Origin of the sequence: Sulfitobacter sp. D7, from assembly GCF_003611275.1 — a bacterium.
GTDB lineage: Bacteria > Pseudomonadota > Alphaproteobacteria > Rhodobacterales > Rhodobacteraceae > Sulfitobacter > Sulfitobacter profundi.
This window is the reverse complement of the sequence record NZ_CP020694.1, coordinates 447,262-906,252: the sequence shown is the minus strand read 5'-3', so window position 1 is coordinate 906,252 and position 458,991 is coordinate 447,262. Positions and strand designations below refer to the sequence as shown.

General features: G+C 60.2%; 408 protein-coding genes, 7 tRNA genes, 3 rRNA genes, 6 pseudogenes and 1 riboswitch (2 of these 425 cut by a window edge). Of the genes and pseudogenes, 184 read left to right on the top strand and 240 right to left on the bottom strand.

Annotated elements, in window-relative coordinates; all coding sequences use genetic code 11:
* Positions 1–876, top strand: partial view of a cation transporter gene (locus tag B5M07_RS04290; protein ID WP_120350366.1) — the 3' portion only. Its footprint begins 141 nt before the window's first position; 876 of the gene's 1,017 nt are visible here — the last part of the coding sequence; its start codon lies beyond the left edge, outside the window; the stop codon is at positions 874–876.
* 134 nt (positions 877–1,010) lie between these two features.
* On the opposite strand, the gene B5M07_RS04285 is transcribed toward B5M07_RS04290, so the two are convergent.
* Positions 1,011–1,865, bottom strand: a complete 855-nt coding sequence (locus tag B5M07_RS04285) for an SDR family oxidoreductase (protein WP_120350365.1) — start codon at positions 1,863–1,865, stop codon at positions 1,011–1,013.
* 315 nt (positions 1,866–2,180) lie between these two features.
* Positions 2,181–2,459 (bottom strand): metal-sensitive transcriptional regulator, encoded by a 279-nt coding sequence (locus B5M07_RS04280; protein WP_067630970.1) that lies wholly within the window; start codon positions 2,457–2,459, stop codon positions 2,181–2,183.
* A 199-nt stretch (positions 2,460–2,658) separates the two neighbouring features.
* Between B5M07_RS04280 and B5M07_RS04275 the strand changes: the two genes are divergently transcribed.
* The 11 genes from B5M07_RS04275 (at position 2,659) to B5M07_RS04230 (ending at position 11,102) form a co-directional block, all read left to right on the top strand.
* Positions 2,659–3,561 carry a DUF305 domain-containing protein gene (locus B5M07_RS04275; RefSeq protein ID WP_120350364.1) on the top strand — a complete coding sequence of 301 codons (903 nt, stop codon included), beginning with the start codon at positions 2,659–2,661 and terminating at the stop codon, positions 3,559–3,561.
* 142 nt (positions 3,562–3,703) lie between these two features.
* Positions 3,704–4,084 carry a hypothetical protein gene (locus B5M07_RS04270; protein ID WP_120350363.1) on the top strand — a complete coding sequence of 127 codons (381 nt, stop codon included), beginning with the start codon at positions 3,704–3,706 and terminating at the stop codon, positions 4,082–4,084.
* Positions 4,085–4,166: 82 nt separating this feature from the next.
* The gene (locus tag B5M07_RS04265; RefSeq protein ID WP_120350362.1) at positions 4,167–4,457 is read left to right on the top strand and encodes a hypothetical protein; all 291 of its coding nucleotides are present in this window, start codon (positions 4,167–4,169) and stop codon (positions 4,455–4,457) included.
* On the top strand, positions 4,457–5,920 hold the full coding sequence (locus tag B5M07_RS04260; protein WP_120350361.1) for a TolC family protein: 1,464 nt from the start codon (positions 4,457–4,459) through the stop codon (positions 5,918–5,920). Before B5M07_RS04265 ends, B5M07_RS04260 begins: the two co-directional genes overlap by 1 nt.
* Positions 5,921–5,937: 17 nt before the next feature.
* Entirely contained in the window at positions 5,938–7,296 is a 1,359-nt protein-coding gene (locus tag B5M07_RS04255; RefSeq protein ID WP_120350360.1) for a multicopper oxidase family protein, read from the top strand.
* A 45-nt stretch (positions 7,297–7,341) separates the two neighbouring features.
* Positions 7,342–8,076, top strand: coding sequence for a copper-binding protein (locus B5M07_RS04250; RefSeq protein WP_120350359.1), 735 nt, complete (start codon positions 7,342–7,344; stop codon positions 8,074–8,076).
* Positions 8,077–8,143: 67 nt separating this feature from the next.
* A complete protein-coding gene (locus B5M07_RS04245) occupies positions 8,144–8,716 on the top strand; it encodes a helix-turn-helix transcriptional regulator (protein WP_120350358.1) in 573 nt (190 codons plus the stop codon).
* 41 nt (positions 8,717–8,757) lie between these two features.
* Entirely contained in the window at positions 8,758–9,021 is a 264-nt protein-coding gene (locus B5M07_RS19585; protein ID WP_254693957.1) for a hypothetical protein, read from the top strand.
* The gene (locus B5M07_RS19580; protein ID WP_254693956.1) at positions 9,018–9,206 is read left to right on the top strand and encodes an ion channel; all 189 of its coding nucleotides are present in this window, start codon (positions 9,018–9,020) and stop codon (positions 9,204–9,206) included. The genes B5M07_RS19585 and B5M07_RS19580 overlap by 4 nt, the downstream gene beginning before the upstream one ends.
* 175 nt (positions 9,207–9,381) lie before the next feature.
* Entirely contained in the window at positions 9,382–10,680 is a 1,299-nt protein-coding gene (locus tag B5M07_RS04235; RefSeq protein ID WP_120350357.1) for a multicopper oxidase family protein, read from the top strand.
* Positions 10,677–11,102, top strand: a complete 426-nt coding sequence (locus B5M07_RS04230; protein ID WP_120350356.1) for a c-type cytochrome — start codon at positions 10,677–10,679, stop codon at positions 11,100–11,102. Before B5M07_RS04235 ends, B5M07_RS04230 begins: the two co-directional genes overlap by 4 nt.
* Before the next feature lie 101 nt (positions 11,103–11,203).
* On the opposite strand, the gene B5M07_RS04225 is transcribed toward B5M07_RS04230, so the two are convergent.
* From B5M07_RS04225 to B5M07_RS04215, 3 genes are all read right to left on the bottom strand, one after another.
* Positions 11,204–12,832, bottom strand: coding sequence for an alkaline phosphatase family protein (locus B5M07_RS04225; RefSeq protein WP_120350355.1), 1,629 nt, complete (start codon positions 12,830–12,832; stop codon positions 11,204–11,206).
* 75 nt (positions 12,833–12,907) lie between these two features.
* A complete protein-coding gene (locus B5M07_RS04220; protein ID WP_120350354.1) occupies positions 12,908–13,939 on the bottom strand; it encodes a TAXI family TRAP transporter solute-binding subunit in 1,032 nt (343 codons plus the stop codon).
* Positions 13,940–13,957: 18 nt separating this feature from the next.
* On the bottom strand, positions 13,958–15,817 hold the full coding sequence (locus B5M07_RS04215) for a TRAP transporter permease (protein ID WP_120350353.1): 1,860 nt from the start codon (positions 15,815–15,817) through the stop codon (positions 13,958–13,960).
* Positions 15,818–15,940: 123 nt separating this feature from the next.
* Here B5M07_RS04215 and B5M07_RS04210 point away from each other — a divergent pair, with 123 nt between their 5' ends.
* The 4 genes from B5M07_RS04210 to B5M07_RS04195 all read left to right on the top strand — a co-directional run bounded on the left by B5M07_RS04210 (position 15,941) and on the right by B5M07_RS04195 (position 19,023).
* Entirely contained in the window at positions 15,941–16,726 is a 786-nt protein-coding gene (locus B5M07_RS04210; protein WP_120350352.1) for an IclR family transcriptional regulator, read from the top strand.
* 283 nt (positions 16,727–17,009) lie between these two features.
* On the top strand, positions 17,010–17,249 hold the full coding sequence (locus B5M07_RS04205) for a hypothetical protein (RefSeq protein ID WP_120350351.1): 240 nt from the start codon (positions 17,010–17,012) through the stop codon (positions 17,247–17,249).
* Between the two features lie 4 nt (positions 17,250–17,253).
* Positions 17,254–17,889: a maleylacetoacetate isomerase gene (gene maiA, locus B5M07_RS04200; RefSeq protein WP_120350350.1), complete on the top strand. Its 636-nt coding sequence runs from the start codon at positions 17,254–17,256 to the stop codon at positions 17,887–17,889.
* 264 nt (positions 17,890–18,153) lie between these two features.
* The gene (locus B5M07_RS04195; protein WP_120350349.1) at positions 18,154–19,023 is read left to right on the top strand and encodes a bifunctional allantoicase/(S)-ureidoglycine aminohydrolase; all 870 of its coding nucleotides are present in this window, start codon (positions 18,154–18,156) and stop codon (positions 19,021–19,023) included.
* On the opposite strand, the gene bhcR is transcribed toward B5M07_RS04195, so the two are convergent.
* Complete coding sequence (gene bhcR, locus B5M07_RS04190) at positions 19,004–19,852, bottom strand: HTH-type transcriptional regulator BhcR (protein ID WP_120350348.1); 849 nt, start codon at positions 19,850–19,852, stop codon at positions 19,004–19,006. The genes B5M07_RS04195 and bhcR overlap by 20 nt on opposite strands.
* Positions 19,853–20,021: 169 nt before the next feature.
* Between bhcR and bhcA the strand changes: the two are divergent.
* From bhcA to B5M07_RS04160, 6 genes and pseudogenes are all read left to right on the top strand, one after another.
* A pseudogene (gene bhcA / locus B5M07_RS04185) lies at positions 20,022–21,213 on the top strand (L-aspartate--glyoxylate aminotransferase BhcA).
* Positions 21,213–22,184, top strand: coding sequence for a beta-hydroxyaspartate dehydratase BhcB (gene bhcB, locus B5M07_RS04180; protein WP_120350347.1), 972 nt, complete (start codon positions 21,213–21,215; stop codon positions 22,182–22,184). The pseudogene bhcA and the gene bhcB overlap by 1 nt, the downstream one beginning before the upstream one ends.
* A gap of 36 nt (positions 22,185–22,220) precedes the next feature.
* Positions 22,221–23,384, top strand: coding sequence for a 3-hydroxy-D-aspartate aldolase BhcC (gene bhcC, locus B5M07_RS04175; RefSeq protein WP_120350346.1), 1,164 nt, complete (start codon positions 22,221–22,223; stop codon positions 23,382–23,384).
* A 169-nt stretch (positions 23,385–23,553) separates the two neighbouring features.
* The gene (gene bhcD, locus B5M07_RS04170; RefSeq protein ID WP_120350345.1) at positions 23,554–24,519 is read left to right on the top strand and encodes an iminosuccinate reductase BhcD; all 966 of its coding nucleotides are present in this window, start codon (positions 23,554–23,556) and stop codon (positions 24,517–24,519) included.
* A 66-nt stretch (positions 24,520–24,585) separates the two neighbouring features.
* Positions 24,586–25,092, top strand: coding sequence for an AmiS/UreI family transporter (locus B5M07_RS04165; protein WP_120350344.1), 507 nt, complete (start codon positions 24,586–24,588; stop codon positions 25,090–25,092).
* Between the two features lie 2 nt (positions 25,093–25,094).
* Positions 25,095–26,096: a type I glyceraldehyde-3-phosphate dehydrogenase gene (locus tag B5M07_RS04160; protein WP_120350343.1), complete on the top strand. Its 1,002-nt coding sequence runs from the start codon at positions 25,095–25,097 to the stop codon at positions 26,094–26,096.
* A gap of 373 nt (positions 26,097–26,469) precedes the next feature.
* Here B5M07_RS04160 and B5M07_RS04155 read toward each other — a convergent pair whose 3' ends face one another.
* From B5M07_RS04155 to puuE, 3 genes are read right to left on the bottom strand one after another with little or no spacing between them, the layout of a single operon-like run.
* Entirely contained in the window at positions 26,470–27,894 is a 1,425-nt protein-coding gene (locus B5M07_RS04155; RefSeq protein ID WP_120350342.1) for a uracil-xanthine permease family protein, read from the bottom strand.
* 57 nt (positions 27,895–27,951) lie between these two features.
* A complete protein-coding gene (locus B5M07_RS04150; protein WP_120350341.1) occupies positions 27,952–28,434 on the bottom strand; it encodes an ureidoglycolate lyase in 483 nt (160 codons plus the stop codon).
* Complete coding sequence (puuE, locus tag B5M07_RS04145) at positions 28,431–29,843, bottom strand: allantoinase PuuE (protein WP_120350340.1); 1,413 nt, start codon at positions 29,841–29,843, stop codon at positions 28,431–28,433. The genes B5M07_RS04150 and puuE overlap by 4 nt, the downstream gene beginning before the upstream one ends.
* A gap of 150 nt (positions 29,844–29,993) precedes the next feature.
* Here puuE and uraH point away from each other — a divergent pair, with 150 nt between their 5' ends.
* Positions 29,994–30,347, top strand: coding sequence for a hydroxyisourate hydrolase (gene uraH / locus B5M07_RS04140; RefSeq protein ID WP_067628535.1), 354 nt, complete (start codon positions 29,994–29,996; stop codon positions 30,345–30,347).
* Between the two features lie 24 nt (positions 30,348–30,371).
* Here uraH and B5M07_RS04135 read toward each other — a convergent pair whose 3' ends face one another.
* Entirely contained in the window at positions 30,372–31,271 is a 900-nt protein-coding gene (locus tag B5M07_RS04135) for a LysR family transcriptional regulator (RefSeq protein ID WP_120350339.1), read from the bottom strand.
* Between the two features lie 100 nt (positions 31,272–31,371).
* Between B5M07_RS04135 and B5M07_RS04130 the strand changes: the two genes are divergently transcribed.
* Positions 31,372–32,604, top strand: coding sequence for a urate hydroxylase PuuD (locus B5M07_RS04130; protein ID WP_120350338.1), 1,233 nt, complete (start codon positions 31,372–31,374; stop codon positions 32,602–32,604).
* Positions 32,605–32,748: 144 nt separating this feature from the next.
* Here B5M07_RS04130 and B5M07_RS04125 read toward each other — a convergent pair whose 3' ends face one another.
* Complete coding sequence (locus B5M07_RS04125) at positions 32,749–33,651, bottom strand: LysR family transcriptional regulator (RefSeq protein ID WP_120350337.1); 903 nt, start codon at positions 33,649–33,651, stop codon at positions 32,749–32,751.
* A 157-nt stretch (positions 33,652–33,808) separates the two neighbouring features.
* Here B5M07_RS04125 and xdhA (B5M07_RS04120) point away from each other — a divergent pair, with 157 nt between their 5' ends.
* Genes xdhA (B5M07_RS04120) through guaD form a run of 5 tightly spaced genes read left to right on the top strand, consistent with a single transcriptional unit; the run spans position 33,809 to position 41,539 of the window.
* On the top strand, positions 33,809–35,272 hold the full coding sequence (gene xdhA, locus B5M07_RS04120) for a xanthine dehydrogenase small subunit (RefSeq protein ID WP_120350336.1): 1,464 nt from the start codon (positions 33,809–33,811) through the stop codon (positions 35,270–35,272).
* 17 nt (positions 35,273–35,289) lie between these two features.
* Complete coding sequence (xdhB, locus tag B5M07_RS04115) at positions 35,290–37,608, top strand: xanthine dehydrogenase molybdopterin binding subunit (protein WP_120350335.1); 2,319 nt, start codon at positions 35,290–35,292, stop codon at positions 37,606–37,608.
* Between the two features lie 3 nt (positions 37,609–37,611).
* Positions 37,612–38,493, top strand: coding sequence for a xanthine dehydrogenase accessory protein XdhC (xdhC, locus tag B5M07_RS04110; protein WP_120350334.1), 882 nt, complete (start codon positions 37,612–37,614; stop codon positions 38,491–38,493).
* Positions 38,494–38,534: 41 nt separating this feature from the next.
* A complete protein-coding gene (locus tag B5M07_RS04105) occupies positions 38,535–40,136 on the top strand; it encodes a xanthine/uracil/vitamin C permease (protein ID WP_120350333.1) in 1,602 nt (533 codons plus the stop codon).
* A 59-nt stretch (positions 40,137–40,195) separates the two neighbouring features.
* Positions 40,196–41,539 (top strand): guanine deaminase, encoded by a 1,344-nt coding sequence (gene guaD / locus B5M07_RS04100; protein WP_120350332.1) that lies wholly within the window; start codon positions 40,196–40,198, stop codon positions 41,537–41,539.
* Positions 41,540–41,699: 160 nt separating this feature from the next.
* Here guaD and B5M07_RS04095 read toward each other — a convergent pair whose 3' ends face one another.
* The 7 genes from B5M07_RS04095 to B5M07_RS04065 all read right to left on the bottom strand — a co-directional run bounded on the left by B5M07_RS04095 (position 41,700) and on the right by B5M07_RS04065 (position 48,140).
* Complete coding sequence (locus B5M07_RS04095) at positions 41,700–42,644, bottom strand: oligopeptide/dipeptide ABC transporter ATP-binding protein (protein ID WP_120350331.1); 945 nt, start codon at positions 42,642–42,644, stop codon at positions 41,700–41,702.
* A complete protein-coding gene (locus B5M07_RS04090) occupies positions 42,641–43,615 on the bottom strand; it encodes an ABC transporter ATP-binding protein (protein ID WP_120350330.1) in 975 nt (324 codons plus the stop codon). Before B5M07_RS04090 ends, B5M07_RS04095 begins: the two co-directional genes overlap by 4 nt.
* Before the next feature lie 5 nt (positions 43,616–43,620).
* Positions 43,621–44,493 (bottom strand): ABC transporter permease, encoded by an 873-nt coding sequence (locus B5M07_RS04085; RefSeq protein ID WP_120350329.1) that lies wholly within the window; start codon positions 44,491–44,493, stop codon positions 43,621–43,623.
* Positions 44,493–45,413, bottom strand: a complete 921-nt coding sequence (locus tag B5M07_RS04080) for an ABC transporter permease (protein ID WP_120350328.1) — start codon at positions 45,411–45,413, stop codon at positions 44,493–44,495. The genes B5M07_RS04085 and B5M07_RS04080 overlap by 1 nt, the downstream gene beginning before the upstream one ends.
* Before the next feature lie 72 nt (positions 45,414–45,485).
* Positions 45,486–47,018, bottom strand: a complete 1,533-nt coding sequence (locus B5M07_RS04075; protein ID WP_120350327.1) for an ABC transporter substrate-binding protein — start codon at positions 47,016–47,018, stop codon at positions 45,486–45,488.
* Between the two features lie 54 nt (positions 47,019–47,072).
* A complete protein-coding gene (locus B5M07_RS04070) occupies positions 47,073–47,687 on the bottom strand; it encodes an RraA family protein (protein ID WP_120350326.1) in 615 nt (204 codons plus the stop codon).
* A gap of 108 nt (positions 47,688–47,795) precedes the next feature.
* Positions 47,796–48,140: a RidA family protein gene (locus tag B5M07_RS04065; protein ID WP_205570901.1), complete on the bottom strand. Its 345-nt coding sequence runs from the start codon at positions 48,138–48,140 to the stop codon at positions 47,796–47,798.
* Positions 48,141–48,306: 166 nt separating this feature from the next.
* Here B5M07_RS04065 and B5M07_RS04060 point away from each other — a divergent pair, with 166 nt between their 5' ends.
* Positions 48,307–49,239 (top strand): LysR family transcriptional regulator, encoded by a 933-nt coding sequence (locus B5M07_RS04060; protein WP_120350324.1) that lies wholly within the window; start codon positions 48,307–48,309, stop codon positions 49,237–49,239.
* On the opposite strand, the gene B5M07_RS04055 is transcribed toward B5M07_RS04060, so the two are convergent.
* The 8 genes from B5M07_RS04055 to B5M07_RS04020 form a co-directional block, all read right to left on the bottom strand.
* Entirely contained in the window at positions 49,221–50,168 is a 948-nt protein-coding gene (locus B5M07_RS04055) for an ornithine cyclodeaminase family protein (RefSeq protein ID WP_120350323.1), read from the bottom strand. The genes B5M07_RS04060 and B5M07_RS04055 overlap by 19 nt on opposite strands.
* Positions 50,165–51,409 (bottom strand): Zn-dependent hydrolase, encoded by a 1,245-nt coding sequence (locus tag B5M07_RS04050; protein WP_120350322.1) that lies wholly within the window; start codon positions 51,407–51,409, stop codon positions 50,165–50,167. Before B5M07_RS04050 ends, B5M07_RS04055 begins: the two co-directional genes overlap by 4 nt.
* Before the next feature lie 28 nt (positions 51,410–51,437).
* Positions 51,438–52,721 carry a TRAP transporter large permease gene (locus B5M07_RS04045; protein WP_120350321.1) on the bottom strand — a complete coding sequence of 428 codons (1,284 nt, stop codon included), beginning with the start codon at positions 52,719–52,721 and terminating at the stop codon, positions 51,438–51,440.
* Positions 52,718–53,191 carry a TRAP transporter small permease gene (locus B5M07_RS04040; protein ID WP_120350320.1) on the bottom strand — a complete coding sequence of 158 codons (474 nt, stop codon included), beginning with the start codon at positions 53,189–53,191 and terminating at the stop codon, positions 52,718–52,720. The genes B5M07_RS04045 and B5M07_RS04040 overlap by 4 nt, the downstream gene beginning before the upstream one ends.
* Complete coding sequence (locus B5M07_RS04035) at positions 53,188–53,562, bottom strand: cupin domain-containing protein (RefSeq protein WP_254693954.1); 375 nt, start codon at positions 53,560–53,562, stop codon at positions 53,188–53,190. The genes B5M07_RS04040 and B5M07_RS04035 overlap by 4 nt, the downstream gene beginning before the upstream one ends.
* Positions 53,559–54,548, bottom strand: coding sequence for a TRAP transporter substrate-binding protein (locus tag B5M07_RS04030; RefSeq protein ID WP_120350319.1), 990 nt, complete (start codon positions 54,546–54,548; stop codon positions 53,559–53,561). Before B5M07_RS04030 ends, B5M07_RS04035 begins: the two co-directional genes overlap by 4 nt.
* 616 nt (positions 54,549–55,164) lie before the next feature.
* Entirely contained in the window at positions 55,165–56,613 is a 1,449-nt protein-coding gene (locus B5M07_RS04025) for a sensor histidine kinase (protein ID WP_120350318.1), read from the bottom strand.
* Positions 56,610–57,347 (bottom strand): response regulator transcription factor, encoded by a 738-nt coding sequence (locus tag B5M07_RS04020; RefSeq protein WP_120350317.1) that lies wholly within the window; start codon positions 57,345–57,347, stop codon positions 56,610–56,612. Before B5M07_RS04020 ends, B5M07_RS04025 begins: the two co-directional genes overlap by 4 nt.
* A 225-nt stretch (positions 57,348–57,572) precedes the next feature.
* Here B5M07_RS04020 and B5M07_RS04015 point away from each other — a divergent pair, with 225 nt between their 5' ends.
* The 5 genes and pseudogenes from B5M07_RS04015 to B5M07_RS19715 all read left to right on the top strand — a co-directional run.
* Complete coding sequence (locus B5M07_RS04015; RefSeq protein WP_120350316.1) at positions 57,573–58,817, top strand: ABC transporter substrate-binding protein; 1,245 nt, start codon at positions 57,573–57,575, stop codon at positions 58,815–58,817.
* Positions 58,818–58,872: 55 nt separating this feature from the next.
* Positions 58,873–59,745, top strand: a complete 873-nt coding sequence (locus B5M07_RS04010) for a carbohydrate ABC transporter permease (protein WP_120350315.1) — start codon at positions 58,873–58,875, stop codon at positions 59,743–59,745.
* Complete coding sequence (locus tag B5M07_RS04005) at positions 59,738–60,637, top strand: carbohydrate ABC transporter permease (protein WP_120350314.1); 900 nt, start codon at positions 59,738–59,740, stop codon at positions 60,635–60,637. Before B5M07_RS04010 ends, B5M07_RS04005 begins: the two co-directional genes overlap by 8 nt.
* A 4-nt stretch (positions 60,638–60,641) precedes the next feature.
* The gene (locus B5M07_RS04000) at positions 60,642–61,739 is read left to right on the top strand and encodes an ABC transporter ATP-binding protein (protein WP_120350313.1); all 1,098 of its coding nucleotides are present in this window, start codon (positions 60,642–60,644) and stop codon (positions 61,737–61,739) included.
* Positions 61,740–61,847: 108 nt separating this feature from the next.
* Positions 61,848–62,195, top strand: a pseudogene (locus B5M07_RS19715) (glucokinase); the annotation flags it as partial.
* Here B5M07_RS19715 and B5M07_RS03990 read toward each other — a convergent pair.
* The 6 genes from B5M07_RS03990 to acnA all read right to left on the bottom strand — a co-directional run bounded on the left by B5M07_RS03990 (position 62,192) and on the right by acnA (position 69,335).
* A protein-coding gene (locus tag B5M07_RS03990) for an IS3 family transposase (RefSeq protein ID WP_441351389.1) occupies positions 62,192–63,387 on the bottom strand; the annotation gives its coding sequence in 2 pieces (ribosomal slippage) (positions 62,192–63,135 and positions 63,135–63,387; 1,197 coding nt in all). The pseudogene B5M07_RS19715 and the gene B5M07_RS03990 sit on opposite strands and share 4 nt — an antisense overlap.
* A gap of 214 nt (positions 63,388–63,601) precedes the next feature.
* Positions 63,602–63,925, bottom strand: coding sequence for a hypothetical protein (locus B5M07_RS03985; protein ID WP_120350311.1), 324 nt, complete (start codon positions 63,923–63,925; stop codon positions 63,602–63,604).
* Between the two features lie 192 nt (positions 63,926–64,117).
* Positions 64,118–64,828, bottom strand: coding sequence for an isochorismatase family protein (locus B5M07_RS03980; RefSeq protein ID WP_120350310.1), 711 nt, complete (start codon positions 64,826–64,828; stop codon positions 64,118–64,120).
* Between the two features lie 21 nt (positions 64,829–64,849).
* Complete coding sequence (locus B5M07_RS03975; RefSeq protein WP_120350309.1) at positions 64,850–66,214, bottom strand: dihydroorotase; 1,365 nt, start codon at positions 66,212–66,214, stop codon at positions 64,850–64,852.
* Entirely contained in the window at positions 66,211–66,615 is a 405-nt protein-coding gene (locus B5M07_RS03970; protein WP_120350308.1) for a nuclear transport factor 2 family protein, read from the bottom strand. Before B5M07_RS03970 ends, B5M07_RS03975 begins: the two co-directional genes overlap by 4 nt.
* Positions 66,612–69,335 (bottom strand): aconitate hydratase AcnA, encoded by a 2,724-nt coding sequence (acnA, locus tag B5M07_RS03965; RefSeq protein ID WP_120350307.1) that lies wholly within the window; start codon positions 69,333–69,335, stop codon positions 66,612–66,614. Before acnA ends, B5M07_RS03970 begins: the two co-directional genes overlap by 4 nt.
* 137 nt (positions 69,336–69,472) lie before the next feature.
* On the opposite strand from acnA, the gene B5M07_RS03960 reads away from it, so the two are divergent.
* Positions 69,473–70,150 (top strand): GntR family transcriptional regulator, encoded by a 678-nt coding sequence (locus tag B5M07_RS03960; protein ID WP_120350306.1) that lies wholly within the window; start codon positions 69,473–69,475, stop codon positions 70,148–70,150.
* Complete coding sequence (locus tag B5M07_RS03955) at positions 70,147–71,079, top strand: isocitrate lyase/PEP mutase family protein (RefSeq protein ID WP_120350305.1); 933 nt, start codon at positions 70,147–70,149, stop codon at positions 71,077–71,079. The genes B5M07_RS03960 and B5M07_RS03955 overlap by 4 nt, the downstream gene beginning before the upstream one ends.
* A 279-nt stretch (positions 71,080–71,358) precedes the next feature.
* Here B5M07_RS03955 and B5M07_RS03950 read toward each other — a convergent pair whose 3' ends face one another.
* On the bottom strand, positions 71,359–72,312 hold the full coding sequence (locus tag B5M07_RS03950; protein WP_120350304.1) for a Bug family tripartite tricarboxylate transporter substrate binding protein: 954 nt from the start codon (positions 72,310–72,312) through the stop codon (positions 71,359–71,361).
* Positions 72,309–73,967 (bottom strand): FAD-dependent oxidoreductase, encoded by a 1,659-nt coding sequence (locus tag B5M07_RS03945; RefSeq protein ID WP_120350303.1) that lies wholly within the window; start codon positions 73,965–73,967, stop codon positions 72,309–72,311. Before B5M07_RS03945 ends, B5M07_RS03950 begins: the two co-directional genes overlap by 4 nt.
* Before the next feature lie 80 nt (positions 73,968–74,047).
* Here B5M07_RS03945 and B5M07_RS03940 point away from each other — a divergent pair, with 80 nt between their 5' ends.
* The 8 genes from B5M07_RS03940 (at position 74,048) to B5M07_RS03900 (ending at position 84,291) form a co-directional block, all read left to right on the top strand.
* Positions 74,048–74,755, top strand: a complete 708-nt coding sequence (locus B5M07_RS03940) for an SDR family NAD(P)-dependent oxidoreductase (protein WP_120350302.1) — start codon at positions 74,048–74,050, stop codon at positions 74,753–74,755.
* A gap of 27 nt (positions 74,756–74,782) precedes the next feature.
* Positions 74,783–75,229 carry a tripartite tricarboxylate transporter TctB family protein gene (locus B5M07_RS03935; RefSeq protein WP_120350301.1) on the top strand — a complete coding sequence of 149 codons (447 nt, stop codon included), beginning with the start codon at positions 74,783–74,785 and terminating at the stop codon, positions 75,227–75,229.
* 3 nt (positions 75,230–75,232) lie between these two features.
* On the top strand, positions 75,233–76,735 hold the full coding sequence (locus B5M07_RS03930; RefSeq protein ID WP_120350300.1) for a tripartite tricarboxylate transporter permease: 1,503 nt from the start codon (positions 75,233–75,235) through the stop codon (positions 76,733–76,735).
* A gap of 589 nt (positions 76,736–77,324) precedes the next feature.
* Positions 77,325–77,663, top strand: a complete 339-nt coding sequence (locus B5M07_RS03920) for a hypothetical protein (RefSeq protein WP_120350299.1) — start codon at positions 77,325–77,327, stop codon at positions 77,661–77,663.
* A gap of 141 nt (positions 77,664–77,804) precedes the next feature.
* Positions 77,805–78,368, top strand: a complete 564-nt coding sequence (locus B5M07_RS03915) for a hypothetical protein (protein WP_162931805.1) — start codon at positions 77,805–77,807, stop codon at positions 78,366–78,368.
* Positions 78,369–78,654: 286 nt separating this feature from the next.
* Positions 78,655–80,298, top strand: coding sequence for an NACHT domain-containing protein (locus tag B5M07_RS03910; protein ID WP_162931804.1), 1,644 nt, complete (start codon positions 78,655–78,657; stop codon positions 80,296–80,298).
* Positions 80,299–80,414: 116 nt separating this feature from the next.
* Positions 80,415–83,660 carry a hypothetical protein gene (locus B5M07_RS03905; protein WP_120350296.1) on the top strand — a complete coding sequence of 1,082 codons (3,246 nt, stop codon included), beginning with the start codon at positions 80,415–80,417 and terminating at the stop codon, positions 83,658–83,660.
* Complete coding sequence (locus B5M07_RS03900) at positions 83,647–84,291, top strand: hypothetical protein (RefSeq protein ID WP_120350295.1); 645 nt, start codon at positions 83,647–83,649, stop codon at positions 84,289–84,291. The genes B5M07_RS03905 and B5M07_RS03900 overlap by 14 nt, the downstream gene beginning before the upstream one ends.
* Positions 84,292–84,577: 286 nt before the next feature.
* Here B5M07_RS03900 and B5M07_RS03895 read toward each other — a convergent pair.
* The 3 genes and pseudogenes from B5M07_RS03895 to B5M07_RS03885 all read right to left on the bottom strand — a co-directional run bounded on the left by B5M07_RS03895 (position 84,578) and on the right by B5M07_RS03885 (position 89,588).
* Positions 84,578–85,730 (bottom strand): annotated as a pseudogene (locus tag B5M07_RS03895) (IS3 family transposase).
* Between the two features lie 199 nt (positions 85,731–85,929).
* Positions 85,930–86,979 (bottom strand): AAA family ATPase, encoded by a 1,050-nt coding sequence (locus B5M07_RS03890; protein ID WP_120350294.1) that lies wholly within the window; start codon positions 86,977–86,979, stop codon positions 85,930–85,932.
* Between the two features lie 329 nt (positions 86,980–87,308).
* Positions 87,309–89,588: an adenosylcobalamin-dependent ribonucleoside-diphosphate reductase gene (locus B5M07_RS03885; RefSeq protein WP_120350293.1), complete on the bottom strand. Its 2,280-nt coding sequence runs from the start codon at positions 89,586–89,588 to the stop codon at positions 87,309–87,311.
* A gap of 201 nt (positions 89,589–89,789) precedes the next feature.
* Here B5M07_RS03885 and B5M07_RS03880 point away from each other — a divergent pair, with 201 nt between their 5' ends.
* Entirely contained in the window at positions 89,790–90,221 is a 432-nt protein-coding gene (locus B5M07_RS03880) for a DUF1489 family protein (RefSeq protein WP_120350292.1), read from the top strand.
* A gap of 3 nt (positions 90,222–90,224) precedes the next feature.
* Here B5M07_RS03880 and B5M07_RS03875 read toward each other — a convergent pair whose 3' ends face one another.
* The 9 genes from B5M07_RS03875 to hisS all read right to left on the bottom strand — a co-directional run bounded on the left by B5M07_RS03875 (position 90,225) and on the right by hisS (position 100,582).
* Positions 90,225–92,045 carry an AMP-dependent synthetase/ligase gene (locus B5M07_RS03875; RefSeq protein WP_120350291.1) on the bottom strand — a complete coding sequence of 607 codons (1,821 nt, stop codon included), beginning with the start codon at positions 92,043–92,045 and terminating at the stop codon, positions 90,225–90,227.
* A gap of 11 nt (positions 92,046–92,056) precedes the next feature.
* A complete protein-coding gene (locus tag B5M07_RS03870) occupies positions 92,057–92,851 on the bottom strand; it encodes an ABC transporter ATP-binding protein (protein ID WP_067629504.1) in 795 nt (264 codons plus the stop codon).
* Between the two features lie 52 nt (positions 92,852–92,903).
* Positions 92,904–94,112 carry an ABC transporter substrate-binding protein gene (locus B5M07_RS03865; protein ID WP_236627389.1) on the bottom strand — a complete coding sequence of 403 codons (1,209 nt, stop codon included), beginning with the start codon at positions 94,110–94,112 and terminating at the stop codon, positions 92,904–92,906.
* 33 nt (positions 94,113–94,145) lie between these two features.
* Positions 94,146–95,216 carry a branched-chain amino acid ABC transporter permease gene (locus tag B5M07_RS03860; RefSeq protein ID WP_067938217.1) on the bottom strand — a complete coding sequence of 357 codons (1,071 nt, stop codon included), beginning with the start codon at positions 95,214–95,216 and terminating at the stop codon, positions 94,146–94,148.
* A complete protein-coding gene (locus B5M07_RS03855) occupies positions 95,213–96,217 on the bottom strand; it encodes a branched-chain amino acid ABC transporter permease (RefSeq protein WP_067629500.1) in 1,005 nt (334 codons plus the stop codon). Before B5M07_RS03855 ends, B5M07_RS03860 begins: the two co-directional genes overlap by 4 nt.
* A 73-nt stretch (positions 96,218–96,290) precedes the next feature.
* Complete coding sequence (locus tag B5M07_RS03850; RefSeq protein WP_067629499.1) at positions 96,291–97,106, bottom strand: ABC transporter ATP-binding protein; 816 nt, start codon at positions 97,104–97,106, stop codon at positions 96,291–96,293.
* Between the two features lie 211 nt (positions 97,107–97,317).
* Complete coding sequence (gene hisG / locus B5M07_RS03845) at positions 97,318–98,007, bottom strand: ATP phosphoribosyltransferase (RefSeq protein WP_067624598.1); 690 nt, start codon at positions 98,005–98,007, stop codon at positions 97,318–97,320.
* Positions 98,004–99,086 (bottom strand): ATP phosphoribosyltransferase regulatory subunit, encoded by a 1,083-nt coding sequence (locus B5M07_RS03840; RefSeq protein ID WP_120350290.1) that lies wholly within the window; start codon positions 99,084–99,086, stop codon positions 98,004–98,006. Before B5M07_RS03840 ends, hisG begins: the two co-directional genes overlap by 4 nt.
* The gene (gene hisS / locus B5M07_RS03835) at positions 99,086–100,582 is read right to left on the bottom strand and encodes a histidine--tRNA ligase (protein WP_120350289.1); all 1,497 of its coding nucleotides are present in this window, start codon (positions 100,580–100,582) and stop codon (positions 99,086–99,088) included. The genes B5M07_RS03840 and hisS overlap by 1 nt, the downstream gene beginning before the upstream one ends.
* A gap of 166 nt (positions 100,583–100,748) precedes the next feature.
* Here hisS and B5M07_RS03830 point away from each other — a divergent pair, with 166 nt between their 5' ends.
* Positions 100,749–100,943, top strand: a complete 195-nt coding sequence (locus B5M07_RS03830) for a SlyX family protein (RefSeq protein ID WP_120352147.1) — start codon at positions 100,749–100,751, stop codon at positions 100,941–100,943.
* 31 nt (positions 100,944–100,974) lie between these two features.
* Here B5M07_RS03830 and B5M07_RS03825 read toward each other — a convergent pair whose 3' ends face one another.
* Together B5M07_RS03825 and dnaE are read right to left on the bottom strand one after the other, a co-directional pair.
* Complete coding sequence (locus B5M07_RS03825; RefSeq protein WP_120350288.1) at positions 100,975–101,541, bottom strand: hypothetical protein; 567 nt, start codon at positions 101,539–101,541, stop codon at positions 100,975–100,977.
* A 95-nt stretch (positions 101,542–101,636) separates the two neighbouring features.
* Positions 101,637–105,173 carry a DNA polymerase III subunit alpha gene (gene dnaE / locus B5M07_RS03820; protein ID WP_120350287.1) on the bottom strand — a complete coding sequence of 1,179 codons (3,537 nt, stop codon included), beginning with the start codon at positions 105,171–105,173 and terminating at the stop codon, positions 101,637–101,639.
* Positions 105,174–105,372: 199 nt separating this feature from the next.
* On the opposite strand from dnaE, the gene xdhA (B5M07_RS03815) reads away from it, so the two are divergent.
* The 11 genes from xdhA (B5M07_RS03815) to B5M07_RS03765 all read left to right on the top strand — a co-directional run bounded on the left by xdhA (B5M07_RS03815) (position 105,373) and on the right by B5M07_RS03765 (position 117,806).
* Positions 105,373–106,764, top strand: coding sequence for a xanthine dehydrogenase small subunit (gene xdhA, locus B5M07_RS03815; protein ID WP_120350286.1), 1,392 nt, complete (start codon positions 105,373–105,375; stop codon positions 106,762–106,764).
* Positions 106,761–109,175 (top strand): xanthine dehydrogenase molybdopterin binding subunit, encoded by a 2,415-nt coding sequence (gene xdhB, locus B5M07_RS03810; RefSeq protein WP_120350285.1) that lies wholly within the window; start codon positions 106,761–106,763, stop codon positions 109,173–109,175. The genes xdhA (B5M07_RS03815) and xdhB (B5M07_RS03810) overlap by 4 nt, the downstream gene beginning before the upstream one ends.
* Positions 109,172–109,930 (top strand): xanthine dehydrogenase accessory protein XdhC, encoded by a 759-nt coding sequence (gene xdhC, locus B5M07_RS03805; protein ID WP_120350284.1) that lies wholly within the window; start codon positions 109,172–109,174, stop codon positions 109,928–109,930. Before xdhB (B5M07_RS03810) ends, xdhC (B5M07_RS03805) begins: the two co-directional genes overlap by 4 nt.
* Entirely contained in the window at positions 109,927–111,444 is a 1,518-nt protein-coding gene (locus B5M07_RS03800) for an ABC transporter ATP-binding protein (RefSeq protein ID WP_120350283.1), read from the top strand. Before xdhC (B5M07_RS03805) ends, B5M07_RS03800 begins: the two co-directional genes overlap by 4 nt.
* A 42-nt stretch (positions 111,445–111,486) precedes the next feature.
* On the top strand, positions 111,487–112,569 hold the full coding sequence (locus B5M07_RS03795) for an ABC transporter permease (protein ID WP_120350282.1): 1,083 nt from the start codon (positions 111,487–111,489) through the stop codon (positions 112,567–112,569).
* The gene (locus tag B5M07_RS03790; protein ID WP_120350281.1) at positions 112,569–113,489 is read left to right on the top strand and encodes an ABC transporter permease; all 921 of its coding nucleotides are present in this window, start codon (positions 112,569–112,571) and stop codon (positions 113,487–113,489) included. The genes B5M07_RS03795 and B5M07_RS03790 overlap by 1 nt, the downstream gene beginning before the upstream one ends.
* 71 nt (positions 113,490–113,560) lie before the next feature.
* Positions 113,561–114,634 (top strand): BMP family ABC transporter substrate-binding protein, encoded by a 1,074-nt coding sequence (locus tag B5M07_RS03785; RefSeq protein WP_120350280.1) that lies wholly within the window; start codon positions 113,561–113,563, stop codon positions 114,632–114,634.
* 115 nt (positions 114,635–114,749) lie between these two features.
* Complete coding sequence (locus B5M07_RS03780; protein WP_120350279.1) at positions 114,750–115,367, top strand: glutathione S-transferase family protein; 618 nt, start codon at positions 114,750–114,752, stop codon at positions 115,365–115,367.
* Between the two features lie 65 nt (positions 115,368–115,432).
* On the top strand, positions 115,433–116,371 hold the full coding sequence (locus B5M07_RS03775) for an aldo/keto reductase (protein WP_120350278.1): 939 nt from the start codon (positions 115,433–115,435) through the stop codon (positions 116,369–116,371).
* A complete protein-coding gene (locus B5M07_RS03770) occupies positions 116,368–117,021 on the top strand; it encodes a DUF938 domain-containing protein (RefSeq protein ID WP_205570900.1) in 654 nt (217 codons plus the stop codon). Before B5M07_RS03775 ends, B5M07_RS03770 begins: the two co-directional genes overlap by 4 nt.
* Positions 117,018–117,806 (top strand): glycoside hydrolase family 25 protein, encoded by a 789-nt coding sequence (locus tag B5M07_RS03765; protein WP_120350276.1) that lies wholly within the window; start codon positions 117,018–117,020, stop codon positions 117,804–117,806. The genes B5M07_RS03770 and B5M07_RS03765 overlap by 4 nt, the downstream gene beginning before the upstream one ends.
* 92 nt (positions 117,807–117,898) lie before the next feature.
* Here the strand turns inward: B5M07_RS03765 and B5M07_RS03760 are convergent, their stop codons facing one another.
* From B5M07_RS03760 to B5M07_RS03745, 4 genes are all read right to left on the bottom strand, one after another.
* On the bottom strand, positions 117,899–118,630 hold the full coding sequence (locus tag B5M07_RS03760) for a hypothetical protein (RefSeq protein WP_162931803.1): 732 nt from the start codon (positions 118,628–118,630) through the stop codon (positions 117,899–117,901).
* An 11-nt stretch (positions 118,631–118,641) separates the two neighbouring features.
* On the bottom strand, positions 118,642–121,134 hold the full coding sequence (locus tag B5M07_RS03755; RefSeq protein ID WP_120350274.1) for a GcvT family protein: 2,493 nt from the start codon (positions 121,132–121,134) through the stop codon (positions 118,642–118,644).
* A gap of 212 nt (positions 121,135–121,346) precedes the next feature.
* Positions 121,347–122,750 carry an FAD-binding oxidoreductase gene (locus B5M07_RS03750; protein WP_120350273.1) on the bottom strand — a complete coding sequence of 468 codons (1,404 nt, stop codon included), beginning with the start codon at positions 122,748–122,750 and terminating at the stop codon, positions 121,347–121,349.
* 101 nt (positions 122,751–122,851) lie between these two features.
* Positions 122,852–123,838 (bottom strand): 2-hydroxyacid dehydrogenase, encoded by a 987-nt coding sequence (locus B5M07_RS03745; RefSeq protein WP_120350272.1) that lies wholly within the window; start codon positions 123,836–123,838, stop codon positions 122,852–122,854.
* A 155-nt stretch (positions 123,839–123,993) separates the two neighbouring features.
* Between B5M07_RS03745 and B5M07_RS03740 the strand changes: the two genes are divergently transcribed.
* The 6 genes from B5M07_RS03740 to B5M07_RS03715 all read left to right on the top strand — a co-directional run bounded on the left by B5M07_RS03740 (position 123,994) and on the right by B5M07_RS03715 (position 130,930).
* The gene (locus tag B5M07_RS03740; RefSeq protein ID WP_120350271.1) at positions 123,994–124,503 is read left to right on the top strand and encodes an SH3 domain-containing protein; all 510 of its coding nucleotides are present in this window, start codon (positions 123,994–123,996) and stop codon (positions 124,501–124,503) included.
* Positions 124,504–124,580: 77 nt separating this feature from the next.
* Complete coding sequence (locus B5M07_RS03735) at positions 124,581–125,573, top strand: NADPH:quinone reductase (protein ID WP_120352146.1); 993 nt, start codon at positions 124,581–124,583, stop codon at positions 125,571–125,573.
* Between the two features lie 66 nt (positions 125,574–125,639).
* A complete protein-coding gene (locus tag B5M07_RS03730; protein ID WP_120350270.1) occupies positions 125,640–126,983 on the top strand; it encodes a mechanosensitive ion channel family protein in 1,344 nt (447 codons plus the stop codon).
* A gap of 62 nt (positions 126,984–127,045) precedes the next feature.
* A tRNA-Gln gene (locus tag B5M07_RS03725) sits at positions 127,046–127,120 on the top strand.
* A gap of 315 nt (positions 127,121–127,435) precedes the next feature.
* On the top strand, positions 127,436–129,961 hold the full coding sequence (locus B5M07_RS03720; RefSeq protein WP_162931802.1) for a site-specific integrase: 2,526 nt from the start codon (positions 127,436–127,438) through the stop codon (positions 129,959–129,961).
* Positions 129,962–130,246: 285 nt separating this feature from the next.
* Positions 130,247–130,930, top strand: a complete 684-nt coding sequence (locus B5M07_RS03715) for a hypothetical protein (protein WP_162931801.1) — start codon at positions 130,247–130,249, stop codon at positions 130,928–130,930.
* Between the two features lie 188 nt (positions 130,931–131,118).
* Here B5M07_RS03715 and B5M07_RS03710 read toward each other — a convergent pair whose 3' ends face one another.
* Positions 131,119–132,552, bottom strand: coding sequence for a hypothetical protein (locus B5M07_RS03710; RefSeq protein ID WP_162931800.1), 1,434 nt, complete (start codon positions 132,550–132,552; stop codon positions 131,119–131,121).
* Positions 132,553–132,602: 50 nt separating this feature from the next.
* Here B5M07_RS03710 and B5M07_RS03705 point away from each other — a divergent pair, with 50 nt between their 5' ends.
* The 3 genes and pseudogenes from B5M07_RS03705 to B5M07_RS19710 all read left to right on the top strand — a co-directional run.
* Positions 132,603–134,528, top strand: coding sequence for a hypothetical protein (locus B5M07_RS03705; RefSeq protein WP_120350266.1), 1,926 nt, complete (start codon positions 132,603–132,605; stop codon positions 134,526–134,528).
* On the top strand, positions 134,525–136,054 hold the full coding sequence (locus B5M07_RS03700; protein WP_120350265.1) for a hypothetical protein: 1,530 nt from the start codon (positions 134,525–134,527) through the stop codon (positions 136,052–136,054). Before B5M07_RS03705 ends, B5M07_RS03700 begins: the two co-directional genes overlap by 4 nt.
* Before the next feature lie 479 nt (positions 136,055–136,533).
* Positions 136,534–136,662 (top strand): annotated as a pseudogene (locus B5M07_RS19710) (hypothetical protein); the annotation flags it as partial.
* 90 nt (positions 136,663–136,752) lie between these two features.
* Here the strand turns inward: B5M07_RS19710 and B5M07_RS03695 are convergent.
* Together B5M07_RS03695 and B5M07_RS03685 are read right to left on the bottom strand one after the other, a co-directional pair.
* Positions 136,753–136,985 (bottom strand): annotated as a pseudogene (locus B5M07_RS03695) (transposase domain-containing protein); the annotation flags it as partial.
* A 541-nt stretch (positions 136,986–137,526) separates the two neighbouring features.
* Complete coding sequence (locus B5M07_RS03685; protein ID WP_254693953.1) at positions 137,527–138,780, bottom strand: hypothetical protein; 1,254 nt, start codon at positions 138,778–138,780, stop codon at positions 137,527–137,529.
* 173 nt (positions 138,781–138,953) lie between these two features.
* Here B5M07_RS03685 and B5M07_RS03680 point away from each other — a divergent pair, with 173 nt between their 5' ends.
* The 8 genes from B5M07_RS03680 (at position 138,954) to B5M07_RS03645 (ending at position 149,860) form a co-directional block, all read left to right on the top strand.
* Positions 138,954–140,096 (top strand): HPP family protein, encoded by a 1,143-nt coding sequence (locus B5M07_RS03680; protein ID WP_120350264.1) that lies wholly within the window; start codon positions 138,954–138,956, stop codon positions 140,094–140,096.
* An 833-nt stretch (positions 140,097–140,929) separates the two neighbouring features.
* Positions 140,930–141,784, top strand: a complete 855-nt coding sequence (locus B5M07_RS03675) for a helix-turn-helix domain-containing protein (RefSeq protein WP_120350263.1) — start codon at positions 140,930–140,932, stop codon at positions 141,782–141,784.
* Between the two features lie 115 nt (positions 141,785–141,899).
* On the top strand, positions 141,900–144,881 hold the full coding sequence (locus tag B5M07_RS03670; RefSeq protein WP_120350262.1) for a xanthine dehydrogenase family protein molybdopterin-binding subunit: 2,982 nt from the start codon (positions 141,900–141,902) through the stop codon (positions 144,879–144,881).
* Complete coding sequence (locus B5M07_RS03665) at positions 144,878–145,705, top strand: FAD binding domain-containing protein (RefSeq protein ID WP_120350261.1); 828 nt, start codon at positions 144,878–144,880, stop codon at positions 145,703–145,705. Before B5M07_RS03670 ends, B5M07_RS03665 begins: the two co-directional genes overlap by 4 nt.
* Complete coding sequence (locus B5M07_RS03660) at positions 145,693–146,199, top strand: (2Fe-2S)-binding protein (protein WP_120350260.1); 507 nt, start codon at positions 145,693–145,695, stop codon at positions 146,197–146,199. Before B5M07_RS03665 ends, B5M07_RS03660 begins: the two co-directional genes overlap by 13 nt.
* Positions 146,192–147,721 (top strand): AMP-binding protein, encoded by a 1,530-nt coding sequence (locus B5M07_RS03655; RefSeq protein ID WP_120350259.1) that lies wholly within the window; start codon positions 146,192–146,194, stop codon positions 147,719–147,721. The genes B5M07_RS03660 and B5M07_RS03655 overlap by 8 nt, the downstream gene beginning before the upstream one ends.
* 35 nt (positions 147,722–147,756) lie before the next feature.
* Positions 147,757–148,563 (top strand): enoyl-CoA hydratase/isomerase family protein, encoded by an 807-nt coding sequence (locus B5M07_RS03650; protein ID WP_067940522.1) that lies wholly within the window; start codon positions 147,757–147,759, stop codon positions 148,561–148,563.
* 37 nt (positions 148,564–148,600) lie between these two features.
* Positions 148,601–149,860, top strand: coding sequence for a benzoate/H(+) symporter BenE family transporter (locus B5M07_RS03645; protein WP_120350258.1), 1,260 nt, complete (start codon positions 148,601–148,603; stop codon positions 149,858–149,860).
* A gap of 1,262 nt (positions 149,861–151,122) precedes the next feature.
* Here the strand turns inward: B5M07_RS03645 and B5M07_RS19740 are convergent.
* Positions 151,123–151,781 (bottom strand): annotated as a pseudogene (locus tag B5M07_RS19740) (integrase core domain-containing protein); the annotation flags it as partial.
* Positions 151,782–152,103: 322 nt separating this feature from the next.
* On the opposite strand from B5M07_RS19740, the gene B5M07_RS03635 reads away from it, so the two are divergent.
* A complete protein-coding gene (locus B5M07_RS03635; protein ID WP_120350256.1) occupies positions 152,104–152,616 on the top strand; it encodes a 3'-5' exonuclease in 513 nt (170 codons plus the stop codon).
* A gap of 715 nt (positions 152,617–153,331) precedes the next feature.
* The gene (locus B5M07_RS03630) at positions 153,332–154,252 is read left to right on the top strand and encodes a DUF5655 domain-containing protein (protein ID WP_120350255.1); all 921 of its coding nucleotides are present in this window, start codon (positions 153,332–153,334) and stop codon (positions 154,250–154,252) included.
* Positions 154,253–154,355: 103 nt separating this feature from the next.
* On the opposite strand, the gene B5M07_RS03625 is transcribed toward B5M07_RS03630, so the two are convergent.
* Entirely contained in the window at positions 154,356–154,571 is a 216-nt protein-coding gene (locus tag B5M07_RS03625) for a hypothetical protein (protein WP_120350254.1), read from the bottom strand.
* A 281-nt stretch (positions 154,572–154,852) separates the two neighbouring features.
* Here B5M07_RS03625 and B5M07_RS03620 point away from each other — a divergent pair, with 281 nt between their 5' ends.
* From B5M07_RS03620 to B5M07_RS03600, 5 genes are all read left to right on the top strand, one after another.
* A complete protein-coding gene (locus B5M07_RS03620; RefSeq protein WP_120350253.1) occupies positions 154,853–155,902 on the top strand; it encodes a GSU2403 family nucleotidyltransferase fold protein in 1,050 nt (349 codons plus the stop codon).
* Positions 155,903–156,053: 151 nt separating this feature from the next.
* Positions 156,054–157,592, top strand: coding sequence for a type I restriction-modification system subunit M (locus tag B5M07_RS03615; RefSeq protein ID WP_120350252.1), 1,539 nt, complete (start codon positions 156,054–156,056; stop codon positions 157,590–157,592).
* On the top strand, positions 157,589–158,755 hold the full coding sequence (locus B5M07_RS03610) for a restriction endonuclease subunit S (RefSeq protein WP_120350251.1): 1,167 nt from the start codon (positions 157,589–157,591) through the stop codon (positions 158,753–158,755). The genes B5M07_RS03615 and B5M07_RS03610 overlap by 4 nt, the downstream gene beginning before the upstream one ends.
* Positions 158,756–158,981: 226 nt before the next feature.
* Positions 158,982–159,263, top strand: a complete 282-nt coding sequence (locus tag B5M07_RS19385) for a hypothetical protein (protein WP_162931799.1) — start codon at positions 158,982–158,984, stop codon at positions 159,261–159,263.
* 23 nt (positions 159,264–159,286) lie between these two features.
* Complete coding sequence (locus B5M07_RS03600; RefSeq protein ID WP_120350249.1) at positions 159,287–162,682, top strand: DEAD/DEAH box helicase family protein; 3,396 nt, start codon at positions 159,287–159,289, stop codon at positions 162,680–162,682.
* 43 nt (positions 162,683–162,725) lie between these two features.
* Here the strand turns inward: B5M07_RS03600 and B5M07_RS03595 are convergent, their stop codons facing one another.
* Complete coding sequence (locus B5M07_RS03595) at positions 162,726–163,949, bottom strand: recombinase family protein (RefSeq protein ID WP_162931798.1); 1,224 nt, start codon at positions 163,947–163,949, stop codon at positions 162,726–162,728.
* Between the two features lie 788 nt (positions 163,950–164,737).
* Between B5M07_RS03595 and tnpA the strand changes: the two genes are divergently transcribed.
* The 4 genes from tnpA to sugE all read left to right on the top strand — a co-directional run bounded on the left by tnpA (position 164,738) and on the right by sugE (position 167,582).
* Positions 164,738–165,103 (top strand): IS66-like element accessory protein TnpA, encoded by a 366-nt coding sequence (tnpA, locus tag B5M07_RS03590; RefSeq protein WP_065331083.1) that lies wholly within the window; start codon positions 164,738–164,740, stop codon positions 165,101–165,103.
* A complete protein-coding gene (gene tnpB / locus B5M07_RS03585; RefSeq protein WP_017467473.1) occupies positions 165,100–165,447 on the top strand; it encodes an IS66 family insertion sequence element accessory protein TnpB in 348 nt (115 codons plus the stop codon). The genes tnpA and tnpB overlap by 4 nt, the downstream gene beginning before the upstream one ends.
* 69 nt (positions 165,448–165,516) lie before the next feature.
* The gene (gene tnpC, locus B5M07_RS03580; protein ID WP_065331082.1) at positions 165,517–167,220 is read left to right on the top strand and encodes an IS66 family transposase; all 1,704 of its coding nucleotides are present in this window, start codon (positions 165,517–165,519) and stop codon (positions 167,218–167,220) included.
* Positions 167,221–167,252: 32 nt separating this feature from the next.
* Positions 167,253–167,582, top strand: coding sequence for a quaternary ammonium compound efflux SMR transporter SugE (gene sugE, locus B5M07_RS03575; RefSeq protein WP_017467358.1), 330 nt, complete (start codon positions 167,253–167,255; stop codon positions 167,580–167,582).
* A gap of 30 nt (positions 167,583–167,612) precedes the next feature.
* Here sugE and B5M07_RS03570 read toward each other — a convergent pair whose 3' ends face one another.
* The 5 genes from B5M07_RS03570 to B5M07_RS03550 form a co-directional block, all read right to left on the bottom strand.
* A complete protein-coding gene (locus B5M07_RS03570) occupies positions 167,613–167,813 on the bottom strand; it encodes a hypothetical protein (RefSeq protein ID WP_162931797.1) in 201 nt (66 codons plus the stop codon).
* 640 nt (positions 167,814–168,453) lie between these two features.
* Positions 168,454–170,772, bottom strand: coding sequence for a hypothetical protein (locus B5M07_RS03565; protein WP_205570899.1), 2,319 nt, complete (start codon positions 170,770–170,772; stop codon positions 168,454–168,456).
* Entirely contained in the window at positions 170,769–172,796 is a 2,028-nt protein-coding gene (locus B5M07_RS03560; protein WP_120350246.1) for an ATP-dependent nuclease, read from the bottom strand. Before B5M07_RS03560 ends, B5M07_RS03565 begins: the two co-directional genes overlap by 4 nt.
* A 1,146-nt stretch (positions 172,797–173,942) precedes the next feature.
* Positions 173,943–174,347 carry a helix-turn-helix domain-containing protein gene (locus tag B5M07_RS03555; protein ID WP_120352143.1) on the bottom strand — a complete coding sequence of 135 codons (405 nt, stop codon included), beginning with the start codon at positions 174,345–174,347 and terminating at the stop codon, positions 173,943–173,945.
* A gap of 167 nt (positions 174,348–174,514) precedes the next feature.
* Positions 174,515–176,308: a site-specific integrase gene (locus B5M07_RS03550; protein ID WP_120352142.1), complete on the bottom strand. Its 1,794-nt coding sequence runs from the start codon at positions 176,306–176,308 to the stop codon at positions 174,515–174,517.
* Positions 176,309–176,567: 259 nt separating this feature from the next.
* Here B5M07_RS03550 and B5M07_RS03545 point away from each other — a divergent pair, with 259 nt between their 5' ends.
* From B5M07_RS03545 to B5M07_RS03530, 4 genes are read left to right on the top strand one after another with little or no spacing between them, the layout of a single operon-like run.
* Entirely contained in the window at positions 176,568–176,939 is a 372-nt protein-coding gene (locus tag B5M07_RS03545) for a hypothetical protein (RefSeq protein WP_120350245.1), read from the top strand.
* 42 nt (positions 176,940–176,981) lie between these two features.
* On the top strand, positions 176,982–177,473 hold the full coding sequence (locus tag B5M07_RS03540; RefSeq protein ID WP_120350244.1) for a copper chaperone PCu(A)C: 492 nt from the start codon (positions 176,982–176,984) through the stop codon (positions 177,471–177,473).
* Positions 177,474–177,491: 18 nt separating this feature from the next.
* A complete protein-coding gene (locus B5M07_RS03535) occupies positions 177,492–177,866 on the top strand; it encodes a hypothetical protein (RefSeq protein ID WP_120350243.1) in 375 nt (124 codons plus the stop codon).
* A gap of 40 nt (positions 177,867–177,906) precedes the next feature.
* Positions 177,907–179,316 (top strand): PepSY-associated TM helix domain-containing protein, encoded by a 1,410-nt coding sequence (locus B5M07_RS03530; RefSeq protein ID WP_120350242.1) that lies wholly within the window; start codon positions 177,907–177,909, stop codon positions 179,314–179,316.
* A 42-nt stretch (positions 179,317–179,358) separates the two neighbouring features.
* Here B5M07_RS03530 and B5M07_RS03525 read toward each other — a convergent pair whose 3' ends face one another.
* The 5 genes from B5M07_RS03525 to B5M07_RS03505 all read right to left on the bottom strand — a co-directional run bounded on the left by B5M07_RS03525 (position 179,359) and on the right by B5M07_RS03505 (position 184,703).
* A complete protein-coding gene (locus B5M07_RS03525) occupies positions 179,359–180,273 on the bottom strand; it encodes a D-amino acid aminotransferase (RefSeq protein ID WP_120350241.1) in 915 nt (304 codons plus the stop codon).
* Between the two features lie 326 nt (positions 180,274–180,599).
* Complete coding sequence (locus tag B5M07_RS03520; protein WP_205570898.1) at positions 180,600–181,406, bottom strand: ABC transporter permease; 807 nt, start codon at positions 181,404–181,406, stop codon at positions 180,600–180,602.
* On the bottom strand, positions 181,399–182,166 hold the full coding sequence (locus B5M07_RS03515; RefSeq protein ID WP_120350240.1) for an ABC transporter ATP-binding protein: 768 nt from the start codon (positions 182,164–182,166) through the stop codon (positions 181,399–181,401). Before B5M07_RS03515 ends, B5M07_RS03520 begins: the two co-directional genes overlap by 8 nt.
* Before the next feature lie 81 nt (positions 182,167–182,247).
* Positions 182,248–183,507, bottom strand: a complete 1,260-nt coding sequence (locus B5M07_RS03510) for a cation:proton antiporter (RefSeq protein ID WP_120350239.1) — start codon at positions 183,505–183,507, stop codon at positions 182,248–182,250.
* 176 nt (positions 183,508–183,683) lie between these two features.
* Complete coding sequence (locus B5M07_RS03505; RefSeq protein ID WP_120350238.1) at positions 183,684–184,703, bottom strand: ABC transporter substrate-binding protein; 1,020 nt, start codon at positions 184,701–184,703, stop codon at positions 183,684–183,686.
* A 122-nt stretch (positions 184,704–184,825) separates the two neighbouring features.
* Here B5M07_RS03505 and B5M07_RS03500 point away from each other — a divergent pair, with 122 nt between their 5' ends.
* Both B5M07_RS03500 and rpe read left to right on the top strand, forming a co-directional pair.
* Positions 184,826–188,032, top strand: a complete 3,207-nt coding sequence (locus B5M07_RS03500) for a 4Fe-4S double cluster binding domain-containing protein (protein WP_120350237.1) — start codon at positions 184,826–184,828, stop codon at positions 188,030–188,032.
* 64 nt (positions 188,033–188,096) lie between these two features.
* Entirely contained in the window at positions 188,097–188,786 is a 690-nt protein-coding gene (gene rpe / locus B5M07_RS03495) for a ribulose-phosphate 3-epimerase (RefSeq protein WP_120350236.1), read from the top strand.
* Between the two features lie 27 nt (positions 188,787–188,813).
* On the opposite strand, the gene B5M07_RS03490 is transcribed toward rpe, so the two are convergent.
* From B5M07_RS03490 to lepA, 16 genes are all read right to left on the bottom strand, one after another.
* Positions 188,814–190,316, bottom strand: coding sequence for a class I adenylate-forming enzyme family protein (locus tag B5M07_RS03490; protein ID WP_120350235.1), 1,503 nt, complete (start codon positions 190,314–190,316; stop codon positions 188,814–188,816).
* Positions 190,317–190,369: 53 nt separating this feature from the next.
* Positions 190,370–191,137 carry an oxepin-CoA hydrolase, alternative type gene (locus B5M07_RS03485; protein ID WP_120350234.1) on the bottom strand — a complete coding sequence of 256 codons (768 nt, stop codon included), beginning with the start codon at positions 191,135–191,137 and terminating at the stop codon, positions 190,370–190,372.
* Positions 191,134–191,541, bottom strand: a complete 408-nt coding sequence (locus B5M07_RS03480; protein ID WP_120350233.1) for a PaaI family thioesterase — start codon at positions 191,539–191,541, stop codon at positions 191,134–191,136. The genes B5M07_RS03485 and B5M07_RS03480 overlap by 4 nt, the downstream gene beginning before the upstream one ends.
* Positions 191,522–192,655 carry an acyl-CoA dehydrogenase family protein gene (locus tag B5M07_RS03475; protein ID WP_120350232.1) on the bottom strand — a complete coding sequence of 378 codons (1,134 nt, stop codon included), beginning with the start codon at positions 192,653–192,655 and terminating at the stop codon, positions 191,522–191,524. Before B5M07_RS03475 ends, B5M07_RS03480 begins: the two co-directional genes overlap by 20 nt.
* On the bottom strand, positions 192,652–193,851 hold the full coding sequence (locus B5M07_RS03470) for an acyl-CoA dehydrogenase family protein (protein WP_120350231.1): 1,200 nt from the start codon (positions 193,849–193,851) through the stop codon (positions 192,652–192,654). Before B5M07_RS03470 ends, B5M07_RS03475 begins: the two co-directional genes overlap by 4 nt.
* An 11-nt stretch (positions 193,852–193,862) precedes the next feature.
* Positions 193,863–195,038, bottom strand: a complete 1,176-nt coding sequence (locus tag B5M07_RS03465; RefSeq protein ID WP_120350230.1) for an acetyl-CoA C-acyltransferase — start codon at positions 195,036–195,038, stop codon at positions 193,863–193,865.
* On the bottom strand, positions 195,035–197,131 hold the full coding sequence (locus B5M07_RS03460) for a 3-hydroxyacyl-CoA dehydrogenase NAD-binding domain-containing protein (RefSeq protein ID WP_120350229.1): 2,097 nt from the start codon (positions 197,129–197,131) through the stop codon (positions 195,035–195,037). Before B5M07_RS03460 ends, B5M07_RS03465 begins: the two co-directional genes overlap by 4 nt.
* Positions 197,132–197,148: 17 nt before the next feature.
* Positions 197,149–197,937 (bottom strand): IclR family transcriptional regulator, encoded by a 789-nt coding sequence (locus B5M07_RS03455; RefSeq protein ID WP_120350228.1) that lies wholly within the window; start codon positions 197,935–197,937, stop codon positions 197,149–197,151.
* Positions 197,934–199,274 (bottom strand): TRAP transporter large permease, encoded by a 1,341-nt coding sequence (locus tag B5M07_RS03450; protein WP_067940100.1) that lies wholly within the window; start codon positions 199,272–199,274, stop codon positions 197,934–197,936. Before B5M07_RS03450 ends, B5M07_RS03455 begins: the two co-directional genes overlap by 4 nt.
* Positions 199,274–199,807 (bottom strand): TRAP transporter small permease, encoded by a 534-nt coding sequence (locus tag B5M07_RS03445; protein ID WP_120350227.1) that lies wholly within the window; start codon positions 199,805–199,807, stop codon positions 199,274–199,276. The genes B5M07_RS03450 and B5M07_RS03445 overlap by 1 nt, the downstream gene beginning before the upstream one ends.
* 26 nt (positions 199,808–199,833) lie before the next feature.
* Entirely contained in the window at positions 199,834–200,889 is a 1,056-nt protein-coding gene (locus B5M07_RS03440; protein WP_120350226.1) for a C4-dicarboxylate TRAP transporter substrate-binding protein, read from the bottom strand.
* A gap of 276 nt (positions 200,890–201,165) precedes the next feature.
* Complete coding sequence (locus B5M07_RS03435; RefSeq protein WP_120350225.1) at positions 201,166–201,936, bottom strand: MBL fold metallo-hydrolase; 771 nt, start codon at positions 201,934–201,936, stop codon at positions 201,166–201,168.
* An 80-nt stretch (positions 201,937–202,016) separates the two neighbouring features.
* Positions 202,017–202,847 (bottom strand): 3-keto-5-aminohexanoate cleavage protein, encoded by an 831-nt coding sequence (locus B5M07_RS03430; protein ID WP_120350224.1) that lies wholly within the window; start codon positions 202,845–202,847, stop codon positions 202,017–202,019.
* 126 nt (positions 202,848–202,973) lie between these two features.
* Positions 202,974–203,486, bottom strand: coding sequence for an alkylphosphonate utilization protein (locus B5M07_RS03425; RefSeq protein WP_120350223.1), 513 nt, complete (start codon positions 203,484–203,486; stop codon positions 202,974–202,976).
* 216 nt (positions 203,487–203,702) lie between these two features.
* The gene (locus B5M07_RS19380; RefSeq protein ID WP_162931796.1) at positions 203,703–204,425 is read right to left on the bottom strand and encodes an AbiU2 domain-containing protein; all 723 of its coding nucleotides are present in this window, start codon (positions 204,423–204,425) and stop codon (positions 203,703–203,705) included.
* Positions 204,426–204,591: 166 nt separating this feature from the next.
* The gene (lepA, locus tag B5M07_RS03420) at positions 204,592–206,394 is read right to left on the bottom strand and encodes a translation elongation factor 4 (protein WP_120350222.1); all 1,803 of its coding nucleotides are present in this window, start codon (positions 206,392–206,394) and stop codon (positions 204,592–204,594) included.
* Between the two features lie 214 nt (positions 206,395–206,608).
* Here lepA and B5M07_RS03415 point away from each other — a divergent pair, with 214 nt between their 5' ends.
* Positions 206,609–206,971, top strand: coding sequence for a hypothetical protein (locus B5M07_RS03415; protein ID WP_067623915.1), 363 nt, complete (start codon positions 206,609–206,611; stop codon positions 206,969–206,971).
* 4 nt (positions 206,972–206,975) lie between these two features.
* On the opposite strand, the gene B5M07_RS03410 is transcribed toward B5M07_RS03415, so the two are convergent.
* The 7 genes from B5M07_RS03410 to B5M07_RS19375 all read right to left on the bottom strand — a co-directional run bounded on the left by B5M07_RS03410 (position 206,976) and on the right by B5M07_RS19375 (position 211,703).
* The gene (locus tag B5M07_RS03410) at positions 206,976–207,437 is read right to left on the bottom strand and encodes an arsenate-mycothiol transferase ArsC (protein ID WP_120350221.1); all 462 of its coding nucleotides are present in this window, start codon (positions 207,435–207,437) and stop codon (positions 206,976–206,978) included.
* The gene (locus B5M07_RS03405; RefSeq protein ID WP_260012785.1) at positions 207,438–207,941 is read right to left on the bottom strand and encodes a UPF0262 family protein; all 504 of its coding nucleotides are present in this window, start codon (positions 207,939–207,941) and stop codon (positions 207,438–207,440) included.
* A gap of 131 nt (positions 207,942–208,072) precedes the next feature.
* A complete protein-coding gene (hisD, locus tag B5M07_RS03400; protein WP_120350220.1) occupies positions 208,073–209,374 on the bottom strand; it encodes a histidinol dehydrogenase in 1,302 nt (433 codons plus the stop codon).
* Positions 209,375–209,425: 51 nt separating this feature from the next.
* Positions 209,426–209,755, bottom strand: coding sequence for a hypothetical protein (locus B5M07_RS03395; protein WP_120350219.1), 330 nt, complete (start codon positions 209,753–209,755; stop codon positions 209,426–209,428).
* A 29-nt stretch (positions 209,756–209,784) separates the two neighbouring features.
* The gene (locus tag B5M07_RS03390; protein WP_120350218.1) at positions 209,785–210,255 is read right to left on the bottom strand and encodes a DUF2948 family protein; all 471 of its coding nucleotides are present in this window, start codon (positions 210,253–210,255) and stop codon (positions 209,785–209,787) included.
* Positions 210,252–211,523, bottom strand: a complete 1,272-nt coding sequence (murA, locus tag B5M07_RS03385) for a UDP-N-acetylglucosamine 1-carboxyvinyltransferase (protein ID WP_120350217.1) — start codon at positions 211,521–211,523, stop codon at positions 210,252–210,254. Before murA ends, B5M07_RS03390 begins: the two co-directional genes overlap by 4 nt.
* Positions 211,524–211,526: 3 nt before the next feature.
* Entirely contained in the window at positions 211,527–211,703 is a 177-nt protein-coding gene (locus tag B5M07_RS19375) for a hypothetical protein (protein WP_162931795.1), read from the bottom strand.
* Positions 211,704–211,788: 85 nt separating this feature from the next.
* Here B5M07_RS19375 and B5M07_RS03380 point away from each other — a divergent pair.
* Positions 211,789–211,863: transfer RNA gene (locus tag B5M07_RS03380), tRNA-Thr, on the top strand.
* A 224-nt stretch (positions 211,864–212,087) separates the two neighbouring features.
* Here the strand turns inward: B5M07_RS03380 and B5M07_RS03375 are convergent.
* Positions 212,088–212,609: a superoxide dismutase family protein gene (locus B5M07_RS03375; RefSeq protein WP_120350216.1), complete on the bottom strand. Its 522-nt coding sequence runs from the start codon at positions 212,607–212,609 to the stop codon at positions 212,088–212,090.
* Between the two features lie 103 nt (positions 212,610–212,712).
* Here B5M07_RS03375 and B5M07_RS03370 point away from each other — a divergent pair.
* A tRNA-Arg gene (locus B5M07_RS03370) sits at positions 212,713–212,789 on the top strand.
* A gap of 27 nt (positions 212,790–212,816) precedes the next feature.
* Here the strand turns inward: B5M07_RS03370 and B5M07_RS03365 are convergent.
* The 3 genes from B5M07_RS03365 to B5M07_RS03355 all read right to left on the bottom strand — a co-directional run bounded on the left by B5M07_RS03365 (position 212,817) and on the right by B5M07_RS03355 (position 216,484).
* On the bottom strand, positions 212,817–213,176 hold the full coding sequence (locus B5M07_RS03365; protein WP_120350215.1) for a response regulator: 360 nt from the start codon (positions 213,174–213,176) through the stop codon (positions 212,817–212,819).
* A 6-nt stretch (positions 213,177–213,182) separates the two neighbouring features.
* Positions 213,183–214,631, bottom strand: a complete 1,449-nt coding sequence (locus B5M07_RS03360; protein ID WP_120350214.1) for a PAS domain-containing sensor histidine kinase — start codon at positions 214,629–214,631, stop codon at positions 213,183–213,185.
* A 332-nt stretch (positions 214,632–214,963) separates the two neighbouring features.
* Positions 214,964–216,484 carry a sensor histidine kinase gene (locus tag B5M07_RS03355; RefSeq protein WP_254693952.1) on the bottom strand — a complete coding sequence of 507 codons (1,521 nt, stop codon included), beginning with the start codon at positions 216,482–216,484 and terminating at the stop codon, positions 214,964–214,966.
* A 434-nt stretch (positions 216,485–216,918) separates the two neighbouring features.
* On the opposite strand from B5M07_RS03355, the gene B5M07_RS03350 reads away from it, so the two are divergent.
* Positions 216,919–218,700 carry a sensor histidine kinase gene (locus tag B5M07_RS03350; RefSeq protein ID WP_120350212.1) on the top strand — a complete coding sequence of 594 codons (1,782 nt, stop codon included), beginning with the start codon at positions 216,919–216,921 and terminating at the stop codon, positions 218,698–218,700.
* 15 nt (positions 218,701–218,715) lie between these two features.
* Here B5M07_RS03350 and B5M07_RS03345 read toward each other — a convergent pair whose 3' ends face one another.
* Complete coding sequence (locus B5M07_RS03345; RefSeq protein ID WP_067939457.1) at positions 218,716–219,423, bottom strand: SDR family oxidoreductase; 708 nt, start codon at positions 219,421–219,423, stop codon at positions 218,716–218,718.
* Between the two features lie 70 nt (positions 219,424–219,493).
* Positions 219,494–220,213 carry a helix-turn-helix transcriptional regulator gene (locus tag B5M07_RS03340; protein WP_120350211.1) on the bottom strand — a complete coding sequence of 240 codons (720 nt, stop codon included), beginning with the start codon at positions 220,211–220,213 and terminating at the stop codon, positions 219,494–219,496.
* A gap of 624 nt (positions 220,214–220,837) precedes the next feature.
* Here B5M07_RS03340 and B5M07_RS03335 point away from each other — a divergent pair.
* The 3 genes from B5M07_RS03335 to arsJ are packed head-to-tail and all read left to right on the top strand — an operon-like array spanning position 220,838 to position 223,934.
* Positions 220,838–221,680: an arsenate reductase/protein-tyrosine-phosphatase family protein gene (locus B5M07_RS03335; RefSeq protein ID WP_120350210.1), complete on the top strand. Its 843-nt coding sequence runs from the start codon at positions 220,838–220,840 to the stop codon at positions 221,678–221,680.
* On the top strand, positions 221,677–222,675 hold the full coding sequence (locus B5M07_RS03330) for an ArsJ-associated glyceraldehyde-3-phosphate dehydrogenase (protein WP_067939467.1): 999 nt from the start codon (positions 221,677–221,679) through the stop codon (positions 222,673–222,675). Before B5M07_RS03335 ends, B5M07_RS03330 begins: the two co-directional genes overlap by 4 nt.
* A complete protein-coding gene (gene arsJ, locus B5M07_RS03325) occupies positions 222,672–223,934 on the top strand; it encodes an organoarsenical effux MFS transporter ArsJ (protein ID WP_120350209.1) in 1,263 nt (420 codons plus the stop codon). The genes B5M07_RS03330 and arsJ overlap by 4 nt, the downstream gene beginning before the upstream one ends.
* Positions 223,935–223,937: 3 nt before the next feature.
* Here the strand turns inward: arsJ and B5M07_RS03320 are convergent, their stop codons facing one another.
* The 12 genes from B5M07_RS03320 to B5M07_RS03265 form a co-directional block, all read right to left on the bottom strand.
* Entirely contained in the window at positions 223,938–225,443 is a 1,506-nt protein-coding gene (locus B5M07_RS03320) for a mannitol dehydrogenase family protein (protein ID WP_120350208.1), read from the bottom strand.
* Between the two features lie 72 nt (positions 225,444–225,515).
* Positions 225,516–226,520 carry an ABC transporter ATP-binding protein gene (locus tag B5M07_RS03315; RefSeq protein ID WP_120350207.1) on the bottom strand — a complete coding sequence of 335 codons (1,005 nt, stop codon included), beginning with the start codon at positions 226,518–226,520 and terminating at the stop codon, positions 225,516–225,518.
* 15 nt (positions 226,521–226,535) lie between these two features.
* Positions 226,536–227,366: a carbohydrate ABC transporter permease gene (locus B5M07_RS03310; protein ID WP_067625898.1), complete on the bottom strand. Its 831-nt coding sequence runs from the start codon at positions 227,364–227,366 to the stop codon at positions 226,536–226,538.
* Positions 227,367–227,378: 12 nt separating this feature from the next.
* Complete coding sequence (locus B5M07_RS03305) at positions 227,379–228,245, bottom strand: carbohydrate ABC transporter permease (protein ID WP_120350206.1); 867 nt, start codon at positions 228,243–228,245, stop codon at positions 227,379–227,381.
* A 118-nt stretch (positions 228,246–228,363) separates the two neighbouring features.
* Complete coding sequence (locus B5M07_RS03300) at positions 228,364–229,668, bottom strand: ABC transporter substrate-binding protein (RefSeq protein WP_120350205.1); 1,305 nt, start codon at positions 229,666–229,668, stop codon at positions 228,364–228,366.
* Positions 229,669–229,783: 115 nt separating this feature from the next.
* Positions 229,784–230,815, bottom strand: a complete 1,032-nt coding sequence (locus B5M07_RS03295; RefSeq protein ID WP_120350204.1) for a LacI family DNA-binding transcriptional regulator — start codon at positions 230,813–230,815, stop codon at positions 229,784–229,786.
* 140 nt (positions 230,816–230,955) lie between these two features.
* A complete protein-coding gene (eda, locus tag B5M07_RS03290) occupies positions 230,956–231,609 on the bottom strand; it encodes a bifunctional 4-hydroxy-2-oxoglutarate aldolase/2-dehydro-3-deoxy-phosphogluconate aldolase (protein ID WP_120350203.1) in 654 nt (217 codons plus the stop codon).
* A gap of 3 nt (positions 231,610–231,612) precedes the next feature.
* Entirely contained in the window at positions 231,613–233,421 is a 1,809-nt protein-coding gene (gene edd, locus B5M07_RS03285; RefSeq protein WP_120350202.1) for a phosphogluconate dehydratase, read from the bottom strand.
* Positions 233,418–234,881, bottom strand: coding sequence for a glucose-6-phosphate dehydrogenase (gene zwf, locus B5M07_RS03280; RefSeq protein WP_120350201.1), 1,464 nt, complete (start codon positions 234,879–234,881; stop codon positions 233,418–233,420). Before zwf ends, edd begins: the two co-directional genes overlap by 4 nt.
* Before the next feature lie 149 nt (positions 234,882–235,030).
* Positions 235,031–235,957: a carbohydrate kinase family protein gene (locus B5M07_RS03275; protein ID WP_120350200.1), complete on the bottom strand. Its 927-nt coding sequence runs from the start codon at positions 235,955–235,957 to the stop codon at positions 235,031–235,033.
* A gap of 3 nt (positions 235,958–235,960) precedes the next feature.
* On the bottom strand, positions 235,961–237,088 hold the full coding sequence (locus B5M07_RS03270; RefSeq protein ID WP_120352140.1) for an ROK family transcriptional regulator: 1,128 nt from the start codon (positions 237,086–237,088) through the stop codon (positions 235,961–235,963).
* A gap of 199 nt (positions 237,089–237,287) precedes the next feature.
* The gene (locus tag B5M07_RS03265) at positions 237,288–238,358 is read right to left on the bottom strand and encodes an alcohol dehydrogenase family protein (RefSeq protein ID WP_120350199.1); all 1,071 of its coding nucleotides are present in this window, start codon (positions 238,356–238,358) and stop codon (positions 237,288–237,290) included.
* Positions 238,359–238,431: 73 nt separating this feature from the next.
* Between B5M07_RS03265 and B5M07_RS03260 the strand changes: the two genes are divergently transcribed.
* The 3 genes from B5M07_RS03260 to B5M07_RS03250 are packed head-to-tail and all read left to right on the top strand — an operon-like array spanning position 238,432 to position 240,527.
* Positions 238,432–238,971 carry a TetR/AcrR family transcriptional regulator gene (locus B5M07_RS03260; RefSeq protein WP_120350198.1) on the top strand — a complete coding sequence of 180 codons (540 nt, stop codon included), beginning with the start codon at positions 238,432–238,434 and terminating at the stop codon, positions 238,969–238,971.
* Positions 238,972–239,007: 36 nt separating this feature from the next.
* Complete coding sequence (locus B5M07_RS03255; protein ID WP_120350197.1) at positions 239,008–239,595, top strand: TetR/AcrR family transcriptional regulator; 588 nt, start codon at positions 239,008–239,010, stop codon at positions 239,593–239,595.
* A complete protein-coding gene (locus B5M07_RS03250) occupies positions 239,592–240,527 on the top strand; it encodes a DMT family transporter (protein ID WP_120350196.1) in 936 nt (311 codons plus the stop codon). Before B5M07_RS03255 ends, B5M07_RS03250 begins: the two co-directional genes overlap by 4 nt.
* A 13-nt stretch (positions 240,528–240,540) precedes the next feature.
* Here the strand turns inward: B5M07_RS03250 and B5M07_RS03245 are convergent, their stop codons facing one another.
* From B5M07_RS03245 to B5M07_RS03220, 7 genes are all read right to left on the bottom strand, one after another.
* Positions 240,541–241,500 carry a 2-hydroxyacid dehydrogenase gene (locus B5M07_RS03245; RefSeq protein ID WP_120350195.1) on the bottom strand — a complete coding sequence of 320 codons (960 nt, stop codon included), beginning with the start codon at positions 241,498–241,500 and terminating at the stop codon, positions 240,541–240,543.
* A 3-nt stretch (positions 241,501–241,503) separates the two neighbouring features.
* Positions 241,504–241,665, bottom strand: a complete 162-nt coding sequence (locus B5M07_RS19370) for a hypothetical protein (RefSeq protein WP_162931793.1) — start codon at positions 241,663–241,665, stop codon at positions 241,504–241,506.
* Positions 241,666–241,675: 10 nt separating this feature from the next.
* Positions 241,676–243,031, bottom strand: coding sequence for an amidase (locus tag B5M07_RS03240; protein WP_441351400.1), 1,356 nt, complete (start codon positions 243,029–243,031; stop codon positions 241,676–241,678).
* Positions 243,021–244,439, bottom strand: a complete 1,419-nt coding sequence (locus B5M07_RS03235) for a TRAP transporter large permease (RefSeq protein WP_120350194.1) — start codon at positions 244,437–244,439, stop codon at positions 243,021–243,023. The genes B5M07_RS03240 and B5M07_RS03235 overlap by 11 nt, the downstream gene beginning before the upstream one ends.
* Complete coding sequence (locus tag B5M07_RS03230) at positions 244,436–245,020, bottom strand: TRAP transporter small permease subunit (RefSeq protein WP_067625093.1); 585 nt, start codon at positions 245,018–245,020, stop codon at positions 244,436–244,438. The genes B5M07_RS03235 and B5M07_RS03230 overlap by 4 nt, the downstream gene beginning before the upstream one ends.
* A 74-nt stretch (positions 245,021–245,094) precedes the next feature.
* A complete protein-coding gene (locus tag B5M07_RS03225) occupies positions 245,095–246,225 on the bottom strand; it encodes a TRAP transporter substrate-binding protein (protein WP_120350193.1) in 1,131 nt (376 codons plus the stop codon).
* A 232-nt stretch (positions 246,226–246,457) separates the two neighbouring features.
* Complete coding sequence (locus B5M07_RS03220; protein WP_120350192.1) at positions 246,458–247,405, bottom strand: SDR family oxidoreductase; 948 nt, start codon at positions 247,403–247,405, stop codon at positions 246,458–246,460.
* Positions 247,406–247,559: 154 nt separating this feature from the next.
* Here B5M07_RS03220 and B5M07_RS03215 point away from each other — a divergent pair, with 154 nt between their 5' ends.
* Complete coding sequence (locus B5M07_RS03215; protein ID WP_120350191.1) at positions 247,560–248,453, top strand: AraC family transcriptional regulator; 894 nt, start codon at positions 247,560–247,562, stop codon at positions 248,451–248,453.
* A 41-nt stretch (positions 248,454–248,494) separates the two neighbouring features.
* On the opposite strand, the gene B5M07_RS03210 is transcribed toward B5M07_RS03215, so the two are convergent.
* From B5M07_RS03210 to B5M07_RS03180, 7 genes are all read right to left on the bottom strand, one after another.
* Complete coding sequence (locus B5M07_RS03210; protein ID WP_120350190.1) at positions 248,495–249,634, bottom strand: M20/M25/M40 family metallo-hydrolase; 1,140 nt, start codon at positions 249,632–249,634, stop codon at positions 248,495–248,497.
* A 72-nt stretch (positions 249,635–249,706) separates the two neighbouring features.
* The gene (locus B5M07_RS03205) at positions 249,707–250,879 is read right to left on the bottom strand and encodes a M20 aminoacylase family protein (protein WP_120350189.1); all 1,173 of its coding nucleotides are present in this window, start codon (positions 250,877–250,879) and stop codon (positions 249,707–249,709) included.
* Positions 250,876–252,561 (bottom strand): ABC transporter ATP-binding protein, encoded by a 1,686-nt coding sequence (locus tag B5M07_RS03200; RefSeq protein WP_120350188.1) that lies wholly within the window; start codon positions 252,559–252,561, stop codon positions 250,876–250,878. The genes B5M07_RS03205 and B5M07_RS03200 overlap by 4 nt, the downstream gene beginning before the upstream one ends.
* 3 nt (positions 252,562–252,564) lie before the next feature.
* Entirely contained in the window at positions 252,565–253,452 is an 888-nt protein-coding gene (locus B5M07_RS03195) for an ABC transporter permease (RefSeq protein WP_067625113.1), read from the bottom strand.
* A gap of 1 nt (position 253,453) precedes the next feature.
* Positions 253,454–254,395 carry an ABC transporter permease gene (locus B5M07_RS03190; RefSeq protein WP_120350187.1) on the bottom strand — a complete coding sequence of 314 codons (942 nt, stop codon included), beginning with the start codon at positions 254,393–254,395 and terminating at the stop codon, positions 253,454–253,456.
* Positions 254,396–254,510: 115 nt separating this feature from the next.
* The gene (locus B5M07_RS03185) at positions 254,511–256,121 is read right to left on the bottom strand and encodes an ABC transporter substrate-binding protein (protein WP_120350186.1); all 1,611 of its coding nucleotides are present in this window, start codon (positions 256,119–256,121) and stop codon (positions 254,511–254,513) included.
* A 34-nt stretch (positions 256,122–256,155) separates the two neighbouring features.
* Positions 256,156–257,712, bottom strand: coding sequence for a M81 family metallopeptidase (locus tag B5M07_RS03180; protein ID WP_120350185.1), 1,557 nt, complete (start codon positions 257,710–257,712; stop codon positions 256,156–256,158).
* Positions 257,713–257,860: 148 nt separating this feature from the next.
* Between B5M07_RS03180 and B5M07_RS03175 the strand changes: the two genes are divergently transcribed.
* Both B5M07_RS03175 and B5M07_RS03170 read left to right on the top strand, forming a co-directional pair.
* Positions 257,861–258,667 carry an IclR family transcriptional regulator gene (locus B5M07_RS03175; protein WP_067628406.1) on the top strand — a complete coding sequence of 269 codons (807 nt, stop codon included), beginning with the start codon at positions 257,861–257,863 and terminating at the stop codon, positions 258,665–258,667.
* Positions 258,668–258,877: 210 nt separating this feature from the next.
* Positions 258,878–260,296 (top strand): amidase, encoded by a 1,419-nt coding sequence (locus B5M07_RS03170; RefSeq protein WP_120350184.1) that lies wholly within the window; start codon positions 258,878–258,880, stop codon positions 260,294–260,296.
* Between the two features lie 219 nt (positions 260,297–260,515).
* Here the strand turns inward: B5M07_RS03170 and B5M07_RS03165 are convergent, their stop codons facing one another.
* A complete protein-coding gene (locus B5M07_RS03165) occupies positions 260,516–260,827 on the bottom strand; it encodes an ETC complex I subunit (protein WP_067622040.1) in 312 nt (103 codons plus the stop codon).
* 63 nt (positions 260,828–260,890) lie between these two features.
* Here B5M07_RS03165 and B5M07_RS03160 point away from each other — a divergent pair, with 63 nt between their 5' ends.
* Together B5M07_RS03160 and uvrB are read left to right on the top strand one after the other, a co-directional pair.
* Positions 260,891–261,253 carry an antifreeze protein gene (locus B5M07_RS03160; protein ID WP_240791591.1) on the top strand — a complete coding sequence of 121 codons (363 nt, stop codon included), beginning with the start codon at positions 260,891–260,893 and terminating at the stop codon, positions 261,251–261,253.
* An 87-nt stretch (positions 261,254–261,340) separates the two neighbouring features.
* The gene (gene uvrB / locus B5M07_RS03155) at positions 261,341–263,545 is read left to right on the top strand and encodes an excinuclease ABC subunit UvrB (protein ID WP_120350182.1); all 2,205 of its coding nucleotides are present in this window, start codon (positions 261,341–261,343) and stop codon (positions 263,543–263,545) included.
* Between the two features lie 61 nt (positions 263,546–263,606).
* Here uvrB and B5M07_RS03150 read toward each other — a convergent pair whose 3' ends face one another.
* Both B5M07_RS03150 and B5M07_RS03145 read right to left on the bottom strand, forming a co-directional pair.
* Positions 263,607–263,876, bottom strand: coding sequence for a GlsB/YeaQ/YmgE family stress response membrane protein (locus B5M07_RS03150; protein WP_120350181.1), 270 nt, complete (start codon positions 263,874–263,876; stop codon positions 263,607–263,609).
* Between the two features lie 238 nt (positions 263,877–264,114).
* Entirely contained in the window at positions 264,115–264,471 is a 357-nt protein-coding gene (locus B5M07_RS03145) for a PRC-barrel domain-containing protein (RefSeq protein ID WP_120350180.1), read from the bottom strand.
* 180 nt (positions 264,472–264,651) lie between these two features.
* On the opposite strand from B5M07_RS03145, the gene B5M07_RS03140 reads away from it, so the two are divergent.
* Together B5M07_RS03140 and B5M07_RS03135 are read left to right on the top strand one after the other, a co-directional pair.
* On the top strand, positions 264,652–264,837 hold the full coding sequence (locus tag B5M07_RS03140; protein WP_067622028.1) for a PLDc N-terminal domain-containing protein: 186 nt from the start codon (positions 264,652–264,654) through the stop codon (positions 264,835–264,837).
* A gap of 118 nt (positions 264,838–264,955) precedes the next feature.
* Entirely contained in the window at positions 264,956–265,627 is a 672-nt protein-coding gene (locus tag B5M07_RS03135) for a hypothetical protein (RefSeq protein ID WP_120350179.1), read from the top strand.
* A gap of 59 nt (positions 265,628–265,686) precedes the next feature.
* Here B5M07_RS03135 and B5M07_RS03130 read toward each other — a convergent pair whose 3' ends face one another.
* From B5M07_RS03130 to B5M07_RS03120, 3 genes are all read right to left on the bottom strand, one after another.
* The gene (locus B5M07_RS03130) at positions 265,687–267,975 is read right to left on the bottom strand and encodes a glycosyl hydrolase family 28-related protein (protein ID WP_120350178.1); all 2,289 of its coding nucleotides are present in this window, start codon (positions 267,973–267,975) and stop codon (positions 265,687–265,689) included.
* A 147-nt stretch (positions 267,976–268,122) separates the two neighbouring features.
* Complete coding sequence (locus B5M07_RS03125) at positions 268,123–268,524, bottom strand: DUF4864 domain-containing protein (RefSeq protein WP_067941556.1); 402 nt, start codon at positions 268,522–268,524, stop codon at positions 268,123–268,125.
* A gap of 73 nt (positions 268,525–268,597) precedes the next feature.
* The gene (locus B5M07_RS03120) at positions 268,598–270,178 is read right to left on the bottom strand and encodes a lysine--tRNA ligase (protein ID WP_120350176.1); all 1,581 of its coding nucleotides are present in this window, start codon (positions 270,176–270,178) and stop codon (positions 268,598–268,600) included.
* A 122-nt stretch (positions 270,179–270,300) separates the two neighbouring features.
* On the opposite strand from B5M07_RS03120, the gene B5M07_RS03115 reads away from it, so the two are divergent.
* Positions 270,301–270,723: a tellurite resistance TerB family protein gene (locus B5M07_RS03115; protein ID WP_067622015.1), complete on the top strand. Its 423-nt coding sequence runs from the start codon at positions 270,301–270,303 to the stop codon at positions 270,721–270,723.
* Between the two features lie 7 nt (positions 270,724–270,730).
* Here B5M07_RS03115 and dacB read toward each other — a convergent pair whose 3' ends face one another.
* Complete coding sequence (gene dacB, locus B5M07_RS03110) at positions 270,731–272,326, bottom strand: D-alanyl-D-alanine carboxypeptidase/D-alanyl-D-alanine endopeptidase (RefSeq protein WP_254693951.1); 1,596 nt, start codon at positions 272,324–272,326, stop codon at positions 270,731–270,733.
* A 100-nt stretch (positions 272,327–272,426) separates the two neighbouring features.
* Between dacB and B5M07_RS03105 the strand changes: the two genes are divergently transcribed.
* Positions 272,427–273,260, top strand: a complete 834-nt coding sequence (locus B5M07_RS03105) for a DMT family transporter (RefSeq protein ID WP_120350174.1) — start codon at positions 272,427–272,429, stop codon at positions 273,258–273,260.
* On the opposite strand, the gene B5M07_RS03100 is transcribed toward B5M07_RS03105, so the two are convergent.
* The 3 genes from B5M07_RS03100 to B5M07_RS03090 form a co-directional block, all read right to left on the bottom strand.
* Positions 273,252–273,845, bottom strand: a complete 594-nt coding sequence (locus B5M07_RS03100; protein WP_120350173.1) for a nicotinate-nucleotide adenylyltransferase — start codon at positions 273,843–273,845, stop codon at positions 273,252–273,254. The two genes, B5M07_RS03105 and B5M07_RS03100, sit on opposite strands and share 9 nt — an antisense overlap.
* A gap of 82 nt (positions 273,846–273,927) precedes the next feature.
* Positions 273,928–275,475, bottom strand: coding sequence for an alanine/glycine:cation symporter family protein (locus tag B5M07_RS03095; RefSeq protein ID WP_120350172.1), 1,548 nt, complete (start codon positions 275,473–275,475; stop codon positions 273,928–273,930).
* 11 nt (positions 275,476–275,486) lie between these two features.
* Complete coding sequence (locus B5M07_RS03090) at positions 275,487–275,924, bottom strand: universal stress protein (protein ID WP_067623405.1); 438 nt, start codon at positions 275,922–275,924, stop codon at positions 275,487–275,489.
* A gap of 356 nt (positions 275,925–276,280) precedes the next feature.
* Here B5M07_RS03090 and ettA point away from each other — a divergent pair, with 356 nt between their 5' ends.
* Complete coding sequence (gene ettA, locus B5M07_RS03085; RefSeq protein ID WP_120350171.1) at positions 276,281–277,936, top strand: energy-dependent translational throttle protein EttA; 1,656 nt, start codon at positions 276,281–276,283, stop codon at positions 277,934–277,936.
* Positions 277,937–278,106: 170 nt separating this feature from the next.
* Here the strand turns inward: ettA and B5M07_RS03080 are convergent, their stop codons facing one another.
* Entirely contained in the window at positions 278,107–279,084 is a 978-nt protein-coding gene (locus B5M07_RS03080; protein WP_240791592.1) for a response regulator, read from the bottom strand.
* Positions 279,085–279,460: 376 nt separating this feature from the next.
* Between B5M07_RS03080 and B5M07_RS03075 the strand changes: the two genes are divergently transcribed.
* Together B5M07_RS03075 and B5M07_RS03070 are read left to right on the top strand one after the other, a co-directional pair.
* A complete protein-coding gene (locus B5M07_RS03075) occupies positions 279,461–279,667 on the top strand; it encodes a cold-shock protein (RefSeq protein WP_067265226.1) in 207 nt (68 codons plus the stop codon).
* A 142-nt stretch (positions 279,668–279,809) separates the two neighbouring features.
* Positions 279,810–280,361, top strand: a complete 552-nt coding sequence (locus B5M07_RS03070; RefSeq protein WP_067623420.1) for a L,D-transpeptidase — start codon at positions 279,810–279,812, stop codon at positions 280,359–280,361.
* A 289-nt stretch (positions 280,362–280,650) separates the two neighbouring features.
* Here the strand turns inward: B5M07_RS03070 and B5M07_RS03065 are convergent, their stop codons facing one another.
* The 6 genes from B5M07_RS03065 to B5M07_RS03040 form a co-directional block, all read right to left on the bottom strand.
* Positions 280,651–281,631 carry an ABC transporter substrate-binding protein gene (locus B5M07_RS03065; RefSeq protein ID WP_120350169.1) on the bottom strand — a complete coding sequence of 327 codons (981 nt, stop codon included), beginning with the start codon at positions 281,629–281,631 and terminating at the stop codon, positions 280,651–280,653.
* Positions 281,632–281,658: 27 nt separating this feature from the next.
* Positions 281,659–282,498 (bottom strand): ABC transporter permease, encoded by an 840-nt coding sequence (locus B5M07_RS03060; protein WP_120352138.1) that lies wholly within the window; start codon positions 282,496–282,498, stop codon positions 281,659–281,661.
* Entirely contained in the window at positions 282,498–283,358 is an 861-nt protein-coding gene (locus B5M07_RS03055) for an ABC transporter permease (protein ID WP_205570897.1), read from the bottom strand. Before B5M07_RS03055 ends, B5M07_RS03060 begins: the two co-directional genes overlap by 1 nt.
* Positions 283,358–284,143 carry an ABC transporter ATP-binding protein gene (locus B5M07_RS03050; RefSeq protein WP_120350167.1) on the bottom strand — a complete coding sequence of 262 codons (786 nt, stop codon included), beginning with the start codon at positions 284,141–284,143 and terminating at the stop codon, positions 283,358–283,360. The genes B5M07_RS03055 and B5M07_RS03050 overlap by 1 nt, the downstream gene beginning before the upstream one ends.
* Before the next feature lie 74 nt (positions 284,144–284,217).
* Complete coding sequence (hydA, locus tag B5M07_RS03045; protein ID WP_120350166.1) at positions 284,218–285,678, bottom strand: dihydropyrimidinase; 1,461 nt, start codon at positions 285,676–285,678, stop codon at positions 284,218–284,220.
* 73 nt (positions 285,679–285,751) lie between these two features.
* Positions 285,752–287,002, bottom strand: a complete 1,251-nt coding sequence (locus B5M07_RS03040) for a Zn-dependent hydrolase (protein WP_120350165.1) — start codon at positions 287,000–287,002, stop codon at positions 285,752–285,754.
* 153 nt (positions 287,003–287,155) lie between these two features.
* On the opposite strand from B5M07_RS03040, the gene B5M07_RS03035 reads away from it, so the two are divergent.
* Together B5M07_RS03035 and B5M07_RS03030 are read left to right on the top strand one after the other, a co-directional pair.
* Positions 287,156–287,794, top strand: a complete 639-nt coding sequence (locus tag B5M07_RS03035; protein ID WP_120350164.1) for a TetR family transcriptional regulator C-terminal domain-containing protein — start codon at positions 287,156–287,158, stop codon at positions 287,792–287,794.
* A gap of 98 nt (positions 287,795–287,892) precedes the next feature.
* Positions 287,893–288,108: a hypothetical protein gene (locus tag B5M07_RS03030; RefSeq protein ID WP_067937291.1), complete on the top strand. Its 216-nt coding sequence runs from the start codon at positions 287,893–287,895 to the stop codon at positions 288,106–288,108.
* A 21-nt stretch (positions 288,109–288,129) separates the two neighbouring features.
* Here B5M07_RS03030 and preA read toward each other — a convergent pair whose 3' ends face one another.
* Entirely contained in the window at positions 288,130–289,443 is a 1,314-nt protein-coding gene (preA, locus tag B5M07_RS03025; RefSeq protein WP_120350163.1) for an NAD-dependent dihydropyrimidine dehydrogenase subunit PreA, read from the bottom strand.
* A 25-nt stretch (positions 289,444–289,468) separates the two neighbouring features.
* Entirely contained in the window at positions 289,469–290,800 is a 1,332-nt protein-coding gene (locus tag B5M07_RS03020; RefSeq protein WP_067938604.1) for an NAD(P)-dependent oxidoreductase, read from the bottom strand.
* A gap of 331 nt (positions 290,801–291,131) precedes the next feature.
* Here B5M07_RS03020 and B5M07_RS03015 point away from each other — a divergent pair, with 331 nt between their 5' ends.
* A complete protein-coding gene (locus tag B5M07_RS03015; RefSeq protein WP_067623368.1) occupies positions 291,132–291,338 on the top strand; it encodes a cold-shock protein in 207 nt (68 codons plus the stop codon).
* 50 nt (positions 291,339–291,388) lie between these two features.
* Here the strand turns inward: B5M07_RS03015 and B5M07_RS03010 are convergent, their stop codons facing one another.
* Positions 291,389–292,045, bottom strand: a complete 657-nt coding sequence (locus B5M07_RS03010) for an arylesterase (protein WP_120350162.1) — start codon at positions 292,043–292,045, stop codon at positions 291,389–291,391.
* A gap of 49 nt (positions 292,046–292,094) precedes the next feature.
* On the opposite strand from B5M07_RS03010, the gene B5M07_RS03005 reads away from it, so the two are divergent.
* Both B5M07_RS03005 and B5M07_RS03000 read left to right on the top strand, forming a co-directional pair.
* Positions 292,095–292,763: an ABC transporter ATP-binding protein gene (locus B5M07_RS03005; RefSeq protein WP_067623362.1), complete on the top strand. Its 669-nt coding sequence runs from the start codon at positions 292,095–292,097 to the stop codon at positions 292,761–292,763.
* A complete protein-coding gene (locus B5M07_RS03000; RefSeq protein WP_120350161.1) occupies positions 292,760–295,291 on the top strand; it encodes an ABC transporter permease in 2,532 nt (843 codons plus the stop codon). The genes B5M07_RS03005 and B5M07_RS03000 overlap by 4 nt, the downstream gene beginning before the upstream one ends.
* A 32-nt stretch (positions 295,292–295,323) precedes the next feature.
* Here the strand turns inward: B5M07_RS03000 and gcvP are convergent, their stop codons facing one another.
* From gcvP to gcvT, 3 genes are all read right to left on the bottom strand, one after another.
* Positions 295,324–298,170 carry an aminomethyl-transferring glycine dehydrogenase gene (gene gcvP / locus B5M07_RS02995; RefSeq protein WP_120352137.1) on the bottom strand — a complete coding sequence of 949 codons (2,847 nt, stop codon included), beginning with the start codon at positions 298,168–298,170 and terminating at the stop codon, positions 295,324–295,326.
* A 112-nt stretch (positions 298,171–298,282) separates the two neighbouring features.
* Positions 298,283–298,642: a glycine cleavage system protein GcvH gene (gene gcvH, locus B5M07_RS02990; protein ID WP_067623356.1), complete on the bottom strand. Its 360-nt coding sequence runs from the start codon at positions 298,640–298,642 to the stop codon at positions 298,283–298,285.
* A gap of 21 nt (positions 298,643–298,663) precedes the next feature.
* Entirely contained in the window at positions 298,664–299,797 is a 1,134-nt protein-coding gene (gene gcvT, locus B5M07_RS02985) for a glycine cleavage system aminomethyltransferase GcvT (RefSeq protein ID WP_120350160.1), read from the bottom strand.
* A 149-nt stretch (positions 299,798–299,946) separates the two neighbouring features.
* A riboswitch (glycine riboswitch) is annotated at positions 299,947–300,033 on the bottom strand.
* 98 nt (positions 300,034–300,131) lie between these two features.
* Between gcvT and B5M07_RS02980 the strand changes: the two genes are divergently transcribed.
* Positions 300,132–300,722, top strand: coding sequence for a gamma-glutamylcyclotransferase family protein (locus tag B5M07_RS02980; protein ID WP_067938472.1), 591 nt, complete (start codon positions 300,132–300,134; stop codon positions 300,720–300,722).
* A 73-nt stretch (positions 300,723–300,795) separates the two neighbouring features.
* Here B5M07_RS02980 and gltX read toward each other — a convergent pair whose 3' ends face one another.
* Complete coding sequence (gene gltX, locus B5M07_RS02975; RefSeq protein ID WP_120350159.1) at positions 300,796–302,133, bottom strand: glutamate--tRNA ligase; 1,338 nt, start codon at positions 302,131–302,133, stop codon at positions 300,796–300,798.
* A 65-nt stretch (positions 302,134–302,198) separates the two neighbouring features.
* Positions 302,199–303,797 (bottom strand): MORN repeat-containing protein, encoded by a 1,599-nt coding sequence (locus B5M07_RS02970; RefSeq protein WP_120350158.1) that lies wholly within the window; start codon positions 303,795–303,797, stop codon positions 302,199–302,201.
* Positions 303,798–304,001: 204 nt separating this feature from the next.
* Here B5M07_RS02970 and B5M07_RS02965 point away from each other — a divergent pair, with 204 nt between their 5' ends.
* From B5M07_RS02965 to B5M07_RS02955, 3 genes are all read left to right on the top strand, one after another.
* Positions 304,002–305,456: a nitrilase-related carbon-nitrogen hydrolase gene (locus B5M07_RS02965; protein ID WP_120350157.1), complete on the top strand. Its 1,455-nt coding sequence runs from the start codon at positions 304,002–304,004 to the stop codon at positions 305,454–305,456.
* Positions 305,457–305,722: 266 nt separating this feature from the next.
* Positions 305,723–306,403: a DUF1236 domain-containing protein gene (locus B5M07_RS02960; protein ID WP_120350156.1), complete on the top strand. Its 681-nt coding sequence runs from the start codon at positions 305,723–305,725 to the stop codon at positions 306,401–306,403.
* A 126-nt stretch (positions 306,404–306,529) separates the two neighbouring features.
* Complete coding sequence (locus tag B5M07_RS02955) at positions 306,530–306,895, top strand: antibiotic biosynthesis monooxygenase family protein (protein ID WP_067941467.1); 366 nt, start codon at positions 306,530–306,532, stop codon at positions 306,893–306,895.
* A gap of 13 nt (positions 306,896–306,908) precedes the next feature.
* Here B5M07_RS02955 and B5M07_RS02950 read toward each other — a convergent pair whose 3' ends face one another.
* Together B5M07_RS02950 and B5M07_RS02945 are read right to left on the bottom strand one after the other, a co-directional pair.
* A complete protein-coding gene (locus B5M07_RS02950) occupies positions 306,909–308,435 on the bottom strand; it encodes a cryptochrome/photolyase family protein (protein WP_205570896.1) in 1,527 nt (508 codons plus the stop codon).
* Complete coding sequence (locus B5M07_RS02945) at positions 308,432–309,100, bottom strand: SDR family NAD(P)-dependent oxidoreductase (protein ID WP_120350154.1); 669 nt, start codon at positions 309,098–309,100, stop codon at positions 308,432–308,434. The genes B5M07_RS02950 and B5M07_RS02945 overlap by 4 nt, the downstream gene beginning before the upstream one ends.
* 299 nt (positions 309,101–309,399) lie before the next feature.
* Here B5M07_RS02945 and B5M07_RS02940 point away from each other — a divergent pair, with 299 nt between their 5' ends.
* Entirely contained in the window at positions 309,400–310,968 is a 1,569-nt protein-coding gene (locus B5M07_RS02940; RefSeq protein WP_120350153.1) for a 2-isopropylmalate synthase, read from the top strand.
* 276 nt (positions 310,969–311,244) lie between these two features.
* Here B5M07_RS02940 and B5M07_RS02935 read toward each other — a convergent pair whose 3' ends face one another.
* A complete protein-coding gene (locus B5M07_RS02935) occupies positions 311,245–311,826 on the bottom strand; it encodes a VOC family protein (protein WP_120350152.1) in 582 nt (193 codons plus the stop codon).
* Positions 311,827–312,005: 179 nt separating this feature from the next.
* Here B5M07_RS02935 and B5M07_RS02930 point away from each other — a divergent pair, with 179 nt between their 5' ends.
* From B5M07_RS02930 to B5M07_RS02905, 6 genes are all read left to right on the top strand, one after another.
* On the top strand, positions 312,006–313,052 hold the full coding sequence (locus B5M07_RS02930) for a rod shape-determining protein (RefSeq protein WP_120352136.1): 1,047 nt from the start codon (positions 312,006–312,008) through the stop codon (positions 313,050–313,052).
* 71 nt (positions 313,053–313,123) lie between these two features.
* Positions 313,124–314,026, top strand: a complete 903-nt coding sequence (gene mreC / locus B5M07_RS02925) for a rod shape-determining protein MreC (protein ID WP_120350151.1) — start codon at positions 313,124–313,126, stop codon at positions 314,024–314,026.
* Positions 314,023–314,562, top strand: coding sequence for a rod shape-determining protein MreD (locus tag B5M07_RS02920; protein WP_120350150.1), 540 nt, complete (start codon positions 314,023–314,025; stop codon positions 314,560–314,562). Before mreC ends, B5M07_RS02920 begins: the two co-directional genes overlap by 4 nt.
* A 15-nt stretch (positions 314,563–314,577) precedes the next feature.
* Positions 314,578–316,527, top strand: coding sequence for a penicillin-binding protein 2 (gene mrdA / locus B5M07_RS02915; RefSeq protein WP_120350149.1), 1,950 nt, complete (start codon positions 314,578–314,580; stop codon positions 316,525–316,527).
* Positions 316,524–317,663, top strand: a complete 1,140-nt coding sequence (rodA, locus tag B5M07_RS02910; protein WP_067916467.1) for a rod shape-determining protein RodA — start codon at positions 316,524–316,526, stop codon at positions 317,661–317,663. The genes mrdA and rodA overlap by 4 nt, the downstream gene beginning before the upstream one ends.
* 3 nt (positions 317,664–317,666) lie before the next feature.
* On the top strand, positions 317,667–318,605 hold the full coding sequence (locus tag B5M07_RS02905) for a 2-hydroxyacid dehydrogenase (protein ID WP_120350148.1): 939 nt from the start codon (positions 317,667–317,669) through the stop codon (positions 318,603–318,605).
* Positions 318,606–318,624: 19 nt separating this feature from the next.
* Here B5M07_RS02905 and B5M07_RS02900 read toward each other — a convergent pair whose 3' ends face one another.
* The 5 genes from B5M07_RS02900 to B5M07_RS02880 all read right to left on the bottom strand — a co-directional run bounded on the left by B5M07_RS02900 (position 318,625) and on the right by B5M07_RS02880 (position 324,338).
* Complete coding sequence (locus B5M07_RS02900) at positions 318,625–320,637, bottom strand: M3 family metallopeptidase (protein WP_120350147.1); 2,013 nt, start codon at positions 320,635–320,637, stop codon at positions 318,625–318,627.
* A gap of 48 nt (positions 320,638–320,685) precedes the next feature.
* The gene (locus tag B5M07_RS02895; protein WP_120350146.1) at positions 320,686–321,723 is read right to left on the bottom strand and encodes a HesA/MoeB/ThiF family protein; all 1,038 of its coding nucleotides are present in this window, start codon (positions 321,721–321,723) and stop codon (positions 320,686–320,688) included.
* Positions 321,723–322,175 (bottom strand): dUTP diphosphatase, encoded by a 453-nt coding sequence (gene dut, locus B5M07_RS02890; RefSeq protein WP_120350145.1) that lies wholly within the window; start codon positions 322,173–322,175, stop codon positions 321,723–321,725. Before dut ends, B5M07_RS02895 begins: the two co-directional genes overlap by 1 nt.
* A gap of 9 nt (positions 322,176–322,184) precedes the next feature.
* The gene (gene coaBC, locus B5M07_RS02885; protein ID WP_120350144.1) at positions 322,185–323,378 is read right to left on the bottom strand and encodes a bifunctional phosphopantothenoylcysteine decarboxylase/phosphopantothenate--cysteine ligase CoaBC; all 1,194 of its coding nucleotides are present in this window, start codon (positions 323,376–323,378) and stop codon (positions 322,185–322,187) included.
* Positions 323,379–323,459: 81 nt separating this feature from the next.
* Complete coding sequence (locus B5M07_RS02880; protein WP_067626281.1) at positions 323,460–324,338, bottom strand: RNA polymerase factor sigma-32; 879 nt, start codon at positions 324,336–324,338, stop codon at positions 323,460–323,462.
* Positions 324,339–324,436: 98 nt separating this feature from the next.
* On the opposite strand from B5M07_RS02880, the gene cobU reads away from it, so the two are divergent.
* The 4 genes from cobU to B5M07_RS02860 all read left to right on the top strand — a co-directional run bounded on the left by cobU (position 324,437) and on the right by B5M07_RS02860 (position 327,873).
* On the top strand, positions 324,437–324,958 hold the full coding sequence (gene cobU / locus B5M07_RS02875; RefSeq protein WP_120350143.1) for a bifunctional adenosylcobinamide kinase/adenosylcobinamide-phosphate guanylyltransferase: 522 nt from the start codon (positions 324,437–324,439) through the stop codon (positions 324,956–324,958).
* Positions 324,955–325,536 (top strand): histidine phosphatase family protein, encoded by a 582-nt coding sequence (locus B5M07_RS02870; RefSeq protein ID WP_120350142.1) that lies wholly within the window; start codon positions 324,955–324,957, stop codon positions 325,534–325,536. The genes cobU and B5M07_RS02870 overlap by 4 nt, the downstream gene beginning before the upstream one ends.
* Positions 325,537–325,593: 57 nt before the next feature.
* Positions 325,594–326,286, top strand: coding sequence for a glutathione S-transferase (locus B5M07_RS02865; protein ID WP_120352135.1), 693 nt, complete (start codon positions 325,594–325,596; stop codon positions 326,284–326,286).
* Between the two features lie 69 nt (positions 326,287–326,355).
* Positions 326,356–327,873, top strand: a complete 1,518-nt coding sequence (locus tag B5M07_RS02860) for a YifB family Mg chelatase-like AAA ATPase (protein ID WP_120350141.1) — start codon at positions 326,356–326,358, stop codon at positions 327,871–327,873.
* Here B5M07_RS02860 and B5M07_RS02855 read toward each other — a convergent pair.
* The 4 genes from B5M07_RS02855 to rsmI all read right to left on the bottom strand — a co-directional run bounded on the left by B5M07_RS02855 (position 327,836) and on the right by rsmI (position 331,073).
* Positions 327,836–328,696 (bottom strand): alpha/beta hydrolase, encoded by an 861-nt coding sequence (locus B5M07_RS02855; protein ID WP_254693950.1) that lies wholly within the window; start codon positions 328,694–328,696, stop codon positions 327,836–327,838. The two genes, B5M07_RS02860 and B5M07_RS02855, sit on opposite strands and share 38 nt — an antisense overlap.
* Before the next feature lie 53 nt (positions 328,697–328,749).
* The gene (gshB, locus tag B5M07_RS02850) at positions 328,750–329,685 is read right to left on the bottom strand and encodes a glutathione synthase (protein WP_067941500.1); all 936 of its coding nucleotides are present in this window, start codon (positions 329,683–329,685) and stop codon (positions 328,750–328,752) included.
* Between the two features lie 106 nt (positions 329,686–329,791).
* Entirely contained in the window at positions 329,792–330,169 is a 378-nt protein-coding gene (locus B5M07_RS02845; RefSeq protein ID WP_162931891.1) for a YraN family protein, read from the bottom strand.
* Between the two features lie 46 nt (positions 330,170–330,215).
* Complete coding sequence (gene rsmI / locus B5M07_RS02840) at positions 330,216–331,073, bottom strand: 16S rRNA (cytidine(1402)-2'-O)-methyltransferase (protein ID WP_120350138.1); 858 nt, start codon at positions 331,071–331,073, stop codon at positions 330,216–330,218.
* An 87-nt stretch (positions 331,074–331,160) separates the two neighbouring features.
* Between rsmI and B5M07_RS02835 the strand changes: the two genes are divergently transcribed.
* The 4 genes from B5M07_RS02835 (at position 331,161) to murJ (ending at position 337,457) form a co-directional block, all read left to right on the top strand.
* On the top strand, positions 331,161–332,342 hold the full coding sequence (locus B5M07_RS02835; protein ID WP_067623778.1) for a penicillin-binding protein activator: 1,182 nt from the start codon (positions 331,161–331,163) through the stop codon (positions 332,340–332,342).
* A 1-nt stretch (position 332,343) separates the two neighbouring features.
* On the top strand, positions 332,344–335,124 hold the full coding sequence (locus tag B5M07_RS02830) for a [protein-PII] uridylyltransferase (protein ID WP_067623796.1): 2,781 nt from the start codon (positions 332,344–332,346) through the stop codon (positions 335,122–335,124).
* Positions 335,125–335,252: 128 nt separating this feature from the next.
* On the top strand, positions 335,253–335,804 hold the full coding sequence (locus B5M07_RS02825; RefSeq protein WP_240791594.1) for a CHAP domain-containing protein: 552 nt from the start codon (positions 335,253–335,255) through the stop codon (positions 335,802–335,804).
* A gap of 111 nt (positions 335,805–335,915) precedes the next feature.
* On the top strand, positions 335,916–337,457 hold the full coding sequence (gene murJ, locus B5M07_RS02820; RefSeq protein ID WP_120350137.1) for a murein biosynthesis integral membrane protein MurJ: 1,542 nt from the start codon (positions 335,916–335,918) through the stop codon (positions 337,455–337,457).
* On the opposite strand, the gene B5M07_RS02815 is transcribed toward murJ, so the two are convergent.
* Positions 337,454–338,140 carry a rhomboid family intramembrane serine protease gene (locus tag B5M07_RS02815; protein WP_120350136.1) on the bottom strand — a complete coding sequence of 229 codons (687 nt, stop codon included), beginning with the start codon at positions 338,138–338,140 and terminating at the stop codon, positions 337,454–337,456. The two genes, murJ and B5M07_RS02815, sit on opposite strands and share 4 nt — an antisense overlap.
* Positions 338,141–338,215: 75 nt before the next feature.
* Here B5M07_RS02815 and trpS point away from each other — a divergent pair, with 75 nt between their 5' ends.
* The 5 genes from trpS to B5M07_RS02790 all read left to right on the top strand — a co-directional run bounded on the left by trpS (position 338,216) and on the right by B5M07_RS02790 (position 342,384).
* Positions 338,216–339,232, top strand: a complete 1,017-nt coding sequence (trpS, locus tag B5M07_RS02810; RefSeq protein WP_120350135.1) for a tryptophan--tRNA ligase — start codon at positions 338,216–338,218, stop codon at positions 339,230–339,232.
* Between the two features lie 104 nt (positions 339,233–339,336).
* Positions 339,337–339,807 carry a VOC family protein gene (locus tag B5M07_RS02805; protein ID WP_120350134.1) on the top strand — a complete coding sequence of 157 codons (471 nt, stop codon included), beginning with the start codon at positions 339,337–339,339 and terminating at the stop codon, positions 339,805–339,807.
* A 163-nt stretch (positions 339,808–339,970) separates the two neighbouring features.
* Positions 339,971–341,077: a class II histone deacetylase gene (locus B5M07_RS02800; RefSeq protein WP_120350133.1), complete on the top strand. Its 1,107-nt coding sequence runs from the start codon at positions 339,971–339,973 to the stop codon at positions 341,075–341,077.
* 9 nt (positions 341,078–341,086) lie between these two features.
* Positions 341,087–341,659: a nitroreductase family protein gene (locus tag B5M07_RS02795; RefSeq protein WP_120350132.1), complete on the top strand. Its 573-nt coding sequence runs from the start codon at positions 341,087–341,089 to the stop codon at positions 341,657–341,659.
* The gene (locus tag B5M07_RS02790; protein ID WP_120350131.1) at positions 341,650–342,384 is read left to right on the top strand and encodes an EI24 domain-containing protein; all 735 of its coding nucleotides are present in this window, start codon (positions 341,650–341,652) and stop codon (positions 342,382–342,384) included. Before B5M07_RS02795 ends, B5M07_RS02790 begins: the two co-directional genes overlap by 10 nt.
* On the opposite strand, the gene B5M07_RS02785 is transcribed toward B5M07_RS02790, so the two are convergent.
* Both B5M07_RS02785 and mce read right to left on the bottom strand, forming a co-directional pair.
* On the bottom strand, positions 342,317–342,610 hold the full coding sequence (locus tag B5M07_RS02785; protein WP_120350130.1) for a DUF1467 family protein: 294 nt from the start codon (positions 342,608–342,610) through the stop codon (positions 342,317–342,319). The genes B5M07_RS02790 and B5M07_RS02785 overlap by 68 nt on opposite strands.
* 2 nt (positions 342,611–342,612) lie before the next feature.
* Entirely contained in the window at positions 342,613–343,017 is a 405-nt protein-coding gene (mce, locus tag B5M07_RS02780) for a methylmalonyl-CoA epimerase (protein WP_120350129.1), read from the bottom strand.
* A gap of 126 nt (positions 343,018–343,143) precedes the next feature.
* Here mce and B5M07_RS02775 point away from each other — a divergent pair, with 126 nt between their 5' ends.
* Positions 343,144–343,863: a response regulator gene (locus B5M07_RS02775; RefSeq protein ID WP_120350128.1), complete on the top strand. Its 720-nt coding sequence runs from the start codon at positions 343,144–343,146 to the stop codon at positions 343,861–343,863.
* Positions 343,864–343,884: 21 nt separating this feature from the next.
* Here the strand turns inward: B5M07_RS02775 and B5M07_RS02770 are convergent, their stop codons facing one another.
* On the bottom strand, positions 343,885–344,607 hold the full coding sequence (locus B5M07_RS02770; RefSeq protein ID WP_120352133.1) for a GNAT family N-acetyltransferase: 723 nt from the start codon (positions 344,605–344,607) through the stop codon (positions 343,885–343,887).
* Between the two features lie 151 nt (positions 344,608–344,758).
* Here B5M07_RS02770 and B5M07_RS19365 point away from each other — a divergent pair, with 151 nt between their 5' ends.
* From B5M07_RS19365 to B5M07_RS02755, 4 genes are all read left to right on the top strand, one after another.
* Complete coding sequence (locus B5M07_RS19365; RefSeq protein WP_162931792.1) at positions 344,759–344,932, top strand: hypothetical protein; 174 nt, start codon at positions 344,759–344,761, stop codon at positions 344,930–344,932.
* Positions 344,933–344,991: 59 nt separating this feature from the next.
* Positions 344,992–345,468: a hemerythrin domain-containing protein gene (locus B5M07_RS02765; protein WP_120350127.1), complete on the top strand. Its 477-nt coding sequence runs from the start codon at positions 344,992–344,994 to the stop codon at positions 345,466–345,468.
* Between the two features lie 112 nt (positions 345,469–345,580).
* Positions 345,581–346,213, top strand: a complete 633-nt coding sequence (locus tag B5M07_RS02760) for an MT-A70 family methyltransferase (RefSeq protein WP_067623744.1) — start codon at positions 345,581–345,583, stop codon at positions 346,211–346,213.
* On the top strand, positions 346,197–346,928 hold the full coding sequence (locus B5M07_RS02755) for a BglII/BstYI family type II restriction endonuclease (RefSeq protein WP_240791595.1): 732 nt from the start codon (positions 346,197–346,199) through the stop codon (positions 346,926–346,928). The genes B5M07_RS02760 and B5M07_RS02755 overlap by 17 nt, the downstream gene beginning before the upstream one ends.
* Before the next feature lie 29 nt (positions 346,929–346,957).
* Here the strand turns inward: B5M07_RS02755 and aspS are convergent, their stop codons facing one another.
* From aspS to urtA, 6 genes are all read right to left on the bottom strand, one after another.
* Positions 346,958–348,733, bottom strand: coding sequence for an aspartate--tRNA ligase (aspS, locus tag B5M07_RS02750; protein ID WP_120350126.1), 1,776 nt, complete (start codon positions 348,731–348,733; stop codon positions 346,958–346,960).
* A gap of 158 nt (positions 348,734–348,891) precedes the next feature.
* On the bottom strand, positions 348,892–349,587 hold the full coding sequence (urtE, locus tag B5M07_RS02745) for an urea ABC transporter ATP-binding subunit UrtE (RefSeq protein ID WP_120350125.1): 696 nt from the start codon (positions 349,585–349,587) through the stop codon (positions 348,892–348,894).
* Complete coding sequence (urtD, locus tag B5M07_RS02740) at positions 349,574–350,329, bottom strand: urea ABC transporter ATP-binding protein UrtD (protein ID WP_067623736.1); 756 nt, start codon at positions 350,327–350,329, stop codon at positions 349,574–349,576. Before urtD ends, urtE begins: the two co-directional genes overlap by 14 nt.
* Entirely contained in the window at positions 350,326–351,507 is a 1,182-nt protein-coding gene (urtC, locus tag B5M07_RS02735; RefSeq protein ID WP_120350124.1) for an urea ABC transporter permease subunit UrtC, read from the bottom strand. Before urtC ends, urtD begins: the two co-directional genes overlap by 4 nt.
* Positions 351,508–351,510: 3 nt before the next feature.
* Positions 351,511–353,439, bottom strand: a complete 1,929-nt coding sequence (gene urtB / locus B5M07_RS02730; protein WP_120350123.1) for an urea ABC transporter permease subunit UrtB — start codon at positions 353,437–353,439, stop codon at positions 351,511–351,513.
* A gap of 65 nt (positions 353,440–353,504) precedes the next feature.
* Positions 353,505–354,791, bottom strand: a complete 1,287-nt coding sequence (urtA, locus tag B5M07_RS02725) for an urea ABC transporter substrate-binding protein (protein ID WP_067624380.1) — start codon at positions 354,789–354,791, stop codon at positions 353,505–353,507.
* Positions 354,792–355,487: 696 nt separating this feature from the next.
* On the opposite strand from urtA, the gene B5M07_RS02720 reads away from it, so the two are divergent.
* The 7 genes from B5M07_RS02720 (at position 355,488) to B5M07_RS02690 (ending at position 364,048) form a co-directional block, all read left to right on the top strand.
* Positions 355,488–356,651 carry a nucleotide sugar dehydrogenase gene (locus B5M07_RS02720; RefSeq protein ID WP_120350122.1) on the top strand — a complete coding sequence of 388 codons (1,164 nt, stop codon included), beginning with the start codon at positions 355,488–355,490 and terminating at the stop codon, positions 356,649–356,651.
* A gap of 337 nt (positions 356,652–356,988) precedes the next feature.
* Positions 356,989–357,870 (top strand): aldo/keto reductase, encoded by an 882-nt coding sequence (locus tag B5M07_RS02715; RefSeq protein WP_120350121.1) that lies wholly within the window; start codon positions 356,989–356,991, stop codon positions 357,868–357,870.
* 1 nt (position 357,871) lies between these two features.
* Positions 357,872–359,098, top strand: coding sequence for a Gfo/Idh/MocA family protein (locus B5M07_RS02710; RefSeq protein ID WP_120350120.1), 1,227 nt, complete (start codon positions 357,872–357,874; stop codon positions 359,096–359,098).
* A 30-nt stretch (positions 359,099–359,128) separates the two neighbouring features.
* Positions 359,129–360,253: a glycosyltransferase gene (locus B5M07_RS02705; protein WP_120350119.1), complete on the top strand. Its 1,125-nt coding sequence runs from the start codon at positions 359,129–359,131 to the stop codon at positions 360,251–360,253.
* The gene (locus B5M07_RS02700) at positions 360,250–361,566 is read left to right on the top strand and encodes a lipopolysaccharide biosynthesis protein (RefSeq protein WP_120350118.1); all 1,317 of its coding nucleotides are present in this window, start codon (positions 360,250–360,252) and stop codon (positions 361,564–361,566) included. The genes B5M07_RS02705 and B5M07_RS02700 overlap by 4 nt, the downstream gene beginning before the upstream one ends.
* Positions 361,563–362,909: an O-antigen polymerase gene (locus B5M07_RS02695; protein ID WP_120350117.1), complete on the top strand. Its 1,347-nt coding sequence runs from the start codon at positions 361,563–361,565 to the stop codon at positions 362,907–362,909. Before B5M07_RS02700 ends, B5M07_RS02695 begins: the two co-directional genes overlap by 4 nt.
* The gene (locus B5M07_RS02690) at positions 362,906–364,048 is read left to right on the top strand and encodes a glycosyltransferase family 4 protein (RefSeq protein WP_120350116.1); all 1,143 of its coding nucleotides are present in this window, start codon (positions 362,906–362,908) and stop codon (positions 364,046–364,048) included. Before B5M07_RS02695 ends, B5M07_RS02690 begins: the two co-directional genes overlap by 4 nt.
* A 162-nt stretch (positions 364,049–364,210) precedes the next feature.
* Here the strand turns inward: B5M07_RS02690 and B5M07_RS19360 are convergent, their stop codons facing one another.
* The 28 genes from B5M07_RS19360 to B5M07_RS02555 all read right to left on the bottom strand — a co-directional run bounded on the left by B5M07_RS19360 (position 364,211) and on the right by B5M07_RS02555 (position 386,097).
* Positions 364,211–364,540, bottom strand: coding sequence for a hypothetical protein (locus B5M07_RS19360; RefSeq protein ID WP_162931791.1), 330 nt, complete (start codon positions 364,538–364,540; stop codon positions 364,211–364,213).
* Positions 364,528–365,376, bottom strand: coding sequence for a lysozyme (locus B5M07_RS02680; RefSeq protein ID WP_120350114.1), 849 nt, complete (start codon positions 365,374–365,376; stop codon positions 364,528–364,530). Before B5M07_RS02680 ends, B5M07_RS19360 begins: the two co-directional genes overlap by 13 nt.
* A 63-nt stretch (positions 365,377–365,439) precedes the next feature.
* Complete coding sequence (locus B5M07_RS02675; RefSeq protein ID WP_120350113.1) at positions 365,440–365,874, bottom strand: hypothetical protein; 435 nt, start codon at positions 365,872–365,874, stop codon at positions 365,440–365,442.
* Entirely contained in the window at positions 365,871–366,140 is a 270-nt protein-coding gene (locus B5M07_RS02670; RefSeq protein WP_120350112.1) for a hypothetical protein, read from the bottom strand. Before B5M07_RS02670 ends, B5M07_RS02675 begins: the two co-directional genes overlap by 4 nt.
* Before the next feature lie 128 nt (positions 366,141–366,268).
* The gene (locus tag B5M07_RS02665) at positions 366,269–368,002 is read right to left on the bottom strand and encodes a hypothetical protein (protein WP_120350111.1); all 1,734 of its coding nucleotides are present in this window, start codon (positions 368,000–368,002) and stop codon (positions 366,269–366,271) included.
* Positions 368,003–368,060: 58 nt separating this feature from the next.
* Positions 368,061–370,133 carry a hypothetical protein gene (locus B5M07_RS02660; RefSeq protein WP_120350110.1) on the bottom strand — a complete coding sequence of 691 codons (2,073 nt, stop codon included), beginning with the start codon at positions 370,131–370,133 and terminating at the stop codon, positions 368,061–368,063.
* Entirely contained in the window at positions 370,134–370,535 is a 402-nt protein-coding gene (locus tag B5M07_RS02655) for a hypothetical protein (protein ID WP_162931790.1), read from the bottom strand. It abuts the gene before it with no gap.
* Complete coding sequence (locus B5M07_RS02650) at positions 370,532–370,741, bottom strand: hypothetical protein (protein WP_162931789.1); 210 nt, start codon at positions 370,739–370,741, stop codon at positions 370,532–370,534. Before B5M07_RS02650 ends, B5M07_RS02655 begins: the two co-directional genes overlap by 4 nt.
* Before the next feature lie 29 nt (positions 370,742–370,770).
* Positions 370,771–371,355, bottom strand: coding sequence for a hypothetical protein (locus B5M07_RS02645; RefSeq protein WP_120350107.1), 585 nt, complete (start codon positions 371,353–371,355; stop codon positions 370,771–370,773).
* Positions 371,355–372,023 (bottom strand): hypothetical protein, encoded by a 669-nt coding sequence (locus tag B5M07_RS02640; RefSeq protein WP_120350106.1) that lies wholly within the window; start codon positions 372,021–372,023, stop codon positions 371,355–371,357. Before B5M07_RS02640 ends, B5M07_RS02645 begins: the two co-directional genes overlap by 1 nt.
* Positions 372,023–374,311, bottom strand: coding sequence for a hypothetical protein (locus B5M07_RS02635; protein WP_162931788.1), 2,289 nt, complete (start codon positions 374,309–374,311; stop codon positions 372,023–372,025). Before B5M07_RS02635 ends, B5M07_RS02640 begins: the two co-directional genes overlap by 1 nt.
* A gap of 140 nt (positions 374,312–374,451) precedes the next feature.
* The gene (locus B5M07_RS02630) at positions 374,452–374,985 is read right to left on the bottom strand and encodes a gene transfer agent family protein (protein WP_120350104.1); all 534 of its coding nucleotides are present in this window, start codon (positions 374,983–374,985) and stop codon (positions 374,452–374,454) included.
* Complete coding sequence (locus tag B5M07_RS02625) at positions 374,985–375,431, bottom strand: phage tail tube protein (protein ID WP_120350103.1); 447 nt, start codon at positions 375,429–375,431, stop codon at positions 374,985–374,987. Before B5M07_RS02625 ends, B5M07_RS02630 begins: the two co-directional genes overlap by 1 nt.
* Position 375,432: 1 nt before the next feature.
* Positions 375,433–375,609 carry a hypothetical protein gene (locus B5M07_RS19355; RefSeq protein ID WP_162931787.1) on the bottom strand — a complete coding sequence of 59 codons (177 nt, stop codon included), beginning with the start codon at positions 375,607–375,609 and terminating at the stop codon, positions 375,433–375,435.
* Complete coding sequence (locus B5M07_RS02620) at positions 375,606–376,013, bottom strand: HK97-gp10 family putative phage morphogenesis protein (protein WP_120350102.1); 408 nt, start codon at positions 376,011–376,013, stop codon at positions 375,606–375,608. The genes B5M07_RS19355 and B5M07_RS02620 overlap by 4 nt, the downstream gene beginning before the upstream one ends.
* A complete protein-coding gene (locus B5M07_RS02615; RefSeq protein WP_120350101.1) occupies positions 376,013–376,417 on the bottom strand; it encodes a DUF3168 domain-containing protein in 405 nt (134 codons plus the stop codon). Before B5M07_RS02615 ends, B5M07_RS02620 begins: the two co-directional genes overlap by 1 nt.
* Entirely contained in the window at positions 376,414–376,740 is a 327-nt protein-coding gene (locus tag B5M07_RS02610) for a phage head closure protein (protein WP_162931786.1), read from the bottom strand. The genes B5M07_RS02615 and B5M07_RS02610 overlap by 4 nt, the downstream gene beginning before the upstream one ends.
* A complete protein-coding gene (locus tag B5M07_RS02605) occupies positions 376,737–377,309 on the bottom strand; it encodes a head-tail connector protein (RefSeq protein WP_120350099.1) in 573 nt (190 codons plus the stop codon). The genes B5M07_RS02610 and B5M07_RS02605 overlap by 4 nt, the downstream gene beginning before the upstream one ends.
* A gap of 3 nt (positions 377,310–377,312) precedes the next feature.
* Positions 377,313–377,453 carry a hypothetical protein gene (locus tag B5M07_RS19350; RefSeq protein WP_162931785.1) on the bottom strand — a complete coding sequence of 47 codons (141 nt, stop codon included), beginning with the start codon at positions 377,451–377,453 and terminating at the stop codon, positions 377,313–377,315.
* A gap of 56 nt (positions 377,454–377,509) precedes the next feature.
* Positions 377,510–378,739 carry a phage major capsid protein gene (locus B5M07_RS02600; protein WP_217564355.1) on the bottom strand — a complete coding sequence of 410 codons (1,230 nt, stop codon included), beginning with the start codon at positions 378,737–378,739 and terminating at the stop codon, positions 377,510–377,512.
* Positions 378,740–378,762: 23 nt separating this feature from the next.
* Positions 378,763–379,608, bottom strand: a complete 846-nt coding sequence (locus B5M07_RS02595; protein WP_120350097.1) for a head maturation protease, ClpP-related — start codon at positions 379,606–379,608, stop codon at positions 378,763–378,765.
* Complete coding sequence (locus B5M07_RS02590) at positions 379,595–380,842, bottom strand: phage portal protein (RefSeq protein WP_120350096.1); 1,248 nt, start codon at positions 380,840–380,842, stop codon at positions 379,595–379,597. Before B5M07_RS02590 ends, B5M07_RS02595 begins: the two co-directional genes overlap by 14 nt.
* Positions 380,843–380,851: 9 nt before the next feature.
* Positions 380,852–382,561, bottom strand: a complete 1,710-nt coding sequence (locus B5M07_RS02585; RefSeq protein ID WP_120350095.1) for a terminase large subunit domain-containing protein — start codon at positions 382,559–382,561, stop codon at positions 380,852–380,854.
* On the bottom strand, positions 382,548–382,922 hold the full coding sequence (locus B5M07_RS02580; protein WP_120350094.1) for a hypothetical protein: 375 nt from the start codon (positions 382,920–382,922) through the stop codon (positions 382,548–382,550). The genes B5M07_RS02585 and B5M07_RS02580 overlap by 14 nt, the downstream gene beginning before the upstream one ends.
* A 620-nt stretch (positions 382,923–383,542) precedes the next feature.
* Positions 383,543–384,202 carry a hypothetical protein gene (locus B5M07_RS02570; protein WP_205570894.1) on the bottom strand — a complete coding sequence of 220 codons (660 nt, stop codon included), beginning with the start codon at positions 384,200–384,202 and terminating at the stop codon, positions 383,543–383,545.
* Complete coding sequence (locus B5M07_RS02565; RefSeq protein WP_120350093.1) at positions 384,199–384,810, bottom strand: hypothetical protein; 612 nt, start codon at positions 384,808–384,810, stop codon at positions 384,199–384,201. Before B5M07_RS02565 ends, B5M07_RS02570 begins: the two co-directional genes overlap by 4 nt.
* Before the next feature lie 19 nt (positions 384,811–384,829).
* Positions 384,830–385,513 carry a helix-turn-helix domain-containing protein gene (locus B5M07_RS02560; protein ID WP_120350092.1) on the bottom strand — a complete coding sequence of 228 codons (684 nt, stop codon included), beginning with the start codon at positions 385,511–385,513 and terminating at the stop codon, positions 384,830–384,832.
* Between the two features lie 119 nt (positions 385,514–385,632).
* Positions 385,633–386,097 carry a hypothetical protein gene (locus B5M07_RS02555; RefSeq protein ID WP_120350091.1) on the bottom strand — a complete coding sequence of 155 codons (465 nt, stop codon included), beginning with the start codon at positions 386,095–386,097 and terminating at the stop codon, positions 385,633–385,635.
* A gap of 320 nt (positions 386,098–386,417) precedes the next feature.
* Here B5M07_RS02555 and B5M07_RS02550 point away from each other — a divergent pair, with 320 nt between their 5' ends.
* The 3 genes from B5M07_RS02550 to B5M07_RS02540 all read left to right on the top strand — a co-directional run bounded on the left by B5M07_RS02550 (position 386,418) and on the right by B5M07_RS02540 (position 387,497).
* Positions 386,418–386,651, top strand: coding sequence for a helix-turn-helix domain-containing protein (locus B5M07_RS02550; protein WP_120350090.1), 234 nt, complete (start codon positions 386,418–386,420; stop codon positions 386,649–386,651).
* An 84-nt stretch (positions 386,652–386,735) separates the two neighbouring features.
* Positions 386,736–386,936, top strand: coding sequence for a hypothetical protein (locus B5M07_RS02545; RefSeq protein ID WP_120350089.1), 201 nt, complete (start codon positions 386,736–386,738; stop codon positions 386,934–386,936).
* Between the two features lie 303 nt (positions 386,937–387,239).
* Positions 387,240–387,497, top strand: coding sequence for a hypothetical protein (locus B5M07_RS02540; RefSeq protein WP_120350088.1), 258 nt, complete (start codon positions 387,240–387,242; stop codon positions 387,495–387,497).
* Positions 387,498–387,793: 296 nt separating this feature from the next.
* Here B5M07_RS02540 and B5M07_RS02535 read toward each other — a convergent pair whose 3' ends face one another.
* Together B5M07_RS02535 and B5M07_RS02530 are read right to left on the bottom strand one after the other, a co-directional pair.
* Positions 387,794–388,240: a hypothetical protein gene (locus tag B5M07_RS02535; protein ID WP_120350087.1), complete on the bottom strand. Its 447-nt coding sequence runs from the start codon at positions 388,238–388,240 to the stop codon at positions 387,794–387,796.
* Between the two features lie 88 nt (positions 388,241–388,328).
* Entirely contained in the window at positions 388,329–388,550 is a 222-nt protein-coding gene (locus tag B5M07_RS02530) for a hypothetical protein (RefSeq protein ID WP_120350086.1), read from the bottom strand.
* Positions 388,551–388,600: 50 nt separating this feature from the next.
* Here B5M07_RS02530 and B5M07_RS19660 point away from each other — a divergent pair, with 50 nt between their 5' ends.
* From B5M07_RS19660 to B5M07_RS19700, 11 genes are all read left to right on the top strand, one after another.
* Positions 388,601–388,915, top strand: a complete 315-nt coding sequence (locus B5M07_RS19660; protein ID WP_120350085.1) for a helix-turn-helix domain-containing protein — start codon at positions 388,601–388,603, stop codon at positions 388,913–388,915.
* Positions 388,916–389,520: 605 nt separating this feature from the next.
* Positions 389,521–389,787 carry a hypothetical protein gene (locus tag B5M07_RS02520; RefSeq protein WP_120350084.1) on the top strand — a complete coding sequence of 89 codons (267 nt, stop codon included), beginning with the start codon at positions 389,521–389,523 and terminating at the stop codon, positions 389,785–389,787.
* Positions 389,784–390,071 carry a hypothetical protein gene (locus B5M07_RS02515; protein WP_120350083.1) on the top strand — a complete coding sequence of 96 codons (288 nt, stop codon included), beginning with the start codon at positions 389,784–389,786 and terminating at the stop codon, positions 390,069–390,071. The genes B5M07_RS02520 and B5M07_RS02515 overlap by 4 nt, the downstream gene beginning before the upstream one ends.
* A complete protein-coding gene (locus B5M07_RS02510; protein ID WP_120350082.1) occupies positions 390,071–390,289 on the top strand; it encodes a hypothetical protein in 219 nt (72 codons plus the stop codon). Before B5M07_RS02515 ends, B5M07_RS02510 begins: the two co-directional genes overlap by 1 nt.
* Positions 390,286–390,465: a hypothetical protein gene (locus tag B5M07_RS02505; protein ID WP_120350081.1), complete on the top strand. Its 180-nt coding sequence runs from the start codon at positions 390,286–390,288 to the stop codon at positions 390,463–390,465. The genes B5M07_RS02510 and B5M07_RS02505 overlap by 4 nt, the downstream gene beginning before the upstream one ends.
* Positions 390,462–390,782 carry a hypothetical protein gene (locus B5M07_RS02500; RefSeq protein ID WP_120350080.1) on the top strand — a complete coding sequence of 107 codons (321 nt, stop codon included), beginning with the start codon at positions 390,462–390,464 and terminating at the stop codon, positions 390,780–390,782. Before B5M07_RS02505 ends, B5M07_RS02500 begins: the two co-directional genes overlap by 4 nt.
* 132 nt (positions 390,783–390,914) lie before the next feature.
* Positions 390,915–392,762: a ParB/RepB/Spo0J family partition protein gene (locus B5M07_RS02495; protein WP_120350079.1), complete on the top strand. Its 1,848-nt coding sequence runs from the start codon at positions 390,915–390,917 to the stop codon at positions 392,760–392,762.
* 445 nt (positions 392,763–393,207) lie between these two features.
* On the top strand, positions 393,208–393,432 hold the full coding sequence (locus B5M07_RS02480; RefSeq protein ID WP_120350076.1) for a hypothetical protein: 225 nt from the start codon (positions 393,208–393,210) through the stop codon (positions 393,430–393,432).
* An 84-nt stretch (positions 393,433–393,516) separates the two neighbouring features.
* Positions 393,517–393,738, top strand: a complete 222-nt coding sequence (locus B5M07_RS02475) for a hypothetical protein (RefSeq protein WP_120350075.1) — start codon at positions 393,517–393,519, stop codon at positions 393,736–393,738.
* Between the two features lie 1,206 nt (positions 393,739–394,944).
* Positions 394,945–395,181, top strand: coding sequence for a hypothetical protein (locus B5M07_RS02460; RefSeq protein ID WP_120350072.1), 237 nt, complete (start codon positions 394,945–394,947; stop codon positions 395,179–395,181).
* Positions 395,182–395,225: 44 nt separating this feature from the next.
* Complete coding sequence (locus B5M07_RS19700; protein ID WP_368073834.1) at positions 395,226–396,956, top strand: recombinase family protein; 1,731 nt, start codon at positions 395,226–395,228, stop codon at positions 396,954–396,956.
* Here the strand turns inward: B5M07_RS19700 and B5M07_RS02445 are convergent.
* The 8 genes from B5M07_RS02445 to msrP form a co-directional block, all read right to left on the bottom strand.
* A tRNA-Met gene (locus tag B5M07_RS02445) sits at positions 396,913–396,989 on the bottom strand. The two genes, B5M07_RS19700 and B5M07_RS02445, sit on opposite strands and share 44 nt — an antisense overlap.
* A gap of 256 nt (positions 396,990–397,245) precedes the next feature.
* A 5S ribosomal RNA gene (gene rrf, locus B5M07_RS02440) occupies positions 397,246–397,360 on the bottom strand.
* A gap of 121 nt (positions 397,361–397,481) precedes the next feature.
* Positions 397,482–400,313 (bottom strand): 23S ribosomal RNA (locus B5M07_RS02435).
* A gap of 432 nt (positions 400,314–400,745) precedes the next feature.
* Positions 400,746–400,822 (bottom strand) — tRNA-Ile (locus B5M07_RS02430).
* Between the two features lie 168 nt (positions 400,823–400,990).
* Positions 400,991–401,066, bottom strand: a tRNA-Ala gene (locus tag B5M07_RS02425).
* Between the two features lie 145 nt (positions 401,067–401,211).
* Positions 401,212–402,675 (bottom strand): 16S ribosomal RNA (locus B5M07_RS02420).
* The 16S, 23S and 5S rRNA genes sit together here with 3 tRNA genes alongside, the layout of an rRNA operon.
* Positions 402,676–403,301: 626 nt before the next feature.
* Positions 403,302–403,940: a protein-methionine-sulfoxide reductase heme-binding subunit MsrQ gene (gene msrQ / locus B5M07_RS02415; protein WP_120350071.1), complete on the bottom strand. Its 639-nt coding sequence runs from the start codon at positions 403,938–403,940 to the stop codon at positions 403,302–403,304.
* Between the two features lie 73 nt (positions 403,941–404,013).
* Entirely contained in the window at positions 404,014–404,919 is a 906-nt protein-coding gene (gene msrP / locus B5M07_RS02410; RefSeq protein ID WP_120350070.1) for a protein-methionine-sulfoxide reductase catalytic subunit MsrP, read from the bottom strand.
* Between the two features lie 122 nt (positions 404,920–405,041).
* On the opposite strand from msrP, the gene B5M07_RS02405 reads away from it, so the two are divergent.
* Positions 405,042–405,476 carry a hypothetical protein gene (locus B5M07_RS02405; protein WP_067630017.1) on the top strand — a complete coding sequence of 145 codons (435 nt, stop codon included), beginning with the start codon at positions 405,042–405,044 and terminating at the stop codon, positions 405,474–405,476.
* 74 nt (positions 405,477–405,550) lie between these two features.
* On the opposite strand, the gene clpB is transcribed toward B5M07_RS02405, so the two are convergent.
* Complete coding sequence (gene clpB / locus B5M07_RS02400) at positions 405,551–408,166, bottom strand: ATP-dependent chaperone ClpB (RefSeq protein WP_120350069.1); 2,616 nt, start codon at positions 408,164–408,166, stop codon at positions 405,551–405,553.
* Between the two features lie 354 nt (positions 408,167–408,520).
* Here clpB and B5M07_RS02395 point away from each other — a divergent pair, with 354 nt between their 5' ends.
* Together B5M07_RS02395 and pyrF are read left to right on the top strand one after the other, a co-directional pair.
* Complete coding sequence (locus B5M07_RS02395; protein ID WP_067942287.1) at positions 408,521–408,835, top strand: orotidine 5-phosphate decarboxylase; 315 nt, start codon at positions 408,521–408,523, stop codon at positions 408,833–408,835.
* A gap of 261 nt (positions 408,836–409,096) precedes the next feature.
* On the top strand, positions 409,097–409,792 hold the full coding sequence (pyrF, locus tag B5M07_RS02390) for an orotidine-5'-phosphate decarboxylase (RefSeq protein ID WP_067630027.1): 696 nt from the start codon (positions 409,097–409,099) through the stop codon (positions 409,790–409,792).
* A 193-nt stretch (positions 409,793–409,985) separates the two neighbouring features.
* Here pyrF and B5M07_RS02385 read toward each other — a convergent pair whose 3' ends face one another.
* Entirely contained in the window at positions 409,986–410,408 is a 423-nt protein-coding gene (locus B5M07_RS02385; protein WP_120350068.1) for an NUDIX hydrolase, read from the bottom strand.
* Positions 410,409–410,468: 60 nt separating this feature from the next.
* Between B5M07_RS02385 and B5M07_RS02380 the strand changes: the two genes are divergently transcribed.
* Positions 410,469–411,722, top strand: a complete 1,254-nt coding sequence (locus B5M07_RS02380; RefSeq protein WP_120350067.1) for a DNA polymerase IV — start codon at positions 410,469–410,471, stop codon at positions 411,720–411,722.
* Between the two features lies 1 nt (position 411,723).
* Here the strand turns inward: B5M07_RS02380 and B5M07_RS02375 are convergent, their stop codons facing one another.
* A complete protein-coding gene (locus tag B5M07_RS02375) occupies positions 411,724–412,584 on the bottom strand; it encodes an N-formylglutamate amidohydrolase (protein WP_067630037.1) in 861 nt (286 codons plus the stop codon).
* Positions 412,585–412,729: 145 nt separating this feature from the next.
* On the opposite strand from B5M07_RS02375, the gene B5M07_RS02370 reads away from it, so the two are divergent.
* The 4 genes from B5M07_RS02370 to B5M07_RS02355 all read left to right on the top strand — a co-directional run bounded on the left by B5M07_RS02370 (position 412,730) and on the right by B5M07_RS02355 (position 415,154).
* Positions 412,730–412,804: transfer RNA gene (locus tag B5M07_RS02370), tRNA-Val, on the top strand.
* A gap of 75 nt (positions 412,805–412,879) precedes the next feature.
* On the top strand, positions 412,880–413,005 hold the full coding sequence (gene ykgO, locus B5M07_RS02365) for a type B 50S ribosomal protein L36 (protein ID WP_005850168.1): 126 nt from the start codon (positions 412,880–412,882) through the stop codon (positions 413,003–413,005).
* A 127-nt stretch (positions 413,006–413,132) separates the two neighbouring features.
* Positions 413,133–414,008 carry a glutathione-dependent disulfide-bond oxidoreductase gene (gene yghU / locus B5M07_RS02360; protein ID WP_120350066.1) on the top strand — a complete coding sequence of 292 codons (876 nt, stop codon included), beginning with the start codon at positions 413,133–413,135 and terminating at the stop codon, positions 414,006–414,008.
* A 129-nt stretch (positions 414,009–414,137) separates the two neighbouring features.
* Positions 414,138–415,154: a Fe(3+) ABC transporter substrate-binding protein gene (locus B5M07_RS02355; protein WP_120350065.1), complete on the top strand. Its 1,017-nt coding sequence runs from the start codon at positions 414,138–414,140 to the stop codon at positions 415,152–415,154.
* A gap of 290 nt (positions 415,155–415,444) precedes the next feature.
* On the opposite strand, the gene B5M07_RS02350 is transcribed toward B5M07_RS02355, so the two are convergent.
* The 9 genes from B5M07_RS02350 to B5M07_RS02310 all read right to left on the bottom strand — a co-directional run bounded on the left by B5M07_RS02350 (position 415,445) and on the right by B5M07_RS02310 (position 426,382).
* The gene (locus B5M07_RS02350) at positions 415,445–417,115 is read right to left on the bottom strand and encodes an ABC transporter permease (RefSeq protein WP_120350064.1); all 1,671 of its coding nucleotides are present in this window, start codon (positions 417,113–417,115) and stop codon (positions 415,445–415,447) included.
* A 54-nt stretch (positions 417,116–417,169) separates the two neighbouring features.
* Positions 417,170–418,396 (bottom strand): phenylacetate--CoA ligase family protein, encoded by a 1,227-nt coding sequence (locus tag B5M07_RS02345; RefSeq protein WP_120350063.1) that lies wholly within the window; start codon positions 418,394–418,396, stop codon positions 417,170–417,172.
* 91 nt (positions 418,397–418,487) lie between these two features.
* Positions 418,488–419,324, bottom strand: a complete 837-nt coding sequence (locus tag B5M07_RS02340; RefSeq protein ID WP_067630052.1) for an ABC transporter ATP-binding protein — start codon at positions 419,322–419,324, stop codon at positions 418,488–418,490.
* 67 nt (positions 419,325–419,391) lie between these two features.
* Positions 419,392–420,672, bottom strand: a complete 1,281-nt coding sequence (locus B5M07_RS02335) for an ABC transporter substrate-binding protein (RefSeq protein WP_067630058.1) — start codon at positions 420,670–420,672, stop codon at positions 419,392–419,394.
* Positions 420,673–420,754: 82 nt separating this feature from the next.
* Positions 420,755–421,831: a branched-chain amino acid ABC transporter permease gene (locus B5M07_RS02330; protein WP_120350062.1), complete on the bottom strand. Its 1,077-nt coding sequence runs from the start codon at positions 421,829–421,831 to the stop codon at positions 420,755–420,757.
* Positions 421,832–421,894: 63 nt separating this feature from the next.
* Positions 421,895–422,884, bottom strand: a complete 990-nt coding sequence (locus tag B5M07_RS02325) for a branched-chain amino acid ABC transporter permease (protein ID WP_120352130.1) — start codon at positions 422,882–422,884, stop codon at positions 421,895–421,897.
* A 59-nt stretch (positions 422,885–422,943) separates the two neighbouring features.
* Positions 422,944–423,762: an ABC transporter ATP-binding protein gene (locus B5M07_RS02320; protein WP_120352129.1), complete on the bottom strand. Its 819-nt coding sequence runs from the start codon at positions 423,760–423,762 to the stop codon at positions 422,944–422,946.
* Positions 423,763–423,812: 50 nt separating this feature from the next.
* Positions 423,813–425,783, bottom strand: a complete 1,971-nt coding sequence (locus B5M07_RS02315; protein WP_120350061.1) for an AMP-binding protein — start codon at positions 425,781–425,783, stop codon at positions 423,813–423,815.
* Between the two features lie 176 nt (positions 425,784–425,959).
* Positions 425,960–426,382 carry a c-type cytochrome gene (locus B5M07_RS02310; RefSeq protein WP_120350060.1) on the bottom strand — a complete coding sequence of 141 codons (423 nt, stop codon included), beginning with the start codon at positions 426,380–426,382 and terminating at the stop codon, positions 425,960–425,962.
* Positions 426,383–426,496: 114 nt separating this feature from the next.
* Here B5M07_RS02310 and B5M07_RS02305 point away from each other — a divergent pair, with 114 nt between their 5' ends.
* Together B5M07_RS02305 and B5M07_RS02300 are read left to right on the top strand one after the other, a co-directional pair.
* Complete coding sequence (locus B5M07_RS02305; protein WP_120350059.1) at positions 426,497–428,407, top strand: hybrid sensor histidine kinase/response regulator; 1,911 nt, start codon at positions 426,497–426,499, stop codon at positions 428,405–428,407.
* Positions 428,404–429,120 (top strand): response regulator transcription factor, encoded by a 717-nt coding sequence (locus B5M07_RS02300; RefSeq protein WP_120350058.1) that lies wholly within the window; start codon positions 428,404–428,406, stop codon positions 429,118–429,120. The genes B5M07_RS02305 and B5M07_RS02300 overlap by 4 nt, the downstream gene beginning before the upstream one ends.
* Positions 429,121–429,126: 6 nt before the next feature.
* Here B5M07_RS02300 and B5M07_RS02295 read toward each other — a convergent pair whose 3' ends face one another.
* Complete coding sequence (locus B5M07_RS02295; RefSeq protein WP_120350057.1) at positions 429,127–430,320, bottom strand: Zn-dependent hydrolase; 1,194 nt, start codon at positions 430,318–430,320, stop codon at positions 429,127–429,129.
* A 15-nt stretch (positions 430,321–430,335) separates the two neighbouring features.
* Positions 430,336–433,101: a formate dehydrogenase subunit alpha gene (gene fdhF / locus B5M07_RS02290; protein ID WP_120350056.1), complete on the bottom strand. Its 2,766-nt coding sequence runs from the start codon at positions 433,099–433,101 to the stop codon at positions 430,336–430,338.
* Positions 433,102–433,263: 162 nt separating this feature from the next.
* On the opposite strand from fdhF, the gene B5M07_RS02285 reads away from it, so the two are divergent.
* From B5M07_RS02285 to B5M07_RS02275, 3 genes are read left to right on the top strand one after another with little or no spacing between them, the layout of a single operon-like run.
* Positions 433,264–433,914, top strand: a complete 651-nt coding sequence (locus B5M07_RS02285) for a histidine phosphatase family protein (RefSeq protein ID WP_120350055.1) — start codon at positions 433,264–433,266, stop codon at positions 433,912–433,914.
* 26 nt (positions 433,915–433,940) lie between these two features.
* Positions 433,941–434,564 carry a glutathione S-transferase family protein gene (locus B5M07_RS02280; RefSeq protein ID WP_120350054.1) on the top strand — a complete coding sequence of 208 codons (624 nt, stop codon included), beginning with the start codon at positions 433,941–433,943 and terminating at the stop codon, positions 434,562–434,564.
* Positions 434,561–435,616 (top strand): saccharopine dehydrogenase, encoded by a 1,056-nt coding sequence (locus B5M07_RS02275; RefSeq protein ID WP_120350053.1) that lies wholly within the window; start codon positions 434,561–434,563, stop codon positions 435,614–435,616. The genes B5M07_RS02280 and B5M07_RS02275 overlap by 4 nt, the downstream gene beginning before the upstream one ends.
* Before the next feature lie 2 nt (positions 435,617–435,618).
* On the opposite strand, the gene B5M07_RS02270 is transcribed toward B5M07_RS02275, so the two are convergent.
* From B5M07_RS02270 to B5M07_RS02215, 12 genes are all read right to left on the bottom strand, one after another.
* Positions 435,619–436,350, bottom strand: a complete 732-nt coding sequence (locus tag B5M07_RS02270; RefSeq protein WP_120350052.1) for an SDR family NAD(P)-dependent oxidoreductase — start codon at positions 436,348–436,350, stop codon at positions 435,619–435,621.
* Positions 436,347–436,913: a DUF3833 family protein gene (locus B5M07_RS02265; protein WP_205570893.1), complete on the bottom strand. Its 567-nt coding sequence runs from the start codon at positions 436,911–436,913 to the stop codon at positions 436,347–436,349. The genes B5M07_RS02270 and B5M07_RS02265 overlap by 4 nt, the downstream gene beginning before the upstream one ends.
* A complete protein-coding gene (locus B5M07_RS02260; protein ID WP_120350051.1) occupies positions 436,910–438,145 on the bottom strand; it encodes an MFS transporter in 1,236 nt (411 codons plus the stop codon). Before B5M07_RS02260 ends, B5M07_RS02265 begins: the two co-directional genes overlap by 4 nt.
* Positions 438,142–438,930, bottom strand: coding sequence for a DUF1365 domain-containing protein (locus B5M07_RS02255; protein ID WP_120350050.1), 789 nt, complete (start codon positions 438,928–438,930; stop codon positions 438,142–438,144). The genes B5M07_RS02260 and B5M07_RS02255 overlap by 4 nt, the downstream gene beginning before the upstream one ends.
* Positions 438,927–440,246: an NAD(P)/FAD-dependent oxidoreductase gene (locus B5M07_RS02250; protein WP_120350049.1), complete on the bottom strand. Its 1,320-nt coding sequence runs from the start codon at positions 440,244–440,246 to the stop codon at positions 438,927–438,929. Before B5M07_RS02250 ends, B5M07_RS02255 begins: the two co-directional genes overlap by 4 nt.
* Positions 440,247–440,382: 136 nt before the next feature.
* On the bottom strand, positions 440,383–441,396 hold the full coding sequence (locus B5M07_RS02245; protein ID WP_120350048.1) for a pyridoxal-phosphate dependent enzyme: 1,014 nt from the start codon (positions 441,394–441,396) through the stop codon (positions 440,383–440,385).
* Entirely contained in the window at positions 441,397–442,641 is a 1,245-nt protein-coding gene (locus B5M07_RS02240; RefSeq protein WP_120350047.1) for a DNA recombination protein RmuC, read from the bottom strand.
* Positions 442,638–444,524 carry a DNA mismatch repair endonuclease MutL gene (gene mutL / locus B5M07_RS02235; protein ID WP_120350046.1) on the bottom strand — a complete coding sequence of 629 codons (1,887 nt, stop codon included), beginning with the start codon at positions 444,522–444,524 and terminating at the stop codon, positions 442,638–442,640. The genes B5M07_RS02240 and mutL overlap by 4 nt, the downstream gene beginning before the upstream one ends.
* Positions 444,525–444,807: 283 nt before the next feature.
* A complete protein-coding gene (locus tag B5M07_RS02230) occupies positions 444,808–445,737 on the bottom strand; it encodes a metal ABC transporter permease (RefSeq protein WP_120350045.1) in 930 nt (309 codons plus the stop codon).
* Positions 445,734–446,939, bottom strand: a complete 1,206-nt coding sequence (locus tag B5M07_RS02225) for a metal ABC transporter permease (RefSeq protein WP_120350044.1) — start codon at positions 446,937–446,939, stop codon at positions 445,734–445,736. Before B5M07_RS02225 ends, B5M07_RS02230 begins: the two co-directional genes overlap by 4 nt.
* Positions 446,936–447,730 (bottom strand): metal ABC transporter ATP-binding protein, encoded by a 795-nt coding sequence (locus B5M07_RS02220; protein WP_120350043.1) that lies wholly within the window; start codon positions 447,728–447,730, stop codon positions 446,936–446,938. The genes B5M07_RS02225 and B5M07_RS02220 overlap by 4 nt, the downstream gene beginning before the upstream one ends.
* 3 nt (positions 447,731–447,733) lie before the next feature.
* The gene (locus B5M07_RS02215; protein ID WP_120350042.1) at positions 447,734–448,723 is read right to left on the bottom strand and encodes a metal ABC transporter solute-binding protein, Zn/Mn family; all 990 of its coding nucleotides are present in this window, start codon (positions 448,721–448,723) and stop codon (positions 447,734–447,736) included.
* 175 nt (positions 448,724–448,898) lie between these two features.
* Here B5M07_RS02215 and deoC point away from each other — a divergent pair, with 175 nt between their 5' ends.
* Entirely contained in the window at positions 448,899–449,912 is a 1,014-nt protein-coding gene (gene deoC, locus B5M07_RS02210) for a deoxyribose-phosphate aldolase (RefSeq protein WP_120350041.1), read from the top strand.
* 44 nt (positions 449,913–449,956) lie between these two features.
* Positions 449,957–452,302 carry an aldehyde dehydrogenase family protein gene (locus B5M07_RS02205; RefSeq protein ID WP_120350040.1) on the top strand — a complete coding sequence of 782 codons (2,346 nt, stop codon included), beginning with the start codon at positions 449,957–449,959 and terminating at the stop codon, positions 452,300–452,302.
* Positions 452,303–452,357: 55 nt separating this feature from the next.
* On the opposite strand, the gene B5M07_RS02200 is transcribed toward B5M07_RS02205, so the two are convergent.
* From B5M07_RS02200 to B5M07_RS02175, 6 genes are all read right to left on the bottom strand, one after another.
* Positions 452,358–453,680, bottom strand: coding sequence for a M16 family metallopeptidase (locus B5M07_RS02200; protein ID WP_120350039.1), 1,323 nt, complete (start codon positions 453,678–453,680; stop codon positions 452,358–452,360).
* On the bottom strand, positions 453,677–455,023 hold the full coding sequence (locus B5M07_RS02195) for a M16 family metallopeptidase (protein ID WP_254693947.1): 1,347 nt from the start codon (positions 455,021–455,023) through the stop codon (positions 453,677–453,679). Before B5M07_RS02195 ends, B5M07_RS02200 begins: the two co-directional genes overlap by 4 nt.
* Before the next feature lie 64 nt (positions 455,024–455,087).
* Positions 455,088–455,600 carry a DUF3035 domain-containing protein gene (locus B5M07_RS02190; RefSeq protein WP_120350037.1) on the bottom strand — a complete coding sequence of 171 codons (513 nt, stop codon included), beginning with the start codon at positions 455,598–455,600 and terminating at the stop codon, positions 455,088–455,090.
* A 52-nt stretch (positions 455,601–455,652) separates the two neighbouring features.
* Positions 455,653–456,141, bottom strand: a complete 489-nt coding sequence (lspA, locus tag B5M07_RS02185) for a signal peptidase II (RefSeq protein WP_120350036.1) — start codon at positions 456,139–456,141, stop codon at positions 455,653–455,655.
* A 15-nt stretch (positions 456,142–456,156) separates the two neighbouring features.
* Positions 456,157–457,743 (bottom strand): bifunctional phosphoribosylaminoimidazolecarboxamide formyltransferase/IMP cyclohydrolase, encoded by a 1,587-nt coding sequence (purH, locus tag B5M07_RS02180; protein WP_120350035.1) that lies wholly within the window; start codon positions 457,741–457,743, stop codon positions 456,157–456,159.
* A 16-nt stretch (positions 457,744–457,759) separates the two neighbouring features.
* Positions 457,760–458,991, bottom strand: the 3' portion of a protein-coding gene (locus B5M07_RS02175) for a heparinase II/III family protein (protein ID WP_205570892.1). Its footprint extends 517 nt past the window's final position; the window shows 1,232 of its 1,749 coding nt (coding positions 518–1,749); its start codon lies off the right edge, out of view; its stop codon occupies positions 457,760–457,762.

The following is a 458,991-nucleotide window of genomic DNA, read 5'->3' as shown; positions in this document are numbered from 1 at the left end:
AAAACCGCATGGATCGAAGACCTACTCAGCTTTGTACCGCCCATCGCCTTTCTCGTGGGATCGTGGATCGAGGGGTGGAAACCGAACCGCCGCTTCCCGCTGGGGTATATCCGCGTCACCTCAATCGCTTATCTGATCAGCGCGGTGGCCCTTGGCGGCGTGGGGATATTTCTCATCGTCGATTCCTCCATCGCCTTGATCAAACAAGAGCACCCGACCATCGGCAGTGTCGAACTCTTTGGTGCCACCATCTGGTTCGGCTGGGTGATGATCGCGGCGCTGGCCTATAGCGTCGTGATGCCGGTCATTTTCGGCCATCTAAAGATGAAGCCCGCCAAGATGTTGCATGACAAGACCCTCTACGCGGACGCCATGATGAACAAGGCGGACTGGATGACGGGGCTTGCCGGGATCGTGGGCATCCTCGGGATCGGGATGGGCTGGTGGTGGGCCGATGCTGTCGCGGCCATCGTGATCGCGTTGGACGTGCTTCACGACGGCTTCAAGCATACCGGCGCGGCGATCCGCGACCTCAGCGATGAGATGCCCCGGACGATCGAAGACAAAGAGTTCGATCCCCTGATCGAAGAGGTTCAAAAGACCTTTGGAGCGCTGCCGTGGGTGCGCGAAAGCCGCCTGCGTCTGCATGAGGAAGGGCGTTTTCTGACCGGCACGATCTACGTCGTGGCCCATGAGAACGGTTGTTCTGCGGGAAGGATCGAGGCGGCGGAGGCAAAGCTGCTGGACCTGCACTGGCGTATCCACGACATCTCGATCATGCCACGGACCAAGATCGAGGCATCGGTCACGATTGAAGGCGTCGATGACGGCACTTTGCCTTTGCGATCCGGGGCGCGGCGGCATCCGGTGGGCTGAGTACGATTTCTGTGAAAGAGGCTGAACTGAGCCGCAGGCCGGCTCAGTTGTCTTTCCACTGGGTGCGCTGAAACGCCCCCCGGTATCACCCCGCACGGCAACTGCCATACTGTGCGGGGCATAAGGCAACTGGTCTATCCCCCAACGAGCGTGCCGCCGTTCGGGTGCAGCACCTGCCCGCTCATATAGGACGAATCCTCGCAGGCGAGGAACAGCAGGGAGGGCGCGACCTCATTCGGCTGACCGGGGCGGCCAAGGGGGGCGTTCTGGCCAAACTCCTCAACTTTATCGGCGGGGAAGGACGCCGGGATCAGGGGCGTCCGGATCGGCCCCGGTGCCACACCATTGACCAAAATACCCTCGGGCGCGAGCTTGCTTGCCATGGCGCGCAAGAAAGACAGGATCGCCCCTTTGGTCGAAGCATAGTCGATCAGCAAATCCTGCCCTTTATAGGCGGTGATCGAGGTGACACAGATGATCCGCGCGCCCTTTTTCAGGTGCGGTAGCGTCGCCTGGGTCATCAGGATCGTGCCGATGATATTGGTACGGAACGTGCGCTCAATCTGGGCTTCTTCGATATCCTCAAGGCGCTCCTGCGCGTGCTGTTCGCCGGCGTCATTGACCAGAATGTCGATCTTGCCGAAGGTCTCCATCGTGCGGCGCACGGCATCTTTGCAAAAGTCTTTCTGGCCGACATCGCCCTCCAGCAACAACGCCCGGCGGCCCTCGGCCTCGACCAACTGTTTGGTCTCTTCGGCATCGCGGCTCTCATTGCGGTAAACGATGGCGACATCCGCCCCCTCGCGCGCATAGAGAAGCGCCGTGGCCCGTCCGATCCCGCTGTCCCCCCCGGTGATAAGCGCAACCTTATCCTTGAGCCGATCCGAGCCGGGGTAGCGCGGCGTGTACTCGGGCGCAGGGTCCATCTTATGTTCCTGACCGGGCTGGCTCTGCGGGCTGTCGAGGGCATCAAAATTCTGATCTGTCATGGCGCATTCCTAACAGTTGCGGCCCCGAAAAGCGGGGCGTTCAAAAAAACTAGGGCTACAGAGGGCCAATGTTCGCCCCGTGGCTATGGTTTCACCACGGGGCAGAGATGAGAGAAAACTTGCGCATTATGAACACCTGTCTCAGGTGCCAATCGGGAGGCTGCGCCTCTACCGCGTGCCGTCTTTGGCACATGCCTGACTTTCGCCGCGTAGCTTGCCGGTCGCCATGCGGTTTGCGCATCACATTCGCGGCCAACCCCGCGGGTCTCGCGTCTAGGATATTAAGCGCAAACCGCCCACCTCCAAAACGAACCCCTAGTCGCGTGCCTTTTCCAGCAAGGCGACCAATTCACGGAACTTCTGGCGCTGCTCTTCGCGGTCGCCCGATAGGATCGCCTCTTCCATACAGTGGTTGGCGTGATCCTCGATCACCAATCGCTCGACCGCGCGCAGTGCCGAGCGGACGGCGGCGGTTTGCACCAGCACGTCCACGCAATAGCGCCCCTCATCGACCATCCGTGTGACGCCGCGCAACTGCCCTTCCAGCCGCGCCAGTCGCTTAAGGATCGCTGCCTTGTTCTGCTTTGCTTCCACGTTTGGTGCCTCCACCTATCGGAACTAAGACGACCGTGGCCAGTTAACATACCATAGGGGGGTATCTAGGGCCGCCTCATTCGCACTTTGCCGGCGCGTTGCAAGGCCCGCATTGGCTTTGGCGATCATAGCCCCCCATGCCCTTGATTGCCACGGTGCGCGCCGCAATCGCGCAGAAATTTGAAAGAGGAGACACCCCATGTCCTACTGGCGTTTCGCCGCAATGATCGCGACTTCGACCATCGTGATGTTTGGCCTGATGTACCTGAACACCTACGCATTTGAGCATGTCTTTTTCAGCGAAACGCGGACCTATATGGCGCTGCTGATGGGGGCTGTGATGGCGGTCATCATGCTAAGCTTCATGTTGTCGATGTATTCCAACAAGGCCATCAACATCGTCATCTATATCGGCTCCATCGCGGTCTTCGCCCTGACCCTTTGGCTGGTGCGCAGCCAAGTTACCGTGGGCGATACCAGCTATATGCGCGCCATGATCCCGCACCATTCGATCGCGATTATGACCTCTGAACGGGCAGAACTTTCGGACCCGCGCGTGCGCAAGATGGCCGATGGCATCATCGCCGCACAGCGCAAAGAGATCGCCGAGATGCGCAGCCTGATCGCCGACATCGAAGAGAACGGCGACGCGGTTGATCCGGAACTGGGCGAGGCCGAAAGCCAGCCCGAAGTCGGTACGGTGGACGACGCGCTATCCTCCGCAGAGGTCGCAAAAGTCGACCCGGCGGGGCTGACCCCTGAGGATATCAAAAGCCTGCTTGGCAGCGCCGCCACCTGTGAGTTTGGCCGCACCAACGAAGGCGACCCAAGCCTTGTGATGGCGGGCAACGCCGGGGGCATCAAACTCTCGGGCACCTTGATCGAATTGCAATCCGATGAGGCCATTGACCAAGCCGCGCTTGCCGATGGCGCCCGTTTCACCGCCGATGGCGTTGACGTGACCGTCACCCCCCTTGCCGGGGCGGATTGGACCGATACCGAAAGCAACCTGCGCCGCTCGGAAGCCGAGATGAAATTCCATCTCGACCGCGGGCTGACCGTTGGCTACCGCGGGTTCCTGGACTGCACGAACGAGATGTGACCCTCGCCAAGGGGGGCCTGCCGAACCGGGTGGGCCTCCCGTCGACTTTCGCGTCTTTGATGCAAAGGCCGAAGATTTAATTGCAATCCTTCCAGCGCTGGACGCGTTGACAGGCATCGCGACTTACGACACTGCTAAGGCCATGCGTGCTCTGGCAAACATATCAAACCTCTGCCGCGCCCTACTGGGTGTGGTTCTGGCCTGTGGTTTGCTGCTGCTTCCGCCCTCTTCGGTTCATGCCGAAAGCGGAATGCACGAAAGCGCGCAGGCGGCGCATCACGCGGGCCACCAGATGACCGCAGCGTCAGACCTGCAACAGGATGTTGCGGCGCTACCTGATCTGACAGACATAACAGACAGTTTCGAAGGCGAGCCTTGCTGTGGTGGCATCTGTCTGACGGCAGCGCTGACCACTTCGCAGGACGCCAAGATGACGGCCGTGCGATCCGTTGAATATACCAGCGTGTCCCACTCTGTCGCCTCTGGCCAGCCCACGGGCCAATTGCGTCCGCCTCGAGCCTGAGTTGATCCCGGCCCCCTGACGGCCTTTGCATCCGCGGTTTCGAGCCGCGGGTAAGATCACCTCTTTCTCAGGCAAAATACCAATGAAATTACCACTGATCGCAGGGACGCTGTCCCTGACCCTTGGCGCCTGCGCCACGGCGCTCCCGCCTCTTCCTGATGTCACTGCCGCCTATGTGCAGCAGCCCACGCCTCTGCCCCAAGTCGCCGCGATGACCGCCGCCGACAACAGCGCACGTGGCAGTGCTGCCACCGCCGAGGAACAGCCCTTTTCAGGCTACCGTCGTCGCGGTGTCGTCGAACCGCTCGATTGGCGGCGGCTGAATGCGGAACAGGCCCCCAAGCCGGGCGCAATGCAAGGGATGAACCACTGATGCGTTGGAAACTGAAAACCGCCGCCGTCATTACACCACTGATCTTGGGCGCCTGCACGGCAACGGACCTGCCGGTGAGTTTCTCGGCCCGTGATGCTGGCTTTGCCACTGTTGAAGCGCGCACCTCCAAGGCTATCGGCAAGCGCACCGTCTGGGCGCAGTCGCAGGCCGAGACCGTCGCGGCCTCCAAACAGGTCCGCGCCATGGTGCAGGGCAAGACGATCAGTGCCGAAACCGCGGTGCAGGTCGCGCTTTTGAACAACAAAGGGCTTCAGGCATCCTATGCGCAGATCGGCCTTTCGGCGGCCGAAGCATGGCAACAGTCCACGCCAGAAAACCCTGTCGTTTCCATTGGTCTTTTAGGCATCGGTGCGCCCGAGGTCGGGCTGTACCGCGCCTTGGAGAGCATGATCGCCGTTAACCTTCTGGACGCCCGCACCCGCAAACAGCGCATCGCCGCTGCCGAGGCCGAGTTCCAGCACGCGCAGATGCAAGCCGTCAGCGACACGCTGGCGCTGGCCAATGAAACGCGCGAGGCTTGGGTCAATGCGGTCGCGGCCTTTGAAACGGTCAGCTATCTGAAACGCGCGGCCGTCACCACCGATGCGGCGGCGGAACTGGCGCAGCAGCTGGGCAAGACCGGCGCGCTTAACAAAGCCGCGCAGGCCCGAGAGCAGGCGTTCAACGCCGAAATGGCGGGCCAATTGGCACAGGCGCGGCTGGACGCGCAATTGGCCAAGGAGCAACTGACCCGGCTTATGGGCCTTTGGGGGCAGGACGTGGCCTATTACGTGCCCGATGCCCTGCCGCGTGTGCCGAACACGGTCAGCAGCCACAGGGGCATTGAACGGCTGGCGCTGGCCAATCGTGTTGATTTGGAAGTCGCCCGGCTGGGGTTGGCAGCAACGGCCAAGGCGTATGGTCTGACCGATGCCACCCGCACCCTGACCGATTTGGAAGTCATCGCCGGAGCCGAGATCGAGCGTGAAGAAGAGAACGGGGAGATTGAGACCAGCGTGTCACCGCAGGTCGAGTTTGAGTTCGTGATCCCAATCTTCGACAGCGGCAAAGCGCGGCTGCGCAAGGCCGAGCTGAGCTATCTTCAGGCGGCCAATGTGCTGGCCGAGCAGGCTGTGAACGTCCGCTCCGAAGCGCGGGCGGCGGCCACGGCCTACCGATCAAGCCACCAGATCGCGCGGCACTACTCAGACGTCGTGCTGCCCCTGCGCCGCACAATCGACGAGGAAGCACTGCTCAGCAACAACGGCATGATCACCAGCACATTCGATCTGCTGAACGACGCCCGCGAGAAGATCGCGAGCCAGCTCGAAGCAGCCAGCGCCAAGCGTGAATTCTGGCTGGCCTCGGCTGGTCTGACTGCCGCGATCTACGGCGGTGGCAGCGGCGGCGGTGGCGCCGGTGGAGAAACCCAAATCGCCGCCGGTGGCGGCGCCGGACATTGAGACAAGGAAGCAACCACATGATCAACAGACGTCAACTTCTGGGGGCCGGTGCTGCGGGTGCAACGCTCGTGTCCTCCAAAGCATGGGGCCAGACCATGAACATGGGCCTGCCCGAAGCCGCGGTGATGGACAGCGCGCTGACCCAAGCCCCGACCCGTCCCACCAGCGGGCCGGATTATAACCCCGTGGTCACGCTTAACGGCTGGACCCTACCCCACCGGATGAACAACGGCGTCAAGGAATTCCACCTTGTTGCCGAACCGGTGGAACGTGAACTGGCCGACGGAATGATCGCGCGGCTTTGGGGCTACAACGGCCAATCCACCGGCCCGACCATCGAAGCCGTCGAGGGCGACCGGGTGCGCATCTACGTCACCAACCGCCTGCCCGAGCATACGACGATCCATTGGCACGGTCTGATCCTGCCCTCGGGCATGGACGGTGTCGGCGGGCTCAGCCATCCCGGCATTCCGCCGGGCAAGACCTTTGTCTATGAGTTCGATCTGACCAAATCCGGCACCTTCATGTACCACCCTCACGGCGATGAGATGGTGCAGATGGCGATGGGCATGATGGGCATGTTCGTGGTCCACCCTAAGGATCCCGATTTCATGCGCGTCGATCGGGACTTCCTGATCATGCTGAACGCTTTTGATATTGATCCGGGCACCTACATACCCCGCATCATGACGATGACGGATTTTAACCTGTGGACTTGGAACAGCCGCATCTTCCCCGACATTGACCCGCTAGTGGTCAATCAAGGGGACAAGGTGCGCGTGCGCGTCGGCAACCTGACGATGACCAACCACCCGATCCACATGCACGGCTATGACTTCAAGGTTACCTGCACCGATGGCGGCTGGGTGCCAGAATCGGCGCAATGGCCCGAGGTCTCCATCGACATCCCTGTGGGTGCCATGCGCGCCTATGAGTTCGTGGCCGACCATCTGGGCGACTGGGCAATCCATTGCCACAAGTCGCACCACACGATGAACGCCATGGGCCATGACGTGCCGACGCTCATTGGCACCAGCAGTTCGAACATGACAAGTCAGGTTCGCCGCGTGCAGCCAGAGTTTATGCCCATGGGCACGGCGGGCATGGCGGATATGGGCGAAATGTCGATGCCCCTGCCCGACAACACCGTGTCGATGATGGCCGGTTGGGGGCCACATGGCCCGCTAGAAATGGGCGGCATGTTCTCGGTCGTGAAGGTGCGCCAAGGCATCGACGCGGACGACTACGAAGATCCCGGCTGGTACGAAAACCCTCCGGGCACCGAGGCGTATGAATGGACGGGCGAGCTGCCAGAGTTCGCGCAGAACCACAGCCCAAAAACCCAAATCACGCCGAAACCAACCTCCGAGGGCTAAGCGGCCCTCGGACCACAATGACAACCAACCCATACAGGAAACACCATGAACAAACTTCTTCTTTCGACCGCCCTCAGCCTTCTCATCACCGCCCCTGCCTTTGCCGCGGGCACCCATGACGGCGGTCATGACGATGATGGCCACGGCGACATGCACAAAGAGATGGCCATCGGCATGCCTGGCAAGGCCGAGGCGGTCGATCGCACCATCGACGTGACCATGCGCGAAACCGACGATGGCGAGATGATCTTTGAGCCCGCCGAGTTCGACATTAAGAAAGGCGAGACGATCCGCTTTGCCGTCACCAACAAAGGCGAGATCGAACATGAGTTCGTGATCGACACGATGGAAGGCAATGCCGAGCACAAGGAAGCCATGGCCAAGATGGACATGGAGCATGACGACCCGAACTCGGTCCGTCTCGACTCCGGCATGGAGGGCGAGGTGATCTGGACCTTCGCCAACGAAGGCTCCTTCGAGTTCGCCTGCCTGATCCCCGGCCACTACGAATCCGGCATGCATGGCCCGATCACCGTGGCGCAGTCTGATGAGGCGCCAGAAGCGCCCGCGGTCTACTCCACCGGCAAGATCAAAAAGGTCGACGCCAAGGGCAAGAAGGTCACCATCATTCACGGCCCGCTGGAAAACCTCGACATGCCGTCGATGACCATGGTGTTCAAAGCCGATGAGACGCTGATCGCCAATATGAAGGAAGGCCAGAACATCGAATTCGTGGCCGACCGTGTAAAAGGCAAGCTGACCGTCACAGCGATGAAGTAAGCGCCGACAGCAGGGCCGGCGAACGGGCTGGCCCTGCTCTTTCCACCAAAAAAAGGCAGTTCGAGCAATGAGAACGCGTGGAACCATCGCCCTTTGGGCCATCGCTGCACTACAGGCAATTGTGGCAATCTTCTTTTCCGTCTGCTTCTTGCTGGACGCTGTCGGACTGGAGCCTGAATTTCTGATCTGGCAGAGCCATGAGTATCAGCAGACCGTGCTGGCCATCGGGTTGAACCTCGGCGTGGCACTTGGCTGGATCGCCCTTAGGACCAGTCTGCAACGTGCGCGGCTGGCCGAAGAGAAGATGCGCAGATGCACCTCGGAGTTCTCGCTGGTGATGACGCAGCATTTCACCGATTGGCGTCTGACCCCCGCCGAGCGGGATGTCGCGGTGTTTTTGGTCAAGGGCCTGAGTACCCGCGACATTGCGGACCTGCGCGGCACCTCCGAAGGCACGATCAAAGCGCAGACAAACGCGATCTATCGCAAGGCTTCGGTCACCGGGCGCACCCAGTTGCTCAGCACCTTCATTGAGGATTTGATGGATGACGCATTGATGCCCGCAGAGGCCCTGCAAACTGTGGCTGTGAATGGCTCAGCGATAGGCCCTGCAACCAGATCAAACGCCGCCCCGGCGTAATCGCTTGAGGAAACGCCCCCCGCAAAACAGGTTGCCCCTTCATGATCCAAGCAATGCTTCTATCCGTTCTGGTCGTCAGCATCTGCACGGCGATCCACTATCTCGTGCTCAAACGGGTTTCCGATACCATCGCGCAGCGCAAAAGTGCTGCGCATGGCCAGAACCTTGGCTTGGCCGTCGGCGCAATCACAATCGCGCATGTCATCGAGGCTTTCATCTATACGCTGTTCTTCCTTTGGGCCGTGCAGGGTTTGCAAATCGGCGCGCTGAACGGATCCGGCCCGCGGGAAAGCCCACCACGATGATGGATTATTTCTATTTCTCGCTGGTCAACTTCACCACCTTGGGGCGCGGCGACTTGACCCCCGTGGGGCACCTGCGCTTCATCACCGGGATAGAGGCATTTCACGGCTTTCTCATGATTACGGCGTCAGGCAGCTTCGTGCTGCAGGTCATGGCGGGACGCGCGCCCCTGTCGGACAAGGGGTGACCCAAGTGGTTCGGCCCATTCTCTTTCCCGATAGAGAGCGCATAGGCGGTCCACCTCCACCCCGTCACCGACAGTTGGAATTGGCCCCGGCAGGACATACCTACATGCCTTGGACATCGGCGCGCGCCGTCCCCCGTGGCAGCATCAACCGCAATTCATTCCGATAAGGCATGACATGAACAGAAGACAATTCCTCGCCAGCGTTTCCGCCGCCGCGGTTCTGCCCCTTCCGGGCTTTGCTGGCCAGACGCCACTGAAGCTGAAGGCCGAAACGGTAAGCCAGCAAATCCTTCCCGAAGGCGAAGGCACCACCGCAATGCTGGGGTTCAACGGCTCGATGCCGGGACCTGAGATCAGGCTTAAACGGGGTGCGCGGGCATCGATTGAGGTCGAGAACGGGCTTGAAGAGGGCACCGCCGTTCACTGGCACGGCATCCGGCTGGAAAACCGGATGGACGGCGTCCCGGTGCTGACGCAAGACCTGATCAACCCCGGGGACAGCAAGACCTACAGCTTCGTGCCGCCCGATGCGGGGACCTATTGGTATCATTCGCACTATATCTCGCAAGAGCAGGTGGCGCGCGGCTTGATGGGGCCGCTGATCGTCGAAGACGACGCCCCCCTCGATCTGGATCATGACATCACCGTGATCCTGTCCGATTGGATCATCGACGAAGATGGCAGCCTTGTTGATGAATTCACCGACATGCACAGCGTCGCCCATGCGGGCTATATGGGCAATTTCGCCCGCGGCTTCCTATCGCGAAGCGAGGTGCGGCAAGGTGATCGCATCCGCCTGCGGCTGATCAATGCGGCGACCAATCGTATTTTCCCCCTAAGCATCTCTGGCGTTTCTGGTTCGGTTGTCGCCCTGGACGGCATGGCACTGAGCCAACCCCGCGCGGCCTCTGACCTCGTTCTGGCGCCGGCCCAGCGGGCCGACCTGATCGTCGATGTCACCGGCCCGGTCGGCTTTGACATGCCCACGCGGCAGAAACCTTACCGTCTGGCCGAATTGTCCATCTCTGGCAAAAATACGGATCGGCAATCGGGGCCTCTGCCGACCTTGGCGGCACCGGACCTCCCCGCACCGGGTGCCCCCTCCCAGCACCTGACGCTGACCATGATGGGCGGTGCCATGGGCGGGCGGCACGGCGGTGCCAACATCTGGTCCTTCAACGATGTCTCGGACCTGCCACAGGATTCCTTTGCCGCCATCGAACGCGGCGAAACGGTACGGATCACATTCGTGAATGATACCGCCTTTCCGCATGGCATCCATCTGCATGGCCATCATTTCTATGAACTTGCCGCCGATGACAGCCTTGGTGATCTGCGCGACACAACTTTGGTGGCGGCAGGTGAAAGCCGGGATGTGCTTTGCGTTTTTGACAATCCGGGACGCTGGCTGATCCACTGCCATATGCTAAGCCATGCCATCGGAGGGATGCGAACATGGGTAGAGGTCACATGATCCGATATTCACTGCTTGCCCTTGTCTGGGCGACCACGGCGCAGGCGGGCCACGAGCTTGAGGGCCGCGACATCGATGCGGGTCGCACGCTCTATGCCGAGACCTGCGCGGCCTGTCATGGCGCCAACCTCGAAGGCCAGCCTGACTGGCGGACACCGGATGAGGACGGCATTCTGCCAGCACCCCCTCATGATGCCACAGGCCATACCTGGCACCACGACAATGCCCTGCTCTTTGAATATACCAAGCGCGGCGGCAGCGCCGCATTGGCCGCGCGCGGGATTGATGATTTCGCCAGCGGAATGCCCGCCTTTGAAGGGGTTCTGTCGGACGCGTACATCTGGGACATTCTCGCCTACATCCGATCGACTTGGCCGCCCCGCGAACAGGCCGCTCAGGCAGGTCGCAACCGGCCACATTGAGGCCCCAGCCTCAGAACGCCAGCTCCAGCAGTGGCGTTAATGGCCCAGACCAAGTGCGCATGCCACAGACCTTCGCGGTGCTATGGCATGCGCAGCCGCCCCTACCTCTTGGGCTTCTCGCCTGCCGCTGCAAAGGCAGCTTCAAGGTCGGCCTCCGTCGGAAAGCCGATCAGCACACCCGCCCGCGCTTCGTTGAGGTCGACCCCGCGCCGTTCAATTTCAGCGTCGGACATCGTGGTGCGCTGGCTGATGCGGCGGGTCCATTGAAAGAACAGGTTTTGCAGCCGTTCGCATTCTTGCGCGGAATGCGGATCATCGCCCAGATCGTTGAACTCATCCGGATCGGCCTGCAAATCGAACAGCATCGGGCGGAAGCCTTCGGCAAAGACGTATTTCCAACGTCCATCAAAAATCATCGTCAGTTTGGCCTCGGCAACGCTCACGCCCAAACGACGGCGGGCTTGGCGGAAGGAGTAATCGTATTCGGAGATGACAAAATCGCGCAAACAGTTCGCCTTGCCCTGCATGAGCGGGCGCAGGGACTTGCCCTCGATGATATGCGGAATGGCGGCCCCATCGAAATAGTCGAGGATGGTCGGCACCACATCAATCGCTTCGACCAGCGCGTCTGACACCGTGCCGCGTGTGGCATCCGCCTCTTTACTGGGGTCGACAACGATCAGGGGAATGCGTGCCGAAGGGTCGTGAAACAACTCCTTCTCGCCAAGCCAGTGATCGCCCAGATAGTCGCCATGATCCGAGGTGAAGACGATCATCGTCTCATCGGTCAAACCCTTGGCGTCCAGAAACGCCATGAGTTCGCCCATCTGATCGTCGATCTGTTTGATCAACCCCATATAGGCGCCGATCACCTTGGTCCGGGTGATGTCACTGGTGAAGGCTTTGGACACCCGCTCTTCCATGAAGGCACCGAATACCGGATGCGGGTCCGTCTGTTCCGCGTCGCTGCGCAGCACCGGCTGATGGGTCTCTGGCGGGTACATATCGTGGTAGGGTTCCGGCACGATATAGGGCCAATGCGGTTTGATATAGCTAAGATGCAGGCACCATGGCGTGTCGCCCGCCTCTTGAATGAAGTCCATCGCACGGCGGGTGATATAGGGGGTCTCACTCTCTTCATCCGAGGCGCGGGCCTTGGCGTCCGAATTGTCGAGGAACCAGCCGCTCAGGATGTTGCCGTCTGCATCCTCGCCACTGTTGGCGACGCTGTCCCAAGGATTTTCATCCTCCCAGCCGCGGTCTTTCATGTAGTCATCATAGGCTTTGTTGCGCTTGCCGTAACTGGTGCTTGGGTGCAGCCCGTCGTCGCGCTCATAAGGCTCGAAACCACATTCAGACACCAAAGCGCCGATGGTGCTGTCGGGGGCCAAACCGAGGCGTTTCATCCCCTCGGCATCGGCGCTCATATGGGTCTTGCCGCAGAGTGCCGTGCGCACGCCCAGGGGGCGCAAATGGTCGCCCAGGGTCATCTCGCCCACTTTCAGCGGCACGTTGTTCCACGTTGATCCATGCGAACTGACGTAGCGGCCCGTGTAGAAGGACATGCGCGATGGGCCGCAGATCGTCGACTGCACATAGGCGCGATCAAACCGCACGCCGCGTTTGGCCAAAGCGTCAATATGCGGCGTATCAAGCCCCGGATGCCCTGCGCAGGACAGGTAATCCCATCGCAGTTGATCACACATGATAAAGAGTACGTTTTTTGTCATGATGGCGTCCGGGTCCGAGGTGTATTTAAGCTATAGCAGAAGGGACCGGGGCTGGGCGCGCCCCGGTCCTTGAGGTTAGGCTTTCGCCGCGTCAGGGATTTCGACCCCCAGTTCGGTCAAGGCACGCAAAGCGCCGGGGTGCAGCAGCAGGTTGATGTCTTGCACAGCGCCCGCTGGCGTGATTGCCCGCAGCCAAGGTGCACTTTCGCCCGCCTCTTTGACACCGTCGTAGAAGGCTTTGGTCATCTGATAGATCATCTCCTCGTCCGCGTCCTTGTTGGTTACGATCCCAACGATTACGCCCAGTGTCGTGACATCCCCCTCATTGGCCTGATTGTCGCCATAGATGCCCGCAGGCAGCGTGGCCGCGCTGAAGCCCGGGCGGCCAACAAGCGCCTGAACGCCTTCGGTTTCAAGCGTATCGGCAGGAATACCAAGGAAGCGGATCTTGTTGGTCACCGCGATTTGGGTCAGCGCAGGACTGGGCGCGTTGGTCGGGTTGCAGTACACGTCGAGGTTGCCGTCTTGGAAAGCCGCCGCCGCCGCATCCCAGCCGAGCTTGACGGCTTCGTAATCGGTGCCTTCTTCCAGCCCGGCCACGGCTTTGAACAGGCGCGCCATGGTGGTGTAGGCCGCCCCTCCGGGAGGGCCGAGGAACACACGTTTGCCAGCGATCTGATCCATCGACGTGATGCCGGAGGAATCGTAAACCGCGATGTGATAGACCCCCATCGGGAAGTTCAGCACGGTGCGCAGGTTGTTGACCAGTTCGGGCGCCTGTTCGATCTTTTCATACATGGCCGCCTGACGGCGCATCAGCGCGTGAATGACGGGCGAAGACATGCAAAAATCGCTGCGTCCCATCGCCACTTCCAGCACATGGCGCGTGGCCGCGCCGGTCGCGTTCAACTGAATTTCATAATCCGGCAGCGCGCCGTTCACGATGCTCGCGAAGGTGGTCATCACGAGGTTCGGACTGGTGCCCGGCCCCAGCGTCGACATGCGCAGAATGTCTTTTGCAAAAGCCGCGCCCGGCAAAGCGGCAAGCGCGGCAGCACCTGTGGCGGTGCCTAGAAAACCACGGCGTGAGAATGTTGGGTTGGTCATGGGTTGTCCTCCTCTGGATTATGAAACTTCGGGTGTCATAAACGCCCCGAACCGAACGGCGGACCAAAGCGCCACGGTGGCTGCCACGGCAATCCACGACACCAGCGGTCCGAAAAACAAAAGCGCAAAGGCAATCCCGAGACCCAAGGGCGCATAGCCCGCCTTGCCTTTCGCCGGGTAGCAGGCGCGCGAGATATGCAGCACCGCCAAAGTAACGAACAGGATTGACTGCGCGGATTGTGCCAGCGGGTAGCCCGTCCCAAGCAGCATGGCCGGCTGGTAGATAAAGGCGAAAGGGATCACGAAACCGGGCATTGCCAGTCGTGACGCCTCGATCGCCGTGCGCATGGCCCCTGCCCTCGCGATGGGTGCCGCGGCAAAGGCCGCAAGCGCCACAGGCGGCGTCACCGCAGAGAGCACGCCGAAATAGAGCACGAACATATGCGTGTGAATGATCGGCACGCCGAGCCGTTGCAGCGCTGGCCCCATGACCAGCACGATGATCAGATAGGCAGGCACGGTGGGCATCCCCATGCCCAAAAGCAGACAGGCCACGGCCATCAGCAACAGCGAAATCGCCAACTGCCCATCCGCATAGCTCGCCACCAGCGACGCGAACCGCAGGCCGACGCCGGTCAGGTTCAAAATACCGATGATGATACCAACCGCGCCCACGATCACCACAAGCTGGGCTGAGATCAGGCCCGCCGAGCGAATGAACCTGACCCACGACGATAGATCGGTCAAAAGGCCCGGCTTGATCGCGAAACCCAGCACGACGGCAAAGGCCACGCCGATAAAGCCTGCATAGGCCGGAGAAGAGCCGCCGACCATGGCAACGACGATGGCCGTCAGCGACAGCATAAAGACAATGATCTGCGCAAGCTCACGCCAAACGAAACTGGGCTTTGGCTGTTCGGAAACGTCCAGATCCATGCTCCGCGCCGCACTTGAGGTCGCCATGAACAACCCAGCGTAATACAGGATCGCCGGAACCGCGGCGGCGGCGCAGATGGTCAGATAGGGCTCGCCGGTGACATCGGCCATGATAAAGGCCACGGCCCCCATAATCGGCGGCGTGATCTGCCCCCCGCTTGAGGCCGCGGCTTCGACCGCGCCGGCGAAATGGGCTTTGAACCCGCGTTTTTTGATGAGCGGTATCGTGATGACACCGGTGCCCACGACATTGGCCACGGCGCTGCCAGAAATTGTGCCAAACAGCCCGCTGGCAATGGTCGCCGCCGCCGCTGGCCCCGAGCGGATACGCCCTGTCGCCGCAAGCGCCAGCTTCACAAGCACCCGGTCGATCGTGAGAAACTCAAGGAACGCGCCGAAAATAATAAAGATCAGGATGGTCGAGACGACTGTCGCCATGGGGCGGCCAAACACACCGTCAAAGGAATACCATAGAACTTGGATCAACTCTTCCGAGGTCATGCCCGCATGGCGCATGAACCCCGGCGCATATTGGCCAAAGGCCCCATAAAGCAGCACAAGGGCCGCCACGCTTGCCATGACCATGCCAACAGACCGGCGCGTGAGGTCGATCACGGCGATCAGCCCCAAAGTGCCCAGCCAAATGTCGGTGGAGGTCAGGAAATACAGCCCGGTTTCGATCTCTGCCGCTGCGCGAAAGTATTGAAAGACCGAGACGCCCAATAGCGCCGCCGTAAGCAGGGCCAAAGGTTTTTCTGCGCCAGTTTGGCCGCGTTCCATCTGGGTCAACAGGATTAACAACCCTCCGACCAGCAGCATCCCGACGCGCAGATAGGACTCGCTGAACACGCCAAAGACGGAAACGTAGAAAACGACGGCGATGATCAGTCCCGATAGCGCAAGGTTCAATCCGGTCACGGATTTTGAAAGCAGGTTTTGCATCGGTCCTTATCCCCCCTAAATGCGGCACCCCGGCAAAGGCCTCCTCCGCCCCTGCCGTGATTGCGCAAAAACTAGACAGCGAAGGGTTAACGGTCCAACATGGATTTCACTAGGTGGAACGCTATGACGAAATTGAATCGCTCCGTTGAACGCGGGCTCAACATCCTCGAAGTTATCTCCAGCAATGGCGTGTGTTCCTTGGCTTTTCTGGCCGAGCGGACCGGCTTGCCTAAGCCGACAATCCTGCGCATCTGCGCCACATTGGTCCAACAGCGCTGGCTGACCCAAAGCAGAAGTGACAGCCGCTACAGGGTCGGCTCCCGTTTCCCGCGGGTGAATTCCCGCCCTACGTCGATAGACACGCTGGTCGAAGCAGGTGCCTCTGCGATCCTTTCCCTTTCTGATGCCACGGGACTTGGCGTGGACCTTGCCGCGCCCATCGGCAATGGCCGGGTCGAGATTGTGGATACGACGCGGACCTTTTCCACCCACGGTATCTTTCCCGATTGCATCGGCTACAGGCCCTCGCCTTTCCGCTCTGCACTGGGCTGCGCTTTTCTGGCGGCACTGGAGCCTGAGCAGGAGGCAGAATATTCCGCCCGTTTGGCCGTCCACACCACCGGCAAAGACCGCACCGCTGCCTTGGCGCTGCCAGCAAAGTTGCGGGAGGTGCGCGCGCAGGGTTTCGCCATCCGAGAGGACGGCTATTGGGGGCGTGCGGTGGATTACGGCGGCATTCCAAGCGCGATTGCGGTCGCCATAGGGTCACAGGGTCATGCTGTCGGCGCGGTTAGCCTGATTTGGCTGGCCGAACAGCATAGCGTCGCCGCCGTGGCCAAAGCGCATTTGAAAAAACTGACCGAGACGGCAGAGGAAATCGGCAAGCTCCACGCGGCCAACGTCGGCTAATTTGCGTTGGCCCGTCGTTCAGAGCTCGTCCGTTTGTTCATCTAAAGCGCCCTGCAACCGGGTTGTGCGCGGCCAATACGGACAGTCTGTAGGGGAGGAAATCCGATAGGTTGAAGTCATCCGATGCCATCCGGAATGGCCCTCCCGCGATCGTTGCACCTGGAATTTTCTTGACGGATTGTCCCACGGCTCCCTATTCGTTGCAATTGTAACGATTCTGAAACGGCGGTTCTGGCATGGTTTATGGCCGACGCATGAAGGATCGAGGGGAGGGGAAAGATTGATGACTGGCACTGACAAAAGCGCGTTTAATCCGGGCGGAGGGGACAGGCCCAGCTATATGCCCGGTGGCGACTACTTCGAGCCCAAAGCGCTTTCCGATGCCCTGCCTCAAGTGATGAGCACGGTGCTCAAAGTTGTGCATACCCAGCCTTCCAGAAAAGAGACACAGCCTCAGGATGGTTACATCGACTGCTGGGCGGATATGGAAATAAACTTGGTCGGCACGCCGGGTAATGAATAACGCGATGCTTACGCTGTATTCCTACTGGCGCTCGACCACATCTTACCGCGTGCGGATAGCGCTGAATCTCAAGGGCCTGCCCTATCGTGTGGTTCCGGTGGACCTCGTGGCCGGGGACCAACGCAGCCCAGACTATGTGGCCAAGAACCCCATCAAGGGGGTGCCAACCTTGCTTCTTGAAGACGGGCGGGCGTTGACCCAATCGCTGGCAATCATGGCCTATCTGAACGAGATCGCGCCAGACCCTGCCCTTTTGCCCGAGCCTGCGTTTGAGCGGGCTCAGGTACTGGCCGCCGCACAGGTGATCGCGACGGACATTCATCCGATCAACAACCTCAAGGTGGTCAGCCACCTGAAAACTCATCACGGGCTGACCGCGGATGAGGGAACAGCATGGATGCGCCATTGGATGACTGAAGGGCTGCACGCCTATCAAGCGCTGCTGCCGGACGGCCCGAAATTCAGCTTTGCCGATCAACCGCTGCTTTGCGACCTTTGCCTTATCCCGCAGCTTTACAACGCCCACCGGTGGGGCGTTGAGATGACACCCTTCGCGCGGCTGCTTGAGATCGAAAAGGAGGCCCTGCGCCTCCCGGCCTTTGACGCCGCACGCCCCGAAAATCAGCCGGACGCCAATTGAAGGGCAGCTCATGCCTTCATGGGCTGAAAGCGGCAATACCGCCGGGACTGATGCTGAGTGTCTCAATGGACGTCCGGGGCGACACCTCGAACGCCTCTGGCGATCTTGAAAACAGGCGGACATCTAACCTGAAGCAATCGACATTGGCCCTATCACGCCTATTTTCAAATCTCACCGAATAGAGTTGTCGTCACTTTGCTGGTGGTCGCCCCCTAGCCGCATCGAATACCCTCGCATAAACAGTCTTTTTCTTCCGGAGCATCCATGAGCACCAAATATTTCGCGCCACACGGGGGACATCCCGGGCAAGAGCAGCTTCTCACTGATCGCGCAGTTTTCAAGGATGCCTATGCGGTCATCCCAAAAGGTACGATGCGGGATATCGTCACCAGCTTTTTGCCTTTTTGGGAGGATACGCGCCTGTGGGTCATCGCGCGCCCGATGAGCGGCTTCGCCGAGACATTTTCGCAATACATCATGGAGGTACAGCCCGGAGGCGGTTCTGAAAAGGCTGAGTTGGATCCGGAAGCCGAGGGCGTATTATTCGTTGTGGAAGGCGCGGCCACTTTGCGTGTCGGGGGCGAGACTTACGAGCTGAGCCCGGGCGGTTACGCATACCTGCCCCCGTCGAGCGCCTGGACCCTGCGAAACGAAGGCGATGAAGTCTTGCGCTTCCATTGGGTGCGCAAGGCATATGAGGCCGTCGAAGGGTTGGATATGCCCGATGTGTTGGTCCTGAACGAAAACGACATCGAACCGACGCCCATGCCGGGCACAGATGGCAAATGGTCGACGACCCGCTTTGTCGATCCGTCCGACCTGCGCCACGACATGCATGTCACGATTGTGACATTCGAACCGGGCGGCGTTATCCCCTTTCTTGAGACACATGTGATGGAGCACGGGCTCTATGTGTTGGAGGGCAAAGCCGTCTACAATCTGAACAATGATTGGGTCGAGGTCGAGGCTGGCGATTACATGTGGCTCCGCGCTTTTTGCCCCCAGGCATGCTATGCGGGTGGCCCGGGGCGGTTCCGGTACCTGCTTTACAAGGACGTAAATCGCCATATGGCGCTCCGTCCCGGCGCCGCGTCATACCCTCAACATCAGCGCCTCAAGGCTGCGGCCGAGTAACGCTGCCCCCGATTGCGAGGCTCAATTGGTGAGCCGCCTTGATGACGGGGCGGCTCAATTCTTCGACCTCGGACACGCCGACCCTGCTTGTTGGCCCGGATATCGAGATTCCCGCGACAGCTTCGCCATTCATGTCGAATACCGGCGCCGCGATACAGCGCATGCCTTCGTTCCTCTCTTCATTATCAACTGAAAAGCCGCTTTCCCGAATGGCTTCGAGATTCTGGCGCAGGGCCGTCGGATCGATGATCGTATGTGCGGTAAACCGCGTCATCTGCCCCTTCGAGAGTAGTTTGTCCAAACGCTCAGGATCCATATATGCGAGCAACGCCTTGCCAATGCCGGATGCATGCATCGGAGAAAGGCTGCCGGGCGGGAAAAAGGCGCGGATGTTCGCATGTGTCTCCACTTGGCTCAGAAAAAGGACCGCCTCTTCTTTTCCGACGCCGATATTAGCTGTTTCACCGGTCGTTTCCATCAGCTTTCGCATGATGGGTCGCGCTCGATCGACAAGACTTGTGCGCCGAAGGAAACGCGCGCCGATCACAAACGCGCGCGGACCAATGTACCAAACCTGCTCTTCGTGATCGAATTCGACCAGCCCCCTGCCCTCAAGGGTTACAAGGATACGGTAGACGGTCGCTGGCGATTGGCGCATCTCATCTGCCAGCTTAGAGAGCGGCTTGCCCTGCGCTTCGCTGAGATACTCGAACACCTCCATGGCCCGGTCGAGCGATTTGATCGTGTTCTGCGCGGTCTTGTCCGTCCAGCCACGGGGCCTTCCGCGTGCTTTCCGACCAGTTCCTGAACCATTGTCTTGAGATTCCATAAGAACCTTTCGTTTCTATGTGAAAGCCGAAATCACCATGTGAAAAATATAACGCACTGACAACATTCATCTTTACGCATGAACCCAAAAACTGAAACCCTATTTCAAAAAAATATCGGTTCGCGCTGGTTCCGTCTATTGTGAAGCCAACAACGGAAGGAGACCGTCCATGAGCTTTCAAAATCCCGTTTTCATCCCGGGCCCGACCAACATTCCCGAGAGCCTGCGCAAGGCTTGCGACATGCCTACGATCGACCACCGGTCACCGCTGTTTGGGCAAATTCTACATCCCGCTCGCGCAAGTGTTCGTAAGATCCTCAAAAGCGACAACGCAGAAATCTTCATTTTTCCGTCCACCGGCACGGGGGGGGTGGGAAACTGCGCTGACCAATACGCTCTCATCGGGTGACAAAGTGCTTGCGGCACGCAACGGCATGTTCAGCCATCGTTGGATCGATATGTGCCAGCGTCATGGTCTTGCTGTGCAGACAGTCGAAACCGCATGGGGCGCAGGGATCCCAGCGGATCGCTACGAAGAGATCCTGACCGCTGACAAAAGCCATGAGATCAAGGCCGTTCTTGCCACGCATAATGAAACAGCCACCGGCGTGAAATCAGACATTGCGGCCGTGCGCCGTGCGCTGGACGCATCGGGCCATCCAGCGATGCTGTTGGTGGATGGTGTTTCGTCGATTGCCTCAATGGATTTCCGTTTCGACGAATGGGGCGTGGATGTTGCCGTGACCGGGTCACAAAAAGGCTTCATGCTGCCCGCTGGTCTCGCCATCGTTGGCTTCTCACCCAAGGCGATGGAGGCCACCAAAACCGCCTCTCTGCCCCGCACGTTTTTCGACGTACACGACATGGCCAAAGGCTACGCGAACAACGCCTATCCCTATACGCCTGCTGTGGGACTGCTGAACGGTCTGAACCAAGCCTGCAACATGCTGCTGACCGAAGGTCTGGAGAACGTGTTTGCCCGGCACTTCCGGATTGCGGAGGGTGTGCGCGCGGCGGTGGGCGCTTGGGGCCTTGATCTTTGCGCCACGGACCCTTCGGTTTACTCTGACACTGTCAGTGCCATTCGGACGCCCGAAGACTTCAACGCAACCGATATCGTGACACATGCCGCCAACAAGTATGGCGTGGCCTTTGGCGTGGGGCTCGGTGAGGTCGCGGGCAAGGTCTTCCGGATTGGCCACCTCGGCAGCCTGACGGATGTCATGGCACTCTCCGGCATCGCGACCGCAGAAATGTGCATGGTCGATCTTGGATTGGACATCAAACTCGGCTCCGGGGTCGCGGCGGCCCAAGAATACTATCGCGGCCATACCGCGGCAGCGCAAAAAGACGCGGCGTGATGAAGGATTACCAGATGTACATCCCGACGTACGAGGACATGTTGGACGCCCACGCGCGGATCGGCCCCTATATTCGCCGCACGCCGATCCGCACCTCGGACTACCTCAACGAACTTGCCGGTTGCGAGCTGTTCTTCAAATGCGAGAACTTTCAAGAGCCGGGTGCCTTTAAGGTGAGGGGCGCCTCGAACGCGGTGTTCGGGCTTAGCGAGGAGCAGGCGGCCAAAGGCGTCGCAACACATTCCTCAGGCAACCATGCATCCTGCCTGTCTTATGCCGCTATGAAGCGCGGCATTCCATGCAACGTGGTGATGCCCCGCACAGCCCCTCAGGCAAAGAAGGATACGGTGCGCCGTTTTGGCGGTGTCATTACCGAATGCGAGCCGTCGACCAGTTCCCGTGAGGCGACCTTTGCCGAGGTGCAAGCTGCGACAGGGGGCGATTTCGTACACCCCTACAACGATCCCCGAGTGATCGCCGGACAGGGCACATGTTCGAAAGAATTCATTGAGCAGACGGATGGTCTTGATGCTGTGGTGGCGCCAATTGGTGGTGGCGGCATGATATCGGGCACCTGCCTCACCCTCGCGACCCTCGCGCCCGAAACTCATATCATCGCGGCCGAGCCTGAACAGGCAGACGACGCTTACCGCAGCTTCAAGGCGGGCCATATTATCGCCGACGATGCCCCAAAGACCATTGCCGACGGGCTTCTGGTCCCGCTCAAGGACCTGACTTGGCATTTTGTCTCAAACCACGTGTCCGAAATCTACACGGCATCCGAGCAAGAGATCATTGAGGCGATGAAGCTGACCTGGAAGCATCTGCGCGTGGTCATGGAGCCATCCTCTGCAGTGCCGCTTGCGACAGTTCTCAAGAACCCCGAAGCCTTTAGGGGCAAGCGCGTCGGCCTGATCATCACGGGCGGCAATGTCGACCTCGACAAGCTGCCGTGGCTGAACGCCGCCTGATCTCAAATATCGACTGAAAAACGAAGGAGCACGGACATGAAAGATATGACCAATCTCGACGAATTCGAAGTGGGCTACGATATCCCGGCAAAACCGGGCATGGACGAGGCCGACATCCAAACCCCGAGCCTTGTGCTTGATCTTGACGCGCTGGAGCGCAACATCAAGAAAATGGGAGACTACGCCAAGGCGCACGGCATGCGCCACCGGACCCATGGCAAGATGCACAAGTCGGTCGATGTCCAAAGGCTTCAAGAAAAGCTCGGCGGTGCATGCGGTGTCTGCTGCCAAAAAGTCTCAGAGGCCGAAGTCTTTGCGCGGGGCGGCATCAAAGATATCCTCGTCTCGAACCAAGTACGCGATCCCGCCAAAATCGACCGCCTCGCCCGTCTGCCCAAGCTTGGCGCCCGCACGATCTGTTGCGTTGACGACCTTGCCAATGTGGCTGATCTGTCATCGGCGGCGCAAAAACATGGCACCGAGATCGAATGTCTTGTCGAAATCGATTGTGGCGCGGGGCGCTGCGGTGTGACCACCACGCGTGACGTGGTGGCGATTGCCAAGGCCATCGACGGTGCCGAGGGGCTTAAGTTTTCCGGCCTGCAAGCCTATCAAGGCGCAATGCAGCACCTCGACAGCTATGACGAACGCAAGGCGAAAATCGATATCGCCGTGGCGATGGTCAAAGATGCGGTCGATACGTTGAAGGCAGAAGGTTTGGACTGTGACATCGTCGGCGGTGGCGGCACTGGCTCCTACTACTTCGAGTCCAACTCGGGTGTGTATAACGAACTGCAGTGCGGCTCCTATGCCTTCATGGACGCGGACTATGGGCGCATCCTCGACAAAGACGGCAAACGCATCGACCAAGGGGAATGGGAGAACGCCTTTTTCATCCTCACAAGCGTCATGAGCCATGCAAAGGCGGACAAGGCGATCGTCGACGCTGGCCTCAAGGCTCAATCCGTTGATAGCGGATTGCCAGTGATCTACGGGCGCGATGATGTCGAATATATCAAGTGTTCGGACGAGCATGGGGTGGTGATGGACCCAAACGGCGCGTTGAAGGTCAACGACAAGCTGAAGCTGGTTCCGGGTCACTGCGATCCGACCGCCAACGTCCATGATTGGTATGTTGGTGTTCGGAACGGCAAGGTTGAATGCCTCTGGCCAGTTTCGGCACGCGGTCACGCCTACTGATCTAGCGATGTAAGACAACTGCCCCATGTGTCTGCTTCCGGCGGGCACATGGGCGAACTGATTTGAAGCGTGTCAGAATACTCTTTTCCGCCCCAACCTGCGGCGCGACGTTCTCAAGCCATTGGCGAACTTCTCGGAGTCTTCTGAAACGAAATATTTGGAGAGACACATGCTGATCGTACCTGAACGTGAGATCGCCAACCTAATGACCCGCGAGGCAGCTTTTGATGCTATCGAGAAAGTCTTTGCCGCAATGGCCTCCGGCGACGCCTACAACTTCCCCGTCGTACGCGAAGCGATTGGGCACGAAGATGCGCTTTACGGGTTCAAAGGCGGATTTGATCGCGCCGGGTTGAGCTTGGGATTGAAGGCCGGTGGATACTGGCCAAACAATCTTGAAAAACGCAACCTTATCAACCACCAGTCCACCGTATTCCTGTTCGATCCTGACACCGGCAAGGTCAAAGCGATGGTCGGTGGCAATTTGCTGACAGCGTTGCGTACGGCGGCGGCTTCGTCGGTTTCAATCAAACACTTGGCACGTGAAAACGCGACCGTCATCGGCATGGTAGGCGCAGGCCACCAAGCCACCTTCCAGCTACGTGCCGCATTGGAGCAGCGAAAGTTCGAGAAGGTGATCGGCTGGAACTACCACCCAGAGATGCTACCCAATATCGAGAAAGTCGCGCATGAGGCTGGGGTTCCCTTTGAAGCCGTCGATCTGCCCGGCATGACCGAAGCCGACGTCATCATCTCGATCACCTCCGCCTTTTCACCGTCTTTGATGGCCGATCACGTCAGCCCCGGAACCCATATCGCATGTATGGGCACCGACACCAAAGGCAAACAGGAGGTCGAAGCGGCCTTGCTGGCACGCGCCTCGGTGTTCACCGATGAGGTCGCCCAGTCCGTGAGCATCGGCGAGGCGCAACATGCCATTGCTGAAGGGCTTATCAAGGACACGGATGTCGCCCAGCTTGGCGCGGTCATCAATGGGACCAATCCGGGTCGCACGTCGGATCATCAAATCACACTGTTCGACGGGACCGGCGTGGGCCTTCAGGACCTCGCGGTGGCGGCCAAAGTCGTTGATTTGGCCGTTGAACAGGGCGTCGCAATCGACGTGGACTTCTAAGCCAAGACGCATTGAACTGGCCCAGAAACCGAAAGACTTTCTTTCAGCGCACAAACGGTAGGTTTCATGTTTTTGCCAATATCCCTGCTGTTTGTGGGGGCAGTTCTTGTGTTGAATGGTCTTTGGATGTCTGGGCGCATCTCGAATCGAGAGATTGTTGTCATCAACTTTGCCACAGCGGCAATTACCGCCACAGTCGCCGCTGTGTCACTCGTGCGCGCCACGACCGGGGATGAAATCCGCTCTGTTGCCCTGACGCTGCTGTTCAGCGCGACCTACCTTTGGGTGGCGGTTAACCGGTTGAATGGCGCCGATGGCCGCGGTTTGGGATGGTTCAGCCTGTTTGTCTCTCTTTCCGTGTTGCCTCAGGCCTTTTTAGCCCTCGCCTCTGCAGCGAAATTCATTGATATCTGGCTGGGCATTTGCTGGCTTATTTGGTCGGGTCTTTGGTTCATGTATTTCGTCACTTTGACGTTGAAGAAACCGGTTCAAGATCAAACAGCAGTTGCCACACTCCTAAGCGGCGTGCTGACTGCCTGGCTGCCCGCCCTTTTCCTGATGTACGGAGCTTGAACGTGACCCGCCAGCTAAGTGTCTTTATCAACGGTTTTGGTCGCATCGGCAGGACTTTGTTGCGCCAGATTTTACAAAATGAAAGCCAGTCCGCCGTCAAAGTCGTTGGCATCAACGATATCGCGCCACTCGAAACTTGCGCGTACCTGCTGCGCTACGACAGTGTTTTCGGTCCTTTACCCCTCCAAGTGGAAACGGGAGATCGCCAGATAACAATTGGCGGTCGCCCCATCCCATTTACCTGCGAACCGGACCTGCGGGCCTTGGATTTACGCGGTGTGGATGTTGTTTTGGAATGCACCGGAAGGGTCAAGGATAGAGACTTTGCAGAAGCAGGCATCGACGCTGGGGCATCGAATATTCTGATTTCCGGCCCGTCCGAGGTCGCCGACCAGACGGTTGTCTTAGGCGCCAACGAACAAGAACTTGGCGATGCGCGGATCGTGTCCAATGCGTCTTGTACGACCAATGCGATCACCCCCCTCCTCCGCACGATTGATCTAGGGCTTGGAATTTCCAGAGCACATGTCACGACCATTCATTGCTACACCGGGAGCCAACCGACTGTTGACCAGCCCGGTGCCAGTCTTGAAAGAAGCCGTGCTGCTGCTGTCTCAATGGTTCCGACAACAACCAGCGCGCTTAATCAAATCTTTAACGTCTTGCCAGAATTTCACGGACGCCTCAGTGTCAGCGCCGTCCGGGTTCCCTGCATCTCAGTTTCGGCAATCGATGCGACGCTGCAAATCTTGGAAAAGCCCGAAGGTTCTTTTGTCGAGTTCTTGCGCGAAGCCTTTGCAGACTCGACCCTCATTGGTCTGACAGAAGACCCCTGTGTTTCGACCGATTTTCGGAGCCGCCCTGAATCTCTGGTGATCGCCCTTCCCGAAACGCAATCAATCGAACAGCGCCAGCTGCGCGTTTTTGGCTGGTACGACAACGAATGGGGCTTCTCAGCACGCATGCTTGAAATGGCGGAACGCCTCGCGGCGAGAAGCCGATGATCTGCCGGGAATGACGCACCTCTGAAAGGTTGAAGATGTATTTCAGATGAGGGCCCCGCTCTGTGAGCGATGTCTGAACCTTGGGCAAACCAGCGCAGGCGAGCTGCACGCTGGCACAGGTGCAGCTATCGTTGCGGCCTTTGGAGGTGGCATCGCCTAGTGTTTTGAAACCCCCATATATCCTTTATCTGTTTGAGCCGCCCCCTTTGACGCTGCTCTCCGTCGGGCTGGCCAAGTCCCGAAATGAACCCGGCGATCTCGGCGCGCACTTCTTCCAGCCCTAGCAGTTACCCACGAAAAAAATGCGGCGCAGAGACCTGCGCCGCATTTGCTATTCCTATTCCGCAGCAATCATCTCACCGCGAAAGCGACATCAGACGCGGTCACTCTGCGCGAGTGATCCGCTCCCTTGTCCTGCCATACCGCCAGAGACTTCCTCGGTGGCTTCACCCGAAAGCTCCTCGGGCAGTACCAGATTAAGAACGATGGCGATGAGGGCCGCAGGCAGAATGCCCGAAGTCCCTAGGACTTTCAGCGTGCCCGGCAGATACTGAAGCGCATCCGGCTCAAGCTGCAGGCCCAGACCAAGTGACAGCGCGATGGCAAAAATGACCATGTTGCGACGGTTCCAGTTCACATCGGACAGCATCGAGATACCAGCCGCGACCACCATGCCGAACATCACGATGACACCACCGCCCAGCACTTCGATCGGGATCGAAGAGATCACCGCACCGATTTTGGGAACAAGACCGCATATGATCAGAAAAATCGCCCCGATTGTAACGACCATCCGGCTCATCACACCCGTCATGGCGATGAGACCTACGTTCTGACTGAACGACGTATTGGGCAGCGCGCCGAACATGCCCGAGATGGCCGTGCCGATCCCATCTGCATAGGTCGCCCCTTGGATTTCGCGGTCGCTCGCCTCGCGGCCTGCGCCCCCTTTGGTGATCCCGGAAACATCGCCAACAGTTTCGATGGCCGAGACGAAAGACATGGCACAAAAGCCGATGACCGCGGCGGCCGAGAATTCGATGCCAAAGTGTAGCGGGTTCGGCAGCGCAAAGCTTGCCGCTTGACCTACATTGCCAAGATTGACCTGACCAAGCGCAAAGGCGACGACATAGCCAACCAAAAGGCCGATCAGAACGGCCGACACAGAAAGCATGCCGCGGGTAAAGAACTTCAGGCCGAGGGTCACCAAAATCACGGTACCTGCCATGAACCAGTTGAGCCCGGAGCCGTATTCTTCGGTGCCGATTGCAGGCACACCCCCTGCCGCATATTGAACACCGACCTTGACCAGAGCCAGGCCAATCATGGTCACGACCAAGCCAGTGACCAACGGCGGCAGTGCAAAACGAAGTCTCCCGATGAATAGCCCCAAAAAGGCGTGGAACAGGCCACCGGCGACGATACCCCCCATCAGGACCGCAATCGCGTCCACGCCCTTCCCGGCGACAAGCGGGATCATGATTGGAATAAAGGCAAACGATGTCCCCTGCACGATCGGCAAACGCGCGCCAATCGGACCTACGCCGATCGACTGAAACAGCGTCGCGACCCCGGCAAAGAACATGGACATCTGTATCATGTAGATCATTTGCGGGAAATCAGGGCTGTTTGAGCCAAAGCCGAAACCTGCAGCGCCGCACACGATGATCGCCGGAGTGACGTTCGATACGAACATAGCCAGCACGTGCTGGATCCCCAGCGGCACCGCTTTTGTGAGCGGCGGGGTGTAATTTGGATCGCGGAGTTGGTCCGGCGTTCCGATGGATGCATCAGACATTATAATTGTCCCTCCCTATGGATGCGTGAGCCGGCGCTTTTTTTGCCGAGTTATTTATTATCGCTCGATGATGAATGGCTCATCGAACCAATGTTCCTCCAGATTTGGCCCCTCGCTGACGCGGTCGACGACCATGAAAAGCCCCGGATCGGACAGCGGACACAAAACCCCGTGCCAGACGTTGCGCCCGATGTTTACGCCCTGCCCCGGCCCAGCAATAAAGGCCCGGGGCGCAACCGGAGCACCGTCTTTATCTTCGGCTAGCACGACCAGATATTCGCCTTCCTGCATCGGCAGAAAAGCTTGGCTGCCCAAAGGATGACGCTCCATCATTTCCATTTTGAAAGGCATGGAGAACGATGTGGATTGAAAGACGCTGACCCCTACGCGACCATCAACGTCGAGGGTCGCCCGATCATGAAAACGTCCGCAACGCCCTTGGTTTATGAACTTGTCGGGCGTGTCTGATGCATCGATCAGTTCTGCTAGCCCCGCAATGGCATCGGAATTAATTGTGGTTGCCGTCAAAACGTTGTTCATGATGCAAACCTCTCAATCAGGCGCAGTTCTGCAATTCGCTCAACCTGTCGGCAGGCTTCGGAGAACTCGGTATCGCGGTCATTTTTGATACGGCGGTGAAATGCCTCAAGAATGCTCGATTTGGTGTTATCCTTCACGGCGATGATGAAAGGAAAGCCGTGCCGCTCAACGTATTCAGCGTTGAGGTTCTGGAAGGTCTCCCGTTCTTCGTCGGTCAGCAAATCCAGTCCGGCACCCGCCTGTTCGGCAGTGCTTTCCTTTGTGAGGCGCCCGGCTGCCGCCAGTTTTCCCGCCAAGTCAGGGTGGGCGGTCAGCACACCCAGCCGCTGTTCTTCGGATGCGTTACGGAACACACGCGCCAGTGCGTTGTGAATGCCTGCTGCATTGTCATGGGTCGCACCAAGCTCAAGATCAAAGGCACCCTCGGCAATCCAAGGGCTGTGTTCGAACATGCCACCAAATTCCGCGACAAAGGTTCCCCTGTCCATATCAGATGGCGCGGTCCCCTCGGCAGGCGGGTGCAGGCTTGCCCAGTGATCGGCGATCTGTTCCCTTGTGGCGAACCAGACGCCGTCGTGTTTCGCGAAATGTTCCAAGGCGCGCTTCAACGCCATTGCGCGGCCCGGACGCCCGATAAGACGACAGTGCAAACCGATCGAAAGCATCTTGGGCGCGCCTTCGGCCCCCTCGGCATAGAGCATGTCAAAGCTATCCTTGAGATAGCTCTCAAACTGATCACCGTTCGTGTATCCCGCTTGAATCGCGAAACGCATGTCGTTGCAGTCCATCGTGTAAGGCACGATCAACTGGTCCTTACCACCAGCCCGCACCCAGTAGGGCAAATCATCAGCATAGCTGTCGGCGATATAGGCGAAATCGCCCTCCTCGGCGGCAAGGTCCACAGTGTTCATGGAGCAGCGTCCGGTGTACCAGCCGCGCGGGGCCTCCCCCACCACTTCGGTATGCAGGCGGATTGCCTCGCGGATCTGGGCGCGCTCTTCCTGCGGCTCCATATCCTTGTGTTCGATCCATTTCAGACCATGGCTGGCAATCTCCCAGCCCGCCTCCTTCATCGCCTTGAGCTGCTGGGGCGCCCGCATAAGAGCGGTTGCTACACCATAAACAGTAATTGGCGTGTTTTTGAGCAGTTTGTGAACACGCCAGAACCCGGCGCGGCTGCCGTATTCATAGATCGATTCCATGTTCCAATGGCGTTGACCCTGCCAGGGAGCGGCCCCGGTGATTTCCGATAGGAACGCTTCAGACGCAGCATCACCGTGGAGAATATTGTTTTCCCCACCTTCTTCATAGTTCAGCACGATCTGAACGGCGATTTTTGCGCCATTCGGCCATTGCGCCGCTGGTACAGCGCCACCATAGCCGGTCATATCTCTTGGGTAACGTTTCACGCAAATATTCCTTTTCTTCTAAAACCCAACCTAAACAGGAAAAATGGATCTGTTTTTCAAAAAAATTTTAAAGGAGCCTTCTGTTAGTGGAGATTTGTCACTTAAAGGCATTCAGCCTAGAAACAGACAGCGTTTCAGGAGAAGTTAAAAATGGCTGGCTATCTTACAACCCATGTCCTCGACACCGCCCTTGGGTGCCCCGCCGAAGGGCTGAAAATTGAATTGTTTCGCATCAGCGGTGTTGAACGGCATCTGTTGAAAACGCTTACGACGAACAACGACGGGCGCACTGACGAACAAATCCTGCCTGAAGCAGAGTTCGAAGTGGGCGAATATGAACTGGTGTTCCACGCAGGCCCTTATCTGGATGCAAGCGGCACGCCGCCTGAAGACCCCCGGTTTCTAGGCGTCATACCGATCCGCTTTGGGATGTCCGAGCAATCGCACTACCACGTGCCCTTGTTGCTTTCTCCTTTCGGATACTCAACATATCGCGGAAGCTGAGGCTTCGACCCACTGATTGCTTCGCTAGATTGTCGCGGCGATGCGATCAACCATGAACTCCATGAAAAGGCGCGTTTTCGGGTCCTGTCTACGACGATGCGTAAATAGGCACGCCATCTGAATCGGCTCGGGAGGCGTCTTTTCAGCGACAGGCACCAAAGCGCCGGTCCGCAAGTGTTCTGCAATTTCGAAAACCGGCTTCATTGCGACGCCATGACCGGCAAGTGCCCAATCGGTGAGCACGTCCCCGTCATCTGACTCATAGCGCCCCGAGACACGAAATCGCTTGGGGCCGTCCGGTGTCGTTAGCCGCCATTGAAATTCGGTCGCCCCCGGAAAGCGAAGGCTCAGGCATTCATGTCCCTCCGCCACCAGCGCGCTTCCGCTGTCGGGCATGCCACGGCGCGCAATATAGTCCGGCGATGCGCAGAGCACCCGCTCCACGTCTGCAATTTTTCGGATGCGCAGATTGCTGTCCTCGGGCTGCCCCAGAAAGAATGCCAAATCCAGACCCTCTGTGGTCAAGTCCACTTTCCGGTCGGACAAACGCAACCTCACGCTGACTTCGGGATAGTTCTTCAAGAAACCCGGGACCTGCGGGGCGATTAACCTACGACCGACACCTAAAGGCGCCGCAACATAGAGCGATCCTTTCAGGTTCTCGGTGATGTTGACGATCTGCGCCTCGGCGCTTTCGACGGCTTCGAGGATTTCAGTCGCCCCGCGGTAGAACGACTTGCCCTGCTCGGTCGGGGATAGACTGCGTGTCGTCCGTTGAAAAAGTCTGACGCCAAGCCGTTCTTCTAATTGTGAAATCCGTGATGACGTAACAGCTGGAGATATCCGCAAATCCCGCCCCGCGGCAGACATGCTGCCCAGTTCATAGACGCGCACAAAAGTGCGGATGTTATCGAAGTAGGACATTATTCTGTCTTTTTTGATGCTGCTTGGTCCTTTACGGCGATACCAGAACAAACCCGTCTCGCCTAGGGTGTTAGAAAATTCGAATCTAAGGAGACCAGCCATGTACGATTTGGCAATTCTGTGGGACTGGATCGCGTTCAGCGTCCGCTGGCTACATGTGATCACTGCAATGGCGTGGATCGGTGCGTCGTTCTATTTTATCGCGCTCGATCTAATGCTTAAACCAAACGACGCCCTGCCCGACGGCGCCTACGGCGAAGAATGGGAAGTACATGGCGGGGGTTTTTATCACACAGTCAAATATCTGGTCGCGCCCGCCCGGATGCCAGAGCACCTGACATGGCACAAATGGCAAAGCTACAGCACTTGGTTGTCAGGGGCGGCGCTCTTGATGATCATCTACTGGGTCGGCGGTGAATTGTTCCTACTCGACCCCACCAAAGCCGATATTTCGCTGTTTCAGGGCATCCTGATCTCCGGCGGCTCCCTGACGATTGGCTGGTTGCTCTATGATGCGATGTGCAAATCCAAATTGGCCAACCACCCTACAGTTCTGATGCTGCTTTTGTTCGTAATCCTTGTGATCATGTCATGGGGATACAACCAAATTTTCACCGGCAGGGCGGCGTTGCTGCATCTCGGCGCTTTCACGGCGACGATCATGACCGCCAATGTGTTTTTCCAGATCATGCCCAACCAACGGGTCGTTGTCGAAGACCTTAAGGCCGGTCGCACACCTGACGCGAAATACGGCAAGATCGCCAAGGTGCGCTCGACCCACAACAACTACCTTACCTTGCCGGTGGTGTTCCTGATGCTGTCGAACCATTATCCGCTGGCATTTGGAACAGAGTTCAGCTGGATCATCGCAAGCCTGATCTTTTTGACCGGTGTCACCATTCGCCACTACTTCAACACGATGCACAAAACCGGTTCCGGTCCGCATTGGACTTGGGCGGTGACCGTGCTGCTTATGGTTTTGATCGCATGGCTTTCCACCATCAGAACGGGGGAGACATGGGAGGACGCAGAAGCCCGAGATCTGACGGCATATGAGCAGGCCTATGCCTCTGCTGAGGGGTTCGAGAGCGCTTACGATACCGTCATCGGCAATTGCTCTATGTGCCATGCCCGAGAACCAGTCTGGGGCAATATGCAGTGGGCGCCAAAGGGGGTCTACCTTGAGACCCCCGGCGACGTTGCGCGTCATGCGGACCAGATCTATCTCCAAGCGGGCGTGAGCCACGCCATGCCCCCGCCAAATGCTGTACAAATGGACGAGGAAGCGCGACGCAACATTGTCGCTTGGGTGCGCGAAGTGCGTAGCCAGTAACGCTCCGCATCCCGCATTTATTTCAAAGATTTATCGGCACCGACAGCGCGCGTTCACTACTGCAATTGGCAAAAAACCTTTGGCGCGGCGGCAGGCACCCGGCCATCCGTCACACCAGAGTGCAACGCTGAACGGGCGTCGAACTCAGACGAAGAAGCGTTTGCTGTTTCGTGCGATGTGATCAACGAACAGACGAACCTTTGGATCCTGAAGCTTTTTGTGGGGATACAGGCAGCCAAAAATGGTCGGCTTTGGCGGAGTGTGCGGTAATACCTCAACAAGTCGTCCCGACTTGAGGTGTTCACGCACATCAAAGCGCGGCTTGTTGATGATCCCACGCCCGGCCAGCGCCCAATCGGTCAGTACATCACCGTCATCGGCATCGAACCGACCGCGAACCTCCAGTTTTCGGGGGCCCATATCGGTCTGAAGTGTCCAATAATACTCTGGCGATCTTGGATACCGCAGCAAGAGGCAGTTGTGCGCCTGATCGTGAAGATCGTCAGGCGTCATCGGCGTTCCACAACGCGAAAGATAATCCGGAGAGGCACATAAGACCCGATCGCAATCCGCGAACTTTCGCAGCTTCATCGTGGAATCACTCGGCTCCCCGATGAAGAAGGCGATATCGAGCCCGTCTGCCATGATGTCTACCCGTCGGTCGGACAGCCGCATCCTTATCTCAGTATCAGGATAGGTTTCAGAGAATTCCGGGACCAAAGGTGCAACTATTCGACGCCCGACCCCAAGCGGTGCCGTGATCCGCAGGGCCCCTCGCGGGGCGTCGGAAAAGCTGGCGACCCGGGCCTCGGCGTTATCCAGCGCCTGCAAAATAGCATGGGCCTCATCGTAAAAAACGGTACCGACCTCTGTCGGGGTTATCGAGCGGGTCGTCCTGTTAAACAGGCGCACGCCGAGATGTTTCTCTAGCTCTTTCAAACGCTTGCTGGCGACTGCTGGCGTCAGCCTCAGGTCCCGCCCGCCCGCGGTGATACTTCCCAAGTCCATCACGCGAACGAAGACGCGCAAGCTTTCGATATAAGACATACGGCGCCCCCCCTTCCACATGAACATGCCCAAGGTCCGATGAATTTTCAACGTTTTGTTGAAAGTATTTAGCGTTTCCGGTGATTTTTTTACCTAAACAACTGTGTCTATCGTAGCGGCGACGATCACAGCCAGACTGGCGATTGGGAGGCACCCCTTGGACTATCAACGCGACATCCGTTTCATTCTCAACGGCACAGACGTGGCGCTGGACGACGTTTCAGCCAGCCAAACGCTTTTGGACTTTCTTCGGCTCGAACGCCGTCTGACCGGGTCAAAAGAAGGCTGCGCCGAAGGCGATTGCGGCGCCTGTACCGTACTGGTGGGCCGGCTTGGCAATGCCGGGCTGGTCTATGAGCCCATCAATGCCTGCATTCGGTTTCTGGCCTCGATCAACGGTTGTCATGTGGTCACGGTCGAGCATCTCTCCGGCCCGAAAGGTCGGCTGCACCCTGTTCAGGAAGCAATGATTGAACATCACGGGAGCCAATGTGGTTTCTGCACGCCCGGATTTGTCATGTCGCTTTATGCGCTCTGGATGCAGGCGCCCGAACCAACATCGCAAGAGGTTGAGACGGCCCTACAGGGGAACCTGTGCCGCTGCACCGGCTATGAGCCCATCATCAAGGCAGCGGTGGCCGTGTCGCGCTATGGCACGCCATCATCGGATCTTCTGAATGCCGAACCCGCGCAGATAACGACGCGACTGCAAGCGCTTCAGCATGGCAGGCGCATCGTCTCCGGACCCAAAGACAACCTGAGCATCATCCCGGCTAACGTGGATGATCTGGCCGATTGCCTTTTGAGCTACCCGAACGCAACCATCGTGGCGGGGTCCACAGACGTCGGGCTTTGGGTGACAAAATTTCTGCGTAAAATCGGGCCCGCGATTTTCACCGGCCATCTGAACGCGCTGAAAACAGTTGAGCGTCAGGGAGGGCAGCTAAAAATCGGGGCTGGGGCCAGCTACACCGATTGTCAGGCCATTCTGTCAGAGCACCTGCCTCATCTTCTCCCCTATTGGAACCGTATCGCGGGATGGCAGGTGCGAAACATGGGCACGGTCGGGGGCAATATCGCCAACGGTTCTCCTATCGGTGATACCCCGCCCGTCCTGATCGCGCTTGGCGCAGAGATCACGCTCCGCCACGGTGCTGCCCGTCGAAACGTGCCTCTTGAAAAGTTCTTTATAGACTATGGCAAGCAGGACCGCGCACCGGCGGAATTTGTCGAGAGCATTCAGGTTCCCCTGCCCGGCCCCGATGATTTGAACGCCGCCTATAAAATCTCCAAACGGCGCGACGAGGATATCTCGTCGGTGGCCGTTGGCATCCATATGACGGTAACCGGAAACGTCATCAGCAATGCCCGCATTGCCTTTGGCGGCATGGCCGCGACACCTAAACGTGCAACGGCGGCAGAAGCTGCGCTGAATGGTCAGCGCTGGACGCGAGAAAACTTCGAGGCCGCCGCAGCAGCGCTGGCCGAGGATTTCGAACCGCTTACGGACTGGCGCGCCTCCGCGGCGTATCGAAAGCTCTCTGCTCAGAATCTTCTGCGCCGTTTTTATCTGGAACAGGATGCGCAAAGCGCCGCTCCCGTTCAACTCATCAACGCTTAAAGCAAGGAGACGCAAAAATGAAAGACAACGTTTCCATTACCGGCACCGCCCACAGCGACCGCATTCATGACAGCGCGTCAAAACACGTCACTGGCGCGGCAGACTACACCGACGACATTACGCTGCCCGAAGGCACGTTGCATGCCTATCTAGGTGTCTCGGATGTTGCCCATGCGACGCTTTTGGACATCGACTATACCGATGTTCTGGCAACTCCGGGCGTGATCGGCATCCTAACCGCCGAGGATGTGCCAGGCGTCAACGACCTAAGCCCCACGGGACTGAAGGATGAGCCAGTTTTCCCCACTGATTTGATTCAATTTCATGGCCAACCCCTGTTTGCGGTGATCGCAGAGACACGGGACATTGCGCGCCACGCCGCAGAAAAAGCCAAGATCAACTGTGATGTTTTACCCCATGCGCTTGATCCCATTCAGGCGCAACAGGCGGGATACCCACACGTCACCGCTCCGTTGAAACTCGAACGCGGCGATGTCGATGGGGCGCTGGAAACCGCCAGCAATCGGATCAAGGGCAGGATTGCTGTGGGCGGACAGGACCACATGTACCTCGAAGGGCATATCGCCTTGGCCATTCCCGGGGAAGACGATGATATCATCGTTCATTCCTCCACCCAGCACCCCTCCGAGGCGCAGCATATGGTGGCTCAAGTTCTCGGCGTGCCCTCGAATGCGGTTGTGGTGAACGTGCGCCGCATGGGCGGCGGGTTCGGCGGCAAGGAAAGCCAAATGAACCTGTTCTGCGCTGTAGCCGCAATGGCGGCGAAAAAGTGGAACCGCGCCGTGAAGATCCGCCCCGACCGGGACCAAGACATGACGGCTACGGGGAAACGCCACGATTTTGTAATCGATTACGATGTGTCTTTCGACGCGGCGGGACGCATCGAAGCGGTGAATGGCAGCTTTGCTGCACGGTGCGGTTTTTCATCCGACCTCTCGGGCCCCGTGACCGACCGTGCCCTCTTTCACGCCGATAACGCTTATTTTTACCCGAATGTGCGGCTTGAAAGCCATCCGATGAAGACCAACACAGTCTCCAACACGGCTTTTCGTGGCTTTGGCGGCCCGCAGGGTGTGGTGGCGGCTGAACGAATTATCGAAGAGATCGCCTATGCCACAGGCCAAGATCCACTGGACGTGCGCAAGGCGAACTTCTACGGCGGCAAAGGGCGAGACATCACGCCCTATCATCAGAAAGTCGAAGACTGCATTCTCGAACGGCTTGTCGAGGAGTTGGAAACCACCTCTGACTACCGCCAGCGCCGCAAAGACATCATGGCCTTCAATGAGACCTCGCCGGTGCTCAAAAAGGGGATTGCCCTGACCCCGGTCAAGTTCGGGATCTCGTTCACGGCCACGTGGTACAATCAGGCTGGCGCATTGGTGCATGTCTATAACGACGGCTCGATCCACCTGAACCACGGCGGCACAGAGATGGGTCAGGGGTTGAACACCAAGGTGGCACAGATTGTCGCCGAGGCGTTTCAGGTCGATTTTGAGCAGATCAAGATTACCAAAACCACCACTGAGAAAGTGCCGAACACGTCAGCAACCGCTGCCTCCAGCGGAACCGACCTGAACGGCATGGCCGCGCTCAACGCGGTGGAACAGATCAAAGCGCGGTTGGTCGAATTTGCGACAAGAACTTGGGATGTTACCGCAGAAGAGGTAAGTTTCCACGCCAATCATGTGTTTATTGGCAAAGACATCCTGACATTTGCGGAGTTCATCAAGCAGGCCTATCTTGCCCGCGTGCAGCTTTCGGCGGCCGGTTTCTACAAGACGCCGAAAATTCACTGGGACCGCGCCAAAGGCCAAGGGCGTCCGTTCTATTACTATGCTTACGGGGCAGCATGCTCTGAAGTGACAATCGACACATTGACGGGCGAATACCGTGTCGAGCGTACCGACATCCTGCATGATGTGGGCCGTTCCCTCAATCCGGCGCTCGACAAAGGCCAGGTCGAAGGCGCGTTCATCCAAGGCATGGGCTGGCTCACAACCGAAGAGTTATGGTGGGACAATGCCGGACGACTGCGGACCCATGCGCCCTCTACATATAAAATTCCCCTCGCTTCCGACCGCCCCCGCATATTCAACGTGAACCTCGCCGACTGGTCGGAGAACCGCGAACTGACCGTGAAGCGCTCCAAGGCGGTAGGAGAGCCGCCCTTCATGCTTGGCATTTCGGTGTTCGAAGCGCTGTCGATGGCTGTCGCTTCGGTGGCCAACTACCGCGCGTGTCCGCGTCTTGATGCGCCGGCCACGCCGGAACGGGTGTTGCTGGCTGTGGCACGGTTGCAGGCCGAGGGGTGAACCATGTCGAATAACGCCGTTTCTTTGGATGAATTTCTTGCGGCACATGCATCGGTCATTCGCGTCGCACTGACCCGCGTGCGTGGTTCCTCCCCCCGGAACGAGGGAACTGAGATGTTTACCTCTGCCCAAGGGCTTTGGGGAACGATAGGCGGTGGCCAGCTGGAATTTCTGGCCATCCAAGCAGCGCGGGACATGCTGCAGAGCGGAGATTTGGTGCGAGAGTTGGACGTGCCGCTTGGCCCTGAGATCGGCCAATGCTGCGGGGGAAGGGTCGAAATCCGCCTGACGCGGATGCGGTCATCAGACAAGCGCGCCGCAGCGGACCGGGCTCGCGAGACAAAAGCCGCCCTGCCTCATGTCTATGTCATGGGGGCCGGTCATGTCGGGCGGACCTTGGCCGACCTGTTTCAACATTTGCCCGTCAGATGCATCCTGATTGACACCCGAACCGAGGAGATCGCTCTCAATACGGCAGCGGTAGAGACCCGTATCAGCGTGCTGCCAGAGGCCGATATCTGGAGCGCGCCAGCAGGCAGTGCCTTTATCGTTCTGACCCATGATCATGCGTTAGACTTTCTGCTGACCTCCGCCGCGTTGGAACGGGGTGATGCCTTGTACGTCGGTATGATCGGCTCGGCGACCAAGCGCGCAAAATTTAAAAACTGGGCGCGCATGCACTGCGACGGCCAAACGATCGAACATTTGAATTGCCCCATTGGGGCATGCGGTAGCCGCGACAAGCGGCCCAGCGTCATTGCAGCCTTCGTGGTTGCCGAGGTGATCGCTGAATTGACCACTGAAACTGCCGCAACCGCCCCGATCGGGGCAATAGAAGCGCCCCACGGGCGCGCATATCTGGGCCGAACGGGGAGACTGGCCTGATTGGCCAGAGGCGTTCCGCCCTATCAGTGGAGGAGACCGTCATGGACGGGAGGATTTATAACTACAAGCTGTTTGCACGCAGCGATTTTAACGCTTTTTGGGCGTTATTTACCGACAACCTTGTGAACTTGCTGATCCTGACTGGCGTTTGCCAGTTCGTTTTTCAGATGCCACCCGAAATCGTTTTTGGCCGCATCGTACCCGGCGCGGCCATCGCCATTTTGGCCGGTGTTGCGGTCTATACCTATATGGCCAAATGGGCAGCCAACAAACAGGGCAAAGACGTGACCGCCCTGCCCTATGGCATCTCGACACCCGTGATGTTCGTCTATCTGTTCGGAGTCATCGGGCCAATCTACTGGGCCACGAACGACCCGTTGCTGGCATGGCAGGTCGGCATCGGGGCTGGCTTCATGGGCGGTGTCGTCGCTGCACTTGGGGCTATCGTCGGGCCGTGGTTGAAAGAGATCACGCCGCGCGCGGGCATGCTAGGCACCCTATGCGGCATCGCGCTTGTGTTTATCGGCTCGGTGCCCTTGGCGCAGATTTTCGAAAGCCCGATCATCGCCTTCACGTCGTTGTTGTTCATCCTATGGGGGCTGATCGGACGGTTTCGCCTTCCGGGCAACTTGCCTGCCGGTCTGGTGGCAATCGCTGCGGGTACAGTGATCGCCATTGTCTTGGGGGAGTCCAAAGTTGACGTAAGCGGAATCGGGTTCTACCCGCCGGTTCCCTACATCGGCGATCTACTTGCCGGCATTCAGTACCTGTTCGCGAACCCTGAACTGTTCCTCGTGCTGATCCCGGTGCAGATCTACAACTTCATCGAAACCATGAACAACGTGGAATCTGCGGAAGCGGCAGGCGACCACTATCCGGTCGGTCTGTGTCAGGTTACCGATGGGGCGGGCACGATGCTGGGCGCACTCTTTGGATCGCCCTTTCCGACGACTGTCTACATCGGCCATCCCGCCTACAAACGGCTTGACGCACATGCGGGCTATATCATTGGTGTTGCTGTCGTCATCGCCGCTGCCGCATTTGTCGGGCTCTTGTCGTTCCTTGCAGGTCTGATCCCGGTTGCCGCGGCCGCACCGGTCTTGGTCTTCGTATCCGTCAGCCTGATCACCAATACGGCATGGGCGGTAAAGCCGATGCATATGGCCGCCGTGTCCTTCGCCATCCTGCCGCATATCTCGGCCTTCTTGGTGACCAAGTGGGGTTCGTTGATGAATGCCCTGCGCAGTTCCGGCGTTGAGGGTCTGCCATCTTTGGGTGACGAAGCGCTCACCGCTGCGCTTTTGATGGAAGGCGCACATTACGAAGGCCATCTGGCGCTTAGTCAGGGGGCGATTATCACCGGACTTATCTGGGGTGCGATCGTCGCTGACATCATTGACGGCCGCTTCAAAATGGCAGGCGGTTTTGCAATCGCAGCGTCTTTGATGTCGTCGGTCGGGATCATTCATTCCTACAAGCTGCAACTGCCGCAGCTGGACCCGATCACCATAGGCTACTTGATCGTCGGCGCCTTCATGTACCTATATCCGTTGGTCGCACCGAAAGAGGACCTAGAGCACCGCATTGTTGTGCCCGATGAGCCAGACTTCATGGATGAAGATATGCCCGCCCATCAGGCGTAACCAAACGATGGGCGGCAGGTCGCCGCCCCTCTAAACTCTTCCCTAGATTTGAGAAACCTATGACCCAAAAACTGCTTCGCGGTCGCCTGTTGACCTTTCACCGCGCGCCGCAAGATGGCTCTGATACCCAAGCCTACACCTACCTTGAAGATGCCGGTTTGTTGATCAGCGATGGCATCATTCAAGACAGTGGTCCCTTCGACAGTATATTGGCCAAAGCCCCCGATGTGCCGATCACGGATCACCGCCCCTATTTGATGATGGCAGGTTTCATCGACACCCATATTCATTTTCCGCAGGTGCAAGTGATCGCCTCATGGGGTTCGCAACTGCTGGACTGGCTCAACAATTACACTTTCCCGGAAGAAACGCGCTTTGCCTGCGAAGACCACAGTCACCGCATGGCACAGGCGTTCTTTGACCAGTTGGTTGCGCATGGCACGACCAGCGCCGCCGCATATTGTTCGGTTCACAAGACCTCGGCGGACGCTTTTTTCTCAGAAGCGACGCGGCGCAATATGCGGATGCTGGGCGGTAAGGTCTTGATGGATCGCAATGCGCCAGCCGATCTTCTCGACACGCCGCAGAAAGGGTATGATGAAACAAAGGCGTTGATCTCCGAATGGCACGGCAAAGGCCGGAACGGCTATGTCATAACGCCCCGGTTCGGCATCACGTCATCGCCAGAGCAGATGGAAACGGCGATGGCGCTCGGTGCGGAGCATCCTGACTGCCACATCCAGACGCATTTGTCCGAAAACAAAGATGAAATCGCCTTCACCAGAGAGCTCTATCCGCAGGCGCGTGATTATTTGGATGTGTACCAGTCCTACGGCCTGTTGCGGGACAACACACTGTTAGGGCACGCCATTCATCTCGAACCTAGAGAGGTTGACGCGCTGGCGGAAACCGGCGCGCATCCCGTGTTCTGCCCCACTTCGAACCTTTTTCTCGGCAGCGGTCTGTTTGATCATCCCAACCTAACTGCGCGTGGTGTTCAGAGCGGGATTGCGACGGACGTGGGCGCGGGCACAAGCTATTCGATGCTCCAAACCCTGAAGGAGGGCTATAAAGTTCTGCAGCTACAGGGGCAATCTATGCATCCGCTCCAAGCTTTCGATTGGGCGACACGAGGCAACGCCAATGTTCTGGGTCTGGAGGACAAAATCGGTACGTTGGCATCGGGAACAGAGGCAGACGTTGTGATCTTGAACTCATCTGCCACAAGCGCGATGGCCCTGCGCATGGAGCGCGCCGAGAGCCTCGCGGAGGAGTTGTTCGTGCTGCAAATCATGGGGGACGACCGCGCTGTCGAAGAAGTCTACGTGAGTGGCGTTGCTCAAAAAGCTTGCCAAGACCGGCCTGCAGGGGTGGTCCGCTTCAGTGGGGGGATTACCGCCTAGCGCCTCGCGCAGGTTCTGCCGATTGATCGCGATTTACCGCAGCCTGCCCTTATGTTTGGCGAAGGGCTCGGGGCTGCGGGTCTCGTTCCTGCACGCAAAGCAAAACAGCGCTTTGCCGAAATGCTCACCGGCGTGGTTCAGCCGCAGAAGGAACACGACGTCATGCCGCCCGCTCGCACCTGACATGGGTGTCGCGCAACTCCCGGAGCTCTTGCAGGCCTTTGACGCAGCCTTCCCGCACATCCGGACAGCGCGGCGCGAAAAGGCACCCGCGGCGTGCGGCAAACGGGTCCGCCGCCGCCGCGCCCAGCTTTTGTTCCGGCAGCCCTACCTGTGGGTCCGGCAACAAGGTCGCGGCAAGAAGGGCACGTGTATAGGGATGGCAGGGATTTTCGAAAAGTGTATCGGTTCCGGCTTCTTCAATCTTTTGCCCAAGGTACATGACAGCCACGTGGTCTGCCAAATGCTCAACCACGGCCAGATTGTGGCTGACGAAAACCATCGTGAGGCCAAGCTCTTTCTTGAGCGAAAGCAGCAGATTGATGATCTGCGCCTGTACCGAGACATCAAGTGCCGAGGTCGGCTCGTCACAGATCAGCACACGTGGGCCGAGGATGAGCGCGCGGGCGATGGCGACACGCTGCCTTTGCCCGCCCGAAAGCTCGCCGGGATAGGCATCGGCCAATCGCGCGGGCAGCCCCACCAGATCGAGCATTCGCTTGACCTCGGCGTCGACATTTGTGCCGCCGTGCAGGCGCAGCGGCTGGCCGACGAGGGTCTGAATGCGCTTGACCGGGTTGAGCGAGGCATTGGGGTTCTGAAACACCGGTTGGATCAGCCGCACGCGGTCGGCCACCGGCATGGCGCCGATCTTCTGGCCCGCGATCTCGACCTCGCCTTGGTCTGGCTGCAACAGGCCCAGCATAATGCTGACCGCCGTGCTTTTGCCGCAACCGGATTCGCCGACGAGCCCAAGCGTTTCGCCCTCGGACACCTCAAGCGACAGGTCGTTGACCGCCACCAGCTCCTCGGTCGGAGCGAACATGCCGCGGCGCAGACGGTAGGCTTTGCGGATGTTGGTCATTCGGATCATGGGGGGCGTCATGCTGCCACCTCCGCTGCCTTGACACATTCAACGAAATGGCCGGGACCGGTGTCGACGCGCGGCACCGGGTCATTGATGCAGCCCGGTCCCGCAAGGGCGCAGCGGTCGCGAAAGGCGCAGCCCTGCATTGTGCCGATCAGCCCCGGCACGCGCCCCGGAATGGCGGGCAATTCGCTCCCGCGCGGGGTGACGCCCGGCACCGGGATCGCAGCAAGTAGGCCTTGGGTATAGGGGTGGCGCGGCGCGGCAAAGAGGTCAGCGGCGGGCGCGCGTTCGGCGATGCGTCCGGCGTACATCACCGCGACATCGTCAGCGATGGCCGCGACCACGCCCAGATCATGCGTGATTAGCAAAAGCGATAGGCCAAGATCGCTTTGCAGCTCGCCCAGAAGCGCCAAGATCTGGGCTTGAATGGTTACATCCAGCGCGGTCGTCGGCTCGTCCGCGATCAGCAGTCCGGGCCGCCCCATGAGCGCCGAAGCGATCATGATGCGCTGGCGTTGGCCGCCGGAGAACCCGTGCGGATATTGCGTCAGCCGCGCCGCCGGATTGGCGATGCCCACGCGGTCGAGCATCTCGATGGCGCGGGTGTCAGCGTCCTTACGGCTCAGCTTTTCGTGGCGCACGACGCCTTCGGTCAGCTGTCGCCCGATGGTCAGCGTCGGGTTCAGCGCGCTGGTCGGATCCTGAAAGATCATCGCAACGTCACGGCCACGCAGCTTTGCCAGCTTGCCATCGGTCCTCGTGGTCAGGTCCTGACCCGCCATCTGAAAGCGGTCGGATGTGACCTTGGCGTAGCGCGGCAGCAGTCCCATGATCGAGGTCGCGGTCAGCGATTTGCCGCAGCCCGACTCGCCCACAAGGCAGAGCGTCTCGCCCTTGGCAATTTGCAGATCCACCCCGCGAACCGCGTTCAAGATGCCCCGGTCGGTGGGGATCGAAACGCGCAGGTTGCGAATATCAAGCATCATCTCGGTCATTTCCGTGCAGGTCCCGTTATATCGCGCAGTCCGTCGCCAAAGAGGTTCACAGCCAGCACCAGCAGACAGAGCGCCGATCCGGGAAGGGCGATCAGCCACGGATCAAACAGAATATTGTCGCGACCCTCGGAAATCATCAGCCCCCAGCTTGGCGTCGGTGGGCGCACCCCCAGCCCGAGGAAGGAGAGCGCGGCTTCCAGAAGGATCACGTTTGCGACCTCCAGCGAGACGACGACAAGGATCGTGGCGCGCATATTGGGCAGAATCTCGAGGAATAGGATGCGGGTTCGGCTCGCCCCGATGGCCCGCAGGCCCATGATGAATTCCTGATGCCGAAGGCTTTGTGCGGCAGCGCGGGTGACGACGGCGAACCGATCCCAGAGCAGCAGACCCAGAACCGTTATCAGCGTGATCAGCGACGCGCCGCCAAGTGCCACCGCCGCCAGTGCGACCAGCACGATGGGCAGCGACAGCCGGGTTGTGATGGCAAAGCTGATAACCATGTCGATCCAGCCGCCAAAATAACCTGCAAGAAGGCCCAGCGTGATGCCGATGGCGCCCGAGACGAGGATAACCCCCAGCCCCACACCCAGAGACACCCGCGCGCCATAGATCAGGCGCGACAGGTAATCGCGGCCAAGGTGATCGGTGCCCAGAAGGTGTTCGGGCACGGAACGGTCATGCCAGAACGGCGGCAGAAGGCGGCGTGTCAGGTCCTGCGCGATCGGGTCATGCGGGGCGAGCAACGGCGCCAACAGCGCGATCAGAATGATCCCCGCCAGCAGCGTGCCGCCAATCAGCGCCCCGGTGTTGCCGCGCATCTTGCGCCAAAGGCTGGGCCGTGCGGTTTCCATGGTGACTTCGGACATCAGGAAGCCCCCCGCAGGCGCGGATCAAGTACAGCGTTTAGAATGTCGGCCAGTGTGGTCAGAACGACGTAGAGCAGCGACAGGATCAGGATAATCGCCTGCATCACCGGCAGGTCACTGCGCAGCAGCGATTCCCAAGCCAGCCGCCCCAGCCCGTTCAGCGCAAAAACGCTCTCGATCACGATGGACCCGGACAGAAGCTGGCCCAGTTGCACGGCCGCCAGCGATACCAGCGGCAGCACCGCGTTGCGCAGCGCGTGGCGTGAAATCACCAAGTGCATTGGCAGCCCTTTGGCTTTGGCCGCTCGGACGTACTCTGTGGCCAGCACATCGATCATGCCCGAGCGGGTGATCCGCATAAGTTCTGGAATGGCGTAATAGCTCAGCACGATTACCGGCAGGATGTAGCCCTGCCACGTGTCCGCACCTGAAATCGGCACCATGCCGTACCAGACGCCGAAGACGACGATGGCCATGAGCCCCAGCCAGAAGCTCGGGATCGCCTGTCCCGAGACGGCGATCACCAGCGCGAGGCGGTCAATCCAGCCATTCGGCCTCAGCGCCGCCGCGACGCCCAAGGGCACGGCGATCACCAAGGCAACGATGAAGGAGACGAACCCCAACGTCAGGGTGACGCCGACACGGTTGCCGATGATTTCGGTCACCGGCACGTTGAAATAAATGCTCTGCCCCAAATTTCCGGTCAGCGCGCTGCCGATCCAATCGAGATATTGCACAATCAGCGGCCTATCGAAGCCATAGGCGATACGGACCGCCTCGGCGTCCTCAGCCCTGCCGCCGGAGCCCGCGATGGCAATCGCCGGGTCGCCCGACAGGAACATCAGCCCGAAGCTCAGCGCCGAAACGGTCAAACAGACCAGCAGCGCCACGGCCAAGCGTTTGGAGATGAAAGAGAGCATGGGTCTTTCCATTAATAGGGGCCGGACAGTGGGGAGCGGTCCGCCCGGCCCTGTTCCGCTGGCGGGGTCAGCCTATTGCCAGCTGGCCGCCCACCAACGGGCGAACTCGTCGGGGTGCGGGGTGAAGTTCAGATCGTTGGACAGCCCGTAGTTGACGTTGAAGTTGTACATCGGCATCCAATAGGCCTCGTCCGCGACCTTCTTGACGGCCTTGGCGTAGTTCTCGGCGCGCACCTCGCGGTCGGATGCGGTATCGGCCTCGGTCAGCCATTCAGCCAGTTCGGCGTCCTGCACAAGATCGTCCGCGCCGCCGCCAAAGAAGTTCGACAGGATAAACGCCGTGTCGCCAATGCCGTAGCTGCCCCAGTTCGAAAAGAACGCCGGAAGCTCCTTGGCGCGCCACTTGCCGATACCCGAGGAATATTGCTGTTCGTTCAACTCCAGCGTCACGCCGACATTCGCGAGGTCCGCAGCCACCGCCTCAGCCGTCGGGCGGGGCATGGCGGCAAACACCATTTCCATCTCGAAGCCGTCTTCATAGCCTGCTTCGGCCAACAGAACCTTGGCTTTCTCCGGGTCGTATTCATAGGCCGCAACGTCCTGCGCGCACCCGAATTGGGCCGGGTTGCAGGGGGTATTCAGCACCTCGGAGGCGCCGCCCGCGAAAGCTTCGACAATCGCGCCTCGGTTGGTGGCATGGATTAGCGCCTGACGTACCTTCTTGTCGGCAATCGGCGTGTCGCCTGCCATCGCTTCTGGAGCAAAACCCACATATCCGATGCGCATGATCGGCGCGCTGATGATTTGAACCCGGCCTTCCAGACGCGACGCCTGATCCGGGGGAATGCGCCAGATCCAGTCAAGCGAGCCCGACATCAGCTCGGCATACTGGGTGTTCATTTCGGGGATGGTACGGACGGTGATCTTGTCGATGGTCGCGCCACCCTTGGGGCTGCCAGCGTAGTGATCTTCGAACCGCTCCATCTCGTATCGAATGCCCGGCTCTTGGCTCACCAGCTTGTACGGCCCGGTGCCGATCGGCGTGGCGGCTATCCCGGCAGACCCGTTTTCAGCAAAGAACTCATGCGGATAGATCGGAAGCGCATCGGCCAGCATCTCGACCGCGCCGGCAAAGGGCTTGGACATATTGATGCGCACCTTGTAATCGCCCAGCATCTCGACGTTGTCGATCCAGTCGACCGAAATCGAATAGCGGGTGCCGTATTCCGGGGTGATCACGGTGTTGAGCGTTTCGACCACGTCGGCGGCGGTGAAATCGGCGCCATTGTGGAACTTCACACCCTGACGCAGAGTGAACTCCATCGTCAGCGGGCCGGTGAATTCCCAAGATTCCGCCAAGGCGGGCACGATCTCTCCCGTGTCGAGGTTCTTGTAAAGCAACCCGTCATAGATGTGCCGCGCGAGGATCAGGCCCTGACGACCGGCGATCTTATAGGTGTCAAGCGGCTCGGGTTCGGCGGCGAAGGCCACGTTGAGCGTATTGGATGCCTTGTCGGCCAATGCGGGCGTGCCCAGCATCAGCGCTGTGCTGGCGGCAAGCGCCGCCATCCCGGTGAAACGTTTTCTAGATACAGTTTGAATCATGGGTCTCTCTGTCGGTTGAGTGAAGTGAAGAAAGGTGGTGCCGGTTTTCCGGTTCTAGGAAGGCTGCTTTGCGCCCCGCGTGATGTCGGCCAGTGTCTCGCCCGCGCGCAGGCGTTCGAGAATCCCGACCTCGTCTTCCTGCATCTTGCGGGCGCGCGCCGCGTGGTTTGCGGCCTGTTTCTTGTCCAACACGACAACGCCGTTTTCGTCGGCGAGGATCATGTCGCCAGGCCGGACGGAGACACCGCCACAGCCCACGGTCACGTTGAAGTCGCCGCCAAGCCGGCGCGGCTTGGTGGTGATTGGCGAGCGACCGCGGCACCAGACGGGGAAGTCTTCGTGCTCTATGGCGGACCGGTCGGTGACAAAGCCATCAATCACCGCGCCCACCACGCCGCGCGCCTTGGCGGCGGCGGTGGTAACCGCGCCCCAGCAGGCATGGCGCAGATCGCCGCAACGGTCGATGACAATGACCTGACCGGGTTTCGCGGCAGAGAGTGCATCGGTGAGCATCGCGCCATCGTCGCCTTGTATGCGCACGGTCAGCGCCGGGCCAAATACCCGACGGCCGGGCAACAGCCCCTGCAGCGACGGCGCCATGAAGCCGGTTTCAAGGAAATGGCCCAGCGTCGCCGTTTCGATGTCCGAGAGGTCGAGTTGGGGTGTCATGCTCTGTCCTGTCGCCTGTTTTCTAGGAAAAGGATGGCGGCGAGAGAGCTAATGGGTCAAATAGCCGAGAGTTATGACAGGCATAACCCCCGGGCCGGGATGCGGTGCTCAGACCGCCGCGGTGACGATGAATTCAACCTTGTAGTCAGGCGTGGCCAGCTTGGCCTCGCCACAAGCGCGCGCGGCCGGATTGGCAGGATCAATCCATGCGTCGTAAACCGCGTTCATCTCTTGGAAATTTGCCATATCGTCCAGCCAGATAATAACCTGCAACATCTTGGATTTACTGCTGCCTGCCTGATCCAGCAGGCAGTCGATGGCGTTCAGGCAGTCCTGGGTTTGGGTGGCGACATCCGCACCGGCGGTGCCGACTTGGCCGGCGAGGTAGACGGTGTTGTTGTGAATGACGGCCTGGCTCATGCGCGGGCCTGGGTGCAGTCGTGTGATGCTCATGCTTTTCGCTTTCCGATTAAATGAGCGGCAAGCCTATCCGACGGCGGGCGAAGCGCACAGTTGCGCTACATAGGCGCTGTCAATCACAGGCATTCGCATTGACTATGTGGCCAGTGACCAAAAATAGGGCATTCTCAGCCAACCCGAACAAAATCGAGTCGCCCCCATGATCACCCAATCGCAATCCGACCTGAACTGGAACCTGCTGCGCATGTTCTACATGATTGCGAAAGAGCAGAGCATCACCAAGGCGGCCAGGCAGCTGGGCCTAAGCCAGCCTTCGGTCAGCAATGCGCTGCAAAAGCTCGAAGCACAACTCGATTGCCAGTTGGTCTTCCGCGACAGCCGCCATTTCGAACTGACGACACGCGGCGACAAGATTTTTCAGGAATGCCGCGATATCTTTCACAGTGCCGAGCGGATCAGCCTTCTGGTGCGAAATGCTGAAGAAGAGGAACGGGGGCAGGTCCGGTATCAGATCATCAGCAATCTGGTGTCACCGATGTTGGACGAGTTGCTGCGGCTTTATCATCAGCGCTATCCTTCCGTGGCCTTTCAAAGCGAGGTCCAGAACAGCCAGTCCATCGTCCGCTCGATCCAACAGGGGCGCGGCACGATCGGATTTTGCCTCTTGGCCAAACCGTTGGTCAATCTGCCGTCGATCCGCTTATTTCGAGAAGAGTTCCTTGTCTTCTGCGGTGCCGAGCATCCGCTCTTCGGGCAGGAGACCGTGGCACTGCGGGATCTCAGGCACGAGCCCTTCATCAGCTTCGCCTGCGCCACCGAAGGCATGGGGCTCGAGCCGATGTCGGTTCTGCGCGAAGGCACCCGGCTGGGCAGCCGCATCAACGGGCTGAGCACCAACATCGAAGAGGTTCGCAGGATGATCGTGGCCGGCCTTGGCGTTGGCATCCTGCCGCTGATGACCGCGCAGGACGACATCCGGCGCGGCGATCTCTGGCCGCTCAAGATCACCGACGAGGCCATCGGCGCCGATGTCTATCTCGTGCATGCCCCGAGAGAGAAGCTGTCGCCCTCGGAGCAGAAATTCGTCGATATCGCGGAGGAACTACTGGCGCTTTACCCCGATATGGCGTGATCGCGCGCTAGGTTGGCCGCAGCCAAGTCCTGAAGCGCCATGCCTGCGGATTTGAAAACGGTGCGTGCTGTGTCATCCCTCCGGCCCGGATGCGCCCTTTGGCACAATTCGGCCAGATCGGCACGGATGTGGCCCGGCGTGATCTGCCCTGCGTCCAGCGGCTGAGCAAGGTCACCCGCCAGAGAGGCCCCGGCGCGCAGATCAACGAACAGCTCCGCCTGCGTGATCGCCTGATCGTCGCTTTCGCGCATATCACCCTTAAAGGCACCAATCAGGTCAAGGTGACTGCCGGGTTTGAGCCAGTGGCCATGGATGATCGGCGCTGTCGAGGCGGTGACTGTGCTGATCACATCCGCGGCTCGGCACGCCACTTCGAGGTCACGCGCGGCTTGCGCAGGCAGACCCTGTGCGCGGAGCGCTTCGGCGACAGCCACCGCCTTTTCGCGGCTGCGCCCCCATATCGACACCGTTGTGTAAGACCGCACCGCACAATGCGCCGCCGCCACGGCGAGCGAAAGCTGCCCGGTGCCGACGATCAGCAAATGACGGGCGTCCTTACGTGCGAGGAAATCCGCCGCCAGTGCCGAGGCCGCCGCCGTGCGCCGCGCGGTCAATGCGTCGCCATCCAGCGCCGCCTGCATCTGTCCGGTTTCGCCATCAAACAACAGATACCCTGCATTGATCGTCGGGCACCCTTTGGCGGCGTTGCCGGGAAAAAAGGTCACCACCTTGACGCCGATGCTTTCACCCGGAACCCATGCGGGCATGATCAGAAGCGAGGCTTCGCTGCCATCGGGCTGAGCGATGCTCAGCACCTGCCGGTCCGGGGCCTGCACCGCGTTGCCGCAGTACCAGTCGCGCAATTGCCCGATCAGATCGGGCCAGCCCAGCGCGGCTTCAAGCGCCTCATGTCCGATCAATGCGCTCATCGATCGGCCCGATTGACGACGGCATGCAGCAAGATATTCAGCCCGGCGACGAAACTCTCGGGCGTGCAATTTTCTTCGTTATTGTGGGTGATGCCGTTTTCGCAGGGCGTGAAGATCATCGCGGTCGGGCAATGGGTGGCAAGGAAATAGGCGTCATGGCCTGCTTGGCTCTGGATATCCCGCCAGTTGAAACCCATTCGGATCGCCTCATCGCGGATGCCGTCGATCATCTCGTGATCGAAGATGTCGCCACCCCATTCCCATTCATCTTCGATCTGCGCCTCGCAACCACAGCGCGCAGCGGATTCATAAAGCGCACGGCGCATCTTTTCCGCCATCGCACGGGTCGTGATCGGATCGGGATGCCGGACATCGCAAACCGCCTCGGCCTCGTCCGACAGGATGCCCGGTTTATTGGGCCAGGCGGTCAACCGTGCGGCGGTGGCCTTGCCGTCATGCACCGCGAAATCCCAGCCAATGTCGTCCACCGCCGTCAGCCAGCGCGCCCCTGCCGCCAGTGCGTTCTTGCGCAGATCCATCGGCGTCGGCCCGGTGTGCGAGGTCTGGCCCTTGAACGACGCCCGCATGCCGCGCACAGGGTAACCGCCGGTGACGATGCCGACCTGCCTATTTTCTGCGTCAAGGATCGGCCCCTGCTCGATATGCAGCTCGAAATAGGCGTCGATCTCCCCCGCCTTACAGGCGCGGTCGCCCTTGTAGCCGATCCGCTCCAGCTCATCCCCAAAGCGCGCGCCATCGTCGCCGACTAGGTCATGCACCCAATCGATATCGTATTTTCCGATGAAACAACCCGACGCGACCATCGGCGGCGAGAACCGCGCGCCTTCCTCATTGGTCCAATCGACAACGAAGATAGGGCGTTTGGTGACATGGCCCGCATCGTTGAGGCTGCGGATCACTTCCAGCCCGGCCAGCACGCCTGCGATGCCATCAAAGCGCCCGCCGTTAATCTGGGTGTCGAGATGGCTGCCGATCAGGATCGGCGGCAGGTCGTTATCGGTGCCGTCGCGGCGACCAAAGATATTGCCGACGGCGTCCACCTCGACGCTCAGCCCGGCCTCTTCGCACCAGCTACGAAACAGGTCTCGCATGGCTTGGTCGTCATCGCTCAGCGTCAGGCGCGACAACCCGCCCGGGCGGCCTTTGCCGATCTCTGCCGAGGCTTCAATGGTCGACCAGAACCGATCGAGGTCAACGCGGGTATCGGGAGTTATTGACATGAGAAACTTTCTTTCTTGAGAGCCGGGATCAGAACAGGAGGCCCGGAAGATCGGTAATTAGAGCAGGAAACAGGACAAGAAGCAGCAACACGCCGACCATCACGCCAAGCAGCGGCACGAGGTATTTAAACGAGTCGCTAAGCGGAATTTGCCCCACACGACAGGCGGCCATCAGGTCAATGCCAAGCGGTGGGGTGTTCGCGCCGATGGCAAGGTTGATGGTCAGCAAAATGCCAAAGTAGACGGGGTCGATACCGTAGTGGCCAAGGATTGGCAGGAAGACCGGCGCGAGGATCAGAATGATCGCGATGCTTTCCATGAACGTGCCGAGGATCAACAAGACCGCCATCATCATCAGCAAGGCAACAGTGCCGCTTTCGGTCGCCTGCGTGATCCCTGCAACGGCCATCTGCGGCACCTGTTCGGCAGCGAGGATCCAGCCAAAGACCGACGCCGCGGCAATCACCAGCAAGATCACACCGGTCATTTCCGTAGTCTCACGCAAGAGTTGGGCCAGCATCTTGAGGCTCAGCGCGCGATAGACAAAAATGCCGATAAAAAGCGCATAGGCCACGCCGATGCCCGCAGCTTCGGTGGGGGTAAATATCCCCAGTCGGATCCCACCGACAATGATGATCGGTGCCAGCATGGCGAGGATCGAGCCCTTGGCAGCACGGCCAAGTTCACCCCAAGAAAACGGCTCTCCGCCCTGCCATCCGTTGCGGCGCGAAATCCACCACGCTACCAACATCAGCCCGAGGCCCAGAAGGATTCCGGGTATGATCGCGGCCACGAAAAGTTGGCCGATTGAGCTGTTGGTGGCGGTGCCATAGACGATCAGCACGATTGAAGGCGGTATCACGGTGCCGAGCGACCCCGCGCAGCCCAGAGCTGCCGCGCTGAACCCCGGCGCATAGCCTTGGTCGCGCATTGCAGGCAGCATCATCGTCCCGATCGCCACCACATCGGCCACGCCAGACCCGGAAAGCGAGCCGAACATCATGCAAGCAATGATCATGACCATCGCCAGCCCGCCGGTGCGCCGCCCGATGAGCGCCGAACACAGTGCAATGATCCGGGGTGCGAGCCCGCCATGGACCATTAACAGCCCGGCCAAAAGAAACAGTGGGATTGCCAGCAGCGTAAAGCTGTTGATCCCTGCCACGGCCCGCTGGGCCACAACGATCATCGGCGCAGCATCGGCAATCAGTAGGTAGAACATCGACGACAAGCCCAACGCGACGGCAATCGGCGCGTCCAGCAGCACCAATACAACGAAGACCACGAGAAGAAGAGCAAGCGCAAGGCTCATGTCCGGCCCCCTTTCAGGATGAGGCCCAGAAGGGCGAGACCGCAGCAGACCGGCAGGGAGAGGTAGAACAGACCTACGGGTAGCGAGAGTGCGGTCGTCTGGTGTGACCAAGTGATCCCGGTCAGTTTCCAGCCCGTCCAGATAAACACCACCAGAAAAACAAAGCTCGCCAGCCAGGCAAGAACGGCCAGCCCACGGCGCAGCATCGGCGGCATGACGATCAGGTCGAGCAGCCCGGCGCGAAAATGCGAGCCGCGCACAAAGCCCGAGATCGCGCCCACGAAGGTGAGCCAGACCAACGCCAGCCGGGGCAGTTCCTCAGCCCAACGCGGTGTGGAGGAAAACAGGTAGCGCGAGATGACGACGTAGACGACCATCGCGGCAAACCCCGCCACCAGAGCGGCGCCAAACCAGCGCGCGGCACGGTCGATCAAAGTGGCCGCGCGCAGCGACCCGGTCCCGAGTGTCATGGTTTCAGAAATCCTTCCGGTCCGCGACAGAGCATGCATTCGTCGCAATAGGCCGCGACAACGACCCATTCGTCTGAGATCACCTCGACCGTGTGATCGAGCCCCGGCGGCAAGCGCACGGCGGTGCCTTCGGTCATGTGGAATTCCTCGCCCCCTGCCCGTAGGATCGCTTCTCCTTTAAGTGTGAGCGTAACCTCGTCCCGGGGATGGCTGTGCGCGGTGGACTTCGCACCCTTTCGGCCGGTGGTCACGGAAAGCTTGATAAAGCCCTCGCCGCGCGCCGCCGGTGAAAACAGCACTTTCTGTGTAAAGTCGAAAAGTTGCACCGGCTCCACCGATGCAACTTCTGTGATTTCAGGCCGCAGGGTCATTTGCGGTACTGGTCAAGGATGGTCAGAAGATCCTCGCCATAGACGTCCTTCTGGCTTTCCCAGATCGGCGCGACCGCTTCGATAAAGGCAGCCTTGTCGACCTCGTTGAACGCCATGCCCTTCGCTTCAAGCTGCGCAATCAACTCGTCATTCGCGGCGGCAACCATATCGCGCTGTTTCAGACCCCAAGTAGTGGCGGCCTCCATCACGATGGTCTGGTCCTCGGGCGAGATTTTGTCCCACGTCGCGCTCGACATGGTCAGCGTCGCGGCCCCCCAGATGTGCTCAGACAGCGAGACGTACTTCTGCACCTCAAAGAAAGAGGCCGAGTAGATGATCGCCAGCGGGTTTTCCTGCGCGTCGAACAGACCTTGTTGCAGCGCTGAATATAGCTCACCGAAGGACAGCGGTGCGGGCTCAGCGCCCAGTCCTTCGAACGTAGCAAGCCGCACCTTGTCTGGTGTGACGCGGATTTTTAGACCGGCGAGGTCTTCCGGATTTTCAATTGGGCGGACATTATTGGTGATGTTGCGGAAGCCGTTTTCCCACCAACCCAGAACCTTGATGCCTTTGGCATCCATCATCTCGGCCAGCGCGGCACCCAGATCGCCGTCAAGCGCGGCAAACGCCTGTTCGCGGGCGCCCCATGCGTAGGGCATCTCGATGATGCCCATGCGCGGCTCGATCCCTTGAAACGAGCCTGAGCCGATCAGTCCGGCCTGAACCGAGCCGAATTGTAGGCCCTCGATCACTTCTTTTTCGCTGCCAAGTTGGCCCGAAGGGAAGACCTCAATCGCGACGCGGCCCTCGGTGCGGCTGTTCACTTCGTCCGCGAACCCGCTTGCAGCGGTGTGCCAGCTGTGGCTTTCCGGCAGAACGTGGCCAAGTCGGATGGACACATCGGCAGCCAAGGCGGCAACCGGTGCAAAGGCCGCAAGGCTAACCGCCAGCAGGCCGCCTTTGATTAGGGTGGTGGGGGCTTTCATTTGGGTCTCTCCTGTTGAGCATTGATTGCCGCAGAAGAAATACCGATCACGGATTCCAAGCAAATAGGCCCAGCCTATGGTTGGGAGAGCTTTTGCCAATGCTCCTCAACGCTTGGGGCCGCGCCAGTTAGCCGGAATATCGGCCCACCGCCTATCGTCGCAACCATTTTCCTCAGGGCCGGTTTGCCAAGCACGCCGCCAATGCCAGTCCCTTGCGGGGTATTCGACTGCCGAGTGTCACGTTGGCAAGCCACTTTCTACTCGCTTTGACAGGTAATACCGGCCCTTACCTGCCGTTCGCTTCACGGCCGAGCGCTGCAGTGTAGCTTCACCAAACCGGCCATGCATGGCGCAACATTTCCGAAGAGTGAAGGTCGACAGATCGGGCGAAACGTCAATTCGCGGTGCCCACCCCAATGGACGCGATTGAAATCAGTGCTGGGAACTCTTGTGACATCGACCAATACGCCATCATAAAACGCAATGAAATGCGCAACGGCGTTGAGATACCTGCGCCTATGGCGATGCTGCCAATCGCGATAAAGTGCAGCGATTGCAACGGCGCGCATTTCGTCACTGTGAATGTTCCAAACGCGGCACCAATTAACCTCTTTAATCACCCTCTATCGATCAAAAGGCAGGCGGATAGGCCGACGGGCGTGTCCTTGAACGACAGCGATCCACCGTGCATTTTCGCAATCGCCGCGACGATTGTAAGGCCAAGGCCATAACCGTCGATCGTTGCTGTGTTGGTACCGCGCTGGAATGGCGCCATCAGAGCTTCCATATCCGCAGCAGAGCTTTCCGAGCCCTCGTCTTCGATAACGATCGTTGCCGTCTGGGCATCGGCTTCCAACGCGACGGTGGCGCGTCGACCGTATTTGAGGGCGTTTTCGATGAGGTTTGTTACCGCGCGTTCAAGCGAGATCGGCCGCCCCATCACGGTAACATCCCGGTCAGGTGCGAATACGCTTTGGCCCTGCCGCGACGTGAAGACCGAGCGCGCGCCTTGCACAATAATGTCAGAGCCTTCGCGGAAGGTCACATCCTTGCCCATATCCTGATAGTCCGCGACGATTGAATCGATCAGCGAGCCGAGCGAGAGCTTGCGGGGCGCTTCGACATTCATCTCGGCCCGCGTATAGGTCAGCACGCTTTCGATAATGCCTGTCATGCTGTCGATATCGGCCTCAAGCTTCTGGCGCAATTCGGAATCCGGGATCAGCGCAGTCCGCAGCCGAAGCCGCGTGGCGGGTGTTCCAAGGTCGTGACTGACCCCTGAAAGGACGGCAGCGCGGCTGGACAATTGCTGGCGCTCATCTTCGAGGAAACTGTTCACGGCGGCGACGATCTCCTGCAATTCTTGTGGTCCGGGCAACTCATAGCTCGCCGGGCCACCGATGCGTCGGCGGCTGCGCAATTGTTCGGCGAATTGAGAAAACTCAGCCGAGAGGTTCAGGATCACCGTGAGGATCACCCCCATGGAAAGCGCGGCCAAAAGAACTGCCCACATGCGATGGTCGGCGGGCGCTGCGTCGCAGTTGAGCACCGAAGCGCCGTCAATCTCAAACCACGGGGCGCTGCCCATCTGGGCAAGCACGACCGGATCGGTGCAATAGGAGGCTACCAGTCGAAACACCTCGCCAGCCTTTTCCGCTGCCGTTTGATAGGCCCGGTTAGGAATCTCGGCCAGTTTGTAGGTAAGGTCGGGCGACAGGATCGCCATGGTGAGGGGCGCACCGGTCTGACTGTTGGCGCTGTCGGCAGAGATCAAGACGATGGTCACCCGCGCGGCGTGAGGGGCCTGCGAAATCTGGCGAAAGGCCCCGTTAGCGGCGTGGACCTGATCTTCCGGTGACAGGGCACGAATTTGCACCTCTTCGGCCGGGACGGTGCCGTTTTGCACGGCGTAGTAAAGGTTGATGCCCGCGACATAGGCCCGCTCCTGATGCGCCCGCCAGCTTGCATTTGAATTGCTCCAAAGCCAGACGGCAAGCCCGCCCGCTATGAAGGCCGCGATAACGAGGAGGCTGCCGATCGTCCGAAGGCTGCGGCGCTTGATCACGTGTCCTGTTCCATCACGTCGACCGCAAAAACGTAGCCGACCCCGCGTTCGGTTTTGAGGAATTTGGGGTGCTTGGGGTCTGCCTCAATCTTTGAGCGCAGCCGCCCGACCAGCACGTCGATGGCGCGACCAAGTCCTTCGCCCTGCGGTTCTGCCTCGCCGGTGACGTCAAGCGCGACGGCGATCTCCTCGCGGGTCAGGGGTATGTGGGGATTTGCAAGAAGCACCCGCAGCAAGGCAGTCTCGCGCCGGGAAAGGGACACCTGCACCCCGGTAGGAGAGCGCGCCTCGTTGTGCTTTGCGTCATAGGTCCAGCCGGAAAAGGTGAACGTCTTGGTGTTGCGGCGATGCACCAGCGAAGACGACCGCCGCGTTCGGTGCAGCACGGCCTTTACGCGGGCGAGCAGGAGTTCGGGGTTAAAAGGCTTGGCGATGTAATCATCGGCCCCCACCGCGTAGCCCTCCATGCGCTGGTGATCTGCCGAAAGGGCCGACACCATGATGATCGGCACGTCCTGCTCCTGTCGCAGCCGCCCACAGATATCGAGCCCGTTTTCGTCCCCCAGCATGACGTCTAACAAAATCAGATCGACCCGCCCGCCTTCGAGATGAGCCGCAACCTCGGCTTCCGTGGCAGCGGGCAGCGCGATTGTCCCGTGTTTACGGAGGAATTGCGTCATCATCTGACGCATTTCGGGGTCGTCATCGACCACCAGAATTCGGGGAATCGTCAACCGCTCTCCTCCTTAGGCTGGCGCGGGATACCGCTGCCTCGCCCCTCGTTTATGTAGTATGATGCAACAAAATCCACGGCTAAGTAACAAGCTGTAACGGGCGGCGGGAATAAATGCATGTCGGGCGCAGATACCCGCTATGTCCGCATTGCATGCTTTGCCCTTCAGGCTCAGTCTCCCGTTATCCGGTCTGGGAGGGCCGTAATTTCCACGGGAGGACATCTAATGAAAGCCTATGTAACTGGGGCAGTCTCTGCTCTGTCGATGATTGTAGCAACTTCGGCTGTTGCCGAACCGACCGCCGAAGTGCTGCACTATTGGACATCTGGCGGCGAAGCCAAATCTGTTGCCGTTCTGCAAAAAGAATTCGCTGACAAAGGCGGCAGTTGGACCGATATGCCGGTGGCCGGTGGCGGTGGTGACGCGGCGATGACCGCACTGCGCGCCCGCGTGCTGTCGGGCAATGCGCCGACGGCGGTGCAGCTCAAAGGCCCCGCAATTCAGGAATGGTACGAAGAAGGCGTTCTGGCCGATATCTCTGATGTTGCTGAAGCCAACAACTGGGACGCAGTGCTGCCCGCCTCCATCGCCGGCCATATGAAGTGTGAAGGCACATGGTGTGCCGCACCCGTTAACGTGCACCGGGTCGATTGGATCTGGGCCAATGCAGAAGTACTAAGCGCCAATGGCATTGAGATGCCGACGACTTGGGAAGGGTTCAACGCCGCCGCCGAGAAACTGCAAGAGGCCGGGATCATCCCGCTGGCGCATGGTGGACAGGCTTGGCAAGACGCCACGGTTTTTGAGGCTGTGGCTCTGGGCATCCTCGGGCCAGAAGGCTATCGCAAGGCCTTTGTAGAGCTCGACAAAGAGACACTCACTTCCGATGCTATGATTGCGGTGTTCGACCAGATGCGCATCATGCGTGGCTTTGTCGACAGCAACTTCTCGGGCCGTGACTGGAACCTCGCCACCTCGATGGTGATGAACGGCGAAGCCGCCTTCCAGATCATGGGCGACTGGGCCAAGGGTGAGTTTATGGCCGCAGGCAAAGTGCCGGGCGAAGACTTCCTCTGTGCCTCTGCGCCGGGCGAAGGCTTCCTCTACAACGTAGACAGCTTCGCGATGTTCGACGTCGATGGCGAAGACAAGAAAGCCGGGCAGCAACTGCTTGCTGAACTGGTCGTCGGTCAGAACTTCCAAAAGGTGTTCAACCTCAACAAAGGGTCGATCCCCGCCCGCACCGATGTAGCGCTGGATGAATTCGACGACTGCGCCCGTCTTTCCGCCGATGACATGCAAGCCAGTTCCGACGGTGATGCGCTGCTGCCAAGCTATGCACATGGCATGGCCCTGCGCGGCGCACAGGCCGGTGCGATCACCGATGTGGTGACGGCGCATTTCAACTCGGACATGTCCTCTGCCGATGCGGTCCAGATGCTCGCAGACGGTATCGCGAACAGCATGTAACGCCTGCTCCTGCCCCCGCGTTTTCGTGGGGGCAGGCCAAATCCGGGACAATCAAATGATCAAGTGGCTTGAAGAAAACACGCCCAAATTGGTTCTGGCGCCCTCTTTCATCGCAGTTCTGATCTTCGTCTACGGCTTCATCGCCTGGACCGCATGGGTCTCGCTGACGCGCTCGCGCCTGCTGCCAAAATATGAAATCGAAGGCTTCATTCAATACGAGCGGCTGTTTGCGTCGCCCCGCTGGGAGACGGCCTTTGGCAACCTCTTCGTCTTCGGTATTCTGTTTATCGTAATCGCTATGGTGCTGGGCCTCGCGCTGGCCATCTTACTCGACCAGAACATCCGCACCGAAGGCGCAATACGCACGATTTACCTCTACCCCATGGCGCTGTCGATGATCGTCACCGGCACGGCGTGGAAATGGATCCTCAATCCGGGGCTTGGTCTTGAGGCCATGGTGCGCGGCTGGGGGTTTGAAGATTTCACCTTCGACTGGCTTGTTGACCCCGACATGGCGATTTACACGATCGTCCTCGCGGCAATCTGGCAAAGCTCCGGTTTCGTGATGGCGCTGTTTCTCGCCGGTCTGCGCTCCGTCGATGGCGAGATCATCAAGGCCGCTCAGGTCGACGGTATCCCGACATGGCGGGTTTATACCGCGATTATCATTCCGGCGATGGCGCCGATCTTCTTGTCGGCCTTCATCGTGCTGTCACACCTTGCCGTCAAAAGCTTTGATCTGGTCATCGCGCTTACCGGCGGCGGCCCGGGATATGCGACCGATCTGCCTGCCACCTACATGTATGCCATGGCGTTTTCGCGCGGCGATATCGGTCAAGCGGCCAGTTCCGCCATGATTATGATGCTCGTCGTCTTCTCGATCGTGGTCCCTTATCTTTATTCGGAATTGAGGTCCAAAGATGGTTGAACTCTCAATGTCTCAGGCGCAGGCCCCGGCGGATCGCCAGACAGGCAAGATCGTCCTACGGTGGGTGCTTTACATCGTACTGGTGCTCTTCGCACTGTTCTACCTGCTGCCGCTTTTCGTGATGCTGACGACCTCGCTGAAAAGCCTTGAGGAGATCCGCACCGGTGATCTGATCGCCCTGCCCCGCGAGGTGACTTTCGCCGCATGGCGCACGGCATGGTCAGAAGCCTGCACCGGCATCCAATGCGAAGGGGTGCGGCCATTCTTCTGGAACTCTGTGCTGATCGCCCTTCCGGCGGTGGCAATCTCGACGCTGCTTGGTGCGATGAACGGCTATGTCGTGGCACAATGGAGTTTTCGTGGCGCGAACCTGTTCTTTTCGCTGATGTTGTTCGGCTGCTTCATCCCCTTTCAGGTGGTGCTTTTGCCGATGGCGCGGGTGCTGGGGCTGATGGGCATGGCGGGCACCATTCCGGGGCTGATCTTCGTTCATGTGATCTATGGGCTCGGCTTCACCACGCTGTTTTTCCGCAATTACTATGTCTCGATCCCGTCCGAACTGACCAAGGCGGCCAAAGTGGATGGCGCGGGGTTCTTCCGCATATTCTGGTCGATCTTCCTGCCGCTGTCGCTGCCGATCATCGTGGTGACTGTGATCTGGCAGTTCACCCAAATCTGGAATGACTTCCTCTTCGGCGTTTCGTTCAGTCAGGCAGGCACCCAGCCCGTCACCGTGGCGCTCAACAACATCGTCAATTCGACCACTGGCATCAAGGCATACAACGTGGACATGGCCGCCGCGATCATCGCAGGTCTGCCGACCCTCTTGGTCTATGTGATTGCCGGGAAATACTTTGTCCGCGGTCTGACCGCTGGATCCGTGAAAGGATAAACCAATGGCTCCGATTCTCGAAATCAACAACCTCTACAAGAGCTATGGCTCGATTGAGATCCTCAAAGACATTAACGTGTCGATCGAACAGGGTGACTTCCTTGTACTGGTCGGCCCATCCGGCTGCGGCAAATCGACTTTGCTCAACTGTATCGCCGGGCTTGAGCCGATCAGCGGCGGCGAAGTCCATATCGGGGGGCGCGACATGACCAATGTCAGCCCCAAGGACCGGGACATCGCCATGGTGTTCCAATCTTACGCCCTCTACCCGACGATGACCGTGGCCAAGAACATCACCTTCGGCATGAAGGTCCGCGGTGTGGATCAGGCGACGCAGGACAAGAAGCTCGCCTATGTAGCGCAACAGTTGCAGATCGAGCAATTGCTCAACCGCAAACCCGGCCATCTGTCGGGCGGCCAGCGCCAGCGGGTGGCCATGGGCCGCGCCTTGGTGCGCGATCCGAAGCTGTTCCTTTTTGATGAGCCGTTGTCCAACCTTGATGCAAAGCTGCGCGTCGAAATGCGGACCGAGATCAAGTCCCTGCACCAGCGTTTGGGCGCCTCTATGGTCTATGTAACCCACGACCAGATTGAGGCGATGACCCTTGCCACCAAGATCGTCGTGATGAAAGGCGGAATCATTCAGCAGATTGGCACGCCGGCAGAGATCTATAACCACCCGGCGAACCTCTTTGTGGCGGACTTCATGGGCAGCCCGGCGATGAACCTGATCCCGGCAAAGGCCAAATCAGACAGTGCCGGAACCCGGATCGAAATTGCCCGCAAGTCGGGCGGGCCGATGGTGCTGACGGACCGCAAGAACCTCAGCCTGCCGGAGGATGTGATCATCGGCGTGCGCCCCGAGAACATTGCGGATGCAAAGGCGCAATCCGGCTCGAACTCGCAAGAAGCCGACTGCGTGATCGACATTGTGGAACCTGCTGGTGCTGACACCTATGCCGTCATGGAGTTGGGCGGCAAACATGTCACCGCGCGGTTGCACGCCGAAACCACCGCTTCACCCGGCGTGACACAGCGGTTGGCATTCGATCTGGGCAAAGTCTCCTATTTTGCGCCCGACACCGGCCTGCGTCTGAACTGATGTCCCTGCGTCTTGTTGCGGATATCGGCGGCACCAACGCCCGTCTGGCGCTCTGCCAGACGGGCGTTGAAGGCTGGCTCCGTCAAAAGATAGGCGAATACGGACTGGGCAAGCATCGCTGCGGTGATTGAGGACTATCTGCAAGGACAGGTCACCGCCTCCCCTTCCGAAATTGTCATCGCGGTTGCGGGTCCGGTGCATGAGGGCAGCGCCAGATTGACCAACCGCGGCTGGTCAATCATAGCCGAGGACTTGGCCCGACAATTCGCTTGCCCTCATGTCCGCTTGTTGAACGACCTGACCGCGCTTGGCTATGCGATGCCATACTTGCGAGCTGAGCAGCTTGGCGAAATCAGCGCCGGAGCCGCCAGACGTTCAGACCATAGACAGTCACTGGAGGTAGGCATCGGGACTGAGCTACTCCCCATTTGTTGGACAGGATCTGGCGTAGTTTAAGCTACTCTTTGCACTTGCTGATCGTGGTTGGTTGTTTCAATTCTCTGCCAATAGACCACAGCAGGTGGTTTGCCGCCAAGGGCAGAATGCGGGCGCTTGTGGTTGTAGAACTCGATCCATTTTCTGACGCCATCTCGGGCCTCTGACCCGGTTTCCCAGGCATGCAGGTAGACGCATTCATACTTCAGTGACCGCCACAGCCGTTCGACAAAGATATTGATCCCTTGCCCGGCAGGGTATCGCGCAGCGATGTCCCGAGAGGGGAGGAAGCGGCCCTTGCCGTCCATTGAGATGCGCACGTTTGCGCTCCGCAACCTGTTCGTCCAAGCGAAAGACGTGAACTGGCTGCCCTGGTCCGTGTTCATTATGTCTGGCGGGCCGAACTTGTGGATCGCCTCATTCAGCGCATCAACGCAGAAGCCAGCCTCCAACGTGTTCGAGATGCGCCACGCCAGAACCTTGCGCGTGTGCCAATCCATGATGGCCACCAGATAAAGGAAGCCGCGCCGCATCGGTAGATATGTGATGTCGGCGCACCAAACTTGATTTGGCCGATCCACGCGTAGCCCCCGCAGCAGGTAGGGGTAAATCTTGTGACCCTTCGCCGCCTTGCTCGTGTTGGGTTTCTGGTAGATCGGCATGAGACCCATCAACCGCATAAGGCGTCGGATGCGCTTTTCGTTCACCAGATGCTGTTCATTGCGCAGGTGCCACGTCATTTGGCGCACACCGTAAAACGGGGTTTCCAAGAACTGCTTATCGATGACGCGCATCAGATCGAGGTTCATCTCGCTCTCACCCTTGGGTTCATAGTAAAATGACGACCGCGAGATCGACAGCAGGGAACATTGCTTGCCGACGGACAGACCCGGAATGTTCGGCTCAATCATCTTGCACCTCACTTGCCGGTCCAGGGTTTGAGCTTTCTGGCCAAAAAATCGTTGGCGACGGCCAACTCCCCAATCTTGGCATGCAGGCCTTTGACCTGCTCTTCATCGACTTCCGGTGCCTTCCGGCTACCTCGCTCGAACACACCAGATGCGCCCTCAAGCAATGCACGTTTCCATTGATGGATCATCGTCGGGTGAACTCCAAACCGACTGGCCAGCTCGCTGACAGTCTCTTCGCCTTTCAGCGCTTCCAACGCCACCTTGGCTTTGAATTCTGGGTGATGTTGCTTCCGTTTCGACATTCCTGATCTCCTTCGTGTTGAAGATCAGCAAACTACAAATCGCAGCTTACGTCAGTGTCCGATGTTCGGGGGGTAGCTCACTCATCACTCACGCAACCCGGCGTAAAGCAGGCCACGTACAGGTTGGCGGCTGCTGTGTTCGAGGCGCTTTGATGATAAAGGCCCTTTTGGCGGTTCGAACCGATTTCACCTTCCCCAGGGCGCTTGCGATACTTCAGAAATTAAGATCCTCATCTGATGGGTCTATAGAGACCGGAAGCGGAGGCGGGTTTAGGGCAAACTCGGCCGCGGCCTCTCGCGTTGCAAACTTGCCCCAGGACCTCGGAGAATCCTGATGCTGCACTATGGCAAACACTTCGCAGCCCTCTCCGATCTCAATGATCCAAGGCTGCATTAACCAAACCCGTTCAGCTTGGATCTGCCAGCGTCTGGTCGGGTCGATGAAGCCCATCTCTGGCGGCTGCGAAGGATTGATCGGAATTCCGCGGATCTCCGCTTCGGCGAATATCGGCCCTTCAGGGGTATCAATTTTGATCATGTTCAGCCTCTCGCAACGTTTTCTTTTCCGAATATCCCAGTGAAATTTTCGCCGCAACTCCCCGAGTTTTCGGCCACGATAACACCCGCCATATTTCTCGAAATATTGCCTATTGAAAATAGTTTGAGTTGCGGCAAGAGATCAACGATCGCCTTGAAAGGTGCGAGGCGGAAACCCCGCACCTCTACATGGCTAAGGACGCGCTGGTAGACCTTCAATATAGTCCTCGACCTCTTTCGTTGGGATCACGTCAGCATATTTGCAGTTAAGGTCGAAAAGGCTCAGGGCATGACTGGCTTCAAAACGGTCAAATGCGGTTTCTTCCGGGATCACCACTTTGAAGTTGAACGAGTAAGCATCGACTGTTGTCGCGCGCAGGCAGCCGGAGCTGGTGCAACCAGTCATAATGAGCGTGTCGATATTGAGATAGTTAAGATGGCTCATGAAAATCGTGCCGAAGAAAGCAGACGGCTTGCGTTTGCCAATCAAGATATCCTGCGGCTGTGGTGCCAGCGGGGCGACTGTTTGGGTGGCGTGTGAGCCTTCGGTCGAGGTGTTCTCGGTGCCCCGGTGACTCTTGCCGACCTGCACCCCACTGTCGATCATGTCCGGACGCCGTTCGGAGACCGTATAGAACACCGGCAGATTTTTATCCCGCGCCAGCTTGAGCAGCCTTTCGATGTAGGGCACCGCTTTCCAGCCTGCTTCTCCGCAATGTGTACGGTATTTCTTCAGCCCCTCCTCCTGTGCCTCTCCAGGCGCATCACCGGTGAAGTTATACTGTACGTCGATGATAAAGAGCGCCGGCCGGCTGCCGAAGCCGCCGCGTTTGCCGTATCCGGCCAATTGAAAGACGCGTTTGTCTTTTTCGGTCAAAAATTTATCCCAGATGCGTTCGCTCATGTCGGACTCTCTTTGTTGGTGCTAAGGGGTGCGAAACAGGTATTGCCCGTAAGGGGCCGTTTCAAAATCGGGGGTGAGGACACCTTTTTCCGAAAGAACTGTGCCCCGCAGGATCGTATGGGTCACTGCCCCGCGAAACCGTTGGCCTTCATAAGGCGAATAGTCGGAATGGGACGGGAAGCTTTCATGTGAGACCGTGGTCGCTGCTTCGGGGTCAAATACGGCAAAATCCGCATCATAGCCCGGCGCAATTTTGCCTTTGCCGGGCAAATGATACAGACTGGCCACATTGCGGCTGACGGTTGCGGCCAACGTTTCGATTGGGATACCGCGCTTGTAGTAGCCTTCCTCGACCAAGACAGACCAGATCTGCGCGATGCCGGGAAACCCAGCAGAAGCCTGCCAAATGTCCGGCCCTTTGGTAGCGCGTTTGCGGGCCACGTGATCGCTGCCGATTGTTTGGATGTCGCCCTCGCGCACGCCCTCCCACAAGGCATCAACGTCGCTTTGGCTGCGCAAAGGCGGATTGACCTTCCCAAGTTCACCGATATCACTGTTGCGGGTCAGGCTTAGATAATGGATGCACGTCTCAACATTGATCGCCGGACGGTCCGGGCCGCGCAGACGGCGCACAAGGTCCAAACTCTCTGCCGAAGACATATGCACGATGTTTACCGGGCAGCCCGCTTTCTCTCCGAAATAAGCCACGCGGAAGACGTTTTCAGTCTCCAGAAATCCCGGGCTCTGTTCGTCCCAAGCAGCAAGATCCGTCCGCCCGGCGTCTTTCAGCGGTTCGCGGAACACTGGGATCACTTCGGTGTTCTCGCAATGCACGCCGACCACCGCACCTTTCACCGATGCAGCCGACTTCAGGGCGCGAAACAGCAGGGCGTCATCTACCTCGGTGATGCCCTTGGCAGCACCCGTGGCGCCTTTGTACATCAGATAAACCTTCATCGAAGTCACACCGTACTTCGCAGCCAGCACAGGAAACTGTTCAACATGCGCACGCGAGGTGACACCAAAATGAAAGCCGAAATCAACGACTGAGCGCGTTTTGCCTTCCTCGCGCCAAGCGGGGGTGCTGGCGTCCAGATCGTCGGAACGCCAAAAGGTCATTAGACCCGTGACGCCCTCCAGTGCCGCCGTACGGCTTTCTGTCGTCCAATCTTCTTCCTTTGCCCCGAAGCCCACATGGGTGTGCGGATCGATGGCCCCCGGGAGAATCCATTTTCCGGCGCAGTCGATGACCCGTTTGGCTTGTGCCGTTTCAGAAGCCGCGAGGATCGCGGCAATGCGCCCCTCCTTCACGGCGATCGAGCCAGCAACCCGCCCTTCGCCCGGCAAAACGATTCCGCCGTTTTGAAGCAAGAGATCGTAGGTCATTGCTGCGTTTCCTTCATATCCGATACCAGCTTCTCACCAGTGTCATTCCATACATGCTGCCGCAGAATCTTGCCGTCGTGCAGCTCAAACCAGTCGATAAAGCGCACGTCTGAGAAAGCGCTGCCGTCGCGCCACTCCCCTGCCAGCGTGCCGGTAACGAGCACCCGCAGGTTCTGCTCGCTTTTCCATGCATCAGTGCCGGTAATCTTTTTTGATATTCGGGCATATCGGCCTGAAGACCGCAAAAGTGCGCCTTTCACTGAGCTGAACCGCCGCCCGCCGGGGAAAATCAGATCAAGATCGCCGTCGCCGACAAAGCTTTCCGCCGCCTCAAGATCACGTCGTTCCACCGCGTCTAGATAGGCCAATACCACATCAATAGCGCGTTCGAACTCGGTCATTGTTCGGAATCCATTTTGATGGTTCCACGGTCCGCCTTCCGCATGATCGCGGAAAAGACCCCCCCAGCCCGCAGCAATCCGCGCTCGTGCAGGCTAGTCACATCAACCAAAGCGTCGAAACGAGTGACTGTTCCGTCCGGGGCTTGGGCCGTCACACGCACGTTTGCGCTTTCCTCAATGCCGGCGTCCAGACCGTCAAAGCAGAAAGTCTCAAAACCAGAAAGCTTAAGTGTCTGTAGCGTCGTGCCGGAGGGAAAAACGAGTGGGGTGATCCCCATGCCGATAAGATTCGCTCGGTGGATGCGCTCGAAACTTTCGGCAAGCACAGCCACCACTCCCAAAAGCTTCGGCCCCTTGGCGGCCCAGTCCCGGCTGGATCCCATGCCGTAGTCTTTACCGGCAAGAATAATTGCGGGCACCCCCTCGTGCCGGAGCGTTTTGGCGGCATCGTAGATCGTTATGTTTTCGCCTTCGGCGGATAGTTTGGTAAAACCACCCTCCACGCCGCCGGCCAATGCGTTCTTCATGCGTTGATTGGCGAAAGTAACGCGGGCCATGAACTCGTGATTGCCACGCCGTTGGGTGACAGCGTTGAAGTTCTTCGGTTCAACGCCCGTATCGATTAGATACTTTCCTGCCTGACTTTCAGGCAGAATTTCTCCGGAAGGTGTGATGAAATCGGTGGTTAAGCTGTCATTAGCCACCACCAAAGCGCGCGCGTTCTCAAGCCTGTCGGGAATGTCAGCCGTCGCAAGGTCCACGAATGGGGGGCGCTTGATATATGTTGAGTGCTCGCTCCACTCGAATACCGGCCCAAGGGGGATTTCCAACTGGTCCCACAACTCGGAGCCGTCAAAGAGTGTGGCGTAGCTCTTACGAAAGCTCTCCGGGCGCTGGCTCTCAAGCTCGAGCGCTGCAATTTCCGCCCTGTCGGGCCAGATCTCGGCCAACATAACCGGCCAGCCATTTGCATCGGTGCCAATCGGTTCATGCGCGAAATCGACGTCAATACGCCCGGTCAGCGCGAAAGCAACCACAAGCGGTGGCGATGCAAGGTAAGCCGCCCGAACGGACTTGTGTATACGGCCTTCAAAATTGCGGTTGCCAGATAGGATCGCCGCACAGATCAGATCATTATCGGCAACAGCTTCAGACACGCCGGGAGCCAGAGGGCCAGATTTGCCAGAACAAGTCGTGCAACCAATGCCTACGACATGGAAGCCAAGTGTCTCCAACGGCGCCATCAGCCCGGCTTCAGCGAGGTAGTCCTCGACCAACCGCGACCCCGGGGCCATTGAGGTTTTAACATGGACCGGCGGACGCAGACCGCGCGCGACAGCGTTCCGGGCCAAAAGGCCGGCGGCCAGCATGACAGAGGGGTTTGACGTATTAGTGCAAGACGTGATCGCCGCAATTGTCAGGCTGCCATGGTGCAACCGAGATGCTTTTCCGTCGATCTCGATATCAGCACTGGCGTCTTTGGAAGCCGGATCGATCCCGAAACCATGCGGCCCGATCGGTGCCGTGAGGGCCTCTTGAAAAGAGGTTGAAATGCGGTCCAGCGGCACCCGATCTTGGGGGCGCTTTGGTCCTGCCACGCTCGGGACGATGCGTGATAGATCGACTTGAACCACCTCACTGTACTCTGGCATCGGGTCGCCCGGTGTGAACCAAAGTCCGGTTGCACGGGCATAGGCCTCGACCATGGCAACGTGATTTCCATCCCGGCCCGTAGCCTTCAAATAATCGGTCGTCTGAGCATCAATTGGAAAGAAGGCACAGGTTGCTCCATATTCGGGCGCCATATTCGCGATCGTGGCCCGGTCCGGAACTGTAAGACTTTCGGCCCCTGCCCCGCAGAATTCGACAAAGGCCCCTACGACACCTACGTTTCGCAAACGCTCGGTAATGGTCAGCACGAGATCAGTCGTGGTCGTCTCGGGACGCAACGCGCCCGTCAGCTCGACACCAACAACCCGTGGAATGCGCACTTCGTAGGGCAACCCCAGGGCGGCGGCTTCCCCATCAATGCCGCCGACGCCCCAGGCCAACATGCCCAAACCGCCCGCCATAGACGTATGGCTGTCACAACCGAGAACGAACTCTGTTGTCAGCACGGAGCCATCCTCTACATCCGTCGGCGTGACGACTGAGGCAATGCGTTCCAGATGCACCTGATGGATAATGCCAGATCCTGGCGGCACCACCTTCAACTTGTCGAAAGCCTGCTCGGCCCATTTAAAGAACGCGTAGCGTTCAGAGTTACGTCGGTACTCTTCTTGTATATTGTGCTGACGCGCATTGGGATGACCCGCGACATCGACGATCAAGGAATGGTCAACCACCAAGGTGACTGGCACCGCAGGCTCAATCAGGCCGGGGTCTTCGCCGCGTGCCACAAATACATCGCGGGCGGCGGCAAGGTCCATAAGCGCAGGCAGGCCGCTTGAGTCAGGCAGCATAACCCGCGAGACCGCAAGCGGAACCGTGATCTCATCGGATCCCGCATGCCAATTTGTCACCGTCGCGATCTGTTGCTCTACCTCTGCGCCCCTTCGCGCTTGAACGGCAAGGTTTTCAAGCACCACCCGCAAGCTTCGTGGCAGCGGGTTTGCGCGCGCAGAGAGCATTCTCGTCAAATCGATCACCAATCCAGCCCCGCCTTTGGCGGCTGTTGTAAAGGTGGCTATGTCTTTGCTTTGACGCTCGGTATTCTCCATAGAGATTCAAATACGCCCGCAGCGCAAAAGTGTCAACACTATTGCGAAGTTTGCCGGAATTTACCCCATAGGAACTTTACTTGCTTCGATTAACCCTCTAAAGTCGTCAAAAGTGTTGACAGAAATAGAGTGCGGTTATGGACCAGCAACGAACCCTCGTAGATACTGTATTCGACGGTATCTTCAAAATGCTACTGACGGGAGAAATTCCTCTCGGTGGGGTGGTCAACGAGGCGACATTGGCCGAGCATTTCAACGTAAGCCGGGGCCCGGTGCGCGAAGCGGTGAAAGCCCTTCAGGGGCGCGGCCTGATCACCAAGGCTGCATATTTCAAGGCCCGCGCGGTGGACCTGAATGTGCAGGACATGATCGAGATATTCCAACTGCGCGAATGTGTAGAAGGTATGAGTGTCAAACTGGCGACCCAGAATATGTCGGACGACGGGCTACACCAGTTGCTTCAAGACTTCGAAGACGCTGGATCAGACGGGCGCATTTTTGACGTTCACGTGCGCATCGCCGAAGGATCTGGCAACCGTCGCATCCAATCGCTGCTCTGTGATGAGCTTTACTACTTGCTGCGTCTCTACCGCGCCAGATCTGGGTCAACCGCCGAGCGTCGTGAAAATGCGTCAGCAGAACACTGGCAGATCTTACGTGCTATGCGCGCGCGGGATGCCGAATTGGCAGAGTCCCTGATGCGGGCGCACATCTCACGAGCAACCGAAGCCCTCCAACGGGTCTTGGATGCAGAACCAGCGCCAGTCAGCGAAGAACCGCGGCCACGGCGGAACAGAAAGGAAAGCAGAGCGTGAAAAGCACCAAACGTCTACGAGACCTCTTGGCAGGCGAGGATATCCTAGTTTCGCCCGGCGTATATGATGGCTACAGCATCCGTCTTGTTGAAAAGATGGGCTTCAAGACCGCCTGTACGACCGGCGCCGGCCTTGCGAATGCCCGGATGGGCTATGAAGACGTTGGCCTAATGGGGCTGACCGACAACCTTGATGCTTGCCGAATGATTGCGGGCTGCGCGTCGATCCCCGTGATGGCCGATGCCGACACTGGCTATGGCAATCCCGCGACTGTCTGGCACACCACACGGCAATTCGAAGCTGCAGGCGTTGCCGGGATCAACATTGAAGATCAGGTCAGCCCCAAACGATGTGGCCATATGGCCGGCAAAGACGTGATCGATATGCGCGAAATGGCCCGCAAGATCGAAGCCGCTTGCGACGCCCGCAGGGACGATGATTTCGTTGTGCTGGCGCGGACGGATGCCATTGCCGTCGAGGGTCTCGAAAGGGCAATTCGCCGCGCTAAGCTCTATGAGAAGGCGGGCGCCGATCTGATTTTCGCGGATGCCATCAAAGGCGAGGAGCAGATTAAGGAACTGGTGGATTCTGTTGGCATTCCCGTATCAGTAAACATGGGTTTCGGTATCCGATCGCGCCCCACAACACCTTTGATCCCTATCGCCCGCCTGAAAGAACTGGGCGTCCGCCGCGTCACCCTGCCCCGAATGTTGCCAGCAGCCGCGCTTAAAGCTATGGAAACCGCACTCGCCGTATTGCGTGACGCTATACCCACTGGCGAAGTTGTCGACCGCCCCGATTTACTTGCTTCAATCGAAGATATTTGGGGCCTGATGGGACTTTCGGAGTATCAAGACCTCGAAGAGCGCTTCAACTCCATCGAGGGTGTTGATGTGACAGGAAGTGAAGCCGAACAGGTTCGCGCCTGATAGGCGATTTAGCTTTACAGTTAGCATCGAAACCGGGGCCTACGCGCCCCGGTTTTTTTGGCTGGCAGTCCAATCAAAGCTGACCGTGCATTCATCCTCTCGGCACACCAAGCCAACAAGAGCATGACCCCGGCCGCAACCTGGGTCTAAGAAAACTGGCGCGGCCGGTGCTAACCTCTGTCCGCTCAATGAAAAAAAGGGGGGGCGTGCCAGTGACACGCCCCCTCAATTTCGGTTACTGCTTTTGAATTTTAAACAGCAATCATCGGATGCAGTTCGCTATTCAAGCTTTAGGGTGGGCAGAAGATCCGCAAAGAAAGCGTCTTCTTTCTTCAGGATTTCAACAAACGCCTCGGAATCCGCATAGTCCACCGCAGTCAAACCGCTGCTCGTAAAGTTCTGGAAGCTCTCGCTCGATGCGGCTTTCTCAACAGCGGCAGACAATGTGGCAATCACCTCATCCGGTGTACCCGCGGGCGCCCAAAGGCCAGTGTTTGGCGGCAGTGCCAAATCGACCCCGCCTTCGATCAGCGTCGGCACGTCGGGCGCAACCGATGTCCGCTTTTCGCTCAGCTGGGCAAGGGCGACCAGTTTTCTACCCTCATCTTGGGGCAAGATCGCCGAGGCAAAGCCAAGCACAAGATCGACGTCACCCGCCACGGCAGAAGCGACCGCTGGCGTCACGCCATTAAACGGAATGTGAAAAAGCTCGATGCCCGCTGCGCGCGCGATGGCCTCTGCAGCGATATGGGTAGCACCGCCCGTTCCGGCAGAACCGTAGCTCACTTCGCCCGGGTTCTCTTTGGCGAAAGCGACCAGCTCTTCGATGGTGGAAAAGGGCGCGCCAGTTCGCGCCGCGATCATGTTCGGGCCGACGGCCACCCGCGCGACTGGGGTCAGATCATCGAACCCGTAGGGTAGATCGCGTTGATGAGGCGCCACCGTTTGAACCGAAGACACAGCAAATAGCAGCGTATATCCATCGGGATCGGCGCTTGCCACGGCGGCACCACCGACGGTGCCACCTGCGCCGGGACGCGTTTCCACGACAACTGGCTGGCCCAGTTCGTCGGACATCTCTTTGGCCAGCGTGCGGGCCATCGTGTCGGTCGATCCAGGTGAATAGGGAACGATAATGGTCACCGACCGGGTTGGAAATTCTTCCGCCCCTGCGGCTGAAACGCCAAGCGCCAGCGCCGCCGTTGCCATGATTGCCGTTACTGTAAACTTCATGTCATTTCTCCTTGTTGAATGTCGTGATTAACTTTCGTCCGTAGTGCGACGCTCTGCTCTGCAGCATGGCGTGCCGCTTCGCGCCCGGCTATCAAGCCCAGACCCAAAGCCGATAAAAGACCGTTGCCCGACACATATCCGTCGCTGCCCCGTCGACCTGAAATGCCCGTAGCGGCTCCACCGCCTGCATAAAGCCCCCTGATCGGCTCCCCGTCCTTTCGCAGAACGCGCGCTCGGGTGTCGACGGCCAATCCACCTTGGGTATGAAACAATGCTGGGTGAACTTCAGTCGCCCGATAGGGCGCCTTTAAGGGCCCGAAACCCCAAGCTCTGCGCCCGTGAGGATCATTTGCCCCGTCATCAGCAGATTGCGCCAGCGCGTCCCGCAGCGCGGCTTCAGGTACGCCAATTTGTTTGGCCAGAGACGCGGCATCGTCAGCGCAGAAGACATCGCCTATCTCTGCGACCTGAGCGAACTCGGGCTGGCCAGCCGCAACATCTGCTTCAATCTGCGCGCTGTAAACCATATAAAACGGGCCTTCGTGCGCCAGTTCCGTTGAGGCTAAGGCAGAATAGCCGCACGTTTCATCGCCGATGCGCTGTCCACCGCCATTGATGACAATTCCGCCTCGCTCGGCGACAGTCCATGTCATCAAGGCCCCACTGCGAAGAGCTAATCCAGCATGACCCTGAAAGGCTTCGAGATTGCCGGTTGCTGCGCCCAAAGCCGCCCCCCATATTAATGCCTCTCCGGTTGAACCAGGCGCGCCACCATAGGCGGCAGCCTGTGCTGTTGGGCAGTACTTAGCGATCAAATCCGGCGCCGCGCCAAAACCGTTTGTCGCAAGGATAACTGCGCGGGCGCCGATGCGGCTCACTGAGCCTCTATCACCATCTACTATCGCACCGCAGACGACACCGCCCCGCACAATCAATTCACGCACCGGCTGGCCCAAGGCGATCGGAATGCCACGCCGTCCCGCTTCCGCCTCAAGATCTCTCAACAGCTCCTGCCCCGTGCGCGAAGGCGGCGAGTGTAGCCGCGCAACGGAATGCCCGACATGGCGGTAGCTGGTCACGAGGGTCAGGGAGACATGCGCGTCATCAATCAGCCATTCGACAAGTTCTGCGGAAAGCTGCGCCAGGCAATTGGTAAGATGTTCGGCGTCGTGCGGGCCACTTACTTGCAGGATGTCTTTAGCAAAGCGTTCGGGAGAATCTTCAATCCCTGCGGCGCGCTGCAAGCGCGACCCGGCGGCGGGAATTGATCCACTTGAAAGCGCCGTATTGCCCGAGAGACAAGATTGTTTTTCAGCAATGGCTACCGAGGCACCCGCAGCATCGGCGGCGATAGCAGCGACCAAACCGCAGCCTCCTGCCCCCACGATTAGGACATCGACCTCCAAATCGAAATCTGTCGTCAGTTCTCTAAACGTCACCGAGCACCCCTCCAAAGTGTCAACACTATGGAATCTCGAATTGCATCCGTCAATCCCCAAGGGCGAGATGTCAGAGAAAACGTGGTAAATCACTATTAACAAAAGGCTTATATTGAGGTTGTGGGGGCTCGATATACCGGAAAAACCATTAATCGGCGTGGTCTCTATATCGGAACCACCCCCAATAGTGTTGACAGTTGAGTCTGGAATGGGCATTCCTAAGGAAACAAGCAAACCGCTGCGCCGCCACTTTCGCAGCCATAGCGCCCCTCGACGATAAGAAAGGCATTCTCCGAATGAAGCGCTCGCGCCCAGTTGTCGTCATCAGCGGCATCTCTTCCGGTATCGGTCTCGCGACCGCGCGTCGGTTCCGCAGTGACGGATGGCAGGTTATCGGAGTGGATATAGATGCGTCACCGGAAACTTTTGCAGATGAGATGATCGTAGCAGACCTTGCACATCTTGCTGGCATCAACTTCGCTGAGGGGCAGCTTTCTGGACAACGGACCTGCGCATTTGTGCATTCCGCAGGCGTCATGCGCGACGATGCCGACGATGAAACCCTCGTAGACGCGGGCGCGACCTTATGGACATTGCATGTCGGTGCCGCAGCGAGGTTAGCCCAGACGCTGCTGCCGAATATGCCAGACCAACGCGGGCGGCTCGTATTCTTATCGTCCCGCGCAGCGCGGGGACGCGCCGGACGAGGACTTTATTCTGCAAGTAAAGCAGCCTTAGACGGGTTGATCCGTTCTTTGGCAATCGAGCAGGCGCCGCGCGGCATCACCGTCAACGCAGTAGCCCCTGCAGCAACGCAGACGCCACAGCTAACAGATCCAGCGCGGGAAAACGCGGCGGTGCAGCCGCTGCCCATCGGTAGGGTTATCCAGCCCGATGAGGTGGCAGCGACGATAGCCTTCCTGGCTTCTGAAGATGCCGGTGCGATTACAGGGCAAACAATCTATCAATGTGGGGGCGCATCAATCGCGGGCGCCAATCGCTAAAAGCGATGCGATTTGGGAGGGAGACCAATGAAGACATCAAAGTCGAACAGACATGAGGTGATTGCCGGTCTGGTCTGGGTTGTGCTCGGCCTCGCCGCCATTTTCGTCGCACGCGGCTATGCCTTCGGAACGATTACGCGAATGGGTCCCGGTTTCGTGCCGATCATGCTGGGCATTCTCTTGGTTGTCTTCGGGCTATTTGCGGCCTGGCAAGGCCGCCGTTTACCGGAGGTATCGCTTGATCTGCGTCTGCGCCCCTTCGCTTATATCATCGTAGGGATCATCGTTTGGGTCTTGCTCGTCGACTGGGCAGGCTTCGTACCCGCGACAGTCGCCCTGATCCTGATTTCGGCCCAATCGGAGCCCGAAATGAAGCTGATGGAAGCGGTCTTATTGGCCGCAGGCATGTCACTCGTAGGCTATCTTATTTTCATCAGGGGCATCGGCATTCCGATCGCCGCTTTCGGGAGCTGAATCATGGATCTGATTTCCGGCATCGCGCTCGGCGTCAATGTGGCCGTAACCAGCGAGGCCTTGCTCTTCTGCCTGATCGGGGTCTCCGTCGGCATGTTTATCGGGGTTCTGCCGGGGATCGGCCCCTTGGCCGCGGTGGCCATGACGTTGCCGATTACATATCATCTGGAGCCGATGAGCGCTCTGATCATGCTCGCTGGAATCTTCTATGGCGCGCAATATGGCGGCTCGACGGCGTCAATCCTGCTTAACCTGCCTGGAACCTCGACAACGGCGGTGACGGCACTCGACGGTTACCCGATGGCCAAGCAGGGGCGCGCGGGCGTCGCTCTTTTCATCACAACGATCACCTCTTTTGTCGGTGGCTGCTTTGCGATCGTACTGGTAATGAGCTTTGCCCCCGCTTTGGGGCAAATGGCCCTAAAGTTTTCTTCCGCTGAGTACTTTTCCATTATGCTGCTGGGCCTCGTTGCCGCTGCAACGATGTCACTCGGATCTCCGATCAAGGGTCTCATTTCGGTCGTGGCGGGGCTGCTGTTGGCGACCGTTGGCATGGATTCGACCTCGGGCGTGGTACGGTACTCCTTTGGCGTCTTGGAACTGCAGGACGGCTTGAACCTTGTGGCGATGGCCATGGGGCTGTTCGGGGTTGCTGAACTCCTTAAAAATGCCGGTAAACCGCGCGACCTCGCCCCGCAGAAGGTCCGCATGCGCGAGTTGATCCCGACGCGCCAGGACATAAAAGAATGCTGGAAGCCTACGCTACGCGGCTCGGTCGTCGGATCCTTTGTTGGCATCCTGCCCGGAGCCGGCCCCACGCTCGCTGCTTTCTTGGCCTATGCGTTTGAAAAGCGCGTTTCCCGAACCCCAGAGAAATTCGGACGTGGCGCAATCGAGGGCATCTCTGCACCCGAAGCCGCAAACAACGCCTCCACCCAAGCCGCGTTTATCCCCACATTGGCGCTCGGCATCCCCGGCGACGCCGGCATGGCTGTCCTGCTTGGGGCGATGATGATCCACGGGATCACGCCCCGGCCCGAGTTTTTCACCACCAATGCGGATTTATTCTGGGGCCTCGTCGTAAGCTTTTGGATTGGCAACCTGATGTTGCTGGTTCTGAACATTCCGCTTATCGGCTTTTGGGTCAGGGTATTGACCGTTCCTCAACGCCTGCTCTTTCCGGCAATCCTCTTCTTTATCTGCATTGGCGTATATTCTGTCAGCAATAGTCCTTTTGACGTTATGACCGTGATTGTTTTTGGTATCGTCGGCTACCTGATGAACGCCTATGGCTATCCCCCCGCACCTATGCTGATGGGTTTTATTCTCGGACCCATGATCGAACAGCACTTTCGCCGAGCATTGTTGTTTTCGCGCGGCGATATTACCACCTTCATTGATCGACCGATTTCTGCCGCCTTCCTCGTACTCACACTCTTGCTAATTGCCAGCATCGCCATACCGACACTGATAGCGCGAAGGAAAGGTTTGCCGGTCGAGGATTGACAGCATGTGGAGGTTGACCTGCTCCCCTGAAATGTCCGGTGTTTTGATTTAGCCTGTTCTCCAAGAAGGAGGCAGACGATGAAGAGAAGACGGCGGTCTGGTTATCTTCGGCGATGACGGCATCCCAGTTCTTTCGCAGAACCTCAGCGAGCAGGCGCGTGCGCGCCTTCATCTCGACCAGCCAGTCGATCTGACCGACAATCACCTGGTCTTCTTGGGGTGGCACCGGACGAAGGTCTTCAAACAAAGACTCGCCTTATAATTGGTTACTTGCGTTCCAATAGAACCAAAACGTACGCCGACCAAGGCAAACCGAGAAATCCACTTTGAACTGCCCTGTCTCGACCTCATTTTCCAACACTGTTTGCTCGGCGAGCAACCGACATTTCTGGTCCCGAGGCAACGCTTGAAAAAACAGGGAAGCCGTTTTTTCGCAAATCTATCAATCCCTTAAAGAATTTTCTTTGATCGGAGCACTTGCCAATAGTCATTTCATCGGCCTACCCTACGGCCACGAAAATCCCCTAGAGCTTCACGTCGTACGTCTTCACAGGCTGAAGCCATCAATCAAAAGACACGAGGCACGACTATGGAACTAGCAGACTTCGCCAAACAACTTCCCGAAAACTTCACCGAGCAAGAATTCGTCGACCTGATGAACCAGGTGATCAACCTCAAGACAATTGAGGCCATGCCCCCGGCGGAGCGCAGCAATTTGTTCGACGGCGCGCAGTACCTCGTTGACTACATCATGCTGGCCCAGGAAGCGAACGGAGAGCTTCGCTCCCATGAAGGGCAACATATGATGACCTATAATGGCCCTTTTATCCCACATGTCTTGGTTCGGCCCGAGGGAACAGAAATGGACCGCGCAGCCTTGGAGAATTTCGGCATTGGGGAAGGCGATAAATATTTTGGGGATGAGTAGGAGCAATGCCTGATTTTAGGCAACTCCTACCGGGTCGTATCCCATTAGAATCTGCGCATTCGCGCCAGCGAGAGGGTCGTTCTTGGCCCTTTCGTCCATCGTCACAATCAGATGCATAAAACGCTCGCCCGGGAGAACTTCATGCCACGAAAACGCAGAGAGACAGACAAGTACTCCTTTGTCCGCAACGGAATTTCGATTTCGAGACTGAAGCAGGAAGCAAAAACTTTCAAGAAATCAGAAGGAATAAAGCTTCGTGACGCCCAGAATCATACTGCTCGCCAACAAGGCTTTGCAGATTGGTCGCAGATGTCAGCCGTGAAACTCCAGCCCATCGACGAAAATGATGAAATTGTAGGATTCTGGCAGCGACTGGATAAATCGGAACATGAAATCTACATCGACCATCTTTACGAGGAGATCGATGCGTGGCCCAACGACCCGATAGCTCCAATGATTTTCATTAAAATCATTATGGAAATGGATGAGGGTGAAGAACTTTACGTATCATCCCTACATTTCAAAAATGACGAAGGCTCGCCGAATGAGTCCAGGATCATAAGGCAAGTCCAAGCTGACGGCATTGAAGCTATGTGCGATTTTCTGGAGGGTGGAATGACCGCAGGGAAAATCATGAACGCGTTGGGCCCTATCGGCGTTTTTGACTTCGACCCACGCGAGATTATTAGGAGCGAGATTGCTTGACGTCCAGATGTGTCGATGACCGCGCTTCCGTGAAGCCATGGCCACCTGTCAAACTGATGTCGAGGAATTGACGCATATCAATCAATCCGAAGGGGCGCGTTCGGCCCTAAGCGGCCGTCCATGTCAATTCTTATTCTGATCGAGGTTCTGCAGTGCAGCGGAGGGGGCGGCATGTCGATGGCTGTCGGAATTGAAAAACATCGAGATTGCTCTGTTTTTTCCTGAACGTGTAGTGCTAGCGTTCGGATGAAAACAAATTAGCTCGGTATCGAGGAAGTCTTGTCACATGAGTGGTGAATTGGATTTCCGTGGAGCAAGGGGCTCAAACACAGGTGATGTATATCATGAACTTTGGGCCGTTCAATCAGCCCTGAAGCTGTTAGACAGGGCGAGCAAGCTAGAAGCGGTAACGGTGGAGGGCGTTCCATCTGCTGACGGTTCCGGTCACAAGTGGGACGGCGTTGATTGCACTTTGCTATACGGCGGGGCTAGCATCCAGACGGCAGAACGCGTGGTGCTTCAACAGCTGAAGTATTCAGCGAGTGAACCGAATAAATTATGGTCACCTTCGAGGGCATGTTATGGGCCTTCATCCATTAACCCATCATCGTCGCTAATGCGAGGATTGGGTAAAGCCTTCCGTGAGACAGTTAGGCTTAGAGAAGGAAAGCCACTCAGCGATATTTCTGTAGAACTTGTGACCAATCAGCCTGTTTCCGACCGCGTAGTAGACGTTATCAACAAGGCAAAAAATGACGGTGTCCCAGAGTCTTTCAAGGCTAAGTGGAAGAGCGGTGGTGATAATCTGCACCGGCTAGTTCGTGCTAGCGGGCTATCTCCTAAGGAGTTTCAAGATTTTTCCAAGTGCTTTAAATTTGTTAGCCAGACAAGCTCTCGTTTCCTTTTGGAAGAGAAAATGCTGATCGAGGTTTCGGTTTGGACAGATTCAGAGTTCGCTGAAGTGGCCCTAAGGCTGCGCAATTTTATCCGAAACAAAATGATGATGCCTGAAACGGCCGGAGAGATCATAACCAAAGAGTCGGTTCTGTTGCAGTTCGGCGTTACCGAAATACAAGCATTGTTTCCATGCCCCGCAAAGGTCAAGCCGGTCACTGATCTTGTATCGCGCGAGATTTCTAAAGAGCTTTGTAACGGCATCATCGACGGTGATCAGCGAATTTTACTGCACGGATCAGGAGGTGTTGGAAAAAGTACAATTATTCAGCATTTTCAGGGCCTTCTGCCTGAGGGTTCCGAAGTTATCGTATTCGATTGTTACGGCGCAGGTTCATATATGGATGCAAGCGCGATGCGCCATAGACCGCGCGATGCATTCGTGCAGCTGGCGAATGAACTTGCCAATCGACTCAATATTCCCGCCTTCCTAGAACCAAGATCGGGCTTGGACTTTGCGCGTGCATTTCACCGAAGACTGCTCTTAGCCTCCGAAACACTTTACAAAGTTAGACCCGAAACGAAGCTAGTGATAGTATTGGACGCTGCCGATAACTCAATTAGTGCAGCGAATGCTCGTGTGCCGAAAGAGGAGAGTTTTGTCGCTGAACTGATCTCGTTTGAAGACCTACCGAAAAACGTTGCACTTGTCGTCAGTTCCCGGACCGGCCGGCGAGACGATTTAAAGCTACCAGGCTCTTTCAAACATTTCGAGTTACCTCCTTTTAGTCGTCCAGAAACTGGCGAATTCGTTGCTCATTTCTGGGAGGCACCAGAAGAGTGGGTTGACGATTTTCACAGACTTACCAATGGCACACCTAGGGTACAGAACTATGCCTTTGGAAAAACTTCTGGCAAACCGAGCGAGGCGTTGGATCCCCTTCGGCCAAATGGCAAAACCCTAGAAGTTATTTTCCACGAGCAATTTGACGAAGCTGTGTGGCACCCTTCTACTCAAGACGAGCAGAATATCTAGTTCACCGGGCGGGAGGTATTTCATCTGAAGATTGCTTGGCCGAACTGTTGAAATCGTTCTCGCGGGACACTTGGAGGTTTGATCAAAACTATAGGACACTTAAACTAAGGTCAGTGATGGCGGATGGCCTGGTTGTTTTGGTTGCGGCGAATATTCCGATCAAACCTCTTTCCAAGTTTAGCTTCGAAACCCTGAAGGGTTTTTGGCCACAAGGTGAAACCAGCGTTAGAAATTTGTTTTCCTCTTTGACAGCATTTAGTTCGCTGCACGGCGAACTACTCGACCGCACTACAGATGCTGTCAACAGCCTTGCAAAGCAAAGAATGGGTGCTAGAGAAAAATCAGAGTCACTCGCAAATTTCGCCGAGTTGATTGCTCCCATAAGTTCTGACGATGCCAATGTCATATTTCAGAAGGCAATTGCCGTAGCACACGAGTTGGACTCCGAAGCGATAGACCAGATTCGGTTCCTTCATACTCTTGTCCTAAACAAAGAAAATTACCTCTCATTTGATAGAAAACACTACGCTTCGGTGGCCGCAGAGTTTTTCGTCGATGCTGGAATCCGGCTAGAAAACGTCGAACACTTTCCTTGGAGTGAAGCTATGGAAAGCATTGCGGCACTGCACTTTCCTACCGCCCTCGCATGTTCAGCAAGATGGGACGACAGCGGTTATGTAAGCACGTACGAAACATGCGAGCCTGCCTTACATTTCGGAGTAGATCGTGGCGACTTGGATCCAGTTCAAGCTGCCGCACTTTTGAAGCTGGTCGGACGTCCTAGCGCACGTACAATTTCGGCGATTCTCCACAAAACAGACTGTTCAAAAACTTCCAATAAACGAAAGCTTGTCGAAGAGTTTGCGCGTGACTTAGCCACAGGAGCAATAGAAGAGTCCACTGAAACAGAGGCTCTGCTCTTGTCTCAAGAGGGGAGTGTCTGGCTTGAGCGCCTTCGGCGCAAGAACCACCTCAGAAACAACCTTGAGGACCCACCAGAAGAAGCAGGCGTGAAGCGCCGAAAAAAAACGCGACCAGAGTCTGTGCTTGCTAAGAAAAACTGGGACCAAGAAACACTAACCCAAGCCAAGATTCTGTACCCCGTCGCAGAGGAGTTGTTAAAGGAGACTAGGGCCAATGAAGAGTACATATCTTTATCGGGAGTGCTGTATCATGCGTCACTGCAGGTTCAGGTTGGGAGCCGCACAAAATTTTTGAGCGCTCTGGTTGAGATTATTATGGAGTATGACGAACAGCAGCTCGTCGACACTCTGTTTGGCTCCATTAAGGCTTGGTACTCGCAACTCTCAGTTGAGGCATGGTGCGAAAACAATTTACCGCCGTTCATCGGGGATGCGTTGCCCTATTTGGTGAGCCGCTATGCCGGCGCCGCCGGAAGACTCGAAGAAGTACTGGTCCTTGCCAAACTAGAGGGGAAAGCAGCCGAAGAGATCATCCTACGAGGGCTTGAAAAAAATGGTCTTTGGTTAAGTTCTCATCAGATTTTCGGGCTCGTGCAACGGTTGGCCAGATTCCTTGACGACCGTGAAAGCTCGGGACTGCTCTCATGGTACTTAGATCGTTTGGTTGATCGAATTGACCCTGAAGACAAAGAGAATATCGATCTAAGTGGAGTTCCCGACACACCGACTCATGCGGTCGCACACTTCGTCGTTGCTTACCTGAGTGACGTCGATCTTCGCCTCAGATGGAAAGCTGCCCACGCCGGGCGTCGCCTCGCCCGACTTGGGCACCGTGAAGAACTAAAGACGATTTTGGAGCTGTACGAAAGAGCGGAAGACAACGTATTTCGGGCACCCGAGAAGCCGTACTACTGGCTGGCCGCTCGTCTATGGATTATGATCATGTTCGATCGCATATGTCTGGAGGCACCTTCGACCGTAGAGCATGCTGGCAAACGTCTCTATCAAATTGCCTTGGATGCATCGTTTCCCCACATCCTTATAAGAGATTTCGCGGCGGATGCGTGCCGGAAGCTGCATGATGCCGACGTGTTCCATTTGGACGATGGTCAACTGGCAAATTTGATATCGGTCAATTCTGGTATTGCAACGACCGGCACAGATACCGTGCCCATGGGTTCGTACGATTTCTTCAAGGTAGACCGAAATAACGAGAGATTTCATTTCGATGCTATGGACACTCTTCGGTACTGGTACGCTCCTTGGTTAAGAGTATTCGAGGGAGCAACAACTGAAAACTTTCTGAATTCAGCTGAAAAATGGATCGTTGACGAATGGGGCGTGAATGATGAGAAACCCTACGGATTCCGGGAACCCCGTGAAAATAGGTTCAGCGAGCGAGATTACCATCTTAGCAGCACAAGCCATGGTTCCCTTCCAACACTAGAGCGATATCGATCCCATCTTGAATGGAACGCAAAGTGGTGCGCGGCGGGCGAATTTCTTGCCCAGCGTCCATTGAGGAAGTCTGATTACAGCGACGCGGATGAATTCAGTGAGTTGCGCTATCAGATATCGCACGGCAAGCTCACGAAACCTCCGTTTTGGTTGGCGGATTTCGTGACAAACCGTCCGCTTGACGTTCACCATCGATCCAAAAGCTTCTCTGATGTCGCTGAATGGGTGGAGGAAATTGATGAAGCTGAGCTTCTTCGTGAGTTATTCCCAGAGTCAGAACCGGGTTGGATCGTCGTTGATGAATACATTACCACTCGATCAGATCGTTGGGAACTGAACGCAAAGATCAGTACTGGGCTAGTTTCACCAGGCACTGCGATATCATTGGTTCGAGCACTGCAAACCTGCCCAAATGACCTCGACTTCTATATCTGCCCCGAAGGCCATCATCGCGAAATTGACGAAGAAGACTTCAAACTTGAAGGATGGATTCAACTAAATGATGGTGATCGGAGGTTTGATGATAAAGACCCCCTACAGCTTGGAGTTGGGCAACCTGGTAACATACCAGGTATAAGGGCAGTAAAACAGTTCGGTCTTCAGGAAGTTCTTGAAGATGGCCTCAGATGGATTGACCCATCTTCAGGTGATACGATCTTTCGGTTGGAACTGTGGGGCGACAAAGATGCCGATGAGAGAAACCGTTTCTTGGGAGACAGTGTCGTGAGTTCGGGACATCGACTGTTAGTGTCAAAGAGCGCCTTGAGCGAGTTTTTAAGCGTCCAAAAGTTAGAGCTCATTGCAGACATAGGAATAACAAAACGTGACAAAAGCCAAAGCAAACAGGTCGGTTTTGAGGAAGCAAATGGGTCGGCAACCTACAACAGATTACTTCTCCTCGAGCGATCCGGAGAACTTAAAGGAGCCGAACACGGTTTTGGCTCTTGGAGAAAAGATCGTACGGGAGTTGGAACTGACTGATGGGGTTGATACCCTAGGAAAATGGATGGCTCATCATCTTGCGTCTCTCATAGAAGACGCCGAACGCTCGGATGGCGCGCAAACTGCAGCCAGCCAGGAAGCAGTTGATCTGATATTCAGACTCTGGGAGTACCGAGGTTCGATGCCGGGTACGGCCGATCCAATGTCAGCTTTGAAAGGTGCAATTGGCGTTCTAGACCGCATCGGCCCGGACTCCTCCCCATTTTATAGGCACAGTCAGGATATGCGTGAACGCGACTTAGCCTTGTTATTCGACAGTTTGCGCAAGTTAATGGCTCATGGGGTGATATTGATTTCTGGCCAAAAAGATATCCCCGAATATACAGCTGAAACCTTCGAACATCTCGCTGAAGAGGAACAACAATTCATAATGGCGTTAGGCGGTTGGCTGAATTTTCTGGAACAGCAGAAGCCAACGGCTCCCGTCATCAATGTTGTTTTCAATGACGACGAGCAGGAAAAGAAGAACGCTGAAGATGAGGCGAAACTGACAAGCATGGCGCCTGAAGAACGCTCTCGGGTTTTATTGTCTCAATCAATCGACGAACAGATCGAGAACTTGCGGAAATTTAAGGCCCATTTACTTGGCGAAGCTGCCCCCAACGAGTAATCCATGTTTTGCAAATAAGTCTGTAGCAACGAGACATATGCTGAAATTTTGCTTTCGCAGCGAATGTCGGGTTTCCGCCCCCTCTGTCGGGGTTCGCTGCTCTTCAATCTTCCAATTTCTGCACAATGATCAAAACTTTCGCTGATGTTACATTGTCGACGACGACATACGGTCCAAGCTTATCCACACTCGGATTAATGCGGACCCGAAGGGCACTTGATACCTTTCGCAGCACCGGATGCCTGGCTGAGCTACTCCCCAACAGTTGGACAAGATCTGGCGTAGTTTAAGCTGCTCTTTGCACCTGCTGATCGGGGTTGGTTGTTTCAATTCCCTTCCAATAGACCACGGCAGGTGGCTGTCCGCCAAGGGCAGAATGTGGTCGCTTGTGATTGTAGAACTCGATCCATTTTCTAACGCCAGCCTTTGCCTCAGTTCCGGTTTCCCATGCGTGTAAGTAGACGCACTCGTATTTCAGGCTCCGCCACAGTCGTTCGACAAAAATGTTGTCCAAGAAGCGGCCTTTGCCGTCCATCGAGATACGGACAGTTGACCGTCGCAGCCGATCTGTCCACGCAAATGACGTGAATTGGCTGCCCTGGACGGTATTCATGATCTCTGGCGCGCCGAACTTGTGGATGGCCTCGTTTAGCGCATCGACGCAGAACTCAGCCTCCAGTGTGTTCGAGATGCGCGAAGCCAGCACCTTACGTGTGTGCCAGTCCATGATCGCGACCAGATACAAGAACCCGCGTCGCATGGGCAGGTAGGTGATATCAGTACACCAAACCTGATTTGGGCGATCAAACCGAAGCCCGCGCAGCAGGTAGGGGTAAATCTTGTGACCCTTGGCAGCCTTGCTCGTGTTTGGTCTTTGGTAAATCGGCATGAGGCCCATCAGCCGCATCAGGCGTCTGACCCGCTTCTCATTGACGAGGTGGTCGTCATTTCGCAAGTGCCAGGTCATCTGGCGCGCACCATAGAACGGCGTCTCCAAAAACTGCTTGTCGATCAGGCGCATCAGATCAAGGTTCTTTTCGCTCTCGCCCTTCGGCTCATAGTAGAATGACGATCGCGAGATCGACAGCAACTTGCATTGCTTGCCGATTGAAAGGCCTGGCAGGTCTGGCTCAATCATCTTGCGCCTCACTTGCCGGTCCAAGGTTTGAGCTTTCTGGCCAAAAAATCGTCGGCGACGGCCAACTCCCCAATCTTGGCGTGCAGATCTTTAACCTGTTCTTCATCGACTTCTGGGCCTTCCGGCCGCCGCGCTCAAATACGCCTAACACGCCTTCAAGCAAAGCACGCTTCCATTGGTGGATCATTGTGGGATGCACACCAAACCGGCTTGCCAATTCGCTGACCGTCTCTTCGCCCTTCAGCGCTTCTAATGCGACCTTCGCCTTAAACTCCGGGCGATGTTGTTTCCGTTTCGACATCGTCGATCTCCTCCGTGTTGAAGATCAACAGACTACAAATCGCAGCTTACGTCAGCGTCCGAATTTCGGGGGGGGGGGTAGCTCACGCAACCCTTAGCCAGCGTTGTAAGGCATGGAGTGCCTCTTTTGGAATTAGCATCATGCGATGCTGGTTATTTTGGCAGACGAATTCCTTAGGCTCTCGCCCAGTTTCTTTTGCTCAATGTAATGGTGGCCGGTTGATAGCCTGCTCGACAGAATCCAGCATTCTCGCGACTGATCGTAGGCTTATAGGCTGCGGAGCCTTAATGACCTTAATGACTTCCTTAACGGCATCAACGGCTTCGGGCGGGAGGTTCCTATCTGCGCCCAAGCGATCTGCAAATCCAAGCAGATGTTCCATTGAAAGCAGAGGGATTTTTAAGGGCGGGCAACGGCTAAGAAACGGTGCGGGCAACCCGTCCACGCTATTTGCAGTCATGATCCATGTGATCCAAGACATATCAAAAGATACCCGGAAGTAGGGACAAGACCATTGGCTGGCCGTCGAGCGCTCCAGAAATGGCAAAAGGCCTTCGGATAAACTGAACCGTTGCCCCCTGAGGGACTCGACCGTGCCAGCTTTCTCAATCTCATCAACCACGATAACCGGGTTCGCAACACCGCTGGCCATAATTGATTCCAAGGGCTTTCCTGGCCCTGCAGATCCCCAACCACGTTGCGATCCAGTGACGGAGAATGATGCGGGTTCGCCCGTAGCTTCGATCACTGACGTCGGCACCATCAGATGCTGCGCCAAGGCGCGGGCCCAGTAGGTTTTCCCAATACCGGGTGGCCCCACCAAGAGCAGCGGCCTCAAACGCGGTGCCAGATCACCGTTGCGAACCGAGGAGCGCATGTCCTGCCAGATCATCTCAGTTGCTGCTGCCATCCAGGGCATCTCGGAATGGATGGCGGAAGCAATCTCATCGGCGCGGTGTTCGGATTCGACAGAAATTAGTTCTGCGCCGTGGCGGAACACTTCCAACCTGTGGCGGTCTTTGTCAGCAAGATGGCCCATGCCCGATCTACGAGAGGTCGCATCCCTGTAGGCTGCTATCTTCCGCAGAATATTGCGCCGATCTCGGTCAGAGATTTGATTGTCTGGTTTGCATTTGCCCATCTTCTCTCGGAATTTGATCAAGTGCTGCTTCAACCGATGTTCAATGTCAAAGACCGATGGGGCATTGGGGTCCGGGAATCTGACGTCGGCGAATTTGATGCGTGGCATTTGATGTCCTCTCATGGCCGGTTCACCAACAACTTGGCGACCAGCATCCGACAGCTTTTGGCTGCCTTGGGTTAATCGAGAGGATCCGGATCCTTGAGAACGTTATGGGAACATCTAGCGGCCTCCGTCAACCTCCACGCTTGACCCCTCCCAATAACGCAAAATGCCGACCCTTTTCGGATCAGCATTCAGAAAGTTTTTATTTTTCAGTTACTTAGATGTTGGGGAGATTTAGAGTGGTCATTTGATGTGGGTCGAAAGGTCAAAAAACAGCCGCAATGGCCACTTATTGCTGTGTCCGACAACTGACACAACTACCACCCCAAAAATCACCCACACTTACTATGCCCACAGCTCCCACAAGTCATGCACCCCTCGACCATTCGCATGTCGAACTGGCCGCAAGACGGGCATGACTTGCCACGCGGCGCATCGAGGCCGACGACCTTCGCCTGCGGGTCGGTCTTCAGGCCCATGCCCTCGCCCGCGATGAAGCCGGTGGCGATCATGTGGCGCTCGATCACGCCGCCGATGGCCGCGAGGATGGAGGGGATGTATTTGCCCTGCATCCACGCCCCACCGCGCGGGTCGAAGACAGCCTTGAGTTCCTCAACCACAAAGGACACGTCACCACCACGGCGGAACACGGCAGAGACCATCCGCGTCAGCGCCACGGTCCAGGCGAAATGCTCCATGTTCTTGGAGTTGATGAAGACCTCAAAGGGGCGGCGGTGGCCGTTCAGCACGATATCGTTGATCGTGATGTAGAGCGCGTGTTCGCTGTCGGGCCATTTGACCTTGTAGGTGTTGCCCTCCAGTTCCGCCGGACGGTCCAGCGGGTCGGACATATAGACGATCTCGCCGCCTTCGCTGACCTGATCGGGGCTGTCGGCGGGGGCCTTGTCGGTCTTCTCCGACGAGACGCTCAGGACCGAACCGGTCACGTCGTTGGGGCGGTAGGTGGTGCAGCCTTTGCAGCCCGTATCCCACGCCTGCATATAGACGTCCTTGAAGGCATCGAAGGAGATATCTTCGGGGCAGTTGATGGTCTTGGAGATCGAACTGTCGATCCATTTCTGCGCCGCGGCCTGCATCTTGACGTGGTCGGCAGGCGGCAGAGTCTGGGCGTTGACGAAATAGTCGGGCAGTGGCGTGTCGCCCTTCAGCTCGCGCCACATCTGCACCGCGTAGTCGACGACCTCTTCCTCGGTCCGGCTGCCATCTTTCTGCAGCACCTTGCGGGTGTAGGCATAGGCAAAGACCGGCTCGATCCCAGAGCTTACGTTGCCCGCATAAAGGCTGATCGTGCCCGTGGGCGCGATGGAGGTTAGCAGCGCGTTGCGGATGCCGTGTTCGCGGATCGCATCGCGCACATCGTCGTCCATCTGCATCATGGTGCCGGAGGCGAGGAATTTTTCCGCGTCAAAGAGGGGGAAGGCCCCCTTCTCTTTCGCCAACTCGACGCTCGCCAAATAAGAGGCCCGCGCGATGGCCTTCAGCCAGCTTTCCGTCTGGGCCGCCGCCTCGTCTGAGCCATAGCGCAGGCCGACCATCAGCAGCGCGTCGGCAAGACCGGTGACGCCCAGACCAATGCGGCGCTTGTTTTGCGCCTCAGCGGCCTGTTCGGGCAGCGGGAAGTTCGACACGTCGACGACGTTGTCCATCATGCGGACGGCGGTGGCGACAAGCTCGCTCATCGCATCTTGGTCAAGATGGGCGTCGTCTTCGAAAGGCTGCGCGACCAGACGCGCGAGGTTGATCGAACCTAGCAGACAGGCGCCATAGGGCGGCAGAGGCTGCTCGCCACAGGGGTTGGTGGCGGCGATGGTCTCGCAATAGTTCAGATTGTTGGCGGCATTGATGCGGTCGATAAAGATCACGCCCGGCTCGGCGTAGTCATAGGTCGCCTGCATGATCTTGTTCCACAGGTCCCGCGCCTGCACGGTCTTATAGACCTTGCCGCCGAAAACGAGGTCCCACGAGCCGTCGGCCTTCACAGCCTCCATGAAGGGGTCGGTGACCAGCACGGACATGTTGAACATGCGCAAACGCGCGGGGTCGGATTTGGCGGCGATGAAATCCTCCACATCCGGGTGGTCGCAGCGCATGGTCGCCATCATCGCGCCGCGGCGCGAGCCTGCGGACATGATAGTGCGGCACATTGCGTCCCAGACATCCATGAAGGACAGCGGGCCGGAAGCATCTGCCGAGACGCCCAGCACATCCGCGCCGCGTGGCCGGATGGTCGAGAAATCATAACCGATTCCCCCGCCCTGCTGCATGGTCAATGCAGCCTCTTTCAGCATGTCAAAGATACCCGACATGCTGTCAGGCACGGTGCCCATGACGAAGCAGTTGAACAGCGTCACGCGGCGCGCTGTGCCCGCGCCTGCGGTGATGCGGCCAGCGGGGAGGTATTTGAAATCCTCCAGCGCGTTGAAAAACTTGTCTTCCCAAACATCCGCCTTCGATTCGACCTGCGCGAGGTCGCGGGCGATGCGGCGCCATGTGTCCTCTACCGTGACGTCTTTCGCGGTGCCATCGGCCCCTTTAAAACGGTATTTCATATCCCAGATTTGTTCGGCGATCGGGGCGGTAAAGCGGGACATACAACGGTTCCTTTGAGTCGTGAGGGCAGCACGAATGCGACTTAAGAGTTGGCATCGATACAACATGGAGGGCCAATTTCTCAACGCCCAAAATGCACATCTACGGGAATTTATTCTTCAGCCTACCACAATACCTTGCTAGCTCCGAAGGAGAAACTACTATATAGGGGCGCATTCTCAGGCAACCGTGCGGGGGAACTTTTGGATAACTACATCAATCTAATCAAACTTTCGGTCGGCACCGAAGGCGTCGAGAGCCTCGCTAAATGGCAGGCGCGCAAGGACGTGCGGACCAAGGATGGTCTGCCGCGCCATGTCACGCGGATGTGGCCCAAGCGCGAGGCCGAGATTCTCAACGGCGGCTCGATCTATTGGGTCATCAAAGGCGTCATCCAAGCCCGCCAGCGCATTGTCCGGCTGGAGGAAATCATCCGCGCGGACGGCATCCGCCGCTGCGCCATCGTGCTCGACCCTGAGATCATCCGCACCCAAAACAGCCTGCGCCGCGCGTTCCAAGGCTGGCGCTACCTCAAACCCGAGGACGCGCCCCCCGACCTGCCCGAGGGCCGCGAAGCCGAGGCGGACCTGCCTGTGGAGCTGAACCGCGCTCTGGCCGAGATCGGCGTGCTCTGAGCCTCACGCAGCGTAGAGCGCTTCGATCTGGTCGCCGTAGAGTTCGTAGATTTTGGCCCGGCGCACCTTCATCGTCGCCGTCACCTCTCCGTCGTCGTGATCAAGCTCCTTGCGCATCAGCCAGACCTTCTTGACCTGCTCGACCCGAGCCAGATCGCGGTTCTGCTTGGCCACCTCAGCGTCGATCAATTCTTGCACCTTGGGATGCTCAGCGAGCGAGCGGAAGGTGGTATAGGCAATCCCCTGCCCCTCGGCCCAGAGCCGCACGGTGTCCATGTCGATCTGCACCAGCGCCGTCACATAGGGCCGCTTGTCGGCAACGGCCACGACCTCCTTGATGAAGGGGCTGGCCTTGATGACATTCTCGATATGCGCGGGCGCAAGGTTCTTGCCCGCCGCGTTGATCATGATGTCCTTCTTGCGGTCGATCAGGGTGATCGAGCCATCGGCCTCCTCGCGCCCCACATCGCCCGTGTGCAGCCAGCCATCCTGAATGGTCTCGGCGGTGGCTTTGGGGTTCTTGTAATAACCCTTGAAGATGGTCCCGCCCGAGAACAGCACCTCGCCATCCTCGGCGATGCGGGTGCGCACGCCGCTGACCGGAAAGCCGATGCGCCCGTCGCATTGGCCCCATGATTTCTGGATCGTGCCCACGCCCGAGGTTTCGGACATGCCCCATGCCTCACGGATATTGACCCCGATGCCGCGCATAAAACCCAGAAGCTCGGCGCTGATCGGCGCGGCGGCAGAGATCGCGAAACTCGTGCGCCCCAGTCCCAGATAGCTGCGGATGTGCCGGTAGACGAGCGTATCCCAAAAGGCATGCGCCATGCGGTCCCCCGCGCTCCACTTGTCGCGCCGGATCATGCCGCGCCGCTGTGCGCCTTTCAGCGCCATCAGCGTCATCGGCCCTTTGATCCGGCCCGCGGTCTGCGCCTGCACCAGCACCCCCGCCTGCATCTTTTCCCAAATTCGCGGCACGCCAAAGAAGACCTGCGGCGCTACTTCGCGCAGATCAAGGGTGATGGTCCGAAGGCTCTCGCCAAAATTCATCACGAATTGCTGCGCCAGCCCGTTGATCACCGTCACCGCCTGTTCGGCGATGTGGCACAGCGGCAGATAGCTCAGCACATCCGTCCCGGGCGGGTAGTCCCCGAAAACGTCACGCGCCACGCCGACGCCCGCGTGGATATTGCCATAGGAAATCTCAGCCGCCTTAGGCAGCCCGGTGGAGCCGGAGGTGAAGACCATCATCGCCGTGTCGTCGGGCTCGATCCCCGCCTGCCGCGCGCGCAGATCGTCGGCGAGACCCGAAAGCCGCGCCCGGCCCCGCTCAAGCAAGTCGTCGAAACTGATCAGTCCCAGCAGATCTTCGCCCCGCGTGCCCTTGGGGTTGAAAATCACCAACTGCCGCAGCTGCGGCACCCGGTCGCCCAGTTCCTTGATCTTGTCCAGCTGCTCCTGATCTTCGATGAACAGCACCGTGGTATCCGAGGCATTTACCAGATGCTCCAGCTCCGCCGCCGGGCTGGTGGGATACATGCCCACCACGACCCCCGCCGCCGCATTGATGCCGAACTGCGCCTGCACCCATTCGCTGCGGTTCTCGCTGAGGATGCCGACATGATCGCCAGCGTTCAGCCCCAGATCGACCAGCCCTGCGGCGGTGGCCTGCATGATCTCTTGCAGCCCCTCCCAGGTGATCTCGTTCCAGATGCCGAATTCCTTTTGCCGCATCGCCACGCCCGTGGGGCGGTTCTTGGCATGGTGGTGCACCATGCGGACCAGCGGCGCGAAGTCGCCCTTGAACTCGTCAAATGCCATGGCGGACCTCCCTAGCTGAGCCAGCGTTTGCGGCGCTTGTAATGTTTCACATCGCGGAAGGACTGCCGCGCGCCGCCCTCCTCGCCCATGCCGAGGTAGAAGGACTGGATGTCCTTGTCGCCGCGCAGCTTGGCCACATCGCCTTCCATGACGATCTGGCCGCTCTCCATGATGTAGCCGTAGTCGGCGACCGAAAAGGCCACCCCGGCGTTCTGCTCCACCAGCAGGATCGCGGTGCCGTCCTCTTGGTTCAGCCGCTTGATCGTGTCGAAAATCTCGGCCACCACCTTGGGCGCGAGGCCCAGCGAGGGCTCGTCCATCAAGATCAACTCAGGCCGCGCGATCATCGCCCGGCCAAAGGCCAGCATCTGCTGCTCCCCGCCCGAAAGGTAGCCCGCAATCTGGCGGCGCCGTTCTTTCAGCCGTGGGAAAAAGGCATAGACCTTGTCATAGTCCGGCTTCGCCTGCCGCCGGTCCAGCGCGTAGGAGGCGGCAATCAGGTTGTCCTCCACCGTCATCTCGCTAAAGATCCGCCGCCCCTCGCGCACGTGGAACAGCCCCTGCTGCACCAGACGGTCGGGCTGGATCGTCATGATCGACTGACCTTTGAAGCTGATCCGACCCTCGCCGACCTCACCGTTCTCCAGCGCCAGCAGGTTGCTCGCCGCCTTCAACGTGGTGGTCTTGCCCGCACCATTGGTGCCCAGAAGCGTGACGATCTTGCCGTCGGGCACTTCCAGCGACAGCCCGCGCAGCGCCTGCACCGTATGGTGGTAGGTCACTTCGATGTTCTCGATGGTCAGCACGGGCGCGTCCTTTTTCTAGGGTGTGGGGCGCCCGCCGGACGCCCCGCGTTTATCAAACGGTGAACCAATCGGATTTCGGCGTGAACAACCCGTCCTCGGGGTTGTAGCCATAGACCCGGCCCGTCCCGATGGCGTTGTTTTCCATGCTCACCGGCCCACCAAAGAAGCCGCCCGAATCCCAGTCCGAGATCCCCGCCAGCTTCTCGGCGATGTTGTCGGGTGTCAGCTCCAGCCCGGCCTCGGCGGTGTCGCGGAAGGCCTTCATGGCGATCTCCAGCCCGCACATGGTCTGGATCGCCCATGTCGACATGTAGTTCTCCAACGGCGTGCCCGCGAACATTTGCTTGCTGAGTTCGGCGTACTGCTGATAGCGCGGCGCCTCTTCGCGGTCATAGAAATAGCGGTAAGGCATGACGCCCTCATAGCCCGCAAGGAACGGCCCCGCCTCGGCGGTGATGCGGTCGGCAATCAGCTTCTCCATGCCCCAGAAGGTGCCCTTGAATTTGACTGGCAGACCAAACTGCCGCGCGCCGCCAATAAGCTGCGGCCAGACGCCAGTGACATAGCCCTGAAGGATGCAGTGATCCGCGCCGGACTGCGCCAGTTTGGTGACGTGCGTGGGGATATCGGCGCCTTCGGCCTTGGTGCTTTCCTCCAGCACGACTTCAAGGCCCAATTCCTCGGCGGTCTTGCGCCCGTGTTCGATCGGATCGCGGCCAAACTCAGTGTTGGAGAAGATGAAGGCGACCTTCTGCCCGCCCTCGTTCTTGATGTTCTGCAACAGGATGTCGAACTGGCTTTGGTAGGTCGGACCCGAGAGATACTGGTAGGGATGCGTCGCAGGGTCGGCCAGTTCCGAGGCGAAAGAGGTCGAGCCCATAATCCGGGCGTTCTCGCCCTTCAACTCGGGCGCGATCAGCTTCATCGCGCCGGTGCTGTCGGCGAAATAGCCGATCATGTTCTTGCCTTCAGAGGCCAGCGCCCGCTGGTAGTTGTTGAGCGCATTCTGCGGCACATAGCCCGAATCCTCGGTGACGAAGCGAATGGGCACCCCGGCCACCCCACCCTCGTCGTTGAAAAGCTTCGCGGCCATGGCAAAGGCAGGCGCGACCAACTGACCGGCGGTGGCAAAGGGCCCGGTGAGCGGCAGCGAGGCGCCGAGCACATACTCCTTGGGCTGGGCGCGCAGGATCATCGGCGTGCCCATGGCCGCCGTCGCGGCGGCGGTGGTGGCGAGGAAGGATCGGCGGTTCATGGTCATCTGGTCTTCTCCCTGATGTGGCCTTGTGAATTCTTACCCGCGCGCAAACGGCCAACGGTTTGCGGCGCGCAGGATACGGTCGACGATCTGGTTGATGCCCAAGGGTTCCTTGAGCAGGAACAACACCAGCAGCACGCCGAAGGCGATCTGCTGCAAGGGCGCGCGCAATTGCCCCGCGCCGGCGCTGTCACCCGCAAGCGCGCCAAAGAGCACTTTGATAAGTTCGGGCACCATCACCACGATGATGACCCCGAAAACCGGCCCCATCGTGCGCCCCATGCCACCGATGATCAGCGCCGCCACAAGGTTCAGCGACAGCGCCAGTTCGAACTGCTCGGGCAGGATGCGGGCGTAGAAATAGGCGAAAAGCGCCCCCGCCAGACCACAGTACGCGGCCGAGAGGGCAAAGCTCATCAACTTGTAGCGCAAGAGTGAGATGCCGAGGATCTCGGCGGAATAGTCGCGGTCGCGAATGGCGATGAAGGCACGACCCACGCGGGTGCGGATCAAGTTCTGCGCCGCCAGCAGCGACACCAACCCCACCGCCGCAATCAGACCGAACATCTCGCGTTTGGTATCCAGCTCCCAGCCCAGCAGATTGGGCACATTGGTGTTGATCCCCACCATGCCGCCAGTCCAAGGGGCAAAGAGGTCTTCTTCGATCAAAAAGATCACGATGAAATTCGCCGCCAGCGTCGCCACGGCGAGGTAGAGCCCCTTGACCCGCAGGCTCGGCAGGCCGACCAACACGCCCACCGCCGCCGCCAGCGCCACGGCCAAGGGCACCGAGACGAAGGGCATCAACCCTGCCGGGATCACCCCGGCGCCGAGGTTACCGAAGATGGTCACCGCATAGGCACCGATGGCCACGAAGGCGCCATGGCCCAGCGAGACCAGCCCGGTATAGCCGGTCAGGATGTTGATCCCCACCACGGCGATCAGCAGGATGCCCATCTGGCTGGCAATCAGGATCAGGTAGTCATTGCCGAACAGGGTGAAAAGCGCCAGCGCAAGGATCGACCCGTAAACGAAGGCCTGTTTGTAGCGGTTGTTCAGCACCCGCTCATCGGCGGCATAGCTGGATTTGAGATTTGCGTTGATCATATCCGCTCGACCTCTTTCTGCCCCATCAGGCCGTGCGGGCGCCAGATCAGCACCACCAGCACGGTGACGTAGGGCACGATCTCGGCCCAGCCGCCGCCCATCTGCCACTGGGTCATCGCCTCAAGCACGCCCACGACCATCGCCGCGATCAGCACGCCGACATAGCTGTCGAGCCCGCCCATCAGCACGATCGCCAGCACCGAAAAACCAAAAAGCCCGAGGCTCGGCGAAATGCCGTTGCGGGTGGCGAGGATCGCCCCCGCGATGGCGCCGGTGGTGCTGGCCAGCACCCAAGCGCGGGAGAAGACCTTGGGCACCGAAATACCCATGGAATAGGCGGTCGACTGGTCCTCGGCGGTGGCGCGGATGGCGATGCCGCCCTTGGTGAACTTCACGAAGGCGACGATGCCACCGAAAAGCAGCAGGGCCACGACCATGTTCACCAGATCAGTGCCAAAGAGGAAGATCATCGTGCCGAACAACTCGAACCGGATCGGCATGTTGGGCGCGATATAGGGCACGCTTGCCGCATCCGCCGTCCAGATCAACTGCGCCGCGCCCGACAGGATCGAGATCAGGCCAACCGTGACCATGATCATCGCAAAAATAGATTGCCCCATCAGCGGGCGCATCAACACCCGCTCGATGATCCGGCCCAGAATGGCGTTGCAGACCAGCGCCCCCGCCAGCCCCAACAGGATGCGCGGCAGGTTCGCCACCCAATCAAGCACCGCCGCCACGGGCGAAAACATCGGCAGTTCGCCCCGCATTTCGACCATCCAGCCCGGCTGCCAAGAGGCGAGCCAAGCCGGCGCCCAAGGCTGGCCCGGGACGATCACGGCGAAGGTGAAATAGAAATAGGCCCCGAACATGATCAGGTAACCATGGGCGAAGTTCACCACCTTGGTCGCCTTGTAAACGCTGACGATCCCCACGGCGATCAGCGCGTAGATCGCTCCGGCCATCAGCCCGTTGATCGCGAATTGCACGAACTGCCCCATCAAAGCGCCTCCCTTTCCTTACCCTCGGAATTTTTCAAAAATTCCGGCGCGATTTCTTCAAAGGAAATCGGCGTCATGCCGCGGCCCCCAGATAGGCTTCGATAACTGCCGGGTTGTTCGAGACCTCCTCGGGCGTGCCGCTGGCGATCTGTTGGCCAAAGTTCAGCACGACAATGCGGCTGCAGATGTCCATCACCATGTGCATGTCGTGTTCCACCAGCAGGATCGTGGTGCCGAACTGCTCCTGCACGTCGAGGATGAACCGCGCCATGTCGGCGGTCTCTTCCCGGTTCATGCCCGCCACCGGCTCATCCAGCAGCAGCACGCGCGGGCGCATCGCCAGCGCCCGGCCCAGTTCGACCCGCTTTTGCAGACCATAAGGCAGCATGGTAATCGGGTATTTGCGGATGTGGTCGATCTCAAGGAAATCGATCACCTGCTCTTCGATCTCGCGGCGCAGCTCCAACTCGGCCTTCTGCGCCGCGCCGAAATAGCGCAGCGCTTGCCAGACGTTGGTATTGAGCCGCGTGTGACCGCCGAGCTTGATGTTGTCGAGCACGGTCATGCCGCGAAACAGCGCGATGTTCTGGAAGGTCCGCGCCAGCCCCAGCCCTGCGCGCCTGTCGGGGCTGAGCGTCGTGATATCCTGCCCGTCAAAGGACACACGCCCCCGGTCGGGCTTGTAAAACCCTGATATCGCATTGAAAAGCGAGGTCTTGCCCGCGCCGTTGGGGCCAATGACACCGGTGATCTCTCCGGCCCCGGCTTCGAAATTCACCCCCTGCAGCGCCTTGATGCCGCCAAAGGACAGATGCAAATCCTCAATCTTCAGCAATCGCCCACTCCCATGCGGCGACGGCTGCGGCCCCTCGCAAGGGGCGCGTGACATCCGATCATCGACGGATCCTCCCTATGTCCCGATCCCTGCCCCTTTTGGCGGAGCTTGTGGTATCGGCCTGTTGACCCTTTCACCCTATCCGAAGCGCGCTATCCCGCAAGTCTCTTGATAGGTCGCAGGGCGACAGGCGCCCGAGCCAGAGAGGCTCGGGAGGTGCAATCATATGGAAGGGAAGGGAAAAACCCGTGGCTGTGACGCTACGTCAGGTCAGTTGCGCGATCAGGGTTTTCAGCGCTTTGCGGCTGTGATCCTCTAGGGGCGCCATGCGCGACCGCCAGAGTGTGGCCTGCGATTGCAGGATCAAACCGTCGCTGAGGATCTTGAGGTGATTGGCGCGCAGCGTCTCTCCGCTGGAGGTGATATCGGCAATCGCCTCGGCGGTTTCATTCAGCACCGTGCCCTCGGTCGCGCCTTGGCTGTCGACCAGCGCGTAATCCGCCACACCGTGGGTGCGCAGGAATTCCCGCACCAACCGGTGGTATTTCGTGGCAATGCGCAGGCGGAAGCCATGTTCAGCGCGGAAGGCCGCCGCGGCGGCATCCAGATCATCCAGCGTATCGACATCGACCCAAGCCTGCGGCACCGCGATGATCAGGTCGGCATGGCCAAAGTTCAATTCCTCCAGCGGCTCGACCAGTTGATCCCAAAGCGCCAGCTTCTCTTGCACCAGATCGGTGCCGGTCACGCCAAGGTGGATCCGCCCCGCCGACAGTTCGCGCGGGATTTCTCCGGCTGAGAGCAGCACCAGAGAGACATCTTCGATGCCCTCGACCTTGCCCGCATATTCGCGGTCGGACCCGGTGCGCTGCAAGCTCACGCCGCGCGCGCCGAACCATTCAAAGGTCTTTTCCATCAGCCGCCCCTTGGACGGCACACCAAGTTTCAACGTCATTGCCCGGCCTCCAGTTCCAGCATCAGGCCGGGGCGCATCACACCGCCCACCGCCGGAATTTCATCGCCCTGCCCCAACCGCCGGGTCAGCGCGTCATAGCGCCCGCCGCTGGCGATGCTGGGCAGATCGGGCCGCGAGGCCGCCCGGAAAGCAAAAACGAAACCGTCGTAATATTCCATCGAAGACCGCCCATGGCTGGCCTCGAAGAGCAGCGCATCGGTGTCGATCCCACGGGCGCGCATCGCATCGGCACGGGCCGCAACGCGGGCCACGGCATCGCCGATGGCGGGCATATCGACAGCCAGATCGCGCAGGCGGCTCAGCGCGTTCGGCAGGGTTTCTTTGACCTCCAACAGCGCCTCAAACAGATCGACTTGCTGCGCGGAAATCGGCGCGGTCTTGGCGTCCTCGCGCAGCGCTGCCACGCGGGCTTCGATCTCTGCCTGTGAGCGCAGTCCGACCATGGGTGCCGAAATCTCGGCCTCTGCCTTGGCCAGCAACGCTTTGCGTCCGGCAGGCACAGGGGTGCGCCCCGCGTAGCGGTCCAGCAGCGCGCGAAAGCGGCGCGGGCGCCAGATGTGACGCATCAATGCCTGTTTACGCGCGGGCGAGGTATCAAGCCCCTGCACCGCCGCCATCAGCACACCGATATCCCCCGTCACCGGGCGCACCGGCAGCCCCTGCATCGCCTCGGCGATCAGGGCGAAAACCTCGGCATCTGCCGCCGCCGGGTCGGCGCGGTCGAAAACCTCGAAACCCACCTGAATGTATTCATTGGCGCGGTTTGGGTCGTGTTCCTGACGGCGGAAAACCTCGCCGGAATAGGTATAGCGCGCGGGCTCGGCCCCATGGGCCATATGCATCTGCACCACGGGCACGGTGAAATCGGGGCGCAGCATCTGCTCGCCCCGCAGCGCGTCCGAGGTGACGTAGGCGCGCGCGCGGATGTCCTCGCCGTAGAGGTCCAGCAGCGTGTCGGCCGGTTGCAGGATCGGCGGCTCGACGAGCACAGCGCCCTGCGCGTCGAAAATCGCGCGTAGCGACGCCGCCCGCGCCAGCGTTTCGGAACGTGTCGGCATCAGCTTGTCCGATCCAGAATATCGCGGACCGCCTTGATCAGATCGGCGCGGGGCACTTCATATTGGTTCGGGCGCTCTTTCCACTCATCGTGGCTCGCCTCTTGCGCCAGTTGCGCGCCCAGCACCATGTCCTTGATCTGCACCACGCCGCGGTCTTTCTCGTCACCGCCTTCGATGACCACAACCGGGCTCTGACGCTTGTCGGCGTATTTCATCTGGTTGCCGAAGTTCTTGGGGTTGCCCAGATATACCTCTGCCCGGATGCCCGCCTGCCGCAACTCGGCGACCATCGCCTGATAATCGGCCATGCGGTCGCGGTCCATCACGGTGACGACGACGGGGCCAGTGGCCTCGGTTTCCAATCGCCCCTTCGCGGCCAGCGCGGCCAGCAGCCGGTCAACGCCGATGGAGACGCCCGTGGCAGGCACTTCCTGCCCTGTAAACCGCTTGACCAGATCATCATAGCGCCCACCGCCCGCGACCGAGCCGAAGTTCCGCGCGCGGCCCTTTTCGTCTTTGATCTCAAAGGTAAGCTCGGCCTCGAACACCGGCCCTGTGTAGTAGCCAAGGCCGCGCACCACCGACGGATCAATCTCAACCCGGTCAGGGCCATAGCCACCCGCGGCCAGCAGGTCAGAGATCAACTCAAGCTCATCCACACCCTGCACACCGACATCGGAGCCCGCGACCAACTCGCGCAGCCGCGCCACAGTCTCGGCCCCGCTGTCACGCTTGGCCTGCATGAACCACATGACCACATCGGCCTGCGCGTCTTCCAACCCGGCACCCTTGGTGAAATCGCCGCTGTCGTCCTTGCGGCCCTCGCCCAGCAAGGCGCGCACGCCCTCTGGGCCGAGGCGGTCCAACTTGTCGATGGCGCGCAGCACGATGCCACGCTCGGTATCTTTGTCGTCACCGGCAAGGCCCGCAACTTCCAGCACCCCATTCAGCACCTTGCGGTTGTTCACCCGCACCACATAGTCGCCGCGCGCGATCCCGACCTCTTCCAGACAATCGGCCAGCATCGCGCAAATCTCGGCATCCGCCGCAACTGATGGCGCGCCTACGGTATCCGCATCGCACTGATAAAACTGACGAAACCGCCCCGGCCCTGGCTTTTCATTGCGCCAGACCGGCCCCATCGCATAGCGGCGGTACGGCATCGGCAGATCGTTGCGGTGCTGGGCATAGACCCGCGCCAAGGGCGCTGTCAGATCATAGCGCAGCGCCAGCCAATCGCCGGGCTTGTCGCCTTCGGAATCTTCCTGCCACGCGAAAACGCCTTCGTTCGGGCGGTCCACATCGGGGAGGAATTTGCCAAGCGCCTCAACCGTCTCCACGCCCGAGCTTTCCAGCGCGTCAAAACCATAGCGGTGATAGACGGCGGCGATCTTGCTGAGCATCTCGGCCCGATGGGTCACCTCGGTCCCGAAATAATCGCGGAACCCCTTGGGAGTTTGCGCCTTGGGACGGGGGGTTTTCTTGGGCTTTGCCATGGCAAGGATCCTCGGTGCATCAATTGGCCTCGCGTCTAGCCCAAGCCCCCCGCAAGAGCAAGCAACGCGGCATCGCGCCCCTGTCCCGCGCCGCGCGACCGTGCTAGAGCGCGCAAAAAGGATGCGCGTCATGACAGAACAGACCCCAGACCAAACGGCAGACCATATCAGCCGTCTCGAAGAGCAGATCGCCCATCTGACCCGCGCGGTCGACGATATGTCAGAGATCGTCACCCGTCAGGAGGATGAGATCGTGACCCTGAACCGCCGCGTGCATATGTTGATGCAGCGCGAGGGGGAACGGGATGCTTCGGGCGGCGGCGCTGTCGTCATGGGCGATGAACGGCCCCCGCATTACTAAGCGGCAGCCCCGGTCTATGCCCGCAACCCGCTCAATCCGCTGATTTCATTGCCACGGCGGCCACCGCCCCGTCATGCACCAACACCTCAGACCAACGTGCGGTCTGGCCCAAACGCTCATAGGCGTTGACGAAAAACGCCGTTTTGTCGAGCGTGCCAATCGGCTTGCCGCAGGGTTTGCCCTTGCCCACACCACAGACACTGGCCTTGATCGCCTCATAGGCCGCGTCGGTCTCGGCGATGGGCAGGTTTTCCCCTCCCGGGCCATAGTGCAACTGCTCATAGACCGAGGGCGTGCCGAACAAGACATTGGCCGCCGTCAACTGGCGCGCGCAGTCATCCGCAAAACCGGTGATGTAGAAACTGCGCGCCCCCGCGCTGCCGGGTTGCGAATCGAACAGCCGATAGCCCCGCGCCGCAGGTTCTTCGACCATCTTGCCCAAATCTTGCTCTCGCACATCACAGACGCGGGCGACCTCCCCAAAAGGCAGGGCGGTGCCAAAGCCGATCTCGGCAACCTGAGGCGCCGGCGCGGAGGGCGCCATGCCGCAGGCCGAGGGAAGCGCTGCCATGATCAAAAGGCCGATGCGTCGTTTCATGCTCTGCTCCCCGTTGCTTGTCAGGCAGTTAGCGCAGCCACTGCTTGCCGTCCACTGACGGGCGGAAAAAGGGCGGATCTGCGCGAGGGGCGAGATCAGATTTCCTCGACCTCCATCACCCCATCAAGCGAACGGATCGCGCCCTTGATCTGCGGTGTCACCGGGAACTCGCGCCCCAGATCAACCTCGACCTCGCCGGGCAGGCTTGGGTTTATCAGGCAGAACTGCACCGGCCCCTTCCCCGCCGCTTTGACCGCTTGACGCGCGCCATCAAGCACATCGGCCACCGATTGAATGGCCCCCGGCCCGTCGATGAAAACGCGCAGTCCCATGCTGCCCGCATCCGCAACCGCCGCGTCGATCGGGCCGATGCCGCGTGCCAAAAGCTTCAACTGGTCGCTTTCCATCGTGGCCTCGACCGTAACGACGACCTTGGAGCCGACCTCCAGATGATCGCGCGACGCCTCCAGCACGTCAGAGAAGATCGTCACCTCGTAGCCGCCTGTGGTGTCCGAAAGCTGCGCAAAGGCAAAGCGGTTGCCCCGCGCCGACTTGCGCTCTTGCCGTCCGGCGACCACGCCCGCCAGCCGCGCGTTCATCGCGCCGCGGGTGCTGACCTTTTCGTTCAATTCGTCCAGCGTGAGGAAGGGCAAGCCCGCCTCGCGCGCCCATTTGCGTTTCAAGGGCGGCATGTAGTCATCAAGCGGATGGCCCGAAAGGTAGAAACCCACGGCCTTGAATTCCTCGGCCAGCCGCTCTGCCGATTGCCAGTCGTCGCAGGGCAACATGCGCGGTTCGGGCAGATCGTCGCCCGCCTCACCAAAGAGCGACACCTGGTTGCTGGCTTTCTGCTCATGGATCGCTGCCGAATAGCTCACCAGCCCGTCGAGCGATTGGAACACCCGCCGCCGGTTGCTGTCGAGCTGATCGAAGGCACCCGAGCGCACCAGCATCTCAAGCGGGCGCTTGCCCACGCGCTTGAGGTCCACCCGGCGGGCGAGATCAAAGAGCGTGGCAAAGGGCTTATCGACACCGTCGACCTTGCGCCCCTCGGTCACCAGCCGCATCGCCTCAAGCCCGACATTTTTCAGCGCGCCAAGCGCATAGACCAGCGCGCCGTCTACCACTTTGAAGGTCGCATCCGAGCGGTTCACGCAGGGCGGCACCCAAGGCAGTTCCAGCCGCTTGCGCACTTCCTCGAAGTAAACCGCCAGCTTGTCGGTGAGGTGAATATCGCAGTTCATCACCCCGGCCATGAACTCAACCGGATGGTTCGCCTTTAGCCAAGCGGTCTGGTAGCTGACCACCGCATAGGCCGCGGCGTGGGACTTGTTAAAACCGTAGTTGGCGAATTTTTCCAGAAGGTCGAAGACCTCTGCCGCCTTTTTTTTATCGACCCCATTGGCCATCGCGCCCTTTTCGAATTTGGGGCGCTCCTTGGCCATTTCCTCGGCGATTTTCTTACCCATCGCACGGCGCAACAGGTCCGCGCCGCCAAGCGAGTAGCCCGCCATGACCTGCGCGATCTGCATCACCTGTTCTTGGTAAACGATAATGCCTTGGGTCTCTTCAAGGATGTAGTCGATCGACGGGTGCACGGATTCCAACTCGCGCTGGCCATTCTTGACCTCGCAATAGACCGGAATGTTCTCCATCGGGCCGGGACGGTAAAGCGCCACGAGGGCCACGATGTCTTCGATACAGGTCGGCTTCATGCGCTTGAGCGCATCCATCATGCCGCTGGATTCCACCTGAAAGACCGCGACCGTCTTGGCGCTGGAGTAAAGCTTGTAGGTCGCCTTATCATCGAGCGGGATCGTGGCCACGTCATCCACGTGCCCCTCTGGCGGCTCATAAATTTGGCGACCATCCGCGGCGAGGTGCAGATGCCGCCCGCCCGCTTTGATCTGATCAAGCGCGTTTTGGATGACGGTGAGAGTCTTCAGGCCCAGAAAGTCGAATTTCACCAGCCCGGCCTGTTCGACCCATTTCATGTTGAACTGCGTCGCTGGCATGTCCGAGCGCGGGTCTTGGTAAAGCGGCACCAGATGGTCCAGCGGCCGGTCGCCGATGACCACACCCGCCGCGTGGGTCGAGGCGTTCCGGAGCAGCCCTTCGACCTGCTGGCCATAGGTCAGCAAGCGGTCCACGACCTCTTCGTTCTTGGCCTCTTCGCGCAGGCGTGGCTCATCCGCCAGCGCCTTTTCGATGGAGACGGGTTTCACCCCTTCCACCGGGATCATCTTCGACAGACGGTCGACCTGCCCGTAGGGCATCTGCAACACGCGACCAATATCGCGCACCGCCGCCTTGGACAAAAGCGCACCGAAGGTGATGATCTGCCCCACCTTGTCGCGGCCATATTTCTCTTGCACATAGCGGATCACCTCTTCGCGGCGGTCCATGCAAAAGTCGATGTCGAAGTCGGGCATCGAGACCCGCTCGGGGTTGAGGAAACGCTCGAACAGGAGCGAATAGCGCAGGGGGTCGAGGTCGGTGATGGTCAGCGCATAGGCCACGAGTGACCCCGCCCCCGAGCCCCGCCCCGGCCCCACCGGAATGTCATTGTCTTTGGCCCATTGGATGAAGTCGGCAACGATCAGGAAGTAGCCGGGGAACCCCATGCCTTCGATGATGCCCAGCTCGAAATCGAGGCGCTTTTGGTAGTCCTCCACGCTGACCGCATGGGGGATCACCGCCAGACGCGCCTGTAGCCCCTCGTTGGCCATGCGGCGCAGTTCGGCCACCTCATCGTCGGCGAACTTCGGCAAGATCGGGTCGCGTCGGTAGGCCATGAAGGCGCAGCGTTTGGCGATCTCGACAGTGTTGCTCAGCGCTTCGGGTAGATCGGCGAAAAGCGTCGCCATCTCGGCCTGCGACTTGAAGTAATGCTGCGCGGTCAGGCGGCGGCGGGGCTGGCTTTGGTCAACATAGGCACCCTCGGCGATGCAGATCAGCGCGTCATGGGCCTCGTACATATCCGGTTTCGGGAAATAGACATCGTTGGTCGCAACCAGCGGGATATCCATCGCATAGGCCATCTCGATAAAGCCGCGCTCGGTCAGACGCTCGGGCTCGGGCTGGCCGCCGTCTTCGGGGTGGCGCTGCAACTCGACATAAAGCCGGTCGCCAAAGGCACCCTGCAGCCGGGCCATCAGCGCCTCTGCCGCCGGGCGCTGGCCGCCTTGCAAAAGCATCCCCACCGGCCCCAACGGGCCACCCGTCAGGCAGATGAGATCGGCGCTCAGCGCCTCAAGCTCCGCCAGCGTCACCTCGGCCACCGCGCCGCCCTTGTCGAGGTAGAGGCAAGAGTTCAGCTTCATCAGGTTTTCATAGCCCAATTCGCTCTGCGCCAGCAGGACCACCGGTGCGGGCGGGCGCGGTTTCTCACCGGGCTGCACCTCGACATAGGCGATATCGACCTGACAGCCGATGATCGGCTGCACACCCGCGCCCGCCATCGCGACAGAGAATTCGAGTGCTGCGAACATGTTGTTGGTGTCGGTCAGCGCCAGCGCGGGCATGCCCGCATCGCGGCACATGCCGGGCAGTTTTTTCAACCGCAGCGCGCCCTCCAGCAAGGAATACTCGGAATGGCTACGCAGGTGAATGAATCGGGGATCATTGGACATGGCGCATTTTTACGCCACCCACCCCAAAGGCACCAGCACCGGATCGCACCCAGCGCATTTTTCGCCCAAGGTATTTTTTCTTGCCAAAACGCCCCCCGCCCCGCTAGCCTAACCTCTACCTCGCCCGCGCCCGGTTCTACGCCGCATCGAACCCCGCGCACCGTTATGGGCCACTTTGTACTGCGGCGGATGAGAACCAATGGACATCACTTTTCTTCTCAATGGAGAAGTCGTGTCACTCTCCAACGTGTCCCCGACCACCACCCTGCTCGACTGGCTGCGCGAAGAGCGTGGCCTGACCGGCACCAAGGAGGGCTGTAACGAGGGCGACTGCGGAGCCTGTTCGGTGATGATCACCGATGAAAACGGCAGCCGCGCGCTCAATGGCTGTATCCTGTTTCTGCCGCAGGTGAACGGCAAGGCCGTCACCACGGTCGAGGGCATGGCGAGCGCCGATGGCACGCTGCACCCGGTGCAGGAGACGATGATAGAGCATCACGGCAGCCAGTGCGGGTTCTGCACGCCGGGCTTCGTGGTCTCCATGGCCACGGCGCATCTTAATGGGGCGACGGATCATGACGTGCAACTGGCTGGCAACCTTTGCCGCTGCACCGGCTACGCCCCGATCATCCGCGCCGCGGAGGCCGCCGCAGGCGCGCCGGTGCCCGCCCATCTGCGCAGCCTGAAAGACAAGTTGGCGCAGGACATCCCCGCGCCCGCCAAAGTCGATGGCGCGCCGCATGTGCAGCCCGAAAGCAGCGATGAACTCGCCGCTTGGTATCTCGACAATCCCGATGCCACGCTGATCGCCGGGGCGACGGACGTGGGTCTTTGGGTCACCAAAGGGTTCCGCGAACTGGGCGCCGTCGCCTTCCTCAACCGCTGCGCCGATCTGCGCGGCATCACCGAGGACGAAACCGGCCTGCGCATCGGTGCAATGACCACGCTGACCGAGGTAGAGGCAAAGCTTGCCCCCCTGCATCCCAGCTTGGGTACCATGCTGCGCCGCTATGGCTCGACGCAGGTGCGCAACGCGGCGACGCTGGGCGGCAATATCGCCAATGGCTCGCCCATCGGGGATGGCCCGCCCGCGCTGATTGCGCTTGGGGCGACCCTGCAGTTGCGGCGCGGTAATGCGCGACGCGAAATAGCGCTTGAGGATTTCTTTCTCGACTACGGCAAACAAGACCGCGCGGCGGGAGAATTTGTCGAAGCCATCCTCATCCCCCGCCAACATGACACTCTGCGCTGCTACAAACTGTCGAAACGCTTCGATCAAGATATCTCGGCGGTCTGCGGCTGTATTTCGATCACCGGCAATGGCACCGAAATCCTCACCGCGCGCATCGCCTTTGGCGGCATGGCGGCAACACCGAAACGCGCTGCTGCGGCTGAGGCGGCGCTGGTCGGCCAACCGTGGAGCGAAGACACCATCCGCAAGGCGATGGCAGCGATGACCGACGATTTCACCCCCCTCTCGGACATGCGCGCCTCTGCCAGCTACCGGATGGAGGCGGCGCAAAACATGCTGCTGCGCTATTTCCATGACGCCAACGGTCAAGCCACCCACCTGCAGGAGGTCTCGGCATGAGCGTTGCAAAGCCCCTTCCCCATGACGCTGCGAAGCTCCATGTCACCGGTGCCGCGCGCTATGTAGACGACATCCCCACCCCGCGCGGCACGCTGCATCTGGCCTTTGGCCTCAGCCCCGTCGCGGCGGGCGAATTGACGGCGCTTGACCTCGACGCCGTGCGGTCTGCGCCCGGCGTGGTCAAAGTGCTGACCGCCGATGATCTCGTCCATGACTGCGACACCTCACCCTCGAACCATGACGAGCCGCTTTTGGCGACGGGCGAAATCCATTTCGCGGGCCAGCCGCTCTATCTGGTCGTGGCCACCAGCCACCTCGCTGCCCGTCGCGCCGCGCAACTGGGCAAGCCACAGATCACCCCGCGTGATCCGATCCTGACCGTCGAGCAGGCGCTCGCCGCCGACAGCCGGTTCGAAGACGGCCCCCGCATCTACCAGAAGGGCGATGCCGAGGCCGCGCTCTCCAAGGCCAGCCGCCGCCTCTCGGGCCAGATCGAGATGGGCGGGCAGGAGCATTTCTATCTCGAAGGTCAGGCCGCCATGGCCCTGCCGCAGGACAATGGCGACATGCTGGTGCATTCCTCGACCCAGCACCCGACCGAAATTCAGCACAAAGTGGCCCATGCCATTGGTCGCCCGATGCATGCCGTGCGGGTCGAGACCCGGCGTATGGGCGGTGGTTTCGGTGGCAAGGAAAGCCAAGGCAACGCGCTGGCGATTGCCTGTTCTGTCGCCGCGTCTCTGACGGGCAAACCCTGCAAAATGCGCTATGACCGCGATGACGATATGATCATCACCGGCAAGCGGCATGATTTCCGCATCGCTTACGACGCAGGCTTTGACGAGACGGGGCGCATCACCGCGCTGGACGTGACCCATTACACCCGCTGCGGCTGGTCGATGGACCTCAGCCTGCCCGTGGCCGACCGCGCCATGCTGCACGCCGACAACGCTTACCATCTGCACGACATCCGCATCACCTCGCACCGCTTGCGCACCAATACCGCCAGCGCCACGGCGTTTCGCGGTTTTGGCGGGCCGCAAGGGGTGGTCGGAATTGAGCGGGTCATGGACCATATCGCTCATGAACTGGGCCTCGACCCGCTCGCCGTGCGCCGGGCGAATTACTACACCGACAACGCCCACCGCCCGACCGAGGTGGAGGCCACCGGCACCGCGATCGACAACCGCACCCCACCGGATGCAGAGGCCGATCTATCCTCTCGCGGCGCGCCCCCTGCGCCGACTGGCAAGGCTGCGATCCCTGAAACCCCGTCGGACGTGCAGACCACGCCCTATCAGCAGCCGGTCACCGACTGTATCATCAATGCACTGACCGACCGACTGGTTGAGAGTGCCGACTACAACGCCCGCCGCGCCGCCATCGCCGAATGGAACGCCGCAAACCCGCTACTGAAACGCGGCATCGCCATCACCCCGGTTAAATTCGGCATCTCCTTCACGCTCACCCACCTCAATCAGGCGGGCGCGCTGGTGCATGTCTATCAGGATGGCTCGATCCACCTGAACCATGGCGGGACCGAGATGGGGCAAGGGCTGTTCCAGAAGGTTGCGCAAGTCGCCGCGTCGCGCTTTGGCGTCTCGCCCGAGGCGGTCAAGATTACAGCCACCGATACCGCCAAAGTGCCCAACACCTCGGCCACGGCGGCATCTTCCGGTTCAGACCTCAACGGGATGGCCGCGCAGAACGCCTGCGACACGATCCGCGACCGCATGGCGGCGCATCTGGCCGAACGCTACCAGACCACGCCGGATCAGGTACGTTTCACCGACGGCATGGTGCAGATCGGGGGCGAAGAGATCACCTTTGCCGCTGCCGCCGCTTCGGCCTATGAAAACCGCGTCAGCCTTTCGGCCACGGGATTCTACAAAACGCCCGACATCGAATGGGACCGCATCGCCGGACGCGGGCGGCCGTTCTACTACTTCGCCTATGGTGCCGCCTGCACCGAAGTGGTGATCGACACGCTGACCGGCGAAAACCGCATTCTGCGCACTGACATCCTGCATGACGCGGGCGCCTCGCTGAACCCGGCGCTGGACATCGGCCAGATTGAGGGCGGATACGTGCAAGGCGCGGGCTGGCTCACGACCGAGGAACTGGTCTGGGACGAAACCGGCACCCTGCGGACCCACGCGCCATCGACCTACAAGATCCCCGCCTGCTCCGACCGGCCGCCGGTGTTCAACGTGAAACTCTGGGACCAGCCAAACCCGGCGCAGACGGTCTACCGCTCCAAAGCCGTGGGGGAGCCGCCCTTCATGCTGGGCATCTCGGCCTTCATGGCGCTGTCGGATGCGGTATCGGCCTGCGGAGATCGCTACGCCGATCTGCAAGCGCCCGCCACCGCCGAGGCCGTCCTTGCCGCCGTGGGACGGGCGCGGGAATGAGCGCGGTCTACGTCGAGGTCACCGCCACGCGCGGATCGGCCCCGCGTGATGCGGGCACGGCGATGAAAGTCACGCCGGACAGCATCGACGGCACCATCGGCGGCGGCGCGTTGGAGCATCAGGCGATTGCCCATGCCCGCCGCCTGCTGGCCGAAGGGCGTTTCGAGGACAGCCAAACCCTGCCTCTCGGCCCCGGCCTTGGACAGTGCTGCGGCGGCGCGGTAAGCCTGCGCTACACTGCCGCGCCCCGCCCGCTCGACAACCCCACGCCGCTGCCACTGGACGCCACATTCGAGAGCGCCACGCCCCTCTGGCTTTGGGGGGCGGGGCACGTGGGCCGCGCGGTGGTGGCCGCCTGCCCAGCCAACGCCTTTGCCATCACATGGATCGACAGCGCGACGGACCGTTTCCCCAAAGACGTGCCGCCCCATGTCACCGCCACCCCCGCCGCCGACATGCCGCGCCTTGCCGTCCACGCGCCGCAAAACGCGCATCACCTGATCTTCACCTATTCCCATGACATCGACCTCGCCCTCAGCGCTGCCCTGCTTAAACGCGGGGCAGAGAGTGTCGGCTTGATCGGCTCTGACACAAAAAAGTCACGGTTTTCCCGCCGCTTGCGCGACATGGGGCTGGATCCCTCTGGCATCATCTGCCCTATTGGCGATAAGTCGCTGGGCAAGCTGCCCGCCCAGATTGCACATGGTGCGTTGATCTCTCTCATCGCCCGGACCCAGACAAAGGTTTCCGCATGACTGACAAACTTCTCGACCTCTCTGGGTTGACCAAGGCCTACCCCGGCGTCGTCGCGAACGATGACGTGTCCTTGCGGATTGCTCCGGGCGAGGTTCACGCCCTGCTGGGCGAGAATGGCGCGGGCAAATCCACACTGGTCAAAATGATCTACGGGCTGGTCAAACCTGACGCGGGTCAGATGCAGATGCGGGGCGAGAACTTTGCCCCCACCGATCCCCATGCGGCCCGGCAGGCGGGCGTCGGCATGGTGTTTCAACATTTCTCGCTTTTCGATGCGCTCAGCGTGGCCGAGAACATCGCCCTCGGCATGGAAAACCCGCCGCGTATGCGCGAGCTTAGCCAGCAAATCCGCGATGTCTCAGACACCTATGGCTTGCCGCTTGCGCCGGATCGCACCGTCGGCGATCTGTCGGCAGGCGAACGTCAGCGGGTCGAGATCATCCGCTGCCTGCTGCAAGAGCCCAAACTGCTGATCATGGACGAGCCGACCTCAGTCCTAACGCCGCAAGAGGTTGAAATCCTGTTCAAAACCCTGCGCAAGCTCAGCGCAGAGGGCACCGCGATCCTTTATATCTCGCACAAGCTCGAAGAGATCCGCAGCCTTTGCGACAGCGCGACGATCCTGCGGTTGGGCAAGGTCGTCGGCCATTGCACCCCGCGCGAAACATCCGCGCGCGACATGGCTGAAATGATGGTCGGCTCGGCGCTGAAAACGCCCACGCGCGACAGCAAGGCGCCGGGCGAAGTGACGCTGACGCTCAATAAACTCTCGGCGCGGTCGGCCCATGCTTTCGGCATGCCGCTGCGCGAGATTTCGGTCGAGGTGCGACGCGGTGAGGTGCTGGGCATCGGCGGCGTTGCGGGCAATGGGCAGGATGAATTGCTCAACGCTCTCTCGGGTGAAACGCTGGTCGGCGCGGGCATGATCACCTTTGACGGGCGCGATATTGGCCTTCTTGGCCCCACCGCGCGCCGGGCTCTCGGCGTGTTGACCGCGCCCGAAGAACGGCTCGGGCACGCCGCCGTTCCGGATATGTCGCTAACTGAAAACGCGATGCTGACCGGTGCCGCCCGCGAAGGGCTGGAGCGGGGCGGCATGCTCGACTGGGGCAAGGCGCGTACCTTTGCCGAGAAGATCATCAAGACATTCGACGTGCGCACCCCCGGCCCCGGCAATGCGGCGCGCTCGCTCTCGGGGGGGAACCTGCAAAAGTTCGTCATTGGCCGCGAGGTGCTGCAACGGCCCGAGCTGCTGGTGGTGAACCAGCCGACTTGGGGTGTCGATGCCTCTGCCGCCGCCGCGATCCGGCAGGCCCTTCTGGACCTCGCTTCCGGCGGCACCGCCGTGATCGTCATCAGCCAAGACCTCGATGAGTTGATGGAGATTTCCGACAATTTCGCCGCGCTAAACGAAGGCCGCCTGTCGCCGACGCGCCCCGCGCAGGGGCTGACGGTCGACGAGATTGGCCTGATGATGGGCGGCGCGCATGGCATGGAGGTGGCGCATGTTTGACGCAGCCTCCGTATCTTTCACTCTGACCATTGGGGGTGATCTGTGATCCGCCTTGAAAAGCGCCCGCAGCCCAGCCGGGCCCTTTCCCTGTCGACGCCGATCATGGCGGTGCTGGCCACTTTCATCTTCGGCGGGCTCTTGTTCGCCGTGCTGGGCAAAGACCCGGTCGAGGCGCTGCAAACGATCTTTTGGCAGCCGCTGTTTGGCGAATATGCCTTTTATTACCGCCCACAACTGCTGATCAAAGGCGCGCCCTTGGTGCTGATCGCCATCGGCCTCAGCCTTGGGTTCAAAGCGGGCATCTGGAACATCGGGGCCGAGGGGCAGTACATCATGGGTGCCATCTTTGGCGCCGCGATGGGACTGGCGTTCTACCCCGCCGAGGGCTGGTATATCTTCCCGCTGATGGTACTTGCGGGGGCCTTGGGCGGTTGGCTTTGGGCGATGATCCCGGCCCTTTTGAAGGTGCGTTTTGGCACCAATGAAATTCTCGTCTCGCTGATGTTGGTCTATGTCGCTGAGCAATTCCTTGCCTCTATGTCACTGGGGTTGCTGAAAAACCCAGAGGGCTACGGCTTTCCCGGGTCGCGCAACCTACAACAATATGCGCCCGCGCATAACGCCGAGCTTTTCGCGGGGTCCGGCATGCATTGGGGCGTGGTCGCGGCGCTGATCGCGGTGATCTTTGCCTATGTGCTGCTGACCAAACACCGGTTGGGCTTTGCCATCCGCGTGACAGGCGAGGCCCCCCGCGCCGCACGTTTCTCGGGTGTGAACCCGGCGCGGCTGGTGTTGTTTTGCCTTGGCACCTCGGGCCTGCTCGCCGGGCTTGCGGGGATGTTTGAGGTCGCGGGCCCCTCGGGTCAGATCACCATCGACTTTAACGTGGGCTATGGGTTCACCGCGATCATCGTGGCCTTCCTTGGCCGTTTGCATCCCATCGGCATCCTGCTCGCGGGCGGGCTGATGGCACTGACGTATATTGGCGGTGACATCGCGCAGTCGAACCTCGGCCTGCCCGCCGCTGCGATCCAAGTGTTCCAAGGGATGCTCCTGTTCTTCCTGCTCGCGCTGGACGTTTTCACACATTACCGGCTGCGTCTTGGCGCGGCGGAGGCTGCCTGATGGATCTCTCTGCAATCAACCCGCTCTTGTTTGTCGCAGGCTTTCTGGTCGCGGCCACACCGCTGATTTTTGCCGCCATCGGCGAATTGGTGGTCGAGAAATCCGGCGTGCTAAACCTCGGCGTCGAAGGCATGATGATCACCGGCGCGATCTGCGGCTTTGCCACGGCGGTTGAGACCGGCTCGCCGCTTTTAGGCTTTGCCGCCGCTGCTGTTGGCGGTGCCGTCCTCAGCCTGCTCTTCGCCTTCCTGACGCAGGTGGCGCTGGCCAATCAGGTCGCCTCTGGCCTATCACTCACCCTCTTTGGCCTCGGCCTCTCGGCCCTCATCGGGCAAAGCTACGTCGGGATCAAACCGCCACGGCTGGGCGACATCGACTTTGGCCGCTTGGCCGACATTCCCGTCATCGGGCCGATCCTCTTTACCCATGACATCATCCTTTACCTGGGCATCGCGCTGGTCGCCGGGGTCTGGGCGGTGCTGAAATTCACCCGCGCCGGGCTGATCCTGCGCGCGGTGGGCGAAAGCCACGACGCAGCCCATGCGCTTGGCTACAAGGTCAAACGCATCCGCACGATGGCAATCTTGTTCGGCGGGGCCTGCGCAGGTTTGGGCGGCGCCTACATCAGCCTGATCCGTGTGCCGCAATGGACCGAAGGCATGACCGCCGGGATCGGCTGGATCGCCCTTGCCCTCGTCGTCTTTGCCAGCTGGAAACCATGGCGCGCGCTGCTGGGTGCCTATCTTTTCGGCGGCATCACCCAGTTGCAGTTGAACTTGCAGGGCGCGGGCGTTGCCATACCGGTAGAGTATCTGGCAATGTCGCCGTATATCATCACCATCATCGTTCTGGTGGTGCTGTCGGCGGACAAAAGCGCCGCGCCGGCCTCACTGGGCCGAACCTTCCACGCCTCAAACTAGGGGCATCACGTCACGCGGCCCTGCGCCGCACATCAAGCCCCAGCAAGGGGCACGTAAACAGGGGAAACCTCATGAAACTATCCACCCTTATGACCAGCGCGGCACTTGCGCTCGGCCTTGCTTCGGGCGCTGTTGCCCAAGACAAGACCAAGGTCGGCTTTGTCTTTGTTGGCCCCGTGGGCGACGGCGGCTGGACCTACGAGCATAACGAAGGCCGCTTGGCCGTCGAAGAAGAGTTCGGCGATAAGGTCGAAACCGTCTTCGTCGAAAGCGTTGCCGAAGGCCCGGACTCTGAGCGTGTGATGACCCAGATGGCGCTCGACGGTGCCGACCTGATCTTCACCACCTCCTTTGGCTACATGGACCCCACGATCAACGTCGCTAAGAAATTCCCCGACGTGAAGTTCGAGCACGCCACCGGCTACAAACGCGCCGACAACGTCTCGACGTACTCCGCGCGTTTCTACGAAGGCCGCGCCATTCAGGGCCACATCGCGGGCTCGATGACCGAGAGCAACATCATCGGCTACATCGGCTCCTTCCCGATCCCCGAAGTGATCCGCGGCATCAACTCCGCCTATATCCACGCCAAGAAAGTGAACCCCGACGTTCAGTTCAAAATCGTCTGGGCCTACACATGGTTTGACCCGGCCAAAGAAGCCGACGCCGCCAAGGTTCTGATCGAACAAGGCGCTGACGTGGTCCTGCAACACACCGATTCCACCGCGCCCCAAGCGGCGGCACAGGAAGCGGGCAACGTGATCACCTTCGGTCAGGCGTCCGACATGGCGCAATACGGTCCCAAGCCGCGCGTCTCTTCGATCATTGACGACTGGGCACCCTACTACATCGAGCGCGTCAAAGCGGTCATGGACGGCACATGGGAATCCACTGATACATGGGACGGCATTGGGCCGGGCATGGTCGGCATTGGCGAGATCTCTGACGCCGTTCCCGCCGACGTGAAAGCCGAAGCGCTGGAAATGAAAGACAAGATCGCATCGGGCGAATACCACCCCTTCACCGGGCCGATCAACAAACAGGACGGCTCCGCTTGGCTGGCCGAAGGCGAGACCGCCGATGACGGCACGCTCGCGGGCATGAACTTCTATGTCGAAGGCATCGAAGGCACGATCCCGCAGTAAGCCGAACCGGCTCACAGATGACAGGGGCGTGCGGGCAACCGCGCGCCCCTTTTCCATTGCGGCCCGCGCCGGGGTTGCTAGGCTCGCCCTTCCCTCTTCGTGAAAGGCGCTTGCCATGATCACCGTGCACCACCTCAACCGCTCCCGCTCACAGCGCATCCTTTGGCTGCTGGAGGAGTTGGATCAGCCCTATGACGTCATCCGCTATCAGCGCGATGCCGAAACCAACCTCGCCCCGCCCGAGTTGAAACTGGTGCATCCTTTGGGCAAATCCCCGATGATTGAGATTGACGGCCAGTTGGTTGTCGAAAGCGCTGCCATCGTCGATCTGCTCTGCACCCGCTTCGCGCCCGAAATGATCCCTGAACGCGATACGCCCGCCTTCCTGCGCCATATGGAGCTGATGCATTTCGCCGAAGGCTCCGCCATGACGCCGATCCTGCTTAACCTCTATGTCTCACGCTTGGGCGATGCCGCAGCCCCTCTGCACCCGCGCATCAGTTCGGAATTAAACAACCACTACAGCTATATGAACAGCCTCGTGCGTGCCTCGGGCCACTTCGTGCAAGATACGCTGTCGGCCGCCGACATCATGCTGAGCTTCCCCGCCGAGGTTGCCATGCGCCAAGGCCGCGCCGCGGATTATCCGGCACTCAAAGGCTTCGTCGAGATGATCCAAAACCGCCCCGCCTATCAACGCGCGCTAGAGAAAGGCGAACCCCGAGACGCCTAGCGCCCCACCGCCTGCCCCGCGCCAAACCCATTGCGCGCGGGCAGCGCCCATGCCACCAATCGTGCATGAACTACATGCTCACCAGCCTTGATGGCACCCCCGCCAGCCGCCTCGCCTTCGGCACGATGCAATTCGGTGGCCGCGCCGATGCAGCGGCCTCCCGCGCGATGTTCGACGCCTGTATCGCGGCGGGGATCACGCATTTCGACACGGCGCATGTCTATACCGACGGGGCGTCCGAGACGCTGCTGGGCCAGTTCGTGCAAGACCGCCGCGACAGCCTGATCGTGGCCACCAAAGCCGCCTATATCGGCGGCGCAGGGCGTGCCAATATTCTCGCTTCTGCCGAGACATCACGCCAGCGGATGCAGCTTGATACGCTCGACGTGCTCTACCTGCACCGTTTCGACCCGGACACACCGCTGACCGAAAGCTTCGCCGCGCTGGCCGAGTTGAAAGATCTGGGCCACATCCGCCAAGTGGGCCTGTCCAACTTCGCCGCATGGCAGGTCGTCAAAGCGGCCCATATCGCCGCCGACTTCGGCCTAGAGATCACGGTGATCCAACCGATGTACAATCTCGTCAAACGCCAAGCCGAGGTCGAGATCCTCCCCATGGCCCATGACCTCGACATTCTCGTCGCGCCCTACTCTCCCCTGGGCGGCGGGCTGCTCACCGGGAAATATGCCACCGGAGGCACCGGTCGCCTCAGCGAAGATGACCGTTATGCTGCCCGCTACGGACAAGAGGTGATGCACGGCGCCGCTGCCGGGCTGGCCGCCCTCGCCCGCGATCTCGGCACCCATCCAGCGACCCTCGCCGTGGCATGGGCGGCGGCACACCCCACGCGGCCAACCCCGATCATTTCCGCCCGCTCTTTGGCACAGCTTGAACCGTCACTGGCCGCGCTCAACTACCAAATGACGCCACAAACCTACGCCGCCATCGCCGCGCTCTCGCCCACACCGCCCCCGGCCACCGACCGGCTAGAAGAGCAATCATGAGCCGACTGCCCCCGAGTGCCAGCGTCACCGAAGACGCAGGCGGCGACCGTCTTTTCGCCCCCGCCGCTGCACGCAACCTCGACGCGCTTTGCGATCTGCTGGCAACCCACGCTCCACAAAAAGGCCGCGCGCTGGAAATCGCCAGCGGCACCGGCCAGCATGTGGTCGGCTTTGCCAAACGCCTGCCGGGCCTCACATGGCTGCCCAGCGACATCGACACAGCCCGCCGCGCCAGCATCAACGCCCACGCGGCCGAGGCCACCCTGCCCAATATCGCCCCGGCCCTGCCACTCGACGCGACCCAGCCCGGCTGGGCGGGCGAACATGGCCCCTTCGACCTGATCATGCTGGCCAACCTGCTGCACCTCATCCCAACCCCCGCCACTCGGAGCCTGATCACCGAAGCCGCCACAGCCCTCGCCCCCGGCGGCACACTGATCCTCTACGGCCCCTTCAAACGCGCTGGCCAAACCACCTCCCCCGGCGACACCCGCTTTGACGCCGAACTGCGCGCCGCCGACCCCACGATCGGCTACAAAGACAACATCGACATAGCCCGCTGGCTTAGCGATGCGGGCCTTAGCCCGATCGACGAAGTGGACATGCCCGCCAACAACCTCGCATTCATCGCCAGAAAGCCCAGCCCATGATCCTCCGCCGCGCCTTGATCCTGTCGCTCCTTGCCCTCGCCGCCTGTGGCCGCTCCGGCAGCCCGCCCCCCGCCGATCCCGGCACGCTCTTCCCGGCGCGTTTCGGCGACAGCGACCCGGTGGATTTCAACGGCCGCACACCGCAATCTTTCCCCGTCCACGGGATTGACGTGGCCCGTTTTCAGAACAACATCGACTGGAACACCGCCCGCAGAAACGGTGTGAACTTCGCCTTCATCAAAGCCACTGAAGGCGGCGACCTGAAAGACATCAACTTCGACACGCATTGGCAAGGCGCAGGACAAGCCGCCGTCAAACGCGGCGCCTACCACTTCTACTACTTCTGCACCTCACCCGAGGATCAGGCCCGCTGGTTCATCCGCAACGTGCCGCGCACCCCCGGCATGCTGCCCCCGGTGCTCGACATGGAATGGAACCCGTTTTCCCCCACCTGCGCCCACATCCGCCCGCCTGCATCCGAAGTCCGCGACCAAATGCGCCGCTGGCTCGCCGTGGTCGAGCGTCACTACGGCCAGCACCCCGTCATCTACACTACGCCAGAATTCTATCGACAAAACGGGCTAAACGGATTCAACGGCTACGACTTCTGGCTGCGCACCACCGCCAAAGCCCCTGCCGAGGCCTACCCCGGCCAAACCTGGCGTTTCTGGCAATATAGCGCAACCGGCATCGTTCCCGGCATCGGCGGTGACGTAGACATCAACGCCTTCTCTGGCAGCAGCGCCGAGTGGCAAAACTGGGTCGCCACCCACGCCCTGCGCTAACGCCAAAGGGGGGAACGCATCCCCCCCTCATTCATCCTTTCTTAAATACCGCTGCACACCACCCGGAATGCCCGCAACGTAGTTGTTTGAAATCAATCTCGCGCGTAATGCCGCGCCACGACAAACAACCCGCCCACCAGCAACAGCGGCAGCAAGAATATCCGAAACACATGCACGCCCAACACCGCCAGCAAAGCGCCGATTAACTCATCCGCCCGGCTCCAAAGATTGCTGGCAAGCTGTCGGTATTCTGTCAGACCCGGCTCTTCTTCACCCAAAGCCTCACTGCCGCCGACACGGGCGGTGATCTCCTCAATCACCTCCATATTGCGCAGATAGACCGCCTCGGTAAGCTGGCCTGCCAGCGGCTCCGACACCACCAGCGCGAGAGGCAAAGCCAACCCTAAAAATCCGCCATACCACGCCAACCGCCGCGGCAGCCCCGCATGACCGCGTTTACTGACTGCCCAGACAGCCAATGCAACCGCCAGCAGCCCCATGCCGATGGCGCTTACCGGCCCCAAGGCCACGGCTATCACCCCGGTGGCCACCATCACGCCAAAAACCAGCCCCGCGATCCGCTCAACCGTGTCGTCAATCGGCTCCAACACCTTTAAGGGCCGCGCCGAGCCGGAGGCAATGAACGAGAGCCCCACCTCGATCTCTTGCGCTGTCGATAGAAAGGCGTTCAACGTGCGCAGCGTGACATAGCTCGCCGCCGCCGTAGTCGCCACATCCGCGGCATAGCCCTGCGCCGCGCTGACAACCGGATTGTCCCGCAACAGCGCCGCCGTCAGCGCCAGTACACAGAAAAAAGCAAGCAACCCCCGCCGGATCAACCGTCCGCCCGGATGCGCTGGTTCTTCGGATCATAGGGACTGTCTTCGACCACCTCGGCCTCCCACAATTGATCAAGCATCTTTACCTTCAGCTTCGTGCCTACCACCGCGTCTTGCAGTTGCACATAGCCCATGCCGATGCTCTTGCCGAATGCAACCGAATAGCCACCCGAGGTCAGCCGCCCGGTGCGCCGCGCGCCACTGTAAAGCACCTCACGCCCCCAAGGGTCCGCATCCTCCGGCCCGTCGATCAGAACCGTCACGCATTTCACGCGAATGCCGTGATCGAGCATCGCCTGCTTCCCGTGAAACTCTTTATTCAGATCCACAAAGCGCGGCAAATCCGCCTCCAACGGCGTCGCATCCCGGCCCAACTCATTGCCAAAGGCGCGATAGCTCTTCTCTTGCCTCAGCCAGTTCTGCGCCCGCGCGCCAACCAGCTTCATGCCATGCGGCGCGCCCGCCTTTTCCAACTGATCAAACAAATGGTTCTGCATCTCAATCGGATGATGCAATTCCCAACCGAGCTCCCCGGTATAGGCCACCCGGATCGCCCGCACCGGCACCATCCCCAACTCGATGTTGCGCATGGTCAGCCAGGGGAACCGCTTGTTGCTCAGCACCGTTTCGGGATCTGCATCCCGCACCAAATCCCGCAGCACATCACGCGACTTCGGCCCAGCAATCGCAAAAACTCCCCACTGCGTGGTCACGTCATGACATTCGACATAACCCACCTCGGGCATCTTGTCGGCAATCGCCTTGCGCAGGTAATCGCTGTCATAGGCGCTCCACGCGCCCGCCGAGACAAGGTAATATTCGTCCTGCGCCAGCCGCACGATGGTATATTCCGTCCGCGTCGTCCCTGCCCCCGTCAGCGCATAGGTCAGGTTAATCCGCCCCACCGAGGGCAGCTTGTTACAGGTAAACCCATCCAAAAAAGCCGTCGCCCCCGGCCCGCGCACCAGATGCTTAGTAAAGGCCGTGGCGTCAATCAAGCCCACCCCTTCGCGGATGGATTTCGCCTCGTCCACCGCGTGCTGCCACCAGCCCCCGCGCCGAAAGGATCGGCTGTCATGGTCGCTAAACCCTTCGGGCGCAAAATAATTCGGCCGCTCCCAGCCATTCACCTGCCCAAACTGCGCCCCCCGCGCCGCCTGCCGATCATATGCCGGAGAGGTCCGCAGCGGCCGACAGGCCGGACGTTCCTCATCCGGATGGTGCAGAATATACACGTGGTCGTAGGCTTCCTCATTCTTCCGCGCGGCATATTCCGTGGTCATCCAATCGCCGTAGCGTTTCGGATCAAGGCTCGCCATATCGATCTCGGCCTCGCCCTCAACCATCATCTGCGCCAAATAATACCCCGTGCCCCCCGCCGCCGTGATCCCAAACGAAAACCCTTCCGCCAACCACATGTTGCGCAAGCCCGGCGCAGGGCCGACCAGCGGATTACCATCCGGCGTATAACAAATCGGCCCGTTGAAATCGTCCTTCAACCCGCAATTCTCAGCCGAGGGGATACGGTGGTTCATCGCCATATACTGATCTTCGATCCGCTCCAGATCGAGCTGGAACAGATCAGCCCGGAAACTGTCCGGCACCCCATATTCAAACCGCGCCGGGGCGTTCTTCTCATAGACGCCGAGAATCCAGCCGCCCCGTTCCTCACGCACATAGCTCTGCGCATCGGCATCCCGAATCACCGGATGCTCGCCATGCCCCGCCGCACGGTAATCAACCAGCGCCGGATCGCGGTCCATGACAATGAACTGATGTTCCACGGGAATCGCGGGCATCTTGATCCCCAACATCCGCGCGGTGCGCTGCGCGTGGTTGCCACTGGCCGTGACCACATGTTCGGCGGTAACAACGATCTGCTCATCACTGGCGACAAGGTTGCCGCCCTTCTCCACCATCTTGGTGCAGGTCACTTCCCAATGGGTACCATTCCAGTCAAACGCATCCGCCTGCCACTTGCGCTCAATCGAAACCCCATGCTGCCGCGCGCCCTTGGCCATCGCCATCGTCACATCGGCGGGGTTAATATACCCGTCGGTCTGGTGATAAAGCGCACCCTTCAAATCCGATGTCTCAATCAACGGCCACTTCGCCTTGATCTCATCCGGGGTGAGCCATTCATACGGCACGCCGCAGGTCTCCGCGGTCGAGGCATAGAGCATATACTCATCCATCCGCGCATCGGTCTGAGCCATCCGCAGATTGCCCACCACGGCAAAACCAGCATTCAACCCGGTCTCAGCCTCCAAGGTCTTATAAAACTCGACCGAGTACTGATGAATATGCGTCGTCGCAAAAGACATGTTGAACAACGGCAGCAGCCCCGCCGCATGCCAGGTCGAGCCCGAGGTCAACTCGTCCCGCTCCAACAGCATTACATCATCCCAACCCGCCTTCGCCAGATGATAAGCAATCGACGTGCCAACCGCGCCGCCCCCGACAACCAATGCTTTGACTTGCGTTTTCATCTGCCAATCCCTCTGCCCTAGGCTCACCCCGTTGTACGCAGCAGGGCAAGAGACCGCAGGCACCAGCCGACCCAACATGGCCAAAAACCGACCTTACCCCCTCACCATACGCGCCAATCCCGCGTCAGAGCACCGCCACCCCAACTTCATCCTTTTACAAATACCGTGCACCACATTTCCCGCCGCACAACATCAGGGCAGGCCCCCCCATCTCACCCCGGCAAGATCTTCCCCGGGTTCAAAATATTATCCGGATCCAGCGCCGCCTTGAGCGTCGCCATCACATCCACCGCAGCGCCCAATTCCTTGCCCAGATAGGCCCGCTTGCCCTGCCCGATCCCATGTTCGCCGGTGCATGTCCCATCCATAGAGATCGCCAATTCCGCCAGCCAGCTCACAAACGCCTCGCCCCGCGCCACCTCATCGGCGTCGTCCATGTCGATCAACAGCGATGCATGGAAGTTCCCGTCGCCTGCGTGGCCCACGATGGGCGCGATCAGCTTCAACTCCTCCGCCCGCGCCTGTGCCGCGACCACGGCATCGGCCAACCGGGAGATCGGCACGCAGACATCCGTCGCCACGGCCTTGCACCCCGGTCGCAGCGCCAGAACGGCCCAATAGCCGTCATGCCGCGCCTGCCACAGTTTGTTGCGCTCTTCAGGGGTTGTGGTCGCCGCATAGCCGGTGCCGCCAAATTCTTCGGCCAACATGCCAAAGGTTTCCGCCTGTTCGACAACCCCTGCGTCAGAGCCGTGGAATTCCAACAACAAAAGCGGGGTTTCAGGTAACGTCAGCTTGGAATAGGCGTTCACGGCCTTCACCACATCGGCGTCCAAAAGCTCAATCCGCGCCACGGGGAGCCCATATTGGATGACCGCCATCACCGTCTCACAGGCCGCCTGCACCGTCGGGAAAGAACAGCGCGCCGAGGAGATCGCCTCGGGAATGCCCTGCAAACGCAGCGTGATCTCAGTGATGATCCCCAGCGTCCCCTCCGAGCCGACCATCAGCCGGGTCAAATCATACCCCGCCGAGGATTTCCGCGCCCGGCCGCCGGTGCGGATCACCCGGCCATCGGCCATCACCACCTCAAGGCTCAGCACATTGTCTTTCATCGTGCCATAGCGCACCGCATTGGTGCCGCTGGCCCGCGTCGCGGTCATCCCCCCAAGCGAGGCATTGGCACCGGGATCAATCGGGAAAAACAGCCCCTGATCGCGCAAATGGGTGTTCAACGCCTCGCGGGTCACGCCGGGTTGCACCCGGCAATCCAGATCGCCCGCGTTCACCTCAAGCACCCGGTCCATCTGCATGACATCAATGCAAATCCCGCCCGCCGGCGCGTTCACATGTCCTTCGAGCGAGGTGCCCGTGCCGAAGGCAATCACCGGCACCCGATGCGCGGCACAAATACGCACCGCCTGCGCCACATCGTCGGTCGAGCGCGCCATGACCACCCCGTCGGGGGCCTGCGTCTCGATCCATGTGGTGGTGTGGCCATGCTGTTCGCGAATGGCTTGGCCGGTCAGCAGATTGGGCCCAAAGGCTTGTGCCAATTCATCTAACGCTGCGGCAATGCCCGCCTCATTGCGCTGCAGTTCTGCGATCTTCGTCAATTTTCATCTCCCAACAGCGTCTGTGCGCCGCTGGAATGCCTGCGGACGCAACTGCGAAAATACGTTCCTTCAATAGCCGCCAGTCCGCCGCTCCTGCGGGCTTACAGCATGGAGGGCACAACCTGATCTGGCGGCCGGTGGCCGTCATCGAAGGTTTTGATATTGATCAAGACCTTCTCGCCCATCTCGATCCGGCCTTCGAGTGTGGCCGACCCCATATGCGGCAGCAGCACGACGTTTTTCAACTCGCGCAGACGGGGATTAATCTCCCGCCCATGCTCATAAACATCCAGCCCCGCGCCTTTGATGTCACCCGCACGGAGCATCCGCGTCAGGGCGTTCTCGTCGATCACCTCCCCGCGGGAGGTGTTCACGATCACCGCGTCGGGCTTCATCAGCCCCAAACGGCGGGCGTTCATCAGATGAAAGGTACTGGGCGTATGGGGGCAGTTGATGCTGATCACGTCCATCCGGCTGACCATCTGATCAAGGCTGTCCCAATAGGTCGCCTCCAAGGCGCTTTCGACCTCTTCACGCAGGCGTTTGCGATTGTGGTAATGCACCTGCATGCCAAAGGCCCGCGCGCGGCGCGCCACGGCCTGACCGATCCGGCCCATGCCCAAAATGCCCAAACGCCGTCCGCCCACGCGTCCGCCCATCAGCGCGGTGGGCGCCCAGCCGTCCCAATTGCCCGATTGCATCACCGCCATGCCCTCGGGCATGCGGCGGGTCACGGCCAAGATCAGCGCCATGGTCATATCGGCGGTATCATCGGTCAGAACCCCGGGGGTGTTCGACACCAGCACGCCGCGCTGGCGCGCGGTGGCCACGTCGATATGATCGACCCCCGCCCCGTAATTCGCGATCAGTTTCAGCCGCTCGCCCGCCTGCGTGATCAGCGGCGCGTCGATTTCATCCGTGATCGTCGGCACCAGCACATCCGCTTGGCGCATCGCCGCGCCCAATTCCTCGCGGGTCATGGGCTTGTCATCTTCGCGTAGGGTCACGTCAAACAGCTCTGACAGCCGTGTTTCCACCGCCTCTGGCAACCGTCGCGTCACTACAACACTCAACCGCTTCTTTGACATGCCTGCTCTCCCGGTCTTGGCGTCGCCTCGTTTCACAGGCATGGTGTCTCATGCAGCGACGAGGCACAAGAACTCGCGCCGGAAAAAGAGCAACAATAACCCGCAGATTTGCACAGCACCGACCCACAGCAGTGAACCGCATAGCAGGCAATTCCATGATAACCGCTTTCCTTCGCAGTGCCCTGATGGTGGGCGCGCTGCTTTTGGCGCAGGCGACCTCCGGCGTCGCACAAGAGGCGCGCGGACAGGTCACCAACCTGCCCCTCCCCCGTTTCGTTTCGATGAAAGCCTCAGAGGGCAACGTCCGCCGCGGCCCGTCGCTGTCGCACCGGATCGACTGGGTGTACAAACGCCGCGACCTGCCGCTCAGGATCACCGCCGAACATGGCCACTGGCGCCGGGTCGAAGACCGCGATGGCATGGGCGGCTGGGTGCATTACTCGCTTTTGTCGGGCACCCGCACTGTCTTGGTCGAACAAGACATGCTGCAGCTTCACGTCAACCCCGACCCAAAGGCCGCCGTGGTGGCGCGGTTGGAACTGGGCGTGGTGGCGCGCTTGGGCGAATGCACGCTTGAATGGTGCGAGTTGCGTTCGGGCGGCTTTACCGGCTGGGCCCCCAAAGTGCGGCTTTGGGGTGTTGGCCCCAAGGAGCTGCGCGAATAACACCGCCTTTCAGGCCAATTGCATGATCCCGGCGCTTGCGCCACTCTGCCGGCAAAATTCAAGCCGGAGAGAGCGCCATGCAAGCCATCACCTATGACCAATTCGGAGCCGCCGCAGATGTGCTGCGTCTGTCAGAGATCGACAGCCCCGCCCCGCAACCCGGCGAGGTCTGCGTGGCGCTGAGCCATTCGGGCGTGAACCCATCGGACGTAAAGGCCCGCGCGGGCACCCGCCCCGGCGTGACCAAACCACCCTTCCCGCAGGTCATTCCCCATAGCGATGGCGCGGGAGAGATCATCGCCGTGGGTGCGGGCGTCGATTCTGCCCGTGTGGGTCAAAAGGTCTGGGTTTGGAACGCCCAGTGGCAACGCGCCTTTGGCACGGCGGCACAGCAGATCACCCTGCCCGCGCATCAGGCCGTGCCGCTGCCCAAAGGCGTCTCTTTTGAGACCGGCGCACAGCTTGGCATTCCGGGGCTGACAGCCTGCCACGCCGTTTTCGGCGGCGGCGGCGTGGCCGGGGAGACGGTGCTGATCCAAGGCGGTGCCGGAACCGTAGGCTATCTCGCCGTGCAATTGGCGAAATGGGGCGGGGCCAAAGTGATTGCCACCTGCAGCCCGCGCGACAATGATCTGGTCCGCGAGGCCGGCGCCGATGCGGTGCTGAGCTACGCCGATCCCGATCTCGCCGCCGCCGTTTTGGACGCCAACGGCGGCAAGCCTGTCGAGACCATCGTCGAAACGGAGTTCGGCCTGAACCTCACCACCGATACCGAAGTCATCGCCCCCAACGGCCGCATCGCCGCCTATGGCTCGGCGGCGGAAATGTCGCCCACGCTACCCTTCTACCCGCTTCTGTTCAAAGCGGTGACCATCGACATCATCCTGATCTACCTCCTGCCCGCAGGCCCGCGCGAACAGGCGATCACCCGACTGCATCACGCGCTGGAAGACGGGGCCCTGCGCTGCCCCGTCGATACGGTTCTCCCGCTTTCCGAGGCCGCCCGCGCGCATGCGTTGGTCGAGGCCGGACAGCGCAGCGGGGCGGTGCTGCTCGATTGTCGGGGGTAGTGCGCTAATTGACCAGCCACCGCCCTCACCGAGGGGCGGTGGCCCTGCCCGTCGACGGAGACCCCCATGCGCCTGATCCCTGCCCTGCCCCGCCTGCTCTTGTGTCTATTTCTGCTTCTTGCCCTGCCGCTGGCCCCCGCCTCGGCGCAGGACAACGACCAGCCCGAAGGCACCATCGCCGTCGAAGGGAACGCCACGGCAGACGCCGCCATTGCCAACCGCATCCGCGTCATCCTGCGCGAGCTTGAAGGGTTTGAGAAGGTCGGCGTCTCCGTGTCCTCGGGCATCGTCACCCTGCGCGGTACCACGCTCGACACCGCCAGCGCCGGACGGTTGAGCGAGTTGGCAGGCCGCGTCGAAGGCGTAGTGGCGATCCGCAACGAGGTCCGGGAAAGCACCGATGTCTCCGAACGGCTTAACCCCGCAGTGGACCGTTTCAGGGCGCGTATGGAGCAAGCCGTGGCTTTCCTGCCGCTGGCCTTGGTGGCGCTTGGGGTCTTTGCCCTGATCGTGGTGGGCGGGCTGGCACTGGCGCGACTGCGCAACCCATGGGAGCGGCTCGCCCCCAATGCCTTCATCGCCGATATCTACCGTCAGATTATCCGGTTGGCCTTTATTATTGTCGCCTTGGTCGTGGCGCTGGATATCCTTGGGGCCACCGCGCTGCTGTCGGGCATCCTTGGCGCGGCGGGGATCGTCGGCCTCGCCATCGGTTTCGCGGTGCGCGACACGGTCGAGAATTTCATCGCCTCCATCATGCTGTCGATCCGCCAGCCGTTCCGCCCCAATGACACGGTCGAGATTGACGGTGACACCGGCAAGGTGATCCGCCTGACCAGCCGCGCCACGATCTTGCTCAGCTATGACGGCAACCATCTGCGCATTCCCAATGCCACCGTCTTTAAAAGCCGGATCATTAACTACTCGCGCAACGCCGAGCGGCGGTTCACCTTTACCCTTTCGGTGGCCAGCGACGCCGATCTGGCCCGCGCCCGAGACTTGGCGCTGGAGGTGTTGAATGGGCTTCCCTTTGTCCTGCCCAGCCCCGAAGCCGCCGCTTGGGTGGAGGAGGTCGCCGATCACTGGATCAACATGCAATTCGCCGGTTGGATCAATCAAGAGACCACCGATCTGGTCGCGGCGCGCAGCGAAGCGATTCGCCTGACGCTGGCCGCCTTTGACGCGGCGCGCCTCACCGCACAGCCTCCCGCCTATCGGCTGATCACCCAAAGCGAATCGTCCCCCACCGCGCAGCACGATTCGCCCCAAACGCCGAGCGCGCCCGCGAATCCCGCCGCCGCACAGCCAGTTGCCCCCCAAACCGAGCGTGAGCTGACCCGCATCGTCGCGCAGGAACGCGCCGAATTGCCCAGCAAAGACCTGCTCTCCGTTGATGCCGCCGAAGAATAGGCTAATTTATCAAAAACGGGTCTTGCACCCCGGGCCAGAGAACTCTAATTAGCGCCCTGTGTTGGGATGTAGCCAAGTGGTAAGGCAACTGTTTTTGGTACAGTGTACCGTAGGTTCGAATCCTACCATCCCAGCCAACACACATGAAAAAGCGCATAGTTCCCAATGGGATAGCCGTTGATCAAGCGGCCACCCTCCCATCTCCACTTCGCGGTGGTTCACAAACTGGTTCACATCGGCCGGGATGCAGGCCAAGTGACTCGCGAAGGAAGTGGGGACTTCATCTCGTTCGCAGAAACGGGGTCTTCTACTTTCGGAGACGCTGGACGACGCCATTGCGAAAAAATGGCGCCCCAGAATTTCTGTCTGTCTCTCTTCGAACAAATATCCTCTCTGAAGCGGTAAAGCGGTCGGCCGACCTGCTTACCGCCGTGGAAGCAGGAGAACGAAACATGCTGATCGAACTTCAGGAGTCGCCAGTAAACTCGGGACGCATCCAGGAGATGCTGAAAGAGCTTGTGCGTCAGGCCTTTGTTCGAATGATTGCCAGACAGGAAAGCGATCTTTCTATCGGCAACTCGGACCCCCACGTCAGCCAAATTATTGCAGAAAGTGATCGTATCCGAGCTGCCCAGAAAGCAAGGGACTGGTCTGTCGCAATGCCCTTCGCAGGTGAAATTGCACGTAAAAATGGTATGGATCTTGATGACCTTGCCGCTCCGGCGGTGGCTCGGCAAGTGTTGGCACTCATCCGCCAACTTAACGATCTAAGCCTGAGTGTAGAGCAAAACTTTGAAGACCCGCTGAATGCAGGGCGAGAGATATTACTTGGCCATGGCATCACGCCGACCCGGGAAGCCCTCAAACCACCGATGCAGCTATCGGAAGCTATCGAAAAGGCCTGTTCGGAAGCACCCCGCGATGTTGAGACCAAAATTCGCGTTATCGGAAAGCTCGCGCTCGCCTTCTTCGGCGACATCCCCGCCTCAGCGATCGTGCTCGAGCAATCTTTCGAGTTTTTACACTTGGTCTGGATGTTGCCAAAAGCTTGGGGCAAGTCCCACGGACGGAACCGCCATGGGCAGGTAGGAAAAGAACTGTGCCCCCATAATGAAATTCTTCAGGCCAATACAAATGACGCCAAACTTATTTCGGAGATCACGAACCTCGACACGATGTCGATACCCGACAAGCGCCGCCGATTGGTTCAAGAACTGACTCCTCGGATCACAGATGGATACTTGTTTACTCAGCGCGACATGTTCAATCGTATACTCCGCGCGGCGCTTGGCAAGAAGCGCGTAGCTCGCGACCTTGACGATGAGGACCGCATCCTCCCTTCTCATGCGCAACTGAATAGTCGCATGCGGGCATGGCATAAGGCACAAAAGACCCCATGCGGTCTGCCGATGCGGGTGTCCCGTCCGAAACGCCGGATGTCCTGGTCGCTTGAACGCTTGTCAAAGTTACTGAGCTCACCAATTTATTTTGGCACCTCTTCACAATCGCAGCGTAGTCGCAAGGCGACAGCGAGCAGAAGATATATCACAAGAGATGCAATCTATTGGGTTCCCTTAATAATGATCACGATGGGAGTCCGACCGGAAGAAATTCTCCAAGCGACCGTGGCGGACGTAATTCGCCGCGATGGCATCCTTTGTCTTTTTGTAGGAGACGAGGAAGATTCGATGCTCAAGAATGAGCAGTCGCGGCGTGTTCTCCCCATTCCGCAGATCTTGCTCGAACTCGGTTTTAGAGAATGGATCGTGGCGCGAAAAAAGGCAGGTGAAACTTGGCTCTTTCCTGAAATTCAGCCGGACAAAAACCACGGCCGTAGGTCGCAAATTTTCGGTGATAGACTTCGTAATTTGCTTAAAACACTAAAGCTCCACTCGGAACGAGAAGACATCTATGCAATGCGCCGGACCCTTTCTTCTAAACTTATGCAACTTGGCATCGATACCGGCACCCGGCAAAAAATACTCGGCCACCTTGAAGGCACAACCATTGACCGCCATTACACAGACCACGGCCTTCTCGAACTGAAAGACATCCTCGACGCTCTCGACTACGGCATCATTGTCGGACGTGATCGCCGCTTTGATTTTCCAATTATTACGGGTAGCAGCGCGCTGCTCTTAACTGCCCTCGATGTTGAATTGGCGTTGACCGATCAGCGAGAGGTTTCCGCCGTCCTACTCCGCGATTCAGAAACGGACGAGATAATTTTCGAAGCAACAATCCCTGGCCAGAAAGCCCCATCGGAAACCCCCTGGGGTGAATGTGCCTCGCTTGATGCAGTGGAAGTCGCGACGCGGATCCTGTCGCTCAGTCGGCAGTATTCATTAACTATGCCAGCGAATGAAGAGGCAACGGCCGCGCTCGAGCATCTGCTGATTTTGGTCGATGACAAACCTTTTTATAATCAAGTGCGTCGCGAAGAACGCCGTGCGCACGGCGATCAGGCAAGGTTGGACAATAATCTTGAGCATGAGCCCATTTCGGAAGCGGATAACGCAGCCCTGCGAACTGCTTCTCTTGGTCGAGGCGACCTTGTAATCTGCTTGTTTCCTACGCGAAGCAGCGGTTCCGCGCCACGTCCGGGGCTGATTGTCGATACTCGCACACTTGCAGGGCAAACTTATCTCGACGTTGCATGGGGTGGGCCAATGAATGCTTCAGGGGTGGTGCCGCATGAACTTTCTTTGGTGCAGCCGAAAGAGATGATCGAGGCGCAAATCGACATTCCGACACGATTCAATCTGCGCCGTCGCATTCTTGTCCCTGAGAAATCCAAAGTTTACTTGCGTGGACGATTAGGTCACATCGGCGATAGTGCCTGTGCACGGCTCGGAGAATGCCTCCTCCATGCTGGGGATGTATCCCCGGTGCCAATCCAGGAAACCGGGCGCCCTGCGCGCGCTCTGACCATCGAACGACGCCGCACTAAATCTGTCCGGCCAGGACTAAGTCGTTAACCTTGTTCTCTTGAATTTCAAGATATTTGACAAAGTGAAACCTGCGGCCAAGTGCCCGCTGAATCTCGCGCATAATAAATCTCAGATTCGGCGAACCAAGGTCAGCCTTACCCGCGACGACCTGGTGACTAATTACGTCCCAATTGTAGTTATTACTTGGATCCAGTGGGGCTTTTGTCAGAAATAATTTCTGCGAGATTGAAAGCGCACCCACATCCTCCAGACAACGAAAGCGCACCCCGAGTTTGTCAAACTCGGTTTGACAAATAGTAAGGCAATCTTCAAATGACAAACAATGCACCGAAAATGAAGCATCGCGGACGCCCTCTAAGTTACCAGCCTGAATTGGTTTACGAGGTCGTCGAACTCCTTCTGGAAAACGGGACCCCACGAGCCAGCATCAATGCCTCTCTCGTAAAGGAAGAGCTTTGCCAGACATACGGCATTAAGGACACGATCCGCTTGGAGAGCCTAAAGCGGGTGGTGGACGATGCGGTTTCAGAGCTTCAACAAGATCAGGATCGCGCATTGCTTTCCACGTTGCCCGAAACTGTCACCGCATCAATAGATCACTTCATGAAGGGAGCGCGCGATGCCTTTGCGATATTGGTCGCGGAGCAGAACGCGAAATGTCAGGCCGAAGCGAAGACGCGATGCGCAGAACTGCAATTCGATAAGCGATCGGCGCAACGGCACATTTCAGAACTTGAAGCGGAAATAAACCAGCTCGAGAAAGACAAACAGGAGCTTGTCGAGCAGAGGGATTGTAGCATTGCTGATGCTGCATACCTTCGAAATCAATTAAGTGAAATTAAGGAAGAGGTTACCCGGCTTCGCGGCGCAAACGATTTCGCGCAGCAGTTTATGGGTCAGTATAAGCAGTATGGCGGCAGCGTCGAAAACCAGACAGACGTAGTCGGCCGCGGCCACGCAACAAGAAGAGAAGCAGTGTCTAACAAACTTGAATAATTGTGACGTTCAAAACAACGATTAGGCTGTTAATCAATTGGTCGTAGGTTCAATTCCTATTGCCGGGGCCAATCAAATTCCCTCAAGTCAATGTTTTGAAGTATCTTATATTGGTAACTTATGAGGTGTCCACCAACCCTATCCGTTGCTCGAGGGTTCTGTGAACTTTTCACAGTGCGAACTCTCTCTCACCGCATATCATCATCTAAATTTCTAAGCATTTTGCTCGCCAATGATCTATCGTCGGTGCCGACTCTATCATCTGCGGCTATCCTCATCAGTCTGTCTTGAACCAGTGAATGACCCCCGAAGAAGGTATCGAGGGTATTTATTCTAAGCTTATACTGGACACCGTGTGCCGAAGAATCGCTCCAACTCATCATCTTTTGCAAGACGTTCAGTAAGCCAGGGTCAGTCGTTGTTTGGTCAGCTATCCAGTTTCGCGCTCCTTCCGTATCACCTGTTTGCTGCCACGTAATCATTAGCGACAAGAATTGGGGAACTTCCATCAATTCTTCGGGTGGTAGCCCAGTTAGTCGGTTAAGAAAGATATCCCTAACCAGCTCAAACTCTTCGGTGCTGAGGAGCCGAGCATCTTCTGGTTCCGCTCTATGCCCAAAAACGCCATGTTCAAAGATTGCTTCTCTGACAATTCCTGCAAGCCAAGCTAACGATTTCGCTTCGGTGAACAGTGTTTGGAGCGTGTTTTTCCGCTGTTCGGGGTCCTTCATATTAACTATTAGCCCAAATACCTCTTGACGGTTTCCCCTTAGGAACTGTGGGTATCCAGAATATGTTTTTGCAACAGGGGCAAGATCGTCGATGGCTTCTCCGAGCACGGAAAAAAGGCCATGAATTTGGGATACCCCGATACGTCCACTGACCCCCAAGATCCGGTCTAAGAGAACTTCTGCAAGTCTACCTCCTTGCGGGCGCTTGCTACCAACCAGCTGGCGAAAGCGCGCCAAGGCAATTTCTGGCTTCTCGGCGCAAGCGCTTAAAAATTGGTCCAATACGAAATCGCTGATACTCCCAGATGGGCTGGAAAATGAGAAGTAGAGGCTGTAGTGATTTGGGCTGGCGAGGCGCTTTGATGCCGAAAATGAACGTAGCTGATCGCTTTCCGAAAGATCAAATACTTTGAACTCCTCACCGTCCTGATTCAGCGAGGCTAAATCAAGCCCGGGTAGGTGTTCCCGCAATGCATATATGAATTGGTCTCGCTCGGAGCCCTCTGCATCGATGGCCACCAGAAGGGAAGCTCCTAAGCGCTCATGGGCGCCGGGCAAAACGTAGCCCCAATCTCCAATCGCAGACAGGTTCGATACGTATTCTTCTATCCAGTTAAAGAGAGCGTTGTTCTTGATGCGCACCATTTCCAAGAAGACCATGTCGCCAGGATCTACACGACCCTTCACAGGTAAAAAGTTTAACCGTAGCGAGTTCATAAGCCTAATAACATCGCGAGGCGTTTCGATAAATTCACCGCACCATTGTTGCAGAGATCGTTCCAACCGATCCGCAGTATCTGAGTTCAGATCCTCGGTATCAAAAAGTTGAGAAATATCGGCTCTTAGCCAGTTTTGGGAGTGGGTAAATCTCCCGGTTTTTATTACCGCCATCCCGAAAACGGCCAATCTTCCCGATAACAACGAACTTAAAGGACAGGAAAATGACCACCGTTTGCAATACAATGCTCGATATTATCCGCGCCGGTAAAGATCATGAAGACCCCACCGTGAATCAATATGCTACCAATCTGGAGCGCATGTTTAACAAACGCGGATACAAGCACCGCCATCTTGATACGCTTGAAGGATCTTTGGAAGCATACATGGGGGTCGCACCAAAATATAGAAAAGGAAATGCAGCTCTCAATTCGAAAATTAAGAGCTGGGGCATCTCGCCAGCGACGTATAGGCAATATCAAACAGACGGACGCCGTATGATCGAGTTCTTTTCTGGCGAGCTACAAAAGCGCAATGAGCGTCGAAAAATGCAAGATGGCTTCACGCGATTGCTGCAGGTTCTGCCCGATCTTGTCGACGCAAATTTGCTTAAGGCTTCACAAACCCGCAACTTACCCCGCCTGATAGATTTTGCACGGGCTCGGGGGTATGATATGGATGATATGGTCCGTGACCGGGTCATTGATCTGCGCGAAGATTGTGTGAGCTCGGATGTATGGGGTCGAGTTAAGCTGGCTGCCGGCGTTCTTGACTATCTCCGTCAGTTTCCGACCTGCCTGCCGCTTTTGCCACCGGAAGAAATTGGATCACTTGCCGGTGTTCTGCGTATCGAAACAAATATTCCAAGCTTTCTGCATGAGGAAGCACAAATATGGGTGCAGAACGCGACCGTGGTCTACCACCACGACATGTTGACCTTGGAAGCGAGGGACGCAACTGCCCAGCAGTATTCCGAAAGCAGCAAGGGTGTATATACCGCTGCCTTACGCGCTTATATTCGCGAAATCGCGACCGACAGCGATCTGGAAACTGTTAACGGTCTGACGTCGTTGTTTAGTCTCGACTCGATCGAAAAGACGCTTGTCCGTCTGTGCAAGAAAACAGGTGGCTCTGGAGGGTTGGCCCCGCGAACTCTGTTTTCCTATGCCATCTGTCTGAAGCTTATTCTTTCGTCGCGTGGCCTCGAAGACGAGTCCGCGAAGGTTGAAAAGCTCGTTAAATCGCTGCCAGTGCTCATCGAGGGGCAAGCCGCCAGCAAGATCATGTCTCCGAAAGTAGAAGAATTTTGCAGGAACCTCCTGAATAGCCCTATCGCCATCCAGACCTTCGAAAGTCAACATTTCAGCTATGCCGAAAAAGCGGTTGCGGCAATTGAGATGGCGAAAATTGAAGGAATTGATCTTCTGACCTACAGTCGGTCTCCCGAAACGCAGCCACTTTCAAGGGACCAGCTGCGTCTTGCGGCGAGCCTTCTTCGCCAAGCCAGGATGTATGGTGTTTGTGCCGCCTTTGCCGCGATTGAACTCGAAGGCGCACCATTTCGCAAATCCAATGTTATCGGTGACCTTAAGTTCGCGGGGCATCCGCAAACTTTCTTCGATCACCAAGCCGACAAGCAACGTCCTCGTATTGAAATTTCTATGCCGAATGAACTGTTGAAAAACGGCGATGCCATGACGAGGCGAAACCAATATTTGCCACGCTTCATCTTTGAAAAAAGTGGGCTTGGTAGCGATGCGTATCGTATTCTATCATTCTTTCTGGCTCGCATTCGTCCTCTCTTCGGCGGTGCCGACCACTCAGATCACTTGTTTCCGAAGATTGAACCAGAGCCTGGGGCTCTTGTCATCTCTACATTCGACGGATGGCTTGCAGAATGCTCTGACAAGATTGGGCTTTTCCTTCTACCGCATAACTTTAGGCATGGGCTCTGCACCATCGAGATCTTTTACGATCCCACTTGCTACGCAGCTCTCGAGACCCTCACTGGAGACACCGAAAAAACGCTGCGCCAGCACTACGCCTTCATCGATAGAGAGCGGCAGAGCCGGTCATTGCAGGAACAAAGATACGAACGTCGTGCACAGCGAGCAACGCTCTCGGTTAAAGTCACGAAGGCCGATATATGAATATTCAAGATATTCTGGCGCGCCCCGTGTGGAAACGCCTCGTCCTGCTTCCCGGGTTCGCAGAGTTGTCCGCGACTTCGATTGCAACTGCTGACACCTTTTTTGACTTCATTGTCCAGCGCAACCTTCCATCACCATCTGTTGGCGACATCCACAACTGGCTTGGAGACTGCACCAGTTTCGAGAGAACGCTTCGCATCGATCAGCTACAAGAGGTTTTTGCAGTCTGTCAGCCTGCTTTTCTGCCCGTAATACGTGAAACGCGCCTGTTTCTGGTGCCTGTGCCAAAACCGATAGCGAAAAGCACGACCAGCGTAGGCGGTCCGACCAAAAGCCAAGGGCTTCGCCCTATTTACGAAGCTCTCGATTGGGACCCTATAGCGCCACCGCTGCGGCGTCCTCCAAAGCAACGGCATTTGTCCATCCCGCCTGTTGAGCTTCCTGAGGCTTACAAGAGCGCCTTGCGCCGTGCTGCAGATGGTCTGCCTGCCCAGGAAGCTGAAATGCAGGTGCCTGCCCGGAGTATCGTGGAGCGAATGAGGGAGAAACTATGCCAATATGCATGGTTTACCGGCCATTTGGGGATTGATTCCGAGCTCAGCTTGGCGGGGATAGACGGCTATCTCGCCGATCTAAAACAACGCCTTTCCCGAAGGCCACACGGGTTGCGCTGGGCGACCCTTCGCGGTTCAGCGGAGGCGCTCCTGGTGTTCGCGAGGTATAGTGGCGTAGCGCCGGAAGTTATCCAGCATCTCAAAAACTATTATCGCGAGTTTGAAGATAAAGAGAACGGACAGAAAGCTCTGAAGTTCTTTGCACTGGCTCGAACTGGCAATTCGACTGATCGAATCCTTGATATGGCAGATACTTTACTCGCTGGTGTAGCTGCCGAGGAGCGCCCTAAAAAACGACATCAAATGCGCAACGCAGCAACAATTCTCGCGGTCTTCGCAAACGCACCGCTCCGCAATGCCTCGGCGCAGCTTGTCTTTGGTGAGACCCTATTTTGGGAACGGGATGAATGGGTAATCAAGACACAGATACAAAAGACCCATGCCCGCCGCCCCGAGGTGTTCAAGTTCCCCATCCATAACGAAGCTGGCAAGTTCATTGATGCGCTTGTCCTGAATGATGCATCCGCCGCCCTGCTTCCCACGCTGAGGGAGAAACTGCTGCGGGAAAAGCGACAACTCTTCGTTCTATTTAACGGCTACCCCGCAGCGGCGAGCCACATTCCGCGGATATTTCAGACGCTCACAGGCAACAGCTTCACTACGCTTCGTGTCATGAACTATACAGATGCAAATATTCACCACGGCATCGAAGGAACAAGCCTTGCAATGCCGTCGGCCCATCATTCAACCGTTAAGACATTGAATAAACACTACAAAGACGATGTGGTTTTGGCGTTCCATTGTGAAAAACTTCGCAGACGGCGGCTTCAACGGATCGAGAATGACCGAAAGGATTACGGAGACCTGAAATCAGCTCTCGAAAGTTTGACCGTTAGCAACACAAAGCTATGATGCTCAATCCCACTTGTTTTTTGGCCCTCGAGAATAAAGCGCGCACTCCCATTGGAAAATGAAACTTACGAAACTTCCACTCCAAAACGAATTGTTGTCTGCGCATTCTTCTCCTTGTCGTATCTTGTCGACCAATTTACTGATTACTAAAAACTGATTGGCCGTCGCTACGACATCACAAACCACCTTCCCACTTTCCATATTCCACATGCGGATGGGCACGGGCTACGAATTAAGAAGCTCGACAAGGCGTCTGGCCTGCCCGGAGTTAAATCATTCTACGCCGCGGCGCACGATTACTGGGAAGCTGCAGAGCAGCCATCAGCCCGGCTTTGGAAAAGCGAAAGAGTTTTTCGGAGACACTCCGCCAAACTGCGATCCGCGCAAAACATGCCTTGTGGGCGTGTTTTTGCATGAACATCTGTTGGGCATTGCCGATTTTCTATTTGATTTCCTGAACTTGTGACGCTTATGTCGGGCTTATGATACTTGCCCCGTGGACGCGAAATCAGGGCTTTGGACAGATCATTCTATCACATTTGGAAGAACTCGCAAAAACAGGCGGAGCTAAAAATCTGTATCTCGGAGTTATGAACATCAGTCCATAAGGACGGGCATTCTGGGAGCGGAAAGGCTTTGTTACAACCAGCCTAAGTGGAATGAGCATCGTTGGAACGTAAGCGTCCGGCCTGACTGCCCTACGGTGTGGTTATCCATTGCAGCAGATCATCGACACGGTTGATCTTGTAGTCTGGAATGCGGGCAAGGGTATCGGCCAGCCATGCCTGCGGATCGATACCGTTCAGCTTGGCGGTTTCGATCAGGGTGTAGGCGATTGCGGCGGCCTTGCCGGCATTTGATGATCCTACAAACAGATAGTATTTGCGACGGATCGCATCGCCCGTTCGGCGGTGTTGTTGTCCAGCTCCAGGCACCAGCGCTATTTTGCCTTTGTTTGCGACAATCTATCATAAGAGGCTGAAAAGGGGCTCGACGCGATCCTTTCGCGCATCGGTAAATGGATGAAAACCGAGACATCACATGGCTGTCTTTTTCATGCTGCCGTGGCCGCCGAGCCCGGCAGTCTGCCCCTTCGCGCACTCCTTGAACGCCACAAGGCCGACGTCGCGTTTCGGGCCGCAGCAGCGACCGGGCTGGGTGGTTCTGACACCGCCCTTTTGTGATCATCAAGGGCCTCACACAGACATGGCCATTGCGCGGCGAGGCCGAGGTCGAACCAGCTAAGCGGATGGGTCATGGGTTGCGGTCGCAAAAGTGTTGACGCCATAACGAATATCCTTCGTGGGTCACGACGGCATCCGGCCCATACCGGACTCTCGACGCCCTTATTTGATGCTGCGGTTGCAGCACGCAAAGCGGACATTGCCGCACAAGCGTAGCATTTCCGCACGCTTGATGACTGCAACGCGGGACGTAGGCGACATTGATGTCGCTTTGTGGAGCGTCCGCTTTTACTCGACCGGTGTTCCAAATGCCGCGATTGCAACGCCTAACAGTGCCACACCGCCAAAGAGGGTTGCTTTCGCAAGGTGATTGCCTCGCCATGCACGGATAGCCGCGATGCCGGCCTGTAGAGCATAATAAAGCGCGAAAGCCCGCGAGGCATAGCTGATTATCTCGAAGATATTTGCGGTCCATGTCAGCAAGACCCCAATGCCAACCAGTAGCGCATACGCCACACGCTCCTTAATCGCACCTTTGGAAACCTCGGTAATCAGGCCACCCGACCCGCTGGTGTCCGCAATTGCTGCGCTGAATTGGGCGCTAAGCGCAGCGATAACCAGCAATAGCGGCAAAATCGGTGCGACAATCTGCATCAAATCAATAATCGCCGTCTCGTCTAAAGACAGAGGATCACTTTCGAACGCATAGGTCAGAAGCACAATGTAGATGCAGTAAATGACTGTAGATATCCACTGTGCCAACTGCATCGACTGGATACGCATTCGCGCATCGTAGGTCGATCCAAGGTAGCGTGACGTTTCGAAACCTTGAACAGTTACGATCAAACCCGCCATCAGTGTAAGGCTCGCCCATCCGGTGACCCGCGGCGCATCGAACTGCAATGCACCTCGGCCTGTGGCCTCGCCAAAATGCACCATAAGGCCGAGCAAAAGACCCGCGATGATCATCAGTTTCAGACACACTGAAACCTGCTCCATGCGTTCAAGCGCTGAAAAGCCTCGGGTCAATCCTGTGAAGAGGATCAATGTGAAGACCGCCGTGGTCAGTAATTTCGCGTGAAACTGGTCGTCAAGCTCCGTCAGGCTCACTCCAAATGCACCAAACAGGTTGAGGTAGTAGGCAACAGACACAATGAACGCGAACGCAAGCACGATGGACGCCATGGTTTCAAGTCCGTCGGTCAATCGTGATGCGGCAGGTCTCGTTTCAATGTCGGCAATATTAAACCGGATCGCGCTTCCAAATAGATAGGCCACCATACACAGGCCAACCATGACCAGCGGTGCATACCCCCCGTAACTAACATCAAGGATTGGCCCAAGAACCAGAAAACCGCTGCCGATAATCGAAGCCAAAGGCGTTATTGTCGCGCGCCAGACAATAGAATTGGCAACACGGGGCCAAATCAATATCGCCCCAGCGAGCGTGACTGTTGCGAGGATGGCAGCGTTCAGCATGGGCCGACAAAAGCAGATAGGATGGAGCGGAGCAACAACAGTAATGTCCTGAAAAGTTGACATTCATGCATCATGCAGCATCAGTGGATAAGGGCTCACAGCTGACCTTCGCCACAGCTGCAAATAGAGGATCAGACGTTATAGGGGTTTTAGGTTCGTAGTGCAGACTTTGCAGGCGTTGCCAATTTTCTTAATTTCTGAAAGAGCGAGCCTACCGCAAACTGAAAGTTCTTGCTCTGTCTCATCTTGGTTCATTTGGTCCTGCCGTCGCGAAAAGTTCGCCTGTCGAAGCCCTTCGAGCGGGCCTTGGTGCATTCGTCGGGCTTGCTTTGGCTGGAGCCTTTGTTCTCGCACCAAGGATTGATTTGACGCTTGGCTTATATTTGGTCGCGCCGTTCGGAGCGAGTTCGGTTCTTCTTTTTGCCGTTCCGAACAGCCCGCTGGCTCAACCGTGGTCGGCGATTATCGGCAACGTTACCGCCTCCTTGGTCGGTGTTGCGGTATGTCTGGTCGTGCAGGACCCCGTTCTACGTATTGCTTTAGCTGTGGGCTTGGCAATTACCGTGACTATACTGTGTCGTGCGTTACACCCACCGGCTGGTGCCGTCGCGATGACAGTAGCAATGAGCCCTGACGCGGTGCAGGAGTTAGGGTTTTATTTTGCCCTTATGCCGATTGGGATCGGCACGGTCGTTTTGGTCCTTATTGCCATGGTATACGGACGCATGACAGGGCGACACTATCCATTCCGCCAGTTCGATGATCCTAACCGTTATGGGACGCAAGACCTTGAGCCAATGAAGCGTCTTGGATTAACTGAGGCAGAACTGTCCGACATTTTGGGCCGCTATAAACAATCTTTCAATCTTGGAGTCGAGGATCTGGCGCGCTTGCTTGGTGCTGCGGAAATGCAGGTGGCAGCCCAAAGGTCGGGGCCAACGGTCGCCGCTGATATCATGTCGCACAATCTGATTACGGTTCAGCCGGAAACGCCTTTAACAGAGATAGCAGATTTGTTCCGGCGTTACCGGTTTACAGCATTGCCGGTCGTAGGGGGTGCAGACCGATTTCTGGGGGTTATCTTTCAAATACATCTCATCGACCGGGCTCGTGAGGATAGTTTGCGCCTCAAGCGCGGCTTCGGGAAGGCATTACACCGACTGCTTGACCGCCGCCGTGAAATACCTGTGCAAGCAACTGATATCATGAGCGTCGGCGGACCACGTGCAACCGCAGACACCCCCTTGTCGGCGCTGCTTCCCCAGATGGCTGACGGAGCTGTTGACGCCGTCCCCGTCTTAGAGCGCGGTCAACTAATAGGGATCGTCACACGCACGGATCTGATCAGCGCGTTGGCGCGGAAAAGTCTGGATAAATAATCTATAGAATTACGAAATTCTCGCATGAGTTATGAAATGCATTAACCAAGTAGATTTTCGCACGCCTCCCGAAAAAAAACGTTGGAGAGCTCACAAATTCTTCGTTTGGCGCTTCAATAAACCCTGTTTAATATCCAAGGCGCTTTTGATCATCGTCGCCTCTCACCACGGTAACAGACTTTAGCTGCGCTGTCGAAAAGCGGCAAAGTGGGCTCGTTCCTGCCATTCTCCGCAACGCGGCATCTGCGGTTTCAGCCGTCACTGGCGACGTCGCTCACGGCCCAAACCGGACTTTCATGCATTGTGCGGCCAAAGGCCGGAATGAGCCCAAATTGTCCGCGTGAGGGGCAGACTTTTTCGCAGGTGCGGCATCAGCAGGACCAGCAAGAACGGCCCGGAGCTGACGTTCGTTGCCAGCGCAGCCAACGACCAGTGCTCAGCCTTCTCTTTCTATTCAATCATTCGGTATTTGACAGTTTCATCTGTGACTACGCTTGTCGATGTAAGGCTCTGCTCCGCTCACACGACTGAGATTTGGAAGAAGCTCAAATTTCCATGCGACTGAAAGGAAATGGCTTCTGTGTCGCCGAAGGGGTTTTGCGCATAGCGAAGTGCATTTGCGCTAAGCGGAGCGATTTCCGCACCAAAGAAACAGAATTATTAAGCCGACCAGATTGCGACCACATTGAACAGGCGTCGTATCCGCCAACCGCAAATCGCGTTCAGTTACAGCCTGATCAAGTGCCGTAGACGATGTTCTGAAACGCCTAACCGTCACGATACCTGCAGCCGAGCGAGATTGACAGGTTCGCGAAAACTGGTAACGATCCCTGATGTCGTCTGCTCTGAGGATCGCTATCGGGACGTTCGGGCGGGTCGCTCTCCTTGATATGGACCGTCCCCTCGTCAAGCATGCCCATGCGCAATGCCACGTGCTGCTGAAGGTCGAGGGTGCCGATACCGAGTTTGATGTGGGCGGGCGGTGCGTGGCGCTAACCGATGAAAGCGCCGTGCTCATCAACGCTTGGGAGCACCACAGCTACGTGCACCGCGCAGGCCAGCCGCCGACGATCATCCTCGCGCTTTACATTGAACCGATTTGGCTGCGTGCGTTTCGCGACAATTGGGAAGCGAGTGCGGGACCGGGTTTTTTCCCACATCCGGGCGGTGCCATCACCCCGCAGATCCGCCGTCAGGTCGGCGAGACCGCCGAGGCGATGGTGCAGGACCCAGGCGGCGCCGCAGCACATGAACGTCTTATCGGGCAGCTAATGGTTGCGATCATCGAGCGGCTGGCGCTTTGGCGCGAGGTGCAGCCGTCGCTCCGGGCGCGGGCCACAGCAATGCGCGCGCCCGACCGGCGGATCGCGCGGGCTCAGGCCTTGATGCGAGCGGACCCGGCTCGCATTCCTTCGATGGAGTGGTTGGCACGCGAAAGCGGCGTGTCCCGCGCGCATTTCTTCCGGTTGTTTGAGGCCGAGACCGGCATTTCTCCGCGTGTCTATCTGAACACCCAGCGAGTGGAGCGCGCGGTGCAGGCAGTCGCAAACGACACCCGCAGCTTCACCGACATCTCTGTCGATTTGGGCTTCTCAGTGCCGGCGCATTTCTCGCGCTTCTTCCACGACCATGCTGGCTCCTCGCCGAGCACCTTCCGCGATGTCTCGGCGCTTCGCGACAGCGGCTGACCCCTGTTTTTGAGACTCCTCGGTAAGGTCCGAGACCTGGGGGGATCGCAGGGCCTGCGGATGCGCGCCTAACGTTCTTTCCCAAGGGCTTGCCCATGCCAAGCCGGGAGGAGACATGAAAGATACCGTTACAGAACTACTCGTCGGCCGCTCGGTCGCACGCGTCGAGGATCCGGCACTCCTGTCGGGGCACGGGCGTTACATCGACGATCTGCCGGTGGCACCCGGAACGCTGGCGTTGGCCTTCGTGCGGTCGCCGCACGGACACGCCGACATCCGGTCGATCGACACCGCCGAGGCGGCCCGCGCGCCCGGCGTCGTCGCCGTCATCACCGGACAGGACGTCGCCGCACGCACCCGGTCGATGACCGTAGGCGTGAAGGCCGATGTCGAATGCTGGCCGATGGCGGTGGATCGCGTGCGCTATGTCGGCGAACCGCTGGTCATGGTCGTGGCAACCGACCGCTACTTGGCCGAGGATGCCGCAGATCTGGTCGCGGTTGACTATGGCCCGCTCGGCGCAGTGGTCGATCCCGTCGCGGCGCTCTCGGACGATGCGCCGGTGCTTCATTCCAGCCTCGGCGGAAACCTCATTAACGAAAGGCGCTTCCGCTACGGCGATCCCGAAGCGGCGTTCGAGGCTGCCTCGAGCCGGATTGGCATCGACGTTACCTATCCGCGCAGCGCCTGCACCCCCATCGAAACCTACGGCGTGATCGCCAGCTACGAGCCGGGCGAGGATGCCTATGACGTCACCGCGAATTTCCAGGGCCCTTTCTCAATCCACGCGGTGGTGGCCCGGTCGCTGAACGTGCCGGGCAACCGGCTGCGGCTGCGCACACCGCCCGATTCCGGTGGCTCGTTCGGGATCAAGCAGGGCGTCTTTCCCTACATGATTCTCGCAGGCATCGCCGCGCGCATCGCGGGCGCGCCGGTCAAGTGGATCGAGGACCGGCTGGAGCATCTGTCTGCCAGCGTTTCTGCGACCAATCGGCAGACCCGGATTGAAGCGGCGGTTGAGGCGGATGGCCGGATCACCGCACTTGATTGGGATCAGATCGAGGATTGCGGTGCCCATCTGCGCGCGCCGGAGCCTGCTACGCTCTACCGGATGCACGGCAACATGACCGGTGCCTACGACATCCAGAATCTGGCGATCCGCAATCGTGTCGTGCTTACGAACAAGACGCCAACGGGCCTTAACCGCGGCTTTGGCGGCCCACAAATCTATTTCGCGCTGGAGCGGCTGATGGATGCCATCGCCCGGCAGCTTGGGCTGGACCGGCTGGAGGTCATCCGCCGCAACCTCATCCCTGCCGGGGCGTTTCCCTACCGCACGGCAAGCGGTGCGCTCTACGACTCGGGCGATTACGCCACGGTGCTGGACCGCGCGGTCGCCGAAGGCGGTCTGGCCGAGCTTTACGCCCGCCGCGACAAGGCCCGCGCCGAAGGCCGACGGTATGGCATCGGCTTTGCCTGCGTTGTTGAGCCTTCGGTGTCGAATATGGGCTACATCACCACCGTCCTGACCCCTGAAGAGCGTGCCAAAGCGGGGCCCAAGAATGGCGCGCAGGCAACCGCAACCATCGCAATCGACCCGCTCGGCTCGGTTACGGTTAAGGTCGCCTCGGTCCCGCAGGGTCAAGGCCACCGGACCGTGCTGGCGCAGGTCGTGGCCGACAAGTTCGGCCTGCCGATGGAGGCGGTGCGCGTTCTGGCCGATGTGGACACAATGCGCGATGCCTGGTCCATCGCCTCGGGCAACTACGCCTCGCGCTTTGCCCCGGCGGTCGCTGGTGCGACCGAGATCGCAGCAACGCGGCTGCGCGAAAAGCTGGCAAAGGTCGCGGCCACGCAGCTGAACATTGCGCTCGAGGACGTGTCCTTCGAGGCGGGCCGCATACAAGCCAGGGACAATCCTGACAACAGCCTGTCCTTCGCGCGGGTCGCCGCCACGGCGCACTGGTCGCCAGGCACCCTGCCGGACGGCGTGGATCAGACCCTGCGCGAGACGGTCTATTGGAGCCCGCCCGAACTGGAGGCCCCGACATCCGAGGACGGGATTAACTCCTCGCTCTGTCACGGATTCATCTTCGATTTCTGCGGGGTCGAGATCGACCACGAGACCGCCGAGCCCAAGATCGACCGATATGTGACTATGCACGATTGCGGGCGCATCCTGCATCCCGCCATGGTGGAAGGACAGGTGCGCGGGGGCTTTGCTCAGGCGGTCGGCGCGGCGTTCCTTGAGGAATATGCCTACGGTGCGGACGGATCATTCCAGTCTGGCACGCTGGCCGATTACCTCTTGCCCACGGTGATCGAGGTGCCCGAACCAGTCATCCTGCATCACGAGACGCCGTCGCCCTTCACTCCGCTCGGTGCCAAGGGCGTGGGCGAAGGCAACTGTATGTCGACACCCGTCTGCATCGCCAATGCCGTGGCCGACGCGCTGGCCCCCGAAGGCGATGCACCAGATATCGTCCTCCCAGTGACCGCGTCCAAGCTCGCGGCGTGTATCTTCGGCGACGAGCCCAGCCCGAAAAGCCCGGTGCCCGAGACGAAGGCCGAGGCCACGGTGGGTGGGCGCAAGCTCACGGGCGAAGGCCGCGCCGTGGTGCAGGCCAGCCGCACCGATGTCTGGCAGATGCTGCTGGATCCCGCGACGCTCGATGCAATTATTCCCGGCTCGCACGGCGTGCAGAAGGTCGGCGAGACACGCTTCAAAGCGGATGTGACGCTGGGCGTCGGGCCGGTCCGGGGCCGCTACAAGGCCGATATTGAATTGTCGGACCTCGACCCGCCCAACGCCGTGACACTGTCGGGCCAAGTTGTCGGCGCGCTTGGCACCGGTGGCGGACATGGCCGCATCACACTGACCGACACCGACGACGGCACTGAGATCGCCTACCGCTACGAGGCCGAGATCGGCGGCAAGGTCGCCTCGGTCGGCGGGCGGCTTCTGGACGGCGCGGCCAAGGTCGTGATCGGCGAGTTCTTCCGCGCGCTGGCCCGCCATTGCGGCGGCGCGGGCACCGGGCCTTTGGCGCGGCTCATGGGCCTTTTCCACCGCATAACGAAAGGAGGCCGGTCATGAAGCCCGCCCCATTCGACTATGTCGCCGCCACGGAGATGGGCGAAGCGCTGGAAGCACTGCATCAGGGTGGCACCGAGGCCCGGGTCATCGCGGGCGGCCAGTCGCTGATGCCGATGCTGAACATGCGCCTCGCGCGCCCTGCCACACTCGTTGACATCACTCGCATCCCGGAGCTGTCACGGATCGAGGCCAAGGGCGATAACGTCACCATCGGGGCCGCCGTGCGCCAGAGCACGCTTGAACGCTGGCCGGATCTGGCGGATCGCTTGCCGCTGGTGCGCGCCGCGCTGCCATGGGTCGGACACACGCAACTGCGCAATCGCGGCACGGTTTGCGGTTCTGTCGCCCATGCCGATCCCAGCGCAGAGCTGCCGCTCTGCCTGATCGCGCTCGGCGGTTCCGTTATCCTGCGCCGCCGCCGCAAGACGCGTGCCGTCGCGGCGCGCGATTTCTTCCAGGGCATGATGTCCACCGACCTAACCCCCGGCGAGATGATCGCCTCGGTCACTTTCCCGGGCCGCCAGACAGGCACCGGATATGCCTTCCGCGAAGTGGCCCGCCGCCATGGTGATTTCGCCATCGTCGCCTGCGCCGCCATCGCCCGACCCGATGGCACCGCCACGCTGAGCGTGGGCGGCGTCGCCGACACGCCCCGCACGCTCGATCTGCCCGCAGACGCGCAAGGACTCGATGACCGGTTGAACGAGTTCGCCTGGCATTTGCAGGCCCGCGACGACCTGCATGCGACCGCCCGCTACCGCCGCGATCTGGTCCGGCAGCTCGGCCGCGCAACCTTGAAGGAGGCACTGTCATGCCGCGACTGACCCAAGACGAGACGCACCCGGTGCGCTTCACCCTGAACGGACGTCCCGTTTCGGCGCGTGTGTCGCCACGCACATTGCTGACGGATGTCCTCCGCCAAGAGATCGGCGCGACCGGCACCCATGTGGGCTGCGAGCACGGCGTCTGCGGTGCGTGCACGGTCCAAATCGACGGGGAGCCCGCGCGCGCCTGCTTGATGCTCGCTCATCAGGCCGAGGGCTGCGAGCTCCGCACAGTGGAGGGGCTTGCGACAGACGATGCGCTGAGCTCTCTGCAAGAAGCTTTTCGCGAACATTTTGCGCTGCAATGTGGCTTCTGCACCGCGGGCATCCTGATGACGCTCGATGCGCTGTTTTCGCGCCAACCGGACGCGGATGAAGGCGCGATCCGCGAGGCGCTCTCGGGACATCTGTGCCGCTGCACGGGTTACGTGCCCATCGTTCAGGCGGCGCTTGCCGCTCGCAACCGCATCAAGGGAGGACCAATCGATGCTTGACCTCGGAACCAGCTTTCTCGCGTCCGTGGAACGCGACCCCGACGCGATGGCCATCGCCGAAGGGGACCAGACAATCACTCATGCCGACTGGTATTGCCGGATCAGCGCGTTGGTGGACGGGCTTGGCCAGATCGGCCTGCGCAAGGGCGATACGCTCGTAACGGCAATGCAGAACCGGTGGGAGAATGCTTCGCTGCATTGGGCCTGCCAGCTTGCCGGGATCGTCATAACACCCGTGAACTGGCGTGTCACCGCCGATGAGCTGGACCACGCCCTGCGCGACAGCGCGACCCGCGTGCTGGTGCATGATGATGCCGCGTCCGATGCGGTAGCCGGATCGGTGCTGGCGCACGGCCTGACAGTCATACCTCTGGGCGGCGATCAGGGCCTCGCGGCGCTGCTGGCGGGACACGCGCCCGACGCCGTGCCACAAGCGGGGCCCGAGGATCTGTCGGTCATGCTCTATACATCCGGCACGACCTCGAAGCCAAAGGGCGTGCCGCGTCGCCACCGTGCCGAGCGCGCCGCCGCCATCGCCCATGTGGCTCAGAACATGTATCATCACGGCGAGCGCACGCTGGGCGTCATGCCGCTTTATCACACGATGGGCATCCGGTCGCTTCTGTCGGCCAGCGTGATCGGCGGTGCCTTCATCTGCCTGCCGCGCTTTGACGTGCCGGGCGCGCTGGACGCCATCGAGACGCATCGGGTCACCAACCTCTATCTGGTGCCGACGCTCTATCACGACATTGTCCACCACACCGCATTCACGCCGGACCGTGTTGCAAGCGTGCGCAAGCTGGGCTTTGCAGGCGCGTCGATGACCGATGGCCTGTTGCAGAAACTGGCGGAGGCTTTTCAGCCCGATCTTTTCGTGAACCATTACGGCTCGTCCGAGATCTACACCTTCTCCATCTGCCAGGACGCTGCGGCCAAACCCGGATCGGCGGGCCGCGCGGCGATCAACCAGCGTTTGCGCGTCGTGCCGCTCGGCGCGGCGGATGCCAGCGAGACCTGCGCGCCGGGAGAGGAAGGTGAAATCGTTGCCTGCATGCAGGGCGACGAGGCCTTCGAGGGTTATTGGAACCGCCCCGAGGCGGACTGCAAGGCGATCCGCGACGGCTGGTATTTCACCGGCGACTGCGGCCATTTCGACGACGACGGTGATCTATTCGTCACGGGCCGCGCCGACGACATGATCATCACCGGAGGCGAGAATGTCTCACCCGTCGAGGTAGAAAGCTGCCTCTCGCTGCACCCCGCTGTGGCCGAGGTTGCGGTGGTCGGCCTGCCGGATGCGCGCTGGGGCAAGGTCGTGACTGCCTTCGTCAAGCGCGCCGGCGATGTTACCGAAGACGATCTCGACGCCCATTGTCGCAACTCGGACCTGTCCAATTTCCGCCGTCCGCGCCGCTACGTTTTCGTTCGCGAAATCCCGAAATCCCCGGTCGGAAAGCTCCTCCGCCGTCTGCTCGTCGCAGGCGAATACGAGGCCGAGCCGACCGAGACCACACCCGCATGAACCCAAGGAAAGAAACTGACATGAAAGACGCTCACATGACCGAAACCCTTACCTTCACCGATCCGCGCCTCGCTGAGCTCGACGGCTTCCACGTGCAGCTCAATGCGAGCAATGAACGCGCCGACATCATCCTCGCGCGACCGCCCTACAACGTCATCTCGATGGGCGCACGCGATCAGCTGCGCCTTGTCTTCGAGGCTCTCGATGCCGATGATCGCGTGCGCATCATCGTGATCTCGGGCGAAGGCGAGCACTTCTCGTCGGGTGGCAATATCAAAGGATTCCTTGAGGCAAGCCCCGAGCATGTCTCGCATCTGGCTTGGAACATTGCCGCGCCTTCGCGCTGCACCAAGCCGGTGATCGCGGCCAATCGTGGCTACACGTTCGGCGTCGGCTTCGAGCTGTCGCTGGCCTGCGATTTCCGAATCGTGTCCGAGACCTGTCGTTACGCGCTGCCCGAACAGAAGCTGGGTCAGATCCCCGGCTCGGGCGGTTCTGCCCGGCTGCAGAAAATCGTCGGCGTCACCCGCACTAAGGACATCGTCATGCGATCCAAGCGCATCCCGGGCCAACAAGCACTCGATTGGGGTATCGCCACCGAATGCGTGCCCGACGGCGATCTCGAACAGGCGGTGACCGACCTGGTCACCGAGCTGCGCGAATTTTCACCGATGGCGCAGCGCACCGCGAAGAAGCTGCTGAACGACACCGACGATGCGCTTCTCAGCACCGCGATCGAGATGGAGGGGCTGAACTACAGTCGCCTGCGCCAATCTGAGGATTTCCGCGAGGGCGTCGAGGCCTTCCACGCCAAGCGCAAGCCCGCGTTCACCGGCCGCTGAGACGGCCAAGCAACCACATTTAAGGGAGGAGACCCAAGTGGAACAGACAGAACAATCGAACTGGATCGAAAAGGGTCCGGGCTTCGGCGCTGGCCTATCGGGCCTACGCGAGGCGCTGGGCATCAAGACAGCGAGCGCGGGACTGGTCGCGGCGATCTTCGGATGCTCGGGCCCGGCGCTGATCGTGATCGGGGCGGCCAACAATGGCGGGCTGACCGAGGGACAGACAGTAGCCTGGCTGTTGGCGATCTATGGCCTTGGCGGGCTAATCAGCCTGATCATGGCGCTTTACTACAAGCTGCCGGTAACCGGGGCCTATTCGATCCCGGGCGCAGCGCTGGTCGCGGGCGCGCTTGGCACGTTTCCCTTCGAACAGGCGGTCGGAGCGTTTCTGATGGCGGGCGCGATGGTGTTCGTCCTCGGCATCACCGGGCTCATTGGCAAGGTGATGCGCTGGCTGCCGATGCCCATCGTAATGGCGATGATCGCAGGCGCACTCATCCGTTTCGGTATCGGAGCGGTCACATCGATCGAAAAGCTGCCCATCGTGGTCGGGGCCGCGACCGTCGCCTTCTTTCTGTCGATGCGGTTCCTGCGCGCAGTGCCGCCGGTGCTGACGGCACTGGTCGTCGGCCTCGTGGCCGTGACCCTGACTGGAGGCTTTCAGGGCGGCGAGGCGGCGATCAGCTTTGTCGCACCGGAGTTTACCACGCCCGTGTTCACCGTCGACGCCTTCCTGGCCATTGCCGTGCCGTTGGCCGTGCTGGTCATTGGCGCCGAGAATGCTCAAGCTATCGGGGTCCTCTACGCCGAGGGTTACCGCCCGCCGATCAACGCGATGACCGTTATCTCGGGCATCGGCGGCATGCTGGCGGGACTGATCGGCGGCCATAACGCCAATATCGCAGGGCCCATGACGGCGATCTGTTCGTCCGATCAGGCCGGCGAGAACCCCGATGGGCGCTATGCGGCCACGGTCCTGAACGGCGTGCTGTTCGCGGCCTTCGGGGTCTTCGCCGGGGTCGCGGTGCCGTTGATCATGGCGCTGCCCGGACCGCTGATCGGGGCCGTGGCGGGTCTGGCGATGATTACCGTCCTTCTCAGCGCGTTCCAGTCCGCCTTCGACCGCAATGCGGGCCACCAGATCGGTGCCTTTGTCGCGCTGATCGTAGCGATGTCGAACGTGTCGTTCCTCAGCATCAGTGCGCCCTTCTGGGCCCTGGTCGCAGGTGCCGCGGTGTCGATGCTGAACGAACGGGTGGTCAGATCCAAGCCTGTGGCCACTCCGGCATCCTGAAGAACGGTGCTATGTCGAACGAGCGATCAAAATGGGGGGTGCCAGCGCCCCCCACAACAATTTTATTGGTCGCCGCCACGATCCTGTCGAACTGGCGGCAAGGAGATAGATAATTGATTTCGTTCAGTGCGCTGGCGTTCCGATAACATGGTGCGTTAGCTTGTGTCGTCTGGTCGCAGTTCGTGGTCTTCCGCTACCCGAACGCGATGTCGAACCAATTCAGATCGGACGGCTGAGGTTTGTTCACAGCAATAGTCCAAGAGTTGCAAGGGACTTTGCCGTCGCGCATTCGGAGTTCCAAGGCTGGCTTGCAACTCTCCCAGAGCAACTTCATGTCTTTTGCAAGGGCGAGAAACGACCGCTTTCCACTCTCTGTCCCTGACGACTTTCGCATTTGCAGCGCAAATCGAGCACTCGAGCCGAACGGAAGGAAAGTCTGCATAGCGGACTAACGCGATATGCGGTCCCCCCCTAATAATTCGAACTATGACGAGCGGCCGATCGGCTAAACCCCAACGAAATTTTTGATTGCGTATTTTTCGTTAGCGGCTGGTCGTCACATGCTATGTTCTTATAGAACTTTGAATGTGGTAAGGTTGGCACATTACCCAAGCTCAGGGAGCCAACGAATGCTACCGTTTGAGATCATACTATCAGTTACATCGATCGTAATAGCTGCAGCCAGTCTTCTGCTCGTGCATAGGATCATCAGAACCAGTGGTCGCGATCGGCCCCGTGATCCGGCACGAGTTCAACGTTTGGTGGATAAGATGAATAGTTGCAACACAAGTGAGGTAGAGCCATCCGAGACACAAAGCAGCTCAAGCGATTAGTAGGAGGTTACGCCGGGGCCGTCCCAAGCAACTAAACGCTTCATTCAAAAGTATGCCACGACAAGGCACCTATCCACAGCTCCTCAAGCGTCGGCGACGAAACGAAATCTGCGGGCCTGTGGCGCTGTCACGAATGAATGAAGACCACCGCCGAACATTTCGCGGCCAGTGCGGATCTGTGCCTCCTGCAAGATTACTTGCGTTGCGAAATGCAAAGGGCTGGTGCAACTATCTCATTTTCAGACGGATCCCCTGAAGTTCGAATGCGTAGATTCGCTGCCCGTGCTATTCTCGGTGAATGGCGCAGCGGACCCCTGTTAAGATAACGAGAAGAAGAGTGGAGTGCCACCATCGGGTGGTCCAGTTTGCATGTTAATGCGTGGTCGGCCTCTGATCTATTGGGATCATGCTTTTCGGCGCTGGTTGACGTTATCCCAGAGCACTATGCGGCTTAAATGTATTGTAGTGACTGCGCCATCGTTCGATCAGTATCTGAGCTTGTCGTAGCGTGTAGAATACTTCGCCGTTAAGGGGCTCATTAGGGAAATGGGCTTTGAAGCTCTCGCAATAGGCCTTTTCCCACAGTGAACCTGGGGCTATGGACGCGGTTTTCGCGCCGACGGCACCGATCCAAGCATGCACCTTCTTGGCGATAAACTGTGCGCAATTGTCTGACCTTATGTATTCCGGCGGGCCGCGTAGGATGAGCATCAGTCAAGGCATCAAACCCACTTGTTGAATTGAGCCAGCGTTCGACGCTGATCACCCGCGTTTCCTTCGTAAATTCGTCGAGAATATTTAGCTTGCAGAAGACCCGCCCGTCGTGGGTGCGGTCCTGAACGAAGTCATAGGACCAAAACTGTTTCAGAGGCTCCGGCCGCAGCCAGACGCACGAACCATCGTCCATCCAGTGCCGACACTTATTAGGCTACATTTTCGGGACTTAGAGCCCTTCCTGCCGCCAAATCCTTTCGACCACTGCCCTCTCATCAGTGCTTGCAGTGATGAGAGGGGCGTTTGTGATTTACATGCCAGCCGGTGTTCCTCAGTATTCCGGCGATCATGCGATATCCCCTCTGGGCAAATTGCTATGCAACCGCCTGCCAGGCAGAGCATAGCGTCCGAACTCTTCGGACCGTGCTATGATGTCCTCGGTCAGCCTTGCTTCGTCAGGCAGACCACAGGACACCTTGCGCTGCGTCTGGCGATACTGACCCAATGTGCGGTAAACCCTGCGCTCATATACGCTGAGGGTTTGTCGCAGATATGCGATGCATTTACTGCGGCGTGAAAGGCTTGAAATCCCCCCCCGTGCAGCCTCCAGCAAGGGAAAGGGGGCTTTTTTTTGAAACCCTGCGCGGTCTTTTCGTGAGACCGCCCAGGATCAAAAAATCGAAAGAGGACGAAAAAATGACACACGTTTCTGAAGTCGAGAATTACGCGATGCTGGACTTTGAAGCGTCGAGCCTGTCGCTGGAGAGCTGGCCGATAGAGGTCGGCTTATCCTGGCTTGAAGGTGGCGAAACTCAGACCTGGAGCTCATTGATCCGGCCCGCGCCTGAGTGGGAAATGTCGGACTGGTCGGCGCAAAGTGCTGCCGTGCACGGGATTGCAATTGAAGCCCTGCTCGACGCGCCCACAGCGTTAGCGGTGGTTGATAATCTATTCAATAATCTGGCAGGAAAAACAATGTTGTCGGATGCACCGGATTTTGAACAGCGCTGGCTGGCGCGGTTGTTGAATGCCGCTGAGCGGACCTCTGCACCAAGTATAAGGGATTATCATCACATATCATTCCACCTTTTCTCAGGTCTTGCACTCGACATGCTTTACGAAAGTCTGGAGCGGAATATTGCTCCGCATCGCGCCGGCCCGGATAGCGCAAGACTCGCCAAAGCGTGGGCTAAAGCTCGGCATTACTGAAACTTCCTCGTCAGAAATTTGGGGGACGTGTGACAAGAGTTCTCAAGGGCAACTCTGCCTAAACCTAATCCCCGCCCATCGATTGTTTCGCGATTACAAAGTGGAACTGGCCTGCTTGGCAGACAATTTCGGCGCACCTGCTGGTGTTGCGCAGACAACCCTTCAATGCGCAACGGTTCTCCGCATACGAACCTTTCAAATGCGCGTTTTATTAAGTTTCGGAACCAACACCGGTTGCTCGCGCAGCGATCATGCTGTCGATCGTGCCGCACATGAAACCTGGCGATTTTAGGTAGTATATCGTGGGACCAGAAATTTAACGAGTATAGCTAAAAATAGCTGTCAGCTTCAGAGAGGTTGAGACACGCACTGATGCACATCGGCGATTTTGCCGTAGATATAGTTGACACCATATTCTATAACCCCCTATATTAAACATATACATCAATAACTTAGCTAAGTTTCCTACCATCCCAGCCAACACATCAAGTTCAATATAATCAACGACTTACAGCGCGGCATGTGTGACACGCGTGGCACTTGTGTGTTACAGTTTTGTGGACCTAGTGACCTTCCCTACTTGATTGGTCCTCCCCTCTTATAGACTAAGACTTGATGTGGGTGGCCCGAAGGTTCGGCTACGAGCCGACTTCGGTGATTCTTTGATGTCCCCCATTATTTGAAAACCCTATTTCACACGATCAAGGATTTGAGCATGAGTGACCTGAAATTGTTTCGCTTGGTAAACCACACTGCGACCGAAGTGCTCGGCACAGGTCTCGCGCTAGAGAAATCACTTCAAACATTGATAGAGAAGAATCTTGAGACCTTCCTCGGTGTCCGGTTCTTGGCGTCAGAGTTTTCGACTGGCACTGAGCATGGCGGGCGCATGGACACCCTTGGGCTGGACGAAAACGGATTCCCGGTCATTATAGAATACAAGCGCTCAACCAACATGAACGTCATCAATCAGGGTTTGTTCTATCTGGACTGGCTGGTGACCCATCGTGGCGATTTTGAGATGCTGGTGCTTAAGACATTTGGGGCTGAAGCCGCGCAATCTGTTGAATGGTCCTCCCCTCGCCTGATCTGCATCGCCGGGGATTTCAGTAAATTTGATGAGCACGCCATCAAGCAGATGAATCGCAATATTGACCTGATCCGCTATGTGAAGTTCGGCGATGACCTTCTGCTGCTAGAACAGATCAATGCGGCAGAGTCCCCTGCAACTGCGGCAGCCACCAGCACTGGCAGCGTTTCAGCCGCTGCGAAGACGAAGTATACCACTGTCACGGATTACCTCTCCAAGGCTGATGCTGACCTGACGGACCTCTACCTGGCTGTGAAGGACTATCTGATGGGATTGGGCGACGATGTGCAGCACAAGACTTTGAAGAATTATTTTGCCTTCAAGCGGATCAAAAATTTTGCCTGTGTTGAAGTAAAGAACCAAGACAAGAAGGTCGTGCTTTATCTAAAGGTGAACCCGGACACTGTGGAGTTGATCGAGGGGTTTACACGTGATGTTCGGAAAATTGGCCATTTTGGCACGGGCGACCTTGAAGTAACGGTCCGATCGCTCAGTGATATGGAGAAGGCCAAGCCGCTTATCGAGCAAAGCTATGAAAGCGCATAGCGGACGGGGCTGAAATCCAGGTAGTTTGGCTCCTTATCTTCTAGAGCACCGATGAAGCGTAGCCCCGGACCAACGCAGCTTGTCAATCGCGTTCCTCGGGGTCTCATTTCTTTGCCTGTTTTTCTTCCCATTCACCAACGATCTCTAGCATAAGCTCCTTCATGTTCATGCCACGCTCTACGGCTCTGAGCTTAAATCGGGTATGCCATGCCCGCGGCATGTTAAAGGTCATTGGGGCCAAAGGTTCAGGGTGCTCACTCTCTTCCCGACTGTCATCCGTATCCGGGATATCATCTGGCTCTTCGTCAATCTTTGTCATGGTTTGGGATCACTTTCGAACCGCCAATGTGGCCTTAGGTTTGTCAGATTGTCGCGCCAAGCTTTTCAATGGATCATCCGAAAGCAGGTCATCTTTTAATTTATCTCATAAATTCATATAGATAAGCAAATACTTATGTGAAAAAACGCGCGAGGCGGGACAGTTTTGCACTTCCCAACCAACCATCCGAGACGCGAACCCCTAGAATTATCTTCCACTAACGCCTTGAAAGTAATACGTTTGTTGGCGCGCCCCCGAAAACCTCTGGAATCGACAACAAAATGAGCAATTTCAAAGATCTAGACGAACGCACTGTGCGTGAGAGGATCAATCAGTCGCAAAACTGGGAAGCTTGGATAGACGCCGAGGATACGCGGCGGCACAGCTACATGGGCGGTATGAACTGGGAGACCCGGAACGGCAAAGCCTATCTCTATCGTCGCATCGGCAAGATCGGAAAGTCATTGGGGCCACGCACGCTCGAGACAGAAGCCGCCTTAGCAGCGTTTAGTGAGGGCAAGCAGCGGATTGAACAAAGGCTGACCCGTCTCGGTGACCAAATGAACACTCAGGCGGCCATTTTGCGCGGCCTACGGCACACACGTCTGCCAGAGACGGCGGCGCGGGTGTTGCGTGAAATGCGTATTCATGGTCGGAACCACGGCGCAAGGGTGGTTGGCACCAACGCGCTCTATGCCTACGAAGCTCTCGCCGGTGTGTTATTTGAAGAGGGAATGACCGCGACCGGAGACATCGACATTTTGCTTGATGACCGCAACCGAATGCGATTGATCGCTGACACAAAAGAGGCACTGGGGATCACCCGCCTCATTCAGGAAAAAGTCGACAAGACGTTCCGGCCTCATGGCCCCAATGGTTACAGGCTTACAAATGACAGCGGTTACATGGTGGAGTTCATTAGGCCGCTGCCAAGGCCGTTCAGTCGACAGATGCCAGGTGCGGCGCCGCTCGAGAGTAACGACATCACAGCGGTGCCGCTGGACGGGCTACAGTGGCTTGTTAACGCGCCTGAGGTCGACACCATCGTGATTGATGCAAGGGGCTTTCCAGCGCCTCTCATCTGCCCTGATCCACGGCATTTTGCCGCGCACAAACTCTGGGTCGCGTCACTACCCGACCGCGAAGCCGGAAAGGCGATGCGTGACCGGTTACAGGCCTCTGCGGTGATAGATCTCATGTTGGAGAAGTTGCCGCAGTTTCCGCTTGATGATGCGTTCATAGCTAACCTGCCAGCGGCAATAGGCGCACTTCTTCTTGATGCACTGAAAGGCCGTGATGCCGCTCCGAAGAAAGGAGCGCCGGATTGGTAAGGTTTGTTGATGGCTGAACACCATGTCAAAGAGCGCAGCTCACCATCACCACCATCACCATCACCATCATCACCACCACCAGCACCAGTTCAATCGCACGTTGTAGCATTTGCGCCCCTTGCATATGCTCCCAGAAAAACAGAGGTCCAGAATGCTGACAGGCACCATCCGCTCGCAAATCGATCAAATCTGGAACGCTTTCTGGTCCGGTGGCGTCTCGAACCCGCTGTCGGTCATCGAACAGCTGACCTTCCTGATGTTCATTAAGCGGCTTGATGACCTGCACACGGTCGAGGAGCGCAAGGCAGAGGACCTGGGCATCCCAATGCAACGGAGCATTTTCCCGGAGGGCGCAAACGACAAGGGCGAGCCGTTCGAGAACCTGCGCTGGTCGCGCTTCAAGCACTTTGAAGCTCGTGAGATGATGCGGATCGTGGACGAGCATGTTTTTCCCTTCCTGCGGGCCCTGGGTGAAGAAGGCTCGTCCTACGGCACCCATATGAAAGACGCGCGATTGGGCTTCTCCAACCCCAACCTGCTGGCAAAGGTCGTTCAGATGCTCGACGAGATTCCGATGGAGGACCGCGACACCAAGGGCGACGTCTACGAATATATGCTCGGCAAGATTGCCAGCGCCGGCCAGAACGGGCAATTCCGCACACCGCGGCACATCATTGAGCTGATGGTCAACCTGATGACCCCCATGCCCACAGACGTGATCTGTGACCCTGCTGCGGGCACGAGCGGGTTTCTGGTCTCAGCGGCGGAATACTTGCGAACGCATCACCCGCAGATGCTTCGCAACGCCGAAAGCCGCGAGCATTTCCACAACCAAATGTTTCACGGCTTCGACTTCGATGCGACCATGCTGCGCATCGGCGCGATGAACATGACGCTGCACGGGATCGAGAATCCCGACATCTCCTATCGTGACAGCCTTGCCGAGGAGCACGGCGAGGACGCAGGGCGCTACTCTCTCATCCTTGCCAACCCGCCCTTTGCCGGATCGCTGGACTATGACACCACAGCCAAGGACCTACTGAAGATCGTTAAAACCAAAAAGACCGAGCTGCTGTTCATGGGGCTTTTCCTGCGTCTGATGCGCACTGGCGGGCGAGCGGCTGTGGTTGTGCCCGATGGCGTGCTGTTCGGCTCTTCTAAGGCCCACAAAGACATCCGCCGAATGCTAGTCGAGGACCACAAGCTCGATGCGATCATTAAGCTGCCGTCGGGCGTATTCCGCCCCTACGCCGGTGTGTCCTGCGCCATCGTGGTGTTCACCAAGACCGGCGTGGGCGGCACAGAGGACGTGTGGTTTTATGACATGACCGCCGACGGAATGAGCCTTGATGACAAGCGCACGCCGCTGCTGGACGACGCCAAGCTAGGCCCCGTGCCGGACGCGCCGCTGAGCGACGACGAGCACTCCAAGAACAACCTGCCCGACATTCTGACCCGCTGGCAGACGCTGGAGGTTGAGGGTGAGCGCCCCCGCACCGCGCAAAGCTTTATGGTGCCCGCGTCCGAGATTATCGCCACCGGATCATGGGACCTATCGCTGAACCGCTACAAAGAGGTCGAGCAAGAAGAGGTCGATCACCAATCCCCCGCCGAGATCATCGCAGAGCTGCGCGCTCTGGAGGGCGAGATTTCCGAGGGGCTGGATCGATTGGAGGGGATGTTGGGATGAGTTGGCCGACAGTTGCACTCGGTGATGTTTTTGACGTCGAGCGAGGGGGGTCTCCCCGACCAATCAATGACTTCCTGACAGACGATGACAATGGTTTGAATTGGGTCATGATTAGCGATGCCACTGCGAGCGGCAAAGTAATCAATAGCACCAAGAAAAAAATTCGTCCCGAAGGTCTCAAAAAGACAAGGCAAGTCTATCCGGGTGACTTTATCCTTTCCAACTCCATGAGTTTTGGGCGGCCTTATATCATGGGCATAGAGGGCTGCATCCACGATGGGTGGCTTCTAATGCGCCCTAGAGATGAGCGGGTTGACCCTAATTACTTCTATCACCTTCTCGGATCGTCAGATGTTTACAATAGCTTCGCGTCACGAGCGGCTGGGGCAACGGTAAAGAACCTAAACTCCGGCATTGTGCGCGAGGTCACAATCCCCCTCCCGCCGCTGGAGGAGCAGAAGCGGATTGCGGGGATATTGGATCAGGCGGACGCGCTCCGCCGCCTCCGCACCCGCACCTTTATAAAGCTCAACACCCTCGGGCAGGCAATCTTTCATGAGATGTTTGGGGGCGGCAACAAGTTCCCTATTATGGAAGTAGAACAAGTCGTATCAAAAATAACAAATGGCTATGTTGGTGCGACGCGAAATATCTATGTCGAGGAAGGCATCCCTTACATTCTCGCACGCCATATCAAGAATTCAAAACTAACCTTCGACGGCGAGACATATGTGAGCGAGGAATTTAATCTAAAGAATAAGCGATCCATCCTGAAAGCGGGCGATGTTTTAATGGTCCAATCCGGGCATATTGGTGAAACTGCCGTGGTCCCACCTGCCCACGTGGGTCACAACTGCCACGCGCTAATCGTCATGACCCCCGAGGAGAAGTTGCTCGACGGCAACTTTCTCTCAGCAGCATTTAATGCGCCAGAGATGAAGCAGGTTTTTGCATCGCTACGAACAGGTCAAACACTCCCCCACCTCAACTGCCGCGACGTAAAAAAGATCAGAGTTCCCGTCCCTCCCAAAGAGCTCCAACATGAATTTTTAAAGCGGAAGCGTCATATTGATTCTCAACTTGGTTCTGCTGAGGCCGCACAATCCAAAGCAGAGAATCTCTTCGCCTCGCTCCAGCACCGCGCCTTTCGAGGAGAACTTTAGAAGCATGACTGCGCTACACCAATTCTCATTGCCCGGACCCATGTTGCGCCGCGGCTTCTGGCTCTACGTCTGGAGGGTCGAAAGCCCTAACGGCGCGGTCCACTACGTCGGCCGCACTGGGGATAACTCTAGCCCACGCGCCACCGCCCCATATACGCGAATGGGCCAACACCTAGGATTCATCAAGAACCAGAACGCACTTCGGAAGCACCTTGAGAAGCGAGGATTGAGCGTTGAAGATAGCCTATCGTTTGATCTTCTCGCTCACGGTCCGATCTATCCAGAGGTCGATCATGACGGGTCAGACCGCGACACGCTGATGGAGAGGCACAAACCCATACGCAATCAGGTTGGAGCCATGGAGAAACTGCTCTGTGATGGCCTGAGAGAGGCTGGCTACGACGTAATGAACATAGTCAACTGTCGCTGGGAGTTGTCGGCCGAGGGAGAAGAAAAGTGGGCTGCGGCAAAAGAGGCCTTCCGTCAGGCATTTCCCGCATTAAGGTAGGGCAACTCTTTTAGGTTGTATCTATGTCTCAGTTCCTTTTTCTCTCCGCTGACTTTCCCGAACTTTTAAAGCATGCAGCGCGGGCCGAAAAGGTGGCCCTTTCCGATCCCCGTGGAGCATGTTTCCGAGCGCGGCTGGCACTTGAGACGGCGATGAAATGGCTCTACCGGAACGAGCCGGCCCTGCGGCAACCTTACGGGCGCGAATTGGCTGCGCTGATTGCCGAACCTACATTCACCGCCCTTGCAGGGCCGGCCATCGTCAAAAAGGCCGAGTTCATCAAGAACCACGGCAACCGCGCCGCCCATGACGACCGCCGCCCGCCCTCCGCGCAGGACGCCGCGGCGACCGTGCGTGAGCTGTTCCACCTGTGTTTTTGGATTGCGCGCACCTATGCCCGCACCGCGCGCCCTGACCCCAAGCTTTCTTTCGATCTGTCAAAGCTGGAGAAATCGCTGACGATCAGCGCCAGCACCGTGGCTCAGATTCAGAAGATTGAGGGCGAGATCAAGGCCGAGCGACAGCGCGCAGATGCAGCTGAAGCAGCACTCCGAACGACAGAGGAAGCGCACAAGGCAGTCGAAGCCGAACGCGACGCAGCCCGCGCCGAGATCGCCGCTATTCGCAAAGCCAACCAGAAGATCCCCGACGATCACGACTATTCAGAGGCAGCCACCCGCGACAGTTTTATCGACCAGTTGCTGACCGAAGCTGGCTGGCCACTTGATCAGGACCGCGACCGCGAATTTCCGATCCAAGGGATGCCCAACAGCACCGGCCAGGGCTTTGTCGACTATGTGCTCTGGGGGGATGACGGCAAGCCGCTCGGACTGGTCGAGGCCAAGCGTAGCCGCAAAGACAGCCGCACGGGCCAGCAGCAGGCCAAACTCTATGCGGATTGTCTTGAGGCACGGTATGGGCGGCGTCCGGTCATGTTTACCACCAACGGCTATGAGCATTGGATCTGGGACGACGCGATGTATCCCGCGCGTCGTATCTCTGGCTTTCTTAAAAAAGATGAACTGCAACTGCTTCACCAGCGGCGGGCCAATCTGAAAAAGCTGCGGGATGTGCCGCTCGACGAGGAGATTGCGGGCCGCTTCTACCAGCAACGCGCGATCCGCCGCGTGGGCGAGGCATTTGAGAATCATGCCCAACGTAAAGCCCTTTTGGTCATGGCAACGGGCAGCGGCAAGACGCGCACGGTGATTGCCTTGGTCGATCAGCTGATGCGCGCCAACCGTGTCAAACGCGTGCTGTTCCTCGCGGACCGCATCGCGCTGGTCAAACAAGCGCATGGCGCGTTCAAGGCGCATATGGGCGCCACACCAAGCGCCAACCTGATCGAGCGGCACGACCCAAAGAAAAATGACCATTCCGGCGCCCGCGTATGTTTGTCCACCTATCCGACGATGATGGGCCTGATCGAGCAGATGAACGGCGGCGAAAAGCGGTTCGGACCGGGCCATTTCGACATGATCGTGATCGATGAGGCGCACCGCTCAGTTTATCGCAAATATCGCGCGATCTTTGAGTATTTTGACTGCCTGTTGGTCGGGCTGACAGCAACGCCCCGCGACGAGATCGACAAAGACACCTATTCACTTTTTGATCTCGAAAAGGGTGTGCCCACAGACTCCTATGACCTTGATGACGCGGTCAGTGATGGCTACCTGGTGCCGCCCAAGACGATCTCGGTCCCATTGAAGTTTCAACGCGAGGGGATCGATTATGACCAGCTCACCGATGATGAGAAGGAAGAATGGGACGCGATCGAGTGGGATGAGGAGGGGACCGTCCCTGACCGGGTAGAGAGCGCCGAGCTGAACAAGTGGCTGTTCAACATCGACACCGTCGACAAAGTGCTCGAGCACCTGATGCGGAACGGGATTAAAGTGGCTGGGGGTGATCGGTTGGGCAAGACGATCATCTTTGCGAAAAGCAGCAAACATGCGCGGTTCATTGTCGACCGGTTCAACATCAACTACCCGCACTATAAAGGCCAGTTCGCACAGCTGATCGACTACAGTGTCACTTACGCGCAATCCTTGATCGACGACTTTTCCGAAGCAGAAAAGACCCCTCACATAGCTGTATCAGTTGACATGCTCGATACGGGCATCGATGTGCCGGAGGTGGTCAATCTGGTTTTCTTTAAGATTGTCAGATCGAAGACGAAGTTCTGGCAAATGGTGGGGCGCGGCACGCGATTGGCACCCGATCTGTTTGGGCCGGGCGAGGACAAGTCAGAGTTTGTCATCTTTGATTTCTGTCAAAACCTAGAGTTCTTCAAAGAAAACCCCAATAAGCCTGACGGCGCTGGCGCTCTTCCGATTGGCCAGCGGCTCTTCGTAACTCGGGTCGAGCTGATCGATGCGCTGTCCGGCGCGGAAACATCCCACGAAAGCCTTATCGTGGACACCAAGAGGCGGCTGTTTGAAGAAGTCACCGCCATGCCGATAGAGAACTTCATTGTGCGTGCCAAGCGGCGCAATGTGGAGCGGTTTCAAAACCCGGAGGAATGGGAAAATTTGGACCTTGATGCGCGCTTGGCGCTCATCGATGACGTGGCGGGCCTGCCCTCCGCGCATGACGATGGCTCACTGCCGGCAAAGCAATTTGATCTCTTGATCTTCAATGCCCAGCTGCAGCTGCTCAAAAAGGCGGCGGGTTTCGCTAAACTGCAGAAACGGATTGAGCAATTTGCGTCCAACCTGGAGGCGCTTGCAAACGTCCCGATGGTCGCACACGAGCTGGAGTTGATCCTTGAGATACAGACCGAAACCTTCTGGGAAGACATCACAGTGGAAATGCTCGACGCTGTGCGGCGCAGGCTGCGTGGGCTCGCAGAGCTGATCGAGCCGAAGAAACGCAAAGACATTATAACCAACTTCACCGATGAGATCGGAACAGGTGGGGTTCTCGATATGCCCGACATCGGCAGCGGCGTCGACAAGGCGAAGTTCAAGATGAAGGTGCGTCGCTTCCTAGAGCAGCAGCGTGATCACATCACCCTGATGAAAGTAAAACGAGGCGAGGCACTGACCAAACAGGATCTGTCCGAGCTAGAGCGCTTCCTTGTTGAGAATGGTGTTGCAGACGAAACATCTCTTAACGGCCTTGCAGAGGACGGTGGCTTGGGCCGTTTTCTGCGGTCATTAACCGGTCTGGACCGCGGCGCCGCTAAGGATGCCTTCAGCGCATTTGTCGCGCGGCATGACCTCACCGCCGACCAAACAGAGTTCTTGGATTTGGTCATAGACAGTCTGACCGAGAGTGGTTTTGTAGAGCCACAAGTCTTCTACGAGAGCCCCTACACGGACATTGACGATATGGGCATCGCCGGCGTGTTTGACCGGGTTCAGACCCAGGAGATCATTAGGATCGTCCGGACGCTGAATGATGCTGTCGCGGCTTGACCGAGGTTTGCGCCCATGGCGTTTGAGCGTGACCTCATACGGCTCACGACCTCCAAACTTTGCGGTTCTCACCGAACCATTTCAGCAGACGGCCCAACATATCAGGTGACACCGTTGTGCCATTTCTTCGAGACTGCCAAAGCGAGGGGTCAAGTCGAGGTTTGCCAAGCTCATCCATGACATTGCTTTCCGACAAATCGCGCGACGACATAATCTTGCGCAACAAAGCTATCTCCGTCGCGTTTAAGGGACGTCGCCTAAGGGGGAGAGGATAATCGTCTGGGTTCAAGCGACTGTTGCCCGAATATTGAGGCAACGCCGGCGGGCTTGGGATAGACTTAGCAGCACCTTCAGCTTCGGACGGGGTAAACCCCTCAGGAATGCCCGAGGGACACGCGTGCGCCTGAGAGGCACCACCTACCGGAGCGGCCACCCTCGCATCAGAGACGCCCTTTGAGGCCTCTGCGCCTCTGTCAGCAGCATGGTCGGGCAACGAGGCATTCATTTCATCGTCGGAGCCGGTGACGGCTGCAGCGGCATCCTCGCGGTCCATGTCTTCATGCATCTGGATCTCTGCCAAGGCTGCTTTAAACGGCTTGCGCAAAGATTGGATCGTCCATGGCTGCTTTTCACCGTGCACCTCGCTGACCAGATTGAAATTTCCGGAAGAGTTCAGTGCCTCTACCCTGCCCGACCACGAAAGCGCAGTCATCGACGGATTTTTCCCGATGAAGTCGGCAAGCTCCTGCACCTTGCGCTGGCTGCGAAGCATGTTGTTGATTGCACCGCTTCTTTGCGCCTCCTTGAGGTTCGTCTTGTTGCCGGGCTTACGCCCTTTCTTAATACTGCTTCTGACCATCTCCTTAGAGAGCTTTGCAGCATTAGCGCTTGCGGCTTCTGCAGCCTTGACCAACTTCCTCAACTTCCGGGGGCCAACTTTCCCCTCCTTGACCGAGATGATTTCGACATCCGAGAACTCTGGTAAGCTCAAATCCTTTAAGCTGCGTGACAAACGGTCAACGCTCACAACCAGTATGGGCAATCCTTCGGATGCGGCCCGCGACAAGACCTCTCGAAGGCCGGGACGCTTTGAGGAGTGCTGGTCGTAAGCAGACTGGGCGTCCTCGCATATTCCGAGCAGGTCCATGCTCTTCTCATGTGCATAATCTCGAAGCAGAGCCGACTGAGCGTCCAGGCTGATGCCCTTCTGCTCCTGTTCTCTCGTAGAGACGCGAACGTAGCCGATAACCCGTCTTTTCTTCATCATGTTAGTCTGCTCTGACATTGGATCATGCCCCATGCTCAATATCGTCAATTTGCTCAAAGATCGTAGAGTGTTAAGTGCAGGGAAAAGGTTGTTCATGACTAATTTAGGGATATAGCCATGAACGCATCTCAGTTGGGGGCTGACCCAACTCAACCACCACAGAGTTTTCCATCTTCGAGCGGTAGTGTAGCGCAGAAAGGTCATGCCGCTGCAAGATGCATCCCACCGGCTCTAAGGGTTTCCCCCGGACTTCATGAAACGACTGCCAGATCAGTCTAAGAGTTTTCTTGGTCGAACCTGTGAGGCCCTTTTAGGCATGAGATGCGTTCTGCCCATCTGTCTTGTTCAAGCATCCGCCAAGAGAACCAAACGACGATCACAATGATGGTCTCTGAGGGGATATGCTGTTCAATCGCAGGGGGTTGGGTCTGATCACGGCTAAGAACCCATGATCAAACCGACCCGAGGGGGTGTTCAGATCAATAGCGTGGCCGATGAATGGCGCGCGCCGCGACAAGCGGCTTCATCTTTGCGTCGACACGCGAATGGATGAAGTCCCGGCGGGCAAGTGCTTCCGCTGAGGTTTCATTCAACCAGAGATCGGCCCTAACACCAGTGGCCTGTTCTGAGCGAAAGAGGATTTCCACGATCACGTGATCTGCGCATTCAAGAACTGACCTGCAGTAGTCTCGTAAGCATCAAGGGAACCCCCTCTATTTTGGGCTGATTTGAGGTGCGATTATTGCGCGAGGCTGGCGATTTGACTGGCGCAATATGAGGGTTTTGAGATGAGTAAACGGCGGGTTGGGCGGGGTTCCAAATACTCGGATGAGTTCAAGCGGCGGTTGGTGGCAGAGAGCCAAGCCGATGGTGTCAGTGTGCCGATGGTTTCTCGCCGTCATGGCGTGCCGACAAGCCGGATTTATTCGTGGCGCAGCGATGACAGGTTTCAACCCGATGGGTCTGATGATGCCGGGTTCATGCCTGTTGAGATTTCAGGCGGCGATCACGATGCAGTACCGATGCTGCCGGAAGCGCGGCCTACAGCCAGCTCCCGGATAGAGATCACGCTGGAGAATGGGCGCAAGCTGAGCGTTAGCGACGGGGTTGATGCTGGCTTTGTGCTGGAACTGGCGCGGGGGCTGGCGGCATGATCCCTGTTCTGGCGGATGCGAAGATCTGGCTGGCGGCGGGTGTGACGGACATGCGGCGTGGGTTCAACGGTCTGGCGGCACAGACCGCGCAGGTTCTGGCGGGCGATCCCTATTCCGGCCATCTGTTTTTGTTCCGGGGACGGCGAGGTGATCAGATCAAGATGATCTGGTGGGACGGTCAGGGTGCATGCTTGTTCACCAAGCGCTTGGAGCGGGGTCGGTTTGTCTGGCCCACGGCCAGCGAGGGTAAAATCAACCTGAGCCGCGCGCAGTTGGCCATGCTGATGGAAGGCATAGACTGGCGCATGCCGCAGAAGACATGGCGGCCCGCGATGGTGGGCTGAGGCAATGTTTTATGGGCTTTCTTGCTGTTTTGGGATTCCCCCTGATGTCCGATTTTGCTATGGAATGGCATGCGTAAGACCCCTCCAAATCTGGCTGATCTGCCACCTGACGTGCAGGCCTTTGTAGCCGCACAAGCGGCGGAACTGGCCCGTAAGGATGCGGAGTTGTTGGGCCAATCGTTGAGCCATGCCTCCGCCCAAAAACGCCTCAAGGATGAGATGGAAGCCGCCCTTGCTGCCGAGCGCACCGCCCATGCGCGGGCCATCCAGAGCCGAGATACCCTCATTGCTGATCTGCGCTTGCAATTGCATGGTCACAAAAAGCACCGCTTTGGGTCAAAGTCGGAAAGCAGCGCGCAACTGGCGCTGGAACTGATCCTCGAAGAGTTGGAGATCGAGCAAGCCGCAGAGACTGAAGGTGATGGTGAGGGCCAGACGTCTTCCGAGGCAGACGTCCCAAAGCCGCCGCGCACCCCGCGCAAACGCAAGCCTTTCCCAAAGGGGCTTAAGCGGGTCAAGAAGACCATCACCCCCGGTGAGACCTGTGAAGACTGTGGTGGCCGCTTCAGGGAGCTGGGAACAGATGTTCTGGAAGAGTTGGAATATGTTCCAGGCCATTACATCGTCAATCAGATCAACCGCCCGCGTTTGGCCTGTAGCTGCTGTGACAAGGTGGTTCAGGCGGAGATGCCAAGCCGCCCCATCCCCAAGAGCTTTGTGGGTCCCGCGCTGATGGCGCATATCCTGTGCTGCAAATACGGCTATCACCTGCCGCTCTATCGCCAAAGCCAGATGTTTGAGAACGAAGGCATCGACCTGAGCGGATCGCTCATGGCCCTCTGGGTGGGCAAATGCACCAAGCTGCTTGAACGCGTGGCAGATGCCATCCGTGACCATGTGTTTGAGGCACAAGCCATCTTCATGGATGATACCACGGTCAAGCTGCTCCAGAAGGGCAAAGGGCGTGGCAAAAACAAGAGCAAAACCGCACGGCTATGGGTCTATGCCCGAGATGAGAGCGCCTGGTCCGGGGCCGCGCCACCCGCCGTGTGGTATCAGTTCTCCACCAACCGAGGTGCGGAACACCCGAGCGAACATCTCAAATCCTACACGGGCTACGCCCATGCGGACGCCTATGCAGGCTATAACGATGCCTACCGCACGGGGCGCATCAAGGAGATGGCCTGTATGGCCCATGTGCGACGGGAGTTTTATGCCCTGTATGAAAGCCTGAAGCTGCCTGTGGCGGGCGAAGCGGTCTTGCGCATTCGAAAGCTCTATGACGTTGAAACACAGGCACGGTTCCTACCACCCCATGAGCGCGTGGCCCTGCGTCAGGAACTCGCCAAGCCCATCTTTGATGATCTGGAGATCTGGCTCAAGGAGCAGTTGGGTAAAATCTCCGGCAAGACGCCACTGGCTAAGGCCATCCGATATGCCCTCGCGCGCCTGCCAAAGGCACGGCCTTATCTCGACAACGGCTTCTTGGAAATCGACAATAACACAGCCGAGCGGGCAGTGCGTCCTGTGGCCGTTGGAAGAAAGAACTACCTCTTCATGGGGTCAGAGGCAGGCGGCAAATCCGCAGCAATCGCCTATACTCTCATCGAGACCGCAAAGATGAACAACGTCAATCCCGAAGCCTGGCTCGCTTGGGTGCTCGAACGCATCCAGGATCATCCCGTCAATCGCATCCCCCTGTTGCTACCTTGGGCATCTCAGGGCATGATCAACGCGCAGAATGCTGAGGTCGGGGATCAACACGCCGCCTGATCAAACTTTTCATTGACGCCTATGGAGGTAAAATGGCTTGGGTTTACTTGTTCTTTGCGGGTCTTCTTGAATGTGGGTGGGTAATTGGTCTGAAATACACTCAAGGCTTCACGAAACTTCAGCCATCTGTCCTGACCGTGCTCGCAATGATCGCAAGCTTCTGGCTCTTGGCTGAAGCAATGAAAGACATTCCCGTAGGTACTGCATATGCCGTTTGGGCAGGTATTGGGGCTGTGGGCGTTGCTATTATTGGAATGACCATCTTGGGAGAGCAAAAAGACTTGGCTCGTGTCGCCTGTCTTCTCTTGATTGTTGCTGGGATTGTTGGGCTGAAACTGGTCGGAACCACGGCCAATCATTAGCGCCGAATGACAATCAACGAGCTGCTATGATCACAGTGCAGAGGGGCTTCCCTGGATGCTTACGTAGTCTCCTACATCTGACGCGGCGCGCTTACTCAGACCGGTAAATTGCATGTATGTGATCGCGAAGATGGTTTCGGTGAGGTAAAGATACTTGTCTTCGAAATCTTTGTCACGGTAGCGGTCAGAAGCTGTCCTTAGCAGCATGGTCATCTGGCGGTTCAAGCTCATTTTATTGTGTCCTAGGCAGGGGTGAACGAAGAAGTTGTTGTGTATAATTTGGTTATAGCGGCGCGGCTTGCGCGATGCGCATGATTTTGCTCGCGATGTTCCGGAAACCTGAGACGATTCCCCTTTTCAGGCCTGCGGATAACTGTTGGAAGCGTTTGAATTGTGCAGTGACAACAAAGCCTTGATCAGCGTCTGGTGCCTCATTGGCAATTACTACCAGAAGAAGTGTTGTGACCACGCGGGCTGCTGACGACCTTCCAGCCTTCGGCGGCTGGCAAAGCAGATGAGAATTAGGCGCTGGATACTGCCAGAAAAATTCAGTTGCGGTGCAAGGTGGATTTGCGTGCCGGAACGCGGTGGCACCGATAGGCATCCCCATAAAGGCTATGTCTATTTTCTAGGACTTCGCTCAGTAAACATCACCTAAGCCGCCCGTGGGCCCCTAGGTGTTGAGCCATTCCTCCAAATGCCGGCAAGCCGTATCAATTGGTTAAACCGCCGGATGGCTAAGGCTGAACCGCCCGGCGCAAACAAGCAAATAGATCGCCAATGTAGTATGGCTGATTGTGCTTGGGAGAATCTCTATGTTCGGAAGTCGATTGCGGACTGTGACACAGGGAACATCTAGGATTTCTCAATTCTACTTATCGATGTCGTCGAATCTCGATCGCATCGCCGCGGGCGCGGGCGGCACGGGCGCTTTTTCCCTCTTCTGCGTCACTATGTGGGTCCAGTCAGCATCTCTTTCGTTCTCGTCTTCCCGCTCGCGCTTGCGCTCCTCGATCTCCTCAACTGAGCGTCCGACTTGGTCGCGTGCTTCTTCAATTAAAGCAGCTGCGTCGGCGTCGACGCCAATCGCCTCCAGCCGGTCCAACAGGTCGAACAATCTCTTGAAATGACTGTCGGGTTCGTCGTCGAGATCGGCATCTGCCGTAATCTCTTCTATTCGATCTTCGAGAGATGGCAAAACCGTGGTCCGCAATCCCAGACCCAGGCTAACCAAACGTAACGGCGACAATAGGCCGAGCATGTCTTCTTCTTCGAAGAAAGAGGCGTCAAGCGCATCTTTCGCCGCCAACTCAAGCCTTTCTGCTGCTTCCTCGCGCAGATAGTCGTGCAAGAGTCCTAGGCGATTTGCGCGACCGCAGGTGGCAAGCTTCGGGTCGTCAACAACGGGATCGGTCCGCCAAGATGATCGCTGCAACAAATCCGGATATCTCTTAACCACGTTGGAGAAAACCACCTCGCTGGCGCGATAGTATAGAAAGTGGAACAGCATCCGGTTTCGATGGAGCTCGTCGGGTGTGCGGCCGAGGCGGGCGACCAAAGCGTCGTCCAGTGCGGTTGGGATGACCAGGGCGTCTCGTATGTGCGATGATCCTTCGCACGTGAAGCTCCCGAGAATGGTGTCAATAGGCGCTCCCCGGATCAACGCTGCCATCATATGCGGCTTCTGTCGCATTACCTCCGTCAGGGCGTCCGAAATCGTCGGGTGTGCGAAGGTCCATCTGGGGCCGGAGAGCTTAAGGAACGACCCCTTCAGTTCCGCAAAGCTATCCTGAATCTTGCTGATGGAATACCCGGTCAGTTCTGCGACCGCCTTCGCAGCCAACGGATCGTGGTCGCTGGGATCGAAGCCGGCCTGATGGACATAAACCAGGATAAGCGCCGCCTGCAGCTGATCGGCCAAGGCGTTTACGGTATCGACAAGGTGCTCAGTCGGCTCTTCCATGAAGCGGACAAGCGAAAGCTCGCGCGGCGCCAGCCCTTTGGTGAAGCTCGGGTCCCCAAGCCGTTCGGCAATGCCCGGAAGAAAACTCTCAACGCCAGCAACGGCCGCAAGGTGCGGTTTCACGCTCGATCGCCAGCTCTGACTCTGTTCGCCGAAATTAATGTGGTTATACAGAATCTGGCCTTTTTCATCGAGAGACAGATCGCCCACGTCTACCACGGCACTTCGGTCTGTGAATTGCGCGAGATTGCGCTGGCCAAGTTGTCGCCGCGCACCCTCATAGATATGCCTGCGCGACGTCAGCAGGAAGCGATTGCCGTGCTTAATCGCCGCGCGCAATTTCGAAAACGCAGAAGCCCAGTCTTGGACATAATCGTCGCGTAGCACGTTCGAACCGAATGCATCGTCGATCCAGAAAAATCGACCGGGATCGTTTGGGTTCCAGCCCGCCTCGAAATCGCGCGGACTAGTGAGAGCAAGGATGGTGTTATCTGGGTTCTCGGATGCTATAGTAGAAATTATCGCGCCGATCGCGGATTTACCACTCGACGGGTTGCCAAGCAGGAGCACAACGCCATGATCCGAGATGGCGTTAACCGCGTCGCGATGGGCCTTGGTCGGAACATAAGTCCGCAGCTTCGGAATCCAACTATCGAGAAGCGCCCGACTTTGTTCACTGAGCCTCTCGTCGACGATTGAAGTCAAATCGCCAAGACCATATACTTGAGGCACGAGCGCGCGCAGGCGAGCGCTGCTCCTAATGACTCTGACGATATACTGGCTGCCTAGAATATGCGGCTTTCGCACGCCGAGCTCGCGCAAGCGTGCACGCATTTTGGCGGCGACAGGCGCATCGATGCTCATGTTGGTCATGAAGACGTAAGTGTCGGCCAGACCGGCCTTGACCAGTTTCTCGACGTTTTCGATCTCACCCGAAAGATCGCCCGCCTTCAGCGCCTTGCCCGCCTCTGAGGTGTGCTTGCACTGAATTGTGCCAATGGCGGGCGCATCCGATCCCGACGGTATTAAAAACACCGCGTCCTGGCCGCCATCCTGAGCTTCCCGGAAAATCTCGACTGGACGGCTGAGCACCACTTCGCAGACCTGCGAGCAGAGATCCTGGAATGCACGCCAGCCTATCGTATGTAGCGCCAGGTCACTCCATGCACCGTGCGCGCGGCGCTTTCGGGCTAACACAACATCGCCCATGCCGCCGTCGACATTCATGCGGCGGAGACCGACGGTTGCACCTGTGGCGGGTCAGGCAGGTCCTCACCGCGGAAAAAACGCCACATTCCCCTTACGACCGTCTTCAGCATTTCGCTCTCGTGACCCTGTTCCTTGGCGCGCCGCAATGTCTGATAAACGACATCGGGGATTTTTTGGGTGTCACTGTTCGGTTCCACACCAAAAAGCTCGCAGGCAGCAGTAAGGCACGCGGCGTGAACCTCCGGGGTGATATCTTCCTTGAGGCGGTGTTCCAGCGTATTGCCGAAATGCGCATAGCAATCGCTGACAAGGTCATTGGTCGGGGCGGCATCGAACTCTTGATCTGGCTTTGCGAGCTTGCTCAAGGCAAGGTCCGTCGCGGGCTTGCGCTTACCTTCGGGCAGATGGTGATCGCAATCCCAGAGCAGGAAGGTCGGAATGCCGAGCTCGCGGAAAATGATATAAGGACGGTCGAGGTTGGATTTTCCCTCAGTAGATAGGATGGCGATTCCAGCCGCCTCAAAATTAACGCCGAGCATCCGTGCTGTCGCCGTGAGCGCCGCTTTGTCGCTGCGCCCCTCGACTAGGATGACGCCATTCGCGAAAAATCCTTCCGCCAGTTCAGCTCCAAGGATATGAAGCCTTGGCATCAATGTCTGTGCACTGTATGAGCCGGGGGGCTTATCCCAACCCCGTTCTAGCTTCTGTGCTACGATACCGAGATCGAGAGCCCGCAAGCTGCACTGCTTGAACGCGCTGTCGGCGCAGGCTGAGCGGCGGGTGAGCCGGATCTCATCGGCTTTGCCCATCGAAATGAACATCGGCGAGTGCGAGCCGAAGATGATTTGGGTATGCCCCTGGACGCCTGGAATCGTGCCGCTGCTGAGACCGCGCAACACCTCGGCGAAATGCCGCTGCTTAGTCGGATGCTGGTAGAGTTCTGGCTCCTCGATAGCGAGGATCATAGTGGGCGTCTGGGCGACCACTGCGGGGTAGTCAAGAGCATCGCCGCCTGCTTCCTCGGCACCTGCATCCTCGGTTTCAGGAACCGCCGCGCGCGCCAGATGTTGGAGCAGTGTTAAAATGAAGGCGCGCTGAAGGCCGTGGCCCTGCCTATCGACCGGGCCGCCGAAACCATCATCCTTAAGAAACACGTCAGCCATCGGCAACGGGACCGGCATCTCTCCGATCTCTCGCCAATTCAAGTCGACCTCGGCCTCTTGGTAGAGGCCGCGCAGGTCGGCGGTGAGCGTCGCCGCCAGAGCGCCAAGCTCCGCCATATTCTCCGCCGACACCAACGCCTGATAGGCTTCCGTCATCTGCGCCTTGAAGGCCTGAACGTCGGGTCGCTGCAATATTTGACTACGCACAAGCAACTCGAGAAGCTGCCCGATAACGCTCGTTTTCCCGTCGGCTGCATCGGCCGACGCCTCGCGCACCGCTGGGATGAACACGAAGCTCGTATGCCTCTGGAGCTTGCCGCGGCTGTTGTTCTGGAAGCCAAAGAACTGCCCGTCATCGAGCAGCGGAATCAGTTGATCGGGATGGGCTGCCTCCCAATCCAGCAGCGCCTGGTCAACTGCGGCAGCGCTGCCGGCGTTGGGCATATCAGCGTAGAGTGGATTGTCTTCGCGCAGAGCATCGTAGGCCGTGCGCTTCTGCATCGCTGTGGATTTTGACCGGATCGCGACAAAGTCGGGGATTTGAGGAACGACACCGTGATAGCGACCGCTTGAGGGGCCATCGTCGAAAATACGTGTCACGACCAGCTTGCCGTCGCGAACTCGGTCCTCGAACGACGCCGCTTCCTGATCGCTCAGCTGATGAAAGGGGAGTTCGATCTCGATCGGCTGCCCCTGGTCGCGCGCGAAGAAATCGTCGGCGTCGCAGCTTTTCGACGTGGAGTAGAATTTCTCAATTGCTTTCAATATGGACGATTTGCCCGCGCCGTTGCCGCCAATGAACGCTGTATGCGCGCCAAAGCCGACGTCGATGTCTCGAAGCGATCTAAAATTTTTGATGCGCGCGCGCTCGAGCTGCATTGGTCCACTCCCCAGGATCTTTACTCTTCGATTTCCTATCCGTCGGAACTCAACGGTAATTTCAATAGTTTACGCTGGCAACTCTCAAGGTGGCATGGCCGAAAACCGCAAAATCGCCAATGTGCTCACGGGCATAGATGAACGACCTTGTAATATTACGCCCGCTCAGAAGTTCGAAGAGCGTGTTGCATCCACCTGTTAAGATCACCGCTAAGACATCCATTTTATTCAAGCTAATTCTTAACGTTTCACGGCCCAACACAAGGTGAGGTGGAGTGCCCCGAATGCTCGTAGTGCCCCGCGAGTGCGGCGCAGACCAACTCTTCCTGCCGCAGGTCTTCTCTTTCGGTTCGGCCCAATTACCAACCTGAGCTCTGATCATCTATCTTGTGCGCTCATCCTAAAGGACGCGTATTTTACCGCCCCGGAACGGTGCCATTCGCTCTGATCTGAGCTCCGACATTGCCAAGTTTGATATATGCTGCAACTCAATGTGAGGGCCCCAAGACGCGCCCTAGTATGCTGCCCTCCATGCACCCCAGGCCCGCAAGCCGATGCTCTAGCGTGCTTCATTTTGACCTGAATGTGCCTTGGTTGAATGCGACATGAAGTGATGGCGCTTATCATTTCGAACTATTTTTTGATCTTTAGGTTATAGCGCCAACTTGTGTTTACGTTTTGCCTTTTTTTGTTGGCATTTCGGTTGGCGGCTCGGTCCGGCTAAGTTGACATCTGGGTCAAAACTGACCTGCTAAGTTTCCATCTAAGTTGACATAAGTTTCCCTCTAAGTTGACAGATTTTAGTTCATGCAACTTATTTCTGTGTGACAAGCTGTGAAAGTTCGCCATCACTTAGTAGGGGCACCGACGGCACCATCTGATTAATTCGCATCGGGTGAAAATGCGTTGAACCAACCGCGTTCTCTGTTTGGTCGTTCGGACAGCAAATCCCGCCCGCCGAGCCTTAGTCAGGAGCCTCGCGGTAAGGGCGACAATCTGAGAATACGCAGCGCAAAGCTTGGACGCCAGCAAGCGTCGGTGCTGGATCGGTATCCTGAGTGATCAACCGCAAGAAGCCAACCCAGGCGCGCTCATTCTCGGTAATGTCTTCAAGCGATGGCATCAGTTCCGATGGCTGCTTTTTATTCATTTGTTAAACAGGCCCCGAAGTGCGGCGCGTGAGCGCGTTGTGAGTGCAGGGTCTTTGTAATCTGAAGCGTCACGTAGCGCTTCCAGCCATACCACTTCGTTGCGTGAGACTATGGTGCCGAAGATTTCGTCGGTCACCTCTGAAGTCGTTTCGTAGCCCGACTGCTGGATAGCCATCCTAAACAGAAGCCTTGGGTCGACCTCGAGCGCCTGGGCTAGCGCTGCCACGCGATCCAACGGGACTTTACTCCTTCCGCTCTTAAGCAGGCTCATCATATTCACATTGATAAAACCCGCTTCAACAGCGATCTCAAGCTGGCTTTTACGCGGGCGCAGTTCAAGAATCCTCTTTGTTAAATATGCTGCGAGTTTCGTGTCAGCGTATGGGGTCTTTGGGGCCATCAGATTTTCCATCCATGAAGTATCGCAGCAGCTCGACTGCTTAATTTCTTTATAGAAAGTCTGATGTTGGAGATGCATTGTGCTGAACCGACCGCAAGCATCTCAAGTTATTTTGGGGCCAGTGGGGCCGGCAAATTCCAACTCCTACGAAGAGTTCAGGTTGTTGTTCAAAGTAAATGCGAGAGATCCAGATCTCGGTAGTCAATCGCATCGATGAGTTCGGCACGTTGCCGCAGAACACCATGAGCAAGGATCCCATAACGACCAGTCGTCGTGCCCTGGGTATGACCGAGGATCATGCCGAACTGTTCATCTAGGTAACCGGCACGGCGCAGAGCATCAGTAGCACCATGGCGAAACGAATACAGGCTGAGGCCCCTACCCTGCTTGATATTGATCCTCGTCAGATAGCGACTGAACTCGCGTGAAAACTCAGCCATCATCTGTCCTCGGGCGTTCCGGACCGCGTTTGGGAAAAGCTCAGTTTCTCCCGCCTTCATCTGCGCCTTATGATAATTGACCAAACCGAGCTTTATGAGCATCGGGTGTAGCGGCACGACGCGCATGGAACCCTTCGTCTTGGTCCGTTTCTCCCCTTCTCCCTCAGTGGTGATGTGCATGATCCAACGCCCATCCTGTTCTCGAACATCAGACAGATTCAACTGACCTATTTCACCCGGACGAGCACCGGAGAATAGCATAATCAACGGCACCCAATATCTATGGTCACGAATGAGGACGTTTCCGCTTTTCGCCATGAGCGACCACACTTCCGCGCTCTGACACCCTGTAAAAAGCGGCGAGCGAAACAGGGCATTAAGTTGATCGGTGGAGAACGGGAGCGTTGTGCTCCCCTTCTCTTTCGCCAATGACATTCCTAAAACAGGGTTTTGGTCAAGATAGCCGTTGTTGACCAGCCATTTGCAAAAGGCGCTCAGGCTAGAGAGGTATCTGTTCACTGACCTGTCAGAGAGCACCGGCTTCTTCTCTGTTCCATTGGCTGCGACAATTTCAGGTAAGGTCATTCCCTTAAAGACGCGCATCTCCGTTGCCTTGACCGGAAATTTCACCAATAAGGCCTTCCATTCTCTGACCATCTTTTTATCGATTTTCGCTACCGGACATGTGGGGCCAGCGATCTGCACCAGAAGGCTGATGTCCCGACGCATCTGGCTGATACGGTCATGCGATACGCCGCCCACGTTCTCGCGGGCAAATATCTCGAAGACGTCGGTGATCTTTTCGCCCGGCGCACCGTTGGGGCCCTGACGCTCCAGGGCATGCTTTATCAACTGGTCAGCAGGCTCACCACCGAAGTTCCCTTCGTCACGCTCTACGGTTCGCATGAGCGCCTCTATCTCGACACGAATAAGCTTACGAACGAGATCTGCACGATCTGTCGGTCCGATAACAAGCCCGTGGGTCTCCAAGTATGCGTTGATCTCATGGTCGACCAAAGCAGACTCACCTCTGACCAAGTGTTTTCGGAGTGCACCCAGCTTAATTTTCCGGCTCCGCGCCTCGACACTCTGGGATCCAGATTGTCTATCCTTCAGGAGCTTCAACTCCAAAGCTGCATCCAGAAAGCCCAAGTGGTCAGAAGTCTCAATCTTCTGTTTTTGGATGAAGGCGACTGCCGCATCTTCTGCTTCCTCGATCTCAGCGTCGGTCGTAACTATTGATCGACGCTGTTCATCGCGTTCTAAGGTGCCTTGGTAGTGCGACCAGATAAGTTCATCCTTATCCTCCTCTGCCATCGTGCCCCTATTGCGCAAAGCATCAAAGGAGCGGAGCCAAGCATCTATTACAGCCCGAACACGTCGGTTTGCTTCCGCCGGGTCATTGGTTCCAAGAGCCTTGACCAGCTCTTTGCGGCCTACTGCTTCGACTAGATCTTTGGGCACTCGCAGGCGGGCTGAATAAGCGCCGCCGCGTCGTATAAGGTATGTCTGTCTGCCCATCGTTTTCTTCTCTCGATCATGGAGCTGCAGCAACTGTGTGTTACGCTCATGTGTTACACCCACACGGGAAATAGGCAATTAAAAACAGTGTTTTATATAAAAGTCAGGCGCTTGATAGCGAGCCGGATTTGGTCCTACCATCCCAGCCAACACACTCCCCCGATAGCCATCACCGACTACTGCACAGCGCCCCTACGACATCACGTCGCAGACCAAAGCGCCCTATAGCGTTGCGGTGTCAGCCGCGGTATCAGCGCGCATGTCCGCCGTTTCGCGCATATCCTCGCTTCGGGTTAGCCTGACCCTCTTGCTGGTGCTGGCCCTTGCCAGCTTGCCCTTCGCACATCGTGCGACCGCGCAGGTACAGCAAGACCCGGCCTTCATCGCCTTTATCCAAGCGGGCGGCACGCTGAGCGATCTTTGCGACGGCACGCTCGAGGGGCAGAACCATGCGGCCTTGGATTGCGAAGCCTGCCGGATCGTCAATGCGTTGATCTTGCCGACCCCGGCAGATGTCTTGCTGCCGGGCGGGAGGCTGCGTTTTGCCAAACCGCGCGCGGCCCGTGCCCTCGGCGCACCGCGCAGCCCTGCGGGGGCGCCCCCGCCTGTCCGGGGGCCGCCATTCGTCTAAGCCATCGCTTCTTTCGCAATACTCAGACAATGGACCACGACAATGAAAACTTTCTATACCGCAGCCTTGGCTGCCCTACTTGCCCTGCCCGCCGCCGCGCATGAGTACACCGCCGGTGCTTTGACCGTCGATCATCCGGTGGCCTTTGAAACCCCGAAAACCGCCCGCGTCGGCGGCGGCTATCTGACGATCACCAATGGCGGAGACAGCGCAGACCGCCTCGTCAGCATCAGCGCCGAGGGCTTCGACGAAGTCTCCCTCCATCAGACGACCACCGATGATATGGGCGTCGCGCGCATGTCGCATATCGACGGCCTCGATCTGCCTGCAGGTGAGACGGTGACGCTTAAGCCCGGTGGGCTGCATATCATGTTCATGGGCCTCGACGGTGACCCTTTTGAGGAAGGTGAGAAAATCCCCGCCACCCTGACCTTTGAAAAGGCCGGGACCTTGGAGGTGATATTCAACGTCGAAAGCCGCCGCGGGCATGATGCGGGCGCCATGGATCACGGCGCGCACGCGCAAAAACACTAACCCCAAGCCAGTCGCAGGATGCGCCGCAAGGCGTTGACCGGCCCGCTTCGACACCTCTGCCTTTGGGCGGTGGTGGTGTTGTTTGGGGCGTTCTCGACGCTTGCGCCCGGAACCATGCCAGAGCGCCAGCAAGGCGCGCTGACCATGGTGCTGTGCACAGGTCACGGGGTGGAGACGGTGACCGTCGGGCCGGATGGCACACCGGTTGAGCCTGAACATAAACCCTGCGACTGGAACCAGCACCCCCTCGCCGCGCAGCGCAAGGGGCTGGTGGTGGCCCCCTTAGCCGCCGCCATCGATCCTGCGCCACTGCTGCCCCCTGCTCCCAGCACGGAGCCAATACCGCGCCGCGCCACCGTCAAACGCGCACGGGCACCGCCACGGTCTCTCTGACCCTCATCCAACAGATCAATTCAGTCAGAGGACCAAACATATGGTTTCCATCACTCCTGCAGGCGCGACAGCCCTGCAAAACGACAACACGCAGCATGCGAACAGCTTTTACCGCGCCGCATGGCGCTGGCATTTCTATGCCGGGCTTTACGTCATCCCCTTCTTCATCATGCTCGCCCTTACCGGGCTTGTGATGCTCTGGATCGCCTTTATCGGCGGGCGGGACGGAGAGCGAATTGCCGTGCATCCGCAGGGCGCGCCGCTTGCGGTGTCCGAACAAGCCGCCGCCGCGCAGGCCAGCATCGAGGGCGGCGCCCTCGTGCAATATGTCGCCCCCCGTGCCGGTGATCTGGCCGCGATCTTTCGCGTCGATGCGAATGACGTGGCGGCGATGGTCACCGTCGACCCCTATACCGCCGAAATCCTCGCCAGCTTTCCGCGCCGCAGCGGGTGGTATGACATGGCCGACAACATTCACGCCAACCTGCTGCTGGGCGTCACCGGCGACCGCATGATCGAAATCGCCGCCTCGCTTGGGATGGTGCTGATCGCGACGGGGCTCTACCTTTGGTGGCCGCGCGGCACCGGATGGCGGGCGGCGCTGCTGCCCCGTTTCGGTCGTGGGCGGGCGCTGTGGAGGTCGCTTCATGGGGCGATCGGGCTTTGGGTCTCGGTCGTGCTGTTCTTCTTCCTCATCTCGGGCCTGTCATGGGCCGGAGTCTGGGGGGAGAAAATGGTGCAGGCATGGAGCCAGTTCCCGGCGGAGAAATGGGATGCGCCGCTGTCGGATGACATCCACGCCAAGATGAACCACGGCCCCAAGGAAGTGCCATGGGCGCTGGAGCAGACCCCGATGCCCGCCTCGGGCAGTGATGCCGGTGTTACGGGGCTGGCCGAAGGCACGCCTGCCACGCTCGACACGATTGATGCGCTGGCGCGGCAGATCGGGTTTGACGCACGCTACCAGATGAACCTGCCGCAGGGCAAAGAGGGTGTCTGGACCCTAAGCCGGGATACGATGAACAGCGATGCGACCGACCCCACCAGCGACCGCACGGTGCATATCGACCGGCACACGGGCAAGGTCCTCGCCGATGTGCGCTACGCGGATTATTCGCTGGCGGGCAAGGCGATGGCCGTGGGCATCGCGCTGCATATGGGCACCTTGGGCTGGCCGAGTGTCATGGCCAATACGCTCTTTTGCCTGTCGGTGATCTTTCTTTGCGTCTCTGGCGTGGTGATGTGGTGGAAACGCCGCCCGACAAACCCGGCGGGCTGGCTCGCGGCCCCGCCTCCGCCGCGCAATATGACGCTTTGGAAAGGCGCGGTTGTGGTCGGTCTGGCCGTGGCGCTGGCCTTTCCAATGGCGGGGATCACCCTGCTGGTCGTCGGGCTGCTGGATTGGTTGTTGCTGCGCCGTGTGCCAGTGCTGAAACGCATGGTGTCCTGAAATGCCGCCCGCCCCTTCGCGGGGGCGGGCACCGCTTGGCCCTTAGGCCGTGTGCTGTTTGATCAGCTCTTTATAAAGCGCCTGAATGCGTTTGGTGACGGGCCGTTCTCCGCTGCCGATGGCCTTGCCGTCAATCTCTGCCACCGGGGTCTGCGCGCCAAAGGTGCCAGTGAGAAAGGCTTCATCCGCGCCATAAGCTTCGTAGAGCGAGAAGTTCTTCTCCCGCATCGGAATGCCGTTTTCATGGCACAGGTCGATCACCTTTTGCCGCGTCACCCCGTTCATGCAATAGTCCCCGGTCGAGGTCCAAACCTCCCCCCGCCGCACGATGAAAAAGTTGCAAGCGTTGGTGGTGTTCACAAAACCATGCGGGTCGAGCATCAGCGCCTCATCCGCGCCCACTTCCTCGGCCTGAAGGCAGGCGATGATGCAGTTCAGCTTGGAATGACTGTTAAGCTTGGGGTCTTGGCTATGTGGCAGCCCGCGCACCTGCGGGACGCTCGCCAAACGAATGCCCGCAGATTGCAGGCGATCCACGGGTTTGGAATGCTCCATGATGATCACCAGCGTCGGCCCGGTGGTGCTGAGCGAGGGGTGCTGGAAGGGTTTATCCTTGATCCCCCGCGTGAGCATTAGGCGGCAGTGCACGTCACTGTGCATGTCGTTCGCCTCTGCCGTGCGGCGCAGCGCCTCGGCGATGCCGTCTTTGTCCAGGCCCACGTCGAGCGAGATTGCTTTGCAGGAATTAAAGAAGCGGTCCATATGCTCGTCGAAGAACGCCCATGTCCCGTTATAGAGGCGCATGCCTTCCCAGATGCCGTCGCCCAGCATGAAGCCCGCGTCATAGACCGAGACCTTGGCCTCGTCGCGGTGCACGATGTCGCCGTTGACGTAGATCTTGATGTCCTGGTTTCGGGCGTCTTCGTCGGCGGCGTGGGTGGTGGTGTGTTCGGTCATGGGAGGGGTCCGTTTGTGAGGGCGGTTGGCGCTATTGATAAGCAAATGGATCGATGTTGCCACCCCGGTCCCGGAATCAAGCCGCAGGCGCCGGGCTCTCAACGTTTTGACTACCACCCGGGCCCGGGACAAGCCGTAGGCGCCGGGCCATCGCCTGCCCGCCCGTCACGCCGGAGGCGTGCCAGCCTATATGAGCGCACCTTTGGTGCGACCGGGTAGGCGATTTGGTGAGGCTGGGTGTGCCCTCGCGGACCGCACATCAAAGCCGAGAAATAAAGTGGCACCAATTTACGTCAGATCGCCAACCCGCGGTCAGGCGCTGGCCCTCAGACCCGCCAGCTCAGCACGCGCCGTTCCACGAAGGCAACAGCCGCAGACACCGCCACGCCCAGCAGCGACAGGATCACCACACCCGCAAACAGACGCTCCAAATCATACAGGCTCCCCGCCTGCAAAATATACGCCCCGATTCCATATTCCGCGCCCAGCATCTCGGCAGCCACCAACAAAATAATCGCGATGGTCAGCGAAATCCGCAGCCCCGAGAGGATCCCCGGCATCGCGCCGGGCACCACGATTTTCGAGACAATCGACCACCAACCAAGGCCGAAACTCTGCCCCATGCGGATCAACACCCGGTCCACATTGTCGACCGCCGCATAGGTGGCGACAACGGTGGGCGTGAAAGTGCCAAAGGCGATCAGCGCGTACTTACTCGCCTCATCAATGCCGAACCAAATCACAAACAGCGGCAACAGCGCGATCTTGGGAATGGGGAAAATCGCCGCCACCAGCGGCACCAGACCCGCGCGGGCCAAAGAAAACAGCCCGATCAAAATGCCAACACCGATCCCGACCGACGCGCCGATCAGCGCGCCCACCGCCAGACGGGTCAGCGAGGGCACGAGATGTTTGAACAACATCCCCGACTGATAAAGCTCTTGAAATGTCAGCAGCACATCGCTGGGCCGAGGCAACGTCAGGGCCGAGATAAAGCCGCTGCGCGTGCCCCATTCCGCCAGTAGGATCAGCACCACGAAAACCGCAAGCCCCACGCCCCGCCGCGTGCCGGGCTGGAAGCCACCGCCGCGAAAGGTGACTTCGCGGGCATTCACATCCGTTATTTCAGCCATCGATCAACTCCGCATCCGCCGCCGCGGCCTCATCGCGCATCAGCCCCCATAGGTGCTGTTGCTGCGCCTCCAACGCCGGGTCGCCATGGCGCCGCTCGGCCAGCGGTATGTCTAGGTTCACCACCTCGCGCAATTCACCCGGACGGCGCGAGAGCACGACGATCTTATGCCCCAACCGCACCGCTTCAGCGAGGTTGTGGGTCACATAGACCGCCGTGAACGGCTGCCGCGTCCAGAGCGCCACAAGGTCGTCCATCAAAAGCTCGCGGGTCTGGCTGTCGAGCGCGCTCAGCGGCTCGTCCATCAGCATCACCGCCGGGTTCACCGCCAGCGCACGGGCAATCGCCACGCGCTGCTTCATGCCGCCCGAAAGCTGTTTGGGCAGCGCATCGGAGAAATCGGTCAATTTGGTCCGCGCCAACACATCGGCGATGATCGCCTCACGCTGCGCCTTGCCCAGCCCGTGATCCTCAAGCACCAGCGCCACATTGCCCCGCACCGTGCGCCACGGCAGCAGCGCGAAATCTTGGAAAATATAAGTGAGCGGGTTCAGACAGCCCTCAGGCGCATCGCCCATTTGCAGCACGCGGCCTTCGCTGGGCCGCTCCAACCCGCCGAGCATGCGCAGCAGGGTGGATTTGCCACAGCCGGAGGGGCCGACGATGCAAACGATCTGGCCAGAAGGAATATCGAGCGTGATGTCACGCAGCACTTGGGTATCGCCATAATAATGGCTGACGGAGGAAAGCTTGAGGTCCATGCCGCCCTTTTCCGGCAAAAACGCCCCGCGCGCAATGTGCGATCCGCGTCCCGGCGCAACCGCCCTGCGCCGGTGGCGCGCTTAGGGCTGCTCACCCTCTTTGCGGCTCAGGCCGTCCACCGCGATCCCGGCGGTAAAACCATGCACCAAGGTCGACACGAGGATCGCAAAACCCACCATCGCCCAAAGCGGCTCTTCGTCCAGAAACTCGACCTTCCCCGCCGCATAGGCAAGGTAGTAGATCGACCCGATCCCCCGGATCCCATAAAGCGCCACAACCCAGCGGGGGCGCGTCTCGAGCGACGTTCCCAAAAGGGATAGCCACCCCGCCAAGGGGCGCACGACAAAGATCAGCGCCAGCACGATCACCGCGCCCGACAGGGTCAGATCGCTCAGCAAGGCGGGCAACACCGCACCAATCGCCACCAGCAAAAGCGCCGTCAGCGCGTGCTCAACGGCGGCGGTGAAATCATGCAAACGACGGTGGAATTCGTGGTCCGCCTCAACCCGCCGGATCACCAGACCGGCCACCGCCACGGCGATGAAACCATAGCCTTCGGCAAGCTCCGTCGTGCCATAGCACAAGAGCACCCCCGCCAAGGCCACCACGCCCGAAGATGTCTCGGCCAGAACCGCCTTGCGCGGCACGGCGAACAACACCTGCCCCAAGGCCCAACCGCCCGCCGCGCCCATCACGGTGCCGACAGAGATGCGCCAAAAGACGTCTCGCGCCAGCCACTCCACGCCCCAAGTCGCCGGGGCCAAGCCTTCGGCCGCGACCAGAATACCAAGGTAGACGAAGGGAAAGGCCAAACCATCGTTCAGCGCCGCCTCTGTGGTCAGGGCAAAACGCACCGGATGTTCGCCCCCTTCCTGCGGCGGGCCAACCTGCACGTCAGCGGCCAAAACCGGATCGGTGGGTGCCATCACCGCGCCCAGCAAAATCGCCCCGGCTGCAGTCATCCCGGCAAAGGCCCAGCCCATCACTGCGACCGACAGGATCGTCAGCGGCATGGTCAGCGCCAACAACCGCGCCGTTGGCCCCCAGCGGGACCAATCAGAAAGCCTGTCGATCCGCAGCCCCGTCGCGAAGAGCGCGACGATCACGCAAAGCTCCGACACGATTTCCCATGGAAAGGGGGTGGCGCGCGGGTCGGGGAAACTCGGCATGCCGGGAACAAGGGCGAAAACGCCCATGCCCAAAAGGATCAACAGCCCCGAGGCGGCAGGCTCTCGCCGACTGAAAAAGCGGGGCAGCCAATGGGCAAGGATCACCACGGCGCCGACGGCCCCCAAGGCGAAATGATAGCCGTTCAGGGCGAAAAAACTGCCGTCGCTCACTGCACATTCCCGTTTTATGGTCAGGGGCTTGGCCCCGCATCAGCACCAAAGGTATCTTGGCGCCTCTGCATTGCCAGTGATGCCTGCCGGAAATGCCACCCTGCGGGAGCAAAAGGTAAAGGCGCGCCCGTGGGGGACGCGCCATTCAAAGCGATCATATCACGCAAGCAACGCGCTTAGCTGCCCATCGTCTCGACATAAGAGGTGTCGATCAGCGTCTCTAGCGTGATGTCGGCATCGACCAGCCCTTCGGACTGGAACCACTCCAACTGGTCACGCACCGAAGCCACGTTCAGCTTGGCACCTTCGTTCAACCGCATGGTGCCGTTGATGATCGAGGGCGCCGCCTTGTCGCGCGGGCGGTCGGTGTAGACATATTTATGGATCAGATCGACCATCTCATCGACGCCCGCATCGCCGCTGTCCTTGGCGATCATCGCGGCGTTATAATCGGCGACACCTTTGGAATAGCCCGCAAGGAAATTCTTAGTCATTTCCTGTTCGTCACTGGCGTTCTTGGTCGAGGTAAAGACTGTCGTCACCTGATAATCCGGCAGATAGGTCGCCACATCGCCGATGATATGAACGGCACCCGATCCCGCCAGCGGCTTGGCAATATGCGGCACGATCGACCACGCATCGATCTGGCCCGACTTCAGCGCACCGATCACCGCGCCGACTTTTTGCAGCGGCTTGAACTTGAGGCTGATCCCCTCAGCCTCGGCCATTTTGGCGCCCATGTAGTGAAAGGACGACCCGGCCTGCGTCATGCCAAAGCTTTTGCCATCCAGCATGCTGGGTTCGGTGATGCCCGCCTGATAGGCCGCATCAGAAACGAGGAACTTCTGCCCGTCGATGCCCGGCTCTTCTTGCAGGCCGCCGCCGATCACCTTGACCGCGCCCTTTTGCGCCAGCGACACCAAGCCGCCCGAGATCGCGGTGATCGCATAGTCCACATCGCCGCTGGCAATCGCCACGGCCATCGGCTGCGCGGCCTCGAAAAAGCGCAGTTCAACGTCCAGACCGGCCTCTTGGAAATAGTCCCGCTCAAAGCCGACAAAGCTGCCCGCGTGGCTGGTGAAACGCAGCGCGCCCACGGTGATCTTGCGGTTCTGCGCCAGTGCCGGTGCCGCCAGCCCCACGGCGGTTGCAGCGCCCAAAGTTGCGATGGCCTGACGGCGGTTGAACAGGGTCATAATCTCACTCCTCCAATTTTGCCGCAGCATGGTCGGCGGCCAGACCGAAAGTCAAGCGAGAGCGCCCGCAGCGGCCACAACCAGGACTGGCATCTCATTTCAAAGCATGGCATCGATTTGCCATGAAGCTCTTTTCATCCAAGTCCCGCCCCATGCACCTCGGCCCCTTTCCGCTGGAGCGGCTGCGCCGGTTGCATGCACCCCATGACCAACTGCCGGATGCGCCCATGCCGGTGCTGCGTTTTGAGCGGCCCGAGACGCCCCAGAGCATCTGCAACGCCATGGCCCCCTTCCAAGCGATGATGGACGTGCTGCGCGACGGGCCGGTCAACACGGCGGGCGCGGTGATCCCCGAAAGCCCGGTGGAACGGGCCAATCACCTCAAATCATTTGGTTATTACAACGATGCCTCGATGATGGGCGTCTGCTCCCTGCCGGACGAGGCGCATCTTGCCACGCCCCGGCGCAGCGAAGGCACCGCGCAATTGGCTGAAGGACTGCGTAGCCGCCAGACCAAGACGCTCGCTGCCGGGGTCGATGTCATCATGGCGAACCTGCGCGACGCGGTGGACGCGCCCGAGACCTCGATCGATACTCACAGCCACGCGCTGGTGGTCCTCACCGCCTATCCCCGCGATCCGCGCGAGGATGAATTGGGCAGCGATTGGATCATGGACGCCCAAGCCGAGCGCGCCTGCCTACGCGGGACCGAGAACGCCACCGTGCTGGCCGAATACATCCGCCAATTGGGTTTCGCCGCCAAGGTGCATTCAGGCACCACCGCCGATGTGAACCTCGGCCCAATGGCCGTGGCGGCGGGGTTGGCGGTTTGGGAAGACAACACACTGCAAGCCCCGTGGATCGGCGCGCGTTTCGGGCTGGCGGTGGTGACCACCGACATGGACCTCGCGCCCGATATGCCGCTTGTTCCGCTGGCCGATCAGCCGTGGTCTGTACTCAAAGGCCCGCATTGGCAGTTGGGCACCCATGGCGGCGTCAGCGCCCGCGATGTCGATCCTTACGCGCGGCGCGACTATGCCGCAGGGCCGCATCCATTTGAGACGCTGAAACGGGTGGATGAGCCGACCACCTACATCGACGCGCCGAACGTGCCGCGCGTGCCGAAACGCGGCGATCTTTTCGCACGCGGGCAGTTCGGCGACATGGGGCCGAAGGTGCAGAACGCCATGAAAGGCGGGCACCATGTAGTGAAATCCGCCCCCTCCGCCGCGCAGCGCCGTCTGCTGGGCGCGCTGATCTTGCTGCAAAACGGACCGGTGAACGATGCCGCCCCTGCGATGACAGACAGCGCCCGCAATGCCGCCAACCTCAAGGCGGCAAGCTATTTTCTGGGGGCCGATGCTGCGGGTCTCTCGGCCTGCCCCGATTGGACGTGGTACAGCCATGACGCCACCGGCACCCCGATCACCCCGCCGCATGACCAAGCGCTGAGCCTCATCATCGACCAAGGCTTTGACACGATGGAGGGGTCTTCGGGCGACGATTGGATCGCCGTGTCGCAATCCATGCGGGCCTATCTGCGGTTTTCTATGCTGGGTGGCGTGATGGCCCAGCATCTGCGCAACCTCGGCCATTCCGCCAAAGCGCATACGGTGATGGATGGCGATGTGCTGCAACCGCCGCTCTTGTTGCTCGCGGGGCTGGGCGAAGTCTCTCGCATCGGCGAGGTGATCCTGAACCCCTTCCTCGGCCCGCGCCTGAAATCCGGCGTGGTCACGACCACCCTGCCGGTCACCCACGACAAGCCCATCGACTTTGGCCTGCAAAAGTTCTGCGAAGCCTGCAATAAATGCGCCCGCGAATGCCCCTCGGGGGCGATCACCGCCGGGCCGAAGAAGATGTTCAACGGCTATGAAATCTGGAAATCCGACAGCCAAAAATGCGCCACCTACCGGATCACCAACCAAGGCGGCGCAATGTGCGGGCGTTGCATGAAGACCTGCCCATGGAACCTTGAAGGACTCTTCGCCGAGGCCCCCTTCCGCTGGGCCGCCTCCAACATCCCCGCCGCCGCACCGCTGCTGGCCAAGCTGGACGACAAGGTCGGCAAGGGCCGCCTGAACCCGGTGAAAAAGTGGTGGTGGGACATCGAACGCAAACCCTCGGGCCAGTTCGACACGCCTGCCCAGCCGGTGAACGCCCGTGATCTGCAACCCGATCTGGACCTCAAATTCGAGGATCAAACCCTCGCCGTCTACCCCGCCCCACTGGCCCCGCACCCATGGCCCTACCCCGACCCGATGAACCGCGAGGCCGGGATCGCCGCCCATGCCGCGCTGCTGAGCGCGGATGAACACCGCCGCAAAACGGCCGCTGGCGATACCGATCACTTGCATCTCTACAAGGTCGGCAGCGACACCCCCGTGCTCGACCTGCGGATCACCGAGGTGATCCGTCTGAACGCGACCACCGCCCTTTATGACATTGCCCACCCCGAAGGCCATGACCTGCCCGCATGGTCCGCTGGCGCGCATCTTGATCTGGTCGTCGCGCCGGAATTCCTGCGCCCCTATTCGCTGCTGGGCGACCCGTCCGACCGCAAACGCTACCGCATCGCGGTGCTGCGCGAAGATGCAGGCCGGGGCGGATCAGCCCTGCTCCACCGGGTTTTCACCAAGGGGCGACGCATCTTTGTCGGCAAGCCGGTCAACCATTTTGAAATGGTCGAGGACGCGCCGCATAGCCTGCTCATGGGCGGCGGCATCGGCATCACGCCGATGATCGCTTTTGCGCACCGGCTGCACGCCCTTGGGCGACCCTTTGACCTGCACTACTCGGCCTCTGACCGCGAAGCGGCGGCCTTTGCCGAGGAACTGGCGCAGGCCCCTTGGGCCGACCGTGTACACCTGCATATCTCATCTGAAAGCACCCGCGCCGACCTGCCCGCCATCATGGAACGCAGCGCGCCGGGCACCCATGTCTACACCTGCGGCGCGGATGCCTACATGCAGTCGGTCATGGCCGCCGCCGAGGCCGCGGGCATCCCCGAAGACGCGCGGCATCTGGAATATTTCTCAACCCCCGAGGTGCCAGATTACGTCAATCACCCCTTCACGCTAAAACTCACCTCAGGCCGCGAGATCGCCGTCTCAGCCGAAGAAACCGCCGCCGACGCGCTGATCGCGGCAGGGGTGCCGGTGGATCTGAAATGCAGCGATGGCATCTGCGGCGTCTGTAAATGCGGCCTGCGCGGCGGCGCGGTCGAACATCGTGATTTCGTGCTTTCGGCCAAGCAGCGCGAAGGCGCGATCATCCTCTGCCAGTCACGCGCGGCAGAGGCAGGCGGCGTGCTGGAACTCGACCTCTAACCCCTTTCGCAAAAAGCGCGCAGCCGTTAAGAGAAGCCAACCTCTGCAACAAAGGGCTGCCCCCATGACATTCGACCGTTCGATCAAGATCGCCCCCTCCATCCTCGCCGCCGATTTCGCCAACTTCGGTGCCGAATGCGAAGCCATTGAGGCCCAAGGCGCGGACTGGGTGCATGTGGATGTGATGGACGGGCATTTCGTGCCCAACATCACCTTCGGCCCCGCCACCTGCGCGGCGATCCGGCCCCACATCAAGGGCGTGATGGACGTGCATCTGATGATCGCCCCGGTCGATCCCTATATCGAAGCCTTCGCCAAGGCGGGCGCCGATGTGATCACCGCCCATGTCGAGGCCACCCCCCATATCCACCGCACGCTTCAGGCGATCCGCGGCGCGGGCGCGAAAGCGGGTGTGGCACTAAACCCCGGCACGCCAGCCAGCGCGGTGGCCGAACTGCTCGACATGGTCGACCTCATCTGCGTGATGACCGTGAACCCCGGCTTCGGTGGCCAGAAGTTCATCGACATGACAGCCAAAATCCGCGACCTGCGCGCGATGATCGGTGACCGGCCCGTGCATATCGAGATCGACGGCGGCGTCGATCCCAAGACCGCGCCGCTGGTGGCGCAGGCCGGGGCCGATGTGCTGGTGGCGGGCTCCGCCGTCTTCAAGGGTGGCTCGGTGAGCAACCCCGCGCCCTACGGCGAAAACATCCGCGCGATCCGCGCCGCCGCCGAAGGCACCTACGTCTGATCTGGCCGGGCGCGGTTCAAGCCGCGCCTAGCCCTCCAGCCGGTCGGCAAAGGCCGTCAGCAGCCGGTGTTTCAGGATCTTGCCTGTGGGTGCGGCGGGCAGGTCCGTGGCCACGATGATCTGCGCGGGCCGCTTGTAGCCGGTCAGCCGCTCTTTGACGAAACTGCGCAACTCCTCTGCCGTCACCTCGTCGCCGGGGGCGACCTGCACGAAGGCCAGCACCTCTTCGTCGCCTTCGCGCCGCCGTCCGACCACGGCCGATTGCACCACGCGCGGGTGATCGTTCAACGCGGCTTCGACCTCGGGCGGATAAACGTTGAAACCGCCGTGAATGATTAATTCCTTGCTGCGCCCGAGAATGTGCAACCGCCCATCCTCATCGAGCTTGCCCAGATCGCCGGTGTGCAACCAGCCCTCGGCGTCGATGGCTTTGTCGGTCTCGGTCGGGTTGCGGTAGTAGCCTTTCATCACATGCGGTCCGCGCACCAGCACTTCGCCTTCGCCCGCGCCATTGCCGCCGGGCGCTTGGTCGTCGATCTTGCATTCGGTGCCCGGCGTGACCGGTCCGACCGAAGTATCGGGCGAGCCAAGCGCGTTGGTGGTGGCCGATGCGCCCGAGCATGTCTCGGTCATGCCAAAGCCGTTTTGCAGCGGCAGTTCATAAAACGCCTCGGCTTTGCGTTTCCACGCCGGATCAAGCGGTGCACCGCCCGATGAAACATAGCGCAGCTTGGGGCTTTCGAGTTTGGGCATCCCGCGCTCGCGCGAGTACTGCATCACCAGCGCGTGCATCTGCGGCACAGCGGGAAGGATCGTGACATCCTCGTGGGTTGCGGCATGCAGCTTCGCCGCCGAGAAACGGCTCTCCTGCCGGACCTTCGCGCCAGAACTCACCGCGGCCATCAAGACAGACACCAAACCGAAAACATGAGTCATCGGCAGCACGCCGTAAACCACATCACCCGGCACCATCTGTCGCAGGTCCGCCGAGGCACGCGCGCCAAAGCGCAGGTTCTGATGGGTCAGCATCACCCCCTTGGGATCGCCCGTGGTGCCGGTGGTATAAAGCAGCACCGCCACATCATGCAGATCGGCGTCGGGGCTGCTGGGCAGCGGTGTGGCAAGGTGCAGGCTGCCGAAAGCGCCCGAGACCTCACGTGCGTTCAGCCGCGCCGCATGGGCCGCCGCTTCGGGCGAGACATCGCAGGTCAGCAGCACCGCCGCCGGGGTGGCGTGATCGATGATGCGGGTGACTTCGGCTTCGGTCTGGCGGGCATTGACGGGGATCGCCACCGCGTCCAACTCCCACGCGGCATAGAGCGAGGCCACCGCCGCAACACAGTTTTCCACCATCAAAAGCACGCGGTCGCCCGCCTGCACTCCCGCGCTGCGCATCTCAGCGGCCAAGGCCACGCGCGCACGGTCCAGATCGGCATAGCTCCACGCGGCGCCGCTGGCGTCACTCAGCGCGGGCGCCTCTGGTCGGGTCGCCAATTGCTCAGCTAGAAAATCCTGTACCCTGGCATTCATGGGTGTCTCCTCCTGCCTATTCGCGACCCCCTCCTCCGGCGGCCGCTGCCCGGCTAAAACCGGGGCTTTCGTTTTTCCAAAAAGGCCGCGATCCCTTCGGCGGCCTCATCCCCGCCAGCCGCGTGGGCCATGGCGTTGCGTTCGGCATCAAGCTGATCGGCCTCTTCGGCCTCATAGGCCTGCGCCACCAACTGCCGGATCGCGCCTTGGGCAGCACGCGGCCCGGCGGCGAGCGTATCGGCCAGCATCAGCGCCTCGTCCAAGGCTTTGCCTTTGGCGCAGATACGGTTGACCGCGCCGAGTTCGGCAAAGCGCATCGCCATGACGGGACGGCCCAGAAGGCACATCTCCATCGACAAGGGCCGCGGCAAAAGCCGCGCCAAAGAAGCCGTCAGACCGGCATCCGGCACCAACCCGGCCTTCACATAGGCGGCAGTGAACTGCGCCTCTTCGCAGGCCACGATCATGTCGCAGGCCAGCGCCAGCGACAGCCCCGCCCCGGCAGCGCCACCTTCGATGGCGGCGATGACAGGCACCGGGCAAGCACGCATGGCGCGGACCAGATCATGCAGCCCATCCACCCGCTCGCGGCGCTCGGCCTCGGTCAGTTTGCGCCGTTCGATCAGCACGTTAAGGTCTCCCCCCGCGCAGAAAAAGCGCCCTTCGGAGGTGAGGATCACCGCGCGGATGCGCGGGTCTTCGGCTAGGGTCATGGCTTCGGCAATCGCCTCGTAAAGCTCTGGCGTCAGCGCCCCGCGTTTCTCGGCGTTGCCGTTCCAGACGATCAGCCTGTCGCCCCGGTCTTCGATCCGCGCACTCATGTTTTTGCCCTTTTGAAAACGCCCGTCGCACGCGACAGCAGCTTGCCCTCGGCATCATGCAACTGCGCCTCGGCATAGAGGATTTTATACCCCCCGCCCGTGACGCGGCCTGTGGCAACGACTTGGCCCTCGCGCACCGCCAAGATGTAATCGGTGGTCAGCGACAGGGTCAGCATCGGCACGAAGGGCCCGCTCATCGCGCAGTGCCGCGCACAGGCAAAGCCCGTGGCCACATCCAAGAGCAACGTATGCAACCCCCCGTGCAGCACACCTGAGACGTTCAGGTGCTGCGGGCCGAGGTCGAGTGTCACGCGGGTGCTGCCATCGGGGTTCGACAGGTCGGGTTGAAACCCGATCAGCTGTTGAACCCCGCTGGTCGGTGCCTCATGCGGCGGATAGTGCAATGAACCGCTCCAGATGATGATCAACGTCGCCAAAGCGGTGGTCCGCCATGGTGATGCGTTTGGCGATATGGGCCAGTTCGTACTCCTGCGTCATGGCGATGCCGCCGTGCATCTGGATCGTGTCTTCGGCCACCAGACGGCCCACGCGGCCCATCAGGTTTTTGGCGGCTGAGACGTGACGCTCGCGGCTGGCGCGGTCGTCAGCCAGATGGCCTGCGGCATTGATCACGGCAGAGCGCGCCTGTTCGAGGTCAATCAGCAGGTCCGACATGCGGTGCGCCAGCGCTTGGAAGCTACCAATCGGGCGGCCGAACTGCTTGCGCGTGCCGAGGTATTCGCGGGTCAGATCGCAGGCGGTTTCCATCGCGCCCAGCGTTTCCGCGCAGAGTGCGGTGGTCGCGACGGCCACACGGGCCTCAATCGCGTCAAACGCCTTGCCAGCCTCGCCCAAGCGAGCGCTTTCGGGCAGGGTTACATCATCCAGTGTAACTTCGGCGGCGCGGCCACCGGCCAGCAGGGCATAGCCCGTGACGGTGAGCCCTTTGGTATCCGCTGGCACAAGGAACAGCGAAATGCCTGCCTGATCGCCAGCCTCTCCGCTTTCGCGGGCAGAGACGACGAGCATGTCGGCAGCCTCGGCATTGGCGACGACGGCTTTGCGACCGTTCAACACGATGTCACTGCCGTTTTGTGACGCAGTGGTGGTGACGCGCTCAAGGTCATAGCGGCTGGTCGGCTCACCATGGGCAAAGGCCAGTTGCAACGCGCCGCCGATCAGTGCCTCAATATGTTCCTGCTGCGCTTCACTGCCCAGATCGGCAATCAGCCCACCAGCCAGCACGGCGCTGTCGAGCAGCGGCTCGACCACACCGGCGCGGCCCAGTTCTTCGAACACGGTGGTCACGTCGAAACCCGCGCCGCCAAAGCCGCCTTGGTCTTCGGTGAAAAGCGCGCCGATGACGCCCAATTCGGCCAAGCCGTTCCAGATGTCAGCAGAGAAGCCTGCTTCGCTTTCCAGAATGCCATTGCGCGTGGCGGTGTCGTATTTATCGCGCAGGAAACGGCGCAGGCTGTCTTGCAGCATCTGGCGTTCTTCGGTTAGGTCGAAATTCATTTTGCACCTCCCAGCGTTGTCTTGGCGATGATCTGCCGCTGGATTTCGTTGGAGCCGCCAAAGATCGACAGCTTACGGTTGTTGAAATACTGCGCGGCCACCGGACCGGCCTCGTTCGGATCGGGCAGCGCGTCGTTGCTGCCTGCCACCGCTTCCGAGGCGAAGGGCATCGCATAGACGCCAGCCGCACGGCGCGCGAGGTCGTTGATTTCCTGCCGGATGATCGTGCCTTTGACCTTGAGCATCGAGGATTCCACCCCCGGTGCCTGCCCTGCGGCGGCCTTGGAGATGATGCGCAAGTTGGTCGTGGCCATCGCCATCAGATCAATCTCTGCCTGCGCCACGCGGGCAGCGAAATGCGGGTTCTCGATCAGCGGGCGGCCCCCGGCCATTTCGGATTTCGCGATGCGTTTCACGGCCTGAAGACCGGCTTGGGAGAAGCCCACACCGGCAATGTTGGTGCGCTCATGGGTCAGCAGGTACTTGGCGTAGGTCCAGCCCTTGTTCTCTTCGCCGACGAGGTTCTCGGCAGGCACTTTGACATTGTCAAAGAATACCTCGTTCACCTCGGCGCCGCCATCCAGCAGGATGATCGGGCGCACGGTGATGCCCGGCGTCTCCATGTCGATCAGCAGGAAAGAGATGCCCTCTTGCTGCTTCACGTCCTTGTCGGTCCGCACGAGGCAGAAGATCATGTTGGCGTGTTGGCCCAGCGTCGTCCAAGTCTTTTGACCGTTGACGATGTAATGGTCGCCGTCCTTGACCGCCGTGGTTTTGAGCGAGGCGAGGTCCGACCCCGCGCCCGGCTCGGAATAACCCTGACACCACCAGTCTTCGCCCGAGAGAATGCGCGGCAGCCAGTAGTCCTGCTGCTCTTTCGAGCCGAACTTTTGCAGCACGGGGGCCAGCATCGACAGGCCAAAGGGCACGATGCGCGGCGCGTGATGAGCAGCGGCCTCTTCCTCGAAAATATGGCGCTGCACGGCGTTCCACGCGGCCCCGCCGAATTCCTTGGGCCAGTTGGTGGCCAGCCAGCCTTGATCGTTCAGGATGGCGTGCCAGCGTTCGTGATCATCCTTCGAAAGCTCCTGCCCACGGCGCACCTTTTCGGAAAGCTCGCTTGGCAGTTTCTCGGTGAGGAATTGGCGCACCTCCTCGCGGAAGGCGCGTTCTTCGTCGGTATAGCTCAGGTCCATGTCGGCCCCCTTTAGTAGATTTCGAAGAGGCCAGCCGCCCCCATGCCGCCGCCGATGCACATCGTCACGACGCCCAGTTTCGCGCCGCGGCGGTGGCCTTCGCGCAGAATGTGGCCGGTCATCCGCGCCCCGGTCATGCCGAAGGGGTGGCCGATAGCGATCGAGCCGCCATTCACGTTGCATTTATCGGGGTCGATGCCGAGTCTATCGCGGCAGTAGAGCGCTTGGCTCGCGAAGGCTTCGTTCAGCTCCCACAGGTCGATGTCATCGACGGTCAGCCCGTGACGTTCCAGCAGACGCGGCACGGCAAAGACCGGGCCGATGCCCATTTCATCGGGCTCGCAACCCGCGACGGCGAAGCCTTTGAACGCGCCCATGGCTTGCAGGCCCTGTTGCTCGGCCTCTTTGCTGTCCATCAGCACGAGGGCTGCAGCGCCATCCGACAGTTGGCTGGCGTTGCCCGCGGTGATGAAAGCCCCCTCGCCGCGCACGGGCGTCAGGCCCGCAAGCCCTTCGAGCGTGGTGCCGGGCCGGTTGCATTCGTCGCGGTCCACTGTGACCTCGCGGGTGGAGATCTCCTTGGTCTCCTTGTCCTGCACGCCCATGGTGGTCTGCATCGGGACGATTTCGTCATCAAAGAGACCGGCCTCTTGCGCGGCGGCAATCAACTGCTGGCTGCGCAGGCCATAGGCGTCCTGATCCTCGCGGCTGATGTTGTAGCGTTTGGCCACGATGTCGGCTGTGTCGATCATCGCCATATAGACCTCGGGCTTATGCTCCTTGAGCCAGGCCTCTTTCACCGATTTCACATCCGGCTGGATCAGCGAAATGCTCTCGACCCCGCCTGCAACCATCGGGCCTGCGCCCTCTTGGCAGATTGCGTTGGCGGCCATGGCGACGGTCTGCAGACCGGAAGAACAGAAGCGGTTCACGGTCACGCCCGAGGCGGTCACCGGCAGGCCCGCGCGCAGGGCGATCTGCCGCGCGATGTTCGAGCCGGTGGCCCCTTCGGGGTAGCCGCAGCCGATCATCACGTCTTCGATCGCCGAGGGATCGATGCCCGAGCGTTTGACCGCTTCGGCAACGACATGGCCTCCCATGGTGGCACCGTGGGTCATGTTGAACGACCCGCGAAAGGATTTGGCCAGCCCGGTACGGACGGCGGAGACGATGACAGCCTGTTTCATTTGGCAGCTTCCTTGTTCAGATCATCAAAAGTGCGGTTGGTCTTGACCAGTTCGACCAGCAGCGGCGCTGGTTTCCAGAACCACGGGTCTTTCTCGGCAAACCCTTCGATGGCGGCGAGGACATTGGGCAGGCCCTGAATATCGGCCCATTTCATTGGGCCACCCCAATAGCGCGGGAAGCCGTAGCCAAAGAGCAGCGTCATATCGATGTCGAGCGGGCGTTTCGCGATGCCCTCTTCCAGCACCTTGGCCGCCTCATTGACCATGGCGCACATGTAGCGGCGCACGATCTCTGCATCGGTGAACTCGCGCGGGGCGATGCCGCGCTCCTTCTGCTCTTCCTCGATCAGGCGGGTGATTTCCGGGTTCGGCGTGCCGCCGCGTTTGCCCTTTTCGTAGATGTAGTAGCCTTGGCCGGTCTTCTGGCCGAAGTGGCCTTGTTCGCAGAGCCGGTCGATATAGGTCGGCACCCGCTCCTCGGGGTGGCGCGTGGCGGCTTTGCGCTTACGGGTGGCCCAGCCGATGTCGAGCCCGGCCAGATCGGCCACGGCGAAGGGGCCCATGGCAAAGCCGAATTTCTCAAGTGCCGCGTCGATCTTGTAAGGGCTGGCGCCGTCCAGCACCATGTGGTCCGCCGCGGTGCGGTAGGTGGCGAGGATGCGGTTGCCGATGAAGCCATCGCAGACGCCCGCGCGCACGCTGATCTTGCCGAGCGCCTTGCCCAAGGCAAAGCCAGTGGCGACCACATCTTTCGCGGTCTTGTCGGCGACGACGACCTCAAGCAGTTTCATCACATGCGCGGGCGAGAAGAAGTGCAGCCCGATGACATCGCCGGGGCGCGAGGTGCTGGCGGCGATCTCGTTCACGTCCAGATAGGAGGTGTTGGAGGCCAGCACGCAGCCCGGCTTGCAGACCGCGTCGAGTTTGCCGAAGACCTGCTTTTTGACGTCCATGTCTTCAAACACCGCTTCGACCACCAGATCGACGTCGGAAAGGCTGGCGTAGTCGGTGGAGACGGTAAGCGCCTCACCCGTCAGATGGTCGAATTTCGCCTGATCGATCTTGCCGCGTTTCAGCGCGCCTTGGAGGTTGCCCGAGATACGCTCATGCGCGGCCTTGGCGGCTTCGTCCTTCATCTCGATCAGCACGACCGAGAAGCCCGACAGCAGTGCTGCCGTGGCGATGCCCGCGCCCATGGTGCCGCCACCGATGACGCCGATGGCTTTCAACTCGCGCGGCTCGACACCCTTGAGTTCCGGCAGGTTGCTGACCGCCCGTTCCGAGAAAAACGCATGGATCATGCCCTGCCGCTGGTCGGTGTTCATCAGTTCCGAGAAGATGCGGCGCTCGGCCTTCATGCCTTCTTCGAAGGGTTTTTCGACACCCGCCTGCACGGCGCGCACGGCCTCGGCAGGGGAAATCTGGCCACGACCCTTTTTCAGCGTCGCCTCATAGGCGGCGTCCCAATCGATCGGCGCAGGCGCGGGCATCTCGCAGATCGGGCGACGCTCGGCACCGCTGTCGAGCAATTCGCGGACGTAGGCGAGACCGACCTCCTGCGGATCACCCTCTTCCACCCGGTCGACGATGCCCATCTCAAGCGCCTGCGGTGCCTTGATGTGGCGGCCCGTGGTGATCGCATCCAGCGCGGGTTCAACGCCAATGAGGCGCGGCAGGCGTTGTGTCCCGCCTGCGCCGGGGATCAGGCCAAGGTGCACCTCAGGCAGACCGACCCGGGCCGAGGGCTGGGCGATGCGGTAATGCGCCGAGAGCGCAACTTCGAGACCACCACCAAGGCTGACGCCATGCATGGAGGCCACGACCAGAAGCGGCGACGCTTCGATGCGGCTGCACAGGTTCGGCAGATGCGGCTCCATCGGCGGCTTGCCGAATTCGGTGATGTCGGCCCCCGCGATAAAAGCGCGGCCTTCGCCCACGATCATCACGGCGCGCACGCCGTCTTCAGCCTCGGCGCGGTCCATACCCTCGGCCAAACCTTGGCGCACGGCTTGGCTCAGCGCGTTAACGGGCGGGTTTTCGATGCGCAGCACGACGATGTCGTCATGGCGGGAATAGGCAATCTTGTCAGTCATATCAGTAACTCCTTGATCTATCCGCGCCGGGACAGGGCCGGTGCCCGTCCGGTGCGTTGTTCGATGCCGCTGACCACGTCGCGCAGCGCTGGCCCCACTTGTGACAGAATGCGGCTGTCGGGCAAGTCGCCCGGCAAGGCGCCGCAGGTAAAGGCCACAGGCTCGCCGAATTCCCCTGCGTAATAGGGCACGCTCACGGCGTTGATGCTACGGGCATAGCGGGTTTCAGGCGGGGCGAGGACAAAGCCCTGCGCCAGCAATTGCTCATACCCCTCACGGCGGAAATTGCGCAGCCGGTCATCCGGCTCCAGCCCGTCAAAACGGTTCTCGTCCAGACTGGCCAGCGTGGCGAGGCCAGAGGACGAACCATAGACCGGGATACGGTGACCCGGCTCTAGCCAGATGGTCGAAGCGGTATGCGGACGCCATGTGCGCACCAGCATCATCCGGTCGCCGTCGCGCACGGCGATCAGCGCCAGCGTGCGTGTTTCATCCGCCAGTTGCTGCATCGCATCTGACGCCATATCGACAAAGCTGACCGCGACAGAGGCGACCGAGCCAAGCGCAATCGCCGCAGGCCCAAGCCGGAACTTATCGTTGCGCCCGCCATGCGCCAGATAGCCCAGTTCGCACAGCGTATAGGTCAGCCGCGAAACCGTCGGTTTCGGCAGGCCCGTCCGCTCGGCGATCTGCGCGTGGCTCAGCCCGCTGTCGCTGGCGCGGAACGCCCGCAAAATGCCAAGACCCCGCGCCAGCGTATTGGCGAACTTACGGTCCGTGACGGTATCCGACGCCGCCTTGTTCATCTTGCCGCCATCGGGATCAAAAGCGAGATCATCGGGAAGGACATGATGAGGATCAGCACGATGAAGTCGACGCTGAGGAACCGGGTGATGCCCGCAAAGATCTTATCGATCGGTGCTTCGCGGCCCACCACATTGGCGATGACAAAGACGTTCAAGCCGACGGGCGGTGTAATCAGGCCGATCTCCAGCAGTTTGATGACCACGACGCCGAACCAAATGAGGTTGAGGTCATAGCTTTCCACCAGTGGGATCATCAGCGGCAGGGTCAGCACCATGATGCCAATGGGATCAAGGAACATGCCCAAGAGCAGATAGATCAGCGCGATGCAGAGCATCAGCACAACCAGCGACATCTGCGCGTCTGAGACGAAGCCCACGATGGTGCCCGCGACGCCCGTCAGCGCGACGAAGGCCACAAAGATCTTGGCACTGGCGGCGATGAGGAAGATCGCGGAGGTCTGCACGCAGGTCTCCTTGACCGCGGCCCAGAGGCCAGCCCAATCCAGCTTGCGCTGCACGAAACCGATCAACGTGGCGGAGACGACGCAGACGGCGGCGGCTTCGGTCGCGGTGAAGATACCGCCGTAGATGCCGCCGATGATCAGCACGAAAAGCAGGATCGCAGGCCAGCTATCAAGGGCCGCCTGCCAACGCTCACGCGCGGTGTAGCGTTGGTCGGTCGAGGGTGCTACCGCCGGATCGCGCCAGACCCAGACGGCGATGACCAGCACAAAGCCCGCCAGCGTCAGCAGCCCCGGCAGAACACCCGCGAGGAACAGCGACGAGATCGAAGTCTCGGTGAAAATGCCGTAGATGATGAACAGAACCGACGGGGGAATGAGCGAGCCCAATGTGCCCCCCGCCGCGACCGAAGCTGTGGCCAGACGCGGGTCATAGCCCATGCGCAGCATCTCGGGCGTGCAGATCTTACCCATGGTCGAGGCGCAGGCGATGGATGAGCCGGTGATCGCGGAAAAGCCCCCGCAGCCCATGACGGAGGCCATGGCCACCCCACCCGGCAGGCGGGTCAGCCAAACCTTGGCCGCGTGGTAGATTTTCGTGGTGATATCCGCGCGATACGCGATATGTCCAAGCGCCACGAAAAGCGGGATCATCGACAGATCGTAAGAGTGAATGAGGTCGAAGGAGTTTGAGAACACCATCGAGGTGGTCGCCTTGATCGCACGTTCGGGCATGAAGGTCCCGGTGCGGAAGGCGAAGATAAAGAAGGTAGCGACGGTTGCCACTGCCGCCAGCGTGAAGGCAATCGGCACGCGCAGGGCGAGCAGGATCAGAACCGCCGCGAAGGCGATCATACCGATGGTTGAGGCATCCATTACAGCACGTCCTTCTCGGCCATAAGGTCGGCCGCATGTTGTTGTTCGTCAGAGACCACGCCGCCCGCCAGCACGGTGCGCCCATCGCGCCACGTAAGTTCGGCCAGCCGCAGGAAGGTCGCGATCATCCCGATCAGGAACAAAAGCCGCCCGGGCCATTTCGGCAGATTGAGGTCGCCGTAGAAAAAGCTGCCTTTCTCGACCACGGCAAAGAACTCGCGCCCGCCGGAATAGATCAGCGGCGCCAGCGCCAGCATCCCGATGGCAGAGCCTGCAACGATCAACACCGAACGCGCGCGGTCGGGAAATCGGTCGGTCACAAAAGCGACCGAGACATGCGCGCGCGCAGCGGTGGCGGCGGCGAGGGGCAGCAGGATGGCGGCGACCATGAGCTCTCGCACCATGGTCACGCTATCGGGCACCTGACTGGCAAAGAGCGCGCGGGCGATCACGTTGGAGGTGATCAACACCCCCAAGGCGATCACCGCCAAAGCGCCCAATCCCAACAGGATTTTCTCCAGATTTACCAACATATGCTGCCCCTCCCCAATATCAGCGATCAGTTGCTTTTGGCTTCCCAAGGATAGCCTTCGGCATCGCGCTGCTCGGTGTATTTGGCGATAAGGCCCTTATACTCTTCCAGCAGGTCGTCGCCCGGCAGACCGGCGGAACCGGCAGTCTCTGCCCATTCGTCGAGGAACTTCTTGCCCGCTTCGACGAGTTGCGCGCGATCCTCTTCGGGCAGGGTGATGACTTCGACGCCCTGTTCCTTCATCGAGGCGATGGCCTTGTCGTTGGCATCGGTGATCAGACGGCCAAACTCATCCGCCATGTCGGACCCGACGGAGGCCAGCGTTTCCTGCTGCTCAGGCGTCAGGCTGTCGTGCATGTCCTTGTTCATGAAGATGCCCAGACCGCCGACCTGACCCCAGTCGAGGATCGTGTAGCTGTCCATCACCTCGGCCTGCTTCAGCGCCGCCACGGCATAGCTGTAGCCCTGCGAACAGTCGATCAGCCCGGTGTCGAGACCTTGGTAGGCGTCATAGATCGACATGTTGACCATGTTCGCGCCCTGCTCACCAAAGACCTTGCCGTAGGCGCCCACGCCGCGGACCTTCTTGCCCGAGATATCCGCCACGGATTTGATCGCGCCGCCCTTGCAGCCGATGTTTACCTGGCTGGTGGTCCAAGTGCCGATATAAACGAGGTTCTTGTCGGCAAGATCGTCTTGGATCGCTTGGCTGGAGCGCATCAGCTCATCCGTGGCGCGCATGCCGACCCAAGCGTCGGGGTTGTTCACCGGCAGGTCGGCGATGCCGTAGCCGGCCATCTCTTGCGGGTAGTAGACTGCGATGACCGAACCGGTGTCGGCCACGCCATCGGCGATGGATTGCACAGCGGCATTGGCCTTAAACAGCGCCCCGCCCCACTGGATGTCGAATCGCATGTCGCCGTCCGAACGCTCGGCGACCTGATCGGCGAACCACTGCAAAGCGTCGGCGCGTGCACCGCGGTTGGGCCCAGCTTCACCGTGAATCAATACAGTTTCAGCGCTTACCGCGCCACCAGCCAGCGCCAGAGCTGCGGCGCAGCTCAGGTGTTTAAAGATTGTCATGTAGGCTCCTCCCAGAGACTTGTTTCGCAATGCAAAACATAGTTTCGCATTTGTCGCAGGTCACGCTAGTCCGCGGACCGAAAGCGATCAAGCGAAACTTCAGCCATCTGAAGAGGGAGCAGTTAGGCTCTTGAATTTGTTAAGCGAAAAATGAGCGCGGGCGGCGGTGTGAGAGACAAACGCCCCGCTTTGCACCCCGGAATCGGCTGATCTGATGGATCGGCCCTGTCCGGTAAAACGGTCACGCCGCTGGGGCGTGACCGAAAGGGTTCGAGATTAATACCAGTCGCCGAATTTGACTTCGACATCGGTGCCGACCCGTTTGGCGAACTCTTCGGGGTCTTGCGTGCCGCCGTCTTTTCCCCGGAAGTGATAGGGGTAGACGTAAGTCGGTTTGAACTCAGCGACGGCAGAGGCAGCGGCGTTTGAATCCATAGTGAACGGCAGGTTCATGCACACGAATGCCAGCGAGATATCGGTCAGCCGGCGCATCTCGGGCGTGTCTTCGGTGTCGCCCGAAATATAGACGCGGAAGCCGTCGAAGCCGAGGATATAGCCGTTGTCGCGCCCCTCGGGGTGAAACTTCTTGCGCTCTTCGGTGATGTTATAGGCCGGGATCGCGTCGATCGGCAGGCCGTTAAACTCGGTGCCTTCGCCATTGGCGATCTTGCTGGCCTTCGCGGCAAGCGCCTCGGGCAGCATGTCAAAGACGGCGGGGTTGGTGATGATCTGCACCTCATCCCCGGCCAGCGCGGCCAGCGTATCGGCGTTGTAGTGGTCGCCATGCTCATGGGTGATGAGGATCAGATCGGCGGCGGGGAAGTCGCTGTATTGCGCGGGCTCGCCCACTGGATCGACATAGATCACCCCCGCGGGCGTCTCCAACACGATAGAGGCGTGGTCGACGGGATGCACCGTGATCGGCCCTGCGCTGGTGTCGAATGTGTCACCGCTATGCGCGGCGGCACGGGCGGCGAAGGGCAGCAGGGTTACGATGCCAGCGGCGGCGGCGGCGGTGGCAAGGAAATGGCGGCGGGTCTGGGACATTTCAGGCTCCTGTTGGTTACTGGAACGGGACATAGCTGCCCCGCCCCGCATTTCAACGCAGCGCCCTTCTTGCGGCAAGCCTATGCCGGGCGCAGACCCAGAATCTCACGCGCTTGTGCAGGCGTGGCGATAGAGCGGTCGTATTTCGCACATAAATCAGCCGCCCGCTGGATCAGCGCTGCGTTGGAAGGTGCCAGCGTATCGCGGTCCAGCCGCACGTTATCCTCCAGCCCCGCGCGGGTATGGCCGCCCGCGGCGATGGCCCATTCGCTCAACACAATCTGGTTCGGCCCGATCCCGGCGGCACACCACTGCGCATCGGGGGCAAGGCGGTTGAGCGTCTGGATGTAGAAATCAAAGGTCTCACGGTCCACCGGCATGGCGTTCTTCACGCCCATGACGAATTGCACGTAAAGCTGGCCGGGAATGCGCCCATCGCGGTTCATTTCGGCGGCTTTGTGGATGTGGCTGAGGTCAAAAGCCTCGATCTCGGGTTTGACCTCATAGGTTTTCATTTCCGAGGCCAGCCAATCGACCAATTCCGGCGGGTTCTCATAAACGCGCGTCGGGAAATTGTTGGACCCGACCGAGAGCGAGGCCATGTCGGGCCGGAGCGAGAGCATCCCGCCCCGCTCCCGCCCCGCGCCGGAGCGCCCGCCGGTGGAGAACTGGATGATCATGCCGGGGCAATGCTTTTGCACGCCTTCCATCAGCCGCGCGAACTTCTCGGGGTCGGAGGACGGGGTCTCGTCGTCGTTGCGCACATGGGCGTGGCAAATGGAGGCCCCGGCTTCGAAGGCTGCGTGGGTCGACTCGACCTGCTCGGCGATCGAGATCGGCACGGCGGGGTTGGCGGCTTTGGTGGGGACGGAGCCGGTGATGGCGACGCAGAGGATGCAGGGGGTGGTCATGGGCGGGGGTCCTGTGGCGGCAGAGGCTTGGCGCAGGTTGAGAAGGCTGCGGGGAGATTTATTGATCAGAGGTCAAATGTCACACAACGGACATCGGCTGTACACCCAGCAGACGCGGGTTGCGGTTCAGCGCTTTTTCACAAATTCGGTCAGGATCACGATGCGCTGGCCTTCGACCCGGCCCTCGATCTGGGCGGGATTGTCGGCGACCAGCGAGATCCGCTGCACGGCGGTGCCGCGTTTGGCGGTGAAGCCCGCGCCTTTGACGGTCAGATCCTTGATCAGCACCACGGTATCGCCCGAGGCCAGCGGCACGCCGTTGCTGTCGCGGTGAGCGGAGGGCTGAGGGACGCTCTCGGCCCATGCGCGCGTCTCATCGTCGAGGTAAAGCTGCTCGGCAAGGTCGCGGGCCCAAGGCTCGGGGATTTTGGCGAGGGTGCGGGCGGCCAAGACCTGAATGGCGGGGTCTTCGGACCACATGGTGGAGGCCAAGGCGCGGAAATGGGCCGGGGCTGGCGTGGCGCTGGCGGTCTGCTCGGCGCAGGTGGCGCAGATTTCGGCGCTGGCGTCAGCGGGGCCGCCGGGGACCGGGGTTTGGATGAGCGGGGCGTTGGCTGTGGCGCAGAGGGGGCATGTCATGGGGGTGGTTTAGGGTGGTGCAGCCGGATTGAACAGTCCGGGGGGCTGTTAAAATGCCGAGCGCGCAATTCGCGAGAATTGGGCCGGGGATACATTGGGTGTGGTTGATTGGGACCGCCGCGTCCGAACCGAGGGGCGGGGAAAAGCGAAGCGCCCGAACCGAGGGGCGGTTCGGGCTCTGGCAAACCCCAAGAGAGCCCAAGTCGATTTTGGCAACTAGAACGGATTATCTCGAAAGTGGTCATCCGAAAGCCAATCTGGGTAAATTGACTGAAATGCGGAATCCCAATCTCCGGCTTTTGCCTGCCTAATTTTCTCTGATGTTTGCTCTACAGAACTTTGATTGCCGAGATAAAGCCGTTTCAAAAATTGCTGCTCGTCTGACACGGATGTTCTGGGCACCAACTCATAAGAAACATCTGTAATTTTCTTGTGAAACAGCTGAACGAAGCTTGAAATCTCTTTGATCGCCTTTGTGGTTTCGCCTCGATTTGTCGAAGATATCTTCCGTCCCGCTGCGTGGTCAAAGTCTGAATGAGCGATATGCTTGTCTGCATAACGCCTGGTCGTTTCACACGATGAAAGCAGTTCCTCATAAGGAACGTCCAAACATGCAATTCCCTTCTCGCGGGAGATACGCAGCAAATGCGCAAGCGAAACGTTGATTTCACCTCGTGATTTTTCCCGATCCGTTAATCGCCGAACGTTAAGTATTGTATTGTCCCGAAGTAAATTTTGAAAAGTTCGAGCGGTTAAACCGGAGGCTTCGTTTAAGACTTCGATCCTTTCCAGCGGCCCACAGTAGAAGAAAAGGAACATTCTCCACTGCAAAATTAACTGAGATACAGAATTTGTGAGTCTGTGAACCAAAAAACCATCAGCCTCGCCAAAATCTTTTGCGTATTCCGCCGCAATTTCATCGTGGGTCCTAGTAGTCATACTTCACTTCCGCGCTCCGATTGATAAGTGTCGCGGCTATGGGGACAGTTCATACCAAGTTATGATCGTCTTGATAGTAGGATTGCTGCACCCAAACACAACCAAGCGGGAACGCGCATTGCGTCGCAATACGCTGCCTCCCGCGCGCACTAAAAATGGCCAGCTTTTAGCTGTCCATTTTTAGTGCGGAAATAAACGCTTCCTGCGGGATATCCACCTTACCAAACTGGCGCATCTTCTTCTTACCAGCCTTCTGCTTCTCCAGCAGCTTCTTCTTCCGCGTCGCATCCCCACCGTAACACTTCGCGGTCACGTCCTTACGCATCGCCGAGAGTGTCTCGCGGGCAATCACCTTGCCGCCGATGGCCGCTTGGATCGGGATCTTGAACATGTGACGCGGGATCAGGTCTTTGAGCTTTTCCACCATCGCCCGGCCGCGCATCTCGGCGCGGTCGCGGTGCACCATGGTCGAAAGCGCGTCCACCGGCTCGTCGTTCACGAGGATCTGCATCTTGACCAGATTGTCCTGCCGGTAGCCGATCATCTGGTAGTCAAAACTGGCGTAGCCCTTGGTGACCGACTTCAGCCGGTCGTAGAAATCAAACACCACCTCGTTCAGTGGCAGGTCATAGACGACCATCGCCCGCGAACCAGCATAGGTCAGGTCTTCTTGAATGCCGCGGCGGTCTTGGCAGAGCTTCAACACGTCGCCAAGGTATTCATCGGGCACGAGGATCGTCGCCTTGATCCGCGGCTCTTGCATGTGGTCCACCAGCGTCATGTCGGGCATGTCGGCGGGGTTGTGCAACTCCTGCATCTCGCCGTCCTTCATGTGGACGTGATAGATCACCGAAGGCGCAGTGGTGATCAGGTCGATGTCATACTCACGCTCAAGCCGGTCGCGGATCACTTCGAGGTGCAGCAGGCCAAGGAAACCGCAGCGGAAGCCAAAGCCAAGCGCGGCAGAGGTTTCCATCTCATAGGTGAAGGAGGCATCGTTCAGGGCGAGCTTTTCGATCGCATCGCGCATGTCTTCGAAGTCATTGGCATCGACCGGGAAGAGACCACAGAAAACCACCGGCACCGAGGGCTTAAAGCCCGGCAGCGGGGTTTCACACTTGCGCTTCTCATGGGTGATCGTGTCGCCGACGCGGGTGTCGCGGACCTGTTTGATCGAGGCGTTGAGATAACCGATCTCGCCGGGGCCGAGGCTTTCGACGCCGGTCATCTTGGGCCGGTAAACGCCCACATCGTCCACGTCATAGGTGCCGCCGGTCTTCATCATGCGAATGCGGTCGCCCTTTTTCAGGGTGCCGTCGATGATCCGGACGATACAGATGACGCCGAGGTATTGGTCATATTTGCTATCCACCAGCATCGCTTTGAGCGGCGCATCGGGGTCGCCGCCCTTCGGCGCGGGCAGTTTATTGACGATCGCTTCCAGCACGTCGGGGATGCCGACGCCGGTCTTGGCAGAGATCAGGCAGGCCTCGGAGGCGTCGATGCCGATCACATCCTCGATCTGTTCGCGCACGCGGTCGGGGTCAGAGGCGGGCAGGTCGACCTTGTTCAGGACCGGCACGATCTCATGATCCGCATCGATGGCGGTATAAACATTGGCCAGCGTCTGCGCCTCGACGCCCTGAGTGGCGTCGACGACCAGCAGCGAACCTTCGACCGCATGCATGGAGCGCGCGACCTCATAGGCGAAGTCGACGTGTCCGGGCGTGTCGATCAGGTTCAACACATAGGTCTTGCCGTCCTTGGCAGGGTATTCGATGCGGACGGTGTTGGCCTTGATGGTGATGCCCCGCTCCCGCTCGATATCCATGTTATCCAGAAGCTGGCTTTGCATGTCGCGTTCGGCGACCGTGCCGGTGAGTTGGATCAACCGGTCGGCCAGCGTGGATTTGCCGTGGTCGATATGCGCCACGATGGAGAAATTGCGGATGTTTTCAAGCGGTGTCATGCAAGGGGATATGGCGCAGTGCCGCGCCTGCGTCAATTGGCCTTGAGCGCGCCAGAGCCCGCTTCGCGCCCTTCACGGCGCTTTATCGCAGGCCAAGGCGCCTTGCCCCCCAAAGGAGAATTGCGCGAAGCCCCATTTTGCGGCATAGTGACGGGCAGAGCAGACCGGGCCGACAAGGGGAAAACCCCATGGTCCAAAACAATAGGGCAAATCAATGCGGACAGTTGCAAGTTTGATGGCGCTCGTCGTCTTGGCGGGTTGTGGCGGATCACGTTATTCCAGCGATGCCGCCGTGGGACGTTTCTCCCCGACGCCGGTGCTTTTCGCCACGGGACCAATTCAAAAGGCTTGTCTGGCCGATGGGCGCCGCGGCTCCAGCCATGCGCGTTGTGGCTGCGTACAAGCGGTGGCGGATCAGACGCTGTCGCGCTCGGATCAGCGCCAGGGCGCCAAGATTTTCCGCGACCCCCACCGTTTGCAGGAAATGCGTCAGTCCGACAACAAAAGCGACAACGCCTTCTGGAGCACGTGGAAAGCCTATGGCCAGAGCGCCGCGGCGGCCTGCTCCAACACCTGATAGCTCAGCTTTCGCTGGGCGGCTGGCCAAAGCGATCAATCAGCCGTCCGACGATCTGATCGCGGGCGGCGCGAAACTGGGTGAGTTTGGCCTCGCGGCTCTCGCCCAGTCCCGTGGGATCAAGGATCGGCCAATATTCCACGTCGAGATGGTAAAACCGCGTCAGCTCCAGCGCCCGGCGCTGGCTGGCGGGGCTCAGCGCGATGATCAGATCGAATGACCCCAGATCGTCGCCCCATTCCTCCATTTCATCGAAACTGCGGCTGCGGTGCCGGTCCAACTGCACATCCAATTCACTGCACACGGCGATGGAAAAGCCGTCGATCTCCATGTCGTTCTTGACGCCCACGGACTGCACATAGGTGCCGGTGCCGTAGAATTTCTTCATCAAGCCTTCGGCCATGGGCGAACGGACGGCGTTGTGGTCGCAGCAGAAGAGAACGGATTGAGGCAGCAGCTGCTTCATTTATCCGCCGAAATGCAAAACGCAGATCAGGGTAAAGAGCCGCCGCGCGGTGTCGGTGTCGATCTCGGCCTTGCCCGACAGACGCTCTTGCAGCACGCGGGAGCCTTCGTTGTGGATGCCGCGCCGGGCCATGTCGATCGTCTCGATCTGGCTGGGGGGCAGTTTCTTGACCGCCTCGAAATAGCTTTCGCAGATTTGGAAGTAATCCTTTACCACCTGCCGGAACGGGCCGAGGGAAAGGTGGAATTCCGCCGCCTTTTCAGCCGCTTCGGTCTCCACATCAAAGACCAGCCGCTTATCACGGATGGACAGGGACAGATGATAAGGCCCTTCGGGCACCGGGCCCTTCTCCCGTTCGGGCAGGACAAAGCTGTTCTCTTCCAGCAGGTCGAACATGGCCACCTTACGCTCCTGATCAATCTCAGGCGTGGGGGGCGGCATGTTCGCGTCATCAAGCGCGATATGGGTGATGCGGGTCATGGACGCATCCTTTTTGCTGGCGATACCATTTCGTGGATAGCGCAGCGGTGGGAAGGGGGCAATGCGCGAGAGCATGCCCGGTGGCGAATGTCGCGCCCGGGGGCACAGCGGGCAGCGCCCTGCCTCCTGCGCAGGCGGCTTCTGCCCCCCCTGCCCTAGTCGTTCAGCTTGCGCAGGCGCGCGGTGACCGACAGGCCATGCGCCTCAAGGCTCTCTGACTGGGCCAACCGCTCTGCCGCCGGGCCGATGGCTTTGAGGGCTTCGGGCGACATCTGGGCCAATGTGGTGCGCTTCATGAAATCCAACACCGACAGCCCCGAAGAGAAGCGCGCCGACCGCGCCGTGGGCAGAACGTGGTTCGGCCCGCCGACATAATCTCCAATCGCCTCGGGCGTCCATTGGCCAAGGAAAATCGCGCCCGCATGGGTGATCTTTTCCGACAGCGCCTTTGGGTCCGCCACGCAAAGCTCAAGGTGTTCCGGCGCGATCCGGTTGCTGAGCGCCGCCGCGGCGTCGAGGTCAGCCACGGTGATGATCGCACCATTGTCGCGCCAGCTTGCGCCCGCGATGGCGCGACGCTCAAGGGTGAGCAGGCGTTTCTCAACCGCCTCTTCCACCGCGCGGGCAAAGGCGGGGTCAGTGGTGATCAGAATGCTCTGCGCGCTCTCGTCGTGCTCGGCTTGACTGAGCAGATCGAGAGCAATGAAATCGGGATCATTGTCCCCATCAGCGATAACAAGGATCTCCGACGGGCCGGCGATCATGTCGATGCCGACTTTGCCGAAAACGCGCCGTTTGGCGGCGGCGACAAAGGCGTTGCCGGGGCCGGTGATCTTGTCCACCGGGGGGATCGTATCGGTGCCATAGGCCAGCGCCGCCACGGCCTGCGCGCCGCCGATGCGGTAAATCTCATCCACTCCGGCGATGCGGGCGGCCAGCAACACAAGCGGGTTCAACACGCCATCGGGCGTGGGCACGACCATGGCCAAACGCTCGACCCCCGCCACCTTGGCCGGGACCGCGTTCATCAGGACCGAGGACGGATAGCTCGCCAGCCCGCCCGGCACATAAAGGCCAGCGGCGGAAACCGGCGTCCAGCGCCAACCCAACGTGGCGCCATCGGGATCCGTCCACTCGGCGTCTTCGGGCAGCTGCCGTGCGTGATAGGCGCGGATGCGGTCGGCGGCCAGTTCCAGCGCCTTGCGGTCCTCGGGGGAGACTTCGGCGACGGCGGCGTCAACCTCGGCAACACTGATGCGCAGGCTGTCGGGGGTGAGGGTCACGCGGTCGAACTTTTGCGACAGGTCGATCACCGCAGCATCGCCCCGCGCACGCACATCGGCGATGATCTCGGCCACCACGGCATCGACATCGGGGCTGTCTTCGCGCTTGGCGTTCAGCAGTTTGTCAAAGGCCGCTTCGAAATCGGGGGCGGAAGCATCAAGGGTGACGGGCATGGGGTCAGGCTTTCGAAAAGGGGGCCACCGCAGCGGGCTGGCCCAAAGGTATCAAGGCGCGGAAGGGCGGCGCAGGCTGGGCTCGGCCCGCAGGCCCGATGTTTTGACAGCGGCACTGGGGGCGGAGCGCTGCGCCAAACGCATGGCGCGGGTGTCTTGGGCGTTGTCGAACACGGCGCGCGCGACATGGGCTGCCAGAATGGCAAACAGCCCGCCCGCAATCGCCGCGGCAGGGGCCAAAAGCCCCGGCAAGGTGACCGTGCCCAACAGATGCCGCACCGCCAGCGCCACACCAAGCAGCAAAAGCGCCCAGCCCGTCGCTTCGGTCATCAGGGCCGCCACGCGCCCCCGCGTAAATCTAGTCTGTTTTAGTTCCGGCATCTTGCGATCCTTGCCACCGTGACGGGATGTCACTCGGGGTGAACGGGCCTTTTCTTTGAAGGGGCCACATAGGGACGTGTCACATCCTTGAGCGTTACCTCCAGAGCCTCGACCTCTAACCGGATCGCGCCGTCTCCGGCCAAGGTCAGCGTGACATGGCCCGAAGGCGCGTCGGTTTCCTCGAACGTGATGTCGAGCAGGGAGAGGATGGTATCGGCATCGCCCTTGGGCACGCCTTGGCTTGCCACACGCTGCACGTTGTTGAACATCAGCACCGATTGCACCCGCTCGGGCGCATGACGTGCGGCCCCCGTATCTTCATGCCGCAGCCGGTTCAGCAGCAGCGCGAAACGCGCGCCCGTGCGGTGCCAGCGCATCTCAGAGGCAGGAAACACCGCATCTTGCGTGAGCGAGGCGATCACCGTGAGATCCTCGGCATCCAATGCGCCGAGGTTCAACGGCGCTTCGCGGCCATCTTCGAAACGTGCATCTTCGGTCATTTGCTGCTGATCCTTTCGATATCCGCACCCACGCCGCGCAGCTTGGACACCACATGCTCATAGCCGCGATCAAGGTGGTAGACCCGGCTTACCGTGGTCTCTCCGGTGGCGGCCAGCCCGGCGAGGATGAGTGAGATCGACGCTCGCAGATCGGTTGCCATAACCGGCGCGCCTTTGAGTTTCTTAACGCCAGTGACCTTAGCCGTGCCGCCGTGCACATCAATCCGCGCGCCCATGCGGATCAATTCCGGGGCGTGCATGAAGCGGTTCTCGAAAATCTTCTCTTCCAGTACAGAGGTCCCTTCGGCAGTGCAGAGCAACGCCATCATCTGTGCCTGAAGGTCGGTCGGGAAGCCGGGGAATGGCTCTGTCGTGACATCCACCGCCGAGATGCGGCCATTGCGCCGCGCCACCTTGAGGCCAGCCTGTGTCTCAGTCACCTCGATCCCTGCCGCGTCGAGCTTTTCGCAGAACGCCTGCAACAGGTCGATCCGCCCGCCCAGCAGTTCCACTTCGCCGCCGCAAAAGGCTGGCGCCAGCATATAGGTGCCAAGCTCAATACGGTCGGTCACAACTTTATGGGTCGCCCCATGCAGGCTATCGACGCCCTGAATGGTGATGCTCGGTGTGCCGTCACCTTCAATCTGCGCGCCCATGGCCCGCAGACAGTCCGCCAGATCGACGATCTCAGGCTCCCGCGCGGCGTTGTTGATGACGGTCGTGCCCTTGGCCAAAGTCGCGGCCATCAAGATATTCTCGGTCGCCCCGACAGAGGCAAAAGGGAAGTCGATCACGGCGCCCTTGAGCTTGCCGCCCTCAGCCTTGGCATAGAGATAGCCGTCACGCAGATCGATTTCCGCGCCCATCTTGGCCAGCCCATCGGTGTGAATATCCATCGGACGCGCGCCAATCGCGCAGCCGCCGGGCAGCGAGACTTCGGCATGGCCTTCCCGCGCCAGCAACGGACCCAGCACAAGGTTAGAGGCGCGCATCTTGCGCACGATGTCATATTCCGCACGGGTATTGATCGGCCCGTGGCTGGCCATCGTGATGACCTTGCCGTCTTGCATTGAGGTGACTTCCGCCCCCAGAGAGCGCAGCAGTTCGGTCATGGTGCGGATGTCGCTCAGCCGCGGCGCGTTGGTCAACGTCAGTGGCTCTTCGCTCAGCAATGTTGCGGGCATCAGCGCCAGACAGGCGTTCTTGGCCCCCGCGATGGGGATTTGCCCGTTCAGCGCACCGCCGCCTTTGACCAGAATGGAATCCATCGTTCAGCTGTCCTTTTCCGACCCGTCGGGGCCATTGCCTGTATCCTGCGCCACATCCTCGGCCCGCGCACGGGCCTGCGCCTTGCGCCGGGCCATATTCGCCTTGAGCGCAGCCTTCAGCCGCGCCTCCCGCGCAGAGGGTGTTTTCGCGTTCTTTTCCGGGGCGTTTTGCTTTGCCATGCCGCCTATCTAGCGCAGGGTGCAAGAAGGGTCCAGATCAGGGGTTGCACCCCCTTTCGATTGCGGCTAATCACCCGCCCACGGCGCTGCTGTAGCTCAGAGGTAGAGCACTCCCTTGGTAAGGGAGAGGTCGAGAGTTCAATTCTCTCCAGCAGCACCATTTACCCATCATTCCGCTAAATACACCCCACCTCGCATGAGCGATGGTCCCTCGACCTACGCCCGCCGCTGCGCGGCAGTCTGAGTGCGAGAGTCCGGTTCTTCCCTGCATCATATGGGCATGCCGTCCGCTTCTTGCCCGCCCGCGCCGATCAGCGGCACCGCGCCGATTCGACACCCCAACCCCGAATGAACGAGACCGGGGTGCCCAAGTCTCAGATCCCTTTACGAAGCCTCAAAGGCCCCGCAGGCAATGCGCGAGCCCGCATCGCCGGAGGGCTGCGATTCGTAGTCGTCCGCACCGCTGTGAATAATGAAAGCCGCGCCGTCGTCATCTTTGATCATGGTCTCGATATCGAGCAGATCAAGAAAGACTTCGGCCTGAAGCACGCCATCTTCCCCCACTTCCATATTGGGCATGTCACCCGGATGCGGCCCACCTTCGACGAGCACACCATGCTTGTGGTCCCCCGCGATGTGGCCCCCAGCAGATTTGAAATCATCCGCAGAACAATCGCCGGTTTCATGCAAGTGCACGCCATGGGTGCCCGCGGGCACGCCAGTCACGTCGATCTTTACCAAGGTCCGGCCCGAGGCGGTCGTGTTCAGGGTAACATTGCCTGAGATATCATCCGAATTGCCCGCCACCTGAGCAGATGCTGCCGTTTGCATATGGCCTTCGGCCTGCGCCGCGACGGCGCCCGTTGTGGCCAAAGCGGCCCCGAGTAGGATATTGCGCAGGTACATGGCTTCCTCCGTTGGGTTATATGTCGATGACGGCTCAACCCACCCGGCCCGCGTCGGGTTCCTCTTGATGCAGGGCAAGGCTTGCCCCTATAAGCGGCCGAGTGCTCCCTTAGCTCAGCTGGATAGAGCAGCCGACTTCTAATCGGCAGGTCGAGGGTTCGAATCCTTCAGGGAGCGCCAATTTCCGCCACGCCTACCCGCGCCCACTTACCCGCGCGCGAAATCGTCAATCGCTGCTGCGATCAGATGCGGAAAAGTGGGTTTGCCGAGCATGGCAATCGGTTCAAGCCCTCTCAGCCGTGTCTGGGTCGGTTCGTCCAGGTTGCCGCTCAAAAAGATGCAGCGGATATTGTGTTCGCTCAGCAACCACTGTGCGAGGTCCTCGCCAGATTCTCCATTCGCCAGTCGAAGGTCCATGAACGCCAAGTCCGGGCGGGACTGCGTCACCACCTCCCGGCAGGCCGCGAAATCCTTGACCGGGCCAAGAACGGAATGCTGAAGCTGTTCGAGCTGCATCTGAAGGTCCAAGGCAATCAGAAATTCATCTTCGACGATCAGAATATTCACCGGGCATTACCCGGCAGGCATGGGGATCTCAATCTCGACGCAATAACCATGCTCTGTTGCCCTCTTCTCCATCGTCGCCCCAAGCTGGCTAACAATGCCCGCCACGATCTTCGAACCGAGACCGACCCTCTCTAGACCTTTCGCGCTACCGATCCCATCGTCCGATACCGTCAAGGTCAAAAGGGTTCCCTCTTGATGCAAACGAACATCTACCCGGCCCTGTTCCCGCTCAACGAAGGCATGTTTATGCGCGTTGGTCACAAGCTCATTGATCAGCAGCGCAAGGTTGATCGCCAGATCCGTCGGAAGAACGACCGCCTGCGCGTAGACAACATTCTCAATCCGCCTGCTGTCGGTCTCTGTGCTGGTTGAAAGAAAGTCGACGAGTTGCGGGATGTATTCACCGACATCCACATGGGTAACGTTCTGAGATTTATAGATAAGTTCATGAACCGAGCTTACGGCATGCACCCGCAAAGAGGCCTGCTGCAGACTGTGTTTGACGTGGTCGTCTTCCACCGACGCGGCTTCAAGGCGTAGGATACTCGACACCAGATGGAGGCTGTTCTTGATCCGGTGGTTTACATCCCCCAGCAGCGTTTCTTTCTGCTCAAGAAGTTTGTCCCTCTCGGTCAGCGTTTTCTGCAAGACCTCTTCGCGTTTTTTGGAATGGGTCAGATCGAGGGACGCACCGATGAACCGCGCGGGTTTGCCATGCTCAAAAAGCACTTCGCCACGTGTGTTCAGCCATCGAATATCCCCTCGGGGCAAGACGATCCGATAGTCGGCGTTTACCGTTGCATCACTGGCCGTGACCCCTTCCAAGCTCTTCTTCACATGCTCCAGATCATCGGGATGGATACGCTCAAAAAGCTTGGTGATCGGAAAGGTTCCCTCGGTATCTGGATAGCCGAAAAGATCGGCCAACTCATGCGATACATTCGCGGTGCCGGTCTGAAGGTCCAGTTCCCCATAGCCGACACCCGACACCTGTTTTGCCAGATTGAGCCGTATCGCTTGGTCGCGGCGACCAATGAATTCCGAGGTGACATCTTCGACATGGTGAATAAGCGCGATCAGCTGGCCGTCTTGGAAAACAGGCGCGTTGAACGGCTGCCAATACTTCTCTTCAAAGGCCCCGTCGACGCTGTCGCGAATGGGTATATTGTATTTCTGAACGGCCATCCGATGCGGCTTGCCAGTGGCGGCGACAATCTCAAGTGACTTGCGCAGATTGTTGGTGCCATCCGCCGTAGCGTCAGAAGGATCATCCGGAAATGCATCGAACAGCAGTTTCCCAATGAGATCATCGGCTTTTGACCCGGTGATGCAAAGATACCGGTCATTCACGTCGATGATCATAAGATCAGTATCTAAAACAAGATAGCCATGGGGGGACGCTGCAAAAATTGCAGATCTCGGCACGCGCGCATTCGCCGATTCACCACCGCCCATAGGCCCGCTCTCCCGGTACTTACCATCTTCACTATTGATCGTAGCCCTTTAATTTAGAACATAAAAGCAAAGAGATACTAATTTAAGTTAAGTTGTACCAAACTGCGTTGATGTGGGGGACCGCAAGCAGTTTCAGAAACATGTGGGCAACGTATGCGCGAGAAAAGTTGCGCCCGGCTTCCATTGACCCGGCGACCAAAGGGGGCTGCCAATAGCGCTTGAGACGTTCAACAAGGCTAGTTAAGCCGTAGCGCGCCCGGAGAGCCTTGGGCTTTCCGCCTATCAAGCAAGCGCAACCACCTCAAATCGCGCCTGCCCCGCCACAGCCCCCGTTACGCCGCGGCGAGCGCATTCTCCACTCTGATCTCCGAAGCGCAATCGGGCAGAACCACGGTGAACTTCGTCCCGACGCCGACAGCACTTTCCACTTGAATGTCTCCCTCATGCGCCGCGGCGAGCTTCTTGCTGATCGCAAGGCCAAGCCCCGTGCCGCCATCGGCGCTTTTGGCGGCCGATTCCGCTTGAATGAAGGCTTGGAAGATCCGCTGCAAATCCTCTTCCGGCATCCCGCAGCCGTTGTCTTCGACCTCAAGCCGGCAGGTATCGCCGACCCTCTTGGCCCGCATGCGAATGCTGGAGGCCGATGAGAACTTCAGCGCGTTGCCTAAAAGGTTGATCAGGATCTGTTTGCAGCGCCCTCGGTCGGCGAAAACGTCGAAGTCATCACATTCGATCTCCAGTACCGCCTGCTTTTCCTTGGCCAGCCCCTGAAATTGCTCCTCCAACTCGGCCAGCAGTTCGCCAGCCTGAAAAGAGTTTTTGTTAAGCTTGATCGAGTTAAGCTCGATACTGGTATAGTCGAGGAGTTCATTGATGATGGTTAACAAATGGTCGCCCGCAGATTTGATACGGCCGCCGTAACGCTCTGTCTGGTTGCCCAGTTCTTCAAAATGCACCTTCGAGATCTGCTCGTTCGGTTTCAGCTTGGCGATGGTATGGCCTTTGAGGCTCGTCAGAAAGCTGGCGTAGCCGTTGATGATCGTTAGCGGCGTGCGCAACTCGTGGCTCAGAACGCTCATGAACTCTGACTTGGCGCGGCTGGCATCGCGGGCCTCATCCCGGGCTTGGCGCAACTCGACGATGTTCTCCAACCGCGTGCGGTTTTCGATGAAATAGGTGAACAGCCCGCCCATCACGATCATCGCAGCCGTCCCTGCGATAACCAGCGCCAGCAGTCTGTACTCATCAGGGTTGCTATGGCCACCGATCAAGGTTGTCGGTGTCACATGAAAGGCAGCCATCCCGGTAAAGTGCAGACCGACGATCGCCAAGGCAAAGCTCGCTGTCATTTTCGACCGGGCGTATTTATCGCCCTGCGCGCCAAAGAACAAAGCCACGGTCGACAGCACCATGGCGAGCAGAACCGAGGCAACAAGATAGGTCTTATCCCAGTGAATGATCCCCTCGATCCGATAGGCGATCATCCCGGTGTAATGCATGGCCGAGATCGACAGCCCCAAGATCACCCCACCGATCACGGTCGTGACCCGTCTGCGAAACATCCCCGCAATGAGAATGCCGACCGTAGACCCGGTAATCGCGATCACCAACGAGGCGAAAGTAAGACCAAAGTCGAAGCTTACCGGCGCATCGGGCTGATAGGCCAACATGGCGATGAAATGCGTGCACCAAATTGCGATGCCAGAGGTCACGGCGGTCAGAAAATACCACAACAACGCCTGACGCGGTGTCTGCTTGAGCCCGTGTCGGTAAAGATTTGCAATCACCCAGCTGCCGAATGCGCACAAAAGCGCGGCAAGCAAGACCAACGTCATATCGTGGTCAGAGTGCATAGAATGAGCCACTGTAAGCATTTTTTAAACCTCAAGATAATGAGGCCAGTGTTGCGCAAGGAATGCGTCGAAACCGTGTTCGAGTGGGTTCTTTTTGGCGGTAATTTCATATAGTGAAACCGTGGCAGGTGCCGGAGAGCGGGGGAAGCGCTCCCGGGGGCTCATGTCCCGGTTTCTGCGGCCCGCCACTGCGCGCTTGCCCCACCGCGTAGCCCACTCTGAACGCCCCTTCGCCCCTGTTGAGTGATGCAATCGCATCGTCCGATTGGTGAAAGTGACGGGACCAATTGACGCCCTTCACATCCAAGGGTTGCGTCGCCCTGCCTTAATACGCCACTAGAGCGCCAAACTTGCGCCGCATTCCAATGCTGATCTGGGCATATTCAATTTGGTTCATAGGTAACTCTGCCATGCTAACGTGTTTTCAGGGGCTAATGCTTGACCCGGTCTATTGGGCCGTGCTTGCCGTCAGCGTGATCGCTGCGGCTGTCGCCCTATGGACGCTCAGGTTTCAAGAGTTCCATGGCAAGGTTTACTATGCGCTAACCTTTGCCGGGATGATCTGGACCCTGATGATGGTCGGAGCCGAAGCCGCAACGCCCGGCTACGCCTGCCAGATGCAACAGGCGCAACTGGCGTGGCTGGGTCATGCTCTGGTTCCGGTCGCGTGGTCGTTCTTCATCTTTGAGTATGTCGGCCCCTCGAACCATGCGCGTGGCCGGGCGAGCCTTTTGGCCCTGATCGCCGTGCCACTGGCGGCCTTTGTCCTCGCCGCGACGAACGGCTGGCACCACCTGATCTATACCGCCGAGACCGCGATCCAGCCCGGCAAGGATCAGATCACCTTTGAACATGGCGCGGTATATTTCCTTGTCCTTGCGGTGCTCTATTGCTTTGTGATGGCGACGCTCATCTGGCTGGGGCGCGCATTTTTGCGGGCGAAACGGGCCGCTTGGCCGCTGCTGACGATGCTGGTGGTGATCACCCTGATCCCACTGGGCGCGAACGCGGCCTATGCGCTGTTCGGCTTCACGGTCCTTGGCCTTGATCCGACGGCGTTCATGTTCACCTTGGGCATCTTCGCCTTTTCATGGCTGCTGGTGACCAACAAAACGATGGATATGCCCTCTGTCGGGCAATCGACCCTGTTTGACACGATGAGCGAACCGCTCATCCTATTGGACGCGCGGCGGCACGTCATTCGCTCGAACGCCGCGGCCAAGCGCAGCGGGCTTTTGACGGATCCGACCTTGGGCAATGATCTGATCGCTGGGATAAAGGCGCAAACGGCGCAGACCGCCTCTGCCCATATCACCTGCGATGAACGCCTCTATGAGCCGCGCATTCACCCCATCGAAAACCCGCTCTCCCCCGCCGGCCCCGTCATCGGTTGGAGCGTCACCTTCGTCGATGTCACCCACCAGATCGCCACCACTACGGCCCTTGAACAAGCACTGAAAGAGGCCGATGAAGCCAACCGGGCCAAGGATGAATTCATCTCGGTCGTGAGCCATGAGCTGCGCACGCCGCTGACCTCACTGAAGGGCGGCTTGGCATTGGCGCTCAGCGGCAAACTGGGCGAGGTCAAGGGCCCGCTGCGTTCCTCGCTCGACATTGCCCATCGCAACGGGGTCCGCCTGTCCCGTCTGGTCGATAATATCCTGCTGGTGCAAAAGCTTGAGGTACAGGCGCTGGCACTTGAGTGGCTGCCCGTCGACCTGCCCGCTCTGCTGCGCGAAAGCATCGAGGAAAACCGCATGTACGCGCATGAGCGCGGCATCAGGCTGGATATCGGCAAGATCACGCAGCCTGCCGTGGTCTTGGGCGATGCCTTTGCGATCCGACAGGTGGTCGACAATCTGATCTCGAACGCGGTGAAATTCTCCCATGTTGGCGACACCGTGGAGGGCAGGCTGACGGCGCACCAAGGCCGGGTCAGGCTCTCTATCCGCGATCATGGGCGCGGCATCCCTGAGGGGATGGAGGAGCGGGTCTTTGGCCGCTTCGGACAGCTTGACGACGACGGTCAGAAATCGACCCAAGGCTCTGGCCTTGGCCTGCATATCTCCCGCCAACTGGCGCGGCAGATGGCGGGTGATCTGTTTTACGAAAGCGAGGCCGGTGTCGGATCGACCTTCCATGTCGAATTCGGCATCGGGGCCGAGGCAGAGCCCGCCCCGCAAGCGGCCCAAGGCGCGCTGCAAGGCACCGACTAAGCGCGCCCTTCGCGGTTAAAGTTCGATGCGGATGTCGTGGATCCACAGTTTCGGCGGACGTGAGAGGACAAAGACCACCACATCGGCCAGATCATCCGGTTCGGTGAAAATGTGGTTCGGCACATCCTCTCCGGCCTTGGCGAACATGCCGGTATTGGTGCCCGACTGATACAGCCCGCCAATCCGCACGCCGGTGTTTTCCTCATCCGCCTTCAGCACCTCGGTAAAGCCGCGCACGCCGTATTTCGTGGCCGTATAAACCGACTGCCCCGCCTGCGCCACGACACCGGATTTCGACACGACATTGAGGATGATCGCCTCGTCATTGTCGCGCAGCGCGGGCAGCGTTGCCTGTGTCATCTGCATCAGACCGGTCAGATTAGTCTGCACCGTCGCCTGCAGCATCTCCGGCGCGATTGTGTCGAGCGGCCCCGCCTTGTGCCAAATCCCGGCGTTGTTGATCAGGATATCGAGCCCGCCAAAACGCGCCAGCACCTGCGCCGCGGCATGGTCGATCGCCGATGGGTCTTGCAGATCGCAGGTCAGCCCTACGGCCTCTGCCGCGCCTGCGGCTGTGCAGGCCTCGGCCACCGCCTGCAACCGCGTCTCATCGCGGCCCAGAATGGCCAGCCGCGCGCCGGTCTCTGCCAGTTTCAGGCAGATGTGCCGCCCGATCCCGTCGCTGCCGCCGGTAACCAAAATACGTTTGTCGCGCAGTTCCATGTCGTTCTCCTATGCTGGCGGCGGCTTACCGCGCGACAAAGCCGCCGCCAAGCCCTGCCCGCGCGGTCGGTCAGATCGTGATGATTTGCGCCCGAATTGCCTTGGCCACCGCATGGGTTTTGTTGGTCACCTGCAGCTTTGCGCAGGCATTATAGAGGTGGTGGTTCACCGTGCTGGCCGCCACCGTCATGATCTGCCCCGTTTCCCAAGCGGTTTTGCCCACGGCGGCCCATTTTAGCACTTCCTTCTCGCGGGTGCTTAACCGCGGCCCCAGCGGGGCGCTGGCAAGATTCGCCACGATGTCACTTTGGATCAAACAGCCCAGATAGATAGCATCGGCGATGATGCCACGCTTGTATTTGCGCCATTCATGAATGCGCAGGTCAGAGTTCAGCGTGAGCACCGCCTTTCCATGCAGGTGGTCCCGAATGGGGATCGACACGCCGTTTTGACGCACGCCAAACTCCATCGCCTCCCCGAAAAAATTGCGGGTGGTCCGGTCTACCTTGGGCAATTCGCTCCAGTCCACGGGCAAGGTGCCCTCAAGGGATTGGTCGACCACCGGGTCGATCAAATGATAGCTTTCCTCTTGGTAGCGCGTCAGCCAAGCCGGGTCATAGGTCGTGTGAATGACCGGATCGCTGTTGCCGGGGTTGGTTTTGTGAAACCCCAGATATGACAGGTTGTTCAACCCCATCTCCTGCGCCAAGACCTGCAGCATCTCGGTCGGCTTGATGTCTGGTCGTTGCTCTTTCAGGAGGAGGTAGCGGTCGGAAAGCGGGGTCACCATAGGGCGGCGTTCAAAAGCTCATTTGGTTAAAAACTGAGCACCTTGATAGAACGCCTCAACCCCTGAGGGAACATCACCGCCGTGAATGATTTCCCGGAATGAGGGAAACGGGCAGAGACGTTGCATTTTTGTCCTATTGGACAAGGGACAAGCCAAACGACCGCCCAACCAAAGATCGGAACGTTCGCCCCCACAGTCGAGGCCGTGCAGGGCATAAAGCGGCCCCTGCCCGAAAACCTATGCGCCCCCTACAACAACAAAAACGTCCAACTCAGCGGACAAGGGCGCGGCGTCCCGAAGCAGGGGCCGGAACAGAGCCAAATGGCAGGCCCTGTCAAAAGATCGCGTCAACCTGAGCGCGCATCTCTTGTTTGGCTATCATTCAGCGCAGCCGCAAACTCCGATAACAAGATTCCCGCGATCGATCCTCAAGCATTTGTTATAGTTTGATTAAATTTCTGGCAGTTCTTGACTGATTGAGCCTGAGTGCGCCTGTAAACCTAGTAAAATTTATAGTCGCGAGTGAATCGTCAAAGCGAAGCATCGTTTTCATACGCCTGCAAGATTGCGCTGTTACAAAATTTTCACTGGCAATCTGACATCTAGTTCTGTAATTCACGAATTATGGAACAAATAATTCCCAACCGCCTTGCCACCCTCGGCCATCCGCAGCGTCTCGCGCTTTTTCGGCTGCTGATGCGCCGCTACCCGGACCGGGTGCCAGCGACCGAACTGGCGCAAGCGCTTGGTCTCAAGCCCAACACCCTCTCGAGCTATATCGGCGCGCTGATGCAGGCCGGGCTGGTGACCCAAGAACGGCAAGGCACCTCGCTGCGCTATGCGATCGATCTTGCGGCCGCCCGTGACACCATCGGCTACCTGCTGAACGACTGCTGCCGCGGACGGCCAGAGATTTGCCTCCCCCTCACCTCTTCAGATGGAAACGCTCCCATGACCGACGACAAGTTCAACGTCCTGTTCATCTGCACCGGCAACTCCGCCCGGTCGATCTTTGCCGAAAGCATCCTGCGTGACCTCGCGGGGGACCGTTTCAACGTCTACTCCGCAGGCACGCGGCCACAATCCGCATTGAACCCCTTCGCGGTAGAGGTGCTCAAGCAGAAGGACCATGACGTGACGCAGCTTCGGTCGAAACATATATCCGAGTTTCAGAGCGAAGACGCGCCCGGCTTTGATTTCGTTTTTACCGTTTGCAATCAAGCGGCTAACGAAGAATGCCCCACATGGCCCGGTCAGCCGATCACCGCCCATTGGGGCCTGCCCGATCCGGTCAAGGTCGAAGGCTCCGACGCGGAAAAGAGCCTCGCCTTTCAGCAAGCCTATGGCACGCTGCGCAACCGAATGTTGGGCTTTACCAGCCTGCCACTGACCTCGCTCGACCGTATTTCGCTGCAAAAAGCGCTCGATGACGCGGGCCAAACCGACAAAGAAGGATTCTCCGCATGACCGTCTATGCCATCAATGGCCTTGGCCGCATCGGCAAGCTCGCCTTGAAACCCCTGCTGGATCAGGGGGCGGAGATCGCATGGATCAACGACGCGGTGGGCGACCCGGAGATGCACGCACATCTGTTGGAGTTCGACACGGTGCACGGGCGCTGGCAGGCTGATTTCGCGCATGACGCCGACAGCGTGAGCATCAACGGCACCCGCCTGCCCTTTATCGGCACCCGCGACCTCAGCGCGCTGCCGCTCGACGGGGTGGATGTGGTGATCGATTGCACCGGGGTCTTCAAAACCGACGCCAAACTCGCCCCCTATTTCGAGGCGGGGGTGAAGAAGGTGGTGATCTCGGCCCCTGTAAAAGACGGTGACGCGGCCAATATCGTCTATGGCGTCAACGATGATGTCTATGACCCTGCCCGGCACCGGATCGTCACGGCGGCAAGCTGCACGACCAACTGCCTCGCCCCGGTGGTGAAGGTGATCCATGAGGCGATGAAGATCAAACACGGCTCCATCACCACGATCCACGATGTAACCAACACGCAAACCATCGTTGACCGCCCTGCCAAAGATCTGCGCCGCGCACGCTCGGCCCTGAACTCGCTAATTCCGACGACCACCGGCAGCGCCACGGCGATCACGTTGATCTACCCCGAACTCAAAGGCCGCTTGAACGGCCACGCGGTGCGGGTGCCACTGCTGAACGCTTCGCTGACCGATTGCGTGTTTGAGGTAGAGCGCGAAACGACCGTGGAAGAGGTGAACGCCCTGTTCAAAGCCGCCGCTGAAGGGGAATTGAAAGATATCCTAGGCTATGAGGAGCGCCCGCTCGTCTCGGCAGACTACACAAACGACACTCGCTCAAGCATCATCGACGCGCCCTCCACCATGGTGGTGAATGGCACGCAGGTAAAAATCTACGCTTGGTACGACAATGAGATGGGCTACGCGCACCGTTTGGTTGACGTAGCGCTGATGGTCGGGGCAAGTCTGTGAGCCAGAGCGCGACCCGCCCCGAGGGGCTATCGGCCTATATCGCAGTCACGGCGGCCTATTGGGCCTTTATGCTGACCGATGGCGCGTTGCGCATGTTGGTGCTGTTGCACTTTCACCGGCTTGGCTTTTCGCCCGTGCAACTGGCCTATCTCTTTGTGCTTTATGAGATCGCGGGGGTTGTCACCAACCTCTGCGCGGGTTGGATCGCGGCGCGGTTTGGGCTGGCCTCGACGCTTTATGCGGGGCTGGGCTTGCAGATCGTGGCGCTGCTGGCGCTGGCGCAGCTTGATCCGTCTTGGGCGGTTGGTGCCTCGGTGGTGTTCGTCATGCTGGTTCAGGGTGCAAGCGGGGTGGCCAAGGATTTGGCCAAGATGTCGTCGAAATCCGCCGTGAAGCTGCTGGCGCCGGTTGAGGATGGCGGGCTTTTTCGCTGGGTCGCGCTGCTGACGGGCTCCAAGAACATGGTCAAGGGTCTGGGCTTTCTGCTCGGCGCGGCGTTGCTGGCCACGCTCGGCTTTGTCTGGGCGGTGCTGGGCATGGCCGCGATCCTTGCGCTGATCCTGATCGCCGTCCTGACCGCCATGCCGCCCGGCCTGCCGAAGGGCCGCAGGGGCGCGAAGTTCTCCGAAGTCTTCTCCAAATCCCCCAACGTGAATTGGCTGAGCGCGGCACGGGTGTTTCTGTTCGGCGCGCGGGATGTGTGGTTCGTGGTGGGCATCCCGATCTATTTCTACGCGGTCCTCTCGGACGGCACGGAGGAAAGCAACCGCGCGGCGTTCTTCATGATCGGCACATTCATGGCGGTCTGGGTGATCCTTTATGGCTTGGTGCAGATCTATGCGCCGCGCTTGCTGCGGGCAAAATCTCGCCCTGCAGGTGAGTTGATCCTAGCCGCGAAGGGCTGGGCGTGGGCATTGGCCGCCGTGCCTGCGGCGCTGACACTCGCCGCGCTGCTCAGCGACGGACCGCAGACATGGCTCACCGTGACGCTTGTGATCGGCCTCTTGACCTTTGGCGCGGTCTTTGCGGTGAACTCTTCCCTGCACTCCTACCTCATCTTGTCCTTCACAAAGGCCGAGCGGGTGACGATGGATGTGGGGTTTTACTACATGGCCAATGCCGCCGGGCGGCTGTTGGGCACATTGATGTCGGGGCTGAGCTATCAAATTGGTGGGCTGCCCCTGATGCTGGGGGCGGCGGCGATCATGGTGGCCCTGTCGGCGCTGCTGGTCGGGTTCTTGAAACCCGACCAAGGCTGACCGTTAGCCTGCTTTGCTGGCGCGACCGTTGCTTTGACCGTCCTGCGTATAGGCGGTCATCGCCGCGACGGCGCCCTCGTCCCAGATCAGCGTGAGCCAAGCGACAAAGGCATCACGGAAGGCGTCGACCTGCGCCAGATCACCGTAAAGGCGGTCTTGCTCTAGCCACGCTTCGGGCCGTTCCCGCGCGGCCTGCGCCACGAATTGCAGATCGTCCCAGATCGGATCATTCGCCACGATCTCGCTGCCGTTTTCGCGCGTGCCTGCACACATCCGCGCCCAGAGAGCTTCGACCAAGGCCAAGCCAGAGACTGAGCGCCCCGCCGCCAGTTGATCCCGCAAGATCGGCAGGACAAAACCGGTGTGCCGTGCAGAGCCATCAAATGCGACGCGGCGCGTGGTGTCGACGATACGCGGGTTCGAGAACCGCTGTTCGATCAGATCGAGGTATGCCAGCGGCGTCATCCCGGGCACCGGGGCTACCGTCTGGGTGATCTCTTCGGCCTGTACGCGGTGGAACATCGCGCGGATCGCCGGATGCGCCATGGTGGCCGAAATCGTCTCGATCCCCAGCACTTCACCGACGTTCGCCAAAACCTGATGGCCCGCATTGAGGATGCGGATCTTCATCTTTTCATAGGCGTGGACATCGTCCGAGAAGGTGGCCCCCACCTGATCCCAGTTGGGGCGGCCTGCGCAGAAGTCGTCTTCGATCACCCATTGGCGAAAGGCTTCATGCGTGACGGGTGCCGCATCGTTCACGCCAAACTCTCGCGCCTGCGCGATCTCGGCGGGGCCGGTGGCCGGGGCGATGCAATCGACCATAGAGTTGGGGAAACTGCCGTTCGCTTCGATCCAATCGGCCAGCGCCGGGTCGGACATCCGCGCCAGCGAAACGACCGCTTGGCGCAGGATATCGCCATTGCCTTGCAGGTTGTCACAGCTGAGCCCCGTGAACGGCCCCTGCCCCGCATCGCGGCGCAGCCGCAGGGCCGCGACGATGGCCCCAAAGCCGGTGCGCGGGGTGTCAGGGTTCGCCGCGTCATGGACGATATCGGCGTGGCCCGCGTCAAAGCCCTTGCTGACGGGGTCGATGTAATAGCCGCTTTCCGTGACCGTCAGCCCGACGATGCGAATGGCCGGATCGGCCATGGCGCGGATCAGAGCGCCGTTGCCTTCCTCGATCGGGAGGTAGTCGATCATGGAGCCCACAACCTCGGCCGAGGTCTGCGCGGGGTCGAGTTCGATCAGCGTCGTCAGACAGTCCTGCGCCAAGAGCTTCTCGCGCATCGCCGCATCATAGGGGCGCACGCCCGCGCCGAGGATCGCCCAGTCATGCGCTTGGCCGTTCTGCATCAAACGGTGCAGATACCACGCCTGATGCGCGCGGTGAAAATTGCCGACGCCGATATGCACGATGCCGGGGGTCAGGGCGCTGCGGTCATAGGTGGGCCGCGCGATATCAAGATCGCCCAGCGTCGCGTTCGAGAGGTCTACCAGTTTATCCATGATCCACATCCTTGTAGGGCCGCGCACCGGGGAGAGGGTGCGGGGGTCGGCCTGTCGTTCCTGTCGCTTGCATCACTCGACCCGAAGGCCCTGCGCATCGAACCGGTGCAGCTTGTCCGCCTGCGGGGTGAGGAAAATCCGGTCGCCATGTTTGACCGACAACTCCCCATCCACACGCACGGTCATCGGGTCACAGCCCGCGACACCGTGGATGTGCAAGAAGGTGTCAGAGCCCAGATGCTCGGCCACACCGATGGTGCCTTCCCAAGCGCCCTCGGTGGTGGAGACGTCAAAATGCTCGGGCCGGATGCCGATGGTCGGCGCGCCGCGCGCTTCGGCTTCGGCACCTTTGATGAGGTTCATTTTGGGCGAGCCGATGAAACCCGCGACGAATTCGTTGCGCGGCTTATAGTAAAGCTCAAGCGGGGTGCCGACCTGTTCGATATAGCCCGCGCGCAGGACGACGATCTTGTCGGCCATGGTCATCGCTTCGACCTGATCGTGGGTGACGTAGATCATCGTCGTGGCCAGCCGCTTGTGAAGCTCGCTGATTTCCAGACGCATCCCCACCCGTAGCGCGGCATCGAGGTTCGACAGCGGCTCATCGAAAAGGAACGCCGAAGGCTCCCGCACAATGGCACGGCCAATGGCCACACGCTGGCGCTGACCGCCTGACAGTTGGCCCGGACGACGGTCAAGGTAGTCAGTCAAGTTCAGCGCTTTGGCAGCCGCTTCGATCCGACGGTTTTGTTCATCCGCAGGCAGCCCGGCCATCTTCATCGGAAAGGCGATGTTCTTGCGCACCGACATATGCGGGTAAAGCGCGTAGGATTGGAACACCATCGCCAGACCGCGTTTCGCGGGCGGCACATGGGTCGCATCCGTGCCGTCGATGTCGATATGGCCCGAGGTGATATCCTCCAACCCCGCAATCAGCCGCAGCAGTGTAGATTTCCCGCAGCCCGAGGGGCCGACGAAGACGGTGAATTCGCCGTCTTCGATGGTCAGATCAAGGGGCGGAATGACTTCCACATCGCCGAAGCTTTTGGAAACCTGATTGAGTTTGATTTGTCCCATGTGACTGTCCCTTACTTACTTGACTGCGCCGAATGTCAGGCCGCTGACAAGCTGCTTCTGGCTGAACCAGCCGAGGATGAGGATTGGCGCGATGGCCATGGTCGAGGCCGCGCTGAGTTTCGCGTAGAAAAGACCTTCGGGGCTGGAATAGCTCGCGATGAAGGCTGTGAGCGGTGCCGCTTTGGCCGCGGTGAGGTTGAGCGTCCAGAAGGCTTCGTTCCATGCGAGGATGAAGTTCAAGAGCAGCGTGGAGGCAATGCCGGGGATCGCCATGGGCGTGAGGACGTAAAGCACCTCTTCACGCAGGCTTGCCCCATCCATCCGTGCCGCTTCCAAGATCTCGCCAGGGATCTCGCGGAAGTAGGTGTAGAGCATCCAGACGATGATCGGCAGGTTGATGAGCATCAAGATGATGACCAAAGCGATCTTGCTGTCGAGCACACCGAACTGGATGCAGAGCAGGTAGATCGGGTAGAGCACACCGACCGCGGGCAGCATCTTGGTCGAGAGCATCCAGAGCAGGATGTCTTTGGTCCGCTTGCCGGGCACAAAGGCCATCGACCATGCGGCGGGCACCGCAATCAAGATGCCAAGAACGGTCGAGCCCCCGGCGATGATAATCGAGTTCCACAAGAAGCGCCCGTAGTTCGAGCGTTCCAGAACCGCCTCGTAATTGGCCAGCGTCCAATCAAAGCCGAGGAAGATCGGCGGATCGGCGATGGCCTGTGCTTCGGTCTTGAAGCTGGTGAGGATGGTCCAAAGGATGGGGAAGAAGATCAGGAAACCGATACCCCATGCGAGGGCCGTGTTGACGATCTTGCGTTGTCTGGTGACTGCGCGTGCCATGATGTCTCCTCCTCAGGCGTCCAGGTTCTTGCCGACGATGCGCATCAGGAAGATGGCAACGATATTGGCGAGAATGATTGCATAGACACCGCCTGCCGATCCGAGGCCGATGTTCTGGCTTTCCAGCACCCGCTGGAAGATGAGATAGGTCAGTGTTTTGGTCCCAAAGGCACCACCCGTGGTCACGAAAATCTCCGCAAAGATCGACAGCAGAAAGATCGTCTGGATCAAGATCACCACGGTGATCGCGCGGCCCAGGTGCGGCAGGGTGATATAGGCGAAACGTTTGGTGGCGGGGGCGCCGTCCATCTCAGCAGCGTCAAGCTGCTCGCGGTCAAGCGATTGGATCGCGGTGAGCAGGATCAGCGTCGCAAAGGGCAGCCACTGCCATGACACGATGATAATGATCGAGGTCAGCGAGGCTTGGCTCATCCATTGCACCGGGGTCGCCCCGAAGAATTCCCAAAGGTAGGCGAAAAGCCCGTAGTTCGGGTCCATGAACATGTTCTTCCACACCAGCGCCGAAACGGTGGGCATAACAAAGAAGGGCGCGATGACGAGGATGCGGACAAAGCCCTGCCCCCACATCGGCTGGTTCAACAGGATGGCGAGCAAGATGCCCAAGCCTACCGTGATCGCCAGCACACCGCCGACGATAATCAGCGTGGTCATCACCGAGGGCCAGAAGGCGCTCGAGGTGACGAAACGCACGTAGTTGTCAAACCCCACCCAGCCCAGATCACCGCCGCGCATCGGCAGGTATTTCTTGAAGGAAAAATAGAGCGTCATGGTCAGCGGGATGAGCATCCATCCAAGGAGCAAGACCACCGCAGGGGCCATCATCAGGCGTGCCGCTGATCGGGAATGTTGGGTAGCCATCGGGCACATCTCCTCTGCAGGCGGCGGATGCCGCGTTTAGGTGAAGGGTATCATATCAGGTGGTGGGGCGGAAAAGGGCGGCGGTGTTCGCCGCCCTTTGTGCCGGAGAAGCAGCGGCTTAGCGGTAGCCGGCAGCTTCCATTGCGTCGTTGGTCAGGTCCTGTGCCTTCTCAAGTGCCTCTTCGACGGTCTGTTGACCGGCATAGGCGGCAGAGAACTCTTGGCTCACGTCGGTCGCGATGCCTGCAAACTCTGGGATCGCGGCGAACTGAACACCGACATAAGGCGTCGGATCGACGGTGGAGTTCTCAGGATCAGCTGACAGGATCGAGTCCAGTGTCATCTGTGCGAAGGGCACTTTCTGATACTCGGGGTTCTCATAGAGCGACTTGCGCGCGCCGGGAGGAACGTTGGCCCAACCTTCGTTCTCGGCAACCAGCTCGATGTAGTCTTTCGAGGTGGCCCATTCGATGAACTCTTTCGCGGCATCTTCTTTCTGAGTGCCCGCCGGGATCGCCAGCGCCCATGCCCAGAGCCAGTTGGAGCGTTTGCCAAGGCCTGTGTCCGGTGCCAGCGCAAAACCAACCTTGTCGGCCACGGTGGAATCATCGGCATTGGTCACGAAGGACGCCGCCACGGTGGCGTCGATCCACATGCCGCATTTGCCCTGCTGGAACAGCGAGAGGTTCTCGTTGAAGCCGTTGGAGGCATAGCCCGCTGGGCCGCTCTCATCCATCAGGTCTTTGTAGAAGTTGATCGTGTTGGCCCAAGCTTCAGTGTCGAACTGGGCGTTCCAGTCTTCGTCGAACCAGCGTGCGCCGAAGGAGTTGGACATCGCCGTGATCAGCGCGCCGCCCTCGCCCCAACCGGCTTTGCCGCGCAGGCAGATGCCGTTGATGTCGTTTTCACGGTCGGTCATGGCAGCCGCGGCTTCGCGGATGAACTCCCAAGTCGGGTCTTTCGGCATTTCCATGCCGGCTTTTTCCATCAGATCCGTGCGGTACATGATCATGGAGCTTTCGCCATAGAAAGGTGCCGCGTAAAGCGTGCCTTCGTGGCTCAAACCACCGGCCATGGCGGGCAGGATATCGTCTGCGTCATAGTCTTCGCTGAGATTGTCCAGCGGCACCAGCCAGCCGTTCGCACCCCAGATCGGCGTTTCATACATGCCGATGGTCATGATGTCGAAAGAGCCGCCCTTGGTCGAGATGTCGGTGGTGACGCGCTGGCGCAGCACGTTTTCTTCCAACGTGACCCACTCCACTTCGTGGCCGGTCTCTTCGGTAAATTTGTCGGTGTAGCCTTGCATGCGGATCATGTCGCCGTTGTTCACGGTGGCGATGGTGATCGTCTCAGCAAAAGCGCCGCCGCCCATGATCAGGGACATGGCTGTCGCGGCTTGCAATGATTTATTCGAGAACATCGATAGTTCCTCCCTCTATAGATGATGAAGCAAGACTAGCGATCCACATAACGCGCCGTCAACTTAAATTTTACGCGCGTTAATTATTTTTCAGGCAACTTGCGAACTCAAGGGGTTACGCAGAGGCCCGCATCACAAGTTTGCCCTCAAATAACGTCTCTTCGCGCTCAGCCAGCCGCGTTTCGCTTTCGATAATGCGGAACAGGGTGCTGGCCGCACGATTCGCGATGGCGCCATAATCCTGCGCGATGGTGGTCAGCGGCGGACAGGTGTAGCGCGAGAACGGGTGGTCATCCTGCCCCGCGATCCGCATGGCGCAGTCCTTGCCATGGCCCACCCGCAGCCCCAATTCATAGGCCGCTGACAGCATCCCGATGGCCAGACGGTCATTCGAACAGAGCACCGTATCGGTCTCAAACGCCCCTGCCGAAATCAGCCGCCCGCCCTCGGTCGCGCCGATCTCTTCAAAGTTCCACCCCTCGCCCGGCACCTGATGGATATGCGGGGCAAAGCCATGCCGCTCCATCGCCTCAAGATAGGCTAGGCGGCGCTTGTTGGCGTTCGGGTTGCTGGGTGTCTTCATTTCGAAAAAGCAGGGCGGCTCTCCGCTGCGGCACAGATATTCGACAATCAACTCCACGCTTTGAAAATTGTCGGTACCCACGAAAGCCTCACAGACCCCTTCGACATTGGCGTCAAAGGTCACGACGGGCACATCCCGGCAAAAGCGCGCGATCGCCTCCCGGTCCGAGGCTTTGCCGAAGGGCGCCAAAAGCACGCCCGCAGGTTTCAGCGCCCTAAGCGAGTCGAGATTGGCCCGCTCTTGCGCCGGGTTGCCGTGCGAGCTGAGCAAGATCGGACTATACCCTGCCGCCAGACAGGCCAGTTCCACCTCGCGGCCAATCTCGGAAAAGAACGGGTCGGAGAGGTTGGGCACGACAACGCCGATGTTGCGGGTTTTGCGGCGGTTCTGGTTCACGGCATAGACGTTGGGGCGATAATCATGCTGGCTCAGCGCCGTCTCGATCCGCTCTCGGGTAGAACGGCGCACGCTGTCGGGATCGTTAAAGTATTTCGACAGCGTGGGCCGGGAAATGCCACTTATTGCGGCAAATTCCTCCATATTGCGGATCTTTTGCTGGCCCATTTTAACCCTCCCTTGACGAAACGCTGCGCGCGTAAACTAAAGTCAATATAGAGATAAGTTCGGCCAGCCAGCAAGGGTCTGTTGACGGCAGGCTTTCCATGGCCGTCGCCAAAGCCAAACTGCCACCAGTCTTTAGGGGATTAGCCCGCCTTTCCTGATTGCGCTGCTGCACGTGCCAGCGCTTCGATCCCTGCCCAATCCTGCGCGTCGATCAGTTTCTTCGGGGCCACCCAACTGCCGCCCGCGCAAAGCACATTGGGCAGGCTCAGGTAGCTTTCCACATTGCCCGGGCTGACGCCGCCAGTCGGGCAGAAGGTGATCTGCGGCAGCGGTGCGCCGATGGCTTTGACCGCAGGCGCCCCGCCAGAGGCTTCGGCGGGGAAGAATTTCAGCATGTCATAGCCACGTTCCAACAGCCGCATCGCCTCGCTCGCCGTGGCGGCACCGGCCAGCAGTGGCAGGTCTTCTTCCTCGCAGGCGGCGATCAGCGCATCTGTGGCACCCGGTGAGACGCCAAAGGTCGCCCCCGCCCGTTTCGCCGCGCGCACGTCTTCGGGGGTGATCAGCGTTCCCGCCCCCACATGGCCGCCCGTGACTTCGGCCATGGCCGCAATCGCGTCGAGTGCGGCAGGCGTGCGCAGGGTCACTTCCAACGCAGGCAGCCCTCCAGCGATCAGTGCTTCGGCCAAGGGCCGGGCGTCGGCGACATCTTCGATCACCAGCACAGGCACGATCAGGGCAAGCGCACAGATTTCGCGGGTGCGACGGCTGGCGTCTTTTGCAGTAAGGGTCATGGATCAGCCTCCAAAAATGGTTGCGCCGGTGGTAGCAGAACCGACTGTGTCGCGGAACATAGCGAACAACTCGCGCCCCGTCCCGGCATGGTAAGCAGAAAGATCAGCGGTGACATTGGGACGGTCATCGAACCCTTCGGCCAGCACGTCAAGCGTCCCTGCAACTGCGTCAACCCGCAGCATATCACCATTCTGCACCCGCGCGATGGGGCCGCCGTCGACCGCCTCGGGGCTGACGTGGATCGCTGCGGGCACCTTGCCCGACGCGCCCGACATGCGGCCATCGGTGACCAGCGCGACCTTCTGACCGCGCCCCTGAAGAATCGACAGAAGCGGCGTCAGGCTGTGCAACTCGGGCATACCGTTGGCCTTTGGCCCTTGGAAACGGACGACAACGATCACGTCGTCGGTCAGCTCGCCCGCTTTAAACGCTGCCTTCACCTCATTCTGATCCGCAAAGACCCGCGCCGGGGCTTCGATGATGTGGTGTTCGGGCGCCACGGCAGAGACTTTCATGCAAGCGGTGCCAAGCGATCCGGCCATGCGCCGCAACCCGCCAGTGGGCTGGAAAGGATCGCTGGCGGGGCGAAGGATCTTCTCGTTCAGGCTTTCGCCCGCGCCCTTCTCCCAAACCAGGCCATCGGCCTTTAGCTTTGGCTCGGAGGTGTAATGCTCCAACCCCTGCCCGGCGACGGTATGGGTGTCGGGGTGCAGATGACCGGATTTCAGCAATTCACCGATCATATAGCCAAGCCCCCCCGCCGCGTGGAAATGGTTCACATCGGCCAGACCGTTGGGATAGACCCGCGCCAGCAGCGGCGTGATGTCGGAGATGTCCGAGAAATCCTCCCAATCCAAAATGATCCCCCCGGCCCGCGCCATGGCGATGAGGTGGATCAGCAGATTGGTCGACCCGCCCGTGGCGTTGAGCCCGACAATCCCGTTTACAAATGCCTTCTCGTCCAGAACCGAAGCCACGGGCGTGTAGTCATTGCCCAGAGCGCTCAGCGCCAGCGCCCGTTTCGCGCCCTCTTGGGTCAGCGCATCGCGCAGCAATCCGTTCGGTGGCACAAAGCTTGCGCCCGGCAGGTGCAGACCCATGAACTCCATCAACATCTGGTTGGTGTTGGCGGTGCCGTAAAAGGTGCAGGTGCCCGGCCCGTGATAGGCGGCCATCTCGGCGGCCATCAGCGCATCGCGCCCGACTTCGCCCGCGGCAAACTGCTGGCGCACCTTGGCCTTTTCGTCATTCGACAGCCCGCTTTCCATCGGCCCGGCGGGCAGGAAGACGGCTGGCAGATGCCCGAACGCCTGCGCCGCGATCACCAGCCCCGGCACGATCTTGTCGCAGACCCCAAGGAAAACCGCCGCGTCAAAGGTGTTGTGGCTGAGTGCCACCGACGCCGCCAGGGCAATCACATCGCGCGAAAACAGCGACAGTTCCATCCCCGCCTCGCCTTGGGTCACCCCGTCGCACATCGCAGGCACACCGCCCGCTACCTGCGCGGTGCCGCCTGCGGAACGTACCGCGTCGCGGATCAAATCAGGGTAACGCTCAAACGGCTGATGCGCCGAGAGCATGTCGTTGTAGGTGGTCACGATCCCGAGGTTGCCTGCGCTGGTGGTCGCCAGCCGATCCTTGTCTTCGCCAGACGCGGCATAGGCATGGGCCTGTCCGCTACAGGACAGATGCGCGCGGGCCGGTCCCTTGGCGCGGGCGGCTTCCATTCGGTCGAGGTAGGGGCGCCGGGTCGCCTCACTGCGGGCGATGATACGGTCGGTGACGCGGTCAATCGTGGAATGCAGGGTCATTGGTCGTCCTTTCGTGTGATCTCGCGCCAGCGGCGGCCGTCGCGGTGCATCAGCATCAGCGCCTCTTCGGGGCCTGAGCTGCCGGGGTCATAGGGGTACGGGGGTTGCCGGGTCTCTTCCCAGCCGTGAATGATCGGATCGGCCCAAGCCCAAGCGGCTTCGACCTCGTCCCCGCGCATGAACAACGTCTGATCGCCGCGGATCACGTCCATGATTAGCCGCTCATAGGCGTCTTGCGGGGTGGCCTGTTCGCCCAAAGCATCGGCAAAGGTCATATCCAGCGACACTTCGGCCAGACGCATGCCACCGGGGCCGGGGTCTTTGATGGTGTTGCGCAGGGTGATGCCTTCGTCAGGCTGCAGGCGGATGATCAGGGCGTTGCCTTTATGGCCCTCCATCGCCGGGAAGATCATATGCGGCGGGTCGCGGAAGATCACTGCGATCTCGGAACTGCGCCCGCGCAGTTTCTTGCCCGTGCGCAGGTAAAACGGCGTGCCCGCCCACCGCCAATTGGCAATTTTGACTTTCATGGCGATGAAGCTTTCGGTGCGGCTGTCGGGGTCGCCCGCATGATCGCGATAGCTGCCCTCGCCCTGCGCGGCGCGGTATTGGCCGCGGGCGATGTCCTTCTGGACGACCGGCTCCAACGCCTCAATCACCTTCACCTTCTCATCACGCACCGCGTTGGGGTCAAAACGCGAGGGCGGCTCCATCGCCGTCAGACACAAAAGCTGCATCAGGTGGTTTTGCACCATGTCGCGCATGGCACCGGATTTATCGTAATACTCCCCCCGCCCTTCAACGCCGAGGCTCTCGGAAACGGTGATCTGCACATGGTCGATATGGGTGGAATTCCACAACGGCTCCCACAGGGCATTGGCGAAACGCAGCGCCATAAGGTTCTGCACCGTCTCTTTGCCGAGGTAATGGTCGATGCGGTAAATCTGGCTCTCGTCGAAATTGGCCCGCAGGTCGGCGTTCAGCGCCTGCGCGGTTTCCAGATCATGACCAAAGGGCTTTTCGACAACGATGCGGCTGTCGGATGTGGCGATGCCATGGTCATGCAGCTTGCCGCCGATCGTCCCGAACAGCGACGGCGAGACCGAGAGGTAGAAAGCCCGCACGACATCGTCGCGCATCAGGTCTTTGAGATCCGCCCAGCCCGCATCGCCCGAGGCATCCACGCGCACGTAATGTACCATGCCAAGGAACCGCTCCAAGGCGGCGCTTTCTTGCGCGAGCTTGGGGGCGAACTCCAGCAGGCTGTCGCGGATCATCTTGCGAAAGGCATCAGCATCAAGCTCGGAGCGGGCCGCGCCGACGATCCGTGCGCCTTCGGGCATCTGGCCGACGGTGAAACGGTGGAATAGACCGGGCAGGATCTTGCGCCGGGCAAGGTCGCCGGTCGCGCCGAAAATGACGAGGTCGAAAGGGTCAACCGGAATTACGCGCGATACCATGGGGTCAGCCCTCCTGCCTGCGTTGATGCGCGGCGGCACCATGTTTTCGATTGCTCAAAGCCATCGCCATCCCTCCTGCGCCCTCCTCAGGGCGGCCACTGGTAGCGCTAACATATCTGAGCGAAAAAGATAGGCGGTTCTTCAACATTTCATATTTCCTCTACCCAAGGCGCGTTCGCTCCGGCGCGCGAAACGGTCACGGCGGCGACGCGCGCGCCATAGGCCAGCGCCTCGGTCAACACTTCGGGCGAAAGGGTGGCGAGCGCGGATTTATGGAGCTGACCCAGCTCAGACATCTTTGCCAAAACGCCTGCGTTGAAGGTATCGCCCGCCCCCACCGTATCGACGATTTCGGCTTTCACGGCAGGCACTTGCACCTCCTCACCATTGGCGAGATAGCCCATTGCCCCCTCGCCCCCACGGGTCAGGATGACAACCGACGGCCCCTTGTCCAACAACTCGGCCACCTTATCGCGCAGCGACAGGGGCGCCGGGTTGATCCAGTTCAGATCCTCATCCGATACCTTCACGATGTCCGACAGCGCCAGCATCCGGTCGAGCCTTTGGCGGTACCGCTCGATATCCTTGATGAAACCGGGGCGGATGTTGGGGTCGATCATCACCGCACGGCCTTCGGCGTTTCGCGCCAGCAGATCTGCATAGGCATCCGCGCCCGGCTCGCAAGCCAAGCTGATCCCGCCGAAATACAGCGCCGAGACTTCAGCCGAGAGCGCGGGCATATCCCCCGGCGTGATCATGCGCCCGGCCGAGTTTTCGTCATAGAAATCATAGGTCGCATGGCCACCGACCAGCCGAACAAAGGCCAGCGTCGTCGGACGGTCGGACACCACCAGATGCGAGACATCCACATGGCTGGCCTTCAGCCCATCGACCAACTGCCGCCCGAACATGTCAGACGACAGGCCCGAGAGCATCCCCACCTGCGCCCCGAGCCGCCCCAAGGCGATGGCCGTATTAAAGACCGCTCCGCCCGCATGGGGCACAAAGCCGTCGGGGCCTGCGGTGGTTGGGGTTGGGATCATATCGACCAGGGCTTCTCCGCAGCAAAGGATCATCTGTCAGCCTTTCAAAAATGCGTCGCGGTCGACGAGGAAACGGTCCGAAAGCGGCAGGCTTGCCGCGCCAAGCGCGCGGGCGTCGCTGCCGACGGTCCCTTCGCGCAGGGCCGGAAGGGTGAAGCCCGGCAGGGGCTGGGCGGCAAGATGGCGGCGGGTGCGCGCCACCAGATCCGCGCGAATTGTCTCAGGAAATGATCCATCGATCATCACCGTGTCAAAATCGATCAAGCATGTTGCGGCGCGGACCGCCTGCGCCAGCGCCTCGGCAGTGCTGTCGAGCCATGGGTCCAGAATGCCGGCGGAAAGTTCCCAAGCCGCCAGATCGCTCCACGGGGCGCGGCGAGTCTCTCCGGCCTCCTGCAACGCCGCCTCCAAGACCGCCAAAGATGCCACATCGACCAATTGCCGAGGCACGCCCCCGACCAGCGGCATGGAGCCGAGCGCCCCCGCATTGCCGCTTTTGCCGGTGTAGAGTTTGCTATCCAGCACCAGCCCACCACCCACGAAATAGCCGATGTAGAAATACAGAAAATCGCGCGGCTTGTTCTGCGCACCAAAAACCAGTTCGGCCCCGCAAGCGGCAGAAGTGTCATTGCAAATGGAGATCGGTAGATCGAGCACCTCCGCCAAAGCGGCTTCGATATCAAAGTCCTGCCACGCGCTCAGATCGCCGCCCGCAACCTCCCATTCCCACATGCCAAACGGCAGGGCGACCCCCAGTCCCGCCACCCGCGCCTGCTGGTCAGCGGTCAAAGAGGCGAGCGTGTCCTGCAAAGCGCGCCGCGCAAATTCCATGACCGCAGCGGGGGTGGGATGGGCATAGACCTCGCTGCTGCGGCGCGTCACTTGGCCTTCGAAGTCGGTCAGGATCAACGCGACACTGCGCCTGCCAACCTTTAGCCCCAGAAAGAAGGCCCCCTCCGCGTTTAGGCTGATCGGCACCGAAGGCTGCCCCACCCGGCCCCGCACCCGCGCGCCTTTTTTCAGCAGTCCATCCGCTTCGAGGGCGCGCATAATGACGGATACAGTCTGCGCCGACAGACCGGTGAGCCGGGCAATCTCAGCCTTGGACGTAGGGCCGCTGCGCCGGATAAGCGACAGGACGAGCCGTTCATTATAGGCCCGCATCCCGCTCTGGTTCGAGCCGCGCGCGGTCCGGTCGGCGAATGTCTGTAGCTGCTGCAAACTGGCCTCCCCTCCGGTTCATGCGGCGTCTCGAAGGACAAATCCCAAATGGGAGGGGGTGAGTCAACGATTAAATCAATCTAATTTACTTATTAACAGCAAAGAGCCGCCTGCCCCTCTGGCAAGCGGCCCATTTTCGCGTTCAACCGGCCACCGTGATGCCGATCTTTCCCATGTGGGATTTGTCAAGAAAGGCTTCCTGCGCCTGCTTAAGGTCTCGCAGCGCATAACTTTCCGCAACGACAGGCCGGATTTCTCCGCGTTCGATATACCCCACCAGATCGGCAAAAACGCTCGGTTCCTGCCGCGTGCTCCCCATGAGGGTCAGATCTTTGAGGTAGAGCGTGCGCAGGTCCAACTCGACGATCGGCCCGGCAATCGCACCCGAGGTCACATAGCGCCCGCGCGGCACCAGCGCATCAAGCAGCTTGGGCCAACGCGCCCCGCCAACAAGGTCGAGCACCACATCAAAGGCATCCTCCGGCAGCGCCGCATCCCGGTCGAGCGCCTCATCCGCGCCGAGCGTCTTCAGCGCCTCCATCTTGCCGGGGCTGGTCACCGCCGTCACATGCGCCCCGCGCCGTTTGGCCAGTTGCACCGCAGCCGAGCCGACGCCGCCAGAGGCGCCGGTGATCAACACACGCTCCGCCCCCAATGCCGCGCGCTGGATCATCCCTTCGGCAGTCGAAAAGGCGCAGGGAAAAGAAGCGAGTTCGAGGTCCGTGAGTGCGCTGTCGATCCGCAGCGCATTGCTGGCCTCGGCGGTGCCATATTCAGCAAAACCGCCATCCCGTTCCGATCCGAAGGTGACCAGATCATCCGGCCCCGCCCCCGCAGGGCTATACATGGGCCGGATCAGAACTCGCTCGCCAATCCGCCCCTCATCGATCCCCTCACCCACGGCCACGATCTCTCCGCAGCAATCGGCGCCTTGGATGCGCGGAAAGCTCAAGGCGCCGGACCAGCCGCCATCGGCGTCCGACGCGCCGTCGTAGCCCTCGCTCGCCGCCGACCCGGTATCGCCTCGCACCGCTTTGGAATACCAGCCCGTGCGCGTGTTTACATCCGTGTTGTTCACCGCCGCCGCGCCGACGCGGACCAAAACCTCTCCGGCTGCGGGCTTTGGCACCGCAACGTCTTCGCGCCACTCCAGTTTGTCCAAGCCGCCGTGGCCGGTCAGCCGCATGGCTTTCATCGTCTCTGGTAGGGTCATCGCTTCGGCTCCTTCGAGTGTAGAATGATTACTCTACTTGCGTAGGTAGAGGGCTCCCTCTACATCGTCAAGCATGACAGATACCCAAAGCAAAATCGCCGCCGGGCTTGAGCGTGCCTTTGCCGCCCGCGGCTTCGCCGAACCCAGCGTCGAAGACCTGCGCGATGCGGCGGGGGTAAGCCTGCGCACCCTCTACAAATACACCCCTTCCCGCGCTGAAATGGTGCTGGCGGCATTGGAAAATCGCCAGCAGCGGTACCTCGCGCTGGTCTTCGATGATCTACCGCAGGCACCCGCCGACGCGCTGGAGGCGATCTTGGCGCGTGTCGGGCAGTGGATGGAAACGGAAACCTCTCACGGCTGCCTGTTCCATGCCGCCGTCGCCGCCGACCCCGGCAGCGACAGCCTGCGCGCCCTGCTAACGCGGCACAAGGCCGAGGTCGCGGCCAAGGCCGCCGCGGCCACCAATCTGGCGGGGGCCGAGACGGCTTTATTGCTCATCATCGAAGGGCTCACGCAGACTTGGCCGCTTTGGGGAACAGAGGCCGTGACCGCCGCGCAGCGTTTGGCGCAGGCGCTTTCGCGTCATCCAGAGGCTTGCGCGGGGGTGTGATTAGGTATACCGGTCTACCTACCCGCAGGAGAGATCATGCCAAAGGCCCCCAGACAACGCCCCGCCCATGATCGGCTGATGCAGGCCGCGCAGGAGCTGTTTTACAACCACGGCATCAGTGCCACGGGGATCGACGCCATCGTCGCCCGTGCGGGCGTGGCCAAGAAAAGCCTCTACAACAACTTTTCCTCCAAAGCCGATCTGGTGAGCCAATACCTAGAGGCGCGGCACGCGGAGTGGCTTGCGCTTTACGCCGCGCGGGCCGCTGCCGCACAGACACCTCAGGCGCGGGTCTTGGCCGTCTTCGACGCCTATCAGGATCATGCAGAATGCGCCTATGAGCGCGGCTTTCGGGGATGTGGCCTATTGAACGCGGCGGCAGAGCTTGATGCAGGCGATGCCGGGCGCGACGCGGTGCGCCAGCACAAAGAGGAGGTGGAGCGCATCTTGGCCCAGCACCTTGCCGAATTATTGCCCGAGGCCCCGGACCGCGCCGCCGCCACCGCCGCGCATCTTGCGTTTCTGTTGGAAGGCGCGATGGCCCGCGCCGGGCTTGAAGGTGACAGCCGCCGGGTGCGCACGGCGCGCGCGATGGCCGAAGATATGCTAAGGACGCTTACGTGATACAGGGCCACCGCTGGGGCGTGATCGCCATCCTTTTCGCAGCCGTCGTCTGGGGCACCACCGGCGCCGCCGCCACCTTTGCCCCCGACGTGAGCGCCGCCGCCATTGGTGCTGCGGCCATGGGTCTGGGCGGGATCGCGCAGGCCCTTTGGGCCGGGCGGGGCATCCTGAACCAACGTACGCGGCTCTGGCAGCAGCGCCGCCTGCTGGTCATCGGCGCAGTGGCGGTGGCGGTCTATCCGCTGGCCTTTTACGGCGCGATGCGGCTGGCGGGGGTGACGGTGGGCACGGTCATCACCATCGGCTCTGCGCCGCTGCTCTCGGCGCTGATCGAGTACCTTCTGGATCGCCGCCGCCTGACCCTGCGCTGGTCCCTTGGCGCGGCGGTGGGGCTGATCGGCATGGGGCTGATCTGCTTGGCCGAAAACGCCGCCCATGGGGAAACGCTGCGCGCGCCATCGGTTCCCTTGGGCGTCTTGCTGGGCCTGATCGGGGGCTTCACCTACGCGCTTTATTCGTGGAGCGCGCGCAAGATGATGCTGCAAGGCACCGGCTCTACCGTGGCCATGGGAGCGACCTTCGGGCTGGGTGGGCTGCTGCTGATGCCGGTGCTGCTGATCTCGGGTGGGGCTTTTCTGGCGTCATGGAACAACGCCGCCGTGGGGCTTTATATGGCCGCTGTGCCGATGTTTTTGGGCTATATCGCCTTCGGCTACGGCCTTGCCCGGGTGGAGGCAAGCATGGCCACCGTGATCACCCTGTTCGAGCCGGTCGTCGCCGCGGTGCTCGCCGTGGTCATCGTGGGCGAACGCCTCCCCCCGCTTGGCTGGATCGGCGTGGCGCTGGTGATTGGCTGTCTTGCCATCATCACCCTGCCCTTGCCATCACGGCTGCGCCGCGGCGTGGCTGCGCTGCCGCCGGGTGTCGCTTGACGGGCCGCCGTCGCTACAGCTGATCCGGCGGCGTCTCTCCCCGGAAAAAGTGATCGAGGTTGTCCAGCGCCTTGAACCCCATCGCGTCGCGGGTGGCCACGGTGGCGCTGCCGACATGCGGCATCATCATCACGTTGTCATGGGCGGCAAAGGCCGGGTTGCCGCCCGGCTCGGTCACGAAACAATCCAGCCCCGCCGCGCCGACATGGCCCGAGGTCAGCGCCTCAAGCAGCGCCGCCTCATCCACCAGATTGCCGCGCGCGGTGTTGACGATTACGCAGCCCTTGGGCAGACGCGCCAGCCGTGCTGCGTTCAAAAGGCCGACGGTTTCGGGTGTGGCCGGGCAGTGCAGCGATAGGAAGTCCGACACCGCCAGCAGGTCGTCCAAGTCGGCGTGATAAGCCGCGCCCGCCTCCTCCTCCGGGTTCAGAGGGCGGCGGTTGTGGTAATGAATCTCCATATCCAGCCCGCGCGCCTTGCGGGCAAAGGCGCGGCCCACGCCGCCCATACCGATGATCCCGAGCCGCGCACCGGAGAGCTGTTTGCCGACCAGCATCGCGGGCGACCACGACTGCCACTGCCCGCTGCGCACAAGCTGGTCCCCCGCCACCGCATGCCGCGCAGCCCCCAGCATCAGCATCAGCGCCAGTTCCGCCGTGGCATCCGACAGAACGCCGGGCGTGTTCGTCACGACAATTCCCCGCGCCTTGAGGCTGGGCAGGTCGCAGTGATCCACCCCGACGGAGTGGTTGGCGATGATCTTGAGCCGGGGGTCAAGCTGGGCCACCACATTGGCGCTGAAATGCTCGGAGTGACAGGGGATCATGCCATCGACCCGCGCGCTCATCGCGATGATATCCTCGGCGCTGCCGGGTGCGTCAGCCGGATCCCAGATCACCTCATAGTCACGCCGCGCCCGGTTGAGCGTGGCGTCAGAAAGCTGCCGGGTGATCCAGATGACAGGCTTGCCCATGGGTCAGTCCCGATCCTTCCGACTGGAGGTGAAGAAATCATAGGCCACGAAGGCCAGCGTCACCGCGACAATGATGATCAGATCAATGCTGGGCACCTCAACCGCGAGGATCAGCAGAAAGACCGCAATCGCGGCAAAGGCGAAGAGAGCAAGTAAACGGTTCATGTTTCAATCCTCATTGGGTTGCGCCATCGGCCCAGTCGAAAAGCCATTGCGCGCTGCGCATCAGACGGCCGTCTTGGCCGTGTCCGCCGACCAGTTGCACGCCCATCGGCAGCCCGTCTTCCGATGTCATCAAAGGCACGTTCACACAGGGGCTGCCGCAGAGCGTCCATAGCCCGTTGAAAATCGGATCCCCGGTCGTGTCCAACCCGTGCGGTGCGGGGCCGGTGGCCGATGGGCACAAAAGCACGTCGCAGCGGGTCAGCAATTCTTCCAGCGCGGCGGTCAGCACCTTGGGCAGATCGCGGGCCGATTGGTAATCGCGGGCCAGTACCTTGTTGCCCGCCTCCATCGCCTCGCGGGTTGCGGATGAGAGCAATTCGGGAGCATCGCGCAAATAGGGGTAATAGTGATAGGCCATTTCGGCAAAGTTGATGCGTTTGCGCGCCTCGGCCGCCCCGTTGAAGACCGCCGGAAGCGGCAGCTCAAACGCCTGATCGCCGAGCGCTGCGACCAATTCTTCGAAAGCCGCATGAAGCTGCGGGTCGGCATCCTCCCACCCCGGCGGGCGCACGAAACCAAAGACCGGCGGGATCGGCGGCGCGGTGGTGGTCTGCGCCAGAAGCGCGGGCGTGGGGGCAAGTTCGGTGGCGCTGTCTTCGGGATCATGACCGAATAGCACCTCGGCCAGCAGCGCCGCACCGGCGGGATCGCTGGCAAAGACGCCGATGGTGTCGAGCGATGGTGACTGCGTCAGCACCCCCCGGCGCGGGATCGCGCCGAAGGTCGGTTTGAAGCCGGTGACCCCACAATAGGACGCAGGCCGGATCACCGAGCCGCCCGTCTGCGTGCCGATGGCCAGCGGCACCATGCCATCCGCCACAGCCGCCGCCGAACCTTGGGACGAGCCGCCGGGGCTATGCGCCGGATTATGCGGATTGGTGGTCTTGCCCGGATGCATGAAGGCAAGCTCGGTCGTGACCGTCTTGCCCATGATGATCGCGCCCTCGGCCTTGAGCCGCTCCACGATGAAAGCATCGCGCAGCGGCACGCGCCCCTTGTCTTGGGCCGCGCCGTTCTCAGTCGGGATGCTGCGGGTGTCGATCACGTCTTTCAGCCCCACCGGCAGCCCGTGCAACCGCCCAAGCGGTCGGCCCGCCCGACGATAACTGTCGAGCGTCCGGGCCTGTGCGCGGGCGAACTCGGGATCGAACCACGCCCAAGCGCCCACGACTTCCTCGCGCGCTTCGATCCGCGCGATGTAGCTTTCGACCAGCGCCAGCGCGTCCAGCGCGCCGCTCGCCAAGCGGTCCCGCAGTTCGGTCACGCCAAGTGCTGCCGCTGCGGTCATCCTTGGCTCAGCGCCCATAGAACACCTCCGGCAGGTAGAAGACGATCTGCGGGAAGACATACATCAGCACCATCGACAGGATCACGCAGAAGAGGAACGGCATCACGCCCGCGAAAATCTGCGTCAGACGCAACTCGGGCGGGGCGATCCCCTTGAGGTAATAGGCCGACATGGCCATCGGTGGTGTTAAGAAACTGGTCTGTAGGTTCAGCGCCACGAGGATGCCGAAAAACAGCGGATCAATCTCGAACACCGCCAGCAGGGGCAAGAAGATCGGCACGAAGATGATGATGATCTCGGACCATTCAAGCGGCCAGCCCAGCAGGAAGATGATGAGCTGCGCAAGGATCAGGAACATGATCGGCGACAGGTTCAGCGACTGCACGAACTCGGAAATCACATGCTCCCCCCCAAGGTAAGAGAACACCGCCGAGAAGGTGTAGGAGCCGACGAAGAGCCAGCAGACCATCGCCGTGGTGCGCACCGTGAGATAGACACTCTCGCGCATCCGCTGCCATGTCATCGCGCGGTAAATGAAGGCGAGGAATATGCCGCCCAATGCGCCGATCGAGGCCGCCTCTGTCGGGGTGGCGAGGCCGAAGAGGATCGAGCCCAGCACCGCGAAGATGAGGAAGGCAAGCGGCAGGAAGGATGTGGCAATCATCAACAAGAGCTTGCCCATCGGCATATCCGGCACTTCATCCGCCGTAGGCCGCGGAGCGGAGGACGGCTGCAAGAGCGAGCGCCCGATGATGTAGACGAGATAGAGCCCGACCAGCGTCAGCCCCGGCAGCAGCGCCGCCGCATAGAGCCGCACGATGGAGACATTCGTTGCCGCCGCATAGACGATCAGCATGATCGACGGCGGGATCAGGATGCCCAACGTGCCACCCGCGCAGATGATGCCCGCCGCAAAGGACGGATCATAGCGTGCCTTCAACATCGCCGGCAGCGCCAAGAGGCCCATCAGCGTCACAACAGCACCGACGATCCCGGTAGCGGTCGCGAAAAGTGCGCAGGTGATCAACGCCGCGACCCCCATGGAACCGGGGATGTTCTTCGACGCGATGTTCAGCGTGGTGAAAAGCCGGTCGACGATGTTCGACCGCTCCACGATGTAGCCCATGAACAAGAAAAGCGGCACGGCGGTCAGCACTTCGTTCGACATCACCGTAAAGGTCTGGTTCACGAAGAGGTCGAATATTCGGTTGTTGAATAACCCCTCGAACCACGTCGTCCATTGCTCCCATTGCCCGGCCCCCTCGTCCAGCCGGTCAAAGCTGCGCCACATGCGGCGCGCGTCGAAATAGGCGTAGTAGCCAAAGCCGATGCCCATCGCCATCAGCGTGAAAGCAATCGGGAAACCCAGAAAGACGAAGACGATGAAGAGCCCAAGCATCATCAGGGCAATTTGCGGATCGGTCATGTGATATGGTCTTTCTCGGCCTTGTTGGCTTCGCGCATCATGAGGTCTTCGGTTTCAAAGACATCTTCCTCTGCTTCGAGCCAGTAATTTGAGCGGATTGCGATAAGGCAGCGGCAAACCTGTGCAATGCCTTGGATAAACAGCAGTATTCCGGCCGCTACGATGACCGCCTTGAATTGGTAGATCGGCACGCCCGCCGGGCTGTTGACCGAAACTTCGCCGTATGACCACGAGCGGGCGGCATATTTCCATCCCGCAAGGATCAGCGCCGTGACCCCGGGAAAAAAGAAGATGATGTAGAGCACGAGATCGATCATGCCTTGGGTGCGCGGCTGGAACAGCCGGTACAGGAAATCCCCTCGCACATGCCCCCCACGCGATAGGGTATAGGCCCCGCCCATCATAAAGAGCGTGCCATACATGATGAAGGACACGTCCAGCGCCCAAGCGGTGGGATTGTTCAGCACATAGCGCACAAAAACTTCGTAGCCCGTGCCGATGGACATCAGCAAAATGAGCCAAGCGAAAGCCTTGCCGAACCATGCGGAAAGGTTATCGGCGAACCGAATGAAAGATATCATGATGTCCCCAGTGTCTCGTAGAGCCCCCGGCGCATGGTGGCGCCGGGGGCCTCATTACTTGCGGGTATGCGTGATCACATTTTGATCTTGCCGGGGAAGTAATGCTCATAAGCAAGCCCGTAGTCCGGCGAGTTCATCAACTCGTAATAGGCCACGCGGTCGACCCATTCGCGCTGACTGTCGAGGGTCTTTTTCATGAAGGGATCGGATTCCAGCTCTGGGATCAACTCGTCCCATGCTTTGAGCTGCGCATCGAGGATATCTTTCGACGTCCGCCGCACGTTCACGCCCGCTTCGTTTTGCAGGAATTGCAGGTCTGCCGAATAGCGGTCCATCGCCTTGGCCGTGTTCGCGGTCGAAACCGCTTCCACAGCGTATTTGAGGATCGCTTGAAGATCAGGGTCGAGGTCTTCGAGGAACATCTTGGAGAACAGGAACTCAAAGCTCTCAGACGCTTGGTGATAGGACGACAGGTAGTAGTTCTTGGCCACGTCCTGCGCGCCGAAGTCTTTGTCCGACGACGGGTTGTTGAACTCAAAGGCGTCGATCACGCCACGTTCCATCGCAGGCACGATTTCACCGCCCGGCAACTGTGCAACAGACATGCCCAGCTTGGCCATCAGATCGGCGGCCAGACCCACGGTGCGGTACTTGAAGCCTTGCAGGTCATCGACCGTATTGACCTCTTCTTTGAACCAACCAAAGGGCTGCGCGAACATCGGGAAGCCCATATAGCCCACAACGTCGAGGCCCATGATATCTTGCGTCAGCTCGTTATAAAGCTCCTGACCGCCGCCTTGGTAGAACCACGACAGCATGGTTGTGGCAGAGCCGCCAAAGACCGGCCCCGTGCCAAAGAGCGACGCAGCTTTGTTTTTGCCGTACCAATAGACGGGCACGGAATGCGCCGCATCAATCAAACCGTCGTTCACCGCATCAAGCACTTGGAACGCAGCAACAACCGCGCCCGCAGGCAGCACGTCGACCTTGAGACGCCCTCCTGACATCTCCTCCACCCGTGTCGCGTAATCGCGGGCAAAGTCTTGCCAGATGTTGGCGTCATTCCACGACGTCTGCATCTTGATGACGATCGGCGCTTGGGCCAACACCGCCGGTGCGGCCAGCATGCTCCCGGTAGCGGCCCCCCCAGCAAGTGCGGACTTCGTCAGGAACGAACGTCGATTGAACTTTTTAGTCTCAGTCATATTTCCTCCTCCCAGAGTGGCCGCCCCTTTGCTTACTTTGAAATACGCTTTCGGTCGGGCGGCCCGAGATCAGAGACTAACCGAAAGATCTCATTTGGCAAGAATTGTCCGCCGGCGTCTCATCAACTGCAACTTTATTGTGCAACTGACACACGAAACGACACTCTGCGCCGGGTCCGAGCATGCCTGATTTCGCAGGGTTTGGCGGGGCTATTACATGCCCCGCCCCACCTCACACGGCCCAGTGAAAACCGGTTTCTTCCTCGGACCGCTGCCAGAGCTTGACCATCGTGGCTTTGTCGTAGGCATAGGGCTCCAGCGATCCGCGCCCGACCGGGCCGACCATCTCCATTCGGCCTGTGGGGCCGTAAAGCGCGCGCTGCTCCAGCCCGTTTTCGGTGGCGCACATGACCTCTGGATAGGCGCCCCGCTCTGCCGTTTGAACGATCGGCAGTTTCGACATGAGCCACCACGTGAACCGCGTCATCAGGCCACCGCTGGTGCTGATCAAAGAGGTGGCCGAGGCACCGGGGTGGCAGACATAGACCTCAACGTTCTTTCCCGCCTGCGCGACGCGGTCCTGCAATTCATAGGCAAACATCATCTGCGCCAGCTTGCTCTGACTATAGGCGGGGTTGGCGCGGTAGTTCTTGTCCCAGTTCATGTCGTCGAACTGGATGGTGCGCAGGCCCATCTTGTAGCCAAGGCTCGCAACCACCACGATCCGGCCCGCGGTCTCTTCGATCCGGTCGAACAACAGCCCGCAGAGCAGGAAGTGGCCGTAGTGGTTGGTGCCCAACTGGCTTTCATGTCCCGCCTTGGTTAGCTGGCGGCTTGGCACCTGCGCGATGGCGGCGTTGCAGATCAGCGCGTCGATCCGGGGAACATCGCGCAGAAGCTCTGCCGCAGCGCTGCGCACCGTGTCCAGATCGGCCAAATCCATCCGAATAAAGCTGACCTGCGCCGCCGCGCCATATTCGTCTTTCAGCTTTGCCACGGCCTCCGCCGACCGCTCTGTACTGCGGTTCAGCATCACGACCGCGGCACCTTTGCTCAGCAAGGTCCGCGCCACCTGAAAACCGGCCCCTGCATTGGCCCCGGTGATCACAAAGGTCTTCCCCTCCAGCCTGCCAATCCGCTCAGGGGTCCAGCCGTGCGCGCCGAAAGTCTTGTCTGCCATGGTCTTGCTCCTTACCGTTAAAGAGGCATCGCGCCCCGTTGGCCTTGCAGATAAATCTCACCACCCAAGGGAAACAGGCCAGATCGTCGCGATTACTTGCCTGATCCTCTCACTCCTATTGCTTTCATCAAACATGCGGCCCTAGGTTGGGGCCATGAGCAAACAGCAAATCCGACATATCATCGAACAGCACAGCCAGCGCGACGGCCTGACCGAGACCGGCATCAAGGGCGTTCAGCTTTTCCAAGCGACCAGCGCGATCCCCTGTGTGCCAGCGGTCTATGAGCCCTGTGTCATCGCCATCGTCAGCGGCGCCAAGGAGGCTGTTTTGGACGGCAAGCGCTATGTCTATGACGACAGCCGCTATATGTGCTGCCCGATGTCGATGCCGGTCAAAGCGGGCACGCCAAGCGCGTCACCCCAAATCCCGCTTTATGGCGTCTTGATCGCCCTTGATGCGCGTTTGATGGCCGAACTATCGCTGGAAATGGAAAGCGCGGGAAACCTCATCCCCCCCACCCCCGGCGACCTGCGGGCGGAGGGCATCAAGCTGGCCGCATGGGATGACGCCTTCTCTGACGCGCTGCTGCGTCTGTTGCAATTGGGTCAGAGCGAGACCGACCGCGCCGTGCTCTCCGATGCGCGCCTGCGTGAGCTTTACTATGCTATTCTCAAGGGGGAGGCAGGGGTCTTTGCGCGGCGCGCCTTTGGGGCGGGCAATGCCGTTGCGCGGGCGATTTCGCATGTCGCCGCCCATTTGGACGCGCCCATCTCTATCGACGATATGGCCCAACGCGCCGGGATGAGCCGCGCGGTATTTCACCGCAAATTCAAAAAGGTAACGACGATGTCGCCGATTCAGTTCGTCAAATCCATGCGGCTGAACCATGCCGCGATGAAAATCGCAGGCGGGACCACGGTCAGCGAAGCGGCGATGGGGGTGGGCTATGTCAGCGCCTCGCAATTCAGCCGGGAATTCAAGCGCATGTATGGCCAATCCCCCCGCGAATGGAGCGACGCACAGCAGATGGCCGCCGGGCTGGCGTAGAGGGAACCGACCGCCCCCTCCGGGGCCTTGTTGATCCCTCTTTACGGTGTCAGCCGACAGAACAGACCCGCCGCCAGCTTGGCCCGCTCGGTCAGGCTGGCGATGTGGATATGCTCTTGCAACGTATGCAGCCCCTTGCCGCGGACGCCGATGGAATCCAGCGTCGGCAGGCCCAGAAAACCGGTAAAGTTGCCGTCCGATCCGCCCCCGGCAGAGCTTCCGGTGATCTCGATCCCCAGTTCGCCCCCGATGTCTTGGGCAAGTTTCAGCATGGCCATCGTGCCGGGCTGGTCGGGCTCCCAAACCGGGCGGGTGACACCGCGGCGGATTTCCATGATCACGTCGCCTTCGTCCGAATTCAGCGCCATCATCTTTTCCACGCCTGCGTCGAGTTGTTCTTGCGTCTTGGCCATGCTCAGCACCTCGGCATCGCAGACCGAGGACACGCAGTTGACCCATTGGCCCGCGTGAAAGACCCCAAGCGAAAAGGTGCAGTCCTCGGTCGTCATGCCTTCGATCGTGCCCACGGCCTTGGCCATTTCCGCGATGGCCGAGCGGCCTTCGGACAGCGCCCAGCCCGCGTGACTGGGGCGGCCCCGCGTCTGAAGATTGAACCGCGCGATGGCATAGCGCCCGATCACCGCGCCGCCGTCGGGGCGGGCGGGTTCGGGGACGAGGATGTATTTGTGGCGCTTGGCCTCCTCTTCGATCAGCCGGCGGGTGGCGGGGGTGCCGATTTCCTCATCAGGGGTGAAGAGCACCGTCACCGGCAGCGGCGTCTCGACCCCGGCGGCCAGCAGTTTGCGCAGCGCATCAAGATAGACGTAATTGCCGCCCTTCATGTCCATCAGGCCGGGCCCATAACAAATCTCGCCTTCGCATTTGTAGGGCAGTTTGGCCAATGTGCCGATGGGGTGAACCGTGTCCATATGGCCCAGAAGCAGAATGCCCCCCTCGCCCGCTTTGGGATGAGGCATCTCCGCGCGCAGGCTGTCGCCCAGCCCCATCGGGCTTGGGATACGCTCGGTCCGCGCGCCCAGGATCGCCAAATCGTGCTGCACCACATCCATCATCCGGTTCACCGCCGCCCCGTCGAATGTGGGGCTTTCGGTTTCGATCCAAGGGCGCAGCCCGGTGAGCATCTCTTCGGTGTCAAAGGGCAAATCGAGCGGGTTGGTCATATTCAAATTCCTTTCCTCCGCTGCGCGACAGCAGGGCGAATAGATTAAAATAAAGCGTTTGGGTGCAATGGCTTAGCTGCCGACCTTCGGCAGACGTGTCTCAACGATCCGCGCATAGATCGAGGCACCGATGGGCAGAATGGCGTCATCCAGCACGAAACCGGGGTTGTGCAACGGCACGCTGCCCGCATGACCCACCCGGCAATAGGCGCCCGGCACGACTTGCAGCATATCGGCAAAATCCTCGGACCCGCTGGCCTGCTCGGTCGAGACATGGGCATTCTCGCCCCCCACCACACTGGCCGCCGCTTCGACATAGGCGGTGGTGAGTTCCGGATCGTTCATCAACACGTCAAAGACGTTGCGGATATCAACTGCGATCTCAATCCCATAGGCACTCGCCATGCCTGCGCAGAGTTCGCGCATCCGGGCCTCGGCCATCTCGATCACGTCTTGGTGGAAGTAACGGATCGTGCCCGCGATGGTGGCGGTGTCAGGCACCACGTTATAGGCCGAACCTGCGTTGAATTTGGTAACCGACAGCACGATCGGCTTGGTCGGCGGGGTGTTGCGGCTGACCACGGATTGCAACTGCTGCACCAGCGCTGTGCCAATGACGATGGGGTCACGCGACTGATGCGGCATCGCCGCGTGGCTGCCGGTGCCCTTGACGGTAATGTCAAAGAATGCCGCCCCGGCCATCGCCGCGCCCGGGGTGACATTGACCACACCCGGCTCCGAGTTTGGATCGTTGTGCATCCCATAGATCTCGTCGCAGGGGAATTTCTCGAAGAGCCCCTCCTCCAGCATCCGGCGCGCGCCGCCCAAGCCCTCTTCGGCGGGTTGAAAGATCAGCACCACGGTACCGTCGAAATCCCGTGTCTCCGCCAAATAACGCGCGGCCCCCAGCAGCATGGTGGTGTGGCCATCGTGGCCGCAGGCATGCATCCGCCCGGGGTTGGTCGAAGTGTAGGGCACGCCGGAATCCTCCACAATCGGCAGGGCGTCCATATCTGCGCGCAGCCCCACACGGCGGTTGCCGCCGCCCGCGCCCTTAATGATGCCGACAACACCCGTGCCGCCCAGCCCTTCGTGCACCTCGTCCACGCCATAGGCGCGCAGCTTTTCGGCCACGATGCCCGCGGTGCGGACCTCTTCGAACCCCAGTTCGGGATGGGCGTGGATATCTTGACGGATGGCGGTGAGATCGGCGGCAAAGGCTTCGATCTTGGGAAGGACGGTCATGCGGTGGCTCCTGTCGTCATGGTAGCGCTGCCGAGCGCGCGATAGTTGGCAAAATCCCAATGGCGGCCGGGCGCCGCTTCGATCAGGTTGCGGGTGTAGTCGTGATGTGGATTGGCCAGCACATCGCCTGCGGGGCCGTATTCAACGACCTGCCCGCGCTGCATGACCAAGACCTCGTCACAAATCTGCGCTGCGACGCGCAGATCGTGGGTAATGAACAGCATGGCCACGCCGAACTTCTCTTGAATGTCATCCAAAAGGTCGAGCACCTGTGCCTGCACACTCACGTCGAGCGCCGAGACGGCCTCATCCGCAACCAGCAGATCGGGCTTCATCGCCACCGCCCGCGCGATGGCGATACGCTGGCGCTGCCCGCCCGAGAACTGATGTGGATAGCGGTCAAGCGCGTCGCGCGGCAGGTCCACCAGCTCCATGAGTTCGGCCGCATGGCGCATCGCTTCGGCACGCGGGGTGCCGAAGTTGATCGGCCCTTCGCAAAGGCTGCGCGCGACGGTCCAGCGCGGGTTGAGCGAGCGGTAGGGATCCTGAAACACGATTTGCAGATGTTTGCGGTGGTCGCGCAGTTGGCGGCGCGAGAGTTTGGCAATCTCGGTCCCCGCGACATTCACGCTGCCCGCAGTCGGATCAATCAGCCGCATGATGGCCCGTGCCACGGTGGATTTGCCAGAGCCGGATTCCCCCACGATGCCCAGCGTCCGCCCCGGCTTGATGGTAAAGCTGACATCCTGCGCGGCCTTCACGCCCTCGCTGCGGCGCAGGAAGCCGCCGCCGCCATAGGTCATGTCGAGCCCTGCCACACGCACCACCTCGCTCTGCGCTGCCGCCGCCCTTGCGGGGCGCGGGGTGAGGTTTGGCACCGCCGTCAAAAGCGTGCGGGTATAGTCCTTTTGCGGATCGGTCAGGAGCTTTTCAATCGGCGCGCGTTCGACGATCTTGCCCTGCTGCATGACCGTCACGGTATCCGCGATCTCGGCCACCACGCCCATGTCGTGGGTGATGAAGAGAACGGCGGTGCCGTGTCGCTCTTGCATCTCGGCAATCAGTTTGAGGATCTGCAATTGCGTGGTCACATCCAGCGCCGTTGTCGGCTCATCCGCGATCAGCAGATCAGGGTCGAGGATCAGCGCCATGGCGATCATGATGCGCTGGCGCTGCCCCCCGGAGAGCTGGTGCGGGAAGGCCGAGAAAATGCGGTTCACATCCGGCAGATGCACCTGATCCATCATGTCGAGCGTGCGTTTCTTGGCCTCGGACTGGCTGAGATCACTGTGCATGTTGAGCACTTCCATGATCTGCTCGCCCACCCGCAGCACCGGGTTCAGCGCGGTCATCGGCTCTTGGAAAATCATCGCGATGCGCCGCGCACGCAACTGGCGCATCTGGGCGTGGCTGGCGCTGGTGATCTCGAAGTCATCCAGCGTGATGCTGCCGCCCTGTACCTCTAGGGCCGATTTCGGCAGCAGCCCCATGGCCGCGAGCGAGGTCACGGATTTGCCCGAACCGGATTCACCCACCAAGCAATGCGTTTCGCCCGCCCGGATCGTCAGGTCGATGCCGTCAATCACCGGTTTGGCCTGTGGACGCCCGCTCAACCCAATGCGCAGATCGCGCACTTTGAGCACCTCACGCGCCTCCGAGAAGTTTTTGTTCTTGAACTGCATCTCTCAGCCCTCCCGTTTCTTCATGCGCGGATCGAGCAGATCGCGTGCGGTGTCGCCCAACAGGTTGATCGACAGGATGCAAAGCGACAGCAGCAGACCCGGCCAAAAGATCAGCCCCGGCTTGATCTGAAAGTAGGTCCGCCCCTCGGCCATGATGTTGCCCCATGTGGGGATCTCGGTGCTGACGCCCGCGCCAAGGAAGCTGAGGATCGCCTCGATCAGGATCGCCGAGGCGCAGATATAGGTGCCCTGCACGATCAGCGGTGCCATCGTGTTGGGCATCAGGTGCTGGATCAGGATTTTGGGCATGGAGGAGCCAAGCGCGATCGCGGCCTCGACATAGGGTTCCTCGCGCGCTGAGAGCACGACAGAGCGGACCAGCCGCACCACGCGCGGCACCTCTGGCACGGTGATCGCGATGATCACCGACCCAAGGCTCGGCCCATTCAGCGCCACCAAGGCAATTGCCAGCAGGATCGCAGGGATCGCCATCAGGCTGTCCATGATCCGCATGATGATGCTGTCGGCCATCCGAAAGAACCCCGCCACAAGGCCGATGGCCAAGCCGATGGCGACGCTGACCAGCGCCGCGCCGACGCCAATGAGCAGCGACACGCGCCCGCCCACCATCACGCGGGAGAATGTGTCCCGCCCGTAAGGGTCGGTGCCCAGCAGAAACTCTTCGGACGGTGGTTTGAGCCGCGCGGCTGAGTTCATTGCCAGCGGGTCATAGGGCACGTAGAGCGGTGCCAGAATGGAGGCCAGCACGATGGTTACAAGGGTCAGAGCCGCCAGCATGGGGCCGATACCGACCCTCGCGCCCGCAGGCAGGGAAAGCAGTCCGGTCAGCACCTGAAAGGCGCTGTGACGGGATTGGGGTTGCTCGATCATGTCAGTACCGGATCCTTGGGTCGAAGAATGAATAGGAGACGTCAACCAAGAGGTTCACGAAGACGTAGATGCCCGCGGTCAGCAGGATCATCGCCTGAATGACGGGGTAGTCGCGCGCGAGGATCGCATCGACCGTCAGACGCCCGATGCCGGGGATGTTAAAGACACTTTCCGTCACCACCACGCCCGAGATCAGCAGCGCAAACCCGGTGCCAATGATCGTCAAGATCGGCACGGCGGCATTGCGCAGCGCATGGCGAAACAGCACGACATTCTCGCGCACGCCCTTGGCCCGCGCAGTGCGGATGTAGTCTTCGCCCAAAACTTCGAGCATGGAGGCCCGCGTCATCCGCGCGATGAGCGCGACATAGATCGTGGCCAGCGTCAGCGACGGCAGAATGGCCCGCGAGAAGAACGGCCCAATGCCGTCCGACGGGGCCTTGTAGCCCTGCACCGGCACCCAACGCAGTTCAATCGCGAAGATTTGGATCAGGATATAGCCGATCACGAAGACCGGCACCGAAAAGCCCAGCACCGAGAAGGACATCACCAGAAAATCGACCCATGTCCGGTGACGCCAGGCGGCGATCACGCCCATCGGCACGGCCAGCAGAACCGAGATCGTGATGGTCATCAGCGCAATGTTGATGGTCGGCCCCAGCCGGTCGCCCAACATGCCCGCCACAGAGGTATTCGACAAAAGCGAGACGCCCAGATCACCGCGCAGCAATTGGCCGATCCATGTGAAAAACTGTGTCAGCAGCGGATCATTCAGACCCAGACGGTCACGGATCCGTTCGAGCTGTGCGGGGGTGGCGGCATCGCCGGCAAGAATGGCTGCCGGATCACCGGGGGTGAGGCGCAGCAGAAGGAAGACGAAGATGGCGACGATCAGCATGACCGGGATCGTGGCCAATACGCGCTTCAGGATATAGACGAGCATTTTCCGGAAGGTCCCTTTCGGCGGAAAGAAGGCAGTCCCGAAGTCGGTTCGGGGCGCTGCCTGCGTGCAGAGGTGACGGTGGAGAGCGCGGCGGGCGCGCTCTCCGAGGGCTGGATTATTCCGCCTCTTTGGTCATGTTCCAAAACACCGGTACGGGCGACGGCAGCATGTTCTGGATCGTGTTGCGGCGCGCCTGCGGGATCAGATATTCGCCCATCATGATGTAGTTGACGTTATCCATGACGTGTTTCTGGATCTCGACAGCCACTTCTTTTTGCGCCTCGGGCCCTTCGGCTTTCATGAACTTGGCGCGCAGTTCTTCGATCTCGGGATCAGTCGGCCAGCCAAACCATGCCTCGTCGCCACGGCCACTGACCATCACATTGGTCAGCGGGTCCGAAACCTCGGGCACCATCCAGTTGGTGAAGAACATGTTCCAGCCGCCCTCGGACACCGGGCTTTGCTGGGCGCGGCGCTGCACGACCGACTGCCAGTCCATCGACTGCATGTCGACTTCGAAACCGGCTTCGCGCAGGGCTTGGGCGGCCACGACAGGTTGGTTGATCAGGCTGATCACATCCGTCGGCGCCATCAACACGATCGGCGTGCCGTCATAGCCCGCTTCTGCGAGCAGCGCCTTGGCCTTTTCAGGGTCCGCGCCACCGGTCACGATCTCTGCATCCGCTTCGTCACCCAAGGGTGTCGAGCAACCAAAGATCGCGCCGCAGACGTTGTAATAGGCCGGGTCGCCCTGCATCGTTTGCAGCATGGATTCTTGATCCAGTGCCGCCATGGCCGCCTGACGAACCAGCTTGTTGTCAAAGGGTGGGTGCAGGTGGTTGGGCCGACCGATGGTGACATACCCAAGATCATCGCGAGTCTCGACCGAGACTTCGGGGCTGCTTTCGAGGATCGGCAGCAGGTCGATCTGCACCTGTTCGAGATAGTCGATCTCCCCCGCCGAGAGCGCGTTGATCGCGGTCAGCGCGTCGGGCATCGTGGTCCAGACCACACGGTCGACATTGACGACCTTGCCGCCCGCCATCCACGAGGCTTCCTCGTCGCGCGGGACGTAGTCGTCGAACTTCTCATAGGTGACATTCACGCCGGGCTCGTATTCATCTTGGTTAAAGACGAAGGGGCCGGAGCCGATGTATTCCGTGATCGTCTCATCCGCCGAGGTTTCGGCCACGCGCTTGGGCATGATGAAAGGCGGCACCGCGGATTGTTTGGAGATCACCGACAAGAGCGGGCCGAAAGGCTCGGTCAGGGTCCAAACGACGGTCTTTTCGTCGCTGGCCTCAAGGCTTTCGGTCACGTCAAAGATCAGCTGGCCACCGCCATCACGTTTGCCCCAGCGTTTGAGAGAGGCCACGACATCTTCGCCGGTGACCGGCGCATCGTCATGGAACATCAGCCCATCGCGCAGGGTGAAAGTATAGACCAACCCGTCTTCGGAGACTTCCCAGCTGGCCATCTGCGGCTGCGGCTCAAAGTTCTCGTCCACGGCGGTCAGCACGTCATAGATCATATAACCGTGGTTGCGGGTGATATGCGCGGTGGTGATGACCGGATCAAGAACCCGCAGGCCCGAGTGCATGACCGCCGTGATGGTCGTTTCGCCATCCTGCGCCGCCAGTGAGCCGGGCGCCAAAAGCGCCGTGGTGGCGGCGAAGGCGGCGGCAAGTCCGCGCGACTGTTTCAGTGCGGATCGTAGAGGTATCATGTGGTTTTCCCTTGTTGAGTGATCTTTTGATTTTTTATTGGGCCATGGCAGTCTTGCCGCCATGGTCAGGTGGTGCAGAAGGTGCACCGTCGGCCCCGAACCGGGGACCATCTGGGGACAGCCGAAGCCCAGCGCGCAGACGCGTGAAGGGCAAGTCGGCCGGATTGAGGGGCATCGGCCCCGGCGCGCAGGCGACAAGGATGTCGCGCGCGATGGGGGCAAAGTCTGCCCGGAAATGGGTGGAGCTTTTGACCACCAGCAGGCCCATCTCTTCGGGCGGGATGCCGACAAAGCGAAACATCTCGCGGTCGGCCATCTGGGCAATGCGGCTGGTCACAACGACATGAACACCACCGATGCGCAGACAGGCGGAAGGTCCGAGGTTCAGCGCCGTGCCGCCATAATAGGGGCCCGTTGCGCGCAGCGTCCCGTCAGACAGATGCATCACGGTGGCCGTCGTCTGAAACGGCGCGTCCTCCGTCACGCTGGCATGGCCGCCAAGGGCGACATTAACTTCGGCCCCGACCCCGGCCTGATGGGCCGCTTCGGCGGCGGCGGGGTCGACGATCAAACCGATGGCTGCATTCTGCGCCTCTGCCTTGACCAAGGCGCGCAACATGCCGGTGGTCGCTGAAACGCCCCCCGCGCCGGGATTGTCTTGGGTGTCGGCGATGACGACAGGCCCCCGGCCCGGCCCGGCGGCGCGTGAGAGCGCCTCTGCCACCGCTGCGTCGGGGTCATAGGCTTCGTTCTTTAGAAAAGCGGGCGCTGCCGCTTCATAGGACGCCGCAAGCCTGTCGGCGGCGGCATCGGCGTGGGCCTGAGTTTCGCCATAGGCCACGGACACGGGGCCACAGTCCGGTATATCCGCGGCTGGAAAGCCCATGAACAGGCTGGCCGAAAGCGCCCCGGCAGCCTCGCAGGCAGCAACACCCTCATAGATCTCGCGCCCCGGCGACATTTCAGTCGATTGAAACGGGATCGGCACCAGATATGACATCTGGCGAAAGGCCTTGGCCGGGCGCAGGCCCGTGGTCATGATCCGGTCAAGATGGCGGGCCGCAGCGGCGCCGGTTTCGGCCATATCCACATGCGGATAGGTGCGAAAGCCGACCAGCACATCGACATTCGAAACAAAATCTTCAGAAATATTGCCATGAAGATCAAGCGCCGTTGCGATGGGCAAATCCGGCCCCACGACCTCGCGCAGACGCCGGATTAGTTCCCCTTCCCCGTCGTCGAGATGTTCAGCCACCATGGCGCCGTGCAGGTCCAAAAAGACCCCGTTAAGCGGCCCGGCATTTCGGATGCCTTCAATGATCTCACCGGCGATCGTCTCATAGGCGTCGCGGCTCACATGGGCCGAGGGGATCGCCCCTGCCCAAAGGATCGGAACGATATCCCAGCCTTGGGCCTGCCCAACCCGCAGCGCGCCCGCCATGCCAAGATTGACCTCTTGGAAGGCGGAGAACATCGCCGCGCCGCGCACCATGGGGACATAGCCACCGCCCCGTTGGAAAGCCTCCATATCCGCTGGATTAGGGGCGAATGTGTTTGTCTCGTGCAGAAAGCCCGCAACAGCGACGCGCATTCCAGAACCACTTCCCAAACCTGTCTCCTTCGCCTTACCAGCCCCTGTATTTGCGGGACTGCACCTCTTGAGTATCGCACTGCAATACACCTATAATGCACAGCAAGCGTAAGCGGCGCATTAACGATTCGTCAACTACAGGCCATTCATGAGCAGATTTTTCCGAGAAGACGCCCCGCAGGCGGCGCAGAATCAGGCAGATGACGACCGATTGTTCGTCCGGGCAGCAGATCGCGCAATGCAGGTGCTGGGGGCCTTCCACCACGCGACCGGGCCGATGACGCTTTCCGACATCGCCAAGACCGCCGGGATCGACCGATCCGCGGCCCAACGGCTGGTGCATACGCTCACGAAGAGTGGCTATATCCGGCGCAGCGGGGACGACCGCGGATATCTGCCGGGCATCCGCCTGCTGGATCACACGCTTGATCTGCTGCGGCTCGACCCTGTGGTGCAAAAAGCCACCCCGGTCTTGCTGGAACTGCGCAAATCCCTGCGCGAGCGGGTCGACCTGAGCCTCTATGATGAGACGCGCCTGATCTATGCCCTGCGGATGCAAAGCAAACGCGAGACCTTTTTCGCGACCCTTGTGGGCCACAGCGTGCCAACCTTTTGCACCGCGGGCGGGCGGGCGGCGCTTTCGCAGCTTCCCGAAGACGAGGCGCGCGAAATTCTTACCCGCGCGCCGCTGCATCCCTTTACCTCCAGCACCAAGACCGACCCCGAAGCGATCATGGCCGAACTCAGCCTCGCCCGCGAAAATCGCTTTGCCGTGGTATGCGATGAATACGCCTTGGGCGAAGTGGCGGTGGGCGTTGCCATCACCGACCGCAACGGCGCCCCTCTCAGCGCGATCCACCTTGCCGGTTCCCTCTCGGAATACACGCCGGAAGAGTTTGTCGCCAAAGCAGCGCCCTTGGCCATCGAAGCCGCCAACGCCATCATGGCCGGATGATCGTGTTTTTGGCCGCCCTTGCGGGATCGCTCTGCCCCCAAACATTGGCCAGCCGCGCGAGGGCCACGAAAAGCCTGCTATATAACCAACCCCATCAACGCCCGCGCATTTCGCCCCGAATTTACTTGCGTTGCTAAATTCTTTCTCCGAAGTTCGCGACATCGGGGCGCGGATGCCGCTTTGAAAAATGACTGAACGAAAGGAACCGGAATGACCGACAGTAAACCGCTTTGGCAATGGGACGCGCAGGAAATCGCAAGCGCGACCCGCGCAGGCAAACTCTCGGCGGTTGAAGCGACCGAGGCGGCGATTGCGCGCATGGAAGAGGTCAATCCGGCGTTGAACGCGGTGGTCGAAAACCTCGCCGCCGAGGCCCGCGCCGAAGCGGCAGCGCTCGATAAAAGCAGCGCGCCCAAGGGGCCGCTGCACGGTGTTCCGGTGACCATCAAAATCAACGTAGATCAAAAGGGCCACGCCACCAGCAACGGCGTCCCTGCCTTTAAAGATGTCATCGCGCCCGAAGACGCGCCGGTGGTGCGCAACCTCAAACAAGCGGGCGCAATCGTGATCGGGCGCACCAACACGCCGGAATTCTCCTTTCGCGCCGATACCGACAACCCGCTTTATGGGCGCACCTACAACCCTTGGGGGCGACACCTGTCGGCGGGCGGCTCCTCCGGCGGCGCGGGGGCGGCTGTCATGGCGGGGATCGGCGCGCTGGCGCATGGCAACGACATCGGCGGCTCCCTGCGCTTCCCGGCCTCGGCCAATGGGGCGGTGACGGTAAAGCCGGGTCTGGGCCGGGTGGCCGCATTCAACCCCAGCCAGAGGGCCGAGCGGGGCTTTTTGGCGCAATCCATGTCGGTGCAGGGCCTGATTGCGCGCAGGGCAGCGGACCTGCATCTGTCGATGCCCAGCCTGATCGCCGCGGATGCGCGTGATCCGTTTCACGTGCCCCTGCCGTGGCGCGGCGAAGCGATCGAAGGCCCGATCCGCGTGGCCTTCACCCGCGATGATTTCGGCTTTGGCCTGCACCCGGACGTGGCCACCGCCCTCGACAAGGCGGCATCCGCGCTCGACAACGCGGGCTATGCCGTCGAAGAGGTGGAGCCGCCGCTCGCCTATGAAACCGGGAAAAATGGGTATCGCGCCCTCATGGGCGAAGTCGAGGCCCTGATGGGCGAGGATATCCTGGCCCATGGGTCTGACGATCTGAAGGCGATCTTTGAAAATTACTACACCGAATACCCGCCCTTCAAAGGCACCGAGCAGCTCTCCATGGTCGCCAAACGCACCCATTACGCGCGCGAATGGTCGATGTTCCTAGAGGACTACCCCCTCGTGCTGACCCCCTTCATGTTCGCCCCGTTCTTCACAGCCGGGCGCGACACCGAAGGTCTGGAAGGCGTTCGTGAGGTCTTGGGGAAGGGGCTTTGGTCTTTCGTCATGAACTTTACCGGCCTGCCCGCGGGCAACATCCCCACGCATATCGCAGAGTTGCCCAGCGGACCGCAGCCCATCGGCGTGCAAATCGCAGGCCGCCGCTGGCGCGAGGATCTTATCGTCGACGCCATGGCGGCGATCGAAGGCGAGATTCCTCCGGCGTGCACCAGATTGTGGGGAATTTGAGGCGATCATCGGGGCTGTAACGTTCCGCAGAAACGGAGCGGCGGCAGCCCCGGTCGGGACCTGATTAAGCGGAACGAAGTGAAGGTCGCTGGCGCTTAAACGACGCCAGTTCTCGCCATTGTGACAGTTGTCAGCGGCATCGGTTCATATTCACGCAAGCCCTCCGAAAGCGGGGCCAGCAGCGATGTTGATCAGGTGAAGTGCAGAGCCGTCTGCCCCTCAGTGGGTCCACGCCCCACGCCGCCCGGTCGCGAAATTCTCGCCATAGCCACCGGCGCGGATGTTGGGCTTGCGCTTGTTGGGCAGTTGCACCTGCGCGTCGATGCCGTGATCGCGGGCGTATTCTTCGGCGGCTTCGCGGGTGTCGAACTGCAAGCGCACTTGGCTCTGCGTATCATCGGACGAGGTCCAGCCCATCAGCGGATCAACGCTGCGCGCTTCCGCGGGCGAAAACTCAAGCAACCAAACACGGGTCTTGGCCGTGCCGGAGGACATCGCTGTACGGGCGGGTTGGTAGATACGTGCGCGCATTTCGGGACTCTCGCTTCAGGAACCTCGGGCTTTATCTAATATTCCGTGCCAAGGGGCAAGGGAATGCAGGATCGTGCAAATAAACCCTACCATGCTGCGGTGCAGAGACTACATGATGGCTACCTCATTGGAGTGCACGATATGACCCCCTTTACCTTCTTTGCGTTACAAAGCCAGTTTGCCGCCTTGGCGGTCGAAACCCAGATCGTGATGTCCCTGCGCCTTTTGGCCATGGCCGGTGCGCTGCCCGCGCGTCCCGGTGAAAATAACCGCATGGTCGCCGAGAAAGGCCCCGCCATGGTTAAAGCCTTCAGCGCCGGGACGCAGGCAATGATGCTGGGCAAAAGCCCCGATCAGGTCATGAACGCCTCGCTCGCGCCCCTTGCCCGCAAGGTGCGACAGAATCGTAAACGATTGATGAAGTAGCGGCAAAAGCGCCCTTCGCGGCCCCCTGCCCCTTGAACCCCGCGTGAAAGAGGGCACCTATGGGAAGCTTGACGAAGGATACCCGCGATGCCCTATGCCCATTCCGACAAATCCGAGGGGATGCCGATGCTGGCAAACCCCGCGCCAGACGTGCGCAGCCGCCCCAAGCTGGAGGGCGGCCATAAGTTCAAGCTGGTGACCGAGTTCGCTCCGGCGGGCGACCAGCCCACCGCGATCAAGGAATTGACCGAAGGGGTGAACTCGGGCGAGCGCGATCAGGTGCTTCTGGGCGCGACCGGCACGGGCAAGACTTTCACCATGGCCAAGGTGATCGAGGAAACGCAGCGCCCAGCGATCATCCTTGCGCCCAACAAGACGCTGGCGGCGCAGCTTTACGGCGAATTCAAGGGCTTCTTCCCCGACAACGCGGTGGAATATTTCGTCTCATACTACGACTACTACCAGCCCGAAGCCTATGTCGCGCGGTCCGATACCTTCATTGAGAAGGAAAGCCAGATCAACGAACAGATCGACCGGATGCGCCACTCCGCCACCCGCGCGCTGTTAGAGCGTGACGATGTGATCATCGTGGCCTCGGTTTCCTGCATCTACGGCATCGGTAGCGTCGAGACCTACGGCGCGATGACGCAAGACTTGAAAGCGGGCGGCATGTACGACCAGCGCAAGGTGATCGCCGATCTGGTGGCGCAGCAGTACAAGCGCAACGATGCAGCATTCCAGCGCGGCTCTTTCCGTGTGCGCGGCGACAGCCTTGAAATCTTCCCCGCTCACCTTGATGACCGCGCATGGCGGCTCAGCTTCTTTGGCGAGGAATTGGAAAGCATCACCGAATTCGACCCGCTGACGGGCGAGAAGACGGACACGTTCGACCAGATCCGCGTCTACGCCAACAGCCACTACGTCACGCCGAAACCGACGATGTCCCAAGCTATCATCGGCATCAAGAAAGAGTTGCGCACCCGGCTCGACCAACTGGTCGCCGATGGCAAACTGCTGGAAGCGCAGCGGCTGGAACAGCGCACCAATTTCGACATTGAGATGCTGGAGGCCACCGGCGTCTGCAACGGGATCGAGAACTATTCGCGCTATCTGACGGGCCGCGCACCGGGTGAGCCGCCCCCCACCCTCTTCGAATTCATCCCCGACAGCGCCATCGTCTTTGCCGATGAAAGCCACGTCTCGGTCCCGCAGATCGGCGGCATGTACAAAGGCGACTATCGGCGCAAATTCACGCTGGCCGAACACGGCTTCCGTCTGCCGTCCTGCATGGACAACCGCCCGTTGAAGTTCGAGGAATGGGACGCCATGCGCCCCCAGTCGGTCTTTGTGTCGGCCACGCCCGCGGCATGGGAGATTGAGCAGACTGGCGGTGTTTTCACCGAACAGGTGATCCGCCCCACCGGCCTGCTGGACCCCCAAGTCGAGATCCGGCCCGTCGAGATGCAGGTCGATGACCTACTGGATGAGGTCCGCAAAGTCGCCGCCGATGGCTACCGCACACTCTGCACCGTGCTGACCAAACGCATGGCCGAAGACCTCACCGAATACATGCACGAACAGGGCATCCGCGTGCGCTACATGCACTCCGACATCGACACGATCGAGCGGATCGAAATCCTGCGCGATCTGCGGCTCGGGGCTTTTGATGTGCTGATCGGGATCAACCTGCTGCGTGAGGGGCTCGACATTCCCGAATGTGGGCTGGTGGCCATTCTCGATGCCGACAAAGAAGGCTTCCTGCGCTCGGAAACCTCACTGATCCAGACCATTGGCCGCGCCGCGCGGAACGCCGAAGGCCGGGTCATCATGTATGCCGACCGCATCACCGGTTCGATGGAACGCGCCATGGGCGAGACTGAGCGCCGCCGCGTCAAGCAGATCGCCTATAACGAAGAACACGGCATCACCCCCGCGACGGTCAAGAAAAACGTCGAAGACATCCTTGCCGGGCTCTACAAAGGCGATGTGGACATGAACCGCGTCACCGCCAAAGTCGACAACCCGTTGGCAGGCGGCAATTTGCAAACCGTGCTCGACGGGCTGCGCACCGACATGCGCAAAGCGGCCGAGAACCTTGAGTTCGAAGAGGCCGCAAGGCTGCGCGATGAAGTCAAACGGCTGGAGGCGGTGGATTTGGCCGTGGCCGATGACCCGATGGCCCGGCAGCAGGCGGTGGACCGCGCCGTCGATGCTGCCCAGCAGGCCTCGGGGCGCAGCACCTCTGGCCGCGGCGGGATGCGCGGCGGCAACGTCAAGCGCCGCAAACGGTAACGCGTAAGGGCCGCCCCATGGGGCGGCCCTTACGCACGATCAACATGTCAGAGCGGCCAAGCTACCGTCGAAGTGCCGCCACTAAGGCCAGCACCAGCGCCGCGCCAATCGCCGCCACGACCAGCAGCAAAAGCAAGCCCCCCGCCGCCACCACCGTGACGCCAAGCGCGGCAAGGATAAAGGGCAGCGCCACGGCGCCCACAACCCCCAGAATGAGGTACAGAATTCGGTGCCGGCCTGCCACGGCGCCAGCAATCGCCCCAGCAGCAAGCCCGACGACCACAAGCGCGATCAGCGCCACCGCGCCAAGCGTATCAAGAAAGGCTTCCATCAAACGGATCTCCTACATCAGATGAATGGTACGAATGGCACGCCGCACCCCGCGAGGGTAAGCAGCAGGCTAAAAGCGATCAATCGGCGCATCGAGAATTCCCTTTTCAGTCACGGCCAAACCGGCCGTCCCGGCATGAGACCCGATCCGCGCCGCGAAAACAATGGGCTGCGCTGAATATCGCCCCCACAAAAAAGGGAGGCGATACCGCCTCCCCCTTGTCAGTCGGGAATACCGATCAAAGCCAGTAGTAGGGCACGCCGTAGTGGTCAAACGTGCGCTCTTGCCATGCGCGGTCGCTGTGCCACTGTTCGGTTCGTTCCGGCGCACCTTTGACCGTGGCCTCGTCGATGTTTGTCCTGAAACCATCGCGGGCCGGATCATAGTCCAGCGCGTTCCAAGGCACGGGGTAATGCTCTTCTCCGATGCCGAGAAAGCCGCCGAAACCCATCACGGCATAGGCAACCTTGCCGGATTTCTTGTCGATCATCAGGTGGTCGATATGGCCGATTTCGGTCCCATCCGCGCTGAAAACGGCGGTGCCGTTCACATTGTCCGAAGAAACCAGCGATGCGGGTGCTGTCGTGTCAGTCATGGCTTGTTCCTCTCATGATTGCTGTAATGACAAAACCCAAGGCAGACGGCGCCGGTTCCCGTCATGCGGGCGGGCTGGCAAAGATCGGCTCACTTCCGCGCGGCGCGGCTTGGGAACTATTTGGCCCTCGCTTAAGTTGATGACTCAATAGAAACACACGCATTCGAGAGGGATCATACAATGGAATATGGACTTTTAGGGCTCATCGTCCTCATCGCCGACATCTACGCCATCTATCAGGTCATCACCTCAAACGCCTCGGGCGCTGCCAAAATCGCTTGGGTGTTGGGCATCATCATCCTGCCTGTACTCGGCTTCATCGTCTGGCTGATCGCAGGCCCACGTGGCAACAAAGCCCACGTGTAACAGCCCTGACATAGACGACCCCGAAACCCGGTGCCCATGGCGCCGGGTTTTTACGTTCGACCGTCCGAGGCAACGATTTGTTAACCGCTATTAACCAAGATCGCCGCAGGAGCCTGCCATGCGATCTGCCTTTTGCCTTACCCTGCTGGCCTGCCAGCTAAGCCCCGCCGCCGCCCCAGCCGGTCCATGGCTGCGCGAAGAGGGCACGACTTTTATCTCAAGCTCCTTCTCGGCGACCTACTTCTACGACCTTAGCCAAAGCACCTATATCGAATACGGGCTGCGCGAGACCCTGACCCTCGGCTTCGACCTGAACACCGCCCAAAGCCGCTTTGGCCAACAAAGCGGCCATGCCACCGTGTTCCTGCGGTTTCCCTTGGGAGAGCCGACCGAAATGGGGCGTTGGGCCTATGACATCGGCGCCGGAGCAAGCTGGTCGGGGGATCAGATCTCTCCCCACCTCAGGGCGGGGCTGTCTTGGGGCCGCGGCTTCACCTTGGGCGCGCGAAACGGCTGGCTGACCGTCGATACTTCGGCAAGGTGGGAGTTTGGGTTTTCGCAAGAGGTCATCAAGATCGACAGCACCGCCGGGCTGGACTTCACTCCGGTGACCACCGGAATGGCGCAGGTCTTTCTGACCTACACCGGTGGCGAAACCTACGCCAAATTCGCGCCGTCCATCGTCCTGTCGCCCAGCTTCAGCAAGTACCGCCTGCAATTGGGCAGCGAAATTCCAATCGACGCGCCCGAAAATACCGCCCTCACCCTCAGCCTCTGGCGGGAGTTCTGACAAAAAAGGCCCCGCCGATCTCCGGCAGGGCCCTTCAGTGGTTCAGCAAGCCGCCGGGATCAGCGGTTGTCCATCCGCACCATCACAGAGACCTTCCCCTTCACCGGCGTCGGCCAGACCACATGAAGCTGATCTCGGTCCGGCCCTTCGGCATGTGTCACGTAAGGCATATCAAACTGCGCCACGTTGTTGCTGTTGCGGATCGCACCATGAGCCACCACCGCATCGCTGTTCAGCGCCTGCCCCTCGAAAGGCAAATGGCCCGCCGTATCGATCACCCAAGTCTCTGACGGCGTGGACTGCGTGAACTCAATCTCGGCCATATTCTCCACCTGCGTGGTCACCGCATGGAAAGAATTGCCCTTCATCACCACGTTCTTGCAGCGCGACAGATCAAGGTCGGCAAAGGTCGTATCCACCCGCTCCGCCCGGTCGATGCTGCCGTTCAGGCTGCGGAAACGGTTGCCGGTGATCGCCACCCCGCTCAGGAAATGCCCCGCGCCATGCGGTTTTACCACGATATAGCTGAACCAAGGCGCCACCTCCCCCGACAGAAAGATATTGTCGCTGATGCTGAGCGCACTGAACGAATAGCCCGAAGTGAAGGCGGGGGTCGGGTCCTGCTCATTCGTCCATTCGATAAAGCAGTTGTCGACGTAATTGCCCGTCACCACCGCGCTGGTATGCGCCGAGGCAAGGATGAGCCCCGCCGAGCGCACACCGTTGTCGACCTCATCCCCTTGAAAGAAGTGATTGCCCGTCACGATGCTGTTGCCCCCCGCCAGCAGCGCGAAATGGCGGAACTTGGTGGCGCGGCAGTCGCGCAGCTTCACGTCGTTGGCGTTGGTGTTGAGCGCGATAGAGGTCCGGTTCGGCACCGTCAGCGCATCCTCCGCCGACAGGAACTGGCAGCGGTCGATCAACATGCCCTGACAGCCCCCGCCGATCGACGTGACACCGCGGTCCTTGGGGCGGCTGACAAAACAATCGCGCAGGTGAAAGATCAGCCCCGCAGGCGCAAGGTTGATCGCGCTACAGCGGTTGTTGCACTGGAATTCGATGTCGGCCATCACGAACTTCGACAGCGAGGCAAAACCGCTGAAATCCACCATGTGTTGGAACTTGCGGAAGGTGAAATTCTGCGTCCCCTCCGCATCGTAGAGCGGCGCATTAAGGGTGATCTCCTGCGTGGCGACGTTTTTGGAGCGCACATAGATCTCGCGCCCCACCCCAGTGCCTTCAACCAGCGCGCCGACGGGGATATTGGCGATATTGGTCACATTGGTCAGCTTGCGGCTATCCGAGGCGGCATAGCGCGCCTGAGAGGTCACCACCACCGTGTCCCAATTGCTGCTCGACGCCGCCTCAAGCTGGCCATTTCGGATCACCCGACGCGTGGCATAGCTGGTCTTGTCCGGCACCGCCGCCTGCATATCCAGCGGTCCGGTCACATTCACCTTGCGCCCGCCCATGTCGAGAGAGTCGTGATCCGCGTTGTTCAGAAGTGCCTGAAACGCTTTGAGAAAAGCGGTTTCTTCGTTTTCGAAGGCTTCGATATAGCTGGGCAGGTCAAAGTTGCGGCGCAGCAGCAGAACGGCCCCCACCGGCATGGTGACATGGCCCTCAAACTTGACCGCCGTGTCAAAGGTGACATCCCCGTTCAGCAGATAATTCCCCGCAGGCACCAAGACCGTGCGCCCGTCGGCGGCGGCATTGGCGGCCTCAAAGGCGGCTGTGTCATCGCTCACCCCATTGCCCACCGCACCAAAGTCGCGCACATCAACCTGCGCCAGCATGTCCCGCAGGAAAACAGAAGTGACATCTTCGATCTCGATATCGTCGATCCGAACCACGCCACCGGTCGGCCCGGTCAGGTCCAGCCCAAAATGGCCGTAGACGGCCCCGGTGCCCCAAACCATGTCGACGCCGCCCCGGTCGCCGCTGCCGATGATCGCGCTCACCTCGACCACCTCGCCATAGGTCGTCAGCGTCTCCGCCGGGCCAGCTTCCGTCACGCCGCTCACCCGGCCCCCGCCCGATTGCGCCGGGTATCCCGCGATCCGCACCGTTGGCAGATTGCCGCTGACCGCCTTCACCCGCGCCGTCACCCGCAGATAACACCCCGGCAGCAGCGTGGTTTGCCCCATGTATCGCAATTGTTGGGTACTTTGGGTCTTCAGCAGCTCCAGCGCCCCGCCGAAATCCTGATCTGCCGGGACAAAGGCCGCATTGGCCGCGTTCTCATAGGTGTCTGACCCCGGCGTGCCATCGCCGCTTGACCAGACATCCAGACCCGCCGCAAAGGGTGCCGGCATCAGCACCACGCCGTCGGTAATCGCCTTGTTCATCGCTTTTCCTTTCCCCGGTCCGCACCTCCCACCGGGGCGCGCCGCTCAACTGCTCTGGCTCGGACAGGCCGAACCGTGAGGTCAGGGAAGTATCAACGATGTGTTAATCGCCGCTTGGCCCGCCGTGCGGGCACCGCGCAACAGCGCTCAGACGTTGGCCCCCGGCGCGTCGAGGATCTGCACCCCTCCGATGCGCCAGCCTGCGTCCGTCTGCTCCATCAGATAGCCCAGCAAATGGGTAAACCCCTTGGGGTCGACAACCTGCACCACCTGATAAAAGCGCGACCCATCCGCGCGACGGTCCAGAAACCGCACCTCGGCAGGGTTCTGCACCATGGGATACCCGTTGCTTACCATGCTGCGAAAGTTCTCGGGGGTCTGGAAAAAGCGCTGCAAATTCGGCGTGGCGAATTCGAGGGCAGCGGCAAAGTCATCCGCGCGAAAGGCGTCGAATTGGCTGTTGATCGTCTCTTCGATCTCGGCCTGCTGCGCCATAGCGCCAAAGCTCAGGAGGGCCGACAGCACCAGCCCTCCGAAAAATGTGAACATCCCTTTACGCATCGCCTTTCCCCCTTTGCCCATATTGAATGATCTAAGTCACGCAAGGGCAGAGGCAAAAGTTTCACGTGTTGGTCAGCTTGCCTTCCAGTGCGGCGTCGATCAGTGCCACGGTCTCATCCACGCCGTAAAGCGCGATAAACCCACCAAATCGCGGCCCTTGGCTGGCCCCCAGCAGCACTTCGTAAAGCGCCGTGAACCAGTCGCGCAGCGGGTCGAAACGCTCTTTGCCGACGGCAAAAACCATGCTCTGCAACGCCTCGGCATCCAGACCACCGTCCCAAACCTTCAGCCGCTCGCGCAGGTCTTCCAGCGCTTCGCGCTCCAGATCGCTCGGCGCGCGGAACACTTTGGTCGGTTTGACGAAGTCATTGAAATAGCGCACCGCATGGCCCGCCGCCTGATCCATTCCGGGGTTGTTTTCCGGCGTGGCCTCAGGCGCATAGCGCTGGATAAAGCCCCAAAGCTGCGACTTGTCCTCGGCGCTCGACACGCTCGCAAGGTTCAGCAGCATCGAGAAGGGCACCACCATATCCGACTGGGGCACATCGCCGCCGTGGATATGCCAAACCGGGTTGTTGAGCCGCGCCTTGGTGTCCTGTGTTTCATAGGCCCGCAGCTGCTGGTGGTATTCGTCCACCGCCTTGGGGATCACGTCGAAATACATGCGTTTGGCCGTTTTGGGCTTTTGGAACATGAAATACGACAGGCTCTCAGTGCTGGCATAGGTCAGCCACTGGTCGATCGAAATGCCGTTGCCCGAGGACTTGGAAATCTTCTGACCGTTCTCATCAAGGAACAGCTCATAGCTGAAATGCTCGGGCTTTTTGCCGCCGAGGATCTCACAGATACGGTCATAGATCGCGGTATTGGTCGCGTGTTCTTTGCCGTACATCTCAAAGTCGACATCCAGAGCGGCCCAACGCGCGCCGAAATCGGGCTTCCATTGCAGCTTCACGTTGCCGCCTGTCACCGGCAGGGTCATCTCGGTGCCGTCCTCGTCGTCGAAGGTGATCGTGCCGTCCTTGGCATTGACCTCTTTCATCGGCACATAAAGCACGCGGCCCGTCTCGGGGTGGATCGGCAGAAAGATCGAATAGGTCTGACGACGCTCCTCGCGCAGCGACTTCAGCATCACCGCCATGATCTCATCGTATTTCTCGCAGGCGCGCAGCAGCACCTCATCGAATTGACCAGAACGATAGAACTCGCGCGCGGAATAAAAGTCATACTCGAACCCAAAGGTATCGAGGAAGCGGCGCAGCATGGCGTTGTTGTGGTGGCCAAAGCTCTCATGCGTGCCGAAGGGGTCCGGCACCACGGTCAATGGCTTGTGCATATGCTCTTTCAGCATGTCTTGCTGCGGCACGTTGCCCGGCACCTTGCGCATGCCGTCCAGATCGTCCGAGAAGCACACCAGCTTGGTGGGAATATCGCTGATCTCTTCAAAGGCGCGCTTGATCATCGTGGTGCGCAGGACCTCGCCAAAGGTCCCAATATGCGGCAAGCCGGAAGGGCCATAGCCCGTCTCGAACAGCACATAGCCCTTCTCTGGCGGTTTCTTGGCGTAACGTTTGAGCACCCGGCGCGCTTCTTCAAATGGCCATGCTTTGCTGCTGAGTGCCGCGTCTCGGGTCTCGGACATGTTAGATCATCCATCTTTTGGCGCCCCTGCGCCCAATGCGCACGGGGTCGCCCGTTCCTATTGCTTCGCACCCTGAGGGTCAATATTCTGCGCTGCAACATACCTGTTCAAAGGATTTCCCGATGCCCGACACATCTTCCCTCTCGCTCAGCGCCCAAGATAGCCTTGTCGCGCTGATGATCGCGGTCTCGGCCTCGGACGAAGACATTCGCACCGCCGAACTGGTCAAAATCGAATCCGCGCTGAACCTGCTGCCAGTGTTCTCGGGCTACGACAACGACCGCGTCGCCACGATCAGCAAGACGGTCTTTGACCTGTTTGAACAAGAAGACGGGCTGGATGCCCTCTTTGGCCTGATCCGCGAAGCGCTGCCCGAACGCCTGCATGAAACGGCCTATGCGCTGGCCTGCGACGTGGCCGCCGCCGATGGCACACTCGACGAAGCCGAACTGCGCCTGCTCGAAGAGATCCGCTATGAGCTCAACATCGACCGGCTCCACGCCGCCGCGATTGAGCGCGGCGCGCGGGCACGGCATCTGACCTAAGCGCGGGTTAGGACTCTTCCAGCACGGCTTCCTGCTCTGCCTCGCCCTCAGCGTCAGGCTCGGGGGCCGTCTGCGTTTCAGGCTCGGCTGCGGCTTCAGGCTCAGGTTTCACGGCCACGTTATACAGCAGCCCCCAACGCTCCAGCAGGCCACGCTGCACACGTTTGGCCCGCCCGTTCCAAGTCCGCGCCCCCGGCGGACGCTCCCGTTCAGCCCGGCTGATCTTGGCGCGTTCATCGGTGTTCGCGGTCAGGATCGCAAAGGCCAGCACCCGATCTTCGGGCGTGGTCAAAAACCCAGCCAGCGCCGAGACAAAGTTCAGCGTCCCGGTCTTTGCGTCGATCTTGATCGGATTGTCCCGCTCTGGACGGCCCCGGTCATCGCGCAGATAGACCGGCTTCAGAATAGGCCGCAGCCCGGTGCCGTGAATGCGCGCCAGCCCCCCGGCCATGTCATGCACGGTCATCTTGCTGTCATCGCCAAGGCCCGAGTGGTCGATCATCGCCGGGTTTTCCATGCCCAGTTCCTCGACCGCCCATTTGTTCATCTCTGCCGCCGAGGCCCGCAGGCTGGGCACCGTTCCCAGCCGTTTGGCGCTGGCGGCCAAGCCGACCATCTCTGCCGTAAGGTTGGTGGAATATTCCAGCATGTCCTTCAGGATCGGCCGCAACTTGGCGCTGCGATGGGTGACGAGGGTCTCCCCTTCGGGCAGCGCTTCGGCCAGTTCCGCATCGCCCAACTTGATGCCGTGGCTGCGGGCAATCGTCGCGAAAATATCGCCCGCATAGACGCCGGGCCGCCGGATCGGCAGCCAACGCGCGCCGCCCGAGCCCAAGGCGCTCTTTGCCACGGTCCAGACATCGCGGTCGGGTTTGTTCTCATAGGTGTAAACCGGCCCGCTTCGATCGACGACTTCCATCGTGGCGGCGCGCACAGCAGGCGCATAACGCCCCGCGCGGCCCTCCATCGTCACGTCATAACCACCGCCACTGCGTTTCCATTCGAAATGCACCCGGTTGTAATTCAGCGCGATGCCCGAAACGCCGGGGTTATAGCCCACATGGTCGGGCTGTTCGGGGTCAATCGCAAAGGTCGCGGGAAATGCGCCCTCATAGACCTTGAACGTGCCCTTTACGCCAATGATGCCCGCCTCTTTCAACTCTTCGGCCATCTGGCCCAGATCGTCGCTGTCGAGTGTCGGGTCACCCCCGCCAACGAGGATCAGATCGCCCTGCACCTCGCCATTGACCACACCGCCCGTCGCCAGCAACCGCGTCTCGAAAACGTGATCGGGGCCCAGTTGGTCCAGCGCATAAAGCGCGGTGATCGCCTTGATGCTGCTGGCCGGCGGAATGCCATCGGTGGCGTTGGACGCCTCCAGCCAGACGCCGCTTTCGACATCGACCACGGCAAAGGCTACCGTGCCGCTGATCCCGCTGTCTGCGATGATCTCGGAAACGTTAGGAATGGCCTGTTTATACAGGTCGTCATCACGCCCCATGGGGCGCAACGAAGTGGTCGGGGACTCGGCCCAAGCAGAGGCCGCCACCATCGCAGCGGCAGCCGTTCCAAGGAAAATGCGTCGTGTAAAACTCTGGCTCATGGGCTTGATATAAACCCCATGCGGCGTTCGGCCACAACCTGTCTGACAACAGGGGGCCTTTCGCGGTTGCACAAAACCGCCGACCTGCTACCCCGACGTCATGCAACGCGCTATTCCGATCATGTTTATCGCCATGTCACTGATCCCCGCAGGGGACAGCGCGGGCAAGATTTTGACCTCGGGGATGGGCGTGGCACCGGTTTTTGTGGCGTGGTCGCGCTTTGCCATCGGCGCGCTGATGGTGCTGCCGTTCCTGCCGCGTGGCACTTGGGGCCTGATGCGCGACTGGCGGCTCTGGCTGCGCGCCGCCACGCTGGCGTTGGGCATCACCTGCATTCAAACCGCGCTCCAGACAGAGGCGATTGCCAATGTCTTTGCCGCCTTCTTTATCGGACCGATGGTCAGCTACCTTTTGGCCGCGATTTTCCTGCGCGAACGCATCAGCCTGCTGCGCAGCGCTTTGATCCTGCTGGGCTTTTGCGGTGTGCTGCTGGTGGTGCGTCCGGGGCTGGGCGGCGGCACCGGCGGGCCGGGGCTGCTGTTCGCCGTGGCCGCGGGGCTGTTCTACGGCGTTTTCCTGACCATGTCGCGCTGGCTTTCTGATCTGGCACCACCCCTTGCGCTGACCTTTACCCAACTGGCGATGAGCGCGGTGATGCTGCTGCCCTTGGGCCTGATGAACCTGCCCCAAGCCACCCTGCCCGTCGCCGGATTGGCGACCGCAAGCGCGCTGTTTTCGATGTTGGGCAATCTGCTGCTGCTCTACGCCTATCGCCGCGCGCCCGCGACGCGGCTGGCACCTTTGGTCTATTTCCAACTGATCGCGGCGGTGCTGCTGGGGCTCTTCCTGTTTAGCACCCTGCCCGATGCGCTGACATGGGCGGGGCTTGCCGTCATCATCACCGCTGGCATCACCTCGGCCCGGCTACGCTGAGCGCCAGCCCCCGGCAGCGCGCAGCGCGGTGGATGAGACATCAACCATGGGCACATTCACGAAACACCACGCAGGCGCCGTGGCATGGCCCAAAAGCTGGCTGTTACGCCCCGCGATCCGGTAAGGCGCATAAAGCGCCGCCGCCCGGCTCATCCGGGCCGAGATACGTTGCCCGGGCCGGGCCAGCACGCCCACCGGCACCGTCTCCATGATTTGCCGCCAATCTTGCCACAGATGAAACTGCGCAAGGTTATCGGCACCCATCAACCAGACAAAGCGCACGCCGGGGTAGTGCCGCCGCAGCGCCGCCAGCGTCTGAGCCGTGTAGCGGGTGCCAAGCTGCGCCTCGATATCGGTGATCTCAACGCGCGGGTGATCCATCACCGCCCGCGCCCGCGCTTTGCGCTGCGCCATGGGCGCTGGCCCGTGTTCTTTCAGCGGGTTGCCGGGGCTGAGCAGCCACCACACGCGGTCCAGCCCGAACCGTTTCAATGCCTCGCGGGTGATATGTGCATGCCCCTCATGCGCCGGGTCAAACGACCCGCCTAGCAGGCCGATGACCTGTCCACTTGTGGCGAATGGCATGGTATTACGCAAGAAAATGGCCCCCGATCAGAAATCAGGGGCCAAAGGAGGGGCATTGCTGCCCTTTGTCAATGCAAGGCGCTTACTTGTGCTTCACGATCTCGCCCGAACGCAGCCGCGTGACATAGCTGTTCAACTCACGCTTCACGATCGGCATCAGGAAGTAGAGCGCGATGATGTTCACGATCGCCATGGAGAAGAGCATCGCATCGCTAAAGTCGATCACCGGCCCAAGGCTCGCCGCCGCGCCGATTACGATGAAGACGCAGAAGATCACCTTGAAGACGAGCTCTTTCACCGCTCCCTCGCCGAACAGATAGGTCCAAGCCTTGAGGCCATAGTAAGACCAGCTGATCATGGTCGAGAAGGCAAAGAGCACCACCGCAACCATCAGCAGTACCGGGAACCACGAGAAGGCCCGCGCATAGGCAGCCGAGGTCAGCGCCACGCCGCTCACTTCACCCTCGGTCGCGATCCGGCCCGCCTCGGCGTTCCAGATGTAGAGCCCGGTTTCGGGGTCTTGGTTGAGCACGCCGCTGATTACGATGACCAAAGCGGTCATGGTGCAGATCACCACCGTGTCGATGAACGGCTCCAACAGCGCGACGTAGCCCTCGGTCACCGGCTCTTTGGTACGCACCGCGGAGTGGGCGATGGCCGCCGAACCGATGCCCGCTTCGTTGGAAAAGGCCGCCCGACGGAAGCCTTGGATCAACGCGCCAGTAAAGCCGCCGACAACGCCCAGACCGGTAAAGGCGCCCATGAAAATCTGGCCAAAGGCCCAGCCGATCATGTCCCAGTTGATGATGAGGATCAGCACCGACACCAGCACATAGAAGACACCCATGAAGGGCACGATCTTTTCCGTCACCCGCGCGATGGATTTCAGACCGCCCGCGATCACGGCAAAGGTCACACCGGCAAGGATCACACCGGTAATCCAGCCCGGATAGTCGCCCAAAACACCTGCAAGCTGCGCATGGGCTTGGTTGGCTTGGAACATATTGCCCCCGCCTAGCGCGCCCAGAATGGTGAAGATCGAGAACAGCACCGCCATGAAGCCACCCAGCGGCAAGCCGCGCTCGGAAAAGCCTTTGACGATATAATACATCGGCCCGCCCGAGACATGGCCGTCGGGGAATTCATTGCGGTATTTCACGCCCAGCGTACATTCGGTGAACTTGGTCGCCATGCCGAACAGGCCCGCAACCACCATCCAGAATGTCGCGCCCGGCCCGCCGATGCTGACAGCCACAGCCACGCCTGCGATGTTGCCCAGACCCACGGTGCCCGACAGCGCCGTCGCCAACGCCTGAAAGTGGCTCACTTCGCCCGCATCGTCCGGATCAGAATAATCGCCCCGCACCAGTTGGATCGAATGCCAGAAGCCTTTGACCTGAATGGCACCGAAATAGACGGTAAAGACCACCGCCCCCACGACCAGCCACAGCGCGATCCAAGAGAAATTCGTGCCCGGCAGCGGGGCAAAGATGAAGGAGACATACCAACCGGTGTAATCGGCAAAAATCTGGTTGATACGCTGGTCGACGCCGACAGCCTCTTGCGCGGCGGCAAGGGTCGGCAGCAATGACGCAAAAACGGCCATCACATAGGTAAATAACTTGTTCATGGCTTATCCTTTCAGGGAATGATCGTGACAGGCACGCTGGAGCCCGCGACCAACCGGCCCGTCACCCCGCCAAAGAGCCGCTTGAGCCCGCGCTCACCGACCCGACCGACAACAATCTGAAGCGCACCGCGCTTCTTGGCGACACCTTCAAGGATATCGGCCACATCACCGTGCCGCACGATCCCTTCGACCTCCACGCCCGAGGCTTTGGCCTCTGCCACTGCCGGATCAAGCACCACATCATGCGCGCGCTGCAACTCCTGCTCGCGCCGCATGTGGCGCTGCTCGTTCTCTTCCTTGGTCTGAAAAGTGAAAGGCGACCATTCGATCACGAAGCAAACCGTGATCGAACAATCCCCGATCTGTTTGGCCTGAGCCTGAGCGAAGGCCAAAGCACGCGCGCCGGCCTCCGAACCGTCCAGACCCACAACGATTGTGGATTTTGACATGAGTATTTCCCTGTTTTTATGACTGCCAGTCGATGCACCGCGAAGGGTGAGCACCGCTTTCAGCCTGCCTACTCCACGATGGCCGAAAATCGCCGCCCAATCGTAGATTGCAAGAATCCTAGCGCAAAAAGCGCAGAAAAGTCGACCGCATTTCGCTTCCCAACTGCACAGATCGCCTGCCAAACCGTTGTAAAACCATCCAATAGCCCGCATCGCCCGCCTGAGGCACGCGGCGCGAGACGCGCCTCTTGCGACACCGGCGGTCGACAGCCCTGCGGCGTATAGAGTGTTTGATCTTGCCCTGCCCGGGCGATATTGCACTGCAAACCCCAAATCGCGTTTCGAGGATTCTCCAAATGGCTGCCTATCAATACGTCTATCACATGTCCGGCGTCTCCAAGACCTACCCCGGGGGCAAGAAGACATTCGAAAACATCCACCTGAACTTCCTGCCCGGCGTGAAGATCGGTGTCGTCGGCGTCAACGGCGCGGGTAAATCCACCCTGCTCAAGATCATGGCCGGGCTCGACAAAGATTTCACCGGCGAAGCATGGGCCGCCGAGGGCGCCAAGGTCGGCTACCTGCCGCAGGAACCCAAGCTCGACCCGACCAAGACCGTGCGCGAGAACGTCATGGAGGGCGTGGCCGGGAAAAAGGCCATTTTGGATCGCTACAATGAACTGGCGATGAACTACAGCGACGAGACCGCTGAAGAGATGGCCAAGCTGCAAGACGACATCGACGCCCAAGACCTTTGGGATCTCGACAGCCAGATCGACGTATCGATGGAAGCGCTGCGCTGTCCGCCCGATGACGCGATGCCCGAAAACCTCTCGGGCGGTGAAGCGCGCCGCGTGGCGCTGTGCAAACTGCTGCTCGAAGCGCCCGACATGCTACTCTTGGACGAACCGACCAACCACCTTGACGCGGAAACCATCGCGTGGCTGCAACAGCACTTGATCGACTACAAAGGCACGATCCTTGCCGTCACCCACGACCGTTATTTCCTTGATGACATCACCAGCTGGATCCTCGAATTGGACCGTGGCCGCGGCATCCCTTACGAGGGCAACTATTCCGATTGGCTGGAGCAGAAAGCCAAGCGCCTGAGCCAAGAGGCCCGCGAAGACAAGTCAAAGCAAAAAACGCTTGAGCGCGAACTTGAATGGATGCGCCAAGGTGCCAAGGCCCGTCAGGCCAAATCCAAAGCCCGGATCGCGGCCTATAACGAGATGGCCGAAACCTCCGAGCGCGAAAAACTCAGCCGCGCCCAGATCGTCATCCCCAACGGCCCGCGCCTTGGCAACAAGGTGATCGAGGTCGAAGGCCTGAAAAAGCACATGGGCGACAAGCAGCTGATTGATGGGCTGAATTTCAGCCTACCGCCCGGCGGTATCGTCGGTGTGATCGGCCCCAACGGCGCGGGTAAATCGACGCTATTCAAAATGCTCACCGGGCATGAAACACCGGACGAAGGCACCATCGAATACGGCGACACGGTTGATCTGTCCTATGTTGACCAGTCCCGCGATGACCTGAACCATGATGACACCGTCTGGCAGGCGATCACCGGCGGCGCCGAGATCATCAAGCTGGGTGATGCCGAGGTAAACAGCCGCGCCTATTGCTCGTCCTTCAACTTCAAGGGCGGCGACCAGCAGAAGAAAGTCGGCCTGCTGTCGGGTGGTGAACGCAACCGCGTACACATGGCGCGTCTGCTCAAAGAAGGCGGCAACGTGCTGCTGCTCGATGAACCGACCAACGATCTCGATGTCGAAACCCTCCGCGCGCTCGAAGACGCGCTGGTCGATTTCGCGGGCTGCGCCGTGGTCATCTCGCACGACCGTTTTTTCCTCGATCGTATCTGTACCCACATCCTTGCCTTTGAAGGCGAAGCGCATGTGGAATGGTTCGAAGGCAACTTCGAAGATTACGAAGAAGACAAGAAGCGCCGTCTGGGTGCCGATGCGCTTGAGCCGAAGCGCCTGAAGCACAAGAAATTCGCGCGGTAAGCATAGCGGATTAGCGATTTGGAGGGCGTCGGATTTCCGGCGCCCTTTTCTTTTGCTCAGCGCAGCATCGGTCCCGCCCGGAGACACGCCGGGCATCGCCTGAACGCGAAACGCCCGCCCCACCTCACGGCAGAACGGGCGCGTCACAAAGCTGAGGACGAGCAGAGCCCTCAGCGTTCTTCGTCGATCGCCGTTTCCAGCTGAGCAAAGAGGTTGTCCTCATCATGCCGCGCCAGACCGTGCAGCGGATCCCAGCTTTGCAGATACTCACGCAGCTTGTTGCTGGCCGAAAGACCCGACCAAAGGCGCTGCTCGGTGACCGAATGCACTTGCAAGGACGGGGCCAGCCCGCCGTTCATACCTTTGCCGTCCCAATTCTTTTCCAGATGCTCGCGCGTGCGATCGGCCATGGAGGCGGTGTTCAACCGGGCGCGGCTCATCACCACCCCGATGAAACGCCCACTGCCCGCATAGGCCAGATGAAAGCGCATGCCCTCCAGCGAATGCACCGAGGCGCGGGCCACCTGCTCCATCTGGCGGCGGAAGGCCGGGGCCTTGACCGCGCGATAGATGCCGCGCGCACCCTCGACTGAGATCGAAAAGAGGCTCATCGAGAAACAACCGCTCGGCAGGCGCAGCAGGTAATTCTCAAGCTCGGAGACGTTGCTACAGGCCGAGACATCGAGATCGAAATCCTCGTCAAAGCGGATCTGCATCATCTGCGTCAACTCGCTCAGCGTATGCTGCGCCTCACGTTCGCGCAGCAGCGAGGCATTGAGCATGCTGGCGGCATTGATCCGCGCGCTGAGCTCGACACCATCCAAAGGCTTGCAGAGGAAATCGGTGGCCCCCGCATCAAAGGCCCGCTGCATCATCGCAGGTTCTTTGCTGGCAGTGATCATGATGATCGGCACAGCGCGGTAGAAAGGCACATCGCGGATCATCTCACACAGGCTGATCCCGTTGATGCCGGGCATCATGATATCAAGCAGGAAGGAATCGAACGGTCGGTTCGACTCTTGCATGATCTCAAGCGCCTCTTCCGAGCTTTCGCAACAGGTCAGCTCGTAATTGTCATTCTCGGTCAGGCAACCTGTAAGCAGGTCAAGGATGACCGGGTCATCGTCTACGGCAAGGATACGCATCATGTCTCATTACTCCACATGAGGGGGGCGCTGGCAGGCGCACTTGGGGCTTTCTCACAAAAAACCACCTATGCCGGGCAGCAATGAGACCAGTTTTAGGCAAACTCGGGACAGCGCATTCGGGGCCGCTCCCCGCAAAATATGGGGAACACGAAACTTCGTGGCGATAATTTGCCGAAATCCGCAACAGCGCAGACCTGTTGTGGCCCCAAAATGCGATGCCCCTTGAACGAATCCCCTCCTGATGCAATATAGACGGTGCAGACGTTATCTTTTTCGACCCACTGTCTCCCTCATACGGCGCTCAGTCTATCGATCCAGACCAACCACGCCGGGCCATCGCACCAACGCGGATGGCATAAATATGGAGACTACGGATATGGCCACTGGCACCGTAAAATGGTTCAACACAACTAAAGGCTTCGGCTTCATTGCTCCCGATGGCGGCAGCAAAGACGTTTTCGTGCACATTTCCGCTGTTGAGCGCGCTGGCCTGACCGGCTTGGCCGACAACCAGAAAGTGACCTTCGACATCGAAGCAGGCCGTGACGGCCGTGAATCCGCGACCAACCTCGCGCTGGCCTAATGGCCGGGGGCCTCGGCCCTGATGCAAGAATTTGACCGACCTGCTGATACCGGCAGGTCGGTTTTTTTATGTCCAGCCTTGCTAAAATGCGCCCCCGTGGCAAAATGCAGAGCGAAACAGCAATAGATTGATGGAGCCTGCCATGCGCCGCCGTAGTTTTCTGACCAGCACCGTGGCCGCAGCCGCCCTTCCCCTGATGGCGCAGGCGCGCACCGCCGCCTACAGTGCCGCCCCGCAGATGGTGCCGATGAAAGCGCAATATGCGCCCGGTCAATTGCTGATCCTGCCGCGCAGTCATTACCTCTATTTCGTAACCGCCCCGGGCCAAGCGATGCGCTATGGCGTGGGCGTCGGTAAAGCGGGATTGGAATTCACCGGCACCGCCACCATCGACGTCAAAAAAGAATGGCCCACATGGCGCCCGACCAATGAGATGATCGAACGCGAGCCGCAGACCTACAAACGTTTCATCGGCAACACCGACGCCCAGCCCGGCGGCCCCGGCAACCCCTTGGGCGCGCGGGCGCTCTACCTGTTCCAGAACGGGCGGGACACCTTTTTCCGCATTCACGGGACCACGCAGCCGAACTCCATCGGCCGTTCGGTCTCCAACGGCTGCATTCGGATGCTGAACGAACATGTGATCGATCTCTATCAGCGTGTGCCGATTGGGACGAAGGTCACGGTGCTCTAAGCCCCTTTTGACAACGCTCAGCCCGGACTCAGGCCGCAGGCACCGGGCCATCGCCCGCCCGCCCGCCCGTCACGCCAAAGGCGTGCCGCATATAGAGCGCACCTTTGGTGCGACCGGCTAGGCGATTTGGTGAGGCCGGGTGCGCCATTGCAAAGGCGCGTCACGGCTGAACGATAAAGTAGCACAAAACTCCGTCGGATCGCCGACCGCGTGCAGGCGCTGGCCCCTCACACCAAAAGAAAGGGCCAGCGCATCGCGCCAGCCCTTCCACTCTCATTACCGTCAAAGCTTACTGAAGCGCTTTATCCGTAATGTCATGGGTCCAAGCCCCCTCGGGCGCTTTCGTGATCATGCCACCTTCCATGGTGATCTCCGCACTGCGGTCAAACGCGGCTTCGTCCAAGCGGCCATCGCTGCCCTCGGTCAGCTTGGCGATCTCGCCCATCATGCGGGTCTGGTGCTTCTCGGTCTGGGCGCCGGTCTGGTCGTTTTCCAGCACGATGTCGGCGGCTTCCTCGACATTCTCCTCGGCGTATTTCCAGCCCTTCATCGAGGCGCGGACGAAACGCGCCAGCTTGTCGACCATCTCGGGGTCTTCGAGGCTCTCTTCGGTGGTGTAAAGACCGTCTTCCAGCGTCGAGATGCCCTCGTCCTCATATTTGAAGACCACCAGATCCTCGGGCGTCAGCCCTGCGTCGATCACCTGCCAATATTCGTTGTAGGTCATGGTGGTGGCGCATTCGACCTGCTTTTGCAGCAGCGGGTCGACGTTGAAGTTGATCTTTTGGATCGTCACCCCACCGTCGGAGCCATCGGTGGGATAGCCCAGCTTGCCCATCCAGCTCATCAGCGGGATCTCATTGCCGAAGAACCAAGTGCCCAACGTGTTGCCGGGGAAATCCTCGGGGCTTTCGATGCCATGCTCTTTGAGACAGGTCAGCATCAGGCCGGATTTCGCGAAAGGCTGGGCGATGTTCACAATCGGCGCGCCCTTTTCGCGCGCGGCCAGCGCCGAGGGCAGCCAGTCGACCATCACGTCGGCCCCACCGCCCAGAAGCACCTGCACCGGCGCGATGTCCGGCCCGCCGGGCTTGATCGTGACGTCCAGCCCCTCTTCCTCGTAAAAGCCCTTGTCCTTGGCGACGTAATAGCCCGCGAACTGGGCCTGCGTGACCCATTTGAGCTGCAGCGTCAGGTCGTCGGCGGCCTGCGCCACGCCCCCCCAAAGGCCCAAGGCGGCCCCGGCTGCGATCTTCGTGATGGTTTTCATTTTTATCTCCCTGTTGGTTGGTCGTCTTTAGTTCCTCTGGCTGGGGTGCCAAAAGGTCACCCGTCCTTCGATAAGGGCCATGATACCATAGAACGCCGATCCGGCTATTGCCGCGACAACAATCTCGGCCCAGACCAGATCAAGCGCAAGCTGCCCAACCGAGGTGGAGATGCGAAAGCCCATGCCCAGCACCGGAGAGCCGAAGAATTCAGCAACGATGGCGCCGATCAGGGCAAGGGTGGTGCCGATCTTTAACCCGTTGAAGACAAAAGGCATCGCCGCAGGCAGCCGCAGTTTCAAAAGCGTGCGCCAATAACCGGCGGCATAGGTCCGCATCAAGTCGCGCTGCATGGCGTCGCTGGCCTGCAAGCCCTGCACCGTGTTCACCAGCATCGGAAAGAACACCATGACCACGACAATAGCCGCCTTGGACTGCCAGCCAAAGCCGAACCACATCACCATGATCGGCGCCATGCCGATGATCGGCAGCGCGGCCACGAAGTTGCCCACCGGCAAAAGCCCGCGTTGCAGAAAAGGGAAGCGGTCGATCGCCAGCGCCGTCAGGAAGGCCGCGCTGCAGCCGATGATGTAGCCGCTCAGCGCGCCTTTGATCACCGTCTGCACGAAGTCGACCCAGAGTATATCAAGCGACGACGCCATCCGCGCCCCGATTGCCGAAGGGGCGGGCAGAAGCACCTGGTTGATGTCGAAGCCACGCACCACCCCTTCCCAAACGGCGATGAGCGTGATGCCAAAGACCAGCGGTGCCGCCAGCGACGCACCCCGCGAGGGCCGCTGCCGCGCCAGCCAGACGTTCAGCGACAAGCCAGCGATCCATGCGAGAATGGCGAAAACAATCCAGCCCATCATGCCATCCCCATCCGTTTCAGCGTCAGCCGCTGGATCAGCCCGATGAGCCCGACCATGGCCGCCGCAAGGGCCGCCGCCATCAAAAGCGCGCTCCAGATCTGGACGGTCTGGCCGTAGTAGCTGCCCGCCAGCAACCGCGCCCCAAGGCCCGCCACAGCGCCCGTCGGCATCTCGCCCACGATGGCACCAACGAGAGAGGCCGCGACCCCAACCTTCAGCGAGGTGAAGAAATACGGCATCGAAGACGGTAACCGCAATTTCCAAAAGGTCTGCCACCCGCTCGCGTTCCATGTCCGCATCTGGTCCAACTGCATCTGATCCGGGCTGCGCAGCCCTTTGACCATGCCCACGACCACCGGGAAAAACGACAGATACATGCTGATGATCGCCTTCGGCAGCAGGCCCGACAGGCCCACGGCATTCAGCACCACAATAATCATCGGCGCGATGGCGAGAATCGGAATGGTCTGACTGGCAATCACCCAAGGCATCACCGACATGTCCATCGTGCGGTTAAACACGATCCCCACCGCCAACAGCGTGCCAAGCGCTGTGCCCATGACAAAGCCAAGGAAGGTCGCGCTGAAGGTGACCCATGTGTGATAGACAAGCGAGCGTTTCGACGTGACTTTCTTCATCACCGTGGTCTCCCACAGTTCGGCCCCCACCTGATGCGGTGCGGGCAGCTTGGGCTTATCCTGCGACCACGTATCGGCCACCAGTTCCGAGAATGTCAGCGTCTTGTCCGCCCGCGCCGCCACATCCCGCGCCCATTGCGCGTTGAGCGCGACAGCAGCGCCATACCAAACGACAATCAACAGCCCCACGACCGTAAGAACGGGGATAATGTTACGCATCAATCGTCCCCATGCCCGGCGCGCAGCCCCTCACGGACGCGATGCGCGATCTCTAGAAACTCAGGGCTTTCGCGGATTTCCAAGGGGCGTTCACGCGGCAGCGGGCTTTCGATCACATCCGCGATCCTACCGGGCCGCGGGCTCATCACCACGATCTTGGTCGACAGATAGACCGCTTCGGGGATCGAGTGAGTGACGAAAGCGATGGTCTTTTCCGTCCGCGCCCAGAGCTTTAGGAGTTGCTCGTTGAGGTGGTCGCGCACGATCTCATCCAACGCGCCAAAGGGTTCGTCCATCAGCAAGATGTCGGCATCGAACGACAACGCCCGCGCGATAGAGGCCCGTTGCTGCATCCCCCCCGACAATTGCCAAGGGAACTTCTTCTCAAACCCGCTGAGTTCAACCAGCTCCAGCACGCGCTGCACCCGCTCGGCCTGCTCCGCCCGCGGGATGCCCATGATCTCAAGCGGCAGCCGGATATTGCCGCCGATGGTGCGCCACGGATAGAGCCCCGCCGCCTGAAAGACGTAGCCGTAGGCCCGCGATTTGCGCGCCTCCTCGGGCGAGACACCGTTGATGGTCACGGTGCCGCCCGTGGGCTGCTCAAGGTCGGCCATCACCCGCAGAAAGGTCGTCTTCCCGCAGCCCGAGGGGCCGATAAAGCTGACGAAATCCCCTTTGTGGATCTCAAGGTTCACGTCTTTCAACGCATGGACCGGCCCGTCATTGGTTTGAAAGGTCAGATCTAGATTGCTGGCGCTGATCACGCTCTGGCTGTCATTCACAAATTTTACTTCCCTGTTGGTCGGCCGCTTTTAGCGCGGCACTTTACCTGATTGTCGTGGCGGTTCTACATCGCTCAGATCCCCGCCGGAATGTTCAGCGGATCGCGCTTGATCATCTTGGGGCTGTTGAGCTCCTTCCACTTGCTGAGCGCGACATTGGCGCTTGGGAAGGCTGGGCGCGGCACGAAACGCCCACGTCCCGGCTGCGGCTGGCTGTTTTGACCCCAAGCCCAGATCACCTCACCTCGGCTGAGGGTATAGCGGCTCTGCGCCTTGACCTCAAAGCCCTCAAAGACGTTGTAATCAAGGATGGAATGGTGGTTCACCGGGCTGATCGTCTTGGTGATTTTCGGATCCCAGACCACGATATCGGCATCAGCCCCTTCAACGATCGCGCCCTTCTGCGGATAGATGTTGAGGATCTTGGCGATATTGGTCGAGGTCGCGGCGACGAATTCATTGGGCGTAAGCCGCCCCGTCTCTACCCCTTCGGTCCAAAGCACGGCGAGACGCTCTTCCAGCCCGTTTGAGCCGTTGGGAATGATCCGGAAATCATCGCGGCCCGCACGTTTCTGCTCAGTGCTGAATGCCGCGTGATCCGTCGCGACCACCTGCAAGCTGCCCGCCTGCAAACCAGCCCAAAGGCTGTCTTGGTGGTCTTTCGAGCGGAAGGGCGGCGACATGACGCGCCGCGCGGCGTGGTCCCAATCCTTGTTGAAATACTCCGACTCATCCAGCGTCAGGAATTGGATCAACGGCTCGCCGTAAACCCGCATCCCCTTTTGCCGCGCACGCCGGATCGCCTCATGGGTCTGCTCGCAGGAAACGTGCACGATATACAGGGGCACGCCGGCGGTATCAGCGATGGTGATCGCGCGGTTTGCTGCTTCGCCTTCCAACTCAGGCGGACGGGAATAGGCGTGGCCCTCTGGCCCGGTGATGCCCTGATCAAAATACTTCTGCTGCAACTCGGCAACCAGATCGCCATTCTCGGCATGGACCATCGGCAGCGCGCCCAACTCGGCACAGCGTTTGAACGAGGCGAACATCTCGTCATCTTCGATCATCAAGGCACCCTTATAGGCCATGAAGTGCTTAAAGCTGTTCACCCCCATGTCGACCGCGTCTTTCATCTCGTTAAAGACGGTCTCGTCCCAGCCGGTGATCGCCATGTGATAGCCGATGTCGCTGCAGATCTGCGGCGCGGATTTGCGGTGCCACTCGTTGATCGCGTTCTTGATCGAGCCATCCGCACCCGGCAGGCAGAAATCGACCACCATCGTTGTGCCGCCCACTGCCGCGGCCCATGTGCCGGACTCAAAGGTTTCGGCTGCCGTGGTGCCCATGAAAGGCATCTCTAGGTGCGTATGCGGATCAATCCCGCCGGGGATCACATAGGCGCCCTCGGCGTCGATATATTCGTCGCCCTTTAGGTCTTCGCCGATCTGTTTGATCTTCTCGCCTTCGATCAGGACATCGGCTTTCCATGTGCGGTCCGCCGTGCAAACCATGCCACCCTTGATTACCTTGCTCATCTTCTTCTCCCCATCTTTTCTGGCAATTCACGTCGGGGGGCCGGGGCAGCACCCCAGACCTCCGCCCGCGTGTTCAGCCCTCTATTTCCGCTGTCTCCAGCACCGCATGGAGCAGCACATCCGCCCCCGCCTTGGCCCAATCCTTGGTGATGTCTTCGGCCTCATTGTGGCTCAGACCATCGACACAGGGGCACATCACCATCGCCGTGGGCGCCACCCGGTTGATCCAGCAGGCGTCATGCCCCGCGCCCGAAATCAAGTTCATATGGCTATAGCCCAACCGCTCGGCGGCATTGCGCACAGCCGTGACACAGCCATCATCAAAGGCCACGGGGTCGAAACCGCCGACCTTTTCAAACTCGATCTGCACATCCATATCATCGGCGATCTTTTGGCCCTCGTCGCGCAGACGGGCCTCCATATCCTCGATCACGGCCAGTTCGGGTGACCGGAAATCGACGGTAAACACCGTCTTGCCCGGGATCACGTTGCGCGAGTTCGGGTAGACTTCGATATGGCCTGCCGCCCCCACCGCATGGGGCGCATGGCTGAGCGCGATTTCGTTCACCTTATCCAGCACCCGCGCCATGCCCAGCCCCGCATCGCGGCGCATCGGCATCGGGGTGGAACCGGTGTGGCTGTCCTTGCCGATGATCGTTACCTGCGTCCAGCTCAGGCCCTGCCCGTGGGTCACGACGCCGATGTCCTTGCCCTCGGATTCCAAAATCGGGCCCTGTTCGATGTGCAGTTCAAAGAAGGCATGCATCTTGCGCGCGCCGACTTCCTCATCGCCCTTCCAGCCGATGCGCTGCAACTCGTCGCCAAAGCTCTTGCCCTCGGCGTCGGTGCGCGCGTAGGCCCAGTCTTGGGTGTGGATGCCAGCAAAAACCCCCGACGACAGCATCGCGGGGGCGTAACGGGTGCCTTCTTCGTTGGTGAAGTTGGTCACGACGATCGGATGTTTGGTCTTGATGCCCAGATCGTTCATCGTGCGGATGATCTCCAACCCGCCGAGCACGCCAAGGATGCCATCGTATTTCCCGCCCGTGGGCTGGGTGTCGAGGTGGCTGCCCACATAGACCGGCAGCGCATCGGGATCGGTGCCCTCCCGCTGGGCGAACATATTGCCCATCTGGTCAAGACCCATGGTGCAGCCCGCGTCTTCGCACCACTTTTGGAACAGGGCGCGGCCTTCGGCATCTTCGTCGGTCAGCGTCTGACGGTTATTCCCCCCCGCCACGCCGGGGCCGATCTTGGCCATCTCCATCAAGGAATCCCACAGGCGGTCAGGATCAATCTTGAGGTTCTCTCCGGGCGCGGGCATAGGTCACTCCTCTGTATTGGCTTTGGCCATTGTTTTTTTACCATTTGGTAAATCCACGATTGCGATTAGGTTAGGCTCTGTCAAGAACTGGTTTGAAACAACCCGCCGCCGATCCGGCAAACGCCTTTTTTAGCAGCACCAAGGATCATTGCCTTGCCCGAAACCACCGCCAAAAAACCCAGCCGCATCCAAAGACGCAACCGCCGGGTGATTCTGGATGCCGCGCTCGAAGTCTTCTCGAAACATGGCTACCGGGGCGCCACGCTGGATCAAATCGCCGCCGAGGCTGGGCTGAGCAAACCGAATATTCTCTATTACTTCAATGGCAAAGAAGACATTCACGTCACTTTGCTGTCGCAGCTTATGGAAACATGGCTTGACCCGCTGGTCGAGCTAGACCCCGATGGCGACCCCCGGCGCGAGATTTTGGACTATGTCGAGCGCAAGCTGACCATGTCGCGCGAACTCCCGCGCGAAAGCCGGCTTTTCGCCAATGAAATTCTGCAAGGCGCGCCGCGGATCGAGCCAGAGTTGAAGCGCCACCTCAAACCGCTCTTTGACGAGAAATGCACCGTGATCGCGGGCTGGGTGGCGGCGGGCAAACTGCCCCCGCTGGACCCGCAACATCTGATTTTCTCCATCTGGGCCACAACGCAGCACTACGCGGATTTCGAGGCACAGGCGCAAATTCTGCTCGGACCCGAGACCGATCCCCGCCCCCGCGCACAGGCGCATCTTCAGGCGATGTTTGGCGCGCTTTTGGACCTGCCGGAGCCATCGGCAAACGGTTAACCATAGCCGCCAGAGATGGACCGCGTTTAATCCCCCATTAACATTTCCGCCGCAATCTGCCTGCGGGTGTGGGCTCCTTAGTAGTTAGAGGGGCAGTGATGAATGTAGGTGATTTTAACGGCGCAGGGGCTGCGCGGAATGCGAAGGGACTGAATGCAAAGGGGTCTGATGAAGCGGCGAGCGCGCGACCGATCCCGCGCGAAGAGATGGCGCGGGATGCGGCCATGGCAGTGATTGCGGCGCGGCGCGATCTGGCACGGATGGTCCCGCAGCCATCTGCCGAAACCACCGCCCCGTCGCGCAGAAACTCCTGAACGCAGGGCGGCGGCCTTGACTTACTCTGCCGGTTCAACCGCTTTGGCAGAGGGGTTGTTGGGGTGCGTGGTCCAGTTGGCGTAGTCCGGCGTCACCGTCTTGCCAGTGCGCAGGTCGGTGGCACCCACGGCCAATTCTTCCATTGAGATACAGTCTTCGACAGGACACACATTGACGCAAAGGTTACAGGCCACGCATTCCTCTTCGATCACGGTAAAGGTGCGGTCCTCGGACATGGCGATGGCTTGGTGGCTGGTATCCTCGCAGGCGGCAAAGCAGCGGCCACAAGAGATGCACAAGTCCTGATCGATCTTCGCCTTGGCGACGTAGTTCAGGTTCAGCTGGTTCCAGTCGGTAACATTCGGCACCGCGCGGCCCACAAGCTCATCGACCGAGGTCATGCCCTTCTCGTCCATATACTCCGACAGGCCCGAGATCATCTCTTGGACCACCTTGAAGCCATAGGTCATCGCCGCCGTGCAGACCTGCACGTTCCCCGCGCCGAGGGCCAGAAACTCAGCCGCGTCGCGCCATGTTGTGACGCCACCGATGCCGCTGATCGGCAGGCCGTGGGTCTCAGGATTACGCGCAATCTCGGCCACCATGTTGAGCGCGATCGGCTTCACCGCCGGGCCGCAATAGCCGCCATGGGTGCCCTTGCCGTCGATCATCGGTTCTGGCGCAAAGAGGTCCAGATCGACCGAGGTGATCGAATTGATCGTGTTGATCAGGCTCACCGCATCCGCGCCACCGCGCTTGGCGGCCTCGGCGGGGTAGAGCACATTGGTGATGTTCGGCGTCAGCTTCACGATCACCGGCATCCGCGTGTACATCTTGCACCAGCGGGTGACCATCTCGATATATTCCGGCACCTGCCCCACGGCGGACCCCATGCCGCGCTCGGCCATGCCATGGGGGCAACCGAAGTTCAGCTCGATCCCGTCGGCCCCGGTTTCTTCCACATGCGGCAGGATCGCTTTCCACGCTTCCTCCTCGCAAGGCACCATGATCGAGGCAATCAGCGCCCGATCCGGGTAGTCGCGTTTCACCGCCTTCATCTCGCGCAGGTTCACTTCCAGCGGGCGGTCGGTGATCAACTCGATGTTGTTCAGCCCCAGCAGCCGCCGATCCGCGCCATAGATCGCGCCGTAGCGCGGGCCATTGACGTTAACCACGGGCGGGCCTTCCATGCCGAGGGTCTTCCAGACCACCCCGCCCCAGCCCGCCTCATAGGCGCGGCGCACGTTGTATTCCTTGTCCGTCGGCGGCGCCGAGGCCAGCCAGAACGGGTTGGGGGATTTGATCCCGATGAAATCGCTTCTCAGATCAGCCATGTTATGTCTCCCTCTCGGCGCGGCCTCAGCCCGCCGCCCCCATCAATGTGGTGTGAATGTCCATCGCCGCGTCGCGGCCCTCGGCCACAGCGGTCACCGTGAGGTCATCACCACCGCTGGCGCAATCGCCCCCGGCCCAAACGCCATCCAGACTGGTGCGCCCGGTGCCATCAACCTTGATCTTGCGCCCGTCGAGATCGGGCAGCCCGTCGCCCAACAGCGTCTGACCGATGGCCTTGAACACCTGATCCGCTTGCAGACGCAGGGTTTGGCCGGTGCCCTTCATCGCCTCATCGACATATTCAAACTCGATCTCGCGCACCGAGCCATTGCCATGCACCGCGATCGGCACTGCATGGGTCACGATCCGCACCCCTTTGGAGGCGGCGAGGTCTTGCTCAAACACACTCGCGTTCATCCGGTCGCGACCACGGCGATAGACCAGCGTCACGTTCAACGCGCCCAGCAGTTTCGCCTGCACCGCGGCATCGACTGCCGTCATGCCGCCACCGATCACCACCACGTCGCGGCCAATCGGCACGCCTGACATGTCGCCCGACTGGCGCAGCTCCGAGATGAAATCGACCGCATTGGCGACCCCGGCCTTATCCTCGCCTTCGGCCCCAAGCGCATTGACGCCCACCAGCCCCATGCCGAGGAAAACCGCGTCATAGTCGGTCTTCAATTCCTCAAGCGTGACATCGCGCCCCACAGCGACCTCGTGCCGGAAGGTGATGCCACCGATTTGCATCAGCCAATCTACCTCGGCCTGCGCAAAGCCGTTCGGCGTTTTGTAAGCAGCGATGCCATATTCGTTGAGCCCGCCGGGCTTGGGCCGTGCATCAAGGATTTCGACCTCATGGCCCAGCATCGCCAGACGGTGGGCGCAGGACAGACCCGCAGGGCCCGCACCAACCACAACAACACGTTTGCCCGTCACGGCCGCACGCTCAAAAGGATGCACGTCTTGGGCCTGCAAATGGTCGGTGGCATAACGCTGCAACTGGCCGATCAACACCGGCTTGCCCTCGGCCACCTCACGCACACAGACCTCCTCGCAGAGCGTTTCGGTCGGGCAGACCCGCGCACACATGCCGCCAAGGATGTTCTGGCTGAGGATCGTCTTGGCCGCCGCATCGGGGGTGCCGGTGGCGATCTGGCGGATGAACAGCGGAATGTCGATGTCGGTCGGACAGGCCGTCATGCAAGGTGCGTCATGGCAGAAGTAACAGCGGTCCGCCGCGACCAGAGCCTCATGTTCGTCCAAGGGTGGATGGAGATCCGAAAACCCCTCTGCGTAGTTCTGCGGCTCTAACCGCCCCGGAACGATCCCCGGCTCAAAGACATCTCGTGCCATATCAAAATCCCTGTCGTTTTCTTGGTGTTTTGAAAATGCTCACACGGAATCATTTTTTTATCAACTGGTAAATTTTTGAAAAGCGCGACTTCCCGAAAAACCCGTGACACCTGCCAGTTTTGTAACAGGCAGGTTATATTTCATGGGCGCTTCCTTGCTTGCCCCATGCCGCCCCGTAAAAATCCTTGATTTTAAAAATAGAGATTCCAATATCACAACTGCGACGCGAAGACTTTTCGACCCGGCTGCCCTAAGGCTCCAGCGATCACGAATTCGACCGAGCCGCGCTGCCGCATGTTGCGGGCAGATCAGACAGAGGGAGACACGGGTCATGGCTACTGGCACCGTCAAATGGTTCAACACGACAAAAGGCTACGGCTTCATCGCGCCGGACAGCGGCGGCAAAGACATCTTTGTCCATATTTCCGCAGTAGAGCGCGCAGGCCTGACCGGGCTTGCCGACAATCAAAAGGTTACCTTTGATGTCGAAGCAGGCCGTGATGGCCGCGAAAGCGCGAGCAACATCGCGCTGGCCTGACCGGGCCACATTTCGATGATCGAAACGGACGCTGCGGCGTCCGTTTTTTGTTAGCGGGTCTCTACGGCCTGTGCGGCAAGCTTGGCCACCGCCGGGCCAATATCCTCCACGATCAGCGCCACGCCTTCGGCATTGGGATGGATGCCATCCCCTTGAAAATAGCGCTGCACCGTCTCGCTCCGCGCGCTGGCCGCGCCCTTTTCCTCGGCCAGAAGTCCGGTAAAGAAATCCGGGTAGAACTGCGTTCCATGGGCTTCGGCCAAGTCGGGATAGAGCGCTTCGAAATCGGCCTTATACCCCGCGCCGTAATTGCCCGGTGCCGACATGCCGACCAGCAGCACCTCAACCTCGGCGCGCTTTGCCGCCGCAAGAATGTCATCGATGTTGCCGCGCGCCTGCGCCGGGTCCAGCCCGCGCAGCATGTCATTGCCCCCCAGTGTCACGATCATCGCGTCGACTTCGGGCGTCAGGGTCCAATCCACCCGCGCCCGCCCCCCAGCGGTCGTATCGCCCGAAACACCCGCATTGACGATTTTCGCCTCAACGCCTTCGGCATCCAGCCATGCCTGCAATTGCGGCACGAACCCCTCTTCGGTGGGCAGGCCATAGCCTTGGGTCAGACTGTCGCCAAGGGCGGCGATCACCACCTCTTCGGCCTGTGCCGCGCTGCCTAAAATAAAGGCACAACAGATCAATACCTTGCGCATCCTTCACGGACCTCCATATCCAACTGATACTCAGAACAAAGGCGGCCCGATGAGCGACCCAGTCTATGACCTTCAAGATGTCACGCTAAGCCTCAAGGGCAATGCCGGAACCGTCGATATTCTGCGCGGCATTTCGCTGCAGGTCCAGCAAGGGGAAAGCATCGCGCTGACCGGGGCGTCGGGATCGGGCAAATCTTCGCTGCTGATGGTCATGGGCGGGCTTGAGCGTGCCACGGGCGGCAAGGTCATGGCCCTTGGCCATGATCTCAGCGCGCTGCGCGAGGATGGGCTGGCCCAGTTTCGCCAAGGCCGCATGGGGATTGTGTTTCAGTCCTTCCACCTCATTCCCACCATGACCGCGCTGGAGAATGTCGCCACACCGCTGGAGCTTTCGGGGGCCGAGGACGCCTTTGACCGCGCGCGCAGCGAGTTGGAGGCCGTCGGTCTTGGCCACCGGATTGATCAATACCCTGCGCAAATGTCAGGCGGCGAGCAGCAGCGCGTGGCCCTCGCCCGCGCCGCCGCCCCGCGCCCAGCGATCCTGCTGGCGGATGAGCCGACAGGCAGCCTCGACAGCCGCAATGGCGCGGCGATCATGGACCTGCTGTTTGAGCTGCGCGACCGCCATGGCGCGACGCTGGTGCTGGTGACCCATGCCGACGATCTGGCCGCGCGTTGTGACCGGGTGGTGCAATTGGCCGACGGGCGTCTCGCATGAGCCTGTCCCTCGCGGCCCGTTTCGCCCGCCGTGAGATGCGCGGCGGATTGCGCGGTTTTCGTCTGCTGCTGGCCTGCCTCGCGCTCGGCGTGGCCGCTTTGGCCGCCGTAGGCTCGGTCCGCGCTGCGATTGAAGCGGGGCTGGAAGCCGAGGGTGCCGCACTTTTGGGCGGCGATGCCGAACTTGATTTCACCTATCGATCGGCCAGCCCAGATGAGCAGGCGTGGATGGCCGAGCGGGCCGAACGTGTGTCTGAAATCGTTGAGTTCCGCTCTATGGCAGTGGTCGGCGCGGGGGACACGTCAGAACGCGCACTGACGCAGGTCAAGGCGGTGGACGACCTCTATCCATTGATCGGTGAGATGGTATTAGACCCGGCCCTGCCGCTGGAGCAGGCGCTTGAGATCGGGCCCGAAGGACGGCCCGGCGCCGTGATGGAACGTGCCTTGTCGGACAGGCTCGGCCTTGCCCCGGGCGATGTTTTTGCCCTCGGCGAAACCGAATTGCGCCTGACGGCCCTGATTGAACGCGAACCGGATTCCGCCGCCAGTGGCTTCTCGCTCGGTCCTCGCACGCTGGTGCGGCGCGCCGCGCTGGATGGCTCGGGCCTGCTCGCACCGGGGACGCTCTTTAACAGCAAATATCGGCTCGATCTGCCCGAAGGCACCGCGCTTGACCCGTTGGAATCCGAGGCCGAGGCGCGGTTTGCCGACGCCGGGATGCGCTGGACCGATGCCCGCAACGGCGCGCCCGGCGTGGCGCGTTTCGTCGAACGGCTCAGCGCCTTTCTGGTGCTGGTGGGGCTGTCGGGGCTGGCCGTGGGCGGGGTCGGCGTCGCGGCGGCGGTGCGGGCCTATCTGCAACGCAAGACCGCTGTGATCGCCACCTTCCGCGCCATGGGCGCAACCCGGGCGACGATCTTCCAGACCTACTTCATTCAGGTCGGGCTGCTGGCCGTGATGGGCGTGGCGCTTGGCCTGCTGATCGGTGCCGGGCTGCCTCTGTTGCTTTCCCCGTTGATCGAAGCGCAACTGCCCCTTCCCGCCCGTTTTGCGATTTATCCCGCCCCGCTGGCCGAGGCCGCGCTATACGGGTTGCTCACGGCCGCGCTCTTCACCCTTTGGCCGCTGGCCCGAAGCGCTGACGTGCGTGCCGCCACCCTGTTTCGCGATGATTGGCAGCGCCAATCGCCTTTGCCCGGCGCGCCCTACCTCGTGGCGATGGCGCTGCTTTTGGCCGCGCTCTTGGCGCTGGCGGGCTGGTTTAACGGATCGTGGTCGCTCACGCTTTGGACGCTTGGCGGCTTGGCGGCGACGCTGGCGGTGCTGGCGCTGGCGGCAGCCGTGTTGCGGCTGATCGCGCGGGCCGCAGCCAAGCGCGTGCGGGGGCATCCGCGCCTGCGGTGGGCGCTCGCGGCGATAGGCGGACCGGGCGAAGGGGCCACGGCGGTGGTGCTGGCGCTTGGGCTGGGCCTGTCGGTCTTGGCGGCAGTGGGCCAGATTGACGGCAATCTGCGCCGTGCGATTTCGGGCAATCTGCCGGATGTGGCGCCGTCTTATTTCTTTGTCGACATCCAGAAGGACCAGATCGACGGTTTCACCGAAAGGCTCAACAGCGATGCGGCGGTCGGCCGGGTTGAAAGCGCCCCGATGCTGCGCGGCGTGGTGACCGAGATCAACGGCCAACCGGCCCAAGAGGTGGCGGGCGATCACTGGGTGGTGCGCGGCGACCGGGGCATCACCTATGCCGCAAAGCCGGGCGAAGACACGCGGATCACGGTGGGAGACTGGTGGGCCGAAGACTACACCGGCCCGCCGCAGATCAGCTTTGCCGCCGAAGAGGCCGAGGAACTGGGGTTGAGCCTTGGCGACAGCCTGACCCTCAACGTGCTGGGCCGCGCCATCACCGGCGAGATCACCAGCTTCCGCGAGGTTGATTTCTCGACCGCCGGGATCGGCTTTGTGCTGACGATGAACCCCGCTGCACTGGCCGGCGCGCCGCATAGTTTCATCTCGACCGTCTATGCCGCGCCAGAGGCCGAAACCGCGATCCTGCGGGATCTGGCCGAAGCCTATCCCAACATCACCGCGATCCGGGTGCGCGATGCGATCGACCGGGTGGCGGCGGTGCTGGCGGGGCTGGCCTCGGCGATTTCATTCGGGGCGCTGGCGACGCTTGCAACCGGCTTCATGGTGCTGATCGGTGCGGCAGCCGCAGGCACCGGGGCGCGCAGCTATGAGGCGGCGCTTCTGAAAACCATGGGCGCTTCGCGGCGAACCATTGCCAGCAGCTTTGTGCTGCGTGCGGCCCTGCTGGGTCTCTTTGCCGGGGGCGTCGCGCTGATGGCAGGCATCGCGGGTGGCTGGGCGGTGAGCCATTACGTGATGGAGACCGATTTCACCGTGGTCTGGCCCAACGCGCTGATGATCATCGCAGGCGGGGTGCTGGCGACGGTCTTGGCGGGCTTGGGCTTTGCGCTGAGGGCGCTGAACGCCCGGCCTGCGGATATGCTAAGGGCGCAGGAATGATCCCGCGCCCTTTGGCTGTCTTGGTGGTCTGATCACTCCGCCGCTTCGGCGTAGTCCTCCAGCGGTGGGCAGGTGCAGATCAGGTTGCGGTCGCCGTGCACGTTGTCGACACGGTTGACCGGCGGCCAGTATTTGTCGACCCGGAAGGCCCCCGGAGGGAAGCAGCCCTGCTCGCGGCTGTAGGGCCGGTCGCCCCATTCCACCACCAGATCCTCCACCGTATGCGGTGCGTTTTTCAGCGGATTGTTGGCCCGATCCATGCGGCCCTCTTCGATCTCGCGGATCTCTTCGCGGATCGCCAGCATGGCGTCGCAGAAACGGTCCAACTCGGCCTTGGTCTCAGACTCCGTCGGCTCCACCATTAGCGTGCCCGCCACCGGCCAAGACATCGTTGGCGCGTGGAAGCCGCAGTCAACCAGCCGCTTGGCGACGTCTTCGTTGGTGATGCCCGCGGTTTCCTCATAGGGGCGCACGTCGATGATGCACTCATGCGCCACCCGACCGCTCGGCCCTTTATACAGCACGTCATAGGCCCCTTCGAGACGCTTGGCGATGTAGTTGGCATTGAGGATCGCGGCGCGGGTCGCCTGCGTCAGACCGTCACCGCCCATCATCAGGCAGTAAGACCAAGAGATCGGCAACAGCGAGGGCGAGCCGTAAGGCGCCGCCGAGACCGCGGCCCCCTCTTCGTTCGGGTGGCCCGGCAGATGCGCGATCAGATGCGATTTCACACCGATCGGACCCATGCCGGGGCCCCCGCCGCCATGCGGGATGCAGAAAGTCTTGTGCAGGTTGAGGTGGCTCACGTCGCCGCCCAGATCGCCGGGGCGCGACAGGCCCACCATCGCGTTCATATTGGCGCCGTCGATATAGACTTGGCCGCCGTGGTCATGGGTGATCTTGGTCACCTCATGCACGGTTTCCTCGAACACGCCGTGGGTCGACGGGTAAGTGATCATGCAACCGGCAAGGTTTTCGCTGTGCTGCTCGGCCTTGGCGCGGAAATCGTCAAGGTCGATGTCACCATTGGCGGCGGTCTTGATGACCACGACCTTCCAACCCACCATCTGCGCGGAGGCCGGGTTGGTGCCATGGGCGCTCATCGGAATAAGGCAGATGTTGCGATGCCCCTCGCCCTTGGCGCGGTGATAGGCGGCGATGGTCAAGAGCCCCGCATATTCGCCCTGCGCGCCCGAGTTCGGCTGCATCGAAATCGCGTCATAGCCGGTGATCTCGCACAGTTTGTCCGACAGATCGTCGATCATTTCCTGATAGCCAAGCGCCTGATCGGCGGGCACGAAGGGATGGATCAGCGAGAATTCACGCCACGTCACCGGCATCATCTCAGCCGCCGAGTTCAACTTCATCGTGCAAGACCCCAGCGGGATCATCGCCCGGTCCAGCGCCAGATCACGGTCGGCCAAGCGGCGCATGTAGCGCATCATCTCGGTCTCGGCCCGGTTCATGTGGAAAATCGGGTGGGTGAGGTAGTCGCTCGTGCGGACCATCGCGTCGGGCAGACGGTACTCAGGCGTGAAATCATCATCCGCCTGACGGATGCCAAAGGCGCGCCAGACCGCTTCGATGGTGTCGGGGCGGGTGCGCTCGTCCAGCGTGATGCCCACTTTGGTCCCGCCCACACGGCGCAGGTTGATGCCTTCGTCCACGGCGGATTTCATCACCGCGGCCTGCAAGGGGCCGACCTCGACGGTGACCGTGTCGAAATAGCTCTCGGGCTGCACGTCAAAGCCAGCGGCCTCCAGGCCCTTCGCCAGACGCACTGTCTTGCGGTGGATGCGCTGCGCGATGGCTTTCAAGCCTTCCGGCCCGTGGAACACGGCATACATCGAGGCCATCACGGCCAGCAGCGCCTGCGCAGTGCAAACGTTCGAGGTCGCCTTCTCGCGGCGGATGTGTTGCTCGCGGGTTTGCAGCGACAGACGGTAGGCGCGGTTGCCATGGGCGTCGATGGACACGCCGACAATCCGCCCCGGCATGGCGCGCTTCATGGAATCCTTGCAGGCCATATAAGCAGCGTGCGGGCCGCCATAGCCCTCGGGCACGCCAAAACGCTGCGTGCTGCCCACGGCGATGTCGGCCCCCATCGCGCCCGGCTCTTTCAGCAGGGTCAGCGACAATGGGTCGGCGGTGACGATGCCGACGGCCTTGGCCTCATGCAGGGCCGCCATGTGATCGGTGAAGTCGCGCACATGGCCGTAGGTGCCCGGATACTGGAAGATCGCGCCAAAAACCTTTTCCGCGTCCATCTCTTCGGGTTCACCGACCATGACCTCAATGCCCAAAGGCTCGGCCCGGGTCTTCATCACGGCGATGTTTTGCGGGTGGCAATTGCTATCGATAAAGAAGCCCTTGGCCTTGGATTTCGAACTGCGCAGCGCCATGGTCATCGCCTCGGCGCAGGCGGTGGCCTCATCCAGAAGCGACGCATTGGCGATTTCCAACCCGGTAAGGTCGCTCACCATCGTCTGGAAATTGAGCAACGCTTCCAGGCGGCCCTGCGAAATTTCGGGCTGATAGGGCGTGTAGGCGGTGTACCACGCGGGGTTCTCAAGAATATTCCGCTGGATCGCCGGAGGCGTGACGGTGCCGTGATAGCCCTGCCCGATCAGGCTGGTGAGCACCTTGTTCTTGCCCGCAACCTTGCGCATGTGCTCAAGCACCTCGCGCTCGCTCATCGCCTTGCCGAAATCAAGCGGCTGTTTCGCACGGATCGCCTTGGGTAACGTGTCGTCGATCAGCGCATCAAGGCTTTCGGCGCCCACGGTGTCGAGCATCTGCGACATTTCGGAAGGGGACGGGCCAATGTGACGCCGGTTGGCGAAATCATAGGGCAGATAATCGGTGGGCTTGAAGCTCATGTCGGGTTCCTCGTCACGGCGCGGCAGCGGCGCCCCCTGTTTGTGGCGCGCCGCCCAAAGCGGGCGACGCAGGTAATCAGCCGCGCGCCGGTCCCCCGGCACGCGCGGCGGTTTAGCCGATGAATTTCTGGTAGGCGGCTTCGTCCATGAAGTCGTCCATCTGGCTGGCATCGGTGAACTTCATCTTGAAGAACCATGCATCGCCCTGCGGGTCATCGTTGACCATGCTGGGGTTGTCCGTGAGCGTGCTGTTCACCTCGGTGATCTCACCGTCGATCGGGGCGAGGATGTCCGACGCCGCCTTGACGGATTCGATCACCACAACCTCGTCATCCTTGCTGACGGTGGTGCCTTCGTCGGGCAGTTCCACGAATACGACATCGCCCAACTGCTCGGCGGCGTGTGTGGTGATGCCCACGACCACTTCGTCACCCTCGACGCGCAGCCATTCATGTTCTTCGGTAAATTTCATATCGGATTTCCCTGTGTAGATTCAGCGTTTGAAGTTCGCCGCGACGAACGGCATTTTCGTGACAGTCAGTGGCAAGCGCTTGCCGCGCACCTCGCCCCAAAGCGGCGTGTCGACCTTCGCATGCTCGGCGCTGACATAGCCCATGGCAACCGGGCCGCCAACCGTCGGACCAAAGCCGCCAGAGGTTACTGTGCCAACCTCATTGCCGCCCTCGGCTGCATCGAAAATCGCCACACCTTCGCGCATCGGCGCCCGGCCTTCGGGCAGCAGCCCCACCCGCTTGCGCGGCGCCCCATCGGCCAGTTGTTGCAAGATCACGCCCGCACCCGGAAAACCGCCCGCACGCTCGCCATCATTGCGCCGTACCTTCTGGATCGCCCAGTTCAGCGCCGCCTCAACCGGCGTGGTGGTGGTGTCGATGTCATGACCATAAAGGCACAACCCGCCCTCCAACCGCAGACTGTCACGCGCGCCCAGACCGATGGGCTCGACCTCTTCCAGCGCCAAAAGCTTGCGCGCCAAGGCCACGGCATCTTCATTCGCGACCGAAATCTCGTAGCCGTCCTCGCCCGTATAGCCCGAGCGCGACAGGGTGACGGTGATCCCGTCAATGTCGACATCCTTGGCCACATCCATAAATTTCATATCCGCCACCAAGGGCTGCAACCGGGCCAGCGCCGCTTCGGCCTGCGGCCCCTGCAAGGCCAGCAGCGCACGATCTTCGAGCACTTCGATCTCACAACGATCCGACAACGCCTCTTTCATCAGGGCGATGTCATCATCCTTGCACCCGGCATTCACAACAACGAACAAATGATCACCCAGATTGGCCAACATCAGATCGTCCAAGATACCACCCGTGGCATCCGTAAACATCGCATAACGCTGGCGCATCTCGGCAAGCCCCAGCACATCAACCGGCACGAGGCTCTCCATCGCCAAGGCCACATCTTCATAGCTGCCAGATTTGGCCCGCAGCACGACCTGCCCCATGTGGCTCACATCAAACAACCCGGCGGCGGCGCGGGTGTGCAAATGCTCTTTCATCACGCCAAGAGGGTATTGCACGGGCATTGAATAGCCCGCAAAGGGCACCATCTTGGCCCCCAGTTCCACATGCAAATCATGCAATGCCGTCTGCTTGAGATCGCTCATCCGGTTCGCCTTTCCTGTCGCTTCCGGATGACCTTTTGACCACGCCGGCACCTTAGCGCCGCTAACGCTGCGCATGATGCCCCCTCTGTCCTTCCGCCTGAGATCGTTATCCCTTCGGCGTGCGCATCCGCGCATCTCTCCAGAGTCTTGGTCACGTCACGGTCCTGGGGCCTGAGAGTTTCCGGGGCGGTTGCTCCTTCGGCATCGGCGTTAACCGATTCTCCCGTGACGATTGGGCCTTTCGTATGCCGCCGCATACCTCTGCGTCAAGCATGCTTGTGGCCGGATACGACACATGTTTTGGTGCGCGCGACAAATACAGGACCTTTCGCGCATGACCCCCTATTTTTTCGGCTACGGCAGCCTCGTGAATCGCAACACCCACAGCTACCCCGACGCCCGGCCCGCCCGGCTCGACGGCTGGCGGCGCAAATGGGTCCGCGCCGAAGGGCGCGACATCGTCTACCTCTCCGTGGTGCAAGACCAAAGCACCCGCATCGACGGGCTCATCGCCGCCGTGCCGGGCGCGGATTGGGCGGCGCTGGACCAGCGTGAATACAGCTACGAACGCCACGCCTCAGGCGGCGCCGTGGTCCATGATCTGGTCCCCGCACCCGACATCGCCCATTACGCCATCCCGCTCGAAATCGCGGTCGACCACGGCGATCACGTCATCCTTCTGAGCTATCTTGATGTTGTGGTCCAAGGCTTCCTGCGCGAGTTCGGCACCGATGGAGCGGCGCGCTTTTTTGACACCACCGAAGGCTGGGACACACCTATCCTGAACGACCGCGCAGCGCCCCTTTACCCGCGCCACCAGACCCTAACGCCAGAAGAAACGGCCGTGGTCGATCACCACATCGACCGCTTGTCGCTACAGGTGAAATCACGCGACGAAGTCCCCTTCACAAAGAAGAACTTCTGACCGCTCTAATTCATCCTTTTTCAAATACCCGCGGGGGTCCGGGGGCAGCGCCCCCGAATGCCCTCGGCCCGCCTCAGCCGCGTGCTTTGACGGTCTGGAGCAACGGCAGAACCTGCGCCATCTCTGGCCCGTGTTCCTGCCCCGTCAGCGCCAAACGCAGGGGCCGGAACAACCCACGTCCCTTGCGCCCGGTGGCTTCTTTGACCGCGGCGGTCCAGCTTGACCACGTGGTTTCATCAAAGGGCATCTCCGGCAGCAGCAGCATGGCCTGAGCCACGAATTCGCGGTCTTCCTCGGCAATCACCGGCTCGGCCCCGTCGCGGAACATAGCCCACCACGGACCCAAATCCTTCAGCGTCGAGATATTCTCGCGCGTGACCGCCCAGAACTGCGCGGCTTTGTCTTCCGGCACGCCAAGGGCGGTGATGTCGTCTTTCACGGCCTCAAGCGGCAGTTGCTGCAAATACCGCCCTGTCAGCGGGAACAGATCCTGCACATCGAACTTGGTCGGCGCTGAGCCGAAGCGGTTGATGTCGAAACCCTCGATCAACTCCGCCATATCCGTGCGCAGCTCCACCGGATCAGACGATCCCAACCGCGCCATCAGGCTCAGCAGCGCGAAGGGCTGAACCCCCTGCTCGCGCAGATCACGCAGGGCCAGCGTGCCAAGGCGCTTGCTCAGCGCCTCGCCCTGCGGGCCGGTGAGCAGCGAGTGGTGCGCGAACGAGGGCACCGCCCCATTGCCGAGCGCCTGCATGATCTGGATCTGGGTCGCGGTGTTGGTCACATGGTCCGACCCGCGCACCACATGGGTCACGCCCATTTCGGTGTCATCCACGACGCTCGCCAAGGTATAAAGGATCTGCCCATCGCCACGAATGAGTACGGGGTCACTAACCGAGGCCGCGTCGATGGAAATATCGCCCAAGATACCGTCGTCCCATTCGATCCGCTGGTGATCGAGCTTGAACCGCCAAACGCCATCGCCACGCTCGGCACGCAGCGCGGCTTTCTCATCGTCGGAGAGGTTCAGCGCGGCGCGGTCATAGACCGGCGGCTTGCCCATGTTGAGCTGCTTCTTGCGCTTGAGGTCCAGCTCTGTCGGCGTCTCGAACGCCTCGTAGAAACGGCCCTTTTCGCGCAGGTCTTCGGCGGCGGTATGGTAGCGGTCCAACCGCTCTGACTGTCGCTCGACCCGGTCCCATTCCAAGCCCAACCATTCGAGGTCTTGCTTGATGCCGTCGACGTATTCTTCGCGGCTGCGCTCGGGATCGGTGTCGTCGATGCGCAGGATGAAAGTGCCGCCCGCCTTGCGCGCGATGAGGTAGTTCATCAGCGCGGTGCGCAGGTTGCCCACGTGGATATAGCCAGTGGGGGACGGGGCGAAACGGGTGATCGTTGGGTTGGACATCTGGCGTACTCCTGTTGCGCGCGGGCTTGCCACAGGGCGCGGGCGTTGTCCAGCAAAGGCGGGGGTCAGCCGCCGTCTGCCGCGGTGCCAGTCGGGGCGGGCACAACCTCAGAGGTGTCGGCGTCGGTGCCGTCGTCTGACACGCCCTCATCGGGGGCGTCTGCCGCTGCCGGTGCCGCATCTGCAGGCTGTGCTTCGTCCGCAGGAGTCTCCGCCGCGGCGCCAGAGGCGGTGCCGGCTGCGGGATCGGCTGCGGTGTCAGAAGCCGCCCCGGCGGTCCCATCGCTCAACGCGCCGTTCTCCCAATCGCCCGAGGCTTCCTCGCCGCTGGCATAGCGCATGGTGCCGCTGCCCTGCCGCTTGCCCGCTTTGAACGTGCCCTCATAGACATCGCCATTGGCATAGGTCGCCACGCCCTGCCCTTCGATCTCTCCCTCGGTCCACTCGCCTTCGTAGACGAAACCGCTGGCCATGGTGATCTTACCCTGACCGTGACGCTGCCCATTTCTGAACGCGCCTTCATAGACCGTGCCGTCGGGATAGGTCGCCTTGCCCTGACCATGGCGCTGACCGTCCTGCCAGCCGCCCTCATAGCGGTAGCCGTCGGCATAGGTCATCACCCCTTGGCCATGGTTGCGGGCATCTTTGAATTCGCCCTCATAGACCACGCCATTGGTATAGGTCGCGATGCCTTCGCCTTCGATCACACCTGCCACCCAAGCGCCCTCATAGGTCGATCCATCGGGATAGGTGATCTTGCCCGTGCCATCGGCCAGATCATTGCGGAAGGTGCCAACGTAAACCGATCCGTCGGGATAGGTTACCTGCCCCTCCCCCTCGATCTGCCCGGCGACCCAAGAGCCGGTGTAGACATAGCCATCGGTGCCGGTGAAAGTGCCCTGCCCGTCGCGGCGGTCGTCTTTGAAGTCGCCCTCATAGGTATCGCCGTTTTCATAGGTGACCTTGCCCTTGCCCTCACGGCGGCCCGCGACCAGCGTGCCTTCGTAGATATCGCCGTTGGGCTGGGTCAGCGTGCCGGTCCCGTCGATCTGGCCGTCTTTCCACAGGCCCACATAGACCAACCCGTCGGGCATGGTCAGCGTGCCCTCGCCACTGCGTTTGCCGCCTTCGATCTCGCCTTCATAGACCGCGCCATCGGGGTAGGTGATCGTGCCGACGCCCTGTTTGACGCCATCAATCCAGTCGCCTTTGTATTCATAGCCGCCGGGGCTTTGCATCACGCCCTTGCCGTGGTGTTTGGCATTGCGGAACTCACCCTCATAGCGCACGCCATTGGCATAGATCGCCACGCCTTGGCCCATGATCGCGCCCGCTTCCCATTCGCCCTCATAGGTACCGCCATCGGCAAAGGTGATCTTGCCCAGACCTTCGGGCTTGCCCTTGGCGAAATTACCCTCATAGACCGAGCCATTGGGAAAGCGCGCGACGCCTTCGCCCTTGATCTCACCCTCGACCCATTCGCCGGAATATTCATAGCCGTTGGGCAGCTTATAGGTGCCGGCACCATGCTGAAGGCCGCCTTGAAACGTGCCCTCATAGATGCCGCCGTCGTCATATTCCTTGGTCAGCACCTGCCCGTCCTGCGCCGCAAGCGGCGTGGCCAGAAGAGCGATCAGACAGAGGGGCAAGCTGCGGTGCAACATGGGCGGAATTTCCCGATCTCGTTAGGTGTCATTTGCCCTGAGGTTACGGGTGATAGAGGGCAGAGGCAACGTGTTTGCAGGACAGGCGTGCCGGTTTCGGCGGATCCCGCGCACCCGGTGCGGCGGGCCAGCCTGCGCGCAGGGGTTTCGCCCTCGGCCCGATCTGCTACATCCAACCCACACCAGCCAGCCCGGAGCCTTTGCATGTCAGACCGTTTTCGCCTCACCCTCGGGCAATTGAACCCGACCGTCGGCGACCTGCCGGGGAACGCGGCACTGGCGCGCGAGGCATGGCAGGCCGGGCGCGACGCGGGTGCGCAACTGGTCGCCTTGCCCGAACTGTTCCTGACCGGGCATGATGCGAAAGCGCTGCTGCACAACCCGGCCTTTCAACGCGATGTCGTGACCCATCTTGAGGCGCTCGCCGCCCATTGCGCCGATGGCCCCGCCTTGGCGCTTGGCGCGCCTTGGGTCGAGGGGGCGAAACTTCATAACGCCTACCTCATCCTGCAGGGTGGCAAGATCGCCCAGCGGGTGCTTCAACACAGCCCCGCGCGGCACTCTCGCTTTGATGCAGGTCCGATCAGTGGCCCCTATGCTGTTGAGGGGCTGCGCATCGGCTCCCCCATCGGGGCGGATGGCTGGACTGGCGATGTGGCCGAGACGCAGGCCGAAACGGGGGCCGAATTCCTTTTGATCCCTAATGCGGTCCCACATCAACGCGGCGCAATGGACAGGCGGCTGAATCATATGGTCGCGCGGGTGATCGAGACGGAGTTGCCGCTGATCAGCCTCAATATGGTCGGGGGGCAGGACGAGGCGGTCTTTGACGGCGCGTCCTTCGCGCTGAACCCCGGTGGCAAGCTGGCGCTGCACCTGCCTGCCTTTGACAGGGCCATTGCCCATGTCGATCTGGACCGCGCACCGGAGGGTTGGCAGATCGTGGCCGGAGACCTCGCGCCGCAGCCAAGCGCGCTGGAGCGGGATTACCGCGCTTTGGTTGTCGGCCTGCGGGATTATGTCGCCAAAGCCGGAGCCTCTAAGGTGCTGGTCGAACAGACCGAGGGGCGTGATGCCGCGCTGGCCGCGACGATCGCAGGAGACGCTTTGGGGTCCGAGAATGTCCGCCAGATCGCGGTCCCGGTGGGGGGTGATTTACAGTCCACACTGCACGGCCGCCTCGCAGGGCTTGGCGCGGCGGTCGGCGCCGATAGCCTCGCCCTACCCCTGCGCGGCCTGATGCTCCGCGCTTTGGCGCAGGACGCGGGGGAGCTGTTGCTCACGGCACAGAACAAATCCGCGGCCGCCATGGGACAGAGCGCGGTGCCGGGCGATTTCAATCCGATCAAAGACCTGTACCAGACCGAGGTGCTGGCCCTTTGCCAATGGCGCAACACCACCCACCTCGCTTGGATGCGAGGCCCAACCTCTGCGGCGCTTCCGCAGCGGGAACATTCGCAAGAAGATAGCGCTCAAGAAGATAGCGCAGTGGACGACATTCTGCGCATCTTGCAAGAAAGGAACGGTAGTGTGGGGGACTGCTTAGCGGAGGGCTTTGACCAGCGGACCGCCCAAAAGGTCGCGGAGCACCTTTTTAACAACCAGCCGCGGAAAAATCGCTCCGCCCCCGGCCCGCGCGTCACGGCATCGCGGCCATAGCCCCCCTACCCCGCCCACTGGCGCGATGGCTCATAACGCCGAGATCACCTCTCTGGTTTCCCACTTTTCCCTGAGCGCCAGAGGCAAGCGACTTCCCGCCACCTGCCAGCAGGTTAGCGCCCAATTATTGACCAATGGGAGCCAAAAACCGGGCGCTCCGTGCTTCATGGGGGAACGAACCCTTTCCCCCACAGTTGTCCAAACACGACCAACAACGGCGCTGGATTTCCCGCAGGGCACTCCCGCCGAACAGAAAGGGTTAAGAGATGAATATCGTTAAACTTGGAATGGTATCTGCCATCGCTTTGGGTGCCGCTGCACCTGTCTATGCACAGTCTGCCGAAGCCTATGCCGCAACCGATCTCAACATCCGTTCGGGCCCCGGCCCGCAGTACGACATCGTCGGTGTCATCCCCGGTGGCGAAGCCACTATGGTGGAAGGCTGCCTTGACGGCCAATCCTGGTGCCGGGTCAATTTCGGCGACACGATGGGCTGGTCCTACTCTGATTACCTCGCCGTTGAAGTCGAAGAGCAGGCCGTGGCCCTGACCACCCGCCCCGCGACCGTCGAAGTGGGGACCGTGACCTATGAAGACCCCGATGGCACCGCCGAGAATGAGACCGAAGGCGCTGCTGCCGGTGCGACCCTTGGCGCGCTGACAGCCTATGCCGTTGGTGGCCCGCTTGGCGGCATCATCGCCGGTGGCATCGCAGGTGGTGCGGCAGGTTCCGCCGCTGCTGAGCCAGAGGAATCCACCATCACCTACGTCCGCGAGAACCCGGTTGATACCGTGTACCTCGACGGTGAAGTGGTGGTCGGCGCGGGCATCCCCACGACCGTGACCACCTATGAGGTCCCGGAAACCACATACCGCTATGTCAACATCAACGGCGCGACCGTGATCGTTGACAACGAGACGAACCTGATCGTCGACGTTGTGCGCTAAGCTGCAATAACGTGCTGCGCTAAGCCACCATAGATTTGGACAAAGAAGGCTCGGAGAGTGATCTCCGGGCCTTTTCTTTGCCCGAAAACTAGGGCTAGCATGGGGCAGCAACCGCAGGGAGCCACCATGATCGCCGTTATTTTCGAAGTCTTCCCCCACCCCGACCGCCGCGAGGAATACCTCGATGTCGCGGCCAAGATGCGGCCCCTGCTGGATGAGGTGGATGGCTTCATCTCTGTCGAACGGTTCCAAAGCCTGACCAACCCCGAAAAGCTGCTTTCGCTCTCTTTCTTCCGCGATGAAGAGGCAGTGCAGAACTGGCGCAAGCTGACCGCGCACCGCGGCGCGCAGGCAGCAGGGCGCGAAGGCATCTTTACCGATTACCACCTGCGCATCGCCCATGTGATCCGCGACTATGGCATGTTCGACCGCGCAGAGGCGCCACAGGACAGTCAGGAAATCCATCCACCACGGCCCACTCCCGAAGGCTGAAGGCTGACCGGGACTAGACCGTCTCCCCCGCCTCCAGCCGCCGCAACCAGTTGCCCGCATCGCGCAAGACCGCCTCGCGTCGGTCGGCATCCATGCGGTCCCACGTGGCATACATGTTTCTCATACGCGCATTGCCCTGAAACCGCTCTCGGTGCCGGTCAAGAAAGTGCCAGTAAAGCAGGTTGAACGGGCAGGCTTTCTGTCCCGCCTTCGCAGTGACGCTGTAGCTGCATCCTTTGCAGTAGTCAGACATGCGATTGATGTAAGCCCCGGACGAGACATAGGGTTTCGAGGCGATGACCCCGCCGTCGGCGAATTGGCTCATGCCGACGGTGTTGGGCGCTTCGACCCATTCATAGGCGTCGGCGTAGATCTCTAGATACCATTCATGCACCTGATGCGGATTGATCCCGGCCAGCAGGGCGAAATTGCCCGTCACCATCAGCCGCTGGATGTGATGCGCATAAGCGTATTTCTGCGTCTGCCCGATGGCTTGGCGCAGGCAATTCATCTGCGTGTCGGCACCCCAGTAAAAGGCAGGCAAGTCGCGGTCGTGTCGCAGCACGTTGCGCGCCACATACTCCGGCCCCTCAAGAAAATAGATGCCCCGCACATATTCGCGCCATCCAAGGATTTGGCGGATGAACCCTTCGGCAGCGTTGATCGGCACGTCCCCCTGCTGCCACGCCTTTTCGGCAGCCCGGCAGACCTCCATCGGGTCGAGCAACCCAAGGTTCAGATAGGGAGAGATCAGCGCGTGAAAGAGATAGGGCTGCCCTTCCAGCATCGCGTCCTGATAATCGCCAAATCGCGGCAGGGCGTGGGTGATGAAATGCGCCAAGACCTGCAGGGCCTCCGCGCGCGTGGTGGCAAAGTCAAAGGGGAGCAGATCACCGAAGTTGTCCCCATAGCGCGTCTCCACAAGGTCAAGCACCGCTTGGGTCTCAGCATCAGGCGCAAAGCTGAGCGGCTGGGGGAACTCCAGCCCCTCCTTCGGGGGCTTGCGGTTGTCGTGGTCGAAATTCCATTTGCCCCCTGCGGGATCGTGGCCCTCCATCAACAGGCCGGTCTCGCGGCGCATCTCGCGGTAGAAATACTCCATCCGCAGCGCCTTGCGCCCCTCGGCCCAATCTTCGAACCGTTTGCGAGTGGCGATAAAGCGGTCATCCGGCAAGAGATGCGTCGGGATCGGCGCATCGGTCAGCGTGTTGAGCAGCCGCCACTCCCCCGGCTCTGTCACGATCACCTCGCCCGCGCCGGTTTCCTCCGCCCGGCGGAGCAGTTCGCCGACGAGAGAGCCTGCGTTTTCGGGGTCATCCAGCCGGGTATAGCGCAAGCTCCAGCCGTCATCCTCCAACTGGCGGGCAAATTTGCGCATTGCGGCGAAGACAAGCGCGATTTTCTTGGGGTGGTGACGGACATATTCCGCCTCTTGCGCGACCTCGGCCATGACCACCACATCGCGCGCCTTGTCGGCCTCGCGCAGCGATGACAGGTTTAGGGAGAGTTGATCGCCCAGAACCAAGATCAAACGGCTCACCACGGCACCGCCTTTCCGGCCCAATCAAAGAACCCGCCACTATTGTCCGGGGTCAGCCCGTCGATCACCCGCAGCAGATTGCCCGCAGCCTCCCCCGGCGGCACCGCCGGATGGCGGCCCAGGTATTTCTCGGTAAAGGGTGTTTCGACGGTGCCGGGGTGCAGTGCCACGCAGATGCTTTGCGGATGGGAGCGGCTGAGTTCAATCGCGGCGGTATGCACGATCTGGTTCACCGCCGCCTTGGCGCTGCGGTAGCTGATCCAACCGCCCAAGCGATTATCTCCGATAGAACCGACCCGCGCCGAAAGCACGGCGAATACCGCCCGCCTGTCGCGCGGCAAGAGCCGCCCCGCATGACGCAGGATCAGCGCCGGACCAACGGCGTTGAGCGCGAATTGATCCAGCATCGCCTTTTGCGTGATCGCGCGGAGCGACTTTTCCGGGGCTGCCCCGTCGATCTCCAAAGCGCCTGTGGCGACGATCACCGCGTCGAAGGGGCCGGTAAGCCCCTCCAGCGCCGCATTAACCGAAGCCTCATCCCTAAGGTCCAGCCCATCGCTGGCGCGAGAGAGCGCCGTTACCTCATCCCCGCGCGCCCGCAAGGTGTCGCTCAGCGCCGCGCCGATCCCGCCGCTGGCCCCGATCACAAGCACCCGCGCACTCACGCCGCCGCGTCCTGCGGTATCGCTTTGTACTGCATCCTGAACTCCCTTGCTTATAGGCAGATAGGCGGCGCTGACGCGGGGGCAAACAAAAGCCGCAACACCCCCTTTCCATTTGAAAACGGGTGCGTATAACTATCCGCATGACACAGGCCGTCCATATCCCGACCCTGCCGCGCTGCTGCGCGGGCCTGCTGTGTGCCAACTTGCTGCACCTAATTCGCCTCTGAGCGTGCCCTTCGGCGCGCCCGCTCAGAGGGATGTGTCGCGCGCCAAGGATACCAGCAAAGAAAGAACCCAGGATGACCGATATGACGAAACAGGACCGTGTGCTGATTTTTGACACCACCTTGCGGGATGGCGAACAATCCCCCGGGGCGACGATGACCCATGCCGAAAAGCTGGAGATTGCGCAGCTTTTGGATGAGATGGGCGTCGACATCATCGAAGCAGGCTTTCCCATCGCCTCCGAAGGCGACTTTAACGCGGTGAGCGAGATTGCCCGCCAATCGCAAAACGCCGTGATCTGTGGCCTTGCCCGCGCGCAACTGGGCGATATCGACCGCTGTTGGGAGGCCGTGAAACACGCCCGCCAGCCGCGCATCCATACATTCATCGGCACCTCGCCCCTGCACCGCGCCATTCCGAACCTGACACAGGATGAGATGGCCGACCGCATCCATGAGACAGTGACCCACGCGCGTAACCTCTGCGACAACGTGCAATGGTCGCCGATGGATGCCACGCGGACCGAGCTTGATTACCTCTACCGCGTTGTGGAAATCGCCATCAGAGCCGGGGCCACCACGATCAACATCCCCGACACCGTGGGCTATACCGCCCCACGCGAAAGCGCCGATCTGATCGCCAAACTGCTCGAAAACGTGCCGGGCGCGGATGAGATCATCTTTGCCACCCACTGCCACAACGATCTGGGCATGGCGACAGCCAACAGCCTTGCCGCCGTGGAAGCCGGGGCGCGGCAGGTGGAATGCACCATCAACGGTCTGGGCGAACGCGCGGGCAACACGGCCCTCGAAGAGGTCGTCATGGCGCTCAAGGTGCGCAATGACATCATGCCCTACGAGACGCGCATCGACAGCACCAAGATCATGAACATCTCGCGCCGTGTTGCGACGGTCTCGGGTTTTGCGGTGCAGTTCAACAAGGCCATCGTCGGCAAGAACGCCTTTGCCCATGAGAGCGGCATCCACCAAGACGGCATGCTCAAGAATGCCGAAACCTTTGAGATCATGCGCCCGGAGGATGTGGGTCTGACCGAGACCAATATCGTCATGGGCAAACACTCGGGCCGCGCGGCGCTGCGCTCCAAGCTCGAAGACCTCGGGTTTGAACTGGGGGATAACCAGCTCAAGGATGTCTTCGTGCGGTTTAAGGAATTGGCCGACCGTAAAAAGGAAATCTACGAGGATGACCTGATTGCGCTGATGCGCACCGCGACCGATCCTGAAGAGGACCGCATTCGCCTCAAATCGATGAAGGTCGTTTGCGGCACCGAAGGCCCGCAGACCGCCGACATGGTGTTGGATGTGGATGGCGCAGAGCAGAGCACCAACCAGACCGGCGATGGCCCCGTCGACGCGGCGTTCAACTGTATCAAGGCACTGGTGCCGCACACCGCGCGCTTGCAGCTTTACCAAGTGCATGCGGTCACCGAAGGCACCGACGCGCAGGCGACGGTGTCCGTGCGGATGGAGGAAGAGGGCCGCATCGTGACGGGGCAATCTGCCGATACCGATACCGTGGTGGCGAGTGTGCGGGCCTATATCCACGCGTTGAACCGTCTGTTGGTGCGGCGTGAAAAGGGCGGCACGGATAAGCGCGAGATCAATTATAAAGATGTGAGTTGATGCGGAGGGCGGGGGAAACCCCGCCCTTTTCGCTTGAGGGCCATCGCCTGCCCGCGGGTCGGCGATCCGACGGGCGGTTCATGCCACTTTATGGTTCAGCTGTGATTTGCGTGCGCGAAGTTGCGCCAAGCCTCACCAAATCGCCTACCCGGTCGCACCAAAGGTGCGCCTAATACATTCTGGCACGCCTCCGGCGTGACGGAGCGAGCAGGCGATGGCCCGGCGCCTACGGCTTTCCTCCGGGCTGGGGTGGCATTCGTCACCGAAGAACCAATCTCAATACGGGTTCTTCGCCCCGCGATCCGCACTCAGCGACGCCTGCCCCCGCTCCACAATCATCACCACCGCATCCGCCAGATGTTGCCGCTGGATATGATCATCTCCCGCCGCAACCCGCAGCTTATGCGCCTCTAGCATCACCTCGGCATGGCTCGACCCGCGCGGCGGGATGAACGTGTAGCAGGCCAGTTCAATCAACAGACCCAGCGGATCCTTGAAATAGATCGAATGCATAAAGCCTCGATCCTTCACGCCCGAATGCCCGATGCCCCGCGCCTCTAACCGCTCGGGGATTTGGTCAAACATCGCGCGGTCCACCTCAAAGGCCAGATGATGCACGCAGCCCGGATCCATCGGCGTGCGATTGTGCACCCGCTTGCGGTTCTCATTGGTGAAAATCGTGATCAGCCGTCCGTCGCCCGGATCGAAATACAAATGCCCCTCATCCGGGTCATCCAAATTAGGCTGGTCAAAAATGAAAGGCATTCCCAAAACGCCCTCCCAGAAGTCGATTGAACTTTGCCGATCGGCCCCGGTGAGGGTGATGTGATGCACCCCAAGTGTCTGTATCTTTTGCATGGTATCGCTGACCTCCGCCTTAAATATACAGCGCTATGATAGCGCGGCGGCAATATCGCGCCACCTTTGCGGTCTTGCCCCTTTCACCCTGACCTCGTGCGCCCTATAAGAGCCAATAGCCCGCGCGTGGTCCCATGCTGGCGGGCCTGTCCGAATATTTGCAAGGCTCCGCTACTGTTATGTCCATCCTCGATCAATTCCGCGGCCTGTTCTCCTCCGATATGGCGATCGACCTCGGCACCGCGAATACGCTGGTTTACGTCAAGGGTAAGGGCATCGTTCTCAGCGAACCTTCGGTGGTGGCCTATCACGTCAAAGACGGCGTCAAGAAAGTGCTCGCCGTGGGCGAAGACGCCAAGCTGATGCTGGGCCGGACGCCCGGCAGCATTGAGGCGATCCGCCCGATGCGTGAAGGGGTCATCGCCGACTTCGACACCGCCGAAGAAATGATCAAGCACTTCATCCGCAAGGTGCACAAACGCTCGACCTTCTCTAAGCCCAAGATCATTGTCTGCGTGCCCCATGGCGCGACCCCAGTTGAAAAACGCGCAATCCGCCAGTCGGTGCTGAGCGCTGGTGCGCGCCGCGCCGGGCTGATTGCGGAACCCATCGCTGCGGCCATCGGTGCGGGCATGCCGATCACCGATCCCACGGGTAACATGGTCGTCGACATCGGCGGCGGTACGACCGAGGTTGCGGTGCTGTCGCTGGGCGACATCGTCTATGCACGCTCGGTCCGCGTGGGTGGTGACCGCATGGATGAAGGCATCATCAGCTACCTGCGCCGCCAGCAGAACCTGCTGATCGGTGAGACGACTGCCGAGCGGGTCAAGACCTCCATCGGTACGGCGCGGATGCCCGACGACGGGCGCGGCACCTCAATGCAGATCCGGGGCCGTGACCTGCTGAATGGTGTGCCGAAAGAAATCGAAGTGACCCAAGCGCAGATCGCCGAAGCGCTGGCCGAGCCGGTACAGCAAATCTGCGAAGCGGTGATGACCGCGCTTGAAACCACCCCGCCAGATTTGGCCGCCGATATCGTCGACCGTGGCGTGATGCTGACAGGCGGCGGTGCGCTGCTAGGTGATCTTGATCTGGCGCTGCGCGAGCAGACCGGCCTTGCGATCTCGGTCGCGGACGAGCAGCTCAATTGTGTGGCGCTCGGCACTGGCAAGGCGCTGGAATACGAGAAACAGCTGCGCCACGCGATCGACTACGACAGTTAACACTGGCAGATTAGCCAGACCCGGCACGCGGCGACACCGCCCCGCCTGACCGGGTGGGAGTTTCGGCACAGATGCCCAAAGACCGTTCCAGTTCCAGCGATTTCACCGGCCCCCTGCGCCGGTTGCTGCTGGCTGTGTTGGTGTTGGCGCTGGTCGGGATTTTCCTGCTCTGGCGCATCGACAGCCCCCGCGTTGAACGCTTCCGCGCGCAGGTGACCGACCGTTTCGTGCCGAACCTTGATTGGGCCATGGCCCCGGTGACAGGCACGATTAACCTTCTGCGCGATTTCCAGAGCTACCAACGTCTGAGCGAACAGAACCGCGAACTGCGTTCGGAACTGCGGCAGATGCAGGCGTGGAAAGAAGCGGCCCTTCAGCTAGAGCAAGAGAACGCCCGCCTGCTGGATCTAAACAACGTGCGGCTTGACCCGCGCCTCACATTCATCACCGGCACCGTTCTGGCCGACAGCGGATCGCCCTACCGCCAATCGGTGCTGCTGAACGTCGGCGCGCGTGATGGGCTGGTTGAAGGTTGGGCCACGATGGACGGCATCGGCCTTGTGGGCCGCATTGCAGGCGTGGGCAAGAACACCGCGCGCGTGATCCTGCTCACCGACGCTTCCAGCCGCATTCCGGCGACGATCCAGCCTTCGGGCCAGCGGGCCATCGTGGCGGGCGACAACAGCGCCGCGCCGCCCTTGGACTTCATCGAGAACCGTGAATTGGTCCGCCCCGGTGACCGGGTGATCAGCTCGGGCGATGGCGGGGTGTTCCCGGCGGGCATCCTGATCGGTCAGGTCGCCGCCGATCCGGGCGGGCGTCTTCGCGTCAGGCTGGCGGCGGATTACGAGCGGTTGGAGTTCCTGCGCGTGTTGCGCCACCATGGCAATGAAACCGTGCCGGACACCGCCCATGTCATCACCTCCGATGGCCCCTTGGCCGACCCGGCGGCGCCGGTCGGAGTGCAGCCATGACCGATCTGTCACGCAGCCGCCTGTGGGTCATGCGCCTGAGCTTTGTTGCGCTGGCGCTGGTGATCTTGTTCTTCCACCTGCTTCCGCTTGAGACGACCCCGCGCCCTTGGGCCGGGCCGGACCTGCTGTTGGGCTTCGCCTGCGCTTGGGGGCTGAGACGGCCTGAATATGTGCCCGCGCTCTTTCTGGCGTTGGTTTTCCTGCTGGCCGATCTCTTGCTACAACGTCCGCCCGGCCTTTGGGCGGTGCTGGCGCTGATCGGGGTCGAAAACCTCAAATCGCGGGGGCGGCAACTGCGGGATGCGAGCTTTGCCGCCGAATGGCTGACCGTGGTGGTGATCCTGACCATGGTGATCTTTGCCAACCGCATTCTGCTGAGCCTTGCGCTGGTGCCCACGCCCGCCATGACGCTGAACCTCACGGAATTGGCACTGACAGCGCTCGCTTATCCGCTGATCGTGGCCGTGACCCATGGTATCATGGGCGTGCGCAAAACCGCGCCGGGCGATCTGGATGCGCTTGGCAAACGGGTGTGATCGGGGAGCGATGAGATGAGACGTAGCCGCGCCGACAACGATGCAAACCACACGCGCCTGACCCGACGCGCCGCGCTTTTGGGCGGGGCGCAACTGCTGTTCATGGGCGGTCTGGCCGCGCGGATGCGCTATCTGCAGGTCGATCAGGCCGACCAATTTCGCCTGCTCGCCGAAGAGAACCGCATCAACATCCGCCTGATCCCGCCCTCCCGCGGTGAGATTTTCGACCGCAACGGCGTACAGCTTGCCGACAACGTGCCCTCCTACCGGATCGTCATGGTGCGCGAAGACGCGGGCGACGTGGCGGCGGTGATGGAACGTTTGGCCCAAGTTATCGAAATTGATGACGAAACCCGCGAACGCGCCATGACCGAGATGGCCCGCTCTGCGCCCTTCTTGCCCGTCACCATCGTCGATGACGTGAGTTGGGAGGTCGTGAGCAAGGTCAGCGTCAACGCCCCTGCCCTGCCCGGCGTCACCCCCGAAGTAGGCCTGACACGCGTCTACCCGCGCGGCGCGGATTTCGCCCATGTGGTGGGCCGCGTGGGCCGCGTGAGCCAAGCCGACCTCGACGCGCTGGAAAACCCCGATCAGGTGCTGCGCATCCCGCGCTTTCAAATCGGCAAGATCAACGTCGAAGCCCGCGCCGAGAACCTGCTGCGCGGTGCGGCGGGCACCAAACATGTAGAGGTGAACGCCACAGGCCGCGTGATGCGCGAGTTGGAGCGGCGCGAAGGTCAGGCCGGGGCCGACCTGCAGCTGACCGTGGATGCCAATCTGCAACGCTATGTGCAGGCCCGTCTGGGTGAAGAAAGCGCCGCCGTGGTCATCATCGATTGCGAGAATGGCGATCTGGCCGCACTCGCCTCATCGCCCAGCTATGACCCGAACCTCTTTATCGGCGGCATCTCCTCGGCGGATTATAATCCGCTGTTGAATTCCAAATACCGACCCTTGGTGAACAAGCCGGTGCAGGGCACCTACCCGCCCGGTTCAACCTTCAAGATGATCGTCGCACTCGCCGCTATCGAAGAGGGCATCGTCGGCCCCGAAGAGACGGTATATTGCCCCGGCCATCTGGAGGTCGCGGGGCGGCGGTTCCACTGCTGGAAACGCGCGGGCCACGGATGGGTTAATTTACAGGATTCGCTGAAACAATCCTGCGACGTCTATTACTACGACCTCGCCGTGAAGGTGGGCATCGAAAAGATCACCGCCATGTCGAACCGCTTTGGCCTTGGGATCAAACACGATCTGGCGCTGTCTTCGGTCGCGGGTGGGCTTGCGCCGACCAAACAGTGGAAACGCTCGGCCCGGGGCGAGGATTGGGTCGTGGGCGACACGGTCAACGCCTCCATCGGGCAGGGTTTTACCCTGTCCTCCCCACTGCAACTCGCGGTGATGAGCGCGCGGATCGCCACCGGGCGCGCGGTGGCGCCGCGGCTGATTAAATCCATCGACGGGGTGGAGCAACCCAGCGGCGCGGGCGAGCCGATGGGCCTGAACGAGAACAACCTGCGCCAATTGCGCAAAGCGATGTACGACGTGGTCAACGACCGCCGCGGCACCGGCTATCGCAGCCGCATCATCGACGACACGATGCGCATGGCGGGCAAGACCGGCACCAGTCAGGTGCGCAACATCACCGCCGCCGAACGCGCCCGTGGTGTGACCAGCAACGCCGACCTGCCGTGGGAGCGCCGCGACCACGCGCTGTTCGTGTGCTTCGCGCCCTACGACAAACCCAAATACGCGGCCTGCGTGCTGGTGGAACACGGGGGGGGCGGATCAACCGCCGCCGCCCCGATTGCGCGCGACGTGATGTTGCAGGCCATGGCCGGGGGCGAGCCGCCGCTCGAAGCCTACCCCAAGTCCGACCGGGGCCGCATCGCCACCCAGCAAGAAGAGCTGCGCGACACCGCGCCGGAAACCTCGGCCAGCGTAGCGGGAGACGATCAGGCATGAGCTATCTTGAGCATACGGTCAAATCCGTCCCCACGGGGCTGCGCAAGATCCTTTTCATGAACTGGCCGCTGGCGATCCTGTTGACCAGTGTCGCGGGCGTGGGGTTCTTGATGCTCTACTCGGTCGCTGGCGGGTCATTCTCCCCTTGGGCTGAACCGCAGATGAAGCGTTTTGGCATGGGCATTGCGATCATGTTTACCGTCGCGATGGTGCCGATCTGGCTCTGGCGCAATCTGTCGGGCGTGGCCTATGGGGCGACCTTGGTGCTACTGGTCGCGGTCGAACTCTTTGGCTCTGTCGGCATGGGCGCGCAGCGTTGGATCGACATCGGCTTTATGCGGTTGCAACCGTCGGAGCTGATGAAGATCACGCTGGTGCTGTTTCTGGCCGCCTATTACGACTGGCTGCCGGTCAAAAAGGTCTCGCGCCCCTTTTGGGTCCTGCTCCCGATCCTGATCATCGTGGTCCCCACCGCTTTGGTCCTGAAACAGCCCGACTTGGGCACCTCGATCCTGCTTTTGACCGCCGGGGGCGGGCTGATGTTCCTTGCAGGTGTGCATTGGGCCTATTTCGCCGCCGTCATCACCGCCGCCATCGGGCTGGTCACCGCCGTCTTCCAATCGCGCGGCACCCCGTGGCAACTGCTCAAAGATTACCAATACCGCCGCATCGACACTTTTCTCGACCCCAGCCAAGACCCGCTTGGCGCGGGCTACCACATCACCCAATCCAAGATCGCGCTCGGCTCGGGCGGCTGGTCTGGGCGTGGCTACATGCAGGGCACCCAGTCGCGGCTGAACTTCTTGCCCGAGAAACACACCGACTTTATCTTTACCACGCTGGCCGAAGAGTTCGGCTTCGTCGGCGGCGTCTCTCTGCTGGGGCTTTATGCGCTGATCATCCTGTTCTGCGTGGCCTCGGCGGTGAAGAACAAAGACCGGTTCTCAAGCCTGCTGACACTGGGCATCGCGCTCAACTTCTTTCTCTTTTTCGCCGTTAACATGTCGATGGTCATGGGGCTGGCCCCTGTGGTTGGCGTGCCGCTGCCGATGGTGAGCTATGGCGGCTCGGCCATGTTGGTGCTGCTTCTGGCCTTTGGGTTGGTGCAATCGGCGCATGTTCATAGACCGAGGTAATTCATGACGATCAATATTCTCTTCGCCGCCAAAGCCGAACGCTGGGACGGCTACGAAAAACCGTTGAACGACGCGCTGCGCAAGGCCCTGCCGGGGCGGGATTTCACACTCGCCACCGACCTGCCGCCCGAAGAGGTCGATTATATCGTCTATGCCCCCAACAGCGACTTGCAGGATTTCACCCCCTACACCCGCGCCAAAGCGGTGCTGAACCTCTGGGCCGGGGTGGAGGCGATCACCGGCAATGAGACCTTGAATATCCCGCTGACACGGATGGTCGATTTCGGCCTGACCCACGGCATGGTCGAATGGGTCACGGGCCATGTGCTGCGCCATCATCTGGGGATGGATGCGGACATTCTGCGCGAGGACGCTAAATGGGAGCCGCGCACCCCGCCACTGGCACGCGAACGGGGCGTGGCGGTGCTGGGCATCGGTGCGCTCGGCCAAGCGGTAGCCGCAGCGTTGGTGGGTCTTGGCTTCGATGTGACCGGCTGGTCGCGCAGCGAAAAGCAGATCGAGGGCGTGCGCTGCCTGCATGGCGATGCGGGCCTGACAGAAACGCTGAAACGGGCCGAGATCGCCGTGCTGCTGATGCCCGACACCCCCGCCACGCGAGATGTGCTAAATGCCGAGACACTGGCGCAGATGCTCAAAGGCGCGTTCATCATCAACCCCGGTCGTGGCCCGCTGATTGATGATGACGCCCTGCTTGCCGCGCTCGACAGCGGGCAGATTGCCCATGCCACGCTGGATGTCTTCCGCGTGGAACCGCTGCCTGAGGATCACCCCTACTGGGCGCATCCGCGCGTCACCGTGACCCCGCATCTCGCGGCGGCCACGCGCAATGAGACGGCCTCGGAAGTCATCGCCGAGAACATCCGCCGCAGTGAGGCCGGAGAGCCTCTGCTACATCTGGTAGACCGCGACCGGGGGTACTAACCCCCGGCCGCGTCAAGGCTCAGGCCGCCAGCCCGCGCCCTTTGAGCAGCGCCTCCACCCCCGGCAGTCGCCCCCGGAACGCGGTATAAAGCTCTGCCGGATCGCGGCTGCCGCCGGTCGATAGGATGTGGGTCTCCAACGCTTCGGCGCGCTCCGCGTCAAAGGCGCCGCCCGCTTCTTCGAAGGCGGCGAAAGCGTCGGCGTCCATCACCTCGGACCACATGTAGCTGTAATAGGCGCTGGAATATCCGTCACCCGAGAAGACATGCGCGAATTGCGGCGTGGCGTGGCGCATCCGGATCGCCTGAGGCATGCCGATGCTGCTGAGCACCTCGGCCTGTTTCGCCATCGGATCGGCGGGCGGGGCACCGTCGTGGAACTCTAGATCGACGAGGGCCGAGGCGATATATTCCACCGTCTGGAACCCCATGTCGAAGGTCGACGCCGCCAGCACCTTGTCCAACATCTCACGCGGCATCGGCTCGCCCGTGCGGGCGTGGGTGGCGAATTTCTGCAAGACCTCGGGCTGGTCCAGCCAATGCTCATAAAGCTGGCTGGGCAATTCCACAAAGTCCCGCGCCACCGAGGTGCCGCTGACGCTTTCATAGGTCACGTCCGACAGCATCTGGTGTAGCGCATGGCCGAATTCGTGAAACAGCGTGCGCGCGTCGTCATAGGACAGCAGCGCCGGGTCGCCCTTGGCGAAATTGCAGACGTTGATCACCACCGGCGCCTGCGCGCGGGGGAACTTCGCTTGGCTCCGCATAGCCGAACACCATGCGCCCGAACGCTTCGAGCCGCGCGCGAAGTAATCGCCGATAAAGACCGCCACATGCTTGCCGTTCCGCGTCACCTCCCACGCCCGGCAGTCGGCGTGGTAGAGCGGCACGTCGAGCGGCGCGAACGCCAAGCCGAACAACCGGTTGGCACAGTCAAAGGCCGCGTCGATCATCCGATCGAGCTGGAAATAGGGTTTCAGCGCCGCCTCATCGAGGTCATGCTCTGCCGCGCGGCGCTTTTCGGCGTAGTAGCGCCAATCCCATGGCTCCAGCGCCCCGTTCACGCCGTCCTCGCGCATCAGCGCGGTCAACACCTCGGCATCGGCGTCGGCCTGCGCCTTGGCAGGTTTCCAAACCGACATCAGCAAGTCGCGCACGGCGTCCGGCGTCTTGGCCATTTCGGTTTCCAGCTTGTAGGCGGCGAAATTTTCATAGCCCAGAAGTTCCGCCCGCTCCTTGCGCAGGACCAGCGTTTCGGCAGCGATGTCGCGGTTGTCGGTTTCCCCGCCATTCGCACCGCGTGCTTCCCACGCACGAAACGCCTTTTCGCGCAGGTCGCGACGGTCTGAGAATTGCAGGAAGGGTGTGATCAGCGACCGCGAGAGCGTGACCACCGGGCCCTCCGCGCCCTTCTCCTTGCCCGCCGCGCGAGCGGCGTCGAGCGCGAAATCCGGCAGGCCGGTCAGATCGCCCTCCGACAGCGGCATGAACCAGTCCCGCTCATCGGCCAGCAGGTTTTGCGTGAACTGCGTGCCGAGCACCGCCAGCCGCGCCTTGATCTCTTTCATCCGCTCGGCGGCCGCCCCGGTCAACGCCGCGCCAGAGCGGACGAAGCCGCGATGCGTCAGCATCAGCACGCGGGCCTGCTCCTCGGTCAGATCGAGCGTGTCGCGGGCCTCCCAGATGGCAGCGATGCGGGCAAAGAGCTTGGTGTTGCCCGAGATCGCCGATTGATGCGCGGCGAGCTTGGGCGAGAAATCGCGCTGCAACGCCTCGCGCGCGCCGTTGCTGTCGGCCCCCGCGACGGTGAAGAACACGCTCAGCACCTTGTCGAGCGCGTCGCCGGATGCTTCGAGCGCCTCGATCGTATTGGCAAAGCTGGGCGCCGCGGGGTTCTCTGCGATGGCGTCGATCTCGGCCCGGTGGGCGGTCAATGCCTCCTCAAGCGCGGGGGCGAAATCATCGTCTGAAATGCGGTCAAAGGGGGCGATGCCGAAGGGCGTGTTCCAGTCAGCGAGCAGCGGATTTGTCATGTAAATCTCCTTTGCGCTCTAGATGGGGCGCGGGGAGGAGACTTGCAATCACCCGCCGCAGGTTTCGCAGCCCGCCCGCCGCTTGAGCCCGATCTTGCGGGTCTCACCGTAAAGCCCGTCGTAGATCATCATCTCGCCGCGCAGCACGCTGCCCGCGCCGGTGATCAGCTTAACCGCCTCAAGCGCCATCATCGTGCCGATCACGCCGGGCAGCGGCCCGATCACCCCGGCCTCGGCACAGGAGGGTGCCAGCCCCGCGGCAGGCGCTTGCGGAAAAATGCAGCGATAGCAGGGCGCACCGCGCGCGGGATCAAAGATGCTGAGCTGCCCCTCCCACTGGCTGAGCGCGCCTGAAATTAGTGGCTTACCAGCCGCGACACAGGCGGCATTGACCCGGTAACGGGTGTCGAAATTATCGGTCCCGTCGAGCACGAGGTCATAGTCTGCCACCAGTTCGGCGGCGATCTCGTCGCTGAGGCGACGGTGGTAGGGGCGCACGGTGATATGGGGGTTTTGCGCCAGCATCTCGGCTTGGGCCGAGAAGACCTTGGGCGTGCCGATGGCCGCGTCTTTGTGGATTACCTGCCGTTGCAGGTTCGCGTTCTCGACCGTGTCGTCGTCGATCACCCCGATGGTGCCAACGCCCGCCGCCGCGAGATATTGCAGCGCCGGCGCGCCGAGGCCACCCGCCCCCACGACAAGCACCTTGGCGTTTTTCAACGCCTTTTGCCCGGCCCCGCCGACCTCGCGTAGTACGATATGGCGGGCATAACGGTTGAGTTCACTGTCCGAGAAACGGCCCGAGGTCTGGGGCGCCGCCGGTTCGCGCGGTGTGGCGCGGGCGCGCAGGGTTGCCAGCCCCTGCCGGTAGAGCATCACCAGCGCAACGAAGCCGCCCAGCAGCAGCCAAGGCGCGGCGCTGCCCCCGGTGGCCAGCCGCAGCGGGTGCGTGGCCGGAAAGACCAGATGCAGCGCCACCAAAGCCAGATACATAACCGCAACCAGCCCCGCACGTAGCCCGCGCGGCAGGCCGAGAAACCCGCCGCCAAACCAAAGAGCGGCAGCGATGATTAAAACCGCCAGCATCAGAGCGCCCCCGTCGAGCCGAAACCGCCCGCGCCGCGCGGGGTTTCATCAAGGCTGTCGGCCAGATCGAACCCCGCCTGCATCACCGGGGCCGCGACCATCTGTGCGATGCGCATGCCGTGTTCGACGGTAAACGCCTCTTGCCCCATATTGCCCATGATCACCCCCACGATGCCGCGATAATCGCTGTCGATGGTGCCGGGGCTGTTGATCAAGGTGATCCCATGTTTCAGCGCAAGGCCCGAGCGCGGGCGGATCTGCACCTCGAACCCCTGCGGGATCGCCATATGCAATCCGGTCGAGATCAGCGCCCGCGCGCCGGGGGCCAGCGTGACCGGACCGTCGGGCAGATTGGCCCGCAGGTCCGCGCCGGCCGCGCCTGCGCTTTCATAGGCGGGCAGTGGCAGGCTGCGGTCCGCGCCCTCGGCCCAGCAAAGTTTGATCGTGGTCATAGCTTCCCCTTAGGCAAGTGCTGCGGCGATGCGTTCGGCCAGACGGGTGGCCACGGCATCCTTGCCCATGCGCGGCCAGTCCTCTGCGCCCGCGTCGGTGATCAGCGTCACGGCATTCTCGCGGCCGCCCATGATGCCGTTGGCGGGGGAAACGTCGTTGGCAACGATCCAGTCACAGCCCTTGCGCGCGCGTTTCGCGGTGGCATGGGCCAGCACATCGTCGGTCTCTGCCGCGAAGCCCACGACGAGCGCGGGGCGGCCTTCGCTGCGCTGGCTGATGGTTTTCAAGATGTCGGGGTTTTCCGCGAATTTGAGACTGGGCAGCCCGTCTTTGGATTTCTTCAGCTTGCGGTCCCCGGCCCCCTGCACGTGCCAATCGGCCACCGCAGCGGCAAAGACGGCGGCATCGGCGGGCAGTGCGGCGTCTACCGCCTGCATCATCTCTTGCGCCGTTTGCACGGGCACCACCTTGACCCCCTCGGGCGGCGCAACCTCTGCCGGGCCGGTGACAAAGGTCACATCTGCTCCCAAAGCCCTGAGCGCGCGCGCGATGGCCGTGCCCTGCGCACCAGAAGAGCGGTTGGCGATGTAGCGCACCGGGTCGATCGGCTCATGGGTCGGGCCGGAGGTAACGAGGATGCGTTTGCCCTTGAGGGGTCCGTTGCCAAGCTGGGCCTCAACAGCGGCGACAATCTCAAGCGGTTCGGCCATGCGCCCCGGTCCAAATTCGCCGCAGGCCATGTCACCGTCATTCGGGCCCACCATGGTGATGCCATCGCCGCGCAACGTGGCGATGTTGCGCTGTGTCGCGGGGTGCTGCCACATGCGCACATTCATCGCAGGCGCCAGCAATACGGGCGTGTCGGTGGCCAACAGCAGGGTCGAGGCCAGATCATTCGCCGCACCCTGCGCCATCTTGGCCATCAGATCAGCCGTGGCGGGGGCGACCACCAGCAGGTCTGCCGCGCGGCTAAGTTGAATATGGCCCATCTCGGCCTCATCCCCCAGGTCGAAAAGATCGCGAAACACCTTCACCCCGGTCAGGGCAGAGACGGAAAGCGGGGTGACGAACTCTTCGCCTGCGCGGGTCAAAACCGGGGTCACCTTGGCCCCGCGTTCGCGCAGGCGGCGGATCAGATCGAGGGATTTATAGGCGGCAATGCCACCGCCGATGATCAGCAGAATATGTTTGCCCGACAGCATAAAGGCCCCCCGTTTGCGTTCGGGAGACCTTAATCCGGGGCGGCGAAATCTGCCAGCCCCGGTGGGCATCGCTTAAGGGGGTCAGGCGAGAAAGGCAAAAACCTCGCGTGATTGCAGTTCAAGCGACTTGCGCATTTTGCCAAAGGCCGCGGCCTCAAGCTGGCGCACCCGCTCTTTGCTGAGGCTCAGCTCATCCCCGAGGCTTTCCAAGGTGCGGGCAGGGTCGCGCAATTTGCGCTCGCGCACGATGAACTGCTCCCGTTCAGACAGCCCCTGCATGGCCGTCAGCAGCCAGTTGCGCAGTTGCGCGGTGTCGTGGCTTTCTTCGACACGTTCCGCGGCCTGCGCGCTTTCGTCGGCCAGCGCTTCAATCCACTCGCGGCCTTCGTCCTCAGCCGATTGCGTGGCGTTCAGCGAATAGTCAGAGCCCGACAGACGCCCTTCCATCATCTCGACATCATGCAACGGCACGCCGATCTCGGTCGAGATCATCTGGCGCAGCTGGTGCTTGTCCAATGTCTCGCCCATGGCCGTGGCTTCGCGCTCCAACCGGGCCTGCACGCGGCGCATGTTGAAAAACAGGGATTTCTGCGAGGAGGTCGAACCGGTCCGTACCATCGACCAGTTGCGCATCACATGATCCTGAATGCTCGCCTTGATCCACCAGACCGCATAGGTCGAGAACCGCACGCCGCGGTCGGGGTCGAATTTGTCGGCGGCTTTCATCAGGCCCAGACCAGCCTCTTGGATCAAATCGTTCATCGGCGCGCCGTAACGCTTGAATTTGCCCGCCATTGAGATCGCCAAACGCATGTAGGCGGTGATCAAACGATGCAGAGCGGCCTCATCCCGCTGATCGCGCCACGCATAGGCCAATTCCAACTCTGTCTCGGCGTCGAGCAATTCGGCCTTCATTGCGGTGCGGGTGAGTGAAAATTCGCGAGCGGTCTGCAATGACATTTGGTATCCCCCTTGAGAAATGCGTGGCGCACCTTGTGATGGGCCGTTGGTGGAGATACGCAGAGACATGCCATTTGGTTCAAATATTTGGTGAGAAGATGTTGCCTAGAACTACCTTTGCCCTAGGCGGGGCGGCCTCGGGCAAGTCGGAATGGGCTGAGAGCCTCGTAAATTCCTATGGTTTGCCAAAGACTTACCTTGCCACCGGACGCATTTGGGATGACGAAGTTCAAGAACGCGTGAAAAAGCATCAAGCAAGACGTGATGCAGGATGGCGCACCGTTGAATGCCCGCTCGATCTGACCGAACCGCTGGCAAAATTGCCCGCAGGCGAAATCGTGCTGATCGACTGCGCGACCATGTGGCTTAGCAATCATTTGATGGAAGACAGCGATCTAATGACCGCTCAGGCACAGCTTTTGACGGCTCTACAAGCCTGTGCCGCGCATTGGGTCATCGTCTCGAACGAGGTCGGCCAAGGCATCGTGCCCGAGAACGCTATGGCGCGGCAGTTCCGCGAGGCGCAGGGGCGGCTCAACATCGCCTTGGCCGCCGAGGCGGACACCGTGGTGCAGGTCGTCGTTGGCCTGCCGCAACTGCTGAAAGGGGAAATGCCATGACCATCTGGCACTGGGTGCGCCACGGCCCGACCCATGAGAAAAACTTCGTCGGTTGGCGCGATGTCCCGGCCGACCTTTCCGATGCCCCCCGTCTGGCACGTTTGAACTTGCACCTGCCTGATGACGCGCTGCTTGTGTCCTCGGACCTGATGCGCGCGGTGGATACGGCGGATGCGCTCGCCCAGCCCAAGCGCCGCCGCCTGCCCCATGAACACGGGCTGCGCGAACTGCATTTCGGCGCTTGGGACGGGCTGCATTTTTCCGAAGTTGCCGCGCGTGACCCCGACCTCAGTCGCGCCTATTGGGAGACGCCCGGCGATGTCGCGGCCCCCGAAGGGGAAAGCTGGAACCAGACCAAGGCCCGCGTCGACCGAGTGGTGGCACGGATCAACGCGGCCCACCCCAACGCCCATGTGATCGCAGTGGCGCATTTCGGGGTGATCCTCACGCAGGTCCAACAGGCCCAAGGCGGCGGCCCGCTTGAGGCGATGGCCCATAAGATCGACAATCTCTCGGTCACGCATTTGGTACATGAAAGCGGCACTTGGCGGATCAACGGCATTAATCACACGCCCTAGCCTGCACCGCCGCACAAAGGGCTTTGCTTGGCGACCTGCTTCTGCCTAATTTCGCCTATGACATATGATCTTTATATCGGCGATCGCACCTTCTCCAGTTGGTCCCTCAGGGGATGGCTGATGCTTGAGAAATTCGGTCTGCCCTATCGCGCGCATCTGGTCGGCCTCTACAGTGGGACCATGGCCCAAGACCTTGCCCCCCTCGCCCCGGCGCGGTTGGTGCCTGCCTTGCGTCTGCCCGACGGCACTGTGGTGGGAGAGACGCTGGCCATGGCCGAAACGCTGGCCGAACGGAATCCCGATGCCGGGCTCTGGCCCGCTGATCCAGCCGCCCGGGCCACGGCGCGCTGGCTATGTGCTGCGATGGCTTCCGGCTTCGGCGCGCTGCGCGGAGCCTGCCCGATGCAATTGCAACATGTGTGGGAAGGGTTCGACCCGGATGCCGACACCCGGCAAGACCTAGAGCGCATCGAAGACCTGTGGCGACATGCCCGCAGCCAATCGCGCAGCGCAGTGCCGTGGCTTTTCGGGACCTACTCGCTCGCTGACGTATTCTATGCCCCGGTTGCCGCGCGGATCGTCGGCTATGACCTGCCTGTCTCGGCTGATGCGCGGGCCTATTGCGACGCCACAATCCATGATCCGGCCTTCAAAACATGGCGCGCTGCCGGGTTGGAAACCGCGTATGAGCCGTTTCCCTATGAGCTTGGTTTGCCCAAACGGGACTGGCCCGTCGCTAAGGCGGCCTAAGACCTGCATTAACCATTCCTAAACCCGTCTTGCCTATCGATTAACCATAGCAAGGCGGGAGAGTGGGCAATGGTATCGCGGGCCTATACGGTCGCATTTCAGGGGGTTGAGGCGCGCATTGTCGAGGTGCAATGCGCGGTCACTGCGGGCCTGCCCGGTTTCTCTATCGTCGGACTGGCGGACAAGGCCGTGTCAGAAGCGCGCGACCGGGTGCGCACCGCGCTCAGCGCCATGGCCATCGCATTGCCGTCAAAACGCATCACCGTGAACCTCTCCCCAGCAGACCTGCTCAAGGAGGGCAGTCACTTCGATCTGCCCATCGCACTGGCACTTCTGTCAGCACTCGACATCCTGCCAGAGGACATCACCCAGAATGTGGTCGCCTTGGGAGAGCTTTCGCTCGACGGCACGCTGATGCCGGTCGTCGGTGCCCTCCCCGCGGCGATGGCTGCCGCCACCCACGACCGCAGCCTTCTATGCCCCGCAGGATCGGGAGCAGAGGCCGCTTGGGTCGGCAACACACAGATCATCGCCGCGGCCAATCTAGGCGACGTTGTTCGCCACTACACAGGCCAAGTGCCAATCACCCCCGCAGAGCCGGGGGAAGTGCCATTGACTGCGGCAGGCCGCGATCTACGCGAAGTCAAAGGTCAGGAACGCGCCAAACGCGCGCTGGAAATCGCCGCCGCCGGACGGCACCACCTAATGTTGGTCGGCACGCCGGGTTCGGGCAAATCCATGCTGGCCGCGCGGCTGCCGGGCATCCTGCCGCCGCTTACCGCGACCGAGGCGCTGGAGACGTCGATGATCCACTCCCTCGCCGGGCTTCTAGATGAGGGGGGCATTTCCCGCAGCCGCCCCTTTCGCGAGCCGCATCACACGGCCTCGATGGCCGCGATCATCGGCGGCGGACGCCAAGCACGACCGGGTGAGGCATCCCTCGCGCATAATGGCGTGCTGTTCATGGATGAGTTTCCAGAGTTCAATCGCACGGTCCTCGAAACCCTGCGCCAGCCAATCGAGACTGGCAAGGTCATGATCGCGCGCGCCAACGCCCATGTGAAATACCCCTGCCGCTTCATGCTGGTGGCCGCAGCAAACCCGTGTAAATGCGGTTATCTGCCCGATCCGGCCCGCGCCTGCGCCCGCGTCCCGGCCTGCGGCGAAGACTACCTAGGCCGCATTTCGGGCCCGCTGATGGACCGTTTCGACCTGCGTGTCGACGTGCCCCCCGTCAGCTACAGTGACCTCAACCTGCCCGCCAACGGCGACACCTCTGCCGAGGTTGCGGCAAGAGTCGCTGCCGCGCGGGCGCTCCAATCAACCCGCTACGCCCAGCATGACGGCATATCGGCCAATGCCGACGCGGCGGGGGAATTGCTCGAAACAGTCGGCAGCCCGGATGCGGAAGCGCGCGACCTGCTGCTGCGTGCGGCTGAACGGTTTTGCCTCTCCGCGCGTGGGTATCACCGGGTCATGCGCGTGGCCCGCACCATCGCCGATCTCGAGGGCGCCGCCGAGGTGCGCCGCCCCCATATGGCCGAAGCGATCAGCTTTCGCCTGCCCGACCTGGCGGCAAGGCGTTGATCCACCCGGCCAGGGTCGCAAGGGTCTCCCGCGCCTCCGGCAGGTGGTTTTGGAACAGCGGCCAAACATGCGGCAGATCATGGACCTCTTGAAAGGTGACCGGCACCTGCGCGTCGCGCAAACGGGCCGCCAAGCGGCGGCTGTCGTCGCGTAGGATTTCGCTGTCACTTACGGTAAGCCAGACCGGCGGCGCCCCATTGAAATCCGCGAGGATTGGACTTGCCCGCGGGCTCTCTGCGCTCTGCCCCCGCAGATATAGCCGCGCCATCTCTGCCGCGCGGGCGGCGGGCAACAACACGTCACTTTCGGCATTCTGCGTGAAGCTCGCGCCGGAAAAGGTCATGTCCAACAAGGGGGAAAGCCCGAAGACGCCCGCAGGCAGCGCCGCGCCTTCGCGGCAAAGCTCCGCCAAAAGATCAAAGACCAAAGCACCGCCCGCGCTGTCGCCGCCAATCACGATGTCCCGCGCGGCGATGCCTGTCCGACACAGCGCGTCCCAAGCCGCGCGGATGTCTTCCGCAGGTTTGGGAAAGGCCGCCTCCGGCACCCGCGCATAGCGCGGCAGCACCGCCTGTGCGCCCGTCAGCAGCGCCAAACGCGCGACCATGGCACGGTGGGTTTCCGGGCTGCCGAAAACAAATCCACCGCCATGGATGTAGAGGATCACGCGACCATTCGAGGGGCCCTGTGGCGTAAGCCAAAGCGCCGAACCCGCCCCCGGAAAGCCCCGCCATTCGGCAGAGACATCGCCCGGCCCTTTGAAAAAGAGCCGCGCCTGCATCTCCATCGTGGCCCGCAGCATTTGAGGGTTTGCGCGCGCCAACAAAGGCTTCTCTGTCAGACGCAGGCAGCGGTTCAAAAGTTGCTGGCGCAGGCTCACCCGCGGCGGGCCTCGATCGCCTCCCAGATTTTGCCGGCGATATTCTCGCCGTCGAACCGTTCCAGTTCCTGAATGCCGGTGGGAGAAGTCACGTTGATTTCGGTCAAATAGTCGCCGATGACATCGATACCGACGAAGACCTGACCCTTTTCTTTCAGCAATGGGCCAATGGCGGCGCAAATCTCCAGATCGCGCTCGGTCAACCCGACCTTCTCTGGTCGCCCGCCGACATGCATATTCGACCGCGTTTCGCCTTCCGCCGGTACGCGGTTGATCGCGCCTACTGGCTCCCCGTCCACAAGGATGACGCGCTTGTCGCCTTTCGACACGGCAGGCAGGAATTTCTGAACGATCAGCGGCTCCCGAGAGAAACCGGTGAACAGCTCATGCAACGAGGTAAGGTTGCGGTCATTGGCATCCAGCCGGAACACCCCGGCGCCGCCATTGCCATAGAGCGGCTTCAAGATCACATCGCCGTGCTTCGCCTTGAAGGCTTTGATGGTCGATAGATCCCGCGCAATGGTGGTGGGCGGCGTCAGGTCGGGGAAATCGAGAACCAAAAGTTTCTCGGGATAGTTGCGCACCCAGAAGGGATCGTTGACCACCAATGTGGTGTCTTTCAGCCGGTCCAGCAAATGGGTCGAGGTAATGTAGTGCATGTCGAAAGGCGGGTCTTGGCGCAGCCAAACCACGTCGAAATCGGCCAGATCGACCTCTCGCTCCTCTCCGAACTGGGCATGATCGCCCTGCACGCGCTGCACGGTAAAATCATAGCCACGCGCGGTGATCCGCCCCTCTTGGTACGCCAGATGATCGGGTGTGTAAAAGAACAGCTCATGCCCCCGCGCCTGTGCTTCTTCGGCCAGCCGAAAGCTGCTGTCGGCGTTGATGTTCACGTCCCCGATCGGGTCCATTTGAAAGGCGATTTTCATCGGCGTCTCCCCGCTGCTAACCTTTATCGTGATCCGACCCGGACCGACGGTGCAGGCGTTTGGGATCGCTACTTAGATGGCGCAGCAGGGGCCTATACGCAATGGGTCAGCCGTGGCCAAAAGCGTTTTCGATGATTTCCGTGGCTCCCTGCCCATCGACAAGCGCCACGTCAAAGCGCACTTCGGTCAGGCTGCCAGCAGGTTCACCGGCAAGGAATTCTTCGGCAGAGCGGTAAATGCGTTGCATCTGTCGGGCGGAGAGGCTTTCAGCGGCACGCGCGAAACTTCGGCTTTGCTTCACTTCGACAAAGATCAGGGCAGCCCCATCGCGCAGGATCAGGTCAATCTCTCCGGCGCGGCCACGCCAGCGGCGGCGCGCGATGGCAAAGCCGCGTCTTTCGTAGTCTTGCGCGATCCTATTTTCGGCTGCGATCCCGGCATGATAGGCCATGCGGCCCCGTTGGCGTTTGGCCGCAGTTCGCATCATTCCTGTGTCACCCTGCGCCATGTTCGTTACTCCGACCGTTGTCCTAACCTTTGCCGAGCGCCAATGCCGCCTGATAGACTTGCCGCCGTGGCAGGCCATGGGCCTGCGCCACCAAATCGACAGCGTCACGCATCGACATCTCTTTAAGCGCCCGTTGCAAATCTGTTTCTAGGTCAAGGTGATTAACAGACTCTGAACGGCTTCGATCAATAAGAACGACCACTTCGCCTTTTGGCGATTGGCCCTGATAGGTCTCTGCAAGGTTTTCAAGCGTATCGCGTTGAATCTCTTCGAACTTCTTGGTCAACTCTCGGCACATGGCTGCTTTACGCCCCGCGCCCAGCGCGGTTGCCGCATCGCGCAGCATGGCCCCAAGCCGTTTGGGTGATTCGTAAAATACCAAGGTTCCCGGCACGTCGCGCAGCTTTTCCAGCGCCGCGATCCGTGCGGATTTACTATTGGGCAGGAAGCCTGCGAAGAAAAACGCATCCGTCGGCAGGCCGCCCAGCGCCAGCGCGGTCAGCACCGCCGAGGGCCCCGGTGCGCAGGTCTGCATCACCCCCGCCTCGGCGGCGGCACGGCTAAGCTCGAAGCCCGGATCGGCGATCAGGGGCATGCCCGCCTCTGACGCATAGGCGACCGATTTGCCCTCACGGACCGCCGCGATAAGCCGCTCTTGCACGGATGGGCCGCTGTGGTCGTGCAGGGCGATCACCTTGCGTCCATTAAGCGGCACCCCGTGGATTTCCATAAGCCTGCGCAGGCTGCGCGTGTCTTCGGCCGCAAGCAGATCCGCCGCGGCGAGCGTGTCCAGCGCACGCAGCGTGATATCGCGTGCGGTGCCGATTGGGACGCCCACGAAATAAAGTCCTGGGGCTAGATCTGTCTTGAGGAATTTCAACGCTGGACCCGCCTTTCGCAGTGACTATGATCGCGGCCATGTTCCGGCGACCGTCGTCGTCTTGCCACCACCGGGGAGTGAATACAAATGATTGCCTGTTTCCGAGCCTTCCGCAAGAAGATGCACCTGCTCTTATTGCCTCTATTCGCGGTCCTGCTGGCGGCCTGTCAGCCCGTCGCCATCGGCGGCGCCAATTCCGGCGGCCCGCGCATTGACCCCTCTGCCCCCGTTCCTGTCGCGCTTTTGGTGCCGCGCGGTGGCTCTGCTAGCGATGAGTTGCTGGCCAAAAACCTTGAGAATGCTGCGCGTCTTGCGATGCGCGACCTTGGCGGCGTCGAGATTGACCTGCGCGTCTATGGCACCGCGGGCAACGCCAGCAAAGCCGCTGCCGCTGCCTCTCAGGCGGTGAATGAAGGGGCCAAGATCATCCTCGGGCCGGTTTACGGCGAGGCGGCCAATGCGGCCGGCGTGGCGGTGGCCTCTTCCGGGGTCAATGTGATCTCTTTCTCGAACAACCCGACCATCGCGGGCGGCAATGTCTTCGTGCTTGGGCCGACCTTTGCCAATACCGCCAACCGTTTGGTGAGCTTTGCCAAGCGCAATGGCAAAGACAAAATGGTCGTGCTGCATGGTCAAGACCTTGCCGGTCAACTGGGCCGTGATGCGATTGTTCAGGCGATCAGCGCCAATGGCGCGACACTGGCGGGCACCGTGGATTACGCGTTGAGCCAAGAGTCGGTCGTGGCTGCCGTGCCGCGGGTCAAGGCGACGATCGAAGGCAGTGGCGCGAATGCGCTGTTCCTCACAACGTCCTCGGCCAGTGCCCTGCCACTTTTCGCAGAGCTGCTGCCCGAAGCTGGGATCCAATCGGCGACCACACAATATGTCGGCCTGACCCGTTGGGACATCCCGCAGCAAACGCTGGCCCTACCCGGCGTGCAGGGCGGCTGGTTTGCCCTGCCAGACACAGCGGCAAGCGGTGCCTTCTCCAACCGCTACAAAGCGGCCTATGGCAGCGACCCCCATCCTTTGGCCGGGCTGGCCTTTGACGGGATCGCGGCGATCGGGTCCTTGGTAAAGAGCGGCAAATCCAACGCGCTTTCCGGTGCGGCCCTCACCCAAGGGGCGGGTTTCCAAGGGGCCAGCGGCATCTTCCGTCTGCGCCGCGATGGCGCCAATGAACGTGCGCTGGCCGTGGCCACGATCCGCAACAACCGGGTTGTCGTGCTAGACCCAGCGCCGCGCGGCTTTGGCGGGGCTGGTTTCTGAATTGGACCTCGCGAAACCGACAACAACATCAGGCGCGCGTCGACACCCGCGCCTGATTTGCGCGCCCGAACAAATCTTTGACGATACAGCCGTCTGGCAGGCCCTTTCGCAACGCGATAGCACGCTGGAAGGTGCCGCGCTGCGGGCCGAGATCGTCCCCCTCATCCAAGAAGCCCAGCAGGCAGGCCGCAAGGCAATCGCCGCGGGCTTTGCGGAATCGCCCTTTGATGCGCGGGCGATGACCTCTTCCTACACCTATCTTACCGACCAACTGCTGCGCTGCGTCTTGCAGATTGCCACGCAGGTTCTGCACCCCAATCCGAACCCGACCGAGGGTGAACGGCTCGCCATGATCGGCGTGGGCGGCTATGGCCGGGGAGAGATGGCGCCCTTTTCCGATGTCGATCTGCTTTTCCTCATCCCCTACAAGGCCACCGCTTGGTCGGAGAGCGTGATTGAATCGATGCTCTATATCCTGTGGGATTTGAAGCTGAAGGTAGGTCACGCCACCCGCACCATCGAAGATTGCCTGCGGCTTGGGGCCGATGACTACACCATCCAGACCGCTCTGCTGGAAAACCGGTTCATCGATGGCGATCTCACCCTCGCCCAAGAGCTTTCCGAACGCCTTAAGAACGACCTCTTTTCGGGCGCCGGGAAGGATTTCATCGAAGCCAAGCTGGAGGAGCGCGACAACCGCCACCTGAAACAGGGTGAGCGCTATATGGTCGAGCCCAACGTCAAGGAAGGCAAAGGCGGGCTGCGCGATCTGCATTCACTCTTTTGGATTGCCAAGTTCATCCATGACGTGGACCGGGTCGCCGATCTGGTCGATCTCGGTGTCTTTCGCGCCGATGAATACGACACCTTCCGCGAGGCCGAGGCCTTTCTCTGGGCCGTGCGCGGGCATCTTCACCTGATTGCAGGTCGCGCGACGGAACAGTTGACCTTTGACATGCAGGTGCAGGTTGCCCAAGCGATGGGCTATCAGGATATCGGGGGCCGGCGGGGCGTCGAGATCTTCATGCAGGCCTATTTCCGCCACGCAACGGCGGTGGGGGATCTGACCCGTATCTTTGTCAGCGGGCTTGAAGCGTCGCATATGAAGGCCGAGCCGCTGCTGGAGCGCATCTTTCGCCGCCGCCCGAAAATGCGCGAGGGGTTTCAGGTGGTCCACAACCGCATCGCGCTAAAGGACGACCAAGAGTTTCTGCAAGACAAGTTGAACCTGCTGCGGATCTTTGAAGAAGCGCTGCGCACGGGGATGCTGATCCACCCGGACGCAATGCGGCTGATTAAAGCCAACCTCGCGCTGATCGACGATGACATGCGCCGCACACCCGAGGCGCGGCGCATCTTCCTTGATCTGCTGTTGAAACACGGCAATCCTGAACGCTCCCTGCGGCGGATGAACGAATTGGGCGTCTTGGGCGCCTTCATCCCTGAGTTTGAGCCCATCGTGGCGATGATGCAGTTCAATATGTACCACTCCTACACCGTGGACGAACATACCATCCAGTGCATTGCCAACCTCGCCCGGATCGAAAAAGGCGAGCTGGAAGAAGAACTGCCCGTTGCCTCTTCGATCCTGAAGCGCGGGGTCAATCGCAAGGTGCTTTATGTGGCACTGCTGCTGCATGACATCGGCAAAGGGCGGCCCGAGGATCATTCGATCATCGGCGCGAAACTCGCGCGGCGCATCGGCCCGCGGCTGGGGCTGAAACGCGATGAGGTCGACACCGTGGAATGGCTGGTGCGCTATCACCTTCTGATGTCTGACATGGCCCAGAAACGTGACATCGCCGATCCGCGCACGGTGCGCGATTTTGCCAAGGCGGTACAGACGGTCAAACGGCTCGACCTGCTCTGTGTGCTGACGGTCTGCGACATTCGCGGCGTCGGGCCGAACACGTGGAACAATTGGAAAGCGGTGCTGATCCGGGCCCTCTATCGCCAGACCGAGCGGGCACTTGAAACCGGGCTTGAAGATCTCAACCGCGAGAACCGGGGGGCGGAGGCCAAGAAAGCCCTGCGCGCCGCGCTTTCCGACTGGCCGCGCAAGCTTTTGCAGCAAGAGACCGCCCGCCACTACCCGCCCTATTGGCAGGGTCTGCATGTCACCGCCCATGTCGCCTTTGCGGAACTGCTGCGCGACATCGGCAACGATGATATCCGCATCGACCTGCACCCGGATGAGGATCGCGGTGCCACCCGCGCCAGCTTTGTCATGGCCGATCATCCGGGCATCTTTGCTCGGCTTGCGGGGGCGCTTGCACTGGTCGGGGCCAATGTCGTCGACGCGCGCAGCTATACCACCAAAGACGGTTTCGTGACCGATGCCTTCTGGATTCAGGACAGCGAAGGCAACGCCTATGAAGCTTCGCGTCTGCCGCGCCTGCGCGACACGATCGAAAAGACCCTCCGCGGTGAAATCGTCGCCCGCGATGCGCTGAAATCGCGCGATAAGGTCAAGAAACGCGAACGCGCTTTTAAGGTGCCGACCCATATTACTTTCGACAACGAAGGGTCTGAAATCTATACGATCATCGAGGTCGACACCCGCGACCGGCCCGGCCTTCTTTATGATCTGACCCGCACCTTGGCTGGCTCGAACGTCTATATTGCCAACGCCGTGATCGCGACCTTTGGCGAGCAGGTGGTCGATACCTTCTACGTCAAAGACATGTTCGGCCTGAAATACTACACCGAGGCCAAGCAGCGGACCTTGGAAAAGCGCCTGCGCGAAGCGATTGCCGCAGGGGTTGAGCGGGCCGAGGGCTAGGGTTCCTTCGGCACGCTTTGACTGGCAAAATCCCGCCACCCTCTATTTCCGCGCTTTGCTTTTGACATGGGATCCTCAAAATCCCTTTCAACCCGGCAGAAGCGCGGGATTCCATGAATGAGGGACATATGAGCGTCAAACGCGCAGCACTGCCGAACCGGGGCCTGATGGCCCTTTGCGCCACACTTCTTTTGACGGCAGCCTGCGCCAAAGCGCCTGACATCCCGCAGCCCTATGATTTCTCAGGAATAGATCCGCAGCGCCATTTCATGGCCGTGCAGACAGCCCAAGACATGCGCGCCAAGGGCCAACGTGTTTGGTGCGTGCCCTTTGCCCGCAATGTCAGCGGCATCCAGATTCGCGGCAATGCGGAAACGTGGTGGGACAAGGCCAAGGGGCTTTATCCGCGCGGTGATGAGCCGGTGGTCGGTGCCGTTATGGCGTTTAGCGGGACCAGCTCGTTGCCGATGGGGCATATCGCTGTGGTTTCCGATGTCGTCTCGCCGCGCGAAATCCGGGTGGATCACGCCAATTGGAAACGCAATCAGGTCTCGCTCAAGATGGCGGTGATCGATGTGTCCAAGGCCAACGACTGGTCTGCCGTGCAGGTCGAAAGCCAGCCCGGCGCCTTTGGCAGCACCTATCCGATCAATGGGTTCATCTACCCCACCGGGGGATAAGCGCCACCTTGCCAAAGCTGAGGGGCCAGCCTTTCGGCACCGCTCACCGCGATTGCACCGGGTAAGCGCCCGCGCTAGGGATCACCTCAGCGCAATTTAAGGCACCTTTTGATGAAACCTATCCGTCTTATGTCCGGCTTTTTCACTGTCGGTGTCTGGACCTTGCTCAGCCGTGTGCTCGGCTTCCTGCGGGAGGTGCTGTTGCTGTCGCTCATCGGCCCCGGTCCGGTGATGGACGCCTTCGTCGCCGCCTTCCGCCTGCCCAATATGTTCCGCCGTTTCTTTGCCGAGGGCGCGTTCAACGCCGCCTTCGTGCCGATGTTCGCCAAAAAGCTGGAGGGCGAGGAAGGCGCTGGCAAATTCGCCCGCGATGCCTTCAACGGATTGGCGCTGGTGGTGCTCGCGCTGACCGCCTTGGGCATGATCTTTATGCCCGGGTTGGTCTGGCTGACCGCCGAAGGCTTTGTCGGCGACCCTCGGTTCGATATGACCGTCGCCTTTGGCCGTATCGCCTTTCCCTATATCCTGTGCATGTCACTCTCGGCGCTGTTTTCCGGTATCCTGAACGCCACCGGACGCTTTGCCGTGGCCGCCGCCGCGCCGGTGCTGCTGAACATCTTCGTCATCGCCGCCATGACCTTCGCCGCGCTCACCGGGGGCGAGGTGGCGCTCTGGCTAATCTGGTCAATCCCGGTGGCTGGCGTGGCGCAGCTTGCCCTGACATGGCGCGCCGCGGCCCAAGCGGGCTTCCCCCTGCGCCCCTCACGGCCCCGCTGGACCCCCGACATGCGCGCGATGATCGTCATCGCCCTGCCCGCCGCACTGGCCTCGGGCGTGATGCAGATCAACCTCGTCGTCGGACAATTGGTCGCCAGCCAATATGACAAGGCCGTCTCATGGCTTTTCGCCGCCGACCGCCTCTATCAACTGCCTCTGGGCGTGGTGGGTATCGCTGTGGGCATCGTGCTACTGCCCGACCTCTCGCGCCGCCTGCGCGCCGGGGACAACGACGGCGCGCAAACCGCGCTAAGCCGCGCCGCCGAAATCTCACTCGCCCTGACGATCCCCTCGGCAGTGGCGCTGATGGTGGTGCCCTTCGCACTGGTCACGGTGCTGTTCGAACGCGGTGCCTCGGGCGTCGACGACACCGCTGCGATTGCAACGGCGGTGATGATTTACGGCCTTGGCCTGCCATCATTCGTGTTACAAAAGATTCTGCAGCCGGTCTATTTCGCGCGCGAAGACACCCGCCGCCCCTTCTACTTCGCCGTGGTCGCTATGGTCGTGAACGCGGTGCTCGCGGTCGGTCTTGCGCCCTTCATCGGATGGATCGCCCCGGCGGTTGCGACCACACTGGCGGGCTGGACGATGTTTGCTTGTCTGGCCATCGGCGCGCGGCGTTTCGGCGCTGCGGCCAAGTTCGACGCACGGTTCCACAAGCGCATCTGGCGCATCCTTATCGCCTCTGCGGCGATGGGCGTGGCCCTCTGGCTGGGCAACGCGGCACTGCAACCGATGCTGGGCCTGCCATGGTGGCGTGGGCTGGCGCTGGTGATGCTTCTTGCAATTGCCGCGATCAGCTACTTCGGCATCGGCCAATTGATCGGCGCCTTCCGCCTGTCCGAGTTCAAATCCGCAATGCGGCGCGGTTAACGCTGCTGCAACCGCGCCCTCAGTCGCGCCCATTCACCGGGCGCGACCAAAAAGCTCAGGCCAAAACCACAAAAGAACCCGGCCAACTCGGCGACCCACAAAAAGCCGGTCTCAAAAAAGATGCCCCAGAAAAGCTGTAGCCCCATCAGCAGAGCGATCAGCGTGAACGCCTGATACTGCGGCCCGCCCGAGCCAAGCAACCGCCGCCACATCACGAAACTATAGCCGCCAATCAGCCCATAGACATTTGGATAGGCGCCCGCCAACCAAACCGGATCGTTCAACAGCACGCCATAAACCAACGCCCCGCCGATCCCCGACAGCACAAAGATCACCAGAAAGGCCATCTGCCCCATTGCCTCGGCCACCAACTTGCCCAGCGCCAACAGCAGCACGACGGCAAAGATCGCATGGGTAAAGCCGAGATGGATGAACGGATAGGTCACCACCCGCCAGATATGCTCAATCGGGTACTGGCCCGCCCCGATCATCGCGTCAAAAATCAGCCCCGAAAAGCCAAAATCGCGCACCAGCGCCAGCCGCCAGCCTACGGCAGCGGGGCCACCGACCAGCCCAGCCTCGGCCAAGGACAACACCACCTCAACGCCAGTAATGGCCAAAAACAACACGACAACCGCAGGCGGCAGCGGGTTCACGGGGGGCTGGATATCAGGGTCTTGCATGGGCGCTCCTTGACGGGGTTCGCGGCCAGAAGTAAGCCTGCCGCGCAAGACTTTCCAGCCCAGAGGTGCCGCCCGATGTCCGAAACCCAATTCACCCCGCGCGTGTTTTCCGGCATTCAGCCCTCGGGCGACCTGCATCTGGGCAACTACCTGGGCGCGCTCAAACGCTTTGCAGATGCTCAGGAACAGGGCGTTCAGTCGATCTATTGCATGGTCGACCTGCACGCGATCACGGTCCCGCAAAAGCCCGAAGACCTCAAACGCAGCACCCGCGAACTCTGCGCCGGTTTCATCGCTTCGGGCATCGACCCGGAAAAGTCCATCCTGATCAACCAAAGCCAAGTGCCCGAACACGCGCAACTGGCTTGGATTTTCAACTGCGTCGCCCGCATGGGCTGGATGGGCCGCATGACCCAGTGGAAAGACAAGGCCGGCAAAAATGCCGAGGCCGCCTCCCTCGGCCTTTTCGCCTACCCCGCACTGATGGCCGCCGACATCCTGATCTACCACGCCACCCATGTGCCGGTGGGCGAGGACCAGAAACAGCACCTTGAATTGACCCGCGACATCGCGGCCAAGTTCAACCACGACTACGGCGTCGATTTCTTCCCCCTCACCGAACCGGTGATCGAAGGCGCGGCCACCCGCGTCATGTCCCTGCGCGACGGGTCCAAGAAAATGTCGAAGTCCGATCCTTCGCCCGCCAGCCGCATCAACCTCACCGACGATGCCGACACGATCGCCAAGAAGTTCCGCAAAGCGAAAACCGACCCCGACGCTCTGCCGTCCGAGGCCGAGGGCCTGAAGGACCGCCCCGAAGCGCGCAACCTCGTGAACATCTACGCCGCCCTCAGCGACCAGACCATCGATCAAGTCTTGGCCGAAGTCGGCGGCCAGCAGTTTGGCACCTTCAAACCCGCGCTGGCAGAACTGGCTGTCTCCAAAATGGGCCCGATCACCGCCGAAATGCAGCGGCTGATGGCCGACCCGGCCGAGATCGACCGCATCCTCGCCCGGGGCGCGGAACAGGCCCGCGAAATCACCGCCCCGATCCTCAAACGCACCTATGAGATCGTCGGCATGGTCGGCTGACAGGCCGGGGCTGCGCGAAATGCCGCACAGTCCCCCTGCTCTCCTACGCAATTGCGCCTGCCCCCTCTCGCTGCCATCTTAAATGGAGAGCGAAAGGACAAGTGATGACCCACCCCACCATCGGCCATGTGCACCTCAAGGTCGCCGACCTTGACCGCGCCATTCATTTTTACGGCGACTTGCTGGGCTTTGCCGTGACCCAACGCTACGGCGATCAGGCGGCTTTTCTAGGCGCGGGCGGCTATCATCACCACATCGGGCTGAACACATGGGAAAGCGCGGGCGCCACCCCGCCGCCGCCGGGCCATACCGGCCTTTACCACAGCGCCTTTCTCTACCCCGACCGACAGCAGCTCGCGCGCGCCCTGCGCCGGGTTCTTGAGGCTGGCATCACATTGGACGGCGCCGCCGATCACGGCGTCAGCGAAGCGGTCTACCTGCGCGATCCCGACAACAACGGTGTTGAATTGTACCGGGACCTTCCCCAAGCCGACTGGCCGCGCGATGCGCAAGGCGACCTCAAAATGGTCAACTCCCCACTCGATGTCGCCGCCCTACTGGCCGAGGCAAACTGACCGCAACGCCGCTGTCAGAGCCCCCTCCCTTCCCCCTTCATCCTTTTCCAAATACCGAATCCCGCACCCACCCCACACACCACCGCCCGCCTGGGCCCTGCCTGCCATGGACAAACCCGCAGCCCTGCGCCACGTTCCCCGCAAGGATGAAGGGGATCACACGATGACCACAGGTTTTTTCTGGGACGAACGCTGCTTCTGGCACGCAGGCGGGAACTACGCCTTTACCATGCCGGTCGGCGGGCTGGTGCAGCCCCTCGCGGCAGGCGGCCTGCCGGAAAACCCCGAAACCAAGCGCCGCATGAAGAACCTCATGGAAGTGACGGGCCTGTTCGCCGAACTCGACACCCGCAGCGCCGCCCCGGCCAGCCGCGAAGCGCTGGCACGGGTGCATCCCGAAAGCTACCTTGATGAATTCAAGCGACTCTCTGATGCAGGCGGCGGAGACTTGGGCCATGCGGTCCCCTTCGCCCGCGGCGGCTATGAATTGGCCGCGCTGTCTGCCGGGCTGGCCATCGCCGCGGTCGACGCCGTGGCACGCGGCGATCTCGACAATGCCTATGCCCTCAGCCGCCCACCGGGGCATCACTGCCTGCCCGATCTCCCCAATGGGTTCTGCCTGCTGGCCAATATCGCCATCGCCATCGAGGCCGCACAGGCCAAGGGGCTGGCCAAGCGCGTGGTCGTGCTGGACTGGGACGTGCACCACGGCAATGGCACCGAGGCGATCTATTATGACCGCGATGACGTGCTGACGATCTCTCTGCACCAAGAAGGGAATTACCCCATCGACACGGGCGCGCTGGCAGATCGCGGGCGGGGTGCTGGCGAAGGCTATAACATCAACCTGCCGATGCACGCGGGCTCGGGCCACACCGCCTACCTACACGCGATGGACCGCGTGGTGATCCCGGCGATCAAGGCATTCGCCCCCGACATGATTATCGTCGCCTGCGGCTATGACGCGGCAATCGTCGATCCACTGGCCCGAATGCAGGCCACCGCCGCCACCTTTGCCGAGATGACCAAGCGCATCCGTGATACCGCTGATAAGGTCTGCGATGGCAAACTGGTCCTCGTGCACGAAGGCGGCTATTCCGAAGCCTATGTCCCCTTCTGCGGCCATGCCACGATCGCCACTTTGGCGGGCAGCAAGATCGATGCCCCCGACCCAATGGCCCGTGCCTTGCACGCCCGCCAACCCTCGCCTTCCTTTGACGCCTTCCTGCGCCAGTCGATTGACGATATGGCGCGGCAACTGGACCTGTAAGAGACCGCAATGCCCGTAGCTGACCCTTCCGCCCTCGCCTTTCTGCAAAACCGCCGCTCGCGCCCTGCCAAGACCCTCGGCCTGCCCGTCCCGGACGCCGACGCCCTGCGCCCCCTTCTGACCGCCGCCGCCCGCACGCCGGATCATGGCAAGCTGGAGCCGTGGCGTTTCGTGGTCATCGACCGCGCGGCGATGGCGCGATTGGCCGAAGCGGCTGAGAAACGCGGCGCAGCCCTTGGCCTCGGACCAGAGGACACCGCCAAGGGGCGTGGCCAGTTTGACCAAGGCAACCTCGCCGTGGCGGTCATTGAGGTGCAAAAACCTTCGCCCAAGATCCCCCCACTGGAGCAGACCTATTCCGCCGGGGCCGTCTGCCTTGCGCTGCTCAACGCGGCGCTTGCCGCAGGCTGGGGGGCAAACTGGCTCAGCGGTTGGCCTTCCCATGACCGCGGCTTCATGGAGGAAGGCTTTGCCCTCGCCCCGCATGAGCGTATCGCGGGGATCATCCATATCGGCACCGAAACCGCCGCCCCACCGGAACGCCCGCGCCCTGACATCGACGAGATCACGACATGGCTGTAAACGCGATCCTGCGGTCCTTTACCCGCGCGCTTGGCCAATTGGGGGATGCGCGCTTTCGCAAAGTGGTCCTGCTCGGCGTCGGCCTGTCGCTGGCGCTGCTGGTCGCGGCGACGGCGGGCTTTGCCTATCTGGTGGATTGGATCACGCCCGAAGACGCTTGGCTTCCGGTACTGGGCGAGGTCAACTGGCTCGATGATCTGCTGAGTTGGAGCGCGCTGATCCTGCTGATGGTGCTCTCGGTCTTTCTGATGGTGCCCGTCGCCTCGGCGATTACCTCAATGTTTTTAGATGACGTGGCCGATGCGGTGGAAGAGGTCCACTACCCGCATCTGCCCCCGGCGCACCGTGTCGGCATCGGCGATGCGATCCGCGATACCGTCAACTTCATGGGCGTGCTGGTGGGGGCAAACCTGCTGGCGCTGATCCTATACCTGCTCTTCGCCCCGGCGGCGCTGTTCATCTTTTGGGGGCTGAACGGGTTCTTGCTGGGGCGCGAATATTTCACCCTCGCCGCGCTGCGCCGCCATGGGCGGGACGAGGCGAAACGCCTGCGCCGCCGCCATGCGGGCACGATCTGGCTGGCCGGGGTTCTGATGGCGGTGCCGCTGTCGGTGCCGCTGCTGAACCTGCTGATCCCGATCCTAGGGGCGGCGACCTTTACCCACCTGTACCATGCGTTGGTGCCGCATTCGGATGCAGCCAGCCTTCGATATCCGCCACGCTGATCCAGCCCGACAGGATGACCGTGGCGCTGATCGCCCAGATGATTGCGGCCACCAGCGTGGTCCACAGCGCCTTGCGCCCCAGATGATGCTGCGCTGGCGCGCCCGCATGAGTGCCGGGCACGACCTCGCCTGCGTCCCCTTGGGTTTGCACCCGAATCGGCAGAGCAACCATAAAGGTCATCGACCAAATGACGGCGAACAGCACAAGGCCCGAAACGATCCCCATGCTCAGACCTCCTCAAGCTCGACGAGCGCGCCGTTGAAATCCTTGGGATGCAGGAACAGTACCGGCTTGCCATGGGCGCCGATCTTGGGTTCGCCCGAGCCCAGCACCCGCGCGCCGGTGGATTTCAGATGATCGCGCGCCGCGATGATGTCGTCGACCTCATAGCAGATATGGTGGATGCCACCCGACGGGTTCTTTTCCAGAAAGCCATTGATCGGGCTGTCATCGCCCAAAGGATGCAGCAATTCGATCTTGGTGTTGGGCAGTTCGATAAAGATCACGGTCACCCCGTGATCCGGTTCGGCTTGTGGCGCGCCGACCTTGGCGCCAAGCGCGTGGCGATACTGATCCGCCGCCGCATCGAGAACCGGCACGGCGATGGCCACATGGTTAAGACGTCCGATCATCTTGGGTGCTCCTCGTGATTTGCCAGCTTTATGCCCGCCCGTCCGCTGAACAACAATGCGTCACGTTAACGCGTCGTTAGCCAACGCGGCGTAACGATTGTGCAGCAGAAGTTGTTGGAGGCGATTATGGACGACACCGACCCTTTCGAAAGAACCACCCCCACCCCCACGGCGGAGCGACCGCTGCTGGGCCTCACCGTTTTGGTGGTGGAAGACAGCCGTTTCGCTTGCGAGGCGATGCGCCTGCTCTGTCTACGCTCTGGCGCGCGGATCAGGCGGGCAGATAGTTTGCGCTCTGCCCGGCGCCATCTACAGGTCTATCGCCCCGCCGTGGCGCTGGTCGACCTTGGCCTGCCCGACGGCAGCGGTCTGGACCTGATCGCCGAACTCACACAAAGCACGCCCCGGGTGGAAACGATCATCGCCATATCTGGCGACAGCCATATGGAGCCTGATGCCCGCGCGTCCGGGGTCGATGGGTTTATCGCGAAGCCGATTACATCGCTGTCATCCTTCCAGCAGGCCATTCTGAAAACCCTCCCCGAAGAGCGTCGCCCCGTGGGCCTGCGCGCCCTCCCGGATGAAGATGTCTCCCCGGATCGAATCGGCTTTCAAGATGACATTGCCCATATCGCGGGCGTCCTCGGCGGCGAACCGGATGAGCCCACGCTTGATTATGTCGCGCAATTTCTCTGCGGCGTTGCCCGCTCCGCGAATGACCTTAGGCTGGAAGAGGCGGCGAGGGCTTTGGCACATAAACGCGCACTCGGCCAACCCGCGGGCTCAGAGGCCGCCACCATCGCCGGAATGATCCAGATCCGATTGACTGAGAAAATTGCGATTTAACCCACCCGGCAGGCAGGCCACTTAAAGCATCGGGTCGCTCGTTACACGAACAAGGCGGGTCAGATCGCCGAGCCGTTCCTTCTGTTGCCCCTGCCCGTCAAAATTACTGGGGGACAGCCAAGCTTCGAACGCCTCTTTCAGCGCGGGCCATTCCGTGTCGATCGCGGCGAACCAAGCCGTGTCGCGGTTGCGCCCCTTGACGATGGTCGCTTGCCGAAAGACACCCTCATAGCTCAACCCCAACCGCTGCGCGGCGCGGCGGGACGGACGGTTGAGCGCGTCGCATTTCCACTCGAACCGTCGGTAGCCCGCCTCAAAGGCCCATTGCATCATCAGGAATATCGCCTCGGTCGCCGCGGGGGTGCGCTGTAGGGCGGGGCTGAAGTTGATGTGGCCCACCTCGATACTGCCTGCCTCGGGCTTGATCCGCAGAAAACTTGCCACGCCCGCCCATTGATCCCGCGCGCGGTCTTTCACTGCCATGAAATACGGATCAACCTGCGCTGCACTATCGCGCACCCAGCGGTGATACTGCGCCGCCGAAGAGAATGGCCCGTAGGGCAGATAATCCCAAACGTGGTCCTCCCCCACATAGGCGGGGTAGAGCAGCGCGGCGTGTTTCTCTGCCGAAAGCGGCTCCAACACGACATGGCGCCCGGAGAGCACCTCACCGGCGGGCCGTTGGGGCTCGGCCCAATTCTCTATCGTGGGCCCGACAGGGCGCGGGTCTGATCTGCTGTTCATAGCAAAGTTATGCACCGCGCTTATCGGGCCGCCAAGATGAATAAACTTGAAATAATTCCACCAGACCCCAGTCTTGGCATTCAAGTTACACATTCATGCCACATTCAGCTTGCAGCATTATGCTAAACCCAAGCGACCCCCGGAGGGTGATATGACCCAGCACCACGCCAAGGACAGCGCCAAACCCGCAAAGCCGGTCGATTGGATCGTCGTGGGCGCGAATGTTCTGGGACTGGTAATCGTTACTTTGGCGGCATTTCACGCCCAAACAGGCGGGTTATTCCAACAGGTCGCTAGCCAAGCGGCGAAGGGCGCGGTCTTCTAGGGCGGGAACCTGCCGGTGGCTTCGGCGTTAGCCACAGGTAACACCAAAGGATTTTTCCCATGCCCTCTATCTACGACGCGATCAAAGAAGATCATGATGAACACCGCGCCCTGCTCAACACCATTGCCGACACCGAAGGCGACAGCGCCGAGCGCCGCAAGGCTTGGGACCGTTTTTACCATGACGTGAAATCCCACGCCGCCGCCGAAGAAGAGACCTTTTATTCCACGCTGATGTCCGAAACATGGGGCCAAGATCACGCGCGCCATTCGGTTCACGAACACCAGCAGCTTGACGATATCATGGAAGAGCTGCGCGAAACCGATATGTCGTCCTCTGCTTGGCTGACTCGTTTCAAGCAACTCAAGCATGACTACGAGCATCACATGGACGAGGAAGAAGACGAGCTTTTCACCCGCGCCAAGAAGGTCATCGGCGAGGAACATAACGACGCCTTCGGCGACAAGTTCCTGAAGCGTAAGGAAAAGGAAGCCAAACTCATTGAGGAAAAGCGCGAAGACAGTCTTGAGGATTGACCGGACACGCTCTTACCTGATAAACGTGTTCTCTTAACGTTCTTGTGGATATCCAGCCCCTCTGGGCAGGTAGCGGTTGCAAGAAAGCCCGAGGAAACGCAATATATTGGATATGAGCGATAATCCATCACAAGACCTACGCGACTTTCTGGGCAAAGACCGGTTTGGATGCGTCATGGCGGACCCGCCGTGGCGCTTCACCAACCGCACCGGCAAGGTCGCGCCCGAACATAAGCGCTTGGCCCGTTATCCCACGATGACTGTGGATGACATCTGCGCCCTGCCCGTGGCCGATCACCTCGAAGACCGCGCGCATTGTTACATGTGGGTGCCGAACGCGCTGTTGCCCGAGGGGCTGCAGGTGCTCAAGGCCTGGGGATTTGAATATAAATCCAACATCATTTGGCACAAAATCCGCAAAGACGGTGGCAGTGACGGGCGCGGCGTGGGGTTCTATTTCCGCAATGTGACCGAAATTTTGCTGTTCGGCGTGCGCGGCAAGAACGTGCGCACCTTGGATGCCGGGCGGCGTCAGGTGAACATGATGCAGACCCGCAAGCGGGAGCATTCGCGCAAGCCGGATGAGCAATATGACCTGATCGAAAGCTGCTCTTGGGGCCCCTACCTCGAACTGTTCGGGCGCGGTGTCCGCGAGGGCTGGACCGTTTGGGGCAATCAGGCCGAGGCGGATTACAAGCCCGATTGGAAGACCTACAGCTACAATTCCAGTGTCGCGGCTGAGTAATCTGGCGCGGCGCATCGACGACGCGGTTTTTGACGATGAAAGGCTCGTCGAAGACCTGCTGCCCGTCGATCTGCGCGATCGCTACTCCGTCACCAGCTACCGCAGCGCCGCCGCCGTGCTACAACAGCGCGCGCCCGAAGAACTGGCCGCGATCATCCGCGTGCTGCGGCAGTTCACGATCAGCCGCAATGAAATCCGCGCGCCGGGGGGCAACCGCATGTCGGCCACCACCCGTTTCGCGCAATATGCGGCGGCCGAGAATTTCCACGAAGAGGTGCGCATCAAAGCCGATCTGTTGGTGCAACTTACCGCTGGCAAGGGCGACAGTGCCCCCGAGGTCGACCGCATCATCCGCGAAGACTTCATCCACAACCATATGGTCGACTTTTGGCGCAGCCGCGTGGCTTTCGACTATGAGTGGAACAGCAAAGACCAGACCTACGACCGTGACCTCTATGCCTTTCGCAGCTTTTTTGAAGCGGGGGTGATCGACGTTGGCGTCATCGTGACGCGCGAACTGTCGAACGGATTTTTCAAATCGCTCGGCAATTGCTTGGATAAATTCGGCAATGAGACCGACAAGACCGTAAGCGCGAAGTTCGGGGCCAGCACCACCGGCACCCATAAGCTTATCAGCCGCATCGCCGCCGGGCGCAGCGGCGGCTGCCCGGTTCTGGTGCTGGGCATCTTACCGGGCAATATCACCCCCGACTGAGCCGGGGGTGACGCTTCATTCAGACAGGATCATTCCTGCGGGATGACCCGCAGACCCAGCTCCATCAGCTGATCGCTGGTGGGTTCAGAGGGCGCGTTCATCATCAGGTCTTCGGCACGCTGGTTCATCGGGAAGAGGATGACTTCGCGGATGTTCTGCTCCTCGGCCAGCAGCATGACGATCCGGTCAATACCGGCGGCACAACCACCGTGGGGCGGGGCGCCGTATTGGAATGCATTAACCATGCCGCCAAAGCGCTTGCGCACCTCGTCTTCGCCATAGCCTGCGATCTCAAACGCCTTGAACATGATCTCGGGCTTGTGGTTTCGGATCGCACCCGAGACCAGCTCATAGCCGTTGCAGGCGAGGTCATATTGATAGCCCAGCACCTTGAGCGGATCACCCTGCAGCGCCTCCATCCCGCCCTGCGGCATGGAAAAGGGGTTGTGCTCGAAATCGATCTTGCCGGTCTCTTCGTCACGCTCGTAAATCGGGAAATCCACGATCCATGCAAAGGCGAAACGTTCTTTGTCGGTGAGGTTCAACTCCTCGCCGATCACGTTCCGCGCGCGGCCTGCTACTGCTTCAAACGACTTCGGCTTGCCACCGAGGAAGAAGGCCGCGTCGCCGACACCCAGATCCAACTGTTGGCGGATCGCCTCGGTGCGCTCGGGGCCGATGTTTTTGGCCAGCGGGCCAGCCGCCTCCATCCCGTTGCCCTGATCGCGCCAGAAGATATAGCCCATGCCGGGCAGACCTTCTTTTTGAGCGAAGGCGTTCATGCGGTCGCAGAACTTGCGGCTGCCGCCTTTGGGCGCGGGGATCGCGCGGATTTCGGTGCCGTCCTGCTCCAGCAACTTGGCGAAAATCGCGAAGCCGGAATCGCGGAAATGGTCCGAGACCACCTGCATCTTGATCGGGTTGCGCAGGTCGGGCTTGTCCGAGCCATACCACAGCGCCGCGTCTTTATAGGAAATCTGCTCCCAGGTCTGATCGACCTTTTTGCCGCCGCCGAACTCTTGGAAGATGCCTGCGATCACCGGCTGGATCGTGTCGAAAACGTCCTGCTGGGTGACAAAGGACATCTCCATGTCGAGCTGGTAGAAATCGGTGGGCGAGCGGTCGGCGCGCGGGTCTTCGTCGCGGAAGCAGGGCGCGATCTGGAAGTATTTGTCAAAGCCCGAGACCATCAGCAGCTGTTTGAACTGCTGCGGCGCCTGCGGCAGGGCGTAGAACTTGCCGGGGTGCAGACGGCTGGGCACGAGGAAGTCGCGCGCACCTTCGGGGGAAGACGCGGTAATGATCGGCGTCTGGAACTCACGGAAGTTCTGATCCCACATGCGCTTGCGGATGGAGGTCACAACGTCGGAACGCAGCGCCATGTTCTTTTGCATCTTCTCGCGACGCAGGTCGAGGTAACGATAGCGCAGGCGCGTCTCTTCGGGGTATTCCTGCTCGCCGAAGACCTGAAGCGGCAGTTCAGCGGCGGAACCCAGCACTTCGATGTCGCGCGCATAGACCTCAATCTCGCCGGTGGGCAGCTTGGGGTTCACAAGGCTTTCGTCCCGCGCCTTTACAGTGCCATCAATGCGCACGCACCATTCCGCGCGGACCTTTTCCATCTCGGCGAAGGCCGGGCTGTCAGGGTCGCAGATGACCTGAGTGATCCCGTAATGGTCGCGCAGGTCCAAAAACAGCACACCGCCGTGGTCCCGCACCCGGTGCACCCAGCCGGACAGGCGCACAGTGTCACCCTTGTTCTCAAGGCTCAGATCGGCACAGGTATGGCTGCGATAGGCGTGCATGATGGTCCCTTCCTAGGGCTATTTCAGGTTTCGCGCAGGTACACCGTTTGACGGTCGGGAAGTCAAGACTTTGCTGCCCCGCCGCTCCACAATAATAGAAGGGTTTTGTGCCTTACGGGCAAGCCGGGCCTGCGCGCAAGACGGGCAACAGCGATCACTTATAGCGCAAGCGCGTCCAAGAGTTGCGTGCGTTGGGCTTCGGATTTTGGGATCGATTGGGTGATTTTGCCGCGCTGCATGACGTGGAAATGATCGGCATTGAGGTAGGCAAATTCGAAATTCTGCTCCACCAGCACAATGGCCAATTCCCCCCGATCCCGCAGAAGGCGAATGGTGTGGCCAATCATCTGGATGATATTGGGCTGAATTCCTTCGGTCGGTTCATCCAACAGCAGCACCTTAGGGCGGGCAATAAGCGCCCGGGCGATGGAAAGCTGCTGTTGTTGCCCACCAGACAAGTCCCCCCCGCGCCGGGCCTTCATCTCAGCGAGGACCGGAAAAAGCTCAAAAATGTCATCCGGGATCTTATGCTCGGATTTGGGAAGGCAGGCAAAGCCCGTTTCAAGGTTCTCTTGAACGGTCATGAGCGGAAATATCTCGCGCCCCTGCGGCACATATCCGACGCCCGCTTTGGCCGACAGGGCCGCACGGCCCGGTTGCAATTCCTCACCATCAAGGCTGATCCGCCCGCCCGAAAAAGGATGCCGCCCGGCGATGGCTTTCAGCAAGCTGGTTTTGCCGACCCCATTGGTGCCCGTCACACAGGTCACCTGCCCCACGGGCGCGTTCAACGTGACCTTATGAAGTATCTGAGATTGCCCGTATTTCAGGTTTAGGTTCTCAATCTCCAGCATCGCTGCGCCCCAAATAAACGTCAATAACAGTCTGGTTGCTGGTGACATGATCCAGCGACCCTTCGGCCAGCACCGATCCTTCGTGCAACACGGTCACCTTGCAATTCAGCCGCCGCACAAACTCCATGTCGTGTTCCACCACGATAACGGCGCGGGTCTCGGCGGCCTTTTTCAGGATGTCTGTGGTGTGTTCGCGTTCATGCGCCGTCATGCCTGCGGCGGGCTCATCCACCAGCAGCAAGCGGGGCGATTGCGCAAGCAGCATCCCGATCTCCAGCCACTGCTTTTGCCCGTGGCTTAACTCTCCGGCAGGGCGGGAGAGATGGGCGGTCAGGTTGATTTCATCGGCGATCTTTTCAAGCCGCGCCGCCCCTTCCGAGGTCTTGCGGTGGAACAGCACCGAGAATGTACCACGCGGGTTCTTTAACGCCATGGCAAGGTTTTCGCGCACGGTTTGCGCCTCAAACACTGTCGGCTTTTGAAACTTGCGCCCAATCCCAAGCATCGCGATCTGGCTTTCCGACATGCCAATAAGAGAGCGGCTGTCATCACCAAAAAGAATATAGCCTTCATCCGGCTTTGTCTTGCCGGTGATGATGTCCATAAAGGTCGTCTTGCCCGCGCCATTGGGGCCGATCACCGCGCGCAATTCCGGTTCACCGATCTGTAGACTAAGGTTCTTGATCGCCTGAAACCCGTCAAAAGATTTCGAAATTCCGGACATTTCCAAAAGAGAACTCATGACTTGCGCACCAGTTTGTCAAAGAGGCCGCCGATGCCCTTGGGGGCAAACAGCGTGATAAGTACAAAGCTCAGGCCAAGCAGCACCAGCCACCAATCGACCCAGTGGATCGTATAGACCCCCAGATTGATGCTGGGCGCGCCGCCGCCCGTAAACCAACTGGACAAAAGTGAGACCACTGCCGCACCGATCACCGCACCGTAGAGCCGGCCACGTCCGCCGATGGCGACCCATACCGCGAGATAGATCGACGCGATGGGGGCGATTTCAGCCGGGTTGATGATGCCCGCTTGCGGGTAATAAAGCGCACCGGCGATGCCTGCGACGATGGCGGTGATGGTGAAAACGAAGAGTTTATAGCTCTCTACATGGTAGCCCAGAAAACGAACGCGCGATTCATCTTCACGGATGGCTTGGATGACATTGCCCAGCTTGCTGTCGGTGATCCATGCGAAAAACAGATAGCCCAGAGCAAGCGCCAAGGCAGAGGCGAGGAAAAAGACGATGGAGACCACGTCTTGGCCGCTTTCGGCGAAGCCGGGGATGTTTTGCAGGCCCGACAGACCGTTGTTGCCACGCAAACCGCTGTCGTTCTGAAACAGGTAGAGCGCGAGCGCCAGTGTCATGGCTTGGGTCAGGATCGACAGGTAAACGCCGTTGACGCGGCTGCGGAATGCGAGCCAGCCAAAGACCAGCGCAAGGGCGCCGGGGATCAGCACGACGAAGGCCAATTGGATAAAAAGGTTGTCCGCGAAGGCCCAGATCAATGGGAATTCCGATGAGCCGACGACACCGAAAATCTGGTTTCCGATGGCGTCTGAAATCTCTTGCGGGGTTGGCGGGATGACCTGACCTGCGAGGCTTTCCGCGACGATGTTTTCCGTCCGCGCATACATGAGCCACATCCCGATGGCGTAGCCGCCGATCCCGAAAAAGGCGAAATGACCGAGGCTAAGGATGCCGCAATACCCCCAAACGACATCCATCGCGATGGCCACGAGGCAAAGACACAGGGCTTTGCCCAATGTCTTGACGAAGGAGGTTGAGACAAGACCGGTACCGGCGGCTTCGGACATCACCGTCACAAGGACTGTAAAGAGACCCAGTGCGGCAAGGAAGTAGAGAACCGAAGGATTGCGGCCGATGAAAGACCGTCGTTGGCTGTGCGTCTGGGTCATGGCTCAATCCGCCGCTGCCCGGCCGTTGGGGGCGACGATGCCCTTGGGCCGGAATTGAATGAACAGGATGATGAAAAGGATCATGTAGGTCTGTGCCGCCAGTGTGTTGGACGGGTTCAACCACTCGATCCCCTTTTGCAGGAAGCCAATCAGCCCCGCTCCGGCCAGCGTGCCGAATACCGATCCAACACCGCCCACTACGACGGTCATGAAGCTTTGCACGATATAGTTCGCGCCCATTTCAGAGGTGACCTGCGCATAAAGGCCGATGCCGACGCCCGCGACCCCTGCGATTCCCGACCCCAGCCCAAAGGTCATCATATTGATGCGGTCAGGGTTGATGCCCATTGAAGCCGCCATGCCCGGGTTTTGCGTCACCGCGCGCACCTCCAAACCAAGGCGCGTGCGCTTGAGGATATACAGCAGCAAAAATAGAAAGATCAGCGCCAGCACGAATATGGCAATGCGGATGTAACTGATTTGAACCACATCCGAGATCACGAGCGCGCCCCGAAGCCACTCAGGCGAGGTCAACGGACGGGCCTGCGTGCCAAAGATATTCTTAGCGATTTGCTGCAAGGCGATTGAGATGCCGAAGGTCGCCAACAAGGTTTCAAGCGGGCGATGGTAGAGATGCCGGATCACCAGCCGCTCCATTGCGACACCCGCCCCAAAGGTAACGGCAAAGGCTAGCGGCAGCGCGATGAGCAGCGAGACCGTGTAGTCAGGGACGATGAGTTGCACGACATAGCCCGTATAGGCGCCCATCATGATAAACTCGCCATGGGCCATGTTGATGACCCCCATCTGCCCAAAGGTGATCGCCAGCCCAATCGCTGCGAGGAAATAAATCGAGGCCAGCGACAAACCGTCCAACGTCAAATCAAAGGTCTGCGCCCAGCCGACCTGCGTCTCAACCGCGTCAAGCGTGGTGCGGGCAGCGTCGGTGATCGCCCTGTCATCCTCTTCGTAGCGTTCATAGAAGACGGCATTCTGCAGGGCGGTGACGATATCATCCGGCGTTACCAACGGCGGGACGGTCCCCGCCTCGGCAAGCGCGCGATACGCATCCATCCGCCTGTCCGGGTCGTCCAATTGCGCCAAAGGGATGCCGCCGACGCGGCCATCGACGATATTGGCTTCAAGGGCAGCGCGAATATCACTGGGCGGCACGATTGCAGGGGCAAGTTCAGCTTCGACCAGCTTCTCATAGCTTGCCGAAGGGTCCGCCATGGGGTCAAGAATGCGGGCGATGTTACCCTCGGGCTGCTCTGCCGCAACGCCTGTCCTTACAGATAGAATTTGGTTCAGCACCGCGCGGGCTTCGAGAGAGGTGTCGGAAGACAGACTTTCGATCGCACGATTGCGCGCCTCGGGGGCCGCTCCGAAGCGCGCGGTCAAGAAATTGCTCAGTTGCTCTTTGCGGGCGCGCAGGATGGGATCATTCTCTCCTTCGAGCGAGGCCAAGAGCGGGTCAAGCTGGCTGGCATCACTGCGTCGCGCGATGCTTTCAAGGGCGGCGCTGCGGCGTTCGGGGTCGGGATCAGACAGTTGGAACTGCACCAATGCCGTGCCGATGACACGCCGCACACCGCCGTTGGGGCGCAGCTGGCTGAAACTGTCTGAAGAAGCCGCTGTCTCTTCGCCCGTATCAACGTCGCGCAGCGCGAGTGTATCGCCGGCTTCCTTCGCAAAGTAGAACAGGCCCGTTGCATCGTCTTGCCAGACGCTCCGCTCGGCCCATTGCTCAAGAAAAACAGGAACCTGCGGCAGGCCCGATGCCACCAGATCGTCCAGCAAAACGCCGACCGATTTGCGCGATGGCTTGGCCACCTCTTCGGCGTGGGTCTGCAATACAGACTGAAGTTCCTGGGCTGAAGCAAGACTGACGGATGTCAGCAAGCACATCAGGCTGAGCAGTATTCGAACCATGAGATATGGGGCTTTCGGACGGAAAGAGTGTCGGGCGCGGCTGAGGACGCGCCCGACTGTTGGCGTTAGTAATTCGAGGTCAACTGGACGCAGGTCTTGGTTTCGGTATTGTACATGCCGCACTCAAGCTCTTTCCAATCGGAGACCAGAACAGCGGATTCAGGCAAGAAGTCCGTCCATGCATCGCCGGGCACTTCTTCGGTCTGGCTGATGATATCGAACTGGCCGTCAGAGGTGATTTCACCGATCAAGACAGGCTTGGCGAGGTGGTGATTGGGCAGCATGACAGCCGTCCCGCCGGTGAGGTTCGGGAATTCCTGCCCATACATCGCCGCACGCACCGCATCTACATCCGTGGTGCCTGCTTCGGTGACCGCGTTCACCCACATGTTGAAACCGATGTAATGGGCTTCCATCGGGTCGTTGGTCACGCGGTCTTCGCCCATCGCCTCTTTCCAAGCGGCGACCCACTCATCGTTCGCGTCGGATTCTGCGGATTGAAAGTAGTTCCACGCCGCGAGGTGGCCGACAAGATCAGCGGTATCGAGGCCCGAAAGCTCTTCTTCCCCGACCGAGAATGCCACGACCGGAATGTCGTCAGCCGAGATACCGGCAGCCGCCAACTCCTTGTAAAAGCCGATATTCGCGTCGCCGTTGATGGTCGAGATCACGCCCACCTGAGAGCCATCCGCCCCCAGTTCGACCACATCCGCCACAATGGTGGACCAGTCCGAATGCCCGAAGGGTGTATAGTTAACGAAGATGTTTTCCTTGGGGATGCCCTTGTCCAAAAGGTACTGTTCAAGGATATTGTTGGTGGTTCTGGGATAGACATAGTCCGTGCCGAGCAGAGCAAATTTCTCGACGCCCAGTTCCTCCAGGAAATAATCGGTCGCAGGGATCGCCTGCTGATTCGGGGCCGCGCCCGTATAGAACACGTTGCGCGAGCTTTCCTCGCCCTCATACTGAACCGGGTAGAACATCAGGCCGTTCAACTCTTCCAGAACAGGCAATGCGGATTTGCGCGAAACAGATGTCCAAGAGCCGAAGATGACATCCACCTCGGACACGGTCAGAAGCTCACGCGCCTTTTCGGCGAACAAAGGCCAGTCCGAGGCGGGATCCACGACAACGGCTTCGATTTCGCAATCCAACAGACCGCCCGCAGCGTTTTGTTGCGTGATCAGAAGCTCCATCGTGTCTTTCAACGTCGTCTCGGAAATAGCCATCGTGCCGGACAGAGAGTGCAGCACGCCAACCTTGATCGGGTCCTCGCATTCCGCGCTGGCGGCTGAACCTGCGATCAATAGGGCAGCGGTCGCAGTAAGTGTGCGTTTGGTGGAAAGTCTCATTACGGTATCCCCGTTTGGTGTGCGGAAGAGCGGAGACGCAAGCATGCCAAAGGCCAAATGCTTTTCCACACAGCGTTTATTATAGTTACGCGCGGATGGCCCCCTTGCCGGACAGCTCCGTTCGCGACGCCCCGTAGCGGAGCCTCTACAGCCTCAGTTCAGAGGACCGAGCCAGCAAGCCCCGACCGCGGGGAAATTTCTGCACCGCAGAAAGGGTGCTGTATGATTGGGCAGTTGGCAGCCGAACTGTGAAATTTTGGGCAACTCGCGTATGGGGCGCGCGCTGTTTTGCGGTAGAAGCGGAATGTCGGATGGGGACGGCCCGTGTGACGTTGGTGCGGGAATGCGTGAGGGGTAGACCACGATGGGCGGGAGGAATTGCCCATTCCAACGCAAGTGAGAGTACGCCCTGCAGGGCGTCAGAGGACTAAATCTATTGGATAGTCCAGTTGCGGGAGCGCGATTTGGGCGCTGGCGTGAGGTGGAAAAACTGTAGTCTCTAGCGCCCAGAAATTCAGGTTCATTAAAGACTTGCGAGCTTTCGCTGCTATTTGCTTCAGCCAGCAAACCGATACCTCTACCCAACCGTTCTGCTCCAAACTCTCTACCTGCCTTGGACTCGACTTCAGCATTTGAACACCAGGCCAACGGCGCTATACGGACGATACAATTTATAGACGCCAAGGAATTTTACCGATGAAGATAGCTGTTGCCGGGATCGGCTACGTTGGGCTTTCGAATGCAATCCTGCTTGCTCAGCATCATGAGGTTGTTGCAACGGACCTGTCCGAAGACCGGGTCAAAATGCTCAACAATCGCGAAAACCCGATTATTGACGCCGAAGTCTCGACCTACCTGGCCGAGAAAAATCTCAACCTGAAAGCGACTACGTCCAGCGATGCCTACGCTGATGCTGACATTGTGATCATCGCGACCCCAACCAACTACGATCCCGTTGAAAACTACTTCGACACCTCCTCGGTAGACAAAGTAATCCAGACGATTACTGGTCAAAATCCCAATGCTATGATCGTTATCAAATCGACGATACCCGTGGGCTACGTGTCTCAGGCACGCAATCGCTTCAGCAACGACAACATCATATTCAGTCCGGAGTTTCTTCGCGAAGGCCAGGCACTCTACGATAACCTCCATCCCTCCCGTATCATCGTGGGCGAAAAGTCAGAAAGAGCGCAAACCTTTGCAGATTTGCTTCTCGAAGGCGCGCTAAAAAAAGATGTCGAGGTGCTGCTTACAGGCCCGATGGAGGCCGAAGCAATCAAGCTCTTCGCAAACACCTATCTTGCAATGCGTGTCGCCTTTTTTAACGAGCTGGACAGCTACGCCCTAGCAAGCGGGATGAATACGGAGGAGTTGATCCATGGTGTTGGACTAGACCCGCGGATCGGCAATCATTACAACAATCCGTCTTTCGGATTTGGCGGCTATTGCCTTCCGAAGGATACAAAGCAGCTGCTGGCAAACTATGGCGTAGTACCCCAAAACCTCATTCAAGCCATTGTAGACGCGAACCGAACCCGTAAGGATTTCATGGCAGAGCAGATCATCGCGAAGTCCCCCAAGGTTGTGGGAATCCACCGCCTAGTCATGAAAGCCGGCAGTGACAACTTTAGGCAATCGTCTATCCAAGGCATCATGAAGCGGATCAAAGCCAAAGGCATCGAAGTGATCGTTTACGAACCGATTTTGGAAGACGATACCTTCTTTGGCTCACGTGTCGTCAGGGAGCTTGAGGAATTCAAAACAGCAGCCGACCTCATCGTCACTAATCGGATGACTGAAGATGTGAGCGACGTATCCGATAAGGTGTTCACACGGGACCTGTTTGGGGCGAGCTGATCGCTAAGCACGATCTCCGCATCTCAGAACCAGGCCGCACAGTCTGTGGAAGATAGCTCGCGTTCTGTGCAGGAAAAGATCTTCACCGGCTTCAAACCTTTGGCGATAGCTCGCTATTGAACCGTAGCTTACGCGGTCCACAAGAACGTTAAACAAGGATGTTTTTTGAGCAAAGATAGTTTATGCGGGTCGGCAACGAAGTTTACGACTGGCTTTGCGCTCGCAAGTGCTTTTCCGCGAACGTCTAGTTGGCTAAGAAGCAATTTTAAACAGGGCCTATGTTTTATGCGTAACAACGCGAGTTGGGCCAGTCAGTTAATCTGAAAGTCAAAATCCTATGAAGCGCGAACCTAAGGGGAAAGATTGTTACGTTGCACGCCGTATTGGTTTTGGCTGCGCACGGTTGGGCTCAATGCGAGGGCCCGATCCTAAGCAGGCCCGGGCACTGATTGACCAAGCTTACGGGCGCGGAGTGCGGTTTTTCGACACCGCCAACAGCTACGCGCAAGGTGACAGTGAGCGTATTTTAGGCGCTGCCCTCTCAAACCGGCCCGATGCAGTGATTGTAACTAAGCTGGGCAAGCAGGTGCCCTTAAAGGCGCGAATGTTGAAGCCTGTCAAAAAGTTGGTGCGCGGGCTGGTCAGGCGGTCATCTCAGACTGAAGAGGCGGTTCGCCGAGCGCGTGGAGGACCTCTGCCCGTCAGCTTCGATATATCCGTCCTCCGCCGTCAACTTGACCAAAGCCGGCGCCGATTGAAACGGGAGTGTCTTCCGGTGGTCATGCTGCACAGTGCGACAGCTGAAGTGCTGCATGCTGGGCACGCGATGGACTTTCTCGAAAAGGCGCGAGAAAACGGCGCACTTAAGCAAATAGGAGTGTCGGTTGACGATCTCGATGCCGCGGAGGCTTGCCTCGACGACCCCCGCATCCAAATGATTCAAGTGCCTTTGCACCACGGCGACCAAGAGATGCGAGCCTGGGCGAGACGGGCCAGCGCGCAAGGCCGCCATATCGTTGCTCGAGAAGTGTTTCGTGAGGCCGACGGAGCAAATCCAACACTCACACCGACAGTCATCGCGCAACTCCTAAACGATGCAATCGATATGGCCGAGGTCACGACGTGTCTGATTGGCACCTCTAAACCCGCACATTTGGACCAATTGCTGGAACTGGCGGAGGCTCATGGCCGCCGCTCCAATTTAATAGAAGAAATTTGAAATGAACATTGCCTTTATCGGCTGCGGCTTTGTGTTTGATATTTACATGAGAACACGTCGGGCTCACCCCGAACTCAACATTATGGGCCTTTATGACATAAATCCTGACCGGCTGCAGCAAGCCTGCACGTACTATGGCCTGACTGCATATCCTTCGCTGGAAGCCCTACTGGCTGATCCAAAAGTAGATTTAGTAGTTAATCTTACCAACATCGCTGCCCATGTGGACATTAGCCGCAAAGCTCTTGAAGCGGGCAAGCATGTATACTCAGAGAAACCTATCGCTTTGTCGGTTGAAGATTGTCAGTCTTTGTTCGACCTCGCTGAAGCAAAGAACGTAACTTTTTCAGGAGCGCCGAGCAATATTTTTGCCGACAATGTGCGAACCCTCTTTCGGGCTGTCGAAGCCGGTCAGATCGGAAAGCCCCTGCTGGTCTATGCTGAACTAGACGACAACCCGATCCACAAGATGGATTTCGACAAGGTCCGCAGCCCTTCGGGTGCCCCCTGGCCACTGGCCGAAGAGGTGCGGGAAGGCTGCACCTACGAGCACGTCGGATACCACCTCATTTGGATTTGCGCCCTGTTGGGCCCGGTTACCAGAGTAACGGCATACTCCAAGGAATTGATTGCTGCCAAGGACCCCACGCTGGAGGATTTCGTCGGCACTCCAGATTATTCGGTTGCCTGTTTAGACTTCGCCAATGGCGCGACCGCACGGGTCACTTGTTCGGTTGTGGCACCGCGCGACCATCGAATGCGGGTAATCGGTCACGAGGGAGAGGTATCAACTGATAGCTATCGACACTACCGCGCCCCCGTCTATCTAGAGCCGTTTTCCAAGTCCGGATTGAGCGCGCGAAAATTCCGTACTTTGCGCGATCATCTATGGCTGGGGCGCCGCCTCGGGATTGGCGGCAAGAAGATCAAACTTGCGCGAAACTGGAAATCTGAGGCCGTAGAAAAACACAATCAACCCGGTGCTTCGCTCAAAACCCGTGCGATTGAATGGCTGCGTCGGCGTGAGGTGTACGCGCAAGACAAGTTCATAGGCATTGCCGAGCAGGCCCGGAGTGTGCAAACGGGCACTCCACAGTACCTGACGCCAAACTTTTTGATGCACATTAACGAATTAACCCTGCTTATTCAAAACGCAGGAACCACCGGCATTTGTCAAACGCCTACTACAAACTTTGATCCGCTGGGGCCCATCCCAGGAACGCTCTAGCACAATCGACTTTGTTTTTCCGAGGCTATTATGACCCATTTACTTGTCCTAATTTCTGCACTTTGCGCATTGGTAGTTATTTACCCTTATGTGATTTATCCCCGTATACTTCGGCTTCTACCTAAACGTCCGGTGATCCCCGCTCCCGATCACCGCGCCTCAATTTCGATGCTTTTCTGCGCCTACAACGAGGAGGCTAGCATGCCAGAAAAGCTAGCCAATATTGAGGCGCTTAAGGCACGGCATCCAGATTTGGAGGTCTTAGCCTTCGATGATGGCTCTAGCGACTCAACCCGGAAATTGCTTTTGGATAGGCCCGATCTGGTCAGATTGGAACAAGGCGGAGGTCGCAACGGCAAAGCCCATGGAATGAAGCGAATGGCGGCTTTAGCAACGGGGGATATTTTGGTATTCACCGATGCCAACGTAATGCTGCGCGAGGATGCGCTAGATAACCTTACGGCTTGGTATGCGGACCCACAGGTGGGTGGGGTGTGCGGTTCGCTGCACTATCTGGGCAACGATAGTTCAGCCACGGCAACCGTTGGGTCGCGCTACTGGCAAATGGAAGAAGCGATCAAAGCCCAAGAGTCGCGCACCGGAAATGTAATGGGAGCAGACGGATCGATCTTTTCTCTACGCAGGCCTCTATACCCTGACTTTCCCGATACGGTCCTAGACGACCTAACCGTATCAATGGCAGCCGTTTTTGCAGGGAAACGGCTACTGAAAGTTGAGGATGTTGTCGCCTATGAGCGGCTCGTTTCTGAACGCTCTGATGAGATCGCGCGCAAAATTAGAATTGCCGCACGCGCCTATCACACGCATTTGTTTTTGCGGCCTCAACTGCAGCAGATGGCGGCGCTGGACCGCTTTAAGTACGCATCGCGCAAACTAGTACGGTGGTTTGGCGGCGGTTTCTTAGTCATAGGAGCCGTGACGGGACTGGCAGCAGCTGTTTCAGTTCATCCCCTATTGGGCTTAGCTGCCTTAATAGGGCTGTTTAGCCTAGTACTGCTAGGCTGGCGTCAGAGCACAGGACCGCTAGCAAGTTTAGCAGAAATCGTACTCGCCCTCATGGCGACACAACGGGGTGTGATCCGAGCAATGCGTGGACAGGTCTACCAAGTCTGGACCCCGGCCAAGTCGCGGTGAGTTACATTGCGGCCATAGGAGCGCGCTATCTGGCCCTCGCGGTCCAGTTCGTTCTCGTCATTCTTGTTACGAACACGCTTCCTCCTGCGGAGGCGGGGGTATATTTTGCAACCTTCGGTGTGGTCACTACACTGTTCTGTTTAGCCGGAGTCGGGGTGCCCGATGGGTTGGTGCGCACTCTCGGGGATCAGATCGCGACCGGGCAAAGGTATGCGTTGCGACGCAGCTGCTGGGTTAGCCTTGCCTTTGGCATTGCTGTCACGGGGGCAATGTGTGTCGCGGGGTCCAGTATTCTGCTCAGCACAGGCAAGACACTAGGGGGCGATGCCGCATTTGTCGTGCTGGCCGCAGTTTGGCTATTTGTCTATGGCGCTGTATTTATCATAGCTCAGGCCTTAGTGGCCTTGCGCGCGCCCGCGCTAGGAAGCTTCTTCTTCTACAGCGCGATAAACTTATGCATTTTGTGCACCAGCATTCCTTACCTTGCCCTCGCTCAAACGCCAAATTTGTTTACGCTGGTTCAAATAACCGTATTCGCGGCGAGCGTCGCCTGCGCGGCGGGGCTAGTTGCGCTGATATTACAATTGCGGAAGCACCCGGCTGCCAGCGATCATGCATCGGGTATGCAAAGCCCAATCCTTCTTCCCGCGTTTAAGATTGGCGCTCCGATTGCTATGTCGCGGATGCTGCAATCTATGATCTACTGGATCCCTGTTTGGGTCGCGGCCGCGCTTTTGTCGGCAGCTGATGGTGCAGTGATCGGGGCCGCAGGTCGCCTATTGATCGCCGTGACAGCCGTAATAGCCGCACTACGTTTTTCGGTACGCCCAGCAATCGTCGCCGCTGCAGCCGAGGGCGACTGGCCGGGGATCGAGCGGACGGGCCGAAAAATCTGCCTTATCACGACCGGTTTCACGCTGGTGGCACTTATCTGCCTATGGGCGGTCGGCGCGCCCGTTCTGGCAGCCTTGCTGGGACCAGAATATGGCGCAGCTTGGGTGATCCTTGCGATCCTAATGATTGGTGCGTTGGGCGAAGCCTTTGGCGGCCCGGTCGACGAAATACTTAAGATGACTGGTGCGGGCGCTGTAGTCTTATTTAGTCTGATAGTCACCGTCAGCTTACAAGCGATCTTGGCCACGGCTTTGGCCCCATTGGGTTTAAATGGGGTCGCGGCGGCCCAGGCGTTGGCCTTTTGCTCAATGTACGCGTTCCAAGTGGCGTACCTATACCGCGCTAGGGGAATCCTTGTAATGCCTCTCCCCCCGCGGCCCAGGGGAGCTAAGGCGAAACATCAAAGGACGAAGCTATGACCAGCCTTTTCGTGTGCTTTCTGTTCGCAATTACCTTTGCCTTTCTGATGACAGGTCACCACCGCGGTTCTCCTGTACGTGTCTGGGTTGCTATGTGGACGATAGCTTGGGCCATCAACGCGGCGATCGGCGGCGTCTTCTATTTCTCCAGCGATGTCGTATTAATCATAGTAGTTGGAGTACTGAGTTATGTTCTCGGCGCCGTCTTTTTTTGGCAAACAGTTCCATCTCACCCAATTCCGCCCGCAGGACACATGCAGGCATTCACCCACCACTTACAACGCGCCCCTTGGCTAACAATGCTACTGGCAATCATGTTAGCCAGTATCGTTGTTCTTTTGGAGTTAGGCCTTCGTAAACTGTCGGGCAGTAGTCTCGTAAATTTTCTATTTGGCGGCCGGGCCCAAATGTTTAATGTGATGAAAGCTAACCAAGCGGCACTTTACCTCAACAACGGGTTTAACTTCCCAGCAGAGTTTAAAGCAATCACGCTGATACTTACTTTTGTTCCGGTCTTTGTCTGCTTCAGAATGTCGTTCGCAAAGCGCGTTCGCTCAGATTACATTACACTTATTGCGTTAGTCCTGTTGTCCATACTATTCTCTGCCGTCGGCAGCGTCCGATCCTTGCTATTAGTTCCTATAGTTGTTGGGTTTTTCTCCTTCTATGTAGGCTGCATCCTGAATGGGCGCACACATATTCTGCGTCGCAAACGAACGATTTTTGGCATCATTGCTTTGGTTTGTGGCTTCGGTTTTTGGGTCATCGTAGTTCAGAGTGCGCGCATGGGGGACTTGGGGTTCGAACGTGTGGGAGCTACTCTAGAGCATATGCGGCCATGGTTTGCAGGCTATGTTCCGGCGTTATCAGTCTGGTTTGAAGACTTTTATCAATATACCGATCTCACTTGGGGGACTAGCTTTTTCCGTGCAATCTTTGGCCCTCTGGGGCTTGTTTCAGGAGAAGGTTTCTCAGACCGAATTGACGCGGTAGGCATCGGAAATTGGCAAACCTCTAACGCAATGACGATATTTCGGATTTTCTTACAGGACTTCGGCCCGTTCGGCGCGGCAGTATTCTGCATCTTACTAGGATTTCTAGGTGAATTGAGTTATTATAAAGCCCGTAGAACTGGTGGCGTTTGGATCGTTTTTCTGATTGTCGTATATTGCTCAGTCTTTTTCTCTATCAACTTTTGGTTCTTCTTTTATGGGGCGCGGGTCTTCGGCATGATCGGAGCACTTTTGGTCATGGCCGTAGTCACTATGCAGGCCAGACGAACATATCGCCGCAATAAGAGACAAGCGACTTTGAACTTCAATCATCCAGGAACTGCTCGATGACTTCCTCTCCAACGGTGCTACTTATAGCCAAAGCATATCCCCCAACCGTAGGTGGGGTTGAAAGCTATAGTGAATTAATTGCCCGCGCTTATGTTCGTCAGGGGGTCACACCCACCGTCATCACATCTTGGGACGGCCCGCGCGGTTGGCACGATCTTTCTTACCCAGAAGGTTTTATTCGCGTTTACAACGTTGGTATGCACCGCCAGCCAATCGTCTTTGCAAGGTTAATTGCAGCTATAGGAAGAGTGAGGTTCGGGCAAAGGTTTGACTTCATCCACGCGACAACTTGGCGGCCAGCACTCGCATTGCTACCGTGGCGGTGGCCTCAGACTAAAGTGCTTACAATTCACGGGCAGGAGGTACTGAACTACCCTCTTATTCTCAAGCGCGGCATGATCAAGGTAATGCGCGACTTTGACCTAGTTCATACCGTATCGCATTCCACAATGCGAGCCGCGAAAGGAGCACTTGAAGGGGCTCTTCCACAAGGTAAGTGGGAGGTAAACTTCAATGGCCTATCTTTCCCTACAGAAGCATCAACCTTTAAGCGCCAAGCTAGAGGCAACAATGAAATTGTACGCATCCTATCCTTTGCCCGGCTGGCGCGGCGGAAAAACATTGATGGCTGTTTGCGTGCCCTAGCACGGCTTCAAACCGAAGGTGTCGATAACTTCCACTATACGATTGCCGGCACAGGCCCTTTACGTGATGAAATAGCTCAGTTGATCGTAGAATTAGGTCTGCAAAACCAAGTGACGATGAAGGGCTATGTCGAAGACTCGGAGATTCCTGACCTTTACCGAAATGCAGATGTATTCCTGCATCCCCAAACCGCATCAGAAAACAAGCGTGATCTGGAAGGCTTCGGCTTGGCAATCGCGGATTCGATCTCTTTTGGCTGCGCAGCAGTTGTAGGAGAAACTGGCGGCCCAGCGGATTTTGTTAAAGATGGTGAGCGTGGATTGGTCGTAGATGGCTATAGCGATGAGGCTATTGCTGATGCACTTCAAACATTGCTAACCGATCCTGCAATGCGCATTGAGTTAGCAAGTAGCGGTCGGAAATGGTGCCTTGAGCACCTTTCGTGGGATCGACATATCCAGCAAGTAATCGCCAGCGTAGCGAAGTTGGAATAACAATAATTGATAGCTCCACGATATAAGTTCAGGTCCCAAACTGATGCACCTTCAGCCGGCAAGATAACCAGTAACTTTTACTCGGACGGCGGGTTTTATAGACAGCCGTGCACGTCACACTGGCGCGCCTGATACACGATCCACTCAGCAACCGGTCGGTCGTTAGAGATCGCCACAATCGTTTCCGGCTGCGCCTTTGGCGGCTGTCGGCTCACGTCCCTGAAGAGCGCGTCCCCGCTTACACTCGGGGGCGGTAGACAGGACCCGGCAGAGAGCGCGATCCAGATCGGAATCAGACAGGTTTTCAATCTCATTTTGCGTTCCTTTCGAGTTCTCAATGTGCCGCAGTCGGTTGGTGTTTTGGTTGGCGCGCAGTTCACGCTCGCGATCGTCGGCGGCATCTGCTCTCAACCAGACCACCACTCCGATCAGAACCGCTGTCCCTACCCCGCTGGCGATTAACTGCGCCTGTAGATGGCCTATACCAAACATAGCGTGACCTCCTCGGTCCGGCGGCGGACCAAGCCCCGCACGACTTTACCACCCGCCTTGTTCCACCAGCTGATGGCTTCGCAGCCGCCCTCGATGTCGCCGGCGTTAAGCCGGCGGGTTGCTGTGCTGGTGCCTGCGCCATGCCAGCCGACATTGTATGCGAGGCTGGTGTAGGCGGCCTTTCGAGTGGGTGGCAGCCAGTAGGTCTGAGCCTTCTCATTGACATAGCCCATCCAATTGTCGCGATACTCTGCGATCTCCTCGACCAGCAGCGCTTTGCACTCGGCATCGGTTTTGTACTGCCCGGGCGCGGCCGTACGGGTATGGCCGTAGCAGATCGTCCAGACACCGACGATGTCGCGATAGGCCTCGTTTCTCTTGCCCTCCCATTTGGCGATGAGCTCGAAGGCGATCTCATCGAATGGATCTTCGGCCGCCCGTGGCGCCGGGACCGACGGGGGCCGCGGTTTCGACGCCATGGCCGGGATGATCTGCACCTCGAGGCTCGCCCGTTCTTCCGACTCTGGCAGAACCGCATTCTCAACCAGCGCGCCGCCGATGGACTTTGCCAGCATGAGCCCCCCAAATAGGAAAGCTGTCCAGAAGATCAGTCGACGGCCCATCCGCGTTTCAGGAACCTGACGGATGAACCGGCCGGCGATGCCGAGAGCGAAAAACACCAGCGCCGCCGTGCCAATCAGGTATGGGTCGGCCTCGATCTTGAGCAAGCCATAGAGCGCATTCGGCGCGAGCAATGCGGCCAACCCAAGCACCATGCTGACAAAGGAATACGAGCGCAGGGCCGCCCGCCGGTTTTCAATAAGGTAGCGGTTCATCGGCATTCTCCAATGCAAAGAACCCCGCAGGCGGGGCGTGAGGTTGATAATGTGAGGGGCTGGTTAGCCCGCGATCCTGAAGAACGCTGGCGGCTGCGTGTATTTGAACAGCAGACCACCCGGGCAAGTGTAGGTCAGGTCAACGCGAAGCTGATATTCGCCCGCAGGCATGAACGGCAGCGTCGGGTAGTGATAGTCGAGATATTCATCATCCGGTGAGCCACCCGCCCATTCTGCGTCAGGCAAATCATAGACCGCGCCGTCTTGGTTGATCGCAGTGCGCTCCGACACCACCGGACAATCACCCCGCGCCTTTTCGCGCCAGATGCGTACTGGCAGCGCTTCACCCGCGCTGATCGGGCTGTTGAGCGTTTCCACCTTTCCGAAGCCGCTGACCGGCTGCGTTCTGTCAACCCGCTCATATCGAACCGCAGTAAATGCCACGAACATAGATAGCGCTACGCAAACAGCGGCAAGAAATCCAAACACCCGCATCATTTGAAGATCACCGATCGATAAGCCCATAGGACGCCGAACAGCGTCACGACAATTCCACCCAGTGTAGTTATCCCCACCATGAGCAATTGCCGTTCCTTGGCTGCCTCCGCCTCTTTCATCTGGGCGATTTCATCATGCAAAGCGCGGTTGTCTGCCCGCCACTCAGCCGCAAGGACCGCGTTCGCCTCACGAAGTTCCGCAACCGACTTTTCAAGCTGCTCGATCTTATAGCCCGACAAGACTGATTGCTGCGCATCAACTGCCATTCGTCACCTTTCCCTGGTAGATTGGAAGCGCCAGTCACGACGCCACCATGAATACGCGCAGAGCGTCATGTTTGAGCAAAGGGCCACCCGGCAGATGTGCCGGGATAGCCACTCGGAGAGGGCTAGAATCAACTCAGGGCCGCCGTTGCAATCCAGCCTGTCCCATCATGGACGTAGATTTTCTTGTTCGTCGCGTCGAAGTAGAACGGGTAAGTCCCAGCGGGCGCGTCAGCCGGGACGCCGGACGGCGCACCCGCCGCGCCGGACATGAGGTTGAAGCCGTAATCTTGACTTGCCACACCATCAGTTGAAACCGCAGGAATACGACCACTACTGTTGCCAAAGGTTACTGTGCGCGTTCCTGTCGCAGCACTGTCAAGGATCGTGCGCCGGTTGGACGCGTTCAGAAACTCAAACAGGCCGCGCGATTGCAAGTTTCCGTCCGATGAGCGCCGCAGCGCCACGTCTGTCGCCGCCACCCCGTCGCCAAACCTCAACTCGTTTGGCATTAACTCCATTTTCGGCTCAGACGCGCCCAGATTAAAGGCGCGCAGCAAAGGAACATCATCTTCCGCCCGATATTGGGTTCCGCGCTCGTTGATTACGAAGTTACCATTCTGCCCTGCCGCATTGCTCCGAACCAAAGTATCCCAGTTCCCAAGGAAAAACGTGTCAAACTTAGCGCCAAAGACATTTCCCGTAGAGGTAAGGTCAATTGCAATCCGACCTACAGCAGTGCCGAACCCTTCCAATACCGAGTGAATTCGAACGTTTCGGGACAAGTCACCTTCCACGACCATTGCCCTTGCTGTAGGGGAAGGGGCGCAATGAATGACCATCATCGACACATCGCTGTTCCAGAAATTCACGCCCTCCCCCACATGGAAGCCAATAGCATCATCCCAAGACGTTCCCATGCCCGCGATATGGATAAGACCCCATTTCGCATAGCCCATTGACCCCGTTCCACCACTTTTGCTTAGCTTAACAGAGGTTTTACAGTCCTTCAGGACAATGTGGTCGAGGTCGCTGCTTTCGGACCAATGGCCCGACCCTGTGAGCTCCAGTCCTGTTTCACAACGATCTGCTTTAATGTTGTGTGCCTTGGCCTCTGAATTGTCGTCTATCAGCAGAGCACGAGTACCCGCGCCCATAGCGCCAAGAATATTAAACCCGTCTGCACTCGCACCAGGCGGCTCGGATCGACCCTGGTTCAGCTTAATACCTGTCGCACCGGCTTGCAGATTTAAGCGCGACCCGTTCCCCTTCAGGTGGATAGGAACAGTAATCGTCGGGTCAATGACCACTGGCCCGTCGAGATAATAATCCAACTGTGAGAAATTGAGCGTGCCACCACCTTCCCGCGCAAGAGCCGCGACTGCCGCGTTAATGGTCGCCGTATCAAACGTCACACCATTTCGCGGCGGAGCAAGGGCGTCAACATTCAGAACGCCTGAGCGGACTTGAGCCTTGAGTTTTACCGGGACTGTCGCCGCGTTGGTGATGTCTCCGCCTGTGGCGACTTCCTCGTATAAATCTGACCCAGCCTGCCAAACTGCGCCATCTCCCTTGGCGGAACGGTCAGACGCAATCAAATCACCCGGCGTCTTAAATCGCACAGTGGGGTCATATAGCGCCGCTTCTATCGCGCTATCCGCTGCGCTACCAGCTGCCGCCTGAGCATCGTCCGCAACATCAGCATAGTCGTTGAACATCTCGCGCAGATCACGCTTCTCAATCCGCTTTTGCGCGGTGGACCGATCACCAATAGGCAGATCACCCGCACCGCCTTGCCCATCGCCCGTATAACCTTGGAAATCGCGCAGGACGCGGCTGATCTTTTCGCGGAAAGTTTCTGGCATAGCTGTCTCCATGCAAAAGCACCCGCCAGAGCGGGCCATTAGAATCGATGTGGTGTGCTTAGGTTGTGGTAATCGTCGCCGGGCCGACTGGATCGCCCTCGACGCCGGACACGTTGGCAGCTGCAACCCAGTAGTTGTATTCAGTTGCCGCCGTGATCGTGTCGTCGGAGAACTCGGAGATTTGCCCAGCCACGCCGCCGGTCGTGCCGATCAGCGCGGCATCACCAAATACCGCCGTATCGCCGCGATAGATGCGCAGTTCGTAAAAGTCGCCTGCCGGGTTGCGCCAATTCAGATTGACCCTACCCGTGCCATTAGATGCGAACAGTTCAGACGGTTCGCCCGGTGCTGTGGCATCAATTTGAACTGTAATCGTGCCGAGGTTTTCCCACTCATCAGGCTCATAGAACACCCCATCAAAGCGGGCTTGCGCCTCGTACTCAACACGATCCTCAACCGGGCCTGACTGCGCGGTGTAGTCGGTTGCCTGCATATCCAGCCAAGTCGAAGAGAACGCCGAAACCCGTCGATACTGCGCCTCAACAGCGATATCGCTGCGGCCTACGATTGGCACTGCGTCCACTTCCAGGATAGCGATCTGACTGCTGGCGGATGCCTGCACAATGCGCTGCGTAAATACTGCCGAGATATCCGGCGCGAGGTTCTGCGGATCGTCTGGTAGTGGCGTAGGCGCGTCACCGGCCTCCGTTGGCGTCCACTCGCCTGACGCCCGATCAACTGCCGCAAGGTCAATCCGGCATTGCAGTTCAATCGGGTCAAATTCGTGGTCTAGCACCTCATACTCGCCTTGGATCACGCGACCCGAACCGTCCTCCGGCTGATAGTCCAGCAGGATCGTATGGCGCTGCGCATGTTCACGCGGGAAACGCGCCTTTAGCCCGACCAGGTTGGTTATGATCGAAACCTTGGCCCGATTGTCGTCGTGGAATTGCTCCTTAGCCAACCGCCGCGCCTGTGACCGGTTCGGACACATCGTCAGTTCGTATTCCTTGACGATTTCGCCCTCGACCGCCAGCCGGGTATCGTCGCGCCACTGGTCGACTTCTGTCACCGTGTATTTCTGCGAAGCGTCCATGTGCAGCACCCGCAGGACGTTATACCCTTCGCGTTCGCTGATCGCCTCGCTGGTTTGGATTTCTCTGATGTCTTTGGCCGTGATGGTGCAGGCCGGGGTGCCGAAGCTGCCGCCGATTAACCCGATGCGCCCGTCCTGCATTTCATAAGCGCGGATACCGGAGCTGGCGTGCATCCGGTCCAGCACATCAGACGGAGGCTCATCCAGCGTCCAGTAGCCCCAGAGGCGCAGACGTGGCGCGGTGCCGCCCTCAAGCTGTGGCACGGCTTCATCGGCCACGTCAGCCATTGCTGAGACGCTATCCCAGTTGATGTCCGCCGCGTCGATCTTGAACCCGTCCTCATGGGTGAGGAAATGCGACTGTACCAGCGCGGCGTTATCGGCATATGCGGTCGAAACATCTCGTGGGTCATAGACCGCCTGCCCCTTAATTACGCACTGCAAAACGGTGCCTGATGTTTTGGGGAAAACCTTGCTAAAATCGTTCCCTTTCGGTGCTTTGATTTGCCCCAGAAATGTGGCCTGATTGGTTAACTTACGATCTACATCCCACGACGCAAAATCGGCTGACAGGTCCGCATAATCGCCACCAAGCGCCGAACCATTGCGGGTTTGAATGTTGACGTATGGCGCCGTTTTCCCTTCGGTTACGTCACCGTTCTCATCCAGTGTCACAGGAACGCTATCGACCCAGAATTCGTCAAAGCTGATTATAGGTCCGTGCGCCACCATGACGAGCTGATAGAGCACCCCGTCCTTTACTTCGAAGAATGCCCTGATGCCGCCAGCAAGATTCTCACCTACATAGATGCGGCGCGGGGCAATGGCTTGACTGATAACCGCTTGGATGTCGGATTGAGACACGCTCACGCTTGGTGCGAGCACACGAGAAATCGCGCTCAGAGCCAGCGACACCGCCGCATTCGCCACCGCGACGCCTATAGAGGTAGCTGTAGCAACCGAAAAGCCTGCCGCAGCAGCGAGATAGCCACCCGCATAGGCAATCGCGCCTATGATCGTTGAGAAGATTGCCATTTAGATCGCCTTAACCATCTGCACTTCGGCCACCGTGTAGCCGCGTCGCTCTAGGATGCGTTGTGCCGCACCGCCGTTGGCGCTCATCTTGATGAGGGTCGCGCCTTGCTCTGCCGCCCATGCCTCGAAAGCCCACAAGAGCCGCAAGCCGCTGCGGTCTGTCGCCATCCAGCCGAGCTCGAAGGCGACCGGGTCGGGGCTGATAACCGTCTGCATCATCTGCCCGGCGATGAATCCGCCGTCGGATACGAAAACCACGCCCTGCGGATCGCCAAGAAGACCCGCAAGTGTTTCGCCCGCGCGGATGCGGCAGACACGCTGCGGCCCGCCTACAGACGCCGCCAGCGCCTCGATCATGTCGACAAGGCGGGGAATGTCCGCCTCACCGGCCTGTCTGATCAAGTTTGATAGCGAGACGTGCGCAAAGAGACGCCCCGCGTCTGCCTTACCCTCTTAGCCATGGAGTCCTCAGAAGCGCGCAGGTTGATATCGACGCTTTGCCCGCCCCGCAGATACGCCTGATCTCCAATTTGACGAAGAACACGCTCGAAGATCCGTTGTTCAATTTTTGCGAAGAGAAGCCGATGCACTAAACGACGAATAAACATTATCTGCTCTCCTTTGAGGCATGGCCGGATCAACTGCCGGGCACCCATGTAATGGCCTTGTCTTTCAGCCCCGCGATGAACGCCATGCCGGTATCGCCGGGGAACCGGGCCCGCTGATCCGCGTCGGTCCAGCGCCCGTATGGCGGCTTGGCTTGTCTGCTTATGCGGCCGTAAGCCTCCAGCTCGATCACCCGGCTATCGGCCGAGGATGTGCTGCGCATATCGCGCATGACGCCTTGGAACATGCTGATCGGATCACCGATCAGACGCCCCTGATGTTCGCCGTCATGCTCAACCGTGCTGAAGAGCTGATAGAACAACTGGCAGCGTCGGTTATTCACCTCGCTGGCCTGATTGTCGCACCGCGCCACCATCTCAGGCGATGCCGCCGGGATTTCAAACCGCACCATGCCCGCACTCATGCCGTAGGTCAGAGACATGGCGCCGATCTTAATCACGTCGCCAGTGCCTTGGTACTCGACCCCGCCGGCCGTGAGCGGACCATAGCCCAGCCACCAGCGTTGCGGGTTGGTTGCGAAGTCCATCTGGCAGAGGATCGTGCAAGCAACATCACCGCGGCGCAGGTCTTCGTCAGCAATATCGTGGATACTCATCAAAAGGCCTCGACAAGGGATACAGAGCCGAACCGCACCGGCGATGGGCCGCGGAAGCCGCCCACCTGATCGCCGGTTTCCATGCGACACTTGAGGCGTAGCTGATCCACAACCACCACCGCGCCCACGTCGTGGTTGCCCCGGATATTTGGCATGAGGGAGACGCGAATGGCCGTATCACTTTCACCAATCGCGCTCACGTTTCCGACTTGGTGCAGCCGGTCGCCCAGAGTGATGTAGTGCCCTGGCCAAAGCTGAGACAGCGCGGGCTTGTCGACATCGATGTAGCTGTCTCGATGGGATGCCGCCGCGCGCAGCGTGAAACCGTCAAACGGATCATTCGCAAAGCCGACATGGTCAAAGGTCCATTCCGGTGCGGACCCATTCGGCGCAAGCATCCGGCCGCTCGCATCATTCGGACGCCATTGCGTGCAAACTGGGACAACACAGGTTGCCCCTGCCGCTTCCATCTGCGTGACAAAGGACGACAGCGCCAGATGTCCCTGCATCCCGATTGCGGCTATATCGAGATCCAGCTTCCAATGCCCGTTTAGGGTTGGCGTGGCGAAACTTTCCCCGTCGATATTGGTGAACGGGGAAAACCGCATCCCGCTGAGTTTCGGGGTGCTGGATTGCACTTTCACCGGGTATGGAAAGGCGACCTGCATCAGCGCCCCCCCTTCAGATATTTGTTGTCTGCTTGTGCGCGGGTGTTCTGTTGGATGCCCTTGCGCGTCACCTCCACAGCCACGCCCGTGGCCTCAGTCCGTACACGCGAGGCAAACATGGGACCCTCTTCAACAATCACCCGAACAACGCCACCAGCTCCGCCAGCACTGCCGGTTTGGCCGTTCGGAATGACCCGCTCGCCACGCTCGAGGATGGCTGGAACTTCATTAGGCCGCAGCCCTGCAATCCCACCCTTGTGGTAGCGCGGCGCGCCCTTGAATACGGCAGGCGAAACAGACCGCCCGTGGCCGTAGCCGTCTTTGCCGGCCGTGCCGCCGCTGTGAAGAATGCCCGGGATGATTGCCCCGCCCAGCATGCCGCCTTTGCCTCCACCGCCACCAAGCCATCCCGTGCCGGTGCCGCTGGCAAACGGCCCTTCATTGAACAGCATCGCCTGCAACGCCGCCTTTGCCAGCGACTTCGCGAGGCTTTCCAGCACGCCCGCAAGACTCTCGCCTTCGACGATCGCGTCAATGAAGCCGTCCTTCAGGTCTTGCTGCACCCCTTCGAAGAATGCCGCGCGTTCCCGCGCCTGCTCGTACTTCTCGGTCAGATCGCCAATGCTTGCGGCTTGTCGGTCGATCTGCTCCCGCAGCGTTTCGCCCGTCGCCGCCTGCCGGGCGTCGAGGTTCAGTCCGCGCTCCTTGGCTTCATCCAGCAGCTTATATTTGGCGGTCAGTTCGGCGATCTCGGCCTTGGTCTTACCGATCATCTCAATCTGGCGCTGGATGCTCAGCAATTCCTCCTCTGATGCCTTAAAGAGCGGGTCTTGTTTTGCCTTCTTCTTAGCCCGCCTTTTAGCCTCGGATTCCGCCTCCTTCTGAGCCTTATTGAAATCAGATAATTCGCCCCGAGCATCAGCGGTTGCAGCCGCAATCTCACCAGCGTCCTTGATCAGCTTATCACGAGCTGCCACCGGCAATGTCACGCCCGCAGCATCCAAACCTTGACGCTTTTGGATTTCAGCCAGCTTGCGCGCGACCTCAACCCGATCAGTACCAGCTTTGACCAAGTCGCGTTCAGCTTCAGCAAGCTCCCTCTGATCAGATGCTTTCATGTTCGCCATCTGGGCGCGCCCAAGTACGCTAAGAAGCGTCTGCGCTTGGCCGATCATCCCGCCAATCTTGCCAGAAAGAGCATTCGCCCCGCTGATCGCGTTGTCAAAGGAGATGCCTGCGATGCTTCTGGAAAGGTTATCCGAAGCCAATGCGGCATTGCTGCTTTCGTTGGCCAAGTCGAGCGCACCCAATGCCGCCTCTGCCGTGGACCGCGCGATCGAGATGAGGTTCTCGTTTGTCTCATCCGCGCCTCTGGCCGCATCGGTAAGGAAGGTCGACATGGCTTGAAGCGCCGCAGCCTGAGCATCGAGGGAATCCGCGCTTTGATAGTCGCTCATCAACGCAACGAGCTGCCGCGCCTGATCCAGCGTCAGGCCGTATTCTTCTTTGATCTTGCGTACCTGCCGCACCGCTGCGGGTTCGCTTTCGGAATAGCCCTGCTGCAATACTTGATCGAAACGATCCAAGCGCCCCTGCAATTCATCGAAAGCCTCGAGAACCTGAGCGCCACCCTTGCGGATGCTTTCCATAGCATCCAGACGTGCCAACTGGCTCAGAACCCGCAGGAGATGTCGCGCTTTATCCGATGCCCTACCATACTTTTCCGCCAGCTCTTCGGTCGGTGAATTGGCCCGCTCGACTGCGCTGTTGTAGTCCGAAACCGCCGATTTAAGATCACTTACTGCGTCCTCTAGGTCGCCTGCCGCATCGCCAGATTTCAGGAACGATGACGCCAGTGGAATCGCCACAGCCACCACGGCGCCAAGAACCGCGCCCAAAACGCCCATCCCGCCAAGCAACTGTGGCAATTGCTGACCAAGGGCAATCGATGCCGAGGTACCAGCGCCAACCTGCACCGCAAAGTCGCCGATCTGATAGGCTGCGTTTTGGATTCCGCCGCCCATACCGCGCGTGGCCCCCGCCGCACGCGCGTTCGCCCCCGCAAGCCGCTGAGCGCCCCCAGTGGCCCGCATGTACTCAGCATTAAGCTGCTCCAGCGCTGCGTCATACTGTTGCGTGTTCAAGGCTCCGACCTTTTGCGCCCTGTTCAATTCCTCCAGCTCAGTCTCATACCGCTTCGACGCCGCGAAGAGCGGGTCATACTTCGCCCGCAACCGGTCCATTTCCTTACCGATGGTCTGTGCGCTGGCCTCAGCGGTCTGCGCCATTTTTCGATTGCTGGCAGCGAACTGCTTTTCGACCCGCGTGGCGCTGTCGACACCTGCCTTGCGCGCGCGTGCCATCTGCTTTTCGAACTTAGCAAGGGACGCCTCAAGGCGCAGCATCAATGCGGTTTCGACTTCAGCCATTACTTCAGCGCCTCCGGCTCATACCTAGCAAGGATTTCATCGAACTCTTCCTCGGTTGGCGGTTCGGCTTTCTTGCTGCCGGCGTTGAACCCGCGCACCATGTTGATGAAATCCGCGTAGGTCATCTCGCGCAGATCGAGCGGTGACATGTTGAACTCGCGACAAATCTGGCTGACCTCGGAAAACCGCATGGGTTCGGGCGCCTCTTCGTCGTTGGAGGCGTCGCCATCCTCAACACCAGACATAAGGGCGATCAGGATATCGCCTGCCAGCGCTGCGTTGTCGTGCCACGGTTGGCGCTCGAAATGCGCCTCCATAAGCTGCTTGGCCGCGACCTTGTTCTCACCGCCACCCATCAACGCAATCCTGATCGTGTGCCAGATGTCTTCTGCTCGGAACTTCCCCGAGGAAACGCGAAGGAAGATCGCACCGATAGCATCCTTCCCGCAGGCTTCCTCAAGCTCGAGGACCCCGCCAAAGGTGAGCCGGAAAAGGCGCTCTTTCCCGGCCCATTCTGCAATCACATCAGCCATCAGACTGCGTCAGTCCAGACGCGCTGACCGGCGCCCGAGATGGTCGCGCTGAAAGTCACCTTGCCGCTGGTCTCCTTGCCAAGTTCAAGACCAGCGAGATAGGCGGGCAGGATCCAGTGGCCGCCATTGTTGGCCGCGTCTTCATCCAGCAGGATCTTGATGTTCTTCTCGCTGCCGGTGTCGGCCCAGTCGCGCCATGTCGGCCATGCTTCGATGGTCACCATGCCGCTGAGCGTGACGCTGGTGTCTTGGCTCTCAAGATGCCGCACGATCGTAGCCGGCACATCGAGCGGATTGTCGCAATCCAGCACCGTGTTTTCGCCGAGGTTGTTGGTCAGCGTGATGCCGAACGTATTGGCCCCACAGGTATGCGCGAAGGCCTCGGTCGGGGTTGCTCCATCACCCAGCTGCACGATCAGCCGCTTTGTCTGTTTGCCAGTCGCCATGTTATTTCCCCTTTGCCGAAGATGGTTTCTTGTCGCCGATCACCTCGGCCACGCCCCGCTCCACAAGCGCCTCTGCTGTTGCTTGCGGAACCGATACCTCTGAGCCCGCCTTGAACCACTGGCTCTTGGCGGAGCTGATGCGGTGATGCGCATCCTGTTTGATCTTGATCTTCATCATGCTTCCTTGATTGCCTTGTTGATGTTTCGCGTCAGCCGCGACTTCACGCGCCGCTTGCGCGTGCGCCACACCGGAAAGAAGAACGGATTGGCCGGCATGTCCTTGGTCCCGAACTCTTGGAAACGGGCGTAGAACGCATCTCCTGCGCCTGCGTAGATCGTGATGCGGAGGGTCGAGTACTCTTTGCCACCCACGGTACCGATCACCATTGAGCCCTCTGGCGCATCGCCCCAGGTCCAGCCGATCGAATTGACCAAATCGAGGCTTTCGCCTTTCGGGGCCACGCGCTTCATATCCGCCACGATCTCTTCGGCGTTTTGCTCCAACGTGTCCCGCGCGGCCTGTCGAACCTTCTCAGGGATCGCCCCCCAACGGCGATTGAACTCTGCGAGCCCCTTTACCATTACGCTTCCTCCAAATTGGCTGTGACCGTCACGATGCCGTGGCCCGTGATCCCATCGCGGTCGCGCATGACGCGCACCCCCTCCACCGTCATCGTGATCAGGGCGCTGTCTCCAGCATCTGCTTCGAATTGGTGAAGCGCCTTTTTGACCGCGTCCGCGATCTCCTTTGCGGGCCGAAGCCGCCCGTGATCCACCGCCCAGCAATCCAGCTGGAGCGTCTCATCCCGGCCTTCGATGCAATCCATGTCATCGGGGCTGTAGTCAGACGGGCCGAAGGTGATGCAGGGATAATCTGCGTCTGCTGGCATCCGGTCGAAGATGCGGTCCCCCACCAGCGCGTGAACGCGCGCATCTGCGACGAGGCGCTCGTAAATCAGGGTTTGCAGGTCGATCGATGTGCTCACACCGCCACCCCGCTCTCGCAGGTCAATTCAATGAACAGCCGGTCATCTGACGGAACTGCCGTGCGGATATTGTACGCCGTGCCGCGGCGGGTATCGCGCATCTGCCATTCCGGCGTGATCGCGCGCGTGCTGCTGTTCGCGCGGACAGTGACGACCACCGGCTGCTTGCCTTGGAGGCGCGCGGCGATCACTGCCTCGCTGCCGCGCAGGTAGCGGAAATGCGCGCGGGTGGCGAACTGCTCAACCCAATCTTGCTCTTTCCCGCCGGACCCATCTGGAACGCCAGCAAGAGCGTCGAAAGCCACGGCTTCTACCAGTCTCACAGCATCACCCAGCGGTGCTTGCCGAGCAGCACATCGACAGCGAAGGGCATAGGACGCTGCTCTTTGTCCGAGGCTGCTGAGCGCTGCTCATACCAATGCGCCACCAACATGCAGATCGCGGCTTTGATATCCCATGGCACGTTTTCAGGCGCGCCATAGCCTGCTGTGAAAGTGATCTGAACCGGCGTCAGAGACCGCCCGAGCGCCGGTGCTGAGAAGCCGCCCAGAAACTGAACCCGCACGCCAAGCGGGTCAGTGATTGCCTGATAGTCGGTCGCGTCGACCGTCTGAGTTACCCCGTCCGCGTCGATATATTCCAGCTGAACCGCCGAGACGTTCGGGAACGGCAAGCGTAGGCAGGATGCCCAGCCCTTGTAGTCCTGCCGCCACTGCTGGTTAACGATGCAGCGGCCAAGAATGCCGGTGAAGCCGTCGAGGTGGTCTGTCGCAGCCTTGATCAGCCGCTCGACCAGACCATCGTCATCGGCAAAGTCGATGATCGTATGATCTTTGGCTTCTTGCACCGTGACGGGCAATGCGGCAGGCGCTGTGACGCGGACGGGGGTCATTGCTTATTTCCCGCCGTAGGGGAATGGATCGAGGCCGAGCTTCTTCGCCTGCGCCGCTGTCATGCTGACCTTGGGGCCCGGCTTTTTCGTGGCCTTCGTAGCGGGCTTCTTCTCTTCCGGGACTGGTTTCTTTTCTTCGCTCATCTTTTCAACTCCATTGAGAGAGGGGAGCCCCGGCCATCGCGGCCGAGGCGATTGGCTTAAACGCCGTCATCCATTTGCAGGATGCGGATAGCTTTGGGATCGACCACAGCTCCGCCGACGCGCTTGGTGGTGTAGAACAGCACCTTGGGCTTTGCGGTGAACGGGTCGCGCAGCACGCGCACGCCGGTACGATCGACGATCAGATAGCCGCGCGCGAAGTTACCGAAGGCGATCGGCGTGGTGTTGGCGGCCATGTCGGGCATGTCTGGCATTTCCGTGACCGGATATGCCAGCAGCTGCGAGGGCTGACCCGCAACACTGGAGGGCTGCCACAGCTGACGGCCATCCGCGTCGCGCAGTTTGCGGATTTTGCCCAGAGTGGTCCGGTTCATGACAAAGCGTGCGCCATTGGTGTAGCTGGCCGGCGTTCCGTAGATGAGATCGAGCAGCTCATCCTCGGTCACAGCGGTTGTTGCTGCGGCAGGATCAACACCGATGGCACCCAGTGGGTTCGCTGCCGCATTCGCGGCCCCTGTTGCGTAGCTCAGAAAGCCGTTCGGCTTGTTGACGCCATTGCCCGCGACGAAGGCCAGGCCTTCTTGCTTGGCGAACTCGGTCTGAACTTCATTGGCCAGCCAGCTTTCCAGATCGACTGCGGCATCATCCAGCATCCCCTGCGTCGCCCCGGGGTTGGCGTAGATTTCGCCAGGGGTGATCACCATCGAGCCGAAGGTCGGTGTGCTGGTTTCAGGACGCGCCTCTTCCTCACCAACCCAGCCAGAGCCAGTTCCGCGCAGATTGAACAGCTTGGTGAACCCGGCCGAGGAGATGTTCTGCACGGATGCGATCGAGCGCATGGCCGAGACTTCCACCAGCTTGTCGGTGATGGTGCGGTCCCATTCCACCGGTGCCAGAAACCCACCTTCTGGATCGGCACCTTTGTTCAGATTGGCCTGAACTTGGCCTTTGCTGAAGTGCGCCTGAAAGGCTTCGGTGTATTCCGCATCTTTCACCGCGTCAGGGCCGGTACCGCTCAGAGACATGGCCGCGATCTTGGCGTTGGCTGTATCGATTGCTGCTTGCAGGTCGGTGACGCTGTTGTTGATGCGGTCAAACTTCTCTGTCGTGATGACATCGTCGAACTTGGCTTTGACCTCGGAATCCTTCTGGGCCTGCGTATCTTTGAACGACTGCCAATCCTTCTGCAGTTCACTCAGAAGGGCCTTCACATCACTGGGGGCTTCCGCGCGCACAGCGACGATGCCGCGAGCTTTCGCGGGCTTCATGTGCATCGACATGATCTTTTCCTTTATGTTGAAAGAGTAGAACGCAGCCCTTTTAGAAGGGCGGCAATTTCGTCAGCGTCTTGCGTAACGGTTGGAGCAGCGCCAGACATGCCCCCTTTTGCGTCGGCCAGAAGCGCACGGCGTTCTGATCTCGGCATCCCTGTTTTGGCCAAGAGCGCATCGAGTCGGCGGGTTGCATGAACACCGCTTTCACTCTGAGCTTTGGCCTTGTCTTCGGTGATGGCATCAGAGGGCAGCAGATTATCCGCCAACCCGACCGCGACCGCCTGGTCACCATTGAACCATGTTTCATTATCCATCCATTCGGATGCTTTGGCTTCCTCGACGCCGGATCGCTCCGCATAGAGCGCCGCCATTGCAGCATCAAAAGGCTCGATAACCTTTGCAGCCTCCAGCAGGTCATGGCGATTGCCGATCGTCACGGTCCACGCGCAGTGGACCATCAGGAAACCAGTCTTGCCGATCTGTACCTCATCCCCAGCCATGGCGATGATGGAAGCAGCAGAGGCCGCAACACCCAACACGCGAACCGTAACCCTATGGGGGTGCGCCCGAAGCGCGTTATAGATTGCAACCCCTTCGAAGAAGTCGCCGCCGGGGCTATTCAAATCGACCGTCACATCCTGCGCCCCGATGGCGCGGAGCGCGGCCGAGATGCGTTTTGCCGTAACGCCGCCATCGCCCCAGCCATCATCTCCGATCACGTCGAGGATCGAGATGGTCGCGTCGGCATTGTCCCGCGCCTCAAGCGCACCATTCCAGCGCCCGAGGGCATCGGGGTCTGGCTGGAATGCGCTAACACTCGGAAGGCGCGAAGCTTTAATCTCGGGAAGTTTACGCAGGCTCATTCTGCCCTCCTATCTTTTGCTGGCCCAGTGCCGCCGGCAGATCATTTCGGCGCTCAAGGTCCATCCACTCGCGCGGCTCGTCAGGATGCAGCCATGGCGTATGACCGCCTGCGCCGAGCCCTTTGGCGAAGAACTCCGCCTGATCTTTCATAGACCCGCGCAGCAATGCGCCGGCGTTGAACTTGACCTCGTATTCGTCGGCCTCGCGCTCGGTCAGGAGCGAACGTTCAATCGCCTGCTGCCAGGCCTCGAACCAAGGGTTCAGGCCATAGCGGACAAAGAACTGGCCCAGCACATCGATGCCCGAGCCCCATGACGTGTCGTCGACACCCAGAAGCGGACGCGGGACGCCAAAGGGGCGTGCCGTTTCTTCGATCTGGTGCTTGCGGTTCTCCAGCCCCTGCCCGTCTCGGCCGGGATGCTGGTTGGGAACGAGGTCCATGCCCTCTTCGAGGATCTTCCACTTATGCGCGTTCTCAGCACCCGCATCATCATTCATGCTGGCTTTGAGCCGCTCATAGGCCTCCGGCGAAAGCTTCTCTTTGTGCTTCAGCGCGCCGCCGATGATCATGCCGTTGCGGAACATGCGGGCCGCGGACTTCTCGGCTTGCAACGCCAGCCCGATGGCTTCGGCAGACTGCTTGACCAGCGACAGGCCAGTGATCCCGTCATCGGACAGCCCATAACGCAGATGGAACACCTCGGACTGCGGCAGCGTGATGGGGCCGCGGCTGCCCCGCGTCACCACGTACTCCAGCGCCCAATCGTCGCGCTGCTTCACCGTTACACGATCCCCAGCTATTGGCACGAGCTGCATCACGCGGTTGCCACTGCGTACGATCATCGCGAAGGCATCGCCATCCGTCAGCGCGCGTTGCTGCATCAGGCTGCGAAACTCGAAAGCCGTCTGCCAAGCGTTCGGCTTTCGGTGCAGCACCCGAAACAGCGGATGATCGCTGGCCTTCGACTTGTCCGCCTTGCGCTGCATGTGCAGCGGCAGCATCCCGATGCTGAAGGCAATGAGCGACACGCAGCGCAGAATCGTCGTGTTCTTCATCGCCGACTTGGCGTTGATATGCGCCCCGGATTCCGTCATGCCGCCGCCGCCCGTGCGCATGAACTCCAAGAGCGCCGGATCATCCAGACCGCTGAACACAGCCCCGCCCTGGACGCTGGCCTGCACCTCCTTTTTGCTCTCAGCGGCGGGGCGCCGGAACAGATTTAGAATTCCCATAACACCGCCTTAAAACGTGAGAATGCCGCGCTCTTCGTAGACCGATGGCCCACCGTGCCCGACTGGGTTCCAGCTCATCAGCATCACGGCGTTGAACAGCGCCATGAGTGGATCGATCTTTGCCGACCCGCTGCGCGCCTTGGTCACCAGCACGGCATTGCCGCGGGTCTCTGTCTTTGCATTGCCCACGCACCACCGCATGAGCCGCTGGTCGCAATGCACCAGCGTCTTGTTCTTCAGTTTGACCGGCGTCCCTTTGATCGCCGCGTTCAGCTTGTAGCCTTGGCTGATCGCCCGGATATCCTCGATCTCGAACCCGGCCTCGATCAGCGCGTCGACGATCGAAGCCACGCCTTCGGGGTCCATGCCGATCCCGTCTTCCTCCGGCAGCAGCCCCGCCTCTTGCAGTCGCTGGCAGATCGCCACGATCTCGGGGTTGGCCTCGGCGTCGAGGTTGTCGACCAGCGTCAGGTCCCCGGCCTCGACCAGCTCGTGCAGTTCGGGTGCGATGCTCTTGCGCAGCGTCAGCACACCGCGATCCGCCCAAGCCCGGCCCCAGTGCATCCAGCGCTTGGTTTCCGCGTGACGCCCCAACACCGAAACACCCAGCAGATCGTCCAGCCCGCCGCCGTCGAGACCGACCACACAAACCTCGGACGAGGCGATGATCTCATCCAGAGTCATCCCTGGCCGCCCCGCCCCGGCCCAGTGATCCGCGCCGATCCACCGCTCGGAATGCAGCCCCAAGCCGATCTCAATGTTGAGATGCTGGCTCATCCAAATCTGTTCGGCCTCGGGGCTGATTGCCCCGTTGTTCGTGTAGTCGTCTTCCAAACGTTGCTGGCTGATCGAGCGGCCAAGGTTCGGCAGCACCAAAGGCCAGTTCTCGCGGTTGCGCCAGTACCGCTCCTTTTTCTGCAACGCCTCCGGAAACTCATAGAGCACCGGCAACATGATCGGCCGCGAGCCCGCCTTACCATCCCGGATCGCCCGGGCCTTGCCGATCTCGGCCTTCCAAATGCCCGCCGGCTCTTTGTCCGACTGGGTGGTGATCATCATCAGCTGACCACCGGTCATGGTGATCCCGCCGCCCCTGATCTGCTGCATCACCTGCTGCGCGCCGTTCTTCTTGCCGAGTTCGTGCAGCTCATCGATGATCGTCATGACCGGGATTTCCCCGGTCACGATCGAGGTGTCGAAGGTCTTCACCTCCAGTTCCGTGCCTGTCTTGTAGCGCGTGATCGTCTTGGTGTGATCCTGAACCCGGAAGACCTTGGCCAGTTTCTCATCCAGTCGGATCATGCCCTGCGCCTGATCGAAGAGCCGGTTCGAGATGTTCTGTGAAGGCCCGATCAGCAGCATCTGACCGTTCGGCGACTCGTTCATGTAAAGCGCGGTCAGGGCGAGCCCCGCGCTATAGGTTGTCTTCGAGCTCTTCTTCGGAACCATGCAAAGCAGCTCCCAGACGAGCCTTTCCTTCGTCTCCGGATCCTCGCTGGCCAGAAAGGCGACCAGCACATCGCGGAACCAATCGCCGCAGGCTTTGCTCATCGGCGGGTTGCCTGCGACATCGGGCAAGCGGAGCCGATTGAAGAAAGCCAGCGCCTTGCGCGCCTTGGCTTCATTCAGCGGCACATCCGCCATTGGTGTTTCGCGGCGGCGTAGCCGCTCCCACCAATCCGGACAGGCGAACCGCGGCAGCGGCTCAGTGCAGTCCATGGCTCGATTCTTGGTTCAGCTCGCGCTCAAGTTCATCGTCGGCCTCATGCCCCATGAGCTCGCGGCGCTGTTTCACCCCGGGCGATTGCTGGCGCGGCTGGTCACTGCCCATCTCGCGCTCGGCGATCTCACGCTCCGCCTTCTCGAGCAGCGGCTCCAGTGCCCGCATGGCCGAAACGCTACCCTTGTCCGCCTGGGCATCGAGCCGGAGGATATTGCGGGCCCGCATTTCTGCGATCGCCATCTCCCGCGCCATCTTCGCCTTGATTTTCCCACTTTGAAAATAATGCTTCCGCAGCGTCGGCACACTGATGCCCAGTTCCCGAGCGATCTGTGAGTTATTCAAACCCGCGACCAGCAAGGCTCTGATCTTGCTCGCATTTTTTGAAGTGGCGATGTGACCGGTTCGACCCGGACCACCGCGCCCATCAGGGATAGGGTCACCCAGTAAGTCAAATCTCTGATCCACCAGAAAAAAATCTCCGAATGATGGGGCTGCCGGTTTCCGCTCTGGCGGGGCGGCAGACTTTTACCCCCCCTCCCCTCGGCGTTCCTGCCGCTGCTTCTCGCTATCGTGGCAGGCTTTGCAGAGGCACTGAAGGTTGTTGCGATCCCAGAACAGGTCCGGATCGCCCCGATGTGCGCGCTTATGGTCAGCCACAAGCTTCGATGTGTTCGCCTCAACCCGTTTGCACCAAGCGCAGGTGAAGCGTGCCTCTTCGAGCACCGACCAGCGCAACCGACGCCAGCGGGCGAGCGAGTACCACCGGTGCGACGAATGCCGTGGGCCTTCGGCTTTGACAGGCGTCTTTGGGTCCGCGTTCAACCGCGAGGCAGTCCGACCGATCCGTGAGCCCATGCCACGACCAGCAAGCCTACCCATGCGACACCTCCGCCCACCCCTAAACGCAACGCGCCCGGAGAGGGTGATCCTCGCCGGGCGCGTTGGGGGTGCTGGCGTCTTGTCTAGGGGGGCTAGATTTATTCGGCAAGACCTTTTTTCCAAGGCGTACGTGTTGGCAGCTCATGCGTCACGTTCCAACGGGACATATCATTCTGAATTTGCAGGCAAACTCGAAGATCCAGCAACGCTGACCACCACTGTAAATAATTGCGACGTGCCGCTGCGATCTGATCCGCAGCAGGCCTGAACACCACTGGGCACACCCGAATGTCGTGACGCTTCACCTTACGACCGCTGCAGTCAGCCACTTGCCCCAGCGATTCCGTCACAGCGCGGCGACCGTGCGGGTTCACATGCCATCCAGCCGGTTCACATCGCGTCACAGCACCAACATAGGCTTCCGGCACAGCACGCGCACGCGCCAGCTCAGCGATCTGCACCGCCATGCGCCGCCCACCGCAGCCCTCGGGCAGCACGGCCACCGCTGAGGCGACGATGTCAGCATCATGATCTGGGTAGGAGCGGCCGCCGCCGTCGATCTTGTAGCCCAGCAGCCCACGCTGCGCCATGCGGTAAGCGTTGCCTACGTGGCCGTAACCCGGCGCCAAAGTGCCTTCGTCCTCAAAGTCGATCGAGGCGCACTCATCGGCGAATGCCCATTCCAACAGCCGCTGGATCGCGATCGGCTTGCGGACGCGGCCCATCGCTTCGGTCTTCAAAGGTGCCATCTGCATCATGCGCCCTTCTCATCCAGCCAGCCACGGAGCATGGCTTCGGTTTCGTGATAGCGCCGCAGCCAGTTCCGCTCTTCGCCAGTGACCAGAACCCCGCGCGCTTGGCGATCCTCGATCAGTTCGACCCGGCGCGCATAGTCCGCAGCCCGTTCGTTGATCCCGGCCCATTCGCGATCGGCGAGCGGCGGGCGCTTGTGGCTTTTCCAGAAGGCATACTCAGCGACCAATCGGCCCTGCACTGCGGCTGCCTTGCGACCGGCTGCCGATACGAACCACGACCGCAGCCCCGGCACGTCCTGCAACGGCATGCGCTCCCGAGCCTCAGCAAATCCAAGAAGACTGACCCGGCTGGGCCAGAAGACCTTGTTCGCGCCTTCGCCCTTGGTGCGCATGCAAGCAGCCAGCACCCGCAGGGACTCGTCGGAGAGATACCCGAGGTCATCCGCCATCTGATCCAGCTTGCGGCGCTGGTCATCAGCCGAGGTGTGATGCTTGAACCGCATCCCATCCTTGACCAGAGGGTCGATGAAGAGCCTGCGCACCCGGGCGCGGTTGGTTTCGTGCGGCGCAGCGGCTTCCTGCGCGCTGTCGGTGGTTGTGATCTGATCCATTTGCCCCATTCCCCTTTTCTCAGCCCAGTCCCGCCGCTGCCTGTTCGGCATCGGTGAGAAGCTTCGCAGCGATGATGTGATCGATAACCCACGGCTGAAGATCAGCGAGCGCATCAGCCCGACCTTCACGCCATCTGGCGACGGCATTTTGCGCCTCACGCTGAACCATCGGATTTGGCGAAAACTTGGCCCCCGTCGCCCTTTGGTTCTTCTGTGGTTTATCTATATTATGCACGAAGGCAGATTTGCCCCCTTTTCCGTGCAAATCTGCCCCCTTTTGGGAGATAGGAAAGGGGGCATTCCTACCCCCTTTTAGGGGGGCATTTTTGCCCCCTTTTAGCTGCACGATCTTGGCCCGTGTGAGGAAGCCATATTGCGTGCTGCGCCCCCGGCCGACACCTGCAAGAACGACGATCCATTCACCGTCAACCAGTTCCTTGATTACCCGCTTGATCGTGTCTTCCGAACAGCCATGAATGTCAGCCAGCTGACGCCGGGACGGGTCGCACCGGTGGGTTTCGCGGTTGGCAAACTCCAGCACCAACGTGTCGGCGACAAGCCGAGCCATAGGGCTCAGGCTGCTGTCGCGCCGAACGCTTTCCATCCAGCCCCATCGCTGCTGGCGCCACTCATCCGGCGCGATTACGCGCAATTCTCCCTCGAAAGGAGACGGCTCGATGTCGTATTTGCGCCTTGGGTCCACAGGTTCCGTCCTCACATGCCTGTTGGCACGACGAAACGCCGTGCCTTTGCCTTACTTGCCGGCCGGCGTTAGCCGCCTGCCGAACTGTTCCGATTGGTTTGCAGGATGACGCGCCCCTCTTACGGGGGCTGCGCCGCCTGATCTGTGCTGTCGGGTGGACCGGGTGGCTTGACGATCAGCGGCCACTGGGCGCGGAACTCCGCCCTATCAGGCCGCCAGCGGATGTACTGGCCCCGGAAAGGCAACCCATAGAGGCGGTCATAGTGGACCTGCAGCGAACCGAAGTCGCTGAACCCTTCATCCCGCGCGAGTGTCTCAAACCATTCCGGCGTGACCATCACCGCGTTGCCGAGCGTAACTTTATCGGCCTCGATGACGATTTCTTCGGAGCGGCTACAGGGCGCGACGATCAGACGGTGGCACTCCGGCGACTTCATCCAGAGCGGCGGCACAGCGCCGCAGAAAGCATGGACAGTGCCGCCGACTGCCACATGGGGCCGCTTGCCATGAGGCTTGATCACGCTGGCCTTAATGCCAAAGATGATCGCGCGGGCGTCCTCTGGCCGGAAGTTATAAGCTACCATCAGGCGGCCTCCACCAAGGAGGTGATACCCTTGGGCTTCCAAGCTGTTCCCACCCTTCGGCGGCCTAGGCCCAACCACAATAAGTAGAGAGAATCACCCCGTACGACAAAACATGTTGTATCGGGCAAGGCTTTTATTGCGTTTTTTGCCGTAGAAAAGCCTTGATGTAGGGTACGGGGCCTGCCGTAAAGTAAGGTCCCGAGTCGAAGATCACTACTCTTCGACTCGGGCAGTTCAACCGCAGCTGTAATTGCGGCAAACCAGGCCCGACGGCATCTCGAAAAACGCCGGACCACATTGCCAGAGAAGGAGCTATCCCTATGGCAACCTACGAACACCATATGACTGGTGTAGCGCTCAATGACATTTCGATTAAGCGAAAGCAACTGACGCTTGATGAGGCGGTAACCGCCCATATTTTGCGCCAGCAAGGCGAGACCTTTACGGATGTCGTTCAACGGCTGGGCACCAACGCAAACCGTGTTGGTGAGGTGTTTCGAGGAGACGCATTCCCCGAAGCAGCGATGCTCGCACTGAAGAAGCTGACGAGCTAAAATTGAGGCGGCGGTATAGCAGCCGGAAGAGCTGCCGGGAGGAACCGCCGACCCCTTTAGCGTCTGATTGGAGAAGATCGAGCCATGGGATTTGAAGTAACCAACGAAATGATCCGACCGGATAAGGGAACCGCGTCGCTGGTCCTGCACGATCCTGAAACGAACTCTCAGATCATCGTGAATGTGCATATCTCTATGATTGAAGAGCCAACCCGCAAAGAGTTCCTGGCTAAGTCGAGGCAAGCCGTGAAGGCGGCTTTGTCCGATGCAATCAAGATGCTTTGAACGTCGGCGTAGCCCAAACGAACGCGCGCCTGTCAACGACTTGTGTCGAAGATTAGCTAGGCCAAACCCCTGATAATCCTCAGGCATCCGGCGCAGAACTGCGGTCGTAATAGGGCGGCCTTGCGGTTGATGCATTGACCGATCAGGCGGGCATGTAGGATTTATGTTGGTACGTCGGGGCAGCGAGTACGAATCGCCACCCCGACTAGCGATACCGCGCCGCTGAACTGCGCGACACACTGCGATCATCGGCCCACTGAGAGAACGCCGATTGATCGCCATAGTCAGGAAAAGGAACCTCCCATGACTATCTCTTACCGGTCCATCGGACCGGACGGCAGACACCCGATGACGGGCGTCCTTCTGAACCCTTACGCCATTCGGCGCAAATTCTTTACCTTCGACGATGCTGTAACCATTTGGATCATGCGCTTGCAATGCGAAGATTACGTTGTCATCCAACATTTCATGGGCGCTTGCTCGTACCGAATTGCAGAGGTTCTGTCTGGTGAGGTGCATCCCGATGCCAAGAACGAGGCAATCCGTCGCCTCACCTGCTGAACTGAGCAAAAGAGGCGCGCAGCCATTGCCGGCCGCGCGCCTTAGTTCAACAGGGAGTAGACCCCGACACCGCACCACAGGCTGGCCCGGCGCCGGGCGGGGCTTTACGCGACACCGCGCCCCATCGGTGAGGGAAAGCGCATGAAACGCCCTGCCACGCAAATTGGACGGGGCGGCGCGCATCCCCAGACGCTGCGCACCACCCCGGAACCGCGGCTCGACGGAGAGAGAATCGCAACGATGTCCCTCCGGAGCCTGCGGATGACGAAAGGGAACAACCGAGACCGCTGGATTGGTCACGCCGCACCGCCAGTCCGCACAGCAGCCGGCTTCCCGCGGGCAATCGGGGCCAGCAACTCCATCAGCTCCAAGGCAATCGGGCGCAGGACAGCAGCTTCACGGTGATCGACGTGACCATCAGTCAGCGCCTCCGCCAAGAGAGATGAGAACGCGGTCGCGGCGCAGAGCGTAGGCATGTGCTCAGGAAGGCAAGTCTCACCCTTTCGAGCTGATTGTCCCACCATGCCCAAAATGTCGGAAGTAAACCCCGGCCCAAGCGCGGCAAAAAGCGACATAAGGCCAGCGGCGGTCGGCGTCACACCCTCTTCATAGCTGCGAAGGGTCCGAGCCTTGATGCCAGTGACCTCTTCCAAAGCTTCAAACGAGTAGGTCTTGCCGTGGCCGACCCGAAGACGAAGCGCGGCGTCGATCTTGTCTGAAAGTGCTTCGCTGGAAATCTTCATGTTTGTTTCCATGGTTTTGATGCGGTGACCAAGGCAAGTTCAGCGTATGGCAGGGAATTTTGACATGGAGGGAGGAAGGGGCGCGGCATTAGGCGGCGTCCGAGGTTATTGGAGCAGCATTTCGGCGTGCTTGAGCCAACTGCTCAAGAGTAAGGGACTCGCCTCGCTTTTTAGCGGCATCAATCAAGACGAAATCGTGGTCCGCAGGGATTTTCCCTCGTGCTTTCCAAGCCGCCACAGTCGAGTAGGGCTTGTCGATGTCTTTTGCCAACTCGGACATGGTCGGCCAAATTTTAAGAATTTGTTCCATGCCAAAGCACTACGCATATTGCGTATCACGGTCAATACGCAAATTGCTAAATGCGATCCGCAAGTTGTTTATCTAGGATTACCCCAATTATGATGGGGACTATTGTGCTTGAAGATCAGCAAGATAAACGGGAGGCGGTAGCCGCAAGAATTTCTCGGATACGCGAAATCAGCGGGCTCAATAAGAAGGACTTTGCGGCAAATCTTGGGATGTCACCCCAAGCATGGGGCGACTACGAGAACGGCAAGCGTGACTTACCCTTGCCGGTCGCGAAGAAACTTAGGAAGGTCTATTCCGTCCCCTTGGAGTTCACATACTTTGGTATCAGGTCTGACCTCCCGCACAGGATCGCGACGGAATTGTGATCAAGCCCTTCTGTGAAGTCTGCCCAAAAATCTAGTGGCAACCCCGACTTCAAGCGGGCCATTTTGAGCAAGGCAAGCAATGCAGCGTCCTCTCGATCTTCAATATTTAACCTCATAAAATCACCCCCGCGTTCTCTATACGTTCACGCTACTTGTACGCTTACACGGGGGTCAATACGCGGAACGGAAACTTTTTAACTTAGCAAGAACAGGCATGAGAAAAAGATTTGCTCTTCTTGAGTTAGACCCAAATGCGGTTGGCAGCAGAGGCCTCAAAAGACCCGTGATAGAGCGCCGCAATACTGATCCGGCCACTCATAGATTCGATGCATTAGCTTTCCGCATCCTCGTCCATTCCAAAAGCAGAGGCTAGTCGAACACCCGAGGCGCAGCTCGACACCAACCGGTGTCGGACTATCAACACTCTCGTCGTCTCACTAACACCCAGCCCAATGAAGGTTTTCTTTTCGACCGCGGCCGTGCTGACAGGCTCATTGCAACGTAGCGAGAATCTCAAAAATACGCATTTTGTGTATTTAATGAGTTGACACTACGCATATTGCGTATCATTTCTCTTCACACCACCCCGGTAATGGAGATGGAATATGCAAAGACGCAGCACCGAAACCGCCCACGCGGTTGTCACGAACCCTGAACACTTCCACACGCAGCCCACGATACTCGCCTGCGCGTGGGACATCCTCATGGCCGAGCGCGGCAAGCGCGTAAACCTCGATCGTCTCGGACCGCCCGCCCATATCGTTGAAGCCGAACCGTTCAATCCGGTCTTGGCTGACTTCGACAGTCGAGCCCCCCGCATCCTCACCCGCATTCGTCACCACGTGGCGCCGACCGGCGGTGACGCGGCATGAAGCTCACATTTCCCGACCTCGACAGCGCTATCGCCGCAGCGAAAGATGCTGGGTTCAGCATCGGCGCACCCCATCGGAATGAGCCGATCGGCCTGATGCACGGCAGCTTCCACATTGCGAAATGGCGCAGCCTTCACCGCTGCGACCGCAAGCTTTGTCATGCGGTGATCCACCAGAGCTATCCCGGCGAGGTCACCGTGGTTTTGCAGGCCACCTGCCCCAAAGTGCCAGCTACCGCGCTCTGCGCAGCTGCGGTTGCCGCGTCACCAAAAGAGGTCGCGTGATGTCCGAGCTTCCACAGTTCGCACGCTTCTGGATGATCTGCCGGAAACCTGCCGGCCCCGGCGCCCGGACCGAGCCGCGCCAACGCTACAGCACCTTCAACGATGCCGAACATGCCGCCAGCCAGTTGGCGGAAAGCACCGGCGCGCCGCACCTCATTCTCGAAAGCGTCGCGATCATCCGCCCCGGCGACAACACTCAGAAGGGATTGTTCCCATGATGACTAAGGATGAAGCCGACCTCGCCCATGCCCGCGGCATTATCGCGGATTGCTGCCACTATTCCGATGCCGCCGTGATCGCGGCCTGTGACACGATCCTATTGCTCGATCGGAACGGCGAGGATGCTCACCGCGCCCGAACACTGCGCGACACTCTCGAAAAGACAGCAGCATGAGCGCCCCGCTCAGCCGTAGTCGCCCCGACCTTACCAAAGCATTGGAGGAAATGATGGCAGTCCAGCGCGATGAACAGCGGCAGCAAGATCAGCACGCCACAACCCTTGCGAGGCTACGGGCAATGGAAGGCAGCGGACCGTGGCTGCATGAGCCCTCGCGCTGCGTCCAGTCCCGTCGCTGGCCTGCCTATCTCGGCGTCATTCTGTTTGCTCTGCTGCTCGCCACCCTGCTCGCCACTATCGCGACCGCCGCGAGCACTGCGATCGCGCACATCCAAATCACGCCAAACCTCGCGCTCTACTGCGGCGCCTGCTGAGGGCCTGAGCATGAAATGGACCACTGAAACAGTACCGGGCTTTGGCTGCACTTACCGCGTAGAGCGACTGACCCTATTCGGGCTCACTCTGTATGTGCGCTGGACCAAATCCCCCCAATAATTGGAGCCCCTATGACCGACCAATCCCCCATGTCGACCACCCGCACCGTGCCGCTTGATGACCTCTCGCTGCATGCCTTTAATCCGCGTCAAGTTCACGATCCCGAAGACATCGCTGCGCTCGCGAAATCGCTGTCCATCAACGGCTTGATGCAGAACCTCAACGCGCTGTACGAAGACGGGAAGTTGGGCATTGTCGCTGGCGGCCGGCGGCTGCGGGCACTGGAACACTTGCGTGCACAGGGCAGCGATTTTGCCGACAGCGCAGACATCGACTTCGACGCGATCCCGGTGAACGTGACCACCGACCCCGCACTGGCCCGCAGTTGGGCGGGGTCCGAAGGTGCCACGCAGCGCCCGCTCCACCCGGCAGATGAAATCCGCGCTTATGCCGCCATGGCCGATCACGGCAGCGATGCCGATCAGATCGCAGCGGCATTCGGCCAAACCCGGGCCCACGTCCAGCGTCGCCTGAAACTGGCTGGATTGTCGGCTTCCACATTGGATGCCCTACGATCCGGAGACATCACCCTCGACATCGCTCAGGTGCTCACCGTCACCGGCGGCGCAGAGCGCGAGGCACAGGCTTTGAAGCTGGCGACAGAGCATCGCTATTCCGCTGACCGCCTGCGTCATCAATTAATGGAAGGCAACGTGCCCTCAACAGATCGCCGCGTGCAGTTCATCGGCCTTGACCTCTACCGTGCCGAGGGCGGCACGCTCGACGAAGACCTGTTCAGCGATCAATCCCGGCTGCACAACGCGGAACTGATCCATCAGTTGTTTGAGACAAAGCTGATCAAAGCGGCTGAGGAGCTTCAGGCAAGCGAGGGTTTCGCCCGGGTCATTCCTGTTTTTGAATCGTGGGTCGGCTACCAGCACACCGAAGGCATGACGCGGATTTACCGCCAGGCCATCGACTTGCCCGAAGCGGATGCCATCCGACATGCAGAACTTTGCGAACTCGGCGAAACGCAGACCTTCACCGACGCCGAGAAGGCAGAGTTTGACGCGCTCGAACAAAGAATGCTTGGCGACTACAAAGACGAAGAGCGAGAGGCTGCCACCGTCTTCGTCCTGGTGGACCGCGATGGGAAGCTAGAGGTCAGCTCCGCCTACCTGCCCGCTCAACAGCGCGCCGGCTCAAATTCCGGCGCTGAGGGCGATGAGGTAGAGAAAATCGCTCCAAAGCCACCGATCACCCAAGCCGGGATCGAGGACTTGCGCCGTATTGAGCGGCTCGCCCTGCAAGCGCGGATGATCGCCCAGCCAGAACTGGCTCTCGATCTGTTGGCCTTCCAGCTTTGGACCGAGATGCCAAGTTTCACCGGCCCCTTCAATATCCGCGCTGAAGAGCAGCTGACCCTGCCCGAAGTTGCCAATAGCCTCACCGTCGACAAGCGCGTCACCGGCGAAGACGATGATCAAGCCGCTGACCCACGCGAAGACTTCGACGCGGCTTTCGATGCCTTCATCGCCAAAGGCAAAAAGCACCGCAATCAGATCCTCACCACCCTTCTGGCGCGGACGATGAACGCGCCCTTCGCCAGCGCCGCCAACCGCGCTCTGATGCAACGGCTAGACGTCAGCCCGCGCGCCATCTGGACACCGACAGCAGAGAGCCTGTTCAACGCCTGCCGCTCAGAGGCACTTGATAGCATCTGGCGAGAGCTGGTGGTGACCGAAGAGCGCGAAGATCAGATGGAACGCTTTGCCAAGCTGAAGGTCGGCGAGAAGCGCCAGGAGCTCGAAAAGCTGTTCAACGACGCCAGCACGCAGGAGGCCTTGGGGCTGAGCCGTGCGGAGGTCGCAGCGATCGATAGCTGGCTGCCTGACGTGATGAAGGGAGAAGCAGCGTGACCAACTTCACACCAACAGTGACAGAAATGGTTGACGATAGCGATCATGCCCTCCTGAGGGCGGCGCGAGAGCTTGGCTGCAATGATCCCTTGGTCCAGAGCCTTGCTGATCGCGTCGAGGCGCTGCGAGGCGGCATGTCCGCTATCGGTATAAGCCCTTCGCTGAGTTCCTGCCACCTCATAGCAACGCAATCCCTGAAAGGCCGCTGATATGACGCAGGTGGTTACAGGCAGCCCAAAACTCAAAACTCAGCTGCCGACATCCAACAAGAACCGCGTTCGGTTCCGCGACCCGAGAACGAAGGAGTATCTACACCTTTCCGGGACCGGGCGGACGAAGGGAACGGACTATGCATGGATCGGCACTCACGCCCAAGCCCGAGCCATACGCGACCAAGCGCTATCCGAGGACCGGCCGTGGCCCTTTATCGCGGTGAGGCCCAAAAGTGCCTGAAGACCACATCATATCTCAGCGCTTCGGAAAGGTTCGCTACGCGACCATCCGCAGGGATTTCCAGCAGCTGCGCATCGCGATCCGGGCACACGACAGCTTTGCGGCCGAGGAAGCCTGGGAGAAATGCGAGCGCTGGCTGGAGGCGATTTCACCCGCCGCGCTGCGCGCTCTCGACGCAGAAGAGAAAGACAGGAGGACACGTAATGCCGCTTTTTGACAGGCTGCTTTGTATTGCGACCCCAACACTAGCGGTCAGCCTCGCGCTGCTCGCTCTGAAAACACTGGCTTCGAGGGCATTGGTATGAACCAGATTACAACCACCGGCCCGACGCCGAGAACCGATCGCCGGAAAAAGGCCCGCGAAACATCCGCTACCACCCCCGCTCCCTCAGCCTGCGACATCGCACTGGAAGGCATGATCGTTCTCCTCGCACGGCACATCTCCCGCGAGATGACTTCTGTCGATGAAGCTCAGGAGATGGTGGGCGACGCGGGACGTCAGCGCGTCAGTAAGATCGGCTGATGAAGTCAAAGGAAAAATGCATGGCCGGCGTAAAGAACACCGGGATCCAAGGTTTCTGGATGGGCAGCGCTTCTCGTGCGCAGGCTACCAGCGCCCCTTACGCGGGGAATGAGTTGACCGGTGGCCATGCTCAGCAAAGGAGCAAGTGATGCATGTAGCTTTGATATGGGGCGTGTGGGGGCTGCCGTTCGGCTTCTCGACCGGAGGTGACGCAAAAGATTGGCAATGGGCGGTATCTATGGGGCCGCTGCACCTAATCCGACACAACTGATCGAGCATAGGAGAAAGGTTTGCAGATATGTCGCTGGCATAAGGCGGATGACGTTACGAGCGAGCGGTTCCTAGTGCCGGGCTGCTGGAACCGCGCAGTTTATGGTGACCATGCAGACTGCCATTGCCCGAAGCCCCCAAAACGAATGTCAAAAGAGACGCGGGTTTTGGTCGAGGCGCTAGCGGCGCTAGGCCTCGATGATGATCAATTTGATGACGCCTGGGATTATCTCCGGCGCGTAAGAGCTAGTTAGGAGCGGAATATGAGTTGGGAGTTAGGTGGAATGTTTGCCGTCGGATATTTGACGAGCCGGATCGTCCTTTATGCCCGTGGGAGTGCGACCCTAGTAGAATTGGTGGCAGCCGGTGTAACCGCGGTCATAGTGGGCATCGGGATCGCAGCTATCTTCAATAAGTAGATATCCGTATGGCAATTCGAGTTCGCAAAGATGGTCGCATGTTTTGTGCGGCTCTGCGCCCCGCCGAGCCGGGCGACACATACATCGACGATACCCTTCATTACAAAATGAGCGTCGATCATCGCGTCCTCGTTACTGAGCCAATAGAGCGCCATCGGGAGAACGCAGAATGGTGGTGGCGTGGCCAAGTCCCTGAGGGCGTAAAGATCGACCACTTCTATCAATTAAATTAGCTCCGGAGGCCGATATGGCGAATGCAGCATACGATTTTAAACCCGGGCAATTTTTCCTTGTGCAGATCACCGACGAAGGGCCGAACCAGCTTCAGGGCCACACAACATATGTCAGTCGAGACACCGCTGAAAGAGCAGCCCTCGAAATGATGAGAGCGAACATGTGCAGGGAACAGATCGTGGCCGTCGTAGAGGTCGCGGGGCTGCATATGCTCGATATCAGGACATCGCTTATAGACTTGCGCCCACCTAATTTTAACAAAACCAAGTAGCACGGAGCCCCTATGCAGCCCTTGAGAATAACCAACGCCACGCGCGTACTGGCCGAGGCACAAGACGAATACTACGCACTTGCCATCCTCGATGAAGTGATCGATGGCGCCCCTCAAATGACCAGCGTTTGGGAACCCACCCCCAAGGAACTGGCGATGCTTCAAGAAGGTGGCGCTGTGCGTCTCTCCATCATCGGCACAGTGCACCCCCCGGTAATGATTACCACGCAGCCGGCGCCCAAAATCTAGCCCCTACTCAACCAGAACTTTAGCTTGCCGCACCGGCGGGATGCATGTCATCCATTCCGCCGCATGCTGTCCGTTTGCCTTTCCTCATCGCAAGGACCACCTCTATGCCCACAAAACCCGCCTCAACCGCACTCCGCGCATGGGTCTATGCCCGCTACTCCACCAACAAGCAGACCCAAAAATCCCTCGATGATCAGATTTCAGAATGTCAGCGGTTCGCCGACCGGCACGGCTGGCACATTGAACGCATCCTGACCGACGCGGAGCTGACCGGCTACAGCGATCACCGGCCCGGCTATCAAGAGCTGCTGCGCGGGATCGAGGGCGGAATGATCGATATCGTGGTGGCCGAGAACATCGAGCGGCTGACCCGCGACGGGGAGCACAGCGCCCAACTGGAAAAGCTCTGCGCCTTTCATGACGTCAAGATCATGACGATCATTGATGGCGAGGCGAACGCGCTGAACATGGGGCTGAAGTCCCTGATGAGTGGCGCCTTGCTGAAATCCATCGCCCTACAGGCCCATCGCGGCCTCGCGGGCAATGTGGCCGCGGGGAAAAGCGCCGGCGGCCGCTCTTACGGCTATGTGACCCCGAGAGACGAACGAGGCGACAAGATCAAAGGCGCGCTGGTCATCAATGAGGGTGAGGCGCAGATCGTTCGTCGTATCCTGACGGAGTTTGCAGAGGGGATATCGCCCAAGAAAATCGTTGACCAGTTGAACCAGGACGGAATCCCAAGCCCGAGCGGAAGAGCCTGGCGCCAAAACACTGTCTTCGGCAACCGCAAGCGCGGCACCGGCATCCTGAACAACGAACTCTATATCGGCGTCAGGGTCTGGGATCGCCTCGAGTACCGTCGACACCCGCAAACACAAAAGCGCGTCTCCCGCCTGCGGCCGGAGGAAGAATGGGTTCGCGTGGAGGTTCCGGAGCTGAGGATCATCGACGATAACCTCTGGGCGCGGGTCAAAGCGCGCCAAGACAGCTTCCAAGTCAAACCCCGGCGGGGCTCCAACAGCGGTGGTGTCGGCCCCCGCCCCAAGTTTCTTCTGTCTGGCTTCCTCCGCTGCGCCAAATGCGGTGGGCCGTTGACGATCGCTGGTACAGTACACAAACGCTACTACTGCAAAACCGCCAAAGAGCAGGGACCTAGCCAATGCACCGGCATGACAGGCCTCTTGAAGGACGAGGCGGAGCAGGCAGTTTTGGGCGGCGTGAAACGCGCGCTGCTCGGGTCCGATGCTTTCACGCGGTTCCGGGAGGAGTATGCGAGGGCGCTTGTTGATGCGACGCAGTCGCTCCAAGCCGATCGCGCTTCGGTCACCCGGCAGCTCCGCGCAGTGGAGACTGAAATCCGGAACGGAACCGACGCGATCCTTGCCGGCGTGAACAGTCCTGCCCTTATTGAAGCCCTGTCGAAAGCCGAAGCGCGGAAGCTCAAGTTGCAGGCCCAACAGCGGCAGATTGAAGACACCCGGCCGATGCTGCCGACGGACCTAGAGGAGGTCTACGCTGCGCATGTGAGAAAGCTGGAAACGATTCTCGCAGAACCCGAGTTGGTCATCCATGCGCGCGATATTCTGCGGATTCTGGTGGAAACCATCAGCGTCGAGGAAGTGGAGGAAGGCGGGCACCTTTTGGGCATCGAGGGAGATTTGACAAAGTTCCCAATGACATATGCAAAAGCCGCCCCGAAGGGCGGCTTTGCGAACAAAAGTTCGATAGGCTTGGTTGCGGGAGTAGGATTTGAACCTACGACCTTCAGGTTATGAGCCTGACGAGCTACCGGGCTGCTCCATCCCGCGCCAATGCCCTTCGTTTAGACTTATAGCACGAGGGCTGCAAGGGCATTCGTACATAGAATTTAGATTTTTCTTGAGATTTTACGCAGCCCCCTTAACTTTCGCTTCGCCAAAGTTCGCGCGTGAGTTTGGGGACACAGAAACGTGCCGATAACGCCCCCCGCCCCCCAAAGACAAAACCGCCGCAGCTTTATAGCTGCGGCGGTTTTGTTATTTTTCTCATCGTCGAGAGATACTTTTTTTATCAGGAACTTATTAGGTTTGGCGATGACCTACTCTCCCACGTCTTAAGACGCAGTACCATCGGCGCTACGGCACTTAACGGCTGGGTTCGGGATGGGACCAGGTGTTTTGCTCGCGCTATGATCACCAAACCAAATAAACTCCTGATAAAGCGCTCTGCGCGTTGCGACGCAGAGCGTGTTCCAAGTCATGTACAACTGATTGTATGTGTATGCTTTTGATTGATAAGTTGAAGTCTTGCTTCTACTGGATCAAATCAAGCCTATCGAGCAATTAGTACCAGTCAACTGAACGTGTTACCACGCTTACATCTCTGGCCTATCGACGAGGTGGTCTACCTCGGCTCTCAGGGATACCTTGTTTTGAGGGGGGCTTCCCGCTTAGATGCCTTCAGCGGTTATCCTGTCCGATCATAGCTACCCAGCACTGCTATTGGCATAACAACTGGTCCACCAGTGGATCGTTCACCCCGGTCCTCTCGTACTAGGGGCAACTCCTCTCAAGTATCCTACACCCACGGAAGATAGGGACCGAACTGTCTCACGACGTTCTAAACCCAGCTCACGTACCTCTTTAAACGGCGAACAGCCGTACCCTTGGGACCTGCTCCAGCCCCAGGATGAGATGAGCCGACATCGAGGTGCCAAACACTGCCGTCGATATGGACTCTTGGGCAGTATCAGCCTGTTATCCCCGGCGTACCTTTTATCCGTTGAGCGATGGCCCTCCCACTTGGGACCACCGGATCACTATGGCCGTCTTTCGACTCTGCTCGACTTGTCAGTCTCGCAGTCAGGCTGGCTTCTGCCATTGCACTCAACGAGCGATTTCCGACCGCTCTGAGCCAACCTTCGCGCGCCTCCGTTACGATTTAGGAGGCGACCGCCCCAGTCAAACTACCCGCCACACAGGGTCCCGGAACCGGATAACGGTCCGCGGTTAGACATCAAGCAGAACAAGGGTGGTATCTCAAGGGAGGCTCCACCGAGACTGGCGTCTCGGTTTCAAAGCCCACCACCTATCCTGCACATGTTCGGCCTAATGCCAGTGTGAAGCTGTAGTAAAGGTGCACGGGGTCTTTCCGTCTAACCGCGGGTAACCGGCATCTTGACCGGTAATTCAATTTCGCTGAGTCTATGTTGGAGACAGCGGGGAAGTCGTTACGCCATTCGTGCAGGTCGGAACTTACCCGACAAGGAATTTCGCTACCTTAGGACCGTTATAGTTACGGCCGCCGTTTACCTGGGCTTCAATTCAGAGCTCTCACCCCTCCTTTTAACCTTCAGGCACCGGGCAGGCGTCAGACCCTATACGTCGTCTTGCGACTTCGCAGAGCCCTGTGTTTTTAATAAACAGTCGCCACCCCCTGGTTTGTGCCCCCAGCCTCTAGTTGCCTAGAAACCGGGCCTCCTTCTCGCGAACTTACGGAGGTATTTTGCCGAGTTCCTTCAACATAGTTCTCTCAAGCGCCTTGGTATTCTCTACCTGTCCACCTGTGTCGGTTTAGGGTACGATCTAGCGATGGAGCTATTTCCAGGGACCTCTAAGCAGCCCATTCAATCCGATAAGGATGAACTACCCTCGAGATCCGTCACTTCCATCTGGCCCAGGAATATTAACCTGGTTCCCATCGACTACGCCTTTCGGCCTCGCCTTAGGGGTCGGCTTACCCTGCTCAGATTAGCTTTAAGCAGGAACCCTTGGACTTTCGGCGAGAGTGTCTCTCACACTCTTTGTCGCTACTCATGTCATCATTCTCACTAGTGATCTCTCCACCGGATCGCTCACGCGCCAGCTTCACAGAAAGCTCCTTGTGTCCAATCCTACCTAAGTAGGTAAGGACACATGGAACTATGTCACACTACGCTCTGCTACCATGCAATAAATGCATCCTCAGCTTCGGCTCATGGCTTGAGCCCCGTTACATCTTCGCCGCAAGACAACTTATTTAGACCAGTGAGCTGTTACGCTATCTTTAAAGGATGGCTGCTTCTAAGCCAACCTCCTGGTTGTTTTGGTCGTCTCACCTGCTTTCCCACTTAGCCATGAATTAGGGGCCTTAGCTGGAGGTTAGGGTTGTTTCCCTCTTCACGACGGACGTTAGCATTCGCCGTGTGTCTGCCGACTAGTACTCCTCGGTATTCGGAGTTTGGTTAGGATCAGTAAGCCTGTGGGGCCCCATTACCCATCCAGTGCTCTACCCCCGAGGGTATTCGGTCGACGCTCTACCTAAATAGATTTCGCAGAGAACCAGCTATCTCCGAGTTTGATTGGCCTTTCACCCCTAGGCACAGCTCATCCCGATCTTTTTCAACAGATGTGGGTTCGGTCCTCCAATAAGTGTTACCTTATCTTCAACCTGGCCATGCCTAGATCACTCGGTTTCGGGTCTGATCCCACGAACTCAACGCCCTATTAAGACTCGCTTTCGCTACGCCTACACCTAACGGCTTAAGCTTGCTCGTGAGACCAAGTCGATGACCCATTATACAAAAGGTACGCTGTCAGGACGCAAGGTCCCTCCAACTGTTTGTAGGCGTTCGGTTTCAGGTACTGTTTCACTCCCCTCGTCGGGGTGCTTTTCACCTTTCCCTCACGGTACTGGTTCACTATCGGTCAGTAAGGAGTACTTAGCCTTCGAAGGTGGTCCTCCGATCTTCAGACAGAATTTCACGTGTTCCGCCCTACTTAATACGTCCAATCATGCTTCTTATACGGGACTATCACCCACTTTGGTTGCGCATTCCAACGCATTCTAACCACACTCATGGCTCGGCTGGTCCCCGTTCGCTCGCCGCTACTAGGGGAGTATCATATTGATTTCCTTTCCTCCGGGTACTTAGATGTTTCAGTTCCCCGGGTTTGCCTTTTTAAGCCTATATATTCAGCCTAAAAATACCTGGTTTACCAAGTTATTAGCTGCACCGAAGTGCAGTAATAACAAAGTATCAGGTGGGTTGCCCCATTCAGAAATCCATGGATCAAAGCTTATTCTCAGCTCCCCATGGCTTATCGCAGAGTATCACGTCTTTCATCGCCTCTTACTGCCAAGGCATTCACCAAACGCCCTTTTCGCGCTTGATTTGATCCAGAAAAAGCAAGACTTAGCGTCTCGCGCGAAGATCAGAAGCTGGTAAGAAACTGATCCTCTTTATCCTGTATCAAAAGCATACTTTTACCCGCCCAGACTATCGTCTGGACAATGAGCGATGCAGATAGCGAACCGTCCGTGCAGGAGGTCCGCGTCATCGCTCTGGTTAGTGTACTTGACTTGGACAACATATTCGTTTCGGTCGCGATATGTCCGAAAGGCCGAGGAAACAGCCATTCAAACACCGGCCCCGAAGGGCAGCAACCGAGATCATCCCCTAACGCGGGCCGATCAAACATGTTGTTAGTATCTCTCTTTACGATGTCAATTCGTCTGTGGGATGAAGCTTGCTTCATCCGGGAACAGACGTTCAAACACATGGGTATGTGCTTGAAGGTATGTTCCGTGTGCCATCCGAAGGAGGATGGTGGGTCGAGGAGGACTTGAACCTCCGACCTCACGCTTATCAGGCGTGCGCTCTAACCACCTGAGCTACCGACCCAGAGATTTTGCCGTAGGCAAAACTCGTCGTTCCGGCAGGGCATTCCGAAGGAATGGCCCGAGAGGAACCAGCCCTTAGTGGTTGAAGGTTTAAGGACCGTTACGCTGCCCCTCTCGCACGTCCATTGGACGGGCAACCAGGGCGACGCCTTTTGCTTTGCAAAAGGCTTGGTGGAGCCTAGGAGGATCGAACTCCTGACCTCCTGAATGCAAATCAGGCGCTCTCCCAGCTGAGCTAAGGCCCCAAACTTTTGAGACCTACGCGTTCAGCGCAGGACCTATTTCTGAAGAGATATGAGGACGGCTCGGTTCTAATATAGTCGGCTTTGTTTGCCGACTTGCTAAGTGTTCCACGAGTGAGACAAGTCTCGCTGCTAGGAACATCCTTAGAAAGGAGGTGATCCAGCCGCAGGTTCCCCTACGGCTACCTTGTTACGACTTCACCCCAGTCGCTGATCCTACCGTGGTCCGCTGCCTCCCCGAAGGGTTGGCGCACGGCCGTCGGGTAGAACCAACTCCCATGGTGTGACGGGCGGTGTGTACAAGGCCCGGGAACGTATTCACCGTGGCATGCTGTTCCACGATTACTAGCGATTCCGACTTCATGGGGTCGAGTTGCAGACCCCAATCCGAACTGAGACAGCTTTTGGGGATTAACCCATTGTCACTGCCATTGTAGCACGTGTGTAGCCCAACCCGTAAGGGCCATGAGGACTTGACGTCATCCACACCTTCCTCCCGCTTATCACGGGCAGTTTCCTTAGAGTGCCCAGCCGAACTGCTGGCAACTAAGGATGTGGGTTGCGCTCGTTGCCGGACTTAACCGAACATCTCACGACACGAGCTGACGACAGCCATGCAGCACCTGTCACTGCGCCACCGAAGTGGACGCCCGATCTCTCGGGTTAGCACAGGATGTCAAGGGTTGGTAAGGTTCTGCGCGTTGCTTCGAATTAAACCACATGCTCCACCGCTTGTGCGGGCCCCCGTCAATTCCTTTGAGTTTTAATCTTGCGACCGTACTCCCCAGGCGGAATGCTTAATCCGTTAGGTGTGTCACCGAACAGTATACTGCCCGACGACTGGCATTCATCGTTTACGGTGTGGACTACCAGGGTATCTAATCCTGTTTGCTCCCCACACTTTCGTACCTCAGCGTCAGTATCGAGCCAGTGAGCCGCCTTCGCCACTGGTGTTCCTCCAAATATCTACGAATTTCACCTCTACACTTGGAATTCCACTCACCTCTCTCGAACTCAAGACCAGGAGTTTTGGAGGCAGTTCCGGGGTTGAGCCCCGGGATTTCACCCCCAACTTTCTGATCCGCCTACGTACGCTTTACGCCCAGTAATTCCGAACAACGCTAACCCCCTCCGTATTACCGCGGCTGCTGGCACGGAGTTAGCCGGGGTTTCTTTACCAGGTACTGTCATTATCATCCCTGGCGAAAGTGCTTTACGATCCTAAGACCTTCATCACACACGCGGCATGGCTAGATCAGGCTTGCGCCCATTGTCTAAGATTCCCCACTGCTGCCTCCCGTAGGAGTCTGGGCCGTGTCTCAGTCCCAGTGTTGCTGATCATCCTCTAAAACCAGCTATAGATCGTAGACTTGGTAGGCCGTTACCCCACCAACTATCTAATCTAACGCGGGCCGATCCTTCTCCGATAAATCTTTCCCCCGAAGGGCGTATGCGGTATTACTCACCGTTTCCAGTGGCTATTCCGCAGAGAAGGGCACGTTCCCACGCGTTACTAACCCGTCCGCCGCTAGACCCGAAGGTCTCGCTCGACTTGCATGTGTTAGGCCTGCCGCCAGCGTTCGTTCTGAGCCAGGATCAAACTCTCAAGTTGAAAAGCTATTGCTAGCTTATCCTTGACGTCGAACCTCTGCACATCGACCTGTATCCCTTACTGAAAGATACAAGCCATTCTCTGTTTGTTGTGCTTGAGACTACAAAGTAGTCGAAAGCCGTCCAAACAGTGAAGCTGACACTCTATCATCGGGCCTAAACCCTAAGAGCGCGATATACAGACGTTGATCCATCGAATGAACCAAACCGCCCACATATCTCTTCAGATATCAAATTTTCAAACAGCGTTGAGACAAAAGAAACTGAGATGCGCCCTAACTTCTTGGCGCGCCCCGCCCTAATACCTCGAATTTTTATCCACCTTCCGAACCGAACTCAGCGTCTCCGCTCCCGTCCGCCCCGTCTGGCGCCCCGCCGCTGCATCTCTGCGCCGCCGGTAGAGGGGGTTCTAAGGCGAGTGACAGAAACCCGCAAGCCATTTTTTGAGGTTTTGTGGAGTTTTTGTGAAAGGACTTCAAAGCCCAATTAGAACAGTGAGTTAACACCTTATATCATTTGCGAAATCCTGCCCAATCCCCACTTGCGCAGCCCCATTATGTTAACGCCACCAGTTATCCACAGGCCATAGAGCCCATAGGCGCGATTCAGGGGTGTGAATCACGGCTCTTAACTGCGAATCCGATTCACCCCGCCCTGCGAAAGCCTCTGCCGGATGCGCTTGAAGGGAAGGCGGTAGATCAAGAGCGCCAAGATCACTCCGGCGTAGATCAGCGGTTCCAATTGAAGACCCTTTGCCAGCCACAGAAAATGAAGCGCCGCCAGCAGCGCCGCGACATAGGTAAGACGGTGGAGTTTGCGCCAGCGGGCGCCAAGCTTGCGCAGGGACCAGTTGTTGGAGGTGGCCGCCAAGGGGATCAGACAGAGGAACCCCGCCATACCAATGGTGATATAGGGCCGCTTTAGAATATCCGTCCAGACTCGCGAGAGCGTCTGCACATCCAACACGGCCCAGACGGTGAGATGCGCAAGCGCATAGACAAAGGTCATAACGCCAATGGCCCGGCGAAAGCGCAGTAAGTTCAGCCCAAGTGTCCGGCGTAGGGGGGTGACAATCAGCCCAGCAATCAAAAGGCGCAGCGCCCATAGGCCATAGAGATGCTCCAACCCTTTCACCGGGTCACGACCCAGCCCACCGTTGAGCCCCTGATAGAAGAACCACGGGATCGGCAGGGCCAGCAGCAGATAGACGGGCCAAACCGGAACGCGCCGGGCGAGACTGTTCAGAGTGTCAATCGCCCCCGCCATCACACGGCCACCCCGGGCAACACGCTTCCGCCGAGGCGGTCAAAAACTCTGTGCATATATAGTGTGTCGCGCATCAGAAGTTCGCGGTGAGGTCCATGCCCTCGTAGAGCCCTGCCACCTCTTCTTCGTAGCCGTTGAACATCAACGTCGGCTGACGCCGCGCAAACAGCCCGCCACCGATGGGGCGCTCATCGGCCTGCGACCAACGCGGATGGCTCACGTCGGGGTTTACGTTACTGTAGAAGCCGTATTCCCGCGGCGCGGCCTTGTTCCAGCTGGTGGGCGGCTGTTTGTCTGTCAGGGTGATCCGCACGACGGATTTGATCGACTTGTAGCCATATTTCCACGGCACCACCAAACGCAGCGGCGCGCCGTTCTGGTTCGGGATGTCTTTGCCATAGATGCCGGTGGCCATGATTGTCAGCGGATGCATCGCCTCATCCAGACGCAGCCCTTCGACATAGGGCCAGTCGAGCACGGGGAAGCGGACGCCGGGCATTTCCTCAGGCCGGTAGGCCGTCTCGAACGCGACGTATTTCGCACCGGATTGCACCCCGGCCATATTCAGCAGATCGGCCAACTCGAACCCGTTCCACGGCACCACCATCGACCAAGCTTCGACGCAGCGCAGGCGGTAGATGCGCTCTTCGATGGTCATGGCCTTCATGATGTCCTCAAAAGCGTAATCGCCTGGCTTGTCGACCATCCCTTCGATGGTCACTGTCCACGGCTTGGTCGTCAGGCTCCCTGCGTATTTCGCGGGGTCACCCTTGCCGGTGCCGAATTCGTAGTAATTGTTGTATTGGGTGATGTCCTCATAGTCATTCGGGGTAAGCTCCTCTTGGGCCATGGCCCCCTGCCCCAAGCTGGCCAGACCAAGCCCCGCCATCGCGCCGCCCATGATCTGACGCCGGTTAAAGTACTGCGCCTCGTCGGTCACGTCTCGGTCTGTCAGTCGATTGATCCAGCGATTGGCCATTTCAGCACTCCCTACTATACTCAATAGAAGTTAGCGCCCGCCGCGGGTGGCACCAAATCCTTTCGCCCGGATTTCAGCCAGCACACCGGAATGTTAGGCGCCGTTATTAAAGGAGTGCCGCCATGATCCGTTTCCTTTTTGCCGCCGGTCTGATGCTGGCCAGCGCCGCGCAGGCGGATGAGATGGTCACTTATACCACCGACCAAAGCTTCGGCGATGTGACCTTTGGGGTGGAGAATGCGATCCTGAATCAAGGGCTGATCCCCGAAAACGTCAGCCATGTAGGTGAGATGCTGGACCGTACCCGCGCGGATGTCGGCTCTGACGTGGTGCTGTTCGAGGCGGCGGAGGTGTTCAGCTTTTGCTCGGCGGCGCTGTCGCGCAAGGTGATGGAAGCGGATGTGATGAACATCGGCTTTTGCCCCTACGACATTTTCGTGATGCAACTGCCAGAGAGCGACGAGGTGACCGTCGGCTACCGCGCCTTCCCTGAGGGCGCGATGCAAGAGGTGCAAACCCTGCTAGATACCATCGTGAAGGAAGCGATTGGCGAATAATGGGCGCCTTTCGCGGGTTTTAGTCCAAGCAAAAAGGCCGGGAAAACCCCGGCCTTTCTTAACGTCTTGGGCGTTTAATGCACCGTGGCATCATCCGGTTTGGGCCGGTTCGACGCGGCCACCTGATCGCCAATGATCAACCCATCGGCCCCGGCACGGACGGTGACGGTATCGCCGTCTTTCACGTCTCCGGCCAGCAGCATCTCAGCCAGCGGATCCTGCACGGTGCGCTGGATCACCCGCTTGAGGGGCCGCGCGCCGAAGACCGGATCATAGCCCTCATCCGCCAGCCATTTCCGCGCGGCGTCATCCAGATCAAGCGTGATCTTCCGCCCCGCAAGCCGCTTGAGCAGCCGTGCCATCTGGATCGTAACGATGCCGTCCATATCCGCACGGCCCAGACGGTCAAAGATGATCGTCTCGTCCAGACGGTTCAGGAACTCAGGCCGGAAATGCGCCCGGACCGCGTCCATCACGTCGCGCTTGGCCGCGGCCATGTCACCGCCCTCGGGCAGTTGGCTCAGCGCCTGCGCCCCGAGGTTTGAGGTCAGGATGATCAGCGTCTGCTTGAAGTCGACCGTGCGGCCCTGACCATCGGTCAGCACACCATCGTCGAGCACCTGCAACAGCACGTTGAAGACATCCGGATGCGCCTTTTCGACCTCATCAAAAAGCACGACCTGATAAGGACGCCGCCGCACCGCTTCGGTCAGCACACCGCCCTCGTCATAGCCGACATAGCCCGGAGGGGCACCGATCAGACGGGCCACCGAATGCTTCTCCATAAACTCGGACATGTCGATGCGGACCATCGCATTGTCGTCGTCAAAGAGAAACTCGGCCACGGCCTTGGTCAATTCGGTCTTACCCACGCCAGTCGGCCCTAGGAAGAGGAAGCTGCCAAGCGGGCGGTTTTCGTCGTTCAGCCCCGCCCGCGCACGGCGCACGGCATTGGCGACCGCTTTGACAGCCGCGCTCTGACCGATCACCCGATCATGCAATTGCTCCTCCATCCGCAACAGCTTGTCCCGCTCCCCTTCCAGCATTTTGCCGGCAGGGATACCGGTCCAACGCTCGACGACGCTGGCAATCTGATCCGGGCGCACGGCCTCTTCGACCATCATGTCGTCTTCGCGGCCCTCGGCGGCTTCAAGGTCGCGCTCCAACTGCGGGATCACGCCATAAGATAGCTCGCCCGCGCGCGCGAGGTTGCCTTCGCGTTTGGCAATGTCGAGGTCGGCCCGCGCATGGTCCAGCTTTTCCTTGATGTCGCGCGCACCGGCCAGCTTGTCCCGCTCGGCCTGCCACTGCGCCGTCATCTCGGCGCTGCGGTCTTGCAGATCGCTCAGGTCTTTCTGCAAAGCCTCCAACCGATCCTTGGACGCGGTATCGTCTTCTTTCTTCAGCGCTTCGGCTTCGATCTGAAGCTGCAGGATCTGACGGTCCAGCGCGTCCAGTTCTTCGGGTTTGCTGTCGACTTCCATGCGCAGACGGCTGGCGGCTTCGTCCATCAGGTCGATCGCCTTGTCGGGCAAGAAACGGTCGGTGATATAGCGATGGCTCAGCGTCGCCGCCGCGACCAGCGCGGTGTCGGAAATGCGCACACCGTGGTGCAACTCATACTTCTCTTTGATGCCACGCAGGATCGAAACGGTGTCCTCCACCGTCGGCTCCTGCACGATTACTGGCTGGAACCGCCGCGCAAGTGCTGCGTCTTTCTCGACATATTTGCGGTATTCTTCGAGCGTGGTGGCACCCACACAGTGCAGCTCACCCCGCGCCAGCGCAGGTTTCAGCAGGTTCGACGCATCCATCGCGCCGTCGGCCTTACCGGCACCGACCAGCGTGTGCATCTCGTCGATGAACAAGATCACCTCGCCCGCGGCTTCGGTCACCTCGGTCAGAACCGCCTTCAGCCGCTCCTCGAACTCGCCACGGTATTTCGCCCCGGCGATCAGCGCGCCCATGTCGAGCGCGAGCAGGCGTTTGTTGCGCAGAGATTCAGGCACGTCACCGTGCACGATCCGCAGGGCCAAGCCTTCGGCAATGGCGGTCTTACCCACACCCGGCTCACCGATCAGCACCGGGTTGTTCTTGGTCCGGCGGCTCAGCACCTGCATCGCGCGGCGGATTTCCTCATCCCGGCCAATGATAGGGTCGATCTTGCCCTCTTCGGCCCGCGCGGTCAGGTCGAGGCTGTATTTCTCCAAAGCCTCATAGCTGTCTTCGGCGGTGGCGCTGTCGGCCTTGCGCCCCTTACGTACATCATTAATCGCGGTGTTCAGGGCTTGGGCCGTTACTTTGCCCGCTTCCAACGCCGTCTTCGCGCCAGACTTCACCATGCAAAGCGCGGTCAGAATGCGTTCGACAGTAACGAAACTATCGCCCGCTTTCTTGGCCATGGTTTCGGCCTCAGCCAATACTTTGGCGGTGGTGCCGTCCAAATAGACCTGCCCCGCATCGCCGGTGACTTTCGGGATTTTGCCAAGCGCGAGGTCAAGCGCCTGCATCACGCGCGCACCATCGCCGCCCGAGGCCGCGATCAGGTTGCGCGCCAGCCCTTGGTCGTCGTCCAGAAGTGCTTTGAGTACATGTTCAGGGGACAGCCGCTGATGGCTTTCCCGTGTCGCGATGGTTTGCGCCGCTTGAATAAAGCCGCGCGATCTTTCCGTGAACTTGCTCAAGTCCATGGGTCTCTCCTTTTCTACAAGCGCTCCAAAATGCCGCGCCCGATATGTGGCACGCAGCGGTCTGAGCCTCGGTATCAATTTGGGAAGCGGTGCTGCGGGTTCAAGACCGTACGGGCGCAAAATACCGCCGCCAAAGAAGCCGCCAATAGGAGGATTTCGCCAATAAGGCGAAAATACGGCAACTTTGCGTCAAAAAATACCATCCTATGCCATTGATATAAATACATTGTTAACCTTTATCCACAGAAAGTGTAACCATAATGAAACCATTTGGCTGCCTCTCGCGTTAATTCCTCAGACGAGAGCAGGACGACAAAGCCTGCCAAGGTTCAGAAGAACACAAGAGGTGAAACGATGCAGACGCGCCCTATCCAGTTGACAGATGTCACCTACAATGCGGCCACTCAGTGTTTCGAAGCGCTGGTGACCGTCCAAGACGGGGAGCAGCTGCGCCGCTACGCTTGTGCCATCGATGCCCCGATTACCATGTCATACCGCGATGCCGCTGACGGCCTGTCCCGTCAAGCGCTCCGCCGCCACGCCCAGAAACGTGGTTTGAGTTCCGAAGTCCTGCGCCACGTCCCCGCTCAGCGGGCCGGACGCCGCAGCTTCGATCCGCTGCGTTGGTTGGAAGAGGTCATGGACCTCCCCGGCCGCGACGCAGCCTAACCCTCTTCCGTGCGGCACCTGCCTGCCGCGCGGCTGCCCGCGGACCTGCTGCCACCTCATCTGTCCCGATGTGGCGTTCCGCATACCAGAGACCAGTGCCTGCCTGCTAAGTCTCTGATCACTTGGCCCGGACCCCGCAACGCGGTGTTCGGGCCTCTTTTTTGCGCCCCTATTTTTTTGCGCCCCTATTGCATGAATGATGGACTTGCCCCGCGCCGCGGCGTAGGTCAAAGCCGTTTGAAAATTGGCAGGAGCCCTCGCATGTCTGATGACCGTCTGATTGTCGCCCTTGATGTTCCCCATGCGGTCGCGGGGCTGGAACTGGCCGAAAAGCTCGGCGATGCGGTGGGCTTTTACAAAATCGGCCTCGGCATGCTGACGGGCGGCGGCTTGGCCTTGGCCAATGAACTGAAACAGGAACATGGCAAGCGCATCTTCCTTGATATGAAGCTTTTCGACATCGGTGCCACCGTAGAGGCGGCGGTGCGCGGGCTGGCCCAGTTCGATCTGGATTTCCTGACCGTCCACGGCGACCCGCATGTGGTGGCGGCGGCCAAGCAAGGTGCCGCCGGCACCGACATGAAGATCCTCGCCGTCACGATCCTCACCTCGCTTGACCGCGCCGACCTTGACGCCGCGCTGATCCAACCGGGCGATCTGGGCGATCTGGTGCTGACCCGTGCGGGCCGCGCGTTGGACGCAGGCGCGGATGGCGTCATCGCCTCCCCTCAAGAGGCCGCCGCGATCCGCGCCCTCCCCGAAGCAAACGGCAAGCTTATCGTCACGCCGGGCGTGCGCCCCCAAGGTGCCGCATTGGGCGATCAGAAACGGGTCGCCACCCCCGGTCAGGCCATCGCGGATGGCGCCGATCACATCGTGGTGGGCCGCCCGATCTGGCAGGCCGAAGACCCCGCTGCCGCTGCCCGCGCCGTGCTTCAGGAAATTTCTGAACGTTAACAAGAACCTCCCTCGCCCTGTAGCAAATCGACCACAGCGCGCCGGGATGCGCCGCGGGGGCGGCCATCAATGTTAGGCGAAAACCGCGTAACATGTTATGTTGAACTCAGGTGATACTCCCCGACGAACTGGTTCTTCCTGATGTTCGTCACCTCCCCCCGCTCACGCAGGCGGGGGGCCTTTATTTCCCCCTCTAGTGCTGGTCTTTTTCTGTCGCGCTTTGCGCCAGATAGACCCGCAAACGGTCCTGAAATGCGGGCACCGCTCGGGGGTGGGTCAGAAACTCATCCTGCGTCATCAAACGCCAGCGCTGCCCCTCGTCGCCAAAGACAATCTGGGCCTCGGCCTCGGCAGGCAAGCGCGCAACGAAGAACCATTTGATCCGCCCCGCCTCATCAAAACTGCCTTGCCAGATCACCGCGTCTTCGGGCACCACGATCCCCAACTCTTCGCGGCATTCGCGCAGCGCGCAGGCCAGCGGGGTCTCTGCCCCCTCGCGGCCCCCACCGGGCAGATCCCAATGATCCGCAAAGGGCAGGCCCGGCGCGTCATCGCGCAGGATCACGGCCAGCTTCTCTCCAAGGTACAGCGCCAGCTTTGCGCCATCAAAGCCCATGTTAAATCCCTCGCGATCTGGTTAGAATCGTCGCCCGAACCCTGCCCTCCCGGTGTACTCATGGCTACCCTCTGTCGCGACTGTCTTTCTGAAATCGCTCCGGCGCGGCGCTGTCCGCGCTGTGGCAGCCCGCGTGTGCTGTCCCACCCGGAACTCTTCGACCTGTCAATCGCCCATATGGATTGCGATGCCTTCTATGCCTCGGTGGAAAAACGCGACAATCCCGAACTGGCTGGCAAACCCGTCATCATCGGCGGCGGGCGGCGCGGGGTCGTGTCGACCGCCTGCTATGTTGCGCGGATACGGGGCGTGCGCTCGGCCATGCCGATGTTTCAGGCGCTCAAGCTGTGCCCCGAGGCGGTGATCATCAAGCCACGCATGGAGGTCTATGTCGAAGCCTCCCGCGCGATTCGCGCGATGATGGAAGAGATGACCCCGGCGATTGAGCCCTTGTCGCTGGACGAAGCATTTCTCGATATGACCGGCACCGCGCGGCTGCACGGCCAGCCCCCGGCGGTGATGCTGGCGCGGCTGGTGCGGCGGATGAAGGTAGAACTAGGGCTGACAGGTTCTATCGGGCTGAGCCATAACAAGTTTCTGGCCAAGGTCGCCTCGGACCTCGACAAGCCGCATGGGTTCTCTGTCATCGGCGCCGGCGAAACGGCGGCGTTTTTGCGCGACAAACCGGTGGGCATGATCTGGGGCGTCGGGGCCGCCACGCAGACCGCGCTGGAAAAGGCCGGCATCCGCAGTTTTTCCGATCTGTTGCGGTGGGACCAGACCGATCTCATCGCCCGCTTTGGCAGCATGGGCGACCGGCTGTGGCATCTCGCGCGCGGGCAAGACAAACGGCGCGTGTTGCGGCACCGTCCGGTAAAGTCGATCAGCAATGAGACTACATTTTCTGACGATACCGGCGATGCAGAGATTCTCGATGGCCACATCTGGCGCTTGGCGGAAAAGGTGGCGGACCGTGCCAAGGCGAAAGAGATGGCAGGCCGGGTGGTGACGCTAAAACTGAAACGCGCCGATCACTCTTTGCTATCACGCCGCCTGTCGCTGCACGATCCGACGCAACTGGCCGACCGCATTTATCGCACCGCCCGCGCCCTGTTCGATCAGGTCGACCACAACAGCGCCTATCGGCTGATCGGCGTGGGGCTATCGGATCTTTCGGGCGCAGAGGGGGCGGATATGGCCGGCGATTTACTTGATCCCGGAGCCGCACAGCGCAGCCGCGCCGAACGCGCAGCCGACAGCATTCGCAGCCGTTTCGGCGATAAAGCAATCGTGAAAGGCCGCGCCCTGCGCTGACCTACTCCGCAGCGAGGGGAAGCCGCTGCTGCCCGATCTGCGCCACTTCGGCCACCACACGCTGCAGCGCCGCCTGCACCGCCTCGAAAGCACCGTTGGGCCGAATCAACCGCTCGTTCATATAGAGCGCCCGGTCGATCTCGACCTGCACGGCATGCTGCCCGCGCGAGGGACGGCCATAGGCTTGGGTAATATAGGCCCCGGCAAAGGGCGAATTGCGCGTCACCACGAACCCCGCCTCGACAAAGGCGGCTTCGATCCGGTCGACCACCTCGCCCCCCGCCGCCGCGCCAAAGCGGTCGCCCAACACGACATCGGGCCGCCGCATCCCGCCGCGCGCGACGCCATCCATCGCCTCATGCGGCATGGAGTGGCAATCGACCAGCACCGCCTGCCCGTGACGGCGATGCGCCCCGCTCAGCAACTCCTGCAATTTCGCGTGATAGGGCCGCCAGTAGCTGTCGATGCGCAGCTGCGCCTCCTCTTGGGAAAGCTTGCCACGATAAATCGCCCGACCATTGGCCACCACGCGGGGAATCACCCCAAGCCCCGAGGCCACGCGCGGGTTATGACCCTGCCGCGGGATCCCTTCGATGACCGATGGGTCCAACTCCTCGGGCGCGCGGTTGAGGTCGATATAGGCCCGCGGCGCACCAGCTTTGATGAAAGAGGCCCCATGCAGCGGCGCGCAATCGAACAACAGATCGACAAAAGCATCCTCGGACGAGCGGATCGCATGTTCGTCCAAAACCGACCGCCGCAGGAAAGACGCCGCATAATCCCGACCCGAATGGGGCGAGGCAAAGACCACGCAAGAGCGGTTTCGGTCGGGATGCAGTACTTCGTAGGCGGTCATCGGCATAATAATTCCTTCTAAGTCGAACATAGCGTGTTTATTCCGCTCCAAAAGCCCTTGATCCCGTCGCCGACTCCTTTTATAGCACCCCAACGGCGCGAAATTTCGCGCCCCATTTAGTTTTGGGGCCGGTATGGAAACGCTTAAAAGTGGGTGATTAGCTCAGCGGTAGAGCACTTCGTTGACATCGAAGGGGTCACTGGTTCGATCCCAGTATCGCCCACCATTATTCATCGACCTGCCTTTGGCAGGTTGCCCGCAACCCAGGCGCTGGCCCGCGCCACGACATGAGGAGACGACCATGAAGGTTCGCAATTCGCTCCGCTCGCTCAAGAATCGGCATCGCGATTGCCGTGTTGTGCGTCGCAAAGGCCGCGTTTACGTCATCAACAAGACGCAGCGCCGGTTCAAAGCCCGTCAGGGCTGAGCTTCGCAGCTTTTTAGAATTAAAGGCCGCTCCTTCGGGGGCGGCCTTTTTCGTTGCGGATAACGGCTTGCAACCCCGGCGCAAAACCCCACCTTCAAAGCAGACTTGAATAACAAGGAAGACCATCATGTCGGACACGCCCGAATATACGCCCCCAAAGGTTTGGAAATGGGAATCAGAAAGCGGCGGCAAATTCGCCAGCACCAATCGGCCCATCGCCGGTGCGACCCATGACAAGGACCTGCCCGTCGGCGACCACCCCTTTCAGCTTTATTCCCTCGCCACGCCCAATGGCGTCAAAGTCACAGTGATGTTCGAAGAACTGCTAGAGGCGGGCCATAAGGCGGCTGAATACGACGCATGGCTGATTGATATTTCCGAGGGCGATCAGTTCGGTTCGGGCTTTGTCGAGGTGAACCCCAACTCCAAAATGCCCGCGCTGATGGACCACTCTGGCGATGCGCCCCAGCGGGTCTTCGAATCGGGGGCGATCCTGCTCTATCTCGCTGAGAAGTTTGGCGCCTTTCTGCCCCAAGACCCCGCCCGCCGGACCGAGGCGCTGTCGTGGCTCTTTTGGCAGATGGGCAGCGCGCCCTACCTTGGCGGCGGCTTCGGCCATTTCTACGCCTACGCCCCAGAGAAGTTCGAATACCCCATCAACCGTTTCGCGATGGAAACCAAGCGTCAGCTTGATGTGATGGACAAGCATTTGGCCGAGCATGAGTATTTCGCCGATGAATACTCCATCGCCGATATGGCGATCTGGAGCTGGTATGGTCAATTGGTGCTCGGGCGGCTCTATTCGGCGGCTGAGTTCCTTGACGTGACCTCTTACAAAAACGTCATGCGTTGGGCCGAAGCGATTGACGCACGCCCTGCCGTGACCCGGGGCCGTATGGTCAACCGCGCCTTCGGCGACGACCTGTCGATGCAACTGCATGAGCGGCACGACGCCAGCGATTTCGACACCAAGACCCAAGACAAGATCGGCGGCAAAGACTGACCGCTTAGCCCTCGGCCTGATGCGGCCGGGGGCTTTCCGACCAAATTTATCGGAATTGGTTGCAGGGCCGGATAAAATCTGTTTCTTACTGTTTCAGTCAAGTTATCCCAAATGGAACAGGACCCTGATATGACCTTCTGCAAAACATCGACTGCCGCCGCCGCGCTGATGGCGCTGGCCCTTCCTGCGCTGGCCGATGGCGAGTTGAATCTCTACTCTTCGCGTCACTACGACACTGACGAGCGGCTCTACTCCGACTTTACCGAAGCAACCGGCATCACCATCAACCGCATCGAAGGCAAAGCCGACGAACTGCTGGCCCGTATGGAAGCCGAAGGCGCGAACTCCCCCGCCGACGTCCTGCTGACCGTGGACACCAGCCGCCTCAAGCGCGCCAAAGACATGGACCTGCTGCAAGCGGTCGAGAGCGACACGCTCGAAGAGCGCATCCCCGGCAACCTGCAGGACGACGACAACCAGTGGTTCGGTCTGTCCCAACGCGCGCGGATCATCTTCTACAACAAAGAGACGATGGAAAATCCGCCAGCGACCTACATGGATCTTGCCGATCCGGCCTACAAAGGTCAGGTCTGCATCCGGTCTTCGACCAACACCTACAACCAGACCCTGCTGGCCTCCATCGTGACCCATGAGGGCGAAGAAGCCGCGACCGAATGGGCGCAGGGCGTGGTCGACAACATGGCGCGCGCACCCCAAGGCGGCGACACCGACCAGCTGCGCGGCATCGTTTCGGGTGAGTGCGACATCGCGGTCTCCAACAGCTACTATTTCGCCCGCGCGATCCGCACCGACGTCGACGGCGTGAGCGCCGATATCGGCAAGATCGGCCTGATCTGGCCGGACCAAGAAGGCAACGGCGCGCATATGAACCTCTCAGGCGGCGGCGTGGCCAAGAACGCCCCGAACCGTGAGAACGCGGTGAAATTCCTTGAGTATCTCGCCTCCGATCAGGCGCAGGTCTATTTCTCGGCGGGCAACGATGAATTCCCCACCGTGGAAGGCGTAGAACTGGCCGACAGCGTCAAGCAGTTGGGTGAGTTCAAAGCCGACGAGGTGAACCTGTCGGACGTGGCCGAGAACATCGGCACCGCGCAGAAGATCTTCAACTCGGTCGGCTGGGAATAATTCAACCTAGCGAGTAATGCAGAAGGCGGGCTTTCGGGCCCGCCTTTTTTTATGCGCGGCGCTTCCCGCAAGCGCCCGCCCGGGGGCACCCCGGGCATCACCCTCCCCCTCATCGCGCCCCGGCCCGGAATCAAGCCGCAGGCGCCGGGCCATCGCCTGCCCGTCCCGGCGGGGAGGCGATTTGGTGAGGCAGGGCAAGCCCTAGCGAACACACACCAAGATTGCACCCTAAAGTGGCACGAAGGCATGTCAGGATCGCCGCCCCACGGGCAGGCGCTGGCCCTTGTGGCTTACCGCTGACGCCCCACCTGCCGACAGATCAATATCACTGGCAGCAGCCCCATCGCGACGATCACAAGGCTCGGCACCGCCGCCCCATTGAGCCGCTCGTCACTGGCCAGCCGGTACGCCTGCACGGCCAGCGTGTCATAGTTGAAAGGCCGCATGATCAGCGTCGCGGGCAGTTCCTTCATCACGTCGACAAAGACGATAAGCAGCGCGGTCAGCAAGCTCGGCGCAAGGATCGGCAGATGCACCCGGCGCAGCGTCCCCAAGGGCGTCTGCCCCAGTGACCGCGCGGCGGCGTCCATATTGGCATGCACCATCGACTGCCCGCCCTCATAGGCCCCAAGCGCCGCAGCGAGGAAGCGCACCAGATAGGCCAGCACCAAGAGCCAAATTGAACCGGTAATCAAAAGCCCGGTGGAAACATCAAAGGTCTCGCGCATCCAAGCGTCGAGCGCGTTGTCGAAGGCCGCGAAGGGCACCAGCAGCCCCACGGCGATCACCCCGCCCGGCACCGCATAGCCCAACCGCGCGACATAAGCCGCCCCCTGCGAGACCCGGCCCGGGCGCAGCCGCCGGTAAAACCCCACGCTGATCGCCGCCAGCACCGTCAGCACAGCCGCGACCCCCGCCAGCGTCACCGAATTGCGCATGAAACCGAGGTAGCGCGGGCTGAAAAGGCTCTGCTCGCTATCAAGCCCCATGGTCACGAGGATGACCACCGGCAGCACCGCGCCAAAGAGCACCGGCACACCACAAAGCACGATCGCCGCTGCGGCCTGCCAGCCTTTCAGCTCGGCTGGCGGTGCGGATTGGGTCCGACGCGCGGGGTCGTGATACTTGGCCTTGCCGCGCTGCGCCCGCTCCAGCATCGCCAGCAATAGCGCGAAACTCAGCAGGCAAAGCGCCAGTTGCGCGGCGGCGGCCCGGTCGAACATGGAGAACCAGCTGGTGTAGATGCCGGTGGCAAAGGTCTGGACGCCGAAATAGGCCACGGTGCCGAAATCGGCGATGGTCTCCATCACCGCCAGCAACACGCCGCCCGCAATGGCGGGCCGCGCCAGCGGCAAGCTGACCTTGAAAAACGCGGCCCAAGCGCTGGAGCCGAGCGCGCGGGCGGCCAGGAATGTCGTCCCGCTTTGTTGCAGAAATGCGGCGCGGGCCAGGAGGTAGACGTAAGGATAAAGCACCAACACCAGCATCGCCGCCGCCCCGCCAAGCGAGCGGATCTCGGGGAACCAGTAGTCACGCGGGCCCCAGCCCGTCACGTCGCGCAGCATGGTCTGCACAATGCCGGGATGGTCGAGCACATGGGTATAGGCGTAGGCCAGCACATAGGCCGGGAAGGCCAGCGGCAACACCAGTGCAATCTCCAACAGCTTGGCGCCGGGGAAACGTGTCATCGTCACCAGCCATGCCGCCCCCACACCGATGGCAAAGGTGCCGAGAGATACCAGCAGCACCAAAAGCAGCGTCGTCACCGTGTAGCGGCCCAGCACCGTGTCGATCAGATGCTGCACCGTCTCCGTCCCGCCGCTCAGCGCGGCGATCAGGACCGCCAGCATCGGCAGCGCACAGATGGTGGCGACGGTCAGGGCGACAGCCGACAGCGCGCGCAGCCCGTCGCGGGCGCGGCGCAGATGAGGCGTCTCAGAGGAGGCGGTGTTCAGCGTCATGCGCCCTATTTCGACGATTTCACTCGGAAATGCCAGAGGGCGCGACGCCGCGCCTCAATCGTAGCTGCGGGTATCTTCGATCACCAACCCGTCGCGCGGCAGGCTGCCGGGGGCAACCAGCTCGACCCGGCCCTTGAGCTTGAGTAGATCGGCGACGGATCGGGCATAGGCGTCCTTGTCCTCTCCGGCGGTTTCGATCTGAACTGTCATCACATCGGCCTCGCCTTCCCGGCTGGCGATGACGCGGGCCTTTTGGATCTCCTCGTGCTGGGCGACCAGTGCCGCCACCTGCTCGGGCCGGACGAACATGCCCTTGATCTTGGTGGTCTGATCGGCGCGGCCCATCCAGCCCTTGATCCGCATGTTGGTCCGCCCACAGGGGCTTTCGCCCTCCAAAACGGCACTAAGGTCGCCAGTGGCGAAGCGAATGAGCGGGTAATCGGGGTTCAGCGTGGTGACCACCACCTCACCGACCTCACCGGGCGCGACCGGGATTCCGGTGCCGGGAGTGACGATCTCGACGATGACCTGCTCGTCGACGATCAGCCCCTCCATCGCCGGGCTTTCATAGGCGATATTGCCCAGATCGGCGGTGGCATAGGATTGCAAACAGGTGATACCGCGCTCTTGATAGAAGGCCCGCAGGCTGGGGAAAAGCGCGCCGCCGCCGACTGCCGCCTTGGTGATTTTCAGCTCAACCCCCATGGCATCGGCCTTTTCCAAGATCACCTTGAGGTAATCCGGCGTGCCCGCATAGGCGGTTGAGCCCACATCACGGGCGGCGGTGACCTGTAGCTCGGTCTGGCCAGTGCCTGCGGGCAAGACGGTCGCCCCAACCGCACGCGCACCGGATTCGAAAATCATGCCGGCAGGGGTCAGGTGGTAGCCAAAGCAGTTGTGCACCACATCGCCCGCGCCGATGCCCGCGGCATGCAGGAAGCGCCCCATCCGCCACCAGTCAGGATCGTTGCTGGAGGGCTCGTAGATCGGGCCGGGCGACTGGAAGACATGGCTGAACTCCGTCACCGGCTTGGTCGTGAACCCGCCGAAGGGCGGCTGCCCCGCCTGCGCCTTGCCAAGCTCAGATTTGCGCAGCACCGGGAGGTCGGCTAGGGCGGCGGCTGAGGTGATCTGTGATGCGTCCACCCCTTTGAGCGTCTCGCCATAACCCGGCAAGCCCTGTGCGCGGGCGATCTGCTGCGGCAGCGCCTGCGCCAAATCGGCCGCCCGTTGGTCGGCGCTGCGGGTTTCCAGATCGTCGAAATGGGGCTTGGTCAGCATCCCTGTCACTTTCCTGCTATGGCATCACTGGAGAGGGCGTAGGCCCGCTCTGGTCTTGTCTTGGGTCTTTCTGGTCCGGTCGGGTACCGGCTTAACTCAGCCAGCGTTTGCGGCGGCGGTAGCTGCGCACGTCGCGAAAGCTCTTGCGGCCTTCGTCGGACATGCCGAGGTAGAATTCCTTCACGTCTTGGTTCTCGCGCAGGTCTTTGGCGGGGCCGTCCATCACCACGCGACCGGATTCGAGGATGTAGCCGTAATGCGCAAAGCGCAGCGCGACGTTGGTGTTCTGCTCGGCCAGCAAGAAGGTCACGCCCTCCTGTTCGTTCACCGATTTCACGATCTCGAAAATCTGCTCAACCAGTTGCGGCGCAAGGCCCATCGACGGCTCGTCCAAAAGGATCGTCTCAGGCCGGGACATCAGGGCGCGGCCAATGGCGCACATCTGCTGCTCGCCGCCCGAGGTATAGCCAGCCTGCGAGCGGCGGCGCTCTTTCAGGCGGGGGAAATAATTATAGACCATCTCAAGGTCCTGCTGGATCGCGGCATTGCCATCGGTGCGGGTATAGGCACCGGTCAGAAGGTTTTCTTCGATGGTGAGGTGCTCAAAACAGTGACGGCCTTCCATGACCTGCACGACACCTTTCTTCACGGTCTCGGCAGGATCCTGATGCTGGATCGGACCGCCGCGGTATTTGATCGAGCCTTTGGTAACCTCGCCTCGCTCCGAGGCCAGCAGCCCCGAGATCGCCTTGAGCGTCGTCGTCTTGCCCGCGCCATTGCCGCCCAGCAGCGCGGTGATGCCGCCCTTGGGCACATTCAGGCTGACGCCCTTCAGCACGAGGATGACGTGGTTGTAGATCACCTCGATATTGTTGACCTCAAGCAGGTTGTCGACTGCGACGTCATTGGTGTTGGCGGCATCCAGCATGGGAAGGACCTTTCTTGGCGCTTGGGTAGGTTCCCGGCCACCCAGAAGGGCAGCCGGGAGCGGTATCTTAGCAGTTGCCTTCGATGGCGTTTTCGTCGGCATAGGCCGAGCTATCCGCATCGATCAGCGGCTGGATCACGTCTTGATCCGACTGCATGAAGTCCGACACGAGGTTCCATTCCTTGGCTTCCGCATCCCACTGGGTCACGGCGACAAAGCCCTCACCACCGTGGTTTTCACAGGAGACCGAGAACTCAGGCCCGAAGTCCGGCAAGCCAAGCGCCGCCATCTTCTCTTCGGTGATCTCAAGCTGCTCCATCCCGTCGCGCATCTGGCCGCCGGAGATGTCGCTCACACCGTGGATTTCCTGCGCCGTACGGGCCGCTTCAGACACCAGCATGGCGGCATAGACGCCACGGTTATAAAGCACCGAACCAACCTGATCGCCTGCGCCGGCAGCTTTGCCCGCATCGACGACGTACTTCTGCAGATCGTCATAAAGCGGATAGTCGGAGCCCACGTTGTGGAAGGTCAGCGCCTTGTAGCCATCGGCCTTGGCACCCGCCGCCAGAACGTCGTTTTCCGAACCGGACCACCAGATCCCAATGAACTTATCCATCGGGAAGCGGATGTTGGCGGCTTCTTGAACCGCAACTTGGTTCATCACGCCCCAGCCATACATGATCACATAGTCAGGCTTGTCGCGGCGGATTTGCAGCCACTGCGATTTCTGCTCCTGACCGGGGTGATCGACGGGCACTTCTTTCAGCTCGAAACCATGCTTCTCGCTCAGCTCTTGCAGCGTGCGGATCGGCTCCTTGCCATAGGCGGAGTTGTGGTACACGAGCGCGATCTTCTTGCCCTCAAGGCTGCCGCCTTCCTGCTCCATGATGTGCTTGATCGCAACAGACGCGCCATCCCAGTAGTTCGCAGGGAAGTTAAAGACGTGGCTGAAAGTGTTGCCGTTCTTGGCCGAGGTACGGCCCAGACCCGATGTCAACATCGGGATGTCGTCTGCGGTGACTTTGGGGATCAGCTGGTAGGTGATGCCGGTCGAGAGCGGCTGATACACCAGCGCGCCTTCGCCCTTGGTCGACTCGTAGCACTCAACGCCTTTTTCGGTGTTATAGGCCGTCTCGCACTCTGGCACACGGATGGTTTCGCCACCGATGCCGCCGTCACGCTCGTTCAGCAGCGTGAAGTAATCGGCGTAGCCATCGGCGAAGGGGATGCCGCCCGCCGCGTAGGGCCCGGTACGATAGCTCAGCGATGGAAAGACAAGGTCCGCCATCACGGGGCTTGCGGCCATCAGGCCAGCTACGGCCAGTGTTCCCAGTTTATATTTCATCGGTGTTTTCTCCCTTGGATTGTCCGACTTGGGTGTTTGGGCCGGGTTTCCTCCCTCCGGCCTCGCTTTTCATGGCCGTCCCTTAGTGCGGGAAGGGCCACAATCTCAGTTTTTCCTTGGCCACGCGCCACAGCTGCGCCAGCCCGTGCGGCTCTGCGATCAGGAAGATCACGATCAGCCCGCCGACAATCACCAGCTGCAAATGCGCCACGATATCCGTGGGCCAGCCCAGCCAGTCGACGCCGACGATCTTCAGAAGCACCGGCAGCAGCACAAGGAATGCGGCCCCCGCAAAGCTGCCAAAGATGCTGCCCAATCCTCCGATGATGATCATAAAGAGCACAAGGAACGATTTGGTGATGCCGAAGGCTTCGCCCACTTCGACCGCGCCGAGATAGATCGAAAAGAACAACGCGCCGGAGATGCCGATGAAGAAAGAGCTCACCGCAAAGGCCGTCAGTTTCGCCCGCAGCGGGTTCACCCCGATGATCTCGGCGGCGATGTCCATGTCGCGGATCGCCATCCATTTACGGCCCACCGAGCCGCGCGTCAGGTTGCGTGCAACCAGTGCCGAAAAGACCGTGAAGATCAGGCAGAACATATAGGTGGCCCAGGCTTCGGCGCTCGGTCCGGTGATCAGGATGCCAAAAGTGTCCCGCTCAGGTGCGCTGATCTGGCCGGAGGCCGAGTAGTTGTAGAACCACGGCACCCGGTTAAACAGCCACACAAGGAAGAACTGCGCCGCAAGTGTCGCCACGGCAAGGTAGAACCCCTTAATCCGCAGGCTTGGCAGGCCGAAGAGCGCCCCAACGGCGGCGGTGATCAACCCGGCGAGCAGGATATGGATGAACATGCTCACATCTGGCATCGCCGTCATCAGTTTGTAGGAGGCGTAAGCGCCCACCGCCATGAAGCCCCCGGTGCCAAGGCTGACCTGCCCGCAATAGCCGACAAGGATGTTCAGCCCAATCGCCGCAATGGCGTAGATCAGGAAGGGCAGGAACAGCGAGTTTACCCAGTAGTCATTGACCATGAAGGGAATAACAAAGATCGCAACGAACAGCACCACATAGTAGCGATACCGGTCGAACTTGATCGGAAAGGTCTGCTGGTCTTCGGCGTAAGTCGTGCTGAAATCGCCTGCTTCACGATAGAACATTAGACTGATTTCCCTTCTGCGATCATTGTGTCGTTGGATGCACAGCGGCGCATCATGCCTGTATCAAACCCGTTCAATGATCTTCTCCCCAAACAGGCCCTGTGGGCGGAAGACGAGGAAGACCAGCGCCAGCATATAGGCGAACCAGTTCTCAGTCGCGCCGCCCAGGAAGGGGGCACCGATCAGGAATTCGAACAATTTCTCACCCACACCGATGATCAGCCCGCCGACAATCGCACCGGGGATCGAGGTGAAGCCACCCAACATCAGCACTGGCAGCGCCTTCAGCGCGATGAGCGACAGGGAGAACTGCACGCCCGATTTGGCGCCCCACATGATGCCCGCGACCAAGGCCACGAAACCCGCCAGCGACCAGACCAAAATCCAGATGAAGTTCAGCGAGACACCCACCGACAGCGCGGCCTGATGGTCGTCCGCCACAGCCCGCATGGCGCGGCCCTGCTTGGTGTATTGCGCGAACATCACCAACCCAATCACAAGGATCGCCGCGACGATGGAGGCCACGATATCGAGGTTGTCGATAAAGAAGCCGTAGCCTGTGGCGTCAAAGGTAAATTCATCAATCCAGATGTTAATGCCCTGCGGCAGCCCCACGTCGAGCGTCTTGATCTCAGACCCCCACATCAGATCGCCGACGCCTTCAAGGAAATAGGCCAGACCGATGGTCGCCATGAACAGAATGATCGGCTCTTGCCCCACAAGGTAGCGGAACACAAAACGCTGCACGCAATAGGCCAGTACGATCATCACCACCATCGTCAGCACGATGGCAAGGAAGGCGGGCACATGCCAACCGAAGTGGTGTACCTCGGTGCCGAGGATTGCGTTGATCAGGTGACTAAAGGGCACTTGCCCGTCCATGATCCCCACGAGCGTCAGCGCGGCAAAGAGCGCCATAACCCCTTGAGCATAGTTGAAAATGCCCGAAGCCTTGTAAATCAGGACAAAGCCAAGCGCCACGAGCGCGTAGAGCACCCCGGCCATCAGCCCGTTCATGAAGACCTCGATTGTAAACGCCAGTTGCTCAGGCATCATTGGCCCTCCCCAAAGTCAGAACGGCAGTGTTGCTGCCTGCGGTCGCCATGCAAAGATCACTCATGTGCCACCCCCAGATAGGCGTCGATCACCTCTTGATTGTTGCGCACGTCGTGGGGCGAGCCGTCACCGATCTTGCGGCCGTAATCCATCACGACGACGCGGTCGGACAGGTCCATGACCACGCCCATGTCATGCTCAATCAGCGCGATGGTCGTGCCGAATTCGTCGTTCACGTCGAGAATAAAGCGGGACATGTCCTCTTTCTCTTCGACGTTCATGCCAGCCATCGGCTCATCCAGCAGCAGGATCGTTGGCTCAGCCGCCAAGGCGCGGGCCAGTTCAACGCGCTTTTTCAGACCGTAAGGCAGACGCGCGACCGGGGTTTTACGGATCGCCTGAATCTCCAGAAAGTCGATGACCTTCTCGGCGATCTCGCGGTTCTCGACCTCTTCGCGCTCGGCCTTGCCCTTCCACAAAGACTGCGCCAGCAGGCCCGATTTCATCTGCGTCAGACGACCCGTCATCACGTTGTCGAGCACTGACATGCCCTCAAACAGCGCGATGTTCTGAAAGGTCCGTGCGATGCCCTGCTGCGCCACCTGGTAGGGTTTCATCGGCGGACGCTGCGCGCCTTTGTACCAAACCTCACCCTCCTGCGGGACGTAGAAGCCGCTGATTACATTGAGCATCGAGGACTTCCCCGCCCCGTTCGGCCCGATGATCGCGCGGATTTCACCCTCGCGGATGTCGAATGAGATGTCCTTGATCGCCTCCACGCCGCCAAAGCGCAGGGTGATGTTCTTCATCTCCATCACCGTCGGGCCGATGGTGCGGCCGTCGTCGGTGACATAGCTGTCAGCCTGATCTTTCACGCTGTCCCTTTCCATAGTTCCCGCCTGCCCGGCGCTGGCCCCGGCCGAGCTCATTCCGCTGCCATCTTGTGGCTGGTCGGCTGCACCGCGGCGTCGCGAATCTCGAGCGTCGCCTTGATCGAGCCCTTGCGGCCATCCTCATAAGTCACTTCCGTCTCGGTGCTGACCTGTTTGGAGCCGTCATAAAGCGCGGTGATGATATCGGCGTATTTCTCTTCGATGATCTTGCGGCGCACTTTGCGGGTGCGGGTCAATTCACCATCGTCGGCGTCCAACTCTTTGTGCAGCACGACAAAACGGTGCACCTGACAGCCCGAAAGCATCTCATCCTCGGCGACCGAGCGGTTCACCTCCTCCACATGGCTTTGGATCGTGTCCATCACCTGCGGATGCCGCGCCAATTCTTGGTAAGAGGCATAGCCGATGTTGTTACGCTCGGCCCAGTTGCCCACTGCCGTAAGGTCGATGTTGATGAAGGCGGTACATTCCGTGCGCTGGTTGCCAAAAACCACAGTCTCAAGGATGTTGGGGAAGAACTTGAGCTTGTTCTCCACATATTTCGGCGCAAAAAGCCGCCCATCGGCCATCTGGCCCACGTCCTTGGCGCGGTCGATGATGCGCAGGTGGCCCGAGCCTTCTTCGATAAAGCCCGCATCGCCCGTGGCGACCCAGCCCTCGGCATCCTTGGTGTCGGCGGTGCTTTCGGGGTTCTTGTAGTATTCCACAAAGACGCCGGGCGAGCGGTAGAAGACCTCGCCATTGTCCGCGATTTTCAACTCAACGCCGGGGCAGGTCACACCCACGGTGTCGCTGCGCACTTCGCCGTCAGGCTGGGCGGTGATGAACACCGTCGCCTCGGTCTGGCCGTAGAGCTGTTTGAGGTTGATGCCGAGCGAACGGTAGAAGTCGAAAATCTCCGGCCCGATCGCCTCGCCCGCCGTATAGCCCACCCGCACGCGGCTGAACCCCAGCGTGTTTTTCAGCGGGCCATAGATCATCAGCTCACCAAGCGCATATTTCGCGCGGTCCATGAACGAGACCTTCTTGCCGTCCAAAATCGCAGGCCCAACCTTGCGGGCATGGGCCATGAAGGTATCGAACAGCCATTTCTTAAAGCGGCTCGCGTCTTCCATACGGATCATAACGCTGGTCAGCTGTGTCTCGAACACACGCGGCGGAGCGAAGTAATAGGTCGGCCCGATCTCGCGCAGATCGACATGCATCGTCTCGGCGCTTTCGGGGCAGTTGGTGCAGAACCCGGTCCAGAGCGCTTGGCCCACGGAGAAGATGAAATCACCAACCCATGCCATCGGCAGATAGGCGAGGATTTCGTCGGTGCGACGCAGGTTGTCGAACTCCGAAGACGACTTCGCGGTCTCGATCACGTTGCGGTTGGACAGAACCACGCCCTTGGGCTTGCCTGTGGTGCCCGAGGTGTAAAGCATCACGCCGGTCGAATCGTAGTTCAGCTTGGCCTGACGCGCCTCCAACTCGGCGATGTGCTTTTCGCGATTGGCGCGGCCCAGTTCCTGCACGGCGCTGTATTGGTCAAGTTTGGAGTGGTCGTATTTACGCAGGCCCCGCGAGTCGAGATAGACCATCCGCTCAAAGTCGGGCAGCTGCGCCTGCACTTCGATGATCTTGTCGACCTGCTCCTGATCGCCCACCACGGCGATGCGCGCGCCGCAGTGGCCCATGACATAGGCCATCTCTTCGGCGTTGGCGTCTTGGTAAAGCGGCACGGGAATGGCGCCAGCCATCTGCGCCGCCATCATCGCCCAATAGAGGTATGGTCGGTTGCGCCCGATAACGGCGACGAAATCGCCCTCATCCAGTCCCAGCTCCAGAAATCCGAGCGCCAGCGCCTCAACCTCGTCGCGGGTCTGCGACCAGGTCCAGCTCTGCCAGATCCCGTATTCCTTCTCCCGGTAAGCGGGGGCGTTTGCGAATTCACTTGCGTTGCGATGCAACAGCGCCGGCACGGACTGAGGTCCGTCGGCACGCGTCAGCGGCTTGGCCAAATTGTCTTCCTCCCATGCCCGCCCTCCCCGGCGGGTTCGATCGCTTGTGCGATTCTATGATCTCACAAGTGACGTTCTCTTTTTTGTGGAGGTCAACTTTTTCCTGATCTTTTCCGAATCCTAACGAATTGTTACAGCGCGATTTAGCCGCCTTTTGCGCCTACTTTCTTTCGCGCCTAATCAATGCCATTGGCGCGCTGCACCTCGCGCACATAGGTCACGATGGATTTAACCTCGGCCTGGGTGATCCCTTCGACCGGGGGCATATTGCCGAAAGACCAGTGATGCTGGCGTACGCCATTGGTTGCCGCGACCAGAAAGGCGCCATCGCCGTGGTGGCTGGGTTCATAGATTTTATGGATCAGCGGCGGGCCTGCGCCTTCGCGCCCGGCGGCATTGATCCCGTGACAAGCCGAGCATTTCGCCTCAAATGCACGCGCGCCGATCTGCGCCTGCTCGCTCAGGCTTTCCGGCAGGGTGACGGCTGCCATCGCCGCGCCGCTTGCTGTGGGGGCCGGGGCCTCTTCGGCACGCCACCACTTATATCCGCCAATCGCGACCACCGCAGCCACCGCCACCATTCCAAAGTTCTTGTCCATGCTCTGCCTTTCGGGTTTCATTTGCCGCGCTTCTCCGGGCCTCCAGCGCAAGAAGGTCAAGCGCCATTTGGCCTTTCCTCTGCGCGGTGCTGGCCCTACCGTCGACGGATGCCAATGCAGATCACCGATGACCAAACCAAAGCCCTGACCCAAGCCGGTCTGAACCTGATCGCTCAGGCGCTGACGATCTATGACAGCGACCTGCGCCTTGCGGTCTGCAACGGGCCGTTTCAATCCATGTTCGACCTGCCCGATGAACTGGTCACTCCCGGCGCGCCCTTTGAGGATACGATCCGCCATCTTGCCGGAACCGGCGAATATGGCGAGGTCACGGATGTCGATGCCTTCGTGGCCGAGCGTGTCGAACAAGCGCAGGCCTTTGTGCCGCATTACATGGAACGCACCCGCGCGAACGGGCGCACCATCAGCGTCGAAGGCTCCCCGCTGCCGCAGGGCGGCTGGGTCACCGTCTATACCGACATCACCAACACCAAACGGCAAGAGGCGCTGTTGCGCGCGCGGTCCGATGCGCTGAGCGATCAACTGCTCTCCCATGCCGAACAGCTCGCCGCCAGCAACCGCAAACTCGAAGCGACGATCACAGCGCTGGAAGAAGCCAAACGGCAGGTCACCGAAAGCGAAGCCCGAACCCGCCTGACAACCGAGATGATGCCCGCCCATATCGCCCATGTCGACGAGAATGGCCGCTATATCTATTCCAACCGCCGTCTGAGCAGTGTGATGCCGGGGCGGCCCAGCAATATCTACGGTCTGCACATCAGCGACGCGCTTGGGGCCTCCGCCTATGCGCGGATCAAACCGGCGCTGACCCAAGCCTATGCGGGCAGCCCGGCGGTGATCGAGTTCACTCATGACGCCTCTGCCCGCCGGATACGCGGTGCCTTCACCCCCGATGGGCGCGGCGGGGTTTACATCCTGTCGATGGACATCACCGAAGAAACCCAGACCCGCGTCGCCCTGCAACAGACGCTGAAACGCGAGCTCGCCTCACGGATGATCTCTGGGCTGGCGCATGATTTCTCAAACCTTTTGACGATCATTCTGGGGATGCAGTCGAAACTTGCCCGCCTGCCTGACATGCCGCGCCAAGCGGGCGAATGGGTCGAAGGCACCTTGGCCGCCGCGCGGCGGGGCGGCACGCTGCTGAGTTCCATCGCCGATGTGACAGAACCCCGCGCCCTGCGCCCCGCGGCCACCGATCTCGCCGATCTGCTGAACGAGCTTTCGACCCTCGCCGCCCCCACTCTGCCGCCGAAATGCGCGCTGGTGGTGCGCAATGACGCGCCGGAGGGGGCTGTCCTGCTCGATAAAGGGCGGGTGCAGGACGCGCTTTTGAACCTCATCCTCAACGCCCGCGATGCCTGCGGCGCGCAGGGCACGATCACGCTGACCCAACGGCTGGTGCATGACACATGGACCGAATGGGTGATCCACGATACCGGGCCGGGCTTCTCTCCCTCTGCGCTGGAGCGTGGGGTCGAGCCCTTTTTCACCACAAAGGGCAGCGAGGGGTCGGGGCTGGGCCTGTCGATGGTCTACGACATGACCAAATCCGCAGGCGGCGATCTGCGGCTGAGCAATGCCCCCGAGGGCGGCGCGCAGATCAGCCTGCGCCTGCCCTACCGCGCCACCGTGCCCGCCACGACAGGACTGGTGCTGCTGGTCGAAGATACGAGTGATATCCGCGCTGTGGTGCGCGACATGTTGATGGATCAGGGCCATTCGGTGATCGAGGCCACCAGCGCCGATGAGGCCACGGCCCTGATCGCTGATCTGCCCGACATCACCCTTGTCCTCTCGGACATCCAACTCACCGGCGAAGGCACCGGCATCGACCTTGCCCGGCGCGTCGGCAGCAGCCTGCCACTGTTGCTGATGACCTCTCTGCCCGCCGATCACCCGCTGTTTGTCGAGGCGCAGACCCTCGCGCCGGTGCTGCGCAAACCCTTTGAAAAAGACGATCTGCAAGCGTTGATCGCCCCATTGAAAGCCACCGCCCCATGAGCCGTGATACCGCCCCGCGCCCACTGGTCACCATTCTGGATGACGAACCCGAGATCCGGCAGATGCTGTCGGACACCTTGCAGGAAGCGGGCTTCGACACGCTCAGCTTTGGCCGCGCGCGGGCTTTTGAGGCCGCCTTGGCCAACCATACGCCCGATGTCTGTCTCGTCGATCTCAGCCTACCCGACACCGACGGGCTGACATTGGTGCACCGGTTGGCGCTGGAACAAGGCGCGATCGTCATCATCATCTCGGGCCGTGCGCAGGTCCAAGACCGGGTGACGGGGCTGGAACTGGGTGCCGACGACTACATCATCAAACCTTTCGACCCCGCCGAAGTCGTCGCCCGCATCCGCGCCCGCCTGCGCAGCGCGAAACCGACACCGCAGGCGGGCACCACCGCGCGGTTTAACGGCTGGACCGCCCATTTTGACCGATACGTTCTGATCAACGCAGAGGGGACAGAGGTGACCTTTTCCCATGCCGAGGGCGAAGTCCTGCGCCTGTTTCTCGATGCCCCCAAACGCCTCATCAGCCGCGCGCAGATGCAAGAAAGCCTCGGCGGCGTGGCCTCAGAAAGCTTTGACCGAGCGATGGATGTGCGCATCTCGCGGCTGCGCACGAAGCTGGGTGAAGACCCAAAGAACCCGCAACTCATCAAAACGATCTACGGCGCGGGCTATATTTTCCTTGGCGATGTGAACTGGGGCTGAAGGCGGTCAAAGCGCCGCGACGGCCCGCCCCAGCACCTCAACTGCTGCGACCAGATCGTCTTCCGCCGTATCCTCTTCAAAGGCATGGCTGATCCCATTGATCGACGGCGCGAACAACATCGCTACGGGCATCAATCGCGCCACATTAGTCGCGTCATGCAAGGCACCCGAAGGCATCTTGCGCCATTTTCCCGGGGCCACTGCCTCCGCCGCCTGGGCCAGCGCATCTTGCAGCCGCGCATCCATCGCCACAGGCTCCAACCCCAGCATCGGACCAAAAGACAGGTCCATCCCGCGGGTCTTGGCCACCTCTTCGGCCGTCTCGCGGATGATCGCTTCCATCCGGGCCAGACGGTCGCTGTCGCCGTCCCGCCACTGCATGGAAAACACCGCTTTGCCCGGCACGATGGACGACGCATTGGGATGCAGGCTGACATGGCCGATGGTCCAGACCGTGGTCGGCGTCACCACATTGCGCAGCCGGTCGTTGAGCAGGCTGTTGAACTCAGACACCGCCTGAAAGGCATCGCGGCGCACCTGCATCGGCGTGGTGCCTGCGTGGTTCTGCTGGCCCTTGAAGGTCACCTTCATGTCGCGAATGCCGACGATATCGCTGACGACGCCAATCTGCTCGCCACTGTCGTCCAGCGTCGGCCCCTGCTCGATGTGCAACTCAATGTAGCCGCTGAATTGCGCCGGATCGACCGGGCCGGTCACCATGCCGTCCACCGCCTTGCGCGCCTCGGCCAAGCTGACCCCGGCATCATCAGTGAACGCGTCAGCCTCCGCCTGATCCAAAGCGCCCGACCAGACGGTCGAGCCGGTGGTCACGCCAAAGCGTCCCTCTTCATCCTGAAACGACACGACCGATACCGCAGGGCCACCAGCCTCGCGCGCTGCGCGGGCGATTTCGAGCGCCGCGATCACGCCCAAGGCACCGTCCAGCCAGCCGCCCTCGGGCTGGCTGTCGGAATGTGAGCCCAGCAGAATCGACGGCCCCTCGGCCAAGCCAAAGAGGTTGCCCATGGCGTCGACCTCAATCTTGAGCCCTGCCTCGCGCATACGTCCGGCGAGCCATTCCCGCGCCTCGACATCGGCAGCGGAATAGGCCGGGCGCACCACGCCTTTGCCCACCCCTGCCGCACCAATGGCACGCAGATCGTGCAAATCCTTCAGAAATCGCGCGGCATCAATTTTCATTTGTCGGTACTTTCCTTACTCGGCGGCAACGGCCTCTTTCGCCGCCTCCACCCTGACGGCAGAGAATTTAAACTCCGGGATCTTGCCGTAAGGGTCAACCGCTGGATTGGTCAGGATATTCGCCGCGGCCTCGACATAGGCAAAGGGCAGGAAAACCATATCAGGGGCCACGGCACGGTCCTCGCGGGCCATAATCTCAATGCTGCCGCGTTTGGTGGATAGCCGCACATGCTCACCCGGTGCCACACCCAGACGCCGCAGGGTCGACGGATGAAGTGAGCAGTTTGCCTCCGGCTCCAATCCGTCCAGCACCTTGGAGCGGCGGGTCATTGAGCCAGTGTGCCAATGCTCCAACTGCCGCCCGGTGGTCAGGATCATCGGGTAGTCTGCATCCGGCACATCATCGGGGGCCACGATCGACGCAGGGGTGAATTTGGCCCGCCCCTCAGGGCGCGGGAAACCGTCACCAAAGACAATCGCCTGCCCCGGATCATCCGCGCTGAGCGACGGATAGGTCACTGCATTTTCCCGCGCCAGACGGTCCCATGTGATGTTGTCGAAGGACTTCATGTTGAGCTTCATCTCGGCAAAGACATCCGCCGGGCTTTCATAGCTCCAGTCCAGCCCCAGCCGCTTGGCCAGTTCCACCTCAATCCACCAATCCTCGCGCGCCTCGCCGGGAGGTGTCACCGCCGGGCGGCCCATTTGCACCTGACGGTTGGTGTTGGTCACCGTACCTGTCTTTTCCGCAAAGGCGCTGGCGGGAAGGATCACATCGGCGTAATTCGCCGTTTCGGTTAGGAAGATGTCCTGCACCACAAGGTGGTCGAGTTTCGCCAGTGCATCGCGGGCATGGTCGACATCGGGGTCCGACATCGCCGGGTTTTCGCCCAGCACATACATCGCCTTGATGTCCCCATCATGCACCGCGTCCATGATCTCGGTCACGGTCAGCCCCTTCTCGGCGCTAAAATCACCCGAGCCCCAGACGTCGGTGAAGGCGCTGCGCACGCCGTCGTCCTCCACCGGTTGGTAATCAGGCAGAAACATCGGGATCAGCCCCGCATCAGACGCGCCCTGCACGTTATTCTGGCCCCTGAGCGGGTGTAGCCCAGCACCGGAGCGGCCGATTTGGCCGGTCATCAGCGCAAGACTGATCAAACAGCGCGAATTGTCGGTGCCGTGGATGTGCTGGCTCACCCCCATGCCCCAAAAGATCATCGCCGCATTGGCCCCTGCAAAGGTTCGCGCCACATCGCGCAGCACCTCGGCCCCGATCCCGCAGATGGGGGCCATCTTCTCGGGGCTGAAGTCCTTCAGATGTGCCTTCTCGGCCTCCCAATTCTCGGTATAGGCCGCGATATATTGTGCGTCATAGAGCCCCTCTTCGACGATCACATGCATGATCGCGTTGAGCATCGACACATCGGTGCCGGGGCGGAATTGCAGCATATGGCTGGCGAAACGCCGCAGCCCCACACCACGCGGGTCCATCACGATCAGCTTGCCGCCGCGTTTGGTAAACTGTTTGAAATAGGTTGCGGCGACGGGGTGGTTCTCAACCGGGTTCGCGCCGATCACGATGGCCACATCGGCATTTTCGATCTCATTGAAGGTGGCCGTGACAGCGCCTGAGCCGACGTTCTCCATCAGCGCCGCCACGGATGAGGCGTGGCACAGCCGCGTGCAGTGATCGACGTTGTTATGGCCAAAGCCCTGGCGGATCATCTTTTGAAACAGATAGGCTTCTTCATTGGTGCATTTCGCACTGCCAAAGCCCGCCACCTCGCGCCCGCGCCCCTTGAGGCCCTGTGCCGCGAAATCCAGCGCCTCGTCCCATGTGGCCTCGCGGAACACCTCGCCCCAATTGCCCGGATCGACATTCAGCCCTTTGGCGGGCGCGTCCTCGCGGCGGATCAGCGGTTTGGTCAGGCGGTGATCGTGGTGGATATAGTCAAAGCCAAAGCGGCCCTTAACGCAGAGCCGCCCTTCGTTCGCCGGGCCGTTGATACCTTCAACATATTTGACCTTGTTGTCCTTCACCTTGAGCGAAATCTGACAGCCCACACCACAGAAGGGGCAGATGCTTTCGATCTCACTGTCGTAATCCGCAGAGTCACCTATCTGCGCCTCATCCACCACCGTGGCAGGCATAAGCGCCCCCGTCGGGCAGGCTTGCACGCATTCGCCGCAGGCCACACAGGTCGATGCACCCATAGGATCGTCGATATCAAAGACCGGATAGGCATCATGTCCGCGCCCGGCCATGCCGATCACGTCGTTGACCTGCACCTCGCGGCAGGCGCGGACGCAGAGGTTGCACTGGATACAGGCATCAAGGTTCACGCGCATCGCGACATGGCTGTCGTCCAACAGCGGAATGCGGTCCCGCTCAAGCTTGGGAAAACGGCTGCTTTCCACCCCGCTCAGCGCCGCCATCTCGCGCATATGGCTCGACTTGTCGTGGGCCACGTCCTGCGCGGGCTGGTCGGCCAGCAGCAGTTCCATCACCATCTTGCGGGCATTCTCGGCCCGCGCGTTGTTGGTCGTGACGACCATCCCCTCGGCAGGTTCGCGGATGCACGAAGCCGCCAGCACACGCTCGCCCTCGATCTCGACCATACAGGCGCGGCAGTTGCCGTCGGGGCGGTAACCGGGGGCAGGTTTATGGCAGAGATGTGGGATCTTCAGACCCCGGCCATTGGCCACTTCCCAGATGGTCATGCCGGTTTCGGCCTCGACGGTCTGACCATCAAGCGTGAATGTGATCCTCTCGGACATGGCTACCCCTCCCGCTGGCTATTGACCAAACTATAGGCAAAACCCGGCCCGTGTCAGGGGCCAATCCCGACACCCCGTCACGGATAAACGCCGCCGCAGCGCATTGGATTGTATGGCCCGACAAGCTGCCCTATCACTTGGGCGAACAGTGAAAGCCATTTGATGTCCCACATTACCCTGATCCGCCACGGCCAAGCCAATTCCACCGCCAAGGACGAGCTAAGCTATGACCAACTTAGCCCGCTTGGCCATGAGCAAGCCGCATGGTTGGGCGAGCATCTGCGTCACAGCGAAAGCCACCACACGCGGCTCTATACCGGCACCCTGACCCGCCATATCGAAACCGCCGAGGCGATGAAGACCGGGCTGGAACCCATCCGTGACGCCCGGTTGAATGAGCTGGAATATTTCACCCTTGCCAATCTGATGGAGCAACAGCACAAGGTGCCCTTCCCCCGCGCGGGCGAGTTTGTGCACCATCTGCCGCAGGTCTTCGACTATTGGAAAGCGGGCAAGCTTGCCGACACGCCCGAAACCTACGAGCACTTTGAGACCCGTGTTCAATCCGCGCTGGCCGAGATTGCCGAGGGCGAAGGCCCGGCGCTGGTGGTGACCTCGGGCGGGCTGATTTCTTTGGCGATGGCGCAGGCCATGGGCGTGGGCATTCCGGCGATGGCGCGCTTGGCGCTGGCGATCATGCATACTTCGATGCACCGGCTCTTTCCCATCGGCGGGCATTGGTCGCCCGTGCTGTTCAATGCCGTGCCGCATCTTGACCGTCCCGACCGCCGCCTTGCACAAACGCATATCTGATCCCTCGCCCGCGAAAGGCTGCCCCCATGCTGAAACTCCACTACGCCCCCGGCACAATCTCAGTCGCCGTTGCCATTGCACTTGAAGAAGCGGGGCTGGCCTATGAGCCGGTGAAGGTCGATTTCGCCGCCGCCGAACAGACCGGCGCGCCCTATCTGGCGTTGAACCCAAAAGGCCGCGTGCCGACCCTCGTGACCGAAGCGGGCAGCGCCCTGACCGAGACCGGCGCGCTTTTGGACTATGTCGCCGCCCGTGCGCCCGATGCGGCGCTGGTCCCGGCTGACCCTGAGGCCGCGGCGCATATGCGCGGGGTGATGTACTACCTCGCCTCGACCATGCATGTGGCCCACGCGCATAAAATGCGCGGCCACCGCTGGGCCGACCAGCAATCGAGCTTTGACGACATGAAAGCCAAAGTGCCGCAGACCATGGCCGATTGCGCGGCCTATGTCGAAAACCACGCCTTCCGGGGCGATTACGTCGCGGGCGACAGGCTCTCGCTGGCCGATCCTTATCTCTTTGTCGTGTCGGGCTGGCTCGAGGGGGACGGGGTCGACCGCGCCAATTTCCCCCAGCTAAAGGCTTTCGCCGCCCGCATGGAGGACCGCGCCAGCGTGAAAGCCATCCGTGAAAAAGGAATGCTGGTATGACCCATCTGTGGCTGCGCGCCGAACAGCGCGACAATGAGACCCGCACCGGGCTGACGCCCGAAGGGGCCGCCGCGCTGATCGCGACAGGCATGAAGGTGAGCGTCGAAGACAGCGACAGCCGCGTGATCCCCACCGCCGCCTATGCGCAAGCGGGCTGCGAGATCGTCCCCGCGCATAGCTGGCCTGACGCCCCGCACGATGCCGTGATCTTTGGCCTGAAGGAACTGCCCGAAGACGGGACGCCCCTGCCCCATGTCCACATCATGTTCGGCCACGCCTACAAGGGCCAATCCTCGGGGCGGACGCTGTTGGAACGGTTCAAGGCCGGTGGCGGCACCTTGCTGGATTTGGAATATTTGACCGATGATACTGGCCGCCGCGTTGCCGCCTTTGGCTATTGGGCGGGATTTGCCGGGGCTGCGGTGTCGGTCAAATGCCGCATCGCGCAGCTGCGCGGAGAGACTTGCGGCCCGGTGCAGCCCTACCCCGATGCCGAAGCCCTAAAATCGGCGCTGGCCGAAGACCTCGCGCAGGTCGATGCGGGCCAAGACCGCGCGCTGGTGATCGGCGCTTTGGGCCGCGTGGGGCGCGGGGCGAGCGATCTTTGCGAGGCTTTGGGCATTCCCGTCACCGGCTGGGATATGCCTGAGACCGCCCACGGCGGGCCATTCCCTGAGATCCTCAAGCATGCCTATTTCTTCAATTGCATCCTCGCAGGCCCCGAGACTCCGGCCTTCGTCCGCCCCGATGCCCCAAAGGCAGAGCGCGCGCTGCGGGTGATCGGCGACATCGCCTGCGACCCAGACAGCGCCTTCAACCCTGTGCAGGTCTATGACCGGGCGACCACTTGGGCGGAGCCAGCGCTGCGTGTGCATGACGCCCCGCCGCTGGATGTCATGGCCATCGACAACCTGCCCTCAATGCTGCCGCGCGAAAGCTCTGAGGATTTTGCAGGCCAGTTGCTACCGACCCTTCGGGCCTTGCCAGAGGCGGGAAATCCCGTCTGGCAAGGTGCGCGGGAGCTGTTTGACCAGCATGTCGCAGAGGTCTGAATTTAGGAAAAGAACCGGTAGTAAAGCCAGTCTGGCAAGAACCGCCCCAAACGGAACAGCAGCGAAAACCCGTAAGGGAAATCCAGTTTGAAACTGTCGCCGTTCATATGCTCATAGACCCGCCGCGCGGCGTCTTTCGGCTCCATCAAAAAGGGCATTTTGAAATCGTTTTTGTCGGTCAACTGGGTCTTGATGAAACCGGGGTTGATCACCTGAACCTGTACGCCGGTCTTGCGCAGATCGGCGTGCATCGATTCCGCCAAAGACAGGGTCGCCGCCTTGGAGGCCGTATAGCCGATTGAGCCGGGCAAACCGCGATAGGCGGTCAGGCTGGAGGTGATGACGATATGCCCGTGGTCGCGCGCGACCATCTCTGGCACCACTTGTCCCAGGACACGCATCAACCCGGTGAAGTTCACATCGGCCATGGTCACACCATGCTCGGCCTGCCACTCCTGCGCAGCAAAGGGCCAATAGGCCCCCGCCAGATAAACCAACCCGTCGATTGGCCCCACATCCTTTGCCGCCTGCGCCACATCCGCGTCATCGGTCACATCCAAGACCCGCACCCGCGCCCGGCCCGGCAGGGCCTGCGCCAGCTCGGTCAGCTTGTCCTCGGAGCGGGCCGAGAGGATCACCTCGACCCCGGTGCGGCTAAGCTGATGTGCCAGTGCCGCCCCAAGCCCGTCGCTTGCGCCCACCAGCCAATAGGTCTTGCCTTGCCAGTCTTTCATCTTTCCTCCGCCGGTCGCAACGTGGCGACCAATTCTGCTACTTTGATCCCGAATTTCCGAAACTGGCTGCGGTTCACGATGGTGCCATCGGGGGTGAGATACATCCAATCGACAGTTTTCAGCACATGACTGCCCAGTTCTTCGGGCAGTCGGATACGATAGCGCAGCTGCAAGGTCGGTCCAGCCTGAACGCCCTGCCCCACGCCGATCACATCCGGGGCGGTGCTGGTGAAATTGCCGTTCTCGCCCAATGTGACGGTCCATTCGCGCTCCTGACGCGAACCGTCGTTATAGCGAAAGGTTTCGGCCACGGTGGCCACATTCCCCTCCCAAGACACGTCGAAATTGGCCGTGAAGCTGCTGGTGACCCGGCCTAGGGGGCCGAAAATCACGCCTTCGCAAATCATTTCATCGCGCAGATGCAACCGCAGGTCGAAGACGGGGAAAGAATCGACATAGTCGCTTGGCGACTGGCCATGAAACTCCCCCAAACGGCGGCGCAAAAAAGTGAGCAATAGACCAAGGCCAAGCCCGACAGCGATAAAGATCAACGGCTCTGTCACGGTGTCTCCACGTCTTTTGCACTGGCGAGCAGAGCGATCGCCAGCAATTTCAAGACGCAAGGTACACCGGCATAGAACCAGATCAACAGGGATATGGATGTTTCGGAACTGGTTCCCGCTGCGGTCTGCAGCCCTGCGCGTTCTAAAGCTGGAAGTAGAGCAACAGCCGCGAAAGCCAAGGTCAATTTGGAGACGAAGGACCAGAGGCCAAAACCTTCGGCAGCCGAGGGGGAAATCTGCGCCATGCGGCTGGCGAACATGGCAGGCAAAAGGGTCAAATCTGCGCCCAATACCGCGCCTGAGGCCAGACAGACCAAGGCGAAAAGCGCAACATCCCCCGGCCCCAGCAACAGCGCCCCGCCGAAGGATGCGATGCCCAAAGCCATTGCGACCAGCAGCACCCGACGCGGGCCGTGCCGCTCTGCCAAGATCCCCCAAAGCGGTGCCGCCGCTGCCGCTGCAAGGAAAAACAGCAGCAAAAGCGGCCCCTCCCACCCCGGCGCCTCAAGCGCCAGTTCGACGTAGAAAAGAAACAGGGTCGAGGTCACGGCAACCGGGGCGGCATTGACCAGCGCGATCAACAACAGCCGCCGCGCCTGCGCATCGCGCAACACGGTGCCGAACCCACTTTCCATCGGCAGCACCGCCGCCCGCCACTCGCCCCGCATGGCGACCGTGGCCCAAAGCGCCAAGATCGCAAAGCCAACAGCAAACCCGGCAAAGGGACGATCCAGCCCGACGCCCAGTAGCAAAGGCGCGACAGAGGCCAGACAAACCCCCAAAAGCGCGCCCGTCTCGCGCCAGCGGGCAAGGGTCAAATGCCCCGCGCCCGGCAGGTTGTCGGCCTTGGCAACCCCTTGTGCATAGAAACAGATGGTCAGAAAGCTGAAGGCGGAAAACACCAGCGTCAGCATCAGCGCGAACCACAGCACCGGCGCCACCGGCGCGGGCATGGCAAAAAGCCCCAGCATCGCCAGCGCCATCACCGCGCCTGCCACCGTCACCGCAGTGCCGCGCTTGTCGCGCAGCTTTTGGGCCAACCAACCAAGGGCGGGGTCCTGCACCACGTCCAACAGCCGCAAACCAAAAAGCACCGACCCAAGTGCCGTCAGCGAGACCCCGTATTCATCGACATAGAACTTCGGCGCGTGAATGTAGATCGGCAGCCCCGCCGACGCGAGCAATGCCGCGAAAAGCGCATAGGCGGGCAGCCGGGCCGCGCGTCCTGTCATCGGCCACCCGCGCCATGCGCCGCATCACGGGATACGTCGATATTGGGCGCCTCGGGGCGGGCGCGAAACCCCGCCCGTTTCAGCCAAAGCTTCAACGCCTGCCAATGGATCAGCGCCAGCACCCGTCGCGCACCGAAAGGGCGGCGCAGCAGCGACCAAAGGATACCGCGATTGGTCAGCGGCGCACGCGGCCCGGTCAAAGTGGCAATCAACCCGTTCTCCCCATCCGAGAAATCGATCCAGATGCCGATCCGCTCAGAGGTGATATCGAAACGAAAGACATAGCCACCCGAGACATCTTGGAAGGGGGAGACATGCATGAGCTTTGCCGCCTTCAGCCTGTCGTCGGGCGCGATCGGGCGTAGGTCTGCATGATGGCACAGATAGGAATGCCGGTCGCCATAGGTGTTCGTCACCTCGGCGATCACCGCGATCAGCGCATCATCCGCCCGACGGCACAGCCAAAAGCTGACCGGATTGAAGACATGGCCCAGCACCCGCGGCTGCGCCACAAGCTCAATCCGCGCGACCCCGACAATGCCATGCGCCGCCAAAACCTCGCGCACCCAAAGGGCTCCACGCCCCTGCCCCGGCGCGCCGCCGTGGTCACTGTCTTGCAGGCTGGTCAGGCCCGCCCCGTTGCGGGCGAAAAGCGCAGGCACCTTCAGCGCCGTGGCTTCGGCATCGCAGATCACATAGTCGACCGAATAGCGGAAACGGTTCTCTACCGCACCTTTGCGGCCATGAAAGGTTTGGCCCCGGATATGATCGACGCCCGCCGTCACTCCGCCGCCAAGGGTGCCGCCCGCGCGGCCTGCATCCGCTCGACCACATCCACCGCGCTGGCCAGCCCGTCTTCGTGAAAGCCATGCCGCATCCAAGCGCCGCAGAACCATGTATTCTGGCTGCCGTTGAAGGCGCGCACCTCGTCCTGTGCGGCCAAGGCGGCAAGGTCATAGACCGGATGGCGCAGGGTGACTTGATCATAAATCAGATCTTCGCGGATCGTGCGTTTGGTATTGAGCGTCACGAAATGCAGATCGTCCTGTGGGATCGGCTGCAGCGAGTTCATCCAATAGGTCAGGTCGATCCGGTCTGATTTTTGTTCTCGATCCTCGGTATAGACCCATGACGCCCAAGTAGAACGCCGCTTGGGCATGATGCTGGCATCGGCGTGCAAAACGATGTCGTTGGGCTGATAGCGGATTGCGCCCAAGGCGCGCTTCTCGGCCTTAGTCGGATCGGAAAGCATCGCCAACGTGTCATCGGAATGAGTCGCAAAAATCACCTCGTCGAACGCCTCCCACTCGCCGCCCCATGCGCGTACCTCTGCGCCTTGCGCGGTGCGGCGCACGGCCTGCACCGCGCAATCGGTACGCAGGTCAACGCCATTGGCGCGCAGAGCATTCTCCAACCGGTCAACATACTGCCGCGAGCCGCCCTTCACCGTGTACCACTGATGCTGGCCGGAATAATTCAGCAGCGCGTGGTTCTCAAAAAAGTTGACCATGGCATGGGCCGGGAAGTCCATGATTTTCTCGGTCGGGGTGGACCAGATCGCGCCGGAAAGCGGCGAGAGATAGAAGTCGCGGAAATAGCGCCCGGTGCCAAGCCGGTCGAGAAACTCTGCGATGGTCATCGACGGGTCACGCGACACCGCCAGCGCGTTCTTGTTGAAATGCACGATATCGCGCAGCATCCGCAGGAAAGGCGGGCTGAACATATTGCGTTTCTGGGCAAAGACCGCGTTGAAACTGGTCAGCGCATATTCCAGCCGCCCGCCATCAATCGACGCGCCAAAGCTCATGTTCGACGGCACCACCGGCACGTCCAATTCGGCAAACAGCGCCGCGAGATGCGGATAGTTGGCATAGTTGAACACGATAAACCCGGTATCGACCGGCTGATCGCCGTTCTTTCCGGCCATCACCGTCCGCGCATGGCCGCCGATCTTGGCTCCCGCCTCAAACAGGGTCACGCGGTCCGTTGGCGCCAGCATATGCGCCGCCCCCATGCCGGAAATACCGCCACCAATCACGGCGACGCGCCGGCCGCGCGGATGCTGGGGGTCGGTGCTGTCGTTCAGAGCTTCAAAAGGCATAAGGGTCCTGCTTTGGTCCGGGACTTTGGATATGGGGCACACACGGGTAAAAAGGAGTTAAAGTTGCACTGCCCGATACATTTTCTTGGAGAGGGTCTCGCCGCCGAAAGACTGCCTGCGACCGCGCAAAGGGGTGCTATGACAGCAGGCTTTCAAGCGCCGCTTGTCCGCGGCTCAACTGGCCCAGATAGGTTTCGGTGTCGATATTGGCCCCACAGACGATCACCCCCACACGCCGCCCCGCCAGTTGCGCGCGCAGGGGCCCGAGCGCCCCGGCCATCGCAGCCCCGGCGGCAGGTTCCACCGCCAATTTCGCGGCCTGCTGCAGCACCACCATCCCGGCGCAGATCGCATCGTCGCTGACCGTCACCACATCATCGACATAGACCGCACAAAGCGCATGGCCAAAGGGCAGCGCCATCGGCGGGCCAAGGCTGTCGGCGATGGTATTGACCTCAGGGATGGTCACGGGCGCGCCAGAGGCGAGGCTTCGCGACATGCTGTCGGCGCCTATCGGCTCCACGCCGTACACCCGACAAGCGGGGTTGATCGCCTTGACCGCGGCGGCCACACCGCTGATCAACCCGCCACCGCCAACAGAGACGACGACCGCATCCAAATCCGCCGCCTGCGCCATCAGTTCCAGCCCCACCCCCGCGGTGCCGAGCGACGTGTGCAGCCCCTCGAAAGGGTGGATAAAAAACCGCCCCTCTTCGCGCACCAGCCGCTCCGCCTCGGCAAAGGTCTGTTGCCCGGCAGGTTTCATCACGACCTCGGCCCCGGTGGCACGGGCAAGGGCGACGCGAAAGGGGTTGGCGTTATCCTGCATCACCACCTTGGCGCTGATCCCCAGCTTTGCCGCAGCCCAACCGGCAGCGATGGCATGGTTGCCCGCGCTGGCCGCAGTGATCCCTCGCCCGCGGGTGTCATCATCCAACTGTCGCGCCACCGAAAGCGCGCCGCGGGCCTTGAAGGTGCCGGTATGCTGAAAACACTCCAGCTTGAGCGCAACCTGTGCGCCGCCCAGCACATCATCGACCATGGGAGAAGAGAGGGGCACCACCGGTGTTTTCACGATATCGCTCCGCAACGCGGCGGCCCGCGTCTGCATCGCCTCCAGCGTCATCCCGGTAATGTCCACGTCGTTCATTCAGCCGTTCCCTTCGGGTGTCCTTAGGGGAACAATAGCCTCGGTTTTGTCTTCTGCCAGTTCTTCGAAGTCGAAATTATGCAAGCGGCCCGCGCGTTTGGCGGCTTTTTCGCTGCTGACTTTGATCTCTTCGACATCGCGCCGCGCTTGGCTGAAATGCCGATCAAGGTTGCCGACACGCATCGCCAGCCGTTCGACATCCTTGTTCAGATTGCCCAACTCTTTGCGAATCGCGCCTGCCTGTTCGCGCATCCGCGCATCCTTCAAGATCGCGCGCATGGTGTTGAGCGTGGCCATGCAGGTCGTCGGGCTGACGATCCAGACGCGCTTTTCAAACCCCTCGCGGACGAGTTCGGGAAAGTTGGCGTGCAATTCGGCATAGACGGCTTCGGAGGGCAGGAACATCAACGCGCCTTCGGCGGTCTCACCCTCCAGAATATACTTGTCGGCAATCGCATTCAGATGCACCCGCACGGCGACCTTCATCTGCTGGGCGGCGGCGCGGGTCTCGGCTTCGGTCTTGGCGCGGCGCAGGGCCTCATAGGCCTCCAACGGGAATTTACTGTCGATCACGATCGGGCCGGGTGGGTTGGGCAGATGGATCAGGCAATCGGGCCGCTTGCCGTTGCTGAGAGTGGCTTGCAAAGAATAGCTGTCGCTCGGCAGGGCTTTCGACACGATATCGCGCAGTTGGATTTCACCAAAGGATCCGCGCGTTTGTTTGTTGCTGAGGATGTCTTGGAGCGATAGCACGTCGCCCGATAGTTTCGTGATATTATCCTGCGCCTTATCGATTGAGGCCAGACGCTCCTGCAACTGCGCAAGACTGGTGGTGGTGCGTTTCGACGAGCCGTGCAGCGTCTCGGTCATGCGCTGCTGCATCTCGGCCAAGGACCGGGCCGAGCGGGCGGCGTTGTCGGCCAGCCGGTCCTGCATCTGCTGCTGCACGTAGGCGAGCCGCGCCTCCATGCTCTGCATCATTTGCGCTTGGGTATTGCTTTGTGTGTCCGAGACCATCTGCAACCCGCCGCGCAGCTGCTCCTGCCCCTGCCCCAACTGCTGCACATGCCCCCCAAGCACGCGCATCTGCTGCGCCAAGGGGGCGGCCACACGGGCCGAGCGGCCAGCGGCGCGCACCGCCATAATCAGCAAGATAACGATGAGCAACAGCAGCCCGGCCCCGGCAAGGGCGGCCAGCGTCACAGGGTCAGACAGGTTCAACGTCGTGCCGCCAAGCTCCATCAAGTGCGCCCGAAAAGCCGTTCGATGTCGGCGAGTTTGAGTTCGACATAGGTGGGCCGCCCGTGGTTGCACTGGCCGGAATGCGGGGTCGCCTCCATCTCGCGCAAGAGCGCGTTCATCTCTTCGGCGCGCATCCAGCGGCCCGAACGGATCGACCCATGACAGGCGACACGGCTCAGGATCGCTTCGATCTTTGCCTGCACGATGTTGCTGCTGTCGCCTTCGTCCAATTCGTCAAGCACATCAAGGATCAGCGCGCGGGCGTTCACGGTGCCAAGGATCGCGGGCGTTTCGCGCACGGCGATGGCACTGCCGCCGAAAGCTTCGATGCCAAGGCCGAGTTTGGCAAGCTCGTCCGCCAGTTCCAGCAGCCGCGCGCAGTCATTGGCGGAAAGCTCGACAATCTCGGGGATCAGCAGCGCTTGGGCCGCGACGCCGTTGGCTTCCATCTGGCGCTTCAGCTTCTCGTAAACCAACCGCTCATGCGCGGCGTGTTGGTCTACGATGACCATGCCACTGGCGGTTTGCGCGATGATGTAATTCTCATGCACCTGCCCCCGCGCGGTGCCGAGCGGGTAGTCCGGGGCGGGGGCCGCCTCTTCGCCCTCGGGCGCGGCAGTGAACGGCGCGGGCGCTTCGGGCATCGGCGTGCCCTCCACCCGGCCCCAGACGCCTGCGGTTTCGGCAAAGCCCGGCGCCTGCGCGTTATAGGCCGCTTGCCGCGCGGCGGGGCTGGGGCGGTCCATGCCCGCGCGGTCCATCTGGTAGACCCGTGCGCCCTGCGGTTCGGGCTGCATCGCGCCCAAAGTCGCCTGAGCCACGGTGGTCGAAGCACGGTGCCCCGCCTCGGCCAGCGCATGGCGCAGGGCCGAGACGATCAGCCCCCGTGCCAGACCGGGATCGCGGAAACGCACCTCTGATTTCGCCGGGTGCACGTTCACATCGACCAGCGTTGGCGGGCATTCCACGAACAGCGCCGCCGCCGGGTGGCGGTCCCGGCTGAGGAAATCGAAGTACGCGCCGCGCAATGCGCCTGTCAGCAGTTTGTCCCGCACCGGGCGGCCATTCACGAAAAGATACTGCGCCACCGCAGAGCCACGCGAGTAGGTCGGCAGTGCTGCGAACCCCGTCAGATGCAGCCCTTCGCGCATGGCGTCGATGGGCAGGGAGTTTTCCGCGAACTCTCGGCCCAGCACCTGCGCCAAACGGCCATGCAGCGCCTCAAACAGATCGCCCTGCTCAGCCTCGGCGCGGAATACATCGCGGCCCTTACCGTCACCCGAGACATCGCGCAGCACAAAACGCACGAAAGGCTCGGCCATGGCCAACCGCTTGATGACATCGCCGATGGCCTGCGCCTCTGCCCGGTCGGTGCGCAGGAACTTGAGCCGCGCAGGTGTGGCGAAAAACAGATCGCGCAGGGTGACGATGGTGCCGCTGTTCAGCGCCGCCGGGCGTACCTCGCCCATGCGGCCACCGTCGACGGTGATCTCGGCCCCGTCAAACCCCGACGCTCGGCTGGTGATCGTCAGCCGCCCGACAGCACCGAGGGACGGCAGGGCCTCCCCCCGAAACCCGAAAGTGTGGATATCAAGCAGGTCAGAGCCATCGATTTTGGAGGTCGCGTGGCGCGACAAGGCCAGCGCCAAATCCTCGGGCGCGATGCCGCAGCCATCGTCGGTCACGCGGATCATCGTCTTGCCGCCGTCGGCATATTCCACGGTGATGCGCCGCGCGCCCGCGTCGATGGCGTTTTCGACCAGTTCCTTCACGGCGGAGGCGGGGCGCTCGACCACCTCGCCCGCAGCGATGCGGTTGATCGCGGAATCGTCCAACTGGCGGATGACGGGGCGGTTTTCGCTTATATTGGGGGTCGGGCTTGGCATACCGCAAGACCTAGCATGGGCCATTCCGATTCTGCCAGATCGGATTGCGTCTATCAGAGGGGGAAGACAGAGTCAGCGGACCGCCGCCAAGACTGGGGCGATCCGCTTCTGGGTCGGCTACTCGGCGCACTGGTGCTTTTGTTATTCCGGTCTTATCAGAGCGGCGGGCGACCCGGGTACAAGTCGTCTCCGGCGGAGCTTGCACCCTGTATAGACGCAGGACGAATCACAGGTCAAAGCAAAATCGAATCGGTTGCCCAGAAAACGAATCGTTGCGATTCGATTAAGCGGCGGGGGCAGCGGCGCCTCTTTGCCGATGCGGCCCCATAAGTGCCGCAAACCCAAGGATAACACCCGAAACCGTGGCGATCATCCCCGCCGCTGACACCGAATCCCGCATGCCGATCCAAAGCGGCCCGTATCCGGCAAACACATAGCCCAGCACAGCGGCCAAAGTGGCAAAAAGGACCGACCACGCAATCTGAAACTCCAATCGGTTGGTCATCATCCGCGCGGCGGCGGGGGGGCAGATGAACATGGCGATGACAATGATACTGCCCACCGCGTCAAAGGCCGCCACAGCGGCAATCGCCGCAACGATGACCAGACCAAGCCCCAGTGGCCCGGTCTTCATGCCGATGGTACGAGCAAATCCTTCGTCGAAGGTGCTGATTTTCAAGGGCCGCCAGAAGATCGCCGTGAAAAGTGCCGCAAAAAGCAGCGTCACCGCCATACGCGGCAGTTCCACCGGGATGGTCGCCAGCGCTTCGGGGTCAAGCAAAGAGCCCCAGCCAGTTGCATCTAACCAAATCAGGCTTTCAAGGTTGCCATAAAGCGCATGTTCCACGTCGAGATGCACATTGCTGGTGTCCGATTGCTCAAGCAACAACACCCCGCCCGCGAACATCGCGGTAAAGACCACGCCCATCGCCGCACCGGATTCGATCTTGCCCAAGCGGCGCACGCCTTCGATGACCAGCACGGCGACCAACGCCGCCCCCGCAGCGCCCAGTAGCATCGGCCAGGTGCTGACCACGCCGGTCAGCAGAAACGCCACCACGATCCCCGGCAACACCACATGGCTGATCGCATCTCCGATCAGCGCTTGGCGGCGCAGGACGAGGAAATTCCCCGGCAGGGCACAGGCCACGGCGACGAAGATGCCGGTCAGCATCGGCACCAACGACAGGGGCACAAATTCAGAACCGTTCATGCCATCACCCCGCCGCGCATGTCGATGCGGCTGTCAATTTCGCGGATTTGGTCGGCGGTCAGCACCGTCTCGATGGGGGTCAGACCGTCATATTGCTGGGCCGCCGCCTCGTAAGCTGGATCGCGGCGGATCAACTGCCAGCGGGTTTCGTCCCGCAGCGCCTTGGCGGCGCGGCCCCGGCCCGCTTTGGTGGCGACCCCATCGGGCAGCGCATAGCCTTCGGCACGCAGCAGGCGCAGGGTCAGTTGTTCGTAGATCGGTTGTCCATGGGCAAGCGCCAGCAGCCCCTGTCGCAGATGCACCCGGCGCTGATACCGGCGGTGGCGCAGCAGAGCCGAAAGCGCGCCGCGCCCCGGTGCCAACAGCAGCGACAGCGCAAAGAGCGCAAAGCCCACCAGCACAATGATCGGCCCCGTCGGCAGGTTCGGCTGGGCCGCAGACAGCGCTGCGCCGACATAGGCCGCGATACCGCCAAGCGCACCGGAGATCAGCACCACGTGATCGGTGCGCTCGCTCCAAAACCGGGCGGTGACGGGCGGGATGATCAAGAGCGCGACAATCAGGATCAGCCCAACGATTTTAAGGCCCACCACGGTCACCGCCAGCACCAGCCCCATCATCGCCAGATCCGTGCGCGGGACGTTCTGGCCGATGGCGGTGCCATATTCAGGATCGAACGAGGCGAGCGTCAGCGGACGCCGAAGCAGCAGCACCAGCGCCAGCGTCAGCGCCGCGGCCACCGCAATGATCAGAGCGTCGTTGCGCAGCATCCCGGCGGTGGACCCCAGAAGGAAATCCTCCAGCCCTGCTTGTCGTCCGGCGCTCATGGTTTGGATCACCGTGAGTAAGACGATGCCAAGCCCAAAGAAAACCGACAGGACCGAGCCAATCGCCGCATCTTCGGCCAGACGTGTGCGGTTGCTGAGCCATGAGACCAAAAGCAGCCCCGCCGCCGCAGACAAGGCCGCGCCTAGCAGCAGGCCGATCAGGTTGCGGCCGTCCCCGCCAAACGCGACCATCACCATGAAAGCCAGCGCCACACCGGGCAGCGTCGCATGGGAAATCGCGTCGCTGACCAGCGCCCGTTTGCGCAGGAATAGAAAGGTGCCGCCAACGCCCGCAGCCATGCCCAGCAGCGTCGCCCCAAGTGTTACCAGCGTGGCGTTATAGCCCAGTTGCAGCGTCAGCGCGTCCCAGATCATGACAGTTGCAACGCTTCCATCTGCGCGCCGGCCAAGCGCCCACCATAGGCGTCTTGCAGGTGGTTGGCTTGGAATACCTCTTCGACGCTGCCTTCTGCGACGCGGTGGGTATTGATCAAGAACACATTGTCGAAATATTCGGCCACGGTCGACAGGTCATGGTGCACGGCCACAACCGTTTTACCTGCGTCCCGCAGGGATTTCAGCACGGCGATGATCGCCTTCTCTGTCGCCGCATCGACCCCGGCAAAGGGTTCGTCCAACAAGTAGAGGTCCGCCTCTTGCGCCAAGGCACGGGCAAGAAACACCCGCTGTTGCTGGCCGCCCGACAGCTGGCCGATCTGACGGGTGGCGAAATCTTCCATGCCGACGCGGGCCAGACAATCGGTGGCGCGGGCGCGGTGCACAGGGCGGATGCGGCCCAGCAGGCCCAGTTGCGGATAGAGCCCCATCAGCACCACGTCGATCACGCGGGTCGGGAAATCCCAATCCACGCTGGCGCGCTGCGGCACATAGGCGATGCGGTGGCGTTGTTCGGCCACCGGCTTGCCATAGACGGTGGCGGTGCCCGCCAGCGGGGTCAGAATGCCCAAAGCAGCCTTGAGCAAAGTCGACTTGCCCGCGCCATTCGGGCCGATGATCGCGGTCATCTTGCCCGGCGCAACGGTCATATCGACCGAAAAAACCGCAGGTTTCTGCCCGTAGGAGACGGTCATGCCGCGCACGGCGAGCGGGCTGTCGGCACGCGATGTCAGCGCGGTCTCACGACTGCTGGCGAGTTCAAGTGTCATGGATCAGCTTCCCTGTGCCAGCTTGCCGGTCATCCCGCCCGCAGCCACCGGCGCGCCGAGCGCGCGGGCGATGGTGGTGACATTGTGATCGATCATACCGATATAAGTGCCCTCATAGCTGCCCGGTTCCCCCATGGCGTCGCTATAGAGCGATCCGCCGATCACGACCTCATGACCGCGCGCCGCAGCGCCTTCGACCAGCGCGCGCATGTTGCGGTCGGAAACCGACGTTTCGACAAAGACGGCACCGATTTCGCGGTCGACCAGTTCATCGACCAACCCAGAGATACGGTTCAGCCCGGCCTCGCTGTTGGTCGAGATGCCCTGAATACCAATCACCTCGAACCCAAAGGCGCGCCCGAAATAGCTGAAAGCGTCATGGGCCGTGACCAGCACGCGCTGGCTTTCTGGCACCTGTGCCACGGTCTCGGCGGCATAGGTGGCCAATTGTTCCAGCTCGGCGCGGTAGGTGGCCGCGTTCTGGGCGAAAGTCTCGGCTCCTGCGGGATGGGCCTCGGTCAGGGCGCGGGTCACCTCATCAACCACGGCGATCCAAGTTTTCGGGTCCATCCAGACGTGGGGGTCATAGCGCCCCTCGTAATCCGGGTGGCTGAGCAGATCATCCTTGGGTAGCGCATCGGCCACGGCAACCACGGCTCGCTTGCGGCCCAGATCTTCGAAAAACCGTTCCATCTGCGCCTCAAGGTAGAGACCATGCCAGAGCACCAGATCGGCCCGGGTCAGCGCCACGATGTCACTGCGGGTCTGGCGGTAGCTGTGCGGATCGACCCCTGAGCCCATCAGCGAGCGGACCTCGACCAAGTCGCCCCCCACGCGGCGGGCGGCGTCGGCAATCATACCTGTCGTGGCGACAACGTTAAGCTTTTGCGCAGCAAAGGCGGCGGGCGCAGCCCCCAGAAGGGCAAAGGCGCTCATACCACCGATCAGAGCGGAGCGGCGGGACGGGCGAAAAGGGTCAGATGCATGTTTCATGGGTTATTAATGAGAACGATTCTCATGTAAGTCAACAGTTGCGAATGGTTCTCATTAACAATTGCGGCATTTTGCCTGTTTTTCAGGCATTCCCTTCGTGACGCGGGGTTAGCGTCGCTTGCCTTGCCCCGGGCCCCATGTCATTTTGCGCGCCTGACCAAACCGGAGAGACCCGATGGCCACCCAGACGACCCCGCAGGAAAGCACGACGGAAACCGGCGCGACCGGGCATCTGCCGCAGGTGACCGAACAGCGTGTCGAGCCTATGCCGCTTGATATGGATTGGCTGCGCTCTATGCAGGCGAACACCTCAGCGATCGAGCGCCGCGCCGCCGCCCTGCCCGCCCGCCGTTCGCTGAAAAAAGCACATCAGGCCGCGTGGCTGCTGCGCGCCGTGACCTGTATCGACCTGACGACCCTCTCGGGCGACGATACCGCGCGCCGGGTTGAGCGGCTCTGCGCCAAGGCGCGCCAACCGATTGCGCCCGATCTGCTTGATGCCCTTGGCATGGCCCCGATCACCACCGGTGCGGTCTGTGTGTACCACGAGATGATCCCCGCCGCGCGCAAGGCGCTGGAAGGGACCAATATCCCGATCGCTGCCGTCTCCACCGGTTTCCCGGCGGGCCTGTCGCCGCTGGAACTGCGGATCCGCGAGATCGAGATGAGTGTGGAAGAAGGGGCGACAGAGATCGACATCGTGATCTCGCGCCGCCATGTGCTTTCGGGCGACTGGCAGGCGCTTTATGATGAGATGCGCGCCTTCCGCGAGGCCTGTGGCGAGGCCCATGTGAAAGCGATCCTTGCGACGGGCGAATTGGGATCGCTGCGCAATGTGGCGCGTGCGTCGCTGGTCTGCATGATGGCCGGGGCCGATTTCATTAAGACGTCGACAGGTAAGGAGAGCGTTAATGCCACCCTGCCCGTCAGCCTCGTGATGATCCGGGCAATCCGTGAGTATTATGAGCGCACCGGGGTGCGGGTGGGCTACAAACCTGCGGGCGGTATTTCCAAGGCCAAGGATGCGATCACCTATCTGGCCTTGATGAAGGAAGAGCTGGGCGACCGTTGGTTGCAGCCTGATCTCTTCCGCTTCGGCGCGTCCTCGCTCTTGGGCGATATCGAGCGGCAGTTGGAACATCATGTGACCGGCAACTATTCGGCGGCTTACCGCCACGCGACCTCCTGAGCCTGTTGCAGGCTGCGGGACGGTATTTGGAAAAGGATGAAGGCATGAGCGTGTCCGAGATTTTTGAGAGCATGGAATACGGGCCAGCCCCGGAATCGGCGGCAGATGCGCTGGCTTGGATCGTGGATCAAGGCGGGCGTTTTGGTCATTTCATTGATGGGGCGTTCACCTCGCCGGGGGCAGGTTTCGACAGCACCAACCCGGCGACGGGAGAGGCTCTGGCCAGCCTGACGCAGGCGACACAGGGCGATGTGGATAGTGCGGTAAAAGCCGCGCGCAAGGCGCAGCCGAAGTGGGAGAAGCTGGGCGGCCATGGCCGGGCGCGGCAAATCTATGCGCTGGCGCGGTTGCTGCAGAAACACGCGCGGCTCTTTGCCGTGCTGGAGGTATTGGACAACGGCAAGCCGATCCGTGAGGCGCGTGATATCGATGTGCCTTTGGCGCAGCGGCATTTCTATTACCACGCCGGCATGGCGCAACTGATGGAGAGTGAGCTGCCCGATGCGCAGGCGCTTGGGGTGTGTGGACAGATCATTCCGTGGAACTTCCCGCTGCTGATGCTGGCGTGGAAAATCGCGCCTGCGCTGGCGATGGGCAACACGGTGGTGTTGAAGCCTGCGGAGTATACTTCGCTGACGGCGCTGCTTTTTGCTGACATTTGCCGTCAGGCTGGATTGCCGAAGGGTGTGGTTAACATTGTCACCGGTGATGGCGCTGTGGGCGAGATGATTGTTACCCATGAGGATATCGACAAGATCGCCTTTACCGGCTCCACCGCCGTGGGGCGCCGCATTCGTGAGGCGACGGCAGGCTCGGGCAAGGCGCTGACTTTGGAGTTGGGCGGCAAGTCGCCTTACATCGTGTTTGATGACGCCGATCTGGATAGCGCGGTCGAAGGGCTGGTTGACGCGATTTGGTTCAATCAGGGGCAGGTCTGCTGTGCAGGCTCGCGGTTGTTGGTGCATGAGCCTGTTGCGGATCGCTTCTATGCCAAGCTGCGCACGCGGATGGAGAAGCTGCGTATCGGTGATCCGCTGGACAAGAGCATTGACGTGGGCGCGCTGGTGGACCCGGTGCAATACAAGCGCGTGAGCGAGATGGTGGAGGCAAACACCGCGGGCGAGCGTTTTGTTACGCCGGGCGACATGCCTGAGCAGGGATGTTTCTATCCGCCGACGCTGATCACCGGGCTGAACCCGGCCGATACGCTGATGCAGGAAGAGATTTTCGGGCCGGTGTTGGTCTCGACCACTTTCCGTACGCCTGGCGAGGCGGTGCAGCTTGCTAATAACACGCGCTATGGGCTGGCGGCGACGGTCTGGACCGATAATGTGAACCTCGCCCTTGATATTGCGCCACAGTTGGAGACCGGGATCGTTTGGGTCAACGGCACCAATATGATGGATGCGGCGGCCGGGTTTGGCGGCAAGCGCGAGAGTGGCTTTGGCCGTGAGGGCGGCTGGGAAGGTCTGGCGGGCTATACGAAGCCGAAGACCGCTCAGAAGCCGTTGAAAGAGATCGAAGCATTCAGCGGTGAAGGTGGCCCGGAAGACGGGATCGACCGCACCGCAAAGCTTTATATCGGGGGCAAGCAAGCGCGGCCCGATGGGGGATATTCCGCGCCGGTCTGGGGCAAGTCTGGTGGGCTGTTGGGCCATGTGAGCCTTGCCAGTCGCAAGGATGTCCGCAACGCGGTTGAAGCAGCGCATGCGGCGAAGGGGTGGTCGAAAACCACCGGCCATCTGCGGGCGCAGATCCTCTACTACATTGCCGAAAACCTCTCGGCGCGGGGCGATGAATTCGCCGCGCGGCTGGATGCGATGCAAGGGACAAAGAATGGTCGCAAAGAGGTCGATGCCGCTATTGACCGGCTGTTCACCTATGCCGCCTGGGCCGACAAATACGATGGTCAGGTTCACGGCGTGCCGATCCGGGGCGTGGCCTTGGCGATGAAGGAACCTGTGGGCGTGATCGGGGCACTTTGCCCGGCAGAGGCACCGCTTTTGGGCCTGATCTCTTGCATGGCGCCCGCTATTGCCATGGGCAACCGCGTGATCCTTTCGGCGAGCGAACCCTTCCCGCTGGCGGCGACCGATTTCGTGCAGGTTTTGGAGACTTCCGACGTGCCTGCGGGTGTGGTGAATATCCTGACCGGGTCGCAGGCCGATCTGGCCGACCCGATGGCGCGGCATATGGACATTGATGCCGTATGGAGCTTTGGCGCGGCGGAACTCTCGGCCGTGGTTGAGAAAGGGGCGGCGAGCAATATCAAGCGTACCTGGGTAAACCACGGTATGGCGCGCGATTGGTTCGGGACCGATGGCACGGGGCGCGAATTCCTGCAAGCCGCGACAGAGGTTAAGAATATCTGGGTGCCTTACGGCGAATAAGCCCTGTCACCAGAGACAAGTTGAAAGCGCCGCCCCCGTGGGAGCGGCGCTTTTTTCATTCTTGTGGTGGGGTAGAAGCCTCAAGCCCTTCAGGTTGGCCAACCACCACGAAATGCAGGTTTTCGGGGTCCAGCAAATCCGCCGCGACGCGCTTGACGTCGTCCAGCGTGACCGCTTCGACCTTGTCGTTGCGGGTCGCGATATAGTCGGTCGGCAGGCCGAGCATCTGCATCCCGACGAGGATATTGGCAATCGGGCTGTTGCCGTCAAACCGCAGCGGATAGGCGCCGGTGATATAGGTCTTGGCGGCCTCCAGTTCCTCTTGGGTGATGCCTTCGGTCGCGGCTTTGGCCCATTCGGCGCGGATCACCTCAATAGCCTCACCGATGCGGTCGTTGGCTGAACTGACGGAGCCGAGGTAGGTCTCAGCCAGATCGCGCGGGGCGAGGTAGGAATAGACGCCATAGGTCAGACCGCGCTTCTCACGTACCTCGGTCATCAGGCGGGATTCGAAACCGCCACCGCCGAGGACATGGTTCAGCACCGTTGCCGTGAACCAATCGGGATCATCCTGCGCGAGGCCGGGCTGGCCGAAGATCGCAACGGATTGCGGTGTGGCGAAATCGACCACTGTCGTGCCCGCGGGGATATCAACATCTGCAGTCGGGGGCATCGGCGCGCCCTTGGCGGGCAGATCGCCCAACAGCGTATCGAGCAACTCGCCCAGTTCTTCGGGGGTGATGTCGCCTACCGCGCCGACATAGATGCGATCACGGGCCAGCACGGCCTTATGCGCCCCAATCAGGTCCTCGCGGGTCAACCCGGCCACCGTCTCAAGCGTGCCGTTCAGCGAACTGCCGTAGGGGTGGTCGCCGAACGCGATCTTGTCGAAGGTCTGGCGGGCGATGTCGTTCGGGTCTTTCTGGTTCGACTGGATGTTCGAGATCACCTGACCGCGCACCCGCTCTACCGCGTCTTCGTCAAAACGCGGCTCTAACAATGCGGCGCGCAGAAGCTCGATGGAGGCTTCGCGATTTTCGGTCAGGAAACGGGCCGAGACGGAAAGCGAATCGTCCGACACGTCAAAGCTGAGGTTGGTTGCCAGCGCTTCGGTCTCGCGGCTAAAGGCGCGCGCGTCCATGTCGCCTGCGCCCTCTTCCAACAGGCCGGTCATCAGGTTGATCGCGCCGCGTTTGCCGGGGGCGTCCAGTGAAGCGCCGCCCCGGAAACGGATTTCCAAGGCAACAAAGGGGATCGAATGTTCTTCGACCAGCCAAGCGTCGATACCGCCGGGGCTGGTAACGGGCTGGATGTCGACTTCGGCACGGGCGGGGAGTGCGGCGAAAACCGTTAGGATCAGGGCGTAGAACAGTTTCATTGCGCGTCCTCCTTCATCAGCCAACCGGTGACCGATGCGCGTTTGTCGAACAGGGTGCGGGCCGCCTGCATGATGTCATCTGCGGTGACGGCTTGCAGCACGTCGGGCCAGTCTTGCACGTCTTCGACGGTCAGGCCGATGGCAAGGGCCGAGCCGTAGCGATTTGCAACGCGATCTGCATCGTCGCGGGCGTAAATCTGATCGGCGCGCAACTGTGATTTAAGGCGCTCAAGGTGTTCTGGGTCCACCCCGGCTTCCATGAACTGCACCAATACCTCGTCCAGCGCCTCTTCGGCCTGTTGAAGACTGACACCCGGCACGGGCAGCACGACGACGTCAAAGGTTGTGTCGTCCAGCGTATCGGCTTTGTAGAAGGCGCCGGTGTAATTGGCGATCTGTTCGTCGAATTGCAGCTTTTCAGCGAGGTAGGAGGTCGTGCCGCCGCCCAGCAATTCGCTGAGAAGAAAGAGCGCCGCCGCCTCTTCCTGCGCACCGCTGTCACGCTCTTGGGCAAGGTAGGAGCGGCGCACATAGGGCTGCGCCACGCGGGCGTCTTTGTAGATCAAACGGCGCTCGGCAATCTGCGGCGGCTCCTCGGTGCGCAGACGCTCTGGCAGGTCAGGGTTGGCGGGGATTTGGCCATAGGTGGCTTCGGCCAGTTCGCGCACGTCCTCTGGCGTCACATCGCCGGAGACGACGAGGATGGCGTTGTTGGGCGAATAGTAGAGCTCATAGAACGACAGCGCATCTTCAAGGTCCAACTCCTCCATCTCATGTTTCCATCCGATGATCGGCACGCCGTAGCGGTGGTTGAGAAATTGCGCGGCGTTGAGTTGTTCGCTGAAGAGGGCGGCGGGGTTGTTCTCGGTCCGCTGATTGCGCTCTTCCAAGATCACATCGCGTTCGGTTTCGATGTTTTCGGGGGTCAGTCGGATGTTCTTCATCCGGTCAGCCTCCATTTCCATCATCAGGCCGAGGCGGTCGGCGGCGACGCGCTGGAAATAGGCGGTGTAATCGTAGCTGGTAAAGGCATTGTCGCGCCCGCCGTTGGCCGCGACGGTGGCCGAAAACTCGCCCGACTCCAGCTTATCGGTGGCTTTGAACAGCAGGTGTTCAAGAAAATGCGCCACGCCGGATGACCCTTTGGGCTCATCCGCAGAGCCCGCGCGGTACCAGACCATCTGCTGCACGACCGGGGCGCGGTGATCTTCGACGACCACAACCTCCATGCCGTTATCGAGGGTGAAATGGGTTACCGCCTCATTCTCGTTATCGCGCGCCTGCGCGGAGGGGGCTGTGAAGAGCGTCGCCACCAGGGCCGCCATCATCGGCAGTCGGATCATTGCTTACCTCGAAATATATCGCCTCCCGCATTACCTACGCGGTCTGGCGCTACTTTCAAGAAGCCTAGCGAAAACGTGTGTCTTGCGGAGGGTAAGACGGCGTGCGCCCGCCCGCATTGCGCCAGCGTTCCGCCTCAGTATGGGCGTCAAGGGTTTGGCGCTTATAGGCTTGGCTGTAGCGGTCCACCGGCACGATGCGGAACTGGGTGAAGCGCCCTCTGCCCTTGCGGAACTCCGCATCAGACTGGGCCAAGTCGGCCCGAATACCGGGCTGTACACCCATCCGGCCTGCGTGCTGCACCAGTGCGGCGTCCCCTGCGGGGATGGCGGTAGAAGTGTCCAAACGTCCGCCAAATGCGGCCACACCTTCGGCCACCGCCGACCGATCTGTCAGGTTCGCCTGCCCCGGCGCGGGGGCGGGCAGCGCGTTCAGATTGTCGGGCCGCTCCAATGGCTTGACCGGCTGGATCAGGAATTCATCCGGCCCATCAGAAACAGGCTGCAAATCGCGAAGGCCCTGATTGCTGCAGGCGGCGAGGGCCAGCGGGATCAAGCTGATGAGGGCAATGCGACGCATGGTGTCTCCTTTCGGGGTCTGCTTGTTCAATATCGCAGGCAAGCGGGCAATGTCACTGACCTTTTTTGCCCCGGCGCTTGGGCGCGCTTTTTGGCTCTCCGGTAAAGAGGATCAGCCCCAAGGCACCTGCGAAGATAAAGACATCCGCCAAGTTGTAGACGAAAGGGTTGTTGATGCCACAGCAAGAGTTGTTCAGGAAATCCAGCACATAGCCATAGATCAGCCGGTCCGCCACATTCGCCAGCGCCCCGCCGACCAACAGGCCGCCGCTCAGCTGTGCCCACCGCCCATGCGGGCTGCGCCAGAGCCACAGAGTGACGCCCGCGCAGATCACCAGCGCCACCACGACCAGCACCCATTGGCTCATGTCACCCCCGAGGCCAAAGTTGATGCCCCGGTTTTCGCCATAGCGGAAATTCAGCACCGGAGGCAGCACTTCGATGGAGCGGATACGTGCCAGTTCCATCATGTGAATGACCACATATTTGCTGATCTGGTCGATGAGAAAGGCCACGAAGGCCGCGATGCCGAATGTCCGCATAGTGCTGCCCTTCGCTTAGTGCCGGAAGTGGCGCATGTTGGTGAAGACCATGGCAAGGCCCGCTTCATCCGCTGCGGCGATCACCTCGTCGTCGCGCATGGAGCCGCCGGGCTGGATCAGTGCCGTGGCACCAGCTTCTGCCGCTGTGATCAGACCGTCGGCGAAGGGGAAGAACGCATCGGATGCCACGACCGAGCCCTGGGTCAGGGGTGCGTCGATGTCCATCACCTCGGCCATGTCTTGGGCCTTGCGCGCGGCGATGCGGGTGCTGTCCACCCGGCTCATCTGGCCTGCGCCGACGCCGACGGTGGCACCGTCTTTGACATAGATGATGGCGTTGGATTTGACGTGTTTCGCCACGGTCCAAGCAAACAGCATGTCGTCGAGTTCTTGATCCGACGGCTTGCGCTTGGTCACCACTTTCAGATCGTCGCGGCTAACCCGGCCCACGTCTTTGTCTTGCACCAGAAACCCGCCGGAGACTTGGCGCACGGCCAGTGCCGCGCTTGCCGGATCGGCCAGACCTTCGGTGGTCAGCAGACGCAGGTTCTTCTTGGCGGCAAAGATGCGTTTGGCATCCTCATCCGCGCCGGGGGCGATGACGACTTCAGTAAAGATCGCAGCAATGGCTTCGGCAGTCGGGCCGTCGAGCGGCTGGTTCAGCGCGATGATGCCACCAAAGGCCGAGGTACGGTCACAGTCAAAGGCGCGTTTGTAGGCGTCGAGCATCGTCTCACCCCGTGCCACGCCGCAGGGGTTGGCGTGTTTGATGATCGCGCAGGCGGGGCCGTCTTTAGGGTCAAATTCGCTGACCAGCGCAAAGGCGGCGTCGGTGTCGTTGATGTTGTTGTAGGACAGTTCCTTGCCCTGATGCTGCACGGCGTTCGCCAGACCGGGGGCGGTGGAGCCATCGGTGTAGAAAGCCGCCTGCTGGTGCGGGTTCTCACCATAGCGCAGGGTTTGCGCCAGCGTGCCGCCAAAGGTCCGGCGGCGCGGGGTGCCTGCGACCTGCTCGGCCATCCATGTGCTGACAGCGGTGTCATAGGCCGCGGTGCGGGCATAGGCGGTTTGGGCCAAGCGCTGGCGCAGGGCATAGGTGGTCTGGCCGTCGTTGGCCTCCATCTCAGCGATGACTTCGGCGTAGTCCTCAACATCGACCACGACATTGACGAAGCCGTGGTTCTTGGCCGCCGAACGGATCATCGCCGGGCCGCCGATGTCGATGTTCTCGATCACCTCGCCGTATTCCGCGCCCTTGGCGACGGTTTCCTCAAACGGATAAAGGTTCACCACCACCAGATCGATCGCGCCGATGTTATGTTCGGTCATCGCGCCGACGTGCTCATCGTTGTCGCGCAGGGCCAGCAGACCGCCGTGGACCACCGGGTGCAGCGTTTTCACGCGCCCGTCCATCATCTCGGGAAAGCCCGTCACATCGGCCACATCCAGCACCTCAAGCCCCGCCTCGCGCAGCGCTTTAGCGGTGCCGCCAGTGCTGAGCAACTCAACGCCCCGCGCAGCCAGCGCGCGGCCAAGGTCCAAAAGACCGGTCTTGTCGGATACGGAAAGAAGCGCGCGTTTGATGGGATAGAGGTCGGGCATGGGGCTGGTTCCTTGGTCAGTCTTCATCAGCATAGGGATCGTCGATCGACAAATCTCGCACGCCAATCGCAGTTTCCTGCGCTTTTGACAACGACCAGCGCACCCGCGTGGCATAGTTCATGGCATATCCGGTCAGCACGATCTGCTGCGCAGCACGTGGCTTCAGCCGGGTCGTCTCAAGGTAAACCCCCGGTTCCAAAGACAGATTATGCGTACCGTCATGGCGAAACACCCAAATTTCACCGCTTTTCAGCGCCATGGATATTGCAGCCCCGCCAAGGTCGACCGTGGCATCGACATCCGGATGCAGGTGAAAACGGATGTCGAAAGGCACGCCCTTCAGTTGCGTGGCGCTCAACACCTTATCAAAGCGCCGCTTCTCTGCCCCCTCTATCGCCAGCAGCATATCCTCCCCCGTCAGCCCGCGCCCGTCCGAGGTGAGTTCGAGCCGCCGCGCATGGGTCAGCCCGTGGCTGCGCAGATAGGCGTCATGGCCGCCCTCAAAACGCAGCCCATCCGCCGCCTCTCCGATCTCCACTGGCACTTGGCGCGGACCCGCGATGAGCGCCTCTGTCCCGCTGTGGGGGTCGGGCTCCGCCAGGCGGGCGCTGGAATGGCCGACAAGCGACAGGGCCGAATGCGACGGCGTGGCCCGCCCCGCCCGCCGCCATTCCAGCCCGAAAGACGCGCCTGAGCCGCAGTTCACCACCAAGGGCCGCCGCCCCGAGGTCAGCTCGAACGCCAGTGTCGAGGCATGGGCATTGCCCGACGCCGCGCCGCCCGGCGGAGCCGCCGCATCGACGATCACGCTGGTGCGCCCTGCCGACAGCCTTGCATAGCCCATGGCCAGCCCATCAGGCTGCCGCGTCTTGACCTTGGCCGCCGCCAGCGCGTGGTCCAGCCAGCCCTCCATACCGCGCCCGCCGCCATGAAACCGCGCCAAGGCGCCATCGGCATGACGCAGGCTGCGCAGGGTCGGCGCGATACGCTCAATCGCGGTAAGGTGCTCTTTGGGCGTGCTGCGGCCTGCATCGCTGAGCGCCGCTGCGGCCCATGTAAGCAGGGTAAAAACGGCGAGCAGTTCTTCGGGGTTTCGGGTCGGCAGACCGCCCTCGGCGTCGATCTGGCTGGCACATTCGCGTGCTAATGCCTTGATGGCGGGATCGGCCAGTTCCTCTAGCCCCTCCAGCGACAGGCCCGCGTAAATCAACCCGGTCAGCGCTTCGAAACGCGGCAGGCCCGGCGCAG

What these genes read in the sequence shown, in the direction of transcription:
- B5M07_RS04285 (WP_120350365.1), bottom strand. Translation starts at nt 1,865, where the DNA reads ATGACAGATCAGAATTTTGATGCCCTCGACAGCCCGCAGAGCCAGCCC.
- B5M07_RS04275 (WP_120350364.1), top strand. Translation starts at nt 2,659, where the DNA reads ATGTCCTACTGGCGTTTCGCCGCAATGATCGCGACTTCGACCATCGTG.
- B5M07_RS04270 (WP_120350363.1), top strand. Translation starts at nt 3,704, where the DNA reads ATGCGTGCTCTGGCAAACATATCAAACCTCTGCCGCGCCCTACTGGGT.
- B5M07_RS04265 (WP_120350362.1), top strand. Translation starts at nt 4,167, where the DNA reads ATGAAATTACCACTGATCGCAGGGACGCTGTCCCTGACCCTTGGCGCC.
- B5M07_RS04260 (WP_120350361.1), top strand. Translation starts at nt 4,457, where the DNA reads ATGCGTTGGAAACTGAAAACCGCCGCCGTCATTACACCACTGATCTTG.
- B5M07_RS04255 (WP_120350360.1), top strand. Translation starts at nt 5,938, where the DNA reads ATGATCAACAGACGTCAACTTCTGGGGGCCGGTGCTGCGGGTGCAACG.
- B5M07_RS04250 (WP_120350359.1), top strand. Translation starts at nt 7,342, where the DNA reads ATGAACAAACTTCTTCTTTCGACCGCCCTCAGCCTTCTCATCACCGCC.
- B5M07_RS04245 (WP_120350358.1), top strand. Translation starts at nt 8,144, where the DNA reads ATGAGAACGCGTGGAACCATCGCCCTTTGGGCCATCGCTGCACTACAG.
- B5M07_RS19585 (WP_254693957.1), top strand. Translation starts at nt 8,758, where the DNA reads ATGATCCAAGCAATGCTTCTATCCGTTCTGGTCGTCAGCATCTGCACG.
- B5M07_RS19580 (WP_254693956.1), top strand. Translation starts at nt 9,018, where the DNA reads ATGATGGATTATTTCTATTTCTCGCTGGTCAACTTCACCACCTTGGGG.
- B5M07_RS04235 (WP_120350357.1), top strand. Translation starts at nt 9,382, where the DNA reads ATGAACAGAAGACAATTCCTCGCCAGCGTTTCCGCCGCCGCGGTTCTG.
- B5M07_RS04230 (WP_120350356.1), top strand. Translation starts at nt 10,677, where the DNA reads ATGATCCGATATTCACTGCTTGCCCTTGTCTGGGCGACCACGGCGCAG.
- B5M07_RS04225 (WP_120350355.1), bottom strand. Translation starts at nt 12,832, where the DNA reads ATGACAAAAAACGTACTCTTTATCATGTGTGATCAACTGCGATGGGAT.
- B5M07_RS04220 (WP_120350354.1), bottom strand. Translation starts at nt 13,939, where the DNA reads ATGACCAACCCAACATTCTCACGCCGTGGTTTTCTAGGCACCGCCACA.
- B5M07_RS04215 (WP_120350353.1), bottom strand. Translation starts at nt 15,817, where the DNA reads ATGCAAAACCTGCTTTCAAAATCCGTGACCGGATTGAACCTTGCGCTA.
- B5M07_RS04210 (WP_120350352.1), top strand. Translation starts at nt 15,941, where the DNA reads ATGACGAAATTGAATCGCTCCGTTGAACGCGGGCTCAACATCCTCGAA.
- B5M07_RS04205 (WP_120350351.1), top strand. Translation starts at nt 17,010, where the DNA reads ATGACTGGCACTGACAAAAGCGCGTTTAATCCGGGCGGAGGGGACAGG.
- maiA (WP_120350350.1), top strand. Translation starts at nt 17,254, where the DNA reads ATGCTTACGCTGTATTCCTACTGGCGCTCGACCACATCTTACCGCGTG.
- B5M07_RS04195 (WP_120350349.1), top strand. Translation starts at nt 18,154, where the DNA reads ATGAGCACCAAATATTTCGCGCCACACGGGGGACATCCCGGGCAAGAG.
- bhcR (WP_120350348.1), bottom strand. Translation starts at nt 19,852, where the DNA reads ATGGAATCTCAAGACAATGGTTCAGGAACTGGTCGGAAAGCACGCGGA.
- bhcB (WP_120350347.1), top strand. Translation starts at nt 21,213, where the DNA reads ATGAAGGATTACCAGATGTACATCCCGACGTACGAGGACATGTTGGAC.
- bhcC (WP_120350346.1), top strand. Translation starts at nt 22,221, where the DNA reads ATGAAAGATATGACCAATCTCGACGAATTCGAAGTGGGCTACGATATC.
- bhcD (WP_120350345.1), top strand. Translation starts at nt 23,554, where the DNA reads ATGCTGATCGTACCTGAACGTGAGATCGCCAACCTAATGACCCGCGAG.
- B5M07_RS04165 (WP_120350344.1), top strand. Translation starts at nt 24,586, where the DNA reads ATGTTTTTGCCAATATCCCTGCTGTTTGTGGGGGCAGTTCTTGTGTTG.
- B5M07_RS04155 (WP_120350342.1), bottom strand. Translation starts at nt 27,894, where the DNA reads ATGTCTGATGCATCCATCGGAACGCCGGACCAACTCCGCGATCCAAAT.
- B5M07_RS04150 (WP_120350341.1), bottom strand. Translation starts at nt 28,434, where the DNA reads ATGAACAACGTTTTGACGGCAACCACAATTAATTCCGATGCCATTGCG.
- uraH (WP_067628535.1), top strand. Translation starts at nt 29,994, where the DNA reads ATGGCTGGCTATCTTACAACCCATGTCCTCGACACCGCCCTTGGGTGC.
- B5M07_RS04135 (WP_120350339.1), bottom strand. Translation starts at nt 31,271, where the DNA reads ATGTCCTACTTCGATAACATCCGCACTTTTGTGCGCGTCTATGAACTG.
- B5M07_RS04130 (WP_120350338.1), top strand. Translation starts at nt 31,372, where the DNA reads ATGTACGATTTGGCAATTCTGTGGGACTGGATCGCGTTCAGCGTCCGC.
- B5M07_RS04125 (WP_120350337.1), bottom strand. Translation starts at nt 33,651, where the DNA reads ATGTCTTATATCGAAAGCTTGCGCGTCTTCGTTCGCGTGATGGACTTG.
- xdhB (WP_120350335.1), top strand. Translation starts at nt 35,290, where the DNA reads ATGAAAGACAACGTTTCCATTACCGGCACCGCCCACAGCGACCGCATT.
- xdhC (WP_120350334.1), top strand. Translation starts at nt 37,612, where the DNA reads ATGTCGAATAACGCCGTTTCTTTGGATGAATTTCTTGCGGCACATGCA.
- B5M07_RS04105 (WP_120350333.1), top strand. Translation starts at nt 38,535, where the DNA reads ATGGACGGGAGGATTTATAACTACAAGCTGTTTGCACGCAGCGATTTT.
- guaD (WP_120350332.1), top strand. Translation starts at nt 40,196, where the DNA reads ATGACCCAAAAACTGCTTCGCGGTCGCCTGTTGACCTTTCACCGCGCG.
- B5M07_RS04095 (WP_120350331.1), bottom strand. Translation starts at nt 42,644, where the DNA reads ATGACGCCCCCCATGATCCGAATGACCAACATCCGCAAAGCCTACCGT.
- B5M07_RS04090 (WP_120350330.1), bottom strand. Translation starts at nt 43,615, where the DNA reads ATGATGCTTGATATTCGCAACCTGCGCGTTTCGATCCCCACCGACCGG.
- B5M07_RS04085 (WP_120350329.1), bottom strand. Translation starts at nt 44,493, where the DNA reads ATGTCCGAAGTCACCATGGAAACCGCACGGCCCAGCCTTTGGCGCAAG.
- B5M07_RS04080 (WP_120350328.1), bottom strand. Translation starts at nt 45,413, where the DNA reads ATGCTCTCTTTCATCTCCAAACGCTTGGCCGTGGCGCTGCTGGTCTGT.
- B5M07_RS04075 (WP_120350327.1), bottom strand. Translation starts at nt 47,018, where the DNA reads ATGATTCAAACTGTATCTAGAAAACGTTTCACCGGGATGGCGGCGCTT.
- B5M07_RS04070 (WP_120350326.1), bottom strand. Translation starts at nt 47,687, where the DNA reads ATGACACCCCAACTCGACCTCTCGGACATCGAAACGGCGACGCTGGGC.
- B5M07_RS04065 (WP_205570901.1), bottom strand. Translation starts at nt 48,140, where the DNA reads ATGAGCATCACACGACTGCACCCAGGCCCGCGCATGAGCCAGGCCGTC.
- B5M07_RS04060 (WP_120350324.1), top strand. Translation starts at nt 48,307, where the DNA reads ATGATCACCCAATCGCAATCCGACCTGAACTGGAACCTGCTGCGCATG.
- B5M07_RS04055 (WP_120350323.1), bottom strand. Translation starts at nt 50,168, where the DNA reads ATGAGCGCATTGATCGGACATGAGGCGCTTGAAGCCGCGCTGGGCTGG.
- B5M07_RS04050 (WP_120350322.1), bottom strand. Translation starts at nt 51,409, where the DNA reads ATGTCAATAACTCCCGATACCCGCGTTGACCTCGATCGGTTCTGGTCG.
- B5M07_RS04045 (WP_120350321.1), bottom strand. Translation starts at nt 52,721, where the DNA reads ATGAGCCTTGCGCTTGCTCTTCTTCTCGTGGTCTTCGTTGTATTGGTG.
- B5M07_RS04040 (WP_120350320.1), bottom strand. Translation starts at nt 53,191, where the DNA reads ATGACACTCGGGACCGGGTCGCTGCGCGCGGCCACTTTGATCGACCGT.
- B5M07_RS04035 (WP_254693954.1), bottom strand. Translation starts at nt 53,562, where the DNA reads ATGACCCTGCGGCCTGAAATCACAGAAGTTGCATCGGTGGAGCCGGTG.
- B5M07_RS04030 (WP_120350319.1), bottom strand. Translation starts at nt 54,548, where the DNA reads ATGAAAGCCCCCACCACCCTAATCAAAGGCGGCCTGCTGGCGGTTAGC.
- B5M07_RS04015 (WP_120350316.1), top strand. Translation starts at nt 57,573, where the DNA reads ATGAAAGCCTATGTAACTGGGGCAGTCTCTGCTCTGTCGATGATTGTA.
- B5M07_RS04010 (WP_120350315.1), top strand. Translation starts at nt 58,873, where the DNA reads ATGATCAAGTGGCTTGAAGAAAACACGCCCAAATTGGTTCTGGCGCCC.
- B5M07_RS04005 (WP_120350314.1), top strand. Translation starts at nt 59,738, where the DNA reads ATGGTTGAACTCTCAATGTCTCAGGCGCAGGCCCCGGCGGATCGCCAG.
- B5M07_RS04000 (WP_120350313.1), top strand. Translation starts at nt 60,642, where the DNA reads ATGGCTCCGATTCTCGAAATCAACAACCTCTACAAGAGCTATGGCTCG.
- B5M07_RS03985 (WP_120350311.1), bottom strand. Translation starts at nt 63,925, where the DNA reads ATGATCAAAATTGATACCCCTGAAGGGCCGATATTCGCCGAAGCGGAG.
- B5M07_RS03980 (WP_120350310.1), bottom strand. Translation starts at nt 64,828, where the DNA reads ATGAGCGAACGCATCTGGGATAAATTTTTGACCGAAAAAGACAAACGC.
- B5M07_RS03975 (WP_120350309.1), bottom strand. Translation starts at nt 66,214, where the DNA reads ATGACCTACGATCTCTTGCTTCAAAACGGCGGAATCGTTTTGCCGGGC.
- B5M07_RS03970 (WP_120350308.1), bottom strand. Translation starts at nt 66,615, where the DNA reads ATGACCGAGTTCGAACGCGCTATTGATGTGGTATTGGCCTATCTAGAC.
- acnA (WP_120350307.1), bottom strand. Translation starts at nt 69,335, where the DNA reads ATGGAGAATACCGAGCGTCAAAGCAAAGACATAGCCACCTTTACAACA.
- B5M07_RS03960 (WP_120350306.1), top strand. Translation starts at nt 69,473, where the DNA reads ATGGACCAGCAACGAACCCTCGTAGATACTGTATTCGACGGTATCTTC.
- B5M07_RS03950 (WP_120350304.1), bottom strand. Translation starts at nt 72,312, where the DNA reads ATGAAGTTTACAGTAACGGCAATCATGGCAACGGCGGCGCTGGCGCTT.
- B5M07_RS03945 (WP_120350303.1), bottom strand. Translation starts at nt 73,967, where the DNA reads ATGCCCATTCCAGACTCAACTGTCAACACTATTGGGGGTGGTTCCGAT.
- B5M07_RS03940 (WP_120350302.1), top strand. Translation starts at nt 74,048, where the DNA reads ATGAAGCGCTCGCGCCCAGTTGTCGTCATCAGCGGCATCTCTTCCGGT.
- B5M07_RS03935 (WP_120350301.1), top strand. Translation starts at nt 74,783, where the DNA reads ATGAAGACATCAAAGTCGAACAGACATGAGGTGATTGCCGGTCTGGTC.
- B5M07_RS03930 (WP_120350300.1), top strand. Translation starts at nt 75,233, where the DNA reads ATGGATCTGATTTCCGGCATCGCGCTCGGCGTCAATGTGGCCGTAACC.
- B5M07_RS03920 (WP_120350299.1), top strand. Translation starts at nt 77,325, where the DNA reads ATGGAACTAGCAGACTTCGCCAAACAACTTCCCGAAAACTTCACCGAG.
- B5M07_RS03915 (WP_162931805.1), top strand. Translation starts at nt 77,805, where the DNA reads ATGCCACGAAAACGCAGAGAGACAGACAAGTACTCCTTTGTCCGCAAC.
- B5M07_RS03910 (WP_162931804.1), top strand. Translation starts at nt 78,655, where the DNA reads ATGAGTGGTGAATTGGATTTCCGTGGAGCAAGGGGCTCAAACACAGGT.
- B5M07_RS03905 (WP_120350296.1), top strand. Translation starts at nt 80,415, where the DNA reads ATGGCGGATGGCCTGGTTGTTTTGGTTGCGGCGAATATTCCGATCAAA.
- B5M07_RS03890 (WP_120350294.1), bottom strand. Translation starts at nt 86,979, where the DNA reads ATGCCACGCATCAAATTCGCCGACGTCAGATTCCCGGACCCCAATGCC.
- B5M07_RS03885 (WP_120350293.1), bottom strand. Translation starts at nt 89,588, where the DNA reads ATGTCCCGCTTTACCGCCCCGATCGCCGAACAAATCTGGGATATGAAA.
- B5M07_RS03875 (WP_120350291.1), bottom strand. Translation starts at nt 92,045, where the DNA reads ATGGCATTTGACGAGTTCAAGGGCGACTTCGCGCCGCTGGTCCGCATG.
- B5M07_RS03865 (WP_236627389.1), bottom strand. Translation starts at nt 94,112, where the DNA reads ATGACCATGAACCGCCGATCCTTCCTCGCCACCACCGCCGCCGCGACG.
- B5M07_RS03860 (WP_067938217.1), bottom strand. Translation starts at nt 95,216, where the DNA reads ATGATCAACGCAAATCTCAAATCCAGCTATGCCGCCGATGAGCGGGTG.
- B5M07_RS03855 (WP_067629500.1), bottom strand. Translation starts at nt 96,217, where the DNA reads ATGGGGCAGTTCGTGCAATTCGCGATCAACGGGCTGATGGCCGGAGCG.
- B5M07_RS03850 (WP_067629499.1), bottom strand. Translation starts at nt 97,106, where the DNA reads ATGTCACGCGCCCCTTGCGAGGGGCCGCAGCCGTCGCCGCATGGGAGT.
- hisG (WP_067624598.1), bottom strand. Translation starts at nt 98,007, where the DNA reads ATGACGTTGAAACTTGGTGTGCCGTCCAAGGGGCGGCTGATGGAAAAG.
- B5M07_RS03840 (WP_120350290.1), bottom strand. Translation starts at nt 99,086, where the DNA reads ATGCCGACACGTTCCGAAACGCTGGCGCGGGCGGCGTCGCTACGCGCG.
- hisS (WP_120350289.1), bottom strand. Translation starts at nt 100,582, where the DNA reads ATGGCAAAGCCCAAGAAAACCCCCCGTCCCAAGGCGCAAACTCCCAAG.
- B5M07_RS03825 (WP_120350288.1), bottom strand. Translation starts at nt 101,541, where the DNA reads ATGAAACGACGCATCGGCCTTTTGATCATGGCAGCGCTTCCCTCGGCC.
- dnaE (WP_120350287.1), bottom strand. Translation starts at nt 105,173, where the DNA reads ATGTCCAATGATCCCCGATTCATTCACCTGCGTAGCCATTCCGAGTAT.
- xdhA (WP_120350286.1), top strand. Translation starts at nt 105,373, where the DNA reads ATGGACATCACTTTTCTTCTCAATGGAGAAGTCGTGTCACTCTCCAAC.
- xdhB (WP_120350285.1), top strand. Translation starts at nt 106,761, where the DNA reads ATGAGCGTTGCAAAGCCCCTTCCCCATGACGCTGCGAAGCTCCATGTC.
- xdhC (WP_120350284.1), top strand. Translation starts at nt 109,172, where the DNA reads ATGAGCGCGGTCTACGTCGAGGTCACCGCCACGCGCGGATCGGCCCCG.
- B5M07_RS03800 (WP_120350283.1), top strand. Translation starts at nt 109,927, where the DNA reads ATGACTGACAAACTTCTCGACCTCTCTGGGTTGACCAAGGCCTACCCC.
- B5M07_RS03790 (WP_120350281.1), top strand. Translation starts at nt 112,569, where the DNA reads ATGGATCTCTCTGCAATCAACCCGCTCTTGTTTGTCGCAGGCTTTCTG.
- B5M07_RS03785 (WP_120350280.1), top strand. Translation starts at nt 113,561, where the DNA reads ATGAAACTATCCACCCTTATGACCAGCGCGGCACTTGCGCTCGGCCTT.
- B5M07_RS03780 (WP_120350279.1), top strand. Translation starts at nt 114,750, where the DNA reads ATGATCACCGTGCACCACCTCAACCGCTCCCGCTCACAGCGCATCCTT.
- B5M07_RS03775 (WP_120350278.1), top strand. Translation starts at nt 115,433, where the DNA reads ATGAACTACATGCTCACCAGCCTTGATGGCACCCCCGCCAGCCGCCTC.
- B5M07_RS03770 (WP_205570900.1), top strand. Translation starts at nt 116,368, where the DNA reads ATGAGCCGACTGCCCCCGAGTGCCAGCGTCACCGAAGACGCAGGCGGC.
- B5M07_RS03765 (WP_120350276.1), top strand. Translation starts at nt 117,018, where the DNA reads ATGATCCTCCGCCGCGCCTTGATCCTGTCGCTCCTTGCCCTCGCCGCC.
- B5M07_RS03755 (WP_120350274.1), bottom strand. Translation starts at nt 121,134, where the DNA reads ATGAAAACGCAAGTCAAAGCATTGGTTGTCGGGGGCGGCGCGGTTGGC.
- B5M07_RS03745 (WP_120350272.1), bottom strand. Translation starts at nt 123,838, where the DNA reads ATGTCAAAGAAGCGGTTGAGTGTTGTAGTGACGCGACGGTTGCCAGAG.
- B5M07_RS03740 (WP_120350271.1), top strand. Translation starts at nt 123,994, where the DNA reads ATGATAACCGCTTTCCTTCGCAGTGCCCTGATGGTGGGCGCGCTGCTT.
- B5M07_RS03735 (WP_120352146.1), top strand. Translation starts at nt 124,581, where the DNA reads ATGCAAGCCATCACCTATGACCAATTCGGAGCCGCCGCAGATGTGCTG.
- B5M07_RS03730 (WP_120350270.1), top strand. Translation starts at nt 125,640, where the DNA reads ATGCGCCTGATCCCTGCCCTGCCCCGCCTGCTCTTGTGTCTATTTCTG.
- B5M07_RS03720 (WP_162931802.1), top strand. Translation starts at nt 127,436, where the DNA reads ATGCTGATCGAACTTCAGGAGTCGCCAGTAAACTCGGGACGCATCCAG.
- B5M07_RS03715 (WP_162931801.1), top strand. Translation starts at nt 130,247, where the DNA reads ATGACAAACAATGCACCGAAAATGAAGCATCGCGGACGCCCTCTAAGT.
- B5M07_RS03710 (WP_162931800.1), bottom strand. Translation starts at nt 132,552, where the DNA reads ATGGCGGTAATAAAAACCGGGAGATTTACCCACTCCCAAAACTGGCTA.
- B5M07_RS03705 (WP_120350266.1), top strand. Translation starts at nt 132,603, where the DNA reads ATGACCACCGTTTGCAATACAATGCTCGATATTATCCGCGCCGGTAAA.
- B5M07_RS03700 (WP_120350265.1), top strand. Translation starts at nt 134,525, where the DNA reads ATGAATATTCAAGATATTCTGGCGCGCCCCGTGTGGAAACGCCTCGTC.
- B5M07_RS03685 (WP_254693953.1), bottom strand. Translation starts at nt 138,780, where the DNA reads ATGTCAACTTTTCAGGACATTACTGTTGTTGCTCCGCTCCATCCTATC.
- B5M07_RS03675 (WP_120350263.1), top strand. Translation starts at nt 140,930, where the DNA reads ATGTCGTCTGCTCTGAGGATCGCTATCGGGACGTTCGGGCGGGTCGCT.
- B5M07_RS03670 (WP_120350262.1), top strand. Translation starts at nt 141,900, where the DNA reads ATGAAAGATACCGTTACAGAACTACTCGTCGGCCGCTCGGTCGCACGC.
- B5M07_RS03665 (WP_120350261.1), top strand. Translation starts at nt 144,878, where the DNA reads ATGAAGCCCGCCCCATTCGACTATGTCGCCGCCACGGAGATGGGCGAA.
- B5M07_RS03660 (WP_120350260.1), top strand. Translation starts at nt 145,693, where the DNA reads ATGCCGCGACTGACCCAAGACGAGACGCACCCGGTGCGCTTCACCCTG.
- B5M07_RS03655 (WP_120350259.1), top strand. Translation starts at nt 146,192, where the DNA reads ATGCTTGACCTCGGAACCAGCTTTCTCGCGTCCGTGGAACGCGACCCC.
- B5M07_RS03650 (WP_067940522.1), top strand. Translation starts at nt 147,757, where the DNA reads ATGACCGAAACCCTTACCTTCACCGATCCGCGCCTCGCTGAGCTCGAC.
- B5M07_RS03635 (WP_120350256.1), top strand. Translation starts at nt 152,104, where the DNA reads ATGACACACGTTTCTGAAGTCGAGAATTACGCGATGCTGGACTTTGAA.
- B5M07_RS03630 (WP_120350255.1), top strand. Translation starts at nt 153,332, where the DNA reads ATGAGTGACCTGAAATTGTTTCGCTTGGTAAACCACACTGCGACCGAA.
- B5M07_RS03625 (WP_120350254.1), bottom strand. Translation starts at nt 154,571, where the DNA reads ATGACAAAGATTGACGAAGAGCCAGATGATATCCCGGATACGGATGAC.
- B5M07_RS03620 (WP_120350253.1), top strand. Translation starts at nt 154,853, where the DNA reads ATGAGCAATTTCAAAGATCTAGACGAACGCACTGTGCGTGAGAGGATC.
- B5M07_RS03615 (WP_120350252.1), top strand. Translation starts at nt 156,054, where the DNA reads ATGCTGACAGGCACCATCCGCTCGCAAATCGATCAAATCTGGAACGCT.
- B5M07_RS03610 (WP_120350251.1), top strand. Translation starts at nt 157,589, where the DNA reads ATGAGTTGGCCGACAGTTGCACTCGGTGATGTTTTTGACGTCGAGCGA.
- B5M07_RS03600 (WP_120350249.1), top strand. Translation starts at nt 159,287, where the DNA reads ATGTCTCAGTTCCTTTTTCTCTCCGCTGACTTTCCCGAACTTTTAAAG.
- B5M07_RS03595 (WP_162931798.1), bottom strand. Translation starts at nt 163,949, where the DNA reads ATGATGAAGAAAAGACGGGTTATCGGCTACGTTCGCGTCTCTACGAGA.
- tnpA (WP_065331083.1), top strand. Translation starts at nt 164,738, where the DNA reads ATGAGTAAACGGCGGGTTGGGCGGGGTTCCAAATACTCGGATGAGTTC.
- tnpB (WP_017467473.1), top strand. Translation starts at nt 165,100, where the DNA reads ATGATCCCTGTTCTGGCGGATGCGAAGATCTGGCTGGCGGCGGGTGTG.
- tnpC (WP_065331082.1), top strand. Translation starts at nt 165,517, where the DNA reads ATGCGTAAGACCCCTCCAAATCTGGCTGATCTGCCACCTGACGTGCAG.
- sugE (WP_017467358.1), top strand. Translation starts at nt 167,253, where the DNA reads ATGGCTTGGGTTTACTTGTTCTTTGCGGGTCTTCTTGAATGTGGGTGG.
- B5M07_RS03570 (WP_162931797.1), bottom strand. Translation starts at nt 167,813, where the DNA reads ATGAGCTTGAACCGCCAGATGACCATGCTGCTAAGGACAGCTTCTGAC.
- B5M07_RS03565 (WP_205570899.1), bottom strand. Translation starts at nt 170,772, where the DNA reads ATGAATGTCGACGGCGGCATGGGCGATGTTGTGTTAGCCCGAAAGCGC.
- B5M07_RS03560 (WP_120350246.1), bottom strand. Translation starts at nt 172,796, where the DNA reads ATGCAGCTCGAGCGCGCGCGCATCAAAAATTTTAGATCGCTTCGAGAC.
- B5M07_RS03555 (WP_120352143.1), bottom strand. Translation starts at nt 174,347, where the DNA reads ATGGCCCCAAAGACCCCATACGCTGACACGAAACTCGCAGCATATTTA.
- B5M07_RS03550 (WP_120352142.1), bottom strand. Translation starts at nt 176,308, where the DNA reads ATGGGCAGACAGACATACCTTATACGACGCGGCGGCGCTTATTCAGCC.
- B5M07_RS03545 (WP_120350245.1), top strand. Translation starts at nt 176,568, where the DNA reads ATGTCCGCCGTTTCGCGCATATCCTCGCTTCGGGTTAGCCTGACCCTC.
- B5M07_RS03540 (WP_120350244.1), top strand. Translation starts at nt 176,982, where the DNA reads ATGAAAACTTTCTATACCGCAGCCTTGGCTGCCCTACTTGCCCTGCCC.
- B5M07_RS03535 (WP_120350243.1), top strand. Translation starts at nt 177,492, where the DNA reads ATGCGCCGCAAGGCGTTGACCGGCCCGCTTCGACACCTCTGCCTTTGG.
- B5M07_RS03530 (WP_120350242.1), top strand. Translation starts at nt 177,907, where the DNA reads ATGGTTTCCATCACTCCTGCAGGCGCGACAGCCCTGCAAAACGACAAC.
- B5M07_RS03525 (WP_120350241.1), bottom strand. Translation starts at nt 180,273, where the DNA reads ATGACCGAACACACCACCACCCACGCCGCCGACGAAGACGCCCGAAAC.
- B5M07_RS03520 (WP_205570898.1), bottom strand. Translation starts at nt 181,406, where the DNA reads ATGGCTGAAATAACGGATGTGAATGCCCGCGAAGTCACCTTTCGCGGC.
- B5M07_RS03515 (WP_120350240.1), bottom strand. Translation starts at nt 182,166, where the DNA reads ATGGACCTCAAGCTTTCCTCCGTCAGCCATTATTATGGCGATACCCAA.
- B5M07_RS03505 (WP_120350238.1), bottom strand. Translation starts at nt 184,703, where the DNA reads ATGACCCTGTTCAACCGCCGTCAGGCCATCGCAACTTTGGGCGCTGCA.
- B5M07_RS03500 (WP_120350237.1), top strand. Translation starts at nt 184,826, where the DNA reads ATGAAGCTCTTTTCATCCAAGTCCCGCCCCATGCACCTCGGCCCCTTT.
- rpe (WP_120350236.1), top strand. Translation starts at nt 188,097, where the DNA reads ATGACATTCGACCGTTCGATCAAGATCGCCCCCTCCATCCTCGCCGCC.
- B5M07_RS03490 (WP_120350235.1), bottom strand. Translation starts at nt 190,316, where the DNA reads ATGAATGCCAGGGTACAGGATTTTCTAGCTGAGCAATTGGCGACCCGA.
- B5M07_RS03485 (WP_120350234.1), bottom strand. Translation starts at nt 191,137, where the DNA reads ATGAGTGCGCGGATCGAAGACCGGGGCGACAGGCTGATCGTCTGGAAC.
- B5M07_RS03475 (WP_120350232.1), bottom strand. Translation starts at nt 192,655, where the DNA reads ATGAATTTCGACCTAACCGAAGAACGCCAGATGCTGCAAGACAGCCTG.
- B5M07_RS03470 (WP_120350231.1), bottom strand. Translation starts at nt 193,851, where the DNA reads ATGGACCTGAGCTATACCGACGAAGAACGCGCCTTCCGCGAGGAGGTG.
- B5M07_RS03465 (WP_120350230.1), bottom strand. Translation starts at nt 195,038, where the DNA reads ATGAAACAGGCTGTCATCGTCTCCGCCGTCCGTACCGGGCTGGCCAAA.
- B5M07_RS03460 (WP_120350229.1), bottom strand. Translation starts at nt 197,131, where the DNA reads ATGACTGACAAGATTGCCTATTCCCGCCATGACGACATCGTCGTGCTG.
- B5M07_RS03455 (WP_120350228.1), bottom strand. Translation starts at nt 197,937, where the DNA reads ATGAACAAGGCGGCGTCGGATACCGTCACGGACCGTAAGTTCGCCAAT.
- B5M07_RS03450 (WP_067940100.1), bottom strand. Translation starts at nt 199,274, where the DNA reads ATGGATGCCTCAACCATCGGTATGATCGCCTTCGCGGCGGTTCTGATC.
- B5M07_RS03445 (WP_120350227.1), bottom strand. Translation starts at nt 199,807, where the DNA reads ATGTTGGTAAATCTGGAGAAAATCCTGTTGGGATTGGGCGCTTTGGCG.
- B5M07_RS03440 (WP_120350226.1), bottom strand. Translation starts at nt 200,889, where the DNA reads ATGACAATCTTTAAACACCTGAGCTGCGCCGCAGCTCTGGCGCTGGCT.
- B5M07_RS03435 (WP_120350225.1), bottom strand. Translation starts at nt 201,936, where the DNA reads ATGTCCCAGACCCGCCGCCATTTCCTTGCCACCGCCGCCGCCGCCGCT.
- B5M07_RS03430 (WP_120350224.1), bottom strand. Translation starts at nt 202,847, where the DNA reads ATGACCACCCCCTGCATCCTCTGCGTCGCCATCACCGGCTCCGTCCCC.
- B5M07_RS03425 (WP_120350223.1), bottom strand. Translation starts at nt 203,486, where the DNA reads ATGACATGCCCCCTCTGCGCCACAGCCAACGCCCCGCTCATCCAAACC.
- B5M07_RS19380 (WP_162931796.1), bottom strand. Translation starts at nt 204,425, where the DNA reads ATGACTACTAGGACCCACGATGAAATTGCGGCGGAATACGCAAAAGAT.
- lepA (WP_120350222.1), bottom strand. Translation starts at nt 206,394, where the DNA reads ATGACACCGCTTGAAAACATCCGCAATTTCTCCATCGTGGCGCATATC.
- B5M07_RS03415 (WP_067623915.1), top strand. Translation starts at nt 206,609, where the DNA reads ATGCGGACAGTTGCAAGTTTGATGGCGCTCGTCGTCTTGGCGGGTTGT.
- B5M07_RS03410 (WP_120350221.1), bottom strand. Translation starts at nt 207,437, where the DNA reads ATGAAGCAGCTGCTGCCTCAATCCGTTCTCTTCTGCTGCGACCACAAC.
- hisD (WP_120350220.1), bottom strand. Translation starts at nt 209,374, where the DNA reads ATGCCCGTCACCCTTGATGCTTCCGCCCCCGATTTCGAAGCGGCCTTT.
- B5M07_RS03395 (WP_120350219.1), bottom strand. Translation starts at nt 209,755, where the DNA reads ATGCCGGAACTAAAACAGACTAGATTTACGCGGGGGCGCGTGGCGGCC.
- B5M07_RS03390 (WP_120350218.1), bottom strand. Translation starts at nt 210,255, where the DNA reads ATGACCGAAGATGCACGTTTCGAAGATGGCCGCGAAGCGCCGTTGAAC.
- murA (WP_120350217.1), bottom strand. Translation starts at nt 211,523, where the DNA reads ATGGATTCCATTCTGGTCAAAGGCGGCGGTGCGCTGAACGGGCAAATC.
- B5M07_RS19375 (WP_162931795.1), bottom strand. Translation starts at nt 211,703, where the DNA reads ATGGCAAAGCAAAACGCCCCGGAAAAGAACGCGAAAACACCCTCTGCG.
- B5M07_RS03375 (WP_120350216.1), bottom strand. Translation starts at nt 212,609, where the DNA reads ATGTACCTGCGCAATATCCTACTCGGGGCCGCTTTGGCCACAACGGGC.
- B5M07_RS03360 (WP_120350214.1), bottom strand. Translation starts at nt 214,631, where the DNA reads ATGGGCGGTGGTGAATCGGCGAATGCGCGCGTGCCGAGATCTGCAATT.
- B5M07_RS03355 (WP_254693952.1), bottom strand. Translation starts at nt 216,484, where the DNA reads ATGCACTCTGACCACGATATGACGTTGGTCTTGCTTGCCGCGCTTTTG.
- B5M07_RS03350 (WP_120350212.1), top strand. Translation starts at nt 216,919, where the DNA reads ATGCTTGACCCGGTCTATTGGGCCGTGCTTGCCGTCAGCGTGATCGCT.
- B5M07_RS03345 (WP_067939457.1), bottom strand. Translation starts at nt 219,423, where the DNA reads ATGGAACTGCGCGACAAACGTATTTTGGTTACCGGCGGCAGCGACGGG.
- B5M07_RS03340 (WP_120350211.1), bottom strand. Translation starts at nt 220,213, where the DNA reads ATGGTGACCCCGCTTTCCGACCGCTACCTCCTCCTGAAAGAGCAACGA.
- B5M07_RS03335 (WP_120350210.1), top strand. Translation starts at nt 220,838, where the DNA reads ATGGAACAAATAATTCCCAACCGCCTTGCCACCCTCGGCCATCCGCAG.
- B5M07_RS03330 (WP_067939467.1), top strand. Translation starts at nt 221,677, where the DNA reads ATGACCGTCTATGCCATCAATGGCCTTGGCCGCATCGGCAAGCTCGCC.
- B5M07_RS03320 (WP_120350208.1), bottom strand. Translation starts at nt 225,443, where the DNA reads ATGGATAAACTGGTAGACCTCTCGAACGCGACGCTGGGCGATCTTGAT.
- B5M07_RS03315 (WP_120350207.1), bottom strand. Translation starts at nt 226,520, where the DNA reads ATGGGACAAATCAAACTCAATCAGGTTTCCAAAAGCTTCGGCGATGTG.
- B5M07_RS03310 (WP_067625898.1), bottom strand. Translation starts at nt 227,366, where the DNA reads ATGGCACGCGCAGTCACCAGACAACGCAAGATCGTCAACACGGCCCTC.
- B5M07_RS03305 (WP_120350206.1), bottom strand. Translation starts at nt 228,245, where the DNA reads ATGGCTACCCAACATTCCCGATCAGCGGCACGCCTGATGATGGCCCCT.
- B5M07_RS03300 (WP_120350205.1), bottom strand. Translation starts at nt 229,668, where the DNA reads ATGTTCTCGAATAAATCATTGCAAGCCGCGACAGCCATGTCCCTGATC.
- B5M07_RS03295 (WP_120350204.1), bottom strand. Translation starts at nt 230,815, where the DNA reads ATGGGCCAGCAAAAGATCCGCAATATGGAGGAATTTGCCGCAATAAGT.
- eda (WP_120350203.1), bottom strand. Translation starts at nt 231,609, where the DNA reads ATGACCCTTACTGCAAAAGACGCCAGCCGTCGCACCCGCGAAATCTGT.
- edd (WP_120350202.1), bottom strand. Translation starts at nt 233,421, where the DNA reads ATGACCCTGCATTCCACGATTGACCGCGTCACCGACCGTATCATCGCC.
- zwf (WP_120350201.1), bottom strand. Translation starts at nt 234,881, where the DNA reads ATGGTATCGCGCGTAATTCCGGTTGACCCTTTCGACCTCGTCATTTTC.
- B5M07_RS03275 (WP_120350200.1), bottom strand. Translation starts at nt 235,957, where the DNA reads ATGATCCTTTGCTGCGGAGAAGCCCTGGTCGATATGATCCCAACCCCA.
- B5M07_RS03270 (WP_120352140.1), bottom strand. Translation starts at nt 237,088, where the DNA reads ATGCGGGCCTATAATGAACGGCTCGTCCTGTCGCTTATCCGGCGCAGC.
- B5M07_RS03265 (WP_120350199.1), bottom strand. Translation starts at nt 238,358, where the DNA reads ATGACCCTACCAGAGACGATGAAAGCCATGCGGCTGACCGGCCACGGC.
- B5M07_RS03260 (WP_120350198.1), top strand. Translation starts at nt 238,432, where the DNA reads ATGACAGATACCCAAAGCAAAATCGCCGCCGGGCTTGAGCGTGCCTTT.
- B5M07_RS03255 (WP_120350197.1), top strand. Translation starts at nt 239,008, where the DNA reads ATGCCAAAGGCCCCCAGACAACGCCCCGCCCATGATCGGCTGATGCAG.
- B5M07_RS03245 (WP_120350195.1), bottom strand. Translation starts at nt 241,500, where the DNA reads ATGGGCAAGCCTGTCATCTGGATCACCCGGCAGCTTTCTGACGCCACG.
- B5M07_RS19370 (WP_162931793.1), bottom strand. Translation starts at nt 241,665, where the DNA reads ATGAACCGTTTACTTGCTCTCTTCGCCTTTGCCGCGATTGCGGTCTTT.
- B5M07_RS03240 (WP_441351400.1), bottom strand. Translation starts at nt 243,031, where the DNA reads ATGGGCGCTGAGCCAAGGATGACCGCAGCGGCAGCACTTGGCGTGACC.
- B5M07_RS03235 (WP_120350194.1), bottom strand. Translation starts at nt 244,439, where the DNA reads ATGACCGATCCGCAAATTGCCCTGATGATGCTTGGGCTCTTCATCGTC.
- B5M07_RS03230 (WP_067625093.1), bottom strand. Translation starts at nt 245,020, where the DNA reads ATGATATCTTTCATTCGGTTCGCCGATAACCTTTCCGCATGGTTCGGC.
- B5M07_RS03225 (WP_120350193.1), bottom strand. Translation starts at nt 246,225, where the DNA reads ATGACTGAGACTAAAAAGTTCAATCGACGTTCGTTCCTGACGAAGTCC.
- B5M07_RS03220 (WP_120350192.1), bottom strand. Translation starts at nt 247,405, where the DNA reads ATGGCAGACAAGACTTTCGGCGCGCACGGCTGGACCCCTGAGCGGATT.
- B5M07_RS03215 (WP_120350191.1), top strand. Translation starts at nt 247,560, where the DNA reads ATGAGCAAACAGCAAATCCGACATATCATCGAACAGCACAGCCAGCGC.
- B5M07_RS03210 (WP_120350190.1), bottom strand. Translation starts at nt 249,634, where the DNA reads ATGACCAACCCGCTCGATTTGCCCTTTGACACCGAAGAGATGCTCACC.
- B5M07_RS03205 (WP_120350189.1), bottom strand. Translation starts at nt 250,879, where the DNA reads ATGACCGTCCTTCCCAAGATCGAAGCCTTTGCCGCCGATCTCACCGCC.
- B5M07_RS03200 (WP_120350188.1), bottom strand. Translation starts at nt 252,561, where the DNA reads ATGCAGTTCAAGAACAAAAACTTCTCGGAGGCGCGTGAGGTGCTCAAA.
- B5M07_RS03195 (WP_067625113.1), bottom strand. Translation starts at nt 253,452, where the DNA reads ATGATCGAGCAACCCCAATCCCGTCACAGCGCCTTTCAGGTGCTGACC.
- B5M07_RS03190 (WP_120350187.1), bottom strand. Translation starts at nt 254,395, where the DNA reads ATGCTCGTCTATATCCTGAAGCGCGTATTGGCCACGATCCCGGTCATG.
- B5M07_RS03185 (WP_120350186.1), bottom strand. Translation starts at nt 256,121, where the DNA reads ATGATACCTCTACGATCCGCACTGAAACAGTCGCGCGGACTTGCCGCC.
- B5M07_RS03180 (WP_120350185.1), bottom strand. Translation starts at nt 257,712, where the DNA reads ATGCGCGTCGCTGTTGCGGGCTTTCTGCACGAGACAAACACATTCGCC.
- B5M07_RS03175 (WP_067628406.1), top strand. Translation starts at nt 257,861, where the DNA reads ATGAGCAGATTTTTCCGAGAAGACGCCCCGCAGGCGGCGCAGAATCAG.
- B5M07_RS03170 (WP_120350184.1), top strand. Translation starts at nt 258,878, where the DNA reads ATGACCGACAGTAAACCGCTTTGGCAATGGGACGCGCAGGAAATCGCA.
- B5M07_RS03165 (WP_067622040.1), bottom strand. Translation starts at nt 260,827, where the DNA reads ATGCGCGCACGTATCTACCAACCCGCCCGTACAGCGATGTCCTCCGGC.
- B5M07_RS03160 (WP_240791591.1), top strand. Translation starts at nt 260,891, where the DNA reads ATGCAGGATCGTGCAAATAAACCCTACCATGCTGCGGTGCAGAGACTA.
- uvrB (WP_120350182.1), top strand. Translation starts at nt 261,341, where the DNA reads ATGCCCTATGCCCATTCCGACAAATCCGAGGGGATGCCGATGCTGGCA.
- B5M07_RS03150 (WP_120350181.1), bottom strand. Translation starts at nt 263,876, where the DNA reads ATGGAAGCCTTTCTTGATACGCTTGGCGCGGTGGCGCTGATCGCGCTT.
- B5M07_RS03145 (WP_120350180.1), bottom strand. Translation starts at nt 264,471, where the DNA reads ATGACTGACACGACAGCACCCGCATCGCTGGTTTCTTCGGACAATGTG.
- B5M07_RS03140 (WP_067622028.1), top strand. Translation starts at nt 264,652, where the DNA reads ATGGAATATGGACTTTTAGGGCTCATCGTCCTCATCGCCGACATCTAC.
- B5M07_RS03135 (WP_120350179.1), top strand. Translation starts at nt 264,956, where the DNA reads ATGCGATCTGCCTTTTGCCTTACCCTGCTGGCCTGCCAGCTAAGCCCC.
- B5M07_RS03130 (WP_120350178.1), bottom strand. Translation starts at nt 267,975, where the DNA reads ATGAACAAGGCGATTACCGACGGCGTGGTGCTGATGCCGGCACCCTTT.
- B5M07_RS03125 (WP_067941556.1), bottom strand. Translation starts at nt 268,524, where the DNA reads ATGTTCACATTTTTCGGAGGGCTGGTGCTGTCGGCCCTCCTGAGCTTT.
- B5M07_RS03120 (WP_120350176.1), bottom strand. Translation starts at nt 270,178, where the DNA reads ATGTCCGAGACCCGAGACGCGGCACTCAGCAGCAAAGCATGGCCATTT.
- B5M07_RS03115 (WP_067622015.1), top strand. Translation starts at nt 270,301, where the DNA reads ATGCCCGACACATCTTCCCTCTCGCTCAGCGCCCAAGATAGCCTTGTC.
- dacB (WP_254693951.1), bottom strand. Translation starts at nt 272,326, where the DNA reads ATGAGCCAGAGTTTTACACGACGCATTTTCCTTGGAACGGCTGCCGCT.
- B5M07_RS03105 (WP_120350174.1), top strand. Translation starts at nt 272,427, where the DNA reads ATGCAACGCGCTATTCCGATCATGTTTATCGCCATGTCACTGATCCCC.
- B5M07_RS03100 (WP_120350173.1), bottom strand. Translation starts at nt 273,845, where the DNA reads ATGCCATTCGCCACAAGTGGACAGGTCATCGGCCTGCTAGGCGGGTCG.
- B5M07_RS03095 (WP_120350172.1), bottom strand. Translation starts at nt 275,475, where the DNA reads ATGAACAAGTTATTTACCTATGTGATGGCCGTTTTTGCGTCATTGCTG.
- B5M07_RS03090 (WP_067623405.1), bottom strand. Translation starts at nt 275,924, where the DNA reads ATGTCAAAATCCACAATCGTTGTGGGTCTGGACGGTTCGGAGGCCGGC.
- ettA (WP_120350171.1), top strand. Translation starts at nt 276,281, where the DNA reads ATGGCTGCCTATCAATACGTCTATCACATGTCCGGCGTCTCCAAGACC.
- B5M07_RS03080 (WP_240791592.1), bottom strand. Translation starts at nt 279,084, where the DNA reads ATGATGCGTATCCTTGCCGTAGACGATGACCCGGTCATCCTTGACCTG.
- B5M07_RS03075 (WP_067265226.1), top strand. Translation starts at nt 279,461, where the DNA reads ATGGCCACTGGCACCGTAAAATGGTTCAACACAACTAAAGGCTTCGGC.
- B5M07_RS03070 (WP_067623420.1), top strand. Translation starts at nt 279,810, where the DNA reads ATGCGCCGCCGTAGTTTTCTGACCAGCACCGTGGCCGCAGCCGCCCTT.
- B5M07_RS03065 (WP_120350169.1), bottom strand. Translation starts at nt 281,631, where the DNA reads ATGAAAACCATCACGAAGATCGCAGCCGGGGCCGCCTTGGGCCTTTGG.
- B5M07_RS03060 (WP_120352138.1), bottom strand. Translation starts at nt 282,498, where the DNA reads ATGGGCTGGATTGTTTTCGCCATTCTCGCATGGATCGCTGGCTTGTCG.
- B5M07_RS03055 (WP_205570897.1), bottom strand. Translation starts at nt 283,358, where the DNA reads ATGCGTAACATTATCCCCGTTCTTACGGTCGTGGGGCTGTTGATTGTC.
- hydA (WP_120350166.1), bottom strand. Translation starts at nt 285,678, where the DNA reads ATGAGCAAGGTAATCAAGGGTGGCATGGTTTGCACGGCGGACCGCACA.
- B5M07_RS03040 (WP_120350165.1), bottom strand. Translation starts at nt 287,002, where the DNA reads ATGCCCGCGCCCGGAGAGAACCTCAAGATTGATCCTGACCGCCTGTGG.
- B5M07_RS03030 (WP_067937291.1), top strand. Translation starts at nt 287,893, where the DNA reads ATGAATGTAGGTGATTTTAACGGCGCAGGGGCTGCGCGGAATGCGAAG.
- preA (WP_120350163.1), bottom strand. Translation starts at nt 289,443, where the DNA reads ATGGCTGATCTGAGAAGCGATTTCATCGGGATCAAATCCCCCAACCCG.
- B5M07_RS03020 (WP_067938604.1), bottom strand. Translation starts at nt 290,800, where the DNA reads ATGGCACGAGATGTCTTTGAGCCGGGGATCGTTCCGGGGCGGTTAGAG.
- B5M07_RS03015 (WP_067623368.1), top strand. Translation starts at nt 291,132, where the DNA reads ATGGCTACTGGCACCGTCAAATGGTTCAACACGACAAAAGGCTACGGC.
- B5M07_RS03010 (WP_120350162.1), bottom strand. Translation starts at nt 292,045, where the DNA reads ATGCGCAAGGTATTGATCTGTTGTGCCTTTATTTTAGGCAGCGCGGCA.
- B5M07_RS03005 (WP_067623362.1), top strand. Translation starts at nt 292,095, where the DNA reads ATGAGCGACCCAGTCTATGACCTTCAAGATGTCACGCTAAGCCTCAAG.
- B5M07_RS03000 (WP_120350161.1), top strand. Translation starts at nt 292,760, where the DNA reads ATGAGCCTGTCCCTCGCGGCCCGTTTCGCCCGCCGTGAGATGCGCGGC.
- gcvP (WP_120352137.1), bottom strand. Translation starts at nt 298,170, where the DNA reads ATGAGCTTCAAGCCCACCGATTATCTGCCCTATGATTTCGCCAACCGG.
- gcvH (WP_067623356.1), bottom strand. Translation starts at nt 298,642, where the DNA reads ATGAAATTTACCGAAGAACATGAATGGCTGCGCGTCGAGGGTGACGAA.
- gcvT (WP_120350160.1), bottom strand. Translation starts at nt 299,797, where the DNA reads ATGAGCGATCTCAAGCAGACGGCATTGCATGATTTGCATGTGGAACTG.
- B5M07_RS02980 (WP_067938472.1), top strand. Translation starts at nt 300,132, where the DNA reads ATGACCCCCTATTTTTTCGGCTACGGCAGCCTCGTGAATCGCAACACC.
- gltX (WP_120350159.1), bottom strand. Translation starts at nt 302,133, where the DNA reads ATGTCCAACCCAACGATCACCCGTTTCGCCCCGTCCCCCACTGGCTAT.
- B5M07_RS02970 (WP_120350158.1), bottom strand. Translation starts at nt 303,797, where the DNA reads ATGTTGCACCGCAGCTTGCCCCTCTGTCTGATCGCTCTTCTGGCCACG.
- B5M07_RS02965 (WP_120350157.1), top strand. Translation starts at nt 304,002, where the DNA reads ATGTCAGACCGTTTTCGCCTCACCCTCGGGCAATTGAACCCGACCGTC.
- B5M07_RS02960 (WP_120350156.1), top strand. Translation starts at nt 305,723, where the DNA reads ATGAATATCGTTAAACTTGGAATGGTATCTGCCATCGCTTTGGGTGCC.
- B5M07_RS02955 (WP_067941467.1), top strand. Translation starts at nt 306,530, where the DNA reads ATGATCGCCGTTATTTTCGAAGTCTTCCCCCACCCCGACCGCCGCGAG.
- B5M07_RS02940 (WP_120350153.1), top strand. Translation starts at nt 309,400, where the DNA reads ATGACCGATATGACGAAACAGGACCGTGTGCTGATTTTTGACACCACC.
- B5M07_RS02935 (WP_120350152.1), bottom strand. Translation starts at nt 311,826, where the DNA reads ATGCAAAAGATACAGACACTTGGGGTGCATCACATCACCCTCACCGGG.
- B5M07_RS02930 (WP_120352136.1), top strand. Translation starts at nt 312,006, where the DNA reads ATGTCCATCCTCGATCAATTCCGCGGCCTGTTCTCCTCCGATATGGCG.
- mreC (WP_120350151.1), top strand. Translation starts at nt 313,124, where the DNA reads ATGCCCAAAGACCGTTCCAGTTCCAGCGATTTCACCGGCCCCCTGCGC.
- B5M07_RS02920 (WP_120350150.1), top strand. Translation starts at nt 314,023, where the DNA reads ATGACCGATCTGTCACGCAGCCGCCTGTGGGTCATGCGCCTGAGCTTT.
- mrdA (WP_120350149.1), top strand. Translation starts at nt 314,578, where the DNA reads ATGAGACGTAGCCGCGCCGACAACGATGCAAACCACACGCGCCTGACC.
- rodA (WP_067916467.1), top strand. Translation starts at nt 316,524, where the DNA reads ATGAGCTATCTTGAGCATACGGTCAAATCCGTCCCCACGGGGCTGCGC.
- B5M07_RS02905 (WP_120350148.1), top strand. Translation starts at nt 317,667, where the DNA reads ATGACGATCAATATTCTCTTCGCCGCCAAAGCCGAACGCTGGGACGGC.
- B5M07_RS02900 (WP_120350147.1), bottom strand. Translation starts at nt 320,637, where the DNA reads ATGACAAATCCGCTGCTCGCTGACTGGAACACGCCCTTCGGCATCGCC.
- B5M07_RS02895 (WP_120350146.1), bottom strand. Translation starts at nt 321,723, where the DNA reads ATGCTGGCGGTTTTAATCATCGCTGCCGCTCTTTGGTTTGGCGGCGGG.
- dut (WP_120350145.1), bottom strand. Translation starts at nt 322,175, where the DNA reads ATGACCACGATCAAACTTTGCTGGGCCGAGGGCGCGGACCGCAGCCTG.
- coaBC (WP_120350144.1), bottom strand. Translation starts at nt 323,378, where the DNA reads ATGCTGTCGGGCAAACATATTCTGCTGATCATCGGCGGTGGCATTGCC.
- B5M07_RS02880 (WP_067626281.1), bottom strand. Translation starts at nt 324,338, where the DNA reads ATGTCATTGCAGACCGCTCGCGAATTTTCACTCACCCGCACCGCAATG.
- cobU (WP_120350143.1), top strand. Translation starts at nt 324,437, where the DNA reads ATGTTGCCTAGAACTACCTTTGCCCTAGGCGGGGCGGCCTCGGGCAAG.
- B5M07_RS02870 (WP_120350142.1), top strand. Translation starts at nt 324,955, where the DNA reads ATGACCATCTGGCACTGGGTGCGCCACGGCCCGACCCATGAGAAAAAC.
- B5M07_RS02865 (WP_120352135.1), top strand. Translation starts at nt 325,594, where the DNA reads ATGACATATGATCTTTATATCGGCGATCGCACCTTCTCCAGTTGGTCC.
- B5M07_RS02860 (WP_120350141.1), top strand. Translation starts at nt 326,356, where the DNA reads ATGGTATCGCGGGCCTATACGGTCGCATTTCAGGGGGTTGAGGCGCGC.
- gshB (WP_067941500.1), bottom strand. Translation starts at nt 329,685, where the DNA reads ATGAAAATCGCCTTTCAAATGGACCCGATCGGGGACGTGAACATCAAC.
- B5M07_RS02845 (WP_162931891.1), bottom strand. Translation starts at nt 330,169, where the DNA reads ATGCGAACTGCGGCCAAACGCCAACGGGGCCGCATGGCCTATCATGCC.
- B5M07_RS02835 (WP_067623778.1), top strand. Translation starts at nt 331,161, where the DNA reads ATGATTGCCTGTTTCCGAGCCTTCCGCAAGAAGATGCACCTGCTCTTA.
- B5M07_RS02825 (WP_240791594.1), top strand. Translation starts at nt 335,253, where the DNA reads ATGAGCGTCAAACGCGCAGCACTGCCGAACCGGGGCCTGATGGCCCTT.
- murJ (WP_120350137.1), top strand. Translation starts at nt 335,916, where the DNA reads ATGAAACCTATCCGTCTTATGTCCGGCTTTTTCACTGTCGGTGTCTGG.
- B5M07_RS02815 (WP_120350136.1), bottom strand. Translation starts at nt 338,140, where the DNA reads ATGCAAGACCCTGATATCCAGCCCCCCGTGAACCCGCTGCCGCCTGCG.
- trpS (WP_120350135.1), top strand. Translation starts at nt 338,216, where the DNA reads ATGTCCGAAACCCAATTCACCCCGCGCGTGTTTTCCGGCATTCAGCCC.
- B5M07_RS02805 (WP_120350134.1), top strand. Translation starts at nt 339,337, where the DNA reads ATGACCCACCCCACCATCGGCCATGTGCACCTCAAGGTCGCCGACCTT.
- B5M07_RS02800 (WP_120350133.1), top strand. Translation starts at nt 339,971, where the DNA reads ATGACCACAGGTTTTTTCTGGGACGAACGCTGCTTCTGGCACGCAGGC.
- B5M07_RS02795 (WP_120350132.1), top strand. Translation starts at nt 341,087, where the DNA reads ATGCCCGTAGCTGACCCTTCCGCCCTCGCCTTTCTGCAAAACCGCCGC.
- B5M07_RS02790 (WP_120350131.1), top strand. Translation starts at nt 341,650, where the DNA reads ATGGCTGTAAACGCGATCCTGCGGTCCTTTACCCGCGCGCTTGGCCAA.
- B5M07_RS02785 (WP_120350130.1), bottom strand. Translation starts at nt 342,610, where the DNA reads ATGGGGATCGTTTCGGGCCTTGTGCTGTTCGCCGTCATTTGGTCGATG.
- mce (WP_120350129.1), bottom strand. Translation starts at nt 343,017, where the DNA reads ATGATCGGACGTCTTAACCATGTGGCCATCGCCGTGCCGGTTCTCGAT.
- B5M07_RS02775 (WP_120350128.1), top strand. Translation starts at nt 343,144, where the DNA reads ATGGACGACACCGACCCTTTCGAAAGAACCACCCCCACCCCCACGGCG.
- B5M07_RS02770 (WP_120352133.1), bottom strand. Translation starts at nt 344,607, where the DNA reads ATGAACAGCAGATCAGACCCGCGCCCTGTCGGGCCCACGATAGAGAAT.
- B5M07_RS19365 (WP_162931792.1), top strand. Translation starts at nt 344,759, where the DNA reads ATGACCCAGCACCACGCCAAGGACAGCGCCAAACCCGCAAAGCCGGTC.
- B5M07_RS02765 (WP_120350127.1), top strand. Translation starts at nt 344,992, where the DNA reads ATGCCCTCTATCTACGACGCGATCAAAGAAGATCATGATGAACACCGC.
- B5M07_RS02760 (WP_067623744.1), top strand. Translation starts at nt 345,581, where the DNA reads ATGAGCGATAATCCATCACAAGACCTACGCGACTTTCTGGGCAAAGAC.
- aspS (WP_120350126.1), bottom strand. Translation starts at nt 348,733, where the DNA reads ATGCACGCCTATCGCAGCCATACCTGTGCCGATCTGAGCCTTGAGAAC.
- urtE (WP_120350125.1), bottom strand. Translation starts at nt 349,587, where the DNA reads ATGCTGGAGATTGAGAACCTAAACCTGAAATACGGGCAATCTCAGATA.
- urtD (WP_067623736.1), bottom strand. Translation starts at nt 350,329, where the DNA reads ATGAGTTCTCTTTTGGAAATGTCCGGAATTTCGAAATCTTTTGACGGG.
- urtC (WP_120350124.1), bottom strand. Translation starts at nt 351,507, where the DNA reads ATGACCCAGACGCACAGCCAACGACGGTCTTTCATCGGCCGCAATCCT.
- urtB (WP_120350123.1), bottom strand. Translation starts at nt 353,439, where the DNA reads ATGGTTCGAATACTGCTCAGCCTGATGTGCTTGCTGACATCCGTCAGT.
- urtA (WP_067624380.1), bottom strand. Translation starts at nt 354,791, where the DNA reads ATGAGACTTTCCACCAAACGCACACTTACTGCGACCGCTGCCCTATTG.
- B5M07_RS02720 (WP_120350122.1), top strand. Translation starts at nt 355,488, where the DNA reads ATGAAGATAGCTGTTGCCGGGATCGGCTACGTTGGGCTTTCGAATGCA.
- B5M07_RS02715 (WP_120350121.1), top strand. Translation starts at nt 356,989, where the DNA reads ATGAAGCGCGAACCTAAGGGGAAAGATTGTTACGTTGCACGCCGTATT.
- B5M07_RS02710 (WP_120350120.1), top strand. Translation starts at nt 357,872, where the DNA reads ATGAACATTGCCTTTATCGGCTGCGGCTTTGTGTTTGATATTTACATG.
- B5M07_RS02705 (WP_120350119.1), top strand. Translation starts at nt 359,129, where the DNA reads ATGACCCATTTACTTGTCCTAATTTCTGCACTTTGCGCATTGGTAGTT.
- B5M07_RS02695 (WP_120350117.1), top strand. Translation starts at nt 361,563, where the DNA reads ATGACCAGCCTTTTCGTGTGCTTTCTGTTCGCAATTACCTTTGCCTTT.
- B5M07_RS02690 (WP_120350116.1), top strand. Translation starts at nt 362,906, where the DNA reads ATGACTTCCTCTCCAACGGTGCTACTTATAGCCAAAGCATATCCCCCA.
- B5M07_RS19360 (WP_162931791.1), bottom strand. Translation starts at nt 364,540, where the DNA reads ATGTTTGGTATAGGCCATCTACAGGCGCAGTTAATCGCCAGCGGGGTA.
- B5M07_RS02680 (WP_120350114.1), bottom strand. Translation starts at nt 365,376, where the DNA reads ATGAACCGCTACCTTATTGAAAACCGGCGGGCGGCCCTGCGCTCGTAT.
- B5M07_RS02675 (WP_120350113.1), bottom strand. Translation starts at nt 365,874, where the DNA reads ATGATGCGGGTGTTTGGATTTCTTGCCGCTGTTTGCGTAGCGCTATCT.
- B5M07_RS02670 (WP_120350112.1), bottom strand. Translation starts at nt 366,140, where the DNA reads ATGGCAGTTGATGCGCAGCAATCAGTCTTGTCGGGCTATAAGATCGAG.
- B5M07_RS02665 (WP_120350111.1), bottom strand. Translation starts at nt 368,002, where the DNA reads ATGCCAGAAACTTTCCGCGAAAAGATCAGCCGCGTCCTGCGCGATTTC.
- B5M07_RS02660 (WP_120350110.1), bottom strand. Translation starts at nt 370,133, where the DNA reads ATGGCAATCTTCTCAACGATCATAGGCGCGATTGCCTATGCGGGTGGC.
- B5M07_RS02650 (WP_162931789.1), bottom strand. Translation starts at nt 370,741, where the DNA reads ATGTTTATTCGTCGTTTAGTGCATCGGCTTCTCTTCGCAAAAATTGAA.
- B5M07_RS02645 (WP_120350107.1), bottom strand. Translation starts at nt 371,355, where the DNA reads ATGAGTATCCACGATATTGCTGACGAAGACCTGCGCCGCGGTGATGTT.
- B5M07_RS02640 (WP_120350106.1), bottom strand. Translation starts at nt 372,023, where the DNA reads ATGCAGGTCGCCTTTCCATACCCGGTGAAAGTGCAATCCAGCACCCCG.
- B5M07_RS02635 (WP_162931788.1), bottom strand. Translation starts at nt 374,311, where the DNA reads ATGGCGCAGACCGCTGAGGCCAGCGCACAGACCATCGGTAAGGAAATG.
- B5M07_RS02630 (WP_120350104.1), bottom strand. Translation starts at nt 374,985, where the DNA reads ATGGCTGATGTGATTGCAGAATGGGCCGGGAAAGAGCGCCTTTTCCGG.
- B5M07_RS02625 (WP_120350103.1), bottom strand. Translation starts at nt 375,431, where the DNA reads ATGGCGACTGGCAAACAGACAAAGCGGCTGATCGTGCAGCTGGGTGAT.
- B5M07_RS19355 (WP_162931787.1), bottom strand. Translation starts at nt 375,609, where the DNA reads ATGATGAAGATCAAGATCAAACAGGATGCGCATCACCGCATCAGCTCC.
- B5M07_RS02620 (WP_120350102.1), bottom strand. Translation starts at nt 376,013, where the DNA reads ATGGTAAAGGGGCTCGCAGAGTTCAATCGCCGTTGGGGGGCGATCCCT.
- B5M07_RS02605 (WP_120350099.1), bottom strand. Translation starts at nt 377,309, where the DNA reads ATGACCCCCGTCCGCGTCACAGCGCCTGCCGCATTGCCCGTCACGGTG.
- B5M07_RS19350 (WP_162931785.1), bottom strand. Translation starts at nt 377,453, where the DNA reads ATGAGCGAAGAAAAGAAACCAGTCCCGGAAGAGAAGAAGCCCGCTACG.
- B5M07_RS02600 (WP_217564355.1), bottom strand. Translation starts at nt 378,739, where the DNA reads ATGAAGCCCGCGAAAGCTCGCGGCATCGTCGCTGTGCGCGCGGAAGCC.
- B5M07_RS02595 (WP_120350097.1), bottom strand. Translation starts at nt 379,608, where the DNA reads ATGAGCCTGCGTAAACTTCCCGAGATTAAAGCTTCGCGCCTTCCGAGT.
- B5M07_RS02590 (WP_120350096.1), bottom strand. Translation starts at nt 380,842, where the DNA reads ATGGGAATTCTAAATCTGTTCCGGCGCCCCGCCGCTGAGAGCAAAAAG.
- B5M07_RS02585 (WP_120350095.1), bottom strand. Translation starts at nt 382,561, where the DNA reads ATGGACTGCACTGAGCCGCTGCCGCGGTTCGCCTGTCCGGATTGGTGG.
- B5M07_RS02570 (WP_205570894.1), bottom strand. Translation starts at nt 384,202, where the DNA reads ATGATGCAGATGGCACCTTTGAAGACCGAAGCGATGGGCCGCGTCCGC.
- B5M07_RS02565 (WP_120350093.1), bottom strand. Translation starts at nt 384,810, where the DNA reads ATGGATCAGATCACAACCACCGACAGCGCGCAGGAAGCCGCTGCGCCG.
- B5M07_RS02555 (WP_120350091.1), bottom strand. Translation starts at nt 386,097, where the DNA reads ATGGTAGCTTATAACTTCCGGCCAGAGGACGCCCGCGCGATCATCTTT.
- B5M07_RS02550 (WP_120350090.1), top strand. Translation starts at nt 386,418, where the DNA reads ATGGCAACCTACGAACACCATATGACTGGTGTAGCGCTCAATGACATT.
- B5M07_RS02545 (WP_120350089.1), top strand. Translation starts at nt 386,736, where the DNA reads ATGGGATTTGAAGTAACCAACGAAATGATCCGACCGGATAAGGGAACC.
- B5M07_RS02540 (WP_120350088.1), top strand. Translation starts at nt 387,240, where the DNA reads ATGACTATCTCTTACCGGTCCATCGGACCGGACGGCAGACACCCGATG.
- B5M07_RS02535 (WP_120350087.1), bottom strand. Translation starts at nt 388,240, where the DNA reads ATGAAGATTTCCAGCGAAGCACTTTCAGACAAGATCGACGCCGCGCTT.
- B5M07_RS02530 (WP_120350086.1), bottom strand. Translation starts at nt 388,550, where the DNA reads ATGGAACAAATTCTTAAAATTTGGCCGACCATGTCCGAGTTGGCAAAA.
- B5M07_RS19660 (WP_120350085.1), top strand. Translation starts at nt 388,601, where the DNA reads ATGCGATCCGCAAGTTGTTTATCTAGGATTACCCCAATTATGATGGGG.
- B5M07_RS02520 (WP_120350084.1), top strand. Translation starts at nt 389,521, where the DNA reads ATGCAAAGACGCAGCACCGAAACCGCCCACGCGGTTGTCACGAACCCT.
- B5M07_RS02515 (WP_120350083.1), top strand. Translation starts at nt 389,784, where the DNA reads ATGAAGCTCACATTTCCCGACCTCGACAGCGCTATCGCCGCAGCGAAA.
- B5M07_RS02510 (WP_120350082.1), top strand. Translation starts at nt 390,071, where the DNA reads ATGTCCGAGCTTCCACAGTTCGCACGCTTCTGGATGATCTGCCGGAAA.
- B5M07_RS02505 (WP_120350081.1), top strand. Translation starts at nt 390,286, where the DNA reads ATGATGACTAAGGATGAAGCCGACCTCGCCCATGCCCGCGGCATTATC.
- B5M07_RS02500 (WP_120350080.1), top strand. Translation starts at nt 390,462, where the DNA reads ATGAGCGCCCCGCTCAGCCGTAGTCGCCCCGACCTTACCAAAGCATTG.
- B5M07_RS02495 (WP_120350079.1), top strand. Translation starts at nt 390,915, where the DNA reads ATGACCGACCAATCCCCCATGTCGACCACCCGCACCGTGCCGCTTGAT.
- B5M07_RS02475 (WP_120350075.1), top strand. Translation starts at nt 393,517, where the DNA reads ATGAACCAGATTACAACCACCGGCCCGACGCCGAGAACCGATCGCCGG.
- B5M07_RS02460 (WP_120350072.1), top strand. Translation starts at nt 394,945, where the DNA reads ATGCAGCCCTTGAGAATAACCAACGCCACGCGCGTACTGGCCGAGGCA.
- B5M07_RS19700 (WP_368073834.1), top strand. Translation starts at nt 395,226, where the DNA reads ATGTCATCCATTCCGCCGCATGCTGTCCGTTTGCCTTTCCTCATCGCA.
- msrQ (WP_120350071.1), bottom strand. Translation starts at nt 403,940, where the DNA reads ATGGCGGGGGCGATTGACACTCTGAACAGTCTCGCCCGGCGCGTTCCG.
- msrP (WP_120350070.1), bottom strand. Translation starts at nt 404,919, where the DNA reads ATGGCCAATCGCTGGATCAATCGACTGACAGACCGAGACGTGACCGAC.
- B5M07_RS02405 (WP_067630017.1), top strand. Translation starts at nt 405,042, where the DNA reads ATGATCCGTTTCCTTTTTGCCGCCGGTCTGATGCTGGCCAGCGCCGCG.
- clpB (WP_120350069.1), bottom strand. Translation starts at nt 408,166, where the DNA reads ATGGACTTGAGCAAGTTCACGGAAAGATCGCGCGGCTTTATTCAAGCG.
- B5M07_RS02395 (WP_067942287.1), top strand. Translation starts at nt 408,521, where the DNA reads ATGCAGACGCGCCCTATCCAGTTGACAGATGTCACCTACAATGCGGCC.
- pyrF (WP_067630027.1), top strand. Translation starts at nt 409,097, where the DNA reads ATGTCTGATGACCGTCTGATTGTCGCCCTTGATGTTCCCCATGCGGTC.
- B5M07_RS02385 (WP_120350068.1), bottom strand. Translation starts at nt 410,408, where the DNA reads ATGGGCTTTGATGGCGCAAAGCTGGCGCTGTACCTTGGAGAGAAGCTG.
- B5M07_RS02380 (WP_120350067.1), top strand. Translation starts at nt 410,469, where the DNA reads ATGGCTACCCTCTGTCGCGACTGTCTTTCTGAAATCGCTCCGGCGCGG.
- B5M07_RS02375 (WP_067630037.1), bottom strand. Translation starts at nt 412,584, where the DNA reads ATGCCGATGACCGCCTACGAAGTACTGCATCCCGACCGAAACCGCTCT.
- ykgO (WP_005850168.1), top strand. Translation starts at nt 412,880, where the DNA reads ATGAAGGTTCGCAATTCGCTCCGCTCGCTCAAGAATCGGCATCGCGAT.
- yghU (WP_120350066.1), top strand. Translation starts at nt 413,133, where the DNA reads ATGTCGGACACGCCCGAATATACGCCCCCAAAGGTTTGGAAATGGGAA.
- B5M07_RS02355 (WP_120350065.1), top strand. Translation starts at nt 414,138, where the DNA reads ATGACCTTCTGCAAAACATCGACTGCCGCCGCCGCGCTGATGGCGCTG.
- B5M07_RS02350 (WP_120350064.1), bottom strand. Translation starts at nt 417,115, where the DNA reads ATGACGCTGAACACCGCCTCCTCTGAGACGCCTCATCTGCGCCGCGCC.
- B5M07_RS02345 (WP_120350063.1), bottom strand. Translation starts at nt 418,396, where the DNA reads ATGCTGACCAAGCCCCATTTCGACGATCTGGAAACCCGCAGCGCCGAC.
- B5M07_RS02340 (WP_067630052.1), bottom strand. Translation starts at nt 419,324, where the DNA reads ATGCTGGATGCCGCCAACACCAATGACGTCGCAGTCGACAACCTGCTT.
- B5M07_RS02335 (WP_067630058.1), bottom strand. Translation starts at nt 420,672, where the DNA reads ATGAAATATAAACTGGGAACACTGGCCGTAGCTGGCCTGATGGCCGCA.
- B5M07_RS02330 (WP_120350062.1), bottom strand. Translation starts at nt 421,831, where the DNA reads ATGTTCTATCGTGAAGCAGGCGATTTCAGCACGACTTACGCCGAAGAC.
- B5M07_RS02325 (WP_120352130.1), bottom strand. Translation starts at nt 422,884, where the DNA reads ATGCCTGAGCAACTGGCGTTTACAATCGAGGTCTTCATGAACGGGCTG.
- B5M07_RS02310 (WP_120350060.1), bottom strand. Translation starts at nt 426,382, where the DNA reads ATGGACAAGAACTTTGGAATGGTGGCGGTGGCTGCGGTGGTCGCGATT.
- B5M07_RS02305 (WP_120350059.1), top strand. Translation starts at nt 426,497, where the DNA reads ATGCAGATCACCGATGACCAAACCAAAGCCCTGACCCAAGCCGGTCTG.
- B5M07_RS02300 (WP_120350058.1), top strand. Translation starts at nt 428,404, where the DNA reads ATGAGCCGTGATACCGCCCCGCGCCCACTGGTCACCATTCTGGATGAC.
- B5M07_RS02295 (WP_120350057.1), bottom strand. Translation starts at nt 430,320, where the DNA reads ATGAAAATTGATGCCGCGCGATTTCTGAAGGATTTGCACGATCTGCGT.
- fdhF (WP_120350056.1), bottom strand. Translation starts at nt 433,101, where the DNA reads ATGTCCGAGAGGATCACATTCACGCTTGATGGTCAGACCGTCGAGGCC.
- B5M07_RS02285 (WP_120350055.1), top strand. Translation starts at nt 433,264, where the DNA reads ATGTCCCACATTACCCTGATCCGCCACGGCCAAGCCAATTCCACCGCC.
- B5M07_RS02280 (WP_120350054.1), top strand. Translation starts at nt 433,941, where the DNA reads ATGCTGAAACTCCACTACGCCCCCGGCACAATCTCAGTCGCCGTTGCC.
- B5M07_RS02275 (WP_120350053.1), top strand. Translation starts at nt 434,561, where the DNA reads ATGACCCATCTGTGGCTGCGCGCCGAACAGCGCGACAATGAGACCCGC.
- B5M07_RS02270 (WP_120350052.1), bottom strand. Translation starts at nt 436,350, where the DNA reads ATGAAAGACTGGCAAGGCAAGACCTATTGGCTGGTGGGCGCAAGCGAC.
- B5M07_RS02260 (WP_120350051.1), bottom strand. Translation starts at nt 438,145, where the DNA reads ATGACAGGACGCGCGGCCCGGCTGCCCGCCTATGCGCTTTTCGCGGCA.
- B5M07_RS02250 (WP_120350049.1), bottom strand. Translation starts at nt 440,246, where the DNA reads ATGCCTTTTGAAGCTCTGAACGACAGCACCGACCCCCAGCATCCGCGC.
- B5M07_RS02245 (WP_120350048.1), bottom strand. Translation starts at nt 441,396, where the DNA reads ATGAACGACGTGGACATTACCGGGATGACGCTGGAGGCGATGCAGACG.
- mutL (WP_120350046.1), bottom strand. Translation starts at nt 444,524, where the DNA reads ATGCCAAGCCCGACCCCCAATATAAGCGAAAACCGCCCCGTCATCCGC.
- B5M07_RS02230 (WP_120350045.1), bottom strand. Translation starts at nt 445,737, where the DNA reads ATGAACGGTTCTGAATTTGTGCCCCTGTCGTTGGTGCCGATGCTGACC.
- B5M07_RS02225 (WP_120350044.1), bottom strand. Translation starts at nt 446,939, where the DNA reads ATGATCTGGGACGCGCTGACGCTGCAACTGGGCTATAACGCCACGCTG.
- B5M07_RS02220 (WP_120350043.1), bottom strand. Translation starts at nt 447,730, where the DNA reads ATGACACTTGAACTCGCCAGCAGTCGTGAGACCGCGCTGACATCGCGT.
- B5M07_RS02215 (WP_120350042.1), bottom strand. Translation starts at nt 448,723, where the DNA reads ATGAAACATGCATCTGACCCTTTTCGCCCGTCCCGCCGCTCCGCTCTG.
- deoC (WP_120350041.1), top strand. Translation starts at nt 448,899, where the DNA reads ATGGCCACCCAGACGACCCCGCAGGAAAGCACGACGGAAACCGGCGCG.
- B5M07_RS02205 (WP_120350040.1), top strand. Translation starts at nt 449,957, where the DNA reads ATGAGCGTGTCCGAGATTTTTGAGAGCATGGAATACGGGCCAGCCCCG.
- B5M07_RS02200 (WP_120350039.1), bottom strand. Translation starts at nt 453,680, where the DNA reads ATGAAACTGTTCTACGCCCTGATCCTAACGGTTTTCGCCGCACTCCCC.
- B5M07_RS02195 (WP_254693947.1), bottom strand. Translation starts at nt 455,023, where the DNA reads ATGATCCGACTGCCGATGATGGCGGCCCTGGTGGCGACGCTCTTCACA.
- B5M07_RS02190 (WP_120350037.1), bottom strand. Translation starts at nt 455,600, where the DNA reads ATGCGTCGCATTGCCCTCATCAGCTTGATCCCGCTGGCCCTCGCCGCC.
- lspA (WP_120350036.1), bottom strand. Translation starts at nt 456,141, where the DNA reads ATGCGGACATTCGGCATCGCGGCCTTCGTGGCCTTTCTCATCGACCAG.
- purH (WP_120350035.1), bottom strand. Translation starts at nt 457,743, where the DNA reads ATGCCCGACCTCTATCCCATCAAACGCGCGCTTCTTTCCGTATCCGAC.